The following is a 455,735-nucleotide window of genomic DNA, read 5'->3' as shown; positions in this document are numbered from 1 at the left end:
CTCGGCGCCGCCCAGGCGGTGCAGCTGTCGGCCACCTCGGCCACGCTCGCGCAGTATTCGTCGAACCAGTCGTCGGCGCTGTCCTCGCTGCAGCTCGAGGACAAGACGCTGTCGAGCGTGACGAGCGTGCTGAACTCGGTGATCCCGTCGCTGACGGGCGCCATCAACGGCACGCTGTCGGACAGCGACCGCTCGGCGCTCGCCGCGCAGCTGCAGGGCCAGCGCGACACGCTGCTGCAACTGGCCAATACCACCGACGGCACCGGCAACTACCTGTTCGCGGGCCTGCAGAGCGGCAACCAGCCGTTCACGAACTCGCCGTCCGGCGGCGTTACGTACTCGGGCGACACCGGCCAGCGCACGGTGCAGATCTCCGATTCGGTCAGCGTGTCGATCGGCGACAGCGGCAACAGCGTGTTCACTTCGGTGCCGGCGCTCGGCAGCCTCGCGGTGCCGGCCAGCAACCCGAACAACACGGGCACCGGCACGATCGGCGTGATCACGGGCGGCACGCCGGGCGATCCGACCAACAACCACGCGTTCACGGTCACGTTCGGCGGCACCGCCAGCGCGCCGACCTACACGGTCACCGACAATTCGACCACGCCGCCCACGGTCGGCGCCGCGCAGACCTACACGGCCGGCAGCGCGATCAAGATCGGCAGCCAGAGCATGATCGTCTCGGGCAACCCGGCGCCGGGCGATACCTTCACGCTGACGCCGGCCACCCAGGCCGGCGGCGACATGATCGGCGCGCTCGACGCGGCGATCGCGGCGCTCAAGCAGCCGGTGGGCAGCGGCGCGGCGGCCAGCGCCACGCTCAACAACGCGCTGACCACGGCGCTGACCAAGATGCAGAACGCGGTGGCCAACGTCACCACGGTGCAGGCCTCGGTGGGCGGCCGCGAGCAGGAAGTGCAGTCGATGCAGACCATCACCAGCACCAACTCGCTGCAGATCACCAGCAACCTGACCGACATCACGCAGGCCAACATGCCGGCCGCGATCACCCAGCTGCTGCAGGTGCAGAATTCGCTGACCGCGGCGCAGGAAGCGTTCTCGAAGGTGCAGGGCCTGTCGCTGTTCCAGTTTTTGAACTGACGGGCCGGACGCGGCGCGACCGGGGCGGGCGTCCCGGGCGCGCCGGATTCGTTGCTTCTCCTTTCCTCGCTTCGCCGCTCTTCGCTTCATCACCCGCCTCGCCGCTTTTCCCGCTTTTCCCGCGTTCCTCCGCTTCGCCCTGCCTTCCCCCTGGTCGCCCACCGCTCCGCCTTTCCGCCGTTCCCGCCTGGTTTCGCCGCGTTCCGTCATGTTCCGTCGTGTTCCGTCCCGTCCGGCCGGCTCGCGTCGTCGCGGCCACATCGCGGGCGGCGCCTGGCGTCCCGCGCGGATCCACGCCAGGCCGCCCTGATCCGCGTCACCGCTTGCGGGCCGCCCCGGCTTGTCAGCCGTGTCAGGGCTTCGTACACTCGCGCCTGATTCGCATCCGGCGCGCCGGCATGGGCCGCCGCTGCGTCATCCGTTTCGCCACCCACCACGACAACCCGGAGAGCCCGCGATGGCCGATTCCCATTTCCCGCGCTGGCGCCTCGCCGCGCGCGGCGCCACCAGCGTGGTCGCCCCCGACGAACGGCTGCCGTGGCCGCAGATGGTGGCGATGGGCGTGCAGCACGTGGTCGCGATGTTCGGCTCCACCGTGCTCGCGCCGCTGCTGATGGGCTTCGATCCGAATCTCTGCATCTTCATGTCGGGCATCGGCACGCTGCTGTTCTTCGTGCTGGTGGGCGGGCGCGTGCCGAGCTATCTCGGCTCGAGCTTCGCGTTCATCGGGCTGGTGGTGGCCGTGACGGGCTACGGCGGCAGCGGCGCGAACCCGAACATCCCGGTCGCGCTCGGCGGCATCATCGCCTGCGGCGTGGTGTACGCCGTGATCGGGGCGATCGTGTCGGCGGTCGGCACGCGCTGGATCGAGGCGCTGATGCCGCCGGTGGTGACCGGCGCGATCGTCGCCGTGATCGGCCTGAACCTCGCGCCGATCGCCGTGAAGGGCGTGAGCGGCAGCACCTTCGACAGCGTGATGGCGCTGGTGACGGTGCTCTGCGTGGGCGGCGTGGCGGTGTTCGCGCGCGGCACCGTGCAGCGCCTGCTGATCCTGGTGGGGCTGCTGATCGCCTACGCGATCTACGCGATCGCCACCAACGGGCTCGGCCTCGGCCGGCCGATCGACTTCTCGATCGTGGCCAACGCGCACTGGTTCGGCATCCCGAGCTTCACGGCGCCGGTGTTCGAGCCGCACGCGATGCTGCTGCTCGCGCCGGTGGCGGTGATCCTGGTGGCCGAGAACCTCGGCCACATCAAGGCGGTGAGCGCGATGACGGGCCACAACCTCGACCGCTACGTGGGCCGCGCGTTCATCGGCGACGCGCTCGCCACCATCGTCTCGGGCAGCGCCGGCGGCACCGGCGTGACCACCTACGCCGAGAACATCGGCGTGATGGCCGTCACGCGCATCTACTCGACGCTGGTGTTCGCCTTGGCCGCCCTGATCGCGATCGGGCTCGGCTTCTCGCCGAAGTTCGGCGCGCTGATTCGCACGATTCCGGGGCCGGTGCTGGGCGGCGTGTCGATCGTCGTGTTCGGGCTGATCGCGGTGACGGGCGCGCGGATCTGGGTGGTCAACCGCGTCGATTTCTCCGACAACCGCAACCTGATCGTGGCCGCCGTCACGCTGGTGCTCGGCGCCGGCGACTTCTCGCTGAAGCTCGGCGGCTTCGCGCTCGGCGGGATCGGCACCGCCACGTTCGGCGCGATCCTGCTCTACGCGCTGCTGGGCAGGGAGAAGGAGCCGGGGCCGGTGGTCTGACGGCCGCGCTTCGATCCGGCGCCTTGCGCCAGCACTGCGAGCCGGCCGCTCAGCCGCGCCGCGCCTGCGCGTCGAGCCACGCGCAGAACTGCACGACGAGCGGCGAGGCCTCGCGCGCGGCGATCCACCAGTAGCTGCGCGAGGCGATGCGCGGGCCGTCGAGCGGCAGCACGAGCCGGCCGCCCGCGAGTTCGTCGTCGATCAGCGGCAGCGGGCCGAGCGCCACGCCGAGCCCGTCCACGGCCGCCTGCAGCGCCAGATAGAAATGATCGAACGACTGCTTCTTGCGCGCGCGCAGCGGCGTGCCGGCCGCCGCGAACCAGTCGCCCCAGGCGGTGGGCCGCGTGTCGGAGTGCAGCAGCACGTGGCGCGAGAGATCGTCGGCCTGCGCGATCGGCATGCGCTCGAGCAGCGCCGGGCTGCAGACCGGCAGCAGCGTTTCGTCGAGGAAGTGGCCGGTGGCGCGGTTCGGCCAGTGGCCCGGGCCGCTGCGGATCGCCACGTCGAACTGGCCGTCGAGCTGGTCGAGCGGCGCGCTCGAGGTGGACAGCTTCAGCTCGACGTTGGGCATGTCGCGCTGGAACCGCGACAGCCGCGGCAGCAGCCACTTCATCGCGATCGTCGACAGCGCGTTGATGCGCAGCACCTGCTCGGGCGCGGTGTCGCGCATGCGGGCGGTGGCGGCGGCGATCCGCTCGAACGCGTCGGACACCGAGGCCAGGTAGCGCCGCCCGTCCTCGGTCAGCCGCACGCGCTTGCCGTGGCGATGGAACACCGGCCGGCCGAGCCAGGCCTCGAGCGCGGCCACCTGGCGACTGATCGCACCGTGGGTCACATGCAGCTCGTCGCCGGCGGCGCTGAAACTTTCATGGCGAGCGGCGGCTTCGAAGGCGCGCAGCGCCGGAAACGGAGGCAGGAGGCGGGTCATGCTTGTGAGTTTAGATCACAAAGTGCGCGCCGAGAAATCGTTTTGCCGGCGCCTGGAACCGGCGTAGTCTCGGCGCATCGCACACCCCACCCAAGGATTCCCATGTCATCCCCCCTCACGAACGGCGAGGCGCGCCGCGCGGTCGGCATCGGCGAGCTGTTTCTCGGCTTTCTCGGGCTCGGGCTCGTGTCGTTCGGCGGCGCGCTGCCGTTCGTGCGCCGCGCCGTGGTGGAAGAGCGCCGCTGGCTCACGCCCGACGAGTTCACCGATCTGCTCGGCCTCTGCCAGTTCCTGCCGGGCGGCAACGTGATCAACCTGTCGGTGGCCGTGGGGATGCGCTTTCGCGGCGTGCCGGGCGCGATCGCCGGGCTGCTCGGGCTGATCGCGGGGCCCACGCTGGTGGTGGTCGGGCTCGGCGTGATCTACGCCAAGACGCAGGGCGACCCGCGCGTGCAGCACCTGTTCGGCGGGCTCGCCGCGGCCGCCGCCGGTCTCCTGATCGCGATGGCGGTGAAGGTCGCGCGGCCGCTGCGGCAGGTGCCGGCCGCCGCCGTGGTGGCGCTGCTCGCGTTCGTCGCGATCGCGCTGGTGCGGCTGCCGCTCCTCACCACCATGCTGGTGCTCACGCCGATCAGCATCTGGCTCGCCTCGCGCGGGCGCATGCTGCCCGCCGGAGACCGGCGATGAACGACACGCTCGTCGCGCTCGCCGCGATCTTCTCGCAGCTGTCGCTGCTCGCGTTCGGCGGCGGCAACACGATCCTGCCCGAGATGCAGCGGCAGGTGGTGGAGGTCCACCACTGGATGCCCGCCACCGAGTTCACGGCGCTGTTCGCGCTCGCCCAGGCCGCGCCGGGGCCGAACATGATGATCGTCTCGCTGGTGGGCTGGCACGTGGCCGGCTGGGCCGGGCTGCTGGTGGCGTCGCTCGCGAAGTTCGGGCCGTCCTCGGCGATCACGATGATCGTGCTGCACGGCTGGGAGCGCTTTCGCGACCGGCCGTGGCGCCGCTACGTGCAGCAGGGCATGATGCCGGTCACGGCAGGCCTGGTGGCCGCGAGCGCGCTGCTGATCTCGCAGGCCTCGAATCGCTCGGCGCTGCAGTGGGGCATCACCGCCGCCTGCGCGGCGCTGGCCTGGCGCACGCGGCTGCATCCGCTCTGGCTGTTGGCCGGCGGCGCGCTGGTCGGGCTCGCCAGCGCGTGGCTGTAGCGCGGCGCGGGCGGTGGGCGGGGCGGGCCGTTTGACGTGGCATCCGGTGGCGCGCGGGCGCGATGCTTCGCGCGATCCGCGCCCACTGCCTTCGCCCATCACCCCCAGGCCATCATGACCCTGCATGCGCCGATTCCCGTCCTGCGGATCTTCTCCGAGGCCAAGGCCAGGGAGTTCCACCTCGACTTCGCCGGCTTCACGCTGCTCCGGGAGCACCGCTTCGAGCCGGGCCTGCCGCGCTACGTGGCCGTGCAATGGCGACGCGACGCCGGGCTCGACCGTGTTCATCCCGGTGGACGGCATCGAGGCGCGGCGCGACGAACTGCTGACGCGGCGCGACGCCTATGCGCGCCCCGACATCGAGACGGTCCGAAGAAAACAGGCAGGTCAGGGGCTAGGTTGAAGAAAAGTCCCGCGCTCACTTGCTCTTCGTCATTTCCGGACACGCCGATGGATAAGGCAGGACGCCACGGGCGACCATTTTGCCAACACCGGCATCAGCTCGTGACTTCCGGGCGAGGGTCAAGCCGTCGCCGTGTGGCGTAGTAGCGGACCTGGTCGCAATAGACTTCGCGCCGGTCGTACAAGGTGCATGGCCAGGTGATGAAATGCGCGACGGAGTCATGGATGTGTTCGGCCAGCAGGCTGTCGACTGTCGGCGGCACGGCCGAGTCGATGTCCCACGCCGACAGGATCAGATCTTCGTAGGCGGTGAGCTTGCGCGGCTGGGGTGGTGGCCATTCCCGATTGCTCGTAAAACTTTCGACCGGGTTGCGCAGGAAGGCGACTCGCCGAGTCAGGCGCCGCTGCTCGGCCAGCAACTGGGTTGCCTGTCGTTCGGGGCTGGACGGCACCTCATAGATCCACTGCGTCGGATCACACTCGGGATGGTCGTGGTCGGTGGCCGGCTGCACGGCCTGACAGGCTGTTGCCGAGACACCGCGCCTGCCGTACAGGCTGCCGAGCACGCGTGTGTCCTCGTGCCTGCGGGCGAGGCCGCCGCGCCATTGGAACAGCAGACGCCGGTGTGCCCGGATCAGTGCCTCCACTTCGAGGGGAGCTGAGGGGAGGCTGGCCATGTAGTCGTTGTATAGATCAACGATCGGTTCATGTTCTACAAAACCAAACTCTGCTCGCCAATCGGGAAGCAACTTATCCGGTGACCGCAACGGGACGCCAGCTTTGAGTGCATCCGCGTACATGTGGCGCAGCGGGATCCGTGCGAGCAGGTTGCTGCGGCCCTGTTGGTCCGGCGCATAGCCGCCGCCCACATCGGCATGCACGCCGGGATAGACCACTTCCTCACAGTTGGCTGGATAGGTGCGCCCCACGCGCACCGAGTCGAGCGGAAACGCCTGCCGTACCTCATGCGCCGCCACGTAATGCACGCAGCGCTCGACCTCGGGTGGAATCGCCAGTTCGGCGGCCCAGGCCAGATGCAGGCCCGGGCCACCCACCGATGCCACCGTGTCGAACAAGCCCATGAACGTGATGCGCAGCGGGATGCGCCATAGGTTCCGGTCCACCCAGCATCGCTGGCCATCCTTGTCGACGCAGTGCGAAAGCAGTTCCCGCACGAACACACGCGCTTCGGTCGCACCGCGCGAGAAACCGAACACCGCCACGCTGATGAACGGCATGTGCCGTCGCGCGCCCTCGCTCCAATCCTCGCCGAGGATCATGGCGAATTCGGCGAGGGCCGCGTCGATACGCGTCCGCCCTCCGAGGCCGAAGCCCAGGCCAATCACGCCGCCCGGATCGTCACGCAGCAGTTCTGCGGCGTAGCCGGGCACACGCCGGGGAATCTTGAATGGTGTGCCGACGCCGGAGATGTAGGTTGGCGTGGCGCCTTGCGAGTGGTCACGAATTGCCGCGAGATAGAGCTTGGCCACGTTCGACAGCGCCTGTTCGTGCTCCGGCTTCCGCAGTTCCTGATACATGTTGTTGCCGGTGCCGTCGAAGAAGAAGCTGAGTTTCGGGTAGAGACGGCATTGGAAGCGAGCTTTGGGATTGACGGAACATTCGGCAGCGAACCGCCGGTTTATCCCGCGCATGGCCGCGCGGCCCAACTCGGCATCGCTCACGGCTACATTTGCTTGGCGAACAGTCATGTGGAACTCCTCATGCAATTCAGGTTATTTCGCGACGCAACGTGAGGCGGCGCGTGAGAACGCGAGTTCGGCCGTATCGCGGTCGCGCAAGATGAAGCACAGGTAGCGGTCGTTCTTCGCGGGGCCGCCCGGCGGGAAATGCACGACCATCGAATGGGGTTCACGAGGCTGGATTACGGCCTTCGTAATCGGGTCGAGTTCCGTGCCCCATGTCCAGTGGATCGTCACTGGTTTGCTCCAGTCCTTGGGGCTGGGATAGCAGCAAGCCGCAGCGCTTCCGTCTTCGTGCGGATAGGCGACCCCCATTCCGTATCGATCCACCGCTAGATTGATGGCGCCTCGGTCCGTGTGATTGACTGGGACCATCCACAACGGGTGATCGCTGGCGAGAGGATCATCGGGCGGTAACGAATCGCTCGCGCATGCAGACAGGGCGAATAGCGAGCATGCGGCAAGGGCTGAGGTACGAAGCGCCATGGATAGTGAGCGGATGATTTTATTGCGCTGGTTCGTCCCATAAGCAGCGATGCAATCCAATTCGGAATTGCTCATGGATGCATCGGCTTGACGTGTGGTCATGTTGGATTCCTTGGAAGTTATTTGGTGGCGCAGCGTGTTCGGCTGGTGGCGAACGCGAGTTCGGCCGTATCGCGGTCGCGCAAGATGAAGCACAGGTAGCGGTCGTTCTTCGCGGGGCCGCCGGGCGGGAAATGCACGATCGCCGAATGGGGTTCACGAGGCTGGATTACGGCCTTCGTAATCGGGTCGAGTTCCGTGCCCCATGTCCAGTGGATCGTCACTGGTTTGCTCCAGTCCTTGGGGCTGGGATAGCAGCAAGCCGCAGCGCTTCCGTCTTCGTGCGGATAGGCGACCCCCATTCCGTATCGGTCCACCGCCGGATTGATGGCGCCTCGGTCCGTGTGATTGACTGGGACCATCCACAAGGGGTGATCGCTGGCGAGAGGATCATCTGGCAGTAACGGATCGCCCGCGCATGCAGACAGGGCGAGCGGCGCACACGCGGCAAGAAGGGCCGCGCAAAGCGTGACGGATCGTGTACGAAATGTATTCATGAAAACCGCGCACTGGTTCAACGAAACTGACATATCGTGGCACCCATTAACTCGCTCCTTCTGTTTTTAACGTGTCGCCTTGCAAAGTGCTTCTTCCGGGCGATAGCCGTAAAGACGCCGGCCTATTGCTAATACATCAGATGGCCACGTGACGTCAGCGAGTCGAATCGACGCGCAAGTGAAGGGAGGCAGATTCGAAACGGCCGTCAGACCAAACGGTGCAACGTCCCGGACGGGTATCTGGCTGGACGGTATCGACGGTTTTTGCGAACAGGCAATGGCGAGCGCGCGGTCTTGGGGGAAAACTGAATTTGGCGATACTTTGCAAATCACCAACCCAAGACCTGTTTATCGGGAGAATTCAAATGACATATCGAATCCCCATAAAACCCGACAAGACAGAGTTAGCGGTTTGCTGAATTTCCACTCGACCGGTCCTCGGGGCGACACATTGGCACCCTCATCCCTGCCCGCGGTGTAAAGCTGTCCGGCTCGTACACGTAATGCACGATCTCCCGGCGCGCTTTCATCGTTCCGTACGCCAGCCGATCACCCTCCCAGCCGCACAGCGTCAGCCCATAGCCGTGGCCACGCGCCAATCTGGCCCGCTCCGCGTCTCGCCAGCCGCTGCCTGCCATCGCCAGCGGCGTCACCTTTGCATTGGTGTACTTCGCGATCCGCCGGCCCAAGGCGTCGTAGGCGTAGGTCGCCCGCATGTGCCGGTTGACGGCGCCCGTCATCCAGCCCACTGGCCCCGTTCGAACTGGGTCGAATCCCCCGTTGCGGGGGCGGCGTGTCAGGTCGACCCGCTCGTCGTAGTCGAGATGCGTGCCGGCGTACTGCTTCGGCAGGTTATCGAGCAGCGGTGTAGTCCGCCGGTCGCCTCCCGTGCCGATCCCGTACTGGTCTCGCCCGGTCGCTTCCACGAGGTTGCTCGCCGGGTCGAATGCGAACGTCTCCATGCCCGGCGTCGATTGCGCGCGCGTGAGCCGGTGGAGCGGGGCGTAGGCGTACTGGATCGCGCGGCGGCGCAGGTCGGCGATCTGGGGCAGGCGTCCGGCTTGATCGTGTTGGCGGCGCTCCACGACTTTGCCGCTCGTGCCTTGCAGCGTCTGGCGAGCGAGCCGGCCTGCCACGTAGTACAGCGTCAGCTGCTTCAGGCCGTTGCCGAGTTCGCGCAACGTCTCGCGGTGTGCGTCGTCGTGATCGAAGCTCGCTACCTCCACCACCTGAAACGCTTCCGACGCATCGTTTCGCGCTTCGACAAGCCCGATGTCGGGTTCACTGCCCCATCAACTTCGCTTTGACCATTGAAGGCTTGCGATGGCGTGAGCAAGCCCCGGCCCATGCGACACGGCGCGGAGCCGATACCGCAAACGCCTGCCCGTCGGCACCACGCCATCACCTCCCACCCGCCGCGCCGCAGCAAAACGGCACCGCGCGCCCACCGCAATCCGCACCACTCCCTATCGTTGCGTGTTGACGACAATCGCGCGCGCCTGCGCACGATTGTTTTTTGTTCCTTACAAACGTGACCTTATGATTCGCGCACGCCGTCCGTGCCAGAAGCGTGCGACGCGCATCCGGACGCCGTCGCGCCGGACATAAAAGACATCGTCAACGAAAAGAAAAGGGATCGCTCATGAAGCAGACCAGAATCGCGGGAGTGGTGGGGGGCATGATGCTCGCGTTCGCCGGCAGCCAGGCGCACGCACAGAGCTCGGTGACGTTGTGGGGCGTCGCCGACGTCAGCCTGCGCTACCTGACCAACTCGAACGCGAACAACGACAACCGTCTCTACATGACCAACGGCGCGATCACCAACAGCCGTTTCGCGTTGAAGGGCGTCGAGGATCTCGGCGGCGGGCTGAAGGCGGTCTTCAATCTCGAAAGCGGCGTGAACCTGCAGGACGGCTCGATGGCGGGCGGCTCGCGGCTGTTCAACCGCGCGGCCTACGTGGGCCTGTCGAGCCAGTACGGCACCGTCACGCTGGGCCGCCAGAAGACGCTGCTGTTCGATCTGCTGGCCGACACCTTCGATCCGCTCACGGTCGGCAACTACTTCGAAAACGCGTGGCTGCCGGTGGCGCTCGGCGCGGGCCTCTACGCCGACAACGCGGTCAAGTACAACGGCAAGTTCGGCGGCCTGTCGATCGGCGCGATGTACTCGTTCGGCACCGATTCGACCTCGACCGGCGCGAACGGCTTCTCCGGCCAGGTGCCGGGCCATGTCGGCGCGGGCAACATGTACGGCTTCACGGTCGCCTACGCGTTCGGTCCGCTGAACGTCGAGGGCGGCATGCAGCAGAACAGCGACAACTCGAGCCGCAAGCAGACGGTGTTCCATGCCGGCGCGGTCTACGCGTTCAGCACGGTCAAGCTCTACGCCGGCTACCTGCGCTCGAAGGACGACACCGGTTTCGTCGATTCGACGCTGGCCCAGCAGGCGATCGTGCCGGGCATCAGCTCGCTGAAGGGCACCGGCCGGATCGACGACGGCCCCTACGCCGGCGTGAGCTGGCAGGCGAGCCCGACCGTCACGCTGACGGGCGCGTTCTACTACGACCACTCGCGCAACGCGACGATCTCGAGCGGCGTGCTCGGCTCGGGCAACCGCTACGCGATCGTCGGGCTGGCCGAATACGCGCTGTCCAAGCGCACCGAGATCTACGGCACGGTCGACTTCAACAAGGCCAACGGCGCCGCCGAAGTGGAACTGCCGGGCCGCAACAACCAGACCGGCATCTCGGTCGGCCTGCGCACGATCTTCTGACGTGTGCGGTGCGTGCGCCGTGCCGCTCGCCGGCCGGCGCGACGCCTGCTCCGCCCCGGTCCCGCGTGGTTCGCCACGCCGGCCGGGGCGGTGTCCGTTTACGGTCATGGAAGCGGCCTTGCAATCCGCCTCCGGACCCGGCCGCCCGCCCGACGTCGCGCATCACACGCTTCATCAAAACTTGATATGGTTCGTCATCGACAATCTGGCGGAGCGTGGCGATGGAATACGACTATGACCTTTTCGTGATCGGCGCGGGCTCGGGCGGCGTGCGGCTCGCGCGGATTTCGGCCTCGCTCGGCGCGCGCGTCGGCATCGCCGAGGCGGAGCGCATCGGCGGCACCTGCGTGCTGCGCGGCTGCATTCCGAAGAAGCTGCTGGTCTACGCGTCGCACTATCCCGGCGAGGTCGAGGACGCGGCCGGCTTCGGCTGGACCTTCGGCCCCGGCGAGTTCTCGTGGCCGACGCTGATCGCCGCGAAGGACCGCGAGATCGGCCGGCTCTCGGGCATCTACGTGAAGCTGCTGACCGACGCCGGCGTGACGCTGCACGAGGGCCGCGCGACGATCGTCGACGCGCACACGGTCGAGATCGACGGCCGGCGCATTCGCGCGAAGCACATCGGCGTGGCCACCGGCTCGTGGCCGACGCTGCCGGAGATCCCCGGCATCGAGCACGCGATCACCTCGCGCGAGGCGCTCGACCTGCCCGAGCTGCCCGGGCGCGTGGCGGTGGTGGGCGGCGGCTACATCGCGGTCGAGTTCGCCGGCATCTTCAACGGGCTCGGCTCGCGGGTGGACCTGTTCTATCGCGGCGAGGAGATCCTGCGCCACTTCGACGACGACCTGCGCCGCGTGCTGCACGAGGAGATGGTCAAGCGCGGCGTGGCGATCCACACCCACGCCAACGTGCGCGCGATCGAGCGCGGCGCGGACGGCGCGCTCACGCTCGACGTCGACGGCACGCCGCACGGCCCCTACGACGCCGTGCTCTACGCCACCGGCCGCCATCCGAACACCGACGGGCTCGGCCTCGAGAACGCCGGCGTCGAGCGCGAGGCGGGCGGCGCGATCCGCGTGGACGCGTATTCGGCCACCAACGTGCCGTCGATCCACGCGATCGGCGACGTCACCTCGCGCCCGCAGCTCACGCCGGTGGCGACGCGCGACGGCGCGCTGCTGGCCGCGAGCCTGTTCGGCGGGCGGCGCACCGAGGCCGACCACCGCGCGATCCCGTCGGCCGTGTTCAGCCAGCCCGAACTCGCCACGGTGGGCCTGGCCGAGCACGAGGCGCGCGCGCAATACGGCGCGGTGGACATCTACAAGACCTCGTTCCGCGCGCTCAAGCACACGCTGACCGGGCGCGACGAGAAGATCTTCATGAAGCTGGTGGTGGTGCGCGACTCGCAGCGCGTGGTGGGCGCGCACATGATCGGGCCCGACGCGGCGGAGACGATCCAGGGCATCGCGATCGCGGTGCGGATGGGCGCGACCAAGGCGCAGTTCGACGAGACGATCGGCATCCACCCGAGCGCGGCCGAGGAGTTCGTCACGCTGCGCACGAAGGCGCCGGATCCGGCCTGAGGTTCGACGGCGGGGCCAACGCTCGACCTCCATGTCGGGCCGATCACGACGGGCCGCGACTATCGCGGCCCGTTTTCGATGGCGCGCCGCCCGCCGTCACTGCACGCGCGAGCCCGCCGGCGCGCCGGTGTCGGCCGCGGCCGTGTGCCGGACCACGCAGTCGCGCCGGTACTTCCGCATCAGCTTCCGCTCGGCGGCGTCGTAGTCGTCGGGATAGGAACTGTCGTCGCCGGCCGCGGGCTGATAGCCGACCGATTCGAGTTCCGCGAGTTCGTTGACGATCTGCCGGTGCGTGACGGGCGCCGAGGTCCTCACGAACGGATAGTCGCCGCACTGCCGCGGCGTCAGCGGGGCCGCGTGCGCGGCGAGGCCGACGGCCATCAGGCCGGCGCACAGCAGGGCTTGCTTCAGGGTCTTGGCGGATTTCATGGAGGCGCTCCTTTCCGGGTTGGGCCGGCATCGCGCCGGCGTCGTGGTTCGATCCGGCGCACGGGCGGCGCCCGGATCACGGAACGCAGGCTAGTGGAGCGCGCTTGTCGAAACGGTGGAGCGCACATGAAACTTCCTTCATCGGCGCCGCCGCCGCGCCGTGCTGAAATTTCCTTCACCTCGCTGCCAGCGTTCGTTCAGGTGGACTCGCGTATCGTGCTGCTCATGGCGGGACGCGGCGCGGGGCGCCCCGGAGCGGACCACGACACGGAGGAGACGGGCGTGAGGAGGCGAACATGAAGCGGCGCACGATCGGATCGACGGCACTGGCCGCCGTCGCGCTGCTGGTCACCACGCTGGCCGGCGCGAAGGTGCAGGGCAGCGGCGGGCCGGTCGCCGACGTGGTGCTCGATCACGCGCGGATCGAACGCCAATATCGGGCGATCGACGACGCGCGCCGGCGCGCGGCCGCCGAAGTGCGACGCAGCGTCGCACTAAAACGGGCCGCCCACGAGGCCGGCGCGGCGGATCGGCCGAGCTGATGCACGCCGTTGCGGGTGAGGTGCGGGTGCGTCGCGGCAACGCCCGGATCGCGCGCACCCCTGTCGAATCAGGCGCGGCAGGGCGCCGCACATTTCGGATGAACAATGTTTAATGAATCCGATACACGTTCGCCACGCGCGCGCGTGTAGCCTGCGCGGATGGCTGTCCGCCCGCGGGACGGCCGCTCACCGCCCGGGCCGATATGGCAACATTCCCCTCTTCCCAACCCGCATCGCCGGTGCCGCATCCGCTCGCGGCCGGCGGGACGACAATGTTCCGAGTCCTCACCATCGAAGACGATGAAATCACCGCGAATGAAATCGTCGGGGAACTGAAAGATCGCGGCTTCGCCGTGGAATGGGTGGCCAACGGCCGGGACGGCATGGCGCGCGCGCTCAGCGACGAATACGACGTGATCACGCTCGACCGGATGCTGCCGGGCGTGGACGGCCTGACCATCGTCACCACCATGCGCAGCATCGGCGTGCGCACGCCGGTGCTGATGCTGAGCGCGCTCGGCGACGTGGACGAACGCGTGCGCGGGCTGCGCGCCGGCGGCGACGACTACCTGACCAAGCCGTTCGATCCCGAGGAAATGACCGCGCGCCTCGAAGTGCTGCTGCGGCGCAGCCAGGCCTCGCCCGCGCAGTCGGAAACCACGCTCGCGGTCGGCCCGCTCGCGCTCGACCTGATCGCGCGCAAGGCCACGCGCGACGGCGTGGAAGTCGCGCTGCTGCCCACCGAATACCGCGTGCTCGAATACATGATGCGCAACGCCGGCCAGACCATCACGCGCACCATGCTGTTCGAGGCGGTGTGGGGCTATCACTTCGATCCCGGCACCAACCTGATCGACGTCCACATGGGGCGCCTGCGCAGGAAGATCGATCCGCCCGACGCGCCGCCGATGATCCGCACCGTGCGCGGCGCCGGCTACATCCTTTCGTGAGCGGCCGATCGTGACTGAACCTGCAAGCCGCGCGGCCGCCGGGCCGCGCGGGCCGCGCTGGTATTCGAGCACGTTCCGGCTGTTCGTCGTCTACGCGGTGATGTTCTCGCTGTCGGTGATGCTGCTGCTCGGCGTGATCGCCACGCAGATCACGCACGACATGAAGCGCGAGACCGACGTGGTGATCGACTGGCAGATGATCTACTTCGATTCGATGGCCGACACCAACCTGGCCGGCGCGATCCATCGGCGCCTCGAACACGAGCGCATGCACACCAACTACTACGGCCTGTTCGCGCCGGACGGCCGGCACCTGGCGGGCGACGTACTCGAATTCCCGGCCGGCCTCGCCACCGACCGCTACGGCCAGACCCTCTCGCACACGCTGAAGATCGCCGGCGACGAGGTCGCGCCGGTGGTGCGCGCGATGGCCGAGGTGCGCCCCAACGGCGACCGGCTGGTGCTCGCGCGCGATCTCACCCACATCCTGCGGATTCGCGAGGCGATCATCAACGTGCTGGTGGTGGGCGGCGTGCTCTGCTTCGGCGCGGGGCTCGGCGGCGGGCTCGTGCTGAGCGTGCGGCAGATGCGGCGCATCAAGGCGATTCGCCAGGTCACGCAGCGCATCGCGCGCGGCGACCTGGCCCAGCGCCTGCCGGTGGGCGGGCGCGACGAGATCGACATGCTCTCGCACCTGGTCAACCACATGCTGGCCGAGGTCGAGCGGCTGATGCACGAGGTCAAGGGCGTCTGCGACGGCATCGCCCACGACCTGCGCACGCCGCTCGCGCACGTCCACACGCTGCTCGCGCACGCGGCCGAGCGCGCCGGCACCTACGACGACGCGGCGCTCGCGAGCCTGGTCTCGCGCGCGCGCAACGAGACCGACGCGCTGCTCGGGCGCTTCCGCGCGATGCTGCGGATCGCCGAGATCGGCTCGCTGCAGCGGCGCGGCGGCTTCGCCGAGGTCGATCTCGAAGCGCTCGTGACCGACGTGGGCGACCTGTTCGAGCCGCTCGCCGAGAGCCGCGAGATCCGTTTCGAGGTGCGCACCGAGAAGGTGGGCGCCGTGCATGGCGATCGCGCGCTGCTGTTCGAGGCGCTGACCAACCTGCTCGACAACGCGATCAAGTATTCGCCGGCGGGCGGCAGCGTGCGGCTCGAAGTGTGGCAGCGCCTGCAGGGGCCGTGCATCGAGGTGATCGACGACGGCCCCGGCATCGCGCCCGACGAACGCGAGGCCGTGCTTCAGCACCGCTACCGCAGCCGCCGCACGGTCCACCTGGCCGGCTCGGGGCTGGGCCTGAGCATCGTCTCGACGGTGCTCAACGTCCACGATTTCACGCTGCGCATCGGCAGCGCCGCGCCCGGCACGCGCGTGACGATCGAATGCTGGCCGAGGACGCTGGCATGAGCGCGGCGGCCCGCGCGAACGCACGCCGTGGGGAGGGCCGCCGAGCATGCGGATCCTGCTCGTGACCTCGCGTCATCCCGAGGCGTCGTGGCTGCACAAGGCGCTGCAGGAGAGCGGCCACAGCCTGCAGCGCGCCGACGACCTGCGCGACGGGCTGTTCCTCGCCTCGCAGGAGACCTTCGACGCGATCGTCGCGACCGCGCTCGAGCCGGGCAGCGACGCGGCGCTGGTGGCCGCGCTGCCGCGCTTCGCGGCCGACGGCGGCGGCGCGGCGCTGGTGGTGCTGCTCGGCCAGGCGCAGGCGAGCGAACGGATTCGCGCGCTGCGCGCCGGCGCCGACGCCTGCTTCGGCGCGCCTTACTCGTTCATCGAACTGCACGAGCGCCTGCAGGCGCTGCAGCGGCTCGGCGCCGGGCGCGAGCCGGAGGGGCCGCTCGCCGCGCCGTCGAGCCTCGAGGCGCTCTCGCGCGAGCTGAAGGACGGCAAGCTGCGGCTGGCCGTGACGCGCCGCGAATTCCTGCTGCTCGAATGCCTGATGCGCAGCCCGAACGCGCCGGTGCCGCGCGATCAGCTGATCCGCTACGTGTGGCAGGACAAGGAGGATGTCGATCCGTCGAGCGTCAACCTGGTGGTGTCGCGGCTGCGCCGCAAGCTCGCGCGGCACTTGCCGGACGTGCGGATCGACACGGTGAGCCGCTACGGCTATCAGGTGACGCTGGCGGGGGAGTGAGCGGCCGGCGCACGGCGCGGCGGGACGCAAGGACGGCGAAGGGGACGACGGCGAAGGGAACGACGGGCGCGCGGCCGATCGGCGGCGCGCCCGTCGTGCGTTTGCGCATGCACGCGTATGCGTGCTTGCAGGCGTTCGCGAGCGCTTACGAGCCGAAGAACGGCACGCAGAAGTCGGGCGGCCCGACGCAGTCGCCGGGCCCGTTCGGCCGGGCGGCGGCACAGCCGGACAGCAGGGTGCCGGCCGCGAGCGCGAGGAGCGCGAGGCGGGCGGTGCGGCAGAGCAGGGGGCGAAGCTTCATGGTCGGCGGGCGGTCGTGATCGTCGAAAGGCGGGCGGCGCGCGTCAGTGCGCATAGAGCGTCGAGTTCAGGTACTTGAGCTGGCCGTCCTGCTCGGCCTGCACCAGTTCCTGGTAGACCTCGGCGCGCGTCTTCTCGTGGGCCGGCCGGCCGTAGGGCGCCACCCACGGGCCCGGTTGCGCGTTGGTGGCGTTGGTGGCGGCCATCGGCTGCGCGCCCGGCGTGCCGGCCGGCACGGCCGCCTGCGCGAGCGCCGGCAGGGTCATCGCCGCCAGCGTCGCGGCGGCGGCAAGCTTGATGATTTTCATCTTCGTAGTCCTCATCATGGTTGACTGGTTGTACCTACCGCACGCGCTTTGCGGCTTGCGTGACGGGTCGGGGACAAGCATAGAGGCGGGCCGATGGCGGATCGGCATACGCAGCGTGAAAAGAAATTTACCCGCCGCGCCGGGGCCGGTTGCATCGGCATGAATCACGCGTATCGCGCGAATGAAAAAGGTTTCATTTTTCAGGGCATTTTCATAACCGCGCTGTCACGGCCACTGCCTAAATTGTGGGCCATCGCGTCGCGGACGATCCGGCTGTCCCACACGCAGCCGGCGATGCGAGAAGACCGACCCACTCCAGCGAAACCATCATGAAGAAATATCTGGCAATTCCGGCGCTCGCGTGCGCGCTCTCGACCACCGCCCACGCGCAAAGCAGCGTGACGCTGTACGGCACGATCGATGCGGGCCTGGACTACATCAGCAACCAGAAATCGTCGGCCGGCTCCGGCGCCGCCTACGGCGTGCAGAGCGGCAACGTCAGCACCTCGCGCTGGGGCCTGCGCGGCAACGAGGATCTCGGCGGTGGCCTGGCTGCCGTGTTCGACCTCGAGAACGGCTTCAACGTGGGCAACGGCAAGCTCGGCAACGGCGGCGACGAATTCGGCCGCCAGGCATGGGTCGGCCTCGCGAGCCGCCAATGGGGCACCGTCACGCTCGGTCGCCAGTACGATTTCCTGGTGGACTTCGTCGCGCCGCTGTCGGCCACCGGTTCGGGCTTCGGCGGCAACATCGCCGACCACCCGTTCGACAACGACAACCTCGCGAACGACACGCGGATGAACAATTCGGTGAAGTTCCGCAGCGCGAACTACGGCGGCTTCTCGTTCGGCGGCGCCTACGCGTTCAGCAACCTGGGCGGCGGCGTGTCGGACAACAACGCCTACAGCGTCGGCGCGCAGTACGTGAACGGCCCGGTCGACCTCGCGGTGGCCTATCTGCAGTCGAACCAGCCGGGCGGCGTAAACACGCCGGCCAACACCGGCGGCGCGCTGAGCAGCGCCGACGGCGATTCGATGCTGGTGGGCGGCCGCTGGCGTACCTTCGGCGCCGGCGCGCACTACGCGTTCAGCCACGCGAGCGTGGGCTTCGTCTACACCCGCACGATCCTGAACGATCCGCGCGAGCTCTCGCAGGGCGGCGCCTACGGCACCGTGAACGGCCAGTTGCTGACCTTCGGCAACTACGAACTGAACGCGCGCTACTACCTGAGCCCGGCGCTCTCGCTGGGCGGTTCGTACACGTTCACGCAGGGCCGCTTCGACACGGCGGGCCGCAGTATCGCGCCGAAGTGGAACCAGTTCATGCTGCAGGCCGACTACGCGCTGTCGCGCCGTACCGACCTCTATCTGGAAGGCACGTACCAGCGCGTGAGCGGCGCCGACGGCGTTTCGGTGCTCGGCAACGCGGGGATCTTCAACTTCGCGGCCTCGAGCAACGATCGCCAGGCGATCGTCGCGGCGGGCATCCGTCACAAGTTCTGACCGGCCCGGGCCGGGCGCGGGGATCCGGGAATCCGCGGACCCCCGCCGGGAGACCCTTCCCGCCATCGACGGCGCGTTCGCGACGGCGTGTTTACGACGACGCGATTGCCGATCCGTCGATGGCGGGAGTCGTCGCCAGGTGGCGGCGAGACCGGTGAGCGACCGGAATCGCCGGTAGTGCGGTTCCCGCCACCATCGGGCCGTGGGCGGTATTCACGGTTCGGCGGTTCGGGCGGTGAGCTTCGGCCCCGTGACGATAATCGTCACGGGTTTTTTTATGGCGCGCGTTATTGGACGGAAACGATGGCGCCGCCGCATATGTCGGTTTTGCGACAGCCGGGCGCCCGCGGGGCGCCGCCTTCCGGCCGGAAAGCGGCGTGCCGCGCGGACTTGCGCCCAATGCATTTTTATTCGAATAACGCGGGTTTCCCGATCATCTCGGTTGTCACGCGCACGCGGTTGTACGCCAATACTGACCCATGTATATTGGCCGGGCATTGGACTGGGACACACCCAGTGGGGACCTAATTCGGCAGCAATGCGCTCGGGGATGCAAATGGCCAGACGCTGGCATCTGCCGTTTCGGCTGCACGTCTCGGTGTTGATTGCCGTGATCGTGTCGTTGATCGGCGGCCTGATCAGCGCGGTCGACTACGAACATTCACGCACGATTCTTGAGGACAACTCAGCGAATCGCGTGCGTGAAATGAGTCGTGAGGCCGCGAATGAAATACAGAAGATGTTTACGCCGGCGTCGGTCGCGGTGAAAACACTGGTTTATGGCCGGGTCGTCAATGCGCATACGTTTGCGCAGCGCTCGGCGGTGCTCGGGGTGCTGCACGCGATCCTGGTCGCCTCGCCGGGCATGGAGGACCTCTACGTCGGCTACGAGAACGGCGACTTCTTCATGCTGCGCGCGATCCGCAGCGAGTTCCAGCGAGACGGCCTGCAGGCGCCTGACAACGCCCGCTTCGCGCTGCAGATCATCGAGCGCTCGGTGTCGCCGCCGGTCGGGCGCTTCATTTATTTCGACGATGCGCTGCGCGTCATCAAGGACGTCGCGCGTCCCGACTATCCGGCCAGCTACGATCCGCGCACGCGCGACTGGTACCGACAGGCGCTGCGCCGGAAGCGGCTGATCCGCACCGCGCCCTACGTGTTTTCCTCGGTGCGCGAGATCGGCACCACGCTCGCGATGGCCGCGCCCGACGGCGGCGCGGTGGTGGGCTGCGACGTCAACCTCGACACGCTGCAGCACATGCTCGCACCGCAGGATGGCCTGCCGGGCCTCGCGTTCGCGCTGATCAGCGCGGACGGGCAGCTGGTGGCCTCGTCGCTGCGCTTCGATCCGGTGCAGAAGGCGACCGAGGAGCTGTACCGGCTGGCCGGCATGGACGAGATGCGCCAGGTGCCGATCCTGGCGCGGATGGCGGCCGGCGTGCGCGCGGCCGGCCGCGAAACGGGCGGCGCGGCGTGGCGTTCGTCCACCGTGGTCGACGCGCAGGGCGGGCGCTGGCACCTGACGATCAACCGGCTCGACGTCGACGACGTCGAGCCGCTCTACTTGAGCTCCGCGATCCGCCGCGAGGACCTGATGCGCAGCGCGGACCACCGGCTGATGATCGAGGGGCTCGTCACGCTCGCGATCATCGTGCTGTCGATTCCGCTCACCTGGCTGTTCGCCGGCGTGATCGCGCGCCCGCTCACGCAGCTGGCCGCGCAGGCGGCCACCATGCGCCGCTTCGAGCTGGCGCCGGGCAGCGAGATGCTGAACTCGCACATCAGCGAGATCGACCGGCTCGGGCAGCGCATGGAGGAGATGAAGCGCACCATCCGGCGCTTCCTCGATACGATCCAGGCGGTGGCGGCCGAGCCCGACTTCGACCGGCTGGTGCAGCTGCTGCTGACCGAGATGCTGGCGGAGGCGCACGCCGACGCGGGCGTACTGTACCTGGCCAACGAGGACGGCACGCTGCTGCAGCCGGCCGCCGCGCGCGACACGCGACGTGCCGCGGTGGACGAGGTGCTGCGGCCGCTGGAAGTGGCGACGGCGCCGGCCCTGATCCGCGCCGCGCTGGCCGAGAACCGCGCCCGCGCCGGGCGGCTGTCGAACCCCGACATCGTGCAGGCCGGCTTCTCGCACTTCCGGCTCGGCACCGGCGACGCGGCCGTGGTGCCGCTCGTGAACCGCGAGGGCGTGCTGATCGGCGCGTTCGTGCTGCTGCATTCGGCGCCGCTCGAACAGATGCAGCTGTCGTTCATCGCCGAGCTGACCGGCCTGTTCGTCAGCGCGATCGAGACGCGCGAGCTGATCAAGATGCAGCGCGCGCTGTTCGAATCGTTCATCCAGCTGATCGCGAAGGCGATCGACGCGAAGAGCCCGCACACGGGCGGCCACTGCAACCGCGTGCCCGAGCTGACCAAGATGCTCGCGCGCGCGGCGTGCAGCGCCGGCGACGGCCCGTGGCGCGACTTCGACCTGAACGCGCAGCAATGGGAGGAACTGCACGTGGCGGCCTGGCTGCACGATTGCGGCAAGATCACCACGCCCGAATACGTGATCGACAAGGCCACCAAGCTGGAGACGCTGTACGACCGCATCCACGAGGTGCGGATGCGCTTCGAGGTGCTCAAGTGCGAGGCCGAGATCCGCTGCCTGCAGGCGGTCGCGGCCGGCATGGCGCGCGACGAGGCCGAGGCGACGCGCGACGCGCTGCTGCGCGAGCTGGACGAGGAATTCGCGTTCGTGGCGGCCTGCAACGAGGGCGGCGAATCGATGGACCCGGCCCGCGTCGAGCGGCTCGGCCGGATCGGCGCACGCACCTGGCGGCGTACGCTCGACGACCGCCTCGGCGTGTCGGAGGACGAGCGCAAGCGCCAGGCGCGCGCGCCGCGCGCGCCGCTGCCGGTGCGCGAGCGGCTGCTCGCCGACAAGGCCGAGCACCGCATCGAGCGCGAGGCGGCCGCGCCGTTCGGCATGGCCGACAATCGCTGGGGCTTCCGGATGCCGGTGCCGGAACTGCTGTTCAATCGCGGCGAGCTGCACAACCTGTCGGTCGCGCGCGGCACGCTCTGCGACGAGGAGCGCTTCAAGGTCAACGAGCACATCCTGCAGACCATCATGATGCTCTCGCAGCTGCCGTTTCCGCGCCACATGCGCAACGTTCCCGAGATCGCCGGCGGCCACCACGAGAAGATGGACGGCACCGGCTACCCGAAGGGGCTGCGCGGCGAGCAGATGAGCCCGCTCGCGCGGATGATGGCGATCGCCGACATCTTCGAGGCGCTGACGGCCGCCGACCGCCCCTACAAGCGCGGCAAGACGCTGTCCGAGGCGATCTCGATCATGGCCGCGATGCGGCAGGCGCAGCACATCGACGCCGGGCTGTTCGCGCTGTTCCTGCGCTCGGGCGTCTATCTCGACTACGCGCGCCGCTTCATGTCGCCCGAGCAGATCGACGAGGTCGACATCGGCCGCTATCTCGAGCCGACGGCGACGATGACCGCCTGAGCGGCCGGCCTTCGGCGCCCGCCACGTTTCGCACGACGAAAAAAAACGGCCCCCGCCGGGGCAGCGGGAGCCGTGAAAAGCGACATGCACCTTCATGTCGCCGGAGATGCGTTCAAGTGGGACACCTCGCTTAAGTTGCCTGGGCGGGCGCGCCTGCCGGACCGGCCGCGCGGACAGGCAGCGCCGCCGGGATCGATGCGGCCACGGCCGGCGCGGTGCCGTCGTGCCCGCCACCCGCCGCGCTCCAGCCGCCGCCCAGCGCGGCGATCAGCCCGACGGCCGCGAGCTGGCGCCGCGTGTCGAGTTCGATCATCGCGATCCTCGTGTCGAGTTCGGTGGTCTGCGCCGTCACCACGTCGAGATAGCTGACCACGCCGTCGCGATAGCGCGAGGTGGACAGCCGCAGCGTGCGTTCGGCCGCGTCGAGCGCTTCCTGCTCGCGCGCGGCCTCGTCGCCGAGGTGGTGCGTGAGCGCGAGGTCGTCCTCCACCTGCTGGCAGGCGCGCAGCACCACCGAGCGATACCGCGCGCCGTTCTCGGCGAGCCTGGCGTGCGCCTGGTCGGTGATCGCCTGGCGGCGGCCGCCGTCGAACAACGTCAGCATCAGGCTCGGCCCGACCGACCAGATCTCGTTCGGCGCGCTGAGCCAGTGGCCGAGCCCCGAACTCTGGTAGCCGCCCACCAGCCCGAGCGTGATGTCGGGGAAGAACGCGGCGCGCGCCACGCCGATCCGTGCGTTCGCGGCGGCCACGCGCCGCTCGGCGGCGGCCACGTCGGGGCGCCGCTGCAGCAGCGCGGCCGGGATGCCGGCCGGGATCGACGGCAGGTGCGCGGCGTCGAGGCGCGCCGGCAGCGAGAACGACGAGGCCGGCACGCCGGTGAGCGTCGCCACCGCATGCTCGTAGAGCGCGCGGCGCGCCCGCACGTCCTCGGCCGAGGCGCGCGCCGCGTCGAGCTGGGTCTGCGCGCGCGAGACGTCGAGATCCGAGGCGATGCCGCCGGCATGGCGGCTCAGCGTCAGCTTCAGCGCGCGCCCGTAGGTGTCGATCGTGTCGGCCAGCATGCGCTGCTGCCGGTCGAGCCCGCGCAGGTTGAAGTAGGCGCTCGCGAGGCTGGCCTGCAGGCTCAGCCGCACCGAGGCCAGGTCGTCGGCGCTGGCCTCGGCGTCGGCGCGGCCGGCCGCCACCTCGTTGCGCACCTTGCCCCACAGGTCGAGGTCGTAGCCGAAGCCGGCCTCGAGCGTGTTGGCGCCGTAGACGTCGGGCTGGGTCGCGCCGCGCAGCGGCCGGGTGGCCGAGGCGCGGTTGCTGGAGACCTGCGTGTCGAGACCGAGCATCGGGAACAGCCCGGCGCGCGCCTGCTCGAACAGCGCGTCGGCCTCGTCGTGGCGCGCCACGGCGGCGGCGACGTCGGGGTTGGCGCGCGCCACCCGCGCTTCCAGGCGGTCGAGCACCGGGTCGCGGAACGCCTGCCACCAGCTGTCGCGCGCGATGCGGTCGGCGGGCCGCGCGGTCTGCCAGCCGCCCGCCTCCTTGAACGCGGCGGGCAGCGCGGTGGCGGGCGCGTGATAGGTGGGCGCGAACGAGCACGCGCAAAGGAACGCGACGCTCGCGAGCATCGCGCAGAGCCGGCGCTTACCCATGCGACTGCTCCGTCTTCGATGCCGCCGGCGTGGCCGACGCGAGCGCGGCGGCCGGCGCCGCGAGCCGCACCGGGTCGCCCGAGGCGAGCGAGTCGGGCGGGTTGTCGATCACGCGGTCGTCGGGGCCGAGCCCGGTGGCGATGCGCACCCGCGTGCCGAGATCGGTGGCGATCGTGACGTGCCGCAGCTCGGCGCGACCGTCGTGGCCGACCACCGCCACCTGCAGGCCGTCGCGGCGGAAGATCAGCGAGCTGGCCGGGATCGTCATCAGGCGCGCGTCGTCGGGCAGCGTGAAGTGGACCTCGGTGTATTCGCCGGGAATCAGCCTGCCGTCGCGGTTGTCCACCATCAGCTGCACCAGCAGCGTGCCGGTGCCGTCGGCGATCGAATCGTCGGTGTCCACCAGCTTCGCCGTGAAGGTTTCGCCCGGGTGCCCCGGCACGGTCAGCGTGGCGCTCATGCCGGGCCGGATCGAGCCGGCCTCGTTCTGCGGCACGCTCACGTAGACGCGCAGCTGGTGGATGTCGGACACCGCGAACAGCTCGGGGCCGGCGCCCTGGCTCGCCGGGATCAGCTGGCCGATGTCGGTCTGGCGCGCGGTGACCACGCCGTCGAACGGCGCGACGATGCGCTTGAACGCCTCGAGCGCCTCCAGGCGCCGCACGTTGGCCTGGTTCGCGGCGACCATCGCCTGCTTGGCGGCGAGGTCGCCGGTCTTCTCGTCGGCCTCCTGCTGCGAGACCGAATCCTGCTGCAGCATGCGGGTCCAGCGCGCGGCGGTGGAGGCGGCCAGCTTCTCGTTGGCGAGCGAGCTCTGCAGGTCGGCGCGCGCCTGCTGCAGCTGCGCGTCGAGCTCGGGCGTGTCGATCAGGCCGAGCAGTTGGCCGGCCTTCACGTGCGCGCCGATGTCGGCGTACCACGCGTGCAGGTAGCCCGACACCTGCGCGTGGATCGGCGCGTTCTCGAACGCCGACAGGTGGCCCGGCAGCACCAGCGTGGCGCCGGCGCCGCCGTGCGAGGGCCGGTAGGCGACCACGGTGGGCACCGCCTGGGCGGCGGACCAGCTCGCCATCTCCCGCTTCGCGTGGACCCGGCCGACGATGCCGTTGGCGACGATGCCGACGGCGATCAGCGCGGCCACGGCGGCGGCGAGCTTGAGGTTGGGCAGCCGTTTCGGCGACTTGATTTCGATCTCAGTGGACATGGTTGGCTCCGGACGCGGAAGGGGAGGAGGCACGGGAAGCATCGCGCCGATGCACGAGGCTGAACACGACGGGGACGAAGAACAGCGTCGCGAGCGTGGCGCAGGCGAGGCCGCCGATCACGGCGCGGCCGAGCGGCGCGTTCTGCTCGCCGCCGTCGCCGAGGCCGAGCGCCATCGGCGCCATGCCGATGATCATCGCGAGCGCGGTCATCAGCACCGGGCGGAAGCGCGTGAAGCCGGCCTCCAGCGCGGCGGCGAGCGCGTTGCCGGTGGCCGCGAGCCGCTCGCGCGCGAAGCTGACCACCAGGATCGAGTTCGCGGTGGCCACCCCCATGCAGAGGATCGCGCCCGTGAGCGCCGGCACCGACAGCGGCGTGCGGGTGGTGAACAGCATCCAGACGATGCCGGCCAGCGCGGCGGGCAGCGCCGAGACGATCACGAACGCGTCGGCCCACGAGTGGAAGTTCACCACGATCAGCAGGTAGATCAGCGCGATCGCGCCGATCAGGCCGAGCAGCAGCCCGGCGAACGCGCCGTTCATGGTCTGCACCTGGCCGCGCAGCGTGACGGTGGAGCCCTTGGGCAGGTCGTGCGCGGTGTCCTTCACGATCCGGTCGATGTCGGCCGCCACCGCGCCGAGGTCGCGGCCCTGGGGGGTGGCGTAGATGTCGAACAGCGGCTCGATGTTGTAGTGCGAGACCACCGCGTCGCCGGTGCCGCGGGTGATCGTGGCGATCCCGCCGAGCAGCTGCGACCGGCCGCTCGCGCCGGTGACGGGCAGGTTCCACAGCGCCGGGAGCGTGGTCATCCGGTACTGCGGGGTCTGCGCGACGATCGGGTAGGACACGCCGTTGCGCGGGTTGAGCCAGTAGGTCGGATCGACCTGGCTGGTGCCGGCCAGGCTCGCCACCACCGAGTTCGTCACGTCCTGCTCGGTGATGCCGAGCTGGTCGGCGCGCGTGCGGTCGACCGCCACCGTGAACTGCGGATAGGTGGTGGCCTGCTGGATGCGCGCGTCGGCCACGCCGGGGATCAGCCGCAGCTTGCGGTAAAGCTCGCGCGCGTAGCGCAGGTTGGCGGCCTGGTCGGGGCCGGCCACCTGCAGGTCGACGGGCGCGGGCGCGCCGAAGTTCAGGATCTGGCTGACGATGTCGGCCGGCAGGAACGCGAAGCGGGTGCCGGGAAACGCGCGCGGCAGCACCTCGCGCAGCCGGCGCACGTAGCCGGCGGTGGGCGCGTGGCCGGCCGTGAGCGAGATCAGGATGTCGCCGTCCTGCGGCCCGATCGTGCCGCTGTTGTTGTAGGTCAGGTTGATGCCGCTCTTGGGCAGGCCGATGTTGTCGATCACCTCGCCCAGCTGGGCCGGCGGGATCACGCCGCGGATCGCGTTCTCGATGCGGTCGAACTCGGCGGCGGTCTCCTCGACGCGCGTGCCCACCGGCGCGCGCACGTGCAGCGAGATCTCGCCGGAGTCGATGACCGGGAAGAAGTTGCGGCCGAGCCACGGCGCGAGCAGGAACGAGGCGGCCACCACGCAGAGGAAGCCGGCCACGAACGGCTTGCGGCGCGTGAGCGCGAGCCCGAGCAGGATCCGGTAGGACGCGCGCACGCGCTCGAAGCGTTGCTCGAAGCCGCGCTGGAAGCGCACCAGCGGGTTGCGCGAGGGCGGCGCGTGATGGTGGCCGCCGTGCGGGTCCATGATCGCGGCCATCTCGCCCGAGGCATGGCCGCCCGGGGCGTGCGGCTTCAGCAGGTACTGCGCGAGCATCGGCACGAAGGTGCGCGACAGCACGAACGACGACACCATCGCGAAGATCACCGCCTTGGCCATCGGCACGAACAGGAAGCGCGAGATGCCGTCGAGCATCAGCATCGGCACGAACACGATGCAGATGCACATCAGCGCGACCAGCGCCGGCATCACGATCTGCTTCGCGCCGTCGAGGATCGCGCTGCGCGTGTCCTTGCCCTGCTCCAAGTGCCAGTTGACGTTCTCGATGGTCACGGTGGCGTCGTCCACCAGGATCCCCACCGCCAGCGCGAGGCCGCCCAGCGTCATCACGTTGAGCGTCTCGCCGGTGGCGGCCAAAAGCGCGATGGCCGAGAGCACGGCGAGCGGGATCGAGGCGGCGATGATCAGCGTCGAGCGCCAGCTGCCGAGGAACAGCAGGATCATCAGCGAGGTCAGCGCGGCCGCGATGATGCCCTCGCGCGCCACGCCGCTCACGGCGCCCTTCACGAAGGTGGACTGGTCGCCCATGGTCACGAGCTTCAGGCCCGGCGGCAGGGTCTGCTCGATCAGCGGCAGCTTGGCCTTCACGCCGGCGATGATGTCGAGCGTGGAGGCCGAGCCGTTCTTCAGGATGCTCATCAGCACCGCGCGATGGCCATCCACGCGCACGATGTTCGACTGCGGCGGGAAGCCGTCGCGCACGTGCGCGACGTCGCGGATCGTGATGGTGGTGCCGCCCGCCGACTTGATCGGCAGGTCGTTGAGCGCGTCGAGCGCGAGCGGGCTGTTGTTGAGCTTGATGTTGTATTCGAAGCGGCCGATCTTCTGCGTGCCGGCCGGGATGATCTGGTTCTGCTGCGCGAGCGCGTGCGCCACGTCCTGCGCCGAGAGGCCCTTCGACTGCAGCGCCTGCGGGTCCAGGTCGATCTGCACCTCGCGCGCCTTGCCGCCATACGGCGTGGGAATCGCCACGCCCGGCACCGACAGCAGCTGCGGGCGGATGAAGTTCTCGGCGTAGTCCTCGAGCTTCTGCTCGTCGAGCGTGTTGCTGGTGAGCGCGATCTGCAGCACCGGCACGGTCGAGGCGTTGTAGTTGAGGATCTGCGGCGGCGTGGTGCCGGGCGGCATCTGCTTGAGCACGGTCTGCGAGATCGAGGTGACCTGCGCCGTGGCGGTGCGGATGTCGACGGTGGGCTGGAAGAAGATCTTGACGATGCCGAAGCTGCGGAACGACTGCGATTCGATGTGCTGGATGTCGTTGACGGTGGTGCCGAGCGTGCGTTCGTAATAGGTGACGATGCGTCCGGACATGTCGTCCGGCTGCAGGCCGGCGTAGTTCCAGACGACGCTGATCACCGGGATGCGGATATCCGGGAAGATGTCGGTGGGCGTGCGTAATGCCGCGAGCGGGCCAGCCAGCAAGATCACGAGCGCCAGCACGATGAACGTGTAGGGCCGGACAAGGGCGAGCCGGACGATTTTCAGCATGGGGATGCGGCTCCGTAGAAAGCGTCGTTCGGTGGGTGGCGCGGGAGCGGGCCATGCGGGAAAACACGGACCGGCGCCGACGACAGCATTCTGGGGAGCGCGCCCTAACAGCCGGTCGCTAAAAACATGAAAGAAGTTTCATGGCCGCGCGCGGCGCGAGACATGGCGGTTTCATGCGGGGGCGGCGGGGCATGACGTACGGCGATCACGTCGAAATCGATGCGCGAGCAACGAATCGCGCGCCGCTGGTGTCAGCCGAGCATGTAGCCCGCGCCGCGAATGGTGCGGATCAGCGGCGTCTCGCCGGCGTGGTTGATCTTGCGGCGCAGGCGGCCGACGTGGACGTCGATCAGGTTGGTGCCGGGATCGAACCGGCAGCCCCACACGCCCTCGAAGATCATGGTGCGCGTGAGCACGCGTCCGGCGTGGCGCATCATGAATTCGAGCACGCGGAACTCGGTGGGCAGCAGTTCCAGCTCGCGCGCGCCGAGCGAGGCGCGGCGCTTGACGAGGTCGAGCTCGATGCCGTTGGCGCGCAGCACCGTGTCGGCATGCGCGTTGCGCGGGCGGCGCCGCATCAGCACCTCGAGCCGCGCCACCATCTCGTCGAGCGAGAACGGCTTGACGAGATAGTCGTCGCCGCCGGCGCGCAGGCCCGCGATGCGCTGGTCCACCTCGGACATCGCGCTCATCACCAGCACCGGCGTCTCGAGCCCGACGCCGCGCATCGCCGCCAGGATCGCGAGCCCGTCGAGATCGGGCAGCATGCGGTCGAGCGTGACCGCGTCGTAGTCGCCCGCCATCACCTTGGCGATGCCGTCGCGGCCGGTGCGCGCGACGTCCACCGTGTGGCCCTCGGCGCGCAACTGGCGCACGATGCTGTCGGCGATCAGGACGTCGTCCTCGATCGTCAGGATCTTCGGCATGGGCCGCGGGTCAGGCGACGGCGCGCAGCGGCGCGGCGCGTTCGGCGCCGCGATAGCGGCCCACCGCGAAATCGATGAAGCTGCGCACCTTCATGGAGAGGTAGTTGCGCCCCGGGTAGAGGATCGAGACGTTGCGCGGGCCGCCGTTGGCCGCGTAGCCGTCGAGCAGCGCGACCAGCTCGCCGCGCGCCAGATCGCCGGCCACCAGCGGCTCGGGCAGCAGCGCGATGCCCATGTGGGCGAGCGCGGCCAGGCGTACCATCGCGCTGCCGCTGGAGGCGAGCGCCTGGCCCGTGTAGACGCGGCACAGCTCGTCGCCGTCGGCGAACTCCCAGCTGCGCGCGGCGCCGTCCGAGACGATCAGCAGGCTGTGCTCGTTGAGCGCGGCGGGCCCGGCCGGCGTGCCGTGGCGCGCCAGGTAGCCGGGCGAGGCCACCACGATCTCGCGCACCGTGGTGAGCGGCCGCGAGACCAGCGTGGCGCTGGCGAGCCGACGATCGTCGGAGAAGCAGACGTCGTAGCCGCCCTCGACCATGTCGACGTGCGTGTCGAAGGTGGTCACGTCGAAGCCCACGCGCGGATGCTGGGCGCGGTAGGCGGCCAGCAGTTCGCCGAGGCCCGCCGCCGCGAAGCTCATCGATGCGGCGATGCGCAGCGTGCCGCGCGGGTCTCGCGTGGCGCGCACGAGGTTCGATTCGATCTCGTCGAGCTTCTCGATGATCACGCGGCAGCCGTCCAGATACTCGCGGCCCGCCTCGGTCAGCGACAGGCTGCGCGTGGTGCGGTTCAGCAGGCGCATGTTCAGGTGCGCCTCGAGCATGCCCACGCTGCGCGTGACGGCGGCGGCCGACATGCCGAGCTGCCGGGCCGCGAGGTTGAAGCTTTCGAGATCGACGACGCGCGTGAAGACGCGCATGGCCTGGAGCTGGTTCATGAGTGTTTGGACAACGATGGCGAGGCGTCCATGATCGGCCGCGGCAAATAACGCCACGGCGCCATCGACATGACGCTTGTGTCAGATTCGGGCGCGGCCCGCGCTTTCAGTTCGGCAGCCCGCTCGACTCGCGCAGGTCCTCGAGATGGCGGCCGAGCGACTCGTGCAGCCGTTCGAGGCTGCGCGGCGGCAGCGCGAAGCCGCTCCAGCCAAGCCCGGTGTGGCGCAGGAACAGTACCGCGCCGCCGTACAACGCGTGCTGCTCGGTGTACCAGCACGGATCCATCTCCACCACGTACTGCTCGGAGCGCGACGGCGTTTCGGGCACCGGCGGCTGCATCGAGGCGCGCAGCAGGCTCAGGTACTGGATCACGGCGTCGACGTCGGCCGGGTCGAGCAAGACCGACGCGCGCTCGATCGAGATCATCACGGCGCTCTTTCCGTATTCGTTGATCATTTCGATGCTCATCGGGCGTGTCATCTACGGCTCCTGTCGAGGTCACGATGAATCGATTATCGGACCGTGTCCTGGCGCCAATTCTGAAACTACGATATCGGCGGATGAAACTTTGTTTAAGGAGCGCCGGCCCCGCCAGTAGCCCGTTCCGGCCCGGGCGGCGACAAAACTTGCCTCACAATCCTTGCCTCGAAATCGGGCACCGCCGATACTTACGGGTTGCGTGCATATCCTTCCGACCACAAAATCAAACGGTTTATCGCCATGACCACGATTCTTGAAAGTCTTCCGACCGGCCAGAAGGTCGGCATCGCGTTCTCCGGCGGGCTCGACACGAGCGCCGCGCTGCACTGGATGCGGATCAAGGGCGCCGTGCCGTATGCCTACACGGCCAACCTCGGCCAGCCCGACGAATCCGACTACGACTCGATCCCGCAGCGCGCGCGCGAATACGGCGCCGAGAACGCGCGCCTGATCGACTGCCGCGCGCAGCTCGTCGCCGAAGGCATCGCCGCGCTGCAATCGGGCGCGTTCCACATCTCGACGGCCGGCGTCACCTATTTCAATACGACCCCGATTGGCCGCGCCGTGACCGGCACGATGCTGGTGGCCGCGATGAAGGAAGACGGCGTCAACATCTGGGGCGACGGCAGCACCTACAAGGGCAACGACATCGAGCGCTTCTATCGTTACGGCCTGCTCGTCAATCCGGACCTGAAGATCTACAAGCCGTGGCTCGACCAGCAGTTCATCGACGAACTGGGCGGCCGCGCGGAAATGTCCGAATTCATGAACAAGGCGGGCTTCGGTTACAAGATGTCGGCCGAGAAGGCCTATTCGACCGATTCGAACCTGCTCGGCGCCACGCACGAGGCGAAGGATCTCGAAAGCCTCGAGAGCGGCATCAAGATCGTCAACCCGATCATGGGCGTGGCGTTCTGGCGCGACGACGTGAAGATCGCCGCCGAAGAGGTGACGGTGCGCTTCGAGGAAGGCCGCCCGGTCGCGCTGAACGGCGTCGAGTTCGGCGACCAGGTCGAGCTGCTGCTGGAAGCGAACCGGATCGGCGGGCGCCACGGCCTCGGCATGAGCGACCAGATCGAGAACCGCATCATCGAGGCCAAGAGCCGCGGCATCTACGAGGCCCCGGGCCTCGCGCTGCTCTACATCGCCTACGAGCGGCTCGTCACCGGCATCCACAACGAGGACACCATCGAGCAGTACCGCGAGAGCGGCCGACGCCTCGGCCGCCTGCTGTACCAGGGCCGCTGGTTCGATCCGCAGGCGATCATGCTGCGCGAGACGGCGCAGCGCTGGGTCGCGCGCGCGATCACGGGCGAGGTGAAGATCGAGCTGCGCCGCGGCAACGACTATTCGATCCTCAGCACGAAGTCGCCGAACCTGACCTACGCGCCGGAGCGCCTGTCGATGGAGAAGGTCGCGTCCACCTTCTCGCCGCGCGACCGGATCGGCCAGCTGACGATGCGCAACCTCGACATCACCGATACGCGCGACAAGCTGCGCGTGTACTCGCAGGTCGGGCTGCTGACGCCGGGCGAGGCGTCGGCGCTGCCGCAGATCCGTCAGGACAAGGACGGCGAGTAAGCCGGCCGCGAGGCCGGCGGCGGCGCGGCGGCTCACGTCGTTGCGCGGTGTTTTCGTTACGTCGCTTCGCGACGTTTCGCTCGCCGTTTCGTTGCCGCGCCGGCTCGTCGCCGCGCCGTCCGCCGTCTTGCCGTACCGTAGCCGCCATCCCGCGCCGCGCGCGCGGGACGGGCGCCGCCTCCGGGCGCGCCCGTTTCTCCGCTGCGTCCCGCGCGGCGCCCGCCGCCCGCCCGCCGCATCCGGCCGTTCGACGCCATCCACCCGCCAAGCGAGGCGCCACGATGTTCACGATGATTCCCGAGCTGTCCTTCGGCCGCCGCACGGCGCTCTGGTGGTCCTGCTTCTGGCGCACCTTCCTCGCCACGCTGCCGGTCTGGCTGGCCGCCGTGGCGCTGGTGGCGCTCGCCTGGTCCGCGGGCCGGCACGGCGCGCCGAACTTCGTCTCGGATGCGGCGGCGTCGATGTACGGGATGATCTTCTACGGCGGCATGCTGGTGGTGCTGGTGAGCGTGCTGTGCGTGCCGATCGTCGGCTACATGACGCGCCGCGGTTTCGCCGCGCACCGGCTCACCGTGCCGGCGTCGTTCTCGTTCCGGCAGGCCGTGATGCTCGGGCTGACCACCTGGGGCTGGACCATCGTGGTATCGCTCGTCACCAACCTGCTGTCGACCGCGCTGAAGTTCGCGGCGGCGCAGGGCACCGACGTCGCGTCCGCCGGCCTGATGCTGCTCCTGCAGGTGCTCGTGCTGGTGATCGACCTGATCGGCACGTTGTATGTCGTCGTGCCGCGGCAGGCGTGGCGGCTGCGGCATCAGGCCGGCGCGGCGCGGGGTTAACCCGCGCCGCCGGGCCGCGGCGGCGCGACCTGCCATAAGATGTCGCGATGTAGTGACAACGCCTGCATCGAGGGGCGCACGGCGCCGCGCCTGCCGCGCGCGCTCGCGTTTTGCACCGGGAGCCTGCCATGTCCGAATTGCCACCGCGCGTGATCGCCACCGACGAGGCGCGCCAGCTCATCGACGAACTGAGCCGCCGCCACGGCGCGCTGATGTTCCATCAGTCAGGCGGCTGCTGCGACGGCAGCGCGCCGATGTGCCTCGCCGAGGGCGAACTGATCCTCGGCGAGGCCGACATCTGCCTCGGCACCATCGGCGGCGTGTCGTTCCACATGCACGAGGACCAGTACGCGGCCTGGCGGCACATGCAGCTGATCGTCGACGCGGTGCCGGGCAAGGGCGGCATGTTCTCGCTGGAAGGGCCGACCGGCCGGCGCTTCGTCACGCGCTCGCGGATGTTCTCGGCCGAGGAGCTGCGGCTGCTCGAACGGCAGCCGGGATAGCGCGCCGGCGGACACCGGACCCGCCGCGGTTCAAAATGGCCCGCGGCGTTTCAATTGCTGATACTGCTGCACCAGCACGCCGATGCGGTCGCGATAGGCGGCCGCCAGGCAGGCGTCCGACGCGCCGCAGCGCGCGCGGCGCTGCAACCAGTCGTGCTGCGCCTGCTGCATGTCGCCGCGCGTGCCCATCGCGACGAGTCCGGTCAGCATCTCGTAGCGCACCGCCATTTCCACATCCTGTTCGCTCAGCACGCGCGAGGCGCAGATCGCGCGCTCGTCGGGCTGGCTCGCCCGCGTGCAGTCGAAGCTCGCGGCCGAGGCCGGCATGGCGGGCAGCGCGACCAGCAGCGAGAGCGCCAGCGCGGGCAGCGCGCGGCGGCGGATCGGGGGAAACGAAGGCATGGCGGCTCCGGTCGGCGGGAATGCCGGATGGGACCGGGGGGCTGCCGGAGAGTTCGGCCAACCGGGACGCCGCCTCTGCCGGATTGTAAAAAATGCTGATACGGCGGTGCATCGAGGAAAATCGCTAACAAAATTACCGATTTTTTTGCCGCCGCACCGCCGGCGAGTTCGGATAGTGACGGAACACTTCGTGTCGCGAGTGTGACAGCGGTTTACGGCTTTCTATAGTGACGGAACACACCTTACATTCGCGAGTTTCGCCATGGTCGGTTCGGTCAAGGGCAGTCCCGTCACCACTCCCGTCGCACCGTCGCCGCATGACAGCCCGTCGTCACCCGTCACCGGTCCCGTCAGCCAGCCGACCAGCCGGCCAAGCAGCGCGGCGCTGTCGCCGCTGAGCAGCGCGCTGTCGGGGCGCCCGCGAGCGCTGTCGGAGCCGCCGGCGCGCGGTCCGTCGCTGTCTCCCACACCGTCCACGCCGCCCGTGCGGCGCGCGTCGATCAGTCTGCCGACCGGGCGCTCGCCCGCGCCCGGCTTGGCGCGGCCACCCGCCGACACGCGGGCGCCGATCGCGCGGCGCGCGTCCGAGAGCGCGGCGATGGCGCCGATGCGGTTGCAGGGCGCCCAGGCGCGCCGGCATTCCGAGGGCGAGGCGAGCGCGCCGCGCCCGAGCCTGAGCCAGCCGCCGCTGGGTCTGACCAGGGCTCAGCGGGACTTCGCGGAGAGCATCCGCCAGGCCATCGCGCCGCAGGGGGACGCGCCTTCGTTCGAGGACGCCGCGCCGCCTGAGCATCTCCAGTACCTCGCCGCCACCGCGGCGCTGACGGAAGCGGCGCCGGCCAGCGCCGCGAGCCGCCCCGCCTCGCCGGAGCAGGACGAGATCGACAGCGCGGCCGAAATGGAGAAGGTCGCGCAGGTGTTCGAGTTCCTGGCTTCGCTCGCCCCGCCGGTCGCGAGCGGCTCGGGTGGAGTCGGTGGAACGGGCGGCGGGACCGGGTCGGAGCCGCTCGGGCGCACCGCCCAGCCGGAGGCCCCGCTCGCCCCGTCCACGCTGACGGGCACGCCCGAGCCAAGGCGTGCGTCGAGCGCGCCGCCGGCCTTCGAGCGCCGCACGTCGTCGGTCGCGAGCGAAACACCGCCGGTCACGCCGACCATGACGCCCGCCATGCCGATTTCGACCGGCGCGCCGCTGCGCACCTCCAGCCCGCCGCCGCGCGCGCCGGCCCGCGTCCCGCTGCCCGACAGCGACGTGGGGCACGGCGTGAGCGAGACGGCCGAGTTCCTCGCCACGCTCGGCACGCCGCCGAGCCCGCCGCGTTCGCGTCCCGCTTCGCTGCCCGACAGCGACGCCGGGCACGGCGTGAGCGAAACGGCCGAATTCCTCGCCACGCTCGGCACGCCGGCGCCCCCCGCGCCCGCCAGCACGAGCACGACGAATGCGACGACGAACGAGACGGCCACGCCGCCGCGCATCGAGCCGGAGCAGCAGGGCGATATCGAAATGGACATCGTCGAGGCGAACCCGCACGGCACGCGGCCCTCCGCCGGGGCGAGCGGCACGGCCACCGCCACGCCGACTCCGCCGCAAGGCCAGACCACCACCGCGAACACACCCGATCAGGCCGTCACCACGCTGGCCGCCGATCTGCAGAACTGGGCCGGCAATCTCGCGCACGTCGTTGGCCACGAGACGCTGGCCGTGGGCGTGACGACGGCGATCCGCGAGGTGGTCGACGGCCTGATCCGCCATCTGCAGAACCTCCACCCGGAATCGGCGAAGGCGCAGGAGGTTGCCGCCGGCGCGCTGATCGCATTGATCGGCCTCGGCAACCTGATGTCGATGCAGATGCGCCGCAACCGCGGCACCAACACGCCCACCGCCGACGCCGGCAACGTGCTGCAGATCGCCGGCCTGATCATCAGCGCGGTCGGCGCGGGCGAGAAGCAGCAGTTGAAGGACCTGCTGCCGCAACTGACGCGCACGGTGGTCTACGCGGGCGGGCGCGACGGCATCAACGCGGTCATGCCGTACCAGATCAGCACGAAGGGCGCGAACAGCCTCGCCGCGCAGGGCTGGAACACGGCGCCCTACAGCGTCAACCAGTTCCTCGTGAACTGGGCGCAGGGCACCGGCATGTCCGGCGCCGGCTACGCCAACGCGTTGCACGAGATCTCGCAGATGAGCAACCAGACCGAGGCCGACGCGGCGCGCAAGAAGCTCGACGCCGAGGCGCCGGGCCAGCTGACCACCTACGTGACCGCGAACCTGGCCGGCGAGATCGCCGACAAGCTGCTTGGCAGCCTGATCGAGCAGGCGATCGGCGAGGGCGGCAGGGGCGGGATCGGCCAGATGACGATTCGCCACAATGCCCCGCAAGTGCCGAACGCGGGCGAGTGGGGCGACGCGATCGAGAAGACCATCTCGCGGATGTCGCTGTTCGGGCAGGCACTCGGCGGCTCGGCCGCGATCGGCACCGCGATCACGCCGGCGAGGTTCGGCGAGTACGGCGCGGCGATGGGCAACAACGCCGCGGGCGGCGTGCTGGTCGGCTTGCTGTGCCTGCCGTTCGTGATGACGCTGATGAAGAAGACGCGCGCCACGGTGAACGGCGACAACCCGGCCTGAACGGGGGCGGGCAGCGCGCGCCGAAGGCCTCCCGGGCGCGGCGCCATGGCCTCCGCCCATCGAAGTCGCGCGGGGCGCTGACCGGATTCACGGCAGGGTTTGTTCGGGTCGCCACCGTCGCCTTCGCGTCGCCGTGATGTCCGGCGCGCGGGGTTTTTATAGTGTCGATGTTCAATTTCATTCAGTGAGCCTTGCCATGCCCCCCAAAGTCACCGAAGGTGCGTCGCGTATTGGCAGCAATAATTCGTCGCCGACGCCCTCGCAGTCCGGCACCCCGCTGCCGGTCATCAACGCGCCGACCCAGCAGTCGACCAACGCGCTGACGGGCGCGCTGCCGCAGCGCTCGCGTAGTCCGTCGAATGCGTCGGAGACGTCGTCGCGCTCGTCGGTGCGCACCATGCCGCTGCCGGGGAATGCCGGTGCGCGGCGCGGCCCGATCGCGTTGAATGCGCGCACGCAGGGCATGCATCTGCGCAGCGCGTCCGACAGCCATCTGCCGAGATCGCTCGACGAAGTGGGCGATCCGCCCGCGGATCTGCCGCCCACCGAGACGCTGCTTGCGCGCAGCATCAAGGAGGCGATCGAGTCGGCGTCCGTGCGCAGTTCCGGCGCGTCGAGCCCGATCGAGGAGATCGGCACGGCATCGCTGAGCGCGGCGCCGGCCAACACGCCGATGACGGCCGAGGAAACCAACGCGGCGATCGCCGAGGATCTGGAAAAGGTCTCGCAGCTGCTGGAGCTGTTCGCCGAAATCACGCCGCATCTGGCCGCCGAAACGCCGGACGCGTCGGGCAGCGGGCAGGACACGCATCTGGCGCCGCCGTCGGGCCCCGGCAGCGTGGCGTCGAGTTCGCAGTCGAGCTTCGCGCTCGGCCGCCTGTTCGATTCGAGCAGCGTGTCGAGCAGCGCGTCGAACTCGGGGGCGAACACGCCGTCGAGCTACGGCCTGCGCGGCATGTACGGGCAATCGGCCAGCAACAGCTCGGCCTCGTCCGAGGACGGCCACGCCGCCAGCGAACACCCGAGCGTCGCTTCCAGCACGCAGTCGAGCCTCGGCCTGCGCGGCCTGTACGCGCAACCGAGCCCCTCCTCCAGCTCGGCCTCGTCCGAGGACGGCCACGCGAGCGTGAGCGGCAATTCGGATTCGAGCAGCGACTACAACCTCAACGAGCTGTTCGACGCCGCGCATCACGTCGCATCGGAGCGTTCGAGCTCGTCGTCGGAAAGCGAGGCGGTGGGCATGGACGACGGCGCCATCGAGATGCATCCGCCCGGCACCGGCGGCACCACGACGGGCGCCACGGCCGCGCAGAAGACCGCGCTGATGACCTGGCTCGGCAACATCGGCCACGTCGGCGGCCATGAAGCTGTGGCGGTCGGCCTGACCACGGCGATCCGCGAAGTGGTGGCCGGGCTCGTCCAGCATCTGCAGAACGCCCACCAGGGCGAGGGTTCGCTGAAGGCGCAGGAAGCCGCCGCGGGCGCGATCATCGGGCTGGTCGGCCTCGGCAACATCACCGCGATGCTGATGCGGCGCGCGCGCGGCACCAACAAGCCGGTCGCCGATGCCGGCAACGTGCTGCAGCTGGTCGGCCTGATCAGCACCGCGATCGGCGCCGGGCGCACCGGCAACCTGAAGGACCTGCTGCCGCAACTGACGCGCACGGTCGTGTACGCGGGCCTGCGCGACACCGCCAACACCATCAAGCCTTACACGGACAATCCGAAGGCCGGCGACCCGCTGCTCTCGCAGCTCGCGAACTTCGTGCCGTACAGCGCCAACCAGTTCCTCGTGAACTGGGCGCAGACGGCCGGCGGCACGTCGGGCGCGGGCTTCGCCAACAAGCTCGACGACATCGCGAAGATGACCAACGAGACCGAGAAAGCGAAGGCGCAGAGCAAGCTCGGCCGCGAGGTGGTGCTCAACGGCGGCGCCTACGTGGGCGCCAACATGCTCGGCGAGGTGTTCGACAAGATCACCGGCAGCATCATCGAGCAGGCGGTGGGCGAGGGCTGGGCCGGGGTGCCGCACATGGCGATCGGCCATGATCCGATCCGCCTGCCGAGCGGCGGCAACTGGGGCGATGCGTTCGAGAAGACCATCTCGCGGATGTCGCTGTTCGATCAGGCGATCTCGGGCTCGGCCTGGATCGGCACCGGCGTCACGACGCCGAAGTTCGGCGAGTTCGGCGGCACGATGATCAACAACGGCGTGGACGGCGCGCTCGTGAGCCTGTTGTGCCTGCCGTTCGTGATGACGCTGATGAAGAAGAAGGCCGGCGGCTCGTCGAGCGGCACCACCACCGGCGGCGACGCGGTCTGAGCGTGGGCGCCCGGGTGGCCGCTGCGGCGGCCGCCCGGGCGCTGCTCGCCGTCCCTCGCGGCGGCGCGGCGCGCCGGCTACAGCGCGTGCCGATAGATGAGGAAGCCGGACTTGTCGGCCACCTGGTCGTAGAGCTTCATCGCCGTCTCGTTGGTTTCGTGCGTCTGCCAGTAGACGCGCTCGGCGCCGTCGCGCTTCGCCTGCGCGTAGACGGCCTCGATCAGCGCGCGGCCCACGCCCTTGCCGCGCGTCTCCTCCAGCGTGAACAGATCCTGCAGGTAGCAGATCGGGCCGGCCATCGTGGTGTGGCGATGGTAGAGAAAGTGGACGAGCCCGACGAGCCTGCCCGCCGACTCCGCCACCATCGCATGCATCGGCTCGTAGCCGTCGAAGAAGCGGCGCCAGGTCAGATCGGTGATCTCGCGCGGCAGCGCCGTGGCGCCCGAGCGTCCGTAGAACGCGTTGTAGCCGTCCCAAAGCGGCAGCCACGCCTCGAAATCCTCCGGCACGGCGTAACGGACCAACCATGATTGATTCACGACAATGCACTCCTGTGGCAGTGGTTCCGAGCCGAGTATAGGAGTGCGAAGCCGTGCTGATGAGCGCCAGGCCGTGCGAGATTGATGGAGCCACGCGCCGCGATGCGTGGTTTGCTCCCGCGCATGGCGGCGCGCGAGGCCGGCGTCATCGGCCGGCGTCGCGCGCCGGATGCGTTCGACGTCGTTTTCGATGGCATTCGCCGTCTCGACGTGGTCTCGGTTTTCTGGAGAGCGCCTCACTCGCCACGCCGACGATGATGGTCCCGCGTTGCTTTTTCTCGCTCATGACCGGGACACCAACATCACGTTGCACCTACCAAGTCGTTCGCATGCGAATCATGGTCGGGTCACGGAGAAGTCACCTCTCTCCGCGTTCACGATGCTTCGGTCGAAGCGGGCGCCGTTCCCTCCAAGCGTTCAAGTCGCACGCTTTGCCTGTTCAAGCAGATGCACGAGCGCGGCCTTCAGCGTCGCCGGTGTGTCGACTCGACCCTTCGGCCCACACACCGTCAACGCGCCAATAAAGCCCCCACTTCCGCTGAACACTGGTGCGGAGACAGACGCGGTTTCGGGGACGTGGCCGGTCCTACAAGCGTTTGGCGGAATTTTGACCCCCGCCACGGAACGCTTCTAGCGGAGGCCACGGAACGCTTTCATTTGGTGCCAAAAGCGGGGCTCCCGCCCCGCTCCTCCCTCACTCCACCGTCACCGACTTCGCCAGATTCCGCGGCTTGTCCACATCCGTTCCCCGCGCACAGGCCGTGTGATACGCCAGCAACTGCAGCGGCACCACGTGCAGGATCGGCGACAGCGCGCCGTAATGCTCCGGCATCCGGATCACGTGCAGCCCGTCGTCGTTGACGATATGCGTGTCCGCGTCGGCGAACACGTACAGCTCGCCGCCGCGCGCGCGCACTTCCTGCATGTTCGACTTCAGCTTCTCCAGCAGCGTGTCGTTCGGCGCCACCGTCACCACCGGCATCGCCTCCGTCACCAGCGCGAGCGGCCCGTGCTTCAGCTCGCCCGCCGGATACGCCTCCGCGTGGATGTACGAAATCTCCTTCAGCTTCAGCGCGCCTTCCAGCGCGATCGGGTAATGCAGCCCGCGGCCGAGGAACAGCGCGTTCTCCTTGCGCGAGAACTCCTCCGACCACGCGATGATCTGCGGCTCCAGCGCCAGCACGCTGTTCAGCGCGGCCGGCAGGTGACGCAACTGACGGATGTAGTCGGCCTCGCGGGTCGCGTCCACGTGTCCGCGCACCTTGCCGAGCGTGGCCGCGAGCAGGAACAGCGCCACCAGCTGGGTGGTGAACGCCTTGGTCGACGCCACGCCGATCTCGGTGCCGGCGCGCGTCAGGAACTGCAGCCCGGTCTGGCGCACCATCGCGCTGGTCGCCACGTTGCAGACGGCCAGCGTGCGCTGGTGGCCCAGCGACTGCGCGTGCTTGAGCGCGGCGAGCGTGTCGGCGGTCTCGCCCGACTGCGAGATCACCACCACCAGCGCGCGCGGGTTCGGCACCGAGTCGCGGTAGCGGTACTCGCTCGCGATCTCCACCTGGGTGGGGATCTTCGCGATCGATTCGAGCCAGTACTTGGCGGTCATGCCCGAGTAGTAGCTGGTGCCGCAGGCGAGGATCAGCAGGCTGTCGATGTCGGCGAACGTCTCGGCCGCCCCCTCGCCGAACAGCGAGGCCTCGAACCCTTCGACGGGCGGGATCGTGTCGGCGATCGCGCGCGGCTGCTCGAAGATTTCCTTCTGCATGAAGTGGCGGTACGGGCCGAGTTCGACGGCGCCGCCGTAGGCGCTCACGGTGCGCACCTCGCGCTGCACGCGCGAGCCGCTGCGGTCGACGATCTTCACGCCGTCGAGCGACAGTTCGCAGACGTCGCCCTCCTCGAGGAACGTGAAGCGGTCGGTGCTGCCGGCCAGCGCGAGCGCGTCGGAGGCGAGGAAGTTCTCGCCGTCGCCGAAGCCGACCACGAGCGGCGAACCCTGCCGCGCGCCCACCACGGTGTTGGGCTGGTCCTTGTGGATCACGGCGATCGCGTAGGCGCCGTGCAGCTGCGCGACGGCCTCGCGCACGGCGGCGAACAGGTCGCCGCGATAGAGGCTGTGGACGAGGTGGGCGATGACCTCGGTGTCGGTCTGCGACACGAACTCGTAGCCCTTCGCGCGCAGCCCTTCGCGCAGCGTCTCGTAGTTCTCGATGATGCCGTTGTGGACCAGCGCCACGGTATCGCGCGAGAAGATCGGATGCGCGTTGTGGGTGACGGGCGCGCCGTGCGTGGCCCAGCGCGTATGCGAAATGCCGGTCATGCCCTCGAGCCCGGTCTCGCGCACCTGCGCGTCGAGATCGGCCACGCGCGAGACGCTGCGCGCGCGCCTGGGTGCGCCGTCCTCGAGCACGGCCACGCCGCACGAGTCGTATCCGCGATATTCCAGGCGGCGCAGACCTTCGATCAGCACCGGAACGATGTTACGTTGCGCAACTGCGCCGACAATGCCGCACATGGCGAGCGATCCTCCGAAATGAGGAAGGCGCCACCCGGGTGCGCCTTCCGAAACTGGTTTGAGCCGCCGGAACCGTTCAGCCCTTCTTCTTGGTCGGCCGCACGTAGCCGGCCTTCTCGGTCTGCTTCTTGTCGTTGAGCACGAGCTGGCCGCTCGCCACGTCCTTCCACACCGTGGTGCCGGCGGCGATCGTCACGCCGCTGCCCACCCGCACCGGCGCGACGAGCTGCGTGTCGGAGCCGACGAACACGTCGTCCTCGATCACGGTGCGGAACTTGTTCGCGCCGTCGTAGTTGCAGGTGATGGTGCCGGCGCCGATGTTCACGCGCGCGCCGATGTCGGCGTCGCCGATGTAGGTGAGATGGTTGGCCTTCGAGCCGTGGCCGAGCACGGCGTTCTTCACCTCGACGAAGTTGCCGACGTGCGATTCGTCGGCCAGCGCCGCGCCGGGCCGCAGCCGTGCATACGGCCCGACCACGGCCCGCGCGCCGACCTGCGCGCCTTCGAGGTGCGAGAACGCGTCGATGCGCGTGCCGGCGCCGATCTTCGTGCCGCGAATCACGCAGTTCGCGCCGATCGTCACGCCGTCGGCCAGTTCCACGGCGCCCTCGAACACGCAGTTCACGTCGATCGACACGTCGCGCCCGCACACGAGCGAGCCGCGGATGTCGATGCGGGCCGGATCGGCGAGCGTCACGCCGTCGAGGAGCAGCTGATCGGCGAGATTGCGCTGATGGATCCGCTCGAGTTCGGCGAGTTGCGCCTTGCTGTTCACGCCGAGCGTTTCCCATTCCTCGTCCGGCTGGGTCGTGACGACCTCGAAGCCGGCCTCGATGGCCTGCTCGACCACGTCGGTCAGGTAGTACTCGCCCTGCGCGTTGTCGTTGCCGAGCGCGCCGAGCCACATCGCGAGCTGGGCGGTGGGCGTGACGATGATGCCGGTGTTGATCTCGGCGATGCGCAGCTGCTCGGGCGAGGCGTCCTTCTGCTCGACGATGCGCGTGACGCTGCCGGCGGCGTCGCGCACGATGCGCCCGTAGCCGGTCGGATCGTCGAGCGTGACGGTGAGGATGCCGTAGCGCGCGTCGGTGGCGGCCTCGACGAGGCGCTTCAGCGTGCTGGCGCGCGTGAGCGGCACGTCGCCGTACAGCACCAGCGTGGGCTGGGCCGGATCGAGCAGGGGCAGTGCCTGCCGCACCGCGTGGCCGGTGCCGAGCTGCTGCTCTTGCAGCGCGAACTGCACGTCGGGCGCGGCCACCGCGGCCTGCACGGCTTCGGCGCCATGGCCGACCACCACCACGAGGCGCGACGGCGCGAGCGTGCGGGCGGTATCGAGAACGTGGGAGAGGAGCGGCTTGCCGGCCAGCGGATGAAGCACCTTCGGCAGCGCGGATCGCATGCGCTTGCCGGTGCCTGCCGCCAAAATCACGATATTCATGGCGCCAGCTTGGGAAGAGTTCGAGGTGCCGAATTCTAGCATGCAGGGTGTACGGCGATGGCGCCGGGCGGCGCCGATTTTCCCGCCGAAACGCCCGCCCGGCGGGCGTTTCGGTTAAACGTGAGGGATTGTTACAGATCGTCGAACTGGACGATCGAGATCGGCTTGGCACCGCCGCCGGGGACGCCGGCGGCATCCGGCGCATCGGTGCCGCACGGTTCCTCGTCGAACGCGATGTCGCCGGCCGGGTCGGCCTGGCCGGTGGCGCGCAGCCCGGCGAACGGGAACAGCCCGGTGTCCATCAGGTGCGAGGGCACGACGTTGGCGAGCGCGCTGAACATGTTGTCGACGCGGCCCGGGAAGCGCTTGTCCCAGTCGCGGATCAGCGCCTTCATCTCGGCGCGCTTCAGGTTCGGCTGGCTGCCGCACAGGTTGCACGGGATGATCGGGAATTCGCGCAGCTCGGCGTACTTCTCGAGATCGACTTCCTTCACGTAGGCGAGCGGGCGGATCACGATGTTCCGGCCGTCGTCGGACTGCAGCTTGGGCGGCATGCCCTTGAGCTTGCCGCCGTAGAACAGGTTCAGCAGCAGCGTCTGCAGGATGTCGTCGCGATGGTGGCCGAGCGCGATCTTGGTGGCGCCGAGTTCGCCCGCCACGCGGTAGAGGATGCCGCGGCGCAGCCGCGAGCACAGCGAGCAGGTGGTCTTGCCCTCGGGCACCAGCCGCTTGACGATGCTGTAGGTGTCCTGGTTCTCGATGTGGAACGGCACGCCGATCTGCGTCAGGTACTCGGGCAGGATGTGCTCGGGGAAGCCGGGCTGCTTCTGGTCGAGGTTGACGGCCACGATCTCGAAGTCGATCGGCGCGCGCTCGCGCAGGCGCAGCAGGACGTCGAGCATCGCGTAGCTGTCCTTGCCGCCCGACAGGCAGACCATCACCTTGTCGCCGTCCTCGATCATGTTGTAGTCGCCGATCGCCTGGCCGACCTGGCGCGCGAGCCGCTTGAACAGCTTGTTGTTCTCGTAGGCTTCCTTCTGCTCGCGGCGCGTGAGCGCGCGGCGGCCGAGTTCGGCGACGTTGGCCTCGACGGCCTGCGCGGCCTCGGCGTGTTCGGGGGTATGGGGGGCGTTCATGTGCGCTCCTCGTCCTTGATGCGGAAGACTTCGACGCCCACTGCGTCGCAATCGGGGTAGGCGTCCGGTTTCTCGGTGGAGACGCGCGCCGCGCGCACGGCGGGGTGCGCGAGCAGGCGCGCGGCGATCGAGTCGACCAGCGTTTCCTGCAGGTGGATATGGCCGCTCGCCACGCAATGGGCGACGGCCTGTTTCATCAGATCGTAGTCGATCACCTCGCGCAGCTTGTCGGCCACCGGGGTGGTCAGCGCCAGCGGCACGAACACGTCGATGTTGACGACCACGCGCTGTTCGCCGCGCTTCTCGTGCTCGAACGCGCCGATACGCATGGAGACCTCGTGGTCGCGCAGATAGAGTCTGCGGCAGTCGGCGAGCCTGGGGTGCAGGAGGGCGGAAAACATGGTCATTCCAATCAGGTTGCAGGTTGGCGTGCTGGCACGCGAGTCAGGGTTGGCCGGCGAGCGCCGACGCGGGCCGGCTTTCACCGGCCGGCGGCGCGAGGTGCTCGCCGCCGTCCACGGTCAGCGTCGCGCCGGTCACGCCCGGGGCCTCGGCCAGATAGCAGGCGGCCTCGGCGAATTCGTCGGCGTGCGGCGCGCGCCCGCGCACCAGGCCCGCCACGCGCACCTTCGGCGCCAGCGCCAGCGCCTGCGCGGTGGTGGCGCGATGCAGCGCGGCCTGTGCCAGCGCCTGCGAGAGCCGCTCCGGCGCTGGATGGTACAGCGCGTCGTCGAGCACGTGTATCAGCACCGCCCGCAACCGCTCGTTCTCGCGCGCGGCCTCCGGCGTGGCGGCCGCGAGCGCGCGGCCGAGCACCACCGGGGCCGCGACCAGTCGCGCGAACGCGGCGGCCAGCGACGCGTGGCCGGCGCTCAGCGCGTCGTCGGCCGGGGCCGGATCACCGTGGCAGACCACGCAGCCGGGGCGGCCGAGCGCGGCCGTGCAGGCCGGCACCAGCGCCATGGCGCCCGCTTCCGTGGCGAGATCGGCCACCAGCACCGCCGCGCGTTGGCCGAGCGTGGTCAGTTCCGCCGCCAGCGCTTCGGCGCCGGGCCGGGCCGCCTCGGCGTCCACCGCGAGCGCGACGTCCCAGCCGCGCCGCGCGAACGCGCGCGCCAGCGCGGCGCCGATCCCGGCCGGGCCGGCGGCGGGCGCGGCGCCCGTGATCAGCACGATGCGCGTGCCGGTGGGCGCGGCGGTGGGCGTTGCGGCGGATTCGGTCATTTACAATGCCGGGATGAACCCGAAAGCTCACGAACCCGCTAGTTTACCCGTTCCCGGCCCGGACGCGCTCGCGCAGTCCGAAACGCTGGCCGCGTCGCTGCGTGCCGAGATCGCGGCGGCGGGCGGATGGGTGCCGTTCTCGCGCTTCATGGAGCGCGCGCTCTACGCGCCGGGCCTTGGCTATTACAGCGGCGGCGCGCGCAAGTTCGGCCGGCGCGGCGATGACGGCAGCGATTTCGTGACGGCGCCGGAGCTCTCGCCGCTGTTCGCCCACACGCTCGCGCGGCCGGTGGCCGAAGCGCTCGGCGCGAGCGGCACGCGGCGCGTGATGGAGTTCGGCGCGGGCACCGGGCGGCTCGCGGCGGGGCTGCTGGCCGCGCTCGACGCGCTCGGCGCCGCGCCCGAGCATTACCAGATCGTCGAGCTGTCGGGCGAGCTGCGCGAACGCCAGCGCGCGACGCTGGCGGCCGAGCTGCCGGACGCGCTCGCGGCGCGCGTGCAGTGGCTCGACGCGCTGCCCGAACGCTTCGAGGGCGTGGTGATCGGCAACGAGGTGCTCGACGCGATGCCGGTGCGGCTGGTGCTGCGCGCCGACCGGCCGGGCGAGGGCGCCGCGGGCTGGCGCGAGCGCGGCGTGGCCGTCGATGCCGCCACGCGCGCGTTCGTGTTCGAGGACCGGCCGCTCCAAGCGGGCGCCCCGGACGTGATCGACGCGCTGGCCGCGCTCGACCTGCCGCCCGGCTACCTGACCGAGACGCACGAGGCCGCGCGCGCGTTCACGCACACCGTCTGCACGATGCTCGCGCGCGGCGCGGCATTCTTCATCGACTACGGTTTCCCGGCCGGCGAGTATTACCACCCGCAGCGCGCCGAGGGCACGCTGATGTGCCATTACCGGCACCGCGCGCATGGCGATCCGTTCGTCTGGCCGGGGCTGCAGGACATCACCGCGCACGTCGAATTCTCGGGGATCCACGCGGCCGGCGTGGCGGCCGGCGCCGAGCTGCTCGGCTACACCTCGCAGGGCCGCTTCCTGCTGAACGCCGGCATCACCGAGGTGCTGGCCGGGATCGATCCGTCCGACGCCGCGCGCTTCCTGCCGGCCGCGAACGCGGTGCAGAAGCTGATCTCCGAATCGGAGATGGGCGAACTGTTCAAGGTGATCGCGTTCGGCCGCGGCATCGACGGCCTCGACGCCTTCGCGCGCGGCGAGCGCTCGCACGCGCTCTGAACCCGGGGGGAGATCCGATGTTTCGCTGGCTGCTGGTGTCCTTCGTCGCGGTGATGGTGCTGGCACGCACCTGGCCGTGGCTGTCGAAGTTCGGCGTGGGCCGGCTGCCCGGCGACGTGACGCTGCGGATCGGCTCGCGCGCCTATCCGTTTCCGTTCATGTCGACGCTGGTGGTGATGGCGATCGTGTCGGTGATCGCGCGGCTCTGGTGACGAGGTGGTGATGACGGCGGCCCGCCGCGCGGGCGGCGGACCGGCTTCGGATGCGGGTGGAAGGAATCAGTGCGAGAGTTCGCCGACGATGCGCCGGACCAGCGCCTCCGCGTCGTCGAGCGCCTCGTGTTCGTCGGCGCGGACGTATTCGGTCTCGTACTCGGTGTTGTCCGGCGTATCGCCGTCCGAGCGGGACAGGATGACATAGCCGCGGAAGCGGCCCCCGTTTGCCGCGCGCGTATAGGCTCTCGCCGTATAGCCGCGGGTTGTCATGCGGATACCGTCCATGAGGATCTCCCGTTGGTGGGAGAGTTCATCCTAGCATCGCGCGAGGGACGGCGCCGGAAAGGCTGCAGGAGGCGCGCCGGCGGGGGCTTCCGGGGCGGCGGGCGGGCGCCCCGGCCTTCGCACGTTGCTTCGTGCTCCGTTTCGCTGTTTCCCGCGCGTTTCGGAGTCGACGTTTCACCTGTCGCCAAAGCCCGCCGTTTCCGCCATCTCCGGCGCTTCCCCGTGCCGCGAGGGCGTGGCGCCGGTCACCGCCCAACGACTGCTTTAAAGATCGCTCAGCGCGCCAGCAGCGCGTCGACCTCGTCGAGCGTCGGCGCATGCGCGCCCGTATGCCGGCAGGCGGCCGCGCCGGCCGCGAGCGCGAACGCCAGGTGCTCGCCCCAGTTGCGCTGCGGCGCCGTCATCAGGCTCACCAGCAGGCCGCCGATCGAGGCGTCGCCGGCACCGACCGTGTCGGCCACCTCGACGCGCGGCGGCTGCGCCTCGAAGGTCTCGCCGTCGGCATGGAGCGTGGCCGTCTGCGCGCCGCGCGTGACCAGCACCGCGGCCGCCGGATTCAGCGCGCGCAGCGTGGCGATCGCCTCGGCCTCGTCGCCGTCGAACAGGTGGCGCAGGTCCTCGTCGGACACCTTCACGAGGTCGGCCAGTTTCACCATCTTCTCGAGCGTCGGCCGGTAGGCGGCGGTCATCAGGTTCCGGTAATTCGGGTCGAAGCTGATCTTCACGCCTCGCGCACGCAGCGTGCCCGCGAGCGCGATCAGCGTGCCGGCGAGCGGCTCGCGCACGAGGCTGATGCAGCCGAAATGCGCCCATTCGAGCGGCGCTTCCCAGCCGGCCGGCAGCGCGGCCGGATCGAACGCGAGGTCGGCGCTGTTCTCGCCGATGAAGAAATACGCGGGCGGCTGCGTCTCGTGGACCACCGCGAGCAGCGGCGGCAGGTCGAAACGCTGCAGGAAGCGCAGGTCGAGGCCGGCCGCCTCGCTCTCGCGCCACAGCACGTCGGAGAAGCAGTCGCGGCCGAGCGCGCCCGCCGCGGCGCTCGACACGCCGAGCCGCGCCACCGCGCGCGCCACGTTCCAGCCGGCGCCGCCCGGCACCGAGGTCCATTGCGCGGCGGCGTGGCGAACCATGTCGGTCAGGATGTCGCCGGCCGAGACGAAGCGCGGAAATGACGTGCCGCTCATCATGCGTTCTCCTTGCGATGCGGGACGGCGTTGCCGTTCGCGCCGGGCAGCGCGTTCAGCACTTCGTAGCAGGCGCCCATGGTGTGATAGTCGGTCTTGCCGGCCGGGCTCTTCTCGTCGCTGTACTTGCGGTTGTCGCAGGTGAGGATGCGGTACCAGGCGCCGTAGCGGTGATCGACGAAATGCTGCCAGCTGTAGCGCCAGATCTCGTCGTAGCAGTCCCAGAAGCGCTCGCTGCCGGTGCGCGCGCCGAGCAGCGCGGCGGCGGCGAAGGTCTCGGCCTGCACCCAGAAATACTTGTCGTGGTCGCACACGGTGTAGTCGGGGCCGAAGCCGTAGACGAGCCCGCCGTGCTCGCTGTCCCAGGCATGCGCGAACGCGGCGTCGAACAGCTCGATCGCGCGCGGCAGCAGCCAGTCGAGCGGGCGATGCCGCTCGAGGATCAGCAGCAGCTTGGCCCACTCGGTCTGGTGGCCGGGCTGGAAGCCCCACGGGCGGAAGATGTTGGTGCTGTCTTCCTTGTTGTAGTCCCAGTCGATCGACCAGTCGGCGTGGTAGTGCTCCCAGACGAGGTTCTGCGAGAGCGCGGCCTGGCGCTGCGTGATGTTCGCGGCGACCCGTTCGGCGCGGTCGAGGTAGCGCGTCTCGCCGGTGGCCTCGTAGGCGGCCAGCAGCGCTTCGGTCGTATGCATGTTGGCGTTCTGGCCGCGATAGTCGGACACCTGCCAGTCGGCCGTGGCGTCGTCCTTGTAGAGCCCGCCCCCGGCGTCCCAGAAGTGCCGCTCCATCAGCGCGAAGGTGTGGCCCACCAGCTCGCGGCCTTCCTCGATGCCGGCCATCACCGCGTGCGCGGCGGCCAGCAGCACGAACGCGAGCCCGTAGCAGTGGCGCGTGGCGTCGCGCGTGGCGGCCTTGCGGCCGTCGCGCCATTCGATTTCCCAGTCGTAGCCTTCGTGCGCCGGATCCCAGTGCGCCTCGCGCAGGAAGCGCAGGCCGTGGCGCGCGTAGTCCTGGTGCTGGCGATCGCCGAACTGCCGGTAAGCCATCGCGTAGTTGAAGACGTAGCGGCAGCTGCTGACGAGGTGGCGCGTGGTGCGGTCGTAGATCGAGCCGTCGTCGCGGAAGAAATGGAAGAAGCCGCCGGTCGGATCGAATACCGTCGGCGCGTAGAAGTGCAGCGTGTGCTGGACGTGCGACATCAGGAAGGCCGCGTCGCGGAAGTCGGCGACATGCGGCGCCGGCGTGTCCGGCGCGGTCGGCGAAGCTGGGTTCGTCATGAGGCGATTACCGGGGTGAGGGGGCGCGGCGCATGGGCCGCGACGGAACTGCTCGCGCGCTCGATCAGCCGCACGGGCAGGCGAATTTCGGTTTCCTCGGGCGCGTCGGCGAGCAGCAGCTCCACGCCGCGGCGGCCGAGCGCTTCCTTGTCGACGGCGAGCGTGGTGAGCGGCGGGGCCGCGTGCGCGGCGCCGAGGATGTCGTCGAAGCCGACGAACGCGATGTCCTCGGGTACGCGCAGCCCGCGCGCGAGGCAGACGCGCATCGCGGCCAGCGCGGCCGCGTCGTTGAACGCGAACACGGCGTCGGGGCGCGGGCCGCCGCCGTCGAGGATCCGTTCCATGGCGCGCGCGGCGCCGGTGTCGGGGTCGAGCCCGGCGTCGATCGTCACTTCCAGCGACGGATCGAACAGCAGGCCCGCCTCGAAGAACGCGCGGCGAAAACCGAGCGCGCGCTGCGAGATGCTGTGGTGCGCGAGCGAGCCGCCGATGAAGGCGATCCGCTGGCGGCCGGTGGCGAACAGGTGCCGCATCGCCTGCGAGGCGCCGGCGCCGTTGTCGATGTTCACCGAGCGCAGGCCGGGCGCCCACATGTCGATCAGCACGAGCGGGCGGCCGGTGGCGGCGAGCGCGTCGATCGTCTCGGGCTCCATGAAGCCGGCCACCGCGATCGCGTCGGGCGCGTGCGGACGCATCTGGCGCAGCACGTCGTCGGTCGGGCCGACCGTCAGCAGCGCCGGCACGATGCCGCGCTCGCGGCAGGCTTCCTCCACGCCGTGCAGGACGTGCGAGAAGAACGGCGTGGCGGCGAAATTGTTGTGCTGGCGGTGCAGCAGGAACGTGAGCCGGCGGATCCGCGGGCGCAGCTGCGCCGGGTCGTAGCCGAGCTCGGCGGCCACCGCGACGATGCGCTCGCGGGTAGCCTCGGACAGGCCCGGCTGGTTCTTCAGCGCGCGCGAAACGGTGCCGATCGAAACGTTCGCCGCCTGCGCGACATCGCGAATGGTGGTGCCCATGCTTGCCGACCCGATGTTTAGATTGCTGGCGATTGTATAGTAAAAAATCGCTACAAAATGACCGGCGTGACGGCGTGGAAAGTCGGGAAATACCCGGATTTACGTGATTTTCTCGAGGCGATGGCAAGGCGGATTCGTATCGTCCGTTTGCTAAACAAGAACGAAAAGAAGGGGAGTTTGCGTGCCGGCTGTCGGGGGGCCAGGCGCGATCTCACCTGGGCGGTGGGAGGAGGTGGCGAGGCCGGGGAGGCCGGTGCGGAGCCGGCCCGCCCGTCGCGTGGTCGGGGCGGGGTGGCGCGCCCGTCGCTCAGGCTTGGCTCAGGCGCTGCTCAAGCGTCACGCGCCGCGCCGTCCGGGCCGCCGCCGCTGTCGGGCGCGTTCGGCTGTTCGCCGTGGGCGCGCAGCCAGGCGCGGCCCTCGTCCACGTCGATCAGGTACAGGTGGCCCGGCCGCTGTTTCGCGCGCCGCTTGGCGAGCGCGGCCACCGAGGCGATCTCGTCGCTGCGGTAGCGGCGCGTGCCGGGCACGCTCACGCAGCCGATCGCCATCGTCACGAAGCCGAAGAACGCCGGATTGCCGCGCCGGTCCTCGCCGCGGATGCCGCCCGCGAGCCGGTCCGCATGCGCGTAGAAGCGCTGCGCGCCCTCGTCGAAGCGGTGGATCGCGCGCTGCGCGCGCGCTTCCCAGTCGTCGCTCTGGAACAGCACGAGGAAATCGTCGCCGCCGACGTGGCCGAGGAAGTCGCGGGTCGGGTCGCAAGCGTCGGCGAGCACCGAGGCCGCGAACTTCAGCACCTCGTCGCCCTGCCAGTAGCCGTACTGGTCGTTGAACGGCTTGAACTGGTTCAGGTCGACGTAGCAGGCATGGAACGCCGCGTCGTTGCCCACCAGCCGCGCGATGTGCGAACTGATCGGGATGTTGCCGGGCAGGAACGTGAGCGGATTCGCGTAGCGCGCGGCTTCCACCCGCACCTCGGTGACGGCGCGCACCAGGCTCTCGCCGGTGCCGAGCCCCGCGTAGCGGCCGTGGTCGGTGATGATGAAGCCTTCGGTCAGGTAGCGCTGGTCGTGGCTCGCGAGCAGCGAGGTCAACTGCTCGACGGTGGTGGCGTTGTCGACGATCAGCGGCGCGGTGTTGGCCAGCTGCAGGCACGGCCGCTTGCCGAACACCTCGCGGTGGTACGGAAGCGCGTAGCGGTCCATGAAGCCGCGCCGGTTGATCAGCGCGATCGGCCGGTCGCCGTCCACCACCGCCACCGCGTGCAGGTCGGGGCGCCGCTGGAACAGTTCGAGCACCTGGTTGTTGGTGGCGTGGCTCGGCAGCGCCGGTGCCGGCACGCGCATCTTCTCGGCCATCGTCGCGTTCGGCCGCGTCAGCGCGCTGGTGCGCGCGAGGCCCGGGAACACCGCGATGTGCGGCGCGATCAGCGCGTCGTGGGCCGAGGCCGCCGCGCGCGGCGCCGGCACCGGCGCGGGCCGGCCCAGGAAGAAACCCTGCCCGCAGTCGATGCCGAGGTCGCGCACCACGATCAGGTCCGCCGCGCATTCGATGCCTTCGGCGATCAGCCGGCCGCCGGTGGCCACCGCGAACTGCTGCATCGCCTTGACCGCCTCGAACTTGCGCGGGTCGCTGGCGATGCCGTCGATGAAGAAACGGTCGATCTTGACGATGTCGGGGCGCAGGCGCACCCACGAGCTCATGCTGGCGTTGGCGGTGCCGTAGTCGTCGAGCGCGAACGAGACGCCCGAGCCGCGCAGGTCGGTCAGCGCCGACGGCAGGCCGGGCAGGTCGCTGGCCGGATGCTGCTCGGTGAGTTCGATCACGATGCGCCCGGCCGGCATCGTGCCTAGCACGCGCTCGCGCTGCCGCGCGAGCTGCACGATCGCATGCGCGCTGAAGTTGACGAACAGCTGGCCGTCGGCGCCCGATTTCGCGAACGTGTCGACGCAGGCGGCCGCCGCGGCGAGTTCGAGTTCGAGCGAGCAGCCTTCGCGGGCCGCCTGCGCGAACAGGGTCGCCGGCATTTCGACGGCCGAGCCGCGCGGGCCGCGCACGAGGCCTTCGTAGCCGATGATGGCGCCGGCGGCGATCTCGACGATCGGCTGGAATTGCGCGCTCAGCGCGCCCGCGGCGAGCAGGTCGGCGACGCGGGTCGTTTCGGCGACGGCGATAGCGGCGGGCGGGGGCATGACGGGCGAGCAGACGACGGGACACACTATTTAACAATCGGCGTGGGCCCGGCCGCAGTGAATTTTTTGTGACGTGACCCGCGCGAATCCGGCCCTGCCAAGGACGAGTGCGCCAATCAAGCTGCAGGGTTCGCCAAATTCATAGTCACATTTTTATTAGTTATATTTTGACTATGAATTTGTCTGGGGATTGGCAAGCAACGCGGGCTCGAACTGGCCCCGTTTTCCGGGATTCAGCGCTCGCCGGCGTTCAGTTTCGACTTCGCGGGCGCGTCGGGCTGGTCGTCGAGGCTGAGGTCGCGCGCGCCCCAGCGCTGCGCGAGCGCCGCGCAGACCATCAGCTGGATCTGATGGAACAGCATCAGCGGCAGCACGATGGCGCCCACCGCGTGGGCGGCGAAGATCACCTTCGCCATCGGAATGCCGGCCGCGAGGCTCTTCTTCGAGCCGCAGAAGATGATGGTGATGCGATCGGCGCGGCCGAAGCCGAGCCGCTTGCTGACGAGGGCGGTCACGCCGAGCGCGACCGCCAGCAGCACGATGCACACCAGCACCAGGCCGCCCAGCGCGAGCGGCGGGATCTGGTGCCAGAGCCCTTGGTTCACCGCCTCGCTGAACGCCACGTAGACCACCAGCAGGATCGAGCCCTGATCGACGAACTTCAGCACGCCGCGGTTGCGCTCGATCCAGCCGCCGATCAGTGGCCGCAGCGCCTGGCCGGCCAGGAACGGCACCAGCAGCTGCATCACGATGCTGCCCACCGTGCTCCAGGCCGAGGCGCCGGTGCCCGAGTGGGTGGTGATGATGGCGCCGACCAGCGCAGGCGTGATGAAGATGCCGAGCAGGCTCGAGGCCGAGGCCGAGCAGACGGCGGCCGGCACGTTGCCCTTGGCGATCGAGGTGAACGCGATCGACGACTGCACGGTGGACGGCAGCGTGCAGAGGAACAGCACGCCCGCGTAGAGCGTGGGCGTGACGAGCGGCGTGAGCAGCGGCTTGAGCGCGAGCCCGAGCAGCGGGAACAGCGCGAAGGTGCTGAGCAGCACCACCAGGTGCAGCCGCCAGTGCGTCGCCCCGGCGATCACCGCCTCGCGCGAGAGTTTCGCGCCGTGCAGGAAGAACAGCAGGCCGATGGCGAGGTTGGTCGCCCAGTTGAACCCTTGGGCAACTTCGCCGCGGCACGGCACGAAGCTCGCGAGCACGACGGTGCTGACCAGCGCCAGGGTGAAATTGTCGGGAAGGAAACGGGGTCGGGCCATCGGAGGTCTCGAGGTTGCGCGGGAGTGAACGCGGAAAAGCAGGGCGGGTCGGCCCGGCTGCCGGACGCGCCTGGCGCGTATTGTCACGGTTGCTCATTCAATAGGCAAATTCATTTCAGGAATCGATTGATGAAAGATTTGTATGAAAGAGCCCGTTCACCGGCATTTTCGAACGGGAACCGACCCCGCGAAATTCACGCCTAAACGCACGAAAATCCACTAAAAATTAGCGTGAAAATCCGCGAAAACCGTGGAGTAACACGGTGTTACATCGATGCCGGCGGTCTAACACTTTTCGGCTCGACATCAAATCCGCCCGCCCATAAATTACTGCTGAAAGGCTGGCGTCCGAATCCGGGGCGCGATGCCAACAGGACGTGGTAATCAAAATATGAGAGTGGATCGGGCAAAACGGACTATCGGGAAGTGGTTGGCGGCGGCGGCGATGGCCTTCGCCGCCTCGCTCGCGTTCGCCCATCCGCCGCATGGCGGCGGGATGCGCGAGGGCGGCGGCTACGCCACGGCGCACCGCGATCTCGCCCACGGCTGGCACGGCGAGGCGGGTGGCTCGCGCGCCCGGCCGTCCGGCGTGAATGCCGGCGGCGCGCGCTGGGGGCTGCGCCCGAACCAGGCCGCGCTGCCGCCCGCGATGCCCTCCTACCGCGGCGGCGCCCCGACCGGCCCCGCCTACGGCCCGGCTTACGGCAGTTATCCGGGGGCCAGCCCGTACCGTTCGGTCAGCGCTTCGTCGTCATCGCTGCCGCGTTCGTCCGGCTCCGCCGACGGCGCGATGCGCTCCGGTTCGATCCGTGCCGACGTGGCCCGCTACAACGAGGAACGCGGCGGCCGGCCGCCGGCGCCACGTGGCCAGGACAACGGCGGCTCGCGCGGCACGTTCTTCTCGTCGTTCTACCGCAACAACTGACCTGACCAGCCGCGCGCGGTCGCGGCGCCGGTCGCCGGTCCCGCTGCCGGCTCCGCGCCGGTGGGCCTTCGGCCCGCGACCGTCGCAACGGCACCCTTGCGCCGAGCCCCGCGATTGACGCGGATTCGCCACGGTTCCCGCCGTTTTCCCCGCTGTTTCCCCTCTCCGCGCTTTCGCGCCGCGCATCGCTTGCGCTATCTCTCGCGCCTCGCCGGCGGCGGCGGTGTGTTGCCGCGCCGGTTCCGGCACGCCGGGCGCCGCCGGCCGGCACCGCCGCCTTCGCCGGATTCGCGCGGATTGCCCGCCGCGCTATACCAACCATAAGTGTTTCCAATTTTGACCAGCTTATCGGCCCGTGAAGATGGCCGGGCCTCATCCATGCGCGCGTCGTCACACCAAACCAAAGCGCATCGATTCCATTCGATTTGATTCGGAGATCTCATGAAGTCACTTGCTCGCCGGACCGCGTCCGGTGCCTTCGCCTGCCTCGCGTGGACGGCACTTGCGGCGGCGCCCGCCCATGCGCAATCGAGCATCCAGCTCTACGGTCAGGTCGACGCCTGGGTCGGCGCGCAGAAATTCCCGGGCGGCGAGCGCGCCTGGGGCGTGCAGGGCGGCGGCATGTCGACCTCGTACTGGGGCCTGCGCGGCACCGAGGATCTCGGCGGCGGCTACCGCGCGATCTTCACGATCGAGGACTTCTTCCGGCCGCAGAACGGCCGCTACGGCCGCTTCGACGGCGACACGTTCTTCGCGCGCAATGCCTACGTCGGCCTCGAAACGCCCTACGGCACGGTGCGCGCGGGGCGCCTCACCACCCACCTGTTTATCTCGACGATCCTGTTCAACCCGCTGATCGACTCCTACGAATTCTCGCCGATGGTCTATCACGTGTTCCTCGGGCTCGGCACGTTCCCGACCTACACGACGGACCAGGGCGTGGTGGGCGATTCGGGCTGGAACAACGCGGTGTCGTATACGACCCCCGATTTCAACGGTTTCAACGCGAGCGCGATGTACGCGCTCGGCAACCAGTCGGGCAGCAACGGCGCGAAGAAGTGGAGCGGCCAGCTGCAGTATTTCCACGGTCCGCTGGCGATGACGGCCGTCTACCAGTACGTGAATTTCAACAACGCGCCCGGCGATCTCGGCTCGCTCGTGGCCGGCATGAAGAGCCAGGGCGTCACCCAGCTCGGCATCAGCTACGACCTGAAGTTCGCCAGGCTGTACGGCCAGTACATGTATGCGAGGAACGATCTGCAGGGTGGCAACTGGCACGTGAACACGGCGCAGGGCGGCGTGTCGGTGCCGCTCGGCGCGGGCAGCGCACTGGCCTCGTATGCGTATTCGCGCGACACGGGCGGGCTCGACCAGACCCATCGGACCTGGGCGGTCGGCTACGACTATCCGCTGTCGAAGCGCACCGACGTCTATGCCGCCTACCTGCGCGACCAACTGTCGAACCAGTCCACCGGCGATACGCTCGGCGCCGGGATGCGGGTGCGTTTCTGAACCCCGCGCCGGGCAGCCCGTGCGGCCGGCGGGCCGGCCGGCGCAATTTTCCGCCGCGAAACCGGCGCGGGGCCGCATCCATAAAACGACGTTTTGCGTTTGTTGACGTTCTCGTGAGCCAGCCTTTGTTACAGTTCTTTTCAATGTGCAATTTCAGGAACGCGAGCGTTTTCGATGGATACCCTCGTCAGCATGAATGTATTTCGCTATGTCGTTGAAGTCGGCAGCTTCGTCGGCGCAGCGGAACGCATGCAGATGTCGGCGGCGATGGCGAGCAAGCACGTGATGCATCTCGAGCAGCAGCTCGGCGCGCGGCTGCTGCACCGGACGACACGCCGCGTCGCGCCGACCGAGGCGGGACGCGAATACTACGAACGGCTGGTGCAGGCGTTGACCGAACTCGACGAGGCGGGCCAGGCGGTGGGCGCGGCCAGCATCGTGCCGCAGGGGCGCCTGCGCGTGACCTCGCTGTCCGCGTTCGGATTGCGCCACGTGATGAGCGCGGTGACCGATTACGCGGCGCGCTATGCCGACGTAACGGTCGAGATCACGCTGTCCGACCGCGTGGTGGAACTGATCGACGAGGGCTACGACGTGGCCGTGCGCGCGGCCCCGTTCGGCCTGAAATCGTCGTCGCTGGTGGCGCGGCAGATCGCGACCGCGCACATCCTGCTGGTCGCGTCGCCCGCCTACCTCGAGGAACACGGTGTGCCCGCCACGCTCGCCGATCTCGAGCAGCACAACTATCTGCGCCGCGACACCGGGCCGACCTCGATCGATTCGGCCGCGTTCGAATCGGCCGCGGCCTCGCGCGTGACGCTCTCGGGCAACCTGATCGTCAACCACCTCGAGGCGCTGCGCGTGGCCGTGCTCAACGGCAGCGGCATCGCGATGCTCGGCACCGAAGTGGTGGGCGACGACCTCGAGGCCGGCCGCCTCGTGCCGCTGCTGCTCGATGCGATGCCGCCGCGCGAGCTGCCGATCTACGCGGTCTACGCGAGCCGCCGGCACGTGTCCGCGAAGGTGCGCTCGTTCGTCGATTTCCTCGCCGACCGCTTCGCCGGCCAGTCGCTGTGCCCGTCGATCGACGAGCATCTGAAGGAGGCCGCCGCGCCGAAGGCGAGGCGGGCCGTCGCGCGCTGAACGCGACCGCGGCGTGCCGGGATGGCCCGGTGCGGCCGGGCCCGCGTTCGGGCTTTCCTGCTTCTACGCTTGCAAGGGGCCGGGCGAGCGGCCGTTGGCGGACTCAGCCGCGGATGCCGAGCCGCGCCTTCGCGTCCGCGTATTCGCGCGAGAGCCGCTCGACCAGCTCGGCCACGCTCGGCACGTCGTCCATCAGCCCCACGCCCTGGCCCGCGCCCCAGATGTCCTTCCACGCCTTCGCCTTGTCGTTGGCGAAATTCATCTTCGACTTGTCGGCTTCGGGCAGCGCATCCGGGTCGAGCCCGGCGTTCACGATGCTCTCGCGGATGTAGTTGCCGTGGACGCCGGTGAACAGGTTCGTATAGACGATGTCGGCCGATTTCGCGTTGACGATCGCCTGCTTGTAGCCGTCCACCGCGTGTGCCTCGCGCGTGGCGATGAAGCGCGTGCCCATGTAGGCGAGGTCGGCGCCCATCGCCTGCGCGGCGAGGATCGAGCCGCCGTTGGCGATCGAGCCCGACAGCACGAGCGGGCCGTCGAACATCCGGCGGATCTCGCCCACCAGCGCGAACGGCGAGGTGGTGCCGGCATGGCCGCCCGCGCCGGCCGCCACCAGGATCAGCCCGTCCACGCCGGCTTCGAGCGCCTTCTGCGCGTGGCGCAGGCTGATCACGTCGTGCAGCACGATGCCGCCGTAGCCATGCACCGCCTGCACGATCTCCGGGGCCGGCGCGCGCAGGCTGGTGATGAAGATCGGCACCTTGTGCTCGACGCACACGCGCACGTCGTGTTCGAGCCGCACGTTCGACTGATGGACGATCTGGTTGACCGCCACCGGCCCGATCACCGCATCGGGATGCCGCTCGCGGTGCGCGGCGAGTTCGTCCTCGATGCGCGTGAGCCATTCGTCGAGCAGCTCGGCCGGCCGCGCGTTGAGCGCGGGGAACGAGCCGACGATGCCCGCCTTGCACTGCGCGAGCACCAGCTCGGGATAGCTGACGATGAACATCGGCGAGGCGATGACGGGCAGCGACAGGCGCTGAAGGACGGCGGGCAGGGCCATGGTGAGGTCTCCGGGGGCGGCGCCGCTCGCGTGGGTTGCGGGCGGCCACATGAGTGTAGCGGCGCGGCGCATCGCGCGCGTCGCGGGCCGCGCCGGCGGCACTGCTGAGCGACGCGCGGCGGCGGTCGTTGGATATTAATACGAACGGTCGTGCGATTGTAGGGCGATGCGGGCGGCGGCGGTGTCGAATGAGTGTTCGGCTTCTACGATTTGCAAGGCACGGCGGCTTTGCATCGCGAACCCGGCTCCTACAATGGCGGCTACAACAATCGACCAGGGGAGACATCGCCATGTCGTTTGACGAGTTCGCAGCGTTTACTGTAACGGTGCAGGACGTCGACATCTTCGGCGTCAAGGGGGGAGCCGGGCCGCCGCTGCTGTTGCTGCACGGCCATCCGCAGACCCACGTGATCTGGCATCGCCTCGCCGCCGTGCTGGCCCGGCATTTCACCGTGATCGCCACCGACCTGCGCGGCTACGGCGCCTCGGGCAAGCCGCGCGGCGACGCCGCGCATCTCACCTATTCGAAACGGACGATGGCGGCCGACCAGCTCGCCGTGATGCGCCATTTCGGCTACGAGCGCTTTCCGGTCTGCGCGCACGATCGGGGCGCACGCGTCGCACACCGGATGGCGCTCGATCACCCCGACGCGGTCGAGCGCATGATGCTGCTCGACATCGCGCCCACGCTCGCGATGTACGAGAAGACCGACCGCGCGTTCGCGACCGCGTACTTCCACTGGTTCTTCCTGATCCAGCCGGCGCCGCTGCCGGAGACGCTGATCGGCGCGAACCCCGACGCCTATGTCGAGCGCGTGATGGGCAGCCGCTCGGCCGGGCTCGCGCCGTTCTCGCCGGCCGCGCTCGACGCGTATCGCCACGCGCTGAAGCAGCCGGGCGCGGTGCATGCGATGTGCGAGGACTATCGCGCCTCGGCCAGCATCGATCTCGAACACGATCGCGCCGACCTCGAACGCGGCACCCGCATCGGCTGTCCGCTGCGCGTGCTGTGGGGCGCCGACGGCGTGGTGGCGCGCTGCTTCTCGCCGCTCGACGAATGGCGCGCCGTGGCGCGCGACGTGAGCGGGCGCGCGCTCGACTGCGGCCATTACATTCCCGAGGAGGCGCCCGACGCGCTGCTCGCGGAGATGCTCGCGTTCTTCGAGGCGCGCGAGCCGGGAGGCTGACGCGCGGCTTCGCGGCGTGTCGGCGCGGCGTCGTGCGGCTGCGCATATGACGCGTCGCGGCATCGCCGCCGGCGCCTCGCGCGTGGCCGCAAACCCCTGCAAGACAGGCGGGAACACGGCGCAGCACCATCGCCGTCGGGCGTGGATTTCGATCTGTAGGGAAACTCCCGATGCGATGCAAAATGGGCGCTCGTATGATCGCCTTAACGTTGATCACGTCAACGGGATTCCACTCTGAGCGCCGTTCGCCACTCCTTGGACGAACGGCTTTTTTTTTGTTCGCGCGGCGGCGTGAGCGGCGCGTGGCCGGCCGGATTCGCGTCGCTTTCATGATGCGCCGGGGCCGCGCCGCGCGAGCGATGCATCGAGGGGCGGTTCGCGTCGTCATCCACGATGCCGCCCGGATGTGTCGCGGTCAGGCTGCGCCGGCTGGTGCCGCCGCGTCATCGAACCAGCGCGCCTCGAGCCGCGCGAGGATCGCGAGCCGGCCCGCGTCGTCGAGCTTGCGCCACGAGGCGATCTCGTCGCGCGTGCGGCGGCAGCCGATGCACCAGCCCGCCTCGCGGTCCATCTTGCAGACGTTCGTGCATGGCGAGGCGACGGTGCTGACGGGCGCCTCGGCCACGGCCTCGGCGACTTGCGCGACCTCGTCCGCCGTCGCGAGCGTGTCGCTCGCCGCGTCCCGCGCGCCGCCGCTCATGCCGGCTCCCGCAGCGCGACGTCGACGACCGGCGCACCGGTCAGCTCGACGAGTTCCTGCGGCGACAGGTTGAACACCGCATGCGGATGGCCCGCCGCGGCCCACAGGCTGTCGAGCGCGAGCAGGTCCGCGTCGATCAGCGTGACGGGCTCGACGCGATGCCCGATCGGGCAGACGCCGCCGATCGCGTAGCCGGTGTTCTCGCGCACGAACTTCGCGTCGGCGCGGCCGATCTCGCCGACCTGCGCGGCCACCTTGCGTTCGTCCACGCGGTTCGCGCCGCTGGCGATCACCAGCACGGGGGCGCCGTCCGAGGCCCGCCGGAACAGGATCGACTTGGCGATCTGCGCCACCGCGCAGCCGAGGCCGGCGGCGGCCTCGGCCGAGGTGCGGCCGGTCTCGTCGAGCAGCACCACGCCGTGTTCGTGGCCGCGCTCGCGCAGCAGTTGCGCGACGCGGCGCGCGGAGTCGGGAAGGGCTTCGGGAGGTGTCGGAGTCGTGGTCATGAAAGCATCGGCGAAAAAGGAATACGGGGTGGTTCGGGCTCAGACGCAGGCGGCCTGCGCGTCGCGCCGCTTGGCGAGCAGCGCGCGGCCGGCGCGCGAGGCGTTCTCGCGGCCGATCGCGCGCGAGATGAAATCGCCGGCCTCGACCACCTCGATCAGGCCGATGCCGGTTTCGATGCCGAGCCCCTGCATCAGGTACAGCACGTCCTCGGTCGCGACGTTGCCGGTCGCGCCCTTCGCGTAGGGGCAGCCGCCGAGGCCCGCCACCGACGCGTGGAAGATCGTGATGCCTTCGAGCAGCGCGGCGTGGATGTTGGCGAGCGCCTGGCCGTAGGTGTCGTGGAAGTGGCCCGACAGCCGCTCGCGCGGGAACACCTTCGAGACGGCGGCCAGCAGCGCGCGCGTCTGCGCGGCGGTGCCCACGCCGATCGTGTCGGCGATGTCGATCTCGTCGCAGCCGAGCGCGGCGAAGCGTTCGACCACGTCGATCACGGCGGCCACCGGCACCTCGCCCTGGTACGGGCAGCCGAGCGCGCACGAGAGGCTGCCGCGCAGCCGCACGCCGGCGTCCTTCGCGGCCTTCGCGACCGGCTCGAAGCGCGCGATGCTCTCGGCGATGCCGCAGTTGATGTTCTTCTGCGAGAACGCCTCGCTCGCCGCGCCGAAGATCACGACCTCGTCGGCGCGCGCGGCAAGCGCGTTCTCCAGGCCCTTCAGGTTCGGCGTCAACGCCGAGTAGAGCGCGCCCGGACGGCGCGCGATGCCGGCCATCACCTCGGCGCCGTCAGCCATCTGCGGCACCCATTTCGGCGAGACGAACGAGGCCACCTCGAGGTTCGGGAAGCCGGCGTGCGAAAGCCGGTCGACCAGCGCGATCTTCACCTCGGTCGGCACGAAGGTCTTCTCGTTCTGCAGGCCGTCGCGCGGCCCGACTTCAACGATTTTCACGGCTGCGGGGAACGTCATGCTCAGTCTCCATCGTTCGGTGACGCGCGCGCGGCGCATCGTGCTGCGGTTGTCGTGGGCAACGGGGCCGGCGGCGCGGGCCGGTTGCGTGCCTCGCTTGCGTGCTTCGGCTGCGTACTTCGATTACGTGGTCCGGTCGCGGGGGCCGCGCGTGCGCGAGTTCAGTAACCGCGCGCGCGATCGACGATCCCGCTGACGGGCTCGCCGCGTTCGAACGCGCGGATCTTCGCGGCGATCTGCGCGATCGCGCCGCTGCGCCCGGTTTCGGCCGAGACGTGCGGCGTGAGCGTGATGCGCGGATGTTGCCAGAACGGATGATCGGCGGCGGGCGGCTCCTCGCGCAACACGTCGAGCAGCGCCGCGCCGAGGTGCCCGGCGGCGAGCGCGTCGAGCAGGTCCGCCTCGACCAGATGCGCGCCGCGCGCGACGTTGACCAGCAGCGCGCCGGGCGCGAGCCGCGCGAACAGCCGCGCGTCCAGCACGCCCTCGGTGTCGGGCGTACTCGGCAGCAGGTTCACGAGCACCTGCAGGCCGCCGCTGAACGCCTCGAACGCCGGGTCGCCCGCGCGCGGCGCGCCGGCCGAGCAGGCGACGCCGTCCAGCGATTTCGCGCCGCGGCTGAAGCCGCGCACGGTGAAGCCGAGCCCCGCGAGCGCGCGCGCGACCTGCGTGCCGAGCACGCCGAGGCCCAGCACGCCCACCACGAAGCGCTCGCGCGGCGTGACCGGCAGCGGCGCCCAGCGGTGTTCGCGCTGCTGCGCCGCGTAATCGTCGAAGCGCCGCAGGTGGCGCAGCACGCCGTACACGACGTACTCCACCATCTGCGCGCCCATGCCGGTGTCCTCGAGCCGCACCAGCGGCACGCCGGCCGGCAGCATGCCGGGTTGGTCGCGTTCGAGCGCGAGCAGTGCGTCGACGCCCGCGCCGAGATTGAAGATCGCCTTCAGGCCGTCGCGCGGCGCGAGCATCGCGGCGGGCGGCTGCCAGACCAGCGCGTAGTCGGCGCGCGCGTCGTCGCCAGGTTGCCAGGCGCGCAGCGTCGCGCCCGGCAGCGCGGCTTCGATCTCGCGTTGCCAGTCGGACAGTTCGCCGTCGGAGTAATGGAGCAGGATCTGCATCGTGGTCGGGGCGGGCGGAGCGGGCGCGGCGCCGGCTCGTGGCCGCATCGCGCCGAAACGGCCATTCTACGGCGTCGGGCGATCTGGCGCCGCCAGTCCGAAATTGCTAAGCACGATAAATTGGTTCGCCCGACCCGCCGCGCGGCCGACAATCGGCATCGACTCCACCGGCCAAGCGAAGGAGGCAAGGATGTCCATCTGCAGCAAATCGTCGGCGTGGCCGCCGCGTGTCGTGACCGTGCCGGGCCTGCATGGCAGCGAGGGCGCCCACTGGCAGACCTGGCTCGAACGCCAGTTCGCGCATACGCTGCGCGTGGAGCAGGACGACTGGGAGGCGCCGCATCTGGCGCGCTGGTCGGACGCCGTGCGCGAGACGCTCGCGCGCGAGCGCGGGCCGTTCGTGCTGGCCGCGCACAGCTTCGGCTGCCTCGCCGCCGCGCACGCGCTGCAGCGCGGCGACCTGAGCGCCGAGGTGGTCGGCGTGCTGTTCGTCGCGCCGGCCAGCCCGGTGAAATTCGCGTTCGCGGGTGCGTTCGAGGCGCGCCGGCTGCCGGTGCCGTCGATCCTGATCGGCAGCGAGACCGACCCGTGGATGGCGCTCGCCGACGCGCGCGAGATGGCGCGCCTGTTCGGCAGCGCGTTCGTCAATCTCGGCGACGCGGGCCATGTCAACACCTCGGCCGGCTTCGGGCCGTGGCCGCGCGCCAAATACTTCATCGACACGCTCGTGCATTGCGCGGCGCCGCAGCGGTTTCGCGAGGCGCAGCGCGACGATGCTGCCGCGCCGGCCGCGCGCGAGCGCGGCTTCGCGTTCGCGATCTGAGCGTGCCTGCCTGATGGCGACGCACGGCGCGAGCGCGGCTGGATTGTCGCGACCGGCGCGCGGTGCCTCGCGATGAACTGTCCCTGAACGGTTTCGAATCCCGCTCAGCCGCGCGTGCGCGCGGAACCGCCCGTCGAGCCCGGCAACTGGCTCGGCGGCGCGCCCGTCGCGCCGTTGTCGCCCGTCGCGCCGGCCGGGGCGCCGTTCGGCCCGAGCGGGACCGCCGTGCCCGGATCGCCGGGGCCGCCCGGCGGAGGCGGCGAGGTGCCCGAAGCGTCTTCGGCGGTGGGCGGGTAGTGAACCTCGGGCGGCGCGAGCGGCGGCTGGCCGGACGCCGCCACCGGTGCGCCCGCGACGGAGGACGCCGCCGAAGCGCCGCCGTTGAACGCACTCGCGCTGCCGTCGCCGCTCGCCGGCACCGCGGACGCCGCGCCGGACGCCGCCGCGGAATGCGAATCGTCGCCGCACGCGCCGAGCAGCAGCGCGATCGACAGCAAGGGGGCGGCGGCCAGTCGGATCATCGAAGGTTCTCCTGCGGGGCGGTGTCGGCTCGGGGCGACAGTATCGCCCGGCGCCGCGTCACGCGTATGAACGTGGCGGATCGGTTGCCGATCGTTGATCGAGCCCCGCGCGTGGCCGCGGCGCCGCCCCGAGCCCGCGCGGCGGGCGCCGAAAGCACGGACGGATACGCGAGCAGCGCGCCGGCCGCCGAGGCGGGCCGGACCTCGCCCCACGAGCCGGGCGGGAATGGCCGGCGGGGTGAGGAAAAAGCCGGCGTGGACCGTCGTGTTCGCCGGCTCGAGCGTGGTGCCGGCGCGCGCGGCGCCGGCGAGCGTGGCCAGTTCCGTACAGGCCGCGCCGTGCCAGGCCGACACGCCGATGCCGGCCGCCGCGAGCAGCACGGCCGCGGGCGCGACGCGGCGGCCGGCGTCGCCAGCGCCAGCAGCACGAACGGCCCGATCTCGAGGCGCACCGCGCCGCGCACGCACGGCCTGCCGTTGCCGCCGTCGCTGCCGCTGGTGCTGCTCGTGCGCGGCGCGGCCGGCACGACCGCCGTCGGGGAACCGATGCGGGCCGTCCGGCTGTCGGTGGGCGGCGCGGTCGAGGCGCCGCCAAGTTCGCTGGCCGCCTGGGCGCCCGCGGGAAACGGAACGGCGATCGCGTTCGGTGCGTATGGGAAGGCCGCGAGGTGAGCGGCCTGCGTGCCGGGCGGCGCGCTTCGCGTTTCACATCGAGATGCCCGCGCGATGCGCCGGCGGATCTCACCTCACGATGGCCGCCCCGGCTCGCTGGTACGCCGCGTGCGCGCCGCGCCGAGGCAGCCAACGCGCATCGCCCCCCTTCTCAAAGGGCCTCGACCGCCTCGTCCGTGAACCGGTCGAGCACGAATCGCAGGCGGTCGCGCAGTGCCTCGCCGGCCGGGACGAACGGCAGGCGCAGGCCGTCCCCGCACCAGCCGGCCGCCGCGAGCGCGGCCTTCACGGGCGCCGGGTTCGGCTCTTCGAACAGCAGCCGCACGAGCGGCTGCAGCGCCACCGCGATGCGCCGCGCGCCGGCCAGGTCGCCGCGCAGCAGCCGTTCGCGCGCGCGCACGTGCAGCGCCGGCAGCAGATGCGCCGAACTCGCGATCGCGCCGTGCGCGCCCGCGCAGAGCGCCGCGAAATTCTGGTTGTCGTCGCCCGAGAACACGCGCAGCGGCGTTTCGTGGACGAGCCGCAGCATCCGGTCGATCGAGCCGCCGCACTCCTTGATGCCGGCGATCCGCGCGTCGGTGGCGAGCGCCTTCAGCGTGTCGAGTTCGACGTTGACGCCGCTGCGGTACGGGATGTTGTAGACCAGCACCGGCAGGTCCGCCGCCTGCGCGATCGCCTCGAAGTGGCGGCGGATGCCGTCCTGCGAGGGCCGCACGTAGACGGGCGGCGTGGCCAGCAGGCCGGCGGGCGCGAGCGCGGCCAGCGCACGCGCGCGTGCCGCGGCGGCCTGCGTCGCGCTCTGCGTGAGGCCGAGCACCACCGGCATGCCCGGCGCCGCCGCGCGCAGCGTGCCGAACACGGCGGCCTGCTCGTCGGCGTCGAGCAGCGCGCCCTCGCCCGTCGTCGCGCAGGCGACGAAGCCGCCGATGCCGGCCGCCGCGTAGTGCCGCGCGAGACGCGCGAGCGCGTCGTGATCGACGGCCTCGCCCGCGAACGGCGTGATGATCGGAAGCCAGATACCGGAAAAATCGATGGACATGCAAACCTCGGTAGGGAACGTGGATGAAGGGACGTTCCGCCGGCGCATGCCGGACCGGGTTGGCGAGCGGGTCGGGCGACCCGCGGAGATTCCCGTCCGGCTGTTCGCCTGACGGGACGCGACTCCCCGTCAGTCGAGAAGTCGTTTTTTCAGTTTCAGACCGGCCCCGCGCACGGCGGCGCCCGCGGCCTTGCTGGCGGCAGCGGCGGCGGACGTGTACGAATGCGGAAACGGCGCGCGCGGCGACATGATCGGTACCGGGTTGAAACGAGCCTGCATCTTAGCATCGGCACCGGCCGGGGAGCGGGCTCCCCGGCCGGTGCGCGTGGCGCGCGGCCCGGACTTACCAGCCCACCGTGATCGTCGCGATGGTCGGATTGGTGCCCACCAGCGACGAGCTGAATCCGCTCACGTCATCGTAGGAGAATCCGTAGGTGAGGTTGTTGATCGCGTGCGCATGCCAGAACTTCGAATACGAATTGGTCGGCTGCGACGCGTAGAACGAGCTCGCGCTGCTCCAGAGCGCGGGATTTTCGGCCACGTGCCGGTTCAGCGCCGCGCAGAGCTGCGCCTGGATCTGCAACTGCTTGGCGGTGGGCACGCCCGGCGCCGCGTTGGTCGCGTCGTTGAGCGGGCCGTTGCCGAGCAGCACTTCCGAGGTGGTCGGCATGCGGTTGATGTAGTACGTGCCCTGGCCGTCGGTGAACTGGAACTGGCCGTTCACGACGTGGCCCGTGAAGGTGCCCTGCGCGTCGGTGAAGGTGAGCGTCTGGGTGCTGTAGAGATTCCAGATCGACTGGATGTAGCTGTCGAGATAGGTCGCGTTGGCGCCGCCCGGCTTGAAGCTGCCGTGCGCGGGCGCGACGATCCGGTACGGCGCCTGCGCGAGGCCCTGGAACTGCGTCGGCACCTGCTGCTGGTATGCCTGGAACAGCGCCGCGCGCGTTTCGGTTTCACCGACCGTCTGGTCGTAGCCGCCCTGGCCCTGCAGGCGCAGCTTGACCGGGAAGCCGAACTGGTCGACGCGCGTGGTGTTGCCGAAGAAGTTCGCGGCGTCCGTGTCGAACTCGATGAAGTCGAACGTCACGTCGATGTTCGGATCGGACGGGTTCTCGATGTTCGGGCCGGTGTAGCCGGTGACGGGATTGCCCACCGCCTGCATGTACAGCGTGCTGCCCACCGTCAGGTAGAGCCGCGCCGAGGTGATCGCCGGGATCGTGACGGACTTGCACTGCGACAGCGCGTTCGAATAGTTCGCGTAGCCGACGCCGTTCTTGGTCTGCTGCGAATCGTCGGCGGCGCTCATCGGCACCAGCGCGCCCGCGCAGTTGACGTGGACGTAGCGGTTGTTGTTCGCCGGGTCCATGCCCACCAGCGTCCAGTACACCTGACTGTCGGCGTAGGTGCCGTTGGTGCCGTTGACGAGGTTGAGGGTGGTGCCCGAGGCCGGGAACGCCGCCGCTGCCGCCGGCGCGTTCGACGCCGCATGGGCGCCGGCATTCACGCCGATCAGGATTGCCGAGGCGAAAACCTTTACCGATATGGCGGCCAGCGATCGGGATTGCCTTTGTTTCATTTCTTTTTCTCCAAGTTTTATTTGGCCGCAGCGGGAATCGATTGAAATGTCCCGTCGCGGCCATGCCCTTGCGTTGCCGCTGTTCCATGAAAACGTGGCGGCGGAACGAGCGGCGCGCCCCTGCACCGGATCGACGAGGCGGCCTGGCGCGATGCCCTTCGCGGCTCGCCCCGCGCCGGCCGGAAAGGCAGGCGGGACAAGCCTCGAGCCCCGTGATGCGGGCCCCGGGGATGCGCCGCGGACAGGCCCGGCCGGCCCGGTGCGGATGCGCCGGTTCGCGGTGGGCCCATGGCCGGTCGTCGATGCGTAACGACCCGAACAATTGATAGCCGAAATAAAACCAATCGATTAATCGGCTTATCGGTCGATTAAGCTCGAATCGATATGAGCATGGCGGGAAACCCGTTGTCAAACGTTTGGCGGAATCGAAATGAAAAGGCCGGCGCGATTTCAATTAGTGAGAAAAAATGCCGGCGCGAGCGGCGATCAAGGACGGCGGCGCGGGCGGCATCCCGGGCCGGATGGGCACGGCCCGCGCGGCAAATGACTTTTGGTTGTGATCTCAACACGATTGAATCGTAGGGGGGCCGCGCCGCGCTCGCTACAATCGCCGCTTACCAATACCTGACACCCAGGGACCACACAGGGGATTCGATGAACCAGACGCAACGGATCGGCCGCTGGCTGATCGCGGGCACGGCGGCGGCGCTCGTCGCGGCCGCGCCGGCCGTGTACGCGCAGACCGCGCTGCTCAACGTGTCATACGACGTGACGCGCGAACTTTACAAGGACATCGACGCGGGCTTCGTGGCGGCGTGGAAGCAGCAGAGCGGCGAGACCGTCTCGGTGCGCCAGTCGCACGGCGCGTCGAGCGCGCAGGCGCTGTCGGTGCTGCAGGGCCTGCAGGCCGACGTGGTGACGATGAACCAGCCGAACGACATCGACCTGCTCGCCGAGCGCGGCCAGCTGCTGCCGAAGGACTGGCGCAAGCGGCTGCCCGACAACAGCTCGCCGTATTCCACCACGATGGTGTTCCTGGTGCGCCACGGCAATCCGAAGCAGATTCGCGACTGGAGCGATCTCGCCCGGCCCGGCGTGCAGGTGGTGATCGCGAACCCGAAGACCTCGGGCAACGGCCGCTACGCGTATCTGGCCGCGTGGGGCTACCAGAAGCTCAAGGGCGCGAGCGACGAGCAGGCGCTCGACTTCGAGAAGGCGATCTTCCGCAACGTGCCGGTGCTCGACGCGGGCGGGCGCGGCGCGACCACCACGTTCACGCAGCGCGGCATCGGCGACGTGCTGGTGACGTTCGAGAACGAGGTGGCGTTGATGGACACCGGCGGCGCGGGCGAGCAGTTCGACGCCGTGTACCCGTCCACCAGCATCCTGGCCGAGCCGCCGGTGGCGCTGGTCGACAAGGTGGTCGACAAGAAGGGCACGCGCAAGGTCGCGCAGGCCTACCTCGACTATCTGTATTCGCCGGCGGGGCAGGAGATCATCGCGAAGCATCATCTGCGGCCGCGCGATGCGGCGGTGCTGAAGCAGCACGCGGCGGAGTTCAAGCCGCTGAAGACGTTCAGCGTCGAGCAGGTGTTCGGCAACTGGGACAACGTGCAGAAGACGCATTTCGCGGACGGCGGCACGTTCGACAGGATCATCGTCGACCGGAAGTAGCCGCGCCCGGTTCCGGGCCGAGCAGGGAAACAGGGGCGCCGCGGCGCCCCTTTTTTTGTGCGAATGGAAACGGCCGGGACGTGAACGTCGTGCCGGGGCGGCGAGTCCGGACGGCGAGGCGCGATGCGCCTGATGATGCACGCCAGTGCCGCGCCGCGTTGCCGAGGGCCTTCGATGGCGGGCCGCGTCGGCTCCGACAACAAAATGAATCCGCGTTCGCCGCCCGGCCCGCCGCCGACGCCGCACCGACGCCCCAGCGGCGCCGCGAGCAAAATCCTCCTCATGAAGCCCGCAAAACATTGGAAATCTTCTCCGAACCCGGGCTTCGCGGCGGGAACAGAAAAATTCCACTCCGCCATCGGGCGAAAAATAGCATCACACAAAGCGTCAAACAGCCGCACTGCCACGCGGCTCGCGATTTCGACTCGAACCCCCGACCCCGATGCGCCCCGGAGACACGCCCATGACCGCCCGCCTGCCGATCGACGGCTCCCCGCCGCTGGCCGACTACCGCCTCACCGACAACCTCACCGCCACGCGCGGCCGCGTGTTCCTGACCGGCACCCAGGCGCTGGTACGCCTGCTGCTGATGCAGCGCGCGCTCGACGCGGCGCGCGGCGTCGATTCGGCCGGCTTCGTCAGCGGCTATCGCGGCTCGCCGCTCGGCATGGTCGACCAGCAGATGTGGAAGGCGAAGAAACTGCTCGACGCGAGCCGCGTGCGCTTCCTGCCCGCCATCAACGAGGAACTGGGCGGCACCGCGGTGCTCGGCACGCAGCGCGTGGAGGCGGACCCCGAGCGCACCGTCCAGGGCGTGTTCGCGATGTGGTACGGCAAGGGGCCGGGCGTCGATCGCGCGGCCGACGCGCTCAAGCACGGCAACGCCTACGGCGCGTCGGAACACGGCGGCGTGCTGGTGGTGGCCGGCGACGATCACGGCTGCGTGTCGTCGTCGATGCCGCATCAGAGCGACTTCTCGATGATCGGCTGGCAGATGCCGATCGTGAATCCGTCGAACATCGCCGACATGCTCGAATTCGGCCTGTACGGCTGGGCGCTGTCGCGCTTCTCGGGCGCCTGGGTCGGCTTCAAGGCGATCTCGGAGACGGTGGAATCGGGCTCGACCGTCGACCTCGACGCGCTCGCCACCGACTGGCCCGCGCCGGAAGGCTTCGTCGCGCCGGCGGGCGGCCTGCACAACCGCTGGCCCGACCTGCCGAGCCTGACCATCGAGGCGCGGCTCGCGGCCAAGCTCGACGCGGTGCGCCACTTCGCGCGCGCCAACAGCATCGACCGCTGGATCGCGCGCAGCCGGCACGCGAACATCGGCATCGTGACCTGCGGCAAGGCCCATCTCGACCTGATGGAGGCGCTGCGCCGGCTCGACCTGACGGTGGCCGATCTCGACGCGGCCGGCGTGCGGATCTACAAGGTGGGCCTGTCGTTCCCGCTCGAGACCACGCGTCTCGACACGTTCGTCGAGGGCCTGGACGAGGTGCTCGTGATCGAGGAGAAGGGGCCGGTGATCGAGCAGCAGATCAAGGACCATCTCTACAACCGCACCGAGGGCGCGCGGCCGCGCGTGTTCGGCAAGCATGACGAGCACGGCGCGCCGCTGCTGTCGGCGCTCGGCGAACTGCGCCCGTCGCGCGTGCTGCCGGTGTTCGCGGCCTGGCTCGCGCGTCACCGCCCGGCGCTGGACCGGCGCGAGCGCGTGGTCGAGCTGATCGCGCCGGAGATCCTCTCCAACGCGGCCGACGCGGTCCGGCGCACGCCGTATTTCTGCTCGGGCTGCCCGCACAACACCTCGACCAAGGTGCCCGAGGGCTCGGTCGCGCAGGCCGGGATCGGCTGCCACTTCATGGCCTCGTGGATGGAGCGCGACACCACCGGCCTGATCCAGATGGGCGGCGAGGGCGTGGACTGGGCCGCGCACGCGATGTTCACCAACACGCGCCACGTGTTCCAGAACCTCGGCGACGGCACCTACTTCCACTCGGGCATCCTCGCGATCCGCCAGGCGGTGGCCGCGCGCGCGACGCTGACCTACAAGATCCTCTACAACGACGCGGTGGCGATGACGGGCGGCCAGCCGGTGGACGGCAGCCTGTCGGTGCCGCAGATCGCGCGGCAGGTGGAGGCCGAGGGCGTGTCGCGCTTCGTGGTGGTGTCCGACGAGCCGCAGAAGTACGACGGCCATCGCGACCAGTTCCCGAAGGGCACCACCTTCCATCATCGCGACGAGCTCGACGCCGTGCAGCGCGAGCTGCGCGACACCGACGGCGTGACGGTGCTGATCTACGACCAGACCTGCGCGGCCGAGAAGCGGCGCCGCCGCAAGAAGGGCGAGTATCCCGACCCGCCGAAGCGCGCGTTCATCAACGAGGCTGTCTGCGAGGGCTGCGGCGATTGCGGCGTGCAGTCGAACTGCCTGTCGGTGGAACCGGTCGAGACCGAGCTGGGCCGCAAGCGCCGCATCGACCAGTCGTCGTGCAACAAGGACTACTCGTGCGTGAACGGCTTCTGCCCGAGCTTCGTGACGGTGGAGGGCGCGGCGCTGAGGAAGGCGGCCGGCTTCGCGTTCGACGAGGCCGCGCTGGCCGCGCGCGTGGAGGCGCTGCCGGCGCCGGCCGCGCGGCTCGACGCGGCGCCCTACGACCTGCTCGTGACGGGCGTGGGCGGCACCGGCGTGGTCACGGTGGGCGCGCTGATCAGCATGGCCGCGCACCTGGAAGGCCACAGCGCGTCGGTGCTCGATTTCATGGGCTTCGCGCAGAAGGGCGGCGCGGTGCTTTCGTATGTGCGGATCGCCGCGCGCGACGAATGGCTGAACCAGGTGCGCATCGACACGCAGCAGGCCGACGTGCTGCTCGCCTGCGACATGGTGGTGGGCGCGAGCGCCGACGCGCTGCAGACGGTGCGCCACGCCCGCACGCGCGTGGTGGTCAACACGCATCGGATTCCGAACGCGTCGTTCGTGCGCGATCCGGACGCGAGCCTGCATGCCGACGCGCTGCTCGACAAGATGCGCCACGCGGCCGGCGACGCGTTCGTGACCGATTGCGACGCGCAGGCGCTGGCCGCGAAGTTCCTCGGCGACACCATCGGCGCGAACATCCTGATGCTCGGCTTCGCGTGGCAGCAGGGGCTGGTGCCGGTCTCGCACGCGGCGCTGATGCGCGCGATCGAGCTGAACGGGGTGGCGGTGACGGCCAACCGGCTCGCGTTCGCGATCGGGCGCATGGCCGCGGGCGATCCGGCGGCGCTCGAGGCGCTCTGGCGCGCGAGCCACGCGGCGCCGGCCGCGGCCGGGGTGGCGCCGCTTTCGCTCGACGCATTGGTGGCGGATCGCGCCGAGCGCCTCGCCGCGTACGGCGGCCCGCGCTACGTCACGCGCTACCGCGCGCTGGTGGACGCGGCGCGCGCCACCGGCGACACGCGCGTGGCCGAGGCGGTGGCCACCACGTTCCACCGGCTGCTCGCGGTGAAGGACGAATACGAGGTCGCGCGGCTGTACAGCGACGGCACGTTCCGCGCGGCGCTGGCCGCGCAGTTCGACGGCGTGGCCGGGCGCGACTATCGCGTGAGCTTCCACCTGGCACCGCCCGCCACCGCGAAGGCGCACGACGGCGGGCGGCCGAAGAAGCAGCGCTTCGGCGGCTGGATGTGGCCGGTGTTCGGCGTGCTGGCGCGCCTGCGCGTGCTGCGCGGCACGCCGCTCGATCCGTTCGGCCGCACTGAAGAGCGCCGCATGGAGCGCGCGCTCGCCGACGATTACGAGGCCACCATGACGCGCGCGTTCGCGGTGATCGACGCGCACAACGCGGAGGCGGTGGCCGCGCTCGCGGCGCTGCCGGCGCGCGTGCGCGGCTACGGCCCCGTGAAGCTGGCGAGCGTGGCCGCGATGAAGCGCGCCGAGCCGCCGCTCGCGCTGCGCGCCGGCGTGAGCGCGGCGACCAGCGCGGCGGTGGCGCGGGCGATCGAATCGATCAAGGGGGCCGGCACGCTGCGCGGGATTCCGGTGGTGGTGGCGAAGTAAGCGGGACGGGCGTGGCGCGAGGATGACGGAGCGGGCGTGGCGGGACGGTGCGCCCGCCGCTCGCGGCGCGCGTGGCCGGTGCGGCGGCCGGCGCGTGCGGGGGGATCGCGCAGATGGCGTCGATGCGCCAGGCGATTCATGCTGCCGTGCGGGTGATCCGGTCGATCAGGGCGATCCGGGCGCACGGCGATTCGGCCAGTCCGGGTGATTCCGAGCCGCCCGGGTCATCCGAGCCGCCCGGGCGTCGCTGGCTGCGCGGGCGATCCGGGCGCCCGCCTTCTGTCGCTCACGCCGTATTCGAGCCCCGCGCCAGCCGCCATCTCCCGCTCAAGCGCCCGCATCAGCCGAAGCCTCCGCCCTCCCGACGCTCAAACCAGCCCCTTCTTGCGCGTGGACAGCGCCGTCTCCGACAGGTCCACCTCGCGCATCAGCTTGGCGAGCGTCTCGTCGTTGATCTTCTGTTCGGTGCGCATCCGGTACAGCGCCGCGCGCTCGGCGCGCACCGCCGCGATCTTCATCTGCAGCTCCATGCGCTCGGCCTGCTTCGCCTCGGCGCGCAGCGTCACGGCGTCCTCGCCCTCGTCGAGCGCCACGAGGCGCCGCCGGTACAGGTCCATCACGCGCGCGGTGATGTCGGCGCAGCGCGCGGCGTCGGCTTCGTCGAGGTCGGCGGTCAGCGTGTCGTGGGTCGCGTCGATCGCGCGGATCGCGGCCTGCGCGGCGGCCGCGCGCGCCGCGCGTTCCTCGTGCGCATGCGGATGCGGCACGGTGCGCAGCCCGCGCAGCAGCAGCGGCAGCCCGACCACGGCCACCAGCAGCGAGCCGAGGATCACGCCCGAGGCGATGAAGATCGCCGTGTCGCGGCCGGCCAGCGGCGCGCCGTTACCGAGCGCGACCGGCAGCGACAGCACGCCGGCCAGCGTGACCGCGCCGCGCACGCCGCCCACCGTCATCAGCGAGATGGTGCGAAAGCCCGGCATGGTGCCGGGCATGCCGCGCCGCGCCACGCGGCGGCTCGCGATCGAGCGCAGCAGCCAGATCCAGGCGAAGCGGATCGCGTAGAGCGCGACCAGCATCGCGACCACGTAGCCGATCATCGCGAGCACCAGCGCGTCGCTCTCGTGGTGCGCCGACAGCAGCGCGCGGCCGATGATCTGCGGCATCTGCAGGCCCAGCATGATGAACACCATGCCGTTGAACACGAACTCGATCATCGACCAGGTGCTCTCGGCTCGCACGCGCGCGGCCACCGTGCTGCTGCGCGAGAAACTCGTGTAGTTCATCATCATCCCGGCCGCCACCGCCGACAGGATGCCCGACAGTCCGAAGTGCTCGGCGATCAGGTAGGACGCGAACGGGATCAGCAGCGTCATCACGATGCCGGGTGCCGGGTCGCCCTCCTGCGCGGCGTTCAGGAAGCGCGTGGAGAGCGCGCTGAACAGCCAGGCCAGCAGCGCGCCCACCGCGAGCCCGCCCGAGGCGACGATCACGAACGTGATCGAGGCGTCGCGCAGCGAGAACAGCCCCGTGAGCGCGGCGGCGATCGCGAACTTCAGCGCGACCAGACCCGACGCGTCGTTCATCAGCGCCTCGCCTTCCAGGATGTGCATCAGCTGCGGCGGAATCCGGCCGCGCCCGGCGATGCCCGACAGCGCCACCGCGTCGGTGGGCGAAAGCACCGCGGCGAGCGCGAACGCCACCGGCAGCGGCAGCTCCGGAATCAGCCAGTGCGCGAAATAGCCGACCGCCACCACCGTGATGAACACCAGCCCGAACGCGAGCATCAGGATCGCGCGCCGCTGCAGGTAGAGCTCGCGCTTCGGAATCCGCCAGCCGTCGGCGAACAGCAGCGGCGGGATGAACAGCAGCATGAAGATCTCGGGGTCGAACGTGACGTGCAGGTTCAGGCGCGGCCAGGCCAGCACGGCGCCGAACGCGATCTGCATCAGCGGCAGCGGCGGGCGCCACGGCAGCAGCCGGATCGCGATGCCGGACAGCGCCACGGCGAGCAGCAGGATCAGGACGGTGAAGACGATTTCCATCGAGGGCGCAGGGTATTCGAAAGCGGGGACCGGGCGAGTGTAGCGCGCGCGGGCGAACGATGGCGTGCCAATCTGCACCGGTCTGGTGCATTCGAGCCCTGCCGGCAGGCATGCGACGCGGTTCGCGCGATACGGGCCGGGGTGGCGGTGAGCACGGAGCTTGCTTATCCCTGACGAACAGACGAACAACACGTAGCGAAATAACACGAGGGTGCGATGATGGGTACATCGATATCGCGTCGAGCGCCGGTGGCGCCGACTGTCAGGAGGGGCGCCAAATGGTGACGACGATTCAGCAGGAGCGCCCGGTGCCGGCGACGGGGTCGGCGTACCGTTTCGAGCGCGAGGTCACGTCCGGTTTCGAGCGCGTCGCCACGCGCCATCGCGACCTGTCGCTGTCGAGCATGTTCCAGCCGATCTTCAGCCTGTCGCACCAGCGCGCGGTCGGCTACGAGGGGCTGCTGCGCGCGCACGACGCGCTCGACCGCGTGGTGGCGCCGGTGGACGTGTTCGGCGAGGCGGCGCGACACGGCGACGTGATGCTGGTGGACCGGCTCGCGCAGGCGCTGCATCTGGAGAATTTCTCGCTGCTCGGCGCCGCGCGCGAGTGGCTGTTCCTGAACGTCCATCCGGGCGTGCTGACCGACCAGTTCCAGGCCGCCGCGCTGCTCGCGAACCTGAAGCGGCTTGGCATCTCGCCGCGGCGCGTGGTGCTCGAGGTGCTGGAGCAGCGCGCCGACGATCTCGACCGGCTCGCCGAGGCCGTCAAGGCGTTTCGCGAGCACGGCTTCCTGATCGCGCTCGACGATTTCGGCGCCGGTCATTCGAACATCGAGCGGATCTGGCAGCTGAATCCCGACATCGTCAAGCTCGACCGCATCATGCTGTCTCACGCGCAGCACCGCAGCGGCCAGACCGCGATCCTGCACGGGCTCGTCACGCTGCTGCACGAGGCCGGCAAGCTGGTGCTGATCGAGGGCATCGAGACCGAGCACGACGCGCAGGTGGCGCTCGCCTGCGAGGCCGATTTCGTGCAGGGCTACTTCTTCGGCCGGCCGGCGCCGGGGCTGACCGACGGCGCCACCGCGTCGGCCTGCATCGGCGAGCTGACCGAGCGCTACCGCACCCAGACCGAGGCGCGCGAGCGGCGCGACGCGCAGCGCATCGCGCCGTACCTGCGCGCGTTCGAGCGCGCGGCCGAGCGGCTCTCGGCCGGCGAGTCGCTCGACGAGGTGTGCTGGAACTTCCTCTCGCTCGACGATGCGGCACGCTGCTTCCTGCTCGACGCGCAGGGCCGGCAGGCCGGCAGCAACGTGGTGCGGCGCGCCGACCGCGCGCTGCACGAGATGCGCTTCGCGCCGCTGTCGGACGCGCAGGGCGCGAACTGGCTGCGCCGGCCGTATTTCCGCGCGGCGATCGCCGAGCCGCAGCGCTTGCATGTGACGAAGCCGTATCTGTCGATCAACGAGGCGCTGCCGTGTGTGACGCTGTCGATCGCGATCCGGATCGCGGATTCGCTGTGCGTGCTGTGCGGGGATATCGACTGGCCGGAGTCAGAACTGGTGGGGTAGCTGGCTGGCGGGCCGCGCGGCTGCCGGCGAGCGTGCGCTGCGTTACCGGGCGTGCTTCCGCTGCGATCGGGGGGCAGCACGCCTCACGTGCGGCCATCGTCCGATGGCATCGGTAACCGGCTCTCGGTTTCATCGGCTGCAAATTCCGCCGCGGAACGGAGCCGGTGCCGGGGAGCCCGAGCACCGTCTGGAGTAACGAAGTCGGTCGATGCCGAAGCAACCGGCGGGCATGACGCGTGAAATCGGGCGGGCCTCGATCACGATTACCGCGCGGCACGCCACAGCGCGGCGGCGCCCGCCACCACCGCCAGCGCGATCACGAAGCTGATCGCCAGCAGCACGCCGACCGCTACGTCCGCGCAGCGCGCCGCGCCGAGCGCGGCGAACAGGCTGCACGGCGGCGCCAGCAGCGCGTGGCCCGGGCCGCTGACGAGCCAGCGTGGAATCGCGTCGATGCTGACGATGACGAGAAATACCGGTATGACGAGCGTGATCGCAAGGACCGTGACGAACAGGTTTTTCACTTTCGCACCTCGCTTGGCGCCGTGACCGGCGCGGGTTCCCGTCGCGCATTGTCGGCCGCGCCGCGCCCGCCCTCCCGGCGGCATATCGCCTCCGGTTCGCATCGTGAGGCACGGCCGCGTCCGGCCTGCACGGTGGCCTCCGCAACCGACCCGCGCCACCGGCCCACGTCGATCGCCGCGCCTCGGTTACGATGTCCGCTCCACCGCCCAACCGAATCCGGAGCCTTCGCATGTCCACCGCGCCGATCCTGCTCGAAGTCATCGCCACGACGCTCTCCGACGCGCAGGCCGCCGCGCGCGCCGGGGCGGACCGCATCGAACTCGCCACCGGCCTGTCCGAGGGCGGCCTCACGCCGAGCATCGGCCTGATCGAGGCGGTCACGGCGGCGCTGCCGATTCCCGTCAACGTGATCGTGCGCTCGCACGGCCGCGGCTTCGTCTACACGCCCGAGGAGATGGCGATCCTCGAGCGCGACACGCGCGCGGCGGTGGCGGCGGGCGCGGCCGGCATCGTGTTCGGCGCGCTGAACGGCCATGGCGACATCGACACGGCCGCGCTGGCGCGCATCGTCGACGCGGCGGGCGGCAAGCCGATCACGTTCCACCGCGCGTTCGACGTCTCGCGCGACCTGAACGCGGCGTTCGACCTGCTGCTGGCCACGCCCGCCGTCAAGACGGTGCTGACCTCGGGCGGCCATCCGTCGGCGCTCGACGGCCGCGATACGATCGCGCGCCTGGTGCGCCGCGCGCAGGGCAGCGCGTGCCAGGTGCTGGCCGGCGCGGGCCTGAAGGTGGAGTCGATCGGTGATTTCGTGCGTGCCACCGGCGTGCGGGCCGTGCATCTCGGCTCGGGCGTGCGCGAGCGCGGCGAGGTGTGGGGGCCGGTGGAGGGCCGGCTGGTCGCGAAGGTGCGCGCGACGCTCGACGCGGTGCGCTGAGCGCCGCCCCCGGCGCTCCCCGAAACCGCTCGCCCAAAAACAAAACCGGCGCGCCGCTGGTCGCGACACGCCGACTTCAGTACCGGTCGATCAGCCGATCAAGCCATCAGCCAGTCGACCTCATCAACCACCTCAGTTCGCCACCGGCCCCGGCGCGTGCGCGCACTTCACCGCGTCGGCCGCCGTATCCATCGGCATCTGCTGGGCCGCCTCGGCGCGCATGCCGAGCCGCGCGAGCAGGTCGCGGTCCTTCTGCGCCTGCGGGTTGCTCGTCGTCAGCAACTGGTCGCCGTAGAACATCGAGTTCGCGCCGGCCAGGAAGCACAGCGTCTGCATCGCGTCGTCGAGTTGCTCGCGCCCGGCCGACAGCCGCACCATCGCCTTCGGCATGGTGATGCGCGCCACGGCGATGGTGCGCACGAATTCGAGCGGATCGAGCGGCGCGGTGTTCTCGAGCGGCGTGCCCTTGATCGCGACGAGGTTGTTGATCGGCACCGATTCCGGATACGGGTTCATGTTCGCGAGCTGCGTGATGAGCCCGGCGCGCTCGCGGCGCGATTCGCCCATGCCGATGATGCCGCCGCAGCAGACGTTGATGCCGGCGTCGCGCACGCGCTCGAGCGTGTCGAGGCGGTCCTGGTAGGTGCGCGTCGAGATCACCTGGCCGTAGAACTCGGGCGAGGTGTCGAGGTTGTGGTTGTAGTAGTCGAGGCCGGCGTCGGACAGCGCCTGCGCCTGGCCGTCGTCGAGCATGCCGAGCGTCATGCAGGTCTCGAGGCCCATCTCCTTCACGCCGCGGATCATCTCGGCGAGCGGCTCGATATGGCGCTCCTTCGGGCTGCGCCACGCGGCGCCCATGCAGAAGCGCGTCGCGCCGTTGGCCTTGGCGGCGCGCGCGGCGTCGAGCACGGCGCCCACGTCCATCAGCTTGCTGGCCTTCAGCTCGGTCTCGTGATGCGAGGACTGCGAGCAGTAGCCGCAATCCTCCTCGCAGCCGCCGGTCTTGATCGACAGCAGCGTGGAAAGCTGGATCGCGTTGGCGTCGAAGTGCTCGCGATGCACCTGCTGGGCGCGGAACAGCAGGTCGTTGAACGGCAGTTCGTAGAGCTTGACGACGTCGGCGACGCGCCAGCGCGGCGCGCTCGGCATGCCGACGGGCACCGCTTCGGGCGTCTTCGTCGCGTCCGTGGTCACGGTCTGGGCTTGGGTCATGGTGGGATCCTCGGTAAGGAGCGGGGAACGGGGTATCACGGCCGCGCGGCGGCTAGCGCCGCGACGAGCCGTTCGATGTCGAGCGAACCCGCGGCCAGCTCGGGCGCGGGCGGTGTCAGGTGCGCGATCTCGCCGACGAGCGGCGCGGCGTGCTCGCGCGCGAGCCATTGGGTGAGCGTGGCGATGTTCTCGTCGGCGTAGAGCATGGCCGGGTCGACGCGGTTGGCCACCCAGCCCGCGATGGTCAGGCCGCGCGCGGCAATCGCGTCGGCGGTGAGCAGCGCGTGGTTGATGCAGCCGAGCCGCACGCCCACCACCAGCACCACGGGCAGCTTCAGCGCGACGGCCAGGTCGGCGGTGTCGAGCGTGTCGCCGAGCGGCACGCGAAAGCCGCCGACGCCTTCCACCACCACCACGTCGGCGCCTTCGCAGGCCGTCGCGTGCGCGGCCACGATGGTGTCGATGTCGAGCGTCACGCCTTCGTGCGCGGCCACGATGTGCGGCGCGGCCGGCGCCTTGAGCATGAACGGCGTGCGGATCGCGGGCGGCAGCGCGACGCCGGCGGCCGCGTCGAGCTGGTCGGCGTCGTCGTTGTGCAGCACGCCGTCGCGTTCCTCGGCGCCGGCCGCGACCGGCTTCATCGCGGCGGCGCGCAGGCCGTGCCGCGCGAAGCCGTGCAGCAGCGCGGCCGACACGAAGGTCTTGCCGATCTCGGTGTCGGTGCCGGTCACGAAGCACGACAGCGCGCCGGCACCGGTCCCGGTGCGGGTTTGCGTCGGCGCGCTCATGCGGCGGCCTCCGCGGCGCCGGCGGCGGCGAGCGCCGTGTCGAGCCGTGCCAGGTCGTCGAACGAATGCGCGGCGGACAGCGAGATGCGCAGCCGCGAGGTGCCGGCCGGCACGGTGGGCGGCCGGATCGCGGGCACCCACAGGCCGTGCGCGTCGAGCGCGCGCATCGCGGCGAGCGTGGCCTCGTTCTCGCCGATCACGAGCGGCTGCACCGCGGTGGCCGAATCGATCGGCTGCCAGCGCGTGCCGCGCAGGATCGCGCGCGTGCGCTCGATCAGCGCGGCCAGGTGGGCGCGCCGCGCGTCGCCCTCGGCGCCGCCGATCACGGCGAGGCTGGCCGACACGGCGTGCGCGACCGAGGGCGGCGCGGCGGTGGTGAAGATGTAGCTGCGCGCGCGCTGGATCATCCACTCGATCACGGTCTCGTGCGCGATCACGAACGCGCCGGCCACGCCGGCGGCCTTGCCGAGCGTGCCGACGTAGATCAGCTGCTCGGAGCGCAGCGCGTATTCGGCCAGCGCGCCGCGCCCCTGCGGGCCGAGCACGCCGAAGCCGTGCGCGTCGTCCACCACCAGCCAGGCGCCGTGCGCCTCGGCCAGCGTGACGAGCCGCGCCAGCGGCGCGATGGTGCCGTCCATGCTGAACACGGTGTCGGAGACGATCAGCTTGATCTCGGCGTCGGAGGCGGCCAGCTGCACCGACAGCGCGTCCATGTCGCCGTGCGGATAGACGTGGATCTCGGCGCGCGAGAGCCGCGCGCCGTCGATCAGCGAGGCGTGGTTCAGCGAATCGGAGAAGATCGCGGCGCCACGCCCCACCAGCGCGGTCAGCGCGGCGAGGTTCGCCATGTAGCCGGTGCTGAAGTAGAGCGCGCGCGGCGCGCCGCTGAAGCCGCCGGCGAATTCGGCGAGCGCGTCCTCGAGCGCGGCGTGCGCGCGCGAATGGCCGCCCAGCAGGTGCGAGCCGCCGCTGCCGGAGCCGTAGCGCCGCGCGCCCTCGGCGAATGCCTCGACGAGCAAAGGATGCGCGGCCAGGCCCAGATAATCGTTGCTCGCGAAACCGACGATCTCGCGGCCGTCCACCGTCATGTGCGCGCCGCACGCCGTGTCGGCGGTGCGGCGCACGCGGCGCAGGCCCTGCGCGTCGATCTCGGCCAGGCCGCGTTCGAGCGCGGCGAGCAGGTTCGGCGGCGGGCTCATGCGCGCACCTCGGCCAGCGTGGCGTCGAGCGTCTCGCGCGTGCGCGCGGCGAGCCAGTCGATCTCGTCGTCGCCGAGCACGTAGGGCGGCATCAGGTAGACGGTGGTGCCGATCGGGCGCAGCAGCAGCTCGCGCCGCAGGCCCTGCTCGAAGAAGCGCCGCGAGAAGCCGCGCGCGGCCTCGGGCTCGAGCGCGACGTCGAACGCGAAGATCGTGCCGCGCTCGCGCAGGTGGCGCACCTCGTCGCGCGCGCCGAGCGGCGCGAGCGCCTCGCGCAGCCGCGCCGACTTGCGCGCGTTGGCGGCCAGCACGTCGTCGGCGGCGAACAGGTCGAGCGTGGCGAGCGCGGCGCGGCAGGCGAGCGGGTTGCCGGTGTACGAGTGCGAGTGCAGGAAGCCGCGCGTGGTGTCGTCGTCGTAGAACGCTTCGTAGATCGCGTCGCGCGAGAGCACCAGCGAGAGCGGCAGGTAGCCGCCGCTGATGCCCTTCGACAGGCACAGGAAGTCGGGCCACACGCCGGCCTGCTCGCAGGCGAAGAAGGTGCCGGTGCGCCCGCAGCCCACGGCGATCTCGTCGGCGATCAGATGGACTTCGTGGCGGTCGCACAGCGCGCGCAGCCCGCTCAGGTACGACGGGTCGTGCATCGCCATGCCGGCCGCGCATTGCACGAGCGGCTCGACGATCAGCGCGGCGATCGCGCCGGCGCGTTCGGTGAACAGCCGCTCGACGTCGGCCAGCGCGCGCGCGGCGACCTCGGCCGCGCGCTCGCCGGGCGCGGCCTGGCGCGCGTCGGGCGAGGCCACCACGTGGGCGTGGCGGATCAGCGGATCGTAGGCGTCCTTGAACAGCGCCACGTCGGTCACGCCGAGCGCGCCGATGGTCTCGCCGTGATAGCCGTTGGCCACGCAGGCGAACTCGCGCTTGTCGGCGCGGCCGCCGTTGCGCCAGGCGTGGAAGCTCATCTTCAGCGCGATCTCGACGGCGGAGGCGCCGTCCGAGGCGAAGAACGCATGGCCGAGCGTGTGCCCGGTCAGCGCGGCGAGGCGCTCGGCCAGCTCGATCGCGCTCTCGTGCGTGCAGCCGGCCAGCATCGCGTGCTCGAGCGTGTCGAGCTGCGTCTTCAGCGCGGCGTTGATGCGGGGGTTCGCGTGACCGAACAGGTTGACCCACCACGAGCTGATCGCATCGAGGTAGCGCGCGCCCGAGTGGTCGTAGAGCCACGGGCCGGCGCCGCGCGCCACGGGCACGAGCGGCATGCGCTCGTGGTGCTTCATCTGCGTACAGGGATGCCAGACTGCGCGCAGGCTGCGCGCAACCCAGTCGTCGGGTTGTGTGCTCAAAAACGGCTCCGGAACGGGACGCGGCGCGGCGGGGTCCGGGCGGACGGAAAAAGAGGGCGGCGGCAGTGGCTGCCGCGCGCGGGCGCGCGCCTGCGTGCAAAACCAAAACGGGGCAGAGAGTAGCGCGATTCGCGCCCCGGCGCAGCATTGGTTACAAACGTGCCGAGCCTTGTCCGGCGTGGCGTTCGGCGAGGTTTCGGGGTGCTGGCGACGGTTCGGGCGCGATGCTTCGAATAGGCCGCAGATGACGACGCCGATCGGTCGGCACCCGGCGGACGGAAAGCACGGGCGCGGGCGGCAAAAGCGCGGTGCGAATGATGGGGCGGGATCGTAACGGCAGGACGAAGGCAGACGCGGGTTTCGCGGTGGCGATGATGGGGCGCGAACGCTGGGTGCCGGCGCCGCGCCGCGCGTGCCGGCCGATGCCGGTGGATCGATGCGAGGCGCGTGAGGTGAAGAATCGTCGCCATGCGTCGCGTACACGCCACAGCGGCGTACGGATCGGACAGTCGGCGCAACGGACAGAAAAAACCGGCTACGGGCCGTTGCCAGCACCACGGGCCGGGCCGCCCGTGGTCAGCGGCTCGCCAGCGCGTGCGCGTCGACCGGCGTGGCCGCGGCGGTCGCCTCGGCGCCGTCGCCGCGCCAGACCACGTGGTCATCCACGGCGTAGAGCCGGCAGGCGCCGGCGCCCTGCTTGCGGCAGTTCTCGAGCGCGAGCGCCATCGGATCGTCGCCGCCCTCGGCCCACGACCACGCGCCCTCGGCCGACACGGCGAACGCGCGGCTCGGATGCTGGTTCAGGAAGTGGCGGTAGCCGTCGCGGCCGGCCGCGTCGAGATAGGGCACCGCGTTGACGGCGTCGATCGACGCGTAGCCGGAGGCCGACGGCGTGTGCGGGCAGGCCACCGCGTAGAGCACGGTGGTGGGCAGATGCAGCTCGGCCAGGAACGCGTTCACGGACGGCCACCAGATCGGCACGCCGTCGCGATCGACGATCAGCCGGTGCGCGTCGTCCTTGTAGACGCCGTAGTCGACGAACAGCGTGCTCGCGCCGTGCGAGACGTAGGCCTCGCGCAGCTGCTCGACGAGCGCCGGCGACCAGACCGAATCGTTGTCGCCGTACATCCACAGCGACGGCACGCGGGTCTCCTCGCCGTAGCTGTTGAACGCGCCCACCAGCGTCTTTTGCCAGCCTTCGCAGAGATCCTGGCGCAGCCCGCCCGAGAAGTTGATGATGCCGCGCACGCCCTTGGCGGCCACGGTGCCGTAGGCGAGCGAGACGAGCCCGCCGTGCGAGGTGCCGGCCACCACGATCCGGCTTGAATCCACGTAGGGCAGCTTCGACATCCATGCGACCGTCGAGCTGACGTCGCGCGCCTGCGCCATGCCGTTGCGTTCGACGTCGCAGCCTTCCTGCACGTAGCTGCCGCCCGAGCCCGCGAAGCCCTCGCGGTTCGGTGCCACCACGGCGTAGCCGCGTCGCACGAACTCGCGCGCGAACGCGAGCGGGCGGCTGCGCGGCTGGTCGTGCAGGTCGCCGGGGTTCTTGCCGTGATTGAAGACGACGAGCGGGAACGGCCCGGGGCCGTTCGGCTTGTAGACGGTGGCTTCGAGCGTCACGCCGGGATCCCCCTCGACGGGAATCCGGATGATCTGCTCGTTCATGTCGGCCGTGATCTGCGGCAGACCGGGTTCGTTGTAGTCGAAACGTTCGGCGGCCAGCGGGCCGGCCGCGGCCGGTGCGGCCGCCTGCGTCGCGGCGCCCGGCGCGAGCGTTTCGGCCCCGCCCGCGGGCGTCGACAGGGTGCCGGCCTGGGCGGCCGACAGCACGCATGCCGCCATCCAACCTGCAAACACCTTGCTCAACACCATGTCGTGGCCCGGAACCCGTAACGTTTGAAACCGGGTCCATCCTAGCCCGACAAAATCGGCTTGTGCAATGCGGGAATAACCCGGCCTCCGCCGCGTCGGCGCCGACTCAGCGTTCGCTGAGTTCTCCGTCGATATAGCGCCAGATTCCGTGTTCGTCGCGGGAGAAGCGGCTCGTCTCGTGCAGCCGGTGCGCGCGCGAGCCGTCCTTGAAGCGCGCCACGAACTCGACGAGCGCGTGCGTGGCGTCTTGTTCGACGTGGCGCTTGATGTCGAGGCCGAGCCAGCGCGGGCCGCCGTCGGCGTCGAGGTCGGCGGGGCAGGTGGCGGGGTCCCAGGTGGCGCGCAGGTAGCGCGTGTCGCCGAGCACGTAGGCGGTGTAGCGCGAGCGCATCAGTTCCCAGGCGCTCGCGGCCGGCGTGCCGCCGTCCACGAGGCGCCCGCAGCAGGCCGCGTAGCGCGGCGCGCGCTCGGGACGCCGGCCCGGCTGCGCGCCGCCGCACGGACACAGCTCGGGGCGCGCGGCGGAGGGGGCGGAAGGGAGGGGAGAACGATCGGTCATCCTGATTACCATGCGAGCTCGGTGCCGTCGTACTGGAAGAAGCGGCCGTTGGCGGCGCCCGGCCCGGCGGCGGCGCGCGCGATCACGCGGCGCATGCCGGTCACGCTGGTCTCGGCGTCGAGCCCGGCTTCGGCACCGCCCATGTCGGTGCGCACCCAGCCCGGATGCAGCGACAGGCAGGCCGCGTCGCGCGTCTGCAGCGAGCCCACGCGGATCACGTTGTTGAGCGCGGCCTTGCTCGCGCGATAGAGCCAGCCGGTGGTGCCGGTCAGGCTCGCGGTGCTGCCCATCAGGCTCGACAGCACGGCCAGCACGCCGTGCGCGTCCTCGACCAGCGGCAGCAGGATCGGCAGCAGCTGCATCGGGGCCAGCACGTTGGTATGCATCACCGCGTCGAAGTCGGCCGCGTCGATCAGCTCGACGCCCTGCGTGCGCGGGCCGTACACGCCCGACACCAGTACCGCGGCGTCGAGCCGTTCGCCGTCGAGCTTCCAGCCGAAGCCGGCCAGCTGGTTCGCATCGGTCACGTCGAGCGCGTGCGCGGTCGCGCCGAGCGCGCGCAGCGCCTCGAGCGAGGCCGCGTCGCGCGCCGTCGCGATCACGTTCCATCCGTCACGCCGGTACTGGCGGACAAACTCCCTGCCGAGGCCGCGCGATGCGCCGACGATCAGGACGGTTTTCATCAATGATTCTCCGGGTTGAGGGCGATCAGATCAGTTCGACGGCCATCGCCGTGGCCTCGCCGCCGCCGATGCAGAGGCTCGCCACGCCGCGCTTGCCGCCGCGCGCGCGCAGCGCGCCGATCAGCGTGGCGACGATGCGCGCGCCCGAGGCGCCGATCGGGTGGCCGAGCGCGCAGGCGCCGCCGTTCACGTTGACGCGCTCGTGCGCGAGCCCGTGCTCCTTCATGGTGGCCATCGCCACCACCGCGAACGCCTCGTTGATCTCGAACAGGTCGATGTCGGACGGCCGCCAGCCGGTGCGCTCGAACAGGCGCCGCAGCGCGCCCACCGGCGCCGTGGTGAAGCGCGACGGTGCCTGCGCGAACGTGCTGTGGGCCACCACGCGCGCGAGCGGGGTGGCGCCGAGCCGCTCGGCCGTCGACGCGCGCATCATCACCAGCGCGGCCGCGCCGTCGGAGATCGACGAGGCATTGGCGGCCGTCACGGTGCCGTTCGGGCCGAACGCCGGCTTCAGCGTGGGGATCTTCTCGGGCTTCGCGCTGAACGGCTGCTCGTCGCGCGTCACCACGGTCTCGCCCTTGCGGGTCGTCACGGTGACCGGCACCATTTCCCACGCGAACGAATCGTCCTCGTTGGCGCGTTTGGCGCGCGCCAGCGACTCGATCGCGTAGGCGTCCTGCGCCTCGCGCGTGAAGCCGTACTCGGCCGCGCATTCCTCGGCGAAGGTGCCCATCAGGCGGCCGCGCTCGTAGGCGTCCTCGAGCCCGTCGAAATACATGTGGTCGAGCACCTCGCCATGGCCCATGCGCATCCCGCCGCGCGCCTTCGGCAGCAGGTACGGCGCGTTGGTCATGCTCTCCATGCCGCCCGCCACGATCACCGAGGCCGAGCCCGCCAGCAGCATGTCGTGCGCGAACATCGCCGCGCGCATGCCCGAGCCGCACATCTTGTTGACGGTGGTGCAGCCGGTGGCGAGCGGCAGCTTCGCGCCGAGCGCGGCCTGGCGCGCGGGCGCCTGGCCCAGCCCGGCGGGCAGCACGCAGCCCATCACCACCTCCTCGACCTGCTCGGGCGCGAGGCCCGCGCGTTCGAGCGCCGCGGCGATCGCGGCGGTGCCGAGCTGCGGCGCGGTGAGCGGCGCGAAGCCGCCCTGGAAACTCGCGATCGGCGTGCGTGCCGCCGCGGCGATTACGACCGGATCACGTTCAGCAGTTGTCATGTTTCGTCTCCTTCAGAGTATTCGCGACCTGTTCGGCGACGTCGGCGAGCTTCGCCGCATCGGCCGCGACCATATCGTTGTCCGCCGACAGTGCGCGCCCCGCCGACAAAGCGTCGACGCAGCGGCGATGAACGGGTTCCAGCGCCTCGGGCGACGAGACCGTCATGCCGAGGTTGCGCATCCTGCCGTCGTGTACGCCGTACACGAGGCCGTGTACCGACAGCGCCTGGCCGCGCGCCCAGGCGTCGCCGACGATCGTCGTGCGACACAGGTTGACCACCTGCTCGATCGCGTTCAGCTCGATCAGGCGGCGATAGCGCGCCTCGCCGAGCGGCCACTCGTCGAGCAGCGCCGCGTGTTTGTCGCGCACGTCCTGCACGTGGTGCAGCCAGTTGTCGGCGAGCCCGACGCGGCGGTTGTTCAGCGCCGCGTTCACGCCCGAGCAGCCGTAATGGCCTACCACCATGATGTGCTTGACCTTCAGGATGTCGACGGCGAACTGCACCACCGACAGGCAGTTCAAGTCGCTGTGGACCACCACGTTGGCGATGTTGCGATGGACGAACACCTCGCCGGGCTGCAGCCCGACGATCTGGTTGGCCGGCACGCGCGAATCGGAGCAGCCGATCCACAGGTATTCCGGCGCCTGCTGGTCCTTCAGGCGTTCGAAGAAATGCGGATCTTCGGCGAGCTTGCGGTTGACCCAGGTCTCGTTGTTCTCGAACAGGTCGGAGAGCGGGTGGGCGTTGGTGGTCATCGCGAGGGTCCGTGGCAGGGTGGGAGGCGTCGCCGGGCTCAGGCCGCGCCGGGTCGGGCGAAGCGCTCGGGACGGCGCGCGCGAAACCGCGGCGACGCATCGTAAGGGAAAAAGTCGGGCAGCTCGCCGCGCCGCGGCCGGCCCTGGCGGTCCTGCCGGAGCGCCGGCCCGAAGCAGTCCGGATGCCGGGGCGACAAGCACTGCGCGCGCGCGGATCGCCGGGCAGGAACGGCCCGCGGGCGGCAGGGAGGACGTCGCGCGGGCCGATCGAATCCCGAGGTTCGCTCGCGAATCGCGTTGCCGTATTCCCGTGCGTCGTGCCGGCACGGGGGCTGCAAGTTGAACGCCTCGCTGAACGGGCCGGACTCGGCGTCGATCGTCTGCCGGTCGGCCGCCTCGAACCGTGCCGCTGCCTCGATGGCCCCGTCGCAAAAGATCCGGCAATGGCGATCGAACCCGTCGGGCATCGTCCGGGCGACGTCGAAACCGGTCTGCGAGGGTAGCAGCTTGGGAAAGCGGGGCATGGTCCGTCCGGGCTTGTGGCTGGGGCGAACCGCCATTTTACCGCCACCCCCGGAAGTTGCCGCCGCTCCGGCGCCGGACGGCGCGGCGCGCGGGCGGGCGAATCGCCGAGGTTGGCCGACGAATCGCGCAATTGCCGGCAAGCGGCGCGATTCGCGGGCGATCACGCGGCAAACTTTTTTTGCGGGGGAGCGGGCTGGCGGTCGGGGCGTCGAGAGGCGCCCGACGCGGCCGGAGCCGCCGCGCCGCCGAAGCCGCCAAAGCCGCCGAAGCCGCCGAAGCCGCCAAAGCCGCCAAAGCCGCCAAAGCCGCCGAAGCCGCCGAAGCCGCGCGCGGCCCCGGAACGGCCGCGCGCCGCACGCGCTAGAATCGGGCGACGATCCCCACGCCGTCCCCGCCGGCGCACGACACGAGACACGAGACGACATGAACGCACTGGAACACCAACTCGACTATCCGTTCGCCGATACCCTGCCCGAGCCGGGCGAGTTCCTGGAGGTGGCGCCCGGCGTGCGGTGGCTGCGCATGCCGCTGCCGTTCTCGCTCGACCACATCAATCTCTGGCTGCTGCGCGACGAACTCGACGGGCAGGCGGGCTGGACCGTGGTGGACTGCGGGATCGCCTCGGACGAGATCCGCCGCCATTGGGAACACATCTTCGACACGCACCTGGACGGCCTGCCGGTGCTGCGCGTGATCGTCACGCACTGCCATCCCGACCACTTCGGGCTCGCGAACTGGATCTGCGAGGGCGGCGCGCGCGCGCGCTGGCAGGTGCGGCTCTGGATGACGCTCGGCGAATACCTGTTCGGCAACGTGATGGCCTCGGGCAACGGCTCGAACGCGGGCGGGCAGGCGGCGGCCGAGCATTTCGCGCGGCACGGCCTGGCCGACGAGGCGAAGCTCGACAAGCTGCGCAACCGCACCCACTACTACGCGGACCTGGTCCCTGCCGTGCCGCCGCGCTACCGCCGGCTGCGCGAGGGCGACACGCTCGCGATCGGCACGCGCCGCTGGCAGGTGGTGACGGGCTTCGGCCATTCGCCCGAGCACTGCGCGCTGCACTGCGCCGACGAGCGGCTGCTGATCTCGGGCGACATGGTGCTGCCGCGCATCTCGACCAACGTCTCGGTGTTCGATCTCGAACCGGAAGGCAACCCGCTCCAGCTCTACCTCGATTCGCTCGCGCGCTACGAGCCGATGGCGCCCGACACGCTGGTGCTGCCGTCGCACGGCAAGCCGTTTCGCGGCGTGCGCACGCGCGTCGCGCAGCTGCGCGAGCATCATGTCGCGCGCCTCGACGAGGTCCGCGCGCTGTGCGCCGAGCGGCCGACGAGCGCCGCCGACGTGGTGCCGGTGATGTTCCGCCGCCGCGAGCTGGACGTGCATCAGCTGACGTTCGCGCTCGGCGAGGCGATCGCGCATCTGCATCTGCTGTGGCTGGCGGGTGAACTGGTGCGCGAGGCGGGCGCGGATGGCGTGTTCCGGTTCCGGCCGGCCAAGGATGCCGTGAGCGCGGGCTGACGGCGGGCCGGGCAGGCGTCCGGCGATGATGTCGGCTTCGGTGCGCGAGCGCGGCCGTGCCGTGAGTAAGGCCTGGCGGACGCCCGGAGCGGAGCGCCCGGCGTAGCGGCGCGATGCCGTGGCCGCCGGGCTGGAAGGCGGCGCGGGAACGACGGGCGCGAGCCGCCGGCGAAAAGCCCGCGCCAGAGCGCGGCCGCCCGCCGGCAGGCACCGGCAGGCGCGCGCCGCGGCCGTTACTGCACCGACACCTCGGCGAAGTTCTGACGGCCGAACGGGCTGACGTGATACCCGCTCACGTTCGGCCGCGTGATGGCCGACGCGGTCGGATAGCCGAGCGGAATCCACAGCGCCTGGTCGTGGATGATCTTCTGCGCGGCCTCATAGGCCTTGGCGCGCCTGGCCTGGTCGGCGGTTTCCTTGCCGTCGGCGATCAGCTTGTCGAGCTGCGCGTCGCAGAAACGCGCGAAGTTGATGCCCGACTTCACGGCGTTGCAGCTGAACAGCGGCGTCAGGTAGTTGTCCGGATCGCCGTTGTCGCCGGCCCAGCCCATGAACAGCATGTCGTGCTGGCCGAGCTTGGCCTGCTTGATCAGCTCGCCCCATTCGATTACCTTCACCTCGGCCTTCACGCCGATCTTCGCGAAGTCGGCCTGCAGCAGCTCGGCGCCGGCCTTCGGGTTCGGATTCAGCACGCTGCCGGTCGGGCGCACCCAGATGGTGGTCGAGAAGCCGTTCGGGAAGCCGGCCGCGGCCAGCAGCTGTTTTGCCCTGGCCGGATCATGCGGATACGGCGACACCGACTTCGCATAGCTCCAGGTGTTGGGCGGATACGGATTGGTGGCCGGCGTCGCGGTGTCGTCGAACACCACCTTCAGGTAGGTCGCGCGATCGAACGCGAGGTTGAGCGCCTCGCGCACCTTCGGATTGTCGAGCGGCTTGTGCTCGGTGTTCAGCGCGACGAACGCGGTCATGAAGGCCGGCGTTTCCACCACCTTCAATGCCTTGTCGGCCTTCGCGGCGGCCACGTCCTGCGGCTTCGGCGACAGCGCGATCTGGCATTCGCCGGCCTTCACCTTCTGCGCGCGCACCGATGCGTCGGGCGTGATCGCGTAGATCAGCCGGTCCACCTTCGGCCTGGTGCCCCAGTAGGTCGGGTTCGCGTCGTAGCGGATCAGCGCGTCCTTGGTGTAGCTCTTCAGCACGAACGGGCCGGTGCCGATCGGCTTCGCGTTGAGGTCGGCCTGCTTGCCGGCCTTCAGCAGCTGGTCCGCGTATTCGGCCGAGTAGATCGACGCGAAGCCCATCGTCAGGATCGGCACGAAGGTCGCGTTCGGCTCGTTCAACTCGAACTTCACCGTCTGCGGGTCGACCTTGGTGACCGACTTGACGAGCTTGACGAGCCCCATCGACTGCGCGTGCGGGAAGCCGCTCGGGCCGGCCACCTTGTGCCACGGGTTGTCGCTGTCGAGCATGCGCGCGAAGCTGAACACCACGTCGTCGGCGTCGAGCGCGCGCGTCGGCTTGAAGTAGTCGGTGCTCTGGAACGCGACGTTCGGCCGGAGATGGAACGTGACGGTGCGCCCGTCGGCGCTGACGTCCCACTTGTCGGCCAGCGCCGGCACCACCTTCTTCGTCGCCTCGTCGTAGGACACGAGCGTGTTGAAGATCACGTCGGCGGACGCGTTGGTGGTGACGAGCGAGTTGTACTGCACGACGTCGAAGCCGTCCGGGCTCGCTTCGGTACACACCGTCAGCGGCTTCGCGGTGGCGATGAGAGGGGCGGCGGCGACGAGCGCGGCGGCGGCGAGCATCGTGAAACGCATGGGATCTCCCGGGTGGGCAGGGCGGTTGTCGAGGTGCGGCGGCGGGTTTCGCCCGGCACCGGTCGACTAGCATACCGTCAAAAAACGCGCGGCGTGAATGCGCGTGCGCGCGCCGGCGGCGATCACGGCGGGGGCGGCGCCGGCGCGGAGAAGCCGAGCGCGGGGGCGGCGGGATCGGTGCGAAGGCGGCGCGCGGTGCCGCTTGTATGTTTAAACCAGACCAGTACGGTAAAGTCTGACGGTAGCCAGACAAGACCGTGCAGTTTGTCCGCCGCTTGGGCGTTCGAGCCCGTGACTGAGTAAAGAGCGCACGGTCGCCGTGCTGGTCTTCCCGAAACCCGAACGGTTACGCGCCCCGGCACCGCCGAGTGCGCATGTACAAGCATGGGATCCGAAGATCATGTCTGCTCCTTCCTTCGTCACGGTTGGCATCGATGTGGCCAAAGCCCACGTCGATGTCGCCTTGCTGGGCGCCCGTCTGGACGCTCAACGCTTCAACAATGACGCCGACGGCCATACGGCGCTGGCCACGGCATTACAGCCATTGGGCATCGATCTGGTCGTCATGGAAGCGACCGGTGGCTATGAAGCCGAATTGGCCTGCGCTCTGCAAGGTGCTGGCTTGCCGGTGGCCGTCGTCAATCCCCGCCAGGCTCGTGACTTCGCGCGTGCCATGGGCAAGCTCGCCAAGACCGATTCCATCGACGCCCGCATGCTCGCCGAAATGGCCTCGGTGCTGGTGCGTCGTGAAGATCTGTCCCGCTTGCTGCGCCCCGTCTCCGACGAGCGCCAGCAGTGGCTTGCTGCTCTGCTGACGCGCAGGCGCCAGTTGATCACCATGCTCTTATCCGAGCGGCAGCGGCTGCAAATCACGCCCGAGCGTTTGCATCCCAGTTTGCAGGCCATCATCGCCGCCATTCAGGCCCAGCTCGACGACATCGATGCTCAAATGGTCGGCCACGTTCGCGAACACTTTGCTGAACTCGACCGATTGCTGCAATCGACTCGCGGCATCGGCCCGGTATCCAGTGCCTGCCTGATTGCTCAACTGCCGGAACTGGGCAAGCTCAATCGTCGCCAGATTGCGGCACTCGTGGGCGTTGCCCCTGTCGCTTGCGATTCGGGCTCGCGCCAAGGACGACGACGTGTGCAGGGCGGGCGCTTTGAAATTCGCCGCGTGCTGTACATGGCGACGCTCACTGCAACCCGCCACAACCCGGCTATCAAGGCCTTCCATCAACGTCTCAAAGCAGCCGGCAAACTGCCCAAGGTCGCGCTGGTTGCCTGCATGCGCAAGCTCCTGACCATGCTCAATGCCATGGTCAAATCCAACACCCCCTGGGACGATTCGCTTCATCTCGCTTGACTCGAGACACGGTTACTCAGTCGGGCTTCGTGCCGGGCGCGCGCGGCTTGCGCGGCGCCTTCTCGAACACGCGGTCGTAGAGCCAGCGCGGCGCGACGTGCAGCAGCTTCGCGACGATCCCCATCTGCCACGGGATCACGCGAAACGCGTCCTGCGCCGCGATCGCGCGCACGGCGCGTTCGGCGAAGCGGTCGGCGTCCATCAGGAACGGCATCGGATACGGGTTGTGCTCGGTCATCGGCGTGCGGATGTAGCCGGGCGCGATCGTGACCACGCCGACGCCGGCCGGCCGCAACTCGACGCGCAGCGCTTCCAGGTACTTGAGCGCGGCCGATTTCGAGGCGCTGTAGGCGCCCGAGCCGGGCAGCCCGCGCACCCCGGCCACGCTCGCCACGCCGACCAGCGTGCCGTGCCGCGCGGCGCGCATCGCGGCCACGAACGGCTCGAAGGTGGCGACCATGCCGAACCAGTTGGCTTCCATGATCTCGCGGAACGCGTCGAGGTCGCCCTCGCCGGTGATCGCGCCGCGGCTCACGCCGGCGTTCGCGATCACCACGTCGGGCCAGCCGTGCGCAGCCACGAACGCGTCGGCGGCGCGCTGCAGCGCGGCCGCGTCGCGCACGTCGGCGGGATGGATCGAGACGGTGAGGGAGGGATGTTGCCGCGCGAACGCGGCGAGCGGCTCGGGGCGGCGCGCGACCAGCCCGAGTGTCGCGCCCTGCCGGGCGTAGGCCTCGGCCAGCGCGAGCCCGAGGCCGCTCGAGGCGCCGGTGATGAAGACCTTGAGGGGAGCGGTCATGCCGGCGTCCGCGAGCGGGAGCGGGGGATCAGAGCTTCTTGTCCTTGACCTGCTTGACCAGGTAGTCGAGCACGGCCGGCGTGTTCTCGACGCTGTTCGTGTAGGACGGGCCGGTCTTGTACTTGCCCTGGACCACCACGGTCGGCACGCCGTCGATGTTGTAGCTCTTGAGCAGTTCGCCGGCCTGCTTCACCTGGCCCTGCACGCTGAACGAGTTGTAGGTGGCGAGGTACTTCTGCTTGTCGATGCCCTGCGTGGCGAGGAAGTCGGCCTGTGCCTGCGGCGTCAGCAGGTAGTTCTTTTCCTTGTGGATCGCGTTGAACACGGCCGGCGTGTCCTTCTCGGCCACGCCGAGCGCGTTCAGCGCGTAGTACATCGACGAATGCGGCAGGAAGTCGTCGCGGAACGCCACCGGCACGCGCTTGAACACGATGTTGTCGCCCTGCTTCTTGACCCATGCCTCGAGCGTCGGCTCGAACTCGTAGCAGTGCGGGCAGCCGTACCAGAAGAACTCGATGACCTCGACCTTGCCGGCCGGCGCCGACACCGGCTGCGGCGCCTTCATCACCTCGTATTCCTTGCCGGCCACGGGGGCCGACGGCGACGCGTGGGCCGCGCCCGCGACGAGGCCGATGGAGAGGAACAGCGTGCTGAGCAGTTTTTTCATGTTGGTTTTTCGAACGGTTGCAGGAGCCGGTCACGGCCGGCCGGTTCTCATTGCTTCGTGAAGCGGATCACCGCGGTATCGACACCGGCATCGGACAGCCGCTGGCGCGCGGAGTTCATGTCCTCGAACTTGTTGAACGGTCCGATCCGCACGCGATAGTAGGTGACGCCGTTCAGGTCGCGCTTCGACACCTTCGACTCGAAGCCCTGGAAGCCGAGCCGCGCGCGCTGCTGCTCGGCGTCGCCCTCGGTGTTGTAGGCGCCGACCTGCAGGAAGTAGCCGCTGTTCGCGTCGGCGGCGGTAGCGCCCGAGCCGGACTTGGCGGGCGGGTTCGCGGCGGTGGCGGTCGAGCCGGCCTTCGGCGGCTGCTGCGCGGCCTTCGGCTGCGAGGTGGCGTTGTCGGCGGCGGCCTGCGGCTTCTTCGCCGGCGGCGCGTTGTCGGCCGGCTTCGGCGCGACGGCCACGCCGTTGCTGTCGGCCGGGTTCGCGCCCGGCACCTCGACGATCTGCGGCTCGGGCAGCAGCGGCGGCTGCGTCTGGTTCGCGGCCTGGCCCGGCGCGGTGTTCGGCGGGGCCGGCTGGGCGGCCTGCGGCGGCACCGGCTGGCCCGGCGTCTTGCCCTGCAGCGCGCGGTTCGGATCGAACTGCTGCGGCTGGCTCGCGCCGTTGGCGTTGTCGGCGGGCGGGGCGACCTTCGAGACGAACGGCGACGGCGCGCGCGTGATGTACAGCGCGACCACCACGGCGATCGCGAGGCCGACGATCAGGCCCAGCACGATGCCAAGAAAGGTTCCTCCGGCTTGTTTCGAGGGTTTCGACGTGCGGCGCGGTTGTGCCATTGCTTGAGTCACCTGCTAAAAGAGTCGTGAAACGGGAAACGTGGCGCGGCCGCGCATGGGGCGCGGCCGTCGGATGCCCGGCCCGGCGGCTTACATCTTGCTCGGCGACGACACGCCGAGCACCGCGAGGCCGTTCGCGAGGACCTGGCGCGTCGCGGCCAGCAGCGCGATGCGCGCGGTGCGCTGCGCCTCGTCGTCGACGAGAACGCGCTCCGCATTGTAGAACGAGTGAAACTCGCCCGCGAGTTCGCGCAGGTAGAACGCGACCGCGTGCGGCGCGAGTTCGCCGGCCGCGTGCGTCAGCATGTCCGGGTACTCGGCCAGCTTCTGCAGCAGCGCCATCGCCGCGCGGCTGTCGAGCGGCGAAAGATCGGCGCCGGCCAGCATCGCCTCGTCGGCGCCGTGGCGCGACTTCCACTCGTTCATCACCGAGCAGATGCGGGCATGCGCGTACTGGACGTAGTAGACCGGATTCTCGTCGTTCTGCTTCAGCGCCAGATCGATATCGAACACGAATTCCGTGTCGGCCTTGCGTGAAATCAGGAAGAAACGCACGGCATCGCGCCCGCGCGTGATGATGGCCTCGTCGAGCTGGTCGGGCGAGACTTCCGAATCGGGCGTGGCGCCGCCCGACCATTCGATCAGGTCGCGCACCGTCACGTAGCTGCCGGCGCGCTTCGAGAGCTTCACCTCCTGGCCGTCGCGCATGACGGTGACCATCTTGTGCAGCACGTAGTCGGGGTAGCCCTGCGGGATGCCGATGTGCAGGCCCTGCAGGCCGGCGCGCACGCGCGCGATGGTGCCGTGATGGTCCGAGCCCTGGATGTTGATGACCTTGGTGAAGCCGCGCTGCCATTTGGCGACGTGATAGGCGACGTCGGGCACGAAGTAGGTGTAGGTGCCGTCGGACTTGCGCATCACGCGGTCCTTGTCGTCGCCCTCGTCGGTGGTGCGCAGCCACAGCGCGCCATCCTGCTCGTAGGTCATGCCGGCCGCGATCAGCGCCTGTACGGTCTGCTCGACGCGGCCTTCCTCGTACAGCGACGACTCGAGGTAGTACTGGTCGAACTTGACGCCGAACGCCTTCAGGTCGATGTCCTGCTCGCGCCGCAGATAGGCGACCGCGAACCGGCGGATCGCCTCGAGGTCCTCCACATCGCCCTTGCCCGTCACCGGCTCGCCGTCGCTCGCGGCCACCGTCGCGCCGGCCAGGTACTCGCGCGCGATGTCGGCGATGTACTCGCCGTTGTAGGCGGCCTCGGGCCACGCGGCGTCGCCGGGCTTGAGGCCGCGCGCGCGCGCCTGGGTGGACAGCGCGAGGTTGCCGATCTGCACGCCGGCGTCGTTGTAGTAGAACTCGCGATGCACGGCGTAGCCCTGGCTCGCCAGCACGTTGGCGAGCACGTCGCCGAGCGCGGCCTGGCGGCCGTGGCCGACGTGCAGCGGGCCGGTGGGATTGGCCGAGACGAACTCGAGCAGCACGCGGCGGCCGGCGTCGCGATCGGAGCGGCCGAACGCGTCGCGCTCGGCGAACACCGCGCCGATCACGGCCTGCTTGGCGGCCGCCGACAGGCGCAGGTTGATGAAGCCGGGGCCCGCGATCTCGGCGGCCTCGACGAGGCCGGCCGCGGCCGGCTGCGCCGTGATGGCCGCGACGATTTTCTCGGCGAGCTGGCGCGGGTTGGTGCCGAGCGGCTTGGCCAGCTGCATCGCGACGTTGCAGGCCACGTCGCCGTGCGCGGCGGCCTTGGGGCGCTCGAGCGCGATGGCGGGCGCCACGAACGCGGCGTCGGCCTCGCCTTTCAGGGCCTGGACGACCTGCTTCACGCTGTCGGCGAGCAGGGTTTCGAGAATGTGTTTTTGGGCAGGCAGCATGCTGTCGGAAAGGGTCGATGTCGGCGGCCCTCGCGGACCGGCCCGACGGCGCGCCGGGCGGCGCGCGTTTCAGGGATCGCTGAATTTTAACAGGTGCTAATATGCCGCTCAGACGCAAGGCGTCGGCGCGCGCCCCATGGACCCGCGCCAGCCGGCCCCGGCGCCGGCACGCACAACAAGCTGAAAGGAAATGGCGATCATGATTACGTTCAAGAGCAAGGCGGCACAGGACCTCGACGTCCTGAAGGATTTCGCGGTGTACGTGCTGGGCATCGTCGGCAAACAGCTGGGCGAGCGCGGCGTCATCACCCATGACGAACTGGATGGCGCGATCGCGAAGCTCGAGGCGGTCACCGACCAGGCGCGGCGCGCGAGCGCCGAGCACGGCGGCCACTTCCACGAGGACGAAAACGACCACGCCCATCATGAAGTCCCGCCGAGCGTGGCGCAGCGCGTCGCGCCGTTCCTCGGCATGCTGCGCGCGGCCAAGGCGCAGAACGCCGACGTCCACTGGGGCTTCTGAGCCCCGCCGGGGTTGACCCGGCGCCCGAACTGCCTCGGGCCGGCCGCCCATGAAAAAGCCCGCTTCCTGGAAGCGGGCTTTTTTGTGCGCGTCGCGCGAGGCAGCGCGGCCGCGGCGGCTCGCCGATTGCTCCGATGATTTCGGCCGTGGCCCCGTTTGCGCCTACAGCAGCGGCGCGAGCGCGCGGCGCGCGTCGGTGTCCGACAGCGACATGCGCGCGGCGAAGTCGGCCACCTGGTCGTCGGCGATCTTGCCAACCGAGAAGTAGGTGCTGTCCGGATGCGCGAGGTAGAAGCCCGACACGCTCGCGGCCGGCAGCATCGCCAGCGACTCGGTCACGCTCATGCCGATCTCCCCGGCACGCAGCACGTCGAACATCGCGCGCTTGACGAGGTGGTCGGGGCAGGCCGGATAGCCGGGCGCCGGGCGGATGCCGGCGTACTTCTCGGCGATCAGCGCGTCGTTGTCGAGCGTCTCGCCCGCCGCGTAGCCCCACAGCTCGCGCCGCACGCGCGCGTGCAGGGCCTCGGCGAAGGCCTCGGCGAAGCGGTCCGCGAGCGCCTTCAGCATGATCGCGCTGTAGTCGTCGTGGTCGGCCTCGAACTGCTTTTCCTTGAGGTCCACGCCGAGCCCGGCCGTGACCGCGAACATGCCGATGTAGTCGGCCACGCCCGAGTCCTTCGGGGCGATGAAGTCGGCCAGCGACCGGTTCGGCCGCATCACCCCGTCCACCACCGGGCGCTCGCTCTGCTGGCGCAGGTTGCTCCAGCGCATCAGCACCTCGCTGCGCGTGTCGTCGGTGTAAATCTCGATGTCGTCGTCGTTCACCGTGTTGGCCGGCAGCAGCGAGATCACGCCGTTGGCGGTCAGCCAGCGGCCCTGGATCAGACGCGAGAGCATCGACTTGCCGTCCGAGAACACGCGCCGCGCCGATTCGCCGACGATCTCGTCGTTGAGGATCGCCGGATACGGGCCGGCCAGGTCCCAGGTCTGGAAGAACGGACCCCAGTCGATGTACTGCGCGAGTTCGGCCAGGTCGTAGTTCTTGAACACGCGGCGGCCGATGAACTTCGGCTTGACGGGCGTGTAGCCGGCCCAGTCGATCTTCGTCTTGTTGGCGCGCGCGGCGGCCAGCGTGACCATCGGCTGCTTCTTCTTGTTCGCGTGCTGGTCGCGGATCCGGTCGTACTCGCCCTTCAACTCGTCGAGGTAGCGCGTCGCGCCTTCGTCCGACAGCAGGCTGGAGGCCACCGACACCGAGCGCGAGGCGTCCGGCACGTACACCACCGGGCCTTCGTAGTGCGGCGCGATCTTCACGGCCGTATGCACGCGCGAGGTGGTGGCGCCGCCGATCAGCAGCGGGATCTTCTTCACGCGGAAGTAGTCGTCGCGCTGCATCTCGGCGGCCACGTAGGCCATCTCTTCCAGGCTCGGCGTGATGAGGCCCGACAGGCCGATGATGTCGGCGCCCTCGACCTTCGCCTTGGCGAGGATCTCGTTGCACGGCACCATCACGCCCATGTTGACCACTTCGAAGTTGTTGCACTGGAGCACCACCGACACGATGTTCTTGCCGATGTCGTGGACGTCGCCCTTCACGGTCGCGATCACGATCTTGCCCTTCGCGCGCACGTCGCCGCCGGCCTCGGCCAGGCGGCGCTTCTCTTCCTCGATGAACGGGATCAGGTGGGCGACCGCCTGCTTCATCACGCGCGCCGACTTCACCACCTGCGGCAGGAACATCTTGCCCTGGCCGAACAGGTCGCCGACCACGTTCATGCCGTCCATCAGCGGGCCTTCGATCACGTTGATCGGCCGCCCGCCGGCCGCGTCGATCGCCGCGCGCGCCTCTTCCGTGTCCTCGACGATGAAGTTGGTGATGCCGTGGACCAGCGCGTGCGCGAGGCGCTTCTCGACCGGCTGGTTGCGCCACTCGAGGTTCTCCTCCTTCTTCGCGGCGCCGGTCTTGAACTTGTCGGCCACTTCGAGCAGGCGGTCGGTGGCGTCGTCGCGGCGGTTCAGGATCACGTCCTCGACGCGCTCGCGCAGCTCGGCGTCGAGATCGGCGTAGACGCCGAGCTGGCCCGCGTTGACGATCCCCATGTCCATGCCGGCCTGGATCGCGTGGTAGAGGAACACGGTGTGGATCGCCTCGCGCACCGGGTCGTTGCCGCGGAACGAGAACGACACGTTCGACACGCCGCCGCTGATCTTCGCGTGCGGCAGGTTCTGCTTGATCCAGCGCGTCGCCTCGATGAAGTCGACCGCGTAGTTGTTGTGCTCCTCGATGCCGGTGGCCACCGCGAAGATGTTCGGATCGAAGATGATGTCCTCGGGCGGGAATCCGCATTCGTCCACCAGCATCCGGTACGAGCGCGTGCAGATCTCGGTCTTGCGCTGGAACGTGTCGGCCTGGCCGGTCTCGTCGAACGCCATCACCACGGCCGCCGCGCCGTAGCGGCGGATCAGCCGCGCGTGGTGGCGGAACTGCTCCTCGCCTTCCTTCAGCGAGATCGAGTTGACGATCGCCTTGCCCTGCACGCACTTGAGGCCCGCCTCGATCACCTCCCACTTCGACGAGTCGATCATGATCGGCACGCGTGCGATGTCGGGCTCGGAGGCGATCAGGTTCAGGAAGCGCACCATCGCCGCCTTCGAATCGAGCATCGCCTCGTCCATGTTGATGTCGATCACCTGCGCGCCGTTCTCGACCTGCTGGCGCGCGACCGCCAGCGCCTCGTCGAACTGGCCGTTCAGGATCATGCGCGCGAACGCCTTCGATCCGGTCACGTTGGTGCGTTCGCCGACGTTGATGAAGAGCGTGCCTTGGGTGACGTTGAACGGCTCGAGGCCGGCAAGGCGCATGGTGTGATCGGTCATGACGGGCGTATCGTTGTCGTATCGGTAGGGGCGCTCTGGGCGGCGGGCCGGCGCCCGCGCGGGGCGGCCGGCGCGGCGGGTCAGGCGGCTTCGCTGTAGTGCGACGGCCAGCGGCGCGGCTTCACGTCGGCGAGTGCCTTGGCGATCTCGGCGATGTGCTCGGGGGTGGTGCCGCAGCAGCCGCCCGCCAGGTTCACGAGGCCGGCCTGCGCGAACTCCCTGAGCAGCCCCGAGGTGACGTCGGGCGTTTCGTCGAAGCCGGTCTCGGCCATCGGGTTCGGCAGGCCCGCGTTCGGGTAGCACGACACGTAGGTATCGCAGAGCTTGGCCAGCTCGGCGATGTACGGGCGCATCAGCGCCGCGCCGAGTGCGCAGTTCAGGCCGAACGTGAGCGGGCGCGCGTGGCGCAGCGAATTCCAGAACGCCTCGACCGTCTGGCCCGAGAGGATCCGGCCCGACGCGTCGGTCACGGTGCCCGAGATCATGATCGGCAGGCGTTCACCGGTGTCCTCGAACAGCTGGTCGAGCGCGAACAGCGCGGCCTTCGCGTTCAGCGTGTCGAAGATCGTCTCGACCAGGAACAGGTCCACGCCGCCGTCGAGCAGCGCCTTCGCCTGTTCGTAATACGAATCGCGCAGTTCGTCGTAGGTGACGTTGCGCGCGCCCGGATCGTTGACGTCGGGCGAGATGCTGGCGGTTTTCGGCGTCGGTCCGATCGCGCCGGCCACGAAGCGCGGCTTGTCGGGCGTCGAGTATTTCAGCGCCGACTCGCGCGCGAGTTTCGCCGATTCGAGGTTCATCTCGACCACGAGGTGCTCCATCTCGTAGTCGGCCTGGGCGATGGTGGTCGCGCCGAAGGTGTTGGTCTCGACGATGTCGGCGCCGGCCGCGAAGTACTGGTCGTGGATCTCGCGGATCGTGTCCGGCTGGGTCAGCGACAGCAGTTCGTTGTTGCCCTTGATGTCACGCGCGAAGTCGGCGAAGCGCGCGCCGCGATAGGCGGCCTCGTCGAACTTGTAGCGCTGGATCATGGTGCCCATCGCGCCGTCGAGAATCAGGATCCGGCGCTCGAGCAGCGCGGGCAGGTCGGCGCCGCGCGTATAGGACGCGGCGAGGGCGGAGCGGGCGGACGGGGATGGCGACATGGCGGACCCACGGCAATGGCGGAAAAGCCACATTGTAGCGGTTGCCGGACGGCCACGTCGGGCCGGGCCGCCAACGAAAACCCCCGCGCGGCGGACCGGGCGGGGGCGGGAACGCGGCTTGCGCGCGGCGGGGCGGGAAGTGCGGCCGCCCGGCCGGCCAGCCAGGGCGCGCGCCGCGCGAGCGGCGGCGCGCGTGCAGCGCTAGTGCAGCACCACCGGCTGTGTCATCAGGCTGTCGAACTGGCCGAGGAATTCGTCGACCTCGTCGAGCGACGGCTCGTCTTCGATCAGCTGCTTCACATGTTCACGAAAGCGTGCGGCCAGTTCCCCGTCGATGAAGATCTCGCGCTGGGAGTTCTTGTCCACGATTTCATAGCCACCGGAATTCATCGCATGATGGCCGAGCTGCGGCGCGAATTCGACGACGCAGTAGTTGGGGCTGTTGTAGATCATTTGCATGGCGGCACTCCTCTTTGCTGTGGCTGTCAGGCCGAATGCTCCGAAGGTGGGGCGGACCTGGCCGGTTTCAAGGGGTTGGCGCTGCACGCCCGCGCGGCAAGGGCGTTTCGGTTAGAGACCGATCTCGTTGAAACGGTTCCGATTTTCCTCCACTGCACGGGTCAAGTTGTCAAACATTGTCAACACTGTGACGCAAGTTTACCTGCGAACCGCCGGCCCTGATGCGACGGGGCTGATCGGTCGAAATTACCGCGCGCCCGAGACTGCTTGTGACGGCGACGCGACGATGCCGGAGGCCGGGGCCGGGGCAGTGACGGTTGAAGCCGCCGGAGCCGCTGGAACCGCTGGAACCGACGAAGCCGCTGAAGCCGACGAAGCCGCTGAAGCCGACGAAGCCGCTGAAGCCGACGAAGCCGACGAAGCCTCGCGCGTTACCCTTTCATCGTAGCCGAGCTGAGCGGTGGCTGCTGAGCGTCCTTGCCAGAGCAATTCGATCTCCGAACCGTTGGGCTCGGTCTGCACCAGCCGCACCGGCAGCCAGTCCAGCGACGGCGCGAGCCAGATGTCGATGCGGCGCGTGTCGCCGGCGCGACGCGGCAGGCGGCGGAAGTGGCGAGCCTGCAGCGGGCCGGCGTCGGTGCGGATCGATTCGTCGCCGATCGTGACGATCGGCCAGGTCTCGCCGCTGTCGTTGTCGACCACCAGGAACTCACGCGCCACGCCCGGCCGATAGCTGTCGGGCGCGCCATGCACGAGCCCCGAGAGCTGCATCAGCAGGCTGAAGCGATCCTGCGCGCCGTCGGGCAGCGCGATCGAATTCGGCGTCTTCGTGAACACGATCTGCTTCGAGTCGCGGTTGAAGATCGCGATGTCGGCCGGGCGCCGGCCGCGCTGCTCGGTGTAGCGCTCGGGGGCGACCCCGAAGCCGTCGATGCGTCCGCGGCTCTCGTAGCTGTATGGCCCGACGAACGGCACCGGGATGTCGATCGCGAGCCGGTAGCGGCGGCCGTCGGTGACCCAGTGGATCGTGGCGGTGCCGTTCAGGTTGCCGTTGAAGTATGCGCCGTAGCGCAAGTCGCCCGAGGGCGGCGGCACGAACTTCACGCCCGGCGCGGGTGCGGAGGCCGGCGCGGCGCGGTCGGCGGTGGAATTCGACGCGGCCGCGGTGCCGGTGCCTGCACCGGTGTCCGCGCCGGTTTCGGCGGACGGGGCGGTAGGGCTCGTGGTGACGGGCGACGGCTGCGTCGTGGTCAGCACCGGAGCATGCTCGGGCGGCGCCGTGGGCGGCCGCGGCGCGGGTGCGGCGGCGGGGCGATGCGGCGGTTGTGGCGGACGGGGCGCGGGCGCCGGCGCGCGTTCGATCGGCTGCGGCTTGAGCAGTTCGACCTGCACCGGCGTGTCGTCTTGCGACGACGGGTTCGCGGGCGCGCGATAGCCGGCGAACCACAGCGCCACGAGGCCGTGCAGCAGCAGCACGACCGCGAGCGTCAGCGCGATGCGCAGCAGGCGGCGCGGCGAGGCGCGTGACGAGTCGGAGGGCGGGGACGGCGGCATCGGTCAGGGTGTCGTGAAGGCGATGGCGTGGCTCGCGGTGACGGTTCGGGTGAGGGGCCGGCGCGCGGCGTCGGAATCGGGCGAGCAAGCTTCGTTCCGGGTTCGGCGAGGCACCGCGCTCGGCACCGCTCCTGTCATGCGGGCGCGATACGGCGGGACGGGACGGACAGGTGGGACAGCCGCGCGCCGCGATCGTTCGCGGCGCGTGACATGGCGAATGACGCGGCTCGGCCCGTCACGCCTCGTGCGCCGGACTGTAGCCGATTTGATAGGACAGGTTCGCGGCGCACTCGCGCAGCGCGAGATCGACCTCGCCGCCCCAGGCGATGTCGAACACGCCTTCGTGGCCGAGCGCGACGAGGCCGAGCGCGAGTTCGCCGAGCGAATCGAACACCGGCATGCAGAACGCATGGATGGTGGGCAGCAGCATGCCCTCGACGCGCGCGGCGCCGTGCTCGCGCACTTCGGCCAGGCGCGCCTCGAGCGCCTCGCGCGTGCGCGGGCCGTGGTGATGCGGCGCGCGGCGCAGGTCGGCGAGCTCGCGTTCGAGCAGCGCCTCGGTCTTGCCGCGCGGCAGGTAGGCGGCGAACAGCAGGCCGGTGGCCGAGCCGAGCAGGGGCATCACGTCGCCGAGCTTCAGCGACGCGCGGGCCGGATGGCTCGATTCCATCCAGTGGACGATGGTCGGCCCGTGGTTGCCCCACACGGCGATGCCGACGGTCTGGTCGAGCTGGTCGCGCAGCGCGCTCAGCGCGATCCGCGCGAGCTTCACGCCGTCCACGCGCGCGAGCCGGGCGAGCCCCATCTGCAGCGCGAAGCCGCCGAGTTCGTAGCGGCCCGAGACGGGATCCTGCGCGACCACGCCGAGCCGCTGGAAGCTGACCAGATAACGGTGTGCCTTGGCGGGGCTCATCTGCGCGCGATGCGCGAGGTCGCGCAGCATCATCGCGCGCGGCTCCTGGGTCAGCACGTCGAGCAGCCGGAAGCCGACCTCGATCGACTGGATGCCGGAGCGCACTTTTTCCTCGGCGCCGTCGTCGGCGAGCTCGTCGGGTTCGGTGTCGGACATGGCGGGGGCGCGTGAGGCGAAAAGGAACGGAAAGCGGCAACGGAAAAGCGCGGCCCGGCGGGGCGCCGCGCCCCGCCGGCACGGCGGGCGCGCCTCGCGCCTCGCGCCGCCGCGGGCGATGCGCGGCCTTCGCCGCGCGGTTCACCATCGTAGAATAGTTTCCTTTCCTCGTCACTACACGGTACCCAGCTCCATGAAACTTGCATCGCTGAAGGACGGCACGCGCGACGGCCAATTGATCGTCGTGTCGCGCGACCTGCAGACGGCGGCGATCGCCGACACGGTCGCGCCGACGCTGCAGCGCGCGCTCGACGACTGGACCTTCCACGCCCCGCAGCTTCGCGAGCTCTACGACGCGCTCAACCACGGCCGCGCGCGCCGTTCGTTCGCGTTCGAGGCGGCCGACTGCATGGCGCCGCTGCCGCGCGCGTTCCAGTGGGCCGACGCCTCGGCCTACCTGAACCACGTCGAGCTGGTGCGCCGCGCGCGCGGCGCCGAGCTGCCGCCCGAGCTGGCGACCGATCCGCTGATGTACCAGGGCGGCAGCGACGATTTCCTCGGGCCGCGCGAGGACATCGTCTGCGCCTCCGAGGCGTGGGGGATCGACTTCGAGGCCGAGGTGGCGGTGGTGACGGGCGACGTGCCGATGGGCACCGCGCCCGACGACGCGCTGAAGGCCGTGCGGCTCGTGATGCTGGCCAACGACGTGTCGCTGCGCAACCTGATTCCGGCCGAGCTCGCGAAGGGCTTCGGCTTCTTCCAGAGCAAGCCGGCCACGGCGTTCTCGCCGCTGGCCGTCACCACCGACGAGCTCGGCGAGAGCTGGCGCGACGGGCGCCTCTCGCGGCCGATGCTGGTTCACTGGAACGGCAAACGGGTCGGCCAGCCCGACGCCGGCACCGACATGACGTTTCATTTCGGACAGCTGATCGCGCACGCGGCGAAGACCCGCAACCTGCGGGCCGGAACCATCGTCGGCTCGGGCACGGTGTCGAACCGCGACGCCACGCGCGGCTACTGCTGCATCGCCGAGAAGCGCTGCCTCGAAACCATCGAGCACGGCGCGCCCGCCACCGAGTTCATGCGCTACGGTGATCGCGTGAAGATCGAGATGCTCGACGCGGCCGGCAAGTCGATCTTCGGCGCGATCGAGCAGGCTGTCGCGCCGCTCGACGGGGCGGCCTGAGCGCGGGCGGCACCATCACGACACAACGCCACCATAACGACATCGACAAGGAGCGAGACATGAGCCAACCCGATGCTTACGCCGGCTACCAGGCGCTGCGGCTGCGGCGCCTGCCGCACGGCATCCTCGAGATCGTGATGAGCGGCGAGGGCGCCAACCGCAGCGGCCTCGCCACCGCCGACGCGCGCATGCACCGCGAGCTCGCCGGGATCTGGCGCGACCTCGACCGCGATCCCGAGGTGCGCGTCGCGCTGATCCGCGGCGAGGGCAAGGGCTTTTCGGCGGGCGGCGATCTCGCGCTCGTCGAGCAGATGGCCGACGACTTCGCGGTGCGCACGCGCGTCTGGCACGAGGCGCGCGACCTCGTCTACAACGTGATCAATTGCAGCAAGCCGATCGTCTCGGCGATGCACGGGCCGGCGGTGGGCGCGGGGCTGGTGGCCGGGCTGCTGGCCGACGTGTCGATCGCCGCGAACGACGCGCGCATCATCGATGGCCACACGCGGCTCGGCGTGGCCGCCGGCGACCACGCGGCGATCGTCTGGCCGCTGCTGTGCGGGATGGCGAAGGCCAAATACCACCTGCTGCTCTGCGAGCCGGTGAGCGGCGCGCAAGCCGAGCGGATCGGGCTCGTGTCGCTGGCCGTCGACGCGACCGAGCTGCTGCCGACGGCGCTGGCGGTGGCCGAGCGGCTCGCGCACGGCTCGCAGAGCGCGATTCGCTGGACCAAGTACGCGCTCAACAACTGGCTGCGCATGGCCGGGCCGACCTTCGACGCGTCGCTCGCGCTCGAATTCATGGGGTTCTCGGGGCCGGACGTGCGCGAGGGCATCGATTCGCTGCGCGAGCGTCGCGCACCCGATTTCGACGGCGCGGCCTCGCCGTCGGACGGTGAGGCCGGCAAGCCGTGACGTCGAGGCCAGTGCGCGTTCGCGCGACGTCGCGCGATTCCGGCCCGCCGGCGGCGCAAGATCGGGCACAGGATCATCGAACGTGCCGTTCGCGCGTCGCGCCCGCGCGCTATGATCGGATCATGCGCCGTCGCCCGACGCCCGCCCAATCGAACCCGTCACGAAGGATTGCCGCATGACCGATACTTCCGGCTCCAACCCGTTTTCCGGCTTCGCAGGCTTCAAGCCGTCCGACATGCTCGACCGGATGTGGGACATGATGCGGCTCTCGCCGTTCGGCGCCGGCATCGGCGCGGCGCCGGGCCAGGGGCTGCCGCCGTCGCTGTCGGCGATGTCCGACATGATGGCGCCGCTCGCGAGCGTCGAGGAACTCGACAAGCGGATCACCGACCTGCGCGCCGTCGAGCAATGGCTGAAGCTCAATCTCGGCATGCTGCAGTCGGCGATCCAGGCGCTCGAGGTGCAGCGCGCCACGCTCGCCACGCTGCGTGCGTTCGGCGCGCTCGCGCAGGAGTCGATGGCCGCCGCCGAGGCGGCCGTCGCATCGGGCGCCGAAGCCAAGGGCACCCCCGCGTCGGCCGCGCCGGCGTTCGCGTCGCCGTTCGGCATGCCGCCGTTCGGCGCGGTCGCGTCGGCGTCGCCTGAACCGGGCAAGGCCGCGGGCAGTGCGTCCGGCGACGCGGCCGGGGCGGGTGCGGCCGCCGGCAGTGCCGGGACCACCGGCCCGGGCGCGGCGCCCGGCGCCGGCGCGCCGCCGACGGGCGCCGAGGCGTTCGATCCGGCCGGCTGGTGGAACCTGCTGCAATCGCAGTTCAGCCAGCTCGCCAGTTTCGCGATGACGCAGCCCGGCGCCGCCGGGCCGGGCGCGGCGCCGGGAGGCGCCGGCGAGCCCAAACCGAAGCCGGCACCGGCACCGGCGCAGGCCGCCGGCCCGCGCGCGCACAAGCCGGCCACGCGCCGCGCGGCGCCGCCGAAGCCGCGCACGCCGCGCGCCCAGGCATCCGGCGAGGCGCCGAACGACACGCCGCCGCCGGCCGCGAAGGCGTCGCGCAAGCGCAGCCCGTGATGCGCGCCATCCCCCTCTCCTGAGGCCCTGATGCGGCTCGCGCTCGTTCTGATGGGAGGCGGCGCGCGCGCCGCGTATCAGGCCGGCGTGCTGCAGGCGCTGGCAGAGATCGCGCGCGAGGTCGAGCCGGCGCGCCGCGAGCTGCCGTTCGCGATCGTCTGCGGTTCGTCGGCTGGCGCGATCAACGCGGCCGCGATCGCGAGCCACGCCGACGATTTCCCGCGCGGCGCGGCGCGCCTGCTGTCGTTCTGGGAGCACCTGCGGGCCGAGATGATCTACCGCACCGACTGGCTCGGCGTGGCCGGCGCGGGCGCGCGCTGGCTTGCCGCGATGAGCGTCGGCTGGGCGGCGCGGCGCGCGCCGCGCGGGCTGCTCGACAACGCGCCGCTCGCCGACCTGCTGCGGCGCGAACTCGATTTCCACCGTATCGGCCAGATGCTCGGCGCGCGCCGGCTGCATGCGCTGTCGATCACCGCGCTCAGCTACACGAGCGGGCGCCACCTGACGTTCTACGCCGGCAGCGAGCCGATCCACGCATGGCGGCGCGCGCAGCGCACGGCGCGGATGGTCGATCTGTCGGCCGCGCACCTGCTCGCCTCGTCGGCGATCCCGTTCGTGTTCCCGGCCGTGCCGCTCGTGATCGACGGGCGCATCGAGTATTTCGGCGATGGCTCGATCCGCCAGATCGCGCCGCTCTCGCCGGCGATCCATTTCGGCGGCGACCGCATCGTCGTGATCGGCGCGGCGGCCGCGCGCCCCGAAGTGCCGGCCGCCAACGGCCATGCGGTCGGCTATCCGTCGCTCGCGCAGATCGGCCAGCAGGTACTCGCGAGCGTGTTCCTCGATTCGATCGGCACCGACATCGAGCGCATCGAGCACGTCAATCGCGTGGTCGAGCACCTGCCGCGCCAGATCGAGCCCGAGAGCGGCTGGCGTCATGTCGACGTGCTCGCGATCGCGCCGTCCGAGCGCATCGAGCTGATCGCCGCGAAGCACCTGCGGCGGCTGCCGCTGACGGTGCGCGGGCTACTTGGCGCGATCGGCGGCAACCAGCCGGCCGGCGCGTCGTTTGCCAGCTACCTGTTGTTCGAGGCCGAGTTCACGCGCGAACTGATCGCGCTCGGCCACGCCGACGCGCTGCGGCAGCGCGAGACGCTGGCCGCGTGGCTCGCGTCGGCGAGCCCGGGCGGCGGGCCGCCGGCGACGGCGCACGGACTGCCGGCCGGGCTCGTGCCGGCGGTTGTCGATTCGCCCGGTGCCGCGTTGTCGGCTGCCGCGCCGGCTGTTGCCGAACCGTTCACCACCGAAACGCGCGTCGTCGATTCGCCTGGCGCTGAATCGTCCGCTGCCGGACCGCCCGCCGCCGAATCGGCCGCCGTTAAACCGCGTGTCGCCGGACCGCTCGTCGCCGAACCGCCCGCCGCGTCGCCGCCACCGGCATGCTCCGGTTCCGACGGCGCCGTGCCCCCCAATTCTTCACCGATCGGTTCGCTATCCGAACGGAACGACAGGCGCTGAGCAGGACCGGTTCCGGGCCGTCCGCCGCCCGGCGGCGGCTGTGCTTTGTATGCGACGCTTCGTCGCGTTTCGCCCGGCTCATGTCGTGGATCAGTCACATGTGCGTGCTATCATCGCCGACGCCGAAATCATCCAGGACGGGTGCTGGCGACGCGATACGTCCCCGACGCTCGCGCGCACGGCCCCGACAACGACAGCCGGCCTCGAGCCGGCCTACCTCTCAAAAGGCACGCGCGAGGCTCGGCCGGATCGAGCGTTGCGCGTGCCCGCCCCGCAAGCGGTTGCGCGTTCGCAGAAAAGGCGTCGATGCCCAGGTGCATCCGGCGCGTGGTTTAGCGCGTAAAATTACCGGTTCGTCAGGTCGGCGCCCGCATTGTGGGCGCTTGATGCAACAGTCACGTTTAGCAGTCGCAATGCGCAGAACAGGGGTGGGACCATGAACACCATGCTTTATCCGGAACTCTACAAATCGCTCGAAGCCGTCCGTTGGGACATGGAGAAGGACATCCCTTGGGACAAGTTCGATGCGTCGTTGCTGACGGATGAACAGGCGAAGACGATCAAGATGAACGCGATCACCGAGTGGTCGGCGTTGCCCGCGACGGAGATGTTCCTGCGCGACAACCACCACGACAGCGATTTCTCGGCGTTCATGAGCGTCTGGTTCTTCGAGGAGCAGAAGCATTCGCTGGTGCTGATGGAATACCTGCGCCGCTTCAAGCCGGAAATGATGCCGACCGAGGAAGAACTGCACGCGGTGCGCTTCGAATTCGATCCGGCGCCGCCGCTCGAGACGCTGATGCTGCATTTCTGCGGCGAGATCCGTCTGAACCACTGGTATCGCCGTGCCGCCGAATGGCATACCGAGCCCGTCATCAAGCACATCTACGAAACGATCTCGCGCGACGAGGCACGCCACGGCGGCGCCTACCTGCGCTACATGAAGAAGGCGCTCACGAACTGCGGCGACGCGGCGCGTTCGGCGTTCGCGAAGATCGGCGTGCTGATGGCCTCGGCGCGCCGCACCGAGAAGCCGTTGCACCCGACCAACCTGCACGTGAACCAGGCACTGTTCCCGCGCGACACCGTGCAGTCGCGCCTGCCCGATCCCGAGTGGCTCGAGCGCTGGCTCGACGAGCAGATCCGCTTCGACGGCGAGTGGGAAAAGAAGGTCGTCGACCGCATCCTGCACAACCTGTCGATCCTGTTCGAGCGCACCTTCGCGACGGCTCAGGAACTGAACCGCTATCGCAAGGAAGTGACGATGCGCCTGCAGGCGCCGGAAGGCGGCGCGGCCGCCCAGCCCGCCTGACGCGGCGCGCCGCCGTGACACCAGCCCGCCGATGCTCAGCGGGCTTTTTTTATGGCGCGGCGTGAGGGCGTGAGCGTTTTTTTGCCGCCGCACCGCCGCGCTGCCGCACTTTTTGCTTCGATTTCGCGGTTCCGTCGCCGAACCTGCCGCCGCCGGCCCGTCCGGCGAACCGCTCACCCCTGTCGCGTCCCGCGCCGACCTTTCGACCGGAGTCCATGCCGATGCCCGCCGCCTTCGAACGTAAATTCATCAGCCGCGACGCGCTCGCCGCGCTGCGCCCGACGCTGCCGTCGCCCGTCGTGTTCACGAACGGCGTGTTCGACATCCTGCATCGCGGCCACGTCACCTATCTGGCCGACGCGCGCGCGCTCGGCGCCTGCCTGATCGTCGCCGTCAACAGCGACGCCTCGGTGCGCATGCTCGGCAAGGGCGACGACCGGCCGATCAATCGCCAGGAAGACCGCATGGCGCTGCTCGCGGCGCTGGAGTGCGTCGACTGGGTGGTGGGTTTCGAGGAGCAGACGCCGGTGGCGCTGATCGAGGCGGTGCGCCCCGACATCCTCGTCAAGGGCGGCGACTACGACATGGACGCGCTGCCCGAGTCGGCGCTCGTGCGTGGCTGGGGCGGCAAGGCGCTGGCGATTCCGTTCGAGTTCGAGCGCTCGACCACGGCGCTCCTGAAGAAGGTGCGCGCGCACCAGGGCTGAGCCCCCGGCGCGCGGCGTCAGGCGCGCGTCGTCTTGTGGTGCGGCGCGGCCGTGTGCGGCTTGGCCTTGGCGCGCGCCCTGGCGGCCGCGCGGCGCTTCTTGCCCTCGACCAGCGCCACCGGCGCGAGGGTCGCGGCGGCGGCGACCACCGGCGCGGCGCTGTCGAGCTTCGCGGCATGGGCGGCCGCCGGCGCCGGGCCTGCCGACGATGCGGCGGGCGAAGCGGATGCCGGCGTCGCGGCCGACGCGCCGGATGTTGGTGCCGTGGCGGGTGCCGCGGCCCCCGAGGCCGCCGAAGCGCCTGAGGCCGCCGCCTCCGAAGCCGGACCCGCGCCCGACGCCGCGTCCGGCGCCGATGCGCCGAGCGGCTGCACGTCGATCGCCGGCGAGGTGATCGGGCCGCCCACCACCGGCGTTTCGGCCGCCTGCGCCGTCGCGCTGACGCGCAGCGCCTCCGGGCGCACCTGCTGGGCGAGATGCGCGGGCTCGCGCGCGCCGGCCGCGGGCGGCGGACCGAACAGCCCCTCGATCGCGGCCAGCGCGATGAGGTTGGCCACCAGCAAGATCGCGATCAACCAACGTAGCATCATCGTCGAAGCTCTCCCTCGATAATCAGTCCGGCCGGGCCGACGGCATTCCGGCGCGCGGCCTCGATTGTGACCTCATTGGCCGGCGCCGTCGCGCGTCGCATCGCTCGCGATCCGCGCCAGCCCCGACAGCACCAGCGAATCGTGCCGCGTGTAGGGCACCGTCAGCGCGTGCGCCACGGCGTCGGCGGCGCCGCCCGACAGCAGCAGCCGCACCGCGCGGCCCTCCGTCGTCAGGTCGCGCCAGGCGCGCTCGATCAGGCCCACCTGCGCCTGCAGGCAGCCGGCCGACAGCGAGTGCGCCGTGTCGAGCGCGAACGGCACGCGGCCCGACGCGTCGTCGAGTTCGCCGACGAGTCGCAGCGCCGTGTCGGTCGTGAGCGTCGGCAGCTGCGCCGTGTGCATGCCGAGCGCGCGCATCATCATGGCCCAGCCCGGCGCGATCAGGCCGCCTGTGAAGCGGCCGTCGGCGGCGAGCGATTCGAGCGTGGTGGCGGTGCCGAACGTCGCGATCAGCAGCGCCTCGTCCGGATACGCGGCGTGCGCGCCGATCAGCCCGCACCAGCGGTCGCTGCCGAGCTGCGCGGGCGTGGCGTAGCCGTTGGTCACGCCGCATTGTTCGGCGCGTGCCGTGACCAGCGTGCGCGGCAGCCCGGGCCAGCGCGCGTCGATCAGCGCATCGATGCGCGCGCCCACCTCGGCGCCCGCCACGTTCGAGATCCAGGCATGGCGCGGCGCGGCGCGGCCGGTCCAGGCGGGAATCGCCGTCTCGGCATGGGCCCCGGCGCCGCCGGCGAGGCCGCCGGGCGTCGGGCCGGGAGCGCCGCCCGCCGCCGGGGCTGCCGCCGTCCGGCCGATCGCCGTGCTCTCGACGAGCGTGCCGTCGGCGCCGGCGAGCGCCCACTTGATCCGGCTGTTGCCCGCGTCCACCAGCAGCGCGAGGGGCGCCGCCGTCATGGCGCGGCTCCGGTCTCGCGCAGCGAGACGTCGCCGGCCGCGATCGCGCGCCGGCCGTCGGCCGTGTCGAGCAGCAGCTGGCCGCTGTCGTCGATGCCGGCCGCGACGCCGCGCGCCACTTCCTGGCCCTGTTCGAGCAGCACGACTTCGCGGCCCGCATGCGCGTGCAGCGCGGCCCAGCGCGGCCGGAACGGCGCGAGGCCGTCGGCGGCGAAGCGTTCGAGCGCGGTGGCGAGCGGGTCGAGCACGGCGGCGAGCGTATCGGTGAGGTTCGCGCTCGTGCAGGCCGACGACAGCGCGGCGGGCGGCAGCGCGCCCACCAGCGCGGCGTTGCGCTCGCGCAGCGCGGCGACCTCGGCGGCCACCGCCTCGGCGCCGCGCACGTTGATGCCGAAGCCGATCACGATCGCGGTCGCGTCGGCGGTGTTCCAGACCGTCTCGACGAGAATCCCGCCGAGCTTGCCCACCGGCAGGTCGCCATCGGCGAGCAGCAGGTCGTTCGGCCATTTGAGGCGCACCCGCTGGCCGCGCGCGAGCGGCAGCGTGGCGAGCCCCTCGGCCAGCGCGACGCCCACCGCGAGGCTCAGGCCGGCGAGCGCGTCCACCGGGCGCGGCAGCACGCAGCCGACCGAGCACAGCAGCGCGTTGCCGGGCAGCGCGAACCACGGGCGGCCCTGGCGGCCGCGGCCGGCGGTCTGCTCGTAGGCGACGCGCACGATCGGCCGGGGCAGCGCGTTGCGCGTGCGCGGCAGCGTCTTCAGATGGGCGGCGAGGTCGGCGTTGGTCGAGCCGGTCGCCTCGACGATGTCGAGCGGCCACGGCTCGGGGGCGTTGGCGGGCAGCGAGCAGGCGCGCGTCGGATCGATCCGCGCGTCGTCGGGCAGGGGCGGGGAGACGTTCATGGCGGCTATTGTACGAGAGCCGGCGCGGCGGGGCCGGAACGTTCGCGCGGCGCCGCCGGGGCGGGCGAACGGTCGGGGCGGGCGCGGTTGCCGCGGGCGCGATATTGCGCGATGTGCTGTCGGCGCCGGCTTCCGGCGGTGGCGCGGCGCGTCAGGCGGGGGACGATACGGCCGTCCCCGTCCCCGTCCCCGTCCCCGTCCCGGTCATCGTGCCCGTCGCGCCCGTCGCGGGTCCGGGGCATGCTCGCCCGCGCCACCTGCGGCCGCGTCGGGAGCGTGATAGCGCGCCCGTCGTCGCTTGCGCCGGCGCGTCGGCGCGAGTCCGGACGCGCGCGCCCGCATGAGCGCCGCACTCCCGCCCGACGCGAGGCTGACCCGAGGACGGCCTGTCCCCGTTGGCCGTTGACCCACCGCGTCGGCGGCGGTCGGGTCGGCCGACGGTCAATATCGAAAGCCGCGCGACAGGCCCCCGGCACTAGCCCGCCAACGACCGGGCGCATGCCTCCGGCCGCGGGTTTTCTCGTGCTCCGCTTCCGGCGCGCAGCCAGATGGGGTTCGATACAATGTCCTTTATCAAATTTCTCGCAAGAATCGCCTCTTGGATTTCCAGACACCTCCCGGCCTGTCGGTCGATCGCGTCGACGGCGGCAAGATCGTGCGCCTGTCCGGGCAATGGACGGCGCTCGCGCTGGCGCGCAATCGCGGCCTCGTGGTCCGGCGCGCCGAGAAGCTCGCGCGCGGCCAGGCGGCGCGCGGCCGGCGCTCGCGCGAGCCGGCCGCGGCGGACGGCCCGGCGGCGCGCTGGGACCTCTCGGCGATCGAGCGGCTCGACCACGTGGGCGGCCAGGCGCTCTGGCGCGCCTGGGGCCACCGGCTGCCGGACGGCGTCGCGCTGACCGACAACCAGCGCATCGTGTTCGAACGCATCGAGCGGCTCGACGAGGCGCGCGAGGCGCCCGAGCCGGTGGTGCGCCATGACCCGGTCACGCGGCTCGGCCTCGCGATGTTCCAGTTCGGCGAGCACCTGTTCGGCGGCGTCGCCATGTTCGGCCGCGTGATCCTCGATCTCGGCGCGGTCATGCGGCGCCCGAAGACGATGCCGTGGACCGAGATCTCCGCGAACGTCTACAACGCCGGCGCGAGGGCGCTGCCGATCACGGCGCTGGTGGCGTTCCTGATCGGCATCGTGCTCAGCTACCTGTCGGCGCAGCAGCTGCAGCAGTTCGGCGCGAACCGCTACATCGTCAACATCCTCGGGCTGTCGGTGATCCGCGAGCTCGGCCCGGTGCTCTCGGCGATCCTGGTGGCGGGGCGCTCGGGCTCGGCGATCACGGCGCAGATCGGCGTGATGCGCGTGACCGAGGAGCTCGATGCGATGCGCGTGATGGGCATCCCGCACGGGCTGCGCATCGTGCTGCCGCGCGTGCTCGCGCTCGGCGTGGCGATGCCGCTGCTGGTGATGTGGACCAATATCGTCGCGCTGTCGGGCGGGGCGCTCGCCGCGAAGTTCGCGCTCGGCATCGATTTCAACTTCTTCGTGCGCTCGCTGCCGGGCGTGGTACCGATCGCAAACCTCTGGATCGGGCTCGGCAAGGGCGTGGTGTTCGGCATGCTGATCGCGCTGGTGGGCTGCCACTTCGGTTTCCGCATCAAGGCGAATTCGCAGAGCCTCGGCGAGGGCACCACCACCTCGGTGGTGTCGTCGATCACGGTGGTGATCCTCGCCGACGCGGTGTTCGCGATCCTGTTCCAGAACGTGGGGCTCGGATGATGGACCACAGACACACGGCGAACACGCCGGCGCCCGGCGGCGACACGGCCGCCGCCGCGATGCGCGCGGCCACCGAGGGCGCGGGCGAGGCAGGCTACGTGATCGAGGTGCGCGACATGACCAAGCGCTACGGGCGCAACGTGGTCCACGAGCATCTCGACTTCGACGTGCGGCAGGGCGAGATCATCTCGATCGTGGGCGGCTCGGGCTCGGGCAAGACCACGCTGGTGCGCCAGATCCTCGGCCTGGAGCGGCCGACCTCGGGCACCGTGCGCGTGTTCGGCGAGGACATCGCCACGCTCGACGGCGACGCCGCGCGCGTGATGCGCAGCCGCTCGGGGATGCTGTTCCAGCACGGCGCGCTGTTCTCGTCGCTGACGGTGTTCGACAACATCGCGCAGCCGCTGCGCGAGTTGGGCCGCGTGCCCGCCGACCTGCTGCACGAGATCGTGATGCTGAAGCTGGAGATGGTCGGGCTGCCGTGCAAGCACGCCTCGAAGATGCCCTCGGCGCTCTCGGGCGGGATGGTCAAGCGTGTCGGCATCGCGCGCGCGATCGCGCTGGAGCCCGAGCTGCTGTTCCTCGACGAGCCGACGGCGGGGCTCGACCCGCGCGCCTCCGACGAGTTCGTCGACCTGATCGCCACGCTGCACCGCACGCTCGGCCTGACCGTGGTGATGATCACGCACGATCTCGATACGATGGTGGCGCTCTCCACGCGGGTGGCGGTGATCGCCGACCGCAAGGTGCTGGTGGCCGCGCCCGTCGAGGAGGCGGCCAGCGTCGATCATCCGTTCATCAAGGAATACTTCCTCGGGCTGCGCGGCCGCCGCGCGCTGCAGGCGCTGCCGCCCGAGCGGCGCGCGAAGCTGCCGAAGGCGGCACTCGAACCGGCGCTGTCCAGCGTCGAGCTGTAACACCAGGGAATCGCGAATGGAAAACAAGTCACATGCGTTCTGGGCCGGCCTCTTCGCCATCGGCCTGCTGCTCGCGATCATCGCGACCGTGTTCTGGTTCAACGTCGACCGCACGGTGCGGATCCCCTACGACCTGGTCGCTCGCACCAATGTGACCGGCCTCTATCCCGACGCGGCCGTGCGTTATCGCGGGCTCGACGTCGGCAAGGTCGCCTCGATCCACTTCGACCACGCGCATCCGGGCGAGATCTCGATCCGCATCCTGGTCGATCGCGACGCGCCGATCACGCGCTCGACGTTCGGCACGCTCGGCTTCCAGGGCGTGACGGGCATCGCGTTCGTGCAGCTCGACGACACCGGCCACGATCTCGCGCCGCTGCCCACCTCGGACAAGGCGGTCGCGCAGATCCCGCTGCATCCGAGCCTGTTCGACCAGCTCCAGCAGCGCGGCGACGTGCTGCTCAAGCAGTTCGAGGTGGCCGCCAGGAGCGTCAACGCGATGCTCTCGCCGGAGATGCGCGAGCAGTTGCGCGCCACCGAGGCGAGCGTGCAGCAGGCCGCCGACGGCGTCGCCGCGCTGACCAAATCGCTCGAGCCCGTCACCGCGCAGCTGCCCGAGACCACCCGCCGCCTGAACCAGGCGCTCGCCTCGGCCGACTCGCTGGTCGGGCCGCACGGGCCGGTGGCCGCGAACCTGGACCGCGCCGGCAAGGCGGCCGAGCAGGCGGGAACTGCGCTCGCCTCGATGGATCAGACGCTGTCCGAACTGAACGCGAGCATCCGTTACGAAACGCTGCCGCGCGTGAATTCGCTGAGTTCGAACCTCGGCGACACCTCGCGCACGGTGCGCGAGGTGGCCGGCGAGATCAGCCGCAACCCGCGCAGCCTGCTGTTCGGCACCAGCGCCGGCTTGCCGGGGCCGGGCGAGGCGGGCTTCGCCTGGCCGCAGGCCGCGCCCGGGCATTGAGCTTGCACGGCGCGCGGGCGGGGCGAACCCGCTCCCGGCCGCAATGCGCGAACGCATGACCGCACCGTCACGACAGGACGAGGCACGCGGGCGCCGCAAGCGGGCGGCCGCGGCACCGGGCAGCCGGCGCGGCGCGCGGCGGCGCCCGTTCACGAGGCTTCGGCCACCCGCTTACGAGATCAAGACCATGCAGGAATTCGCGATGTCACGCTTCACTGTTGTTTCCGCCCGCCGCGCGGCGCTCGCCGGCGCCGCGTTCGCACTGGCGCTGCTCGCCGGCTGCGCGAGCGATGCGGCCCGGATGTCCGACATCCGCTACGACCTCGGCCCGATCGACAGCGGGGGCTTTGCCGCCGCGCCGGCCTCGGGCACCGTGCTCAAGGTGCTCGACATGCGCGCGCCCGACGCGTTCGACACCGACAAGTTCGTCTACCGGCTCGCCTACGCCGACGCGCAGCGCATCGCCACCTACCGCGACAGCCGCTGGACCGCGCCGCCCGCGCAGCTGCTCACGCAGCGGCTGCGCACGGCGCTGGCCTCGCGCGGCACGGTGCTCGACGGCGGCGACGCGGTGCGCGCCACCGTGCTGCACGTCGAGCTGAACGAGTTCGAGCAGGTGTTCGACGGCCAGGACCAGAGCCACGGCGAGGTGGCGGTGCGCGCCACGCTCACGCGCGACGGCGCCGTGCTCGGCCAGCGCAGCTTCGTGTCGCGCGCGCCGGCCAGCACGCCCGATGCGGCGGGCGGCGCGGCGGCGCTGGCCGCCGCCAGCAATGAACTCGTGGCGCAGCTGGTGGCGTGGCTCGCGGTGCAGGCCAGCGCCTCGCCATGACGCGCGCGGCGCCGGCCATGCCCGGTCCGGAGCCGCGATGACGGCCGGCGCGCCGCCGCCCGCCGCGCTCCACGCCTCGTCGCTCGGGCGGCGGCTGTTCGCGGCCTATGCCGCGCTGATCGTCTATGCCTCGCTGTACCCGTTCTCCGGCTGGCGCTCGCTCGGCGTCGGCCCGTTCGACTATCTGCTCGCGCCGATGCCGCGCTACTGGACCGGCTTCGACGTCGTCACCAACGTGCTCGGCTACCTGCCGCTCGGCGCGCTCGCGGTGGGCGCGCTGCATCCACGCGTGCGCGGGCCGGCCGCCGTGCTCGCCGCGACGCTGTTCGGCACGCTGGTGTCGGGCGCGATGGAGGCGCTGCAGACCTACCTGCCCACCCGCGTCGCCTCGAATCTCGACCTCGGCGCCAACGCGCTCGGCACCCTGCTCGGCGCGCTGCTGGCGGCGCCCGTCGTGCCGGCGCTGATCGAGCGCGGGCTGCTGAGGCGGCTGCGCGACAGCTGGTTCGAGCGCGACGCGGCCACGCCGCTGCTGCTGTCGGCGCTGTGGCCGTTCGCGGTGCTGTTCCCGTCGCCGTTCCTGTTCGGCATCGGCAGCTGGCCGAGCGAGCTGTGGGATCGCGCCGACGTGTCGATGCGCGACGCGCTGCTGGCCTGGGCGCCGGCCGGCTGGCGCGTGGCGGGGTGGTCCGACGCGTTCGACGCGCTCGACGCGCGCCTGTCGGCCACCGCCTGGGAGGCGCTGCTCGCCGCGCTGGGCCTGTTCGCGGCGCTCGCGCTCGCGTCGCTGACGATGCGTCGCGAGGCGCCGCGCCAGCGGCTCGTGATCGGCTTCGTCGCCGTGGTGCTGGTGCTGAAGCTGGCCGCCACGTTCGTGCAGTCGCGCAGCGGGCTCGCGTTCGACTGGGCCACGCCGGGCGGTTGCGCGGGCATCGCGCTCGGCCTCGAGGCAGGGCTCGCCGCGCTGCGCCTGCGCGCGGTCTGGCGCGCCACCGCCGCCGCCGCCGCGCTCGCCGTCTCGCTGGTGCTCGTCAACGTGCTGCCGGTGAATCCGTTCTTCGACTATGCGCTGTCGGGCTGGAGCCAGGGCCGCTACCTGCACTTCAACGGCATCGCGCGCTGGCTCGCCTGGATCTGGCCTTACGCGGCGCTGATCTGGCTCGCGTGGCACGCCGAGCGCGGCTGGCTCGGCCGCCGCGCGCGCGGCCGGGGGCCGGGCAGCGACGGGGCGGACGGCACCGGGCACCGGGGCCGCTGAGCGGGGGTTCAGGCGTCCATGCACGCCGGCATGTCGGCCGGGCTCGCCGCCGCTCGCCTCCCGCCGCGGGTTCATTACGAAACGACAGGCGCCCGTCACGAAAAGACGCCCGCGCGCGGCCTCTGCGCCCGTCGCCGCCGCTCGCTATAATCGTTCACCCACCTCACCCATTCAGCCGGCGGCGCCTCGCGCACGCGGGCGGCTCCCACACCATGAACGGCAACGCCTACTACCAGCACCACGTCTTCTTCTGTCTGAACCAGCGCGACCCGAGCGCGAATCGTCAAAGCTGCGCGAATTGCGGTGCGCAGTCGATGCAGGAATACGCGAAAAAGCGCGTGAAGGAGCTGGGCCTCGCGGGCGCCGGCAAGGTTCGCATCAACAAGGCCGGCTGCCTCGACCGCTGCGAGGAGGGGCCGGTGATGGTGGTGTATCCCGAGGGCACCTGGTACACCTACGTCGACAAGCAGGACATCGACGAGATCGTCGAATCGCATTTGCGCGACGGCAAGGTGGTCGAGCGCCTGACGATCTGAGCGGCGTTCGCGCGTTCCGTCTCGCCCCGTTCCGTCTGGTTGCCTCGCGATCCCGTGCGCCGTTCGCGGCGCGTTCGGGCCGCCGTTTTTCCCGTGGTTTTCCCGCCGATTCACCCCGATTCACCGATACCTCGCAGCGAAGCGCCGCCATGAATGCCCAAACCGAGAAATTCCTGATCGACGGCCCGGTCGGCCGCATCGAGATCGCCGTCGACCAGCCGCCCGAGGGCACCGCCACGCGCGGCGTCGCGCTGGTGGCGCATCCGCATCCGCTGTTCGGCGGCAGCATGGACAACAAGGTCGCGCAGACGCTCGCGCGCACCTTCACGCAACTCGGCTACACGGTCTATCGCTCGAACTTCCGCGGCGTCGGCGCGACCGAGGGCACCCATGACAACGGCCACGGCGAGGCCGACGACCTGCTCGCCGTGATCGCCCACCTGCGCGCGCAGCCGGGCCAGGCCGACGCGCCGCTGGTGCTGGCCGGCTTCTCGTTCGGCACGTTCGTGCTGTCGCATGTCGCGAAGCGCCTGCGCGAGCAGGGCGCGGCGATCGAGCGGATGGTGTTCGTCGGCACCGCGGCAAGCCGCTGGGAAGTGGCCGCGGTGCCCGAGGACACCATCGTGATCCACGGCGAAACCGACGACACGGTGCCGATCGCCTCGGTCTACGACTGGGCGCGGCCCCAGGAACTGCCGGTGGTGGTGATCCCGGGCGCCGAGCATTTCTTCCACCGCAAGCTGCACATCCTCCGGCGCGTGATCACCGACGCCTGGCGCTGAAGCCGGCCGCGTGGCCGCCGCCGTGCCGGGCGTCGATCCGGCTCGACCTTGCCTCGACCCGGCATCAGCCCTGCATCAACCCGGCATGAATGCCGGCATCGAACCGGCGATCGAGCCGCCTCGCGCGACGATTTCCGGGCCGGATCGCACGCGCCGCGGCCTGTCCGTTCCGCGCGACGAAAACGCCGCTTGCGGGCTTGGGCCGCCCGCCCGCCCGTATAATGGCCGGGCTTGCCTGCGTCGCGCGCCTGGTCGGGTGCGGTTGGCGGGTTCGGTGACGCCGCGCGAAACCCGCGCGGCGCGCGAACCGACGCCGCTGCCGCCTGTCCAATCCCGCGCGTCGCGCCCGGCTCCGCCAAGGTGCCGCGGCCGGACCGCTCGCCGTCCCGGTTCCCCGATCTCGCGCCCCGTGCGCAGCACTTTCTGCCATCTGCCTGAATCGATCATGCGTTTGTCCTCCGTAGGCCTCAAGTCCCTCGCTTCTTCCACCGCTTTCGCCACCGTCGCGCGCAACGTCGCGCTCGGCGTCGTCGTGCCCGCCGCGCTCGTGACGACGGTCGCCGTCGCGCAGGCAAAGCCCGCCGCCAAGGCGAAGGCCGCCGCGGCGGCCGCCGAGGCGCCGACCGGCGCGCCGGCCACCTATCTGCCGGGCGCGGTACCGCCGCCCGGCGTGAACGCGCGCTCGTGGGTGCTGGTCGACGCGAGCAGCAACCAGGTGCTCGCCTCCGGCAACGCGGACGAGCGCGTCGAGCCCGCCTCGCTGACCAAGCTGATGACGGCCTACCTGGTGTTCGAGGCGCTCTCGACCAAGAAGATCTCGATGGAGCAGGTCGTGACGCCGAGCGAGGCGGTGCGCCGCGTCGGCACCGACGAGTCGCGCATGTTCATCGAGGCGAACAAGCCGGTGTCGGTCCACGACCTCGTCTACGGGATGATCATCCAGTCGGGCAACGACGCCGCGATCGCGCTGGCCGAGCTGGTCGGCGGCAGCGAATCGCAGTTCGTCAACATGATGAACGCCGAGGCGCAGAAGCTCGGCATGAAGGGCACCCACTTCGCCGACGTGAACGGCATGCCCGATCCGCAGCACTACACCACGGCGGGCGACCTCGCCGTGCTGTCGGCGCGCCTGATCCGCGACTTCCCCGACTACTACAACATCTTCTCGGTGAAGGAATTCACCTACAACAACATCCGCCAGCCGAACCGCAACCGGCTGCTGTGGATCGACCCGACCGTGGACGGCCTGAAGACCGGCCACACGCAGGCCGCCGGTTACTGCCTGATCGCCTCGGCCAAGCGCCCGCTGCCGGGCTCCGACGCCTCGCGCCGCCTCGTGTCGGTGATGATGGGCGAGACCAGGGAAAGCGACCGCGTGCAGGACAGCCTGAAGATGCTGAACTACGGCTACAGCGCGTTCGACACGGTGCGTCTCTACAAGGGCGGCCAGGCGGTCGATACGCCGCGCGTCTACAAGGGCCGGGCGAACTCGGTGCAGGTCGGCGTGCAGAAGGACCAGTTCGTGACACTGCCCAAGGGCGCGGGCGACAAGATCAAGCCGCAGGTCACGCTGAACACGCCGATCATCGCGCCGCTCGCCGAAGGCCAGCAGGTCGGCACGGTGCAGTTCGTGGCGGACGGCAAGACGGTCGCGCAGTTCCCGGTCGTCGCGCTGCAGGCGGTGCCGGAAGCGGGCTTCTTCGGCCGCCTCTGGGATTCGATCCTGCTGATGTTCAGCAAGAAGTAAGCAGACACCGGCCCGGCGCGGGGCCGGCGCGCGCGCCGCGCCGGGCTCCGCTGACCTGCCGCAACCCGCGCCGTGCCGCGACGTGGTCGACTCGGACGCATCGCCACTGAGATTTTTTGATCGCCATGAGCCAAGCTGATTTCGATCCGGTCGTCTATCTGAGCATCTCGGCCGAGGAGCAACGGGTGCCGCTGTCGCAGGCGCGCGTGCCGGTCCTCGATCGCGGTTTCATCTTCGGCGACGGCATCTACGAGGTCGTGCCGGTGTACGCGCACGACGGCCGCCGCACGCCGTTCCGGCTGCCGCAGCATCTGGCGCGGCTCGAGCGCAGCCTCAAGAAGCTCGGCATCCCGAACCCGCGCGACGACGCCGGCTGGACCACGCTGATCGACGAGCTGCTCGCCGCCAACGCGGCCGGCTTCGACGAGGGCGAGCACGCCAAGGTCTACCTGCAGATCACGCGCGGCGTCGCCAGGCGCGGCCATGCCTTTCCGGCCGATGTCGTGCCCACCGTGTTCATGATGGTCAGCCCGATGGAGCTGCCCGGCAACGAGATGCGTACCACCGGCGTGCGCTGCGTGACGGCGGAAGACCGCCGCTGGCTGCACGCCGACATCAAGTCGACCTCGCTGCTCGGCAGCGTGCTGATGGCCCAGCATGCGGCCGAACGCAAGGCGTTCGAGACGATCCAGCTGCGCGACGGCAACCTCACCGAGGGCTCGTCGACCAACGTCTGGGTCGTGAAGAACGGCGAACTGCTCGCCCCGCCGCGCAGCAACCGGATCCTCGAAGGCATCCGCTACGCGCTCGTCGAGGAACTCGCCGAGGAGTGCGGGATTCCGTTCGTGGCGCGCGAGATCAACGAAGCCGAACTGCGCGCGGCCGACGAGATCCTGCTGACGTCGGCCACGCGCGAAATCCTGCCCGTCACCTCGCTCGACGATCTGCCGGTGCAGGACGGCCGCCCCGGCCCCGTGTTCATCGCGCTCTACGAGGCCTACCAGCGCGCCAAGGCACGCGAGCTGGCGCTCGCCTGAACGCCCGTTTTCATCGATTCCTTCTGGAGAAGCCAAATGACCGAACCGACCAAGACAGTCGAACTGACTGGTGCGATCGATACCAGGAAGGACACGCTGCTCGAATTTCCCTGTGATTTCCCGATCAAGATCATGGGCAAGGCGCATCCCGAGTTCAAGGACACGATCTTCAAGGTGGTGGCCGTTCACGACAACGAGATCGATCTGGAGAAGATCGAGGAGCGTTCGTCGAGCGGCGGCAACTACACCGGCCTGACGATCACCGTGCGCGCCACCAGCCAGCAGCAGCTCGACGACATCTACCGCTCGCTGACCGGCCATCCGATGGTCAAGGTCGTGCTGTAATTCGCGCCGGCTGCCCGCGTCGTCAGGTATCTCCAGGCGGCGCGGGCGGCATGGCCGGCGGCCGCCGCGCGTGCGCCGCCGCGTTTTCCTCGGTCCGCACCGGCCCCCGATCCCGCCGTTGCCCCGTTGCCCGCGCCCGGCTCAGGGCACCTCGCCGGTCGCCCTGACGTCGGCGACTTTCCCGATCTCCCTCGCCGCGCTGCGCGCGGCCGCCGAGCTGGCCGCCGGCCGCGCCATCACGCGCGCCCAGCTTTGCTCGAAGCGCGCCAGTTCCTCCAGCAGCCAGCTGCGAAACGCCTGCACGCGCGGCAGCTGGATCCGCGAGCGCGGACAGACGAAATAGCAGTGCCACGGGCTCGGCCCGAGGATGTCGAACAGGCGCACGATGCGGCCCGCCTCGAGTTCGGCCGCCGCCAGCGAGCGGCGCACCAGCGCGATGCCCTGGCCGTCGATGGCGGCCTGCACCAACTGCGACGAATCCTGGAACAGCAGCCCGCGCTTGGGCTCGGTCAGCGTGGCGAGGCCGGCGGCGTCGAACCACGGGCGCCACAGTTCATCGTCGGAACGCAGCAGCGGGTAGCGCGCCAGGTCGGCCGGCTCCCTCGGCAGCACGCCGCCGTTGAGCGTGGGCGCGCAGGCCGGCAGGAACACCTCGTCGAACAGCTTTTCCACGTGCAGGCCCGGGTAGTGGCCGTTGCCGAAGCGGATCGCCACGTCGACGTCGTCGCGCGAGAAATCGGTTAGCGAATCGGTGGACTTCAGTTCGAGGTCGATGCCCGGATGCCGGTCGATGAACGAGCCGATCCGCGGCGTGATCCAGCGCGCGGCGAACGACTGCAGCGAGGACACGATCAGCCGGTTCGGCCGGTCCGACGCGCAGACCTCGAGCGTCGCGTCCACCAGCATGGCCAGCGCGGCGCGCACCTGTCGCGCGTAGCGCTCGCCGGCCTCGGTGAGCCCGAGCCGCCGGCCGTTGCGGGTGAAGAGCGGCACGCCGAGTTCCTCCTCGAGCGCGCGGACCTGATGGCTGACCGCGCCGTGCGTGACGAACAGTTCGTCGGCCGCACGCGAGAAGCTCCCGTGGCGGGCGGCGGCCTCGAACGCGCGCAGCGCGTTCAGCGGGGGAAGTTTGCGAGAATCCACTTGCTAATTTTTCTCACAAGAACGTGAAAACGTCTCGTTTTGCGCAAGCCGTTGATGTGTCTACGATTGTAGTCATTCCACCGTGCTTACCGGAGCGCATCATGAGAGAAATTTCTTCAAGCGTTACGTTCGAGATCCAGACCGGTGAGATCGTACCGATGAAAGTGGTGCGCAGCACGCGTCTGGCGGTGCAGGGCGCGACGGTCTGGGCCACGCGCAGCCACGACGTGGACGACTATTTCCTGATGTCGGGTGCGTCGCTGCGGCTGCGCCGCGGCGAGCGGCTGTGGCTCGGCGTCGAGGGGCCCGGCAGCGCCTGCGTCTCGTTCAGCGTCGCGGCCACGCCGCGCGAGGCCGCGCACACGCTGTTCGCGCGGCTCGCCGGCTGGCTCGCGCGCTTCCACGACGGCTGGCGCACGGTCTGAGCGGCGCGCGCCACGCGCATCGGCCGCCATTGACGTCATCGATGTCGGCATCGCCGTTGCCGTTACCGCACAGGAGGCCGGCGGCGCGTGTCGGTTTTCGGTAAACTAGCGCCCATGTCAGCGCCGCCGGTTTCTAACCTGTCCCCTATATCCATCGAGTCCGGCAGCGCGGGTGCCCCCGAGGCCGCCGCGCTGTCGCCGATCGTCGTGCGGTGGCTCGGCTCCGCGCCTTACGAGCCGACCTTCGACGCGATGCGCGCGTTCACCGACGCGCGCACGCCCGACACGCCCGACGAGATCTGGCTCGTCGAACATCCGCCCGTCTTCACGCTCGGCCAGGCCGGCAACCCTTCGCACCTGCTCATCGCCGACAGCGGCGTGCCGCTCGTGAAGGTCGATCGCGGCGGGCAGATCACCTATCACGGGCCGGGCCAGATCGTCGCCTACCTGCTGGTGGACCTGCGGCGCCGCAAGCTGATGGTGCGCGGCATGGTCGAGCGCATCGAGCAGGCCGTGATCGAAACCCTCGCGGCGTATAATCTCGCGTCGGTCCGCAAGGCGGGCGCGCCCGGCATCTACGTGGAATCGGGGCCGCATGCGGGCGCGAAGATCGCCGCCCTCGGGCTCAAGATCCGCAACGGCTGCAGTTATCACGGCCTGAGCCTCAACGTGCAGATGGACCTCCGCCCGTTTCTCGCGATCAATCCGTGCGGCTACGCGGGACTCGAAACGGTCGACATGGCGACCGTCGGCGTGATCGCCGACTGGCGCGACGTCGCCGGCACGCTCGTGCGCCGTCTGACCGCCAACCTCGACGGCACCATCGCCGCCGCTTTGCCGCAGGCACTGGAACATTCGAATGACTGACGTAACCGCAACCCCCGCATCGGCCGATCCGGTCGCCGCCTACGATCCGACCTCGAAGCAGAAGGCCCAGGCAAAGACGGCCCGGATTCCGATCAAGATCGTGCCGATCGAGAAGCTGAAGAAGCCCGAGTGGATCCGCGTGAAGGCGGCCACCGGCAGCTCGCGCTTCAACGAGATCAAGACGATCCTGCGCGAGCACAACCTGCACACCGTCTGCGAGGAAGCGAGCTGCCCGAACATCGGCGAGTGTTTCGGCAAGGGCACCGCCACCTTCATGATCATGGGCGATAAATGCACGCGTCGCTGCCCGTTCTGCGACGTCGGCCACGGCCGCCCCGATCCGCTCGATCCGCAGGAGCCGGCCAACCTCGCGCGCACCATCGGCGCGCTGCGCCTGAAGTACGTGGTGATCACGAGCGTGGACCGCGACGACCTGCGCGACGGCGGCGCCGGCCACTTCGTCGAGTGCATCCGCCAGGTGCGCGAGCAGTCGCCCGAGACGCGCATCGAAATCCTCACGCCGGACTTCCGCGGCCGGCTCGACCGTGCGATCGGCATCCTGAACGCCGCGCCGCCCGACGTGATGAACCACAACCTCGAAACGGTGCCGCGCCTCTACAAGGAAGCACGCCCCGGTTCGGACTACGCGCATTCGCTGAAGCTGCTGAAGGATTTCAAGGCGCTGCATCCGGAAGTCGCGACCAAGTCGGGGCTGATGGTGGGCCTGGGCGAGACGCCCGAGGAAATCCTGCAGGTGATGCGCGACCTGCGCGAGCACGACGTCGACATGCTGACGATCGGCCAGTACCTGCAGCCGTCCGAGCACCACCTGCCGGTGCGCGAGTACGTGCATCCGGACGTGTTCAAGATGTACGAGGAAGAGGCCTACAAGATGGGCTTCACGCACGCGGCCGTGGGCGCGATGGTGCGTTCGAGCTACCACGCCGATCTGCAGGCGCATGGGGCGGGCGTGGTTTGAGTCACCCCCGTCGGCGCGAAAGCGGCGCCTGAAAGCACGACCCGAAAGCCCGCCCTCCGGCGGGCTTTTGCTTTGGGGCGGAGGTGAGCGGGCCGCCGCGCTGCCGCCGCGCCCGCGCCGCGATCCCGTCGCCGCCATCTACCCGAACGCGAAAAGCATAGCGGCGGCAGCGTCAATTGCATCGCAGGAATCGTTAGAACCGCGTGCGGGCCAAGTCTCTATAGTCGGGCGCTTTCGTGCCTTTTCGTGCCACCCGCTTGCCGACTAGAGGATCCTCATGCCGCGTTTCAGCCCCGTCCGCGCCGCCGTCGCGCTCGCCACCGCGTTCGCCGCCCTTGCCACCGCGCTGCCGCTCGCCGCGCGCGCGGCCGACAAGGAGGTGGTGATCGCCTATCAGGACATGGTCGTGCCGTGGCGCTACGCGCAGGCCACCGGCGAGGTCGAGAAGGCGACCGGCTACCACGTCACGTTCCGCAAGCTCGGCAGCGGCGCCGACGTGATCCGCGCGCTCGCCTCGGGCTCGGTGCAACTGGGCGAGGCGGGTTCGAGCCCGATCGCGGCCGGCCTCTCGCAGGGGGTGGACATCTTGCTGTTCTGGATTCTCGACAACATCAACGACGCCGAGGCGCTGGTCGCGCGCAACGGCTCGGGCGTGACCAGCGTGGCCGGCCTGAAGGGCCACAAGATCGGCGTGCCGTTCGTCTCCACCTCGCATTTCCACACGCTGGTGGCGCTGCAGCAGGCCGGCGTACACCCGAACGACGTGAAGATCGTCAACCTGCGCCCGCCCGAGGTCGCGGCGGCCTGGGCGCGCGGCGACATCGACGCGACCTACATCTGGGATCCGGTGCTCGCGAAGGTCAAGCAGAGCGGCACGGTGCTGACCACCTCGGGGCAGGTCGCGAAGGCGAGCGGCAAGGCGACCTTCGACGGCTTCGTGGTCACGCGCGGCTTCGCGAAGGACCACGCCGATTTCGTCACGCGCTTCGTGAAGGTGCTGGCCGCGGCCGACGCCGACTATCGCGCGCATCCGGCCGCCTGGGGCAAGGGCTCGGCGCAGGCCGCGGCGGTCGCGAAGGAATCGGGCGCGAATCCCGACGACGTGCCGGCGAGCCTCGCGCTCTATGCGTTCCCCTCGCTTGCCGAGCAGGCATCGGCCACCTGGCTCGGCGGCGGCGCGCAAGCGGGCGCGGCGAAGTCGCTGGCCGCCACGGCGGCGTTCCTGAAGACGCAGGGCACGATCCAGACGGTGCTGCCCGACTACTCGGTCGGCGTCGATCCGCGCTTCGTGCAGGCGGCCGCGCATTGAGCGGCCGCGACCGACGCCGAGGCGCGCGATGAGCCTGCTCGAGATCCGGCAACTGTCGGTGGCCTATCCCGGCGAACACGGGCGCGACGGCACGCGGGCGCTTGCCGGCGTCGACCTGTCGATCGAGGCAGGCGAATTCGTGGTGGCGGTGGGCGCGTCCGGCTGCGGCAAGACCACCTTGCTGAACTGCATCGCCGGCTTCGTCGAGCCGGGCGCCGGCGAGGTGCGCATCGACGGCGCGCCGGTGAGCGGGCCGGGCGCCGATCGCGGCGTCGTGTTCCAGAAATACGCGCTGCTGCCGTGGCTCGACGTGCTTGACAACGTCGCGCTCGGGCTGCGTTTCCAGCGCGTGCCGAAGGCCGAGCGCCACGCGCGCGCGCGCCGGATGCTCGCGCTGGTCGGGCTCGAACGGCATGCCCACGCGCGCGTCTACGAACTCTCGGGCGGCATGCAGCAGCGCGTGGGCATCGCGCGCGCGCTCGCCGGCGAGCCGCGCGTGCTGCTGATGGACGAGCCGATGGGCGCGCTCGACGCGCTCACGCGCGAGTCGATGCAGGCGCTCGTGCTCGATCTGTGGGCGCGCACCGGCAAGACGGTGTTCTTCATCACGCACGACGTCGAGGAGGCGCTGTTTCTCGGTACGCGCGTGGTGGTGATGACGCCGGGGCCGGGGCGCATCGCCGAATCGCATGCGCTGCCGTTCGCGCGGCGCTACGTGAACACGCGCGATGCGCGCGCCGTGAAGTCGGCGCCCGATTTCATCGCATGGCGTGAGCGGCTGATCGGCCTGCTGCATCGGCGCGACGCGAAGGAGGCGGCGTGAGCGGGCGCGACGAGGGGCTGGGCGGCACGGCGTTCGATGTTGCGGAGGCGGGTGCGTCGGGGCGTGATGTCGAGTCGTCCGGGACGGATCGTGCGCGTACTGAGGCTGACGTGCAGGCGCATGTCGAGGTTGGTTCGCGTGAGCATGCCGCCGACTTGCCGCGGGCAGGGTCGACCCGCGCGAGCACCGGCGAGGCGACGCAGGCCGCCGCGGTCGCTGCCGGCTCGCATGGCGCGTCGCCGGCCGCCCGCCGCACGACGCCTCGCCGTCGCGCGCATCACGGCTCGCGGCGCCCCGGCGACGGCCCGACGGCCGCGCTCAGCGGCGCATCGGTGGCCGGGCTCGCGCTGCTCTGGTGGGCCGCGACGCATTTCGGCTGGGTGCCGCCGCTGTTCCTGCCGGCACCGGCGGCGGTCTGGCGCGCGTTCGTCGATGCGTGGCACGGCGACCTGCAGGGCGGCGTGCCGCTCGCCGAGCATCTGGGCTGGAGCACGCTGCGCGTGTTCGGTGCGTTCGCGCTGGCGGCGCTGATCGGCATTCCGGTCGGCATCCTGATGGGCGTGAGCCGCGTGGCGCGCGGGCTGCTCGATCCGCCGCTCGAGTTCTACCGGCCGCTGCCGCCGCTCGCCTACCTGCCGCTGGTGGTGATCTGGTTCGGCATCGACGAGACCGCCAAGATCGTGGTGATCTTCCTCGCCTGCTTCGCGCCGATCGCGATGGCCGCGCGCGCCGGCGCACGCAGCGCGACGCGCGAACAGATTGCCGCGGCGTGGTCGCTCGGCGGCAGCGCCGCGCAGGTGGTGCGCCACGTGGTGCTGCCGGCCGCGCTGCCCGAGATCCTGACCGGGCTGCGGATCGCCATCGGCTTCGGCTGGACCACGCTGGTGGCGGCCGAAATGGTGGCCGCCACGGCCGGGCTCGGGCAGATGGTGCTCAACGCGTCGAGCTTCCTGCGTACCGACGTGGTGGTGATGGGGATCGTGCTGATCGGCCTGATCGCCTGGGGCTTCGATCTGGCGATGCGCGCGCTGGAGCGGCGGCTCGTGCCTTGGAAGGGGCGCGGGTAGGGTGGGGGACGGGCGCGGGCGTCGGCCGGTTTTCCTTTTCACCGTGCCGGCAAAACCTCGGTGGCGCTCCGGCGCGTCGAACCATCGAACGCGTTCCTGCCGCGCGGAGGTCGCCCGTCGTGGCGCGAACGTGACGCGCCGGCGCGCCGATTGATCGATCATGTGCCGAACGCCGAACGCCGAACGCCGAACGCCGAACGCCGAACGCCGAACGCCGAACGCCGAGCGGCCGGCTGGAACCGCAGCATTCCACCGGAACCGCGCAATCCGCCGCGCCGCATCCACACCGCATCCAGCCCCGTCTCCCAAGCCCGCGCCGTCACTCCCCGACCGCCACCCCTTCGCGCCGCGGATCGGCGCCGCCGAGCCACAGCGACTGCCCGTCCACGCTGATCCGCTGCAGCCCGGCCAGCCCCGACGCCACCTCGACCATCCGCACGTCATGCCCGCGCCGCCGCAGCGCGTCGGCGAGCGTATCGGACACGCGTGCGCGTTCCAGCTCGGTCGGGCCGTTGCGCGAGCCGACGTAGGGCAGCGCGATCGCCTGCTGGATCGTCAGCCCCTGGTCGCCGACGCCGACCAGCGTCTTCGCCGCGTCCACGCCGTCGGCGGCGCCGAGCACCAGCGCCACGCGCCGCGTGCCGCGCTCGAACACGAGTTCGGGCGCGAGCGACGAACGCGGACGCTTGCCGCCCTCCACACGGTTCGCGAGCGGCTGGCCGCGATTGGGCGGCAGATGCGAGAAGGCGTCGAGGCCGTCGTTGAGCAGGAAGCCGCGCACCATCAGCTTCGCGCCGAACGGGCGGCCGAGCCCCGAACTCATCGACACGGCCGCGCCGTAGCGATCGACGATCGACAGCTGGCTCGCGGCCGGCGCGGTCGCGGCCGGGTCGTCGCCGAACGCGCCCGCGAGTGACGCGCCGTCCGGCAGGCCCGCGCTCGCGCGGCCGGTATCGGTCTCGCCGATCCGCCGCGCGCGCTGCGCCAGATAGGCGGGCGCGACGAGCCGCTGCCAGTCGGCGCCCGGCCCGCCCGGCGCCGCGATGAAGTCGGGGTCGGCGACGTAGCGCGCGCGGTCGGCGTAGGCCAGCCGCCCCGCCTCGCTGAACAGGTGCGCGGCGAGCGGCGTGGGTTCGAGGCCGGACGCCGTGCGCACGGCCTGCTGCGTGGCCGGCTTGCGCCAGTCGGGCCGCGCCTCGAGGATGCCGAGCAGCTGCGCGACGACGAGCCCGCCCGAGGACGGTGGCGGCATCCCGCAGACGGTCCAGTTGCGATAGTCGGTGCAAAGCGGCGTGCGCGGCCGGGCGCGATAGCGCGCGAGATCCTGCAGCGTCAGCAGCCCGGGGTTTGCCGCCGGCTTGCCGACCCGCGCGACGATCTCGCGCGCGATCGGGCCTTCGTAGAAGGCGTGCGCGCCGCCGCCCGCGATCTGCCGCAAGGTGGCCGCGAGCGCGGGGTTGCGCAGCAGCGTGCCGGCCGCCTTCGGCTGGCCGTCGCGGTCGTAGTAGAGCGCGCGCGCGGCGGCGTCGTCGCGCAGCGCCGGTTCGCGCGCGAGCAGCGCGGCGAGGCGCGGGCTGATCGGCACGCCCTGCTCGGCGAGCCGGATCGCCGGCTGAAACAGGCGCTTCCACGGCAGCCGGCCGTGCGCGCGATAGGCCGTCTCGAGCATGCGCAGCGTGCCCGGTACGCCGACCGCGCGCGCGCCGGATTCGCCGGGTGTGCCGTCGGCGCCGGCGAACAGGCGCCCGTTCGCGGCGGCCGGCGCCGTTTCGAGGCCGTCGAGCGCCTCGGTGGTCTTGCCGTCGCTGAACAGCAGGAACGCGCCGCCGCCGAGCCCGGACGACTGCGGTTCGACGAGCGTGAGCACCATCTGCGCCGCGATCGCCGCGTCGACGGCGCTGCCGCCCGCCTTCAGGACCTCGGCGCCGGCCTGCGCGGCGAACGGGTTCGCGGCGACGATCATCTCGCGCCGCGCGGTCCAGCCGGGCTTGTCGGTCCAGCCGGTGGCGGCCTCGGCGCGCGCCGCGTCGGCGTCGTCCGCGCCGCCGGCCGGGGCCGACGCGGCTGCCGGTCCCGACGCGCCCGGCGGATGCGATGTGCCCGGCGTGGTCGAGGTCGAGCAGGCGCTCAGCGCGACCAGCAGGACGGCGGCGGCGGCCAGAGCGGCGCCGGTGGCGGACAGGGTCGGGCGCGGGCGAATCCGGTCGATCATCGATTACCTCGGAAGGAGCGTCGGAGAAAAAGAGGGCGCGGGCGGCGCGCCATTGTCGCCGCTCGCATGGGGTGGCGTCATCCGGAATCCCTCGATCGCCGCGAGCGGGGCGCCGTGCATCAGCGCGATCCGCCAGGCTGGTCGACCGCGCGCCCCGACCTGCGCGCCTCGTCGAGGATGAACTCGATGAAGGTGGCCGTCGCGCGCGTATGGTGGCGGTTCGGCATGTAGAGCAGCGCCATGCGCGTGCCGAAGATGCTGAGCCGGTACGCGTCGAGCGTGGTGACCACGGCGCCGCGGCGCCAGTCGTCGTGGATCACGTAGTCGGGCACGATGCCCACGCCGAGCCCGGCCAGCACGGCCTGGCGCAGGAACGGGAAGTTCTCGGAGATCAGCGTGGGGGCGAGCAGCACCTCGTGGCGCTCGCCGTCGAGATAGGCGGCGATCCGCAGCTGCCGCCCGACCACCGTGGCGGTGATCACGGGCGCGTCGGCCAGCGCGTCGAGCGTGGCCGGCATGCCGTGGCGCGCCGCGAACTCGGGCGCCGCGCAGGCCACGTAGCGCACCGCGCCCATGTCGCGCGCGACGAGGTTCTGCGGCGCCTCGGCCAGCACGCGCACGGCGATGTCGACCTCGTCGCGCAGCAGGTCCTCGACGCGGTTTTCGAACACCACGTCGAGCACGATGCCGGGATGGCGCCGCTTGAACGCGATCAGCCAGTCCGACATCACGATCTGCCCGTAGCCGCTCGGCACCGACAGCCGCACGCGCCCCTGCAGTTCCTGGCCGAGCGTGGCCACCGTCTCGCGCGCGGCCAGCAGCTCGTGCTGGATGCGCCGGCCGTGCTCGACGAGCCGCAGCGCCACCTCGGTCGGCTCGATGCGCCGCGTGGTGCGCCGCACCAGTTGCAGGCCGACCGACTTCTCCAGCTGGTTGAGCCGGTAGCTCACGTTGGCGCGGCTCATCTTGAGCCGGCGCGCGGCGTTGCTGAGATTGCCGGCGTCGAGGATCTCGACGAGCAGCGTCAACGCGTTCAGGTCCATCCCGGTGCCACCCGTCGATTGTCAAAAAAACTTTGACAGCTTGTAAAACGATTCTGAAATTGTCAATCGGGCTGGATCAATCGAGAATCGACGGCATCGCAAGGCGCACCGCCGGTTGCCCCGCTGCCAGCTGCCGTAGGCGGCCGCCAGCCGCGCCCATTTCATCCGAGGAGACCCGATGTCCACGCCGCTTCCGTCCGCCTCCGGCACCGTCACGCGCGAGCGTCGTGACAAGGTGCTCGTCGTCACCGTCGATCATCCGCCCGTCAACGCGCTGTCCGCCGAGGTGCGGCGCGGCCTCGTGGACGCGTTCGACGCGGCCGCCGCCGATGCCGCCGTGGCGGCGGTGCTGATCGTCGGCGCGGGCCGCAACTTCATCGCCGGTGCCGACATCCGCGAATTCGGCCAGCCGCCGCAGCCACCCGCGCTGCCCGACGTGTGCCGCCGCATCGAGGACAGCGCGAAGCCGGTGGTGGTGGCGCTGCACGGCGCGACGCTCGGCGGCGGCCTCGAGGTGGCGCTCGCCGCGCACTACCGGATCGCGCTGCCGGGCGCCACGCTGGGCCTGCCCGAGGTGCTGCTCGGGCTGCTGCCCGGCGCCGGCGGCACCCAGCGCGCGCCGCGCCTGATCGGCGCGGCCGCGGCGCTCGACCTGATGCTGAGCGGGCGGCACGTCGGCGCCGAGGCCGCACTCGGGCTCGGCCTCGTCGATCGCGTGGCCGCCAGCGACGATACGCTGGCCGAAGGGCTCGCCTACACGCACGAACTGCTGGCCGCCGCGGCGCCGGTGCGCCGCACGCGCGACGCGCAGGGGCTGGCCGACCGCGCCGCGGCCGAGGCGGCGATCGAGGCCGCGCGCGCCGAACTGGCGCGGCGCTCGCGCGGGCTGTTCTCGCCGCAGCGCATTGTCGAGGCGGTGCAGGCGGCGCTGACGCTGTCGTTCGACGCCGGCCTGCAGCGCGAGCGCGAGCTGTTCATGGCCTGCCTGGACAGCCCGCAGCGCGCGGGCCTGGTCCACGCGTTCTTCGCCGAGCGCGAGGCCGCCAAGGCGCCGGGCGCCGCGGGCGCGGTAGCGCGGCCAGTCGAGCGCGTCGGCGTGGTGGGCGGCGGCACGATGGGCGCCGGCATCGCGGTGGCGGTGCTCGACGCCGGGCTGCCGGTGACGATGATCGAGCGCGACGCGGCCTCGCTCGAACGCGGCCGCGCCCACGTCGCGAAGGTCTACGACGCGCTGGTCGCGAAAGGGCGGCTCACCGCCGAGGCGCGCGACGCGCGGCTCGCGCGCCTGACCGGCAGCACCGCCTACGACGCGCTCGCCGATGCCGATCTCGTGATCGAGGCGGTGTTCGAGGAGATGGCCGTCAAGCAGGCCGTGTTCGCCGAACTCGCGCGCGTCACGAAGCCGGGCGCGGTACTCGCCACCAACACCTCGTATCTCGACATCGACGCGCTGGCCGCCACCACCGGCGCGCGCGCGGGCGACGTGATCGGCCTGCACTTCTTCTCGCCCGCGCATCGGATGAAGCTGCTCGAGATCGTCGTGCCGGCGCGCGTGAGCGCCGAGGTGGTGGCCACCGCGTTCGGCTTCGCGAAGCGGCTGCGCAAGGTGGCGGTGCGCGCGGGCGTCTGCGACGGCTTCATCGGCAACCGGCTGCTGGCGGTGTACCGCGCGGCGGCCGACTACCTGATGGAGGACGGCGCGTCGCCGTACGAGATCGACGCGGCGATCCGCGGCTTCGGCTTCCCGATGGGACCGTATCAGGTGATCGATCTGGCGGGCGGCGACATCGGCTGGGCCACCCGCAAGCGCCGCGCGGCTACGCGCGATCCGGCGCTGCGCTATGTGGCGATCGCCGACCGGCTCTGCGAGCGCGGCTGGTTCGGGCAGAAGACGCAGCGCGGCTTCTACCGCTACCCGGACGGCGCGCGCGGCGGCCAGCCCGATCCGGAAGTGGAGGCGATCGTCGCGGCCGAGCGCGCGGCCAAGGGCATCGTGCCGCGCGCGTTCGACGCCGACGAGATCGTGCGCCGCTACCTGGCCGCGATGATCAACGAGGCGGCCAACGTGCTGCACGAGAAAATCGCGCTGCGCCCGCTCGACGTGGACGTGGTGCTGGTTCACGGCTATGGTTTTCCGCGCCATCGTGGCGGCCCGCTCCACCATGCCGACACGCTCGGTCTCGCCGAGGTGCTGGCCGATATTCGCCGCTACGCCGCCGAGGATCCGGTGTTCTGGCGCCCCTCGCCGCTGCTGGTGGAGCTGGCCGAACGCGGCGAGACCTTCGCGAGCCTCAATCGCGCCGGCTGAGCGCCGCCGTCCGCGATGCGATCCCGAACCCTTCGCCCCCGACCGGAGCCGATACGATGAACCTCGATTTCTCCCCCGCAGAAGAAGCGTTCCGCGACGAGGTGCGGCGCTTCCTCGCCGACGCGCTCCCGCCGGCGCTGTCGCGCAAGGTCAAGGGCGGCCTGCGCCTCACGCGCGATGACATGGCACGCTGGCACGCGATCCTCAACGCGCGCGGCTGGCTCGCCAGCCACTGGCCGCGCGAATACGGCGGGCCGGGCTGGAGCGTCGCGCAGAAATTCCTGTTCGACAACGAATGCGCGATCGCCGGCGCGCCGCGCATCGTGCCGTTCGGCGTCAACATGCTCGGCCCGGTGCTGATCAGGTACGGCAGCGAGGCGCAGAAGCGCCGCTGGCTGCCGCGCATCCTCGACGGCAGCGACTGGTGGTGCCAGGGCTACTCGGAGCCGGGCGCGGGCTCCGATCTCGCCTCGCTGCGCACGAGCGCGGTGCGCGACGGCGATCACTACGTGGTGAACGGCCAGAAGGCGTGGACCACGCTCGGCCACTACGCGAACATGATCTTCTGCCTGGTGCGCACCGCCACCGACGTGCGCAAGCAGGAGGGCATCAGCTTCCTGCTGATCGACATGGCCACGCCCGGCGTCGAGGTCCGGCCGATCGTGCTGCTCGACGGCGAGCACGAGGTGAACGAGGTGTTCTTCACCGACGTGCGGGTGCCGGTGGAGAACCTGGTCGGCGAGGAGAACCGCGGCTGGACCTACGCGAAATACCTGCTGACCTACGAGCGCACCAACATCGCCGGGATCGGCTTCTCGGTGGCCGCGCTCGACCGGCTGCGCGCGGTGGCCGCGAAGGTGCGCCGCCACGGCCGGCCGCTCGCCGACGATCCGCTGTTCGCCGCGCGGCTCGCGCGCGTCGAGATCGAGCTGGAGAACATGAAGACCACCAACCTGCGCGTGCTCGCGGCCGTGGCCGGCGGCGGCGCGCCCGGCGCCGAGAGTTCGATGCTGAAGATCCGCGGCACCGAGATCCGCCAGGAGATCTCGTCGCTGATGCGCCGCGCGATGGGGCCGTACGCGGCGCCGTTCGTCGATGCGGCGCTCGATGCCGACGAGGGGGCCGATGCCGGTGCCGACGGGGAGGCCGGTGAAGGCGTCGCGCCCGGTCCCGACGGCGCGGCCAGTGCCGCCGCGCAGTATTTCAACAACCGCAAGCTGTCGATCTTCGGCGGCTCGAACGAGATTCAGAAGAACATCGTCGCGAAGACGATCATCGGACTGTAACGGGACGGAGGCCGCATGGATTTCACTCACAGCGAGGATCGCCGGATGCTCGCCGATTCGCTGAACCGCTTCGTCGACGAGCAGTACGGCTTCGCGGTGCGCGAGCGCATCGTGGCCGGCGAGGCCGGTTACAGCGACGATCTCTGGCGGCGCTTCGCCGGGCTCGGCGTGATCGGCGCGCTGTTCCCCGAGGCCGACGGCGGCTTCGGCGGCACCGGCTTCGACATCGCGGTGGTGTTCGAATGCCTCGGGCGCGGCCTGGTGGTCGAGCCGTTCCTCGGCGCGCTGATGGCCGGCCGCGCGCTCGCGCTCGGCGCGGGCCGCGGGCGGGGCGAGGGCGGCGACAGGGAGGGCGCCGCCGCGCATCGCGAGCGGCTCGCGGCGCTGCTCGACGGCCGCGCGGTGGCCGCGTTCGCGCATACCGAGCCGGGCACGCATTACGAGCCGCATCGCGTGGCGACGCGCGCGGTGCCGACCGCGCAGGGCTGGCGGCTCGACGGCGAGAAGGGCGTGGTGGCGCACGGCGGCAGCGCGACGTTCTTCGTCGTCTCGGCGCGGCTCGCGGATGCCGATGGCCCGGCCGTCGGCAGCAACGACGGCGCCGATGACGACGACCCCACCGGCCTCGCGCTGTTCGTGGTGCCGCGCGAGGCGCCCGGCGTGTCGGTGCGCGCCTATCCGACCATCGACGGCGGCCGCGCGGCCGAGGTGCGTTTCGAGGGCGTCGCGCTCGACGCCGGCGCGCGGCTCGCGGGCGACGGCGCCGAGCTGCTCGAACGCGTGACCGGCCTCGGGCTGCTGGCGCTCGGCGCCGAGGCGATCGGCGCGATGGACGTGGTGCGCGCGCAGACCATCGACTATCTGCGCACGCGCCGCCAGTTTGGCCAGCCGATCGGCGGCTTCCAGGCGCTGCAGCATCGCATGGCGGACCTGCTGCTCGAGATCGAGCAGGCGCGCTCGGCGGTGATCAACGCGGCGGCCGCGCTCGAACTGCCGCGCGTGGCGCGCGAGCGCGCGCTGTCGGCCGCGAAGTACACGATCGGCCGCACCGGCGCGCGCGTGGCCGAGGAGGCGATCCAGCTGCACGGCGGGATCGGCATGACCTGGGAGCTGCCGCTCGCGCACTATGCGAAGCGGCTCGTGATGATCGACCACGCGCTCGGCGACGAGGATCATCATCTGGCGCGCTACATCGCGCTCGGCAGGCCCTGAGCGACGGGCGCGGGCGCCCCGTCCTCGGCCTTTGCCCCCGGCGCCGGTGCCCGTACCGGCGCCGGTAGTATTTTCCGGTCGAGTCGTTCCGATCCGTCCGGAATACCGGACGCGACCGAATCCGGATTTCCGGAAAGCCGGATTCGCCGCTGCGGGCGGATTGTCGAAAAAATAAAGAAATCAAAGTGTTACGGGGTGATGTCGGACTGGCATCGAGCTTGCATAGATCTGTCGCAAGGCCGATCCTCCGGCCGGACAACGACAGCAGCAAGGAGACAACCGATGACGCCCCACCCGTATCCTTCCCCCCGGATGGTCTGAGGCCGTCGCTTGTTGCGGCACGGCAGCCGCGCGGGCGAATGGCGCTCCCCCCTGACATTCGCCCGCGTGCGTGACGCCGACACTCTGACTCCCTTCACCCTTCTGGAATCTGGACCCATCGTGAAGAAGAAACCGTTCTACAAAGTGCTCTACGTGCAGGTGATCTTCGCCATCATCGTCGGCGTGATCCTCGGCCATTACTACCCGTCGCTCGCGGTCGACATGAAACCGCTCGGCGACGGCTTCATCAAGCTGATCAAGATGGTGATCGGCCCGATCATCTTCTGCACGGTCGTGACCGGCATCGCCGGCATGCAGGACATGAAGAAGGTCGGCCGCGTCGGCGGCAAGGCGCTGCTCTACTTCGAGATCGTCTCGACGTTCGCGCTGGTCCTCGGCCTCGCGGCCACCCACCTGCTGCGTCCGGGCGCCGGCTTCAACATCGACCCGGCCACGCTGAACGGCAAGGAAGTGGCGTCGTACGCGGCGAAGGCGCATGGCCAGTCGACGGTCGACTTCCTGATGCACATCATCCCGAACACGATGTTCGACGCGTTCGGCCAGGGCGAGATCCTGCAGATCCTGCTGATCGCGCTGCTGTTCGGCAGCGTGCTCGCACATCTCGGCGATCGCGGCAAGGTCGTGACCGACTTCATCGAAGGTATCAGCCGCGTGCTGTTCGGCATCGTCCACATCATCACCAAGCTCGCCCCGATCGGCGCGTTCGGCGCGATGGCGTTCACCATCGGCAAGTACGGCGTGGGCTCGCTGGTGCCGCTGCTGAAGCTGATCGGCACGTTCTACCTGACCTCGGCGGTGTTCGTGGTGGTGGTGCTCGGCGCGGTGGCGCGCTACAACGGCTTCTCGATCCTGCGCTTCGTGGCCTACATCAAGGAAGAGATGCTGATCGTGCTCGGCACGAGCTCGTCGGAAGCCGCGCTGCCGCAGCTGATGGAGAAGCTCGAGAAGGCGGGCTGCGCGCGTTCGGTGGTGGGCCTCGTGGTGCCCACCGGCTACTCGTTCAACCTCGACGGCACCAACATCTACATGACGATGGCGGTGCTGTTCATCGCGCAGGCCACCAACATCGAGCTGACCTGGATGCAGCAGCTCACGCTGCTGGCGGTCGCGATGCTGACCTCGAAGGGCGCGAGCGGCGTGACGGGCGCCGGCTTCATCACGCTGGCCGCGACGCTGGCCGTGGTGCCGACCATCCCGCTCACCGGCATGGTGCTGATCCTCGGCATCGACCGCTTCATGAGCGAGTGCCGCGCGCTGACCAACATCGTCGGCAACGGCGTGGCGACGATCGTCGTCTCGGCGTGGGAGAAGGAGCTCGACCGCAACAAGCTGCGCGCCGCGCTGAACGGCGAAACCACGGTCGACGGCAGCCCCGCGAAGGTCTGACGTGAAACCCCTTGCAGCGGCGCGCGAGACGCCGCCGCTGCCCGGCGGGGCCGGAACCGGCGGCGCGACGGCGCCAGGCGGGGCCGGCCCCGCCTCATTTAGGGCGGACGGCTATGCCACAATAGGCGATTCCCAATTTCCGGAAATCGCGAACGTGAAGCGCCGCCTGCTCGTCCTGCTGGTGCTCGTCGCGTTGCTCGCGGCGGCCTGCGCGCTGACCTGGACGATCACCTGGCAGCGCGGCGTGGACGACCTGCGCCGCAACGCGGCGGTGCGCGTGGACCGCACCACCAGCGCGCTGAAGAGCACGCTGGACCGCTACGAATCGCTGCCTTACCTGCTCGGCGGCCATCCGTTCGTGCAGGACGTGCTCGCCAATCCGGACTCGCCCGGCGACGTCGAGCGCGCCAACCGCTATCTCGACGACCTCACGCGCCACGCGCACGCCACCACCACCTACCTGATCGCCGCCGACGGGCACTGCGTGGCCGCCAGCAACTGGCGCGAGCCGGACAGCTTCGTCGGCATCGAGTACCGGTTCCGGCCGTACTTCATTGATGCGATGCGCGGCGGCGTAGGCCGCTTCTTCGGGATCGGCACGGTCTCGCACGATCCCGGCTACTACATCTCGCAGCCGGTGCGGCGCGAGGGACGCATCGTCGGCGTGGCGGTGGTCAAGCTCAACCTCGAATGGTTCCAGGGCGCCGACGCGTCCGAGCCGCTGGTGGTGGCCGACGATCACGGCGTGATCTTCCTGTCGTCGGTGCCGGCCTGGAAATACCACACGCTCAAGCCGCTCACCGGCAGCGTCGCCGACTCGATCTTCACCACGCGCCAGTACGCGCAGCAGCCCGTCACGCCAGTGCCGATCCGCGTCGAGAAGGTGCTCGGCCCCGATGCCGAGATCGTGCGGCTCGGCGCCGGCATGCGCCCGCCGCGCTACCTGGCCAGCACGCGCCGGCTCGGCGAGCCCGACTGGCGGCTCGTCACGCTCGCGCCGATCGAGCCGGTGGACACCGACGCGCGCAACGCCACCGTGGTGACCGGCTTCGGCTTCGTCTCGCTGTGCCTGTTCGCGTTCTACTGGCGCATGCGCCGCGCGCGCGTCAACGAGATGATCCGCAGCCGCACGCTGCTGCAGAACGCCTATGCCGAGCTGAACCAGCGCGTGGCCGAACGCACGGCCGATCTCTCGCAGGCCAACGAGCAGCTGCAGAAGGAAGTGGGCGACCGGATCCGCGCCGAGCTGGAGCTGCGCACCGCTCACGACGAACTCGTGCAGGCCAGCAAGCTCGCCGCGCTCGGCCAGATGGCGGCCGGCATCACGCACGAGCTGAACCAGCCGCTCGCCGCGCTGCGCAGCTTCTCCGACAACACGCGCGTGCTGCTCGACCGCGGCGAGCAGGCCGCCGCGCGCGACAACCTCGAGGCGATCGCGTCGCTGACCGAGCGGATGGGCAAGATCACCAACCAGCTCAAGCTGTTCGTCGGCCGCGCGCGGCCGCGCAACGAGCGCGCGCTGGTCTCGCGCGCGCTGCGCAACGTCGCGTCGCTGCTGCGCGAGCGGCTGCAGGGCGTGGCGCTCGGCGTCACGCTCACCGACGCGCTGCATCCGCGGGATGGCACGCAGCGGTTCGACCCCGCGCTCGAATATCCGGACCTGGTGGTGATCTGCGAGGACCTGCGCCTCGAACAGGTGCTGATCAACCTGCTCGGCAACGCGCTCGACGCGGTCGGCGGGGTGGCCGGGCCGCGCATCGCCGTGACCATCGAGGCCGCGCCCGCGACGATCGCCATCACGGTGTCCGACAACGGCCCCGGCGTGCCGCCCGAGCTGCTGCCGCGCCTGTTCGAACCGTTCTTCACCACCAAGGAGATGGGGCGCGGGCTCGGCCTCGGTCTCGCGATCTCGTCGTCGATCGCCAGTGACGCGGGCGGTTCGATCATTGCGCGAAACGCACTGGATCATGGCGCGGTATTCGTCTTGACGCTGCGCCGCGCGTACACGCATCATCCGCAGACGATGTCCGCCGGCCGTTGACGGGTCTCGCGGGCCGCGACATCGACAGAAATCCGGGTGACAGAAGATGGCGAACCGCCTGCAGGTGATTTATATCGAAGACGACGAACTGGTGCGACGCGCGGCCGTGCAGAGCCTGCAACTCGCCGGGTTCGAGGTGGCCGGCTTGGGCTCGGCCGAAGCGGCCGAGAAGGCGATCCTTGGCGAGCGCGTCGGCGCGGTGGTGTCCGACATCCGGCTGCCGGGCGCGAGCGGCCTCGAACTGCTCGCGCAGTGCCGCGAGCGCGTGCCGGACGTGCCGGTGATCCTCGTCACCGGCCATGGCGACATCACCATGGCGGTGCAGGCGATGCGCGACGGCGCCTACGACTTCATCGAGAAGCCGTTCGCCTCCGAGCGGCTGATCGAGACGGTGCGCCGCGCGATCGAGCGGCGCGAGCTGGTGCTCGAAAACCTCGCGCTGCGCCGCGAGCTGGCCGTGCAGGGCGTGGTCGCGCCGCGCATCATCGGCCGCAGCCCCGCGATCGAGCAGGTGCGAAGGCTGATCGCCAACGTCGCGCCGACCGACGCGTCGGTGCTGATCAACGGCGACACCGGCGCCGGCAAGGAACTGATCGCGCGCAGCCTGCACGAGATGTCGCCGCGCCGCGACAAGCCGTTCATCGCCGTGAACTGCGGGGCGCTGCCCGAGCCGATGTTCGAATCGGAGATGTTCGGCTACGAGCCGGGCGCGTTCACGGGCGCCGCCAAGCGCCGCGTCGGCAAGCTCGAGTACGCCTCGGGCGGCACGCTGTTCCTCGACGAGATCGAGAGCATGCCGCTCGCGCTGCAGGTGAAGCTGTTGCGCGTGCTGCAGGACGGCGTGCTGGAGCGGCTCGGCTCGAACCAGCCGATCCGCGTACATTGCCGCGTGGTGGCCGCCGCCAAGGGCGACATGATCGAGCACGTGGCGGCCGGCACGTTCCGGCGCGACCTGCTGTACCGCCTCAACGTCGTGACGATCGCGCTGCCGCCGCTGGCCGAGCGGCGCGAGGACATCGTGCCGCTGTTCGAACACTTCATGCTCGACGCGGCCGTGCGCTACGGGCGCCCCGCGCCGCACCTGACCGACCGGCAGCGCGAGAGCCTGATCCAGCGCGACTGGCCCGGCAACGTGCGCGAGCTGCGCAACGCCGCCGACCGCTTCGTGCTCGGCGTGGTGGAGGGGCTGGCCGAGGTCGGCGCGGGCGCCGCCGAGGCGCGCGACGAGGCGGGGAGCGAGCAGTCGCTGAAGGAGCGCGTCGAGCAGTTCGAGCGCGCCGTGATCGCGGATACGCTGACGCAGACGGGCGGCGCGGTCGCGGCCACCGCCGACCGGCTGCACGTGGGCAAGGCCACGCTCTACGAGAAGATCAAGCGCTACGGGCTCTCGACCAAGGGCGAGCACGAACGCTGAGGCGGCGATGGCCGCGCGGATGAACGAAGGCCGGCGGCGCCACGGGGCGCGGCCGGCCTTTTTCGAATGCGAGGGATGCGGCGCTTACGCGTTCGTGCCGAGCGCCTTCTGCAGCAACTGGTCGAGTTCCGCGAACTGCGGCTCGCCGACGTAGCGCTTGAGGATCCTGCCGTCGCGGTCGACCAGGAAGGTGGTCGGCGTGAGCTGGACGTTGCCGAACTGCTTGGCGACCGAGCCGTCGTCGAGCGCGACCTTGAACGGCAGCTGGCGCGTCTGCGTGTAGTTCGCGACGTACATCGGCGGGTCGTAGTTCATCGCCACCGCGACGAATTCGAGCCCCTTGCCCTTGAATCGGTTGTAGGTGTCGACCATCTGCGGCATTTCCTTCATGCAAGTCTCGCAGCTGGTCGCCCAGAAGTTGACGAGGTAGACCTTGCCCTTCAGGTCCGACGCGGTCGAGACCTTCTGGCCCGAGAGCAGCGTGAAGGTGGCGTCGGGCACGCTCGACTTGCCGTTCAGCGCGAAATAACCGGCCACGGCGATGGCGGCGGCCACCACGGCGATCGCGACGTAGCGCAGCGGACTGATGCGGGAGGAGGAGGCGGCAGGGCTCATCGTCGGTACCTCGGCGGGCAGGCGAAAACCCGCGCGGCGTTGCGCGGGCGGCGATCATTGTACCGTCAAACCGTGTGACGTATCGGGCGCGGCTGGGGCGAATACCGGTCATTCGAGAAGACCCGCCGGGGCGCCGTGGGCGGGATGTCGGGCGGCCGAGCGGGCCCGCGGCCCGGGCTGCCGCGGCAACGAATCGGCAACCCGTCCGGCTGGGGGCGGCGCGCTTTGCGCTTCGCCGCGGGTTCTCCATGCATTCCGCATGCGTTTTGTCATGTGCTTTGCCACGGTGTCGGCTTATGCCGGCCATTTCGCCGCGCGGCGCGCCGAGGCGACGATAATGGCGGATGCCGCGCCCGCGCGGCGGCTTCGCCGTGTGTTTTCCGCTGGTTTCCCCGCCGTGCTCGCTGCGTTCGATGCGCGCGGCCACGGCCGTCGCTGGTCGATCCGACATGTCCATCCCCAATTTCCGCATGATTGCCGAGATGCTGCGATTCCCGCGCGGCGGCGGCTCACGCCGTGGGCCGCGCCGTGGCCGCGGGTCCGCCCTGCGGCGGCGCGCCCGCGGCTGCCTGTTGCTGGTGATGGCGGCGGCCGTCGCCGGCTGCTCGCCCTCGCTCGACTGGCGCACGCTGCACAGCGAGGCCGGCTACACGATCGACCTGCCGGCCCGGCCCACCGTCGACGCGCGCACGGTCGAGATCGGCGGCGCGCCGCTGACGATGCGGATGCAGGCCGCGCACGTGGCCGGCGCCGTGTTCGCGGTCGGCACGGTGATGCTGCCGGAGGCGAGCGAGGCCGGCCGGCGCGTCGTGCTCGACGCGCTGCGCGCCGCGCTGTCGCGCAATCTGCGCGCGCAGCCGGCGGTGCGCGAGGTCACCGTGCCGCTCGCGGCGGGCGGCAGCACGCCTGGCGTCGAACTGACGATCCGCGGCGAGCCGGCCGGCGCCTCGGGCGCGGCGGCCGGCAAGACGGTGGTGGCGCGGCTCGTCGCGCGCGGCGCGCATGTCTATCAGGCGGTGGCGATCGCCGATGCCCCGCTGCCGGCCGAGGCGCTCGACCAGTTCTTCGGTTCATTGAAGCTCGACTGAGCCACGGTTGCCGCGGACCATCACCCGTTAAGCGGCTGATCGTCGCACTTGATTGTTGAGGATGTGCAGGCGCGGTCGAGGAAAGTCCTGCTAATCGGCGGATTTCCCTGGACTTTTTCCCGTCCACCATGGATGTGGATAACTTTGTTGACAAGCTTGCCGTGCCGACAGCGATGCCTGTTCCGGATAATTTCAAATCGGCTTCATCGTTTTGATGGCATAAAAAAACGGATGACAATTCAACGGCTTGCGAAATTCGCGCGGGTGCCCGGAGGAGGGATAGGAGACTCTCGATCGATTTCGGTAAATGTGTATAAGTCAAGTCTTGACAGCGAGAAATTTCGACCGGGACAAGATTTGTCGCACGTAGCCGCACGACGATTTCGTTCCTTTCCCGTCCGCGGGCGGCCCGTGTTTGCCCCGGTTTACACCAGTTCCACCGCGCGCCGGTAGCGGATCGCCTCGCCGATCTGCGTCGCGTCGGGCTGGTCGTCGCCGGCCAGGTCGGCGATCGTCCGCGCCACCTTCAGCACCCGGTAATAGGCCCGCGCCGACCAGCGAAAGCGCTCGCCGGCCTCGCGCAGCAGCCGCTCGCCGTCCTGGCCCGGGCGGCAGACCTCGTCGGTCTCGCGCCCGCTCAGGCGCTGGTTGGTCTTGTGCTGGCGCACCTGCTGGCGCTCGCGCGCGGCGGCCACGCGGGCCGCCACCACCGCGCTGGACTCGGCCGGCGTGCTGGCGCGCTCGGCCAGCTCGGCCGGCGAGAGCGCCGGCAACGCGACCTGCAGGTCGATCCGGTCGAGCAGCGGCCCCGACAGCTTGCGCAGGTAGCGTGCGGCCACCTCGGGCGAGCAGCGGCAGCGCCCGCCGGGGTCGCCGCGCCAGCCGCACGGGCATGGATTCATCGCCGCGACCAGCTGGCACGCGGCCGGAAAGTCGGCCTGCAAGCCGGCGCGCGAGATCGTGATGCGGCCGGTTTCGAGCGGCTCGCGCAGCATCTCCAGCACATGGCGGTCGAATTCGGGCAGCTCGTCGAGGAACAGCACGCCCAGGTGCGCGAGCGTGATCTCGCCCGGCTGCGGCGGATTGCGCCCGCCGACCAGCGCCGCCGCGCTCGACGAATGGTGTGGCGTGCGGAACGGGCGCTTGCGCCACTGCACCGGCGAGAAGCCGACGCGGCTCGCCGACAGCAGCGCGGCCGAGGTCAGCGCCTCGTCGTCGTTCATCGGCGGCAGCAGGCCCGGCAGCCGCGCGGCCAGCATCGACTTGCCGGCGCCGGGCGGCCCGATCATCAGCAGATGGTGGCCGCCCGCCGCGGCGATTTCGAGCGCGCGCCGGGCGCCGTGCTGGCCGACCACCTCGGCGAGATCGGGCGGGGCCGCGCCCGGGGCCGGTTCGGGCGGCGGCGCGGCAACCGGGGCGAGCCGCGCGTCGGCCGCGCCGGCCAGGTGCGCGCACAGCGCGGGCAGGTCCGGCGCGCCGAACACGGTGACGCCGGGCACCAGCGCCGCCTCGGCCGCGCTGTCGAGCGGCAGGTAGAGCTCGGGGCCGTCGGGGCGCGGCGGCGCGAGCCGCTCGCGGCGCCGGTGCGCGGCATGCGGCGCGTCGGCCGCGATGGATGCCTCGGCGCAGCCGGCGTCGGTCTCGCCTTCGGATGAATGGCCGTCGCGAGGCGCCGCTGCGGGCGGCGCGGCGCGCGCGTACCGCCGTGCGCCGTCGGCGAGTTCCCCGCGCGCGGTGCCGCAGGCCATCGCGAACGCGCCGCGCATCGGCCGCAGCGCGCCCGTCAGCGACAGCTCGCCGGCGAATTCGCGGCCGTCAAGCACGTCGGGCGGCAGTTGCCCGTTGGCGGCGAGGATGCCGAGCGCGATCGGCAGGTCGAAGCGCCCCGATTCCTTCGGCAGGTCGGCCGGGGCGAGATTGACGGTGATGCGGCGCACCGGGAATTCGAAGCCGCAGTTCTGCAGCGCGGCGCGCACGCGCTCGCGGCTCTCGCGAACCTCGGTGTCGGGCAGGCCGACGATCGAGAACGACGGCAGGCCGTTCGCGAGATGGACTTCGACGGTGACTTCCGGCGCATGGCCGGCGGCGGGCGCACGACTGCGCACGACGGCAAGCGACATGGTGGCACTCCTGGTGCCGAACGGGCGGTGGAGCCGCCCGCTCGGGGATCCGTTGAGGTGCGCGCGTGGCCGGCGTGGCGCGTAGCGGGTGGTACAGCGGGTCTGGGACTGCGGATGAAAGACGGACGGAGCCGCCAGGCGAAGGCGGGTCAAGGCGACCGGGGGCCGCCGAGGCGGGACAGGGTCCCGCCGGGGCGGAACGCTCGTCGGCCGCCGCCCGGCCGCGTTACCTTACATCGGCCGCGGTTGTGACGTCAGTTGCCGGTGGCGCGCTCGACGAGCTTGCGCTCCAGGTCGGCCACGCGGCGCTCGAGCTCCTCCAGGCGCGCGCGGGTGCGGGCGAGCACCTGCGTCTGCGTGTCGAAATCCTCGCGCGTCACGAGGTCGAGCTTCGAGAAGCCCTGCGTCAGCATGGCCTTCACGTTGCGCTCGACGTCCTTGGCCGGCGAATTCTTGAGCAGGTCGCTGACGCGCGACTGCAGATCGTTGAATACGTCGCTGGGTTGCTTCATGGTGATCCCCTTCTCTGCACAAGAAATGTGCAATTCACGTTGCGTTCGTGCCCGCGATGCGCGCATGAGCGAATCTGGTGCGCGCGGCCGGCCCGTTTTCGGGCATCGCGCGCTCCGTGGCGGCGCGCCGGATGTCCCGAACGTCCGAGCACTCTAACAACCTTCGATTCCGCGCGCCACCGAAGTGCCGCGACGTTGGCCGTTCGGCCGGCTTCTGCATGCCCTCGCGAGGCTTTCTCGAGGGAGAGGACCTCAACATGGCACGCGAGTTGCTGAGTGTGTTGCGCTAGCCATGCAACGCGGTTGGTCGGACCACCGATCGGACAACCAGAAAGCGAGAGGACTTCATGAAACTGATTACCGCAATCATCAAGCCGTTCAAGCTCGATGAGACGCGCGAAGCGCTTTCGGCGCTCGGCGTCTCGGGCATCACGGTCACGGAGGTGAAGGGCTTCGGCCGCCAGAAGGGCCATACCGAGCTCTATCGCGGCGCCGAATACGTGGTGGACTTCCTGCCGAAGATGAAGATCGAGGCTGCCGTGTCCGACGATCTCGTCGACCAGGCGGTCGAGGCGATCGAACGGGCGGCCCGCACGGGCAAGATCGGCGACGGCAAGATCTTCGTCACGCCGATCGAACAGGTTATCCGGATTCGCACCGGGGAGACGGGCGCCGACGCCCTGTAAGACAGAACGACAAGCGACAAGAGGAAACCAACATGCGTAAACTTTTGATGTCCCTGCTGATGGCTGGTTCGCTGCTCGCGACCGGTATCGGCGCCGCGCTGGCCGACGACGCGTCGTCCGCGCCCGCCGCGGCTTCGGCCGCCGTCGCCTCCGACGCGTCGGCCAGCGCCCCCGCCGACGCCAGCGCGGCCGCGCCGGCCGCCTCGGCCCCGGTTGCCGCCGCTCCCGCTTCGGCCGCGAGCGCCGCCGCCGCACCGGCCTCGGGCGCTTCGGCCGCCGCCGCACCGGCCGCGCCGACCGCGCCGTTCTCGGTCGATTCGTCGAAGATCAACTCGGGCGACACCGCCTGGATGCTGACCTCGGTCGCCCTCGTGCTGTTCATGACGATCCCGGGCCTCGCGCTGTTCTACGGCGGCATGGTCCGCAAGAAGAACGTGCTGGCCACGGTGATGCAGAGCTTCGCGATCACGGCGCTGATCACGGTGCTCTGGACCGTGGTGGGCTACAGCCTCGCGTTCACGCCGGGCAACGGCTTCATCGGCGGCTTCTCGCGCGTGCTGCTGTCGGGCATGGCCTACGTGAAGGGCGACACGGCCACCACGCTGACCGTCAGCCATCTCGCCACGACCATCCCGGAATCGGTCTACTGCGTGTTCCAGATGACCTTCGCGATCATCACGCCGGCCCTGATCTGCGGTGCGTTCGCCGATCGCATGAAGTTCTCGGCGATGCTGGTGTTCATGACGCTCTGGTCGCTGATCGTCTATGTGCCGATCGCGCACATGGTCTGGGAACCGACCGGCTGGCTGGCCGCCGACGGCGTGCTCGACTTCGCGGGCGGCACGGTGGTCCACATCAACGCCGGTATCGCCGGCCTGATGGCGGCGCTGGTGCTCGGCAAGCGGGTCGGCTACGGCCGCGAATCGATGGCGCCGCACAACCTGGTGCTGACGCTGATCGGCGCCTCGATGCTGTGGGTGGGCTGGTTCGGCTTCAACGCGGGTTCGGCGGTGGCGGCTGACGGCCGTGCCGGCTTCGCGATGCTGACCACGCAGATCGCGACGGCCTGCGCCGCGCTCGGCTGGATGTTCGCCGAGTGGATCGCGAAGGGCAAGCCCTCGGTGCTCGGCATCGTCTCGGGCGCCGTGGCGGGCCTGGTGGCGATCACCCCGGCGGCCGGCTTCGTCGGCGTGGGCGGTGCGCTCGTGATCGGCATCGCGGCGGGCGTGGTCTGCTTCTGGTCGGCCACCTGGCTCAAGATCAAGCTCGGCTACGACGATTCGCTCGACGCGTTCGGCGTCCACGGCGTGGGCGGTATCCTCGGCGCGCTGCTGACCGGCGTGTTCGCGGTCAAGGACATCGGCGGCTTCGACGGCAGCCTGCTGGTGCAGGCCAAGGGCGTGCTGATCACGCTGCTCTACAGCGGCATCGTGACCTTCATCATCCTGAAGGTGATCGACATGGTGATGGGCCTGCGCGTCTCGGAAGAGGAAGAGCGCGAGGGTCTGGACGTGATCCTGCACGGCGAACACGTCGAATGATCGGATGAACCCCGCGGGGCGGCGCCATCCGGCCGCCGCCCCGCTACAGAATGAGCGCAGCGACTTCTGCCCGCCTTCCCGGCGGGTTCTTTTTATTCGCGGACCGGAAACGGACGGGATAACCCTTTCGGCAATCGGGTCAATAGCGAGAAAAGATCCGGGCAATCCTTGCTATCGCGGGAACAATCCCCAAATCGGCAGGGTATTTGCTCTACAATCTTTTTTCTCCTGTTCGCGAGTGATTCATGGTTCCCCACCTCGTTACGGCGTTAAACGGCCCGCTGCTCGAGCTGGAGCGGAAGATCCTCGACGCGACGCCGGCGATTGAACGCTGGTTCCGCCTCGAGTGGCAGGAACACACGCCGCCGTTCTACTGTTCGGTCGATCTGCGCAACGCCGGCTTCAAGCTCGCGCCCGTCGACGCCAATCTGTTTCCCGGCAGCTTCAACAACCTGCCGGCGGAAGTGTTGCCGCTCGCCGTCCAGGCGGCGATGGCCGCGATCGAAAAAATCTGCCCGGATGCCAAGGGGCTGCTCGTGATTCCGGAGCTGCCCACGCGCAACGCGTTCTATCTCGAGAACGTCGCGCGGCTCGCGACGATCATGCGCCAGGCCGGCCTGAACGTGCGCTTCGGCTCGCTCGATCCGAGCGTGACCGACGTCACGCCGATCACGCTCGCCGACGGCACCAAGATCGTGCTGGAGCCGCTCGAACGCTCGCAGCGCCGGCTCGGCCTGAAGAACTTCGATCCCTGCTCGATCCTGCTCAACAACGATCTGTCGGGCGGGATTCCGGACGTGCTCGAAAATCTGCACGAGCAGTACCTGCTGCCGCCGCTGCACGCGGGCTGGGCGGTGCGCCGCAAGTCCACCCATTTCGCCTGCTACGACGACGTGGCGAAGAAGTTCGCGAAGATGGTGGGCGTCGACCCGTGGATGGTGAATCCGTACTTCGCGCACGTCGGCGGCATCGACTGGCAGGCCGGCAACGGCGGCGAGGCGCTGGCCGACGCGATCGACGCGGTGCTCAAGAAGATCGCGCGCAAATATCGCGAGTACGGCATCAGCGAGAAGCCCTACGTGGTCGTGAAGGCCGACGCGGGCACCGCCGGGCGCGGCGTGATGACGATCCACGATGCCTCCGAGATCGGCGGGCTGACCAAGCTCGAACGCGCGCAGATGTCCGAGACCAAGGCGGGGCTGCCCGTCAGCGACGTGATCGTGCAGGAAGGCGTCTACACGTTCGAGCGGATCGGCGACGACGTGGCCGAGCCGGTCGTCTACATGATCGACCGCTACGTGGTGGGCGGCTTCTATCGCACCCACGCGGCGCGCGAGCGCGACCAGAACCTGAACGCGCCCGGCATGCACTACGTGCCGCTCGGCTTCGAGCATACGGCGCTGCCCGACGCGCGCGCGCTGCCCGGCGCGGCGCCGCCGAACCGCTTCTACATGTACGGCGTGGTCGGCCGGCTGGGGCTGCTCGCCTCGTCGATCGAGCTCGAGAAGACCGACCCCGAGGCGATCCAGGTCTGAGCGGCCGCGCGCCGCGCCGACCAGCCTCGCTATCGCACCCGACACGCCGCATCCGTCATTCAGCACGCTTCATTCAGGACCCGCATGGACATTCTCTTTATCGCCGACCCGCTCGATCGCTTCAGGATCTACAAGGATTCGACCTACGCGATGATGGCCGAAGCCGCGCGGCGCGGCCATGCGGTGTACGCCTGCGAGCCGCAGCAGCTCGCCTGGAGCGGTACCACGGTCGAGGCCGACGTGCGGCGCGTGACGATCGTGGGCGACCTCGACGACCTGCACCGCGACACCTGGTTCGAGGCCGCGGCGCCCGAGGCGCGCGCGCTGACCGCGTTCGGCGCGGTGCTGATGCGCAAGGACCCGCCCTTCGACATGGAGTACGTGACCTCGACCTGGCTGCTGGAGATGGCCGAGCGCGCGGGCGCGAAGATCATCAACCGCCCGCAGTCGATCCGCGATCACTCGGAGAAGCTCGCCATCGCCGAATTCCCGCAGTTCGTCGCGCCCACGCTCGTCACGCGCGACGTGGCGCGGCTGCGCGCGTTTCATGCCGAGCACGGCGACGTGATCGTCAAGCCGCTCGACGGCATGGGCGGGATGGGCGTGTTTCGCGTCAAGGCCGACGGCATGAACCTCGGCTCGATCGTCGAGATGCTCGGCGAGGACGGCCGGCGCACGCTGATGGTCCAGAAGTTCATCCCCGAGATCAAGGCCGGCGACAAGCGCATCCTGCTGATCGGCGGCGAGCCGGTGCCGTATTCGCTCGCGCGGATTCCGCAGGGCAACGAGGTGCGCGGCAACCTGGCCGCCGGCGGCATCGGCGTGGCGCAGCCGCTCACCGAGCGCGACCGCGAGATCGCCGCCGCGCTCGGGCCGGTGCTGGCCGCGCGCGGGTTGCTGCTGGTCGGGCTGGACGCGATCGGCGACTGGCTCACCGAGGTGAACGTGACGAGCCCGACCTGTTTTCGCGAGATCATGGAGCAGACCGGCTTCGACGTCGCGGCGATGTTCATCGACGCGCTCGAACGCGCGGTCGGCTGACGCGCGCACGGCATCGACGGAAAACAGCGGCACCCGCGGAAAGCGGAACAAACGGAATCCAGGCGGCACCCACGACCTGAAAGGAGACAGCCGGCGGCGGCGCGCAGGCCCCCCGCCGCCGGCTCGGCATCGCGGTTCGATTCACGATGTGGATTGACCCCGAAACCGGCCTGCTACAATGCCCGTTCGCCCGGTAGGTACATTCCTGGCATCCGGTCCGGCGTTCGGGCCACATTGTTGCAAGGTTGACATGGCTGGCATCCTGATCATCGCTCACGCCCCGCTCGCCACCGCCCTGCGGGACTGCATCTCCCACATCTACGGCGGGATTCCCGCGCGCATCGGCTGCATCGACGTGCTCGCGGACAGCGACCCCTCGCAGGTGATGGGTTTCGCGCACGCGGAAATCGCGCGGCTGCGCGAGGAAAACGGCGTTCTCGTCCTGACGGACATGTATGGCGCGACCCCGGCGAACATCGCCGGCCAGCTCGCCAAGCTCGACGGCGTGCGCGTGCTGGCCGGCGTGAACCTGCCGATGCTGGTGCGCTCGGTCTGCTACCGCACCACGCCGATCGACACGCTGGTGGAGAAGGCGCTGGGCGGCTCGACCAAGGGCATCCACGAGATCGCCGCCGGCACGCCGCCGCCGCGCGTGGGCCTCGGCTGCGGCGAGTGCGCGCCGATCCCGCCGGAGCCGAAGCCGCAGACCGAACCGCATTGACCGGACGGGCCGCCCGGCGCGTTCGTTCGCTTCCTGTCCCCCGGCGGCGCGCGCCGCCGGCAGTCTTCATCTGAACGGAACACCATGCTTCAACAAGAAACGACCATCGTCAATAAATTGGGATTGCATGCCCGCGCCTCGGCCAAGCTGACCCAGCTGGCGGGCAATTTCCAGTCGGAAGTCTGGATGACGCGCAATGGCCGCCGGATCAACGCGAAGAGCATCATGGGCGTGATGATGCTGGCGGCCGGCATCGGCAGCACGGTGACGATCGAGACCGAGGGCGCCGACGAGAAGGAAGCGATGGACGCGCTGCTCAAGCTGATCGCCGACAAGTTCGGCGAAGGCCAGTAAGCCGCGCGCACCGGCGGCGCCTGCGCCGCCTCGCCAGCCGATGCCGCGTTCCGACGCGGCATTTCTTTTGGGCATTGGCTTTTATTCAGACAACAGATCATTGCAGGGCCGATGCTGCGGCGCATGCAGTCATGCGGGTGTCGTGGAATTTATAATCACGAGTCGGGGTCATATGCGCATCGCGGCGGTGGGCTGCGGCTGACCTGACTCACAGGAGGTGCGCGTGCCGTTCACGCTGCAGGGAATTCCCGTTTCGAGAGGTATCGCGATCGGTCGTGCGTATCTGATCGCGCCGGCGGCGCTCGACGTCGCGCATTACCTCGTCGAGGCGCAGCAGCTCGACGCGGAGATCGACCGGCTGCGCGTCGCGCTGCTCGCGGTGCGCGGCGAACTCGACGCGCTGCGCGCCGACCTGACCGACGACACGCCGAGTGAGGTCGCCGCGTTCATCGACGTGCATTCGATGATCCTCAACGACGCGATGCTGGTGCAGGAAACCATCGACCTGATCCGCGACCGCCGCTACAACGCCGAATGGGCGCTGACCGAGCAGCTCGACGTGATCGCCAGCCACTTCGACGACATCGAGGACGAGTACCTGCGCGAGCGCAAGGCCGACATCGAGCAGGTGGTCGAGCGCGTGCTCAAGGCGCTGGCCGGCGCGCCGTCGCCGGCCCAGGCGCTCGGCCGCGCGGCCAGCAGCAAGGACGACATGATCGTGGTCGCGCACGACATCGCGCCGGCCGACATGATGCAGTTCAAGAACCAGGCGTTCCATGCGTTCGTGACCGACCTGGGCGGGCGCACCTCGCACACGGCGATCGTCGCGCGCAGCCTCGGCATCCCGGCCGCGGTCGGCGTGCAGCACGCGAGCGCGCTGATTCGCCAGAACGACGTGATCATCGTCGACGGCGACCAGGGCATCGTGATCGTCGATCCGGCGCCGATCGTGCTCGAGGAATACTCGTACCGGCAGTCGGAGAAGGCGCTCGAGCAGCGCAAGCTGCAGCGGCTCAAGTTCTCGCCGACGCAGACGCTCTGCAGCACCAGGATCGACCTGCTCGCCAACATCGAGCTGCCCGACGACGCGAAGACGGCCGTGGAGGCCGGCGCGGTCGGCGTGGGCCTGTTCCGCACCGAGTTCCTGTTCATGAACGACGAGAACGTGCTCGCCGAGGAAGAGGAGCAGTTCCGCGCGTACCGCCGAGCGGTCGAGCTGATGAACGGCATGCCGGTGACGATCCGCACCATCGACGTGGGCGCCGACAAGCCGCTCGACGCGCTCGACGGCGGCTACGAAACCGCGCCGAACCCGGCGCTGGGCCTGCGCGCGATCCGCTGGAGCCTGTCCGAGCCGCAGATGTTCCTGACCCAGCTGCGCGCGATCCTGCGCGCCTCGGCGATCGGGCCGGTGAAGATCCTCGTGCCGATGCTCGCGCACGCGCAGGAGATCGACCAGACGCTCGACCTGATCCGCGAGGCCAAGCGCCAGCTCGACGACGCCGGGCTCGCCTACGACCCGAACGTGCGGGTCGGCGCGATGATCGAGATCCCGGCCGCCGCGATCGCGCTGCCGCTGTTCCTCAAGCGCGTCGATTTCCTCTCGATCGGCACCAACGACCTGATCCAGTACACGCTCGCGATCGACCGCGCCGACAACGCCGTGGCGCACCTGTACGACCCGCTGCATCCGGCCGTGCTGCACCTGATCGCCTACACGCTGCGCGAGGCGAAGCGCGCGGGCGTGCCGGTGTCGGTGTGCGGGGAGATGGCCGGCGATCCGGCGATGACGCGCCTGCTGCTCGGCATGGGGCTCACCGAGTTCTCGATGCATCCGAGCCAGCTGCTGGTGGTCAAGCAGGAGATCCTGCGCGCGCATCTGAAGGCGCTCGAGAAGCCGACCGCCGACGTGCTGGCCTCGTTCGAGCCCGAGGACGTGCAGCTCGCGCTGAAGCAGCTCGCGGAGGCCGAGCCGAAGGCCGACCTGGCGGCGTGAGGCTTGCCGCGCGGGGGGAGCGGATGCCTCCTCCATCGGCGTGACGTCAACCTCGGCATCACGACATCGACGCGGCGGGCATTGGCCCGCCGCGTTTTTTACGCGCTGGTTTTTCAGGCCGCGCGCGCCGCGCTCACTCAGTGCGTGCCGCCGCAGACCGGGCAATCGGGCTGCCGCGCGATACGCATCGTGTTCCATTCCATGCGCAGCGAATCGAGCATCATCAGCCGCCCCACCAGCGTCTCGCCCAGGCCGCCGATCACGCGCAGCGCCTCGGCGGCCTGCATCGCGCCGATGATGCCGACGGTCGGCGCGAACACGCCCATCGTCGAGCAGGCCACTTCCTCGAACGGCTGGTCCTCGGGAAACACGCAGGCGTAGCAGGGCGAGGCCGCGTCGCGGAAGTCGAAGGTGCTGATCTGGCCATCGAAGCGCAGCGCGGCGCCCGACACGAGCGGCACGCGGTGCGTGGCGCAGGCACGGTTGATGGCGTGGCGCGTGGCGAAGTTGTCGGTGCAGTCGAGCACGACCGTGGCGAGCGGCACGGCCACGTCGAGCCAGGCGGCCTCGACGCGCTCGGCCACGGCATGCACGACGATCTCGGGATTGAGCCGCGCGAGCGCCTCGCGTCCCGATTCGACCTTGCGCCGCCCGACCGATTCGGTCGCGTGCAGGATCTGGCGCTGCAGGTTGGTGAGGTCCACCGTGTCGGCGTCGACCAGCGTGATCGCGCCGACGCCCGCGGCGGCCAGGTACATCGCGGCCGGCGAGCCGAGGCCGCCGGCGCCGACGATCAGCGCGTGCGCGTCGAGGAAGCGCTGCTGCGCCTCGATGCCGATTTCGTCGACGAGGATGTGGCGGGAGTAGCGGAGCAGTTGTTCGTCGTTCATCGCGGGGAGCGGGTGGGAAGTGCCGTGCCGCTATTCTAGGCGCGTTCGCGCGGCGTCCGTGTGCGCCGGGTCAGGGCGGACCGGCGCCGTGCGCCGCGCCCAAAGCAAAACGGGCCACCGCGGCGAACCGCGGTGGCCCGTGCCGGTCACGGCGCGCCCGGACTTAGTGGGCGGCCGAGGCGGGCTTGGCGGCCGACGCCTTGGCCGGCGCGCTCGCCTTCGGGGCCGAAGCCGCCGAGGCTGCCGACGCCGGCGTGGCACCGAGCGGCTTGGTCACGCTTTCGGCCAGCAGCGACTTCGACTCCTGCACCGGCTTGCCTTCCAGCTTGGCCAGCGCCTGCTGCAGCATGAAGTCGTCGGCGCTGCCGAACTCCACCGGCTTGCGGTTGCGATCCTTCTCGCGCTGCTCCGGCGTCTTCTTGTCGTTCTGCTCCTCGAGGATGCGCAGCTGGTCGAGGCGGCGCTGCTCGCGCGCTTCCAGTTCCTTCTTCTCGTTCGGGTCCTGCGTGTTCGCGAGGTGGTTCGTGTAGTCCACTTCGCGCGTCACGAGCACGTCGTCCGGATCGCCGTCGGAGAACTGGTCGACCGGGATGTCCGGCACGATGCCCTTGTTCTGGATCGAGCGGCCGCTCGGCGTGTAGTAGTAGGCCGTGGTCAGCCGCAGCGCGGTGTCGGCCGTGAGCGGGCGCACCGTCTGCACCGAGCCCTTGCCGAACGTCGTCTTGCCCATGATCTGCGCGCGGTGCGAATCCTGCAGCGCGCCGGCGACGATTTCGGAGGCCGACGCCGAGTAGGCGTTGGTCAGCACGATCATCGGCACGGTCTTGAAGATCGCCGGCAGGTTCTTGAGCGGATCGGAGTCGAAGGTCGGCAGGCGATAGTTGTCGTAGTCGTCGCGGTAGACCTGCTTCGAATCGGGGATCTGGCCGTTGGTCGACACCACCACCGCGTTCGGCGGCAGGAACGCGCCGGCCACGCCGACCGCGCTCTGCAGCAGGCCGCCGCCGTTGTTGCGCAGGTCGACCACGAGGCCCTTCAGGTTCGGCTGCTGGCGTGCGATGTCCTGCAGGCGGGCCGCGAGGTCGGGCGTGGTGCGTTCCTGGAAGCTGGTGATCCGGATGTAGGCATAGCCCGGATCGAGCATCTTCATCTTCACGCTCTGCACCTTGATGATCGCGCGCGTGACGGTGACCGGGAAGGTGCGGTCGTCGCTCTTGCGGAAGATCGTCAGCGTGACCTTGGTGCCCGGGTCGCCGCGCATCTGCTTGACGGCCTTGTCGAGCGTCATGCCGCGCACCGGCTTGTCGTTGATGCGCGTGATCAGGTCGCCGGGACGGATGCCGGCGCGGAACGCGGGCGTGTCCTCGATCGGCGAGATCACCTTCACGAGGCCGTCTTCCTGCGAGATCTCGATGCCGAGACCGGCGAAGCGGCCCTTCGTCTGCTCCTGCAGTTCCTCGTAATCGGTCTTGTCGAGATACGACGAGTGCGGGTCGAGGCTCGATACCATGCCCTTGATCGCGGCCGTCAGCAGCTTCTTGTCGTCGACCGGCTCGACGTATTCGCGCTTGATCTGGCCGAACACCTCGGCGAACAGGCGCAGCTGGTCGAGCGGCAGCGGCGTCGTGATCGTTGCCTGCTGGGCCGACGCCGAGATTTGCAGCGTCGCGAATACACCAGTTGCAAGGCCAGCGGCGACGAGGCCGATATTCTTCAATTTCATTCGCATAGGATCGTGTGCGTCGGAAAGCGCGTGTGGCGATGGCGTGAAGGTGGGAGGACGGTCAAGTATATCTCCGATCTTCCCGATGCTTCGCCGTTGCGGGGCGAAGCGATGATGAAGCGGATTCGACAGTGCCGCGTCGCGCGGGTTCGCGCCGGCACGCGCTGCGTTCGCGTGAATCGCCTGAAGTGACGGAAAACAGCGGAAAACGCGGGAAAACACGCAGGCCGGCTGGCGCGAAACTGACGCGCCGCTGACGCTGACGCTGCCGTCCGGCCGGCCCGCGCGGGCGGCTCCGGGCCGTCGTGCCGGCGGTGCGCAAGCGCCGCGCGAGGCGTGCGGCGCGGGCCGGACGGCCGATTACGCGAACCATGCGATGGAGCCGGCACGCGTCGGGCAAGGCCGGGCACTGCACCTGCCGCGTGATCCGGTGGAGCCGGTGGAAGCGGGATGAGCAAGACTCGTTCGCGCCAGAAGGCGCGGGCGCCGCGCAACCTGCATCGCGGCGCCCGCCTCGCGGCCGGGCCGTGCGGCCCGGGCTCGCTTACTTCGCCTTGCCCTGCTGCGCGACGGCGGCCTGCGCCTTTGCGATCGCGTCCTGGTCGCCGAGGTAGTCACGGCGGATCGGTTTCAGGTCTTCGTCGAGTTCGTAGACGAGCGGCACGCCGTTCGGGATGTTGAGGCCGACGATGTCGGCGTCCGAGATGCCGTCGAGGTACTTGATCAGCGCGCGCAGCGAGTTGCCGTGCGCGGCGATCAGCACCTGCCGGCCGCTCTTGACGGCCGGCGCGATCGACTCGTTCCAGAGCGGCAGCACGCGCGCGACCGTGTCCTTCAGGCATTCGGTCAGCGGCAGCTGCTCGCGCGGCACCTTTGCGTAGCGCGGGTCGCCGTAGGGCGCGCGCTCGTCGTTCGCTTCCAGCGCCGGCGGCGGCGTGTCGTAGCTGCGGCGCCAGACCAGCACCTGCTCGTCGCCGAACTTCGCGGCCGTCTCGGCCTTGTTGAGTCCCGACAGCGCGCCGTAGTGGCGCTCGTTGAGGCGCCACGAATGGACCACCGGCAGATACATCTGGTCCATCTGGTCCTGCACGTGCCAGAGCGTGCGGATCGCGCGCTTGAGCACCGACGTGTACGCGATGTCGAACGCGTAGCCGGCTTCCTTCAGCAGGACGCCGGCCTGGCGCGCTTCGGCGTTGCCCTGCTCGGTCAGGTCGACGTCGACCCAGCCGGTGAAGCGGTTTTCCTTGTTCCAGGTCGATTCGCCGTGGCGGATGAGAACGAGCTTGTACATGGTTGCTTGCGGTCGGTAGTGAGGAAGCGAAGCGGCGGGCGACGCCTTCCGGAAGCGGCGGCGCCATCGCGACAGACGGATATTTTATAATGGCGCGATTGTCCTTTTCGATTTCTCTTTTTGCGGCGGATTCTCCGTGACGTTCTTTACCGATTACACGAACCTTGCGCTCATCGCGATCCTGCTCGTCTCGGGCGGCATGCTGGTCTTCCCGACGCTGCGTCGCGGCAGCGGCGGCCTGTCGACCGGCGAGGCGACCCAACTGATCAACCGGCGCAACGCGATCGTGATCGATCTGCGCCCGGCCGCCGAATACGGCGCGGGCCACCTGCCCGCGGCGCGCTCGGTCGAATTCTCCGAACTCGCCGGCAAGCTCGGCCAGGTCGCCAAGAACAAGAGCGCCCCGGTGCTGCTGGTCTGCCAGAACGGACAACAGTCGAACAAGGCGGCCAAGGTCGTGCGCGAAGCCGGCTACGGCGAGGTTCATGTGCTGCAGGGCGGCCTGGCCGCCTGGCAGAAGGCCGGCATGCCGGTCGTCAAACAAGGAGTGGCGAAGTGAACAAAGTGGTCATGTACAGCACGCAGGTCTGCCCGTATTGCATGATGGCCGAGCGCCTGCTCAAGCAGCGCGGCGTCGAGCAGATCGAGAAGGTGCTGATCGACAAGGATCCGTCGCGGCGCGCCGAGATGATGGAACGCACCGGCCGCCGTACCGTGCCGCAGGTCTACATCGGCGAGACGCACGTGGGCGGCTACGATGACCTGTCGAAGCTGGATCGCGAAGGTGGCCTGCTGCCGCTTCTGGAAGCGGCCTGATTCCGGCAGAATGACCGCCTTCCCGGGCGCCGGGAGGGCCACGTGCCCCGCTTGCACGACACAACAACCGGGTGGCCGGAGGAAGCCGGTCGCCTTCATACCATTTCTAGGGAGCCAACATGTCCGACGTCGAAAACCAGCCGTTCTTCAACATCCAGCGCATCTACCTGAAGGACCTCTCGCTCGAGCAGCCGAATTCGCCGGCGATCTTCCTCGAACAGGACATGCCGTCGGTTGAGGTGGAAGTCGACGTGAAGGCCGAACGTCTGGCCGAAAGCGTGTATGAAGTCGTCGTCTCGGGTACCGTGACGGCGAAGGTCAAGGACAAGGTCGCGTTCCTGATCGAAGCCAAGCAGGCCGGCATCTTCGACATCCGCAACATTCCGGACGAGCAGCTCGATCCGCTCGTCGGCATCGCCTGCCCGACGATCCTGTTCCCGTACCTGCGCTCGAACATCGCCGACGCGATCACGCGTGCGGGCTTCCCGCCGATCCACCTGGCGGAGATCAACTTCCAGGCGCTCTACGAGCAACGCCTCGCGCAGATCCAGCAGCAACAGGCCGGCGCCGCCAACGGCGCACCGAACGGCACGACGCTGAACTGAGCGCGTCCCGCGAACCGGTGCTGGGTATGAAAGTCGCTGTTCTCGGCGCCGGTGCATGGGGCACCGCGCTCGCCGCGCATCTGGCCGCGCGGCACGATACGCTGCTCTGGGCGCGCGATCGCGCGCTCCTCTCCGGGCTCGAGGCCCGTCACGAAAACCCCCGCTACCTGCCCGGCGTGCCGCTGCCCGCCGCGCTGCGCTGCGAGCCGGCGCTGCCGGCCGCGCTCGCGCACGCGGCGGCCGACGACGCGCTGTGCGTGATCGGCGCGCCGGTGGCCGGGCTGCGCGCGCTCTGCGCGGCGATGCTCGAGGCGGGCTGCGTGCCCGCGCACCTGCTGTGGATCTGCAAGGGCTTCGAGGCCGAGACGGAGCAGATGCCGCATCAGGTGATCGCCGAGGCGCTGCCCGGCCACGCGAGCCACGGCGTGCTGTCCGGGCCGAGTTTCGCACGCGAGGTGGCGCAGGGGCTGCCGGTGGCGCTGACCGTCGCGAGCGCGTCGGCGGCCTGCCGCGACCTCACGCTGGCTGCGTTTCACCACGGCGCGATGCGGATCTATACCGGCGACGACGTGATCGGCGTCGAGGTGGGCGGTGCGGTCAAGAACGTGCTTGCGATCGCGACCGGCATCGGCGACGGACTCGGCCTCGGCCTCAATTCGCGCGCGGCGCTGATCACGCGCGGGCTGGCCGAGATGTCGCGGCTCGGCGTGGCGCTGGGCGGGCGTGCGGAGACGTTCACGGGGCTCGCCGGCTTGGGCGATCTGATCCTGACCGCCACCGGCGACCTGTCGCGCAACCGCAAGGTGGGACTGCAACTGGCCGAGGGGCGCTCGCTCGACGAGATCCTCGGCGCGCTCGGACATGTGGCCGAGGGCGTGCGCTGCGCGCGCGCGGTGCTGGCGATCGCCCGCGCCCACGGCATCGACATGCCGATCACCGAGGCCGTCTGCGGCGTGCTGTTCGACGGCGTCGCACCGCGCGAGGCCGTCAACGAGCTGCTGCGCCGCGACGCCAAGGCGGAGTGAGTGCTTGCTCGCTGACGGTTGATTCCGGTTGAGCGGGGGCGCTGCTTCGCGCTTGCCGGCGGCTTGTCCTCGTCGAGGCGCGGCCCTAGGCGCTCGCGCCGGCGCTGCCTGCCGGGCACGGGCGATGCCGGCCGATCGCCGCGCCGGTCGTGCCCGTCACGCCGGCGCCGGCGAATTTCTCTCTTGTTTCCTCAAATGGCCGGCTTTGTCGGCTAATCTGTCGGCAATCCGCCGCCGCCCGCCTCGATGCCTCGCGGTCTCGCCGCGCGTGCCATGCCGCGCACCGCTCCGGGCCGCGAAGACGTGGCTGGCGCCGCGCCGGCATCGCGTCTACGCTTGGCGCTATCGCGATTGCCGGTGAGGTCAGCATGCTCATGATCGATTCGACCCGTGTCGAGGCGCGCGTCGTCGACATCACGACGCTCGCGCTCGACGCGATCGTCAACGCGGCGAACGAATCGCTGCTCGGCGGCGGCGGCGTGGACGGCGCGATCCACCGCGCGGCGGGGCCGGACCTGCTGGCCGAGTGCCGCACGCTAGGCGGCTGCGCGACCGGCGACGCGAAGCTCACGCACGGCTACCTGCTGCCGGCGCGGCACGTGATCCATACGGTCGGGCCGGTCTGGCATGGCGGCATGTCGGGCGAGGCGGAGCAGCTCGCGTCGTGCTACCGGCGCTCGCTCGAAGTGGCGGCGGCGGCCGGCTGCGCGTCGGTGGCGTTCCCGGCGATCAGTTGCGGCGTCTACCGGTTCCCGCCCGAGGCGGCCACCACGATCGCCGTCAGCACCGTGGTGTCGATGCTGCCCGGCGCCGGCTTCACGCGCATCGTGTTCGCCTGCTTCGCCGAAGATCTGCTCGAACACTACCGGCGCGAACTGGCGAGGCTCTGAGGTGGCTTTTCCGCGTCTCGCCCCGCGGCGACCGGCGCGGGGCGCCGGTCGCCGCTCATTTCGTTCGGTCGCCCCGCCTCGTCTCATTCGCCCCCTTCGAAGCCGGCCTGGCGCCAGGCCTCGAACACCACCACGGCCACCGTGTTCGACAGATTGAGACTGCGGTTGTCGGGCCGCATCGGCAGCCGCACGCGCTGCTCGTTCGGGAAGCGCGCGAGCATCGTCTCGCTGAGGCCGCGCGTCTCGGCGCCGAACACGAACCAGTCGCCCGGCGTGAACGCGCGATCGTGGAAGCGCCCCGAGCCGCGCGTCGTGAACGCGAACATCCGCGCCGGGTCAGGCTGCTCGGCGGCGAGGAACGCATCCCAGTCGCGATGCACCTGCATTCGCGCGTATTCGTGATAGTCGAGCCCTGCGCGGCGCAGCTTCGCGTCCTCGAGCGGGAAGCCGAGCGGTTCGATCAGATGCAGCCGCGCGCCGGTATTGGCGCAGAGGCGGATCACGTTGCCGGTGTTCGGCGGGATTTCGGGTTCGACGAGTACGACGTTGAACATGTTCGTTTCCGGTTCATGAATGCGTGAAACCTGGCGCGGAACTGCCGGGCGTTGCCGCGGCCGGGCTCCCGCTGCCTTCGATGTTGCCTTGATCCTGCCTTCGCTGCCGCCTGCCTGGGCCGATGCCGAGATCACCGTTTCCGCCCGTGCGTTTCAATCGCGCGCGGTGCGCAGCGCGACGTAGTTCGTCACGCGCCGCGCGCCCGCCTGCTTGAGCAACACGGCGAGCGCCGCGAGCGTCGCGCCCGAGGTCATCACGTCGTCGACGAGGCCCACGTGCAGCCCGGACACGTCGCGCGTCACGACGAACGCGTGCGCCACGTTCGCGCGCCGCGCCGCCGCGTCGAGCCGCGTTTGCGGCGCGGTATGGAGCGTGCGCGCCAGCAGCGCCGGCTCGGCATGCACCTCGAGCGCGCGTGCGAGCGGCCGTGCGATCGCCCAGGCCTGGTTGTAGCCGCGTTCGACCAGCCGCCGCCGCGCGAGCGGCACCGGCGCGATCAGGTCGGGCCGCGCGTCGGCCTGCGCGGTGCCATGCGCTGCCGGCCTGTCGTGTACCGCGCGCGCGAGCCGCTCGGCGAACAGCCCGCCCAGCGCGAGCCGCGCACGGAACTTCAGGTCCAGCACGAGGCTCGCGAGCGGCGGGCGGTAATCGGCCAGCGCGAACGTCGCGTCGAACGGCGGCGGCGCGTGGCGGCACGCGGCGCAGCGATAGCCGCCGCGGCGCGCATGCCGCGAACGAAATGCGGACAGCGGCAGTGCGCATTGCACGCAGCGCAGCCGCGTTTCGTTCCAGTACGCGTCGTCGCACGCGCTGCACAACACGTTGCGTGGCGAATTGCCGCATATGTTGTTGCACGAGTTGCCACACAGCGCGCAGAGACCGGGCAGCGCCAGCGCCGCGACGTGCGCGAACAGGCCGCGCCATCCCGCTGTGCAGCATGCGATTCGTTTGTTGCGACGCAATACGCCGGCAATCGACATCGGTTCCTCCGCGAGTGCCGCCCGCGCTGAAGCCCGCGAAGCGAGCGAGTATACTTCGGGCACTTCGCCAGTTTGCCCGACATGTCCTCCGTTCCCGCACCTTCTGGCCGTCCGGCCAACGATCCCCGACATCTGCGGCGGATCTTCGATCGCCGTGCCGCCGCGTTCGACGCGGTCGCTTTCCTGCCGCGCGAAATCGCGCAGCGCATGGGCGAGCGTCTCGACTACATCAAGGTCAATCCGGCGGGCGTGCTCGACGCCGGCTGCGGCATCGGCGACGACCTGCCCGCGCTGCGCACGCGCTTTCCCGGAGCGCCCGTGTACGGCGTCGACCTGTCGGCGGCGATGCTCGCGCGCGCCGCGTCGCGCGAAGCGCCCGACACCAACTGGCGCCGCTTCCTGCCCTCGGCGCTGTCGAAGGCGCTGGGCCAGCGCGGCCCGCGTCTCGCGCAGGCCGACTTCTCGGCCCTGCCGTTCGCGGGCGGCGCGTTCGACTTCGTGTGGTCGAATCTCGCGCTGCACTGGCATTCGCGCCCGGACCGGGTGTTTCCCGAATGGCAGCGCGTGCTGCGAGTAAACGGGCTGCTGATGTTCAGCACGTTCGGCCCCGACACGCTGCGCGAATTGCGTGCCGCCTATGCCGATGCTGAGGCCGTTACCGATTGCGCGCCGCGCCCACACGTGATCGACTTCGTAGACATGCACGATCTCGGCGACATGCTCGTCGAGAGCGGATTCGAGATTCCGGTCATGGACCAGGAACGGCTGACCGTCACCTACCAGTCGCCGGAATCGCTGCTCGCGGACGTGCGGCGGTGGGGCGCCTATCCGTTCGCGCGCGACGGCGGCGAACGCCTGTCGGCTCGCACGCGGCGCGCGCTGAGCGAAGCGCTCGAGGCGCGCCGTCGCGACGACGGCACGATCGCGCTGACGTTCGAAGTGATCTACGGCCACGCGTGGAAGGCGGTGCCGCGTACCACCGCCGACGGCCACGGCATCGTGCGCATCGAGGACATCGGCAGAGGTCGTCCCAAGAATCTCTGAGTCGGTAAAGAGGGATTTCGTTATGCTTGAAATTAGCAGTCGAAAACGTCTCAGAAAAACCTTCTAGAATGGCTGAAACGCTTGCCCCGCTTGGGTTTGCGGGCAACGGGCGTTTGCTTGTAGATGCGTATGTTCGCGCCTATAATGCGTCAGTTTGCCGTCCTGCACGCGTCCTACAATACAGGTCGGCAGGCCCGGTTCGGGCCAGCTTCGATGCCGATTGCGAGAGGCAGCGATGGATGGAACGATGGGTTTCACGGACACCGAAACAGTCCTGATGGACTGGCTCATCAAACGCAACTGTTCGGTGTCGCCGCGCCAGTTCGTTGCGTGCTACGCATCGCTGGCCGCTTTCTCGCTTGCGATCGCCGCGCTGCTGTCGTGGCGCGGTGCCTGGCTCGTGCTGCCGTTTACCGGTGTCGAGTTACTGGCAGTCGGCGTTGCATTCACGATGTATGCACGCCACGCAGTCGATTACGAACGTATCAGGCTGTTTCCTCATCGGCTCCTGATCGAGCAGATGAGTGCGGAACGGCTGACGTGCTTCGAGTTCAACCCGCGCTGGGTGCGGGTCGAGCCCGGCGCGTCGCCGCGCGATCCGGTGCGGGTCGTGTGCCGGGGGCGGAGCGTCGTGGTCGGGCAGCATCTCGCGCAGTACCGGCGCGCCCAGTTCGCTCGTGAACTGCGCGCGTCGCTGATGCGCTGCGGCTGATCGAGGCGGCCGCGGCGTACCGCCGACGGCGGGGAGGGTAGGAATGACAATTTTGGGTAAGGAAGCCATGAAAACAATCAAGCGCGCCCTCACTGGTTGGCTGGCCGTCAGCGGACTCATCGCGTCCGGTGCCGCATTCGCCGTCGGCGACAGTCCAGGCGGCCCCCGCGTCAACGAAATCAACCTCCAGCCGCCCGTCACGAAGATCGCGCAGGAACTGTACGACCTGCACACGATGATGCTGATCCTCTGCACGGTGATCTTCGTCGGCGTGTTCGGCGTGATGTTCTATTCTGTTTTCGCCCATCGCAAATCACGCGGCCACAAGGCCGCGAATTTCCACGAAAGCACCACCGTCGAAATTATCTGGACGATCGTGCCGTTCGTGATCGTGGTGCTGATGGCGCTGCCCGCCACCAAGGCGGTGGTCGCGATGAAGGACACCACCAACGCCGACGTCACGATCAAGGTCACCGGCTACCAGTGGAAGTGGGGCTACGACTACGTGAAGGGGCCGGGCGAGGGCATCAGCTTCGTCTCCACGCTCACCACGCCGCGCAGCGAAGTGAACGGCAGGCAGCCGATCGGCGAAACCTATCTGCAGGAAGTCGACCATCCGCTGGTGGTGCCCGTCGATAAAAAGATCCGCATCATCACCACCGCCAACGACGTGGTCCACTCGTGGTACGTGCCCGCGTTCGGCGTGAAGCAGGATGCGATTCCGGGCTTCGTGCGCGACACCTGGTTCAAGGCCGAGAAGGTCGGTACCTATCGCGGCTTCTGCACCGAGCTGTGCGGCAAGGAGCATGCGTACATGCCGGTGGTGGTGCAGGTGCTGTCGGCCGACGACTACGACAAGTGGGTCAAGGACGAAAAGGCCAAGGCCGCCGCCGCCACGCTCGACCCGAACAAGGTGTGGACCAGCGCCGAGCTGGTCGCGCACGGCGAGGACGTCTACAAGGCCAACTGCGCGGTCTGCCACCAGCCGAACGGCAAGGGCCTCGGCGCGTTCCCGGCGCTCGACGGCAGCAAGATCGCCAACGGCCCGATCGCGCAGCACGTGAGCCTGGTGCTGAGCGGCAAGGGCGCGATGCCGAGTTGGGCCTCGCTGTCGGACGTCGATCTGGCCTCGGTCATCACCTACGAGCGCAACGCGTGGGGCAACCACATGGGCGACGCGCTGCAGCCGAAGCAGGTGGCCGACGCGCGCAACGGCAAGCTGCCCGAAGGCGGCGCGACGCAGGCGGCGGCCCCGGCGGTCGAGGCGTCGGCGCCCGCGGCGGCGGCATCGGGCGGCGACGCTTCGGGCACCGCGGCGGCCGCGGCTTCCGCGCCGGCTGCGGCGCAATCCGCCACCCAGTCCGCCGCGCTGCCGGCCGCCGTCTATTTCGATACCGGCAAGAGTGAACTGCCTGCCGACGCGAAGGCCGCGCTCGACGCCGCCGCGCAATACGCGAGCGCGCATCCGGACGCGAAGCTCGCGCTGTCGGGTTTCACGGACACGACGGGTTCGGCCGATGCCAACGCCGAACTCGCGAAGCGTCGCGCGCAGGCCGTGCGCGACGCGCTGAAGGCGGCCGGCGTCGCCGAGGACCGGGTCGTATTGAAGAAGCCGCAGACGATCACGGGCGGAGCGGATGCCAAAGCGGCGCGTCGTGTCGAAATCGGCCCGGCTGCCTGACGTGTTGTTCGTCGTCTGGGTCGACGTCATCGGAACAAGAATCAGGAGACATCCATGTCTAGCATAGGACACGACGTAACCGCGGGACACGCGCACGACGATCATGCGCACGAGCTACCGCACGGCTGGCGCCGCTGGCTGTTCGCGACCAATCACAAGGACATCGGCACGCTATACCTGCTGTTCTCGTTCGTGATGTTCCTGTCGGGCGGCGTGATGGCGCTCGGCATCCGCGCCGAGCTGTTCGAGCCGGGCCTGCAGATCATGCGTCCCGAGTTCTTCAACCAGCTCACCACGATGCATGGCCTGATCATGGTGTTCGGCGCGATCATGCCGGCCTTCGTCGGCTTCGCGAACTGGATGGTGCCGCTGCAGATCGGCGCCTCGGACATGGCGTTCGCGCGCATGAACAACTTCAGCTTCTGGCTGCTGCCGGTGGCGGCGGTGCTGCTGGTCGGCTCGTTCTTCGCGCCGGGCGGCGCGACCGCGGCGGGCTGGACGCTGTATGCGCCGCTCTCCACGCAGATGGGGCCGGGCATGGACTTCGCGATCTTCGCGGTCCACCTGATGGGCGCCTCGTCGATCATGGGCGGCATCAACATCGTCGTGACGATCCTGAACATGCGCGCGCCGGGCATGACGCTGATGAAGATGCCGATGTTCGCGTGGACCTGGCTGATCACCGCCTACCTGCTGATCGCGGTGATGCCGGTGCTGGCCGGCGCGATCACGATGGTGCTGTTCGACCGCCACTTCGGCACCTCGTTCTTCAACGCGGCGGGCGGCGGCGATCCGGTGATGTACCAGCACATCTTCTGGTTCTTCGGCCACCCCGAGGTCTACATCATGATCCTGCCGGCGTTCGGGATCGTCTCGCAGGTGATCCCGGCGTTCTCGCGCAAGCCGCTGTTCGGCTACAGCTCGATGGTGTACGCCACCGCGTCGATCGCGATCCTCTCGTTCATGGTCTGGGCGCACCACATGTTCGCGACCGGCATGCCGGTCACGGGCCAGCTGTTCTTCATGTACGCGACGATGCTGATCGCGGTGCCGACCGGCGTGAAGGTGTTCAACTGGGTCGCCACCATGTGGCGCGGCTCGCTCAGCTTCGAGACGCCGATGCTGTTCGCGATCGGCTTCCTGTTCGTGTTCACGTTCGGCGGGCTGACCGGGCTGATGCTGGCGATGGCGCCGCTCGACATCCAGTACCACGGCACCTACTTCGTGGTGGCGCACTTCCACTACGTGCTGGTGGCGGGCTCGCTGTTCGGGCTGTTCTCGGGCTGGTACTACTGGTCGCCGAAATGGACCGGCTGGATGTACAACGAGATGCGCGGCAAGATCCACTTCTGGGCGTCGATGATCTTCTTCAACGTCACGTTCTTCCCGATGCACTTCGTCGGCCTGGCCGGCATGCCGCGCCGCTATGCGGACTACCCGGCGCAGTTCACCGACTTCAACCAGGTCGCGACGATCGGCGCGTTCGGCTTCGGCCTCGCGCAGGTCTACTTCCTGTTCGCGGTGGCGCTGCCGGCCTATCGCGGCGGCGGCGGGCTCGAGAAGGCGCCGGACAAGCCCTGGGACGGCGCGATCGGCCTCGAATGGACGGTCCCGAGCCCGGCGCCGTTCCATACCTTCGAACATCCGCCGACCGTCGACTGACCCACCGCGCGCTGGCCGCCCGGCCCGGGTGGCGGCGCACCAACCCGCCCGAGCCGATGAACCGCAACCGTTCACAAGCACGCACGCCCGCGCAGATCCGCGCGGGCAACCGGCGGCTGGGCCTCGTGCTGCTGGCCGTGGTCGCCGCCTTTTTCATCGCCGCCGTCGTCAGGCAATGGATCGCTTCCACTGCATGACGCCGGCATGAGTGCATAACGGAGAGGATTCCTCACCATGTCGGAACCGTTCGTCGACGGTGATTCCAGCTTCAATCGCACGATGCTGCTGAAGCTCGTGGTGGTCGCGGCGCTGATGTTCGGCTTCGGTTTCGCGCTGGTGCCGATCTACCGCGCGATCTGCCAGGTGACGGGCCTCAACAACCTCGTGCAGCGCGACGTGAGCGCGCGCGAGGCACGCAACACGCAGGTGGACCTGAGCCGCACGATTTCGGTGGAGCTCGACGCGAACGCGCGCGGCCCGCTCGGCTTCCGGCCCGAGCAGCGCAGCCTCGACGTGCATCCGGGCGAGGTGATGACGGTGGTCTACGAGGTCACCAACGCGCAGGACCGGCAGGTGGTCGCGCAGGCGATCCCGAGCTACGCACCGAAGCAGGCCACCGAGTATTTCAAGAAGATCGAATGTTTCTGTTTCACGCAGCAGACGCTGAAGCCGAACGAGTCGCGCCGCATGCCGGTGGTGTTCGTGGTGGACCGGGCGCTGCCGAAGGACGTGAAGACGATCACGCTGTCCTACACGTTCTTCGAGCTGAACCCGCCCGCCCAGACGGCGGCCCAGGCCTCGAAGCAGGGCGCGTGAGCGGGCGGCAACCGAGGCAGCGCCGGGGAGGCGACGATGACGCAGGGCTCGTTTGGCAAGACGCTCAAGGCCGTGTTCTGGTCGTTCTTCGGCGTGCGCCGGCGCAGCGACCTCGAGGCCGACGCGCAGTCGCTGAATCCGCTGCACGTGCTGATCGTCGCGCTGCTTGCGGCGGCGGTGTTCATCGGCCTGCTGCTGCTGGTCGTGCATGCGGTGGTCGGCTAGCGCGGGCGGCAGGCGGAGCCGGCGGGGGGCGGCGCGCGCGAGGGGCGCGGCCGCGGTTTTGGCGCGAGGCGGCGCGCTCGCGAAGCTTTCCGGATCGTTCCGGAATCAACTGGACTGAAGTGGAGAATCAAGCATGAGCGGCCAACACGAAAGCCCTTACTATTTCATCCCGCAGCCGTCGCGGCACCCGATCAGCGCGGCGCTCGGCCTGCTCGTCATGCTCGGCTCGGTGGCGCTGTGGATCAACGGCCATGCCTGGGCGCCGATCACCGTCACGCTCGGCCTGCTGTGGGTGCTGTTCGTGCTCTATCACTGGTTCGGCGACGCGATCTCCGAGTCGGAGGGCGGCATGTACGGCCAGCGTGTCGACAAGTCGTACCGCTGGAGCATGAGCTGGTTCATCTTCTCCGAGGTGATGTTCTTCGGCGCGTTCTTCGGCGCGCTGTTCTACGCGCGCGAGATCGCGCTGCATCAGCTCGGCAGCCTCGACTACCGGCTGATCTGGCCGGACTTCAGCGCGGTCTGGCCGAACGAGGGGCCGGCCGCGCTGGCGGGCCACTTCCGCACCATGGGGCCGTGGCCGGTGCCGACCATCAACACCGCGCTGCTGCTCAGTTCGGGCGCCACGCTGACGGTCTCGCACCATGCGCTGCGCGAGGATCACCGGCGCCGGGCGATCGCCTGGCTCGCGGCCACCATCGTGCTGGGCGTGAGCTTCCTGTTCCTGCAGGGCTTCGAGTATTTCCATGCGTACAACGAACTGAACCTGACGCTCGCCTCGGGCGTGTACGGCTCGACGTTCTTCCTGCTGACGGGTTTCCACGGCTTCCACGTGTTCCTCGGCGGCACGATGCTGACCGTGGTGCTGGTGCGGATGCTGCGTGGGCACTTCAAGCCCGATCACCATTTCGCGTTCGAGGGCGCGGCCTGGTACTGGCACTTCGTGGACGTGGTGTGGCTGGGCCTGTACGTGGTGGTGTACTGGCTGTCGTAGGACACGCGCCGAGCCGCGCGCGATGCGCGCGCGGGATGCGGAGGAGGCCGGTGCAGCGACGCGGACCGCGATCTCAGCGGCCGAGCGGAATGCCGGTCGAGTGGATCCAGCCCATCCAGTTCGCGAACAGGATGAACAGGAACAGCGAGATCGACAGGCCGACGCGCGTCGCGAGCGACCAGACCATGCGCTTCGTCTGGCCCCGGTCGTGCATCATGAAATAGAGGGCCGAGGCGAGGCTCGCGAGGATCAGCGCAAACGCGATGGGAACGAGGATGTGCATGGCACTTACCGTGGAATGGCGATTCGTCGCAGACGTGTCGATTATCCCACTTCGATCGCGCCGATGTGACACGTCGGCGACCGTGCGATGAAGCTGCGCTGGCTGCCCGCGCTGCTGATCCTCGCGGTGATCGCCGTGACGCTGCGGCTCGGCTTCTGGCAGCGCGATCGCGCGCATCGCAAGGAGGCGCTCGAGGCGCAGGTGCTGCGCTACGAGCATGCGACCCCGTTCGAGGCCAGCTCGGCGCCGGTGGCGCTCGACGCGGTCGAGTTCCATCGCGTGCGTGCGACCGGCCGTCTCATTCCCGGTGCCGTGGTTTATCTCGATAATCGCGCCTACCGTGATCAGCCCGGCTTTTACGTGGTGATGCCGATGCGGCTCGCGGATGGCGGTTACGTACTCGTCAATCGTGGCTGGCTGCCGCGCAACAGCGCCGACCGCACCGCGATCGCGCCGTTTGCGACGCCGTCCGGCAATGTGACGATCGAGGGCATCGCGCGCGCCGACGCATCGCGCGCGTTCGAGCTGGGGCGGGGCGGTTCGGCCGGGCACCAGCGGATTCGCCAGAATCTCGAGGTCGCCGCCTATGCGCGGGAAACGGGGCTGCCGCTGCAGCCCTACGTGATCCAGCAGACCAGCGACGGCGACGACGGCCTCGTGCGCGACTGGCCGCAGCCGACCCAGGACGTCGGGCGCAACTACGGCTACATGGTGCAGTGGTGGGCGATGGCCGCGGCGGCGGCCGGCTTCGGGCTCTACGCGGCGCGGCGCGCGGCGCGCAAGCCTTCGGGTGCGACCTGAGCGCGCCATGGGCGGCGCCCGGCGCCGCGACCGGATTCGTATCCAGAGGATGAAGAGGAACTTCGTGTCGACCCAGCCTTCCCGTCCGACGCCGGCCCGACCAGGGCCCGATCGCCAGCCCGGCCAGCCCGGCGAGAGCACCGCGGGCCATGACCCCGATTTCGGGCGCGGCACATCGTCGCAGCGAGGCTCGTGGCGACGCGGGCGCTGGGTGGTGCTCGCGCTGTGCCTGATCTGCGCGGCGCCGCTCCTCGCTTCCTACTTCACCTACTACGTGGTCAAGCCCCGTGGCGGTTCGACCAATTACGGCACGCTGATCGAGCCGCAGCGGCCGATCCCCGCCACGCTCACGGCGACCGACGAAAACGGCCGGAGCGTGGCGCTGGCCTCGCTGCGCGGGGTCTGGCTGCTCGTGATGGAAAACGGCAGTTTGTGCGATGATGCGTGCGCCCGGAAACTGTACTTCATGCGGCAGGTCCGCGCGACGCAGGGCGGCGAGCGGCAGCGCATCACGATGGTCTGGCTGCGCCGCGACGCGGCGGGCGTCGATGCGAAAATCCTGGCCGCCTATCCGGACACCCGGCGCCTCGTCGCCGATCCGGCCGCGCTCGACGCGTGGCTGCCGGCCGAGGCCGGCACGCAGGCGACGGATCACATCTATCTGGTGGACCCCAACGGCAACCTGATGATGCGCTTCCCGAAGGACCCCGACCCCAGCCGGATCAAGAACGACGTGACGAAGCTGCTCAAGTGGTCGAGCATCGGCTGACCGGCCGGTACCCGCAATCGAGAATTCCCGGATGTACTTACTGCAACTGGGCCTGATCGGCCTCACCATCGCGCTTCTGCCCCTCTCCTACGTGTGGGTGAAGGCCGACGACGACAAATTCCGCAAGCTCGTCTGGATGACGACGTTCTTCACGCTCGATCTCGTGATGTTCGGCGGCTTCACGCGGCTCACCGACTCCGGGCTCGGCTGCCCGGACTGGCCCGGCTGCTACGGCACCTCGTCGCCGTTCATCGCGCACGCGGCGATCTCGGCCGCGCACCTGGCGATGCCCACCGGCCCGGTCAGCATGAGCAAGGCCTGGATCGAGATGATCCATCGCTATTTCGCGATGGCGATCGGCGTGCTGATCATCGCGCAGATGACCATCGCCTGGGTCGCGAAGGCGCGCCGCCGGCCGCTGTCGGTGTCGCCTTGGTGGCCCACCGGCCTGCTGCTGCTGATCGTCGTGCAGGGCGTGTTCGGCGCCTGGACGGTCACCATGAAGCTGCAGCCGGTGATCGTCACCACCCACCTGCTGCTCGGCCTCGCGCTGCTCGGCGCGCTCGGCTGGCTGGCCGCGCGCATGACGCCGCTGCCGGCCCACGATCCCGAGGCGGGGCGCCACCGCGTGGCCGCGCTCACGGCGCTGGTGCTGCTGGTGGTGCAGATCGCGCTGGGCGGCTGGGTCAGCACCAATTACGCGGTGCTCGCCTGCACCGATTTCCCGACCTGCAACGGCCAGTGGCTGCCGCCGATGGATTTCGCGCACGGCTTCCACCTGTGGCGCGCGCTCGGCATGTCGGGCGACGGCGAGGCGATCACGCAGGACGCGCTGGTGGCGATTCACTGGACCCACCGCACGTTCGCCGTGGTGGTGGTCGCCTATCTGGTCGCGTTCGCGCTGCGCATGCGCCGTTTCGAATCGCTGCGGCGGCCCGCCAACGGCGTGCTGCTGGTGGTCGCGATCCAGTTCGTGACGGGGCTGTCGAACATCGTGTTGCAGTGGCCGCTGCCCGTCGCCGTCGCGCACAACGGCGGGGCCGCGATCCTGCTGCTGTTGCTCGTCATGTTAAACTTTCGAATCCTTTCAAGCCGTCCCGGCCGCGTCGCGCTCCCCGCGCGCGATATCGCGCCCGCCTGACGCTCCCCACGCTCATGGAATCCTCGCTTTCCCAGTCCCCCGGCAGCCGCCTGTCGCAATATTTCGCGCTGACCAAGCCGCGCGTCACGCAGCTCGCGGTGTTCTGCGCCGTGATCGGGATGTTTCTCGCCACGCCCGGCATGGTCCCGCTGCGCCCGCTGATCGGCGGCACGATCGGCATCTGGCTGCTGGCCGGCGCCGCGTTCGCGATCAACTGCCTCGTCGAGCAGAAGATCGACGCCAAGATGCGCCGCACCGCGTGGCGGCCGTCCGCGCGCGGCGAGATCACCACGCCGCAGATCCTCGCCTTCTCGGCCGTGCTGGGCGGAGTCGGCGCCTGGACGCTCTACACCTTCACCAACCCGCTGACGATGTGGCTGACGATCGCCACCTTCGTCGGCTACGCGGTGATCTACACGCTGCTGCTCAAGCCCGCCACGCCGCAGAACATCGTGATCGGCGGCGCTTCCGGCGCGATGCCGCCGGCGCTCGGCTGGGCCGCCGTGACGGGCACCGTGCCCGGCGACGCGTGGATCCTGGTGCTGATCATCTTCGTCTGGACCCCGCCGCACTTCTGGGTGCTCGCGCTCTACCGGATCAAGGACTACGAGAACTCGGGCCTGCCGATGCTGCCCGTCACGCACGGCGAGAAGTTCACGCGGCTGCACATCCTGCTCTACACGTTCATCCTGTTCGTCGTGACGATGATGCCGTTCATCTCGGGCATGAGCGGCGTGCTCTACCTGGCGAGCGCGGTGCTGCTCGGCGCGGTGTTCATCGCCTACGCGTGGAAGGTCTACGTCGACTATTCCGACGCGCTCGCGCGCCGCGCGTTCCGCTACTCGATCGTCTATCTGTCGCTGCTGTTCATGGCGCTGCTCGTCGATCACTACGTGCGCCCGCTGCTCGGCTTCTGAGCGCGCCGCGATGATGCCGCGTTCCTTCCCGCCCGCGCGGCGGCGCTGGCTCGCCGCCTGCGCCGCCGCTGGCGTGCTGCTGCTCGCCGGCTGCAGCCGCCAGCCGGCCTTCGAGAATCTCGACATCACCGGCAACACGCAGTTCGGCCAGGATTTCGCGCTGCCCGACACCGCCGGCCACACGCGCACGCTGGCCGACTACAAGGGTCGCGCCGTGGTGCTGGTGTTCGGCTACACGCATTGCCCCGACGTCTGCCCGACCACGCTGGCCGAGCTCGCGCAGGCGAGGCAGCAGCTCGGCGCCGGGGCGAAGCGCGTGCAGGTGCTGCTCGTTACCGTCGACCCCGAACGCGATACGGCGCCGCTGCTCGCGCAGTACGTGGCCGCGTTCGATCCGTCGTTCGTCGCGCTGCGCCCGGCGAGCGACGCGCAGCTGAAGCAGGTGGCGAAGGATTTCCGGATCTATTACGCGAAATCGCCGGGCAAGACGCCCGACGGCTACACGATGGACCACACGGCGGCGAGCTACGTGTTCGACCCGGCCGGCAAGCTGCGCCTGTTCGTGCGCGACGGGCAGGGGCCGGCGCCGTGGGTTCACGATCTGAAGCTGCTGCTGGGCTGAGCGCGGTACCTTCGGCCCCGGCGTCCTTCCGCGCTTCCGAAACGATCGACGCGCCGGCCATGGACCTTCGGAGTCCTGTCGGTCCCCGCCGGGCACCATCATTGCCAGCGCGCGGCATACCCATATGAGCGGGATGTATTTCACTCGGCGCCGATCCTGTGACACCATTCGCACTCTTTGACGGGCGGGGCGGCCACGAGCCGCGTCGTCCTTTTATCAAGTCGGTACCGCAACAACGCAAGCGAGAACAACAGATGAAGCGTCGCAATCTCCTGAAAGCAGTGTCCGCCGTCGTCGCCGCCAGCGCGGCCCTCGGCATGTCGTTCGGCGCCCACGCGCAGGACAAGGTGATCAAGGTCGGCACGGTGGCCGGCCCGGATGCGCAGGTGTGGCAGGTGGTGCAGAAGGTTGCGAAGGAGAAGCAAGGCCTGAACGTGAAGGTCATCGAGTTCAACGACTACGTGCAGCCGAACGCGGCGCTCGATTCGGGCGACCTCGACGCGAACAGCTTCCAGCACCAGCCCTACCTCGACAGCCAGATCAAGCAGCGCGGCTACAAGCTCGTCAGCGCGGGTCTGACCTACATCTCGCCGATCGGCGTGTATTCGAAGAAGGTCAAGTCGCTGAAGGACCTGCCGGCCGGCGCGAAGCTCGCGGTGCCGAACGATCCGTCGAACGAGAACCGCGCGCTGCTGCTGCTGCAGGCGCAGGGCGTGATCAAGCTGAAGGCCGGCGCGGCCACGGGCGGCAACAACGCGACGGTGCTCGACATCGCCGACAACCCGAAGAAGCTGAAAATCTCGGAACTGGACGCGGCACAGCTGCCGCGCGTGCTCGGCGACGTGGACGCGGCCGTGATCAACACCAACTACGCGCTGGCCGCGAACCTGCAGCCGACCAAGGACGCGATCGCGCTCGAATCGCTGACGAGCCCCTACGCGAACCTGATCGCGGTGCGCGCGCAGGACAGGAACCAGCCGTGGGTGAAGAAGCTCGTCGCGGCCTACCAGTCGCCGGAAGTGAAGGACTTCATCAACAAGCAGTTCAAGGGTTCGATGGTGCCGTCGTTCTGAGCGCGCGACCCGCGGTTCGCGCGGTCCCCCGGTAATCGATCGAAAGGCCCCGCGGGGCCTTTCGTCGTTTCCGACCCCGACAAAAAGTCAGCGCGGAATCTGTCGTAGCCGGGCGGCTTCCCCTATACTGTATAAACGTACAGTAATCGGCTGCCTCATGCCCACCGCCTCCGTCTCCCCCGAATCGCTGCATCCGTCGCTCTGGCGTGGCTCCCAGCTCGCCCGCGGCGGCTCGCGCACGCTCGGCACCGGCTATCCGGCGCTGTCGGCCGAGCTGCCGGGCGGCGGCTGGCCGGTGGGCGGCCTCGTCGAGCTGCTGGTGCCGCACGCGGGCTGCGGCGAGATGCGGTTGCTCGCGCCGGGGCTGGCCGGCAGCGTCGCCGAGCGGCGTCCGCTCGCGCTGGTGGCGCCGCCGCATCCACCGCACGCGGCCGCGCTGGCCGAATTCGGCGTGCCGCTCGATGCATTGCTGTGGTTACGCACAGCCAGCCGGCGCGATGCCCTGTGGACAGCCGAGCAAGCGCTGAAGGCGGGCTGCTGTGGCGCGCTGCTGTTCTGGCAGACCGAGGCCGCGCCGGCCGACGTGCTGCGGCGCCTGCATCTGGCGGCGGCGCGCGCCGGCGACACGCTGTTCGTGATGCTGCGCCCGCTCGCGGCGGCGCGCCAGCCGTCCCCGGCGGTGCTGCGGCTCGCGCTGCGGCCGCTGCCGGGCGGCGTGTCGGTCGAGATCGTCAAGCGCCGCGGGCCGGCCTGCGCGGCGCCGCTCGAACTCGCGTTGCCGTCGCCGATCGTGGAGGGTCGTTATGCGCGTCTTGCTCGGCATCCATCTGCCGCGCCTGCCGCTCGACGTGTGCGCGTGCTCGCCTGAGCCCGCGCCGGCCGCGGGCAGCGCCGTGCTCGAGCAGGGCGTGGTGCTGGTGGCCGACGCGGCGGCCCGCGCGCGCGGCGTGCGGCCCGGCATGAAGCGCGGCGGCGTGCTGACGCTCGCGCCCGACACGCATCTGGTCGAGCGCGATCTCGCGCGCGAGGCCGATGCGCTGCGTGCGGTCGCACTGGCGCTGCTGCGCTTCTCGCCGTCGGTCGCGCTCGACGAGGAGGCGACGCTGATCGTCGACGTCGGCGCGAGCCTGCGGCTGTTCGGCGGGCTGCCCGCGCTGTGCCGGCAGGTGGGCGCGGCGCTGGCGGCACTCGGTTACGCGGCGCGCATCGGCGCCGCGCCGACCGGCCGCGGCGCCTGGCTGCTGGCACGCGGCCGGCCGGGCCGCGGCCGGCGCCGGCGCGTGGCGCGCGAGGCCAGCCTGCGGCGCGTGCTCGACGCGCTGCCCTGCGTGCTGATGCCGGCCGCGCGGCCCTATGCAGGCTGGCTCGACGGACTCGGCTGCGCGACGCTCGCCGACCTGCGCCGGCTGCCGCGCGCGGGGCTGCAGCGCCGCTGCGGGCCGGGGCTGCTCGAGGCGCTCGATCGTGCCTACGGCGAACTGCCGGAGCCGTTCGCGTGGCTGCCGATCCCCCCCGAATTCGACGCGCGCCTCGAATTGCCGGAGCGCGTCGAGCACGCGGAGGCGGTGCTGTTCGTCGCGCGCCGGCTGGTGGCGCAACTGGGCGGCTGGCTGGCCGCGCGGCAGCTTTCGCTCGCCGCGCTGCGCTTCGACCTCGAGCACGAGCGCGGCCGCTGCGCGGTGCCGCCGACCTCGGTCGAGCTCGCGTTCGCCGAGCCCACGCGCGACGAGCTGCACTGCCTGCGCGTGCTCGGCGAGCGGCTCGCGCGCGCCGAACTGCCAGCCGCCGTGCTGGCGGTGCGGCTCGTCGCGACGCGCGTCGAGTCAGTCGCGCCGCCGCCCGTCGACCTGTTCCCCGAGCCGGGCCGCACGCGCGAGGCGCGCGCGCGGCTGGTCGAGCTGCTGAGCGCGCGCCTCGGCGCCGACAACGTGCTGTGCGCGGCGCCCGGCGCCGACCATCGGCCCGAGGCCGCGAACCGCTGGCTGCCCTCGCATGCGCCGGCGGGCCGCCGGCCCGAGGCGCCGGCCGCGGCGCCGCGCCCCGCCTGGCTGCTGGCCGAGCCGATCGCGCTGGCGATGCGCGAGAACCGGCCTTGCCATCGCACGCCGCTGCGGCTGATGTCGACGGCCGAGCGCGTCGAAGGCGGCTGGTTCGACGGGCAGGTCGTGCTGCGCGACTACTACGTCGCGCAGGACGACGACGGCGCCTGCTACTGGATCTACATGGACCGCGACCGGCGCCACAGCGAGCCGCGCTGGTTCCTGCACGGCCTGTTCGGGTGACGCGATGGTGATGCCGTCGGCCCTGCCTGCCTACGCTGAGCTGTTCTGCCGCTCGAATTTCTCGTTCCTGTGCGGCGCGTCGTCGGCCGACGAACTCGTCGCGCGCGCGCACGAACTTGGTTATCGCGGCATCGCGGTCACCGACGAATGCTCGCTCGCCGGCGCGCCGCGCATGCATGTGGCCGTGAAGGCGAAGAACGCCGAACTCGAAGCCGCCTGGAAGGCGGCGGGCGGATTGCCGGCCGACCAGCCCGAGCCGTTCCGGCTCGCCGTCGGCGCGTATTTCGCGCTGACGCCCGACCTCGTCGCGCCGGGCGGCGACCCCGGCCCCGGCGCGTTCGGGCTCGTGCTGCTGGCGCGCAATCGCGAGGGCTACGGCAACCTGTCCGAGCTGATCTCGTGGCGGCGCATGGCGGCGCCGAAAGGCACCTACACGCTCACGCCGCGCATGCTGGCCGCGCCGCCGCCCGAGCTCGCGCATCTGCGCGGCATGCCAGACTGCTTCGCGATCCTGGTGCCGGCCTATCCGGTGCGCGCCGACGTGCTCGACGCGCAGCTTGCGTGGTGCGCGGCGCAGTTCGGCGAGCGCGCGCGGCTCGGCCTCGTCCAGCTGGGGCGCTCGCTCGACGGCGTGTATCGCGAGACGATCGAGGCGGCCGGCGCGCGGCGCGCGATGCCGCTCGTCGCGCTCGGCGACGTGACGATGCACGTGCGCTCGTGCAAGCCGCTGCAGGACCTGATGACGGCGATCCGGATCGGCCGGCCGGTCGGCGAGTGCGGCTACGCGCTGGCCGCGAACGCCGAGCAGCACCTGCGCGGGCTCGGGCGCATCGCGCGACTGTTTCCGGAGGAGGCGATCGCCGAGACCTGCCGGATGCTCGACGCCTGCCGCTTCGACATGGACGACCTGAAGTACGAATATCCGCGCGAGATCGTGCCGGCGGGCATGACGCCGACCGAATACCTGGCGCAGGAAACCCGGCTCGGCGCGCTGAAGCGTTTTCCGGAGGAGACGCATCCCGACGGTGTCCCGGCCGACGTGCTGGCGCGGATCGACTACGAGCTCGCGCTGATCGCCGAGATGGAATACGAGCCGTTCTTCCTGACCGTCTACGACATCGTCAAGTTCGCGCGTGAGCAGGACATCCTGTGCCAGGGGCGCGGCTCGGCCGCGAACTCGGTGGTCTGCTATTGCCTCGGCGTGACGTCCGTCGACCCGCAGCGTAGCACCATGCTGTTCGAGCGCTTCATCAGCAAGGAGCGCGGCGAGCCGCCCGACATCGACGTCGATTTCGAGCACGAGCGGCGCGAGGAAGTGATCCAGTACATCTACTGGAAATACGGCAAGGATCGCACCGCGCTCGCGGCGGCGGTCTCCACCTACCGGCCGCGCGGCGCGCTGCGCGAGACCGGCAAGGCGCTCGGCGTCGATCCGGTGCTGGTCGAGCGCGTCGCCAAGGGACACCGCTGGTTCGACGGCAGTGCCGACCTGCTCGCGCGCTTCGCCTCGGTCGGGCTCGATCCCGAGGTGCCGCTGATCCGCGCCTGGGCCGAACTCGCATCGCGGCTGCTCGGCTTTCCGCGCCACCTGTCGCAGCATTCGGGCGGCTTCGTGATCAGCCGCGACAAGCTCACGCGGCTCGTGCCGATCGAGAACGCGGCGATGGAGGGGCGCCGCGTGATCCAGTGGGACAAGGACGATCTCGAGGCGCTCGGGCTCATGAAGGTGGACGTGCTCGGGCTCGGCATGCTGACCGCGCTGCATCGCGCGTTCGATTTCGTCGAGGCGTGGCGCGGCACGCGCATGCGGATCGCCGACATCGAGGAAGGCGACGGGGCGACCTACGCGATGATCTCGCGCGCCGACACGGTGGGCGTGTTCCAGATCGAGTCGCGCGCGCAGATGTCGATGCTGCCGCGCCTGAAGCCCGCCTGCTACTACGACCTCGTGATCGAGGTGGCGCTCGTGCGGCCGGGGCCGATCCAGGGCGGTGCCGTGCATCCGTACCTGCGGCGCCGGCAGGGGCTCGAGCCCGTCGAGTATCCGAAGGAGGACCTGAAGCCGGCGCTCGAACGCACGAACGGCGTGCCGATCTTCCAGGAGCAGGTGATGCAGATCGCGATCATCGCGGCCGGCTTCACGCCGGGCGAGGCCGACGAGCTGCGCCGCGCGATGGCGGCCTGGAAGCGCAAGGGCGATCTCGGCAAGTATCGCGAGCGGATCGTCGCGGGCATGCGCGCGCGCGATTATCCGGAGAAGTTCGCGGACCAGATCTTCGAGCAGATCAAGGGCTTCGGCGAATACGGCTTTCCGGAGAGCCATGCGGCGAGCTTCGCGATCCTCGTCTACGCGAGCAGCTGGCTCAAGTGCCACGAGCCGGCGATCTTCCTCGCGGCGCTGCTGAACAGCCAGCCAATGGGCTTCTATCCGCCCGCGCAGCTGGTGCAGGACGCGAAGCGGCACGGCGTGACGGTGCGGCCGATCGACGTGACGGCGAGCGGCTGGGATGCCTCGCTCGAAGCGCTGCCCGGCGAGCCGCCGCCCGCGGGCCGGCCGGCGGTGCGGCTCGGCATGGCGCTGGTGGCCGGGCTGGGCCGCGAGGCCGCGCTGCGCATCGAGGCGGCGCGCGCCGCGCGGCCGTTCGAGAGCGTCGACGACCTGGCGCGCCGCGCGCGGCTGGAGCGGCGCGAGCTGGAGGCGCTGGCGGCCGCGAACGCGTTCGCGACGCTCGCCGGCAACCGGCGCGACGCGCTCTGGCAGGCGGTGGCGGCGGCGCCGTCGCGCGACCTGCTGGCCGCCGCGCCGATCGACGAACCGGTGAAGCCGGCGTTCGGCGCGCCGTCCGAGGCCGACGACATCCTCGCCGACTATCGCACCATCGGCCTGACGCTGAACCGGCATCCGGTGGCGCTGCTGCGCGACGCGCTGCGCGCGCGCCGGCTGTCCTCGGCCGAGGAGTTGAGCGTCCACCGCAACAAGCGGCTCGCGCGCGCCTGCGGGATCGTCACCGCGCGGCAGATGCCGGGCACCGCGAAGGGCACGCTGTTCGTCACGCTGGAGGACGAGACCGGCAGCGTGAACGTGATCGTGCGGCGCGAGCTGATCGAGCGGCAGCGTCGCGAGATTCTCGATGCGCGGCTGCTGGCCGTGTACGGCGTGTGGCAGAGCGAGAACGAGGTCCGGCACCTGATCGCGCAGTATCTGGAGGACCTGACGCCGCTGCTGGGCGGGCTGCGCACCTCGAGCCGCGAGTTTCATTGAGGTTTCGTCGAGGTTTCGACCGAGGCGCGGCGGCTTGACCGGTCCGGTGGCGCGGCCGATCGCGTGCGGTAAGATGGACGCCGCCACGGGTGGCGAACCACTCGTGCCGTCGTGTCGGGGAAATGGATGAAAGTCCACAGTCATTATGACAATCTGAAGGTATCGCGCGATGCGCCTCCCGAGGTGATTCGCGCCGCCTATAAAAGTCTCGCGCAGAAGTACCATCCCGATCGCAATCGCGACCCGCGGGCCGCGCAGATCTTCAAGATCATCAATGCCGCTTATGACGTGCTCGGCGATCCGGCCGCGCGCGCCGATCATGACGACTGGCTGGCGAGAAAGGAGCGCGAGGCGGCGCATGCCGCGCGTCGCGACGCGTCCGCGGCGCGCGCGCCCGAACCTCCCGCCGCCGCGGCCCGCCCCCAGCGCCCGCCGCCGACGCGAACCGGCCCGGGCCGGCGCAGGCTGGGGAGCGTGCCGCTGCGTGCCTGGCTGCTGATCGGCGTGATCGCCTGGCTGGGCATCAGCGCGCTGTCGAAGCAGGCGCGTGCGCCGGACAAGGTGGAGGGCGGCGCGCCGCCGCCGGTCGAGACTCCGGCCGGGTCGTACACGCCACCGTCGCCAGGCGCCATTCCCCTGACGAAGGACGGCCCGCGCTACGTCCGTCCCGCGTTCGCGCCCAACGGGCTGGCGTGGCCGGAGCGGGCGGCCTATCTGAGCGGCTATCCGGTGTCGGCGAACGAGGGCCATTCGGACATCACGATCGACAACGCCGGCAATCCGTTCGACGTGTACGGCAAGCTGATCCGCGTCGACGAGGCGACGGGGCCGGCGGTGGTTCGCCAGTTCTTCATCCCGGCCGGCCGGTCGTTCCGGCTGCAGGCGCTCACGCCCGGCCGCTACGATCTGCACTACCGGCAGCTGGACGACGGCGGCACCTTCAGGACCGAGCGCATCGGCCTTCGGGAATATGCCACCGATGGCGATCTCCATTACCAGAGCGTGAGCGTTACGGTGCCGGGCGGCGGCATGAGCCCGCGGCCGATCGCGGACGACATGTTCTAGCGCTTCACGTCGAATCCACGGCAATCGCCGGCCCGACGCGTCTCCCGCGAGGTCTACGCCTCGCGCATCACCGCCTGGAAGCCGATGTTGCGCGACTCGGCATGGAACATCGCACTGGCGTTGACTTCGCGGGTCCGCCCGACGATCGCCGCGAACGCGTCCAGCAGCGGCCGTCCTTCGCCGCACAGGTAAGCCGTGCGTTCGCGGATCGACTTCGCGCCCTCGAGGCGCGCCCGCGCCGCCGCGAGATCGATGCCGTCCAGGCTCACGTCCTCGTCGAGCGCGCCGGCCGCGGCTAGCGGCGCGCCCGCCGCCGTCGAGCCCGGCGCGTGGCGCTGTACCTGACGCGCCGTTTCGGCCACGCGCCGGAACGGCGCCGACGCGTAGTAGCGGAAGAACTCGTTGGTCTTCGGCGCGTCCTCGAGTGGCGTGCCGTCCTGCGCCGCGCGGGCCTTCGCGTCGAGGAACTCGGCATAGCGCTGCACCGTGTCGACGATCGTCGAGGCCGTGGCGAAGTAGCCGTTGCGCACGCGCGGATGCGCGTCGAAGCGCGCCGCGAGCCCGGCCGGCGTGGCCGCGTCCGGATGATCGAGCAGCGCGGCGAGCTTCGGATGCTGCAGCATCAGGTAGCTGAGGTCCGAGCCCATGATCTCGCCTTCGAAGCCTTGCGACGAGTCGGTATGCGAGATGCCCGGCGTGAACATGCCGACGTGGGTCGGCACCGTCACCGAGAGGTTGAGGCCGGCATTCTGGTTGTTGAGCACGCGCACGTACTGCAGATGCGTCGAGCGCACGCCGAGCCCCGGCGGCTGCCGGAACTTCATCACGATCGAGCTGCCTTCCGAGGCGTCGAACACGAGCCCCTGCATCTGCCGCGCGATTTCGGCGCTGTCGATCTTCGGCTGGTCGGTGGCGAGCGCCTCGTTGAGCCGGCCGACCGCGCCGCGCACCGCCGCCTGCAGCGCCGCGCCGGCGAGCGGCTTGCCGCCGTTCGCGGTGAGCGTGATCTGCCAGAACTTGCCGACCCGGCTCGGGTTGATCTGGTGGTCGGCGTAGAGGAATTTCGCCTCGGCCGAGAGCGTCAGGCCGCCCGTGTCGCTGGCGATGCTGACCGGCCCGAGCGACTTCTGCCAATGGCCGAGCAGCGCGCCGAGCGCGTTGATTTCCGCGCCGCCCGAGGCCGTGGCGCGCACCAGCACGTCCCAGCGCTGCCACAGCGCCTGCTCCTTGAGCGGGCCGTTCTTCTGCACGTCGTGCTTCTTCATCGGCAGATAGAGGCGGTCGAGCAGCTCGCGCGCCTCCGCATAGCCGCGGTCGGCCTGCTGCGCGGCTTGCGCGTGGGCCACGTCGCCGTGCGAGAGGCGCTCCTTGGTGATGCCGATGTGCGTGCCCACCGCGCCGAGCGCGAGGCTGATGCTGGCCTGGCTGGCCGCCACGAAGCGCTCGGGGCGAGCCAGCGCGTCGGCGCGCGAGTAGCCGCCGTGCCAGACCTCCGCGTTGATCCGCTCGAACGCCTCGCCGCGCAGCGCGTCCAGCTGCTCGCGCGCCGGCCGCGGCAGCGCGCGGTCGCTGCGCGCGAGCAGCGTGGCGGCATCCTCGATGAAGTTCAGGTAGAGATGACCGAGCCCGTCCGCCTCGGCCGCGGCGCGCTCGAGCTGCGCCACCGAGGGTTCGGCGATCGCGTTGCGGAACTGCGCGGGGATCGACGCCTCGTCGCCGTACAGTTCGCGCACGGGCGCCGCCATGGCGGGCATCGCCTCGTCGCCGGCCGCGCCCTGCAGGCGCCGGCGCATCAGGTCGTAGAGCCGCAGCGCGGGCGGCGTGGCGCCGCCGCAGCGGGCGTCGAGCCGCTGGTGCAGCGCGAGGGTCGCCCGGAAGTCCTTGTGATGCGCCGGATCGAGGATCTGGTGCGGGGCGTTGGCCGTCTCGGTGAAGAACTGCAGCAGGTCGCCGCGCGCGAGCAGGTCGAACGTGCCGCCCGCGCCGAGGTTCGGGCTGCCGTCCGTGGCGCGGCCGAGGCTGCCGTCGACGGCCAGCGTCGCCTCGCGGAACGCCACGCGGCGGTCCGCGTAGGCCACCGAGTCGGGCACGTCGCGGCGCGGCGCGGGCGGCAGCGGCTGCCGGTCGGCGATACGCCGGCGCAGCACGTCGCCGGTGGCGGGGTAGGCCTGCGCGACGATCGCATCGAACACCGGCGCGTCGCCGTGGGCGCGCTGCTGCTCGTCGAGCGCCATGGCAAGCAGCGCGGTCTTCACGCCGTTGAAGCCCTTGGCGAGCTTCCGGTCGGTCAGGAAGTACGGCCGCTCCGGCGCCGGCACGTAGTTGCGGTTGAGGCCCTGCGAGACCTTGTCCTTGAAGTGTTCCCAGCCGTGGACGAGCTTGCGCGTCTTCGGGCCGGACGAGGTGATCCACGAGCGGTTCGCGTCCATGTTGGCCACCAGCTTCACGAGCTCGCGCAGGTCGTCATGCTCGAAGTAGGTGCCGCCGGCCGAGTACGCGGCCTGGCCGTTCAGGCGCGCGGCCCAGTTCGCGATCTTGCTGCCGATGCCGCCCTGCAGCGCGACGCTGTACGAGGTCCAGAAATCGATGTCGCGATCGTCGTCGGAGAAGAAGGTCCGGCCGGCCGACGCGCTGCCGCCGACGTGGCCCACGCCGACCGAGTATTCGAGGCTCGCGCCGGTACTGGTCGCGACGTTCGGGCCGGACACGCCCTGGCTGATGCCGGGCGCGACGCGTTCGAGCCGCGCGACCTCGCGCTCGGCGTAGTGCGCCATCAGGTCGGGCGCCGCCGCGCTCAGGTGGATGCGCTTGAGCTCCGTCATCAGGCCGGCGAGCAGGAAGTACGACATGGCCCGTTCCCGCGCCGGCACGCCGCCGGCGGCATTGCCGTGGTTCGCGTGATCGCGGTCGAGGTAGCGCGCCAGCACGCGCGCGGCGCGCGACGCGCGGGCGAAGCCGTCGCGGATCGCGAGGCCGCGCTGGTCCGGGCGCAGGCCGGAGTCCGCGGCGACCGTGCCGATCCCGGCGAGTTCGCTGGCGAGCCGCTCGCGCAGGCGCGTGCCGGCGGCGGACGCGGGAATCTCGGGCAGCGCCGCGGCCAGCGCGGCGACGGTCTGCTGCAGGTGCGCGACGTCGAGGCCGCCCTGTTCCATATCGATCACGGCGCCAGTGGGCAGCGCGACGGCGGCGGGCGCGGGCGCTTCGATCGCCGCGGGCGCGTCGAGCCGGATGCCTGCATCGGCGGGCGCGGCGTCGCCCACGGTGCCGGGCGTGCTCGTCGCATCGGGGGCCGCGGCCTGCCGTTGCGCGGACTCGCGTTGCAGCGCGCGCACTTCGCGTTTCGACCGCGTGGCCGGATCGGCGAGCCGGCGCGCCAGTTCCGCATCGCCAAGCCCGGCGGTCTCGGCGATCTGCGAGCGCGCCGTGTGCCGGTCGAGCGCCGCGCGCATCGCGTTCGGCAGGCGCGAGGTGCGCAGCGGCGGTGGCGGCGTGCCGGTGGCGGTATCGGCGGACGCCTCAGCGGGCGCGTGGGTCGCGGCCTGCCGCTGTGTCGCTTCGCGATGCAGCGCGCGCGCGCCGCGCCCGTTCAGGTTCGGATTGCGGGCCGCCAGTGCCAGCTCGCTGTCGCCGAGGCCGCTCGCGCTCGCGGTCTGCTTGCGGGCGGTCGCCTTGTCGACGAGGTTGCGCAGCCCCTCGGGCAGGGCCGTGCTCGCGCGGGCGCGGCGCTCGAGGTCCTGAAGCGGTGCCGGAGCCGGGCGCTCCTCGTCCGGTTCGGTGTGCGCGCGACGCGAATTGATGCTCGTTGGCTTCATGGCAGGCTCCAGCTGGGCGCGGGCGGCCGGCGCGTCGCTTCGCCGGGTTCCGTGCCGGCGCCGGACGGCGCGGCGTGTCTGCACGATCCCGGTGCGAGCCGACGACGGAGCATGCCCGCTTCACGGCCGCTCACGGGCCATGGTGGGTCGATGGTTCGGGTCTGGGGCGAACTCGCCCATGTCATCGAGCATGGTAGGGACGCGCCATCGCGTTTCGAGACGAAAGGCGAAGCGGCGAATGCGGCCGCGAAGCGCGCGGCGCCGGTCGCGCCGGTCCGCCGGTCCGCCGCCGTGGTGCGGGCGAGGTGCGCGTACCGCGTGTCGTCGCGCCGGTCGCATGCCTCGACGACGCCGGACGATCCCGGCGCCTCGTGGTGCCGGAGGCAGCGCATGGCCACCTGCGCGGACTGCCGGCCAATCCCGTCGCGCGCGATGGCATCCGCGCGGCGCGGTCGAATGGAACAGCCGTCGCGGCGGCGCGCGCGATGCCGCCGCGCTCGGCCATGACCGCGGCGTGAGAGGCGCGGCGCGTGCGCCGGACGCCGCGATCCGCCATGCCATAATCGTGGCGCATTCCGCTCCCACCGCAGGCGATCCCGTACATGGCCATCCGACCCAATCTCGACATGGACGTCCTGCGCACCTTCGTGCTCGGTTTCCGGCTCGGCAGCTTCGCGCGCGCCGCCGAGCGGCTCGGGCGTTCCCAGTCGGCCGTGAGTACCCAGCTGCGGAAACTGGAGGATCAGATCGGCGCGCAACTGGTGCAGCGATCGGGCCGGGGCCTGGCGCTGACCACCGCGGGCGAGGCGCTGCTCGGATATGCGCAGCGCCTGCTCGAACTCAACGACGAGGCCGTCGACAAGGTGCGCGGCGCCGAGCTGGAAGGATGGGTCCGGCTCGGCATGCCGCAGGACTTTGCCGACACCTTCCTACCCGGCGTGCTGGGGCGTTTCACGCGGGCGCATCCGAAGGTGCGCGTCGAGATGCATGTCGAGCGCAGCGCGCCGCTGAAGGAAAAGACCCTGCGGGGCGGCCTCGACGTCGCGCTTGCCTGGAACGACGGCGGCCCGGCTCCGCATGCCTCGCCCATCGCGGACGTGCCGATGGCCTGGATCGGCCGCCCGGACCTGCTCGACGTCGGGTCGCTGAAGGCGGCCTCGCTGCCGCTGATCGCGTTCGAACCGCCGTGCCCGTTCCGCGCGGCCGCCATCGCCGCGCTGGACGGGGCGGGCATCGCCTGGCACGTGGTGTTCTCGACGCCGAGCCTGTCGGGCTTGTGGGCGGCCGCCGAAGCCGGGCTCGGGCTGGCCGTGCGCACCGTCGTCGCGGTCCCGCGCGGCGTGGAGGTGCTCGATCGCGCCGCGCTCGGCCTGCCCGCGCTGCCGCGCATGCCGCTCACGCTGTATCGGGCCGACGGCGCCGCCGGCGCCGCCGTCGAGCGGCTCGTCGAACTCGTGCTGGAAGCGGTGCGCGACCAGATCGGCCACGCGTGAAACGCGCGCGGCCGGCACCGGCTCGCGCTGGAGAGCGGCTTCGATAAACCCGAAGTCGGTCTTCGGAATTATCGAAGCCCCTCGAAGGTGGCGGGTGATAGATTGCCGTCAGCCGATCGTCACGGCGGCGCGCTCGTCACGACGGGGTGCCATCGTTCGTTGCATGCGCAACGAGATGATCGTGGTTCCCGTCTTTCGAGAGATTTCCGATGGTCGATATTTCACACGAAACCGCCGAACTGACCGAGCAGCGCCTGCGCCGCGTGATCACCGAGGCGCGGCTGGTCGTCTATCCCGGCAGTTACCGGTTCGACGAATTCCCGCTGGATCGTTTTCCCGCCGCGGCCCGGGCCGACGCGCTCGCGCTGGTGCGCGACGACCAGGTATGGAGCCAGCTGGTTCCGGGCGAGGAGGCCGGTCACGAACGCTTCGGCGTGTTCCGCTTCCACTTTCCCGAAGGCGCCGACAACAGCGGCTTCGTCGGCTGGCTCGCCACCCACCTCAAGCGCCGCTTCGGCACCGGCGTGTTCGTGACGTGCGGCCAGAACAGCGCCGCCGGCGGCATCTTCGATTACTGGGGGGTGCCGGCCGAGCTGGCGCAGCCGGTCTTCGCCGAGGTCGGGCGGCTGGTACGCGGCGACGGCGATGAATCGGACGCCTTGCCTTGAGTGCGTCGGCCACGGCCCGCCCGGCGCCTCGATGCGTGCGTTCGCGCAGCGTCGCGATCACCGAGGCCGTCGCGCGGAACGCCGCCGACATCGGCGTCGTCACGCGCCTGCCGCATGACGCCGACGTCGAGATGCATGCGTTCGGGGCCGACGAGCTGATCGTCGTCGTGCCCGGGCGTCATCCGCTCGCAGGCCGGCGGCGCGTGTCCTTCGCCGAGACGCTCGACCACGAGCACGTGGTGCCCTGCTCGGGCACCCATCTGCGTTTCCAGATGCTCGGCGCCGCGAGCCGGGCCGGCAGGACGCCGCGCGGCAGGGTGGAGGCGGCGTCCCGCGATGCGTCGTGCGCGATGGTGCGCGCCGGCGCGGGCATCGGCATCCTGCCGCGCGCCAGTGCGAAGGCCTGCCGGCCGCCCGCGACGCGGCTGCTCGCGCTCGACGAACCGTGGGCCCGGCGCGAGCCGGCGGTGGGCGTGCGCCTGGCCGACGCCCTGTCGGCTGCGGCACGGCTGTTCCTCGATCATTTGCGCGCCCGCGCCCGCGCCCGCGCCCGCGCCCGCGCCGACGCCGACGCCGACGCCGACGCCGACCGGCCGTCGTAACGGTTCGCGATGGCAGGCTGCCCAATCGCTGTTGTACAGCGGCGCGCCGCTCCCCTGGCATCGTCTTGACATGACGCGGGTCGAGCCGGCCGGCGTGGCCGATCGGATCCGGATGCGACGCGCGATCGTCGCGACGACACATAGGATCGCCGACCATCGCGTGACGGCCGTGCGCCTCGATCGCCGCTCCCAACTTTCGAGGAAACACCATGGCCACCTACCCGATCGGCCAGATCGTGCCGAGGTCCAACACGACGAGGGAAACGGAAATTCCGGCGATGCTGAACGCGCGCCGCGAATGCTTTCCAGACGAGCGCTTCACGTTTCATGCGGCACGCATGCGCATGATGCACGTCACGGCCGACGAACTCGCGAAGATGGCCGAGCAGGACGACCGCCGCGTGCTCGAACCGAGCGATGCGCGTTGCGACGTGCCGGCCTACGCGGGCCTCGTCGCCATCATGGCGCAGGGGGCCGGCTATCACCGCGTGTCGGAGGCGCGTCTGCGCGGCGTGGTCGAGCAGAGCGGCGCGCCGACGCCGATCCTGAGCTCCGCCGGCGCGCTGGTCGAGGGCATCCACGCGCCCGGCACCCGGCGCGTCGCCATCGTCACGCCGTACATGAAGCCGCTGACCCGCGAGGTGATCGATTACATCGAAAGCGAGGACATCGAGGTCACCGATTCGATCAGCCTCGAGGTGGCGGACAATCTGGCGGTTGGGCGCCTCGATCCGCACGACCTGTCCGGCCATGCGGCTCGGCCCGACAGCCTCGAGGCCGATGCCGTGGTGCTGTCCGCCTGCGTGCAGATGCCGTCGCTGCCGGCCATCCAGCCGGTGGAGGACCGCCTCGGCAAGCCGGTGTCGTCGGCCGCCGCGTCGACTGTTCACCGGATGCTCAAGACGCTCGGGCTGCAGGCGCGGGTGCCGAATGCCGGCCGCTTGTTGACGGGCGCGTACTAGCCGGCCGACGGGGCGCACGATGGGGCCGCCCGCGTGCGGCGAGTTTGCCGTGGCGTGCCGCGCGCCGTCGGGCGCTCGCGATCGAAATCCGGCGCGGCGTCGCCACGCCGGTCCGGACGGCCAGCCGGCTTCGCGACGGCGCATCGACTCCGTCCGTCGATACCAGTACGACCAACTGGTTCTATGCAGGTATGGTTGCCGACCGGCATGGCGCCTCCGCCGGCCGCGTTCGCATCGTGCCCCGGACACCGTATCGGGGTAAATACCGAACCGAAAAAACCCCGTAAACAAAGCGTTACTTCAACTAAAACACGCGAGCGGCGCGGCATTTCGGAGGATGCGTTCACCGCCGAAGTTAAAATTGACTGGTATTAGTTTGGTTATATAATCGGCTCGCTTCGGCTGGGTCGGCCGGGTCGGCACGAGCAGCCCGCCGGCGCGACGCAGGCGCCGCGCCTCGGCGGACTCGCTCCGACTTCGCCGTCGGCCCGCCGTGGCGACGGGACGCGAATCGCGTCGCGTGGGCGTGCTGGAACCCGCCGCGCCGCCGCGCTGTCCCGTTAATCAGCCGCCGTCATCGAGGCATCGGTGCCATGTCCATCGGCGCCCGCCGGCCGGCTTCCTCTCGCAACCCGCATGACCCGGATACAAGTGAACGAGATGCTGACCGGAAACCTACTGACCGCCGAAGGCTGGCGCCACGGCACGATCGAGTTCGGCAATGGCCGGATCACCGCGCTGTCGGGGCACGCCGTCGATCCGTCGAAGAACGACGCGCCGTACATCGTGCCGGGCTTCATCGACCTGCACGTCCACGGCGGCGGCGGCGCCGACGTGATGGAGGGCGGCGACGCGATCGAGACGATCGGCCGGACCCATGCCCGCTACGGCACCACCAGCCTGCTCGCGACCACCATGACGGCGCCGCGCGACGAACTGATGAACGTGGTCGCGCAGCTCGGCGAGCGCGCGCGCAACCGCACGCCGGGCTGCGCGCGCGTGCTCGGCGTGCATCTCGAAGGCCCCTACATCAACCCCGGCAAGCTTGGCGCGCAGCCCGACGCGGCCGTGTCGGCCGCGCTCGACGAGGTGCTGCGCTATCTCGCGATCGCGCCGATCCGCGTGGTCACGCTCGCGCCCGAGATCGCCGGCCACATCGAGATCATCTCGGAGATGGCCGCGCGCGGCGTGCGCGTGCAGCTCGGCCATTCGCTCGCCACCTACGAGGACGGCGTCGCCGCGCTCAAGCACGGCGCCTGCGGCTTCACCCATCTGTTCAACGCGATGTCGCCGCTGCACCACCGCAATCCCGGCCTGGTCGGCGCCGCGCTCGCGCACGCCGAGTACGCGGAGATCATCCCCGACCTGCTGCACGTCCACCCGGGCGCGATCCGCGCCGCGCTGCGCGCGATTCCGCGCCTGTACGTGGTGACCGACAGCACCTCGGCCACCGGCATGCCCGACGGCGAATACCGGCTCGGCAGCCAGCACGTCACCAAGTGCCTGGGCGGCGTGAGGCTGGCCGACGGCACGCTGGCCGGCAGCACGCTGACGATGGATCAGGCGTTCCGCAACCTGGTGTCGATCGGGCTGCCGATCGCCGACGTGTCGAACCGGATGTCGCGCTACGCGGCCGACTATCTCGGTCTCGAGGACCGCGGCCGCCTCGCGCGCGGTGCCTGGGCGGACATCGCCGTGTTCGATCGCGACCTGAATCTGAGCGCGACCTACGTCGAAGGAGAATCGATTGTCGAATATGCTTGAAGAGGCGCGCGAAGCGTCCCGCGTGGTCGCCGCGCAACTGGCCGATACCTCGCGCGTCGAGGCGCTCGCCGGGCGCCTGCTCGCCGCGCCGCCGCAGGTGGTGCTGACGGTCGCGCGCGGCAGCTCGGACCACGCCGCCAGCTATTTCGCGAGCCTGACGATGAGCCGGCTCGGCGTGCCGGTGGCCTCGCTGCCGATGTCGGTGGCGACGCTGCAGCAGGCGCCGCTGCGCGTGCGCGGCCAGCTCGCGATCGGCTTCTCGCAGTCGGGCAAGAGCCCCGACCTCGTCAACACCCTCACCGCGCTTCGCGATGCCGGCGCGCTGACGGTGGCGGCCGTCAACGTGCTGCCGTCGCCGCTCGCCGACGCCTGCGAATACGCGCTGCCGGTCGAGGCCGGTCCCGAGCTGTCGGTGGCCGCCACCAAGAGTTATATCGCGATGCTGTCGATGTCGGCGCAGATCGTGGCGCTCTGGCAGCGCGACGCGGCGCTGATGACGGGCCTGCGCGCGCTGCCCGAGACGCTGGCGGGCGCCGGCCTGCTCGACTGGACCGCGGCGATCGACGAGCTGCGCGAGGTCGAGCGGATGATCGTGATCGGCCGCGGGCTCGGCCTCGCGATCGCGCAGGAGGCCGCGCTGAAGCTGAAGGAGACCTCCGGCATCCAGGCCGAGGCGTTCTCGAGCGCCGAGGTGCGGCACGGCCCGATGGAGCTGATCGACCGCGACTACCCGCTGCTGGTGTTCGCGCCGCCCGGCCCCGAGCAGGCCGGCCTGCTGCAGCTCGCGGCCGACATGCGCCAGCGCGGCGCGCGGGTGCTGCTGGCCGCGCCCGAAGGCACGCCCGGCGCGATGCTGCCGCTCGCGCGTGCCGCCCACACGGCGCTCGATCCGATCGCCGCGATCCTGTCGTTCTACGTGATGGCCGCGCAGCTGGCGGTCGCGCGCGGGCGCGATCCGGACGCGCCGCGCCACCTGAACAAAGTCACCGAAACACATTGAGCCGCGAGACAGACGATGAGACGTGCCGAGGAGTCCCAGTTGAAGAACGCATCCCCTGACCAGTTCGTCCTGCTCGCGCCGCTGACGGGGCCGGTCGTACCGCTTGCCGAGGTGCCCGATCCGGTGTTCTCGGGCGGCATGTTCGGCGACGGGATCGGCATCGATCCGCTCGAGGGCCGGCTCGTCGCGCCGTGCGCCGGCATCGTCACGCACCTCGCGCGCACCGGCCACGCGGTCACCATCACCACCGCCGAGGGCGCCGAGGTGCTGCTGCACATCGGCATCGACACGGTCGAGCTGAGCGGCCGCGGCTTCACGCCGAAGGTCGAGGCCGGCGCGCGCGTCGAGCCCGGCGACGTGCTGGTCGAGTTCGATACCGACCTCGTCGCGCAGGCCGCGCCGAGCCTCGTGTCGGTGGTGGCGATCGCCAATTCGGACGCGTTCGAGATCGTCGAGCGCGCCGGCAGCGGGCTCGTGCGCGCGGCCGTCTCGCCGCTGCTCACGCTGCGCGCGACCTCGACCGAGGTGGCCGCCGCCGCGCGCGACGTCGCCGACGCGATGGAAGCGCGCCGCCAGATCACGCTCGCGCACGCGGGCGGGCTGCACGCGCGGCCGGCCGCGCGGGCGCGCGAAGCGGCGCGCGGGCTCGACGCGCGCGTCCACGTCCATTTCGGCGAACGGCGCGCGGCGATCGAGAGCGTGGTCGGGCTGCTCGCGCTCGGTGCCGGCGAAGGCGCCGTGATCGAGCTGGTCGGCGTGGGGCCGCAGGCGGCCCAGGCCGTCGACGCGATCGCCGAGGAACTGCTGCGCGCCGCCCACGGCGAGGTCGAGACGCGCGCCGCGCATGCGTTCCAGGCGCCGCCCACGGTGCCCCGGATGCCGCACGCGAACGGCGCCGCGCTCGATCCGAACACGCTGGCCGGCGTCTGCGCCGCGCCCGGCATCGCGGTCGGCAAGCTGGTGCGCTGGGACGAGGCCGAGCTGAACCCGCCCGAACTCGCGAGCGGCACGCCGGCGGCCGAGAGCCGCCTGCTCGACAACGCCCTCGCGGCCGTCGACGCGGAACTCGAGCACACCGTGCGCAGCGCCTCGCAGCGCGGCGCGGTGGGCGAGGCCGGGATCTTCGCCGTGCATCGCGTGCTGCTCGAGGATCCGGCGCTGATCGATGCGGCGCGCGACCTGATCAGCCTCGGCAAGAGCGCCGGCCACGCGTGGCGCGAGACCATCCGCGCGCAGATCGCGGTGCTCGGCAAGCTCGACGATCCGCTGCTCGCCGAGCGCGCGGCCGATCTTCGCGACATCGACAAGCGCGTGCTGCGCGCGCTCGGCCTGACCGCCGGCGTCGCGCGCGAGCTGCCCGAGGAAGCGGTGCTCGCCGCCGAGGAATTCACGCCGTCCGACCTCTCGTCGCTCGACCGCCAGCGCGTGACCGCGCTCGTGATGGCGCGCGGCGGCGCCACCTCGCACGCGTCGATCATCGCGCGCCAGCTCGGCATCCCGGCGCTGGTGGCGGTCGGCGACGCGCTGTTCGCGATTCCCGAGCAGACCCAGGTGGTGGTCGACGCCACCGCCGGCCGGCTCGAACACGCGCCGACCGCGCTCGACGTCGAACGCGCGCGGCTCGAACGCCAGCGCCTGGCCGGCGTGCGCGAGGCGAACCGGCGCCAGTCGGGCGAGGCGGCCGTGACGGCCGACGCGCGCCGCATCGAGGTGGCCGCCAACATCGCGACGCTCGACGACGCGAGGACGGCCGTCGAGAACGGCGCCGACGCGGTCGGCCTGCTGCGCACCGAGCTGCTGTTCATCCACCGCCAGGCGGCGCCGACCACCGACGAGCACCGCGACAGCTACCAGTCGATCGTCGACGCGCTGCAGGGGCGCACCGCGATCATCCGCACGCTCGACGTCGGCGCGGACAAGGAAGTCGATTACCTGACGCTGCCGCCCGAGCCGAACCCGGCGCTCGGCCTGCGCGGCATCCGCCTCGCGCAGCTGCGCCCCGACCTGCTCGACGACCAGCTGCGCGGCCTGCTCGCCGTGCAGCCGCTCGGCGCGGTGCGGATCCTGCTGCCGATGGTCACCGACGTCGGCGAGCTGGTGCGGATTCGCGAGCGCATCGACGGCTTCGCGCGCGAGGCCGGCCGCAGCGAGCCGATCGAGGTCGGCGTGATGATCGAGGTGCCGTCCGCCGCGCTGCTCGCCGACCAGCTCGCGCAGCACGCCGATTTCCTCTCGATCGGCACCAACGACCTGACCCAGTACACGCTCGCGATGGACCGCGGCCAGGCCGATCTCGCGGCGCTCGCCGACGGGCTGCATCCGGCCGTGCTGCGCCTGATCGAGGTGGCCGTGCGCGGCGCCGAAAAGCATGGCAAGTGGGTGGGCGTATGCGGCGCGCTCGGCGGCGATCCGCTCGCCGTGCCGATCCTGATCGGCCTCGGCATCACCGAGCTGTCGGTCGATCCGGTGTCGGTGCCGGGCATCAAGGCGCGCGTGCGCGGCCTCGACTACGCGCTGTGCCGGCAGCGCGCGCAGGATCTGTTGTCGCTCGAATCCGCGCAGGCGGTGCGGGCGGCCAGTCGTGAAATCTGGCCGCAGCCGTGAGCGGTAGCGGGCCCGGATTCGCGTCGTGTAGTTCCCTCACGCAACATCAACACATCAACAACGAAAGACGAGACGATTTGGAGGTCTGAATGGACGGGAATCCGTTTCTGAAAATACAGAGCCTGGGACGGGCGCTGATGTTGCCGATCGCGGTATTGCCCGTGGCGGGCATATTGCTGCGGCTGGGCCAGTCCGATGTGCTCAACATCAAGATGATCGCCGACGCGGGCGGCGCGGTGTTCGACAACTTGCCGCTCCTGTTCGCGATCGGCGTGGCCGTCGGTTTCGCGAAGGACAACAACGGCGTCGCGGCGCTCGCGGGCGCGATCGGCTACCTGATCGAAACCGCGATCATGAAGGACATCGACCCGAAGCTGAACATGGGCGTGCTGTCCGGGATCATTGCCGGCATCGTGGCGGGGCTGCTCTACAACCGCTACAAGGACATCAAGCTGCCGGACTACCTGGCGTTCTTCGGCGGCAAGCGCTTCGTGCCGATCGTGACAGGCCTGGTCTGCGTGGTGCTCGGGATCGTGTTCGGCTACATCTGGGGGCCGATCCAGAACGTGATCGACGCGGCCGGCCACTGGCTGACCACGGCGGGCGCGATCGGCGCGTTCGTGTACGGGTTCCTGAACCGGCTGCTGCTCGTCACCGGGCTGCACCACATCATCAACTCGCTCGCCTGGTTCGTGTTCGGCACCTTCACGCCGCCCGGCGGCGGCGCGGCGGTGACGGGCGACCTGCACCGTTTCTTCGCGGGCGACCCGACCGCGGGCGGCTTCATGGCGGGCTTCTTCCCGATCATGATGTTCGGCCTGCCGGCCGCGTGCCTGGCGATGTTCCACGAGGCGCCCAAGGAGCGCCGCGCGGTGGTGGGCGGCCTGCTGTTCTCGATGGCGCTGACCTCGTTCCTGACCGGCGTGACCGAACCGATCGAATTCAGCTTCATGTTCCTCGCGCCGGTGCTGTACGTGATCCACGCGGTGTTGACGGGGCTCTCGCTCGCGATCTGCCAGCTGCTCGGCGTGAAGCTCGGCTTCACGTTCTCGGCCGGTGCGATCGACTACGTGCTGAACTACGGGCTCTCGACGAAGGGCTGGATCGCGATCCCGCTCGGCCTCGCCTACGCGGTCGCCTACTACGGGCTGTTCCGCTTCTTCATCCGCAAGTTCAACATGGCCACGCCGGGCCGCGAGCCGGCCGGCGACGTGCCGCCGGCCGCGGGCAGCCTCGGTGGTGTGGCGGGCGCGGCCGGTGGTTTCGCTGCGGCGCAGGTCGCGGGCGGGGCGGCGGCGCCGCGCGCGGTGCGCTACATCGCGGCGCTCGGCGGCGCGGCGAACCTGACGGTGGTTGACGCCTGCACGACGCGGCTGCGTCTGTCGGTGGTCGATCCGGAGCAGGTCTCCGAGGCGAACCTGAAGGCGATCGGCGCGCGCGGCGTGCTCAAGCGCGGCGGCAGCAGCGTGCAGGTGATCATCGGGCCGGAGGCGGACCTGATCGCCGACGAGATCCGCAGCGCGATCGGCAGCGGCGCGGCCGTGGCGGCGGCTCCGGCTCCGGCCACCACGCCGGCAGCGGCGGCGGTGCCGGCCGGCGAGGCCGGCCCGCTCGATCCCGATCCGATGCGCTGGCTCGCCGTGTTCGGCGGCGCGACCAACGTGGTGTCGCTCGACGCGGTCGCGGCCACGCGGCTGCGCGTGGTGGTACGCGATCCGTCGGCCGTTGATCGCGACCGGCTCGCGAGCGTGGACGTGGCCTGGGTGTCGACCGACACGTTCCACATCGTCTGCGGCAGCTCGGCCGCGCGCTACGCGCAGCAGATGTCGACGCGCCTGCCGCCGGCCGGCGGCGGCGCGGCCGTGCAGCCCGCGTGAGCGTTGCGCGGCGCCTGCCGCGCGGCCAGCAAAAACGGCGCCCTCGGGCGCCGTTTTTTCATGGCGGTGACGGCCGCACGCGCGGGGGCGCGCCACCGTGGCCGGCGATCAGCGATCGCTGCCGGGTTTGCGCGCGTCGAGCGCTTCATGCGCCTCGTGCGATTCGAGCCACATCGCGTTGATCACGCCGAACGACAGCGCGACGCCGATGCCGAGAATCCAGGTGAAGTACCACATGTGTCGGGCTCCGGAAGAATGGGGTTCGGGTGAGCGGCCGGGCGGCGGGCGCCCGGCGCGCCGGTCAGTACAGCGTATGGTGGTTGTCGTTGAGCACCTGCGAGGTGACCTTGCCGCGCATCACGCGGTAGACCCAGCCCGTGTAGAGCAGCACCAGCGGCAGGAACACGATCACGGCGCCCAGCATGACCTCGAGCGTCAGGTGGCTCGAGGTCGAGTCCCAGACGGTCAGGCTGCTGCGCGGATCGAGCGAGGACGGCATGATGAACGGGAACATCGAGAAGCCGGCCGTCAGGATCACGCCGACGATCATCAGCCCGGTTGCCACGAAGGCCGTCTTTTCGCGCCGCGAGGCGGCCAGCAGCGCGGCCAGCAGGCCGCCCGCGAACGCGATCACCGGCGCGACGATCATCCACGGATAGGTGCCGTAGTTCGCGAGCCAGAGCCCGTGGCCGGCCGCCACCTGCTTCATCAGCGGGTTCGCGACGGTGTCGAGCGGGGCGGCCTGCGTGATGTGATAGCCGCCGATCGACGAGGCGACCAGCGCGCCGGCGATCGCGAACAGCACCACCGCGGCCAGCGCGCTCAGACGCAGGGCGCGGCCCGCGCGCTGCGCGATCACGCCGTCGGTCTTCATGCGGATGAACGCGGCGCCGTGCGCGAGCAGCATCGTCAGCGAGACCAGCCCGCAGAGCAGCGCGAACGGGTTGAGCAGGGCCCAGAAGCTGCCCGTGTAGGTCACGCGCAGATCGCTGTCGAACGCGAACGGCACGCCTTCCAGCAGGTTGCCGAACGCCACGCCGAACACCAGCGCCGGCACGAAGCCGCCGATGAAGAGGCCCCAGTCCCAGCCGCTGCGCCAGCGCGGATCGGTGCGCTTGCTGCGGAAGTCGAAGCCGACCGGCCGGAAGAACAGCGCGAACAGCACCAGCAGCATCGCGAAGTAGAAGCCCGAAAACGAGGCCGCGTACACCAGCGGCCAGGCCGCGAACATCGCGCCGCCGGCCGTGATCAGCCAGACCTGGTTGCCTTCCCAGGTCGCGCCGACCGTGTTGACGATGATGCGGCGCTCGTCGTCGTTCTTGCCGAGGAACGGCAGCAGCGCGGTGGCGCCCATGTCGAAGCCGTCGGTAAGCGCGAAGCCGATCAGCAGCGTGCCGACCAGCACCCACCAGATCACCTTCAGAGTAGCGTAGTCCATAACGATTCCTTGTCGGGGTTCGGTGAAGCGGCGCGCGTCAGGCGGCCGAGCCGGCGGCCTGCTGCTCGTGGTGATAACGCCCGGTGTGCAGCGACGACGGCCCGAGCCGCGCGTACTTGAACATCAGCGTGATCTCGATCACGAACAGTGCGGTGTAGAACGCGACGAAGCCGGCGATGCTCAGGTACAGGTCGCTCGACACGAGGCTCGACGCGGACAGATGGGTCGGCAGGATGCCGGCGATGGTCCACGGCTGGCGCCCGACTTCCGCGACCACCCAGCCGAACTCGGCCGCGAGCCACGGCAGCGGGATCGCCCAGACGGCCCAGCGCAGGAACCAGCGGCGCTTCGGCTGCAGCAGGTCGCGCCGCAGCGAGAACCAGAACGCGAGCACGAAGGTGGCGAGCAGCAGGAAGCCGAACAGCACCATCAGACGGAACGAGAAGAACACGGGCGCCACGGGCGGGATCGTCTTCTTCGCGGCTTCGGCGATCTGCTGCGGCGTGGCATCGGTCACGTTCGCGGTGAACTGCTTGAGCATCAGCCCGTAGCCGAGATAGGCCTTGTGCGCGTCGAACTGCGCGCGGGTGGCTTCGCTGGTGTCGCCGGACTTGAGCTTCTGCAGCGCCTGGTAGGCGACCATGCCGCTGCGGATGTGATCCTCGCTGCGCTTGATCAGGTCGTTGAGGCCCACCACCGGTTCGTCGATCGAGCGCGTCGCGATCAGGCCGAGCGCATACGGGATCCGGATCGCGTAGTCGGTGCGCTGCGTTTCCTGGTTCGGGATGCCGAACACGGTGAACGCGGCCGGCGCCGGCGCCGTATCCCATTCCGATTCGATCGCGGCGAGCTTCACCTGCTGCACTTCGCCGGTGGTGTAGCCGGACTCGTCGCCGAGCACGATCACGCAGAGCGCCGAGGCGAGGCCGAAGCCGGCCGCCACCGCGAACGAGCGCAGCGCGAACGCGGTGTCGCGGCGACGCAGCAGGTACCACGACGAGATGCCGAGCACGAACATCGAGGCCGTCACGTAGCCGGCCGAGACCGTATGCACGAACTTGACCTGCGCGACCGGGTTGAACAGCACGTCGGACAGGCTCGCCAGCTCCATGCGCATGGTCTGGTAGTTGAACTGCGCGCCGACCGGGTTGTTCATCCAGCCGTTCGCCACCAGGATCCAGAGCGCCGACAGGTTCGAGCCGAGCGCGACGAGGAACGTGACGATCAGGTGCTTGACCTTCGAGAGCCGGTTCCAGCCGAAGAAGAACAGCCCGACGAAGGTCGATTCGAGGAAGAACGCCATCAGCCCTTCGACGGCGAGCGGCACGCCGAAGATGTCGCCGACGTAGTGCGAGTAGTAGGACCAGTTGGTGCCGAACTGGAATTCGAGCGTGATGCCGGTGGTCACGCCCATCGCGAAATTGATGCCGAACAGCTTGCCCCAGAACTGCGTCATGTCCTTGTAGACCTGCTTGCCGGTCATCACGTAGACGGCTTCCATGATGACGAGCAGCCAGGACATGCCGAGCGTGAGCGGAACGAACAGGAAATGGTAAAGCGCGGTGACGCCGAATTGCAGGCGTGATAGATCGACGACTTCACTGCTGATCATGGTGGTCCCCGGTGGAAGTGTGGACGGCGGTCGTCCCGAGCAGTTGCGCGGCGACCGCGGCGACTGGCAGCGACATGTGCTCCGCTTGTGGATGATTGAAGAACGCGTATTTGAGCGTCATCAACAGGACCAGCTTGATGGCCAGCACGACCGATATATCGCGAATCAGCGTGGGGCCTTTCGTCCAGGAGATGAAGCGCGCGCGCAAGGACGGCGGTCCGTCGCGAGGCGCGGATTTGCGGGTGAGGATCAGCGGCATGATCGTGTGGGTGACGCTCGAAAGTGAGGAAGACGAACCGGTGAAAAATCGCCGATTTAGGTCAACTGCAGCACTGCAATTTTAAAATTGTGCGCTGCGATAATTGACCGCCTCGATGCGGCAGACGGTCGCAAAACTGGCTCTACGGTTTGATGTGACTCAAATGTCGATTGAGCGGCGCGCTGAGCACCTGATTTGCGGTAAATCGCGGGGACAAGTGCTGATTGTATTTATAGTTCGCGATCCTGAGCTTGTCAGCGTCGAGTGCAATAGTGCGACGATTGGCATCACGCGCCGGGAGGGACGCCGACCGATCGGCGAAACAGGTAGTGCGGGGGAGGGGGGAGCGCACCATCAAGAGAAAGGCCCGCGGTGTTGCCACCGCGGGCCTTGAACTTCGGAGCTTGAAAGCCGGACGCTGCCGCCGGTGCCGGCGGCGCGTATCAGGCGTAGGCGGCCAGCGCCGCGCGCATCTTCTTCATCGCACTGGCCTCGATCTGGCGGATGCGTTCGGCCGACACGCCGAACTCGGCCGCGAGGTCGTGCAGCGTCGAGCCGCCGGAGCCGTCGTCGTCGACGTTCAGCCAGCGCGCCTCGATGATGCGGCGGCTGCGCGCGTCGAGCGATTCGAGTGCTTCCGAGATGCCTTCCGTCTGCAGACGGTCGCGCTGGCGCGAGGCGATCACCGAGGTCGGCTCGTTGTGCGAGTCGGCCAGGTAGGCGATCGGCGCGAACGATTCCTCGCCGTCCTCCACCTGCCCTTCGAGCGCGATGTCGCCGCCCGACAGACGCGTTTCCATTTCGGCCACGTCCTCGCGCTTGACGTTCAGCTCCTGCGCGAGACCGTCGATTTCCTCGGGCGTCATCGCCTGCATGCCTTTCTTGTGGCTGCGCAGGTTGAAGAACAGCTTGCGCTGCGCCTTCGTGGTGGCGACCTTCACCATGCGCCAGTTGCGCAGGATGTATTCGTGGATCTCGGCCTTGATCCAGTGGATCGCATACGAGACGAGCCGCACGTTCTGGTCCGGATCGAAGCGCTTGACGGCCTTCATCAGGCCGATGTTGCCTTCCTGGATCAGGTCGCCGTGCGGCAGGCCGTAACCGAGATAGTTGCGTGCGATCGACACCACCAGGCGCAGGTGCGAGAGCACCAGCCGGCGGGCCGATTCGAGATTCTGCTGATCGCGGAATTCCGTCGCATACTGACGCTCTTCCTCGGGCGTCAGCATCGGGATCCGGTTCACGGCCTGGATGTAGGCGTCGATGTTGCCCAGCTGGCCAGGCAGCATCGAATTCGAGGCGAGCGCGAGCGCGCCTGCCGGGGAGGCCTTCGCCGGCATCGAGCCGAGGGTATTCGGAAGGGTCAGAGCGTTGCTCACATAAACTCCTTTGGAATCAGGGACGAGCCCCGTAACAAGGCGATTCCACCGGGCTATCTTAGCACTCTCGCCAAGCGAGTGCTAAACACTTAGAGGGGAAAGGGCCATTCGAGTTCCCGATGAGCTATTGATGAATATATTTTGATAGTTTTTGTATGTCGCCAGGGTCAACTCGTATTCAAATCGACGTGTTTTGGTGAGATTTGCGGGAGACGTTTTCGATTCTTGTCGTTTGCGAAGCAAACCATTTCGTTCAACGATGCCGATCGGAAAAGTCCTTTACCATAATATGCAGTTCGTTTTTTGAGCCAGCCGTGATGGCTTGCGGTGGCGCTCCATTCAACCCCGGAATCTGGAGTAAAGGATGCATAACAAGAAGAATCTCAGGACGGGACGGTGGCTGGCCGGCATGGCGCTGGCGCTGACACTGTCGGGCGGATGCAATGCCGCATTCGCCGATCGCTGGGGTGTGCAGGTGGCGGGCGGTATCGCCGACCACGACATGAAGAAGGCAGACCTCGGCATCGTCTGGGATCCGGGCTGGTCGTGGTGGCAGGTCGGCGACTGGCATTTCACGTTCGTCGCCGAAGGTCATGCGGCGTATTGGCACTACGGCGGAGACCACGCGGTCAATTCGAACATCGGCGAATTCGGGGTCACGCCGGTGTTCCGCTTCATCAAGCGCACCGGCTACGTGCGACCGTTCTTCGAGGCCGGCGTCGGCGTGCGCCTGCTCACGCATCCGCACATCGCTACCGACTACACGATGTCGACGGCGTTCCAGTTCGCCGACATGGTCGGGGTGGGCGCGCAGTTCGGCAGCCGCCAGCAGTATCTGGCCGGCTTCCGTTTCCAGCACGAGTCGAACGCCAGTATCAAAGATCCGAATCCTGGTATAAATTTCAGCCAGATCTATCTGCAGTACAACTTCTAAGCGGCACGCGCGGCGCGCGCGGGGCCTGGGAGTACGGCGATGGTGGCGAAGATGATCGATGCGATTCGCGCGCTCGAACGTGACCGGTTCCGCGCGATGGTCGAAGGCGACGGCGAGGCGCTCGATGCACTGCTGTCCGACAGCGCCTATTACGTGCATACGAACGGCAAGCGCGAATCGAAGCAGCAGCTCATCGACGCGATCGTCGCCGGCCGCCGCCGCTACCGCCAGATCGAGGTGCAGACCCAGGACGTGATGCCGATCGGCGGAGAGGCGTTCGTCGTGACGGGGCGCCTGATCGTCGAACTGGAGGCCAACAACGGCGGCATCGTGTTCCCGGTGGCCTACACCGCGCTGCAGGCTCAGGAGCAGGGCCGCTGGCGCCTGCTGGCGTGGCACGCGACGCGCTGCGCCACCGAAATCTAGGCTTCGCGGGTCGCGAGGCCGTTGCCGGATGCGGGTGGCATCCTTGTCGGTTCCTTCCGGGGCGGCCTGTCGGGCCGCCCTTTTTGCGCCCGTGCGCCGCGGATCTCGCGGGACGGGACGGGGCGGTGGCGCGGCGCATGCGGCCGGGCCGGACGGTGAGGCCTGCTGCCGCCCGACCCGCGCGCCTCAGGCCGCGGCGCGGTGATCCGAGCAATGCCAGCCGGAGCGGTTGAGCGCGCTCGTAACCGCGTCGACGGCGGCCACGGCCGGTTCCTCGTGAATCCCCACCCCGTAGCGCAGTGCCGAGCCGCCGAGCCGCGCGCCGACGAACACCGCGCTGCGGCCGTCGCGGCCGCGCAGCGCCTCGACCGATACCACTTCGACCGTCGCGCCGGCCGCGCCGGAGAATGCCGTCGCCACATGCGCGGCGATCACTTCCGGCGTGTCGCCCGTGAGCGGGCCGCCGGGAGCGATCTCGCGCCGCTCCCAGGTCATCGCGCTGCCGACGCGTGCGGCCGGCCCGCTGGTTTCCAGGTACTCGCGGCGGAACAGCGCGCAGACCGCCTCGCCCGTGACTTCCTCGCCGGAGCGGTCGGCCACCGCCTGCACCGCGTGGCTGAACTCGATCTGCACGCGGCGCGGCGGCGCGAAGCCCATGCCGCGTTCGAGCAGGTAGGTGGCGCCGCCCTTGCCGGACTGGCTGTTGACGCGGATCACCGCGTCGTAGCCGCGGCCGAGGTCGGCCGGATCGATCGGCAGGTACGGCACTTCCCAGGGCGCGTCGGCGCGCTGCCGCGCGAGGCCCTTGCGGATCGCGTCCTGATGCGAGCCCGAGAACGCCGTGAAGACGAGATCGCCCGCATACGGATGGCGCGGATGCACGGGCAACTGGTTGCAGCGCTCGACCACGGCGCGCACCGCGTCGATGTCCGAGAAGTCGAGGCCCGGGTCGATGCCCTGCGTGTAGAGGTTGAGCGCGAGCGTGACGAGATCGACGTTGCCGGTGCGCTCGCCGTTGCCGAACAGGCAGCCCTCGACGCGGTCCGCGCCGGCCAGCAGCGCGAGCTCGGTCGCGGCCACCGCGGTGCCGCGATCGTTGTGCGGATGCACGGACAGCACGATGCTGTCGCGATAGCCGAGGTTGCGGTCCATCCACTCGACCTGGTCGGCGAACACGTTCGGCGTCGCGGCCTCGACCGTGGCCGGCAGGTTGATGATTATCTTGTGGTCGCGCGTCGGGCGCCAGGTCTGGGCGACCGCGTCGCAGACCTCGCGCGCGAAGCTCAGCTCGGCCATGCTGAAGGTCTCGGGCGAGTACTGATAGGTCCAGTGCGTGTCCGGCCGCGCCTGCGCGTGCGCCTTGATGATCCGCGTGCCGTCCACCGCCAGCGCCTTCACCTGCTCCTTCGAGAGGCCGAACACGAGCTTGCGGAACGACGGCGCGATCGCGTTGTAGAGGTGGATGATCGCGCGCGGCACGCCGTCGAGCGCCTCGAAGGTGCGCGCGATCAGGTCCTCGCGCGACTGCACCAGCACTTCGATCGTCACGTCTTCGGGAATCCGCCGCTCGTCGATCAGCTTGCGCACGAAGTCGAAATCGGTCTGCGAGGCCGACGGGAAGCCGACCTCGATCTCCTTGAAGCCGATCGCGACGAGCATCTCGAAGAACTCGAGCTTCTGCTCGATGCTCATCGGCTCGATCAACGACTGGTTGCCGTCGCGCAGGTCGGTGGACATCCAGATCGGCGCCTGCGTGAGGGTGCGGGACGGCCACTTGCGGCCGTTGAGGCGAACGGGTTCGAACGGGCGGTACTTGTCGGCGGGGTTGCGCTGCATGGTGGCCTCGGGGCGTTGCGGTCGCGAGCGAAGACGGGGCGGCAACCGGATCGGCGGTTGACTGCGCACGGGCCGCGCGAATTCGCGGACGGCATGCGGCGGGTCTTCGCGATCGCCCGACGGATGGACGGACGACGGCTGACGACTACGGGTTACGAAAAACGAGAAGGAACTGCGGGAACGGCTCAGGGGGGACCGTGCCGGAAGCACGGCGCGACGACAGCGTTACGCTAGTCGTAGCGATAGCGACCGCGCTAGGCGGCCGGAGGTAATTCGGAGGGGGTTCGGAAGGGAACGCATGGCGACAACTTTAATGCGGGTGGTTCCGCGTTGTCAAATGCCAGGACGGGATCGCCCGCGTCTCGTGCGCGTGTTTCGCGTCGGCAGCGCGGCGGCGAGCCCGGGATGGCCGCGATCGCCGCCGCTCGCCTGGTTCAGCCCTCGACGCGCACGATCCGCAGGATCGTCTCGACCTGGCGCGCGAGCGCGTCGGGCACGGGAACGGCGCCGTCGAGCACGGCACGGGTCCAGGCTGCCGTGGTGGCCGCGTCCTTCGACTCGGGCAGCGCGACGGGCGGCGCGTCGGGCGACGAGCGCTCCGGTTCGAGCAGCGTCTCGCAGCGCCCGTCGTGCAGCCAGTCCACTTGCACCTGCCGGCGCGTGTCGGCCACCGCCTCGCCCTCGGTGCCGCGCGCGAGCAGCGCGCCGCCGGCCGCCGCGTCCGGATGCTCGCTGAACAGTTGGGCGAGGCTGTCGCGATAGGGCGGATGCGTGTAGTTCACGAGACGCAGCCCGAGCGGCTCGAACGGCTGCAGCAGCTTCACCAGCGTATGCGTGGAGTTGCGCACGCCCAGCACGCCGCGCAGCGCCAGCAGGCGCGCGAGCTTCGGCGCGAGCACCTCGAGCGGCGTGAAGGCGACGCGCCGTTCGGCCAGCGCGCGTTCGGCGGCCGCATGCGAGGCGGCGGCCGGCATCGCGAGTTCGGTGAAGATCTCGGCGCTGGTCACGCGCCCCGGATCGGTCGCGACCCCATGCACGAGTACCGGCACGCCTTCGCGGGCCAGCAGCAGCGCGAGCAGCGGCACCAGGTTCGGCTGCTTGCGCGCGCCGTTGTAGCTCGGGATCGACACCGGCCGCGCGGCGCCGGCCGGCGCGCGCAGCGGCGCGAACGACGCCTGTGCGGCGGCCAGCATCGCCGCCAGTTCGTCGGCCGTCTCGCCCTTGAGCCGGTACGCGATCAAGACGGCGCCGAGCTCCACGTCCGACACGCGGCCGTCGAGCATCGCCTGATACAGCTGGAAGGTGTCCTCGGGTGATAGCGCGCGGGCGCCGTGCGGGCCGCGGCCGATCTCCTTGATGAAGCGGGCGCAGGAAAAGGGGGCGGTCTGGGGGGCGGTGGCGGCGTCGGTCATCGAGGCGTGGAGGCTTGGGCGCGGCGCCGGTCCGGCGCGGCCGCCCTGGGTATGCGGGAAGCCCACTGATTATCGCATTTGCGGCATTCTTGCAAGCGCGCCGGCGCCGTGCCGCCGGCGCGTCGGCGTGGCCGAAGCCGGCACTGACGGCGGCGCCGCGGTCGGCACCGCAGTCGGCACAACACGCGATCGTTATCCGCAGGAGGGCAAGCGATGGAGCTGTATGGTTATTTCCGCAGTTCGGCGTCGTACCGCGTGCGCATCGCGCTGCACCTGAAAGGCCTGCCGTTCGACTATCGCGCCGTCCACATGCTGCGCGGCGGCGGCGAACAGCTACGCGACGATTATCGCGCGCTGAATCCCGACGCGCTGGTGCCGACCCTGGTCGACGGCGACACCACGCGGCAGCAGTCGCTCGCGATCATCGAGTATCTCGACGAGATCGCGCCCGAGCCGCCGCTGCTGCCGCGCGCGCCGGCCGAACGCGCCTGCGTGCGCGCGATCGCGCTGCAGATCGCCTGCGAGATCCATCCGCTCGACAACCTGCGTGTGCTGCGCTACCTGAAACGCACGCTCGGCGTGGCCGACGAGGCGAAAAACGCCTGGTACCGGCACTGGATCACGGAGGGCTTCGCGACGCTCGAAACGCGGCTCGCGAACGACCCGCGCACCGGCCGGCTGGCGTATGGCAACACGCCTACGATTGCCGACTGCTGCCTGATTCCGCAGCTCTACAACGCGCAGCGCTTCGGCGTGGACCTGGCGCCGTATCCGACGCTGGTGCGGATCCACGATCACGCGATGACGCTCGACGCGTTTCGCGCGGCGGCACCGGAGGCGCAGCCGGACGCCGAATAGCGGGACAACAAACCAAACAGGACGCCGGAGCGTCCTGATGGGGGCGCTCCGGCCGCGGCGGCCACGATGGCCGCCCACCGGCCGTGAAGCACGACGCGCGCGGCCTCAGCCGAGCAGCGCGTCGGCGAATTCCTCGGCGCTGAACGGCTGCAGGTCCTCGACCTTCTCGCCGACCCCGATGAAGTAGACGGGCACCGGCCGCTGGCGCGCGATCGCGGCGAGAATGCCGCCCTTCGCGGTGCCGTCGAGCTTGGTGACGATGAGCCCGGTGAGGCCCAGCGCGTCGTCGAACGCCTTGACCTGCGCGAGCGCGTTCTGTCCGGTGTTCGCGTCGATCACGAGCAGCACCTCGTGCGGCGCGTCGCTCTGCGCCTTGCCGATCACGCGCTTGACCTTGCGCAGTTCTTCCATCAGGTGCAACTGCGTGGGCAGCCGGCCTGCGGTGTCGGCCATCACCACGTCGATCTTGCGCGCGCGCGCGGCGCCGACCGCGTCGAAGATCACGGCGGCCGGATCGCCGCTTTCCTGCTGCACCACCGTCACGTTGTTGCGCTCGCCCCAGATCGCGAGCTGCTCGCGCGCGGCGGCACGGAACGTGTCGCCGGCCGCCAGCAGCACCGACTGGTCGAATTGCTGCAGGTGCTTGGCGAGCTTGCCGATGCTGGTGGTCTTGCCGGCGCCGTTGACGCCCGCGATCATCATCACGAGCGGCTGGGCGCGGCCCAGCATCAGCGACTTCTCGAGCGGCTCGAGCAGGTCGACGAGCAGCGCGCGCAGCGCGGCCTTCACCTGCAGCGGATCGCTCAGGCGTTCGGCGCGCACCTTCTCGCGCAGCGTGCCGAGCAGGTATTCGGTCGCGTCGATGCCGGCGTCGGACATCAGCAGCGCGGCCTCGAGTTCCTCGTAGAGTTCGTCGTCGATCTTGGTGTTGACGAACACGCTGGTGAGGCTCGTGCTCGTCTTCGAGAGACCCGAGCGCAGCCGCGCGATCCAGGATTTCTTCGCGGCCGGTTCGGGCGCGGGCGGCGGCACGATCTCGACGGCGCTGGCGGGTGAGGCGTCGGCGGTGGCGGGGGCCGGTTCCGAAGCAGGCTCGACAGCGGCCCCGGTGGCCGGCTCGGCGGCGTGTGCCGGCGCGGGCGCGGCGGCATCTTCGGCCGGGTCCGGCGCGTGAGCCGCGCTGCCTTGCTCGTCGGCCGCCGGCGCGTCCTGCGACGCGTCGTCGGCCTTCGAGCCGATCAATCGTTTGAAGAAGCTGAACATGGTCTGCTGGCTTGGGGGAAGAGGGATCGGCAGCGCGGCGGCCGTGGCCGGCGCCCGAAACGGGAGATTTTATCAGGCGCGCCGCGCGGGCAGCGGCGAAGCGCTGCGCCGGCTGTGGTAACGTGCGCCTGTTCGCGGCCCGGGGCCGCGCCGATCCACCCGTTTCGTCCCGTTCGACCCGATTCCGTATGTCCCGTTCGCCCTCCGCCCGCCCGTCGGCCGGCGCCAGCCGCGGCAAGCCGCACGCGATCCGCATCATCGGCGGCCAGTGGAAGCGCACGCCGCTGCCGGTGCTCGACCTCGACGGGCTGCGCCCGACGCCCGATCGCGTGCGCGAGACGCTGTTCAACTGGCTCGGCCAGGATCTCGACGGCCGGCGCTGCCTCGACCTGTTCGCCGGCACCGGCGCGCTCGGCTTCGAGGCCGCCTCGCGCGGCGCGGCAAGCGTCGTGATGGTGGAGCGCAACGCGCGTGCCGCGGAGCAGCTGCGCGTGATTCGCGACAAGCTCTCGGCGCGCGCCGTCGAGGTGGCCGAGGCCGATGCGCTGCGGCTCGCGGCCGGCCTGGCGCCCGGCTCGTTCGACGTGGTGTTCCTCGATCCGCCGTTTGCCGACGCCGAGCTGTTCGAGCGCGCGCTCGCGCTGGCCGTGAAGCTCGTCGCGCCGGGCGGCCACCTGTACGTGGAGTCGGGCGACGCGCTCGACCCCGCCGCCCGCGAGGTGCTGGCGGGCTGGACCGTGACGCGCGAGGGCAAGGCGGGCGCGGTCCGCTATCATTTGCTGCAACGCGAAAATGATGAATAATGCGCGTTCCAAACGAGGCGCCGCGCGCGACGCGCGACGCGCGCCCATCGTGGTGGCGGCCGTGATCCGTATCGCCGCCGCCCCAATCGCATGATCACAGGAGGAGCGACATGGTAGTCGCCGTGTACCCGGGTACGTTCGATCCGCTCACGCGCGGGCACGAGGATCTCGTGCGGCGCGCATCGAGCATTTTTGACACGCTCGTCGTCGGCGTGGCCGACAGCCGGGCGAAGAAGCCGTTCTTCTCGCTCGAGGAGCGCCTGAAGATCGCGAACGAGGTGCTCGGCCATTACCCGAACGTGAAGGTGATGGGCTTCACCGGGCTCCTGAAGGATTTCGTGCGCGCCAACAACGCACGCGTGATCGTCCGCGGGCTGCGCGCCGTGTCCGATTTCGAGTACGAGTTCCAGATGGCCGGCATGAACCGCTATCTGCTGCCCGACGTCGAGACCATGTTCATGACGCCGTCCGATCAATACCAGTTCATCTCGGGCACGATCGTGCGCGAGATCGCGCAACTGGGCGGCGACGTCAGCAAGTTCGTGTTCCCGTCGGTCGAGAAATGGCTGACGGAAAAAGTGGCCGCGATGGGCCAGACGCCGGCCGCCTGACATCTTCCACGCATTCGCGCTCCGGCGCCGGCAGTCGCCCGGCCCGGGCGGTGCGAGGCGCGCCGGCAGGCCCGCCTTTTCCCCTTTCCGGACCAGTACCCGTGCGGCGTTCGCGCGGGTCCGGCCTCCCGTAATCGGGAGGCCGCCTGCTCACTCAGAACAGGTACAGCCCCGCGACGAACACCACGCCCGAGAACAGCAGCGCCGTCACGCAGTAGCCCATGATGTCGCGCACGCCGAGCCCGGCGATCGCGAGCGCGGGCAGCGCCCAGAACGGCTGGGCCATGTTGGTCCAGGCCTCTCCGTAGGCGATCGCCATCGCGGACTTGCCGAGATCGGCGCCGAGCGCCTGCGCGGCCGGCATCACGAACGGCCCCTGCACGACCCAGTGACCGCCGCCCGAGGGCACCGCGAAGTTGATCACGGCCGAGCTCAGGAACGCGAGCAGCGGAAACGTGTGGACGTTGGCGATGTCGACGAACCAGTTGGTGATCACGCCGGCCAGGCCCGAATGATCCATCAGCGCCTGGATGCCCGCATAGAACGGGAACTGGATCATGATCGAGCCCGCGCCGCGCGCGGCCGCGCCGATCGCGCGCGCATAGGCCATCGGCGTGCGGTGCAGCACCAGGCCGGCGGCGAGGAACACCAGGTTGACGGTATCGATGTCGAGCGTGAAGCCCTTGGTGCGCGTGCGGATCACGAGGAACACCAGGCACAGCAGCGCGACCAGCAGCGACAGCAGGCGGCTTTCCTCCATGCGCTCGGCCCAAGTCGCGCCGGGCGCGAGCTTGCGCTCGAAGCTGGGCGGATCCTCGAGCAACTTCGGATCGACCGTCACCACCTCGTCGGGCTTCGGCATCATCAGCCGCGCGAGGAACGGCAGCATCACGATCAGGCCGATCGTGACGAACGCGTTGTAGCCGGTGAACAGCGTCTGCGAGACCGGGATCAGGCCGATCACCTTCTCCATCGGGTTGCCCTTGGTCGCGGCGACCAGCGGCACCGAGCCGGACAGGCCGCCGTGCCAGGTCAGGAAGCCCATGTAGGCCGAGGCGACGAGCAGGCGGTAGTCGGAGCCCGGCACGCGCCGCGCGACCTCGCGCGCGAGCATCGCGCCGAGCACGAGGCCGAAGCCCCAGTTGATCGCGCAGGCCACGCCGGCGACGAACGCGACCAGCATCACGCCCTGCGCCGGCGTCTTCGGCGCGCTCGCGAGCGCGACCAGCAGGCGCTTGACCGGGCCGGAGCTGGCGAGCGCGTGGCCGGTCACGAGGATTAGCGCCATCTGCATCGTGAACGCGAGCAGGTTCCAGAAGCCGCTACCCCACAGCAGCACGAGTTCGGCGGGTGCCTTCGGCGTGAGCGAGAACGCGAGCACGAAGGTGATGACGGTCAGAAAGATCGCGAAGATCAGCGGGTCGGGCAGCACCCGATGCACGATCTGGGTGAAGAAGCGGGAAATGCGGGAAATCACGGGTCTCCTCCTGTTTATGAGTTCGGTCGTTGTGGTTGATATGATTCGCTGCCCGGTGCCGGGCGGGCGGCGGGAACCGGATTTTCATCGGAAATCGGCGCCGCGGCGGGAATGGTAACGAAATACGCGGCGCGGCGTGCTGCTTCGCCGGATTCGCCGGTCATGCCGAGGGGTTTTCGTATCGGTTTCGTGCCGGCGCGGATGCGGCTAGGCCGTGATTGCCGGCGGATGGTCCGGATCCGTTACGGTAGCGCGTCGATGTCGGCGCCGTGTAGCGCGGCGGCGGCACGATACCCGCACACGCGGCATGGCCTGGGCCGGCGGCCCGCGCGTGCGATCTCGAAAAGTTATAATGTGTTGTTTTTTCTAGGAAAGCTGGTGCCAGCATGGCTTTGATGATTACCGACGAGTGCATCAATTGCGACGTGTGCGAGCCCGAGTGCCCGAACGGCGCGATCTCGATGGGCCCGGACATCTACGTGATCGACCCCGGCAAATGCACCGAATGCGTCGGCCATTTCGACGAACCGCAGTGCCAGCAGGTCTGCCCCGTCGAGTGCATTCCACGCGATCCGCAGCATGCAGAGACGCAAGATCAACTGATGGTCAAGTATCACGCGCTGGTTGCCGCGGCCGGCGAGGCAGGCGCGCAGTAACGGCGCGCCGCGCGTCGGGCGTCCGGCATCGGAGCCGTTCCTGCCCGGCCGCACCGGCACCGAATCCGCCGTCGGGCGGGCGCCTGCCGGTCTTTCCTCCGGACTCCGCTCGAGCGGAGCCGTCCTCCCTCAGCCGAGCAACTCGCGCAACGCGTCCACCAGCACGTCGCATTCGGCGTCGGTGCCGACCGTGATCCGCAGGTACTGGTCGATGCGCGGCAACTTGAAATGCCGCACGAAGATCTCGCGTGCCTTCAGCGCGGCGGCCAGCGTGCCGGCGTCGTGCCCTGGATGGCGCGCGAACACGAAGTTCGCCGCCGACGGCACGATCTCGAAGCCGAGCGCCCCGAGCGCCGCGTTGAGCCGGGCGCGGCTCGCGACCACGCGCGCGCAGCTCGACTCGAACCACTCGCGGTCTTCATAAGCGGCCTGCGCGGCCACCTGCGCGAGCCGGTCGAGCGGATACGAGTTGAAGCTGTCCTTCACGCGGTTCAGCGCCTCGATCAGCGACGCCTGGCCGAACGCGAAGCCGACGCGCATGCCAGCCAGCGAGCGCGCCTTCGAGGTCGTGTGCACGACCAGCAGATTCGGATGGCGGTCGATCAGCGCGATCGCCGATTCGGCGCCGAAATCGACATAGGCTTCGTCGACCACCACCGCATCCGGATTGCCGGCCACGATCCGCTCGACGTCGGCGAGCGGCAGCGCGCGGCCGGTCGGCGCGTTCGGGTTCGGGAACAGCACGCCGCCGTTGCCGCCGAGGTAGTCCTCGACGCGAATCGAGAGATCGTCGGCGAGCGGCACCGCCTCGTACTCGACGCCGTACAGGCGCGCGTAGGTCGGATAGAAGCTGTAGGTGATGTCGGGGAAGCGGATCGGCCGGTCGTGTTTCAGCAGCGCCTGGAACGTGTGGGCCAGCACTTCGTCCGAGCCGTTGCCGACGAACACCTGCTCCGGCGCGAGGCCGTGATGGGCGGCCACCGTCTCGCGCAGCCGGCGCGCGAGCGGATCGGGGTAGCGGCGCAGCGCTTCGCCGGCCGCGCCGATCTCGCGCGCGATCGCCTCGACGACACGCGGCGAGGGCGGATACGGGTTCTCGTTCGTGTTCAGCTTCACGGGGTTCGCGAGCGCGGGCTGTTCGCCCGGTACATACGGAACGAGCTGCTCGACGATGTTGCTCCAATAACGGCTCACCACGGACTCCTGACTGAAAACGAGCAGATTAACGCACGCCGGGCGCGCGTGGCGCAAAACGCGGCGCGCGCCCGCGCTAGGCGGAATTGCGATGCAACTGCATCACGGCGCGTTCGGCCTCGCCCTTCACGAAGATCGGCATCACCGCGAGCGCGCGCTCGATCGACGCGTCGATCAGGTCCTGTTCCTCGCGGCGCGGCGGCTTCAGCACGAAGTTCGCGACGTCGGGTTTCGCGCCGGCGCGCGAACCCTCGGGAATCAGGTCGCGCGGATGGCCGATGCCGATCCGCAGCCGCCAGTACTGCTGCGAGGACAGATGCGCGGAGATGTCCTTTAGCCCGTTGTGGCCGCCGCTGCCGCCGCCGAGCTTGAGCTTCACGGCGCCGGGCGGCAGGTCGAGTTCGTCGTGCGCGACGAGGATCTCGTCGGGCAGGATCTTGAAGAACTGCGCGACCGCGACGACCGACTGCCCCGAGCGGTTCATGTAGGTCTGCGGTTCGAGCAGGTGGACTTCCTCGCCGTACAGGCGCGCCTTCGCGTAATGGCCGTGGAAGCGGCGCTCGTCGCGCAGCGTCGTGCCGGCTTCGCGCGCGAGCTGGTCGACGCACCAGAAGCCGGCGTTGTGGCGCGTCGCCGTGTATTCAGCGCCGGGATTGCCGAGTCCGACGATCAGTTTGATCATGATGAGTAAGTCGATGGGACCGGTCGGGCCGCGTGAGCAGCATGGGCCGCAACAATGAAAAAACCCGCCGGGCGAGCCGCGGCGGGTTGCTTCGGACCGTTGTCGAGACGGTGCGAACGCGGCTCAGGCAGCCGGCGTTTCGCCTTCGCCGGCAGCGGCTTCGTCCGAGACGGCGCCGGCCGGGATCGTGGCGGTCGCGATCACGGGGTTTTCCGCGTCGATGTGTGCCACCAGCGCGACGCCGTTCGGCAGCGCGATGTCCTTGGCGTGGATCGACTGGCCGGCCTCGAGCTTCGACAGATCGACTTCGAGGAATTCCGGCAGGGCCGACGGCAGGCACTCGACGTCGAGTTCGGTGATGACGTGCGAGACGACCGCGCTCGACAGCTTCACCGCCGGGCTGACTTCCGCGTTCAGGAAGTGGACCGGCACCTTCGTGTGCAGCTTCTTCGAGGCATCGACGCGCTGGAAGTCCACGTGCAGCACGAGCTGGCGGAACGGGTGGTATTGCACGTCGCGCAGCAGGACGCTTTGCGACTTGCCGGCCACTTCGAGATCGAGGATCGACGAGTGGAACGCTTCCTTCTTCAGGGCGTGCCACAGGGCGTTGTGATCGAGTTCGATCATTTGCGGGGCTGCTTCACCGCCGTACACGATACCCGTGGTCTTGCCGGTGTTACGCAGGCGGCGGCTCGCACCCGTACCTTGCAGAGTACGCTCGAAAGCGACGACTTTCATGACTTTCTCCAATGACTGCCCGCGACCAGGCAGTGTAATGGGGCCTTTCGGCCCTTGATGCGGCCCGGGTTTCGTCCTTCCGGGCCGATGTGCAAAAAGCGAAGCGCGGACGCTTCGCTTTTCGCGTACAACCGGATACGTCGTGGTTCGCGTGCCGGGCGTGCGGCGCTACGCGAAGCGCCGCGCCGTGATCAGGACTCGGCGAACAGCGACATCACCGAATCGCCGCGGCGGATCCGCGCGAACGTTTCGGCGAGCAGATCGGCGCTCGACAGCGCACGGATCTTCGCGCAGCCGAGCGACTCGGCCGACAGCGGGATGGTATCGGTGACGACGAGCTCGTCGAGCTCCGACGCGTCGATGCGGGCGGCCGCGCCGCCCGACAGCACCGGGTGCGTCGCGTAGGCGAACACGCGCTTCGCGCCGCGTTCCTTCAGCACCTGCGCGGCCTTGCAGAGCGTGCCTGCCGTATCGACCATGTCGTCCATGATCACGCAGGTGCGGCCTTCGACTTCACCGATGATGTTCATCACCTCGGCGACGTTCGCCTTCGGGCGACGCTTGTCGATGATCGCGAGATCGCAGTTCAGCTGCTTGGCGAGCGCGCGAGCGCGCACCACGCCGCCGACGTCCGGCGACACGACGAGCAGGTCCGGGTGGTTCTGCTTGCGCAGGTCACCCAGCAGGATCGGCGTGGCGTAGATGTTGTCGACGGGAATGTCGAAGAAGCCCTGGATCTGGTCGGCATGCAGATCCATCGTGATGATCCGCTCGACGCCGGCGATTTCCAGCATGTTCGCGACGATCTTCGCCGAGATCGCGACGCGCGCCGAACGCGGGCGGCGATCCTGACGTGCGTAGCCGAAGTAGGGGATGGCGGCGGTGATCCGGCCTGCGGATGCGCGCTTGAGCGCATCGACCATGATCATCAGTTCCATCAGGTTGTCGTTCGCTGGTGCGCAGGTCGACTGCAGGACGAAGACATCCTTGCCGCGCACGTTTTCCTGGATTTCGACCTGGATTTCGCCGTCCGAGAAACGGCTGACCATGGCCTTGCCAAGAGGAATTCCGAGATTGTCGACGACTTTCTGTGCAAGCGCGGGGTTTGCGTTGCCAGTGAAAACCATCAGGCCGTCATGGCTGCTCATCATGAACCTGCTTCGGGCTGGGGGCGGGAATGACAGAAGAAACGATGGCAGGGGAGGAAGGACTCGAACCCTCGCATGCCGGAATCAAAATCCGGTGCCTTGACCAACTTGGCGACTCCCCTACACTCAACTATGAACTCCACCGGAAGTGTAGGACATCCGATGCAGCAAAACTCATGACGCGAAAGCAAAGAGGGGATGAGTACCCAGGCTTCCGGTAACTACGCTGTTCCAGCCGGCCGGCAGTTCGGCTTGCGCCGCTTCTGCTTCGTCCCTGCTGCTGAACGCTGCAAACACGCTAGCTCCAGAGCCGGTCATCCGCGCGGGGGTCAAATCATACAACGCTTCGACCACCTTTGCAACTTCCGCGTACTTCTTTGTCACAACCGCCTGCATGTCGTTTTGACCGAAGCTGTCTGGCCAACCCTTGCTGCTTTGCTGTGCAAGAAAGTCCGTAATTGTGATTGGCTTCGAATTTCTTGTCAACGACTTATCCGAAAATATTTCGGCGGTCGGTACGTGAACTCGAGGCGTCACAACCAGGAACCAGCGAGTCGGCAATTCTACCTGCTCCAATGCTTCTCCGATACCCTCCGCGAACGCATTTTTCCCGAACACGAAGAACGGCACGTCGGCGCCCAGTTTCACCGCCAGCGCCTGCAGTTCGGCGCGCGGCAGATCCAGTTGCCAGAGGCGGTTCAGCGCGAGCAGCGTGGTGGCCGCGTCCGAGCTGCCGCCGCCGAGGCCGGCGCCCATCGGCAGCACCTTGTCGATCTCGATGTCGACGCCGAACGTGGTGCCCGTATGCGCCTGCAGCAGCCGCGCGGCGCGCACCACGAGGTCGCCGTCCTCGGGCACGCCGGCCACCTCGGTGACGCGATGGACGATCCCGTCGTCGCGCCGCACGTAATGCAGCGTGTCGCCCCAGTCGAGCAGCTGGAACACGGTCTGCAGTGAATGGTAACCGTCCGGGCGGCGGCCCGTGATGTGCAGGAAAAGGTTGAGCTTTGCCGGGGCGAGGCAGTTGCGCAACGCGCGCGAGGTATCGGTCATGCGTGGGGACTTCATGGCGGAAAACGGGAGTGCGCGGCTCAGCGGTCGAGCACCAGCTTGATGTCGAGCGCCGGGGTCTCGCGCGTGAGATCGAGTCGCTTGACGCCGGTGGCGGGCGCGTCCGCGTAGGCGAGATAGTCGATGGTCCAGCCGTCCTGGCGGATCTGCTTCGGATGCGCGGCGTCGCCCGTGACGTCGGCCGGCGTGCCCGGCGACGGCTGCGGCACCATCCAGAAGCGCAGGCCGTCGAGCGGTAGCGCGAAGCCGAGCGTGTCCTGCATCAGTTGCCCGACGTCGCCGGCGAAACGCGGCGCGCGGCCCGGCATCTCGAGCGAGGCGCGCTGCGGCGACGAGCGCACCACCGCGAGCGTCTGGCCGAGCGGGCTGCGCAGTTCGAGCGTGATGACGTTGCCGGTTTCCTGCCAGTCGAAATTGCCGTAGACATTCTGCTGCTTGCCGAGCCGGTCTTCGTAGCGGACCGCGAAGCGGCCCGTGTAGGCGTGCGCGGCCTGCGTCGTGATCGTGTCGGCGCTGGTGGCACCGAGCGGCGCCACGCTGCTGGCGGGAGGCCGGGTTTGCGTCGCGCAGCCGGCCAGCAGGGCGCCCGTGGCGAGCAGGACGGAAGCTTGGCGCGCGAGCCGCGCGCCCGATCGAATCGCGATGCTCACAGCCCGGTCACCCCGAAGCGCTTGAGCGTGCTGACGAGCGTGTCGTTGTCGGGTTCGAGCTTCTGCGCGGCGCGCCATGCGTCGCGGGCCTTGTCCTGCTGGCCGCTCTTCCAGAGCACTTCGCCGAGATGCGCGCCGATCTCGGCGTTCGGTTGCAGCGCGTAGGCCTGCGTCAGGATCCTGGCGGCGGCAGCGTTGTCGCCGAGCCGGTATTTGACCCAGCCGAGGCTGTCCATGATGAATGCGTCCTTCGGCGCGAGCGCGCTGGCCCGCTCGATCAGCTTGTTCGCCTCGGGCAGCCGCTCGTTGCGATCCGCGAGCGAGTAGCCGAGCGCGTTGAACGCCTGCGGGCTGTCTGGCTGGGCGCTGATCAGCAGGCGCAGCTGCTGCTCCATCGTCGTGTACTGGCCGATCTTCTCGCAGGCCATCGCGTAGTCGTAGCGCAGGTCGGGATCGTCGGGGAACTGCTCGACGGCCTGCGCGAGCCGATCGGCCGCCTCGCGGTAGCGCTTGCCGGCGAACAGCAGCGACGCGTCGGTGCGCGCGATCACGGCCGCGTCGTGCGGGTCGGCCACCTGGATGCCGGCGAGCACCTGGCGTGCCTCGTCGATCTTGCCCTGCTTGGCGAGCAGCTGCGCGCGCGTGACCTGGGCCGGGATGTAGTGCGGGCTCGACACGTCGATCTTGTCGAGCCATTGCGAGGCCTGCGCGTCGTTGTTCTGCTCGATCGCGATCTGCGCAAGGTAGACGTAGGCCTGGCCGACGTCGGCGCCCTGGCGCTTTTGCGCGAGCTCGATGTACTGCTTCAGGTTGGTCTGCGCGTCGTCGTACTGCTTCTGCTGGAGCTTGACGAGCGCGAGCGCCATCAGCGGCGCCGGCTCCTTCGGATCGTTCTTGCGCATCGCCTCGAACTGCTTCTGCGCGTCCTCGAGGCGGTTGTCGGCCAGATAGAGCTGGGCGAGCGCGAGGCGCCCTTCGCGCGACTTCGGATTCTGCTGGACGAACTTCTCGAACGAGGCTACGCCGACCGCGCGCTCGTCGGGGCCCATTTGCGAGAGCATCAGGGCGGCCGGCAGGTAGTCGGGGCGTAGCTGCAGCGCCTGCTTCAGCGAGGCGACGGCGCCAGCCCGGTCGTCGGTGGCGAGCTGCTGGCGTGCGATCGCGACCTGCGCCTCGGGGCGATCGAGGTCGTTCTTGAGCAGGTCCTGCAGCACCGTCAGACCCTCGACCCGGTTCGGGCCGCGCGAAATCAACGCCTGCAGCGCGAGCAGCGCGTCGCCGCGATTGTCGCCGGTGGCGCGCGAAAGCTCGCGCGCGAGCAGCGGTTCGGCTTCGGCCGGCTTGCCGGCCAGCACCAGCAGCGCCGAGTCGACCTGCGACGCGCGGTTCGAATCGGGCGCGAACTGGCGCCACAGGTTCGCCGCGGCGAGCGCGTCGGCCGGGCTCTGGGCCGCCAGCGCGATCTCGGTGGCGCGCTGCGCCATGCGCGGGTCCTTCGTGTCGCGCGCGAGCGCGAGGTAGGTCTGGTAAGCGGGTGCCGGTTGCGAGCGTTGCAGCGCGACCTCGGCCGCGAGCACCTGGTAGACGATCTGTGCCGACAACTGCACGTCCGGCAGATCCTTTTTCTCGTCGGGGAAGGCCGGCGAGAACGCGCTCTGCGTCAGCGCGTCGTCGGACGCGCCGGCGGCGGGCGCATCGGCGGGAGTCTGGGCATGCGCGGCAACCGCGCCGAACGTCCAAGCGGCGACAAGCGCGGCGCCGAGGGCGCGGCGAACCGGAGATGCGAACGCGCGGCGCGCGCGGGCGGCGGGGCGCTTCGGGGACAGCGTCGAGGGCAAGGTCATGGAAATCCGTTCGAGGTTTCGGTCGATTGTAACGCGCTCGCTACAATACGCGCACAATCGCACCAGCCACACACAGACCACAAAACCATGCCAGAGTTGCCGGAAGTCGAGGTTACCCGCCGCGGAATCGAACCCTTCGTCACCGGGCGGCGCGTCAGGCGCGTCGACGTGCGCACCGCGATGCTGCGCTGGCCCGTCCCCGACAATCTCGCAGCCGCGCTCGAGGCGCGCGAGGTGCTGCGCGTCGAGCGGCGCGGCAAGTACCTGCTGTTCGAGGTGGATGCCGGCTGGTTCATCGTCCATCTCGGCATGACCGGGACACTGCGCGTGCTGCCGGGCGGCGAACCGCCCGAGGCCAAAAAGCACGACCACATCGACTGGGTGTTCGACGAATGCGTGCTGCGCTTTCGCGATCCGCGCCGCTTCGGCGCCGTGCTCTGGCACGCGCGCGAGGACGGCGACATCCACCTGCATCCGCTGCTCACGAGCCTCGGCGTCGAGCCGTTCTCGCCGCTCTTCACGCCCGAGCTGCTCTACCGGCGCACGCGCGGGCGCACCGTTTCGGTGAAGCAGGCGCTGCTGGCCGGCGACATCGTGGTCGGCGTCGGCAACATTTACGCGTCCGAAAGCCTGTTCCGCGCCGGCATCCGGCCGACCACGGCGGCCGGCCGCGTTTCGCTGCCGCGCTACGAGCGGCTCGCCGGGGCGGTGCGCGCGACGCTCGCCGACGCGATCGAGCGCGGCGGCAGCACCTTGCGCGATTTCGTCGGCAGCGACGGCGAAAGCGGCTACTTCCAGCTCGACTGCTTCGTCTACGATCGTGCCGGTGAGCCGTGCCGCGTCTGCGGCACGCCGATCCGCCAGATCGTGCAGGGCCAGCGGTCGACCTATTTCTGTCCGAATTGTCAGCGTTGATATCTTGAAACCCCCCCGTACCCGAGCGGCGCCGGTCGCGCCGTCCACCCCGCTGCACGCGAGCTTCGCGCGCCGCCTGATCGTCTGGCAGCACGAGCATGGCCGTCACGACCTGCCGTGGCAGAACACGCGCGATCCATACCGGATCTGGCTGTCGGAAATCATGCTGCAGCAGACCCAGGTCTCGACCGTGGTGCCGTATTACCAGCGGTTCCTGGCGCGTTTTCCCGACGTCGCCGCGCTGGCCGCGGCGCCGGCCGACGACGTGATGGCGCTGTGGGCCGGGCTCGGCTACTACACGCGCGCGCGCAACCTGCACCGCTGCGCGCAGGTGGTGGTCGAGCAGCATGGCGGCCGCTTCCCGCAAACGCCCGACGCGCTCGCCGAGCTGCCCGGCATCGGCCGCTCGACCGCGGCCGCGATTGCCTCGTTCGCGTTCGGCGCGCGCGCGCCAATCCTCGACGGCAACGTCAAGCGCGTGCTCGCGCGCGTGTTCGGCGTGGAGGGTTTTCCGGGCGAGAAGCGCGTCGAGAACGACATGTGGGTGCTGGCCGAAACGCTGTTCCCGCGCGACGAGGACGCCGCCGGCATCAGCGCCTACACGCAGGGCCTGATGGATCTCGGCGCGACCCTGTGCGGGCGCGGCAAGCCGGACTGCAGGCGCTGCCCGTTCGCGCCCGACTGCGTCGCGAACGCGACCGGCCGCCAGCGTGAGCTGCCGGCCGCGCGGCCGAAGAAGGCGGTGCCGACGCGGCGCACCTGGATGCTGGTGCTGCGCGACGGCGACGCCGTGTTGCTCGAACGGCGTCCGCCGGCCGGCATCTGGGGCGGCCTCTGGAGCCTGCCCGAGGCGGACGGCGACGCGGCGGCGCTGCAGCGCGTGCGCGCGTTCGGCGCCGATTCGGTGATCTCGCTCGCGCCGTTTACACACACGTTCACGCACTTCCGGCTCGAGATCGAGCCGCGCATCGCCGAGGTCGGCCCGGCATCAGGCGGCCAGGCAGGCGCGGCCGATGCCGACACCGAATGGGTGCCGCTCGCGCGGCTCGACGCGTATGGCGTGCCGGCGCCCGTGCGCAAGCTGCTCGACAGCCTGAGTGGGCCGTTGATCTGAACGGTTTCGGAAGCGGCGGGACGAGCGGGGAGGGCCCGGGCGGCCCGCATGGCGCTCAGAGCCAGTCGTGGCGCTTGAGCACCTGATGCACGGCGTCGATTCGCGCGCCGACGCCGGGCAGTTCCATCATCTTCTGCCGCGCGCGCAGATCGAGCGGCAGCACCTCGGCGAGCCGGTTCGACACCCAGGTCGGGTCTTCGAAATGGAACGGCTCGAGAAACGGCAGCTCGCCGGACTTGACGTTGCGCAGCGCGACGATGATGCGCTCGAGCACTTCCGAGCAGGCGCCGAACTGCGCGATCGAGAGCTCGCCGTCGAGCGGCTCGTCCTCGGGCAGCGCCTCGGCGATGCCGACCAGCAGGCCGTTCGCCTCGACGCGATGCGAGAGCAGCCGGAAGCGCCGCGTGCCGACGGTGCGCAGCAGCAGCATCCCGAACTCGCCGGTATCGCATTCGATGATCTCGGCCATGCAGCCAACCGGCTCCGGCACCGACACGGCGTCGTCCTGGGCGACCTCGGGGCCGCTCTTGAGCAGGCAGACGCCGAACGGCGCGCGATCGCGCAGGCACGAACGCGCCATGTCGACGTAACGCTGTTCAAACACCTTCAGCGGCAGCAGGCCGCCGGGAAACAGCACCGTGTGCAGCGGGAACAGCGGCAAATCGACAAGCGTGGTCGAAAGCGATGACATCTGGCGCCCCCTTGACGAGGAGCGGCTCGGTCAGGTGACGAGCCGCGACGACGCATCGGCATCAACCGGCGCGTCACGATGCCGCACTATCACGTTCGCCTGCCGCGACAGACGCGCGGCGAGCGTCTCCGCAATGAACACCGAGCGATGCTGGCCGCCCGTGCAGCCGATCGCCACCGTCAGATAACTGCGATTGTCGTCGCGGAAATGCGGCAGCCATTTGACGAGGAAGGCCTCGACGTCGTCGATCATCTGATGGACGATCGGCAGCGCGTCGAGGAACGCGATGACCGGCTGGTCGAGCCCGGTCAGCGGCCGCAGCTCGCGGTCGTAATAGGGATTCGGCAGCGCGCGCACGTCGAACATGAAGTCCGCGTCGAGCGGCACGCCGCGCTTGAAGCCGAACGATTCGAACATCAGCACGAGGTCGTCGTTCTTCTGTTCGATGAAGCGCTTGACCCAGGTGCGCAGCACGTTGGCGCGCAGGTTGCTGGTGTCGATCTCGTGGCCGAACCCGGCCAGCGGCGCGACCAGCTCGCGCTCGCGCTCGATCGCTTCCTCCAGCGACGACAGCAGCCCGATGTCGGCCTCGTGCGACGGCGACCCCGACAGCGGATGGCGGCGGCGCGTTTCGGAGAAGCGCTGGATCAGCGCCTGGGTGCTCGCGTTGAGGAACAGCACGCGCACGTCGTGTTGCCGCGAGAGATCGCGGATCAGGCCCGGCATGTCGTCGAGCGAGCCGCTCGAGCGCGCGTCGATCGCCACCGCGAGGTGCTGCTGGCCATCGTCGGCGATGCTGCGCACGAGCTCCGGCAGGACGCGCGGCGGCAGGTTGTCGACGCAGTAATAGCCCGCGTCTTCCAGCGCGTTGAGCGCGACGGACTTGCCGGAGCCGGAAATGCCGGTGATGAGGACGATGCGCATGGGAGGCGGAAAATCCAGACGTTTCATCATAGCACCGGCTCACCGCGCCCGTATGGGGCGGCGCCGGCGCGCGTCAAACGAGTTTGCCGGGGAACTGGCTGTCCGGATCCTGCATGGCCAGGCGCTGCCGGTCCATGAAGTCGCGCAGCGTGTCGATGCCGCGCAGCTGCAGGATCGTGTTGCGGACCGCCGCTTCGACGAGCACGGCGAGGTTGCGGCCGGCCGCCACCTGGATCGTCACCTTGCTGATCGGCAGGCCGAGCACGTCGACGGTCTGGCTTTCGAGCGGCAGGCGCTGAAATTCGCCGTCGGGCCGGCGCACCAGCTGGACGATCAGCTTCAGCTTCATCTTCCGGCGCACCGCGGTTTCACCGAAGATCGTCTTGATGTCGAGCAGGCCCAGGCCGCGCACCTCGAGCAGGTTCTGCAGCAGCGGCGGGCAGCGCCCCTCGACGAAATCGGGGCCGAGACGCACGAAATCGACCGCGTCGTCGGCTACCAGGCCGTGGCCGCGGCTGATCAGTTCGAGGCCGAGCTCGCTCTTGCCGAGGCCCGAATCGCCGGTGAGCAGCACGCCCATGCCGAGGATGTCGAGGAACACGCCGTGCAGCGTGGCACGCGGCGCCAGGATGCGCGACATGTAGAGGCGCAGGCTGTCGATCACGGCCGCCGCCGACATCGGCGTGGTGAACAGCGGCGTGGACGAGCGCGTGCAGCGCAGCACCAACTCCGGCGGCGCGGCGGCGCCGCCCGCCACCACCAGGAACGGCGGTTCGAGCGCGATCAGCTCGGCCATGTGGCGCGAGCGGTCCTCGTCGGTCTGGCGCTGGTAGTACTCGATTTCGGCCTCGCCGAGCACCTGGATCCGGTTCGGATGGATCAGGTTCAAGTGGCCGACGAGGTCGGCGCTCGAGGTGGCGTTGCCGACCGTCTCGGAGGAAAAGCCGCGCTCCCAGCCTTCATGCCCCGTCAGCCAGCTGAGCTTCAGCATGGCGGCGTTGTCGTCGAAGATGCTCTGGGCGTTGATGCTGGACGTGTCCATGATGAGTCCGTCACTCCAAATGGCCGATGCGGGCCGATGCGGCGGGCGGCAACGGCGGTTGCGGCGCCGGTCCGGCTGCGGGCGGGCTGGCCGGACGGCGCGTGCCGCCCGGTGCGGGGCAGGGGCCCGCCCGGATCAGTTCAAGGTTGCCATTGAGTGAGGAGCTGGTGCAACTCGTTGCGGTCCGGCTCGGTGTGCAGGCGCTCGCGGGCGTCGCGGTCGGACAGCAGTTGCGCGATCTCGGAGAGGATCTCGAGGTGCTGCTGCGTCGCCTGCTCGGGAACCAGCAGGAAGATCAGCAGCGAGACGGGCTGGCCGTCCGGCGCCTCGAACGGGATCGGCTCGGCAAGCCGGACGAAACCGGCGAGCGGCTGCTTGAGGCCCTTGATCCGGCCATGCGGAATGGCGACGCCTTCGCCGAGACCTGTCGAGCCGAGACGCTCGCGCGCGAACAGGTTGTCGGTGACGATGCTGCGCGCGATGCCGTTCTGATTCTCGAAAATCAGACCGGCCTGTTCGAACACGCGTTTCTTGCTGGTGACGGAGAGGTCGATGACGACATTCTCCAGTGGCAGGATTTTGGCTAGGCGATTCATGTTGGCAGGCAAGGGGGCGGCCTGGGATCTCCTCGCGGCGGTGGACGGATGTTCCATGACGGCAAAGATGCGGGGGCGCCGGTGGATGGCGGCTTGCATGCACGACAAGCCGACCCGCCGATGCCCCCCGGTAATAACCCGCACATTATAGAGCACGGACGTTCGCGTGGCGCACCGCGCGCAAAGCGGTTTGAACGCGATGGTACACCGTGGCGGCAACAAAAAACCGCCCGTCGGAACGGGCGGTTTCGAGGGCGCTCTCGCGCCGGGCGTCATTGCGGAGGCAACTCGATCTGATCGATCGCGGGTTGAAGCTTGATCGGATCGTGTGCGTGCGTCTGCAGCCGCTCCATGTGCTTGACGACCTGACGGTCGAGCTTGTCGATCAGCAGATCGATCGCCGCGTAGAGGTTGCCGTTGGCGCTTTCAACGAAGATGTCCTTTCCCTTCAGATGCAGGTTGATTTCCGCGCGCTGCTGCCTGTCCTTTTCCTTATGGTTGTCGACCGAGAGGATCACAGTGCCATCGATGACCTGGTCGCTATGCCGTAGCACCCGATCCAGCTTGGTGATCACGTATTCGCGAATGGCAGGCGTCACTTCGAGATGGTGTCCACTGATCTTCAGGTTCATAGTGCTTCTCCATGCAGATGACCCCGGCGCAGTGAGAGGCGGCGCCTGCCGGCAGGGCGATCTCCGTGAACGGATGGAGACGGAGCGGGCCTGCGGCGGACTATGCCTTCGACAGCGCGGCGGCCGGAAAACGCCCGCCGCGAGCAGCGGGCTACAGAGACTTGCGCAGGTTGACTGCCGGGATCCTGAGGGCTTCGCGATACTTCGCGACCGTGCGGCGCGCGACCACGAATCCCTGTTCCGCCAGCAGTTCGGCGATTCGGCTGTCCGATAGAGGAGATTTCGGGTCTTCGGCTCCTATCAGTTGCTTGATGAGGGCGCGGATCGCCGTGGATGAGGCGGCGCCACCGGTATCCGTCGAAACGTGCGATCCGAAGAAGTACTTAAATTCAAGAGTGCCGAACGGGGTCAGCATGTACTTGCCGGTTGTCACACGCGAGACAGTTGACTCGTGTAGGCCCAGCGTATCAGCTATTTCCCGCAAAACCAAGGGGCGCATGGCGATTTCGCCATGTGCAAAAAAGTTCTTCTGACGCTCGACGATCGCCTGCGCGACACGCAGGATCGTCTCGAATCGCTGCTGGATGTTCTTGATCAGCCAGCGCGCTTCCTGGAGCTGCTGCTTCAGCGAGCCGGCACCCGGATCGCCGCGGCTGTTGCGCAGGATGTTGGCGTACAGGTGGTTGATGCGCAGTTTCGGCACGACCTCCGGGTTCAGCTCCGCGAGCCAGTTCTGGCCGCTCTTCTTGACCATGATGTCGGGCACCACGTAGTCGGCCTCGGCCTTGCCGTAGGCCGCGCCCGGGAACGGCTCGAGCGAGCGGATCAGCGCATGCGCGTCGCGCAGCTCGTCGTCGTTCGCCTTCAGCTGCTTGCGCAGCCGCGTGAAATCGCGCGCGGCGAGCAGTTCGAGGTGCTGGGAGACGATGTCGAGCGCGAGCGCACGCGTGGGGGACGGATCGAGCCGGATCAGCTGCAGGCGCAGGCATTCGGACGCCGAACGGGCGCCGACGCCGGCCGGATCGAAGCTGTGCAGCAGCGCGAGCGCGGCGGCCAGCTCGTCGAGTTCGACCTCGAGTTCTTCCGGCAAGTCGGCGTGGACTTCGTCGAGCGTCGCGCCGAGGTAGCCGTCATCGTCGAGCGATTCGATCAGGAACGTGATCAGCGCGCGGTCGCGCGGGCTCGCCTGCGTGACGCGCAGCTGCGCCGACAGATGGTCGCGCAGCGAGGTCGAGGTCTCGTGGACTTGTAGCGGCGGGAGATCGTCGTCGTCGGAGGCGCCCGAGGCGCGGCCGTAGTCGTCGAGATTCCACTGGCCCGAATCGTTGTCGCCGCTGTTGTAGCTGTCGTAGTCGTCGCCGCCCGAGGCATCGTCGCGTTCGCTGCGCTCACCCGAGGACGAGTCGGAGCCGGACGAGGCGCCCTGCATCGGCTCGGGCGTCGAGGACGGCGGCGTCTGCGCGATCAGCGAGCCGTCGGCGGCCACGCGCAGCGGGCTCGCGATCCATTCGTCGTCGTTTTCGAGCAGCGGGTTCTGCGCGACGGCCATCGCGACTTCCTGCTGCAGTTCGAGCGTCGACAGTTGCAGCAGCCGGATCGACTGCTGCAACTGGGGGGTCAGCGCGAGGTGCTGCGACAGGCGGAGTTGGAGGCTGGCTTTCATGGCAAAAAGGAATCGTTACCTGAAGTTTGCCACGTAGGCGGCGCGTTGCGGAATGCGTGATGCACGAAGATCGCGGCCCGGCCGCGCCCGCGCGCCGTTGCCGGCACGGGCGAAGCCGGCCGTCGCCATCCGCGGCGACCGCCGCGCCACGGCCGGCGGGTGCGCGCCGCAGGCGGGTGCCGCGGGGATGCGGCGCGGGCATCCCGCCTGCTTACATGCGGAAATGTTCGCCGAGATAGACGCGGCGCACGCTTTCGTTCTCGATGATGTCCTGCGGCGCGCCGGAGGCGAGCACCGAGCCGTCGCTGATGATGTAGGCGTGGTCGCAGATGCCGAGCGTCTCGCGCACGTTGTGATCGGTGATCAGCACACCGATGTTCCGTTGCTTCAGGAACTTGACGATCTTCTGGATTTCGAGCACGGCGATCGGATCGACGCCGGCGAACGGCTCGTCGAGCAGGATGAAGCTCGGGTTGCTCGCGAGCGCGCGCGCGATCTCGACGCGGCGGCGTTCGCCGCCCGACAGCGACAGCGCCGGGTTGTCGCGCAGGTGGGCGATCTGCAATTCGTCGAGCAACGCCTCGGTGCGCGTGGCGATGCCGTCCTTCGAGAGGCGCTTGCCGTTGTCGTCGTGCTGCAGCTCGAGCACGGCGCGGATGTTCTCCTCCACGGTCAGCTTGCGGAACACCGACGCTTCCTGCGGCAGGTACGACAGGCCGAGCGAGGCGCGCTTGTGGATCGGCAGCAGGCTGATCGGGCTGCCGTTCAGCGAGATGTCGCCGGCATCGAGCGGCACCAGGCCGACGATCATGTAGAACGAGGTGGTCTTGCCGGCGCCGTTCGGGCCGAGCAGGCCGACCACTTCGCCGCTCTTGACGTCGAGCGACACGTCCTTGACGACGGTGCGCGAGCCGTAGCGCTTCTTCAGGTTGCGCACCACGAGCGAACTCGTGGTGCCGGCCGGCTGGCGATTCGGCAGGGCGTTCACGGGTTGCTTCCCCCCTGCATGGTGTTCGACGGTGCGAGCGTCGCGCTGGCGCCGTTCAGCGGCGCCGGGCCGCCCGTCTTCGGCGAGAGCATCGCGCGCACGCGGCCGGTCGGGTTGCCCGGCGCGGCCACGTCGCTGCCGCCCTTCGCGGTGTAGAAGTCGCGCTGGCCGTCATAGGTGATCACGCTGCCATGCACCGTGTCGGCGACCGTCGACAGGCCCTGCAGGCGCCGCACGGTGGCGTCGCGCGTCAGCGTGGTCAGGTCCTGCTTGCCGTCGTAGTCGATGCGCTCGGCGTCGCCGTCGATGTATTCGTCCAGCCCTTCGCGCTTCTGGCGAAACGAGGCGTGCTTCTTGTTGCCGGGCGCCATGGTGGCGGTCGCGTACTGGTAGCCCTGCGGATCCTGGCGCACTTCGACGCGGTCGCCCTTGATCAGGATCGTGCCTTTGGTGATCACGACGTTGCCGGTCGCGACCGTCACCTGCTTCAGGTCGTCATAGGTCAGGTTGTCCGCCTCGACCTGGATCGGCTTGTTCTGGTCTGCCTTTTCCGCGTGCGCAACCGGCGCGACGCCCGGCAGCGTCAGCGCGACGAGTGCCGCGGCGAGCCCGGCGCGGACAGCGCGGCGCGCGCTGCCGTAGGAAAAACAAGGGAACGATTCGTTCATGCAGTCACGCAAGCTGGGTTACTTGGATTGGCGGGAAGCGCCGCCGGACACGTCGGACGCGGCGATCGTGCCGCGGACGTTGCCGTAAAGGTCGATGACCCGAGTGACATTGTTGTACTTCATGCCGTTGGTCGCGTTGGCGAGCGACAAACCGCGCTGAAGTTTAACCGGCTTTTCGGTCTCGATCACATCGTCGTTCACGAGCACCCGGAAATGTTGGGAATCCGCTTCCATCGGCGGGTCGCCGGCGCCGGCCGCGCGCAGGATCTTCGCGTTGTCGTACAGGTCGACCACCGACACGTCGCCGTTCACGGTGCCGTGCAGCGCCGTGGCCGTGACCACCGGCCTGCCGGGCTGGAACGCGCGCAGCGCGGGCAGTTCGAGCACGCTGGTCTCGTCGTCCTCGTAGTGGACCAGCTTGCTGGCGGTGAGCCGGTACTGCGTGGCGCCGGATTCGTCGAGCTCGGTGACCGAGAAGTTCTCGGCGAAATAGTCGGGCGAATGGGTTTTCGGGTGGGCGACGGCCTCGCCGGGCGGCGGCAGCGTGGCCTGCAGCAGCCAGTAGGTCACGCCGGCGAGCGCGGCCATCGCGACCACCGGCAGCAGCGAGGTCAGGCGGAACCGGGGCGTCATGCGTCAGACTCCGAGCGCGGCGGCGAGCAGCGCATCGTAGCGGCCCTGCGCGCGCAGGATCGTGTCGACCACCTCGCGCGCGGCGCCATGGCCGCCGCGCGCCTCGGCCACCCAGTGGGCGCGCGCGATCACGTCGGGATGCGCGTTGGCGGGCGCGGCCACGAAGCCGCAGCGCGTCATCACGCCCAGGTCTGGCCAGTCGTCGCCCATGTAGCCGCATTGCTCGGGCTGGACGCCGGTGGCCTGCAGCAGTTCGGCGAACGCGTCGAGCTTGTGCTCGACGCCCTGGTAGAGATGGCTGATGCGCAGCTCCCTGGCACGCACGGCGACGATCTCCGAGCGGCGCCCGGTGATGATCGCCGTGTCGATGCCGGCCTCGCGCAAGAGCTTCAGGCCGTGGCCGTCCTGCGAATGGAACGACTTCATGGTGTCGCCGGCGGCCGTGAAATGCAGGCCGCCGTCGGTCAGCACGCCGTCGACGTCGAAAATCATCAGCTTCACGCGGCTCGCGCGCTCGGCGGCCGTGGCGGGGGCAGCGGGCATCAGATCACCTTCTGGGAGAACAGGTCGTGCATGTTGAGCGCGCCGATCAGCGTACCGTCGGGATCGGTCACGAGCATCTGGTTGATCCGGTGGCGCTCCATCAGTTCCACCGCCTCGACGGCGAGATGGTCGGGCGCGATGGTGCGCGGGTGGCGCGTCATCACGTCACCGATCGGCAGGCGGCGGAAATCGCCGTCGCGTTCGAGCACGCGGCGCAGGTCGCCGTCGGTGAAGATGCCGGCCACGTGGTTGTGTTCATCGACCACGGCGGTCATGCCCATGCGCTTCGCGGTGATCTGGAACAGCGCGTCGGACAGCGTGGCCGCGAGCGTGACGGTGGGCACCTCGTCGCCGGTGCGCATCACGTCGCGCACGTAGGTGAGCAGGCGCCGGCCGAGCGCGCCGCCCGGGTGGGAGCGCGCGAAATCGTCGGGGCCGAAGCCGCGCGCGTCGAGCACCACCACGGCCAGCGCGTCGCCGAGCGCGAGCGCGGCGGTGGTGCTGGCGGTCGGCGCGAGGTTCAGCGAGCAGGCTTCCTTCTCGACGGCGGCGTTGAGGTGTACGTCAGACAATTGGGCGAGGCTCGACTGCGGGCGGCCCGTCATCGCGATCAGCTTGGCGCCGAGCCGCTTGATGAGCGGCAGGATCGCGACCAGCTCGGACGATTCGCCGGAGTTCGAGATCGCGATAAAGACATCATCGGCGGTTACCATGCCGAGGTCGCCATGGCTGGCCTCGGCCGGATGCACGAAGAACGCGGGGGTGCCGGTGCTGGCGAGCGTCGCGGCGATCTTGCGCGCGATGTGGCCGGACTTGCCGATCCCGGAGACGACCACGCGCCCGCGGCAGTTCAGCAGCAGGCCGACCGCGCCGACGAAGTCGCCGTCGAGTTGTTCGCGCAATGCGCGCACGGCGTCCGCCTCGATGTCGAGCACGTCGCGGGCGAGCGCGAGCGCCCTGTCATCATTGATTTTCGCTATCATGCGCGGAGTATAGCAAAGGCGTTTGTTCGCCGCGCCGGGCGCCGGGACTGCGCTCCCGACGGAGCCCTGTCCTCGCCCACCGAGCCGCCGCTGCGCGCGGCCCTACCCGCGTCCGCCAGTCGCGACGCCCTGACGAACGAGGACTCTTCGCACGTGATTTCCCCGCTCGAAATGACGCTCCTGCTGCTGCTGGCTTCAGTGGTGGGCGTCGTCGTGTTCCGCTCGCTGAACCTGCCGCCGATGCTCGGTTATCTGACCGTGGGCATCGTGGTCGGCCCGCACGCGCTCGGCTTCGCCGGCGATCTCGAACGCGCCGAGCATCTCGCCGAGTTCGGCGTGGTGTTCCTGATGTTCTCGATCGGCCTGGAATTCTCGCTGGCCAAGCTGCGGGCGATGCGGCGGCTGGTGTTCGGACTCGGGCTCGCGCAGGTGGTGGTCACGCTCGCGGTGGCGGTGCTGCTCGGCTTCGCGTTCGAGCACTGGGTACACATCACGTGGCAGGGCAGCGTCGCGCTGGGCGGCGCGCTGGCGATGTCGTCCACGGCGATCGTCTCGAAGATGCTGGCCGAGCGGCTCGAGATCGAGACCGAGCACGGCCGCAACATCTTCGGCGTGCTGCTGTTCCAGGATCTGGCGGTGGTGCCGCTCTTGATCGTGATCTCGGCGTTCGGCGGCGAATCGTCGAAGGATCTGGTCGTCACGCTCGGCTTCGCGGCCGTGAAGATCGTGATCGCGCTGTCGCTGCTGCTGTTCGTCGGCCAGAAGTTCATGACGCGCTGGTTCAACGTCGTGGCGCGGCGCCGCTCGCAGGAGCTGTTCGTGCTGAACCTGCTGCTGGTCACGCTCGGCGCGGCCTTCATCACCGACAAGTTCGGGCTGTCGCTCGCGCTCGGCGCGTTCATCGCCGGCATGCTGATCTCCGAGACGCCGTACCGGCACCAGGTGGAGGAGGACATCAAGCCGTTCCGCGACGTGCTGCTGGGCCTGTTCTTCGTGACCACCGGGATGCTGCTGGACCCGCGCGTGATCTGGGAGCACCCGTTCCTCGTGGTCGGCTTCTTCGCCGGCCAGGTGCTGCTGAAGGCGGCCACCATCACCGGTCTCGCGCGGCTGTTCGGCGCCACCGCCGGGGTGTCGATGCGCACCGGCCTGGGGCTCGCGCAGGCCGGCGAATTCGGCTTCGTGATGCTGAACCTGATCCTCGACCGCCATCTGGTGGACCCGACGCTGCTGCAGGCGATCCTCGCCTCGATGCTGCTGTCGATGCTGGCCGCGCCGTTCCTGATCCAGAACGCCGACCGGATCGTGATGCGGCTGTCGTCGACGGAATGGATGCAGCAGTCGCTGCAGATGACGCGCATCGCGACCCAGAGCCTCAAGCAGCAGGGTCACGTGATCATCTGCGGCTACGGCCGGGCGGGGCAGAACCTGGCGCGCATGCTCGAGCAGGAGGGGCTCTCCTACGTCGCGCTCGACCTCGACCCGGACCGCGTCAGCGCGGCGGCGACGGCCGGCGAATCGGTGGTGTTCGGCGACGCGGCACGCCGCGAATCGCTGCTCGCGGCCGGTATCCACCGCGCCACGGCGGTGGCGATCACCTACGCGAACACGCCGTCGGCGCTGCGCGTGCTGCACAACGTCCACGAACTCGAACCGACGCTGCCGGTGATCGTGCGCACCGTGGACGACGCCGATCTCGACCGCCTGCTCGCGGCCGGCGCGACCGAGGTGATTCCGGAGATCGTCGAGGGCAGCCTGATGCTGGCCTCGCACACCCTGGTGGTGATGGGCGTGCCGATGCGGCGCGTGGTGCGGCGCGTGGAGGAAATGCGCGACGCGCGCTACAGCCTGCTGCGCGGCTATTTCCACGGCGCCGACGACGCTGACGACGACGACCACGAGCAGGTGCGGCTACAATCGGTGCCGGTCGACGCGCGGTCGGACGCCGTCGGCCGCTCCCTCGAGGAAGTCGGGCTCTACGCGCTCGGGATCGAGGTGACGGCGATCCGGCGGCATGGTATCCGCGGCGTCGAGCCGGACCCCGACACGAAGCTGCGCGCGGCCGACATCGTCGTGCTGCGCGGGCTGCCGGAGGCGCTCTCGCTGGCCGAGGAGCGGCTCTCGCGCCATCGCCGCGACGGTGGGCCGGCCGCGGCCTGAGTCGGTCCGCGGCGGCGCGGCGGCCGGCCGGGCGCCGTATCATGTCGGGCGGTCCGGTGCCGCCCGCCGCCGGCGGTGGTTCCGGCCCCGCCATTTTCTTGAGTCGAATCGGTCCGAATCGGTCCGAGTCGGTCTCGACGAACGGCGCGCGGCCGATGCGCGCCGTTTTTTTGGAGAAGTTCATGAGCTACCAGCCGTCGGGCGTGTCGCCCGATCCCGCCGAGTTCGTCCGCCGCCACGTGCGCACGGTGCCGGACTGGCCGCAGCCGGGCGTGCAGTTCCGCGACATCACGCCGATCCTGCAGAGCGCGAAGGCGCTGCGCGTGCTGGTCGACCTGCTGGTCGAGCGTTATGTCGACGCCAAGCTCGACTACGTGGCCGGGCTCGACGCGCGCGGCTTCATCATCGCGCCGATCGTCGCCTATGAACTGAACGTCGGCTTCATCCCGATCCGCAAGGTCGGCAAGCTGCCGTACAGGACGCAGTCGGAATCCTACGAGCTCGAATACGGCAGCGCGACGGTGGAGATCCACGAGGACGCCTGCAAGCCCGGCGACCGCGTGATCATCGTCGACGACCTGATCGCCACCGGCGGCACCATGATGGCCGGCAAGAATCTGCTCGAACGGCTCGGCGCGAGCGTCGTGGAAGGCGCGGCGATCATCGACCTGCCCGATCTCGGCGGCTCGGCGCTGCTGCGCGGCGCGGGCCTGCCGCTCTACACCGTCACCGAATTCGCGGGTCACTGAGTCGCGTTGCCGGTCATGCCGGGCCGCCCCCGGCCTGCCGCGTTCCCTCCCACTCTCCATCAGCGAGCCGTCCCAGCCATGCCGAGCTTCCTGCTGTTCCTCGCCGCCTCGATCGCGATCACGGTCGCGCCCGGTCCCGACAATCTCCAGGTGCTCGCGCGCGGCATCTCGCAGGGCCGCGCCGCGGGCCTCGTGGCCGCGCTCGGCTTCTCGGCCGGCGTGATGTTCCATACCACGCTGGCCGCGTTCGGCGTGGCCGCGCTGCTGCGCTCGTCGCCGCTGGCGTTCCACGTGCTGAAGCTGGCGGGCGCCGCCTACCTGATCTGGATCGGCATCAAGGCGCTGCGCAGCCAGGGGCTCGCCGCCGCGGCCACGCGCGGCCCGCAGCCGCTCGCGACGATCTTCCGGCAGAGCGTGATCGGCAACCTGCTGAACCCGAAGGTCACGCTGTTCTTCGTGGTGTTCCTGCCGCAATTCGTCGATACGCACGGCGCGCAGCCGGTGTCGCTGCAGATGCTCGAACTCGGCGTGCTGTTCATGCTGCAGTCGGCCGTGGTGTTCTCGGCGTTCGGCCTCGGCGCGGGCGTGCTCGGCGCCTGGCTCAAGCGCCGGCCGCGCGCGGGCGTCTGGCTCGACCGGCTGGCAGGGGCGACCTTCATCGGGCTCGGCCTGCGCATCGCGTTCAAAGACTGAGACGCGCGATGCGCTTTCCGTCCATCGCGGCCGCGCGCCGCTTCGACGCCGCCGCGCACCTGCCGTTCGTGATCACGGGCGAGCGGTTCGGCTGGATCCGGCGCCGCGATCTCGACGCGCTCGCGCGCTGGCCCGACGTGTTCGAGATCGGCGCCGCGCAGGTCACGCTGGCCGCCGCGCTCGACACGCCCGACACGCGCAGCATGGCGCTCGCGAGCGTGACGGGCGCGCTGGCCGCCGACGGGCTGATCTCCGGCTGGCGCAACGAGATCTACGCGATCCGCAACGCGTTCGACGCGCCGCCCGCCGCCTACATCGAGCGGGCCGCCTCGCGCTTCTTCGGCACCCTGACCTACGCGGTTCACCTGAACGGCATCGTAGAATACGCGCCGGCCGAACTGGCCGCGCGCGCGATCGCGGGGCGCACCGTTCATGTGCTGTGCTCGCTGCCCGAAGGCACCCAGGCCGAGCAGATCTTCGTCTACGACCTGCCGCTGCCGCACGATTTCGTGCCGCGCAACCAGGACGGCGAAGTGGCCGAACACCGGCTCGCGCGGGCCGACGAGGTGCTGCGCTGGCTCGAATCCGGCGCGATGACGATGGACGCGAGCCTGGCGACGCTCGACAGCCTGCTGCGCCATCGCGTGCTCGCGCCCGACGCCGCGCCGGGCATCGACGCGCTGTTCGCGCCGCCGCCGGCGGCCTGAGGGCGCCAGGAATTCAACCGATTGGAATGGAGGTGCGGTCATGTCGACCGACCATAGCTTTATCCTGAAATTGTCATGCCCCGACAAGCACGGCATCGTGCATGCCGTGTCGGGTTTCCTGTTCGAGCGCGATACCAACATCGTCGATTCCGCGCAGTTCGGCGACAGCCGCACCAATGAATTCTTCATGCGCGTCCATTTCGACCAGGCGAGCGCGGCCGATGCCGGCGCCGCGCTCGAAACGCTGCGCGGCGAGTTCGCGCCGCTCGCCGAGCGCTTCGCGATGCGCTGGGAGTTGCACGACGCGTCGGTCAAGCCGCGCGTGGTGATCCTCGTCTCGAAGATCGGCCACTGCCTGAACGACCTGCTGTTCCGCTACCGCACCGGCCAGCTGCCGATCGAGATCGCGGCGATCGTCTCGAACCACAAGGATTTCTACCAGCTCGCCGCCAGCTACGACGTGCCGTTCCACCATTTCCCGCTGGTCGCGGGCGCGCCGGCGCAAGCGAAGGCCGCGCAGGAGGCGCGCGTGCTGGAGGTGATCGACGAGCATTCGGCGGACCTGGTGGTACTCGCGCGCTACATGCAGATCCTGTCGCAGAACATGTGCCAGCGCCTGGCCGGCCGCGCGATCAACATCCACCATTCGTTCCTGCCGAGTTTCAAGGGCGCGAAGCCGTACTACCAGGCGTTCGACCGCGGCGTGAAGCTGATTGGCGCGACCGCGCACTACGTGACGACCGACCTCGACGAAGGTCCGATCATCGAGCAGGAAGTCGAGCGCGTGGACCACAGCATGACGCCGGAGCAGCTGACCGCGATCGGCCGCGACGTCGAATGCGTGACGCTCGCGCGCGCCGTGAAATGGCACGTCGAGCATCGCATCCTGCAGAACGGTTCGAAGACGGTGGTATTCCGTTGAGGACGGAGCGGGCCGGCGCTGGCCGCACGAGCCGTGCCCGCCCGATCAAATGAGGCGCAGCGTCGCGAGCTCGCGCTTCAGGTAGGCGTAGAAGATCGGCGCGGCGATCACGCCCGGCACGCCGAACGCGGCTTCCATGACGAGCATCGCGAGCAGCAGCTCCCAGGCGCGCGACTCGATCTGGCCGCCGATGATGCGCGCGTTCAGGAAGTACTCGAGCTTGTGGATCAGGATCAGGAACGTGAGCGAGGCGAGCGCGGTGCCCACGCCCACCGACAGCGAGATGGCCACGATCAGCGTGTTCGAGATCAGGTTGCCGATCACCGGCATCAGCCCGACGATGAACGTGACGAGCACCAGCGTCTTGCCGAGCGGCATCTTCACGTGGACGATCGGCAGCACGGCAAGCAGGTAGATCGCCGTGAACGTCGCGTTGATCGCCGAGATCTTGATCTGCGCGAACACGATCCGCCGGAACGCCTCGGCGAACAGCGAGACGCGCGCGAGCAGCGCCGTGGACAGCGGGCGGCGCGTCTTGCTGCGATCGACGCCGATCGCGATCATCGCGCCGATGATCATGCCGAACAGCACGTGGCCGAAGATCCGCGCGGCGCTCTTGCCGCCGGCCTGGAGCTGGTCCATGTGCTTCGACATCAGGCCGGTGGCCTTCACCTTCATCTGCGTGGCGTCTACCGGCAGCACGTTGGCGACCCAGCCCGGCACGCGCCCGCGCGCCTGGTCGACCAGCTGCATCATCTGGCCCATCAGCCCCTGCAGGTTCGGCACCGTGTGCTCGACGTGATCGATGACCGCGGCCGTGAGCCCGGCCAGGCCGCCCACGATCACCACCGACAGCAGCACCACCGACAGCCAGCGCGCGCGCCCGCTCGACATGTGGCGCTCGATCGCCGGCGAGATGGTGTGGACGAGCTGGTAGACGAGCAGCCCGGCCAGCAGGCCGGACAGCAGTTTCAGGTGGAGGATCAGGAACAGGCCGAGGATCGCGAGGAGATAGCTGCCGATTTCGATCGCCGACAGCCGCGGCAGGCTGAAATCGCTCGTCAGCCTGACACTGCGCAGATGAGGCTCGCGAGGCGGGGTGTCTCGCGTCGACTCGGTTTGCTTCTCCATGACTGTTCCTGGTTCCGTCGGACTGGTTCGCACGCACGTGGACAGGCGCGCGCCTTCCGCATCGCGCGAGTATAACAACGATTGAAGGCGGAAAAAGCCGGTACGGATACTGAGTGGCGGCCGCGGGCGGCCCGCGCCGCGCGATGCCGGAGCAGGCGTGGCGGCGGGCGGTGCGGTACGTGAGGCAGCCGGCCGGGCAGGTTGCCGGGCGGCAGGGCGCTCGGCGCGGCGCTTACTTCTTCGCGCGCTTGAGCAGCGGCGCGAGGTACTTGCCGGTGAAGCTGGCCTTGGTCTTCGCCACCGTTTCGGGCGTGCCCTGCGCGATGATCTGGCCGCCGCCCGCGCCGCCTTCCGGCCCGAGGTCGATCACCCAGTCGGCGGTCTTGATCACGTCGAGGTTGTGCTCGATGATCACCACCGTGTTGCCCTGGTCGCGCAGCCGGTGGATCACCTCCAGCAGCAGCGCGATGTCGTGGAAGTGCAGGCCGGTGGTCGGCTCGTCGAGGATGTAGAGCGTGCGGCCGGTGTCGCGCTTGGACAGTTCGAGCGAGAGCTTGACGCGCTGCGCCTCGCCGCCCGAGAGCGTGGTGGCCGACTGGCCGAGGCGGATGTAGCCGAGACCGACGTCGAGCAGCGTCTTGAGCTTGCGCGAGATCACCGGCACCGCGGCGAAGAACTCGTGCGCATGCTCGACCGTCATGTCGAGCACTTCGCTGATGTTCTTGCCCTTGTACTGCACCTCGAGCGTCTCGCGGTTGTAGCGCTTGCCGTGGCAGACGTCGCACGGCACGTAGACGTCGGGCAGGAAGTGCATCTCCACCTTCAGCACGCCGTCGCCCTGGCACGATTCGCAGCGCCCGCCCTTGACGTTGAACGAGAAGCGGCCCGGATCGTAGCCGCGCTCCTTCGCGCTCGGCACGCCCGCGAACATCTCGCGGATCGGCGTGAACACGCCCGTGTAGGTGGCCGGGTTCGAGCGCGGCGTACGGCCGATCGGCGACTGGTCGACGTTGATCACCTTGTCGAAGTGCTCGAGCCCCTCGATCGACTCGTAGGGCGCCGGCTCGGCCGCCGCGCCGTACAGGTGGCGCGCCACCGCGTGATAGAGCGTGTCGTTGATCAGCGTCGACTTGCCCGAGCCCGACACGCCGGTGATGCAGGTCAAGAGGCCGACCGGCAGTTCGAGCGAGACGTGCTTCAGGTTGTTGCCGTGCGCGTCGTCGATGCGCAGCATGCGCTCCGGGTCCGGCGCGATGCGTTCGTCCGGGTAGTCGATGGTCTTCTTGCCGAGCAGGTACTGGCCCGTCAGCGATGCCGCGTTGGCCTGCACCTGCTTCGGCGTGCCCTCGGCGATCACCACCCCGCCGTGCTCGCCGGCGCCCGGACCCATGTCCACCACGTAGTCGGCGGTGCGGATCATGTCCTCGTCGTGCTCGACCACGATCACCGAGTTGCCGAGGTCGCGCAGGTGCTTGAGCGTGCCGATCAGCCGGTCGTTGTCGCGCTGGTGCAGGCCGATGGATGGTTCGTCGAGCACGTACATCACGCCGGTCAGGCCCGAGCCGATCTGCGAGGCGAGCCGGATGCGCTGCGCCTCGCCGCCCGAGAGCGTTTCCGCGCTGCGTTCGAGCGAGAGGTAGTCGAGCCCGACGTTGTTGAGGAAGGTCAGCCGCGCGACGATCTCCTGGATCACCTTGTCGGCGATCTCGCGCTTGGCGCCGTCGAGCGTCAGCGCGCCGAAGTGGGCGAGCGTGTCGCGCAGCGGCCAGCCGCTGACTTCGTAGATCGCGCGCGCCTGCTCGCCGCTGCCCACGCGCACGAAGCGCGCCTCGCGGCGCAGCCGGGTGCCGTGGCAGGACGGGCAGGGCTGGTTGTTCTGGTACTTCGCGAGTTCCTCGCGCACCGCGGCCGAGTCGGTCTCGCGGTAGCGCCGCTCCAGGTTCGGGATGATCCCTTCGAACACGTGCTCGCGGATCGAGGTGCGGCCGCGCTCGTTGATGTACGAGAACGGGATGGTCTGCTTGCCCGAGCCGTACAGCAGGATCTTGCGGACCTTCTCCGGCAGGTCCTCGAAGGCCAGGTCGAGGTCGAACTCATAGAACGCCGCGAGGCTCTGCAGCATCTGGAAGTAGAACTGGTTGCGCTTGTCCCAGCCCTTCACGGCGCCGGCCGCGAGCGACAGCGACGGGTGCGCCACCACCCGCTTCGGATCGAAGAACGTGATCTGGCCGAGGCCGTCGCACTCGGGGCAGGCGCCCATCGGGTTGTTGAACGAGAACAGCCGCGGCTCGAGTTCCTGCAGCGAATACGAGCAGATCGGGCAGGCGAACTTCGAGCTGAACAGGTGCTCGTGGTCGGTGTCCATCTCGAGTGCGATCGCGCGGCCGTCGGCCAGGCGCAGCGCCGTCTCGAACGATTCGGCGAGCCGCTGCTTCATGTCCGGGCGCACCTTGAGGCGGTCCACCACCACGTCGATCGTGTGCTTGTCGTTCTTCTTCAGTTTCGGCAGCGTCTCGACTTCGTAGATCTTCGCCACGCCCTCGTTGGCCGTGCCGCCGCCCGAGCGGATCCGGAACCGCACGAAACCCTGCGCCTGCATCTCCTCGAACAGTTCCGCGTGCTCGCCCTTGCGGTTCGCGATCACGGGCGCGAGGATCATCAGCTTGGTTTCCTCCGGCAGCGCCAGCGCCGCGTCCACCATCTGCGAGACGCTCTGCGCCTCCAGCGGGATCTCGTGATCGGGGCAATAGGGCGTGCCGACGCGTGCGTACAAAAGTCGCAGGTAGTCGTGGATTTCCGTAACGGTGCCGACGGTCGAACGCGGGTTGTGCGAGGTCGCTTTCTGTTCGATCGAAATCGCCGGGGAGAGCCCCTCGATCAGGTCGACGTCGGGCTTCTCCATCAGCTGCAGGAACTGCCGCGCGTAGGCGGACAGGCTTTCGACGTAGCGCCGCTGCCCTTCCGCGTAAAGGGTATCGAACGCCAACGACGATTTGCCCGATCCCGACAATCCCGTGATTACGATCAGCTTGTGGCGCGGGAGGTCGAGATTGACGTTCTTCAGGTTGTGGGTGCGAGCCCCACGGATACGGATCTGTTCCATGAACCTGGCGAAAGAGGAGGAAACCAAACCTGCTACTATAACGGCTTTTCGAGACCGTCGTTTCGGGCTGCCAGGACCCGATTCCGCCCGCGTCGGACGTGGTTCGGGGCGCACGCCGCGCACTTGCTGACGTGCGCGACACGAGCCAGCGACGGGACTCGAGCCGGCCAGGATTCCCGCCGCCCGGTACCGGGTGGTTGCCCGCTCAAATCGACAATCTTCCCCCGATGTCCAATCCGTCCGCTTCACCCGTCCGCATGAGTGCGCCTGAGTTACGCGCGACCGCGTCGCTCGCGGCGATCTTCGCGCTGCGCATGCTGGGCCTGTTCATGATCATGCCGGTGTTTTCCGTCTATGCGAAAACGATCCCCGGCGGCGACAACGTGCTGCTCGTCGGCATCGCGCTCGGCGCCTACGGCGTCACCCAATCGCTGTTCTACATCTTCTACGGCTGGGCCTCCGACCGCTTCGGCCGCAAGCCCGTGATCGCGTTCGGGCTGCTGGTGTTCGCGCTCGGCGCGTTCATCGCCGCGTTCGCGCACGACATCACCTGGATCATCGTCGGGCGTGTCGTGCAGGGAATGGGGGCGGTATCGTCGGCGGTGCTCGCGTTCATCGCCGACCTGACCTCCGAGCAGAATCGCACCAAGGCGATGGCGATGGTAGGCGGCTCGATCGGCGTGTCGTTCGCGGTGGCGATCGTGGGCGCGCCGATCGTGTTCCACTGGGTGGGGATGAGCGGCCTGTTCTGGATCGTCGGCGTGCTGTCGATCCTCGCGATCGGCGTGGTGATCTGGATCGTTCCCGACGCGCCGAAATCGGCCCATGTGAAGGCACCGTTCGCCGAGGTGTTGCGCAACGTCGAACTGCTGCGCCTGAATTTCGGCGTGCTGGTGCTGCATGCCACGCAGACCGCGCTGTTCCTCGTGGTGCCGCGCCTGCTGGTGGACGGCGGGCTGCCCGTGGCGTCGCACTGGAAGGTGTACCTGCCGGTGATGGGGCTCGCGTTCGTCGCGATGGTGCCGGCCATCATCGTCGCGGAGAAGCGCGGGAAGATGAAGCCGGTGCTGCTCGGCGGCATCGCCGCTATCCTGATCGGCCAATTGCTGCTCGGCTCGACGCCGCATACGATTGTGATCGTCGCGGCCGTGCTGTTCGTCTACTTCCTCGGTTTCAACATTCTCGAGGCCTCGCAGCCGTCGCTGGTGTCGAAGCTCGCGCCGGGCTCGCGCAAGGGCGCGGCCACCGGCGTCTACAACACCACGCAGTCGATCGGCCTCGCGCTGGGCGGCGTGGTGGGCGGCTGGCTGCTGAAGACGGGCGGCGCGAACGAGGTTTTCTACGCCTGTTCGGCGCTCGTGGCGGTCTGGCTTATAATCGCCGCCAGCATGAAACGGCCGCCGCGCAAGGCCTGACGGGCGTCGCGCCGCAGCCGTTGCGCGGGCCGGCGCGGGGCATGCGCCACGGCCGGCAACGAATCTTTTGGAGAAATACATGGCATCCGTCAACAAGGTCATTCTCGTCGGCAATCTGGGCGCCGACCCCGAAGTGCGCTACCTGCCAAGCGGCGACGCGGTGGCGAACATCCGCCTCGCGACGACCGATCGCTACAAGGACAAGGCGAGCGGCGATTTCAAGGAAATGACCGAGTGGCACCGCGTGGCGTTCTTCGGCCGGCTGGCCGAGATCGTCAACGAGTACCTGAAGAAGGGCTCGTCGGTGTACATCGAAGGGCGCCTGCGCACGCGCAAGTGGCAGGGCCAGGACGGCCAGGACCGTTACTCGACCGAAATCGTCGCGGACCAGATGCAGATGCTGGGCGGCCGTGGCGGCGCGGGCGGCGGCGGTGGTGGTGATGAAGGTTATGGCGGTGGTGGTGGCGGCGGCTATGGTGGTGGTGGTGGTGGCGGCCGCGGCGGCGACATGGAGCGTGGTGGCGGCGGTGGCCGTGCTGCCGGTGGTGGCGGTGCTTCACGCGGTGGTAGCGGCGGCGGCGGTTCGAGCCGCCCGAGCCAGCCGGCCGGTGGCGGGTTCGACGAGATGGATGACGATATTCCTTTCTAGGAGGAACGTTAGTTCCTGGGGTAAGGATAGACCCGAATTTTCAAGCTAAATCAACGGTTTAGCCTGGATGTTCGGGTCTTTTTTCGTTTACACATAATTCCGTCTAGTGTCCTGTTTCGCTGATTCGCGAACAAAGTCTGTGAAGCTTTTCGAGGATGGAGTCGGCAGACGCGGTCCAGGCGAATGGCTTGCAGTTTTCGTTGTAGTGGGAGACGAATAGATCGATACGCTTGATCAGTTGTTTGACCGAGCCGACGAGCCTCTGCGGATCGCCTTGTTGGTGATCGATCAACGCAAAGAAGCTTTCGCTGCGATGCGGCGGTAGACCCAGCAGCTTGAAGTCGCGATGCACGCTCGTCGGCGAGATGGCCGTTTCGGCGGCGATCGTGCGCACGCTCCAGTAAGTCGATCCATCCACCGGCTTCGTGTGCAGGGTCTCGCGACGCGGCGCGCGCGAGAGCGTGCTCTCTGCGAACGGGCCTGTGATGCGGAAGATACTTTGGTCTCGCGACTGCAATATCTGCAGGATCTCGCTCAGCGCGGGTCGACCATCAACCGTGATCTTCCACGATAGAAGGCGGTAAAGATGCGCTCGGTCAAGGCGTGGGCGGGGTATTGGACCGAAAATCTTTTGATTGAAAGCAAAGAAACGCCGGCGGCAGAAACGCCGGCGGCAGAAACGCCGGCGGCAGAAACGCCGGCGGCAGAAACGCCGGCGGCAGAAACGCCGGCGGCAGAAACGCCGGCGGCAGAAACGCCGGCGGCAGAAACGCCGGCGGCAGAAACGCCGGCGGTCGATTTATTGAAAACCGAGGCGATCTAATTGGTATCAGCATCCAGGCGAAAAAAATGGTGCGTTAGTTTGGTATTTGTTGCAATTTACAAATTGGCGCTGGCGGATAATCCGGGCTCTTTGGTCTACGATTACAAAAACTGCACTTGGCAGGATGATGGTTATCAAGTTCGAGTGTCGCTTGTGATGGATTTTAAGCGCGGACTTGATGGGCCGCGTGTATACACTCGTTCAAGAGGGGTGGTGGTTTGGGCTTATGATAAAAACAATAGCCCTTACTCATTTTCTAGCAGCGACGCGATGGTGGGTTTAAATGGATGGGCGAGCGCTCGGGACACTCATGGGATTTCTTACGATGGCTTGCTTGCTCAGGCGTTTATCGGAGATAATCACGATTGGATAAATATAAATCCTGTTGCGGCCAACATTTTAATAATTTTTCCAAGTCGTGGAAAATGGCGATCTGTTGCTGTTTTGGCCGCTGAACGAGAGTTTGATAGCAGGGGAAGCTTTTATGATTTCCAAGGTGAAATAAAAGGAGCGGCCTATATTTACCCGGATTCTGACGGGGGCGATTGTCAGGTCGTTTCGCCGGTTAACCCACCGAGACCTCCATTGACGATTCGCATGTCAGCACCCGACTGGGACCTCGGTGAACTACCGGTCGATCATGGGGAAAAGAGATTCACGGCCGCAGCCGATCAGCTTTGTTTTACGTATTCAGGATTGAGCGGCGACGGTGCCGACGTAGTTGTCGATGCCGACAGTGAGAACGGAACAGTCGCAAATCAGTACCAGCTGAAAGCCCTGGCCGATCCGACTCAGATAGTTCCCTACAGCGTGATGCTGAACGACGGCACAACCGAGTTCACGTTGCCGAATCAAAACAAATCGGAAATAAAGCTGAATGCGTCGGGTAGAACGTGCTTGGCTCCCACCTTCGGAACTTATGTGAGGCCAGGGCTGAAGAAGGGTGCCTATACTGATGTTCTCACTTTCACGGTTACGACAAAAACATAAAGTATTGATTGGTAGGAGTTCCGTGGTCGGGCGATGTTGACCTGGGCACACCGGCGAGGTGTGAAGCTGTTTCTGATTGAGCCCGGCGAGCCGAATCAGAATGCTGATATCGAATCGTTCAACGGTCGATTCCGCGACGAATGCCTCGACGAGCACTGGTTCACGAGCCTGTCTCATACCGAGGTGCCGATCGAAGCACGGCGACGAGAGTACGACGAAGAGCGGCCGAGGAAATCGCTGGGCGGGCTAACGCCTGCAACCTACGCCCGCCAGCTGATGGCGGACGCAGCTAAATTAACTCCGGACTCAAAAGCCGAGCGCTACTGAAAACGGCGGGACGTCGCGGCAGCTATTTCACCGGCAGTGCGGCCCAGATCCAGCATACCTATTTGCAGGCGTTGCGGCGGAACACCAACGACTTCGCGAGCATCGCCTGACCGCGGCCGGCAGCAACATCGGCCGTTGGCCGGCGTGACGGCGCCGCGCCGGCCGTATCCGGCGGCGGTGGCGAAACTCCGAGGCCCGGCGGGCATGATCCGGACACGATAAAATGTCGCGCCGTCCGCTCCGGACGGTTCGTTGTCGCCGCAAGCGATGACGCGTGCGGCGACCCGCCGGGCGCGGCCGGCGACAGCGTCATCGCCGCGCGGCCATCCCGCGCTGTCCGTGTCGAGTCGCGCACGCTACCCGGAATCATCGTCATGGAATACATCGATAGCCTGCGTATCTTCTGTTCGGTCGTCGAGGCGCGCGGCTTCACACGCGCCGCGGACATGCTGGGCCTGTCCACGCCGGTCGTGTCGCGCGCGATCGCCTCGCTCGAGAAGCGGCTCGGCGTGCGGCTGTTCCATCGCACCACGCGCCAGATTTCGCTGACCGAGGCGGCCGAGCAGTTCTACGAAGGCTGCGTGCGCGTGATCGCCGATCTCGACGCGCTCGAGGAAGGCGCCTCCACGCAAGCGCGCGAGCCCACCGGCGTGCTGCGCGTGATCTCGCACGCGACCGCCACCATGCACCGCCTGATGGCGCTGATCGCAAGCTACAAGGAAAAATATCCGAAGGTGAGCATCGACGTGACGCTGGCCGAGCGCCCCGTCGATCTGGTGGCGGAAGGCTACGACGTGGGCCTGCTGCTGCCGTTCATGCTGACCTCGGATACGGTCGTCACGCGGCTGGTGGAACTGATCCCGTTCGAGCTCGTCGCCTCGCCTGACTACCTCGCGCGCCACTCGGTGCCGACCCATCCGGCAGAGATCGCCGACCACCTGGTGGTGGCGTTTTCGACCTCGATCCGCAAGCCGGAGATGCGCTTTCGCGTGGATGACGAACTGCTCGTGGTGCCGTTCCGCTACGAGATCGAATCGAACAACGCGCCGTTCAACCTCGACATGGTGCTGCGCGGCTTCGGGATCGGCATGCTGCCGAGTTCGGGCGTGCGCGAGCATCTCGAAGCGGGCCGGCTGGTGTCGGTGCTGCCCGGCTTCCCGCTCGTCGACATGGGCGCCGAGATCCGCCTCGCCTACAGCTCGCGCACGCTGATGCCGGCCAAGGTGCGCAGCTTCATCGATCACACGATCACGTTCTTCGAGAACGCGCCGTCGCCGGGCGCGCGCTGAACCGCCGCCGGCCGCCGGCCGGTTTTTACTCATTCATCCGATAAATATTGGTAAACCGCAGCATTGTTGCCATCAGATGATTGACATGTCGATTCTTGTCGCGGCAGTGATAATTTAATGCGGCTGCCGGCATTGCCGACCCGGCCCCTGATCTCTAGTCTGTGCGCATGCACAGCGAGCCCTCCGATACCGACGTCTGTTTCGCGATTCGCCAGGCCGCGCGGCAGGTGTCGCGCTTCTACGAACGCTACCTGTCGCAGGCGGGCCTGACGCCGTCGCAGTTCTGCATCCTGCGCTCGCTGGAGCCGGAAGTCGGGGCGACGATGGCCGAGCTCGCGCGTGCCACCTCGACGGACCGCACGACGCTGGTGCGTGCGCTCAAGCCGCTGCTGCGCGCCGCGCTGGTCGAGCAGGCACATGACAAGGGCCAGCGTCAGCGCATCGCGCTGACGCTGGCCGGGCGGCGCCGGCTCGCCGAGGCATTGCGGTGCTGGCGCACCGCGCAGGCCGCGTTCGAGCGGCGTTTCGGGGCACGTCGCACCGATGCGCTGTATCGCGAGCTGGCAAGCGTGTCGCGCGATCTGCTGTCGGACGGCGCCGCGGCGTGAGCCGGGCGGCCGGCACGGGAACGGGAGAGAGGGCATGAAATCGCTGAATTTGCCGCCGCTGGCGCTGTCGGTGCCGACCGATGAGTCCGGTGCAAGCCTCGGGCATCTGCTGACGCTGACCCATGCGCGGCTGATGCATCGCATCACGCAGCTCACGCTGGACGAGTTCGGCGTGACGGGCATGCAGGGCAAGGTGCTGTTCCTGCTCGCCAGCGGCAGCTGCACGACGGCGGCCGATCTGGCGCGCTACTGGAACATCGATGCGGGCGCGATCACGCGCGTGCTCGACCGGATCGAAAAGCACGGCCTGCTGCAGCGGGTTCGCGCCAGCGAGGACCGGCGCGTGGTGCGGCTCGTGACGACCGAGGCGGGCGCCGTGATCGCCGAGGCGATGCCGAGACTGCTCAACTCGGTGATCGACGAAGCGCTTGACGGCCTCGTCGAGGAAGAGCGGCAGGCACTGAAGCGGATGTTGTTGCGGATTCTGGACAACGGCGTTTGAACGCCGGCGGTACCGGATTCGGGCGGCCAGGTTGCCATTTAATAGTTGTCTAGTCCATTGATGCAGGGAGTCGTTTTCGTATGAATACCGTCACAGGCACGATGGCGCGCCGCGGAGCCGCGCGATGACGCCGCCGCTCACCCCGATGCGGCTGCGCGCGATCCGCGCCACGGCCGCGGCTGCCGCTGCAGCGCTCGCGCTGGCCGGTTGCGCGAACTACGCCGGCATCCACAGCGACAAGCGCACCACGCCGGCCGAGCAGTTGGAAAGCAGCGCGAGCCTGCCGGCCGAGGGCGGCCAGTGGCCGACGCTCGACTGGGCCACGCAGTTCGGCGATCCGCAACTGCCGACGCTGATCGGCGAGGCGCTCGACGGCAATCCGACCATCGCGCAGGCCCAGGCGCGGCTCGCGAAGGCGTCCTCGTACATCGAGTCGTCGCGCGCGACGCTGCTGCCGAAGGTCGAGGGCAGCTACTCGTGGACCCGCGAGCTGTATTCGGGCAACGGCCTTTATCCGCCGCCCTACGGCGGCAACTGGTACAGCGAAAACAACGTGCTGGCGAGTGCGTCGTGGGAGCTCGACCTGTGGGGCAAGAACCGCGAGAAGCTGCGTTCGGCGGTGTCGCAGCAGAAGGCCGCGCAGGCCGAGTTCGAGCAGGCGCGCGTGACGCTGGCGACCTCGGTGGCGCGCACCTACAACCAGCTCGCCCAGCTCTATGCGCTGCGTGACATCGCGCAGCGCGAGATCCGCAACCGCGAGACGGTCGGCAAGATCACCGAGGGCCGCGTCGGCGCCGGGCTCGACACCAACGTCGAGCGGCAGACCGCGCGCGGCAACGTCGCCACCAGCGAATCGACGCTGTCCGACCTCGACGGCCAGATCACCACGGTGCGTTACCAGCTCGCGGCGCTGCTCGGCAAGGGCCCCGATCGCGGCTTGAAGATCGCCGTGCCGGTGCTGACCCCGGGCGGGGCGATCGCGCTGCCCGACAACATCCCGGCGAATCTGGTCTCGCGCCGGCCCGACCTGGTCGCCGCGCGCTGGCAGGTCGAGGGCACGATGCACGACGTGAAGGAGGCCAAGGCCGAATTCTTCCCCGACGTGAACCTCGCGGCCGGCTTCGGCTTCGACGCGTTCGGCTGGGGCCAGTTTCTGAAGTTCGCGAGCCGCCAGGCGCAGTTCGGGCCGGCCGTGAACCTGCCGATCTTCGATGCCGGTGCGTTGCGCGCGCAACTGAAGGGGCGCTACGCCGACTTCGACCTGAGCGTGGCGAACTACAACCAGACGCTGATCGGCGCGCTCAACGACGTCGCCACGCAGGTCGCCTCGATTCGCGCGATCGACCGGCAGATGGGCGACGCGCAGCGCGCGCTCGACGCCTCGACGCGTGCCTACGAGCTTGCCGTGATCCGCTACAAGGCCGGCCTGTCGCCGCAGTTGCAGGTGCTGAGCGCCGACATCCTGCGGCTCGACTCGGAGCAGGCCGTGACCAACCTCGTGATGCGCCGCCGCGACTTGCAGATCGGCCTGATCAAGGCGCTCGGCGGCGGCTTCGACGCGGCTGGCTCGCCGCTCGCGGCCCCCGACGCGCGGGCTGGCTCGCATGCGGCCACCAATGCGCCCGCGCCCGCCGCGCCGAACGCGGCCCCGCGCGAAGCGCTGCCGGCGGTGAGCGCATCGGGCACGACGCCGGGCTGAGCCGCCCGCCACCTTTTCGAATCGACAGACCCTGTCCGCCGCGCCTCGAACGCGGCGGACGACGACGGAGAACCTCGCGATGAGCGACCCCCAGCAACAAGCCACGGCCCCCGCGGCGCGCAACAACGGCAAACGCAAGCGGATGATGACGGTGCTCGTCGTGATCATCGTGCTCGCCGCGATCGCCTACGGCATCTACTACTTCCTCGTCGCGCGCTTCCACGAGGACACCGACGACGCCTACGTCAACGGCAACGTGGTCCAGATCACGCCGCAGGTCACGGGCACGGTGATCGCGGTCAACGCCGACGACACGCAATCGATCCGCGAAGGCGAGCCGCTCGTGCAGCTCGATCCCGCCGACGCGAGGATCGCGCTGCAATCGGCCGAGGCGAACCTCGCACAGACGGTGCGCCGCGTGCGCGGCCTGTACGCCGACGACGACCAGTATCGCGCGCAGGTGGCGCAGCGCGAATCGGACCTGTCGAAGGCGCAGGACGACCTGCGCCGGCGCGTCGCCGTCGCGCAGACAGGGGCGGTCTCGCAGGAGGAGATCTCGCATGCGCGTGACGCCGTGAAGGCCGCGCAGGCCTCGCTCGACGCCGCGAAGCAGCAGCTGGCCGCGAACGTCGCGCTGACCGCGAACACCACCGTCAGCGACCATCCCGACGTGCTGGCCGCGGCGGCGAAGGTGCGCGACGCGTATCTGGCCAACGCGCGCAACACGCTGCCCGCGCCCGTGACGGGCTACGTGGCCAAGCGCTCGGTGCAGGTCGGCCAGCGCGTGTCGCCGGGCACGCCGCTGATGTCGGTGGTGCCGCTCGGCCAGATCTGGGTGGACGCGAACTTCAAGGAAGTGCAGCTCGACCACATGCGAATCGGCCAGCCGGTCGAACTGTCGGCCGACATCTACGGCTCGTCGGTGACCTATCACGGCAAGGTGATCGGCTTCTCGGCCGGCACCGGCTCGGCGTTCTCGCTGCTGCCGGCGCAGAACGCCACCGGCAACTGGATCAAGGTGGTGCAGCGCCTGCCGGTGCGCATCGCGCTCGATCCGCGCGAGCTCGAACGCCATCCGCTGCGCATCGGCCTGTCGATGCAGGCGGACGTCAGCATCAAGGACGAGAGCGGCAGCCAGCTCGGCAGCGTCAACAACACCGTCTATCAGACCGACGTGTTCGCGAAGTACGGCGACGAGGCCAATGCCGAGATCGCCCGGATCATCGCCGACAACGCCGGCGGCCCGGCCCATGCTGCCCAGCCGGCGCCGCGCGCGCCGCGCGCCTGATGCGGCGCGCCTGACGCAACCGGAATCCCACCATGGCTTCTCCAACGCCCATGCGCCCGCTGTCGGGCGCCCAGCTCGCGCTCGGCACCCTCGCGGTGTCGCTCGCGATGTTCATGAACGTGCTCGACTCGTCGATCGCGAACGTCGCGATCCCGACCATCTCGGGCGAACTCGGCGTGTCGGTCGACGAAGGCACCTGGGTGATCACCATCTTCGCCGCCGCGAACGCGGTGTCGATCCCGCTCACCGGCTGGCTCACGCAGCGCTTCGGACAGGTGCGCCTGTTCGTCGGCTCGATCCTGCTGTTCGTGATCGCCTCGTGGCTGTGCGGAATGGCGCCGAACCTGCCGACGCTGCTCGGCGCGCGGATCCTGCAGGGGGTGGTGGCCGGGCCGCTCGCGCCGCTCTCGCAGGCGCTGCTGCTCGGCGCGTGGCCGAAGCAGAAATCGTCGACGGCGCTCGCGCTGTGGTCGATGACGGCGCTGGTCGGCCCGATCGCCGGGCCGTCGCTGGGCGGCTGGATCACCTACGACTACAACTGGTCGTGGATCTTCTACATCAACGTGCCGGTCGGCATCTTCGCGGCGTTCGTCACCTGGACCATCTTCCGCTCGCGCGAGTCGGCCACGCGGCGCCTGCCGATCGACACGGTCGGGCTCCTGCTGTTGATCGTCTGGGTCGCGTCGCTGCAGATCATGCTCGACAAGGGCAAGGATCTCGACTGGTTCAACTCGCCGTTCATCGTCGGGCTCGCGATCGTCGCCGTGATCGGCTTCGCGTTCTTCGTGGTGTGGGAGCTGACCGAGAAGAACCCGGTGGTGGACATCCGGCTCTTCAAGGAGCGCAATTTCGCGGGCGGCACGATCGCGCTGTCGGTGGCCTACGGGATGTTCTTCGGCACGCTGGTGCTGCTGCCGCAGTGGATGCAGGAGTATCTCGGCTATCGCGCGATCGATTCGGGGCTGACCACCGCGCCGCTCGGCGTGTTCGCGGTGCTGCTCACGCCGGTGATGGGGCGCCTGCTGCCGCGCACCGATTCGCGCTACATCGCGACGGTCGCGTTCGTCGGCTTCGCGATCGTGTTCTTCATGCGCACGCGCTTCTACACCGACGTGTCGAACTGGGACCTGGTGCTGCCGACACTGCTGCAGGGCATCCCGATGGCGATGTTCTTCGTGCCGCTGACCTCGATCATCCTGTCGGGCCTGCCGCCCGAGAAGATCCCGGCCGCCGCGGGGTTGTCGAACTTCGGGCGGACCTTCTGCGGCGCGGTCGGCACCTCGGTGATCGGCAATGCCTGGAACAACCGCACGGTGCTGCATCACGAGCGGCTGACCGAGCAGGCCAACGCCACCAACCCGGACTTCAGCCAGTCGATCGACGCGACGCAGTCGATGCTGCACGTCGGCCGCGACGCGGCGCACGCGCTGTTCAACCTGTCGGTGGACGGGCAGGCCGCCGTGATGGGCCTGAACGACGTGTTCTACATCTCGGCCGTGATCTTCATCGCGATCATCCCGCTGATCTGGATCACCAAGCCGCGCCGCTCGGCCGTGCCGGTCGACGCGGGCGGCGCGCACTGACGGCTTCGCCAGGGGCCGGCGGGCCGCCGCCATCGCGGGCGCCGTGCCGGCCCGCGGCGGCCCTGGCGGCGCGCGGCGTTACGCGATTGCCGCTGCTGAACCGCGGCGTCTCGATCGTGCTGAACGGCTCGATCAACGCGCACGTCGGCATGCCGGCTTCGTCGGTCATGCGGCCAGCAAGGCGGCGCTGATCTCGCTGGCGAAGACGCTGTCGGCGGAACTGCTGGCGCGCGGCGTGCGCGTGAACGTGACCAGCCGGGGGCCGGTGACGACGCCGCTGTACGGCAAGCTCGGCATCGCGGCCGACGCGCTGGCCGACACCGCCGAGCAGATCCGCGCCCAGGTGCCGCTCGGCCGGTTCGGCGAGCCGACCGAGATTGCCGCGACGGTACTGCATCTGGCGTCGCCCGAGTCGGCCTTCATCGTCGGCACGGAAATCATCGCCGACGGCGGCATGGTCACGCTGTAGCCGGGCGGCGCGGCAGGAAAGCCGGCAGGCGGGCGGCGGCATTCAGAAACGTTCGAGGAGCTGGTGGTAGCGCATCCCGAGTTCGAGCGCCGGCTGCCGCCAGGCCGGCCCGCCCGGGAAGCGCCGGTGCCGCAGCCGCATGAACGGTTCGAGCATCGCGCGCTCGCCCGCGATCGCGCGCGCCACCGCGCGCCCGGCGATGCCGGCCAGCGCCACGCCGTGGCCGCTGTAGCCCTGCAGGTAGAAGTAGTTCGGGTCGAGCGCGCCGAAGTCGGGCGCGCGATTGCGCGTGATGTCGACGAAACCGCCCCACGCGTAGTCGATGCGCGCGTCGGCCAGTTGCGGAAACACTTCGAGCATGCGCCGGCGGATCGCGGCCGAGAGTTCGGCCGGCGCCGCGCCCGCCGAGCTGGCGCGGCCGCCGAACAGCATCCGGTGATCGGCCGAGAGCCGGAAATAGTCGAGGAACACGTTGTTGTCGCAGGCCGCCTCGCGCCGCGCGATCAGCGCGTCGGCGCGTGCCTGGCCGAGCGGCTCGGTCGCGATGAGATAGGACGGCACCGGCGCGATGCGCGCCTCGATCGGCGCGGGCAGGAAGCCGCCCGGGCCCGCGTTCACGCAGGACACCACGAAGCGGCAGCGCACCTCGCCCGAGCGCGTGCCTACCCGCGGGCGCTCGCCGCGCACGACCTCGGTCACCGCGGAATGCGAGAACAGCAACGCGCCCTCGCGGCGCGCGGCGGCGGCGAGTCCGAGGCAGTAGCGCAGCGGGTGCAGGTGGCCCGACAGCGGATCGTGGACGCCCGCCAGATAAAGACGCGAGGCCACGCGCGCGCGGATCGCGTCGGTGTCGAGCCAGCTCAGCGACGGGTGGCCCCAGTGTTGCGTCGCGCTGTCCATCCAGGCGCGCAGCTCGGGGACGCGGCGCGGCTTGGTGGCGAGCGTCAGGTAGCCGCGCGTGAAGTCGCAGTCGATGCCGTGGCGCGCGATGCGTTCGGCGATCAGTTCGACACCGTCGAGCGACAGCTTCCAGGCGGCGCGCGCACCGTCCTCGCCGAGTTGGCGCGCGATCTCGGCGTCCTTCGCGAAGCCGCCGATCACCTGTCCGCCGTTGCGGCCCGAGGCGCCCCAGCCGGGGCGCCAGGCATCGAGCACGACCACCGAGAGCCCCGCCGCGCGGCAGTCGAGCGCGACCGAGAGCCCCGAGAAGCCGGCGCCGATCACGCAGACGTCGGCGTCGAGCGGGCCGTCGAGCACGGGATCGTCGGCCGCCGGGCGCGTGGCGGTGGCTTCGTAGTACGAGTGACGCGCGAGCGCGTCCGCATGCTGGAGGAAGATCGGTGTCATGGGCGGGGATGCTCTCACGGGAGCGCCGCGCCCCGCAATCGCGCCGGCCGCCGCGCGCGGTGTTTGGGGCGGTGCGGGGGCGGCCGAGGTCGTCAGGATTGCGACGGTTGCGGGTGCAGTCGCGGGCGCCGTGGCGGCGGGCCGGCCCGGCGCGTCAGAAGCGGTAGCCGAGGCCGGCCTGGATCACGTCGGTGTCGCGATCGTAGCGGGTGACCACGCGGTTCCAGGTCAGGCGCGTGAGCCAGCGCCGGCCGAGGCGGTAGCTGGCCGAGATCGAGACGATGCCGGACAGCCGGCCGTCGCCGATATCGCTGCCGTGGATGTTGCGGTGGTCGACGGCGACGTACATGCCGGCGCCGGCGGCCAGCGTGATCCTGTCGTCGAGGAACGCGCGCGTGAGCCACAGCTCGGAAGCCACGCCGTTGCGGCGGGTCTGGCGCTTCGAGCCTTCGTACAGGTAGGTGGCGGTCCAGTCCACGTACTTCGCGATGCCGCGCCGGTATTCGACGCTGGCGCCGAGCGAACTCGGCGAGGTGCGGCTGTTCAGGATCGTCTCGCCGACCATCCCGGTCACCTCGTTGTGCGTCACGCGATCGAGGCGGCCGGCCGCGTAGTCGCGCGGGCCGGGCGTGTCCGGTGCGTCGAGCTGGTAGCCGATGCCGAACATCACCGAGGTAGTGTCGGGGCCCCTGAAGGTGTGGACGCGATTCGCCTGCAACTGCAGGATCCAGCGATGCGAGGTGTAGTAGGCCGCGCGCACGCTCATCAGCACGCCCCAGCCGTGCGTGTTCGAGTAGCCGCGCCCCTGGGCGGCCGCCTCGGTGTCGAAGTAGCGATAGGGGCCGACGCCGGCCGACAGCACGAAGCGGCGCCGGTCGAGCGGCAGGCGGCCCCAGAGCTGCACCGACTGGCCGTCGCGGTGGTGGCTCGGCAGATGGCCTTCGTTGTACCAGGTGAAGCCGGCGGCGGCGTACTTGCCGAGTCCTTCCTGATAGTCGAAGGCCCAGCCCGTCGAGTGCGTGCCGGCACCGTAGAGCGGGCCGGCGAACAGCGAGAGCTCCTGCGCCTCGGCGGCCGGCGGGGCGAACAGCACGGCCGCGCCGAGCAGGGTGGACAGGACCGCCGCGCGCGGCAGGCGCGGCACCGGGAGACGCGGGCGTGTCGTGCGAACCGGCACTGGGTGGTTCCTTGGGGCTGTCGGTCGGGCGGCCATTGTGGCGCAAATGTAAAAAATCCGGCGCGTGCCGAGCCCGTTCCGAAACGACGCCGCGTCGCGGCGGTAAGAAATGCCGTGCCGCGCGAGCCGGGGCGGGTGAGCGTGTCAGCGAGGCGGGATCTGCGTTTGCGCGGGAGGCCGGCGCAAACCGGGCGGGCGATGCGTAACCGCGCGTAACGCGGAGCCTGCGTTGTCGCGCGACGGCGTGTCCCGGCTCCTCGGGAGGCGATGCGAAACGCTGTGCGGCATCGAGCCTGCCCGCGCGGCGAGACTTCCTCATGAGGTGCCGCCGCGTGCGTGCGTCGATGTCCGGCATCGCGTGTTTGGCGTGCGGGCCGGACGCCGCGCCCGGTGACGTCGTCGCACGGCGGCGGTCGCCATCACCGCCGCCGCATTTTCACCGCGCGCCGGGTCGCGATGCGCGCGGGCCGCCCCGATCGTCTACCATCACATCAGCCGGGGAGCGCGGCGCGCCCGCCGGCGGGCGATCCAACCGCACAAGGAGGTGTCATGGGAATCCTGCGTATCGTGAAGACGGGTCTGCTGGCCGGCGCGCTGGTTTGCGCGGCGGCGCATGCCGAGACGGCGAAGCTGGTCGCGAACCTGCAGCCGTCGAGCGAGGTGCCGCCGACGGCGACGCGCGGCTCCGGCATGCTGAACGCGACCTTCGACACGGCCACCCACACGCTGGTCTGGACCGTCACCTATGGCGGCCTGTCCGGTCCGGCAACCGCCGCGCACTTCCACGGCCCCGCGCCCGTCGGGCAGAACGCGGCGATCCAGGTGCCGATCGCGAAGGATGCGCTGGCGAGCCCGATCAAGGGGTCGGCGACGCTCGACGATCAGCAGGTGACCGAGCTGATGGCGGGCAAGTGGTACTTCAACATCCATACCAGGGAACATCCGTCCGGCGAGATTCGCGGCCAGGTCGAACCGGCCAACTGAGGCGCGCGGCACGCGCCATCCATGCCGGGCAGGCGGGCCGCGCGGCCGGCGCCCGGCTTCCGAACCGTTCGTTTCGAGGTCCGCAGGAGGATCGATGAGCTGGCAATCCACCTTCGCCTGCTGGCTGCTGCGCTGGCAGATCCGTCCGAAGACGCTGTCGCCGGTGATCGACGTGGCGGGCACGCGCGTGCTGGCGGCGCGCCGGCGCGTATTGCCCACGCGCCCGCCCGCCGGCTGGCGGCTGCGCCAGGGCGGCGCGGGTGATATCGACGGACACGTTGGCGTGAGCACCGACGGCGCGCCGCGCGGCGAATGGCTCGAGCCGGCCGACGGCCGCGCGGCGCCGACGCTGCTGTATTTCCACGGCGGCGGCTATTACTTCTGTTCGCCTGCCACCCATCGTCCGCTGGTGTTCGCGCTGAGCCGCAAGCTCGGCGCGCGCTCGTTTTCAGTCGATTACCGGCTCGCGCCCGAGCATCCGTTCCCGGCCGCGCACGACGACGCGCTGGCCGCCTATGCCGCGCTGCTCGAGGCCGGCATCGATCCGGGCTCGATCCTGATCGGCGGCGATTCGGCGGGCGGCGGCCTCGCGCTGGCGCTGCTGGTCGCGCTGCGCGACCGCGGCGCGCCGCTGCCGGCCGGGGCGCTGCTGTTCTCGCCGTGGACCGATCTGGCCGCCACGGGCGACACGCTGCGCAGCAACGACGGCCTCGACCCGATGTTCTCCGGCGCGGCGCTGGGCCGCGCCGCGCGCCTGTACATCGGCGGCGCCAGTCCCACCGATCCGTACCTGTCGCCGCTCTATGCCGACCCGGCCGGGCTGCCGTCGCTGCTGATCCAGGTCGGCAGCACCGAGGTGCTGCTCGACGATTCGCGCCGCTTCGCCGAGCGCGCGCGGGCGGCCGGCGTCGATACCGAACTGCAGGTCTGGCCGGGCATGCCGCATGTCTGGCAGATGGCCGTGCCGTTCATGCCCGAGGCGAGCCGCGCGCTCGATCAGGCGGCCGCGTTCGGGCGCCGGCTGGTCGAGCGGCCGGCGCAGCCGGTGGCGGCCTAGAGCGGGAGCGTCCGGTAGGCGGCCTCGACGGCCGCCTGGCCATAGCGGCGTTCGAGCCGCCGGATCGCGAAGTGGGCGTGCGCGGCCTGCTGGAAGTGATCGATGAACAGCGTGTTGACGGTGGCGCCCAGCACCGCGCCGAGCGCCGGGATCGACTTCGCGGCGATCTGCTCGGTGACCTGCGCCGAGAAGCGCGACGCGATCGCCTGCACGAAACGCAGCAGCGCGGCCGAGCCGTGCGTGGCGAAGCCCTTCGACGCCATCTCCGACGACGCCTTCGAGACCGCCTGCGCGAGCGCGCCGCGCAGCACGAAATAGCCGAAATCGGCGTCGCGTTCGGCCGCCGCCTGATCTGCGCCGCCATTGCCATGGTTGCCGCCGGCCGTGCCCGGGTTGGCGAAGCCGCCACCCATGCCGAGCACGGCGAGGCACTGCAGCTGCGTGTCTACCGTGGTCAGATCCTCGCCCTCGCTGCGCGCGATGTCGCAGATCGAGCGGAACATCAGCGTGGTCGTGACGGGCAGCTCGACCGGCAGCGCGAACAGGCCGAACGCGCCGCCCGCCGCGCCGGTGGTGGCCACCGCGAGCTTGTGCAGGAAATTGCTCGGCTTGTCGGGCACGTGCTCGGCGCCCATCGCGGCGCCCGGCTTGCCGAGCGTGCGCAGCGCCAGCTGCAGGCACTTGCGCAGCGCGATCTCGGTGGCGTCGTTGATCTTGTCGGTCGCGAAGCCGGGCAGTTTCGCGATCATCTTCTCGACCGGCGCGCCCACCACGCTGGTCAGCTTCATCGTCAGCGACGGGCTCTCGAGCGCGGTCCGGGCGCGCCGCAGCGTGTCGAGATCGGCGGGTGCAAGGGAAGCGGCGGGCGACAGCCCGGACGAGCGGGCGCCGGCGGCGTCGAAATTCGGTTCCATATCCCTCCCGTGAGATTGGCGAGCGGTGCGACATCAAGCTTGCCGCATCCCGAGCATGCTATCATTTCTAATCGTTGACACGTCAAACGTTGTGTGAGCAAAAGATGACCGTCCATACCGCCGCCCACCATTCGAGTGGGCAAGTCCTGCCGTTTCGCGAATCGCTGCTCGCGATGCTCGGCGTCTCGTTCGTCACCATGCTCGTGGCCTTCGACCAGACCGTGGTCGGCACCGCGCTGCCGACCATCGTGGCCGAGCTGCGCGGCTTCGACCTCTACGCCTGGGTCGCCACCTCGTACCTGCTGTCGTCGGTGATCACCGTGCCGATCTTCGGTCGGCTCGGCGACCATTACGGCCGCAAGCCGTTCGTGATCGCGTCGATCGTCGTGTTCACGGCCGCCTCGGTGCTGTGCGGGATGGCCGGCAGCATGAGTTTCCTGGTGATCGCGCGCGTGCTGCAGGGCGTCGGCGGCGGGATGCTGGTGGGCACCGCGTTCGCCTGCGTGCCCGACCTGTTTCCCGATTCGGTGGTGCGGCTGCGCTGGCAGGTGCTGATGAGCACCGCGTTCGGCATCGCGAACGCGATCGGGCCGTCGCTCGGCGGGTTCCTGACGCAGTTCTGGGGCTGGCGCTCGGTGTTCTACGTGAACCTGCCGTTCGGGCTGCTGTCGCTGTACTTCGTGATCCGCTACCTGCCGCACCTGCGCCATGTCCAGCAGGCCGGCCGAATGCGGCTCGACTGGCCAGGCGCGCTGCTGATCGCGCTCGCGCTCGGCGCGTTCCAGCTGTTCGTCGAATGGCTGCCGCAGCGCGGCTTCCTCGGCTGGCCGGCCGCGCTGCTGGCGCTCGCGGCGCTGGCCGGCGTGGCGCTCTGGCGCTGGGAGAAGCGCACCGAACACGCGCTGCTGCCAGCCGACCTGTTCCGCAACCGCTCGCTGTCGATGTTGTTCTGGCTCGCGATCCTGGCCGGCTTCTCGATGTTCTCGCTGCTGTTCTTCGCGCCGCTGCTGTTCCAGGGCGGCTTCGGGATGTCGCCGAAGGCGGCCGGCGTGGTGATCACGCCGCTGGTGGTGTTCGTCACGATCGGCAGCATCGTGAACGGCCGCATCGTCACGCGGATTCCGAGCCCGAACGTGATGCTGCCCGCCGGTTTCACGCTGCTCGCGCTGGCCTGCTTCGGCATCGCGCTGTCCTCGCATGTCACGCCGCGGTGGCTGCTGCTCGTGATCATGGTGGCGGGCGGCATCGGGCTCGGCTTCGTGCTGCCGAACCTCACCGTGTTCGCGCAGCAGACGGCCGGGCGCGGGCATCTGGGCATTGCCACCGCACTGTTGCAATCGCTGCGTATGGTTGGCGGTATGATCGGCACCGCGCTGACCGGCACGCTGGTCAACCAGACCTACGCGGGCGGGGTGCGCGACGCGCTCGGCGCCGAGCATGCGCAGCGCTGGTTTGCGCAACTCGCCGATCCGCAGATCCTGATCGATCGCGCCGCGCAGACGCGCGTCGTCGCCGAGCTGGTGCGGCAGGGCCATCCCGGCGCGCAACTGCTCGAGGCCGCGCGCGCGTCGCTGGTCGAGGCGATCCACCTCGGCATCGGGATCGGCGCGGTGGTGGCGGTGCTGGCCATCTGGCAGAGTTGCCGCGTGCCGCCGATCCGGCTGCGCGGCAAGATCGAGCCGACCGTCGTCGCCGAGTGAGCGGCGCGGCCGGCGTTCATCCGCGGGGCCCTCGTTCGCGCCAATCCGCTCGCGAGGCCGACCCGCGCCATTCACTCGTCATCGTTCTGAATCATGGAAGCTCAAGACCACGTCGCGGTCCTTCAGCAGTTCGGCCGGACCTATCGCGCGTTCCTCGCCGCGTTCGAGGCGCACGTCGGCCAGCCGATGCCGCGCTGGCGAATTCTGCTCGCGCTGCACAACGAGGGCGGCACCGCCTCGCAGAAGCGGCTCGTCGAGCTGGTGCGCACCGATCCCGGCGCGCTCACGCGGCAGCTGAAATCGCTCGAGGCGCTCGGCTGGATCGCGCGCGCCTCCGATCCGCGCGACAACCGCGTGACCAACGTGACGCTGACCGCCGCCGGGCGCGAGGCGTTCGACGAATGCATGCCGCGCCGCGTCGCGTTTCTCGACGAGACGATGTCGGCGCTGCCCGACGACGCGCTGAGCGCGCTGTCGGGCGCGCTTGCGATGCTCGAGGCGCGCATCGCCGAGTTCGGCGCGGCGCCGGTGGGAATCGGCGAGCCGGCGCGCGGGCGCCGCTCGGCGACATGAGCCGGTTGAACCGGTTGAGCCGCTTGAGTCATTGGAAAGCCGCTTGAACCGCTGGCCACGTCAAGCCGGTTTCCGGTTTCCGGTTTCGCCCGCCCACCGGCCGAGCACCGCGTGCGCGGCGCGACCGGAGCGACCGGGGACGAGCGGCGGCGGGCGGGGCGGCAGGCCGTGCGGATCGCCCGCCCGGGGATGAAGTTCGCGTGCCGCGCGGCGCCGACGCCTACAGTTCGATGCGCGTGCCGAGCAGCGTCAGGAACTGGGCGATCCAGGCCGGATGCGCGGGCCAGGCGGGCGCCGTGACGAACGGCGCGTCGGTGACGGCCGCGTCCACCGGGATCTCCGCGTATTCGCCGCCGGCCAGCCGCACTTCGGGCGCGCAGGCCGGGTAGGCCGAGATCCGCTTGCCGCGGATCACCTCGGCCGCCGCGAGCAACTGCACGCCGTGGCAGACCGCGGCCACCGGCTTGTTCGCGTCGACGAACGCGCGCACCAGCGCGATCACCTTCGGATTCAGGCGCAGGTATTCCGGCGCGCGGCCGCCCGCGATCATCAATGCGTCGTAGCGCGACGCCTCCACCTCGTCGAAGCTCGCGTTCAGCGTGAACTGGTGGCCGGGCTTCTCGGTATAGGTCTGGTCGCCCTCGAAGTCGTGGATCGCCGTCTTCACCTTGTCGCCGGCACGCTTGCCCGGGCAGACCGCATGCACGGTATGGCCGATCGCCTGCAGCGCCTGGAACGGCACCATCGTTTCGTAGTCTTCGGCGAAATCGCCGGTGAGAAAGAGGATCTGCTTGGCTGCCATCGTGTGCTCCGCGGGTTGAAGACGGGAGCGGGCAGTGTACGCCTCGCGGTGGTTCGATACCATGACGGGCGGGCGCGTGCGGGGTGGCCCGGAGCGGCCTGACGGCGCCGCGCCGCCGTGGTGCGCCGGCCTCTTGCGGGGCGCCGGGTGCGTGGTCGGTGCGATGCCGCCGACGCGGGCCGCAAGCAGTCGGCGTGCCGCGCTCCGGAAGGGCCCGCGCGCCGTCAGAAGAACGTCTCGATCACCTCGGTCACGCGGTAGTCCGCGTCGACCACGAGGATCTGCCGCCACTTGTCGAACGTCAGGCACGGATGCGAGATGTCGAACGCGATCATGTCGCCGACCTTCACGTCGGCGCCGACGGCGATCTTCAGGTAGGCGTGCTGATCCATCATCCCCGTCACTTCCCAGCCGTCGGCCGGCGTGACCTCGCGCGGCGCGGTGCCGCTGCCGGGGCGGAAGTGGCGCGCCGGCTCCGGATAGCCCGCGTCGAACGCGGCGTCGCGCTTGCCGAGCGTGATGATCGCGCGGTCCGGCTCTGGAATCGACTGCACGTAGGCCCACAGCTGCAGCGCGGGCTTGAGCGCCTCGCCCATGCGTTTGGCCACCGGGTTGCGCGCGAGGATCTCGTCCTGCGCGCGGCGATAGACGCCTACGTCATGCGTCAGGTAGCAGCCCGGGCGCAGCACCACCTCGACGGTGCCGTCGGCGGCGACCTGCGCGAACTCGTCGGCGACCACGTCGTACCAGGCCGAGCCGGCGCCCGACAGCACGGCGGGCGTGCGCGCGAAGCGGCCCTCGGCCGCGAACTCGCGCGCGAGCGCAACCGCGTCCTTCAGGAACGCGCGCACGCCCGCCTCGTCCTTCAACACCCCTTCGTAGATCTCGATGCCGGCGAGCCGGATCGTGCCGGCGTGGCGCGCGATCGCGTCGAGCACGGCATCGCGCTGCTGCGCATCGCGCACGCCGGTGCGGCCGCCCGGCACGCCAAGTTCGAGCAGCACCTGCAGCGGACGGTGGGCGGCCGCGAAGTAGCGGCCGAGCTGATCGACGTTGTCGGCCGAATCGACGAGGCAGAAGAACTCGAAGTCCGGGTCCGACAGCAACTCGGCCACGATCGCCATGTTGTGCTTGCCGACCAGCTGGTTGGCAAGCAGCACGCGGCGCACCCCGCCCTGGTAGGCGGCGCGCGTCTGGTGGGCGGTGGCGAGCGTGATGCCCCAGGCGCCCGTCTCGATCTGGCGGCGGAACAGCTGCGGCGCCATGGTGGTCTTGCCGTGCGGCGCCAGCTTCACGCCGTATTCGGCGACGAACGCCTGCATCCACTTCAGGTTGTGTTCGACGCGGTCCGCGTACAGCACCGCCGCGGGCAGGCTGACGTCCTCGTCGAGCAGGTTCCATTCCAGTCGCGCGGCGTCCGACAGCGGCACGCTCGCGCTCGGCACGCGGCCGAGTCCCTTGCCGAGCGGCTGGATCGCCGCTTCCTGATAGTTTGTAACTTTCATCTTCGAGTGCTCCGTCTCTCGTCCTGTATGAATCGAAGTTGACGGCAGGATAGTACAGAAAGTAGCATCCGCCCGGTAATGTTATTTACTAACACATGTCCGATCCCACCCGACCCGCCGTGACCCGATCCGAGCCGATGCATGCCGATGCGTCCGCCCCGTCCGACGCGCTCGAAGCGATGGCGTCGCAGCCTGCACCGGCCACGGGCCAGCTCGCGTTCGACATCGTCGCGCGGATCGCCGAATGCGCGCCCGCGCTGCGAGACGCCGAGCGCAAGGTGGCGGCGCGGATCCTCGACGACCTGGCCGGCGCCGCGCACGCGAGCATCGGCGAGATCGCCGCGCAGGCCGACGTCAGTATCGCCACCGTCACGCGTTTCGCGAAGGCGGTGGGCTGCCGCGACGTGCGCGAGCTCAAGCTGCGGCTGGCGCAGGCGGCAGCGGTGGGCCGGCGCTTCCTCGCGCCTGCCCCCGGCCCGGCCGGCCGGCCCGACGAGCCGGTCAGCGCCACGCGCGTCTACGACGAGGTGCGCGTCACGCTTGAACATCATCATGCGCTGTTGCGACAAACCGCGTTCGATGCGGCCGCGGCCGCGCTGGCCGGCGCGCGAATGATCTACGTCTACGGCCAGGGCGGCGGCTCGACCGCGCTCGCCGACGAGCTGCGCTTCCGGCTGGTGCGTTTCGGCCGCCCGGTCGCGAGCTATCAGGACGCGCTGCTGCAGCGGATGGTGGCCAGTACGATGACGGACGAATGTGTCGTCGTCGCGTTGTCGGTGACCGGGCGGGTCCCCGAGTTGCTCGACAGCTGCGCGCTCGCCAAGCGCTACGGCGCGCGCGTGATCGCGCTGACTGCGCCGGCCTCGCCGCTTGCGAAGCTGGCCGACGACCTGATCCCGGTGGTCGCGTTCGAGACCGACTTCATCTTCAAGCCGTCCACCTCGCGCTACGCGATGATGATGGCGCTCGACGTGCTCGTCACCGAGGTCGCGCTGCGGCTCGGCGACGGGTGCCGCGAGACGCTGCGCCGCATGAAGCACGCGCTCGACCTGCACCGCGGCGGCGGCGACCGACAACCCCTCGGAGACTGACATGCACTCCCATCCCGAAGCCGCCGACACGCTGATCGTCGACGCGCAGCTCTACGACGGCACCGGCGCGCCGGCCGTGCCGCGCGACGTCGCGATCCGCGACGGGCGCATCGTCGCGATCGGCAACCTGTCGAACTGGCTCGCCGAGGACGTGATCGAGGCGAACGGCCTCGCGCTCGCGCCCGGCTTCATCGACGTCCACACCCACGACGACACGCACGTGATCCGCGCGCCGCAGATGCTGCCGAAGATCTCGCAGGGCGTGACCACGGTGGTGGTCGGCAACTGCGGGATCAGCGCCGCGCCGGTCGCGCTGCGCGGCGATCCGCCCGATCCGATGAACCTGCTCGGCGAGCGCGACGCGTTCCGCTATCCGAGCTTCGCGTCGTATGTCGAGGCCGTCGACGCGGCGCAGCCGGCCGTCAACGTCGCGGCGCTGGTCGGCCACACGGCGCTGCGCAACAATCAGATGGACCGGCTCGACCGCGCGGCCAGCGCCGACGAGATCGCCGCGATGCGCGCGCAGCTCGAGGAGGCGCTCGCGCATGGCGCGCTCGGCCTGAGCTCGGGGCTCGCCTACGGCTCCGCGTTCGCGGCGCCGGTGGAGGAGGTGATGGCGCTCGCCGAGCCGCTCGCGCGCGCCGGCGCGCTCTACACCACGCACATGCGCACCGAGTTCGACGCGATCCTCGACGCGATGGAGGAGGCCTACCGCGTGGGTCGCCACGCGCGCGTGCCGGTGGTGATCTCGCACCTGAAATGCGCGGGGCCGTCGAACTGGGGGCGTAGCGCCGAGGTGCTGGCCTCGCTCGAACGCGCGCGCGCGCTGCAGCCGGTGGGCTGCGACTGCTATCCGTACAGCCGCAGCTCGTCGACGCTCGACCTGAAGCAGGTGACGGGCGACATCGTGATCACCATCACCTGGTCCGAGCCGCATCCCGGGATGGCCGGCAAGACCCTCGCCGCGATCGCGGCCGAATGGGGCGTGAGCGAGCAGGACGCGGCGCGGCGGCTGCAGCCGGCCGGTGCCGTCTACCACAACATGTCCGAGGACGACGTGCGCCGGGTCCTCTCGCATCCGGCCACCATGGTCGGCTCGGACGGCCTGCCGAACGATCCGCTGCCGCATCCGCGGCTCTGGGGCGCGTTCCCGCGCGTGCTCGGCCATTACGCGCGCGACCAGCAACTGCTGCCGCTCGCCGAGGCGGTGCGCAAGATGAGTTCGCTGACGGCGCGCCGCTTCGGGCTCGAACAGCGCGGTGAGGTCCACGTCGGCTACCACGCCGATCTGGTGCTGTTCGATCCCGACACCGTGATCGACGTCGCGTCGTTCGAGCGCCCGCAGCAGCCGGCGCGCGGCATCGAGGCGGTGTGGGTCAACGGCGTGCTGTCGTATCGCGGCGGCGCGTCCACCGGCGCGCGAGCGGGCCGCTTCGTGCCGCGCGGCGCGCGCGCCGTGCCCGACGACGCGTTCTGACGGCGCGATGTCGGGCTCATGCACGCCGCGGCGTGCGCGAGCCCGGCCCGAAATACTGCCGGCGCGCGGCTGCGACGCCGGGTGAGGCGGCCGTGCCGAGCCGGTGCGGCCCGAACCAGCAAACCGAAGGAGAAAACGATGAAGCGTTACGGTGTGGGCGATGCGAAGGGAACGGGCGGCCAGGTGATGCCGTTCGCGCGGGCGGTGGAAGCGGACGGCTGGCTGTACGTGTCGGGGCAGACGCCGATGGTGAACGGCGAGGTCGTCGAGGGCGGCATCGTCACGCAGTCGAAGCAGGCGATCGAGAACGTGATCGCGATCCTGAAGGATGCCGGCTACGGCGTCGAGCACGTCGTGCGCTGCGGCGTCTGGCTCGACGACGCACGCGACTTCGCCTCGTTCAACAAGGTGTTCGTGTCGTATTTCGGCGAGCACCCGCCGGCGCGCGCCTGCGTGCAGTCGAGCATGGTGATCGACTGCAAGGTCGAGGTGGACTGCATCGCGTACAAGCCGCCCGTCAGGTAAGCGGCGCGGCGGGGCCGTGGTCGGCCCCGGTCCACGGTCCATGACAAAAACGCGGCAAGGCGGGCTTCGATGCCCGGCTTGCCGCGTTTGTCGTTTCGGGCGCGCCCGCTGCCGCGCTTACTGCCGCGCGGTGCGCGCGTTGTCGGGCAGCGGCTGGTTGAAGTTGGTGCGGAACGGGTTGATGTCGAGGCCGCCGCGGCGCGTGTAGCGCGCGTAGACGGCCAGCTTCAGCGGCCGGCATTCGCGCAGGATGTCGACGAAGATTCGCTCGACGCACTGCTCGTGGAAGCCCGTGTGATTGCGGAACGAGATCAGGTAGCGCAGCAGCCCCGCGTGGTCGATCGGTGCGCCGACGTAATGAACCTGCACGCTGCCCCAGTCGGGTTGGCCCGTGACCGGGCAGTTCGACTTCAGCAGGTCCGACACCAGCGTTTCCTCGACCGGCGACTCGTCATGCGAGGCCGACAGCAGCGTCGGGTCCGGATGATAGACGTCGGTGTCGAGGTCGAGCCGGTCGAGCGAGAGGCCGTCGAGTTCCTCGAGCTTCAGTTTCGCGAACCCGGACGGCGAGGCCAGCTGCACCGCCACGCTCGCGCCGCAGGCGGCCGACACGTCGCGTTTGAGCGTGTCGCGCACGGCGTCGACCGAATCGAACGCGGTTTGCGCGAACGAGCCGAGATAGAGCTTGAACGACTTCGATTCGACGATGTGGGGCGAATCGGCCGGCACCAGAAACGTCGCCACCGCGATCTGCGGCTTGCCGCGCGGGGTGAGCCACGACAGTTCGTAGGCGTTCCAGATGTCGGTGCCGAAAAACGGCAGCGCCGCGCCGATGCCGATCTGCTCGCGCGCCCCGGCGCGCGGGATCGGGAACAGCAGCGAGGCGTCGTAGTCGGTCGTGTAGGCGGCGGCCTTGCCGAGCGGGGAATGTTCGGGAGTCATCGAGCGTTTCTCTGCAATCAGGACAGGAACAGCCGGTAGGCCGGGTTCGCGGTCTCTTCGTGATACGGATAGCCGAGCGTGGCCAGGAACCGGTCGAACGCCGCGTGATCGGCGCCCGGCACCTGCAGCCCGACCAGGATCGAGCTGTGGTCGGCGCCCTGGTTGCGGTAATGGAACAGGCTGATGTTCCAGTTCGGCGCCATCGCCGACAGGAACTTCATCAGCGCGCCCGGGCGCTCCGGGAACGTGAAGCGGAACAGCCGCTCGTCGCGCGAGAGCGGCGAGCGCCCGCCCACCATGTAGCGAATGTGATCCTTCGACAGTTCGTCGCCGGTCAGGTCGGCTGCCTCGAAGCCGTGCGCGGCGAAGTTCGCCGCGATCTCGGCCGATTCCCCTCGGCGGCGGATCTGCACGCCCACGAAAATGTGCGCCGCGTGCTCGTCGGCGATCCGGTAGTTGAACTCGGTCACGCTGCGCTCGCCCACCAGCTCGCAGAAACGCCGGAAGCTGCCGCGCTCCTCGGGGATCGTCACCGCGAACACCGCCTCGCGCGCCTCGCCCACCTCGGCGCGCTCGGCCACGAAGCGCATCCGGTCGAAGTTCATGTTGGCGCCCGAGGTGATCGCCACCAGCGTCTCGCCCTCGATGCCGTTATTCGCCGCGTAGCGCTTGGCCCCCGCCACGGCCAGCGCGCCGGCCGGCTCCAGCACGCTGCGCGTGTCCTGGAACACGTCCTTGATCGCCGCGCACAACGCGTCGGTATCCACCGTGATCACGTCGTCGAGCAGCTCGCGGCAGAGCCGGAAGGTTTCCTCGCCGACCAGCTTCACGGCCGTGCCGTCCGAGAACAGCCCGACCTCGGCCAGCGTCACGCGCTCGCCGGCGCGGATCGACTGCGCCATCGCGCAGGAATCCTCGGTCTGCACGCCGATCACGCGGATCTCGGGGCGCACCGCCTTCACGTAGGCGGCCACGCCGGCCGCCAGGCCGCCGCCGCCGATCGGCACGAAGATCGCGTGGATCGGCCCCTGGTGCTGGCGCAGCACTTCCATCGCGACCGTGCCCTGGCCCGCGATCACGTCGGGATCGTCGAACGGATGGACGAAGGTCAGCTCGCGCTGGCGCTGCACCTCGAGCGCGTGGGCGTAGGCGTCGCTGAACGATTCGCCGGCCTGGATCACCTCGACGGTCGGCCCGCCGTGCGCGCGCACCGCGTCGACCTTGACCTGCGGGGTGGTGACGGGCACCACGATCACGGCCTTCACGCCCAGGCGCGCAGCCGAGAACGCGACGCCCTGCGCGTGGTTGCCGGCCGAGGCGGTGATCACGCCGCGCGCGAGCGCGTCGGCGCTCAGGTGGACCATGCGGTTGTAGGCGCCGCGCAGCTTGAACGAGAACACGGGTTGATTGTCCTCGCGCTTGAGCCAGACGCGGTTGCGCACGCGCGCGGACAGGTTGCGCGCCGGTTCGAGCGCGGTTTCGACCGCCACGTCGTAGACGCGCGCGGTGAGGATCTTCTTCAGGTAATCGTGAGCAGCCATGACGGTCGCGCGGGTATCGACCGGCGCGCCAGAAAGCGGGGAAAATCGGGATTTTAGCGCCAACCCCGCCCCGGCAGGCCGGCTGGTCTGGTGACCGACCGGACGGACGGCGAATTCGATGACGAATCGGATGGCAAACGGGATCGTGAAGCGGCGGTCCGGCGACCTACCTGTTCTCGTAGTGCCGCCACCGGCGGGCCGCGCCGGCCGCGCCAGGCGCTCACGCGCACGCCCATCCTGGGTTAGAATTCTGTTTTGAATCAAGGATCGGAAGATGCAACGGCAGTTCCGGATTGTCCATTTGATGCCTTCCCCGCGCGCAGCCTGTCCCGCGGCGGTCCGGCACGCGCACTGCGCGCGATCGTGCTGATGGCTCCGAGCTCCGCCAGGCAGCCCCACGCCTGGTAACAGAAGATTTTCCCCAGATCCGCGCACCAAGCGCATGTCGGTGTCGTGCCTCCAGCGCACGGCCGGCCTTCCGAACTGTCCGAACCATGAACGCACCACAAGTTTTCGATCCGCATGGCGCGGCCGCCGCCGTCGTCGCCGACCTGAAACCGCGCCTGCGCGAAATCCCGTACAACTACACGTCGTTCTCGGATCGCGAGATCGTGATCCGCCTGCTGGGCGAGGAAGCCTGGTCGGCGCTCGACGAACTGCGCGGCGAACGCCGTACCGGCCGCTCGGCGCGCATGCTGTACGAAGTGCTCGGCGACATCTGGGTGGTGCGTCGCAATCCGTACCTGCAGGACGACCTGCTCGACAACCCGAAGCGCCGCCAGATGCTGGTGGATGCGCTGAACCACCGGCTCGCCGAGATCGACAAGCGCCGCCAGGCCGACCTCAGCACGCATGACGACGATGCGGGGCACGACCGGGCCTCGCGCGTGGCGCTGCTGACGGTGGCCGCGCGCGGCGCGGTGGACGCGTTCGCGCGCGAGTTCGAGCAGATGGCCGACCTGCGCCGCCGCGCCACCAAGGCGCTCGGCCGCTGCACGCGGAAGGACAACATTCGCTTCGACGGCCTCGCGCGCGTCTCGCACGTGACCGACGCCACCGACTGGCGCGTCGAATATCCGTTCGTGATCCTCACGCCCGACACCGAGGCCGAGATCGCCGCGCTCGTGAAGGCCTGCTTCGAGCTCGGCCTGACGGTGATTCCGCGCGGCGGCGGCACCGGCTACACGGGCGGCGCGGTGCCGCTCACGCCGTTCTCGGCCGTGATCAACACCGAGAAGCTCGAACAGCTCGGCGCGGTCGAGCTGACCGAGCTGCCCGGCGTCGCGCAGAAGGTGCCGACCATCTTCTCGGGCGCCGGCGTCGTCACGCGCCGCGTGACCGAAGCGGCCGAGGCGGCCGGCTACGTATTCGCGGTCGATCCGACCTCGCTCGACGCGTCGTGCATCGGCGGCAACGTCGCGATGAACGCCGGCGGCAAGAAGGCCGTGCTGTGGGGCACCGCGCTCGACAATCTGGCCTGGTGGCGGATGGTCGACCCGGACGGCAACTGGCTCGAGGTCACGCGCCACGAACACAATCAGGGCAAGATCCACGACATCGCGGTCGCGCGCTTCGAGCTGAAGTGGTTCGACGGCGCCCACGCGCCGGGCGAGAAGCTGCTGAAGAGCGAGATGCTCGAGATCGAGGGCCGGCGCTTCCGCAAGGAAGGGCTCGGCAAGGACGTCACCGACAAGTTCCTGGCGGGCCTGCCCGGCGTGCAGAAGGAGGGCTGCGACGGCCTCATCACCTCGGCGCGCTGGATCCTGCACAAGATGCCCGCGCACACGCGCACCGTCTGCCTCGAATTCTTCGGCCAGGCGCGCGAGGCGATCCCGAGCATCGTCGAGATCAAGGATTATCTGTTCGAGACCTCGAAGCAGGGCGGCGCGATCCTGGCCGGCCTCGAGCACCTCGACGAACGCTATCTGCGCGCGGTCGGCTACGCCACCAAGAGCAAGCGCAACGCGTTCCCGAAGATGGTGCTGATCGGCGACATCGTCGGCGATGACGCCGACGCGGTGGCCGCGGCCACCTCGGAAGTGATCCGGATGGCCAACGGCAAGAGCGGCGAGGGCTTCGTGGCCGTCAGCGCCGAGGCGCGCAAGCGCTTCTGGCTCGACCGCAGCCGCACCGCCGCGATCGCGAAGCACACCAACGCGTTCAAGATCAACGAAGACGTCGTGATCCCGCTGAACCGGATGGGCGAGTACACCGACGCGATCGAACGCATCAACATCGAGCTGTCGATCAAGAACAAGCTGCAGCTGCTCGACGCGCTCGACGCGTTCTTCCGCACCGGCGACCTGCCGCTCGGCAAGAGCGACGACGCCAACGAGATCCCGAGCGCCGAACTGCTCGAGGATCGCGTCCAGCACGCGCTCGAACTGCTGCGCCAGGTGCGCGCGCGCTGGGAATTCCTGCGCGACCGGCTCGACATGCCGCTGCGCGGGGCGCAGCACTACCTCGTGCAGCTCGGCCACGAGAAGCTCGCGGCCACCTTCGCGGCGCGCGCCGACGCGCAGCCCGAGGCGACCGTGTTCCACATCACGCAGGACCGCACGATCCGCGTGTCGTGGAAGCAGGAGCTGCGCGCGGAACTGCGTGCGATCTTCAACGGCGGCGCGTTCAAGCCGATCCTCGACGAAGCGCAGGCGATCCACAAGCGCGTGCTGCGCGGCCGCGTGTTCGTGGCGCTGCACATGCACGCCGGCGACGGTAACGTCCACACCAACATCCCGGTCAATTCCGACAACTACGAGATGCTGCAGGACGCGCACGTCGCGGTCGCGCGCATCATGCAGATCGCGCGTTCGCTCGACGGCGTGATCTCGGGCGAGCACGGCATCGGCATCACCAAGCTCGAGTTCCTGACCGAGGAGGAACTGCGCGAATTCCGCGAGTACAAGCATCGCGTCGATCCGCACGGCCGCTTCAACAAGGGCAAGCTGCTCGAGGGCGCGGACCTGCGCAACGCCTACACGCCGAGCTTCGGGCTGATGGGCTACGAGTCGCTGATCATGCAGCAGTCCGATATCGGCGCGATCGCCGAATCGGTCAAGGACTGCCTGCGCTGCGGCAAGTGCAAGCCGGTCTGCGCGACCCACGTGCCGCGCGCGAACCTGCTCTACAGCCCGCGCAACAAAATCCTTGCCACTTCGCTGCTGGTCGAGGCGTTCCTGTACGAGGAGCAGACCCGGCGCGGCGTGTCGATCCAGCACTGGGACGAGTTCAACGACGTGGCCGATCACTGCACGGTCTGCCACAAGTGCGCGACGCCCTGCCCGGTCAAGATCGACTTCGGCGACGTGACGATGAACATGCGCAACCTGCTGCGCAAGATGGGCAAGAAGAAGTTCAATCCGGGCCAGGCGGCCGGCATGTTCTTCCTGAACGCCACCAACCCGCAGACCATCAACGCCGCGCGCGGCGTGATGATGGGCGTCGGCTACAAGGCGCAGCGCCTGGCCAACGACATGCTGAAGAAGGTCACGAAGAAGCAGACGGCGCGCCCGCCCGCCACCACCGGCAAGGCGCCGGTGATCGAGCAGGTGATCCACTTCGTGAACAAGAAGATGCCGGGCAACCTGCCGAAGAAGACGGCGCGCGCGCTGCTCGACATCGAGGACAACAAGATCGTGCCGATCATCCGCAATCCGAAGACCACCTCGGTCGATTCGGAGGCGGTGTTCTACTTCCCGGGTTGCGGCTCGGAGCGGCTGTTCTCGCAGGTCGGGCTGGCGACCCAGGCGATGCTGTGGGAAGCCGGGGTGCAGACGGTGCTGCCGCCGGGCTACCTCTGCTGCGGTTATCCGCAGCGCGGCGCGGGCCAGTACGACAAGGCCGAGCAGATCGTCACCGACAATCGCGTGCTGTTCCACCGCATGGCGAACACGCTGAATTATCTCGATATCAAGACGGTGGTGGTGTCGTGCGGCACCTGCTACGACCAGCTCGCCGGCTACGAATTCGAGAAGATCTTCCCGGGCTGCCGGATCATCGACATCCACGAGTTCCTGCTCGAGAAGGGCATGAAGCTCGACGGCGTGTCGGGTACGCGCTACATGTACCACGACCCGTGCCATACGCCGATCAAGACGATGGACCCGGTCAAGCTCGTCAACGAACTGATGGGCGCCGAGAAGGACGGCTACAAGATCGCCAAGAACGACCGCTGCTGCGGCGAATCGGGCACGCTGGCGGTCACGCGGCCGGACGTCTCGACGCAGATCCGCTTCCGCAAGGAAGAAGAGATCCGCAAGGGCGCCGCGCAGTTGCGCAACATTCCGGTGGTGTCGGGCGACGGCGCGGCCGTGGCCGGCCAGGCCGATGTGAAGATCCTGACCAGCTGCCCGTCGTGCCTGCAGGGGCTGTCGCGCTACAACGAGGACGCCGGCATCGAGGCCGACTACATCGTCGTCGAGATCGCGCGCAGCATGCTCGGCGAAAACTGGATGGCGGACTATGTGGCGCGCGCCAACAACGGCGGGATCGAGCGCGTCCTGGTGTAAAGTCGGGGGCGTCCGACCTGTAAGGAATTGACGATGGATTGCGTATTCTGCCGCGAGGACGGTGGCGAGCTGCTCTGGAAGGACGACCTGCTGCGCGTCGTGCTCGCCACCGCCGAGACGGATTACCCGGGTTTCTGCCGCGTGATCTGGCACACGCACGTCGCCGAGTTCTCCGATCTCGACGAGCCCGCGCGCATGCATCTGATGCGCGTCGTGGCGGCCGTCGAGCGGGCCGTGCGCCGCGTGATGCAACCTGATAAGGTGAATCTCGCGAGCCTCGGCAACCAGGTGCCGCACGTCCACTGGCATGTGATTCCGCGCTTCTCGAACGATGCGCATTTCCCGCAGCCGGTCTGGGCGCCGCGCCAGCGCTCGGTGTCCGACGCGCTGCTGCGGCTGCGCTCGGCGCAGGCCACGCTGCTGCACAACGCGGTCCACGAGGAAATCGAACAGGCTTTGAACACGAGGCATTCTTCATGAGCGGCTTGACCCCGACCACGCCGATTCCGTCCGGCGTGGTTGTCCACGCGGTATCGCGCGTGCTTGAACTGCAATACCCGAACGGCGAGAGCTACCGCGTGCCGTTCGAGCTGATGCGCGTCTTCTCGCCGTCGGCCGAGGTGCGCGGCCACGGTCCCGGGCAGGAAATCCTGCAGACCGGCAAGCGCGGCGTGACCATCACGGCGCTCGAGGGCGTCGGCCACTACGCGCTGCAACCGACCTTCTCCGACGGCCATTCCACCGGCATCTACTCGTGGGATCTGCTGTACGAGCTGGCGACGCGCCAGGACGCGCTCTGGCGCGAGTATTTCGAGAAGCTGCAGGCGGCCGGCGTCGAACGCGACGCGCCGATGCCCTCGGCGGGCGGCCCGAGCGGCCACTGCCACTGACCACCGACTGATCCGACGGCGCCCTCCCGGCGCCGTCTTGCCATTTCCAGAGGATTCACGCGATGAGCAAAACCCACTTCGGCTTCGAGACCGTCGACGAGCAGGACAAGGCGAAAAAGGTGGCGGGAGTGTTCCACTCGGTCGCGAGCAACTACGACCTGATGAACGACCTGATGTCGGCCGGCATGCATCGCGCCTGGAAGGCGTTCACGATCGCGCAGGCGAACGTGCGGCCCGGCTACAAGGTGCTCGACATCGCGGCCGGCACCGGCGACCTGACGCGCGCGTTCGCGAAGGCGGCCGGCCCGACCGGCGAGGTCTGGCATACCGACATCAACGAATCGATGCTGCGCGTGGGCCGCGACCGGCTGCTCGACAAGGGCGTGGTCACGCCGTCGTTGCTCTGCGACGCCGAGAAGATCCCGTTTCCCGACAACCATTTCGACGTGGTGACGGTGGCGTTCGGGCTGCGCAACATGACCCACAAGGATGCCGCGCTGGCCGAGATGCGGCGCGTGACGCGGCCCGGCGGGCGCGTGATGGTGCTCGAATTCTCGAAAGTGTGGGCACCGCTCAAAAAAGCCTACGATCTGTATTCTTTCAAAGTATTACCGTGGCTGGGCGACAAGTTCGCGAAAGATGCCGGGAGTTACCAGTATCTTGCCGAGTCGATCCGGATGCATCCGGATCAGGACACGCTGAAGACGATGATGGAGCAGGCAGGCCTCGATGCTGTCAAATATTACAATTTGTCAGGTGGCGTGGTAGCGTTACACCACGGAACCAAGTACTAAGGGGTTCTGTCCATACAGTTGCCTTTCATTTTGGAGATAGCGATGTCCGAGTCCCGTGCGTTGAACAATGGCAGCAAGCAGCGGAGGCCGTGGGCACGACGGCTCGGCACGCTGTTCATGGTCGGCCTGCTCGCGGCCGGCACGCTCGCGTCGCTCGATGCAGAGGCGCGCCGCATGGGCGGCGGCCGCAGCGTCGGGCGTCAGTCCCAGATGGTGCAGCAGCGCCAGGCCACGCCGCCCGCCCAGCAGCCGATGCAGCAGGCCGCGCCGGCCCCGATGCAGCGCGGCGCGCAGCCGGCCCCGGCCGCCCAGCCCAATCGTTCGCGTTGGCTCGGGCCGATCGCCGGCCTCGCCGCCGGCCTCGGTATCGCGGCGTTGTTGTCGCACTTCGGGCTCGGCGGCGCGTTCGCCGGCATGATGGCGAACCTGATCGTGATCGCGCTGCTCGCGTTCGTCGGCATCTGGCTGGTGCGCAAGTTCATGAATCGCGGCCGCCGGCAGGAGCCGGCCTATGCGGGCTCGGGCTCGTCGATGAACCGCGGCTCCGACGGCGCGGCCAGCGGTGGTTATGCGGCCGGCAGCGCGAATTACTCGTCGACGCCGCAGCCCGCGTCGTCCAGCAGCTACGCGAACGAGGCGGCGAGCGTGTTCGGCGCCGGCACGGCAGCGGGCGTGGCGAACGGCGCGAACCCGGCGCCGCAGGTGCCGGCCGGCTTCGACACCGAGGCGTTCGTGCGCAACGCGAAGGTCTACTTCGTCAGGCTGCAGGCCGCCTGGGACCAGGGCAACATGGCCGACATCCGCGAATTCACCACGCCCGAGATGTTCGCCGAGGTGAAGATCGATCTCGATTCGCGCGGCGCGGGAAAGAATCAGACCGACGTGGTCCAGCTCGATGCCGACCTGCTCGGCGTCGAGCAGCACGGCAGCCAGTCCGAGGCGAGCGTGCGCTTCCACGGCCTGATCCGCGAGAATCCGGGCGCACCGGCCGAGTCGTTCGAGGAGGTCTGGAATCTGACCAAGTCGGGCAACGAAGGCTGGCTGCTGGCCGGCATCCAGCAGATCAACCTGCACTGAGCCTTGCGCCGGACCCGGCGCCCCGGATAAATCGGCCGACGCCGGAGCGGGGCCGGACCGATCCGACGTTACAATAGGAACCCGCGCGGGCACCCTGCCTGCGCGGGTTTTTTACTCAGTCCGATGACCTTTGCCGCCAAGTCTGTCGCCGCTGCCGTCAACCATCTGCTCGCCCGTGAATCGTGGGCGCGCGAACGCCTGATTCCCTACGCCGGGAAAACCGCCCGGCTCGAATTCCCGCCCGTTGCATTGTTGCTGCTGGTGCAGCCTGACGGCTATTTCGTCGCGCTCGAGGCTCACGAGGCGCCGCGGGTGGACGTGTCGATCGCGCTCGGCGGCGCGCAACGCTCGCCGCTCGACGCGCTCGCGGCGTTCGTGCAGGGCGGCCAGGCCGCCGCCATGAAGCACGTGAAGCTCGAGGGCGACGCCGAATTCGCGACCCAGCTCGCGAAGCTCGCCGAACACCTGCGCTGGGAGCCCGAGGAGGATCTCGCGCGCATCGTCGGCGACGCGGCCGCCCACCGGATCGCGACGCTCGTGCGCTCGGCCGGCGATCAGGCGCGCCGCACCGGCCGTAATCTGCTCGACTCGTTGACCGAATACTTTCTCGACGAGAATCCCCAGGTCGTGCGGCGTGCTGCGCTCGGCGATTTCGACGCCGAACTCGCGCGCGCGCGCGACGCGCTGGCCCGTATCGAAAAGCGGGTCGAGCGCCTGGAACAACGATCCGGCGCGCCGGCGGGCGGCAGCCCGCGCGGCGTGAACTGAGGGGCCGCACCGCATGCGCATTTTCCGTTTCATCAAAATCGTCTACACCGTGATCCGCTTCGGCCTCGACGAGGTCATGCTGTCGCGTATCGACGATCGTCGCGTCAAGCTGCTGCTGCGCATCACCACCATCGGCCGCCGCTTCTCCGATCCGCCCGCGGTGCGGCTGCGCCTCGCGCTAGAAAGCCTCGGCCCGATCTTCGTGAAGTTCGGCCAGGTGCTGTCCACGCGCCGCGACCTGCTGCCGGTCGATTTCGCGACCGAGCTCGCGAGGCTGCAGGACCGGGTGCCGCCGTTCGATTCGGCGGTGGCGATGTCGATCGTCGAGAAGTCGCTCGGCGCGCCGATCGGCGAGTACTTCGACGAATTCGATCCGGTGCCGGTGGCGAGCGCGTCGATCGCGCAGGTCCACTTCGCGAAGCTGAAGCAGGGGGTCCACGCGGGCAAGGCGGTGGCCGTCAAGGTGCTGCGCCCGAACATGCTGCCCGTGATCGATTCCGACATGGCGCTGCTGCGCGACATCGCGATCTGGGCCGAACGGCTCTGGCCGGACGGCCGGCGCCTGAAGCCGCGCGAGGTGGTGGCCGAATTCGACAAATACCTGCACGACGAGCTCGACCTGATGCGCGAGGCCGCCAACGGCAGCCAGCTGCGCCGCAACTTCGCCGGGCTCGACATCCTGCTGGTGCCCGAGATGTTCTGGGATTTCAGCTCGCAGTCGGTGCTCGTGATGGAGCGCATGTCGGGCGTGCCGATCAGCCAGATCGAGACGCTGCGCGCGGCCGGCGTCGACATCCCGAAGCTCGCGCGCGAGGGTGTGGAGATCTTCTTCACGCAGGTGTTCCGCGACGGTTTCTTCCATGCCGACATGCACCCGGGCAACATCCAGGTCAGCCTCGATCCGCAGCACTTCGGCCGCTATATCGCGCTCGATTTCGGGATCGTCGGCGCGCTGTCCGACTTCGACAAGAACTACCTCGCGCAGAACTTCCTCGCGTTTTTCAAGCGCGACTATCACCGCGTCGCGACGCTGCACCTCGAGTCGGGCTGGGTGCCGCCCAATACGCGCGTCGAGGAACTCGAGAGCGCGATCCGCGCCGTCTGCGAGCCGTATTTCGATCGCGCGCTGAAGGACATTTCGCTCGGCCAGGTGCTGATGCGGCTGTTCTCCACCTCGCGCCGCTTCAACGTCGAGATCCAGCCGCAGCTCGTGCTGCTGCAAAAGACCATGCTGAACGTCGAGGGGCTCGGCCGCTCGCTCGATCCCGAACTCGACCTCTGGAAGACGGCCAAGCCCTATCTCGAACGCTGGATGGCCGAGCAGATCGGCCTGCGCGGCTGGTACGAGCGCTTCAAGGTCGAGGCGCCGCAATGGAGCAAGACGCTGCCGCAGCTGCCGCGCCTGATCCATCACGCCTTCGCCGAGCGGCACAACTCGCCGCGCGCGGCTACCGACGAACTGATGCAGCAGATCCTGATCGAGCAGAAGCGCACCAACCGGCTGCTGCAGGCGCTGCTGGTGTTCGGCCTCGCGGTCGGCGTCGGGGCGATCGTCGCGCGCGTGCTGCTCGCGCTCGCGGCCGGCGCCTGACGCGGGCACGGCCATGAGTGAGCGCAGCCGCACGCCGGCCGCCGTCGCGGGCGGGTCGGGCGACCCGGCCTCGCCGGCGTCCAGGGCGGCCGGCGAGGCCGGCGCGGATTTCGCGCATCGCGATCCCGGCAGCGCCGCGTTCTGGGACGAGCGCTTCGACCGCGATTTCCTGCCCTGGGATCTCGCGCGCGTGCCGGAGGCATTCACCGCGTTCGCGGCTACGCTCGCGCCGTGTCCGGTGCTGGTGCCCGGTTGCGGCAGCGCGCACGAGGCGCAGTGGCTCGCGCGGGCCGGCTGGCCGGTCAAGGCGATCGATTTCTCGGCGAGCGCGGTGGGCGCGGCGCGCCGGCAACTCGGCGAGCATGCTGGCGTGGTCGAGCAGGCCGATTTCTTCGCCTATGCCCCGCCGTGGCGGCCGCAATGGATCTACGAGCGCGCGTTCCTCTGCGCGCTGCCGCCGGCGCGCTGGCCCGACTACGCGGCGCGCATGGCGGCGCTGCTGCCCGAGGGCGGCGTGCTGGCCGGCTGCTTCGTGCTGGGCGCGACGCGCAAGGGGCCGCCGTTCGGCATCGAGCGTGATGCGCTCGATGCGTTGTTGGGCGCCTGGTTCGTGCTCGAGCAGGCGCGGCCGGTCGCCGATTCGCTGCCGGTGTTCGAAGGGCGCGAAAGCTGGCTCACCTGGCGCCGAAACGGGCGGAGTACGGCGAGCTTTCGGATATAATTCAAGGTTTTGCAAGACGTTTCTAGTTTCCGCGGGAAAAAAACATGCCGATTTACGCCTACCGTTGCGATGCGTGCGGTTTCGCGAAGGACGTGCTCCAGAAGATGAGCGACGCGCCGCTGTCCGTTTGTCCCGAGTGCGGGAAGGATGCCTTCCGCAAGCAGGTGACGGCCGCCGGGTTCCAGTTGAAGGGCTCGGGTTGGTACGTGACCGACTTCCGGGGCGGCGCGGGCGGCAAGAGCGCGCCGGCCACGGGCACTGCGGACGGCGCCGGCGGCGAGGCCGCCAAGTCCGACGCGGCCACGCCGGCAGCGGCTTCGACTGCGGCGGCGCCGGCCGCCGGCGCGAGCCCCGCAGCCCCGGCCCCGGCCGCGCCGGCTGCGTCGAGCGACACTTGATGACGATCCGGCGCCCGATCCGGGTGCCGGCGTGTTCGTGCCGGGCACCGGCGCGGTTACCTCACGGCTGATGATGAAGAAGACGACCCTCAAAACGGTATTCCTGACCGGCCTCCTGGTCCTCGTCCCGCTCGCGATCACGCTGTGGGTGCTCGGTTCGGTGATCGGCATCATGGATCAGACGCTGCTGCTGCTGCCAGAATCGTGGCAACCGGAGCGTGTGCTCGGCTTCCATCTGCCCGGCATTGGCGCGCTGCTCACGCTCGCGTTCATCTTCATTGTCGGGCTGGCCACGCAGAATTTCATCGGCCAGAAGCTCATGACCTGGTGGAATGCCGTGGTGCGGCACATCCCGGTGGTCGGGCCGATCTACACGAGCGTCAAGCAGGTGTCCGACACGCTGCTGTCGAGCAGCGGCAACGCGTTCCGCAAGGCGCTGCTGATCGAGTATCCGCGCCGCGGCTCCTACACGATCGCGTTTCTGACCGGCGTGCCGGGCGGCGACGTGGTCAATCACCTGAAGGAAGAATACGTGAGCGTGTACGTGCCGACCACGCCGAACCCGACCTCCGGCTTCTTCCTGATGGTGCCCAAGAGCGAGGTCGTCGAGCTCGACATGTCGGTCGACGCCGCGCTGAAGTACATCGTCTCGATGGGCGTCGTCGCGCCGTCGGTGCCCGTGCCCGCACCCGCGCGTCCACCCGTCGAGCCTCCGCTGTAACGCCCTGGGTGTGCGTGTTGCGCCCCGTTGATCAAACCGAACGAAAGCAAACATCATGTCGATGCGAACTGAATACTGCGGTCTCGTGACCGAACACCTGCTGGGCCAAACCGTTTCGCTGTGCGGCTGGGTGCATCGCCGCCGCGATCACGGCGGTGTGATCTTCATCGACCTGCGCGATCGTGAGGGCCTCGTGCAGGTGGTGTGCGATCCGGACCGCGCGGAGATGTTCGCGGCGGCCGAGGGCGTGCGCAACGAGTTCTGCATCCAGGTGAAGGGCCTCGTGCGCGGCCGCCCGGACGGCACCATCAACGCGGGCCTGAAGAGCGGCAAGATCGAGGTGCTGTGCCACGAGCTGACGGTGCTGAACCCGTCGGTCACGCCGCCGTTCCAGCTCGACGACGATAACCTCTCCGAAACCACCCGCCTCACGCACCGCGTGCTCGACCTGCGCCGCCCGCAGATGCAGCACAACCTGCGCCTGCGCTACCGGGTGGCGATCGAGGTCCGCAAGTATCTCGACGAGCAGGGCTTCATCGACATCGAAACGCCGATGCTGACCAAGAGCACGCCGGAAGGCGCGCGCGACTATCTGGTGCCGTCGCGCGTCAACGCGGGCCAGTTCTTCGCGCTGCCGCAGTCGCCGCAGCTGTTCAAGCAGCTGCTGATGGTGGCGAACTTCGATCGCTACTACCAGATCACCAAGTGCTTCCGCGACGAGGATCTGCGCGCCGACCGCCAGCCCGAATTCACGCAGATCGACTGCGAGACCTCGTTCCTGGGCGAGCAGGAGATCCGCGACCTGTTCGAGGAAATGATCCGCCACGTCTTCCACAAGACGATCGGCGTCGAGCTGGGCGCGAAGTTCCCGGTGATGCCGTACTCGGAAGCGATGGCCCGCTTCGGCTCGGACAAGCCGGACCTGCGCGTGAAGCTCGAATTCACCGAGCTGACCGACGCGATGAAGGACGTCGATTTCAAGGTGTTCAGCACGCCGGCCAACACCAAGGACGGCCGCGTCGCGGCGCTGCGCGTGCCGAAGGGCAGCGAGCTGACGCGCGGCGACATCGACGGCTACACCGAGTTCGTGCGCATCTATGGCGCCAAGGGCCTCGCGTGGATCAAGGTCAACGAGAAGGCGAAGGGCCGCGACGGCCTGCAGAGCCCGATCGTGAAGAACCTGCACGACGCGTCGATCGCCGCGATCCTCGAGCGCACCGGCGCGCAGGACGGCGACATCATCTTCTTCGCGGCCGACCGCGCGAAGGTGGTCAACGACAGCCTCGGCGCGCTGCGCCTGAAGATCGGCCATTCGGAATTCGGCAAGGCCAACGGCCTCGTCGAGTCGGGCTGGAAGCCGCTGTGGGTGATCGACTTCCCGATGTTCGAGTACGACGACGAGGACGCGCGCTACGTGGCCGCGCACCATCCGTTCACGAGCCCGAAGGACGAGCACCTCGAGTACCTCGAAACGGACCCGGGCCGCTGCCTCGCGAAGGCCTACGACATGGTGCTGAACGGCTGGGAAATCGGTGGCGGTTCGGTGCGGATCTTCCAGGAAGACGTGCAGAGCAAGGTGTTCCGCGCGCTGAAGATCGGGCCGGAGGAAGCGCAGGCGAAGTTCGGCTTCCTGCTCGACGCGCTGCAGTACGGCGCCCCGCCGCACGGCGGGATCGCGTTCGGCCTCGACCGGATCATCACGATGATGGCCGGCGCCGATTCGATCCGCGACGTGATCGCGTTCCCGAAGACGCAGCGCGCGCAGGATCTGCTCACGCAGGCGCCGAGCCCGGTGGACGAGCGTCAGCTGAAGGAACTGCACATCCGCCTGCGCCAGCCGGAACAGAAGGCGTAACGCGGCGGCAGCCCGCGCCTGGCGCGGGTGGTGGCCGAATCGATAAAGCCCGGCCGGTGGCCACACCGGCCGGGCTTTTTTGTCGTGCGGCGCATGATTGTGCGAGGTCCGCGCCGCGCGTTTCGTTCAGGCGATCGCCAGGAATCGCTCGAGGCACGGATTGCGGTTCGAAGGCGACCAGACCAGCGCCTGCTCGATGGTCGGCGCGTCGACGAGCGGCCGGAACACCACGCCGGCCCACTGCGCGCGCCGCATCGATTCGGGCACCAGCGCGACGCCGACGCCCTCGTCGACGAGTCCGAGCACGGTCTGCTGCAGCTGCACTTCAAGGCGGATGTTCGGCTCGAAGCCGCCGTGCCGGCAATGGTCGACGATGGCGGCGCGCAGCGTGGGCGCGACGGCCTCGACCGCCATCACGAACGGCTCGTCGGCCAGCTCGGCGATCCGCAGCCGGCGCGCCCGCGCGCGCGGATGCTCGCGGGACAGCGCGACGCACAGCGGCTCGGTGACGACGGTGCGCTGCGCGAGCCCCTCGTGCGGCGCGCCGGGAAACAGGATCGCCGCGTCGATATGGCCGTTCAGCACCTGTTCGGCGAGATCGTTCGACACCGTCTCGCGCAGGTGCAGCGCCACCTCGGGCCAGGCCGCGCCGAACTCGCGTGCGTAGCGCGGCACCACGCTGTAGGCCGCGCACATCGTGAACCCCACCGTCAGCTTGCCGGCGGCGCCCGAGGCGGCCGCGCGTGCATGGTGCGCGGCGCGCTCGACCGCCGCCAGGATCGCCTTGGCGTCGTCGCGGAAACGCTCGCCGGCCGGCGTCAGCGTGACGCCGCGCGGCCCACGCTCGACCAGCGTCACGCCGAGCGAGGCTTCCAGCGCCGCGATCTGCCGCGACAGCGGCGGCTGTGACAGGTTCAGCCGCGTCGCCGCGCGGCCGAAATGGCCGGTCTCGGCGAGCGTCACGAAATAGCGGAGCGGCTTGATATCGAGCACGATGCAAAAAAGGTATCGAGACAGCTTAAAAATCGCATTGGATTGTATCAAGCAGGCAAGCTACCCTCCTTCGTTTTCCGAAGTTGCGGGTTTACCCGGCGCGCGCTTCGTGTCGATTGTCGTCCGTCTTCCTGACCGAGTCCCGCCGTGTCCGCTACGCTGCCCATCCTGCTTCCCATCTTCGCGCTGATCCTGGCCGGCTTCCTGTGCCGTCGCCGCGGCCTGCTCGGCCCGACCGCCGCCTCGGAACTGAACCGCTTCGTGGTCTGGCTGGCGCTGCCGGCGCTGCTGTTCGACGTGATGGCGCATGCCACCTGGGCGCAGCTCGACCAGCCGCGCTTCGTCGCGGCGTTCTCGATCGCCTGCGCCGTGTCGTTCGTGGCGGTGCTGGCGCTGCGGCTCGCGCGCGGCCGGCCGCTGGCCGACGCGAGCGTCGATGCGATCGCGGCCGCCTACCCGAACACCGGCTACATCGGCTTCCCGCTCTGCCTGCTGGTGTTCGGGCCGGCCGGCCTGATGCCGACCACCATCGCCACCATCATCGTCGCCTGCGTGCTGTTCGGCTTCGCGATCGTGCTGATCGAGGTCGGCCTGCAGAGCGAGCGCGCGCCGCACCGGCTCGCGCTGAAGGTGCTCGGCTCGCTCGGGCGCAATCCGCTGATCGTCTCGCCGATCGTCGGCGCGCTGGCGTCGGCCGCCCACGTCGCGCCGCCCGCCAGCGTCGAGACCTTCCTGAAGCTGCTCGGCGGCGCGGCCAGCCCCTGCGCGCTGGTCAGCCTCGGGCTGTTCCTCGCCGAGAGGCGGCCCGCACACGGCGTGCTGCCCGACGCGTTGCTGCTCTCGACCATCAAGCTGGTGGTGCAGCCGGCGCTGACCTGGTGGCTGTCGGCGCGCGTGTTCGGCCTGCCGCCGATGCTGGTCGCGATGGCGGTGGTGCTGGCCGCGCTGCCCACCGGCACCGGGCCCTTCATGCTCGCGGAGTTCTACCGGCGCGAGCCGCAGGTCACCTCGCGCACGATCCTGTTCTCGACCGTCGCGTCGATCGTCTCGCTGTCGGTGCTGCTGATCGTCGTGCCGCGCGCCTGAGGCACGGCGCGGCGCGCGTACCCGCCCTCCGGCGGCGGTGCTCGCCCGTGCCCCGACACGCGGCGGCCTTCGTTTTGCGGTACAGTCTGCCGGTCCCGAAGTCCCCGGCTGGCCGGCGCGAATTCCCGCGCGGGCGGCCGCACCCGCAATGACGAAGCCGCCAAAAATCCCCGAATCCGTGCTGGTCGTGATCCACACCGCCGCGCTCGACGTGCTGATCATCAAGCGCGCCGACCTGCCCGGCTTCTGGCAGTCGGTGACGGGCGCGAAGGACTGGCCGGACGAGCCGCTCGCCGCCACGGCGGTCCGCGAGGTCGGCGAGGAAACCGGCATCGTGGTCGGCGGCGAGGGCGTGCCGGCCGCCGCGCTCCTCGACTGGCGCCACCAGATCGCATACTCGATCTATCCGCAGTACCGGCACCGCTACGCGCCCGGCGTCACGCGCAACACCGAGCACTGGTTCAGCCTCGAGGTGCCGGCCGGCACTCCCGTCACGCTGTCGCCGCGCGAGCACACCGACCATCTTTGGCTGCCGTACCGCGAGGCGGCCGCGCGCTGCTACTCGCCGTCCAACGCCGAGGCGATCCTCCAGCTTCCCGCGCGCCTCGCGGCGCGTGAGGCATGAGCGGCGGCAACCGGCTGCGCCTCACCCAGTTGCGGGATCTGTTCCTGCAGGAGCGCGGGTCGTCGTCGCGGCTCGCGTTCAGCTCCGGCAACACCGTCACGCTGCGCCACGGCGGCGCCGAGTTCTTCCCGGCGCTGGTGCGCCGCATCGACGAGGCCTCGGTGTCGGTGCTGCTGGAAACCTACATCTTCTGCGACGACCCGGCCGGCCGCCTGGTGTCCGACGCGCTGCTGCGCGCGGCCGGGCGCGGTGTCCACGTGCGCGTGATCACCGACGGCGTCGGCACCGCGCGCCTGCCGCTGTTCGACAGCTGGCAGGAAGCCGGCATCGAGCACCGCATCTACAACCGCTACCTGTTCGGCCGCCTCGGCTTCTCGCGCACGCACCGCAAGCTCGCCTGCATCGATGACGCCTACGCGTTCTGCGGCGGCATCAACGTGGTGGACGACTACGAGCACAACGGCGAGCGCCTGCCGTTCCCGCGCTGGGATTTCGCCGTCGAGCTGGCCGGGCCGGCCGTGGTCGACGTGCGCGCGGCGTTCGAGGTGCAGTGGTATCGCGTGCGGATGGGCCACAAGCGCTACGCGCAGTACGCGCCGCCGATGGTGACGAGCGAAGCGTTCGCCGCGCGCTTCCGGCGCTGGATGCGCAACCACCGCTGGGTCAAGGTGGGCGCGCTGCGCAACGTGACCGAGCCGAGCGTGGCGTTTGTCGCGCGTGACAACGTGTTGAACCGGCGCGCGATCGAGAAGGCCTACCTGGCCGCGATCGGCCGCGCGCGCCAGGCGGTGGTGCTGGCCAATCCGTATTTCATGCCGGGACGCAAGCTGCGCCGCGCGCTGACCAACGCGGCGCGACGCGGCGTCGAGGTGCGCGTACTGATCGGCCGGAAGGAATTCGTCGCGCTCGATACGGCGGTGCCGTTCCTTTATCATGCGTTGCTGCGCGCCGGCGTGCGGGTGGCCGAGTACGACCGGAGCATGCTGCACGGCAAGGTGGCGGTGGTCGACGACGGCTGGGCGACGATCGGTTCGTCGAACCTCGATGCGCTGAGCCTGATGCTCAACAACGAGGCGAACGTGGTGCTGGTGAAACACGACGCCGAGATCGGCGCGCTGCGCGAGGCGATCGACGCGGCGTTCGCGGACGGTCGCGAGATCGACGCGGCCCGCTACGCGGCGCGTCCGCCGCTGGAGCGGCTGATGAACTGGCTCGCGTACACCGCGTACCGCTGGTCGATGAAGCTGCTGACGGTGGGCGGCTACGACTAGTCCGTCACGGCCGGCCGGCGCCGGCCGGAACGCGGGCCGCGGGCCCGTTCGTTGCGCGCCCGGCGGACCTGCCGCGGCGCCCTGCAGGGCACTGGTAAACCCTTGCCGCACAGGCCGCCATGACCTGAGAACCATCACGGGGCGGTTAGACACCCGAATCTAATAATTTCCTTGTTCGACAGACGGCCGCACTCAATAATAGTACGGCCGTTCGATTTTCTGGATCACCCCTTGGACGGTTTAGACATAAAGCTTATGCGAAAAGGCGAACAGACGCGTGCCGCGATACTCGAAGCAGCTTTGGACCTCGCCAGCCGTGACGGGCTGGAGGGTCTGACGATCGGCCTGCTGGCCGAGCGCATGCAGATGAGCAAGAGCGGCGTGTTCGCGCACTTCGGCTCGCGCGAAGACCTGCAGGTGGAGGTCGTGCGAGAGTATCACCGCCGCTTCGAGAGCGAGGTGTTCTTTCCGAGCCTGCGCGAGCCGCGCGGCCTGCCGCGCCTGCGTGCGATGCTGGCCCGCTGGATCGAGAAGCGCATCCAGGAAGTGACCACCGGATGCATCTACATCAGCGGCGCCGTGGAGTACGACGACCGGCCCGACAGTCCGGTGCGCGAGCAGTTGATAGCAAGCGTGACGGCCTGGCGCGCCGCGCTGCTGCGCGCGATTTCGCAGGCGAAGGATGAAGGCCATCTACGCCCGGACACCGCTCCGGACGTGATGCTCTTCGAGTTGTACAGCTTCACGCTCGGCCTGCATCACGACGCCCGCTTCCTGCATCTGCCGGATGGCGTGCGCCTGACCTGGGCCGCGCTGGAAAAGACGATCGTTTCGTATCAGAGCGAGAGCCGGTAGCGGTGCCGTGACGCCCGCGCGAGGCTCGAGCCAGTGCCCTATCTTTGGAGAGAGTCATGGGACAGTACGTTGCCCCGCTGCGCGACATGCAATTCGTGCTGCACGAGTTGCTCAATGTCGAAGCCGAACTGAAGCAGATGCCGAAACACGCGGATCTCGACGCCGACACCATCAACCAGGTGCTCGAGGAAGCCGGCAAGTTCTGCGCCGAGGTGCTGTTCCCGCTCAACCAGGTGGGCGACCGCGAAGGCTGCAAGTACGAGGGTGACGGCGTGGTCACCACCCCCACCGGCTTCAAGGACGCGTACCGCCAGTACATCGACGCGGGCTGGCCCGCGCTCGGCTGCGATCCCGAGTACGGCGGCCAGGGGCTGCCCGCGTTCGTCAACAACGCGCTCTACGAGATGATGAACTCGGCGAACCAGGCCTGGACCATGTATCCGGGTCTTTCGCACGGCGCCTACGAATGCCTGCACGCTCACGGCGCGCCGGAACTGCAGCAGCAATACCTGCCGAAGCTCGTGTCGGGCGAATGGACCGGCACCATGTGCCTGACCGAGCCGCATTGCGGCACCGATCTCGGCATCCTGCGCACCAAGGCCGAGCCGACCGGCGACGGCGCCTACTCGATCAGCGGCACGAAGATCTTCATCTCGAGCGGCGAGCACGACATGGCGGCCAACATCGTCCACCTGGTGCTCGCGCGCCTGCCGGACGCGCCGCAGGGCACCAAGGGCATTTCGCTGTTCATCGTGCCGAAGTTCATCCCCGACGCGTCGGGCGAGCCGGGCGAGCGCAACGGCATCAAGTGCGGCTCGATCGAGCACAAGATGGGCATCCACGGCAACGCCACCTGCGTGATGAACCTCGACAACGCGAAGGGCTGGCTGGTGGGCGAGCCGAACAAGGGCTTGAACGCGATGTTCGTGATGATGAACGCCGCGCGCCTCGGTGTCGGAATGCAGGGCCTCGGCCTCACCGAGGTGGCCTACCAGAACTCGCTGACCTACGCGAAGGAGCGCCTGCAGATGCGCTCGCTGACCGGTCCGAAGGCGCCCGAGAAGGCCGCCGACCCGATCATCGTCCACCCCGACGTGCGCCGCATGCTGCTCACGCAGAAGGCCTACGCCGAGGGCGCGCGCGCGTTCACGTACTGGTCCGCGCTGCAGATCGACAAGGAACTGTCGCACGGCGACGAGTCGGCGCGCAAGGAAGCGGCCGACCTGGTCGCGCTGCTCACGCCGATCATCAAGGCGTTCCTGACCGACAACGCGTTCGAGTGTACCAACCACGCGATGCAGATCTACGGCGGGCACGGCTTCATCTCCGAGTGGGGCATGGAGCAGTACGTGCGCGACGCGCGCATCAACATGATCTACGAAGGCACCAACTCGATCCAGTCGCTCGACCTGCTGGGCCGCAAGGTGCTCGGCGACATGGGCGCGAAACTGAAGAAGTTCGGCGCGATCGTGACCGAATTCGTCGAGTCCGAGGGCGTCAAGCCGGAGATGGCCGAGTTCGTCAATCCGCTGGCCGACATCGGCGAGAAGCTGCAGAAGCTGACCATGGAAATCGGCATGAAGGCGATGCAGAACCCGGACGAGGTCGGCGCCGCCGCGGTGCCGTACCTGCGCACCGCCGGACACCTCGTGTTCGCCTACTTCTGGGCCCGCATGGCGCGCCTCGCGCTCGACAAGGAAGCCTCGGGCGATCCGTTCTACAAGTCGAAGCTGGCCACCGCGCGATTCTATTTCGCGCGTCTGCTGCCCGAGACGGCCGCCACGATCCGCGCCGCGCGCGCCGGCTCGAAGACGCTGATGGAAGTCGACGAAGCGCTGTTCTGACATGTTGCCCGGGTCGCCGACGCGCCGCACGACGCGGCGCCGCCGGCCCGGGCGCCCGCAGCCGATTCATCTGCCGCGCCGTCCGCAGCCAGCCCCGCCGGGCGCGACGCGCGGCTCTATCCGGAGGAATCCCGTGAGCAATTTCATCATTCGCAAGGTCGCCGTGCTCGGCGCCGGCGTGATGGGCGCGCAGATCGCCGCGCATCTCGTCAACGCGCGCGTGCCGGTGCTGCTGTTCGATCTGCCGGCCAAGGAAGGCCCCAAGAACGGCATTGCGCTGAAGGCCATCGAAAACCTGAAGAAGCTGTCGCCGGCGCCGTTCGGCGTGAAGGACGACGCGAAATATCTGGTGCCCGCGAACTACGAGGACGACCTCGACCAGCTGGCCGAATGCGACGTGGTGATCGAGGCGATCGCCGAGCGCATGGACTGGAAGCATGACCTCTACAAGAAGGTCGCGCCGCACATCGGTCCGAACGCGATCTTCGCGTCGAACACCTCGGGCCTGTCGATCACGGCGCTCTCGGACGGCTTCGCCGACGAGCTGAAGGCGCGCTTCTGCGGCGTCCATTTCTTCAATCCGCCGCGCTACATGCACCTCGTCGAACTGATCCCGACCGCCCATACGCGCGGCGAGATCCTCGACCAGCTCGAGACCTTCCTGACCAGCGTGGTCGGCAAGGGCGTGGTGCGCGCCAAGGACACGCCGAACTTCATCGCGAACCGCGTCGGCATCTTCTCGATCCTCGCCGTGATCACCGAGGCCGCGAAGTTCGGCCTGCGCTTCGACGAGGTGGACGACCTGACCGGCGCGCGGCTCGGCCGCGCCAAGTCGGCGACGTTCCGCACCGCCGACGTGGTCGGCCTCGACACCATGGCGCACGTCATCAAGACGATGCAGGACAACCTCGCCGACGACCCGTTCTTCCCGGTCTACGAGACGCCCGCCGTGCTCGCCGAACTCGTCAAGCAGGGCGCGCTCGGCCAGAAGACCGGTGCCGGCTTCTACAAGAAGGAAGGCCGCGCGATCAAGGTGCTCGACCCGAAGTCGGGCGGCTACGTGGACGGCGGCACGAAGGCCGACGAGACGGTCGCGCGCATCCTCAAGCGACCGCCGGCCGAGCGCCTCAAGCTGCTGCGCGAGACCCAGCATCCGCATGCGCAGTTCCTGTGGTCGGTGTTCCGCGACGTATTCCACTACATCGGCGTCCACCTCGAATCGATCGCCGACAACGCGCGCGACGTGGATCTCGCGATCCGCTGGGGCTTCGGCTGGAACGAAGGCCCGTTCGAGGGCTGGCAGGCGGCCGGCTGGAAGCAGGTGGCCGAGTGGGTGCAGGAAGACATCGCCGCGGGCAAGGCGCTCGCCGGCGTGCCGCTGCCGTCGTGGGTGCTGGAGGGCGCGGTGGCCGAGCAGGGCGGCGTGCATACGGCCGAGGGCTCGTGGTCGCCGGCCGCAGGCAGGTTCGTGCCGCGTTCGTCGCTGCCGGTCTACGAGCGCCAGGTGTTCCGCGCGCCGCTGTTGGGCGAGGCGGGCCGTGACCCGGCGAGGTACGGCAGGACGCTGTTCGAGACCGATTCGGTGCGCGCCTGGGTGGACGACCGGGCGGGCGAGGACGACGTGGTGATCGTCTCGTTCAAGTCGAAGATGAACACCATCGGCCCGGGCGTGATCGACGGCCTCGCGCAGGCCATCGACCTCGCCGAGAAGGATTACAAGGGCGTGGTGATCTGGCAGCCGACCTCGCTCAAGCTCGGCACGCCGGGCGGCCCGTTCTCGGCCGGCGCGAACCTCGAGGAGGCGATGCCCGCGTTCATGATGGGCGGCGCCAAGGGCATCGAGCCGTTCGTGAAGAAATTCCAGCAAGGCATGCTGCGCGTGAAGTACGCGAACGTGCCGGTGGTCTCGGCCGTGTCGGGCATCGCGCTCGGCGGCGGCTGCGAGCTGATGCTGCACAGCGCCAAGCGGGTGGTCCACGTGGAGAGCTACGTCGGCCTCGTCGAGGTGGGCGTGGGCCTCGTGCCCGCGGGCGGCGGCCTCAAGGAAGCGGCGCTGCGCGCGGCCGAGGCGGCCACGGCGGCCGGCGCCACCAGCGAGCTGCTGAAGTTCGTCACGAAGTCGTTCGAGAACGCGGCGACGGCGAAGGTTTCCAGCTCGGCGCACGACGCGCGCGCGATGGGTTACCTGAAGCCGTCGGACACCATCGTGTTCAACGTGTTCGAGCTGCTCGACGTGGCCAAGAAGGAAGCGCGCGCGCTGGCCGCCACCGGCTATCGCCCGCCGCTCAAGGCCACCGAAATCCCGGTGGCCGGCCGCTCGGCGATCTCCACCATCAAGGCGCAGCTCGTCAACATGCGCGACGGCCGCTTCATCAGCGAGCACGACTTCCTGATCGCGAGCCGGATCGCGGAAGCGGTCTGCGGCGGCAACGTCGAGGCCGGCAGCACGGTGGACGAGGAATGGCTGCTCGCGCTGGAGCGCCGCGCGTTCGTCGAGCTGCTCGGCACGCAGAAGACGCAGGAACGGATCATGGGCATGTTGCAGACCGGCAAGCCGGTGCGCAACTGAGCGAGCCGCGGACCACTTTGCATCGGACCCGTTGCGGCGCGAGCGCGCCGGGCCGGGTCGACAGGAGCCACAAATGAGCAAACAGCTGCAAGACGCATACATCGTCGCCGCGAGCCGCACGCCGATCGGCAAGGCGCCGCGCGGCGTGTTCAAGAACACGCGCCCGGACGAACTGCTGGTCCACGCGATCCGCGCCGCGGTCGCGCAGGTGCCGGGCTTCGACACCAAGCTGATCGAGGACGCGATCATCGGCTGCGCGATCCCCGAAGCCGAGCAGGGCCTCAACGTGGCGCGCATCAGCGCGCTGCTGGCCGGGCTGCCGAACTCGGTCGGCGGCGTGACCGTCAACCGCTTCTGCGCGTCGGGCCTGACCGCGCTCGCGTTCGCGGCGGACCGGATTCGCGTCGGCGAATCCGAAGCGCTGATCGCCGGCGGCACCGAATCGATGAGCATGGTGCCGATGATGGGCAACAAGCCGTCGATGTCGCCGCACATCTTCGACCGCGGCGAGGACGTCGGCATCGCCTACGGCATGGGCCTGACGGCCGAGCGCGTGGCCGAGCAGTGGAAGGTGAGCCGCGAGGACCAGGACGCGTTCTCCGTGGAATCGCACCGCAAGGCGCTGGCCGCGCAACAGTCCGGCGAGTTCGCCGACGAGATCGCGCCGTACACGATCAGCGAGCATTTCCCGAACCTCGCGACCGGCGAGATCGACGTGAAGACGCGCGAGATCAAGCTCGACGAAGGCCCGCGCGCCGACACTTCGCCGGAAGGTCTCGCCAAGCTGCGCACGGTGTTCGCGAACAAAGGTTCGGTGACGGCCGGCAACAGCTCGCAGACCTCGGACGGTGCCGGCGCGCTGCTGGTGGTTTCGGAGAAGGTGCTGAAGGAGTTCAACCTCACGCCGCTCGCGCGCTTCGTCAGCTTCGCCGTGCGCGGCGTGCCGCCCGAGATCATGGGGATCGGCCCGAAGGAAGCGATCCCGGCCGCGCTGAAGGCCGCCGGCCTCAAGCAGGACGATCTCGACTGGATCGAGCTGAACGAGGCGTTCGCCGCGCAGTCGCTGGCGGTGATCCGCGATCTCGGCCTCGATCCGTCCAAGGTCAACCCGCTCGGCGGCGCGATCGCGCTCGGCCACCCGCTCGGCGCGACCGGCGCGATCCGGGCCTCGACGGTGGTGCATGGCCTGCGCCGCCGCAACCTGAAGTACGGCATGGTGACGATGTGCGTCGGCACCGGGATGGGCGCCGCGGGTATTTTCGAACGGCTGTAAGCGGGTCGCGTACCCGATGACGGCGGTGCGCGGGCAGCTCGCTCGCGCACCGCTTTTTTTATCGCTCGGATTTGAGGAGACGGTTAGATGGATATCCAGACCGACGTCGCGAACGGCGTCCTGACGATCACGATCGCGCGCCCCGCCAAGAAGAACGCGATCACCGCGGCGATGTACCAGGCGATGGCCGACGCGCTCGCCGCCGCGCAGGAGGACAACGCCGTGCGCGTGGTGCTGATTCGCGGCAGCGACGGCAATTTCAGCGCGGGCAACGACCTCGAGGACTTCATCAAGGTGCCGCCGAACACGCCCGACGCGCCCGTGTTCCAGTTCCTGCACCAGATCAGCACGGCGGCCAAGCCGCTCGTCGCGGCGGTGCCCGGGATCGCGGTCGGCGTCGGCGTGACGATGCTGATGCATTGCGATCTCGTCTACGCGGCCGACACCGCCAGGCTGTCGCTGCCGTTCACGCAGCTCGGGCTGTGCCCGGAGGCGGCTTCGAGCCTGCTGCTGCCGCGCCTCGCGGGCCACCAGATCGCGGCCGAGAAGCTGATGCTCGGCGAGCCGTTCGACGCGCTCGAAGCGCACCGCATCGGCCTGGTCAACCGCGTGCTGCCGGCCGCCGAACTCGACGCGTTCGCGGCGAAGCAGGCCGCCAAACTGGCCGCGCTGCCGGCCTCGTCGCTGCGCGTGACGAAGGCGCTGCTCAAGCAGACCGGCAGCGGCGTCGAGGTGGCCGCGCGGATGGACGACGAGGCGCGCCACTTCGGGCGCATGCTCGACGCGCCCGAGGCGCGCGAGGCGATCAGCGCGTTCTTCGAGAAGCGCAAGCCGGACTTCCGTCAGTTCGATTGAGGTGGCGGGTCGCGTCGGGATGCGGGCGCGCCAGGCCGCCCGCATGGCCGACGCGGTGAATCCGGGGCGGCAATATCGATGCGCAGCGGTGGCGTCAACGCTCGAGAAGCGATGACGATGCCGACGAGGCGACTTTCGCCGTGGCTTTGCGCGCGGGGGTTGGCAGGTCAGCTCCGCGCCTTCAGGGTGTCGGCTGGTTCCTGATCGCCACGCGTCGGCCGTATTTTGCCGAAACGGGCCAGCGCCGGTCGCCGCTCAGGGGCGGGCCGGTCTCAGGCCGTGCCGTAATCGACGTAGCCCGATTCGCGGCAGAAACTGACGAGCCGCAGCCCCGCTTCCTTCGCGATCGCGATGGCCAGCGACGAGGGCGCCGAGATCGTCGCGACGAGCGGGATGCCGACGCGCGCGGCCTTGCGCACCAGCTCGTAGCTCGCGCGGCTCGACAGGAACACGAAGCCGTCGGTCAGCTCGGCGCGCGCGAGCGTCAGGTGGCCGATCAGCTTGTCGAGCGCGTTGTGGCGGCCGACGTCCTCGAACGCGCAGCGGATCGCGCCCGCCGCGTCGCACCAGGCGGCCGCGTGCAGGCCGCCGGTGAGCTTCGTCAAGGCCTGATGCGCCGGCAGCGCGCGCGCGGCCTGCGCGAGCGCGTCGGGCGCGAGGCGCTCGAGAAAGCCCGTCGCCGGCACGCGCTCGGGCGCGAGATCGAGCAGGTCGATGCTCTCGATGCCGCACACGCCGCAGCCGGTGCGCCCGGCCAGCGAGCGGCGCTTTTCCTTCAGTGCCACGAACGCCTGCTGGACCACGTCGAGATGGACCTCGGCGTGCGGGATCGGCGCGTCGGCGTGCAGCACCACCTCGATGTCCTTGATGTCGGCGCCGCGCGTGACGATGCCCTCCGAGATCGCGAAGCCGACCGCGAACGCTTCCAGGTCGCGCGGCGTACACATCATCACCGCGTGCGAGATGCCGTTGAACACCAGCGCGACCGGCCATTCCTGGCCGACGTGGTCGGCGGTGGCGGCGACGTCGGCGCCGCGATGGCGCGAGATCGCCACCTCGATGCTGCCGTTCGGTTCGAGATCGGGTTCGAGCAGATCGGACGGATTCACGGCAAGACTCCAGCAGGGGATACGGGCAGGCCGAGCGGGCGCAAGGCGCGCCGCGCGGACGGGTTCTACAATACCGGAACGCGGCGAATCCCGCCGGGCCGGGCTCGCCGGCGCGGCCCGCCGCGCTCATGTCACCAGACCGGAATCACCATGGAACTCAGCAGCCAGCCCTTGCTGTTCGGCTTCGAAGTCGAATCGTCGGAGGATTTCACCTTCATCCCGATGATCGTGCGCTTTCATCTCGATCGCTGCGCGCTGCGGATCTCGCTCGACCAGTGGCAGCGATTGCCGCTGGAAGACCGGCGGCTGCTTGCGCGGTTTCCGGTCGTGGTCGGGGCGCGGGAGCAGGACGCGGCGCAGCCCGATTTCGCGAGCGCGCTGGCGCAGATGCTGCGCACGCACGCGGCCGGCGAGGCCGGGCGCATCGAGCCCGAGACGGCGCCGGCGTGGCGCGACACCGCCACGATACCGGCGGCGCTCGCCGCGCAATGCGCGCTGGCCGGGCTGCCGGCGCCGGACGCGGCGGCCTGGGCGGCGCTCGGGCCGTTCGAGCGCTACGTGCTCGCCAAGCTGTCGCGCAAGCCGAAGCTCAACCACGATTTCCTGCCGGCGATGCGCGAGTTCGGGCTCGCCGCACGCTGAACGGGGCGCGAGCGAATCCACTCACGATTCGATCAAGATCCGGCGACGACACGACATTTCAGCGCAGCATCAACGCGTGACATTGGTGCGCGGATCACGCCGTCGCCCGCGGCGCCTCAGCCGGCGACAGGCGGCAGCGCGCGCGGCCGGCGGTCCGAGTCGGTCGCCACGTAGGTCAGTGTCGCCTCGGTCACCTTGACCACCTCGCCGGCCAGGCCCATGCGCTGCGCATAGACCTCGACGCCGACCGTCACCGAGGTGTTGCCGGTCTTGACGATGTTCGCGTAGAAGCTGACCAGGTCGCCGACGAACACCGGCTGCTTGAACAGGAAGGAATTGACGGCGATCGTCGCGACGCGGCCGTTGGCGCGCCGGCTGGCCGGGATCGAGCCGGCGATGTCGACCTGCGACATGATCCAGCCGCCGAACACGTCGCCGTGAACGTTCGCTTCGGACGGTTGCGGGACGACGCGCAGCGCGGGCTGCTGCTGCGGGAGTTGCGACGGCGTATCGGTCATGGGGGGATTCCACTCGTTATGCGGGCCGGGTGCGGCGCCATCCGGCGGACAGCGGCGCGAACCGGCTTCTGCGACAATGCAGGATTCTGAAATTGTACGAGAAAGCGCGTGCGCGGCCCGTCCGCGTGCATGCGCTCCATTCCCATGCGCCGCTTTCCCGCTTCCTCCGAGTCCGCCCCGGCCGCGTCCGGCCCCCGCAACGACTGGCAGACGATCCGCTCGCTGCTGCCTTACCTGACCACCTACAAGGGCCGCGTGGTGCTCGCGCTCACCTGCCTGATCGGCGCGAAGTTCGCCAATCTCGGCGTGCCGATCGTGATGAAGCGCATCGTCGACGGGCTTTCGTCGGTTCAGCACCTGCAGGCGCTGGGCCGCGCCGAACAGTCGGCGCCGCTGGTGCTGGCGGGCGGCATCGGGCTGCTGGTGGTGGCTTACGCGGTGGTGCGGCTGTCCACCTCGATGTTCACCGAACTGCGCGAGATCCTGTTCGCGAAGGTAACCGAGAGCGCGGTGCGCCAGCTCGCGCTGCAGGTGTTCCGGCATCTGCACGGGCTGTCGCTGCGCTTCCACCTGGACCGGCAGACCGGCGGCATGTCGCGCGACATCGAACGCGGCACGCGCGGCATCCAGCAGCTGATCTCGTATTCGCTCTACAGCATCCTGCCGACGCTGATCGAGGTCGGGCTCGTGCTCGGCTTCTTCGTGGTCAAGTACGACGCGTCCTACGCGCTGATCACGCTGGCCGCGCTGGCCGCCTACGTGGTGTTCACGATCAAGGTCACCGAATGGCGCACGCATTTCCGGCGCACCATGAACGAGCTCGATTCGCGCGCGAACTCGCGCGCCGTCGATTCGCTGATCAACTACGAGACGGTCAAGTATTTCGGCAACGAGGACTGGGAGGCGCGGCGCTACGACGAGAACCTGCTGCGCTACCGGCAGGCCGCGATCCGCTCGCAGCGCTCGCTGTCGCTGTTGAACTTCGGCCAGCAGGCGATCATCGGCGTGGGGCTGGTGTTCATCCTCTGGCGCGCGACGCAGGGCGTGCTGGCCGGGCGCCTGACGCTCGGCGACCTGGTGCTGATCAACACCTTCATGCTGCAGCTCTACATCCCGCTGAACTTCCTCGGCATCGTCTATCGCGAACTCAAGCAGAGCCTGACCGACATGGACCGCATGTTCGCGCTGCTCGGCGCGCCGCAGGAGGTGGCGGACCTGCCCGGCGCGCCGGCGCTCGCGGTGCGCGGCGCGCAGGTGCGTTTCGCGCACGTCGATTTCGCCTATGAGCCGGCGCGGCAGATCCTGCACGACGTCGATTTCACGATCGAGGCCGGCACCACCACGGCGGTGGTCGGCCACAGCGGCTCGGGCAAGTCCACGCTGTCGCGGCTGCTGTTCCGCTTCTACGATCTCGATCGCGCGGCGGGCGGCGCGATCACGATCGACGGCCAGGACCTGCGTGACGTCTCGCAGGCGTCGCTGCGCGCGGCGATCGGCATCGTGCCGCAGGACACCGTGCTGTTCAACGACACGATCCACTACAACATCGCCTACGGGCGGCCGAGCGCGACGCGCGACGAGGTGATCGCCGCGGCGCGCGCCGCGCACATCCACGCATTCGTCGAAAGCCTGCCGAACGGCTATGACACGACCGTCGGCGAGCGCGGGCTCAAGCTGTCGGGCGGCGAGAAGCAGCGCGTCGCGATCGCGCGCACGATCCTCAAGAATCCGCCGATCCTCGTGTTCGACGAGGCGACCTCGGCGCTCGATTCGCGTTCCGAGCGCGCGATCCAGCACGAACTCGAGCAGATCGCGCGGCACCGCACGACGCTCGTGATCGCGCACCGGCTGTCGACCGTGGTCCACGCGGCGCAGATCATCGTGATGGACCACGGCCGGATCGTCGAGCGCGGCACGCACGAGGCGCTGGTGCGCGCGGGCGGGCATTACGCGCAGATGTGGGCGCTGCAGCAGCGCGCGGCGACGGTGGGCGGCGGGGACGAGGTCGGGGCCGGCGAGGCGGCGCGCGGCGCGGCAACGGGCGCCGCGGCGCAAACGTAAGCGGCACGGGCGGCCGACGCGGACGAGGCGTTGTCGTGCGTGCGGTTGGGTTCGGGGCGGTGATTGCCGCCCCGGCGGCGACACGACCGGCCCAAGGCGATAGTGCGGCCTGTGCATGAGTGGCCGCTGGACGCTCGGTGGCTGCCATGGTGGCCGCGGGGCTCCGGTATGGCGGCCCCCGGCGACTATCGTGGGATGACTACCGCGGGGCGACTACCGCGCTGACCGCAGCCGCGCGTCGAGCCCGGCCAGTTGCGCCGGCGTGCCGACGTTTTCCCAGATTCCCTCGTACCGCTCTCCCGTCGCGCGGCCGGCCGCGATCGTCTCGCGGTAGTAAGGCGTGAGCGCGCGCCGCGTGCCGCGCGGCAGGTCGGCGAACATCCGCACGTCGTAGAGCCCGATGTTGCCGAACGTGACGCGCGGCGCGTCGGTGCCGAGCGAGAGCCGGCCGTCGGCGGCGAGCGCGAAATCGCCGTCGGGATGGAACGGCGGGTTCGGCACCATCACCAGATGCAGGCCCGGCGCGTCGAGCGCGGCCATCCGCGCCGCGTGAGCGCGCAGCGACGCGTAGTCGAATTCACAGAACACGTCGCCGCTGACGGCGACGAACACGGGCGAGCGTGCCGCGCCGGCCGCCTCGGGCTCGTCGGCCCGCGTCAGCAGCGGCAGCGCCTGCGCGATGCCGCCCGCGGTCTCGAGCGCCTCGCCCTCGGCCGAGTAGCGCAGCCGCACGCCCCAGCGCGCGCCGTCGCCGAGCGCGGCCTCGATCCGTGCGCCGAGCCAGGCATGGTTGATCACGATGGTCGTGAAGCCGGCCGCGGCGAGCCGTTCGATCTGCCAGACGATCAGCGGCTTGCCGCCGGCTTCGAGCAGCGGCTTCGGGCAGGTGTCGGTGAGCGGGCGCATCCGTTCGCCGCGTCCGGCGGCGAAGATCATCGCGGTGTCGAGCACGGCGGTCATGGCGTGGGCGAGAGCAGGGGCGGAGGGAGATTCAGAACGTGTAGCCGACCTCGACGGACGGCTGCCCCTCGAGTTCGTCGAGCAGGTTCGCGAACGGCGCGAGCGGCCGGTAGCGCCGCGCGACCTTGCGCGCATAGCCGAGGAAGCGCGGCAGGTCGTCGAGATAGCGCGGCTTGCCGTCGCGATAGTGGATGCGCGGGAACAGCCCGAGCACCTTGATGTGGCGCTGCAGTCCGGTCCATTCGAGCTGGCGGTAGAACTCGCCGAAATCGACCTCGACGGGCAGGCCGGCTTTTTTTGCCTGCTCCCAGTAGTAAACGAAGCAGTCGAGCTCGAATTCCTCGTCCCAGCTGATGAACGCGTCGCGCAGCAGCGAGACGACGTCGTAGCCGAGCGGCCCCCAGACGGCGTCCTGGAAGTCGAGCACGCCGGGGTTCGGCGCGGTGATCATCAGGTTGCGCGGCATGAAGTCACGCAGCATGAAGCCCTGCGGCTGCCCGAGCGCGTTCGCCACCAGCAGCGCGAAGGTGCGGTCGAGCACGCCGCGCTGACGCGCGTCGAGCGTCTTGCCGAGATGGCGGCCCACGTACCACTCGGGCATCAACTCCATCTCGCGGCGCAGGAACGCCTCGTCGAACGGCGGCAGCACGCCCTCGCGCGAACTGAGCTGCCAGCGCACCAGCGCGTCGAGCGCGTCGCGCATCAGCGGCCGGGCCGCTCCGGGGTCGGCCGGGTCGAGCGCGCCGATGTAGGTGGCGCGGCCGAGATCGGTGACCAGCATGAAGCCGGCTTCCAGGTCGCATTCGTGGACCTGCGGCGCATGCAGGCCGGCGGCCGCCAGCAGCCCGGCAATCTGCACGAACTCGCGACACTTCTCGGGCGGCGGCGCGTCGACGGCGATCAGCGTGCCGGACGGCGCGGTGCCGCTCGCCAGCCGGAAGTAGCGCCGGAAGCTGGCGTCGGCCGAGGCGGGCGCGAGCGAGCCGAGGTCGAGCGCGTAGCGCGGGGCGAACCCGGCGAGCCAGGCGAGCAGCCGTTCGCGGCGGCCATCGTGGCTGTCGGCGGGCGAGGCGGGGGAGGCGGCGGCGGAAGGGGGCGTCATCGAAACGGAAACTCGGGGGAGGGGGGAACGTCTTGCCATATAATACCCCACGACTTTTTTGACGCGTCCCGTGTCAATCCCCGCCGGTTGCGGGTCGCAGCGCGGCTGCGGCCTGTCGTGCCGCCCGCCGATCGCCTTGCCTCGTGTGCGCCGCGTCGCAGTCACGGTTCGATTGCGCGGGCCTCGACGTGCGAACGCGAGGGACCTGCCGGGACCGATTCGCCCGATATCGATGCCGCCCAAACCGTTTTTCCCGCTCGTATCCTGCAGCGAACCCGCGATCCGCAAACGGCGCCTCGCGGTGGCGCTGCTCGCCGTGCCCGGTTTCGTGCCCGCTATCGCGCAGGCGCAACTGGCGGGCTCGGCCGCGCAGCCGCAGTCGCTCGACTCCCCCTGGGACCTGCGTCTCGCGCCGCAGCTCGAGGAACATCCGCTGCGCACCGGCTCGAAGCCGGCCGGCTTCGTGCTTGCCGACCACACGAGCGGCACGGCCGACCAGGACCTGGCCGCCAAGGGGTCGGCCGAACTGCGCCGCGGCACCACGATCGTGAAGGCCGACGCGCTGCACTACGATCAGGACACCGACATGGCCGACGCTTACGGCCGCGTCACGGTGTCGGGCAGCGGCACCACGTTCTCGGGACCGGAGGCCCACCTGAAGGTGGAGGCCAACCAGGGCACGATGGCCACGCCGAAGTACCACTTCACGACCACCGGCGGCTCGGGCAGCGCGAAGCAGGTCGAGCTGCTCGACAGCGAGCGCTCGGTGTTTACCGACGCGACCTACTCGGCCTGCCAGTGCGAGAAGCCGGCCTGGTACATCAAGGGCAGCCGCTTCGAGTTCGACACGGGCGCCGACGAGGGCGTGGCGCGCAACGGCGTGCTGTTCTTCCAGGGCCTGCCGATCTTCGCGAGCCCGTGGCTGACGTTCCCGCTGTCGGGCGACCGGCGCAGCGGCTTCCTGCCGCCGACGGTGTCGCTGAGCTCGACCAACGGCTTCGAGCTGGCGCTGCCGTACTACTTCAACATCGCGCCGAACCGCGACCTGACGCTAACGCCGGAGATCATCGCGAAGCGCGGCGTGTTCACGCGCGCCGAGTTCCGCTACCTGTCGCCGAACTATTCGGGCTCGCTGACGGGCGAATTCCTGCCTGACGATCACCTGACGCACTCGAACCGCTACGCGATCTACTGGCAGCACCAGCAGAACTTCGGCGGCGGCTTCGGCGGTTACGTCTATTACAACAAGGTCTCGGACAATACCTATCCGGAAGACCTCGGCTCGACCAACCAGTTCGTCAACGGCACCCAGACGCTGTACCAGCAGGAAGCGGGCCTTACCTACAACAAGGGGCCGTGGTCGGTGCTCACGCGCTACCAGCACTGGCAGACGCTGCCGCCGTCGATCGCGCCGTATGGCCGCGAGCCGCAGTTGAACGTGAAGTATACGAAGTACGACGTGGGCGGCTTCGACTTCGGCGCCGAGGCCGACTACTCGCGCTTCCGGATCACCACGGCGGACCAGCCCGAAGGCGACCGCGTGATGTTCAACCCCTACGTGTCGTACGGGGTCTACGGTCCGGGCTACTTCATCGTGCCGAAGGCGCAGCTGCACGTCGCGTCGTATGACCTCACGACGACGACGGGCGGCATCCCCGGCCAGCCGAAGCGTTTCACCTACTCGATCCCGACCTTCTCGCTCGACAGCGGGCTGGAGTTCGACCGCTCGGTGCGGCTGTTCGGCCAGGATTTCATCCAGACGCTCGAGCCGCGGCTGTTCTACGTCTACACGCCGTACCGCAACCAGCTCGACGCGCCGCTGTTCGACACCGCCGAGTCCGACTTCGGGCTCGCCGAGATCTTCACCACCAACACCTTCGTCGGCAACGACCGGATCGCCGACGAGAACCGCGTCACCGCCGCGCTGACCACGCGCTTCCTGAACCCGGCCACGGGCGACGAGCGCGCGCGCTTCGTGATCGCGCAGCAGTATTACTTCTCCAGCCAGCGCACCACGCTGCTGCCGACCGACTCGGTCGCGCAGGCGCGCCACTCGGACCTGATCCTCGGCGCGTCGCTGAAGCTCGGCGCCGGCTTCGCGTCGGAGACGGCGTTCCAGTACAACGCCGACAACAACCAGCTCGTGAAGTCGAGCATCGGTTTCGGCTACAGCCCCGGCGAGCGCCGCGTGATCAACGTGGCCTACCGCTACACGCGCGCCAACACGACGCTCAACGGCGATCCGATCAACCAGGTGCTGATCTCGGGCCAGTGGCCGCTCACGCGCCACCTCTACGCGGTCGGCCGCTTCAATTACGATCTGGCCAGCAACCGGGTTGTCGACGGTCTACTCGGCTTCCAGTACGATGCCGACTGCTGGGCGCTCGGCGTCGGCGTGCAGCGCTACGCGAACGGCGTCAACACCTCGGGACAGCAGAACTCCGCGACGCGCTTCATGGCGCAGCTGACGCTGAAGGGGCTGACGAGCATCGACAACGGGCTCGTCGCCGCGTTCCGCGAGGGCATCCCGGGCTACACGCCGCTGCCGCCTCAGGCCCCGCCGCTGGCCCGTTTCAGCAACTATGAGTAACCAACCTTCGCGCACCATCGCCGCGCCTGACACGGTGCCGGCCAGCCTGCTTTCAATGGAGTCTCCGTGGCAATGAAGAAAACCCTTCGCTTCGCAGCAATCGTGTCCGGCCTCGTCGCCGCCATGTCGCTGCTGTCCGTCACGCCGGCGGTCGCCCAAGCGCTCGGTTCGAACGGCGCGGCGCTGGCCGACGAGGTCGTCGCCGTCGTCAACAACGACGTGATCACCGGCCGCGAGCTCGACCAGCGGGTCGGCCTGATCGCGCGCCGGCTGCAGCAGCAGAAGGCGCCGGTGCCGCCCGCCGACGAGCTGCGCCTGCAGGTGCTGAACCAGATGGTGCTGGAGCGCATCCAGGTGCAGAAGGCGAAGGACGACGGCATCGTGGTGGATGACGCGATGGTGCAGACCACGCTGCAGCGTCTGGCGGCCGCCAACAACATGCAGCTCGACCAGTACCGCGCGCGGCTCGAGGCCGAAGGGGTGCCCTGGAGCATCTTCGTCAGCGACGCGCGTACCGAGCTGATGCTCTCGCGCCTGCGCGAGAAGGAAGTGGACAGCAAGATCACCGTGTCCGACGCCGAGGTGGCGAGCTACATCGCGAGCCAGCGCGGCCCGAACGCCGGTTCGCAGCAGGACCTGCGGCTCGAGCACATCTTCGTGGCCGCCGCGCAGAACGCACCGGAGACGCAGATCGACGCCGCCCAGAAGAAGGCCGACGGCCTGCTCAAGCAGGCGCTCGCGCCGGGCGCCGATTTCGAGCGGCTCGCGAAGAACAATTCCGAGGCGAAGGACGCGAAGTCGGGCGGCGATCTCGGCTTCAAGTCGCCGGGCTCGCTGCCGGCCGACGTGGTGCAGGCCGTCGCGCAGCTGCGCCCGGGCCAGGTCAACCCGACGCTGATCCGCGTGCCGGACGGCTTCGAGATCGTGCGCCTGGTCGATCGCCGCACCGCGCAGGGCACCTCGGCCGCGTCGCCGAAGATCGTCCAGACCCACGTGCGCCACATCCTGCTGCGCGTCGGCGAAGGCAAGTCCGAGGCGCAGGCGCGCCAGCAGCTGATCGACATCCGCAACCAGGTGGAGGCGGGCGGCGATTTCGCGAGCTTCGCGCGCACTTATTCGCAGGACGGTTCGGCCTCGCAGGGCGGCGATCTGGGCTGGATCAGCCCGGGCGAGACGGTGCCGGAATTCGAGCGCGCCATGAACACGCTGCAGGACGGCCAGATCAGCAACCCGGTGCGCACCGAGTACGGTTATCACCTGATCCAGGTGCTCGGCCGCCGCGACGCCGAAGGCTCGGTCCAGCAGCAGATGGACATCGCGCGCCAGGCGATCGGCCAGCGCAAGGCCGAGCAGGCCTATGCCGACTGGCTGCGCGAACTGCGCGATTCGTCCTACGTGCAGATCAAGATCGGCCAGCCGCAACTCTGAGCGAGCCCGCCATGCCCACCGCCCCGACGCTGCGCATCGCGATCACCACCGGCGAGCCGGCCGGGGTCGGCCCCGAGCTGAGCGCGCGCGCGCTTGCCGAGGCGCCGGTGCGCTGGCCCGACGCGCGCTTCGAGGTGCTTTGCGACGCGGCGCTGTTCGCCGAGCGCGCGCAGGCGGTCGGCATCGATCCGGCCGCGCTCGGCGTCGGTAACCGCGTGGAGCTGGCGCATCGCCCGCTCGCCGTGCCGGCGCGGGCCGGGCAGCTCGACGCGGCCAACGGCCGCTACGTGCTGGGCCTGCTCGACGCGGCGATCGACGGCGCGGTGGCGGGCCGTTACGACGCGATCGTCACGGCGCCGCTGCAGAAGAGCACGATCAACGATGCCGGCGTGCCGTTCACCGGCCACACCGAATACCTGGCCGAACGCACCGGCACGTCGCGCGTCGTGATGATGCTGGCCGGCACCGGCGAGCGGCCGCTGCGCGTCGCGCTGGCCACCACGCACCTGCCGCTCAAGGACGTGTCGGCCGCGCTGACGATCGACTCGCTGGTCGAGACGCTCGTCATCATCGACGCCGACCTGCGCCGCCATTTCGGCCTTGCCGCGCCACACATCCTCGTCACCGGCCTGAACCCGCACGCGGGCGAGAACGGCTATCTCGGCCGCGAGGAGATCGACGTGATCGCGCCGGCGCTGGCCGCGGCCAAGGCGCGCGGCATCGACGCGCGCGGGCCGTATCCGGCCGACACGCTGTTCCAGCCGCGCTACCTCGAACACGCCGACTGCGTGCTCGCGATGTTCCATGACCAGGGCCTGCCGGTGCTCAAGTTCGCGACGTTCGGCGAGGGCATCAACGTCACGCTCGGCCTGCCGATCGTGCGCACCTCGGTCGATCACGGCACCGCGCTCGACCTGGCCGGCACCGGCCGTGCCGATCCGGGCAGCCTGATCGCCGCGCTCGATACCGCGGTCGCGATGGCGCGCCACCGCCGCGGCGCCTGACGCGCCGGCCCGCTCCACTTTCGTTTCATTCTTTCGATGTCGAACAGCAGACAGCACCAGGGACACTTCGCGCGCAAGCGCTTCGGGCAGAACTTTCTCGTCGACACCGGCGTGATCGATTCGATCGTCTCGACGATTCGCCCCGAGCGCGGCGAGCGCATGGTCGAGATCGGCCCGGGCCTCGGCGCGCTGACCGGCCCCGTGATCGAGCGGCTCGCCACGCCCGAGGCGCCGCTGCACGCGGTCGAGCTCGACCGCGACCTGATCGGCCGCCTCAAGCAGCGCTTCGGCGACCTGCTGGAGCTGCATGCCGGCGACGCGCTCGCATTCGATTTCAGCGCGCTCGCGCTGCCGGGCGAGAAGCCGTCGCTGCGCATCATCGGCAACCTGCCCTACAACATCTCGAGCCCGCTGCTGTTCCACCTGATGACGTTCGCCGAGCGGGTGGTGGACCAGCACTTCATGCTGCAGAACGAGGTGGTCGAGCGGATGGTGGCCGAGCCGGGCAGCAAGGCGTTCAGCCGGCTGTCGGTGATGCTGCAGTACCGCTACGTGATGGACAAGCTGATCGACGTGCCGCCCGAGTCGTTCCAGCCGCCGCCGAAGGTCGATTCGGCGATCGTGCGGATGATTCCCTACGCGCCGCACGAGCTGCTCGAGGTGGACGTCGGCGTGCTCGGCGAGGTGGTCGCGGCGGCGTTCTCGCAGCGCCGCAAGATGCTGCGCAACACGCTCGGCGCGTATCGTGACACGGTGGACTTCGAGGCGCTCGGCTTCGATCTGGCGCGCCGCGCCGAGGATGTCGGCGTGGCCGAGTACGTGACGCTGGCGCGCACGGTCGCCGCGACGCGGCCTGCCGCCGGCAGTTGATCCGGCTCCGATCCGGGCGGCGCGGTTCCGGCGGCCGGCATGCCGCCGCGTGCGCCGCGTGCGCCGCGCGCCGGCCTTCGCGCGCCGCCGTGTTCGCTTTCCACCCGGCGAAAATCGGCCGCGTCTGGTAAATTCGGCCGTTCCCCAGATTGTTCCCCACGGAGTACCCAACCATGCGAATGCTGCACACGATGCTGCGCGTCGGCGACCTCGACCGCTCGATCCAGTTCTACACCGAGCTGCTCGGCATGAAGCTGCTGCGCCGCAACGACTATCCGGAAGGCAAATTCACGCTCGCGTTCGTCGGTTACGAAGCGGAATCGACCGGCACCGTGATCGAGCTGACCCACAACTGGGATACCTCCTCGTACGAGCTCGGCACCGGCTTCGGCCATCTCGCGATCGAGGTCGACGATGCCTACGCGGCCTGCGACCGGATCAAGGCGCAAGGCGGCAAGGTCACGCGCGAGGCCGGCCCGATGAAGCACGGCACGACCGTGATCGCGTTCGTCGAGGATCCCGACGGCTACAAGATCGAATTCATCCAGCGCAAGTCGCACTGAGCCGGATGCATGAAAAAACGGCGCCTCGCGTGGGGCGCCGTTTTCATTGGGGCGGGCCGCCCGCCGCGCTTAGAGCGCCGGCAGCAGTTCGGGCGGATGGTGCTTGAGCGTGTGCCGCGCCTCGCGGAATTCCGGGAAGATCGATTCGACCGTCTGCCAGAACGCCGGGCTGTGGTTCATCTCGCGCAGGTGCGAGAGTTCGTGCGCGACCACGTAGTCGATGATCGAGACCGGGAAATGCACGAGCCGCCAGTTCAGGCGGATCTTGCCGTCGCTGGAGCAACTGCCCCAGCGCGTCGAGGCCGACGACAGCGCATAGGCGCTGTAGCTGACGCCGAGCTTCTGCGCGTACACCGCGAGCCGCTCGCCGAAGATGCGTCGGGCCTCGCCCTGCAGCCAGCCCTGCACGCGGTCCTTGATCTGCTGCGGCTCGGCATGCGCGGGCAGGCCGAGTGCCAGCACCGAGCGCTCGGCCTCGTAGGCGAGCGAGCCGTCGGCCGACGCGAGCGCGATCTCGACCGGCTTGCCGAGGAACGGGATGCGCGCGCCGTCCTTCCAGTCGATCTGCGGCAGCGCGCGCTGCTCGATGCGGGTCTGCCATTCGGCCAGCTTCACGAAGATCCAGCGGCGCTTTTCGGCGATCGCGGCCTCGATGTCGGCGAGCGTGACCCAGCGCGGCGCGGTGATCGTGAGCCCGCTGCCGTCGATCGCGAAGCCGATGGTGCGGCGCGCCGAGCGCTTGAGCCGGTATTCGAGGACACGGCCGTCGAGCGTCAGCGAGCGCAGCGAACGGTCGCGCTCGGGCGACGGCGAGGCGGACGGCGCAGGCGGCAGCGGGCCGTCGAACAGCGGCAGATCGAGCTGGTGGTGATCGAGTGCGACGACGGCGGGCCGTGGCCTGGGACGCTTGGGCATCAGTTCGCTTCGTTTGGCGGTGCGCAATATGAATGAAACCTTGAATCAGAATCGTGCGGCAGGCTCCGGCCGGGCATCGCCCGCGGCGCCGCCGGCGCGGCGGCGTTCGTCGCGTCAGCGGCTGTCGCCGCGTTCGTCACGATAGGCGTCGGGATCGATGCGGCGCATTTCCGTTTCGATCCACTGCTCGACGCGCGTGTTCAGCTCCTCCGGGGTGAGGCCGCGCGAATCGATCGGCTTGCCGATCGACACCGTGACTATACCCGGATACTTGATGAACGAATTGCGCGGCCACACGCGCCCCGCATTATGGGCGATCGGCACCACCGGCGCGCCGGTGCCCAGCGCGAAGCGCACGCCGCCCGTCTTGTACTTGCCCTGGCTGCCGGTGGGGGTGCGCGTGCCTTCCGGGAACATGATCACCCAGGCGCCCTCGGCGAGGCGCTTCTTGCCCTGGCGGATCACCGAGTCGAACGCGTTCTTGCCTTCCCGGCGGTTGATGTTGACCATGTGCAGCAGCCCGAGCGTCCAGCCGAAGAACGGCACGTAGAGCAACTCGCGCTTGAACACGTAGCAGAGCGGGCGCGGCATCAGTGCCGGAAACGCGAGCGTCTCCCACGCCGACTGGTGCTTCGAGAGCAGCACGGCCGGGCCGTCGGGCAGGTTCTCGAAGCCCTCGATGCGGTAGCGGATGCCGTTCAGCCAGCGCACCACCGCGAGCGTGGAGCGGCACCAGCCGGCCGCCATCCAGTAGCGCGCGTCGGGACGCAGGAACGGGAACGCGATGAAGCACGCGGTGGCGTAGGGCACCGTGTACAGCACGAAGAAGATCAGCAGCAGCAGCGAACGGAGGAGGCGCATCGGCTAGGGGCTCGGAAGCGGTGGAACACGGCGGCGAGAGGCGGCGGGCGCCGGCTCAGGCGTGTTCCCGGGACAGAAAATCCAGCGCGAAAGCGCGCAGGTCGTCGTGGACGCGCGTGCCGTCGGGCAGGTTGCCGGCCGCCAGCGTCTTGCGGCCCTTGCCGGTCAGCACCAGGTGCGGCCGGAAGCCGACCGCGGCACCCGCCTGCAGGTCGCGCAGCGAGTCGCCGACCATCGGCGTCTCGTCCGGCTCGATCTCGAAGCGTTCGGCGATCATCGCCATCATGCCGGGCTTCGGCTTGCGGCACTCGCAGTTGTCGCCGGCCGTGTGCGGGCAGAAGAACACCGCGTCGATGCGCGCGCCCACCGCCGCGGCGGCCTTGTGCATCTTCAGGTGCATCGCGTTGAGCGCGGCCGTGTCGAACAGCCCGCGTCCGATGCCCGACTGGTTGGTCGCCACCACCACGCGGTAGCCCGCGTGGTTGAGCCGCCCGATCGCCTCGAGGGCGCCGGGCAGCGCGATCCATTCGTCGGGCGTCTTGATGAACGCATCCGAATCGACGTTGATGACGCCGTCCCGGTCGAGGACGACGAGCTTGCGGTTGGCACTCGTCGGCATGGCGTGCTCTCCTGGCGCTGGCTGGCGGTGGGCCGCCCGAGGCGGCGGGTTGGACTGCGGTTGGGGCGCTCAGGCGGCGAGCTTCGAGATGTCCGCCACGCAGTTCATCTGCTGGTGCAGCGCACCGAGCAGGGCGAGACGGTTGGCGCGCAGCGCCGGATCCTCGGCGTTCACCATCACGTCGTTGAAGAACGTGTCGACCGGCGCGCGCAGCGCGGCGAGCGCCGACAGCGCGCCCGTGTAGTCGCGCGCGGCCAGCTGCGCCTGCACGCGCGGGGCGACCTGCGCGAGCTCGGCGGCGAGCGCCTGTTCGGCCGCTTCGACCAGCAGCGCCGCGTCGACTGCGCCCGGCACGCCGCCTTCCGACTTCTTGAGGATGTTCGAGATCCGCTTGTTGGCGGCCGCGAGCGCCTCGGCCTCGGCCAGGCGCGTGAACTCGCGCACCGCGTCGAGGCGCGCGATCAGGTCGTCGATGCGGGTCGGCTCGAGGCCCAGCACCGCGTCGATCTCGCCCGTCGCGTAGCCACGTTCGCGCAGCAGGCCGCGCAGCCGGTCGAGGAAGAACGCGTAGATCGCGTCGGTCGATTCGGCCACCCCGGCGATGCCGGCGAAGCTCGCGTAGGTGGCGCGCAGCAGGCCGCGAACGTCGAGCGGCAGCTGCTTCTCGACCAGCAGGCGCAGCACGCCGAGCGCGTGTCGGCGCAGCGCGAACGGATCCTTCTCGCCGGTCGGCGCGAGGCCGATGCCCCAGATGCCGACGATCGTCTCGAGCTTGTCGGCCAGCGCCACGGCGGTGCTGACCGGCGCGGCCGGCAGCGTGTCGCCCGAGAAGCGCGGCTGGTAGTGCTCGGTGCAGGCCACGGCCACTTCGTCCGCCTCGCCGTCGTGGCGCGCGTAGTAAGTGCCCATGGTGCCCTGCAGTTCCGGGAACTCGCCGACCATGTCGGTCAGCAGGTCGGCCTTCGCGAGCCGCGCGGCGCGCTGCGCGAGCGCGGCGTCGGCGCCGACGGACGGCGCGATCTGCGCGGCCAGCGATTCGATCCGCTCGACGCGCGCGAGCTGCGAGCCGAGCTTGTTGTGATAGACGACGTTGGCGAGGCGCGGCACGCGGTCGGCGAGCGGGGTCTTCTTGTCGGTCTCGAAGAAGAACTTCGCGTCGGCCAGGCGCGGGCGCACCACGCGCTCGTTGCCGTCGATGATCTCGGCCGGGGTGGCCGTCTCGATGTTCGAGACGATCAGGAAGCGCGAGCGCAGCCTGCCGGCCGCGTCGGTCAGCGCGAAATACTTCTGGTTGGTCTGCATCGTCAGGATCAGGCATTCCTGCGGCACCTGCAGGAACTCGTCCTCGAACTTGCAGGCGTAGACCACCGGCCATTCCACCAGCGCGTTGACTTCGTCGAGCAGCGACTCGGGCATCACCACGGCGTCGCCGCCGGCGCGCTCGGCGAGCGCGGTGCGGATCGATTCCTTGCGGTCGACGAAGTGCGCGATCACGCGGCCCTTCTCGCGCAGCGTGTCGGCATAGGCGCTCGCCGAGCCGATCGCGACCAGCCCGTCGGACAGGAAGCGGTGGCCGAGCGTGGTGTCGCCGGCATCGATGCCGAACGCCGACACCGGCACCACGCGCGTGTCGTGCAGCACGGTCAGGCGCTTCACGGGGCGCACGAACTGCACGTCGGTGCCGTCCGGGCGCTGGTAGGTCATCACCTTCGGGATCGGCAGCTTCGCGAGCGTCTCGTCGAGCGCGGCCTGCAGGCCGTCGGCGAGCGTCGCGCCCGGTGCCGGGTAGTTGACGAAGAACGCCTCGGCCTTGCCGTCCTGCGCGCGTTCGAGATCGGCGACGGTCAGGTTCGGGTGGCCGAGCGCGGCGAGCTTCTTGGCGAGCGGCGCGGTGGGCTGGCCGGCCGCGTCGAGCGCGACCGACACCGGCAGCACCTTCTCGCGGACCTGGCGGTCCGGCGCGACGGCGCGCACGTTGGTGATCACCACGGCGAGCCGGCGCGGCGTGGCGTAGCGTTCGAAGACGGGCGCGCCGTCGGTCAGGTCGCGCGCGGCGAGGCGCTGGGCGATGCCCTCGGCGAACGCGTCGCCGAGGCGCGCGAGCGCCTTCGGCGGCAGTTCCTCGGTCAGCAGTTCGACCAGCAGCGGAGCGGATTGGATGTGCGTCATGATGGGGGGAATCTCGTCAGTCCTGATCGATCTTGCGTTCGGCCTTCAGCGGCGGCACCCAGCCGGGCTGCGCCGCGTCCTGCGCGTCGGTCGTGAGGCCCGGCACGCCGCGTACCGGGTTGCCGATCATCGGGAAGCCGAGCGCCTCGCGCGATTCGTAGTAGCTCTGCGCGACCAGCCGCGACAGCGCGCGGATCCGGCCGATGTAGGCCGCGCGCTCGGTCACCGAGATCGCGCCGCGCGCGTCGAGCAGGTTGAACGTGTGGCCGGCCTTCAGCACGAGTTCGTAGGCGGGCAGCGCGAGCTTCGCCTCGATCATGCGCTTCGCTTCCGATTCGTAGCTGTTGAAGAACGTGAACAGCAGGTCGACGTTGGCGTGCTCGAAGTTGTAGGTCGACTGCTCGACCTCGTTCTGGTGATAGACGTCGCGATAGGTCAGGCGCCGCATCTCCAGGCCGTTCGGGCCGAGTTCCTCCCACTCCGTCCAGACCAGGTCGTAGATGTTCTCGACCTTCTGCAGGTACATCGCGAGCCGCTCGATGCCGTAGGTGATCTCGCCGAGCACGGGCTTGCAGTCGAGGCCCCCCACCTGCTGGAAGTAGGTGAACTGCGTCACCTCCATGCCGTTCAACCAGACTTCCCAGCCGAGGCCCCAGGCGCCCAGCGTCGGGTTTTCCCAGTCGTCCTCGACGAAGCGCACGTCGTTCTGCTTCAGGTCGAAGCCGAGCGCCTCGAGCGAGCCGAGATACAGGTCGAGGATGTTCTCCGGCGCCGGCTTCATCACCACCTGGTACTGGTAGTAGTGCTGCAGGCGGTTCGGGTTCTCGCCGTAGCGGCCGTCCTTCGGGCGGCGCGAGGGCTGCACGTAGGCCGCGCGCCACGGCTCGGGGCCGATCGCGCGCAGGAACGTGTGGACGTGCGAGGTGCCGGCGCCGACTTCCATGTCGATCGGCTGGAGCAGGGCGCAACCCTGTTTGTCCCAGTAGGACTGGAGCGTCAGGATGATTTGCTGAAACGTGAGCATGAGGGGCCTTCGTAGGCGCTTTGCGTTCCGGTGGCGAAGCCGGCGCGAGCGGGCTCGGGCCGGGGCGCCAGTCCGGCGCGCGGCTTGGATGGGCGTAAAGCGCGTAATTTTACCGGATCGGCGCGACGCTGCGGCCGTGATGGCCGGGACGGACTGTCGGGGAGCCCGCACGCGGGCGTTGCCGCGGGTGTTCGCGGCGTCGATGAGGACGTGGATCGTGTCGTGAATGAAGGGTGCGCGGACCGCGAATGGCGGTGTGAATGCGGCTTGAATTGCGGGTGCGAAGCGGCAGACCGTGGGCGGCAAGCGGCAAGCGGCAAGCGGCAAGCGGCAAGCGGCAAGCGGCAAGCGGCAAGCGGCAAGCGGCAAGCGGATGGCGGATGGCGGATGGCGATGGCGATGGCGATGGCGAGACCGCTGCGTGCCTTCGCCTCCGGTGGGCCGCGTGGCCCGCCCGGTATTCGCGGTCGTGGCCGGCCCTTGCCGCCTCGCCGGAGCCCCACCGCCGCGCGGTAAGATGCATGGACTGGCCGTCCGCGCCGATCATGGACCGATGACGCTCATGTTCACACCGCCCGTCGACCCGCATTTCCCGCTCTACCCGCCGTTCCTCGACTTCCTGCGCGAGGCCGCCGCCGCCGGCGCGGCGGGCCGCGAGCAGGCGCGCGCGACCTGGCTCGACGCGGCCTCGCGGCTGCACTCGCTCGACTACGCGGCGCTCGCGCGGCTGACCGCGAGTCTGATCGAACGCCAGCGCCACGCGGACGCGGCCGAGCTCGCGAGCTGCCTGTGGCGCATCGAGCCCGACGTGCCCGCGCTCGCGTTCAACTGCGGTTACGCGCTGCAGATGAGCGGCCGCCACGCCGAGGCGATCGGGCCGTACCGGCGCGCGCTGGCGCTCGCCCCCGACTGGCCGTCGCTGCGCAACAACCTCGCGATCGCGATCCGTCTCTCGAAGGGCGATCCGGCCGAGGAACTCGCGCTGTTCGAGCAGGCCGTCGAGGCGAACCCGCGCGACGAGCAGGCCTGGATCAATCTGATCGTCTCGTATCGCGCGCGCGGCGACCTCGCGCGCGCGCTCGATGCCGCCGCGCAGGCGCTCGCGCTGGTGCCCGACAACGCGCTCGCGCGCAACAACGCGAGCTGCGTCTACAAGGAAGCGCAGCGCTGGGATGAAGCCGAGCACTGCGCGCGGCGCGCGCTCGAACTCTCGCCCGACGACGCCACGTTCCGCTTCAATCTCGCCATCATCCAGCTGGTACGCGGCAACTTCGCCGACGGCTGGCTCGGCCACGAGGCGCGCTGGCAGGGCTCGACCGAGCTGCGCGCGCTGCGCCCGACCCTGCCGGCGCCGCGCTGGCACGGCGAGCCGCTCGCGGGCAAGACGCTCCTGGTGTGGGGCGAGCAGGGCATGGGCGACCTGCTGCAGCTGTGCCGGACCATCCCGCTGCTGGCCGGGCGCGTGCATCGCGAGGGCGGGCGGCTCGTCTGGAACGCGTTTGCGCAGATGGGCGCGCTGCTCTCGCGCAGCCTCGGCGAACACGTCGACCTGTATGGCGACGAACTCGACGTCGAGCGCCTGCCGGCCGCCGACTATCACCTGCCGATCGGCAGCGTGCCATGGCAGCTCGGCCTGCCCGACGCGGCGGCCGGCGCGGCCGTGCCGTACCTGCGCGCCGACGCGGCCGCGCGCGACGCGTGGCGCGCGCGCTTCGCGGCCGAGGCGCGGCCCGGCGAGCGGCTGCGCGTCGGGCTTGCCTGGAGCGGCAGCGCCGGGCACCAGCGCAATCCGTTCCGGCGCATCGGCATCGAGCGTTACGCGGCCGCGTTCGCGGGCATCGCGGGCGTGAGCTTCCACTCGCTGCAGCCGGGCGGCGAGGCCGAGGTGGCGGCCGCGCGCGCGCTCGGCCTGCCGATCGTCGATCACAGCGCCGAATGGCGCAGCTTCGACGACACGGCCGCCTATCTCGGCGCGCTCGATCTCGTGATCACCGTCTGCACCTCGATCGCGCACCTGAGCGGCGCGCTCGGTCTGGCGAGCTGGGTGCTGCTCGACGTCAATCCGCACTGGGTCTGGCAGCTCGAACGGCGCGACAGCCCGCTGTATCCGGCCGCGACGCTGTACCGGCAGCCGGCCTTCATGGAATGGCAGCCGGTGCTCGACGCGGTCGCGCGGGATTTGCGCGCGCTGGCGGGGACGGGTGGGGCGTGGTGAGGCGGGTCGGCGCGGGCCGGTGCCGGGCGAGGCGGGGAAGGTCGGCGCCAGCCACTGATGCGTGAGGCGCAAGCGTTGCTATCGGCGCCATCGGTGGTCGCGGCGCGAGCCGTGCCCCGCGAAAAGCGCCACGCGAATACGGCGGATACGAGTCGCGATGAACCGGCCGGCACCGACGCAAGCGCCGGCCCGGCCCCGAGCTGGCGGCCTCAGCCGCGCCGGCGCAGCCGCGGCCCGGCCACCAGCACGAACGCGAGCAGCAGGCCGGCCACGGCCAGCACGATCGCGTTGCCGTTGGCGACGAACGGCGTGATGCCCTGGGTGCCCTCGATCGTCACGTCGAGCGAGCCGAGCGTGAACGGCTTGAGGCGGCCGATCACGCGGCCGTGCGCGTCGATCGCCGCGGTCATGCCGGTGTTGGTCGCGCGCAGCATCGGGCGGCCCGTTTCCAGCGAACGCATCCGTGCGATCTGCAGGTGCTGGTCGAGCGCGATGGTGTCGCCGAACCAGGCGAGGTTCGTGACGTTGACGAGCACGCCCGGCGACGGCGCGTTGTCGCGCACGGTCGCCGCGATCTCCTCGCCGAAGATGTCCTCGTAGCAGATGTCGGCCATCACCGGCTGGTCGTGGACCAGGAACGGCGTCTGCACCGGCGCGCCGCGCGCGAAGTCGCCGAGCGGCATCTTCATCAGGTTCACGAACCAGCGGAAGCCCCACGGGATGAACTCGCCGAACGGCACCAGGTGGTGCTTGTCGTAGTGGTAGATCTTCATCGAGCCCGGCGTCACGCCGTACAGGCTGTTTGTGTAGTCGACGATGCTGCCGTCGGGCAGGATCTTGTCGCCGACCGCGCCGAACAGCACCGAGGTGCCGGTCTTGTCGACGAAGCTGCGCACCGCCTTCGCGAACGGCACCGGCACGTCCTGGATCATCACCGCGATCGCCGTTTCGGGCGTGACGACGAGATCGGCCGGCTTCTCGGTGATCATCTTCGTGTACATGCGGATCGCCGCGTCGATGCCGGCCTGCTCGAACTTGATGTCCTGCTTCACGTTGCCCTGCAGCAGGCGCACGTTGAGCGGCTTGTTCTCGGGCCGGGTCCACGGCACCAGCGGCAGCAGCAGGCCGAGCGCGACGAGCGCGGCGGCCAGCGCGGCCGGCGCGAGCGCGCCGCCGCGCGCGAGGCGCGCCCGCACGATCGCGTTGACAACCAGCGCCGCGAACAGCGCGAGCACCCAGCCGATGCCGTACACGCCCGCCACCGGCGCGTAGCCGGCGAACGGGCCGTCCACCTGCGGATAGCCGCTCGCGAGCCACGGAAAGCCGGTGAACACCGTGCCGCGCGCCCATTCGCCGAGCGCCCAGGCGCTCGCGAACGCGAACGCGCCGTGCCACGACGGCGCGAACGCCTGCCCCGCGCGCTTGCCCGAGGCGAGCGCCCAGGCCAGCGACGAGAGCGCCGGATAAAGCGCGAGATAGAGGCAGAACAGCACCAGCGCGCCGGCCGCGAGCGGCGTGGCCATCTCGCCGTACACGTGCATGCTGATGAACAGCCACCAGATGCCCGACAGGAAGTTGCCGAAGCCGAACGCGGCGCCGGTCAGCGTGGCCTGCGCGCGCGTCGCGCTGCGCGCGAGCTGCGCGTAGAACCAGACGAACACGAGCAGCTGCAGCCAGCCGCCGTGCGGCGTGGGGGCGAAGCTCAGCGTGTTGGCCGCGCCCGCGAGGAGCGCGGCCGGATAGTGCCAGCGGGGCAGCGCGCGGCTGCCGGACGCGAAGGTGGCGCCGCGTCGCGCGCGGGTCGGGAACGATTCGGCCATGCGGGTCGAAGGTGGAGCGTTGACGGGCGGCCGGACGGTCAGTCGTCGGCCGGTTCGCCGTGGCGGCCGGCGAGCGGGTCGCGGCGCACCAGCAGCACGTGGATCTGGCGTGCGTCGCCGCGCTGGATCTCGAAGATCAGCCGGCCGATCCGCAGCTTCTCGCCGCGATGCGGCACGCGGCCGAAATGATGGGTGATCAGCCCGCCGATGGTGTCGACCTCGTCGTCGGGGAAATCGGTGCCGAACACCTCGTTGAACTGCGAGATTTCGGTCAGCGCGCGCACGCGGAAGCGCCCGTCCGGCGCCGAGATGATGTTGCCGGCTTCCTCGTCGAAGTCGTATTCGTCCTCGATGTCGCCGACGATCTGTTCCAGCACGTCCTCGATCGTGATGAGGCCGGCCACGCCGCCGTATTCGTCGACCACGATCGCGAGGTGGTTGCGGTTCACGCGGAAGTCGTGCAGCAGCACGTTCAGGCGCTTCGATTCGGGGATGAACACGGCCGGGCGAAGCATCCCGCGCACGTCGAACTCTTCTTCCGCGTAGAAGCGCAGCAGATCCTTCGCGAGCAGCACGCCGATCACGTTGTCGCGGTTTTCTTCGTAGACCGGGTAGCGCGAGTGGGCCTTGTCGAGCACGAACGGAATGAAGTCCTCGGGCTTGTCGGCGATGTTGAGCGCGTCCATCTGGGCGCGCGGCACCATGATGTCGCGCGCGCAGAGGTCGGAGACCTGGAACACGCCCTCGATCATCGACAGCGAATCGGCGTCGATCAGGTTGCGCTCGTGCGCGTCCTGCAGGATTTCGAGCAGCTCGCCGCGGGATTCGGGCTCGGGCGAGATGAAGTCGGTCAGGCGTTCGAGAAGCGAACGCTTTTCGGGAGGTTTGTCGGTGGACTTTCGACTGGGATACGAATCGTTCATGGTGGTGCGCCCGGGGCGGACCGCGGACGCGTGGTCACGGAGTTGGCAAGGATACACCAAGGCCTTGGCGCTGCCGTGTCGGCCGGATGGCGGACGCGGCAGCCGGCCCGGCGGCTCGCGCCCATCCTAACCCGGAATCGGCGCCGCGCCCAACGGGCCAAAAAGCGGATGCCCGGCGATCGGCTCAGCCGCAGCGCGCGAGCAGCGCTTCCAGCGCGCGGTCGGGGATGCCGCTCTCGCGCAGCGCGGCGACGGTGCGCGTCACGTAGTCGAGCGTGGTGCCGTAGCGGCCCTGCGCGCTGTCGAACACGGCGCGCACCACCTCGTCGGACAGCTTGCCGGTGTAGGTCGGCACGTCGCGGCGCATCACGAACGCGAGCGCGCGCACGCGCTGGCCGGTCGTGAGCGTGCAGGGCAGCCAGGCGGGCCGGTACGAGCCCATCGGCATTTCGCGCTGCCAGAGCGTTTCGAGATGCGGCAGCGCGCTCGGCCCGGCGATCCGGAACGCCACGCCGCTGCACGAGCCGCCGCGGTCGAGCGCGAGCACGAGTCCCGGCCGCTCGGGGGTGCCGCGGTTGACGCGCGACCACAGATAGAGGCCGCGGTGGTAGCCGTGGACGCGCCCGTGGACCTGTTCGACGGTCGGCAGGCCGGGATTCCAGATCAGCGAGCCATAGCCGAACAGCCAGAGGTCGGCCTGACGGTCCCAGCCCGCCAGCGTCGCGTCGAGCGAGGTGGCGAGTTCGTGTTCGGAGAGCAGTCGGCCGGAGCCGATCGACGGCGGATACGCGTTGGTGGCGGGAAAGGGCGTACTCACGGTGGGGGCTCGCGGCCGGTTCAGGGGTTCGAACGATGCCCGGCCGGCCGTGCTGCCCCTTACTGATACGGGTTCGGGAAGCCGAGCTTGGCGAGGATGTCGGTTTCGAGCGCTTCCATTTCGGTCGCGTCCTCCTCGCTCCGTTCGTGATCATACCCCTGCGCGTGCAACGCGCCATGGACGAGCAGATGCGCGTAATGGGCGACGAGCGGCTTGTCCTGCTCGGCCGCCTCCTTTTCGACCACCGGGCAGCAGATCACGAGATCGCCGATCGTGGTGCCGTCGGGCGCCGAGTCGTAGGCGAAGGTCAGCACGTTGGTGGGATAGTCCTTCTTGCGGTAGCCGCCGTTCAGCTCGCGGCCTTCCTTCTCGCCGACGAAGCGCACCGTGAGCTGCGCGTCCGCCGACAGCGAGGTCGACAGCCATTCGGCGATCAGCTTGCGCTTGGGCAGCGTCTTGCGCTGCGCGGCGGTGATCTCGTCGCCGTATTGCACGACCAGTTCGAGTTCGGGTTCGCCGGCCGACAGCGGGGCGTCGTCGTCGATGGCGTCGGTCGCGTCCGCCCCGGCGCCGTCGAGGCCGGGCAGGATCGCGTCAAGCGGCTCCGCTTCGGCGCCGACCGACAGCGTGAGGCTGTCGTAGTGCTCGGGGCGCAGCGTCAGCGTGGCGCGCTGGGCGGGATCGACGTGCTGCGCGACGATCGCGACCGAGGCGTCGCCGGCGGCGCCGGACAGGTCGAACATCAGCGCGCGGCCATCGGGGAAATCGATGCGCAGGCCCTGCGCGTCGATCGACTTGACCTTGCCGCGTTCATCGAACAGCGACACGCGCGGTGCGCCGGTAAGGGCAGGCTTCTGGGCTTTCTGGGAGCGGGAGGATTTCATCGCCGGGGGAACAAACGGAATCGCCCGAGCATACACCAAACGGCCGGCTGTTTCGCCCGTCCGGCGGGCCGGCGGGCGTGCCGCGACAAGGCTTGCGAAATACGAAGCAATGCGGCGCACGGGCCGCCGTGCCGCGCCGGTGCGGCTTCGCGCCCGGACGGCGGGGGCTCGGCGCGGCCCACGCGTGACGGACGGTCGCGCCGCGTTGGCGAAGCGGCGTACCGTGACAACAACAGCGCGGCAACGGCAACGGCCGCCGCCGCGCGCGTCGCCGTCAGTCGTCCTTGCGCTGCGCGTGGAACTCGTCGTAGGCCTCGACGATCCGCGCCACCAGCGGATGGCGCACCACGTCGGCGCTCGTGAAGCGCGTGAGCGCGATGCCGCGCACCTGGCCGAGCACCTGCTGGGCCTCGACGAGCCCGCTCTTGTGGCCGCGCGGCAGGTCGATCTGGGTGGTGTCGCCGGTGACCACCGCCTTCGAGCCGAAGCCGATCCGCGTCAAGAACATCTTCATCTGCTCGGGCGTGGTGTTCTGCGCCTCGTCGAGGATGATGAACGCGTGGTTCAGCGTGCGGCCGCGCATGTAGGCGAGCGGCGCGATCTCGATCATCTGGCGCTCGAACATCTTGGCGGTCTTGTCGAAGCCGAGCAGGTCGTAGAGCGCGTCGTAGAGCGGGCGCAGGTACGGATCGACCTTCTGCGACAGGTCGCCGGGCAGGAAGCCGAGCCGCTCGCCGGCCTCGACGGCCGGCCGCGTCAGCACGATGCGCTTGACCTGGTCGCGTTCGAGCGCGTCCACCGCGCAGGCCACGGCGAGGTAGGTCTTGCCGGTGCCGGCCGGCCCGATGCCGAACGTCACGTCGTGCGAGAGGATCTGCTTCAGGTACTCGCGCTGCGCCGGGGTGCGGCCGCGCAGGTCGGCGCGGCGCGTGTAGAGCTTCGGCGCCGGCTCCTCGTCGGGCGAGTCGGGATCGGCGGCGGCCGGCTCGTCGAACGGGTGGTCGGGGCTGCCGCGAAAGCGCACGTCCGGTTCGTCGTTGCCCGGCGCGCCGTTGCCGCGCCCGCCTCCGCCCAGCTGGCGCGTCTCGACCAGCGCGAGCTGGATGTCGTCGAGCGAGAGCGGATCGCGGGCGAGGTTGTAGAAGTTTTCCAGCGCGGCCAGCGCGAGCTTCGCGCCCCGGCCGCGGATCGCGATCCGGTGGCCGCGCCGCTGCAGCGTGACGTCGAGTGCCTGCTCGATCTGCCGCAGGTTCTCGTCGAGCGGACCGCAGAGGTTCGCGAGGCGCGCGTTGTCGTCGCGCGGCGCGGTGAATTCCAGGGCTTGGATGGCTTTCAAGGTTGCGTCGGCTTCCTTCGGTTGGGCGCTCAGTGGGTGGCCGTGCTGGCGTCGTCGTGCGCGAGCACGAGTTCGCCGCGCAGCGAATGCGGATAGGCGTGGTTGATCCGCACGTCGATCATCTGGCCGATCAGCCGCGCGTGCGAGGCGAGCGGCGCCGGGAAGTTGACCACGCGATTGTTCTCGGTGCGCCCCGCCAGTTCGTTCGGATCCTTGCGCGACGGACCTTCCACGAGGATTCGCTCGACCCGGCCGACCATCGACGCGCTGATCCGCGCGACGTTCTCCTCGATGGTGGCCTGCAGATGTTGCAGGCGTTTGAGCTTGACCTCGCGCGGCGTGTCGTCGTGCAGGCTGGCGGCCGGCGTGCCCGGGCGCGGGCTGTAGATGAACGAGAAGCTGGTGTCGTAGCTCATCTCGTGGACCAGTGCCATGGTCTTGTCGAAGTCGGCCTCGGTCTCGCCCGGGAAGCCGATGATGATGTCGGTGGACAGCGACAGCTCGGGGCGGATCGCGCGCAGCTTGCGGATCAGCGATTTGTACTCGAGCACCGTGTAGCCGCGCTTCATCGCCATCAGCACGCGGTCGGAGCCGTGCTGGACCGGCAGGTGCAGGTGGTTGACGAGCTTCGGCACGCGCGCGTAGACGTCGAGCAGGCGCTGCGTGAATTCCTTCGGATGCGAGGTGGTGTAGCGGATCCGCTCGATGCCGGGCAGGTCGGCCACGTATTCGATCAGCGTCGCGAAATCGGCGATCTCGGTCGAGCCGGCGGTGAGCGCGCCGCGGTAGGCGTTGACGTTCTGGCCCAGCAGCGTCACCTCGCGCACGCCCTGGTCGGCGAGCCCGGCGATCTCGGTGAGCACGTCGTCGAGCGGGCGCGAGACCTCGTCGCCGCGCGTGTAGGGCACCACGCAGTAGCTGCAGTACTTGCTGCAGCCTTCCATGATCGAGACGAACGCGCTCGGGCCTTCCACGCGCGCGGGCGGCAGGTGGTCGAACTTCTCGATCTCGGGGAACGTGATGTCGACCTGCGAGCGGCCGCTCGCGCGGCGTGCGTCGATCATTTTCGGCAGCCGGTGCAGCGTCTGCGGGCCGAACACGAGGTCCACGTAGGGTGCGCGCGCGACGATCGCCGCGCCTTCCTGGCTCGCCACGCAGCCGCCCACCCCGATGATCAGCCCGGGCTTGGCTTCCTTCAGCTCGCGCACCCGGCCGAGATCCGAGAACACCTTCTCCTGCGCCTTCTCGCGCACCGAGCAGGTGTTGAACAGGATCACGTCGGCATCTTCGGGGTTGTCGGTCTTCTCGAGCCCTTCGGCGGCGTTGAGCACGTCCACCATCTTGTCCGAGTCGTACTCGTTCATCTGGCAGCCGAAGGTCTTTACGTAAACTTTTTTCGTCATCTGGGGTTCGCCGTTCGCAGTGGTTGACCTGGGGGCGTCGTTGCGGGGTGAATCGGGACGGTTCGGGCGGCGCGCGCCCGGTTTTGCCGCCGGCCGCGCGCGCTGGCGGGGGCCATGGCGGGACCATCGCGCCGGCGCGAAACGACAGGGGCCGGAGAAAGGGGCCGGATGGCGGCCGCCCGGGCCGGCTGGAACCGTCTGGAAAGCCGTGCATTATAGCTTTTCGAAAACCGGATCGCCGGGGCGGGAAGCGGCGCCCGGGCGCGGCGGCGGCGCCGGTCATGAAGGCGCGGCGCGCTGACGATTCCTCCGCGATGCTGATAACAGTGTGAAGATAACTTCGTTTGCCGCCGAAAACCGCGATGCTAGGCTTGCCTCCAATCGAGTTCGCTGCGCGCCAGGCGCGCTGGAGGCTACCCATGCATTCGCCCCTCGCGCTGGTGCGCGACCCCTCGCCGGCCGACCCGGCCGCCGCCGCGGCGCTCGCCACGCCGGCTGAATCGTTCGAGGCGCTCGAGCGCCTGGTCGGCTTGAATCTGGCGCGGCTGCGCGCCGAACGCCAGCTTTCGCTCGACGCGCTGGCCCGCCTGTCGGGCGTGTCGCGCGCGATGCTCGCGCAGATCGAGTCGGCGCGCAGCGTGCCGTCGATCAAGGTGCTCTGCAAGGTCGCCGCGGCGCTCAAGGTGTCGGTGGCCGCGTTCCTGCGGCGCCACGCGGTGCTCGGCTTCGAGCATCTGCCGGCCGAGCGCGCGGTGCGCGTGGTCGGCTCGAACGGCCGGTTTTCGTCGCGCGCGCTGTATCCGGAAGGCGAGCCCGCGACGGCCGAATTCCACGAACTGCGGGTGGCGCCGCTGCATACCGAGACCGGCGTGCGCCGCGCGCCCGGCACGACCATCAACCTGGTGGTCAGCGAGGGCACGCTGGAGCTGGCCGTCAACGACCGCCGCCAGCTGCTCGCCACCGGCGACGCGATCGTGTTCGACGCCGACCAGCCCTACACGCTGCGCAATCCGGGCGACTCGGAGGCGCGCGCGTTTCGCGTGACGATCAACGCGGAAGTGCCGCCGCGCTGGGACCTGCCGCAATAAAGTGGCGGCTGGTGGTGCGGTGCATGAGCTGCCGGCGAGGCAGGGGGCGTGGCGTGCGGTGGTTCGCGACGCCGATTGGCGTGTCGCGGGCCGCGCGTCTGGCCATGAGCGGTGGCGTGCGCCGTTGCGCGAAGCCGCTGCCCGCGGCTTTCGGCCGAGCCTGAAACCGTTGTTTGAAGTTGTTGCCTGAGGGCCTGAGGCCGTTGCAAGCGTGTTGCCTTGGCCGATGCCGGGGCGCTTTGCTTGCCTGACGCGGCGGTTTGAAGCCGTTGCCGGGCGCCGCGCTGCCACCTCCCGTCGCGATTCCCGCTTCGATCCCGCCACCATCCGGCCGCGGCGGGTCCGCCGTCCGGCCATTCCGGACGCGCCGCCGCCCGATACCCACCTTCCCGCTACGACTGCACGTCACCGAACTCGCCGCGCATGCCGGCTTCGACCAGCGCCGGCAGCTCGCTCATCGTGCGCACGATCCGCGTGATGCCGGTCGCGCGCAGCACGCTCTCGTAACCGTCGGGAATGTGGCTCGCGCCGACGAACGCGATCGTCTTCATGCCGGCCGCGCGCGCGGCGGTCAGCCCCGACAGGCTGTCCTCCACCACCACGCAGCGCGCCGGCTCGACGCCGAGCGTGCGCGCGGCGAGCAGGTAGACGTCGGGATAGGGCTTCGGCCGCGCCACCTGATCGGCGCTGAACACGCGCTCGCCGAACACGTCGGTCAGCGCGGCGCGCGCGAGCGAGTTGCGCACGCGTTCGCCGCGCGCGTTCGACACCACGGCGGCCGGCAGCGGGATGCGCAGCAGCGCGTCGCGCACGCCGGCGATCGGCGCGAGCGAGCGCGCGAGTTCGGCCTCGGTGGCGCGATCGATGGTGGAGACGAAGCCGTCCGGCATGCGGATGCCGTGGCGCGCCTCGACCGAGGCGAGGAACAGCGAGGCCTTCTGGCCAAACGCGGCGGCCGCGTCGGCGCTGAAATCGAGCGAGGGAAACGTGGCGCCGAGCACGTCGAGCAGCACGCGGTCGGCGATCACTTCACTGTCGACGAGCACGCCGTCGCAGTCGCAGATCAGATGGTCGAGCATGGAAATCGGCAGGGCGCGGACAATCGCTGAGATGGGCGAATCGTCATCATACGTGCTTTCGCGGCGCGGCCCGGGCGCCGGCGTGCGCCGCGCGAAAGCCGAGGCAGGACCCATGAAAAACGGCGCGCGCGAGCCGGCCGGCCCGCGCCGCGCGTCGTGTAACCGGCGGGCTCAGTGCGTCCGGTGCAGCGCCAGGTAGAGCCAGGCCGCCGCCGCGCCGCCCGCGAGCGGGCCGAGCACGGGGACCCAGGCATAGCGCCAGTCGCTGTCGCGCTTGCCCGGGATCGGCAGCAGCGCATGCATGATGCGCGGCGACAGATCGCGCGCCGGGCTCATCGCATAGCCGGTCGGGCCGCCCAGCGAGATGCCGATGCCGAGCACCAGCAGCCCGACGGGCAGCGCGTCGAGCGCGCCGAGCCCGACCTGCGGGGCGGCCAGGTACAGCACGCCGAGGATCAGCACGAAGGTGCAGATCGCTTCGGTCAGCACGTTATGCACGACGCTGCGAATCGCGGGCGCGGTGCAGAACACGGCCAGCTTCAGGTCGGGATCGGCCTCCTTGGCGAAATGCTGGCGATAGGCGAGCCAGACCAGCAGCGCGCCTGCCATTCCCCCCAGCATCTGCGCGGCGATGTAGCCGCCGACCTTCGACCACGCGAACTTGCCGGCGAGCGCCAGGCTGATCGTGACGATCGGATTCAGGTGCGCGCCGCTGAACTTCGCGGTGACGTAGACGGCCACGAACACGGCCATCGCCCAACCCATCACGATGACGATCAGGTCCGCGCCGCGGCCTTTCGTTTTCGCGAGGAGCACGTTCGCGACCGCGCCGTTGCCGAGCAGCACGAGGATGGCCGTGCCGATGAACTCCGCAATATAAGGTGACATTTCGGGTGTCTCTCTACCAGTGCGGCGGACTCGCGCGTTGCACGGTCCGCCTGCTCGTTATGAATCGTGGTGTTGTTGTCGGCTGCGCTGCTGGCCGCCGCGTCGCGCGCGGCGGCCCGGCAGTTTACTGCGCGTCGTCGGCCCACGCCTTGGCGGCGCGCACGGCGCGCTGCCAGCCGGCCAGCGCCGTGCTGACTTCCTCTGACGGCAGCGACGGCGAGAAGCGCCGGTCGAGCTTCCACTGGCTGCGCACCTCGTCGATGTTCTGCCAGTAGCCGGTCGCGAGGCCGGCGAGATACGCGGCGCCGAGCGCCGTGGTCTCGGTGATGCGCGGGCGCACCGCGTCCACGCCGAGCAGGTCGGCCTGGAACTGCATCAGCAGGTTGTTCGCGCTCGCGCCGCCGTCCACGCGCAGCTCGCCGATGCTGATGCCCGAGTCGGCTTCCATCGCCGCCAGCACGTCGAGCGACTGGTAGGCGATCGCGTCGAGCGCGGCGCGCGCCAGATGCGCGTCGGTGGTGCCGCGCGTGACGCCGAACAGCGAGCCGCGCGCGCGTGCGTTCCAGTGCGGCGCGCCGAGCCCGGCGAAGGCCGGCACCAGATAGACGCCGTCGGTGTGCGGCACGCTCGCCGCGAGCTTCTCGATCTCGGCGGCCGACTTGATGATGCCGAGCCCGTCGCGCAGCCATTGCACCACCGCGCCGGCGATGAAGATGCTGCCCTCGAGCGCGTAGTTCACCTCGTTGCCGACCTGCCAGGCGATGGTGGTGACGAGGTTGTTGCTCGACTCGATCGGCGTGTCGCCGGTGTTCATCACGAGGAAGCAGCCGGTGCCGTAGGTGTTCTTCACCATTCCCTTGGTGGTACACATCTGGCCGAACAGGGCCGCCTGCTGGTCGCCCGCGATGCCGGCCAGCGGCAGCTTCGAGGCGAACACGGTGGTCTTGGTGTTGCCGTATATCTCGGACGAGGCACGCACCTCGGGCAGCATGCTGCGCGGGATGTCGAGCGCGGCGAGCAGCTCGTCGTCCCATTGACGCGTGTGGATGTTGAACAGCATGGTGCGCGACGCGTTGGTCACGTCGGTCACGTGCAGCTCGTGCTTCGTGAAGTTCCACACCAGCCAGCTGTCGACCGTGCCGAACGCGAGCCGGCCCTGGCGCGCCTTCTCGCGCGCGCCCTCGACGTTGTCGAGGATCCAGCGGATCTTGGTGCCCGAGAAGTAGGAGTCGATCGGCAGGCCTGTTTTCGCGCGCACCATCGCCTCGAGGCCGTCGGCCTTCAGCGCGTCGCAGAAGTCAGCGGTGCGGCGGTCCTGCCACACGATCGCGTTGTAGATCGGCTGGCCCGTCTCGCGGTCCCAGACGATGGTGGTCTCGCGCTGGTTGGTGATGCCGATCGCGGCGATCGCGGTGCCGTTGAGCCCGACCCGCGTGACCGCCTCGGCGGCGACGCCGGCCTGCGTCGACCAGATTTCTTGCGGGTCGTGCTCGACCCAGCCCGGGCGCGGATAGATTTGTTCGAACTCCTTCTGGGCGGTCGAAACGATGTTGCCCTGGCGATCGAACAGCATCGCGCGCGAGCTCGTCGTGCCCTGGTCGAGTGCGAGGATGTATTGATCCTGCATCTGTCTCATCTCCATTTGGTACGTAATTGTGATCCGCACCGCCCTCGTGGCGGCGCGTACTGCTGTCGCTGCCGCGCGGCACGCCCCTCGGCGCTCCGCGCGTTACTGCCTTCAGTGGGCGGCGTGGACGGCCGGCCGCGCGCTCGCGAACCAGCCGTCGAGCGCCGCCGTGACCGCCGCCAGCGTGCCGGGCGCGACGTGCAGCCCGAGCTTGCTGCGTCGCCAGAGCACGTCGTCGGCGCAGGTGGCCCATTCGACCTCGCGCAGGTAGCGCAGCTCCGCTTCGTAAAGGCCCGGCGCGACGGCCGCGCCGAGGCCGGCCAGCGAGGTGGCGCCGGCGATCACGCGCTCGGCGCGGGTGCCGTAGGCGCGCGCGTAGCGGCGCGCGAGCGCGGCCGGCAGCCAGGCATGGCGTTTCGCGAAATCCTGCGCGAACGGCGCAAAGCGCGCGTCGGCGATGTCGCCGCCGGGCAGCGGCTGGCCTGCCGTCCAGGCGCCCGCACGCGAATCGAGCGCGTCGCAGAGCATGCCGGTGGCGTCCTCGGCGAGCTTGCGGAAGGTGGTGATCTTGCCGCCGAACACCGACAGCAGCGGCGCGCCCGGGCCGTCGTCCATCTCGAGCCGGTAGTCGCGCGTGACGGCGGACGGATTGTCGGCGTTCTCGTCTTCGAGCAGCGGGCGCACGCCCGAATAGGTCCAGCGCACGTCGGCGGGCGAGATCTTCTGCTTGAAGTAGCGGTTGATCGAGTCGCAGAGATACTGCGTCTCGTCGCCATCGATCGCGACCTTCGACGGATCGTCGTGGTACTCCACGTCGGTCGTGCCGATCAGCGTGTAGTCCTGCTCGTAGGGGATCGCGAAGATGATCCGCTTGTCCGGGTTCTGGAAGATGTAGGCGTGGTCGTGGTCGAACAGCCGCGACGTGACGATGTGGCTGCCCTTGACGAGCCGCACGCTATGGCGCGCCTCGCGGCCGAGCGCGCCGTGCAGCAGCGAGCCGACCCACGGGCCGGCCGCGTTCGCGATCGCGCGGGCGCGCACCTCGAAGCTCGAACCGTCGGCCCGCTGCAGCCGCGCGAGCCATGTGTCGCCGTCGCGCGAGGCGGCCGTGAGCCGCGTGCGCGTGAGGATCTCGGCGCCGCGCTCGCGCGCGTCGAGCGCGTTGAGCACCACCAGCCGCGCGTCGTCCACCCAGCCGTCCGAGTAGACGAAGCCGCGCCGGATCGAATCGACCAGCGGCGCGCCGGCCGCGTGGCGGCGCATCGTGATGCCGCGCGAGCCGGGCAGCAGCTCGCGTTTGGCCAGATGATCGTAAAGGAACAGGCCGAGCCGGATCAGCCAGGCCGGGCGCAGGTTCGGCATGTGCGGCATGACGAAGCGCAGCGGCCAGATGATGTGCGGCGCCGCGCGCAGCAGCGTCTCGCGCTCCTGCAGCGCCTTGCGCACCAGCCCGAACTCCTTGTATTCGAGATAGCGCAGCCCGCCGTGGATCAGCTTGGTGCTCGACGACGACGTATGCGACGCCAGATCGTCCTGTTCGCAAAGGAGCACGGACAGCCCGCGCCCGGCGGCATCGCGTGCGATGCCCGCACCGTTGATGCCGCCGCCGATCACGAGTAGGTCGTATCGAGTCTGTTCCATCACCTGCGGGCCTCTCTCCATTGTCCGAACGCAAATTTTTCGTATTCGAAATTTAATGAACAAAAGCGAAAAAGTAAAGTTCGTTCAAGCGGGCGGGAACCGGGGCGGGCGCAGCACGTCATGGCGCGCGCCGCGATCCCGAACGATACTGGCGGAATTGTCGAAACCGAGGAGGGAACATGCGTCAGATCATGGTGGCGGGGGCGTTCGCGCTGCTGGCGGGATGCGCGGGGATGCCAGGCTTCGGCCCCGGCCCGTCGCTCGACACGCTGCAACGCGCCTGCGGCGAGCCGCACGACTACGGCCGCGACGGCCCGGCCGTCCAGGTCGCGCTGCACGACGCCTGGGTGGCCCGGCGGCACCGCGCGCTCACGCAGCCGCAGTATTGCGGGTTCGCCGACGCGCTCGCGACGCATCATGCGGCGCTCGGCGCGCAACCCGACGCCGCTGCGCGGGAGCAGTGGACGACCTATCTGAACGAGCAGCGCGCGCAGGCGATCAGCTGGCGCTCACGGGTGGACTCGACGCTGCGCGGCGGTTGAACTGCCGGACGCGCCGGCTGGCGGGAGGCGCCAGGGGTGACGAGCGAGGCGGTGGGGTGGGCGATGGCGCGTCGGTGGCTGGCCCGTCATGGCGGGCCGATGCGGCTTCAAGGACGACGCGCGGAGCGGCCCACGCAGCCGCTCGAGCGCCCGCGGCCGGCTCCGCTCGCACCGCCGGCGTGGCGATGAAAGCGGCTGCGCCGCAAACCAAACGGCCGCCGTCCGGAAACGGCGGCCGTCAGGCCGGCGGGGCCGGCCGGCGGTTCAGGAATAACGGACCTTGATCGAGCGCAGCGCGGCGTCACCGCTCTCGGTGACGCAGTATTTGCGACCGGAGCCCAGCGCCTCCAGCCGAACCAGTTGCTGCTCCAGCAGCGCATCCAGCTCGTCGCGTTCCATTTCGGCCTGGTCGGGCGCGTCCTTGACGAGCAGCAGGGTGGCGAATTCATGCGGACTTAGCATCGTTCTCTCCAGACAAACCGTACTTCTCACGGCCGGACGATTCCGGGACGCGTTACCCAGCAGGGGAGGCGTGGCGGGACATGCTGCACGCCGGCACGCGTGGCACACGGGCGGCGGGGATTCGGAGTGTAGTCAAGCGGGCGCTGAACGCCAAATACGACCCTGAAAATTTTCCGATTGACAATTCGTCACAATTAAAGCGGTCGGTGCGACGCGCCAACATCTTGATTTCACTTGAAGTTCACGCTGCGATGCAGCACATGCGCGGGCGGTCCCGGCGGGGATGGATCGACGCCTGCGGCACCCGCTCGCGGAAGAGGCGACTGGCTCAGTCGGCGATATAGACCTGCGTGCCGGCCGCGGTGATCGTGTCGGCCATCTCGGCCGGCAGCGCCTTGTCGGTGAACAGCGCGTGGACCTGCGACAGGTGGCCCTGGCGCACCAGCGCGGGGCGCCCGAACTTCGAGTGGTCGGTGACGAGGTAGACGGTGCGCGCGTGCTGCATGATCGCCTCGGCGACGCGCACCTCGCGCGTGTCGAAGTCGCGCATCGTGCCGTCGGTCTCGATCGCCGAGGTGCCGACGATCGCGTAGTCCACCTTGAACTGGCGGATGAAGTCGATCGCGAGTTCGCCGACGATGCCCTTGTCCCAGGGCCGCACGATGCCGCCCGTGATCAGCACCTCGCACTCGGGGTAGCCGCTCATCATGCTCGCCACGTTCAGGTTGTTCGTGATCACGCGCAGGCCGCGGTGGCGGTTCAGCGCGCGCGCGACCTCCTCGGTGGTGGTGCCGAGGTTGATGAACAGCGACGCCTGATCGGGAATGTGCGAGGCCGCCAGCGCGGCGATGCGGCGCTTCTCGTCGTGGAACATGCGCTGGCGGGCGCTGTACGACACGTTCTCCGAGCTGGTCGGCAGGCTCGCGCCGCCGTGGTAGCGGCGCAGCAGGTTCAGGTCGGCGAGCCAGTTCACGTCGCGGCGGATCGTCTGCGGCGTCACGTCGAAGTGCGTCGCGAGATCGTCGACGGTGACGAAGCCGTCGCGCTGCACCCATTCGAGCAGTTCCTGCTGACGGGCGTTCAGCGACAGGCGGGGGTCTCGTGTCATGTTCGTTCGAAGGCTCGGGAGGCGGGTTCCGTATTGTAAGCAATGTGCGCGAACGAACATTCCGTTTTCGCGCGCTCCTCGCGGGATGCGGATGCGCGGCTTGCTCCGCGCGCGCATTCGCGCTGCAATGGCGCCTTGTCGCCCGCGACGATCGGTTGCCTTGCCGCTCGCCTCTTTTTGTCGTCGCGCCGTGTTCGCACGCCCATTCCTCCGGAGCCGCCGCATGACCCGTTTCCACTGGCAGAACCCCTATCCGACCGTCCGGCAGCCCGTGTTCGCCCGCAACGTGGTCTCGACCTCGCACCCGCTCGCCGCGCAGGCCGGCCTGCGCATGCTCTGGCAGGGCGGCAACGCGGTGGACGCCGCGCTCGCCGCGGCGGCCGCGCTCACGGTGGTCGAGCCGGTCTCGTGCGGGCTCGGCGGCGACGCGTTCGCGCTGGTCTGGGACGGCGAGGCGCTCTCGGGCCTCAACGCCTCGGGCACGGCGCCGGCGGCCTGGAACCCCGACTATTTCCGCGCCCGCCACGGCGAGGACGGCCACGGCCACGCGCGCCAGCCCGAGCGCGGCTGGGACACGGTGACGGTGCCGGGCGTGATCGCGGGCTGGGAGGCGCTGCACGCGCGCTTCGGTTCGCTGCCGTTCGCCGACCTGCTCGCGCCCGCCATCGAGCTGGCCGAGCGCGGCCACGCGGTGGCTTCGATCGTGGCCCAGAAATGGGCCGCCGCGGTGCCGGCGCTGCACGACCAGCCAGGCTTCGGCGCGGCGTTCCTGCCGCGCGGACGCGCCCCGGAGGTGGGCGAGCGCGTGGTGATGCCGGGCCATGCGAACACGCTGCGGCTGCTCGCGCGCGACGGCGCGCGCGCATTCTACGAGGGCGAACCGGGCGCGGCGCTGGCCGCGTTTGCGCGCGAGACGGGCGGCGCGCTGACGGCCGACGACCTGCGCGGCTATCGCCCCGAGTGGGTCGAGCCGATCAGCAAATCGTTTCGCGGCCACACCGTGCATGAGATCCCGCCGAACGGGCAGGGCATCGCCGCGCTGATCGCGCTCGGCATCGTCGAGCGCTTCGACCTGGCCGGGCTGCCGCTCGATTCGGCCGAGGCGCAGCACGTGCAGATCGAGGCCATGAAGCTCGCGTTCGCCGACGTCTATCGGTACGTGGCCGATCCGCGCGCGATGGAGGTGACGCCCGGGGCGATGCTCGACGACGCCTACCTGGCCGAGCGCGCGAAGCGCATCGACCCGGCGCGCGCGACCCATTTCGAGCACGGCATGCCGCGCTCGGGCGGCACCGTGTACCTGTCGGCGGCCGACGAGCGCGGCATGATGGTCAGCTTCATCCAGTCGAACTACATGGGCTTCGGCTCGGGGCTGGTGGTGCCCGGCTACGGGATCTCGCTGCAGAACCGCGGCCGCGGGTTCTCGATGGACCCGGCCTCGCCGAACGTGGTGGCGGGCGGCAAGCGGCCGTTCCACACCATCATCCCGGCCTTCGTCACGCGCGAGCGCGCCGGCCGCCGCGAGGCGGTGATGAGCTTCGGCGTGATGGGCGGCGACATGCAGCCGCAAGGGCACCTGCAGACCCTCGTGCGCATGCTCGGCTACGGGCAGCAGCCGCAGGCCGCCTGCGATGCGCCGCGCTGGAAGGTGAACCGCGACTTCACGCTCGACGTCGAGCACACGCTCGGTCGCGACGTGGTGGCCGCGCTCGAGGCGCGCGGCCACCGGCTGCAGTCGATCGACGATCCCTACATGGACTTCGGCTCGGGCCAGTTCATCTGGCGACTCGACGCCGACGATCCGGAGCGCGGCTACGTGGCCGCCAGCGACAGCCGCCGCGACGGGCTCGCGGCCGGCTTCTGAACACCGGCGCGCCGCGCTTTGGCCGCCTCCGGCCGCGCGGGCGGCGGGGCGCGGCGCCGCCCGCGATGCGCGTGATGCCCGCGGCCGGCCCTGCCTTGTTCGGGACTCCGATCTACCGGCTCGTGCCCGCAAGCCGTCCGGCTTCGCAGATTCGAATGAAATTGCAAGCGACCTTCGAATAACCTGTCGGTTGTCAGTGGCCGGCGGGGCGGAACTGCGTCGTCCGGGCACGGTCAGTGCTGAATGCACGTTCAGGAAACTCCGGCTAAGATAAGCGGATCCAGATCGAATAATTCAATTCATACCCGCCTCGTTCGGCAGGCTAGCGGCAACACCGGCAGGATGGATGCCGGCCGCCGCGCCGGGATGAGGCGTTTGGGAGCCATACGATGCTGGCCGAAACGAAGCATGTGATGCCTTGGCGCATCGAAGATATCGACCTCACCCGGATCGACCGCGCGAAGGCCGCCGCCGACGAGGATCTGCTGCTGCTGCTCTGCGCGGCCTCGTTCATCGAAAGCGGGTCCGATCTCTACACGAGCAACCTCAGCGAGTTCTTCGGCGAAGACCGCGAAGTCGCCACCTGGCTCAACGAGCAGTGGGAGCACGAGGAACTGCAGCACGGCCGCGCGCTGAAAGCCTACATCGGCTACGTGTGGCCCGAGTTCGACTGGGATCTCGCGTTCCGCAATTTCTTCGACGAATACTCGAAGATGTGCTCGCTGGAGGCGTTCGAGAAGACGCGCGCGCTCGAGATGGTGGCGCGCTGCGTCGTGGAGACGGGCACCGCCACGCTGTACCGGGCGATCAACGAGTGCTCGGAAGAGCCGGTGCTGAAGGAAATCACGAACAACATCCGTACCGACGAAGTGCGTCATTACAAACACTTCTTCAAGTATTTCAAGAAGTACAACGAGATCGAGGGCAACGGCCGGCTCGCCGTGCTCGGCGCACTGATGCGCCGTGTGCTCGAAATGCGCAACGAGGATTCGGAGGTGGCGCTGCGCCATGTGTTCGCGGTGCGCTATCCGGATCGCGTCGGCGATGCCGCCTACGTGCGCGAGCGGACCCACCGCGTCAACACGCTGGTGCGCCGTAACCTGTCGGCCGACATGTGCGTGAAGATGTTGCTGAAACCACTCGACCTGCCTTCGAGGATCCAGCCCGGCGTGCAGTATCCGCTGACGAAACTGACCCAGCATGTGTTCTTCCGCTGATCGCGACGCGGTGCCGGCCTCGGCCGCCACCGACCGCCACGCGCTCGAGCGCTGGCAGTTCGACCGCTGGTCGCCGGCCTGCCTCGCGCTGTTCGACGGCGAGGCGCTGGCCGACAAGGCACGCTTCTCGGCGTCGCTGGTGGTGATCGATCGCGGCGTCGAGCCGCCCGAGGCGCGCACCACGCTGCTCGGCGCGGGTGAACTGTACGCGAGCGATCCGGCCACGCTGTTCATCGCCCTGTGGCCGAGTTCGCGCGGCGCGCGGCTGCTCGCGGACGAGCGCGCGGCGACGCTGACCTTCGTGGCCGACGGCGCGTTCCATCAGGCGCGGCTGCGCGTCGAGCCGGCCGGCTTCACCGGCGACGGCCCGGCCGCCGACGGTTCGGCGCTGCCGGGGCTGGCCTGCTTTCGGGCCGCGCTGGCGGGCGGCGACGCACAGCGCGTGACTTATGCGCGGTTGACCTCCGGAATCGCGTTCGAGCTGGAGGACGACCGCGAGGCGGTGCTCGCGCGCTGGACGCGGCAGATCGAGCAGATCCGGCTGATCGCGGCGACGCTGGCGCGCTGAGCGGTGCCTCGATCGGCGGCGGCACCTCCGGGGCCGGCTGGCCCGCTCATCGTGGGTCTTCGTGGATCGCCGGCGTGACCGGCGTGGTCACGGCGCGTGCGGCCCGCCGCCCACGGCCAATCCCGTCATCCGACCCATCCTCATGAAGCAAAAAAGCGGGGAGCGCGACGCCTTCGATGCGTCGCGCTCCCCGCTTGTCATGGCACGGTGACGCGGTTGCGCGGCGAGAAACCGCCCGCGGTTCAGTGCCCGCGCTGACCGCCGCCGCTACCACCACGGCCCGAGCGACCGCGATTCGCCGCCTGCCCGCCATTGCCATTGCCGCCACCGCCGCCGGCCGGCCGTGCGCCGCCCGCTTGCGGTGCGCGCGGCTTGGCCGCTTTGGCGGCCGGCTTCGCGGCACCGGCGTTACCGCCGCCCGCGGCCTTGACCGGCTTGGCGGCCGGGCGCGCGGCCGGCTTGCCAGCCCCCGCGCCCGGCTGGCCGTCGCGGCGTGCCGCCTGCGGCTTGCCCTGGCCGCCGCCCTGCGGCTGACGCCCGCCGCCACCGCCACCGCCCCCGCCGCTGCGGCGCTGGATCGGCTCCGGCTTGGCGTTCGGGTCGGGCTCGAAGCCCGCGATCACCTGCTGCGGAATCTCGCGCTTGATGAGCCGCTCGATGTCGCGCAACAGCGGCTTCTCGTCGACGCAGACGAGCGACACGGCCTCGCCGTTCGCGCCCGCGCGGCCGGTGCGGCCGATCCGGTGGACGTAGTCCTCCGGCACGTTCGGCAGCTCGTAGTTGACCACGTGCGGCAGCTGGTCGATGTCGATGCCGCGCGCGGCGATGTCGGTGGCCACCAGCACCTGCAGCGTGCCGGCCTTGAATTCGCTGAGCGCGCGCGTGCGGGCCGACTGGCTCTTGTTGCCGTGGATCGCGAGCGCGCTGATGCCGTCCTTGGTCAGCTGCTCGGCGAGCCGGTTCGCGCCGTGCTTGGTACGCGTGAACACCAGCACCTGGAACCAGTTGTGCTCGCGGATCAGGTGCGTGAGCATCTCGCGCTTGCGGTCGCGGTCGACCGGGTGGATCTTCTGCGCGATGGTCTCGGCGGTGGTGTTGCGGCGCGCGACCTCGATCAGCGCCGGCGAATCGAGCAGGTTGTCGGCGAGCGCCTTGATCTCGTCGGAGAAGGTGGCCGAGAACAGCAGGTTCTGACGCTTGGGCGGCAGCTTCGCGAGCACGCGCTTGATGTCGTGGATGAAGCCCATGTCGAGCATGCGGTCGGCTTCGTCGAGCACCAGGATGTCGAGCTGCGAGACGTCGATGGTCTTCTGCTGCATGTGGTCGAGCAGGCGCCCGGGGGTGGCCACCACGATGTCGACGCCGCGCTTCAGCGCGTCGATCTGCGGATTGATGCTGACGCCGCCGAACATCACGGTCGAGCGCAGCTTCAGGTACTTGCCGTAGGCGCGCACGCTCTCCTCGACCTGCGCGGCCAGTTCACGGGTGGGCGTGAGGATCAGCGCGCGCACGGGGCGCTTGCCGTTCGCGTTGGTGGCCTGGACCGCGTTCAGGCGCTGCAGGATCGGCAGCGTGAAGCCGGCGGTCTTGCCGGTGCCGGTCTGCGCGCCGGCCAGCAGGTCGCCGCCGCCGAGCACGGCCGGGATTGCCTGGGTCTGGATCGGAGTCGGTTCGTTGTAGCCGAGTTCGTTGACGGCTCGCACGAGGGGTTCGGCGAGGCCGAGGGAAGCAAAAGACATAAACTCTCTAGGTGTTCAGGAAGGCGCCGCCGCTGCTCCGGTCGAAGCGGCCGGCGTGCCGACATACAAAAAACAAAAGGGCGCGGCCCGCGGTTGCCCGCGGCCACGCCCCGTGGTTGTGAACCGTCCGTCAGTCGAGCGGCGCGGATCTCAGATCGCTGACCTGCTGCGGAGAAATCGGCGAACCGTGGTTGCCCCAGGCCGATCGGATATACGACACGACGGCTGCAACCTCTTGATTCGACAGGGCTTGCGCGAACGGCGGCATCCCGTACGGACGCGGATTCCGGAACGTGCTCGGCGGGTATCCGCCGTTCAGCACCATCCGGATCGGGTTCACTGCAGACTCCATCATAATCGAATGGTTCTGCGCGAGCGGCGGATACGACGGCGGCTTGCCCTGGCCGGATGCGCCGTGGCAGGTCGCGCAGTTGTCCGCGTAGAGCTTGCGGCCCTGTTCCAACAGCTGGTTGCCGAACTGCTGCGAGGTCTCGTACTGCAGGTGCGACGGCGCCTCGCCCTTCTGCGGGATCGACTTCAGGTAGACCGACATCGCCTTGGTGTCGTCGTCGGTCAGGTACTGCAGGCTGTTGTGGACCACGTCGGCCATCGGCCCGAACACCGCGCCGCGATTCGACACGCCGGCCTGCAGCAGGTCAGCGAGTTCCTGCACGTGCCAGTCGCCGAGGCCGAACTCGGTGTCGTTGGTCAGCGACGGCGCGTACCAGTTTTGCAGCGGGATCAGGCCGCCCGCGAACGCCGACGAGCTGACCGGCGCGCCCATCAGATTGATCGAGGTATGGCACATGCTGCAGTGGCCGAGCCCCTCCACCAGATAGGCGCCGCGGTTCCATTCCACCGACTTGGTCGGATCGGGCCGGAATTCGCCCTCCTTGAAGAACAGCGTGCGCCAGCCGATCAGCAGGTTGCGGTTGTTGAACGGGAACTTCAGCTCGTGCGGGCGGCTCGGCCGGTTGACCGGCTCGACCGAGCGCAGGTAGGCGTAGATCGCGTCCGAATCGGCGCGCGAGACCTTGGTGTAGCTCGTGAACGGGAAGCCCGGATAGAGCAGGCTGCCGTCCTTCGAGCGGCCGGTGTGCATCGCGCGGTAGAAGTCGTCCGCGCTCCACTTGCCGATTCCGTACTGCGGGTCGGGCGTGATGTTCGGCGTGTACATGGTGCCGAACGGCGTCGGCATCGCGAGGCCGCCCGCGAACGGCTGGCCGCCGCGCACGGTGTGGCAGGCCACGCAGTCGCCGATCCGCGACAGATACTCGCCCTTCTTGACGAGCGCGGCGTTCGAGGCGCCGCCGTCGGTGGCGGCGCGGGCGGTGGTGCCGAACAGTTTCGCGGCACCGGGCCAGAACACCGGGGCGAGCGTCGCGGCCGCCGCAATCAGCACGGCGCAGAAGGCATACAGCGACTGGCGTTTCATGGCGTCTGTCTCCCGGGTCTCATTGCGGTTCGCTGCCGCACGCGAGCGGCAGCGTCAGCGAGCCGGCCGCAACCGGCACCGGGTTGGCCGGCGCGGGCTGCGCGGCGAGCCACGCGGTCACGGCCGTCACGTCGTCGTCGGTGAGGCGCGAGGCGATTTCGTGCATGCAGTCGGGCGCCTTGGCGCGCCGGTTGCCGGAGCGCCAGGCGCCGATCTGCGCGCTCAGGTAGTCGCTGTGCAGGCCGACGAGGCCGGGGATGGCCGGCTGCATGCCGGTCAGCGCGCTGCCGTGGCAGGCGACGCAGGCCGGGATCGAGCGCGCGGCGTCGCCGTGCATGGCGAGCGCCTGGCCGCGCGCCACCACGTCGTCGGGCACGGTCGGCCTGGCCGGTGCCGGATAGGGCGGGCGCAGGTTCGAGAAGTGGGTGGCGATCTCGTGCAGGTAGTCGTCGCTGAGATACGTGAGCAGGTAGTTCATCGGCGGATACTTGCGCCGCCCGTCACGGAAATTCATCAGCTGGTTGTACAGGTACTCGACGGGCTTGCCGGCCAGGCGCGGGAAGTAGTCGTTGTCGGTACCCTGGCCCTGCGCGCCGTGGCAGGCGGTGCAGCCGCGCACGCGTTCGGCCATGGTGTCGGGCGCCTTCAGCGGCGCGGCGCCGACGGTGCTGGCCGGCGCGGCATGAGACGGGGGATTCTGGGCCCGCGACGCGAGCGGCAGGCAGGCAGCGCCCAGGCCGGCCACGCCGATCCACAGGGCGGCGAGCAGGGGACGGAAGACACGCATTGAAGACACGAGAGGCTCCAATTTTTTTATATCGTCGGGGACCTGGCCGGCTGCGCCGGCTCGGGCTTTGACTACACGTGTTTCGGCAGCCCATCTCCGGTCGGCTGCGCTGCGAAGTTTAGCATCGAAGCCCGACGGAGGCGAACCGCCGGGCGGGGCGCGGCGCGCGCGATCGATGCGATAACAACAGGCCGGCGGCGGGCGGCGCACGAATTCCGGGCTTTTTGATGAACCCGGGCGCCGCTTGGCAATCGAAGCCCGTACACTCGCAACTCACGCGCCACCGGCCAGCATCAAGCCGGACCGGGCGATCGTTCCCACTCCGAAATACCGATTCACGTGCCGATGTTCGCGAACCTTCCCGTACCCGATTTCCCGTCTTACACGTTTTCCCCGATTCCCTCCGCCGCGTGGCTGCGCCCGTCGTGCCGGGGCGCCGCACGGGAGGACGCCCGATGAAGTTCGACAGCCTCTGGACCGGACAGGTCGCGATGGCCGCGCTCGCGCAGATCGCGTTCGCGATGGCGGTCGGCTCGCTGTTGTTCGGCGCCTGGCTCGGCGCCGAGGGCGGCCGCGCCAAGGTCTCGCCGGCCCATCCCGCGTGGCGCCGCGCGCGCGGCTCGCTGAGCGCGGCCGCACTGGTGTTCGTGCTCGCCGAACTCGGCTGGATCGTCTACGAGGCGGCGGCGATGAGCGGCGCCGGGCTCGGCGGCGCGTTCGGCGCGCTGTCGACGGTGCTGACCGACACGCACGTCGGGCACGCATGGAGTTTGCTCGCGCTCGGCGCGCTGATGCTGCTGGTGCTGGCGCTGCTGCGGCCCGCCGGTGCGGCGGGCGACGCGCTGCCGTGGCTCGCGGTGCTGGTGGTGGCGGCCGGTCATGCCTCGATCGGCCACGCGTCCGACGCGGGGCCGTGGTCGCCGGCGGTCGCGGTGCAGATGCTGCACCTGCTTTCGACAGCGGTGTGGGGCGGCGTCGTGCTGGCAGGAGGGATGGCCGTGCTGCCGGCGCTGGGCGCCTCGATCGCGCGCGGCGCGCTGATCCGCGTCGCGCTGCGCGTCTCGCGCGTGTCGATGGTGGCGGTGCTGGTGGTGCTGGCCACCGGCGCGTTCAACGCATACCGGGGCAGCGGCGGCTCGCTGGCCGTGCTCGACGCGAGTACCTGGGGCCGCGTGCTGCTGCTGAAGCTGGCGCTGGTGGTGCTCGCGCTCGTGCTGGGCGGGCTGAACCGGTTCTCGGCGCTGCCGCGGCTGCGCCGTACCGCCGCGACCGAGGACGCGCGCACCTTCACCAACGTGCTCTACCTCGAGGCGATCGCGATGATCGGGGTGTTCGTCGCGGCGGCCGTGCTCGCGTTCAGCGTGCCGGGCTTCGCGGCGATGGGGTGAGCGGGCGCGTGTGACACGGCGCGGAACCGGTGGATGGCTCGCGCCGCCGGCCGCGCGGCGCCGGCTCGGGTAGCATGGCGCCGTGGCCGGCATCGCGCGCGGCGCCGGCCATGGAACGTGCCGCGTCGGCTGCGGCCGGGTTCGGCCCGCGCGTCTGATGGCGGCGGCCCGCCGGGCATGAATGGAGAGGACGAGATGGTTCCCGAAGCAAATGAAGCGGCAAGGCAGGCGGCCCGGCAGGCGATCGCGCGCCATGTCATGACACTGTTCGACGGCATGCCGAAATCGCGGCCGTTCACGCGCGACGCGCGCGAGCTGGCGGTGCTGTCGGTGGCCGATGCGCCCGACGAGGAGGTGGTGTCGTACAGCACCGCCGGCCTCTGTGAGGTCGCGCTCGACACCGGCGGTTTCGACACGCGCATCGAACTGTGCGGCGCGATGCCGGACGACGTCGCGCACTGGCCCGAGATCCTGGCGGCCGCCGCGTTCGAGCTGGCCGCCGCGGCCTCGCCGGTGCGGCCCGGCGTGGTGGTGCGCGACGTGGTGGCGCGTTTCCATCCGAAGACCACGGTCCCGCATCTGTACCTGTCGATCCCGTTCATCTGGAACGACGGCGAATTTCCCGAGTGCCGCGTGGACGACACGCGCATCAACTGGCTGCAGTGCTTCCCGGTCTCCGACGACGAGGCGCGGCTCGCGGGCGAGCTGGGCGCCGACGGGTTCGAGAGCCGGCTCGACGAGGCCGACATCGACACCTACGACCTGCGCCGCAAGTCGCTCTGACGCCCAACGGCGGCGGCCCCGTGGCGCGGCGGGAGCCGTCGCGCCACGGGGCCGCGAATCCGTTTCAGGCCGGGGCAGCGAGATCCACCGCCGCGCCGGCGATGTCGATCACCACTCGGCGACGCTGCCGTCCGCGTGGCGCCACACCGGGTTGCGCCAGCGATGGCCGACCTTCGCCATCTCGCGCACCTTCTCCTCGTTGACGTCGATGCCGAGCCCCGGGCCTTGCGGGATCGTCACGAAGCCGTCCTCGTAGCGGAACACTTCCGGATTGCGGATGTAATCGAGCAGGTCGTTGCCCTGGTTGTAATGGATGCCGAGGCTCTGCTCCTGGATGAACGCGTTGTAGCTGACCGCGTCGAGCTGCAGGCACGCGGCCAGCGCGATCGGCCCGAGCGGGCAGTGCAGCGCGAGCGCGACGTCGTAGGCCTCGGCCAGCGAGGCGATCTTGCGGCACTCGGTGATGCCGCCCGCGTGCGAGGCGTCGGGCTGGATGATGTCGACGTAGCCGCCCGCCAGGATGTGCTTGAAGTCCCAGCGCGAGTAGAGCCGCTCGCCGAGCGCGATCGGCGTGTCGGTCTGGTTGACGATGTCGCGCAGCGCCTCGGCGTTCTCCGACAGCACCGGCTCCTCGATGAACATCAGCCGGTACGGATCGAGTTCCTTGGCGAGCACCTTGGCCATCGGCTTGTGGACGCGGCCGTGGAAATCGACGCCGATCCCCACGTGCGGGCCGACCGCCTCGCGTACCGCCGCCACGTTCGCGATCACCTTCTCGACCTTGTCGTAGGTGTCGACGATCTGCAGTTCCTCGGAGCCGTTCATCTTGACGGCCTTGAAGCCGCGCTCGACCACCGCGCGCGCGTTGCTGGCGACGTCGCTCGGGCGGTCGCCGCCGATCCACGAATAGACCTTGATGCGGTCACGCACCTGGCCGCCGAGCAGCGCGTGGACGGGCGCGCCGTGGTGCTTGCCCTTGATGTCCCAGAGCGCCTGGTCGACGCCCGCGATCGCGCTCATCGTGACCGGGCCGCCGCGATAGAATCCGGCGCGGTACATCACCTGCCAGTGGTCCTCGATCAGCAGCGGGTCGCGGCCGACCAGATAGTCGGCCAGCTCCTGCACGGCGGCTTCCACCGTGTGCGCGCGCCCCTCGACGATCGGCTCGCCCCAGCCGACGATGCCCTCGTCGGTCTCGATCTTGAGGAACAGCCAGCGCGGCGGGACGACGAAGGTTTCGAGGCGGGTGATCTTCATGGCGGGTGTCTCCGTGAGGTGGACGCATCAGGCGGCGTCGATGATGGCATCCTACACGAAACCGTTAAAAAGTAGTATTAATAGCACTTTTGTGCAGATAGTGGTCAGCGGCACGCCGCCCGACGAGGAGAACCGTGATTCAACGTGATCTGCATGGACAAACCGCGTTCCGGCTCGCGATCGCGATCCTGCGCGGCGACTACGCGCCCGAGACGACGCTGCCGCGCGAGGCCGACCTGATGCCGTCGTTCGGCGTGAGCCGCACGGTGCTGCGCGAGGCGCTGCGCACGCTGACCTCGAAGGGCTTGATCGAGTCGCGGCCGAAGGTCGGCACGCGGGTGCGTCCGCGCCATGCCTGGAACCTGCTCGACGCGGAGCTGCTCGACTGGTATTCGCAGGTGGCGCCGCCGCTCGCGTTCGCGATGCAGCTGCAGGAGATGCGCGAGATGGTGGAACCTTACGCGGCGGGGCTGGCCGCCCGCGCGTGGGCGCCCGACACGCTGGCCGCGATCGACGCCGCGCACGAGGCGATGTGCGATGCGAAGCAGGTGGACGAATGGGTGCGCGCCGACCTGCGCTTTCACCTGAGCGTGCTGGCGGCGGGCGGCAACGAGCTGCTGATTCCGCTGGGCGCGCTGATCGAGCGCACGCTCGAGGCGCAGCTGCGTGTGAACGCGCGGCGCGCCGACGTGTTCAACGCGTCGCTGGGCGAGCACACGCGCGTGTGCGAGGCGATCCGCGCGCGCGACGCCGACGCGGCGCGCCGCGCGATGGCGGGGTTGCTCGCCACCACGCGCGCGCGCATCGAGCGCTGACGCGAAGCGGCGGTGCAGGCACGGGGCAGGCCGGCATGGGATCGGGCCCGCTCGCGTGCCGGGTTTCGGGGCGGCCCCGGTGCCGAGGCCGCATCAACCCGGCATCGGGCCGACATCGACGCGTTCCGGGGAATCCGCCGGCGCTCTCCATCGACATCCCCATCCCGTCTAGCCCGCTGACTTCAGCCGGCCGGCTTCGCATCGGCTGCCGCGGTAGCCGGCGTATCCCGCGCGTTCGCATCGGTCTGCCAGCCGAGGCCGAGGCTCTTCTGCAGCGAGATGTAGTCGTCGAGCAGCTCGGCCTGCCCGGCGATCACGTTTTGCCGCGCCGAGAGCGCCTCGCGCTGCGTGTCGAGCAGGTCGATCAGCGACGACACGCCGGCCCGGTAGCGCTGGTCCATCAGCGCGGCCGAGTGCGTCGCCGAGGTCTCGATCTTCGCCAGCGCGACCACGTGGTCGCGCTGGTGCCCGTAGCGCGACAGGGCGGTGTTGGCGTCCTGCAGCGCGCCCAGCACGGCCTTCGTGTAGTTCGCCTCGGCCTCGTCGCGCGAGGCTTCGGCCGCGCGCACGGCGCCGCGCGTGCGGCCGAAGTCGAACAGGTTCCATTGCAGGTACGGCGCGCCGATCCACGAGTAGTTCTGCTTGCGGAACAGGTGGCCCGGATCGGCCGCGCTGAAGCCGATGTCGCCGAGCAGCGTGACCTTCGGGAAGTAGTCGGCCACGTGCTCGCCGATCTGCGCGTTGCTGGAGGCGAGCCGGCGCTCGGCCGCGCGGATGTCGGGGCGCTGCTTGAGGAGCGCGCCGGCGTCGCCGATCGCGACCGTCCCGGGCAGCGCCGGCAGCGCGGCGTCGGGTGCCGAGAGCTGCGCGTCGAGCGTGCCCGGCGCGCGGCCCGTCAGGATCGCGAGCCGGTCGAGCGACTCGGTGACCTGCGCGTCGAGCGGGATCAGCGTGGCGCGCGTGTTTTCCACCTGGGTGGTGAGCCGCTCGATGTCGGCGTCGTCCACCACGCCGCGGCCGCGCCGCTGCAGCGTCAGGTCGAGCATCTGCTGCTGCAGCGCGGCGGTGCGCTGCGACAGCGCGAGGCGCTGCTGCTGGTCGCGCAGGCCGACGTAGGCGTTCGCGACCTCGGCCGCGAGCGAGACCTGGGTGTCGGCGAGATCGGCGTCGACGGCCTCGGCCTGGGCCGAGGCGGCCTCGATCGCGCGCCGCGTGCCGCCGAACAGGTCGATTTCCCAGGTCGCGTCAAAGCCGGCCGTGTAGAGCTGGATCGGGCCGGTGCCGGGCTGCGACGAGCCGCTGCCCGAGCCGTTCGAACCACTCGAGCCGGTCAGCGCCGAGAACGCGTTCGCATCGGGCTCGCGCGTGCGCAGCACGGCCGCGTCGGCGCTGAGCTTCGGCAGCGCGTTGGCGCGCTGCTGGCTCAGTTGCGCGCGCGCCTCGCGCAGCCGCGCCTGCGCCGCGTGCAGATCGGGGTTGTGGGCCAGCGCGGCGGCGATCAGTTCGTTCAACTGCGCATCGCCGAGCGCGCGCCACCAGGCGCTCGGCGTCGGCGCGGCGGCCAGCACGCCCGTCTTCGGCGTGCGCACGAAGGCCGCGTCGTCTGGCGCGGGCGGTGCGCCGTGGTAGTTCGGGCCGACCGTGCAGCCGGCGAGCAGGCCGACGAGCGCGAGCAGCGTGAGGGGCGCGAGGGGGACCATGGCGCGGCGGCGGGACGGCGGGGAAAACGTCATGAGGTGCATCGGGTCAGTGGCCGGACGAGGCGGGCGGCGGCGAACCGCGGCGCGGCGTTCTGAGCAGCAGCGCGAGCGGGACGCAGGCGATCAGCGCGAGTCCGAGCAGGTAAAAGGTTTCGGAGTAGGTCATCACGGTGGCCTGCACCTGGATCTGCCGGGCGATCTGACCCAACGCGCGCATCTGCGAGTAGGCCATGTCGCCGGTGCGCGCGAACCAGCTCGCCGCGTAGGTGGCGATGCGGTCCTGCCCGATCAGCGAGTTGGCGGTGAGCGACTCGCGCAGCGCGGCCGTGTGGAACGTGGTGCGCCGGTCGATGATGGTGCCGATGATGGCCAGCCCGATCGAGCCGCCGAGATTGCGCGCCATGTTGTAGAGCCCGGCCGCGTCGCCCGATTCCTCGCGCGAGACGGCGGCCATCGAGGCCTGGTTCAGCGGCATCATCGCGAGCATCTGCGCCACGCCGCGGATCAGCTGCGACCAGGCGAAGTCGTGGCCGACGCTCTGCGCGGTCAGCGAGATGTCGAGCATGCAGCTCAGGAAGAACAGCAGCAGCCCGGTGATCACGAGGATCCGGAAATCGACCTTGCCGAGCAGCCTCGGCAGGATCGGCATCATCAGGAACGCGGGCAGGCCCGACAGCAGCATGATCTCGCCCGCCTGCTCGGCGTTGTAGCCGGCCACGATCGCGAGGAACTGCGGCAGCAGGTACGACACGCCGTACAGGCCCGCGCCGACCGCCGCGACGATCAGGATCACGCTCGCGTAGCGCGGGTTGCGCATCAGCGAGAGCCGCAGGATCGGCCGCCTGGCGGTGAACTGCGAGACCGCGATCAGCACCATGCCGACGAACGACACCCAGCTCAGCGAGACGATCATCTGCGACTCGAACCAGCGCTCGCGCTGGCCTTCCTCGAGCACCACGGTCAGCGACGACAGCCCGATCGCGAGCCCCGCGATGCCGACCCAGTCGGCGTTGAAGAACTGCTGCCACTGCGCCTTGTCGGAGGTGAGCCCGACCACCAGCAGCGTGATCAGCACCAGGCACACCGGCAGGTTGATGAAGAAGCACCAGCTCCAGTTGACGTTCTCGGCGAGCCAGCCGCCCAGCACCGGCCCGAACAGCGGCCCGAGCAGCACGATCAGGCCGAACAGCGTCATGCCCACCGGCAGCTGCGAGGGCGGCAGCCGGGTGCGGATGATGGTCTGCGCGGTCGGGATCATCGCGCCGCCGGTGAAGCCCTGGCCGATCCGGCCGGCGATCATCAGCGCGAGCGTGCTCGACCAGCCGCACATCATCGAGAACGCGATGAACAGCACCGACGAGGCGAGCAGGAAGTTCTTCAGGCCGAACACGCGCGTGAGCCACGCGGCGAGCGGGATCATCACGATTTCCGACATCAGGTAGCCGGTCGAAATCCAGGTGCCCTCGGTGCCGGTCGCGCCGATTTCGCCCTGGATCTGCGGCAGCGCCGAGTTGGTGATCGAGATGTCGAGTGTGGCCATCAGCGCGCCGAGCGAGCCGGCGGCCACCGCGATCCAGTCGGAGGCGGTGGCGCGCTCGGGGTGCGGGGCGGCGGGGGCGGCCGGGGCGCCGGCCGGCGTGGCGGCCTCAGCCATGCTGTTTCCCGTCGTCGCGCGTGTCGACGTCCACATTCACCGACAGGCCCGGCAGCAGCACGCGACGCGCCTCGTCGTCGGTGTCGACGTGGATCCGCACCGGCACGCGCTGCACGATCTTCGTGAAGTTGCCGGTGGCGTTCTCGGGCGGCAGCAGCGCGAACTGCGCGCCGGTGCCGGGAGCGAAGCTCTCGATGCGGCCGTGCAGCTCGCGGCCCGACAGCGCGTCCACGCGCAGCGTGACGGGCTGGCCCGGACGCATGCGGTCGACCTGGGTTTCCTTGAAGTTCGCCACCAGATAGAGATCCTGCACCGGCACCACGGTCAGCAGCCGCGTGCCGGGCTGCACGTACTGGCCCACGCGCACGGTGCGGTCGCCGACCCGGCCGTCCAGCGTGCTGCGCACGATGGTGTTGTCGAGATCGAGCTGAGACTGCGCGGCGCCCGCCTGCGCGGCCTCGAGCTGCGCCTGCGCCTGCTGCAGCTGCGCGGTGCTGGAGGCGATCTGGGTGCGGGCCGCGGCGATCGACGCCTGGTTGGCGGCCAGCGTGGCCTGCGCCTGGTCGCGCGTGTTTTTCAGATCGGCGATACGCTCGTGGGTCTCGGCGCCGGTCGCGGCGAGCGGCGCGTAGCGCGCGTACTCGTCGCTGGCATGGCGCAGGTTGATGCTCGACACGCGTGCCTGCGCCTCGACCTGTTCGAGGTTGGCGCGCTGCTGGGCGATGTCGGCCTCGGCGCGCGCGATGTCGGCGCGGCGCGCGTCCACGGTGGCCCGCGACTGCTGCAGCGAGACCTGGTACTGGCGCACGTCGAGCTTGACGAGCGGGTCGCCGGCCTTCACCTGCTGGTTGTCGCGCACGTAGACGTCGGTCACGTAGCCCGACACCTTCGGCGCGGCGGTCATGCTGTCGGCCTGCAGGTAGGCGTCGTCGGTGTTCTCGATGAAGCGGCCGACGGTCCACCAGTGGACCAGCCAGATCGCGCCGCCGATCAGCGCGACCACGGCCAGCGCGATCAGGATGCGGCGCCGGTTCGGCTTGCGTGCGGGGGCGTCGGGGGCCGGATTGCCCGAAGACGGATTGGCGGCAGGTTCCTGACGGTTGCCTTTCGGCGGGTCTTGAGGCGTCGACGACATTCGGGTATCCAAATTATTCCAAGCGGAAGAATTATTCCAGTTGGTAGATTTGTGTCAAGTAGAATGTGGTTTGTCTGAATTGTGAGGGGTCTATGACGGAAGCGAAGAAGCTGCGTCGCGTGTCGTCGAGCGGCTACGCGCGCGGTGACGAAACCCGCCAGCGCATCATCGAGGCCGCCATCGAGCTGTTCGGCGAACGCGGGTTCGCCGGCGCCTCGACGCGGGACATCGCCGCGCGCGCGGGCGTCAATGCGCCTGCGCTGCAGTACTACTTCGAGAACAAGGAAGGGGTGTTCCGCGCCTGCGCCGACGCGATCGCCGACACGGCCTGCGGGGCGTTCGGCCAGCCGCTCGACCACGCGCGCGCGATGCTCGACGCGCAGGCCGGCGTGGAAACGCTGATCGACGCGTTCCTCGGCATCATGCACGCGATCTCGGAACGGATGTTCACGGCGCCGAAGACGGTTCACCAGCGCATGTTCTTCGCGCGCGAACAGGCGGGACTCGAGCCGAACGTGGCCACCGAGATCCTGATGGAGCGGATCCGGCGCCCGCTCAACGACGTCTGCGCGGAACTGGTCGGCCGCATCTCCGGCCTCGATCCCGAGAGCCCGGTCACGCGGATTCGCGCGTTCAGCCTGCTCGGCCAGCTCACGGTGTTCCACATCGCCCAGCGCTCGGCGCTGACGCTGCTTGGCTGGGAGTCGTTCGACGGCGGACGCGGCGCGCTGCTGCGGGCCACCATCGACGGCCAGACGCGCATGCTGCTGCGCCAGTGGCATGCCGAGCACGGCGTGCTGCCGGCGGCGCTCGGCGCGGCGATGGCGGCCACGCGCGACGACGCGGCGGCTTCACCGGCATCTCCACCAGCACCGCGCCGCGCCGCCGCGCGCCGTGCCCCGGCCGCACGCGGCACCACGCGCGAGACGGCGGCCGACGGCGAGCCGGAGCCGAAGAAGCCCGCCGCGCCGCGGCGGCGCGCGCTGCGCCTCGACCCCAAGGCCCGCCCGCGCTGAGCGTGCAACCGGCCGCCCCACGCATGGCCCGCGGGCGGTCGGGCAGCGTCCGGATGAAGTTCGGTTCGCGGCCCATGGCTGCGCGCATGACATCCGCGCGTCACGATTGCCGGTCTATCGTCGGGGTTCCGGGCGGTGGCGAGGGCCGTCGCCGCCCTCGTGCATCGCCAGCCGTCGCCGCCGTCGCCGCCGTGTCGCCTTCGGGCCGCCGGGGCCGGGCCGTGCGATCGATAAGACAGAAGATCGGAGCCAGCCGATGTCGAAACAGACTCCCCCCGAAGCACCGTCCGCCGGCCCGCATGCGTCGCAGCACGCAGCCGTTTCGCGCCGCGGTTTCCTGAAGCTGGCCGGCGTGTCCGGCCTCGCGACCGCGAGCGGCCTCGGCGCCGCGCGCGCGGCCGCCACCGTGCCCGACGGCACGCCGGAACAGATCCACCTGACCTGGGGCGACGATCCGTCGTCCGAGGTGACGATCTCGTGGGCCTCGCTCGCGCCGGCCGCGAACCCGCGCGTGCGCGTGTCGGGCGACGCCGGCCGGCCGTTCACGGTGCATGCCGTGCAGCGTACCTATACCGACGGCCTGAACGGCGCGGTGGTGTGTACCTATCACGCGCGCCTGCTCGGGTTGCGGGCCGACTCGCGGTACGGCTACGAAGTCACCGCCGACAACGACACCAACGCCGCGCAGCCGTTCGCCGCGAGCTTCCGCACCGCGCCGCGCGGACGCGCGCCGTTTCGCTGGACCAGCTACGGCGATCTGGCCACGCCGAACACGGGCTGGGTGCTGTCGTCGCCGCAGAGCCGCTTCGCGGTGCAGGCGGTGGAGCGCTTCCAGCCGCTGTTCCACCTGCTCAACGGCGACCTCTGCTACGCGAACCTGAATCCCGCGCACCAGCCCGACGTCTGGCGCGACTTCGGCAACAACAACCAGCTGTCCTCGGCGAACCGCCCGTGGATGCCGTGCCCCGGCAATCACGAGATCGAATTCCACAACGGCCCGCAGGGGCTCGATTCGTATCTCGCGCGCTACGTGCTGCCCGGCAACGGCACGCGTTTCCCGGGCCGCTGGTACACGTTCCGCGTGGGCGCCGTGCAGTTCGTCTCGCTCGACGCCGACGACGTGGTCTACCAGGACGGCGCGGCCTTCGTGGCCGGCCCCGCGCCGCTCGTACCGGCCGCCAGCACCGGCCATGCGCCGGTGCCGCCGGGCACCTCGTTCTACGTGCGCGGCTACAGCCAGGGCGAGCAGACGCGCTGGCTCGAACAGACGCTGCGGCACGCCTCGCACGACGCGTCGATCGACTGGATCGTGGTGCAGATGCATCAGGACGCGCTCAGCTCGTCGAAGTCGGGCAACGGCTCCGACAAGGGCATCCGCGAGGCGTGGCTGCCGCTCTTCGACCGCTACGGCGTCGATCTCGTGCTGTGCGGCCACGATCACGATTACGAGCGCAGCTTCCCGGTGCGCGGCTGCCATCACCATGCGGGCATGGACGCGACGACGGGCTCGGTGGTCGACACGCTGCAGCCGAAGCCGGTGGTCACCGCCGATCCCGAGGACCGCACCTTCGACACGCGCCACGGCACGATCCACCTGATCCTCGGCGGCGGCGGCACCAGCGCGCCGACCGACACCTATGGTGACGATCCGGCCACCGGGCAGCCGCAGGCGATGGTGTTCACCAGACCGAACCGGCCGGTGCCGGGCGCCACCGCCGGCACCTTCGTGCGGCCCGGCGCCGATGCACGCGAGGATGCCGTCTGGTCGGCGCGGCGCGACGCCGGCAACGGCTACGGGATCGCCGTGTTCGACTACGAGCCGGGCGAGGCGGGCGGCAATACCACGATCACGGTCAGCTACTACCACGCGGCCGGCGCCGACTCGACGCCGAACCCCGATTACTCGCTGTTCGAGACGATCATGCTGAGCAAGCCGCATCGCGGCTGAGCGCGGCGCGCGAAGCGACGCGGGCGGCGAGGCCCGGCGCGGGCGGCGAGGCCCGGCGCGGGCGGCGAGGCCCGGCGCGGGCGGCGAACCCAATACCGGCAGCAAAGCGCGCGGGGCGCCGGTGACGAGCCGGCGCCCCGCGTGTCGTTTCGGCCTGCCGCGAGCGGTGCCGCGTGCCGGTCAGCCGTGCGAGACGGCGGCGGTCGCGGCGGCGTCCGGCGCCGCGTTGCTGTTTCCTGCGTTGCCGCCGGCAGTGTCACCGGTGTCGCCGGCGGCCTTCGTCGTCACGGCCGGCTTCGCGGCCGGCGCCTCGACGAGCGGCTGCAGCGCCGGGGCCAGCGATTTCAGCAGCTGTACGGCCAGCGCGCTCGTGTATTCGTAGCGCGCCGCGTAGGGCTCGTGCGTGTTGGCCGTCAGCACGCCGAAGAAGCGGTCGCCGATGCCGAACACGAAGGTCGCGCTGCGATTCACCTTGCGCGATTCGATCAGCCGCGCGCCGGGTGCGTAGACGTTGAAGCGCTGGTCGCCGGTACCGGTCTTGCCGAACACCTCGAGCGTCGTGCCGTCGGGGAACGTCATGCCCTGCGCGAGCCGCTTGCCGGTGCCGTTCTGCACCACGTCGCGCAGCATCGGCTGCACGGCCGCCGCGATCTCGGGCGAGAGCAGCTGCTTCGGCGCGGTGCCCGCATGCACGAAGTGCGTTTCGTAGGGCGTGTCCTTCGCGAACGCGAGCTGCGTGACGCTCTCGGTCGGCACCTGCGCGCCGCCGTTGGTGACGAGGCCGATCAGCTTCGCGAGCGCGTCGGGCTGGTCGCCCGAGGCGCCGATCGCGGCCGCGTAGGACGGCGTGAGCGCCGCGAACGGATAGCCCAGCGCCTGCCACGACCGGCCGATCTCCTGATAGGCGCTCAGCTCGACCATGCGGCGGATCCGGCGGTCCTGGGTGGCGTGGTATCTGGTCTTGTAGAGCCACGCGTAGGAGGCGAAGCGCACGTCGTGGCTCGCGCCCTGCACGGCGTCGAGCGTCGCGTCCGGATGCACGCGCAGGTAGGCGAGCGTCCAGAGCGCGAGCGGATGCACGCTGGCGATATAGCCGCGATCGTTGAGGCTGAAGCGGTCGGCGCCGTACTTCGCGTAGAGCGCGGCCAGATCGTCGTCGGCGAGGCCGGCGGCCGGCGTGCCCTTCAGCGCCGTCTTCATCTGCGTGTCGAACCACGGGCGCGGCGCGTCCGGCGCCACGCTGCGCAACACGGTGGCCACCTTCGGCGGCGACTTGCGCACCGTCTTGAGCATCAGCGCGAGCGCGTCGTCGGGCGGCTTGCCCGCGTACTTCACGTAGAAGCGCTTCACATACACGCGGCTTTCCTGATCGACGAACTGCGCGAGATAGCGCGCGCGCAGGTCCGGATCGTCGAGCCACCGCGCCGACACGCCCGAGGTCTGCACCATCTCGTAGCGCACGATGTCGCGCATCAGCCGCACGAACACGAGGTTGACCGAGTTGCGGAACGCGAGCCGGATCGTCAGGATCTGGCCGTTCTCGCTCTTCTCGAAGTTGGTGAAGGTCTGCGCGCCGCCGCCGGTATAGAACGTCTCGCCGGGCGAGGCCGAGTACCTGCGTTCGAGCGCGGCGTCGAGCATCGGCGCGAGCGACCGGTCGCGCGTGGCGATCAGGTAGTCGAGCGACCAGCGCGTGAGCGCGTCCTGCGGGTCGGGCCGCACGCGCTTCAGCTCGTCGGTGGAGAGCGGCGCGTACTGGTCGTGCAGCCGCGAGACGATCTGCAGGTAGGTCACCACGGTGCGCAGCTTCGCGGTCGAGCCGAGGTTCAGGCGCGCGCCGCGGTTGACGTCGAACGGCTGATCGACGCTGTCGGTCTGCACGCGCAGCAGGTTCGCGTCGCCCTGCCGTTCGTAGAGCGTGAAGCTGTACGAGATCTTCGACGGATCGTCGCCGGGGCGCAGCATCTGCTGGCCGATCAGGCCGGCCGCCTTGGCGCCGTCGCGCGTGGTCACGGCCGCGAGCCGGTCGGCCACGGCCTGCTGCACGGCGTTGTCGAGCGTGACGGTGGCGTCGAGATCGAGCCGGTCGAGCTGGTAGGTGCTTTGCAGGCCGAGCGCGCCGAGCAGCCGCGAGCGCGTCGAGGTGATCGCCTTGCGCGCCACGTAGGACGCCTGCGCCGGCAGCGCGGGCGGCGCGTGCCGCTCGATGCTGGCGGCCAGCGCCGCGTCGCGCAGCGCCGGCGTGATCGCGCCTTCGTTGGCCAGCAGCCGCAGGTAGCTGTCGGTCAGCTTCTGCAGGTCGGCATAGCCGCGATTGAGGAAGAACGAGGGCGCCCGCTGCGCGATCAGCAGCGACAGCACCTCGCGATAGGTGGCGGCCTGCTCGGCGCGGTTCGCGTCGGTGGGCGGCGCGGCGAGGATGCGGTTCACCTCGTTGAAGTCGCGCCCGTACCAGGCGGCGAGGCCGTCGCCGATGCCGGTCACCTCGCCCACGCGCGCGCGCGCCGCGAGCGGCACCGAGTTCAGGTAGCGCACCACGATCTGGCGGCGCGCCGGCAGCGTCTGCGGGCCGTCGAGATAGGCGCGCACCGAGGCCGAGGCGATCTGCCGGAGCTTCTCGGGCGGCGTGGCGGTGCGGCCGTCGGGCGAATGGCGGAACTTCTCGATCTGGGTGGCGAGCGTGCTGCCGCCCGGCGTCTGCTGGTTGTGGTTCACGTAGCGTAGCGCCTGGTCCGACAGCGCGCGGCCGAAGCGGCGCCAGTCGATCGCCGGGTTGCGGTTGGGCGCGTCGGGATCGAGCAGGTAGCGGTCCTCGATGAACAGCAGCGAGCGCACCACCAGCGGCGGAATCGCATCGAAGTCCTGATAGACGCGGTGCGGGAACGTGGCGTCGTAGATCGGCTCGCCGCGCGCGTCGCGCACCGTCAGGCCGGCCTGATCCTTTTCGTCGTAGGGCAGGAACAGGCCCTCGTCGGCCAGCGACAGCAGCCGCTCGGAGCCGCGCGCCTGCGCCGCGATCGTGTAGCCGCGCGCGGCGAGGCGTCGTTCGAAGTCGGGCAGTAGGGAATAGCCGAGGCGCACGTCGTAGGGGCCGCTCGCCGGATAGCGGATGCTGTCGCTGGGGCCGGCGTCCATCGTGTAGCCGACGTCGCTCGCGAGACTCGACAGGTAGCGCGCCTGCCATCGCGATGTCGCGAATTCGATCTGACAAAGTCGCACCACCACCACCAGTGCGATCAGCACGGCCGCGACGAGCAACCATTTGACGCGCTTCCAGACCGGGACGGCGGTGCTGGTGGCGCGCAGCGGGATTCGGATAACCGGCCGATTCATGGCATCTCCCAGACGGCGCAAATCGTCAGACCCTCGCGCCGCAACGCGATCAGTGTAGTCCTGAATTCGAGATACGGTGGGACAGAAAATGGTGGACTGTGACGCGGATGCAACCGCCGCTGGAACGGGGAATTGGGGGCGGATTTCGTGGCGCGGCGGAGCGGTTGGTCCGGGTTGACGGGCGGGGTTGCGGGGGCGCTTTCAGCTGCGTTTTGAGCTGCGTTTTGGGGGCGCCCTGCGTGCGGTGCGCAAAGGCATCGGGGCACGCCGCCGGTGGTCGGGTCGGGCGATTCGACGAGCGGTGGGGGCGGCGCGAGCGGGCGCCGTCATGGCGTTGTCGCGAGTGGGCGGATCGCCCGCATGCATCGCTCGGCGAAGCACGCGATGGGGTGGCGGCCCCGGCGGTGCGCCGCTCAGCAGTCGGAGAACGTCGAGCAGACGATCCGCACGTCGAACAGCTGCGCGATCGTGGTCAGCGCGTAGAGCAGCGCGAACGAGTGGCGGTCCGCGTAGGGCAGCGAGGGCTGGAACGCGCTGCCGTGCCATTGCCAGTCGGCGTCGGCCTCGGTGTCGCGGCGCGGGCGGTCGAACACCGCCTCGATCTCGTAGCCGCCCGCGCCCTTGGCCGGGATGCCGACGTTCAGCGCGAGCCCGGCGAGCCGGTCGAGCGGGAAGCGGAAGCTGTCGCGGCCGAGCCGGAAGCCGGCCCAGCGCGCGTCGCGGCTGCGGAACGCGACGAACAGCGTGTCGTCGGCGCGCTTGTGGGCCTCGAAGTGCTCGGGCAGGTCGTCGAGCGGCGCGATCGCGGGCTGCAGTTCGGCGGCGTTCTCGTCGATGTCGACGTGCTTGAGGCAGGCCGCGCGCAGGCCCGCGTAGAGCTGGCGATAGACGGCGCCGGGCGAGGTCGCGCGCAGGTCGACGTCGAGCAGGATGCGCTGGTAGCTCGCGTGTTCGCCGAGGAAGGCCGGCAGCGGCTGGCTGTCGTCGGCGCCAAGGTAGGCGGAGCGGCTGCCGAGCGGGCTCGGCAGCAGGTCGATCGGGCGCGGGCGGTCGTCGGGGCGGCGCGCGCGGCTTTCGATCGGGCGCGGCGTGGGCGGCGGCACCGGGGCTGGAGTGGGTGCGTGCGCATCGATCGCCGCGTTGGCGGAGGTGGGGGGAGGTACGGTGTCGGGAGCGGCGAGGCGTTCGGCGTCTTCGGCGGCGGCGGCGCGGCGGGCGGCCGCCTTCGCATCGCGGCGCCGGGCCAGCACGCCCGCCACCGACAGCAACAGCAGTTCGGCGACGGTCGCCACCGCGCCGGCGGCGAGGCCGGCCAACACGCCGTCCCGGGAGCCGGCGATCAGGCCGGCCAGAAGCGGTATCAACAACAGGAGCGCGAGCATCGGCGTTCGGTCATGGGTGGGGCGGTGCGGGTCCGGCATCCCGGTTCGCCGCCCGGCGGGGCAGGCGCGGGCGCCGCGGTACGGCACGATGATAAGCGCGCGGGCGCTCGCCGAACAAGCGGGAATCGGGGTGGCGCGGGCCGTGCGTGGGTCGATGCGACGGTTGCCGTGGCGGTGCGGAGCGTCGGGCGGTTTATCGGGCGGTTTGTCGGTTGGTTCGTCGGCTGGTTCGCCGGTCCCGTTCGCCGGTCGGCGCATCGTCCGGCTCGTCGGCAGGCTCATCGGCCGGTTCGTCAGCCGGTTCGTCGGTCCTCGTCAGCCGGTTCGTCAGCCGGTTCACCGACCGGATCGCCAGTGCCTTCGGCATTCAGCCGATCCGCCGCCCAGGCGCCGGCGCGGATGTTCGGGTGCGCGCCGCGTCCTTGCCCGCCGGCACCGGCACCTCGTCGCCAGCGGCATGGCGCAGGAACGCGCGCACCGCCTGCGAACGCTCGTGGTGGCGGAACAGCAAGGCGATCTCCGAGCGCACCGGCTTGCCGGCGAGCGGCCGGTAGACCACGCCGGGCAGCCGGATGCAATCGCACACGGCGCCCGGCACCACCGCCACCGTGTCGCCGAGCGAGACGCGCGCGAGCACGGCGGCGAGCGTGCCCGGGCGCGACTCGATGGCCGGCGTGAAGCGCCCGCGCCGCGCCACCTCGAAGGTGCCGCCCTGCTGCTCGGGCAGCGTGAACGCGGCGTCGCGCAGCTGGCGTGCCGCGATCGCCGGCAGCGCCGCGAGCGGCGAGGCGGCCGGCAGCGCGACGACGAATTCGTCGGCGTGGACGCGCACGCTCCGGATCCCGTCGGGGCAGCTCACGGGCGGGCGCACGTAGGCCAGATCGAGGCGGCCGTCGTCGAGCATCGCCGGGATCGCGTCCATCGGCAGCTCGGCCAGCTGCACGTCCACCTGCGGGCGCCGCGCGCGAAAGCCGATCACGGCCTGCTGCATCACGCCCGTGAACGCGGCCGAGCCGACATAGCCGATCCGGATCCGGCCCAGCTCGCCGCGCTCGGCGCGCTGGCCGAGTTCGTGCGCGCGCGCGAGCGCCGCGAGCGCGGTGGCGGCCTCGGGGACGTAGGCGGCGCCGGCCGCCGTCAGCTCGACCGAGCGGCGGCTGCGGTGGAACAGGCGCAGCTGCAGCAGCCGTTCGGCCTCCTGGATCTGCTTGGTCAGCGACGGCGGCGCGATGCCGAGTGCCTCGGCGGCACGGGCGAAATGCAGGTGCTCGGCGACGGCCAGCACGCAGCGCAGATGGCGCAGTTCGAGCTTCACGGTATTAATGAATTCGTGAATGAAGTTGCCATCTTATGCTATCGACCGGCAACAGCGGCCTCGCTACCATCGGCGCCGGCACGATACGAGGAGCGAGGCAATGACGGGCAGCACGAACCACACGAATCCCGCACCGGCGCGGGCCATGCGGAGCCGCGCCGGCGGCCGGCCCCGGCGCGGCTCGCCGGGCTTCCTGCTGGCCACGGCCTCGGCCACCTGCGCGCTGATCACGCTCGACACCAATATCGTCGCGGTATCGCTGCCGTCGATCGCGCGCGCGTTCCACGCCGGCTTTGCCGACGCCGAATGGGTGGTCAGCGCCTACATGGTGTCGTTCGCCTCGTGCCTGCTGCCGATGGGCGCGCTGGCCGACCGCTACGGCCGCAAGCGCATGATGCTGCTCGGCCTGCTCGCGTTCGCGGCGGCTTCGCTCGCCTGCGGGCTCGCGCCGGGCGTGCTGTTCCTCAATCTCGCGCGCGCGGCCAAGGGCGTGGGCGCCGCGATGCTGCTCACCGCCGCGCTCGCCGTGATCGCCCACGCGTTTCCCGACGCGCGCGAACGGGCGCGCGCCTGGGCGATCTGGGGCATGACGATGGGCATCGCCACCACCGTGGCGCCGCTCGTCGGCGGCGTGATCACGCAGTGGGTCGGCTGGCGCTGGATCTTCCTGCTGAACCTGCCGGTCTGCGCGGTGCTGCTCGGCTGCGCGTGGCGCGCGGTGGATGAATCGCGCAACGCCGGCGCCGGGCGCGTGGACGTGGCCGGCAGCGCGCTGTTCGGCACGGGTCTCGCGAGCGGCATCTGGGCGCTGATCGGCGCGCAGGACGAGGGCTGGCACGGCGCCGCCACGCTGCTGCGCGGCGCGGCCTGCGCGCTGCTGCTGGCCGGCTTCGTGCGGCTCGAGCGGCGGCGGCCGCACGCGATGATCGACCTCGCGCTGTTCGGCCAGCCGCGCTTCGTGGCCGCCGTGCTCGGCATGTTCGGCTACGCGGCCTGCGCGCAGGTGATGATGACGTTCCTGCCGCTCTACCTGCAGAACGCGTTCGGTTGGGCGGCGGTGCGGGCCGGCGTGGGGATGCTGCCGTTCGCGGTGGCGATGGTGGCCGGGCCGTATCTGGGCGCGCGACTCTCGCACCGGCTGCCGGGCGCGGCGATGCTGTCCGCCGGCCTCGCGCTGGTGGGCGCGGGCAACCTGCTGACCGCGCTGGTGGCTGCGCGCGGCGGCTACGGGCCGGTCGCGCTCGGCATGATCGTGACCGGGCTCGGCGCCGGCGTGCTGAACGGCGACACGCAGAAGGCGATCATGGCCTGCGTGCCGCCCGAGCGCACCGGCATGGCCTCGGGGATCAGCACCACCACGCGCTTCACGGCGATCGTCACATCGATCGGCGTGCTCGGCGCGGTGCTGGCCTCGCGCACCCACGCGGCGCTCGGCGCGGCGCTGGCCACGGAGCCGGCGGCGCGGGCGCGGCTCGACGCGCGCTTCATGTCGGACCTGCTCGCGGGCGACCCGGCGCATGCGATCGGCGCGCTGCCGGGGGCGCTGCGCGCGAGCGTGGCGGCGGTCGCGCCGGGCAGCTTCGCGAGCGGATTCGCGGCGGCGCTGTCGGTGGCGGGAGGGCTCGCGATCGTGGTGGCCGTGCCGGTGTGGCGGCTCGCGGCGGCCGGCCGGCGCGTCGCGCGCGCGGACGCGTTGCGCGAGCGTGCCTGACCGGGCAGTGCGGCGGCCTCGTGGTTTGCGTTTGCCTCTTCGCGTGGCGGCGCCGACCGGGCGCGCCGCTCACACCGCCGCGATGCAGTCGATCTCGATGTCGAAGCGGCCCGGCCGGGCCGGCACGTTGACGAAGATCCGCGCCGGCGGCTGCGCGCCGAAGCACTCGGCGTAGATCGCGTCGACGGTCGGAACCTCGCCGCCGAGGTGCAATGGACGTTGCACGTCAGCACCTGGTCGAGCGACGAGCCGGCCGTCTCCACGCACGGTTTCAGCTGTTCGAGCACGCGCCGGATCCGGACTTCGATCGGCGCGCCGAGCACCTCGCCCGGGTCCGGGTCGAACGGCGGGAAGCCCGACCCGTAGAGCGTATCGCCGTGCCGCGTGACGGCCGCGGTCGGTGCCTTCCAGCGTTCCAGCCAGCCGGACAGCGGTTCCACGCGGATGATGTCGCGAGCCATGACGGTTTGCGTGCAGACGGAGTGAAGAGGATGGCCCGGCGCGTGGCCGGGCGGTCGGGTCGCGTGTCAGCCGCGTGCGGCGATCACCTGCTTGAGCAGCGCGCCCGACGTCGCGCGCGCCGATCTCCTGCGCGGCCGGTTCGTCGAAGGCGGCGCGCAGGCGGACGTCGAGCCGGTCCGACGCGTCGACGTGCTCGACGATCGGCGCCGACAGATGGTCGAGCAGGTCGATCGCGGCGCCGAACGCCGCATGGAAGTCGCCGCGGATCATCACCGTCATCGGGTCGCTCGCGCCGGCGCGAAACCGGTTGATCGGATCGGCCACCTGCCGGTGCTCGCGTCCCGTCACGCGCAGCGGCGCGATGCGGGCCCGGTTTGCCGGCGCCTCGAACTGCAGCGTGTGCGGCGCGAGCGGCACCGTGCCGGCGCCGGCGATGTGCAGCAGCCCGCTGCCTGACAGGATGTGATGCATGCCGGGCGCGTCGTGGTCGTCGAGTTCGAGCACGACGCCCTCGCTGACGATGCATTCGGACAGGCCGATCACGCGGATCTCGAGCCGCGTGACCCGTTCGGTCAGATCGTCGGGCGACAGGCGGGGCGAGGCGGGCGGCGTGGCGGCCGGCATGCGGGGCGGGGTCGAGGGAAGCGCCGGGCGGGACGGCGCCGGGTCGCGTGCCGATCGCGGCGGCGCGGGCCCCCGGGCGACCGAACTTGCCGCGATTCGCGCGACGCGCGGGATCGCCTGCCGCGCGCCGCGCCGCCTTCCGGCCCGCGTTGAAATTTGACTATCGCGGCGGTGTCGGACGTCCGGCGTAGAATGCCGCTGCTGCCGCGCGGTATCGGCATGAGTTTTTTCGTCAGTGATGCACGTCGACCTTCTTACCCTTTATTTCCTCGCGATCGGAACGCTTTTTGCCAGTGCCGGCATGACGTTCTGGGAGCATCGCACCCATCCCAATCGCAGTCAGGCGTTGCGCACGTTCGCGGCGGGCTACGCGACGCTCGCGGTCGGCTGCGCCGTGGTGCTGGTGCGGGGCCGACTGCCCGGCGCATGGGGATCGGCGCTCGGCAACCTGGTGATCGTCTCCGGCTACCTGCTGATCCTGGACGGCGTGGCGGCGCTGAACGGCCGGCGCCGGCGCGGCGTCTCGCTGGGCCTCGTCGCGGCGCTGGCGCTGGCGTGGGCGGTGGCCGGCACGCGCTGGCAGGAAACCATGTGGCTCTATCTGAGCGCGATTCCGATCGCGCTGGCGAGTGCCATGACCACGCGCGAACTGCTGCGCAACGAGGCGCTGCGCGCGCTCCCGGCATGGCGCATCGCGGTCGCGGTGACGGGGCTGCACGCACTGCTCTACGTCGCCCGCGCGTTCGCGCTGCCGTGGCTCGCGCGCGAGTTCGGGCCGCCGATCGTGCTGGCCGCGAGCCAGGTCACGATGTACGAGGGCGTGCTCTATTCGGTGGTGCTGCCGATGACGATGCTGCGGCTGGTGCGCGAGGAAACGCACGGCGAGCTGCTGCGCGAATCGCGCACCGACTACCTGACGCGGCTCGGCAACCGCCGCTGGTTCTTCGAGGAAGGCGAGCGCGTGGTGGCCGCCGGGGCGGGGCGCCAGGCATTCGCCGTGCTTGCCTTCGATCTCGATCACTTCAAGCGCATCAACGACCGCCACGGCCACAAGACCGGCGACGACGTGCTGAAGACGTTTGCCGACGAGGTGCGCGGCGTGCTGGGCGAGGCCACCGTCGTCGCACGCATCGGCGGCGAGGAGTTCGCCGCGCTGCTGGCCGGCGATGACGCGCGGCGCGCGGCCGAGTTGGGCAGGGCCGTCGCGCGCCGCTTCGCCGAGACGATCGCGGAACGCGGCGACGGCCTCGGCATCCAGGCGACCGTCAGCATCGGCCTGGCCCACTGCGCGGCCGGCACGCCGGCCCCCACGCCGGCGCTGGTGCTGGCCGACATGCTGGCCAACGCCGACGGCGCGCTGTACCGCGCGAAATCGCTCGGCGGCAACCGGCTCGAACTGGCGTAGCACCGTTCGCCCGCGCGCGGCGCGATACCGGATTTCAGGAGGACGAAGCATCGGCGGCACGCCATGCGTTCGTGCCCGCGCCTCAACTGCTGATCTGCAAGCATCCCTCTATCACCGCGATCCGGCCGCCGCCGGTCGAGAGCGCGGCCGTGGCATGCCGGAACGGATGCTCGGGCGCATCGGTCGGCCGCCACGCGTAGCGGCGCAACAGCTCCAGATAGCCGCCCCGGATCACGAAGCCGTCGCACTTGGCCAGATAGGCGTCGCGGCGCATCCGGTACGCGGCCGGCAGCTGGAACCACGGCAGGCCGGGCAGATCGTGATGCACGAGGTGATAGTTGTTGTTCAGGTAGAGCAGGCGCATCGCGAGGCCGGCCTCGTTGATCGCGATGCGCGCCTTCGGATGGACGGCGGCGCGATGCTCGAGCAGCGAGCGCACCATCGCGAGCGACAGCGCCGGCCAGCTCACGGCGAGCAGGTAGGCCCACCAGGCGATGCCGACCGAGAGCTGCACCCAGGCGAGCAGCGCCGCCACGCAGGCGCCGTGCGTGGCCCACATCCGCAGCGCGGCGCGTTCGCCGCGCCGGATGCGCCGCAGCGCGTCGGCGAACGTGGCGGCCACGCTCATCGGCGGCCCCACCACGAGCCGCCCGAGGAAGGTCTTGCGCAGCACCCACAGCGCGCGCCGCCAGCGCGGCAGCGTCGCCCATCGTCCGTGCGGCAGGTAATTGCCTTCGGGGTCCACGCCGGGCACGGTCAGGTCGTCGTCGCGATGGTGCGCGAGATGCGTGTCGCGATAGCAGGTGTACGGATACCAGATCGCGAGCGGCGGATAGGCGAGCAGCCGGTTCAGCCAGTCGAGGCGCGTGGGATGGCCGTGCAGCAGCTCGTGCTGCAGCGACATCTGCCAGGCCGCCAGCACGACCAGGACCGGCACGGCCGCCGCGAACGGCAGCGCGCCGGCGCGCACCAGCAGCATGGCGCCGAACCAGCCGCCGTAGATCGTCGCGATCAGCAGCCAGGTGGGCCACTCGGTGCGCGCGGCGAAGCAGGTGCCGAGCGCGCGAATCTCGTTGGCGTGGTCTACGTCGAAATATTCGGCCATATCGGGAAGGCGGGAAGCCGGGCGGCGAGTCGATGGCGGGTGCCGCGCCGTCGGCATGGCGGCACGTTCCGTGAGGCAACACACGGGCGCGTCGAGCCCCGAAGGCGTCGCGGCGGATGCATCGCAGCGGGCGCGCTCGCGGTTGGCGTGACGCCAGGCCCACTCTAGCGAATCGGCGGCGCGCCACCAATCAACGAATTCGCATTTGCTTATCAGGCACGCGGCCGCCGCGATCCGGGCGCAGAATGGCTGCGGGCGCGACCCGACGCCGTCGTTCCGGCGGGCACCTCGTCACGCCGCGTTTTCCGAACCCGCGAGCAAGGAGCCGCCGCGCATGAGCCGATGGATCGCCGGACTGCCGATGTACAACGTGACGCCGCATCATGGCGCGCTCTGGCGCGCGCTGCTCGACGACGCGCTCGCGGCGTTCGCGCGGCGGGGCGGCACGCGCGAGGTCAGCGTGCTCGAGGAGCCGTTCGGCGAACTGATGCCGCTGTGGCGCTGCGCCGATCTGTTGCTGTCGCAGACCTGCGGCTATCCGTTCCGGATGCTCGGGATTGCCGACGTCGCGCGGCTGATCGCGACGCCGTGCTTCGACGCCGATGGTTGCGACGGCGCCTGGTATTCGAGCGTGCTGGTGGTGTCGGCCGCCGCGCAGGCGCGCGGCGCGACCACGCTGGCCGGCTGCCGCGGGCTGCGCGCGGCCTGCAACGGCGACGATTCGCACAGCGGCATGAACGCGTTTCGCCGTGCCGTCGCGCCGCTCGCGCGCGGCGAGCGATTCTTTGCCTCGGTCACGGCGTTCGGCTCGCATCGCAACGCGCTCGACGCGCTGGCGGCGGGCCATGCCGATTGCGCGGCGATCGACTGCGTGACGTTTGCCTATCTGCGCGACGCGCTGCCCGAGCGGCTGCGCGAGATCCGCGTGATTGGCGCGAGCGCGGGCGCGCCGGGGCTGCCGTTGATCGCCTCGCGCCGGCTCGACGACCGGCAGGCCGGCTGGCTGCGCGACGCGCTCGATGTGGCCTGCAGCGCCGATCCGGCGCGCGCGCGGGCGTTGCGCCTGCGCGGCTTCAAGACGGTGGCCGAGGCGGACTACGACCGGATCGCGCGGATGGCGGACGAGGCGGCGGCGCTCGGTTATCCGCGGCTGGCCTGACGGGAACGCCGGCAAGCAACGTCCACAGCGAAGCTTGCGGACTGCCGCACAGGATTTGTCCACCGTGCCATGTGGGCAAACGCTGTGCGCGACGGCCGGCGCCCCCGCTCGGCGATTGCGCGGCTCAGGCCGCGCGCAGCGGCGGCGCCATGAATTCCGGCCCGACCGGATCGGTCACGTGCTGCGCGAGGATCGCGTCGATGTCGGCCAGGTCGCGCGCGTCGAGCCGCCAGCCGAATGCGTCGCGAATGCCGTTCAGCTGTTCGGGCTTGCGCGCGCCCCACAGCGCGATCGTCGGCCCCTGGTCGAGCACCCAGCGGATCGCGAGCGCGAGCACCGACTTGCCGTGCCGTTCGCCCGCGAGTTCGGCCAGCGCGTCCACCGCCCGCAGGTATTGCGCGAAACGCGGCGCCTGGAACTTCGGATCGTTGCGGCGCAGGTCGTCACCCTCGAAGCGGGTGTCGGCCGCCATCCGCCCCGACAGCAGGCCGCGGCACAGCGCGCCGTAGGCCAGCACCTGCAGCCCGTGCTGCTTCGCATACGGCAGCACGTCGGCCTCGATCGCGCGCTCGAACAGGTTGTACGGCGGCTGCACGGCGGCGAGCGGCGCGGCCGAGGCGAACTGGTCCATCTGCGCCGGGCTGTAGTTGCTCACACCGATCGCGAGGATCTTGCCGTCGCGGCGCAGGCGTTCGAGTTCGGCGGCCGTCTCGTCGAACGGCACCAGCGGGTCGGGCCAGTGGACCTGATAGAGGTCGATGCGGTCGGTGCGCAGCCGGCGCAGCGAATCCTCGATCTCCCGGCGGATCCGCGCGACGCTGGAATTGCGCATGACCTTCTCGTCGGCGTTCCAGTCGAGCGCGACCTTGGTGGCGATCACGGCCTGGTCGCGGATGCCCGCCAGCGCCTCGCCGACGATCGACTCCGAGTGGCCGAAGCCGTAGGCGGGCGCCGTATCGATCAGGTTGATGCCCTGCTCGACGGCGTTGCGCACGGTGGCGATCGACTGCCGGTCGTCGGCGCCGCCCCACATCCAGCCGCCGATCGCCCAGGTGCCGAGGCCGATGCGCGACACCGGCGTGTCGATGCCCGCGATGCGGGTGGTTTCGATGTTCATGCTCAGGATCTCGCTTTGCGGGTCGAAAGCGCCAGTCTAGACCGGCGATCGATGAGCTGCGCTCAACGTCGGCATGACCGGCATTCGTCGCGCGACGGCGGCGCTCAGCGTTTGAATTCGGGCAGCCCGTGATCCTCGCGGATCATCTGCACGAGCTGCGCGAGGCTCGCCGAGAGCTGCCGGCGGCTCGGGTAGTACATCACGAACGGCTCGGTCGGCGGCGCCCAGTCGGGCATCACCAGCACCAGCCGGCCGCTCGCGAGGTGCGGCTCGATGCGCCGCTTCAGGCAGTAGGCGATGCCGACGGCGGCCAGCGCGGCGTTGATCACCGCGTCGGTGTCGTTGAGGATCACGCGGCCCGGCACGTCGACGCGGCAGGCCTGCTTGCCGCGCCCGAGTTCCCACTGGTAGACCGATTCGTCGCCGATGCGCAGCCGGATGCACGAATGGCCGGCGAAATCGGCCGGCTGCGCGGGCGTGCCGTTCCGGCGCAGATAGTCGGGCGAGGCGGCCAGCACCCAGTCCAGCTCCGGGGTGAGCGGGATCCCCACCATGTCACGCGGCACGCGGCGCCCGTAGCGGATGCCGGCGTCGAAGCCGCCCTTCACGATGTCGACCAGATGGTCGTCCACCACCACCTCGAGCTGCGATTTCGGAAAGCGGTTCAGATAGCGGCCGAGCACCGGGCTGACCAGCAACTGCGAGGCGTCGCGCGGCACGTTGATGCGAATCAGGCCCGACGGCGTGTTGCGGAACTGCGAGAGCGCGGCCAGCGCGCTGTCGATGTGCTCGAAGCCGACGTCGAGCCCCTTGACGAGCACGGCGCCGGCGTCGGTCGGCGCGATCGCGCGCGTGGTGCGGTTCAGCAGCTTCACGCCGAGCTTCTCCTCGAGGCCGCGCAGCGCATGGCTCAGCGCCGACGCGGTCACGCCGAGTTCGGCGGCGGCGAGCCGGAAGCTCTTGCGGCGGCAGATGACGGAGAACGCGCTCAGCGTCGCCAGGTCGTTGCGGCTGTAGGTCGGCACGGTGGGGTTCCTCGGGAGCGCGCGGGACGGCGCGAACGGCCGGCAGATTCTTGAGCGCGGCTCAACCGAAGTCAATCACGACGTGCGCCGCGCTTCGCGCCGACGGTTAAGGGGTCGGATTTGTGTCGCGGTTGTCCAGATAGTGAGCCGCGGCTGTGGATGACGGTGCGTGGGCCGTCGATCACGAGCGGGAGCGGGGTGCGTCGCGGCCGGCCCGGCACCTCGGTGGCGTGCGCCGGGCGGGTCGAACGAAGCTGGCGGAACGAAGCCGCCCGGTTACTGGCCGCCCGATGTCGATGCCGCCGGGCGCGGCTGACGCTCGCCGACTGCACGTCCCCGCACCCCGGCAGCGCTTCGGTCGTACTGCAACCGCGCCTCACCCATGCCGCTTGCGCTGATCAGCAAGCGCCCAGGCGTGGACGCCGATCCCGGCCAGCGCGAGCAGGCTGCCGACCCAGCCGGTGGACGACCAGCCGAGCCCCGCGTCGATCGTGATGCCGCCGAGCCACGCGCCGAGCGCGTTGGCGATGTTGAACGCGGCGTGGTTCAGCGCGGCGGCGAGCGTCTGTGCGTCGCCGGCCACGTCCATCAGCCGCGTCTGCAGCGTGGCGGCCAGCGCGACGATGGTGCCCACCAGCAGCACGTTGAGCGGCCCGAACACGGCGCTATGCGAGCTGAACGTGTAGGCGCCCATCACCACCACGGCCCAGATCAGCACGTAGCGGATGGTCTTCTCGAGCGCGCGATCGGCGAAGCGCGAGCCGGCCAGGTTGCCGGTCACCATGCCGAGCCCGAACAGCGCGAGCACCACCGGCACCAGCGCGACCGGCAGGTGCGCGAGTTCGGTCATGGTCGGCTTCACGTAGCTGAACACCGAGAACACGCCGCCCGAGCCGATCGCGCCGATGCCGAGCGTGAGCACCACCTGCTTGCTGCGCAGCGCGCCCAGTTCGCGCAGCGGGCTCGCGAGCGCGTCGCCGGGCATGAACGGCACCCACAGCCGCACCAGCAGCGCCGAGAGCAGGCCGATCGCGCCGACGATCGCGAACGCGATGCGCCAGCCGAACCACTGGCCGATCGCGGCCACGATCGGCACGCCGAGCAGCGTGGCCACGGTCAGGCCGAGGAACACCAGCGCCACCGCCTGGGTGCGCCGCTCGCGCGGCACGAGGCCCGCCGCCACCAGCGCCGCGACGCCGAAGAAGGTGCCGTGCGGGAAGCCGGTCAGGAAGCGCGCGAGCGCCATCGACGCGAAGCCGGGCGCGATCGCGCTGACCAAATTGCCGAGCGCGAACACCAGCATCAGCCCGACCAGGAAGCTGCGCCGCGCCCAGCGCGCGCCGAGCACGGCCAGCAGCGGCGCGCCGATCACCACGCCGAGCGCGTAGATGCTGATCAGGTGGCCGGCCTGCGGAATCGTGATGGCGAGGTCGCGCGCCGCGTCGGGCAGCAGGCCCATGATCACGAATTCGCCGGTGCCGATGCCGAAGCCGCCGACGGCGAGGGCAAGCAGGGCACGGCGCGCCTGGGCGGGCGAGACGGCGACGGAAGGGCGGGCCACGTCGTGCTCGACGGTGCCGGAGGTGGTGGTCATGGGAGACGAATCGATTCGCGGGTGGACGGGATGGCGGCCCCGCGCGAGGGCCGCAGGCGGTGCGCGGATCGTAGCGTTTAAATCGGTGAAGCGGGCTCAATGAAAAATTGAGATGGGCTCAACAATGCGCGAGGCGCAGCGTGGACTCACGTCAGGCGGTGCCCGGGGGGCGCGCCCGGTTCGTCGGCGCCGTCGCGCGTCGGGTCATGGCCCACGCGGGAATCGCCGGACCACGCCGCGCCACCGCGCTGCCGTCCCGCGGATCGGGTGGTCGACGCCGGCCTCGTGCGCGCATGGGTGCATGGTGGCCGATCCCTGGCCGGCGGTGCGGTCGTCGACGCCCGACGCCCGTGGATCGGGCCGACCGTCGGCCCGGCGGGGCGGGCGCTGCCGGCCGCCACCGACGGCACGGGCATCAGCCGCGCGGCAGGTCGAGCCGAAAGAGCAGCGAGTCGCGGTCGGGAAAGTCGTGGCGAACCGGCAGCTCGTGCGCGGCGATCTCGACGAAGCCGTGCCGTCGGTAAAACGCATGCGAGCGCGTGGCGACGGCCGGCGTGTCGAGCAGCAGCGTGGCCACGCGCTGCTGCCGGGCCCGCGCGAGCAGCACCGCGAACAGGCGCGACGCGCAGCCCTTGCCGGCACCGCGCCAGGCCGCCGCGACGAAGAATTTCTTCATCACCGCGACGCCGGGGGCCTTGAGCTGCAGGCCGATCGTGCCGACCACCTGCCCGGCCGCGTCGAGCGCGACCCAGAAGCCGCCGCCCGTTTCCGTGAAGTGACGCGCGATGTCGAGCAGTTCGGGCTGCGCGTCGAGCGGGATGGCGACGCCGGCCTCGACGTTCTGGACATGCAGGATCAGCGCGATCGCGGCGTTGGCGTGGCCGGGCTCGAACGCGACGATGCGCGGCGCGGCGATATCGGGAACGGGATCGGGATCGAAGGCGGAGCCGGAAACGGCGGGCAGGGCGGGATCGACGGACATGGGCGGATGCGTGAGCGTGGAAGACCCGCGCACCTTACCGCCGCCGCCGCGTCGCGATCTAGAACGTTCCTGCGCCGCGCCGCCGGGCGACGGCGCCGGGCGTGAAGCCGAACATCGCCTTGAAGTGGCGGCCCAGGTGGCTCTGGTCCGCGAAGCCGGTCGCGGCCGCCACGTCGGGTGGCGTGCCGCCGCCGAGCAGCAGGCGCTTGGCCGCCAGCAGCCGCAGCGCGAGCTGGTAGCGGTGCGGGCTCAGCCCGTAGGCCGCGGTGAAGCGGCGGCCGAACTCGGCCACCGACAGCGACGCCTCGCGCGCGAGTTCGTCGAGCGTCACGTTGCGGTGGCCGAGCGCATGCAACAGGTCGGCGGCGCGGCGCAGGCGCGGATCGGGCGCCGCCGCCGGCAGCGACGGTCCGGCCGCGGCCGGGCTCAGCGCGGCCAGCAGGCTTTCGCAGAACAGCGACCACTCGCCGTCGCCGCCGGCCGCCATCGCGGGCTGCCGCAGCCGGCGCGCGGCGAACGCCGCGAAACGCGCCACCGCCGCCGGCTGGCTGCGCGGCGCGGCGAGCAGGTCCGGCGTCACGCCTTGCATCGCGCAGCGCGCGCGCCATTCGGCGTCGGGGATGTAGAGCATCGCGTATTCGCAGGCCGTGTCGCCGACCGTGCGGCCCGCATGCGCGGCGCCGGGCGGCAGCGCGTAGAGCTGGCCGGCGCCCACGATCGCGGGCCGCGCGTCGCGCGCCGAGACGTCCTTGGCGCCGTGCAGCACGGCGCAGACGGCCCAGGTGTCGTGGGCGTGTACCGCGAAACGATGTCGTTCGAAGCGCGCCTGCATCACTTCGATGCCGGCCGCGCCGAGCAGGCCGTAGCGCACGGCGTCGCGGGGCGCGGTGGAACGGGCGGGGGCGGGCATCGACGACATCGGCGGAAGGGGCGAAGGCGCGGCGAGGGCGGGGCGGCGGTACGGGCGATTCTAGCGCGCCGCCGGCGGCGCGCGCGGCACGCGGGCCGGAATGCGACAAGGTCGATCCGGCCCCGTGACGAACGAGGGCAGCCGGCAGCGGCCGGCAGCGGGCCGGCGTGAACGCGGCGGCCCGCGCGCCGCTTGCCGCCGAGGGTAAATACCGACGAAACTCGCGAATCGCTGAAGGCAATCAGAAGGCGTCCGATTTTTATACTGGGCACCGTTGGCGCGGCGCCGGCGCGTTGTCCCGTTTCCGCCGCGCCGGCCGACCGGAGTTCCCGAACACAAGCGCGGCGTCGGCACCGCGAGAAGGAGACAGTTTCCCGATGCGTTCCCTGCTTCGTCATCCCGGCCGGTTGCTGCGGCCCGGCGTGCTGGCGCTCGCGTTCGCCGCCGGCGGCGCGGCGTTCGCGGCGCCGGCCGGCGCCGAACCGATCAAGCTGATGATGGGCGGGATGTCCAAGATCATCTACCTGCCGGCCGTGCTGGCCGACCGGCTCGGCTATTTCCGCGACGAGGGGCTCGACGTGCGCGTGCTGTCGGTGCCGGCCGGCATCGACACCTCGACCGAGCTGATCGCGGGTGCGATCCACGGCGCGGTGGGCTTCTACGATCACACCATCGACCTGCAGAGCCGCGGCCAGGACGTGCTGTCGGTGGTGGTGTTCGTGCGCGCGGCCGGCCTCGCGGAGCTGGCGTCCACGCGTCCCGCCGCCGGTGCCGCGATGCGCTCGATCGACGACGCGCGCGGCCGCCGGCTCGGCGTGACCGGCTTCGGCGCCTCCACCTGGCTGCTCACGCGCTATCTGACCACGCGCGCCGGCGTGGCGCCCGGCGACTACACCGTGGTGCCGCTCGCCTCGGACACGCGTTTCGTCGAGGCGATCGAGCACGGCACGATCGACGCCGGCATGGTCGAGGAGCCGGCCGCCACGCGCCTGCTGTCGAGCGGCGCCGCGCGCGTGCTGGTGGACCTGCGCGGCGTGGACGGCACGCGCGCGCAGCTGGGCGGCACCTACGTCGGCTCGTGCCTGTACCTGCGCCGCAGCTGGGCGCTCGCGCACCGCGACGAGACCGGGCGGATGGTCCACGCGCTGGTGCGCGCGCTGCGCTTCATCGCCGGCCACGACGCCGGGCAGATCGCCGCCGTGCTGCCGCCCGAGGTGGTCGGCAAGGACCGCGCGGGCTACGTGGCCGCGCTCGCGCTGGCCAAGCCGTCGTTTTCGGTGGACGGCACGATGCCCGGGGATGCCCCGGACACCGTGCTGCACGTTCTGGTGTCGACGGGAACCGGCCTGATGGCGCGGCACGTCGACTTGTCCCGTACCTACACGAACGCGTTCGTCGACGGTACGCAGCATGAAGCGTTTCATTGAGCCGCCTGCCGCGGCGCCGGAACGCGTGATGGAAAACCGATGAGAGCGATTCGAATCGAGCAGTACGGCGGCCCCGAAGTCCTGCGCCGCGTCGAGATCCCCGTGCCCGCGCCGGGCCCGGGCGAGGTGCTGGTGAAGCTCGCCTGCGCCGGCATCAACTTCATGGACGTCCACACGCGCCAGGGCAAGTACCGCGATTCGCGGACCTACCCGGTGCGGATCCCCTGCACGCTCGGCATGGAAGGCGCGGGCGAGGTGGTGAGCGCCGGCCCCGGCGCCGGGCACTTCCGGCCCGGCGAGCGCGTGGCCTGGTGCATCGCCTGGGGCGCCTACGCCGACTACGCGGTGGTGCCGGCCGCGCGGCTCGCCAAACTGCCCGACGCGATCGGCTACGACCTCGCGGCCGCCGCGATCTTCCAGGGCTCCACCGCGCACTACCTGCTCGACGACGTCGCGCGCGTCGGTGCCGGCAGCACCTGCCTCGTGCACGCGGCCTCGGGTGGCATCGGCCAGCTGCTGGTGCAACTGGCCAGGCGGCGCGGCGCGACCGTGTTCGCCACCACCAGCACCGACGAGAAGGCGGCCGTGGCGAAGGCGCACGGCGCCGACCACGTGATGCGCTACGAGGAAGGGCGCTTCGCCGACCGCGTGCGCGAGCTGACGGCAGGCCGCGGCGTGGACGTGGTGTTCGACGCGGTCGGCCGCCCGACGCTGCGCGACAGCTTCCGCGCCACGCGCGTGCGCGGGCTGGTGGTCAACTACGGCGCGGTGGCCGGTTCGCTCGACGATCTCGATCCCTACGAACTCGGCGAGGCTGGCTCGCTGTTCCTCACGCGCCCGCGCCTCGCCGATCACCTCGCCGACGGCGACACCGTGCAGCGCCGCGCCGACGAGATCTTCACCGCGATCGCTGAAGGCGCGCTCGGCATCGAGATCAACGGTCGCTACACGTTCGACGACGTCGAGGCCGCGCATGCGCTGCTGGAGTCGCGCCGGCAGGTCGGCAAGGCGGTCATGCAGATCGCCTGAGCGGGGCGCCGCGCGCGACGACGGTCGCGCGCGCTTCCCGGATTCATCTTCGTTTCATCGTTTCATCGTTTCATCGTTTCTTCGCCGCGAGGGCGGCCCGCCGGGGCCGCCGCGGCAACAGGCGCCCAGCGCAAGGAAGGTCCCCATGTCAGCAGTCACCCAAGTCGAGCGGCGCGATTCGCGCGCGCGTTCGGTGTTTCGCGCCGTCAGCGGCAATTTCCTGGAGATGTACGACTTCACGGTCTACGGCTATTACGCGGCCGCGATCGCGGCGACGTTCTTCCCGGCCGGCAACGAGTTCGTCTCGCTGATGCTGGCGTTCTCGGTGTTCGGCGCCGGCTTCCTGATGCGCCCGATCGGCGCGATCGTGCTGGGCGCCTACATGGACCGCCACGGCCGCCGCAAGGGGCTGATCCTGTCGCTGACGCTGATGGCGATCGGCACCATGTGCGTGGCGTTCGTGCCCGGCTATCACAGCATCGGCCTGCTGGCGCCCGCCATCGTGCTGTTCGGGCGGCTGCTGCAGGGCTTCTCGGCCGGCGCCGAACTCGGCGGCGTGTCGGTCTACCTGGCCGAGATCGCCTCGCCCGGCAACCGCGGCTTCTTCTGCTCGTGGCAATCGGCCAGCCAGCAGGTGGCGGTGGTGTTCGCGGCCTCGCTCGGCGTGCTGCTGAACGCGCTCGTGCCGGCGCAGGAGATGACGAGCTGGGGCTGGCGCGTGCCGTTCCTGGTCGGCTGCCTGATCGTGCCGTTCCTGTTCTACATCCGCCGCACGCTGCAGGAGTCCGACGAGTTCGTCGCGCGCAAGCATCATCCCGCCATGGGCGAGATCCTGCGCACCATCGTCGCCAACGCCGGGCTGGTCGTGGCCGGCATGGGCCTCGTGATCATGACCACCACCTCGTTCTACCTGATCACCGCCTACACGCCGACCTTCGGCAAGGTGGTGCTGAAGATGTCGTCGTTCGACGCGCTGCTCGTCACGGCCTGCGTCGGCGTGTCGAACTTCATCTGGCTGCCGATCTCGGGCGCGGTGTCCGACCGCGTGGGCCGGCGCCCGGTGATGCTGGCCTTCACGATCCTGACCGTGGTTACCGCCTACCCGGCGATGCAGTGGCTGATCCATGCGCCGTCGTTCGGCAAGCTGCTGGCCGTGGAGCTGTGGCTCTCGCTGCTCTACGCGTGGTACAACGGCGCGATGGTGGTGGCGCTGACCGAGCTGATGCCGGCCAAGGTGCGCTCCACCGGCTTCTCGATGGCCTATAGTCTGGCCACGATGATCGGCGGCTTCACGCCGGCGATCTCCACCTGGCTGATCCACGCCACCGGCGACAAGGCCGCGCCCGGCGCGTGGATGGGCGTGGCCGCCGTGTGCGGCATGGTGGCCACGCTGCTGCTGTACCGGACGAAATCCGCCCGCGAACAGTACCGGCTCGCCTGATTCGAACCGTTGCGGGAGGGCGCGTGAGGCTGCTGCTCGTCGAGGACAATGAGGAACTGGCGCACTGGCTGGCGATGACGCTGACGCACGACGGCTTCATGCTCGATCGCGTCGGCGCCGGCGAGGCCGCCGAGGATGCGCTGCGCGCGTCGACCTACGACGTGGTGCTGCTCGACCTGAACCTGCCCGGGATCTCGGGCAAGACCGTGCTGCGCCGCATGCGCGAGCGCGGCGACGCCACCCCGGTGCTGATCCTGACCGCCACCGGCGCGGTGGACGAGAAGGTGGTCTGCCTCGGCGCCGGCGCCGACGACTACATCGTCAAGCCGTTCGACGCGCGCGAACTGGTGGCGCGCATCAAGGTGCTGGCGCGGCGCCAGGCGCCGTCGCGCTCGAACCGGGTCCGCTGCGGCAACCTCGTCTACGACATGGACCGCCTGCAGTTCGCGATCGACGACGCGCCGCTCGTGCTCACGCCGCGCGAGCACGCCGTGCTCGAGGCGCTGATGCTGCGCGCGCGGAAGACGGTGTCGAAGGCCACGCTGGCCGAATCGGTCAGCGCCGCCGACGCGCCCACCAGCGAGGACGCGATCGAGATCTACGTGTCGCGGCTGCGCAGGAAGCTCGAGGCGAGCAGCGCCACCATCATCACGCTGCGCGGGCTCGGCTACCTGCTGGAAGACGGCGCCGCCGATGAATAGCCTGCGCGTGCGGCTGCTGATCTGGCTCGCGCTGCCGATGACGGTGTTCATCGTCGCGGCCGGCCTGATCACGCGCAGCAACGCGTGGCGCACCGCCAACCTGCTGCAGGACGAGGTGCTGCTGTCGGCCGCGCGCGTGATGGCCGGCAACGTCGGCTGGGACGGCAAGGACCTGAGCGCGGCCGTCTCGCCGAGCGCGATCGAGATCCTCAGCACGCCGCGCGAGGATCAGGTGTTCTTCCGCGTGCAGGAGATCGGCGGGCCGATGATCGCCGGCACCTCCGACTTCCCGCAGGTGGTGCCCGACGTTTCGCCGAAGTGGTACGACGCGGTGATGAACGGCGAGCCGGTGCGCGCCGTGTCGGTGATCCGGCCGATGTACGACGCGGGCGTGACGCGCCGCGTGGTGATCTCGGTGGGCCGCACGCTGCGGCAGCGCGATGCGCTGGTCCACGCGCTGTGGCGCCCGCAGATGTTCTATTTCTCCGCGATCCTGACGATCGCCGTGGTGCTGGTCTGCGTCGGGCTCACGCTCGAGCTGAGGCCGCTCGCGCGGCTCGCGCGGCGCATGCCCGAGCGCGTGCTGACCTCGTCGGTGCGCGTCAAGGTGGAGCCGCTGCGCAGCGAGCTGCGGCCGATCGTGAGCGCGTTCAACCAGTGCCTCGAGATCATCGAGAAGCAGACCGCGATGCAGCGGCGCTTCATCGCCGACGCCGCGCACCAGCTGCGCACGCCGCTCACGCTGCTCGGCACGCAGTTGCAGTTCGCGCGCCGCCAGCACGATCCCCAGCAGGTGCAGGACACGCTGAAGGCGATGGACCGCAGCAACCGCTCGCTGGTCGCGCTGACCAACCAGCTGCTCACGCTCGCGCAGGCCGAGGCGGCCGACTACGCGCAATACGCGGGCGTGAAGGTGGACCTGCGCGAGGTCGCGACCGGCACGATCGAGCAACTCGCGCTGCTCGCGCAGCGGCGCCGCGTGGAACTGGTCGCGCGGCTCGACGCGCCGGCCGCGTTCGTGAACGGCAACGAGCAGCTGCTGGCGGTGCTGGTGTTCAATCTGGTCGACAACGCGATCCGCTATTCGCCCGAGGGCGGGACTGTCACCGTCTCGCTCGACGCCGCGCCCGAGGTGGTGCGGCTCGCCGTTGGCGACGAGGGGGCGGGCATCGCGGCGGCCTTGCGCGAGAAGGTGTTCGAGCCGTTCTTTCGCGCGTCGGCGCTGCCCGGCAGCGGGCTCGGGCTCGCGATCGTGCGCGAGATCGCGCGCGCGCATCGGGCGACGCTGCGGCTTGACGACGGGGCGGGCGGGCGCGGATTGCTGGTGACGGCGGTGTTTCCGGTCGGGTGAGCGGTGAGGGTCGTTCTCCCGCGCGTCGGCGCTGCCCGGCAGCGGGTTCGGGCTCGCGATCGTGCGCGGGATCGCGCGACGCGGCGGACTGACGACGAGCCGGACGGGCGCGGGCTGCTCGTTGCGGCGGCGTTTCTGGTCGGACGAGTGGTCGGCTGATCGGGTTTTCGGCCGGGCAGGTGGTCGGTTGGCCGGCACCGCTTCGGTTTGACGGCGTCCCGCCGGCGCTCATCGGCCGCGATCCGGCGGCATCGCATCGCGCGCGAATGCGCTGGGACTCGGCTCGGCCACGGGTTGCCTCGTGCCAGCGTGTCGAGCCGGAGCCGCCGCGCCGACCCCGGCGCGGCCGCTCCCGGCGCTCAGACCTGCGCGTGCGCCTCGCCCGGCACCCAACCCAGTTCGCGGCGGGCCTTCTCGTTCGACACCTCGCCGTTGTCGTCGACGATGTTGAACACGCCGGTGGCCTTCTTCTGCAGCACCAGCAGCGCCGCGCGCGCCGCGTCGTTCACGTGCAGCGCCGGCGCCGCGGGGGGCGTGTCGGCGCCCGTCTCCGGGCCGTAGAGGCGGCCGTAGCGCAGCGCCGTGCCTTGCAGCCCCGGCGTGTGCAGCACGGCCTGCTCGAGCGCGGCCACCCCGCCCACCGAAATCTTGCGCGTGCCTTCGGCCTCCAGGTCGAGCGGCTGCGCCTCGCCATACGGCTTCTCGCCCAGCGACGCGAACGCCCAGGCGATGCTCTGCGCGATCAGGCGCTGGCAGCCCGCGGCCAACGCCGCCTGCACGAGGTTGCGCGTGCCTTCGCCGCGAATCCGCGCGTTGTTGACGATCGCCTGCGCCATCTGCGACGGATCGAGGCCGGCCGGCAGGTCGGTCAGCTGGTGGATCACCGCGGCCGGCGCGATGCGGCGCAGCTCGCTCGTGAGCCGTTCGGCGTCGAACACGTCGACCACCACCGGCTCGGCGCCCAGGCGCGTGAGCAGCGCCGCGCGCTCGGCATGGCGCGTCGCGCCGTAGACCTGATAGCCGGCTTCGACCAGCAGCGGCACCAGCACGCGGCCGATCACGCCGGTCGCGCCGGCAACGAACAGTTTTTCACTCATGACATGGGCTCCCAGGTTCTTCGATGTCTTCGATGGATTCGGTGGCTTCGACGGTGCCGCCTCGCGTCGGCCGGTGCCGGGCAGGCAGGCGGTGCATGACGGGAAAGCCTAACGTGATCGATGGCCCGCCGTAAGGTCCAAATTCGGTGAAAACGACCGGGACATGCGCGCGCGAGCCGGGCCATGCACGGGCACCGGGGTGGGGCGCGAAGCCCGCCGCCTTGGGCCGCGCCGTGCCGGCCGCGTTGCGCGGCGTGCGGCGATATGCCAACCTGTCGCCCGCCGCCCAGACCGAGGAGTTTACCGAATGCGCAATTCGTGCCGGATCGAGACCAAGCTGCCGCAAAGCGGCATTTCCGTCTTCTCCCGCATCGCGGAGCTGGCCGCGCGGCACGATGCCGTGAACCTGTGGCAGGGGGCGCCGTCGTTTCCTGCCGATCCGGCACTGATCGCCGGCGCCGAGCGCGCGATGCGCGCGGGCCTGAACCAGTACGCGCCGATGGCCGGCTACGCGCCGCTCAAGGCGATCCTGGCCGAGAAGACCGAGCGCCTGCACGGCGCGCGCTACCGGCCCGACAGCGAGATCACCGTGACCGCCGGCGCGAGCGAGGCGATCTACGCGGCGATCGCGGCGCTCGTGCATGCCGGCGACGAGGTGATCTTCTTCGAGCCCGCGTTCGAGGTGTACGAGCCGTCGATCCGGCTGCAGGGCGCCACGCCCGTGGCGCTCGGCATCCGCCTCGACACGCTGCGCATCGACTGGGACGAGGTGGCCGCCGCGATCACGCCGCGCACGCGGATGATCATCGTGAACACGCCGCACAACCCCACCGGTGCGCTGCTCGACGCCGACGATCTCGCGCGCCTCGCCGCGCTCACGCGCGACACCGACATCGTGATCCTGTCCGACGAGGTGTACGAGCACATGGTCTACGACGGACGCGAACACCTGAGCGTCGCGCGCGATCCCGAGCTGGCCGAACGCAGCGTGATCGCGCTGTCGCTCGGCAAGACCTATCACGCCACCGGCTGGCGCGTCGGCTACTGCCTCGCGCCGGCCGAGCTGACCACCGAGATCCGCAAGGTGCATCAGTACGTGGTGTTCTCCGCGCCCGCGCCGCTGCAGGCCGCGCTCGCCGAGGCGCTGGCCGAGCCGCAGAGCTATCTCGGGCTCGCCGCGTTCTACCAGCGCAAGCGCGACCTGCTGGTCGAGTCGATGGCCGGCTCGCGGCTCGCGGTGATGCCAAGCGCCGGCGGCTTCTTCATGCTCGCGCGCTTCGATCACTTTTCCGAGCTCGGCGACGAGGCGTTCGCGATGGCGGTGCTCGAGCGGCACGGCGTGGCGGCGATCCCGCTCGCGAGCTTCTATCAGGATCGGCGCGATACGGGCATCCTGCGCCTGAGCTTCTGCAAGGACGACGACACGCTGCGCGAGGGCGGCCGACGGCTCGCTGCAATCTGATCCAGGCGCGCCTCGCGGGACGATTCGACGGGATCATCGATTCGTCCTGATATCGTCGATTCCATCGCATGGGCCGCGGCGCGACCCAGCGAAATCGATGCCACGCGATGATGCGCACGCCTTGATGGGCGGCTCGCGCATGGTGCGCGCATGCACCATGCGCGAGGCTGGCTTTGCGCAGCAGCGCGGTCGGTCATGGCGGTCCTGCCTTGGCATGCGGCCTCGTACCAGGTTGCGGCCGCATGAAAATCCCTTGTGAATACAACCGAATAGTCGCGTGCGCGGAGGCGCCGCCAGATTTTCGCGTGCATGGCCTGCGTAAATTGGTCTGTAGTTTGCTCTGATACGACGGCAGCACGCTCTTGCCCATCAGACACAACGGGGAATAGACATGGCCAATCCACGCGAAATCGTCGATTTGACGCATGCAGTCAGAAAGCTCGCCACCGGCAAGATCAGCGACATCAACGACATCAATCGCGAGACGACGTTCCTGGCGCTGAACGCGCTGATCGAGGCCGCGCGAGCCGGCGAAGCGGGCAAGGGCTTCGCCGTCGTCGCGAATCAGGTCAAGCAGGTGTCCACGCGCATCGGCGAGATCACCGGGATCCTCAACAAGGAACTGGCCGGCTCGCTCACGCGGCTCACCGAACTCGGCGACAGCATGATCGACCGGATGCACGTGCTGGACGGCCAGCGCTGCGCCGACCTCGCGCTGAACATGATCGACATCGTCGATCGCAACCTCTACGAACGCTCCTGCGACGTGCGCTGGTGGGCCACCGATTCCGCGCTGGTCGACTGCGTGACCTGCGACAGCGACGAGCTGAGCCGGCATGCCTGCGAGCGGCTGTCGGTGATTCTCGACAGTTACACCGTCTACAAGGATCTGTGGGTCGTCGATGCCGAGGGCGTGGTGGTGGCGAGCGGGCGCGGCGCGACCTACCCGGTGGCCGGGCAGCGCGTCGGCACGGCGGGCTGGTTCGACGCCGCGCTGCGCACCGCGAGCGGCGCCGACTACGTGGCGTTCGATGTCGAGACGCAGCCGCTGCTACGGAACGCGCAGGTGGCCACCTACGCCACCGCGATCCGCGAGGGCGGCGAGACGAACGGGCGCGTGCTCGGCGTGCTCGTGATCTTCTTCGACTGGGCGCCGCAGGCCGCTGCCGTGGTCAAGGGCGTGCGGCTCAGCGACGAGGAATGGACGCGCACGCGCTGCCTGATCGTCGACGCGGCGGGGCGCGTGATCGCCAGCTCGGACGGGCAGGGCGTGCTGGCGGAGCGCTTCCGGCTGCGTGCCGACGGGCGGGCGGCCGGGTTTTATCGCGATGCGGCGAACCGGGTGACGGTGTCGTTCGCGGCGACGCCGGGGTATGAGACGTATCGCGGGCTCGGGTGGTATGGGGTGATTTGTCAGCGCGATGCGGGAGCGGGGGAGGCGGGGCGTTAGCTCGAGGAGCCGGCGGCGCCATGCCTGGCTATCCGGGCGATGACGCGGTGCCGCCCCTCGGCCAATCCGTTGCCGTCGGCGGCGTGCAGCACGATCGCTGCACGCCGCGTCGCGTCGGGGTCAGGCCGCGTTGGTGGCCAGGATCCGGTCAATCGGCACCCGGTGGGTGCCCCGCGCGTCGTGGATCGTCACGAATTCCACGTTCAGCGGATATTTGAGCGTGGTGTTGACGGAAAACGGGACGATGACCGGGGCCACGATGCCGGTCGGCGGACGATTAACGAAGTCCAGTTCCGGCGGCGCGATCTGCGCCGGATCGATCCGGAGGAACACGTGGAAGCCGGTGGACCGGTTGGCGCCTCGGGCCGTGACGTGGACGTCCAGGCCGAGAACCGCGTCGTCGGGTTGAATCCGGGCGGCTTGATATACCGGACCTTCATACGGCACCACCCCGAAACGTGAGTCTTTTTCTTGCGTCATTTTTCTCTCCGAGAAAATTAAATGCGTTTGAAAAGCAACGTCTGCGTGTGATTTGAAGCGGGCATTGCTAATGCCGGTGCGCGCAAGAGGTGAGCGGCGTGTCGGGTTGATTGCCGGTGCGCCCCCCTGCCATCCTGCGGCAGATGAATGCTAGGAAGGCGCACAGTGATTTTCAAGGATTGGTTTTTAATATGAAATGCAAGAAACTGGATCGATGAATATTTTAAGTGTCTGGTTATAAGTGTTTTGTCGATCAATTTGTTTTTGATGTGCGGGAGGATGATGGAAGCGGCGCGACATGGCGAGTGTCGGTGCAATGGCGTGAAAATAATCGAGATTTTTCCAGTTAATCGCCTGTTGATTTCATCGGATCAATGGAGACGAAATTACCCGTGACGGTGTTCGGGGCAGGGGGGACGGTGGAAGTGGCGGGTGGCCGTGGCAGGGCGGTGAGCGCGAGTCGCACTCGGTGGAGGATGCGTCGCGCCAAAGAGAAAAGCCCGATACAACTTTCGTCGTATCGGGCTTTGAATATGGTGGCGAATCAGGGAGGGGAGACCGCTCCGGGGGATTCTCCAGCGCAATCAACGCGTTGGCGCGAGGCAAGCCGGATTTTCGTATGAAGAACTACGGCTCACTGATAGTATCACGCGAGACGCTTGGCGGGCGATTGCGCACATGCCGTTTGGAGCCGTGTCAAGCCGTGAAAGCGTTGCCCATCAAAGGGCTATGCGTAAACAGTCGAATGTGGAGTTTCTGCATGCTCGCAAAAATCTTGGGCGTTTTAGCCGTTGCCCTGCTGTTGGTGACTATTGCCCTATTTATTCAGCAAAAATGGACAGACTACAAATGCCTGAATCCGTCCCACGCCTACGAGACGGACGATTCGGTCGCTGCCGCTTGCAAAAAGAATAGCTGGATGGGCGCGTTAAGGAGCGCGGTTGAGTGAGGGTCCTTGGCAGCCCTTTTCAAAGACCGTGAATTGTTGGTTGTCGAGATAGAAGGTAACCGCAACGTTCGCGATCAGCGCGAAAATGGCGCTGAATGCTATCGCGGCCCAGAATTTTTCTGACTTGGTCATCAAAGGCTCCGGAATGGGTTGTCGCGCCTCGCGGGAATAGGAGGCGTGCAGGCTCAGTTGGGCACGCCTTCGCAGGCGTGCTGTCTTCGAGCGGCCGCAATCTACGACCCTGGAAGGGTTTGTCAACCAGCGAAGGGAGATAGTGGACGAACGGTTTTTCCTGCACCGCAGTATTTCCCACCCGCGCGGTCGCTTGACACTTCTCCGACCGCATAGAGCCGTCGGAGCAGATGGCGCATGGCAGACGGGGCGCCAAACACATCTAATTGAATTATGAAAGACTCCATCCCCCTGATCGCGGCTGTCTTTTCATTTCTTGGCGTCGTCATAGGTGCCCTTCTTCAATATTGGTTCACTCGCCACCTCGATAGACAAAAGCATCACCGAGAGCTTCGGGCACTGGCCTACACGGATTACCTGAAATGCGTGTCCGAGCACGCCAATCTGAAAAAACCGCGCGAGTCTGCCGATGGACGCGACCTGGGGTTTAGAACGGCAGACGCCAAATGCCGCATCTGTCTATATGGCGCGCCGGTTGTTGTGAGGGCATTCGCGACGTTTGAACGGCTTGGGGCAACAATGAACTCGGATGAGCAGCGCGCCGCGTTCACGCAAATGGTTTTAGAGATGAGAAACGATTCGGCACCGAACGGGAACGTTGAGTCGGTCGAACTCGAAACGGTGCTCCTTGGATACACCGCGCAGAAGAGTTAAGCGTCGCGCCCGGGAGACGCTGGCCGGGCCAAAACAGGGCCATCACCTGACCTGACGCTATCGATTCCCTGCCGAGTGGCTGCGCGGGCGATATCGGAGCATGCTCGACGCCTGGGCAAGCTAAGTCTTATTGCCCGCCGTTGGCTGGGACGCGCCTCACCGCGCAAGCCCGAAGCGCAAGTGCTTTCGTCGAAAATTGCGGATAGATTTTGCCGAGCGGCATCTCGTCCGGACCGTCAAACATGCTTGCCCGAGCATCCGAGGCGTCGATGAGGCAAAGCGTGTTGTCGTAAATGTCCGCTGTCGCCGGAGGTGGGGAAAACGCTCGAATGAGTTCGCGGAGATCGGTTTTTCGTGTGGCCCGCCAATGCCTTGGCCAGTCGAGAACGTGCCCTTCGAACAGATCGCCGCCATCCTTTTTCAGGTGCTTCTCAAACGACACAAGATATTTGGGCGGGACGATCTGATTCATAAATGAACTCGTGAACGACGCGCCGATGATCCTCTGCGAGTGCTCCATGCGTGCGGCGTCGATGAGCGGCGGCCCGAGATACACATCGTGCTCTTTGAGCATTACAACGAGCGTCGCCCGCGCAAAGCCCTGAAATACCGCTTGCCTCGCGAGTTAAGGCGGGCTCCTGCGTCATCAACCTAACGGTGTCCACGTGTCCTGAATTACAGGGTCACCTCCATATATATTCAGTTGTTGCCGTGACCAGCGTGGGTGACAATCAGCCTCTTACATTTGCTAACAAATGAAGCTAGGGGGCAGCTTGATCACAGTCAGGCCTTGGTATGAGCATGTGCGCCGCACATGCATTGTCGACCCGCTCAACAACGACCCCAGAGAGACGGGCCAGCGGGGGACGCGATTAGGCAAGTCGAGCGGCTGGATCTTTAGCCACGCTATCGGCGGCGGGCAGGCGAACTTCGATGAGCCAATTGAAGACCTCTCCCCAAGAGATCGGGTCATTCTTTACGCCCTCTTCAACCAAAAGGGGCACGTTCCCGAATTGATCCACGCGTTCCAAAAACTCGTGGACAGCCCGCAGCGCCTGAACAACGCCACGATGCTCGACATTGGGTGCGGACCGTTTACCGCCGGTTTGGCACTCGCCAACGTGGCTGGCAACGAAGTTGCCTTCCGATATTTTGGCGTCGACACTTCGGTGCAAATGTGCGCCCTCGGACATGAACTCGCGCTTGCCGCGCAGGGAGCTGGAGGGTTAAGCCCTCAGACGAGGGTGTCTTTCGCTGGCTCAATAAACAGCATCGATTTCGGGCAGCCCAAGCTGGGCTGGACCGTTGTGGTCTTGTCCTACCTGCTGGCTAGCGCGTCGCTCAATATTGAGCTGATCGTGCGTGAGATCGTCGACGCATGCGGCCGTATTGGCCCGGGTCCGGTGGCAGTGCTGTACACGAACTCGGCGCTGCCTGAGCGGCGCCTAGCATTCCCCGAGTTTCAGAGCCGTATGGAAGCTGCTGGCTTCAAGTGCGAGGTGGTCGAAACCGAATTGCTGACAGACGGAGATAGGCCACGCAATATCCACTACGCACTATTCACGCGCGCGCCGATGCCGATTCCGCTAAACGAGGTTAACCGATGAGATTGCCAAGTTTTAGTGCTCTGATCGAAGAGCAGCGTCAGGTGTTCATGGCCGATCCCGACCAGTCGATTCTGGTGGTTGGACCACCTGGATCCGGGAAGACCTCCGTAGCTCTCTGGAAGGCCAATATTCTTGCCGGGCCTGACTATCAACGCCGGGTGACCGTGGTCACCAAGAACCGGCTGCTTGCAGCTCTGGCGACACAGATTTCTCAAGATCAGGGGAATGCGCCTGTCACCAGCACCACGATGCACACGCTAGTCTGGAACCACTATAGGAATATCTTCGGCCACAATATTCCCCAGCACTTGCCGTATCAATTCAACTGGCAACAAGCTCTTCAAGACTATGCTGAGGCCAATGTTACGCCCTCGATCGACCACCTCATCGTCGACGAAGGACAAAATCTGCCGAAAGAGTTCTTCATCTGGGCTTGTCGCTTCGGGGCTGTAACCGTCTCAGTCTTTGCGGATGAGAATCAGTCGACAGAAGACGGCGGTTGCCACGTTGCGGATTTGCGGGACGCCGGTTTCACGGAGATGCACGTTCTGACGGTCAATCACCGCAACACGTTTGAGATTGCTGAACTGATTGAGTGTTTCCACCAGGACCGCTATGTCCCGCCAGCGCCGGCGCAGCGTGGGCGGTCCAACGAGCCACCCAGGATGATCACGGTAGCTACTTGGGAAGCGTTGGCCCAGCAGGTTGCCGTCAGATTCGGAAACCGCGGTGGCTCTATTGGGGTTATCGTTTATCGCCAGGAAGACATCAATGTTCTGCATGCTTTGCTCAGGGCCCGATTGCCCGATGCTCGCGTCGACATGTACACTAGCAATGCCGAAGCTAAGGCGGAGGATGCTATTCGCCTGCGCGATGCCGGCATCACCATCATCTCTGGCGAATCGGCCATAGGGCTTGAGTTCGATACCGTGTACCTTCAAGACCTGGACCGCTCGTTGCCAATGATTCTCCCGGTCCATCAACGGCGCTTGTACATGCTCTGTGCCCGCGCTAGGGACGCCTTGCTTCTTGTCAATGGGCCTAACCTACTTTCGGAGGCACAATTGGCTTGTCTTCCTCCTCCCCCCATCCTAGAACGATGACCTCTATGCCCGGCGGCCAGTTGGAGCTACTTGCATCTGCGCCCGCACCCGAGCAGCAAGTTGCTGGCGGTGTGCGTCTTCTTGGTCTGATTTTGGACCAAGAAGCCTTTCTGCAATTTCTCAGCAGCGAATGGATAATTCCGCCGGCAGGGCACTTGCTGCTCGGCACGCAGCAGGCTTGTGGCAGTGATTCTAGCAACTCGTCATCCGTCGGCATCTGGTTCGATGCCCAGAGCCTTCCGGACAACACCGTCAAGGTGTGGAGGGATGGCGCATGGACCGAATCCACCTTGCGCGGTTTGAGGGCCAGCGACACCGTTGTATCGTGGGATGGCCCGCTGCCGGCGTTTGCAGTTGACCATTTCAGCGTGAGTTCAGCGGCTGTAAAGGCTAAGCTCTTGGCAATGGCTCGCAACTTCGCGGACATGGAGGTTCCCTCCCAGCCGTTCAAAGTTGGTGCGTTCTCGCAAGTGGCGCCACCGAAGAGCATGCCACAGGAAAAGAGTCCTTGGCAGCCTCCATCGAACTGGAACGCATTGCGAGGCGCTGCCGCGATGGCGGCTTTCGCTGTCCCTGTGATTGATCCATGGGTTGAATTGTTCTGCGATCTGCTTTGCTCCGGTGTTGCAAGCGCTGAGTCCGTCGAACGGCTGCATGCGCCCTGGTGGCGAACTGCGCTCTGGGTCGACAGTGCGGAGCAGGACCAGCTTCCCAAGCTCTGGCGAGCCATGGTTGCGAAGTTCTCGCAGCCAGGAATATTGGATGAATGGCGGGCGAGGGCCATCCTAAACGACATCTGTGAGCATGCGCGAGATCTTGGCGAGGATGAGACTCGGCTAGCGAAACTTTTTGAGGGTACGAGGGCGCTCCTTGACGATAGGGGAACCGTGCAAGACCTTGGGGCTCACGACGACTTCCTCGCCTTGACGCTTCAATTGCTACTACTCCGACCGTCGCCTGATAAGTTTTCCAGCTGGCGCGAGGATTGGCCAGCAATCCCCCCAGTGGTCTGGTGGACTGGCATGACCCTCGCTGGCTATTTGCAGGGCTATAGCGCCTTGCCCAAGCAGTTTCGTGGACCCACGGAATGCAGAAAGCTTTTGGCTTTAAAGACTTGGCAGCAGGCTGGCACGAACGGCTCAGGGCCTTGGCATGCGCTGACGCCAGACAATGTGGCATGGCGAGTCGACGATGGCGTAGTCGTGATGACGGCGGGCGCGCAGACATGGGGCGAGTACAAGCTAGGAACCCGTGGCAGCTGGTATCGAGCAGACTTCGAAGACCAAGCGGTTCAACTGGAAGCCCGAACCCTCGCATTCGAAGAATGCCCTTACTCACTCGACCAGCTAGTTGTGTTGGAAAACACAACGATCCAGCTTGTCGGAGGCGGTGTTCTTGAGTTGGAGAGGCAATCCGCCTTGACGGTCACTGGTCGGGTTGAGTTCGCGATGAGCCAAGGCGTGACATTCGATCGAAGGCTGAATCAGTCTCGCTTCAAAGAATGGCTGGCGATTGCTAGCATCTCTCGTCGGCTGGCGCGTCCATCGAGCACCTTGCCCCGACAGGATAAGGCTCCCTTTTCGCCCAGCATCTCTTCCACGCAGGCCTCATTTGCCATCACGCCAAAGAAGCCTGCAATCAAACCGGCATCCAAGCCGGCCGTCAAGAGCGCCGGTGAGCCACTTGGCCTGAAAGTGCTGCCAAACTTCATCGATGGAGACGAAGAGGGCCAATTAATCGCCGCGATCGACTCTGCTGAATGGGATCAGTTGATGAAGCGTCGGGTCCAGCATTATGGCTGGCGCTATGATTACAGAGCACGGCAGGTTGCGCCTGCCAACTATCTCGGCCCGCTTCCGGAATGGGCCGGGGACTTAGCGGAACGTCTGCTCGCGTCGGGTGTCGTTCCAGAGTTGCCAGACCAGGTGATCGTCAACAACTACGAAGGTAAGCAGGGCATCTCGAAGCACATCGATTGCAAGGATTGCTTCCGCGGCCCGGTCGTCACCATCAGTTTGCTGGAAACTTGGGACATGATCTTCACACGGAAAATCGCAGGGGAGACCGCGAAATTCGTTCAATCGCTTGCGCGCTGCAGTGCGGTTGTTCTCGATGGTGAGGCACGGAGCGCATGGCATCACGAGATCCCTGCACGCCTCAAGGAGCACGGAGTGCCGCGCGGTCGCCGTGTGTCCATCACTTTCAGGAAGGTCGCCACCTGACTCATGCGATCTAACTGTGCAGTTGCGAACCTTGGCAGTTTTGTCTTTCGGCGAATGAACATGGACGCGTGCATGACCAAACGACGCACGAAGATTTGAGAAGGTCCGTGATCAGCGACGCACCACACAACGGACAGCCACGGACAGTGAGCGAATTGGTATTTCGGGTTTTATTGACTGGCCTGTAGTTTCGATGTTTTTTTATTGGTTATACACCCGACGCACCCCTCCGAGGTGCATCTGCGGTGCGATTTGCAATCGCACCAAATCCGCCCGTGCTTCTAGGCGCTCACGCTTCGACCGACGCGATAAACGCTCCGATTTTTCCCTCCCTCGCAAGCTCATGAAAGCGCACAAGCCATGCGCCCGAGCCGCGCGGCTCGGCTGAAAAGAACACGGCGCTGGCCGCCCCAATTTTGGTGAATTCCGTACCTGACTAAAGTTAGACGGGGTGGAGTGGAGACTCAACCTTCTAATCGGATTCGGAATTTCAGCGAGCGCGAATAACACTCTAGGGAGTGAAGCGCGAGGGGAGGAGAAAGGAGGAAAAGCAGAAGGGAGAGGTGATACCTCTCCCTTGGCCCTAGGGGCGCTTTGCGTTACTTATGATTGCCGTGAGGCGTCTTGTTGCGAGGAACCCAAGTGCTGCCGGGTTGGCTCGTCGGCGGAAAGGAACGATTTTCCGGAACGGTAGTGAAGTTGTCCTTCAAGCCACCGCGCGGGCCGCGCTCCTGATAGATACCGCCCTGATTACCCGAGTTGGTACCCGGTTTGTTACCGTTTGCCATAGGATAGCTCCTTCAGTTGGCAATTGAACGGCAAGCTGTGAAGTCCCTAGACCGATTGCTATTGCAAAAAGCTGCTATTTGCCCTATCGTCACGCGTCCTGTCCTGCAGGGTAGCGGAAGCTTGCCAAAGAGGTTTCCGCTAGGCGGGGCTCGGCTGCAACCGAGTCCCCCGCCATTCATGCTGGCACTCCGATTCTGCGAGTGCCAACCCCTGTGAGCATATACAGTGTTATCTCCACATGCAACACAAAATCTAGTGTTGCAGACCTCCCTTTGTGGATCAGGTAGTGGTTTTCTTCGGTCCCCCAATATCTACTTTAGAAGCATCAGGGTGTTTATCGTTTGCGGATCAGTCGTTGCACTGCGCCACCCATAAATTCTCGAAATCGTTGATCTTTATGCGGTCAGTGGTCATGGGAAAGATTTGAACTTCGCCACGAAGGACGACGAATCGGAAGTAAGGACTCCGCATGCCGAAGCCGTTGATTCCTGAGACTTCGCCACAGTAGGCTCCGCCGAACATGCCGGACCAGAAGCCGGACCCGAAGTGAGTGTCTTGGAACATAGGCTCCTGGACCTGCTCGGCCACGATCTGTCGGTTGATCCAAACGTCAAGGGCGTAAGTCCCGCCGCATCCGACCATCACCAGCAGCGCCACTAGATTCAGCGCTCGTCGTACCTTCCCCACCCTGTTCAAGCTTCTTGGCATTGTACCGACCCAGTGAAAACCTGCTCACGTCATAATGGATGAAAAGACGATGGGCACGAAGATGGACGAAGACATCAAACGATGGACGGCCAAGCGCAAGAGCGCGCTGGTGATGGACATCATTCAGGGCAAGACGACGGTTGCCGAAGCCAGCCGAAACTATGACCTGTCGTCGCCCTCCGAGGTTGAGAACTGGGTGGACGACGGCAAGCGAGGCATGGAGAACGCGCTTCGTGCCAATCCGCTGGACGTCAAGGAGCAGTACGAGCGGCAGATCAAGGAGCTGCAGGAGGCCTACGGCGAAGCCATGCTGGAGTTGCGCGCCAGAAAAAAAAGGTTCATCGCAGGATTCCGTGGAGCCGTGGCGAGCAGTTTTGTAATCTGACGTCTTTCAAGCAAGGCGTTGGAGGATGAAGTGCTCGATCGCAAGGCATTGCAAGCGCTGGGCTGCTGGACGGGCTATCGGCTGGAGCGGGTGGAGTGGCCACAAGGCGAAGGCCGCACGCTCGCGCTGTATCTGAAACCGGTAGGCAAGGTGATGCTCTGCGAGCAATGCGGGGCGCGTTGCTCGCAGATCCACGAGACGTCGATTCGCAGAGTGCGCGATCTGCCACTGTTTGAATATCGTGTCGTGTTGCACGTGCCGCGTCGACGAGTGTGGTGCGATCACTGTGGCGGTCCGAGACTGGAGAAACTGGACTGGTTGGGCCGCTACCAGCGTGTCACGGAGCGGTTTGCCAAAGCCTGCGAGAAGCTGCTTCAGGCGGCCAGTGTGCAGGCAGTGGCGGCCTTTTACGATTTAGGCTGGCATACAGTCAAATCGATCGACAAGGCCCGTTTGCGTGCTCGAGTAAGGGATCCGGACTGGTCATCCATCCGCTATTTGGCGATGGACGAATTCGCACTTCACAAAGGTCACCGTTACGCCACGGTGGTCGTCGATCCGATTGGCCGTCAAGTGCTGTGGATCGGTCAGGGACGCTCACGCGAGACGGCCCGAGCCTTCTTCGAGCAGCTTCCGCCAGGCGTCGCCAAGCGCATCGAAGCGGTTGCCATCGACATGACGACGGCCTACGAGCTGGAGATCAATGCGCATTGCCCACAGGCCGAGATCGTCTACGACCTGTTCCATGTCGTTGCCAAATACGGACGCGAGGTCATTGACCGCGTTCGTGTCGATCAAGCCAATCAACTGCGCCACGACCGGCCGGCGCGAAAGGTTCTGAAGTCCAGCCGCTGGCTGCTGCTGCGCAACCGGCGCAATCTCAAACCGGAACAGTCGGTGCATCTGAAGGAGTTGCTGGAGGCCAACCAGCCGCTGTTATGTGTCTATCTGCTACGCGATGAACTCAAGCGGCTCTGGTTCTATCGCAAACCGGCGTGGGCCCAAAAGGCCTGGGAGCATTGGATAGAGCAGGCGGCGCAAAGCGGGATCGCTGCGCTTGAGTTGTTCGCCCGGCGCCTGCAAAGCTATTGGCACGGCATCGTCGCGCGCTGCCGGCACCCGCTCAATACCAGCGTGGTCGAGGGCATCAACAACACGATCAAGGTCCTCAAGCGCCGCGCTTATGGGTATCGCGACGAGGAGTATTTCTTCCTCAAAATCCGCGCCGCGTTCCCCGGTAATCCGCGATGAACCTAAAAAATTGCAGTCCCTGCTGGGCGAGGACGAGAAGTGATCGAAACGATCCACCAGGGACTGAAAGAAGAAGGCGTTGTCGTTTCGATTTCCAAGCTCTGCAAGTGGTTCGATGTGCCGCGCCGAACCGTGTATTACCGGCCAGTCAAGGCAGAACCCGTTGTGCAGGCGCGTTTCTCGGACCCGATCAAGGCGATGATCGAAGAGTCACCATCGTTCGGCTATCGGACGGTGGCGCACCTGCTGGGCTTCAACAAGAACACGGTGCAACGCGTGTTCCAGTTGATGGGCTGGCAAGTGCGCAAGCGGCCGGTTGGCTTTCGGCCACGGGCGCAATCGATGCCATCGGTTGCGCTCAAACCGAACTCGCGCTGGTCGACTGACATGTGCCGTATCTGGGCGGGGCGAGACGGCTGGGCAACCTTGGCCTTGGTCATCGATTGCTACACGCGCGAGTTGCTGGGCTGGCACCTGTCCCGAAGCGGAAAGGCGACGACCGCGGCCAGCGCGCTGGAGCACGCGTTGATTGCCCGGTTCGGCACGCTGGGTCGAGTATCGACGCCATTCCTGTTGAGGAGCGACAACGGCCTGGTTTTCACGAGCCAAAAGTACACGAAGCTGGTGCGCGATTACGGCCTGAAGCAGGAGTTCATCACGCCGCATTGCCCGCAACAAAACGGCATGGTGGAGCGAGTGATCAGGACGCTGAAGGAGCAATGCGTACACCGGCAGCGCTTCGAATCGCTACAGCATGCGAGCCGCGCCATCGCCGACTGGATTCAGTTTTACAACCACCGGCGAGCGGTAAGCGTGGGGCCGATACCGTCTTGACGGCGTGAGTTACCGGTTTCCCCAACGATTGGATGCCATGCGCAGCAGCGTGGCATTGGCAGCACGCAGATCGAACCGATCGGCATCGAAGCCGGGGCCAACCCAGTTTCGGTAATGTTCTGCCTCTTCGCTATTCGGATCGTTAGATAGCGTGTTCAGGAACGCGTCGTAGCCAGGCGGGCCGCCCACATCTTCTGGCGGGCACGCGCGAGCACCATCGATGACCTGGGCCGCGCCCCACGGTTCGCTTTCAACGATTTCCACTTTCTTAACGACGATGGCGTGATCCCACCCGTCCCCGAAGTCGTACCGGTAGAGGAAGCGTGAGCCAGGTTTCAGGACCTTCTGCAGTCGAACCTTGCGGTCATCGGCGGTCGTGCCCGGATCAGCGAAGTCCAGCACGTCATCGACCTCGAACATGGCGTAGGTCATGCCGTCGACCAGGAAGTCGTGCAGGTGGGAGTCTTCCCAGCCGAAGGCCGCCTGCAGGATATGGTGCAGCTTGCGCAGTGACTCGGTTCCTTCGACCTCGATCCGACGCCAGATGGGCGGCTCGATGTGTTGAAGCTGCACGTGCAGGGTAAAGCGCTGGAACGATTTCGCCATCTGATCTCCGGGGAACGGGAAGCCAGCGGCATTATCGCCTTACGATGCTGGGGTGGTCATTTTCCAGGGCAGCAGGCCTTCGACCTGGTTGATCGGATGGTCTGCAATGCGCGCAAGCACGACGCGCAGATACGCCTCGGGATCGATGCCGTTGAGCTTGGCCGTCCCGATCAGGCTGTAGATCGCGGCAGCACGCTCCCCACCTGAGTCCGCGCCGGCGAACAGGTAGTTTCGGCGCCCGATAGCCACTCCGCGCAACGCGCGCTCGACCGGCAGGTTATCGATTTCGAGATGCCCGTCGTCGCAGTAGCGCGTGAGCGCTTCCCACCGGTTCAACGCGTAGAGGATCGCCCGACTCGTGTCGGATTTGCGCGAGAGCGTCTCCAGTGTGGCGCTCAGCCACGCATGGAGTTGATCGAGCAAGGGCCTGGCGCGAGTTTGTCGGTGCGCTCGCCGCTCATCGGGCGGTTTGCCACGGATCTGCTCTTCGACCTTGTAGAGCGCGCCGATACGTTCCAGCGCCTCGGTGTTCAATACATTTGGGCGAGCCGCATGCAATTCGTAGAACTGCCGCCGTGCGTGGGCCCAGCATGCTGCTTCGGCAACGTGTCCCGTTTCGTAAATCGCTTGGTAGCCGCCGTAGGCGTCGGCCTGCAACGTGCCATTGAACGATTCGAGATGCTGCTGCGGATGGATGCCCTTGCGGTCCGGCGTATAGGCAAACCAGACGGCCGGCGGAGCGGCGTCGCTGGACGCCCGATCGTCACGCACATACACCCACAGGCGTCCGGTTTTGGTCTTGCCGTTCCCTGGCGCAAGCACCGGCACTGGCGTATCGTCGGCATGGAGCTTCGTCGCCGCCATGACGTGGCGACGCAGTGCGTCGACGAGCGGTTGCAGCAGCGCCGCAGTGTGACCAACCCACTTCGCCAGCAGCGAGCGATCCAGCTCGACACCTTCCCGCGCATAGATCACCGACTGCCGGTAGAGCGGCAGGTGATCCGCGAACTTCGCGACCAGTACGTGAGCCAGCAGTCCCGGGCCAGCCATGCCTCGCTCGATGGGACGGCTCGGCGCAGCAGCCTGGGCGATGTGATCGCAGCATGAACATGCCAGCTTCGGCCGCACATGGCGGATGACCCGGAAGCTCGCCGGCACATACTCGAGTTGTTCGGCGACGTCCTCGCCAAGCTGCTTCATCGGCGCACCGCACGCCGTGCAGGTTTCACGTGATTCGGGCCAATGGATCTGGATCTCGCGCGGCAGGTGATCCGGCAACGGCTTGCGTTGTACCTGTTCCGGTGCCGTGCGTGGCGTCCTGGGAATCTCGATGGGGGCAGCGCCTTCGTCGGCCTCGAGTTCTTCCAGACGCAGCTCGAGCTGCTCGATCTGGCGGTCCAGTTTCTCCGAGCGGCGGCCGAACTGCATGCGGCGCAGCTTTGCGATCAGCAGCTTGAGACGCTCGATCTCCGCCTTGTCGGTTGCCGTCGCCGCCTTGTGCGATTCGACCACGTCTTCCAGATGCCCGATGCGGGCATCGCGCTCGAGCAGTAGAGCCTTGAGCGCTTCGATGTCGTCCGGGTACGCGTTCGCCGTCGTCATGCCCGCAGTCTACGCGCCGGTGGGCGGGTTTACAACGCTGAGGTCGGCGCCGCCGTGCGCACCGGCTGCCGCCAGTCGATGCCTTCCAGCAACATGGACAACTGCGCCTGGCTCAAGCTGACGACGCCCCCATCCGCACGCGGCCAGACAAAGCGGCCGCGTTCAAGCCGTTTCATCAGCAGACACATGCCGTCACCGCTCCACCACAGCACCTTGACCAGATCGCCGCGTCGGCCGCGGAACACAAACACGTGTCCGCTGAACGGGTCCCGCTCGAGCACGGTCTGCACCTTCGCGGCCAGGCTATTGAAGCCGGAACGCATATCGGTCACACCAGCAGCCAGCCACACCCGCGGCCCAGCGGGAAGGCCCAGCATCACGAACCCACATCCAGCAAGCTTGTCAGCACAAGCCGCAGGACATCAGACTCCGGCTTGCCTTCGAAACACGCGCGCACGCCACGACATTCGATGACCAGCCCGGATGATCTGACCGGTTCCGGTATCGGCGGTGATGCCATCTGAACAGGCAGGAATAATTCAACTGGCGCGGATGCGGACGTCGCCTCTTGCTCCTGATCCCGACGCCACTTCGACACGAGATTCGCGTTCAACCCATGCGCGCGTGCAACTTCCGCCAGTGAACGGGTCGGGTCTCGTGTTTCCGCCACGACCTGCGTGCGAAACTCATTCGTGTAATTCTTGGAGCCTCGTCGGCGGCCCTGCGCCTTGATTTCCATTTTTTCTGGTTCCCACTACATTCTGGTGGGAATCAGATTGCCGCCTATGAACCTTCATGAACAGACGGTGCTGGGGAAGCGCTTACGGCGAGCGCATCAGTCGCTGAAGATGAAGACCCCGGCCGAGGCGTTTGCTTTAGCCGCTTAACCTGTGCAGGTTTGGCTGGGTCATTACAAAGATGCTTTCGCGGATCTATTCGGCGGTGTGGCGCCGCGCGGGGTAGGCGCCGCTGTCGTGTTGGATGGTGACGATTTTTTGAGCGCTAGATTTTGGCCTTGGTTCCCTTTCGTTTTGCGGATTTGAACGATTTCTTTTTCAAAAGGGTTGGCTCGACTTCGATCTTTGCTATCGCGACCTTGAAGTTCAAGGCGTCCAGAGTCATGAAGGAGTTTTTCAACGTTATTTTGGAGAAAAATGGCAAATCCAGCGGCAAATTTTTTGATGTCGCGATGGCGAAAATAACGCGATAATTTTGAGCGTTTGGTTTTTTCGAGGGGTCCGCAAGACGGATGCTGTCGGGAAGCTTGGCGTTGAGCTTGTTTCTAAAATCCTCATCTTTGATGAAAGTTTCCCCAGACACCTCCCCCTGCGAAAATAAATGGCTGAGGGTTGCGGAGCTTCTGTAGTATTTGACGTGTATCAAGTCTTTGCCGGATCGCACCAAGTCGCAAAACTCGATTTTGTCGTGCGGTCCGCCGATTTGGATGTTCTTCTTGTCAAGCAGTTCGATATTGCTTTCCGTCTCCGCCGAAAACGAATTGTATTCGCCCTCGTTGGCATGGTTGTAGATTGGCAGCTTCTCAGTGTCGACTTCTAGCTTCGCCAAGAAGGCGTCGACTCGGTCGATGAAGTTTTTGTTGATCTCATGCCATTGGCCATCGCGCAGGACGTAGGTTTTTTCCGATTCCTTGATCTCGGCGTACAGGCAGCGATAGGCGCGCCAAGTTTGGATCACCTCGCCGTTCGCGTCGACTGAGTGGACAACGTGGGTTTTCATCGCCGCCACGCCAGGGGATAGTTTTCTCTCCCTGAGAAACCCGAGAAAATCTTCCAACTGCAAGGTGGGGTGGCTCGCCGAGCTGGCGCGGCGCTCGAAGGAGTATCCGGCCTGTCGCTCCCAGTCGACAATTTCTGGCTCCCCCATCCAAAAATTGCCGTTCTCGGGATCTGTTTTGATCAGGTCATCAAGCACCGAGTCGAGCAATTCGATCATTTCCCTTTCTTTGATTCGGTGAACATTGTCCACCCACGCGAATCGATCGGGGAGTTTCTTGTCGCAGGCTTCCTGGGCCAATTGAAAAATGGCGTGCAAGTCATTGAGTTTGGCCGTAGGGTGGATGGTCAGCGCGTCGCGGCCGGTCGCCACCGGACCAAACTCCCCAATTTGGCATGCGCCGGTCAGGGACTGAACCATGTCAATTTCCCAGTCTATCGCCAAATCAAAAATGTCTGAATCTCTCGGGCTCTGGTTTCTGGTGTTGAGCCAATTGTCTTGGTAGCTGGCTTTGTCGAGGCTGCGCAGGCGTTCCGGATTGACGGAGTTGAGCGTCACGCGCAGCCCGAAGTCGCGCTCGACCAAGTCCAAGTTGACGAGATGAAACCCCATGCCGAAGCAAAGGATAAAGGTGTCGCCCAAGTCGCGCACGACGAGCGCTGCGCCTTCGGATCGATTGCCGCCGAACAGATCCGCCTCGATCTTCTGGCCGTCAATTAGAAAATTGGTCCAAGCGGGAAGCTTGGGCGGCGGTGTGTTTTTTACGTACAAGGTTGCGGAGCCGTGCGAAATCTCAAGCTCGACGCGCGGTTTGGCTTTGTCGGTCTTGATGATTAGCCCGTCTGGCGTTGCCTGCCCCCGAACTCTATAAATGGTGAGACGCTCCCTTCTCTCCTGCGACCGCTTTCTGCCCATGCATGGCCCCGTTTATCGCTATAGAGTGCGCGTGCGCATTGTCGATTTTCGCGCATGCAAAATATCCTCCGGGCGGCTTCGCGGCGTCAATTGGAGGATTCGGCATCGTGGCCTTGGCGCGACACGCTTTCCTGATTTGCGCTCAGCGGAGGCGCTTATGGCGCAAAAAACGCCGATTCAGCTAAAAGCAGATGGGCAAAATCAAATCGAATCGATCAAGAGTGGATTTCAGCTCGGCAAGCGGCTTGGCATGCTGATAGTTCGCAAAGTGGGGGCTGCTGAAATCGACTTTCGCTTGGTCGTAGTGCCCAACCAGCGCCATCAACATTGCGGGATGCGTGTGCAGCTCGGTCATCCTGTTGATGAAGGTGTGCCGAAACGAGTGAAAGACCTTGCGGTCGTCCACGATCTTGCGCTCGTCCAGGTAGTCGGCGAAGCGCCGAGTCACGTTTTTCCCGTACCCGTTTGCGCCGGGTTTGAGCTCGGGAAAGAGCTGCGTCGCGCCTCGCTCGCGCAGGCCGTCCACATACGCCATAAACCCGGATTCCAGAACCGTGCGGTGCAAGGGGATGCGGCGCTGGGAGGCTGCGTTTTTCGCTTTCTGGATGTCGAAAAACCAAACATCGCCTTCGCGCTGGACCTGCGCCAGCGACAGACTGGCAAGCTCTTCGAGCCGCGCCCCGGAGTAAAGAGCCAAGAAAGGAAGCCAGCGATAGGCGGGCCTGTTCATCTTCGCCGCATAAGCGGCCGGGTCAAAGATCGCCGCGATGTCGTCCGCGCTGAACGGTTTGTAGGAGCGCTTTTGCTGTTGAAGCTTCGACCTCGTCGACACCTTCGACATTTCAAAGGGGTTGGGGCCTTCGCGGTGGCCGTTGGCGACCGCGTAGCCAAACATGTCCCGCAGGAACGACAGCTTGGCGTTGATCCGGCTCGCGCTGCCGCCTTCGTCGATCAAGGCGTTCTTGTAGTCCACGGCGTCGCCGATCGCGTAAGCGTCGATCGGCTTGGAGCCGATCCGCTTCGCAAAGTCGTCGAACGTCCGGTTTTTGGCCACGATTGTGCGAGCGACGTTGTCGAGCGTCTTTTCTTTCTTGTAGCGCGCCACGACTTCGGCGAAAGGCTTGCCCTTGCGGGCCTTCGCTTGCGTTTGGGCGGCGTTCTGGGTGGCAATGGCGACCGCGACGGAATCGGACAGGACTGGCAGCTCGATCGAAGGGGCGGGGGCGAAGCGGTCGCCGAAAAGCTCCTTGGCTCGGCGCACGTCGTCGTCGGTGTTGATGTCCTTGACTTGCGTGCCGTCGGGGAAAATCACGTCGAGCCGCTTGGCTTCGTCAGGGTCGAGGGTGAAATCGGCGGCCTTCGGCTTGTCAGCGGGCGTCTTCATTGCGAGTTCGAGGTTGAACGCGAGCGCAAGAAGTTTAGCTTGCCGGAAGTCTTTCGTGCGCAGCGAGCGCTTGCTCTCTTTGCCGGCGCGAACGAGCCGGAGGTAAAACACGCCGTGGCGCGATTTGAACAGGTGCGGCAGCTTGTGCATGCGGGCGGATGGCTCACAAGATGGCTCACCGCGCGCGCAAAGACAAAGGCCCGCGACTCTTTCGAGTGCGGGCCTTCGCGTAATGATGGTGGCGAATCAGGGACTCGAACCCCGGACCTGCGGATTATGATTCCGTCGCTCTAACCGACTGAGCTAATTCGCCAACAGAAGGCCGATTATGAAGAAGGATCGAGGGTGTGTCAACACTTTCCTCGAACTTTTTCACCTACGCGCCACCGCACACGGCAGGGCGACGGCCGGCTCCCGGCCCCGCCGCGCCCCGCCTGGCCGCCTCAATCCTGCGCGTAGATATTCGACCCCTTCGTCTCCTTCACGAACAGCAGCCCGATCACGAACGTCGCGAGCGCGATCGTGATCGGATACCAGAGCCCCGAGTAGATGTTGCCCTTCGCCGCCACGATCGCGAACGCCGTGGCCGGCAGGAAGCCGCCGAACCAGCCGTTGCCGATGTGATACGGCAGCGACATCGACGTGTAGCGGATCCGCGTCGGGAACATCTCCACCAGCATCGCCGCGATCGGCCCGTACACCATCGTCACGAAGATCACGAGGATCGTCAGCACCACGATCGCCATCGGCCAGTTGATCTGCGACGGGTCGGCCTTCGCCGGGTAGCCGGCGCCCTTCAGCGTCGCGGCCAGCGTCTTGTCGAACGCGGCGGCCTTCAGCTTGGCGTCGGCGCCCTTGCCGTCATAGGTGTCGATCACCGTCTCGCCCACCTTGATCTGCGCGAGCGTGCCGGCCGGCGCGGCCACGTTCTCGTAGTTGAGCCCGGCCTTCGACAGCGCGGCCTTCGCCACGTCGCAAGAGTTCGTGAACTTCGCCGTGCCCACCGGGTTGAACTGGAACGAGCATTCGTCCGGGTTCGCGATCACGCTGATCGGCGCCTTCTGCGTCGCGGCTTCCAGCGCCGGGTTCGTGTAGTGCGTGAGCGCCTTGAACAGCGGGAAGTAGGCCAGCGCGGCGATCAGGCAGCCGGCCAGGATGATCGGCTTGCGGCCGATGCGGTCCGACAGCGAGCCGAAGAACAGGAAGAACGGCGTGCCGATCAGGAGCGCCACGGCGATCAGGATGTTCGCGCTGGTGCCGTCCACCTTCAGCGTCTGGGTCAGGAAGAACAGCGTGTAGAACTGGCCCGTGTACCAGACCACGGCCTGCCCGGCGGTCAGCCCGACCAGCGCGAGGATCACGATCTTCAGGTTCTTCCACTGGCCGAACGCCTCGGTCAGCGGCGCCTTCGAGGTCTTGCCCTCGGCCTTGATGCGCAGGAACACCGGCGATTCGTCGAGCTGCAGGCGAATCCAGACCGACACGGCGAGCAGCAGGATCGACGCGACGAACGGGATGCGCCAGGCCCACGCGGCGAACGTGTCCTCGCCGAGCGTCAGGCGCACGCCGAGGATCACCAGCAGCGACAGGAACAGCCCGAGCGTGGCGGTGGTCTGGATCCAGGCGGTGTAGAAGCCGCGCCGGTTCGCCGGCGCGTGCTCGGCCACGTAGGTGGCCGCGCCGCCGTACTCGCCGCCGAGCGCGAGGCCCTGCAGCAGCCGCATCACGATGAAGATCACCGGCGCGGCGATGCCGATCGACGCGTAGCCGGGCAGGAAGCCCACCACGAACGTCGACAGGCCCATGATCACGATCGTCATCAGGAACGTGTACTTGCGTCCGACCATGTCGCCGAGCCTGCCGAACACGATCGCGCCGAACGGGCGCACCGCGAAGCCGGCGGCGAACCCGAGCAGCGTGAAGATGAACGCGGCGGTCGGATTGACGCCGGAAAAGAAGCTCTTGCTGATGTAGGCCGCGAGCGAGCCGGCCAGATAAAAGTCGTACCACTCGAACACGGTGCCGAGCGACGACGCGAAGATCACCCGCTTCTCGTCACTCGTCATCGGCGAATGCGCGATGTGCCCGCCTACTGTCGCCATGAGTCGTCTCCAGTCTTTTGATATCGATATGTCGGTTCGCCATCCTGACGAACTCGCGTCGATTATTGGCGGGCAAACTTACGGCCCACTGACTGATGCGGCGATCAGGGTTTGTCGGGAGTAGGCAGCGGCGAACGAAATAAAATCCGGGAAATTGGCGATAACGTCGCGCCAACATCGCGTATTTTCGTTTTTTTGTCGTGAATGTCGGCCCGCGCGCGGCCGCGCCGGGCGGCGGCTCAGGGTTATTCCCGGGCCGCCCGGCGCGGCGTGAAGCTGACGCGCACGAGCGTGCCGGCGAGGTGCGGCGACGCCTGGTAGACATGGTCCTCGATCGTCAGCGTGCCGCCGTGCTGGGCCACGATCTCGCGCACGATCGCGAGTCCCAGCCCGCTGCCGTCGCCGTCGCGGCCGAGGATCCGGTAGAAGCGTTCGAGCACGCGGCCGCGTTCGTGCGCCGGAATGCCGGGGCCGGTGTCTTCCACCTCGAGATGGATGCGGGCCGGCGCGGCGTCGCCGTCGGTCGCGCGGGGGCCGGCGCGGCCGCTTGCGGCCATGCCGGCGGGGCTGGCGTCGGATTCGGCGCGCACCCGCACGGTGATCCGGCCGCCCTCGGGCGTGTAGCGGATCGCGTTGTCGATCAGGTTGCCGAGCATCTCGCGCAGCATCACCGGATTGCCGTCGATCGCGAGCGCCACGGCGCCGGCGGGCTCGCCGTCGGCTTCCGGTCCCTCGTAGCCGAGGTCCATGCGCCGGGCGAACGCGGCCTGCATCCAGTCGCGCACGGTCACGCGCGCGAGCGCGGCCGGGTCGACGGGCTCGAAGGTCAGGCCGCTCGCGCGGTTCTCGGCGCGCGCGAGCGCGAGCAGCTGCGTGACGAGCCGCGCGGCCTGGCCCGAACTGGTCGCGATCTGTTCGAGCGAGCGCGCCACCTCGGCGGACACGTCGTGCCGCAGCGCGAATTCGGCCTGGGTGCGCAGGCCGGCGAGCGGCGTCTTCATCTGGTGCGCGGCGTCGGCGATGAAGCGCTTCTGCAGCGCGATGTTCTGTTCGAGGCGCGCGAGCAGGTCGTTGAACGAGGTGACGAGCGGCTCGATCTCGGGCGGCGCGCGCTGCGCGTCGACGGGCGAGAGATCGTCGGGGCGGCGCTCTCGGATCTGCGCCTGCAGCGAGGTGAGCGGCGCGAGCCCGCGCGAGAGCCCGAACCACACCAGCACGATGGCGAGCGGCAGGATCACGAACTGCGGCAGGATCACGCCCTTGATGATGTCGTTGGCGAGCGCATTGCGCTTGTCGAGCGTCTCGCCCACCTGCACCAGCACGGGCAGCGCGCCGCGCACGCCGGGCAGCGCGACGGTGGTGTAGGCCACGCGGATGTCGTTGCCGCGCAGCAGGTCGTCGCGGAACACCACGACGCCGGGCGGCGGCCGGTCGTCGTCGCGCGGCAGCGGCAGGTCGGCTTCGCCGGCCACCAGCTCGCCGCGCGCGCCGAGCACCTGGAAATAGACGCTGTCGACGTTGTCGGCGCGCAGCAGGTCGAGCGTGGCCCGCGGCAGCACGAGTTCGGCCGCGCCGTTGACGGGCGTGATCTGACGCGCGAGCACGTAGGCGTTGGTCTCGAGCGCGCGGTCGAACGGGCCGTTGGCGATCGTCTTGGCCACCAGATAGGTGACGGCGATGCTCATCGGCCAGAGCAGCAGCAGCGGCGCGAGCATCCAGTCGAGGATCTCGCCGAACAGCGAGCGCGGGCGCGCGGCGTCGCCGGCATCGACGTCATCGGGCGGCGCGAACGGATCTTCATAGCGCGCGTCGCGCTCGGCATCGCGCAGGTCGGCGGGGCGCCGCGTGGCGCGCGGGGAGCGGAACGGAATGGCCATGGCGTGGCGCGCGCGGCGCGGCGCCCGTCAGCGCAGCGACGGCGTCGCGGCGGGGTCGGCCGAGGCGGCGGCCGGGGCGGGATCGGCGGCCGGCGCGGCTTTTTCGAGGCAGTAGCCGAGCCCGCGCACGGTCGCGATGCGCGCGCCGCTCGGTTCGATCTTCTTGCGCAGCCGGTGGACGTAGACCTCGATCGCGTTGTTGCTGACTTCCTCGCCCCATTCGCAGAGATGATCGACCAGCTGTTCCTTGGACACGAGCCGGCCGACGCGCTGCAGCAGCACTTCCAGCAGCCCGAGTTCGCGCGCGGACAGTTCGAGCACGCGCTCGTTGGCATAGGCCAGCCGGCCGACCTGGTCGAAGCTCAGCGAGCCGTGGCGGATCACGGTCGGGCCGCCGCCGGCACCGCGCCGCGTCAGCGCGCGCACGCGCGCTTCCAGCTCGTTGAGCGCGAACGGCTTGGCCATGTAGTCGTCAGCGCCGAGGTCGAGCCCCTTCACGCGCTCGTCGACGCTGTCGGCGGCGGTCAGGATCAGCACCGGCAGCACCGAATTGCGAGCGCGCAGGCGCCGCAGCACGTCGAGGCCCGGCATCTTCGGCAGGCCGAGGTCGAGGATCAGCAGATCGAAAGTTTGCATCGACAGCGCGGTGTCGGCGTCGACGCCGCTGGACACGTGATCAACGGCATAGCCCGACTGGCGGAGTGATCGGGTCAAGCCGTCCGCGAGTATGCTGTCATCTTCGGCAATCAGGATTCGCATGGTGCGTGGCCGTGGGCCGGCGGCACGGCGAGGTGGCGCCGGCGCGGGTGTCTCCGGAGTGAATCGGACGTGCGAAACCCGCAAATCGGGCTTGCACAAACCACTGTTTTTTTATACAGTGTCTGCATTCGTGCACCTAACGGCTTGCTTGCCCGGTGCGCCCCAATCAGACGCTGCTCATCATAGCAAAGGACGATTCATGGAAGATAGCAAGAAAGGCGCCGGGATGACCGCGGAAAAGAGCAAGGCGCTGGCCGCCGCGCTTGCACAGATCGAGAAGCAGTTCGGCAAGGGCTCGATCATGAAACTCGGTGACGCCGAAGCCAAGGAAGACATCCAGGTGGTCTCCACCGGCTCGCTCGGCCTCGACATCGCGCTCGGCGTCGGCGGCCTGCCGCGCGGCCGCGTGGTCGAGATCTACGGTCCGGAATCGTCGGGTAAAACCACCCTCACGCTGCAGGTGATCGCCGAAATGCAGAAGCTCGGCGGCACGGCGGCGTTCATCGACGCGGAACACGCGCTCGACGTGCAGTACGCGGCGAAGCTCGGCGTCAACGTGCCGGAACTGCTGATCTCGCAGCCGGACACGGGCGAGCAGGCGCTTGAAATCACCGATGCACTGGTGCGTTCGGGCTCGGTCGACATGATCGTGATCGACTCGGTCGCGGCGCTGGTGCCGAAGGCTGAAATCGAAGGCGAGATGGGCGATTCGCTGCCGGGTCTGCAGGCCCGCCTGATGTCGCAGGCGCTGCGCAAGCTCACCGGCACGATCAAGCGCACCAACTGCCTCGTCATCTTCATCAACCAGATCCGCATGAAGATCGGCGTGATGTTCGGCAACCCGGAAACCACCACGGGCGGCAACGCGCTGAAGTTCTACGCCTCGGTGCGTCTCGACATCCGCCGGATCGGCTCGATCAAGAAGAACGACGAGGTGATCGGCAACGAAACGCGCGTGAAGGTCGTCAAGAACAAGGTCTCGCCGCCGTTCCGCGAGTCGATCTTCGACATCCTCTACGGCGAGGGCATCTCGCGCCAGGGCGAAATCATCGATCTCGGCGTGCAGGCCAAGATCGTCGACAAGGCCGGCGCCTGGTACAGCTACAACGGCGAGAAGATCGGCCAGGGCAAGGACAACGCGCGTGAATTCCTGCGCGAGAATCCCGACATCGCCCGCGAGATCGAGAACCGCATCCGCGAATCGCTCGGCGTGGTGGCGATGCCGCAGGACGTGATCGGCGGCAGCTCCGAAGCCGACGAGGTGATGGACGAAGAAGAGTGATGCGTCGAGGCCGGGGCCGCCCGGACGGTTCGCCGCCCACGTCGCCGCGCGAGGATCGCGCGGCTGACGGCGGGCCGGACGATCGATCCACGGCGGCGCCCGTTTCGCGCGACGGGCGGCCCGCGGGCCGCTCCGCAACGAGGGCATCGGACGATGCCCTCGTGTCGTTTCGGCGCGCCGCTGCGGGCGAGGTGCCCGATGCCGGCGCGCTCGTGCGAAGGCGTGGCGGGGCCGATGCGGCGGGTTATGCGACTTCGGCTGCTTCGTCTAATTCAGCCAACTCGGCCAGTTCATCCAATTCGGCAACGCCGGCAGCATTGTCCGCCGACGTCTTCGATCACGACGAATCGTTCGACGCCCACGATGTAGCGCGTGGCATTCGCGCCCGTACCGTGCGCGGCGCGGCGGGTTCCGCGACGCCCGCTCGTGACGGCGCGGCGAGGCCGTCCACGGCGGCCACGCCGCGTTCGTCCACCGGCCGCACGCACTTCGAAAGCGCGAGCGGCGATCAATATTCCCGTACCAGCGAGCATCCCCGCCGGCGCAGCAGCGGCACCGGCAGCCGGCGCCGCGCGCCGGGGCCGTTCGACGGCCGCGAGCCGCAAGCGGGCACCGGCACCGGATCGTCCGCCGAATCCCCCGAAGCCAACGACACGCGCCGCGCCGCGCCCACACGCCCGGCGCGTTCGCTGAAAGGGCGCGCGCTCGGCTATCTGTCGCGCCGCGAATACAGCCGCTCGGAACTCGCACGCAAGCTGGCGCCCCATGTCGAGGAAAACGACGAGCCCGAGGCGCTGCTCGATGCGCTCGAGCGCGAGGGCTGGCTGTCGGATGCGCGCTTCACCGAGAGCCTCGTGCATCGCCGCGCGTCGCGGCTTGGCACGGCGCGCGTGCTCGGCGAGCTGAAGCGTCACGCGGTGGACGGCGCGCTCGTCGAGTCGGTCGGCGAGCAGTTGCGGGAAACCGAATTCAGTCGCGCGCAGGCCGTGTGGCGCAAGAAGTTCGGCAGCCTGCCGATCACCCCGGCCGAGCGCGCGAAGCAGGCGCGTTTCCTTGCCTCGCGCGGATTCTCCAGCGCGACGATCGCGAAGCTGCTGAAGGTCGGCGACGACGAGTTCGGTGATTGCTAGGGGCCGCCGCGCCGCAGCCTGCCTGCCTTGACCCGGGCGCCCCGCGCGCATCGATCGGCGGCCGCGCCGCGCCGCGTTCGCCGCGCGCGCTTCTTGGGATCCGACCCGGCATGCTGCACCGCATTCGCTTTGCCAATGCGGGTCACACCGGATATTCCGTGGCGGCGCGACAAAGTCTCGATATGCTAAAATCCGCCGGTTTTCTTATTCGGCCTCAACCTTTCGCATGCCGTCATTCGAGCCCGTGTCACGCCAGCCGCGCCATCGCGCGGTCGCGGCGGAAACCGACCAGCGCGGCGGCGTGCGAGGCAGCGTCGTCGCCTGGCCGGTCGGTCCGCATTGCGCGGCGCCATCGGCACGACGCACGCGACCGAGTGGACAGCCGAACCATGAACTCGGGCCCAGCACCCGCGCCGATCGCGAATCCCATGTCGTCGACGCCGCCGCGTCGTCCATCCGGGCACTACGTTCCGGTCGCCGCGAAGCCGCCCATCCCGCCTGCCGAGCCTTCGTCGCTCCCCCCCCAGCGTTCACGTCCCCCCTGTTTTCTCCTGTCGCATCGCGCACCGCTTCGTCGGCCGCGCGGGTGTCGTTCGTGCGCGCCCGGCGTACACGGGCAGCCGCCGCACGGCAGGCAAACGACACCGGGCACGGCTGCGCGGGGCGGCGCCGACGCGAGGCGGGCCGGCCGTTCTCTCCGACATGGCTCGGCGCGAGCCGCCACGCGCGTTCCCGCGCGGGCGGCGCGCACGAATGATCGGAAACATCAGTAGAAAGAAGCGACATTCAATCGACTTTTCATCCAACTCTCAGACTGAAGGAATCACGCATGAAGATTCACGAGTACCAGGGTAAGGAAATCCTGCGGAAGTTCGGCGTCGCGGTCCCGCGCGGCAAGCCGGCGTTCTCGGTGGACGAGGCGCTGAAGGTGGCGGAAGAGCTGGGCGGCCCGGTGTGGGTCGTCAAGGCGCAGATCCACGCGGGCGGCCGCGGCAAGGGCGGTGGCGTGAAGGTTGCCAAGTCGCTCGACCAGGTCCGTGAATACGCCAGCCAGATCCTCGGCATGCAGCTCGTCACGCACCAGACCGGTCCGGAAGGCCAGAAGGTCAACCGCCTGATGGTTGAGGAAGGCGCCGACATCAAGCAGGAACTGTATGTCAGCCTGGTCGTCGATCGCGTGACGCAAAAGATCGTTCTGATGGGTTCGAGCGAAGGCGGCATGGACATCGAGGAAGTGGCCGACAAGCACCCGGAACTGATCCACAAGGTCATCGTCGAGCCGTCGACGGGCCTGCTCGATGCCCAGGCGGACGAGCTCGCCGCGAAGATCGGCGTGCCGGCCGCCTCGATTCCGCAAGCACGCGCGATCCTGCAAGGCCTGTACAAGGCATTCTGGGAAACCGACGCATCGCTGGCCGAAATCAACCCGCTGAATGTTTCCAGCGACGGCAAGGTGATCGCGCTCGACGCGAAGTTCAACTTCGACTCGAACGCGCTGTTCCGTCATCCGGAAATCGTCGCGTACCGCGATCTGGACGAAGAGGATCCGGCTGAAATCGAAGCGTCGAAGTTCGACCTGGCCTACATCTCGCTCGACGGCAACATCGGCTGCCTGGTGAACGGCGCGGGCCTGGCGATGGCGACCATGGACACGATCAAGCTGTTCGGCGGCGAGCCGGCCAACTTCCTCGACGTCGGCGGTGGCGCGACGACCGAGAAGGTTACCGAAGCGTTCAAGCTGATGCTGAAGAACCCGGACCTGAAGGCGATCCTGGTGAACATCTTCGGCGGCATCATGCGCTGCGACGTGATCGCCGAAGGCGTGATCGCCGGCTCGAAGGCCGTCAACCTGGGCGTGCCGCTCGTCGTGCGCATGAAGGGCACCAACGAAGACCTGGGCAAGAAGATGCTCGCCGAATCCGGCCTGCCGATCATCTCGGCGGACAGCATGGAAGAAGCGGCGCAGAAGGTCGTCGCCGCGGCCGCCGGCAAGTAAGCATCGTTTGAACACGCATGGCGGCGCGCGCGTTCGCGACGCCTATCGAACAGAGGTCAATACATGTCGATTCTGATCAACAAAGACACCAAGGTCATCACGCAGGGCATCACCGGCAAGACGGGCCAGTTCCACACGCGCGCGTGCCGCGAGTACGCGAACGGCCGCGAGGCATTCGTCGCGGGCGTGAACCCGAAGAAGGCCGGCGAGGATTTCGAAGGCATTCCGATCTACGCGAGCGTCAAGGAAGCGAAGGCCGAAACCGGCGCGACCGTGTCGGTCATCTACGTGCCGCCGGCAGGCGCGGCAGCGGCGATCTGGGAAGCCGTCGAGGCCGATCTCGATCTCGCGATCTGCATCACGGAAGGCATCCCCGTGCGCGACATGATCGAGGTGAAGGACCGCATGCGCCGTGAAGGCCGCAAGACGCTGCTGCTCGGGCCGAACTGCCCGGGCACGATCACGCCGGACGAACTGAAGATCGGCATCATGCCGGGCCACATCCACCGCAAGGGCCGCATCGGCGTCGTGTCGCGTTCGGGCACGCTGACGTATGAAGCCGTTGCGCAGCTGACGGCACTGGGCCTCGGCCAGTCGTCGGCGGTCGGTATCGGCGGCGACCCGATCAACGGCCTCAAGCACATCGACGTGATGCAGATGTTCAACGACGATCCGGACACGGACGCGGTCGTGATGATCGGCGAAATCGGCGGCCCGGACGAAGCGACGGCAGCCGAGTGGATCAAGGGCAACATGAAGAAGCCGGTGGTCGGCTTCATCGCCGGCGTCACGGCGCCCCCGGGCAAGCGCATGGGCCACGCCGGCGCGCTGATCTCGGGCGGTGCCGATACGGCCGAAGCGAAGCTGGAAATCATGGACGCGTGCGGCATCAAGGTCACGCGCAACCCGTCGGAAATGGGCCGTCTGCTGAAGGCAGCGATCTGAGTTTTCGTCCGGGCTTCGCCCAGCAGCATCGAAACGCCGGCCTCGCGCCGGCGTTTTTTGTTAGGCTTCGTGGATGATGTTGAAAGGTGGCGGCGCGGGTCGGATCCGGTCGTTGCGTTGCATTCAGCCGCCGCGTTTTATCGTGACGGCCGGTCGCCGCATCGGGCTGCCGTATCGGGCTGCCGCGTCGGGCTGCCGCGTCGGGCCGTCACGTGCGGCCTTCACCGCGCTGCGCTCGCGCCACCTGTCGATCGCATCCGGTTTCGTGCCACGGCAAGCCTTGCCGCCCGCACGAGCCATTCGCGCCGCGCGCGAGCCGTTCGCGCGCTTTCCTTCCCATCCTTCTTTCCAGTTTCCCGCCGATGATCGAATTTTTCGCCACGCTTCACTGGGCGGCCGTCGTGCAGATCGTCGTCATCGATCTGCTGCTCGGCGGCGACAACGCTGTCGTGATCGCGCTGGCCTGCCGCAACCTGCCTGCCTCGCAACGCCTGCGCGGCGTGATCTGGGGCACCGTGGGGGCAATCGTGCTGCGCGTGGTGCTGATCGCGTTCGCGGTGCTGCTGCTCGACATTCCGTTCCTGAAGCTCGCGGGCGGCCTGCTGCTGCTCTGGATCGGCGCGAAGCTGCTGGTGCCGGCCGACGACGCGCACGACGGCATCCAGGGCGCGGACCGGCTGTGGGCCGCGGTGCGCACCATCATCGTGGCCGACGCGGTGATGAGCATCGACAACGTGATCGCGATCGCGGGTGCCGCCGAGCGCGCCGATCCGCACCACCGGCTCGCGCTCGTGATCTTCGGGCTGGTGGTCAGCATTCCGGTGATCGTCTGGGGCAGCACGCTGGTGCTGAAGCTGCTCGACCGCTTCCCGGTGATCGTGATGTTCGGCGCGGCGCTGCTCGGCTGGATCGCGGGCGGCCTGATCATCGCCGACCCGGCGCTCGACCGCTGGCAGCAGCTCGACGCGCCCGCCGCCGGTTACGCCGCGAGCATCGCCGGGGCGATCCTGGTGGTGGTGGCCGGCACGGTGTGGAAGCGGCGCCGGACGGCCGGCGCGCATTGAGGCGCGGCTTCGCGGCCCTGGCGTGACGCGGCCGCGGCGGGCGAGGGCGGGGAGCGTTTCCTTGCCGCGCTCGCGACGCTGGCCATCCGGCCGACTGCCCCGCGCCTGGCGGGCTGGCTACGATCGACGTGCCCGTCCTGTCAGCGGCGGGCAATCGTTCGTTTCCGGAGCCCGTCATGTTCGAAGCCTTGTCCGTTGCCCTCCTTCAGCAGTTCTCGCGGCGCCTGTGCGGCACGCGCATCCGCGCGCCGGCCGGCTCGTGCCGGACACGGCGGCGCGCCTTCACGCTGATCGAGCTGATGATCGTGCTGGCCATCGTCGGCGTGGTTGCGGCCTATGCGATCCCCGCGTATCAGGACTATCTGGCCCGCAGCCGCGTCGGCGAGGGCATCTCGCTCGCCTCGTCGGCGCGGCTCGCGGTGGCGGAGAACGCGGCGAGCGGCGCGCCCCTCGGCAGCGGCTACGGCTCGCCGCCCGCCACGCGCAACGTCGAATCGATCGCGATCGACGACGAGACCGGCCAGATCCGCATCGCCTACACCACGCGCGTCGCGCAGGCCGGCGCGAACACGCTGGTGCTGGTGCCGTCCGCGCCCGACAACGCCGAGGCGCCCACCGCCCGTGTCGCGCTCGCGAAGGGCACGCTGCAGGCCGGCTCGATCACCTGGGAGTGTTTCGCGGCGGGCAAGACGGCCTCGTCGCTGCCGGCGCCGGGCTCGGGGCCGCTGCCGGCCGACGGGGCGACGCTCGCGGGCCGGCTCGCGCCGCCGGAGTGCCGCGGCTAGCGCGGGGCGGCTTCGCGCGGCGGCATGGGGGAGTCTGCCGGCATGCCGGCCGGTGGCGCGTGAATGCGGCGCGATGCCGAGGGCGGTACGGTCGTGGTGCGGTGAGATGGCAGCGCATGGCGATCACGCCCGCGGCGCACGCGATGCGTGATCCAATGTGCCGGCAAACGGGGGCGGACCATCGAAAACCGGCCCGCGGCTGACGATGTGCCGACAGTTGCGCACGCGAGCGACTCAGCACCGGAAAATTTTTGTATAGTGCGCCGGTTGCTGACATCCGGTTCGCTCATGCCTTCTTCCGTTCTGCGTTCTTTGGCGCTGATTGCGCTCGCCGTCGCCCTGATCCTGCCTTACGCGGTCACCAACCACACCTATCCGATCCCGACGTTCTATTCCGAATTCACCGCGTTCGGTCTCTATGCGCTGCTCGGCGTGCTGGTGGTGCTGCTCGCGCGCGGCGAGCGCGCGATGCGGCCGTTCGCGGCGCCGCTCGCCTGGGGCGCGCCGCTCGCGTTCGGCGCGGTGCTGATCGTGCAGACGCTGGTGCTGCCGCTGTCGCAGCCGTCGATGAACTGGCTCGCGCTCGGCTACCTGCTCGCCGCGCTGGTGGCGATGCAGTCCGGCTACGTGCTGGGCCGCGTGCTGTCGGTGGAGGCCGTCGCGCGGATGATGGCCGGCGCGATGATCGTCGGCGGGGTGTTCGCGGTGGGTTGCCAGATCGTGCAGCTGCTCCATCTCGAACATACGTTCTCGCCGTTCGTGGTCAGCTACGGCGTGCTTGCTGACCGCCGGCCTTACGGCAACATGGCGCAGGCGAACCATCTGGCCACCTACATCGCGTTCGCGCTCGCGAGCACGCTGTACCTCGCGCAGGCGCGCCGGCTGCCCGCCTGGGGCTGGCTGCCGCTGTCGGTCGTGCTGTCGGCCGGGCTCGCGTTCACGGTGTCGCGCGGGCCGTGGCTGCAGGTGGCGGTGATGGTGGTGGCGGGGCTCTGGGCGGCGCTGGCCGCGGCGCGGCGCGGCGAGGGGCGCGGTGCGGCGTGGCTGTACCCGTTCGCGCTCGCGGTGGTGTTCGTCGCGGTGAACGTGGCGGTGCGCTGGGCCAACCTGCACTACCACCTCGGCCTCGCGGAATCGGCCGCCGAGCGCATGCGCGACGCCGGGCAGATCGCGCCGCGCCTCGCGCTCTGGAAGTACGGCCTGACGATGTTCCGCGAGCATCCGTGGCTCGGCGTGGGCTGGGGCGAATTCCCGCTGCATCAGTTCGAGCTGGTGCGCGCGCTCGGCGGCGTCGAGATCGCCAACAACTCGCACGACATCTTCATCGACCTGCTCGCGAAATCGGGCGTGCTCGGCCTCGGCGCACTGCTCGTCACGCTGCTGCTGTGGTTCGTGCGCGCGCTGCGCGTGCCGCATACCGGCGAGCGGCTCTACGGCCTCGCGCTGCTGGGCGTGCTGCTGATGCATGCGCTCGTCGAGTATCCGCAGCAATACACGTTCTTCACGCTGCCCGCGATGTTCGTGATCGGCCTGCTCGAGACGCGCTCGCTGCGCGCGCTGCCCGGGCGGCTCGCCTACGCGGTGTTCGCGGTGGTGTCGGTGGCGGCGGTGCTCGCGCTCTATCCGGTGCTGCGCGACTATCAGCGCGCGGAAGTGCTCTATTACGGCGCGAATCCGGCCGAGCAGTATCGCGAGGCGCCGTCGTTCCTGTTCGGCGCCTGGGGCGAATACGGCGCGGCGACGCTGATGCCGCTCTCGCGCGATGGTCTGCCGGCCAAGCTGGCCGCGCACCAGCACGCGATCGCGCTGCTGCCGGGCGAGACGGTGCTGCGCCGCTACGCGGTGCTCGAAGCGCTCGACGGGCGCGACGGCGACGCGCTCGACACGGTCGCGCGCCTGCGGATCTTCGCCGAGGAACTGCACGACTGGCCGGCGCAGCTCGCGGCGCTCTACAAGCTCGTCGACGCGCAGCCGTCGCTGGGCGCCTTCAAGCAGGCGCTGGTGGCCCGCTACGGCAAGGACATGGCCGCGGCGGACGACGATGACGACGGCGACGATTCGGACGACTGACGCGTGCGCGTGCGCGAAGCGCGGGTGGCCTCGCGTTGACGTGCGAGGCGCGGGATGCGGTGAATGAAACGAACAGCCGCATTGGTGCGTTTCACGGCATGGATCCCGTCGCCCTGGCGCCACGGGCATCCGTCAAAGATCGTCAATTCCACCCGGATGGCGCGGCGTCTGCCCCGGTCGGCGGCGAAGCTTCGATTATCCTGACAGCGGCATGGGCGGCACCGCCGTCCACCACCAGGAGGATCACGATGAAACTTCGCACTGGCCGGGCCGTTGCCGCCGGCGTCATGATCGGTCTGTCGTTGCCCGCCACGCTGGCCTGGGCCCAGTTCGGCGACATGCTCAAGCAGGCCGGCGGCGCGGCCACGCAGAATTCGGGCGGGCTCGCCGGCAATCTCGGCGGCCTCGGCGGCGTGATGGGCGGCGGCTCGTCGCTGATGCCGGGCAGCCTCGGCAACGCGGCCGGCGTGCTGCAGTTCTGCATCCAGAACCAGTTCCTCGCCGGCGGCGGCGCGAGTTCCGTGAAGGACGCGCTGGTCGGCAAGCTCGGCGGCAATCCGGGTGCCGATGCCGGGTTCACGAGCGGCAGCAGCGGCATCCTCGACGCCGGCAACGGCAAGACGCTCGACCTGAGCGGCGGCGGCATCAAGCAGCAACTCACGAAGCAGATTTGCGACAAGGTGCTGACGCAGGCGAAGTCGATGCTGTAAGCTCGTCGCGCGCGCCGCTTCCGAACGGCGACACAACGAAACGAGACCACGCGGCGCGCGCCACCATCGCGAGCACGCCCGCGCGACGTACCTACGGGGAAGCCTTCCACATGATTCGCCACGCGAAGCATTTCGCCTTGCCGCTCGTGCTTGCGCAGCTTGCCGGCTGCGCGACCTTCCAGTCGCACGACAACACGCTGTCATGCTCGATTCCGGTGGCCGCGTACCCATCCGACGCGCGTCCGCTCGACCGTCAACTGACGGTGCTCGTGCGCGCGCTGATCAGCGCCGAGGGCGAACCCGGGAACGTGACGGTCACCACCAGCAGCCGCAACGCGGCGGCGGACCGGGCCGCCGTGGCGGCGATGTCGCGCGCGCACTGCACGCAGCACGCCGCGGACGGCAGCCGGCCCGCGCCGTTCACGCTGACGCAGCCGTTCGTGTTCGAGCCGGCCGGCGCGCCGGGCAAATGACGCGTGGGCCTCGCGCCGATGCCGTCGGGCGTCGGCGCGAGGCCGGCAATGCGAGCGACTCGATCGGCGGGGCGGCGCGTCGGCGAACACGAGGCGGGTGCCCCCAGGCGCCTGACGGTGCCGATCGTCCCTCATGCTTTGCCGCCGGTGCTCTCGCACCGCGGCGCCCGAACCTTCCCGGGCACCGAACGCCCGAACCCAGGGCGCAAACCATCTCCAGTTCCCCGCGCTGCCCGAATCGCCGAGCCATTCGGCACTGAACTGCGCCACCGGGCCGAAGCCGCCGCTAATGCCTGCGCCGCCATCGCCGCCTCCCTCCCGCATCGCTCGCGGCGCGTCACGCCGAGAACGCCGACGAAGAACTCCACCATCTTCCCTTATCCCAAGGAAAAAGGGGCGAATCGTCGCCGATTCCACCGGCTTCCCGCCGGGTCCCTGAACACCCCGATCGACCGTCGCGCCGCCCGTTCGCTGTAGAATCGTCGCTGATTGATTCAGCCGGGAAGGCCGGTCCCGGGAGAGCGCAGCACCACTCTGGCCCGGCAACGGGCCCTGCAAGAGGGGGAGCGGATGAACACGACCGATCTGGTATCGGCGATTCGCGGTGGCCTGATCCAGCAGGATCGGCTGATCAAGACCGACATTCCGGCGTTGCCGTCCGACACGATGGTGCCGTTGCGCGCGATCGTCTCGGCGGAGTTGGGGCGCGACTTCAGCGTGACGCTCGAGCTCGTGTCACCGGCCGACGACGTCGAACTGAAGACGCTGATCGCGCAGCCGATCACGCTCTGGGTCCGGCAGGCCGACCGCAGCTACCTGCCGGTCAACGGCTACATCCACACCGCGCGCCGCCTCGGCGCCGACGGCAGCCTCACCACCTACCAGCTGACGTTCGCGTCCTGGCTGCATTTCCTGCGCTTTCGCCGCGACATGCGCTGCTGGCAGGACCAGAGCGCCGACGCGATCATCACCGATGTCTTCAACGCGCATCCGCAGGCGCGCGGCCGCTTCACGTTGATGCTCTCGACGCCGCTGCCGGCGCGCTCGTACTGCCGCCAGAGCGAGACCGACTGGAACTTCGTGCATCGGTTGATGGAGGACGAGGGGCTCTACGGCTTCTGGCGCCACGACGCGGACGGCGGCTCGCACCGCTTCGTCGTGGTCGACGACATCCACGCGCTCGACCCGCTGCCGGGCGGCACGATCCGCTTCGCGCGGGCCGGCACCGGCGACGAATCCGACGCGTTCACGCAATGGGCCGGCACGCGCACGCTGCAGAGCGTCGCCTACATGACGCGCACGTTCGACTACAAGGCGCCGTCGGTGCCGTCGAACCCGAAGGGCACCACGCTGCCGACGCGCGCGGACCAGGGCACGCTGCCGGGGCAGCTGGAAGTCTACGAATACACGGGCGCCTACACGTTCGCCACGCAGGATCGCGGCGATCACCTGTCGAAGCTGCGGCTCGAGGAATGGGAGTCGCGCGCGAAGCGCTTCGAGGCGGTGGGCGGCGTGCGCGCGATCGACGCCGGCCGGCGCTTCACGCTGGTCGACCATCCGGAGCACGATGCCGACGCCGCCGCGCAGCGCGAGTTCGCGGCGCTGAGGGTACGGCGCTACATCGAGAACAACCTGCCGCTGTCGGAGCAGGAAGCGAACTTCCCGCACGGGCTGAAGACGCGGCTCGCGGCGGCGAAGCGCGAGAGCGCGAGCGAGGCCGCGGGCGCCGCCGATGCTGCGGGCGCCGCCGGCGTCGTCACGCATGACGACGGCTCGACCGGCTTCTATCGCGTCGAGGTCGAAGCGCAGCGCACGACGCTGCCTTACCGCAGCCCGTTCGAGCACGCCAAGCCGGAGATGGCGCTCGAGACGGCGATCGTCGCCGGCCCCGACGGCGAGGAAGTCCATACCGACGAGTTGAACCGGATCCACATCCGCTTCATCTGGGACCGGCTCGACACGGCCGACGGGCAGGCTTCGTGCTGGGTGCGCGTGGCGCAGGCCGACACGGGCGGCGGCTACGGCGGCGTCCACATGCCGCGCGTCGGCGAGGAGGTGGCGGTCGGCTATCTCGGCGGCGACTGCGACCGGCCGATCGTCCTGCATCGTGTCTACAACGGCTCGGTCAAGCCGCAATGGCATGACAACGGGCTGCTGTCGGGTTTCCGCTCGAAGGAATACGCGGGCAGCGGCTACAACCAGATGGTGATGGACGACGCCACCGGCCAGAACCGCGTGCAATTGATGAGCAGCAGCGCCAACAGCATGCTGCAGCTCGGCTACCAGATCGCGCAGAGCGGCAACGCGCGAGGCGCCTATCTCGGCAGCGGCTTCGACCTGCGTACCGATACCTACGGCGCCGTGCGCGCGAGCCGCGGCCTGCACCTGACGACGCACGCGAAGCCCGCGGGCAGCCAGCCGCTCGATGCCACCGAGGCGCGCCAGCAACTGCAGGGCGCCGGCTCGCTGGTCGAGGCGATGTCACAGGCGAGCGCGCGGCATCAGGCCGAGCCGCTGCAGGCGGGCCAGGACGCGCTCGAGCAGTTCACCGACGCGACGCTGCAGAGCCGGTCCGGCAGCGCCGCGGGCGGCCTGACGGCGGGCGGCGGCACCGGCAGCGCGAACGTGTTCGGCAAGCCGGTGATGCTGTTCGCGAGCCCGGACGGCATCGCGCTGGCGTCGCAGCAGTCGGTCCATCTGGCCGCGGACCAGCAGATCAATCTGGTCGGCGGCGCCAGCACGCATCTGGTAGCCGGCAAGTCGCTGGTGGCGAGCGTGGTCGACCGGCTCAGCCTGTTCGTGCAGAACGCCGGCGCGAAGCTGTTCGCGGCGAAGGGCAAGGTGGAGATCCAGGCGCAGGCCGACAACCTCGAACTGACCGCGCAGAAGACGCTGAAGATCGTCTCGGCGACGCAGCGGATCGAGGTGGCCGCCGGCCAGGAGGTGCTGCTGACCTCGGGCGGCGCCTACGTGCGGCTCCAGGGCGGCAACATCGAGATCCACGCGCCGGGCCGCATCGACGTGAAAGGCGCCTCGCATGCGTTCACCGGCCCGACGCGGCTGCATACCAATCTCGGCGCGTTCAAGCAGACCGCCGGGCCTTACGACGAAGCGCTGCAGTTCAAGGACGAACTCGGCAAGCCGGTGCCGAACCTCGATCATCTGCTGCAGATGCGCGGCGACCTGATGAAGACGGCCGCGAGCGACCAGGGCTCGATCTCGCGCGTGTTCAGCCAGTCGCCCGATCCGATCCAGGCTTACCTGCACGTGCCGAACATCCGGATCGGCTCCGACCAATTCGAATGACGCAACCGGGAGGCTCGCGTGGCGGACTCATCGCTGGTGAATCAGGAGGAAGGCACGGTGTATCTGAAGGGCGGCCTGCTCGGCGAGAGCACGCTGAACCAGACGCCGGATTCGTGCAAGGATTGCACGCTCAAATGCGAGCATCAGTGGTCGATGGTCCAGATGGACAACATCGCGCTGGAAGCGGACGGGCTGACCTTCCTGAAGGATCCGATGCGGCGCGCGAAGCGCACCGCCGGCAACTACGCGCAGCTGTTCCTCGGCGACGAGGGCACCGACAAGGCCGGACGTTTCTACTGGCCCGGCCTCGCCGCGTTCGCGGCCAAGGAAGTGGTGGCCGGCATGGACCTCGCGCTGCACTTCCTGTCGTGGGACAAGGCGCAATCGGCGCTCGGGCAGGCGCGGATGTCGGCGATCGTCACGTTCTACTATCTGGCCAAGGGCAACCTGTGGGTGTTCCTCGAGGTCACGACCTGGCACCTGTTCTACCGGCAGTACGGCAAGGATCTGTTCGAGCACTGCAAGTCCCGCCGCAGCGTGTCGAGCTACGACGACGTGGTGCAGAAGATCGTGCGGGACCTGCCGTGGGCGATGGGGCAGAACAACGGGCTGATCGACGAGCTGAAGAAGAGGTCGAACCCGCTGTGGGTGATCGGCGGCGACATGATCCGCGATGGCGCGGCGATCGCGGAAATGGAGGAGTGCAAGGTGACGGGCTATCTGTCGAACGGCTTCGCGCTGCTGGAGAGCTACGAATCGGCGGGCATGCAGCAGCGCCCCGACCTGGCCTACAAGGCGGCGTGGCAGTTCCTGCTGCACGAGCAGACGATGCACCTGCAGGCGATGGTGTACAACCATCAGGAGTTTCGCGACGCGATCGACATGAACGATTTCGGCCGGCTGCCCGTATTGCGGCTCGTTTCCGGCGCGAAGGATCCGACGCTGTTCTTCAACGCCTCGGCGGCCATCGACCCGAACGATGCTCGGCTGAAATCGGCTGGCCTCGGCGAGAATGACATCAAGGTCACCATGGAGCGCAAGGACGGCAGCCTCTACGACGCGACCGAACGCATGAAATACGTGAGAAAGATCCTCGACAAGTACCACGCGCTGATGTCGAGCCAGCGCTACCGGCCGTACATGATCCAGCAGATTTCCACGATCGCGGGCTGGAAGGATGCGTAGGCGCCTGCGCTTCGCGATACTCGCGCTGCTCGTCGCATCGTGCGCGGGCGGTTACGGCTGGCACATGACGGCACCCTCGATGGCGCGCAACGGGACCACGACCATGCAACCTGATTTGAGCTTCGGGATCGGCGACAACGGCGACGAGGTGGTCCGCACGGCGCGGGTCCCCGTCAAGCGTTCGCAGCTCTCCACCGCCTTGATGTACGACGCGAGCCGGATCGCGACCGGCGTCGAGCCGGTGTTCGAGTTCCGCGACGCGAGGCACGGCATGCTGCTGCCGCAGGCGTCCGACGTCGAGTTCATGTCCGACACCGAGGAGGGCGGCAAGGTCCGCACCATCCACGTCGTGTTCAAGGTGCCGGTCTCGCCCGCCGACGTCCACGACACGGCCGCGTTCGACGCCTACGACCAGGCGATGTACCGCTACGTGGCGGGCGTGCTGCAGGTGATCCGGCAGGCCGGCTGGAAGCGCTACATTCCGCTCTCGTCGCCGCGCCTCGAAGGCAAGCGCACCTATTCCTTCACGCCGGAGAGCTACGCCGGGCCGACCTATGCGGCCTCGCCGTCGCTGGTGGAGGCCGATCCGGGCTACGCGTTGACGCTGGACGACTGGCGGCATCTGTCGCACGGCGGCACCACGCTCTGGCAATGGTATGCGGACGGGAAATTCGTCGAACTGAAATACGAGCGCGACGAGCGCTCCGCCGATCTGCCGATTACGCTCGGTGATCGGCTCGATCTGCGGATTCAGTCGGAAACCGCGTGGCTCGACACGTTCGGGCCGACCTATGAGGCGGCCCGGGCCAAGTACGCGAGCGAGATACCCGCGTTCCTGCAGCAGCGGCATGCGGCCGAGGCGAAGGCGCGGGCCGCCGGGGCGCGCATTCTGACCGACTGGACCGATCCGGCGATTGCAGGCGTGGCGGTGCCGAAGCCGTGAGGCGGGTGGTGGAGCGCGTGAATCGATTGCGCGTTGATTGCAATTCGCTGACGGGATGCTTCGTTTTCCCTGCGGCTCACGACGAGCGTCGCGGCTTGCCGTGCCTCGAAATCCGCCTCAGGTCCGGATCCGAAATCAATCGTCATCCTGCACGTGTCGCGCCGCGGCCACACCGGTAAACGCCGCGAAAGTTTGGCTCTCTAGAATCCCCGTCCGCAGTCGTAGTTGCCGCGCAAAACATCATCACGAACCAAACGCGCTTCACGGGGAATTCATGAAAATCGCAAAAACGCTGGTCCCGGCGATGCTGGCCGTCTCCGCCGGCCTGGCTCATGCACAGAGCAGCGTCACGCTGTACGGGACGATCGACGAGGGTTTCGAGTACGTCAGCAATCTGGGCGGGAAATCGGACTACGCCCTGGTGAGCGGCAACCGCCAGCTTGGCGACCGCTGGGGCCTGAAGGGCAGCGAGGATCTGGGCGGCGGCCTGCATGCGGTCTTCCAGCTCGAAAACGGTTTCAGCATCAACAACGGCGCGCTGTCGCAAAGCGGCGAGATGTTCGGCCGTCAGGCGTTCGTCGGCCTGTCGTCGGAGCGCCTCGGCACGGTCACGCTCGGCCGCCAGTACGATTCCGTGGTCGACTACGTCGCGCCGCTGAGCGCGGCCGGCAGCTGGGGCGGATCGTTGTTCTCGCACCCGTTCGATGCCGACAATCTCGACGAAACGTTCCGCATCAACAACGCGATCAAGTACGCGAGCCCGGAATACGCGGGGCTGCAGTTCGGCGGCCTTTACGGCTTCAGCAACCAGGCCGGCGGCTTCGCGTCGAACCGCGCCTGGAGCGTGGGCGCGCGCTATCGGCTCGGCTCGCTGGTGGCCGCGGCGGGGTTCACGGATGTCGACGGCGAGGATCTGAACACGAGCGGCGCCGCGGTGGGGACGCCCTACGAGGCGGCCAAGCAGACGGTGGCGGCCGCGGGCCTCGGCTACGCGTTCGGTGCGGCGACGTTTGGTTTGGTGTACACGCATACGAATCTCGACGGCGCGCCGGTGAACACGGTCCTGCGCCACGTGCGATTCGACAACATCGAGTTCAACGCGAAATACGACGTCACGTCGGCGTGGTATCTGGCGATGATGTACCTGTATACGAGCTCGTCGGTCCAGATCGACGGCCTGAAGGCGAACCCGTCGGTTCACGTCACGGCGCCGCTCAACAGCCCGCATTACAACGAGATCGGGTTGACGGTGGGCTACCACCTGTCGCGACGCACCGAGGTGTATCTGCAAGGCCTTTATCAGCACGCGTCGGGCAACCAGAATGCGTCGATCGGCGCGCTCGACGAATCGTCCACGGGGAATCAGACCGTCGCGCGCGTGGGGATTCGGACTGCGTTCTGAGTTGGTGTCGGCGGTGGGGGCGGGGAGGGGGTATTTCCACCTTCGACAGCGGGTCGCGTCGCGTGGAGCGGCGGCCCGCCCTGCGCATCGGTGTGAAGCTGGCAGGGGCTCAGACCGCCGCCACCCAATCCCCCGATTTCCCGCCCTTCTTCTCCACCACCCCCACATCGGTGATCACCATCCCCCGATCCACCGCCTTGCACATGTCATAAACGGTCAGCAGCCCGACCTGCACGGCCGTCAGCGCCTCCATCTCCACCCCGGTCCGGCCGAGCGTCTCCACCTGCGCCGTACACCGCACGCCCGGCAGCGCCTCGTCGAACGCGAAATCGACCGTCACGCGCGTCAGCGCGAGCGGATGGCAGAGCGGAATCAGGTCGGACGTGCGCTTCGCGCCCTGGATCGCCGCGATCCGCGCCACGCCGATCACGTCGCCCTTCTTCGCGCGGCCGTCGCGGATCAGCGCGAGCGTGTCGGGCAGCATCCGGATCGCGCCGCGTGCCACGGCGACCCGACGCGTTTCCTGTTTGTCGCCGACGTCCACCATATGCGCGTGGCCCGCCGCGTCGAAGTGAGTCAGTCCTGACATGATGCGCTCCTGAAGATGGGCGCCCATCATAGCAGCGCGCCGCCCCAGTACAATGTGCGCGATTCGCCCGGCGTGGATTCCGGGGCGCGCCGCGCGCCGCCGTCGAATCGCGCCGCGGGCCACCCATCGCATCCGCCGCGTTCGATGTCACCCATGCGTCTGAAACCGCTGCTCACCGTCTCGCTGTCGCTGGTTCTCGCGCTGCCGCCGGGCAGCCGCGCGCAGTCGTCGCCCACGCCGCCGCTGCCGCTGCCGCGCATTCTCGACGCCATTTCCACGGCGCCAGAGATTCCGTCCGAGATCGCGCCGGGCGTGTTCGGCACCTACGGCGGCGAGCACGCGCGGCTCGCGGGCACGCCGGGTGCGGCGGCGCCGAGCCTGCGCGGGCCGCTGCAGAACCAGCAGCTGCCCGATCTCGGCGACGGCTCGGGCGGCGCGCTGACGCCGCAGGCCGAGCGCCGCCTCGGCGAGCGCGTGATGCGCGAGATCCGGCGCGATCCCGATTATCTCGACGACTGGCTCGCGCGCGACTACCTGAATTCGGTCGCGGCGAAGCTGTCGGCCGCGGCGGCCGCGCAGTTCATCGGCGGCGATCGTCCCGATTTCGACCTGTTCCCGATGCGCGACGGCCAGATCAACGCGTTCTCGCTGCCTGGCGGCTTCATCGGCGTGAACACCGGCCTCGTGATCATGACGCGCACCGAGTCCGAGCTGGCCTCGGTGCTCGGCCACGAAATGGGCCACGTGCTGCAGCGGCACATCGCGCGCATGCTCGGCGCGAGCGAGAAGACCGGCTACGCGGCGCTCGCGGCGATGCTGCTCGGCGTGCTGGCCGGCGTGCTCGCGCGCAGCGGCGACCTGGGCAGCGCGATCGCGGTGGGCGGCCAGGCCTACGCGGTCGACAACCAGCTGCGCTTCTCGCGCGGCGCCGAGCGCGAGGCGGACCGCGTCGGCTTCCAACTACTCGCGGGCGCCGGCTTCGATCCGTACGGGATGCCGGGCTTCTTCGAGCGCCTGGAGCGCGCGTCGATGGGCGACGCGGGCGTGCCCGAATACGCGCGCACCCACCCGCTCACGATCGACCGGATCGCCGACATGGACGCCCGCGCGCGCCGCGCGCCGTATCGCCAGCCGCGCCAGTCGAGCGAATACGCGTTCGTGCGCGCACGGCTGCGGATCCTGCAGCTGCGCGCGCCGTCCGACATCGCCGACGAGGTGCGGCGCATGCGCGGCGAGATCGACGACCGGCTCGCGCCGAACGTGGCGGCGAACTGGTACGGCATCGCGCTCGGCGAGATGCTGCTCGGCCACTATCCGGAGGCGGACGCGGCGCTCGCGTCCGCGCGCGCACGTTTCGAACGTTTCGAGGCGGACGAGGGGGCACGGACGGCCAGCTCGCCGAGCCTCGACGTGCTGGCCGCCGACATCGCGCGCCGCGCGGGCCGCGCCGACGACGCGGTGCGGCTCGCGGCGGCGGCGCAGCGGCGCTGGCCGGCCTCGCACGCGGCGATCGCGATGCATCTGGAGTCGCTGCTCGCGGCCAGGCGCTTCGGCGAGGCGCAGGCGCTCGCGCAGGGGCAGGCCCAGTCGGACCCGCGCCAGCCGGACTGGTGGCGCTATCTCGCGCAGGCGGCGCAGGGCGGCGGCGACGCGATCATGCGGCGCCGCGCGCTGGCCGAACAGCTCGCGCTCGGCGGCGCGTGGCCGTCGGCGATCCGCCAGCTGCAGGAGGCGCGCGACGACAAGTCGGTCGGCTTCTATGAGCAATCGATCATCACCGCGCGGCTGCACGACTTCGAGGCGCGCTACCAGGAAGAGCAGGCCGACCGGGACGAACGCGGGTAGGGCCGCGTGCCTTAGCTGCCGTCCGTGCCCGGCGCCTCGGCACCGCCGGCGCGGGCCGCCGGGCTCGCGACGAACGCGAAGCGCGCCGGCACCTCGTCGCGGCGGATCGCGGCGAGCGCGAGATCGACGCCCGGCCGCCAGTGGAAGCTGCCGCCGGTGCCGTCGTCGTCGAGCGTGGCGTGGTCGGCGAACAGGTCGAGGTCGTGGTCGTGCAGCACGGCCACGCGCGGCGGCGCGCCGGCATCGGAGAACAGCACGCCGCCCGCGTCGTCGAGCCAGGCGGCGGCCGGCTCGAACGGCGCGCCGGCCTGGTCGGTCAGCGTCAGCGCGCCGTCCGCGTCATCGGTGGCAGCGGCGAGCCGCACGACCCACGGCGTGTAGGCCAGCTCCACGTACACGCGCTGCGGCCCGTTCTGGAAGAACCACTGGCCGGCCTCGTCGCACGCGTAGTTGCGCGTGATGAACGCGATCAGCGCGGCGTGCCGGATCGGCGAGCCGGGCGCGCCGGCGGCCTGGGCGGCCTCGTCGCGCATGCGCCAGTCGCCGCGCCGGTCGAGCCGCAGCCAGCCGGTGCAGTGCGGCACGTTCGGCCATCTGGCGAGGGCCTGGCGGACGATCTCATCCATGTCTGGCGAGCGCCGAGGGCGCGAAGCGGGAAAGGAAACGGAGCACGCGCAGCGGCATCCAGTCGTCCTGCCCGGGGAACGGGCCGGTCATGAAGCCGACGTGGCCGCCGTGCGCGGGCTGGTCCAGTTCGACGGCCTGTGCGACGTCGGCCGGCCCCGGCAGCGCCGAGGCGGGCAGGAACGGATCGTTGCGCGCGTTCAGCAGCAGCGTCGGGATCTCGATGGCGCGCAGCAGCGGGCGCGTGGTGGCGCGGGTCCAGTAGTCGTCGGCGCTCGCGAAGCCGTGCAGCGGCGCGGTGACGATGTCGTCGAACTCGTGCATGGTGCGCGCGGCCAGCATCCGGCTCGCGTCGAACAGCCCCGGATGCTGGATCAGCTTGGCCGAGGCCTTGATCTTCAGGGTCTTCAGGAACGAGCGCGTGTAGACCATCGAGAAGCCCTGCGAGATCGCGAGGCCGCCGGCGTGGACGTCGAGCGGCGTCGACACGGCCGCCGCCGCCGTGACGATCGCCCGATCGCCGCGCCGCTCGCCGAGCCAGTGCAGCAGCACGTTGCCGCCGAGCGACACGCCGACCGCGAGCACCGGACCGCGATGGCCGTTGCCGAGCCGGCGCAGGATCCAGTCCACCTCGGCGCCGTCGGCCAGATGATAGAAGCGCGGCAGCCGGTTCATCTCGCCGCTGCAGCTGCGGAAATGCGGCACCACGCCGTGCCAGCCGCGTTCGCGCGCGGCGGCCATCAGCAGCAGCGCGTAACGCGAGTCGGAGTTGCCCTCGAGGCCGTGGAACACCACCATCAGCGGCGCGTCGGGCGCCGGTTCGGCGCCGGCCGGATGGCTCAGCCAGTCGAGATCGATGAAGTCGCCGTCGGGCGTGTCCCAGCGCTCGCGCCGGTAGACCACGGCGGGGCGGCGCCCGAACAGGGCCGGGAAGATGGTCTGCGCGTGGCTGTTGGGCAGCCAGCGCGGCGCGCGGTAGCGCGGGGTGCCGGCCGGGTCTTCGGGCCCGGCGAGTGGCGAGGGAGGGGACGCGGTGGACATCGCGCAGGTGCCTCGCTCAGTGCAGCGGGCCCTGGCCGTGGCGGATCTTGGCGGCGAACTGGGTGGCCGCCTGCTCCGGGATCGGGCTCGCATGGATGTGCGCGATCCGCCATTCGCCGCGCTCGTGGATCATCACGTAGGTCGCGAACACCATGTCCGGCTCGGCGGCCGGGTCCGCGTACTGGTGCGCCTCGGCCACCGTGTAGACCACCGTGCCGAGGCTGTCGTAGACGCGGATGTCGAGCGGCTCGATCGTCACCGGCTGCGACGAGAGGTGTTCCCCGAAACCGCTGCGGATCTGCTCGAGGCCGTGCAGATGCGCGCCGTCGGACCAGATGCAGCTCGCGAAATCCTCGTCGATCCACAGGGCCATCAGGGCGTCGAGGTTCGCGTCGGCGACCGCCTGGTAATAGGCGTTCAGCGTGTCGGCGGCAGCTTCGAAGAGGCGGGCAAAACGTGGCATCGGGTTTGTCTCTCGCGCTTGCGCGCTGTTACGGGGCAGCGGCCGCGAAGCCGCCAGCGTCAGTCATGGCGTCAAGGTCGGACGCGGGGGCCGTCAGCGCTGCCCGACGAGCATCCCGCGCAGATCGGCGAATACCTGTTCCGGGCTCAGCTCGCGCAGGCAGTTCAGATGGCCGAGCGGGCATTCTCGCTGGAAACAGGGACTGCATTCGAGATGCAGCCATTGTACCTTTGCCAGATCGGACAGCGGCGGGGTGTGGCGCGGATCCGTCGAGCCGTACAGCGCGACGAGCGGCCGGCGCAGCGCGGCGGCCACGTGCATCAGCCCGGAATCGTTGGTGACCACCGCGTTGGCGCGCGCGATCAGCGCGCAGGCCTCGGTCAGCGAGGTCTGGCCGCACAGGTTGCGCACGCCGGGCGCCTGGTCGGCGATCGCCTGGGCGGCCGGAGCGTCCTTCGGCGAGCCGAGCGCGATGATCTGCGTATAAGGGAACGATTGGCCGACAATCCGCGCGAGCGCCGCGAAATGCTCGGGCGGCCAGCGCTTGGCGGGGCCGTACTCGGCGCCGGGGCAGAACACGATCAGCGGCTTGCGCGTGTCGAGATGGAAGCGCGCCGAAACGCGCGCGGCCTCGTTGAGGTCCGAATCGAGCCGCGGCATCGGCAGCGCCTGGAGCTTCTCGTCGAGTCGCGCGCCGGGCTTGTAGGCGAGCGCGGCGTAGAACGGCACCATCGGCGGGCGCGAGTCGCGCGCCTTCGGCGGGTTCGCGTGGCGCACGTTGAGCAGCGCGTAGCGTGACTCGCCGGTGTAGCCGATGCGCAGCGGGATGCCGGCGAGCCACGGGATCAGCGCCGACTTCAGCGAGTTCGGCAGCACGTAGGCGGCGTCGTAGCCCACCTCGCGCAGGTCGCTCGCGAGCTGCCAGCGGCGCAGCATCTGCAGCTTGCCGTGGGCCAGGTCGGTGGCGTGGACCGCGTGGATCTCGGGCATCCGTTCGAGCACTGGCGCGACCCAGCCGGGCGCCACCGCGTCGATTTGCAGGCGCGGATGCAGTTTCTTGAGCAGCGCGAAAAGCGGCTGCGCCATCAATGCGTCACCGATCCAGTTCGGTGCGATTACCAACGCGCGACGCATCAGGTCGATATCCGGTGTCGTAATGAAACGCGGCGCCGGGGCGCCGCGCTCGGGTTTGCGGGGAGGAGCGAAACGGGGCGCGGCCCGGGCGGCGCGCGCCTCGACGACCGGGGCGGCCGCGGGGCGTGCCCGGCTCGCCGGGGCCGTCGGCCGTCAGTGGCCGTGGACGACCTCGCCGTCGCGCAGCTTGTAGCGCGTGCCGCAGTAGGGGCAGCGCGCCTCGCCGTGCGTGACGTCGATGAACACGCGCGGATGGGCGCTCCAGCGCGCCATCGCCGGGTTCGGGCAGTACGCCGGCAGATCCTTCGCCGACAGTTCGACGAGCGGTCGTTCCTTGATTTCACTCATGGGCGGTCTCTTGTTGCGGTAAAGGGGGAACGGCGCGCGCGCCGCCCGGCGAATCACGGGCCGGATCAGGCGTGCCGTCGCTGCCCGACACGATAGCGAAAAAACCCCGCGCGCGGCATGCCGCTGTCCGATCGGTCACACCACGCCGTTTCGCGGGGCCGCCGCGCGTCGCCCGGGTCGGCGCGTGCCCGGCGTCGGGTCGGGCGCAGCCGGGCCGCGCCGGTCGGGCATTTTAGCGTCTTTTGCCGCCGCAACGGTTCGCCCGGGCACGGTCCGGCGCTATAATCGCCCGGTCGTTCAACAAAAGCACAACGGGAGACAACGCGGTCCGCGCGCCTGCCCGTCTCATTTGCGCCGCCCGGCGCCGTCCCATGCTCGCTCGCCTGTCCGCCACCGATCGTTATGCCTTCTTCCAGGCGTCGCGCGACTACGCGCCGACGCTGACCGCGATGCTGTCGTGGGGTCTCGTTACCGGTATCGCGATGAGCAAGTCGGTGATGACGACGGGGCAGGCGGTCTGGATGTCGCTGCTCGTCTACGGCGGCTCGTCCCAGCTCGCGGTGCTGCCGCTGATGGCGGCCAGGCTGCCGCTCTGGACCCTCCTGCTGACGGCCGCGATGGTCAACCTGCGCTTCGTGATCTTCAGCGCCGGCCTCGCGCCGCACTTCTCCTACCTGCCGATGTGGCGCCGGATCCTGATCGGCTATTTCAACGGCGACGTGATCTACCTGCTGTTCATCAAGCAGGGCTTCGCGACCGGCCACGTGCCGGGCAAGGAAGCCTACTTCTGGGGCATGGCGCTGCTCAGCTGGGTGTCGTGGCAGGCCTCGTCGCTGGCCGGCATCGCGCTGGCGAGCGTGGTACCCGACAGCTGGGGGCTGGGCCTGGCCGGCACGCTCGCGCTGATCCCGATCATGGTCTCGGCGGTGGCGAACCGCTCGACGCTCGCGGCGGTGGCGGTGGCCGGCGTCGTCGCCCTGCTGGCGCTCGACCTGCCGTACCGGCTCGGGCTGCCGCTCGCGGTGTTCGCCGCGCTCGCGGCCGGCACGCTGGCCGATACCTTCGTCGAGCGCGCGGACTGGCGCCGGCTGCGCGCCGAGGTGCGCAGCCGCGACGCGGTCGATCCGGCCGAGGCCGCCGGCGACGGCGACGGGGGCCGGCGATGAGCGGCGTCCCGGTCTGGTGGGTGATCGCGGGCATGACGCTCGTCACCGCGCTCACCCGCGCGCTGTTCCTGATCGGCGGCGAGCGCACCATCCTGCCCGAACGCGCCCAGCGCGCGCTGCGCTACGCACCGGCCGCGGCGCTCGTCGCGGTGGTGCTGCCGGACGTGCTCGACACGCCGGCCGGGATCTCGTTCTCGCTCGCCAACCACGATTTCTACGCGGCCGCTGCCGGCCTCGGCTGGTTTCTCTGGCGGCGCAGCATGATCGGCACGATCGTGGTCGGCATGCTGGTGTTTACCGCCCTGCGTCTGGTTATTTGACCCCTGAAACCGCGCGCGGCGGCTTGCTGCAGCGCTGCAGCGCGGCACCGCGGCCAAATAGGGGGAATTCGCCCCGCGGCGCGGCAGGCCGCAGGACGGATCGGCTAGAATGGCCCTTTCCGGAAACCTCGAACGTGTCGCACGGCCCAGCCCGGCCGTCCGGCGCCCTCGTCGGCAGCCCGCGCGCGAGGTTTCAGCACCGCCTTCCTCATCAACCTTCAATCAGCCCCATGAGCCAAGTAAAGCGCCTTACCGACCTGATCGCCGAAGGCAAAGTCTCCGGCCAACGCGTGTTCATCCGCGCCGATCTGAACGTGCCCCAGGACGACCACGGCAACATCACCGAGGACACGCGCGTGCGCGCGTCGGTGCCGGCGATCAAGGCGGCGCTCGACGCGGGCGCGGCGGTGATGGTCACCTCGCACCTGGGCCGTCCGACGGAAGGCGAGTTCAAGCCCGAGGATTCGCTCGCGCCGGTGGCCAAGCGCCTGGCCGAGCTGCTCGGCCGCGACGTGCCGCTGGTGGCGAACTGGGTCGAGAACGGCGTACAGGTGGCGCCGGGCGACGTCGTGCTGCTCGAGAACTGCCGCGTCAACAAGGGCGAGAAGAAGAACGACGACGCGCTCGCCCGGAAAATGGCCAAGCTCTGCGACATCTACGTCAACGACGCGTTCGGCACCGCGCACCGCGCCGAGGCCACCACCCACGGCATCGCGAAGTACGCCGGCATCGCCTGCGCGGGCCCGCTGCTTGCTGCCGAACTCGACGCGCTCGGCAAGGCGCTCGGCAATCCGAAGCGCCCGCTGGTGGCGATCGTCGCCGGCTCGAAGGTGTCGACCAAGCTGACCATCCTGAAGTCGCTGGCCGAGAAGGTCGACCAGCTGATCGTCGGCGGCGGCATCGCCAACACGTTCATGCTCGCGGCCGGCCTCACGATCGGCAAGTCGCTGGCCGAGCCGGACCTGGTGGACGACGCCAAGGCGATCATCGACGAGGCCCGCAAGCGCGGCGCGTCGGTGCCGATCCCGTCGGACGTCGTCACGGCCAAGGAATTCGCGGCCACCGCGCAGGCCACCGTCAAGCAGGTGGGCGAGATCGAGGCGGACGACCTGATCCTCGACATCGGCCCGGAAACGGCCAAGGCGCTCGCCGGCCAGCTCGAGAAGGCCGGCACCATCGTCTGGAACGGCCCGGTCGGCGTGTTCGAGTTCGACCAGTTCGGCAACGGCACGAAGACGCTCGCCGAGGCGATCGCGAATTCGCCGGCGTTCTCGATCGCCGGCGGCGGCGACACGCTCGCCGCGATCGCCAAGTACGGCATTCACGACAAGGTCAGCTACATCTCCACGGGTGGCGGCGCGTTCCTCGAGTTCCTCGAGGGCAAGACGCTGCCGGCGGTGGAGGTGCTGGAAACGCGCGGCGCCTGAGATGGCGGCGCGAGGTCGCGCGGTAGCGCGCCGGAAGGCGGCGGGGGCGGCGCGGGCACGCTCCGGTTCGCGCACCGGCGGGCGGTCGGGTCGCATCGCGGCCAACCGCCCGGCCAGCATGATGACGGACAGCCAGAACAAAGCGATGCCGGCCGAAGCCGGCGCGCGCACCGGAGCACCGGCCGCTGGGCCCGGCGGCTCCGACTCTCGCAGCAGTATCTCCAGCGCTTCCTCCACCCAGACCATCATGAGGAGTTTCATGCTTCGCGCCACCAAGATAGTCGCCACGATTGGCCCGGCTTCCAGTTCGCCCGAGATTCTGCTGCAGATGATTCAGGCGGGCCTCGACGTCGTGCGGCTCAACTTTTCGCACGGCACCGCCGACGACCACCGCCAGCGCGCCGAGATGGTCCGCGAGGCCGCGCGCAAGGTCGGCCGGGAAATCGCGATCATGGCCGACCTGCAGGGTCCGAAGATCCGCGTCGGCAAGTTCGAGAACGGCAAGACCACGCTCGCGCCGGGCCAGCCGTTCATTCTCGACGCCACCTGCGAACTCGGCAACGACGAGCGCGTCGGCCTCGACTACAAGGACCTGCCGCGCGATCTGAAGACGGGCGACGTGCTGCTGCTCAACGACGGCCTGATCGTGCTGACCGTCGAGCGCGTGCTCGGCGACGAGATCCACACCATCGTCAAGGTGGGCGGCGAACTCTCGAACAACAAGGGCATCAACCGGCAGGGCGGCGGGCTGTCGGCGCCGGCGCTGACCGCGAAGGACATGGAGGACATCCGCACGGCGATGTCGCTCGGCGCGGACCTGGTGGCGGTGTCGTTCCCGAAGAACGCCACCGACATGGAAATGGCGCGCCAGCTCGCGAACATCGCGGGTGCGCCCTACGGCATCAAGCCGAAGATGATCGCGAAGATCGAGCGCGCCGAGGCGATCCCGGCGCTGCAGGACATCCTCGACGCCTCGGACGGCATCATGGTGGCGCGCGGCGACCTGGCCGTGGAAGTCGGCAACGCGGCCGTGCCGGCGCTGCAAAAGCGCATGATCCGCATGGCGCGCGAGTCGAACAAGCTGGTGATCACGGCCACCCAGATGATGGAGTCGATGATCCACGCGCCGGTGCCGACGCGCGCCGAGGTGTCGGACGTCGCCAACGCCGTGCTCGACGGCACCGACGCCGTGATGCTGTCGGCCGAATCGGCCGCGGGCAAGTATCCGGTGGTGACGATCGAGACCATGGCCGCGATCTGCGTCGAGGCCGAGAAGTCGGAGCAGGTCGAGCTCGACCGCGACTTCCTCGACCGCACGTTCACGCGCATCGACCAGTCGATCGCGATGGGCGCGCTGTTCACGGCCTACCACCTCGGCGCCAAGGCGATCATCGCGCTGACCGAGTCGGGCTCGACCGCGCTCTGGATGTCGCGCCACTACACGCACGTGCCGATCTTCGCGCTGACGCCGCGGGTGGGCAGCGAGCGCACCATGGCGCTGTTCCGCAACGTCACGCCGCTGCACGTCGATTTCAACAGCGACCGCGATTCGGCGATGCAGGCCGCCATCGAGATCGTGATGCGCCAGGGCTACGTGGCGCTCGGCGACATGGTGGTGCTGACCGTCGGCGAGCCGATGGGCCAGGCGGGCGGCACCAACACGCTGAAGATCGTGCGGGTCGGGGAAACGTTCTGAGCGATCCGTCCCGGTATTTCGGGTCATGAAAAGCCGCGCGGGGTCGAAAGCCCCGCGCGGCTTTTTTCGTACTTTTGTCGTGGTAGCCGTTACGGAATTCGTAACAAATTGCTGAATCGCGCGGCAATCGGGGCTGAGGCCCGGCAGCTTCGCGATAAAATGGCGCCCATTCGACGCTCGGCCGCGTCGCGCCGCCCCGTGTTCTCGTCCGGGGCGAGCGCTTCGCCGCCGCTCAAAGCGCACCGGTTTTCATTAGACGGAGTACCACAATGCCTCTCGTATCAATGCGTCAACTGCTGGATCACGCGGCAGAGCATGGCTATGGCCTGCCGGCATTCAACGTGAACAACCTGGAGCAGGTGCAGGCGATCATGGCGGCGGCCGACCAGGTCGGCGCGCCCGTGATCATGCAGGCGTCGGCCGGCGCCCGGAAGTACGCGGGCGAGGCGTTCCTGCGCCATCTGATCGAATCGGCGGTCGAGTCGTATCCGCACATTCCGGTCGTGATGCACCAGGATCACGGCCAGTCGCCGGCGGTCTGCCTCGCGGCGATCCGCAGCGGCTTCTCGAGCGTGATGATGGACGGCTCGCTGGAGGCCGACGGCAAGTCGGTGGCGTCGTATGAATACAACGTCGACGTGTCGCGCAAGGTCGTCGAGATGGCGCACGCGATCGGCGTGACGGTCGAGGCCGAACTCGGCGTGCTCGGCTCGCTCGAGACCATGAAGGGCGACAAGGAAGACGGTCACGGCGCCGACGGCACGATGACACGCGAGCAGCTGCTGACGGACCCGGAGCAGGCGGCCGACTTCGTCAGGGAGACGCAGTGCGACGCGCTGGCGATCGCGATTGGCACCTCGCACGGCGCCTACAAGTTCTCGAAGAAGCCGACCGGCGATATCCTGTCGATCGAGCGGATCAAGGAGATCCACGCGCGCATTCCGAACACGCACCTGGTGATGCACGGTTCGTCGTCGGTGCCGCAGGAACTGCTGGCCGAGATCCGCGAGTTCGGCGGCGACATGAAGGAAACCTACGGCGTGCCGGTCGAGGAAATCCAGGAAGGCATCAAGCACGGCGTGCGCAAGATCAACATCGATACCGACCTGCGCCTGGCGATCACGGGTGCGATCCGTCGCTACCTGTTCGAGAACCCGTCGAAGTTCGATCCGCGCGACTACCTGAAGCCGGCCCGCGAAGCCGCCCGGCAGGTCTGCGTGGCGCGCTACCTCGCGTTCGGCTGCGAAGGCCAGGCCGCGAAGATCAAGCCGGTGGCGCTCGACAAGATGGCCGAGCGCTACAAGGCGGGCGAGCTGGCCCAGCTCGTGCGCTAACATAGATGTCGTGGCCGCCCGGTGCGCCGGGCGGTTTTCGGCCGGAAGCCTTTCCGCCGTTCCCGCCTGTTGACGGGGAACGGCGTTTCCCTTTTTGCTTGGCTCACATTTTCTGCGAAACGACGATGTCTACCCTTTACGAATCCACGCTCCGTTCGCTGCCGCTCCTCGGGCGCGGCAAGGTCCGCGACAACTACGCGGTCGGCACCGACAAGCTCCTGATCGTGACGAGCGACCGCCTCTCGGCGTTCGACGTGGTGATGGGCGAGCCGATTCCGAACAAGGGGCGCGTGCTGAACCAGATGGCCAATTTCTGGTTCGAGAAGCTCTCGCACATCGTGCCGAACCACCTGACGGGCGACGCGCCGGAAGCGGTGGTGGCGGCCGACGAGGTCGAGCAGGTCGAGGGCCGCGCGGTGGTGGTCAAGCGCCTCGAGCCGATCCTCGTGGAGGCGGTGGTGCGCGGCTACCTGGCCGGCAGCGGCTGGAAGGACTACCAGGCCACCGGCGCCGTGTGCGGCGTCGAGCTGCCGCCGGGCCTGCAGAACGCGCAGAAGCTGCCCGAGCCGATCTTCACGCCGGCCGCCAAGGCCGAGCTGGGCCACCACGACGAGAACATCAGCTACGACGAATGCGAGCGCCGCATCGGCACCGAGCTGACCGCCACGATCCGCGACATCTCGATCCGCCTTTACAAGGAAGCGGCCGACTACGCGGCCACGCGCGGCATCATCATCGCCGACACCAAGTTCGAATTCGGTCTTGACCAGCACGGCAAGCTCTACCTGATGGACGAGGTGCTGACGGCCGATTCGTCGCGCTTCTGGCCGGCCGACCAATACCAGGTCGGCACCAACCCGCCGTCGTTCGACAAGCAGTACGTGCGCGACTGGCTCGAAACGCAGGACTGGCCGAAGGCGCCGCCGGCGCCGAAGCTGCCCGACGAAGTGATCGCGCGCACCAGCGCGAAGTATCAGGAAGCGCTCGAGCGCATCACGGGCCACACGCTCGCCTGAGCGCGCCGGCCCCCGCGGATAACGAAGGAAACGCCGTACATGAGTGAAGTCCAGACCGCCCACACGCACAGCGCGCCGCTCGTCGGCGTGCTGATGGGTTCCAGTTCCGATTGGGACGTGATGAAGCATGCCGTCGCGATCCTGCGGGAGTTCGACGTGCCCTACGAGGCCAAGGTCGTGTCCGCGCACCGGATGCCCGACGAGATGTTCGTCTACGCCGAGCGCGCGCGCGAGCTCGGGCTGCGCGCGATCATCGCCGGCGCGGGCGGCGCCGCGCACCTGCCCGGCATGCTGGCCGCCAAGACCACGGTGCCGGTGCTCGGCGTGCCGGTGGCGAGCAAGTACCTGAAGGGCGTCGATTCGCTGCACTCGATCGTGCAGATGCCCAAGGGCGTGCCGGTGGCCACCTTCGCGATCGGCGAGGCGGGCGCGGCCAACGCGGCGCTGTTCGCCGTCTCGCTGCTGGCCGGCACCTCGGCCGATTACGCGAACCGGCTCGCCGCGTTCCGCGTGCGCCAGAACGAAGCCGCGCACGCGATGGTGCTGCCGCCGCTGTGAGCGGCGCGGCCCCCGAAGTCCTCACGGCGGCGCGTCCGACGACGCCCGCCGCGCTTGATCACTGACATGACTGCACACTCCACTCCGGTTTCACCGATCCTGCCCGGCGCCTGGCTCGGCATGGTCGGCGGCGGCCAGCTCGGCCGCATGTTCTGCTTCGCGGCGCAGGCCATGGGCTATCGCGTCGCCGTGCTCGATCCCGACGCGACGAGCCCCGCCGGCGCCGTGGCCGACCGCCACCTGCGCGCGGCCTACGACGACGAGGCCGCGCTCGCCGAACTCGCCGCGCTGTGCGCGGCCGTGTCGACCGAATTCGAGAACGTGCCGGCCGCGAGCCTCGATTTCCTCGCCCGTACCACGTTCGTCGCGCCGGCCGGCCGCTGCGTGGCGATCGCCCAGGACCGGATCGCCGAGAAGCGCTTCATCGCCGCCTCGGGCGTGCCGGTGGCGCCGCACGTCGTGATCGAATCAGCCGATGCGCTGGCCGCGCTCGGCGACGCCGAACTCGACGCCGTGCTGCCCGGCATCCTGAAGACGGCGCGCCTGGGCTACGACGGCAAGGGCCAGGTGCGTGTGGCGACGGCCGCGCAGGCGCGCGCCGCGTTCGCCTCGCTGCGCGGCGTGCCGTGCGTGCTGGAGAAGCGCCTGCCGCTCAAGTACGAGGTGTCGGCGCTGATCGCGCGCGGCGCCGACGGCCGCTCGGCCGCGTTCCCGCTCGCGCAGAACACGCACCATCACGGCATCCTGTCGCTGACGGTGGTGCCGGCGCCGGCCGCCGACGCCGCGCTGGCCGCCGCCGCGCAGCAGGCGGCGGTGCGGATCGCCGATTCGCTCGACTATGTCGGCGTGCTCTGCGTCGAATTCTTCGTGCTCGAGGACGGCACCATGGTCGCCAACGAGATGGCGCCGCGCCCGCACAACTCCGGCCACTACACGGTCGATGCCTGTTCGGCGAGCCAGTTCGAGCAGCAGGTGCGCGCGATGGCGCGGCTGCCGCTCGGCAACCCGCGCCAGCATTCGCCGGCCGCGATGCTGAACGTGCTCGGCGACATCTGGTTCGCCGACGGCGCGAGCGAGGCGGTCACGCCGCCGTGGGAACGCGTCGCCGCGATGCCGGCCGCGCACCTGCACCTGTACGGTAAGGAAGAGGCGCGCGCGGGCCGCAAGATGGGCCACGTGAACTTCACCGCCGAGACGCTCGACGCGGCGCTCGAGGCCGCGCACGACTGCGCGCGGCTGCTGCGCGTGCCGCTCGACTGAGGGCATGCCGCGATGACTTCCGACGCCCGCCCGACGCCAGCCGGCCACGCGCCTGACGCTCCCGATGTGTCCGGTGCGTCCGGTGCGTCCGGGCTCCTCGGCGTGCCGGCCGCACGGATCGACGAGGCCGCCGCGCGGCTCGCCGCCGGCGAACTCGTCGCGTTTCCGACCGAAACCGTCTACGGCCTCGGCGGCGACGCCGAATCGCCGCAGGCGGTCGCGCGCATCTACGCGGCCAAGGGCCGGCCGGCGAACCATCCGGTGATCGTCCACCTGCCGCCCGGCGGCGACCCGGGCTACTGGGTGCCGGCGCTGCCGGCCGACGCGCGCAAGCTGATCGAGGCGTTCTGGCCCGGGCCGCTCACGCTGATCCTGAAGCGCGCCGCGCACATTCCCGACGCGGTCAGCGGTGGACAGGACTCGGTCGGGCTGCGCTGCCCGTCGCATCCGGTCGCGCAGGCGCTGCTCGCGGCGTTCAGCGCGCGGCGTGCCGGCCACGGCGGCGTCGCCGCGCCGTCCGCGAACCGTTTCGGCCACGTCAGCCCGACCACCGCGCAGCACGTGCGCGACGAGTTCGGCGATGCGGTCCACGTACTCGACGGCGGCGCGGCCGAAGTCGGTATCGAATCGACGATCCTCGACCTGTCGCGCGGCTTCCCGGCGCTGCTGCGGCCCGGCCACGTCACGCCGCGGCAGATCGCCGAAGTGCTCGGCACCATGCCGCGCCTGCCGGACGGCGGCGACGCCGGCGCGCCGCGTGCCTCGGGCACGTTGAAGGCGCACTACGCGCCGCGCACGCCGCTCGCGCTGCTGCCGTTCTGGCGGCTCGCGCCGCTGCTCGACGCGGCCGCGGCGGCCGGCGAGCCGGTCGCGCTGGTGGCGCGCACCTCGAGCGCCGGCGCCTGGGCCACGGCCGGCGGCGTGCATTTCGTGGCCGCGCCGGAAGACCCGCAGGCCTATGCGCGCGAGCTCTACAGCCTGCTGCGCGCGCTCGACCGCGCGAGCGTGACGCGGATTCTCGTCGAGCAACTGCCCGACACGCCGGAATGGATCGCCGTAAACGACCGGCTCGGCCGCGCCGCCGCCGCGTTCGAGCACGGCGCCGGCACGGGGCACTGAACCCGCGCCGCGAGCGGGCCACCCCGAAATCCGGTTTGCGATGAAAAAACGCCCGGCGCATCGCGCCGGGCGTTGTCGTTTGCGGCGCCGCTCGGCGCCTGTATCAGTGCTGACTCCGGTGCTTACTTCGGCGCGCCCACGCCGGCCGCCGCGATCTGCTGCTCGACGAACTGCGCGAACAGCGCGTGCAGGCGAGTGGTCGGGTGGACCGTGTCGGCGAACATGTAGGTCTGGTCGGCGTTCGCGACCGTATAGGTCTGCGGCGAGCAGAACAGCGACGAGGCGAACGCGCTCGGCTGCGCGACGCCGGCCTTGGCCGCGGCGGCGGCCATCGCGTCGAGGTTGCAGGCGGTGCCGGTGTTGCCGACCGAGAAGCCGTTGGCCGCGAAGTTCGCGCCGACGCCGTCCTGCCAGGTGAAGGTGTCCATCAGCTTCACCTTGGTGGTGTCGACGTTCAGCGCCGTCAGCGTGGCCGCCAGCGTCTGGTTGAAGAGGGCCGAGAGCTGCGTGAGCGCGGCGGCCGTGGCCGCGCCGCCCGCCACCGCGAGCGGCGTGGTGCCGATGTCGGGCATGTTCGAGACGAACACGTGGCTCGCGCCCGACGAGGCGATCTGCGCGACGATCCCGCCCAGCTGCTGCGCGGCGAGGCCCACTGCCTGCGCCGCCGCGACCTGCGCGGCCGGCGTGCTGCCGGCCGCCTGCGCGATCTGCGCCTGCAGCAGGATGTCGTTCGCGCCGCCGTTCACGAGCACGATCTGGTTCGCGTTGAAGCTGCCGTACTGCTGCAGGTATTGCTGGACCTGGGTCGAGATCGGCGTGGTGGTGGCCTGCGCGAAATCGGCGTTCGCCACCGATGCGTCGGCGTGGCCGATGCCGGGCTGCTGCGTCACGCGCGAGCCGCCCTGCGCGTAGCCGAGGCCGCCAGTGGCCTGCAGCGGCACGCCGAACCCGCCTTCGTAGGCCGGCTTGAGGGTGTCGCCATAGAACTCCGCCACCTTCTGGGTCCAGACCTCGCCCGGATTGGTGGTGAAGCGGCCGCCGCCGAAGCCGAGCAGGATCTGCGGCGAGTAGGTGCCGACGTCGGACAGGCTGTCTCCGAACGACACGACCTGCATCTTCACGCTGGCCGTCGGGGTGGGCGCGGCGTTGTCGTCACCGCCGCCGCAGGCGGCGAGCAGCGCGAGCACGGCGCTCGCGATCGCCAGCTGGGCCGTGCGCCTCAAGCGGCTCGGCAGACGGGGCGTGGCGGTGGGTGTCGGCTTCATGCATTCATCTCCTCGTATAGATATGGCCAGACTGCTTTGTGTTACGCGTCGTCAGACGCGTGGTGCCCGATGTCCGGCGGCACGGCGGCGGGTCGCGCCGTGTTTTCCGGCCCCCCTCGGACCGCGGCGGCCGCCGCTGGCGGCGCGCCGGTAACCTGCGCATGATAAGCGCTCGCCCATTCGGGCGCTCCGAAAATCGCGCGCCACTTGTTGCGCGCGCCGGCGACCGAGTTCGCGTCGGCGGCCATCGAGCGCCATTCGTGGAAGGTCGCGACGAGCGGATTGTTCGAATTCAGCGGCTCGACGATGCCGTAGACCGGTGCGTCGTGCGGATCCTCCTCGACGTAGCTGCCGAACAGCCGGTCCCAGATTACCAGCACGCCCGCGTAGTTGCGGTCGATGTAGCGCGGGTTGCGCGCATGGTGCGCGCGATGGATCGACGGCGTGTTCAGGAAGGTTTCGAGCCAGCCGAGCTTCGGAATCGTCTGAGTGTGGACGAAGAACTGGAACGCGAGATTGATCAGCACGATGCCGACGATCTGCTGCGGCGCAAAACCGAGGAACGCGAGCGGCAGCCAGAACAGCCACATGCCGGCCACCGGATACATCAGGCTCTGGCGGAACGCGGTCGAAAAGTTGAGCCGCTCCGACGAGTGGTGGACCACGTGCGCGGCCCACAGCCAGCGCACCCGGTGGCTCGCGCGATGGAAGCCGTAGTAGAGCAGGTCCTGCGCGATGAACAGGACCACGAACGACAGCCAGCTCGCGGGCCAGGTGATCACGCGGTAGTGGTCGTAGCAGTAGGCGTAGATCGGGATCACCGCGAGCCAGGCGAGCTTGTCGGCGCCCTGGTGCATGAGCGCGAGCGCCGCGTTGCAGAGCGTGTCGCGCCAGCCGTAGACGGCGTCCTGCGGGCGTGTGCGCGCCAGGTGCCACGCTTCCCAGCCGATGCAGAGCAGGAACACGGGCGCCAGCGCGAGCAACAGCAATTCGACGTTGAATTGCATGGGCGTCTCCCCCTCTTCGAGTCTGGTCAGCCATCGCCCCGGCTCGTTCATGGCCGGCCGGGTTGGATGCAGAGCAAAAGCGTACGCAATCGCCGCGACGGGCGCGACAAGTTCCGTAGAGGGAGTGTTCGGGGGGAGGGTTTGCCCGCAAGCGCGGCGGGGAGGAGCACTTGCGGTGTCGCGTGCGGGTTGGCTCAGCGGCGGGTGCCGCCCGGCGGTGGAATGCTGGCGGGCGGATGAACCGGCGGCCCGAGTGGGCCGATTCGCCTGCTCGCGCGCCGGGCTCCGGTTGACGTGGGCGCATGCGCGGCGGCGCGCCGAGGCGAGCCGCTGAATCCGTTCACTCGCCGCCCGGCCCCGCGTAGACCCATTCGAGCAGCGCGTCGTGGGCCGCGCGCGCGGCGGCCGCGTGCGCGTCGTTGATGAAGCTGACCACCACGTAGCTGTTGCCGTCGGCCGAGGCCACGTAGCCGGCGATCGCGCGCACGTCGCGCAGCGTGCCGGTCTTGATGTGCGCGTTGCCGAGCACGGGCTGGTTGGTCAGGCGGCGTTTCATGGTGCCGTCCACGCCGACGATCGGCAGCGATTCGACGAACGACTGCGCCACCGGGCTCGCGTTGGCGGCCTGCAGCAGCGCGGCGAGCGACTGCGCGCTGATGTGCTCGTCGCGCGACAGGCCGGAGCCGTTGTCGAGCACCAGCTCCGGCATCGCGATGCCGCTTTTGGCGAGGAACGCGCGGATCACGCCGGCCGACTGCTCGGGCGTGGCGGGCGGCTTGCCCTCGAGCGCGCCGAGCGACAGGAACAGGTTGCGCGCCATCGTGTTGTTGCTGTTCTTGTTGATGTCGTAGACGATGCTCGACAGCACCGGGCCGTGGTGGACGGCCACCGGGCGCGCGGTGTTCGGCACCTTGCCCTCGAGGACGCGGCCGTTGAAGGTGCCGCCCGTCGAGCGCCACAGCGCGAGGAAGCCCTGCGAGAAGAACTGCGAATGATCGAGCACGGCGATGTTGGTCGTGATCGGTTCGCAGTGTTGCGGGAAGCGGCCCGCGAAGCTGGCGGTCAACGCGCCGTTCGCGTCGGTCGAGAGGTGCGGGCGCGCGGCGGCCGCCGCCGCCGCGCAGGAACCGCCGCCCTCGCTGACCTCGTTGTCGACCGTCAGGTTCGCGAGCGGCGGCACGACGTCGATCGCCACCGCGCCGCTGTCGCTCGGGGTGACCGTGAACGACAGCGACTTGAACGCGTAGAGCAGCGGGTCGGGGCCGACGTTGTACGGCGCGTAGGTGTCGTCGTCGAACGCGGGCAGATCGCGCGTGGACGGCGCGAAGAACGTCTTGTCGAGCACCAGCGCGCCGTCGACGTTGACGATGCCGGCGCGGCGGATCTTGTCGACCAGGTCGATCAGTTCCTCGGGTACCAGCTTCGGGTCGCCGGTGCCCTTGATGTAGAGGTTGCCGTGCAGCGTGCCGGTGGGATCGACCGTGCCGTCGGCCCAGGCGGTGGTGCGGTAGCGGTAGTCGGCGCCGAGCATCGCGAGCCCCGAGTAGGTGGTCACGAGCTTCATGGTCGAGGCCGGCAGCATCGGCCGCTCGCCGTTCCAGTTCACCACCGGCGCGCGTGCGCCGATCTTCTCGACCACCACGCTGATGGCCGAGGCCGGCACGTGGGCGCGCTGCAGCCCGGCCAGCACCGAGGCCGGCAGGATGCCGCGCGCGGCGGCCACGCTGGCGGCGGGGGCGGTCGCCACGGCCGCGTGCTTCGCGGCGCGCGGTTTCTTGCGCGCCTCGGCCGGCGCGGCGAACGCGAGCGCGGCGCAGGCAGCCAGCACGACGGCGGCGCGCCCGTGGCGCGTGCGGGAATGAAGGACAACGGTAAGGCGGCGGATAGGATTCATCGACGAACGAGTAGGGCTGGACCGGCCGACTTTGACCGGAAGCGCACATTGTAGAGACAAGCATCGTGGGCGGGATGACGAAATGCGCCGCGCGGGGCGCTACAATGGCCGCCATTGATTGTGGCGTCACGGATGCGGACACGATGCGAATACTGCTGGTCGAAGACGACAGGATGATCGCCGAGGGCGTGCGCAAGGCGCTCAAGGCCGACGGCTGCGCGGTGGACTGGGTGCAGGACGGCGAGGCCGCGCTGACCGCGCTCGGCGGCGAGACCTACGACCTGATGCTGCTCGATCTCGGGCTGCCCAAGCGCGACGGCGTGGACGTGCTGCGCACGGCACGCTCGCGCGGCCACGCGCTGCCGGTGCTGATCATCACCGCGCGCGACGCCGTGTCGGACCGCGTGAAGGGGCTCGACGCCGGCGCCGACGACTACCTCGTCAAGCCGTTCGACCTCGACGAGCTGGCCGCGCGCATGCGCGCGCTGATCCGCCGCCAGGCCGGCCGCAGCGAATCGGTGATCCGCCACGGCGCGCTCACGCTCGACCCGGCCTCGCACCAGGTCACGCTCGACGGCGCGCCGGTGGCGCTCTCGGCGCGCGAGTTCGCGCTGCTCGAGGCGCTGCTCGCGCGGCCCGGCGCGGTGCTCTCGAAGAGCCAGCTCGAGGAGAAGATGTACGGCTGGGGCGAGGAAATCGGCAGCAACACGGTGGAGGTCTACATCCACGCGCTGCGCAAGAAGCTCGGCTCGGACCTGATCCGCAACGTGCGCGGGCTCGGCTACATGGTCGTCAAGGAATCGTAGCGCGTGCGGTCGATTCGTCATCAACTGCTGATCTGGCTGCTCGCGATCGTGCTCGCGGGCGTCGGCGCCGCCGGCTGGCTGATCTACCGGCAGGCGCTCGCCGAGGCCAACGAGCTGTTCGACTACCAGCTCCAGGAAATCGCGGCGGCGCTGCCGTCCGAGCCGTTCTCGCAGGTGTTCGGCTCGCGCGCCAACGGCGGCGACGAGGGCATCGTGATCCAGATCTGGAATCGCAACGGCAACCTCATGTACTTCTCGCACCCGCGCGCGCCGATCGCGCCCCGCGCGGAGCTCGGCTTCTCGACCGAACACACCGATCGCGGCGAATGGCGCGTGTACGGCGCGATCGTCGGCGACAACGTGGTGCAGCTCGCGCAGCCGCTGTCGGTGCGCAACCGGCTCGCGGCCAGCGTCGCGCTGCGCACCGTGTGGCCGCTGATCGTGCTGCTGCCGTTCCTCGGCGCGGCGGTCTGGATGATCGTCGGACGCGGCATGCGGCCGTTGCGGCGCGTTACGCGCGCGGTCGAGTCGCGCCGCCCCGAGGCGCTCGATCCGCTGCCCGACGCGCGCCTGCCGCAGGAGGTGCAGCCGCTCGTGCATGCGCTGAACGGGCTGCTGTCGCGGCTGGCCGCCGCGCTCGACACGCAGAAGGCGTTCGTCGCCGATGCCGCCCACGAACTGCGCACGCCGCTCGCCGCGGTGCAGATCCAGGCCCAGCTGGTGGCGCGCGCGCAGGACGACGAGACGCGCCGCGAGGCGCTCGCCGACCTGCAGAGCGGCGTCACGCGCGCCACCCGGCTGGCCGAGCAGTTGCTCGCGCTGGCGCGCTCGGAGCCCGACGGTGCCACCGTGGTCGAGCCGGTCGCGCTCGACGAGGTGCTGGCCGGCTGCGTCAGCGCCCATGCGATCGTCGCGCAGAAGCGCGGCATCGATCTCGGCATCGAGGGCACCGAGCCGGCCGTGGTCGACGCCGACATCGGCGCGCTGCGCGTGATGTTCAACAACGTGCTCGACAACGCCGTGAAGTACACGCCCGACGGCGGCCGCATCGACGTCTCGCTCGGCTTCGCGCCGGACGGCCGCGCGCTCGTGCGGGTCGCCGATAGCGGGCCGGGGATTCCGCCCGACGAGCGCGAGCGCGTGTTCGACCGCTTCTACCGCGACTCGTCCGCGCGGGCGCGCACCGACGTGTCGGGCAGCGGCCTCGGGCTCGCGATCGTCAAGCGCGTGGCCGCGCAGCAGGGCGCCGTCGTCACGCTCGGCGAATCGGGCGCGGGCGGCCTGCTGGTGGAACTCGCGTTCGGCGACGCGCGGCGCCCGTGAAAGCCGTTTGAAGGCCGCTGGGCATGGGTGCGCGCTCTGTCCCCGGTTAGGTTAAGCCTCCTTTAAGACAGCGCCGTTACGCTGCGAACCAACGATGAGGAGGTAGCACGATGAACACCCGTTTCCTGGCGCGCAGCGCCGTTGCCGTGGCCGTCGCGGCCGCATTGTCAGCAGGTTATGTCGCCGGCACGCATCACGCGCAGCCGCCTCAGATCATCACGCCGGCCGCGGCCGCCGCGCTGATGCCGGCCGAGGCCGCCGCGAAGACCGGCATCCCCGACTTCTCGGGGCTCGTCGAGACCTACGGTCCGGCCGTCGTCAACATCAGCGCGAAGCATGTCGTGAAGGCGTCGGCGCGGCGCGGCGGCGGCCCGCAGCAGTTGCCGATCGATCCGAGCGATCCGTTCTACCAGTTCTTCAAGCACTTCTACGGCCAGGTGCCGGGCATGGGCGGCGGCGGCGGCCAGGCCGACGACCAGCCGAGCACGAGCCTCGGCTCGGGCTTCATCGTCAGCCCGGACGGCTACATCCTCACCAATGCTCACGTGATCGACGGCGCCAACGTGGTCACCGTCAAGCTGACCGACAAGCGCGAGTACCGCGCCAAGGTGATCGGCTCGGACAAGCAGTCCGACGTCGCGGTGCTGAAGATCGACGCCACCGGCCTGCCGGTCGTGAAGATCGGCGATCCGCAGCAGAGCAAGGTCGGCCAGTGGGTGGTGGCGATCGGTTCGCCCTACGGCTTCGACAACACGGTCACCTCGGGCATCATCAGCGCCAAGTCGCGCGCGCTGCCCGACGAGAACTACACGCCGTTCATCCAGACCGACGTGCCGGTCAATCCCGGCAACTCGGGCGGCCCGCTGTTCAACCTGCAGGGCGAGGTGATCGGCATCAACTCGATGATCTACTCGCAGACGGGCGGCTTCCAGGGCCTGTCGTTCGCGATCCCGATCAACGAGGCGATCAAGGTCAAGGACGAACTCGTAAAGACCGGCCACGTGAGCCGCGGCCGGCTCGGCGTGGCGGTGCAGGGCCTCGACCAGACGCTGGCCAGTTCGTTCGGGCTGCCGAAGCCCGACGGCGCGCTGGTCAGCTCGGTCGATCCGAAGGGGCCGGCCGCGAAGGCGGGCCTGCAGCCCGGCGACGTGATCCTGGCCGTCAACGGCGTGCCGGTGCAGGACTCCACCATGCTACCGGGACAGATCGCGAGCCTGAAACCGGGCACCAAGGCCGACCTGCAGATCTGGCGCGACAAGTCGAAGAAGGACGTTTCGGTGACGCTGACCTCGCTGGCGGATAGCCAGCAGACCGCCAGCAACGACGGTCCGGCCGAGCAGGGGCGCCTGGGCGTGGCGGTGCGGCCGCTGAGCCCGCAGGAACGCGCTGGCAGCTCGCTCACGCACGGGCTGGTGGTGCAGCAGGCCACCGGGCCGGCCGCGAACGCCGGCATCCAGCCGGGCGACGTGATCCTGGCCGTGAACGGCCGGCCGGTGACGAGCCCCGAGCAATTGCGCGACGCGGTAAAGAGCGCCGGCAACAGCCTCGCGCTGCTGATCCAGCGCGACGACGCGCAGATCTTCGTGCCGGTCGACCTGAGCTGAGCGGCCTGATCCGGGCGGTGCGGGCTCGGGCCCGTCTGTGCCAAGCTATGTCCGGGCGGGATGGCGCGCTGCGCCGTCCGGCCATACAACGTCGCGGCGCGCGTGAGCGCGTCGCTCCCGATTTCCCGACCCAGTAAGGAGACGAACGATGCAACAACAACGCGTTTCGAAGTACGTGCTTGCCGTGGCGCTGGCTGTCGGCCTCGTCGGCGCGGCCTATGCGCAGTCCGACGCCGGGCTGCCGGACGTGCAGCAGCAGGGCAGCGTCGGCTACGTGTCGGGCGGCGTCGGTCTCGACGAATCGACCGCGTTCCAGCGCGCCTCGCACCACTGGCCGCTGTCGCTGCGCTTCACCGGCAAGGGCGGCGAATTCCTGTCGGGCGTACACGTGTCGATCGTCGGCCACGGCGGCGACGAGGTGCTGAAGGCCGACACGCGTGGCCCGTACATGCTGGTGCGGCTCGCTCCGGGCAGCTACAAGATCACCGCGACCTACAACGACAAGACGCAGACGCGCAGCGTCAGCGTGCCGGCCAAGGGCGGCGCGAAGGCGGCGTTCTCGTGGGGCGGCTGATGACGTCGGCCGCAGGAACGTCGACGTAGGCGGCCCGACGCGCGATCGCCTCACGCGATCGCGGCGTTTCCGAGATAATGAAAACCACGGCTCAGGCCGTGGTTTTTTTTCGTCCGCCGCCGGCTCGCCGGCCGGCATGGCATCGCAGGCGGCGCGCGGCGACCGCGGATTTCGAGGAGAGGCATGGAGCTGAACGACGCGCTGCGCATTCCGCTTGCGCCGTCGGATGTCTGGGCGGCGCTGCAGGATCTGGCGCTGCTGCGGGCGAGCGTCGAGCATTGCGAGGCGCTGGCCAGGCTTTCCGCTGACGATTACTCGTTCGTGCTGACGGTGCCGCTCGGGCCGCTGCGCGCGCGCTACGACGTCCGCGCCCACCTGCGCTCGCCGTCCGCGAGCCGGCCGCGCCGCGCGTTCGAGTTCATCGCACGCAGCGAGGGCATCGGCACGCTGCGCGGCCAGTTCGAGATCCGCCTCGCCGCCTGGCGCAGCGGCGACACGTTCGGCACGCGGATCCACTACGGAATGCGCGCCACCGCCACCGGCGCGCTGGGCGCGCTGCCCGCTCGCCAGATCGAGCATGCGCTGCACGGCCTTGCCGAGGACTTCTTCTCCGAATTCAGCGCGAGCCTGCTGGCCCGCTACGGCCTCGCGCCGAATCTCGCGACGGCCGAGCCGCGCCGCCGCCACGTATTCCTGCGTCCCGACGAGCTGTCGGCCGCGCTGCGCCGCGCGCGCGCGCATTCGTCGGCGCTCGGCGGCGCGTTGACGGGGCGCGCGCCCGGCGCGCTGCCCGGCGGGCGGCCGGCGGGCCATCCGCTGCCGCCGTGGGCGTGGGGGGGATTGGTCGTACTGGTGATCGTGCTGCTCGGGTTGGCGCACTGGTTTTCCAGCGGGGCGTGACTGCCGGCGCGGGTGAAGTGCGAGGGGCGGCGCTGACCGCGGGGAAGGGCGACAGGAAGCGCGGCGTGACCGGCGCTGGCCTGCGCCGTACCGGCCGGGCGCGGGCCGCTCAGCCCGGCGGCGGCGCGCGCCGCATCGCGGGGCTCAGGCTCAGCATGTCGAACACGGCGTCGACGAGCCGTTCCGCGTGCTGCTCCGCGTCGATCTCGTCGGGCAGCATCAGCATGTCGCGCACGAAGCCGCTCACCAGCGTGTGCAGCATCAGCGTGGCGCGCCAGGTGTCGAGGTCGGCCGGCAGCTCGCCGCTCGCCACCGCCTGCTTCAGGTCGCCCTCGATGTTGTGCAGCGCCTCGGACATGCCGGCGCGGTTGCGCTGCAGCAGCGGTTCCATGTCGGCCACGTACTCGCACTTCATGAACAGGATGCTGAACACGCGCCGCAGCTGCGAATCGCGCGCCACGCCGAGCAGGCACCAGACCAGGATCTTGCGGATCCGGCCAAGCGGATCGGCGCGTGGTTTGTCCGAAGTCGCCTTCAGCTCGTCGATCGGCAGGAACACGCGATCGAACATCGCGTCGAACAGCTCGCTTTTGTTGGCGAAGTGCCAGTAGATCGCACCGCGCGTGACGCCGGCGTGCTGGGCGATGTCGGCGAGCGTCGTGTGCGACACGCCTTTCTCGAAGAACACGTGTTCGGCGGCGTCGAGGATGCGGTTGCGGGTTTCGAGCGCTTCCTCTTTGGTGCGTCTGGCCATTGCGAGTGCCTGTGGTGACGTCGTTCGACGTCGGAAGTGATGAACGGGATTGGCTGTCGATTGATTCGGATTTTGCAGGAATCGATGCGACGCGCCCGGTTACGTAATCGTCGGTAATTTGTAAGTCTTTGTATCGTCCATGATCTACTTTTACATACATACATGAACGTATATACAATACCACCCACGTTCGAACTCCCCAAGCAGTCGATCGAAACCCTCGCGGCGATCAGTTAATATCGCTTTCGCTGATTTCCTCCCGTATCTGCGCCGCGGCCGCCACGCGGCGTCTCCCGGCACAGCGGTTGGTGTGCCGTTGTCGTATTCGCAGTCCAGCATCTGGTGGGTTCGATCAGCGCCGCAAGGCGCGTTCGTGTCGTGGCTCCAGCCCGCACTCAATTCTTTTGTTACAAATGAGGTCGCTCCATGCGCGTCGAACGGGTTCCATACCGCTTAATCAGTGTTGCCGCGGCAGCCGTATTCCTTGCCGCTTGTGGAAAAAAACAACCGGCACCGCAACAACAGATGCCGGAAGTCGGCGTCGTGACGGTGCAGCCGCAATCGGTACCGGTGGTCAGCGAGTTACCGGGTCGCACCAATGCGTTCCTGGTGGCCCAGGTCCGGGCGCGCGTCGACGGCATCGTGCTGCGTCGCGAATTCACCGAAGGCTCCGACGTGAAGGCCGGCCAGCGCCTCTACAAGATCGACCCGGCGCCGTACCTCGCCACGCTCAACAGTGCCAAAGCCACGCTCGCGAAGGCTCAGGCGAACCTCGTCTCGACCAACGCGCAGGCCGCGCGCTACAAGGTGCTGGTGGCCGCCAACGCGGTCAGCAAGCAGGACTACGACAACGCCGTGGCCTCGGCCGGCCAGGCCGCGGCCGACGTCGCGTCGGGCAAGGCGGCCGTGGACACCGCGCAGATCAACCTCGGCTACACCGACGTGCTCTCGCCGATCTCGGGCCGCGTCGGGATCTCGCAGGTCACGCCGGGCGCCTACGTGCAGGCCAGCGCGGCGACGCTGATGTCGACCGTGCAGCAGCTCGACCCGATGTACGTGGATCTCACGCAATCGAGCCTCGACGGCCTGAAGCTGCGCCAGGACATCCAGAGCGGGCGCGTGAAGACGGCCGGCCCGAACGCGGCGAAGGTGTCGCTGATCCTCGAGGACGGCCGCACCTACTCGACCGAGGGCAAGCTGCAGTTCACCGACGTGACGGTGGACCAGACCACCGGCTCGGTGACGATCCGCGCGATCTTCCCGAATCCGAACCGCGTGCTGCTGCCGGGCATGTTCGTGCGCGCGCGCATCGAGGAAGGCGTCAACGACAACGCGTTCCTGGTGCCGCAGATCGGCGTGCAGCACGACCCGAAGGGCCAGCCGACCGCGCTGGTGGTGGGCCAGGACGGCAAGGTTGCCACACGCGTGCTGAAGACCAGCGGCACGCACGGCCAGGACTGGGTCGTCGAGGGCGGCCTGCAGGCGGGCGACCGCGTGATCGTGCAGGGCGTGGCGAAGGTGCAGCCGGGCATGGCCGTCAAGGCGGTGCCGGCGCAGCTGCCGCCCGCGCCGGACGCGAACGCGCCGCAAAGCGCGGCGGACACCGGCAACGCCAACCCGGACGCAGCGGGTGCATCGGGTGCGGCGGGCGCTTCCGGCGCCTCGTCGGCGGCACCCGCCAGCGCGGCGGCCGGTTCGGCAACGAGTGCGACGGCGGCTTCGGGCGCGTAATCACAGGGGGCCTGTTTCATGGCAAAGTTTTTTATCGATCGGCCAATCTTCGCGTGGGTGATCGCCATCATCCTGATGCTCGCGGGTGTCGCGGCGATCTTCACGCTGCCGATCTCGCAGTATCCGACGATCGCGCCGCCGTCGATCCAGATCTCCGCCACCTATCCGGGTGCGTCGGCGAAGACGGTCGAGGACACGGTCACGCAGGTGATCGAGCAGCAGATGAGCGGTCTCGACAACTTCCTGTACATGTCGTCCACCAGTGACGATTCCGGTACGTCGACCATCACGCTGACGTTCGCGGCCGGCACCAATCCGGACATCGCGCAGGTGCAGGTGCAAAACAAGCTGTCGCTGGCCACGCCGATCCTGCCGCAGGTGGTGCAGCAGCTCGGCCTGAAGGTCACGAAGTCGAGCAGCAGCTTCCTGCTGGTGCTCGCGTTCGTGTCCGAAGACGGCAGCATGAACAAGTACGACCTCGCGAACTACGTCGCCTCGCACGTGCAGGATCCGGTCAGCCGTCTGAACGGCGTCGGTACCGTCACGCTGTTCGGCTCGCAGTACGCGATGCGCGTCTGGCTCGATCCGAACAAGCTGACCAACTACAGCCTCACGCCATCCGACGTGACGGCCGCGATCACGGCGCAGAACGTGCAGATCGCGGGCGGCCAGATCGGCGGCACGCCGGCCAAGCCCGGCACGGTGCTGCAGGCCACCATCACCGAGCAGACGCTGCTGCAGACGCCCGAGGAGTTCGGCAACATCCTGCTGAAGGTCAATCAGGACGGCTCGCAGGTGCGCCTGAAGGACGTCGCGACGATGAGCCTCGGCGGCGAGAACTACAACTTCGACACGAAGTACAACAACCAGCCCACGGCCGGCCTCGGCATCCAGCTCGCGACCAACGCGAACGCGCTGCAGACGGCCAACGCGGTGCGCGCGAAGATCGACGAACTGTCGAAGTACTTCCCGCACGGGCTGGTGGTGAAGTACCCGTATGACACGACGCCGTTCGTGCGCCTGTCGATCGAGGAAGTGGTCAAGACGCTGCTGGAAGGCATCGTGCTGGTGTTCCTCGTGATGTACCTGTTCCTGCAGAACCTGCGCGCGACGCTGATCCCGACCATCGCGGTGCCGGTGGTGCTGCTCGGCACGTTCGCGATCATGGCCGCGGCGGGCTTCTCGATCAACACGCTGTCGATGTTCGGCCTGGTGCTCGCGATCGGCCTGCTGGTGGACGATGCGATCGTGGTGGTGGAGAACGTCGAGCGCGTGATGGTGGAGGACGGCCTCTCGCCGAAGGAAGCGACCAAGAAGGCGATGGGCCAGATCACCAGCGCGCTGGTGGGCGTGGCGCTGGTGCTGTCGGCGGTGTTCGTGCCGGTGGCGTTCTCGGGCGGTTCGGTGGGCGCGATCTACCGGCAGTTCTCGCTGACGATCGTCTCGGCGATGGTGCTGTCGGTGCTGGTGGCGCTGATTCTCACGCCGGCGCTGTGCGCGACCCTCCTGAAGCCGGTGGGTCCCGATCACCACGAGGAGAGGAAGGGTTTCTTCGGCTGGTTCAACCGCAACTTCAACCGCAGCCGCGACAAGTACCACTCGGGCGTGCATCACGTGATCAAGCGTTCGGGCCGCTGGCTGATCATCTATCTGGTGGTGATCGTCGCGGTCGGGCTGCTGTTCGTGCGGCTGCCGAAGTCGTTCCTGCCGGATGAGGATCAGGGCCTGATGTTCGTGATCGTGCAGACGCCGTCGGGCTCCACGCAGGAAACCACGGCGCGCACGCTGAAGAACATCACCGACTACCTGCTCAACCAGGAGAAGGACATCGTCGAATCGGCGTTCACCGTGAACGGCTTCAGCTTCGCGGGTCGTGGCCAGAATTCGGGCCTCGTGTTCGTGCGGCTGAAGGACTACTCGGTGCGCCAGAGCGCGAACCAGAAGGTGCAGGCGCTGATCGGCCGGATGTTCGGGCGCTACGGCGGCTACAAGGACGCAATCGTCGTGCCGTTCAACCCGCCGTCGATTCCGGAACTCGGCACCGCCGCCGGCTTCGACTTCGAGCTGACCGACAACGCCGGTCTCGGCCACGATGCGCTGATGGCCGCGCGCAACCAGCTGCTCGGCGTCGCGTCGAAGGATCCGACGCTGCAGGGCGTGCGTCCGAACGGCCTCAACGACACGCCGCAGTTCAAGGTCGACATCGACCGCGAGAAGGCCAATGCGCTCGGCGTGACGCCGGCCTCGATCGACCAGACGTTCTCGATCGCGTGGGCCTCGCAGTACGTCAACAACTTCCTCGATACCGACGGCCGGATCAAGAAGGTGTACGTGCAGGCCGACTCGCCGTTCCGCGTCACGCCCGAAGACCTGAACATCTGGTACGTGCGCAACAGCGCGGGCGGGATGGTGCCGTTCAGCGCGTTCGCGACCGGCCACTGGACCTACGGTTCGCCGAAGCTGGAGCGCTACAACGGCATCTCGTCGGTGGAAATCCAGGGGCAGGCGTCGCCGGGCAACAGTACCGGCCAGGCGATGGCGGCCATGGAGAAGATCTCGCAGAAGCTGCCGAACGGCATCGGCTATTCGTGGACGGGCCTCTCGTTCCAGGAAATCCAGTCGGGCTCGCAGGCGCCGATCCTCTACGCGATCTCGATCCTGGTGGTGTTCCTGTGTCTGGCGGCGCTGTATGAAAGCTGGTCGATCCCGTTCTCGGTGATCATGGTGGTGCCGCTCGGCGTGATCGGCGCGCTGATCGCCACCACGGTGCGCGGGCTCGAGAACGACGTGTTCTTCCAGGTCGGCCTGCTGACCACGGTGGGGCTGTCGGCGAAGAACGCGATCCTGATCGTGGAATTCGCGCGCGAGCTGCAGATCGGCGAGAAGATGGGGCCGGTCGAGGCGGCGCTGGAAGCGGCGCGGCTGCGGCTGCGCCCGATCCTGATGACCTCGCTCGCGTTCATCCTCGGCGTGCTGCCGCTCGCGATCAGCAACGGCGCGGGCTCGGCGAGCCAGCACGCGATCGGCACCGGCGTGATCGGCGGGATGTTGACCGCGACGTTCCTCGCGATCTTCATGATCCCCATGTTCTTCGTGAAGGTGCGGGCGATCTTCGGCGGCGAGAAGGAAGACGCCGACGAAGCGCTGCGTCTCGCGCGGGAACACGCGCATCAGTCGCAACGCGACGACGGCAACCACGGACATTGACCATGCGTAAACACGTCTTATCCGCGATCACGGTCGCACTGGTGGCCAGCGGCTGCACGCTGGCACCGCACTACGAGCGTCCGGACGCGCCGGTCGCGAACGCGTTCCCGTCCGACGGCGTCTACGCGACGCAGCCGGGCGCGAGCGCGACCAAGAGCGCGAACGGCCAGGCCGCCAGCGACATCGGCTGGCGCAACTTCTTCACCGATCCGCGGCTGCGGCAGCTGATCGAGCTGGCGCTGAAGAACAACCGCGACCTGCGCGTGTCGGTGCTCAACGTCGAGGCGGCGCGCGCGCAGTACCAGATCACGCGCGCCGAGCTGCTGCCCACGCTGGGCGGCACCGGCACCGGCTCGCTGCAGCGGCTGCCGGCCGGGGTCTCGACCACCAACGGCCCGCTCATCACGCGCACCTACAACGTCGGGCTCTCGGCATCGTGGGAGCTGGACCTGTTCGGCCGGATCCAGAGCCTGAAGGACCAGGCGCTCGCGCAATACCTGTCGACGGCGCAGGCGCGCAAGGCCGCGGAGATCTCGCTGATCTCGCAGGTGGCGGACCAGTACCTGACGGTGCTGTCCACCGACGACCTGCTGAAGGTGACGGAGGACACGCTGAAGACGGCGCAGTCCTCGTACAACCTGACCAAGCTGCAGTTCGACAACGGCACCGGCTCGGAGCTGGACCTGCGTCAGGCGCAGACGGTGGTCGAGCAGGCGCTGGCGAACCAGCAGGCGCAGGCGCGCGCGCGGGCACAGGCGCTCAACGCGCTGGTGGTGCTGGTGGGCGAGCCGCTGCCGGAGGACCTGCCGGCGGGGCTGCCGCTCGACTCGCAGGACCTGCTGACGGACATCCCGGCGGGGCTGCCGTCGGACCTGCTCACGCGCCGGCCCGACATCATGGAGGCCGAGCAGACGCTGCGCGCGGCCAACGCGAACATCGGCGCGGCGCGCGCGGCGTTCTTCCCGCGCATCTCGCTGACGGGCGCGTTCGGCACGGCGAGCCCGACGCTGGGCGGGCTGTTCAAGGCGGGGACGGCGGCCTGGTCGTTCGCGCCGGACATCACGCTGCCGATCTTCGAGGGCGGCTCGAACCTGGCGAACCTCGACTTGGCGCACGTGCAGAAGCGCATCGAGGTGGCGAACTACGAGAAGGCGATCCAGACGGCGTTCCAGGAAGTGTCGGACGGTCTGGCCGCGCGCGGGACGTTCGACCAGCAGATCGCGGCGCTGCAACGCAACGAGCAGGCGCAGCAGCGTCGCTACGACCTGTCGGATTTGCGTTACAAGAACGGGGTGGACAACTACCTGACGGTGCTGACGGCGCAGACGGACCTGTACACGGCGCAGCAGTCGCTGATATCGGCGCGGCTGTCGCGCTGGACGAATCTGGTGGACCTGTACCGTGCGCTGGGCGGTGGCTGGATCGAGCACTCGGGCGACACGCCGCGCGAGGCCGATGCGCCGGTCGATTACGGCAAGGCTGCGGCGCCGGCGGCGCCGGCTTCGCAAGCCCCGGCGGGCTGAGCCACGATCGAGGCGGGTGGGCGGTGGCAACGCCGGCCCGCGTGCCCCGAACCCGGCAACACGACACGACACCCCGGCAGGCCTCACGGCTTGCCGGGGTGTCGTTTTTTCGGCGCCGCAAAACGCGACACCCGGCCGGAGCCGGGTGTCGCGTCCGTCTCCGCCTGCCCGCGGCACGGCAGGCCGGCTGTTCCGCTCAGTGCAGGCCGGCCGGATGCCGTTCGAGATCGTGGCCGGCGCGGCGGATCTCGCACTCGGCCTGCTGCTCGCTCTTCACGCCGTTGAACACGAGATTCAGCAGCACCGCCGACACCGAGGCGAGCAGGATGCCGCTATGCAGGATCGGCGCGAGCGCGCCCGGCAGCTTCGCGAAGAAGTGCGGCGAGACCACCGGCACGAGGCCGAGCCCGATGCTGACCGCGACCACGAACAGGTTGTTGTGGTTGCTGACGAAGTCGACGCGCGAGAGCGTCTTCACGCCGTTCGCGGCCACCATCCCGAACATCACGATGCCGGCGCCGCCAAGCACGAAGGCCGGCACCGAAGCGACGATCTGCGCCATCTTCGGGAACAGCCCGAGCAGCACCAGGATCACGCCGCCCATCACGCACACGAAGCGGCTCTTCACGCCGGTCACGCCGACCAGCCCGACGTTCTGCGAGAACGAGGTGTGCGGAAACGAATTGAAGATGCCGCCGATCAGCGTGCCGAGGCCGTCCACGCGCAGGCCGCGCACCAGCGCCTGCTGATCCACCGGGCGGTCGACCATGTCGCCGACCGCGAGGAACATGCCGGTCGATTCGATGAACGTGACGAACATCACGATCACCATGGTCGCGATCGACAGCGCGTCGAAGTGCGGCATGCCGAAGTGGAACGGCATCACGAAGCCGACCCAGGGCGCGGCCGCGACGCCGTCGAGATCGACGCGCCCGAGCGTCAGCGCGATCACGAAGCCGGCCACGAGGCCGAGCAGCACCGCGATGTTGGCGAAGAAGCCGCGGCCGAACTTGTTGATCATCAGGATCAGCGTGAGCACCAGCAGCGACAGGCCGAGGAACACCGGGTTGCCGTATTCGGGGTTGCCCACGCCGCCCGCGGCCCAGTTGATGCCGACTCCCATCAGCGACAGCCCGATCACCGCGATCACGGTGCCCACCACCACCGGTGGAAAGAAGCGCAGCAGCTTGCCGATCACCGGCGCGATCACGATGCCGATCACGCCGGCCGCGATGGTCGAGCCGAATACGTCGAGCAGGCCCAGGCTCGGATTGGTGCCGATCGCGATCAGCGGGCCGACCGAGGCGAACGTGCAGCCCATGATCACCGGCAGGCGGATGCCGAAGATCCAGACGCCAAGCGTCTGGATCAGCGTGGCGATCCCGCATGCGAACAGGTCGGCGCTGATCAGGAACGCGATCTGGTCTTTCGGCAGCTTCAGCGCGCCGCCGATGATGAGCGGCACGGCGACGGCGCCGGCGTACATCACGAGCACGTGCTGCAGACCCAGGGTGACGAGCTTGCCGGCGGGCAAAATCTCGTCGCACGGATGGACCGTGTTCGATTGCATCTGTCTCACTCCATGATCTTGTTGTCGGGGTGGTGTGAAGGTATGCGCATCGACGCGGGCCAACAAGAGTACTGGGCGCTATTCCGCGGTTTGCGGGCGGGATATGCGTTTTTCGATGCCGGATGCCGAGAATTCATGGGGGACGCCCGCTGGGGTGGGATTGCCGGGAGTTATATCCAGTCAAAAACAGCGTGGCGCCGGTGCCAAATATCGGCTTGGTTATTGTCTGTATCCAGCATGGCGCATGAGGCCACTTTGGGCCGGCTGCCCGACCGGCTGGGTTTACCCGGGGCGCAAGGGTTTTCGCGGGGTCGGATCGCGGTTCGAGCGGTGTCGCCGACGGCCCGCGCGGACGGATTTTTTCGATGCCGGGACGGGCTGGACGGCCCGCGAATCGACCGACGAAACCGGCTGGCGGCGCGAGGCGACATCGATTCGTCGCGTGGCGCCATGCCAGTTTTCGCGGCCGGCGTTTACACTTCCGGCTGGTTCCGCCGCGCCGGCCCGGCGCATCTCGCGGCATGGCGCGCGCCGTGCGCCGTGTCCGGGCACGGCTTCGGCCGTCGCCCGGCGCCGTCCGCGGCGAGCAACCCCGCAACGTCACAGACAAGGAGCATCACGATGAAGACGAAAGCCGCGATCGCATGGAAGGCCGGTGCGCCGCTGACCATCGAGGAAGTGGATCTGGAAGGCCCGCGCGCGGGCGAGGTGCTGATCGAGGTGAAGGCCACGGGGATCTGCCATACCGACTACTACACGCTGTCGGGCGCCGATCCGGAAGGGATCTTCCCGGCGATCCTCGGCCACGAGGGCGCGGGCGTGGTGGTGGACGTCGGCCCCGGCGTCGGCACGCTGAGGAAGGGCGACCACGTGATTCCGCTCTACACGCCGGAATGCCGCGAGTGCAAGTTCTGCCTGTCGCGCAAGACCAACCTGTGCCAGAAGATCCGCGCCACGCAAGGCAAGGGCCTGATGCCCGACGCGACTTCGCGCTTCTCGCTCGACGGCAAGCCGATCTTCCACTACATGGGCACCTCCACGTTCTCGAACTACATCGTCGTGCCCGAGATCGCGGTCGCGAAGATCCGCGAGGACGCGCCGTTCGACAAGGTCTGCTACATCGGCTGCGGCGTGACGACGGGCGTGGGCGCGGTGGTCTACTCGGCGAAGGTCGAGGCCGGCGCGAACGTGGTGGTGTTCGGCCTCGGCGGGATCGGCCTGAACGTGATCCAGGGCGCGAAGATGGTGGGCGCCGACAAGATCATCGGCGTCGACATCAACCCGGCGCGCGTCGAGCTCGCGAAGAAGTTCGGCATGACGCACTTCATCAACCCGAAGGACGTCGAGAACGTGGTCGACCAGATCGTCCAGCTGACCGACGGCGGCGCCGACTACTCGTTCGAGTGCATCGGCAACGTCACCACCATGCGCCAGGCGCTCGAATGCACCCACAAGGGCTGGGGCCAGTCGTTCATCATCGGCGTGGCGGCGGCCGGCCAGGAGATCAGCACGCGACCGTTCCAGCTCGTCACGGGCCGCGAATGGAAGGGCTCGGCGTTCGGCGGCGCACGCGGGCGCACCGACGTGCCGAAGATCGTCGACTGGTACATGGAAGGCAAGCTCAATATCGACGACCTGATCACGCACCGGCTGCCGCTCGATCGGATCAACGACGGCTTCGACCTGATGAAGAAGGGCGAGTCGATCCGCTCGGTCGTGCTCTACTGATCCGGAGGCAGCGATCATGCTCGAACTGGTTGCGTCGCATGCGTGCTTCGGCGGCGAGCAGCGTTTCTATCGCCACGAGTCCTCGACCATCGGCCTGCCGATGAAGTTCTCGGTGTACCTGCCGCGACAGGCGGTGGAGGACGGCACGCGCGTGCCCGCGCTGTTCTTCCTGGCGGGGCTCACCTGCACCGAGGAAACCTTCATGACCAAGGCCGGCGCGCAGCGCTTCGCGGCCGAGCACGGCATCGCGCTGATCGCGCCCGACACGAGCCCGCGCGGCGCGGGCGTGCCGGGCGAGGCCGATGCCTGGGATTTCGGCGTGGGCGCGGGCTTCTATCTCGACGCCACCGAGGCGCCGTGGGCCACGCACTACCGGATGGAGTCGTACCTGATGGACGAGCTGCGCGCGCTGGTGCTTGGCGCGCTGCCGATCGAGGGCACGCGGCTCGGCATCTTCGGCCATTCGATGGGCGGCCATGGCGCGCTGACGCTCGCGCTGCGGCACCCGGGCGTGTTCCGTTCGGTGTCGGCGTTCGCGCCGATCGCCGCGCCGATGCGCTGCGCGTGGGGCGAGAAGGCGTTCAGCGGCTATCTCGGCGAGGATCGCGAGGTCTGGAAGGCGCACGACGCGAGCGAACTGGTCGCGCGCAGCGACGCGCCGCGCTATGCAGACGGGATCCTCATCGATCAGGGGCTGGCCGACAAGTTCCTGCCAACCCAGCTCAATCCCGAAGTGTTCGAGGCCGCCTGCCGCGAGGCCGGCCAGCCGCTCACGCTGCGCCGCCACGAAGGCTACGACCACGGCTATTACTTCATCTCGACGTTCGTCGCCGATCACCTCGCGCATCACGCGTGCACGCTGCTCGCGTGACGGCGCGGGCGGCGGCGATCCGCTGTCGCCCGCCCGGACCGTGAAATGACGAAGCCCGCCGGCACGCGCTCGAGCGCGCCGGCGGGCTTTTTGTTTCGTGCGTCGCGGCCGGGCTCGCGCGGGCCCGCCTCAGGCCGAGGCGCTCGTCGTGAGCCGGCGCCCGCCGAGGCTTGCCGCGTAGACGAGCGCCGACAGCGCGGTGATCCAGAAGCTGGTCGGCCAGTCGGTGTAGTAGGCGAGCGTGATGCCGAGCCAGGCCTCGCCGAGCGCGAACAGCGCGGCGAGCCAGACGCCGGCGGCGAGCCGCGTGGTGAGGTTCTGGGCGGCCGAGGCCGGCCCCACCAGCAGCGTGAACACCAGCAGCACGCCGACGATCTGCGTGCAGGCGGCCACCGCGAGCGCGCAGATCGCGAGGAACAGCACCGACACGAGCCGCAGCGAGACGCCCTTGGCCTCGGCCAGCTCCGGCTGCAGCGAGGCGAACACGAGCGGGCGCAGGATCACCGCGAGCGCGATCAGGCTGACCGCGCCGATCCCGGCCAGCACCATCAGCGTGGCGTGGCTCACGCCGAGCACGTTGCCGAACAGCAGCGCGGTGACCTGGGTCGCGTAGCTCGTGTAGAAATGCAGGAACAGCAGGCCCGCGCCGAGCGCGACCGAGAGGATCACGCCGATCGCGACGTCGCGGCCCGCGAGCCGTTCGCCGAGCGCGCCCATCGCGATGCCGGCCGCGAGCGTGAAGCCCACCATCCCCCAGATCGGCGAGACGCCGAGCAGCACCGCGCCGGTGGCGCCGGTGAAGCCGACGTGCGAGAGCGCATGGCCGGCGAAGGTCTGGCCGCGCAGCACCAGGAAATAGCCGACCACGCCGGCCAGCACCGC

General features: G+C 69.3%; 394 protein-coding genes, 2 tRNA genes and 6 pseudogenes (2 of these 402 cut by a window edge). 220 read left to right on the top strand and 182 right to left on the bottom strand.

Annotated elements, in window-relative coordinates; all coding sequences use genetic code 11:
* A protein-coding gene (flgL, locus tag bpln_RS17115) for a flagellar hook-associated protein FlgL (protein WP_055139358.1) crosses the window boundary here: on the top strand, positions 1-1,101 show its 3' portion. It extends 129 nt beyond the left edge of the window; the window shows 1,101 of its 1,230 coding nt (coding positions 130-1,230); its start codon lies beyond the left edge, outside the window; the stop codon is at positions 1,099-1,101.
* A 457-nt stretch (positions 1,102-1,558) separates the two neighbouring features.
* Complete coding sequence (locus tag bpln_RS17110; protein ID WP_055139357.1) at positions 1,559-2,863, top strand: solute carrier family 23 protein; 1,305 nt, start codon at positions 1,559-1,561, stop codon at positions 2,861-2,863.
* A 49-nt stretch (positions 2,864-2,912) separates the two neighbouring features.
* On the opposite strand, the gene bpln_RS17105 is transcribed toward bpln_RS17110, so the two are convergent.
* Positions 2,913-3,791, bottom strand: coding sequence for a transcriptional regulator GcvA (locus tag bpln_RS17105; protein ID WP_042626211.1), 879 nt, complete (start codon positions 3,789-3,791; stop codon positions 2,913-2,915).
* A gap of 102 nt (positions 3,792-3,893) precedes the next feature.
* Between bpln_RS17105 and bpln_RS17100 the strand changes: the two genes are divergently transcribed.
* From bpln_RS17100 to bpln_RS38435, 3 genes and pseudogenes are all read left to right on the top strand, one after another.
* Positions 3,894-4,478: a chromate transporter gene (locus tag bpln_RS17100; protein ID WP_055139356.1), complete on the top strand. Its 585-nt coding sequence runs from the start codon at positions 3,894-3,896 to the stop codon at positions 4,476-4,478.
* Complete coding sequence (locus bpln_RS17095) at positions 4,475-5,002, top strand: chromate transporter (RefSeq protein ID WP_055139355.1); 528 nt, start codon at positions 4,475-4,477, stop codon at positions 5,000-5,002. The genes bpln_RS17100 and bpln_RS17095 overlap by 4 nt, the downstream gene beginning before the upstream one ends.
* Positions 5,003-5,116: 114 nt before the next feature.
* Positions 5,117-5,405, top strand: a pseudogene (locus bpln_RS38435) (glyoxalase superfamily protein).
* A gap of 94 nt (positions 5,406-5,499) precedes the next feature.
* Here the strand turns inward: bpln_RS38435 and bpln_RS17090 are convergent.
* From bpln_RS17090 to bpln_RS17075, 5 genes and pseudogenes are all read right to left on the bottom strand, one after another.
* On the bottom strand, positions 5,500-7,113 hold the full coding sequence (locus bpln_RS17090; protein ID WP_055139354.1) for a T6SS phospholipase effector Tle1-like catalytic domain-containing protein: 1,614 nt from the start codon (positions 7,111-7,113) through the stop codon (positions 5,500-5,502).
* A 24-nt stretch (positions 7,114-7,137) separates the two neighbouring features.
* A complete protein-coding gene (locus bpln_RS17085; RefSeq protein WP_244486966.1) occupies positions 7,138-7,692 on the bottom strand; it encodes a DUF3304 domain-containing protein in 555 nt (184 codons plus the stop codon).
* A gap of 17 nt (positions 7,693-7,709) precedes the next feature.
* Positions 7,710-7,913, bottom strand: a complete 204-nt coding sequence (locus tag bpln_RS37810) for a hypothetical protein (protein ID WP_244486972.1) — start codon at positions 7,911-7,913, stop codon at positions 7,710-7,712.
* A gap of 12 nt (positions 7,914-7,925) precedes the next feature.
* Positions 7,926-7,991: pseudogene (locus tag bpln_RS38555) on the bottom strand (hypothetical protein); the annotation flags it as partial.
* 599 nt (positions 7,992-8,590) lie between these two features.
* Complete coding sequence (locus bpln_RS17075) at positions 8,591-9,415, bottom strand: hypothetical protein (protein ID WP_055139351.1); 825 nt, start codon at positions 9,413-9,415, stop codon at positions 8,591-8,593.
* 413 nt (positions 9,416-9,828) lie between these two features.
* Here bpln_RS17075 and bpln_RS17070 point away from each other — a divergent pair, with 413 nt between their 5' ends.
* The gene (locus bpln_RS17070; protein WP_042626205.1) at positions 9,829-10,959 is read left to right on the top strand and encodes a porin; all 1,131 of its coding nucleotides are present in this window, start codon (positions 9,829-9,831) and stop codon (positions 10,957-10,959) included.
* 221 nt (positions 10,960-11,180) lie between these two features.
* A complete protein-coding gene (gene gor / locus bpln_RS17065) occupies positions 11,181-12,542 on the top strand; it encodes a glutathione-disulfide reductase (RefSeq protein ID WP_055139350.1) in 1,362 nt (453 codons plus the stop codon).
* Between the two features lie 96 nt (positions 12,543-12,638).
* On the opposite strand, the gene bpln_RS17060 is transcribed toward gor, so the two are convergent.
* Positions 12,639-12,971 (bottom strand): DUF4148 domain-containing protein, encoded by a 333-nt coding sequence (locus bpln_RS17060; RefSeq protein ID WP_042626203.1) that lies wholly within the window; start codon positions 12,969-12,971, stop codon positions 12,639-12,641.
* A 296-nt stretch (positions 12,972-13,267) separates the two neighbouring features.
* On the opposite strand from bpln_RS17060, the gene bpln_RS17055 reads away from it, so the two are divergent.
* The 4 genes from bpln_RS17055 (at position 13,268) to bpln_RS17040 (ending at position 16,607) form a co-directional block, all read left to right on the top strand.
* Complete coding sequence (locus bpln_RS17055; protein WP_042626202.1) at positions 13,268-13,513, top strand: hypothetical protein; 246 nt, start codon at positions 13,268-13,270, stop codon at positions 13,511-13,513.
* Positions 13,514-13,785: 272 nt separating this feature from the next.
* Positions 13,786-14,463 carry a response regulator transcription factor gene (locus bpln_RS17050; RefSeq protein ID WP_042626782.1) on the top strand — a complete coding sequence of 226 codons (678 nt, stop codon included), beginning with the start codon at positions 13,786-13,788 and terminating at the stop codon, positions 14,461-14,463.
* A gap of 10 nt (positions 14,464-14,473) precedes the next feature.
* On the top strand, positions 14,474-15,877 hold the full coding sequence (locus bpln_RS17045; protein WP_167352308.1) for a sensor histidine kinase: 1,404 nt from the start codon (positions 14,474-14,476) through the stop codon (positions 15,875-15,877).
* Positions 15,878-15,923: 46 nt separating this feature from the next.
* Positions 15,924-16,607, top strand: coding sequence for a response regulator transcription factor (locus bpln_RS17040; protein WP_055139349.1), 684 nt, complete (start codon positions 15,924-15,926; stop codon positions 16,605-16,607).
* A 145-nt stretch (positions 16,608-16,752) separates the two neighbouring features.
* Here the strand turns inward: bpln_RS17040 and bpln_RS37175 are convergent, their stop codons facing one another.
* Positions 16,753-16,908 carry a hypothetical protein gene (locus bpln_RS37175; RefSeq protein WP_167352307.1) on the bottom strand — a complete coding sequence of 52 codons (156 nt, stop codon included), beginning with the start codon at positions 16,906-16,908 and terminating at the stop codon, positions 16,753-16,755.
* 43 nt (positions 16,909-16,951) lie between these two features.
* The gene (locus bpln_RS17030) at positions 16,952-17,215 is read right to left on the bottom strand and encodes a DUF4148 domain-containing protein (protein WP_055139348.1); all 264 of its coding nucleotides are present in this window, start codon (positions 17,213-17,215) and stop codon (positions 16,952-16,954) included.
* Between the two features lie 329 nt (positions 17,216-17,544).
* Here bpln_RS17030 and bpln_RS17025 point away from each other — a divergent pair, with 329 nt between their 5' ends.
* A complete protein-coding gene (locus tag bpln_RS17025; protein ID WP_055139347.1) occupies positions 17,545-18,717 on the top strand; it encodes a porin in 1,173 nt (390 codons plus the stop codon).
* Between the two features lie 550 nt (positions 18,718-19,267).
* Positions 19,268-22,228, top strand: a complete 2,961-nt coding sequence (locus bpln_RS17020) for an HD domain-containing phosphohydrolase (RefSeq protein WP_055139346.1) — start codon at positions 19,268-19,270, stop codon at positions 22,226-22,228.
* A 130-nt stretch (positions 22,229-22,358) separates the two neighbouring features.
* On the opposite strand, the gene bpln_RS17015 is transcribed toward bpln_RS17020, so the two are convergent.
* The 6 genes from bpln_RS17015 to bpln_RS16990 form a co-directional block, all read right to left on the bottom strand.
* Positions 22,359-23,870 carry an efflux transporter outer membrane subunit gene (locus tag bpln_RS17015; RefSeq protein ID WP_055139345.1) on the bottom strand — a complete coding sequence of 504 codons (1,512 nt, stop codon included), beginning with the start codon at positions 23,868-23,870 and terminating at the stop codon, positions 22,359-22,361.
* On the bottom strand, positions 23,863-25,074 hold the full coding sequence (locus tag bpln_RS17010) for an efflux RND transporter periplasmic adaptor subunit (protein ID WP_055139344.1): 1,212 nt from the start codon (positions 25,072-25,074) through the stop codon (positions 23,863-23,865). Before bpln_RS17010 ends, bpln_RS17015 begins: the two co-directional genes overlap by 8 nt.
* Positions 25,064-28,294, bottom strand: a complete 3,231-nt coding sequence (locus bpln_RS17005; protein ID WP_055139343.1) for an efflux RND transporter permease subunit — start codon at positions 28,292-28,294, stop codon at positions 25,064-25,066. Before bpln_RS17005 ends, bpln_RS17010 begins: the two co-directional genes overlap by 11 nt.
* A 251-nt stretch (positions 28,295-28,545) precedes the next feature.
* Positions 28,546-29,220 carry a response regulator transcription factor gene (locus tag bpln_RS17000; protein WP_042626193.1) on the bottom strand — a complete coding sequence of 225 codons (675 nt, stop codon included), beginning with the start codon at positions 29,218-29,220 and terminating at the stop codon, positions 28,546-28,548.
* A gap of 10 nt (positions 29,221-29,230) precedes the next feature.
* Entirely contained in the window at positions 29,231-30,154 is a 924-nt protein-coding gene (locus tag bpln_RS16995; RefSeq protein ID WP_042626192.1) for a LysR family transcriptional regulator, read from the bottom strand.
* A 106-nt stretch (positions 30,155-30,260) separates the two neighbouring features.
* Positions 30,261-30,635 carry a hypothetical protein gene (locus bpln_RS16990; RefSeq protein ID WP_042626191.1) on the bottom strand — a complete coding sequence of 125 codons (375 nt, stop codon included), beginning with the start codon at positions 30,633-30,635 and terminating at the stop codon, positions 30,261-30,263.
* A gap of 240 nt (positions 30,636-30,875) precedes the next feature.
* Between bpln_RS16990 and argG the strand changes: the two genes are divergently transcribed.
* The 3 genes from argG (at position 30,876) to bpln_RS16975 (ending at position 33,555) form a co-directional block, all read left to right on the top strand.
* Entirely contained in the window at positions 30,876-32,216 is a 1,341-nt protein-coding gene (gene argG / locus bpln_RS16985; protein ID WP_042626190.1) for an argininosuccinate synthase, read from the top strand.
* Positions 32,217-32,497: 281 nt separating this feature from the next.
* Positions 32,498-33,052, top strand: a complete 555-nt coding sequence (locus bpln_RS16980) for a hypothetical protein (protein WP_042626189.1) — start codon at positions 32,498-32,500, stop codon at positions 33,050-33,052.
* 128 nt (positions 33,053-33,180) lie between these two features.
* Positions 33,181-33,555: a DUF779 domain-containing protein gene (locus bpln_RS16975; RefSeq protein WP_042626188.1), complete on the top strand. Its 375-nt coding sequence runs from the start codon at positions 33,181-33,183 to the stop codon at positions 33,553-33,555.
* Positions 33,556-33,585: 30 nt separating this feature from the next.
* On the opposite strand, the gene bpln_RS16970 is transcribed toward bpln_RS16975, so the two are convergent.
* Positions 33,586-33,957: a lysozyme inhibitor LprI family protein gene (locus tag bpln_RS16970; protein WP_208459461.1), complete on the bottom strand. Its 372-nt coding sequence runs from the start codon at positions 33,955-33,957 to the stop codon at positions 33,586-33,588.
* Positions 33,958-34,219: 262 nt separating this feature from the next.
* On the opposite strand from bpln_RS16970, the gene bpln_RS16965 reads away from it, so the two are divergent.
* Positions 34,220-36,583, top strand: coding sequence for a hypothetical protein (locus bpln_RS16965; RefSeq protein WP_055139342.1), 2,364 nt, complete (start codon positions 34,220-34,222; stop codon positions 36,581-36,583).
* 196 nt (positions 36,584-36,779) lie between these two features.
* Positions 36,780-38,906 carry a hypothetical protein gene (locus bpln_RS16960; RefSeq protein ID WP_055139341.1) on the top strand — a complete coding sequence of 709 codons (2,127 nt, stop codon included), beginning with the start codon at positions 36,780-36,782 and terminating at the stop codon, positions 38,904-38,906.
* Positions 38,907-38,983: 77 nt separating this feature from the next.
* Here bpln_RS16960 and bpln_RS16955 read toward each other — a convergent pair whose 3' ends face one another.
* The 6 genes from bpln_RS16955 to bpln_RS16930 all read right to left on the bottom strand — a co-directional run bounded on the left by bpln_RS16955 (position 38,984) and on the right by bpln_RS16930 (position 45,755).
* Complete coding sequence (locus tag bpln_RS16955) at positions 38,984-39,445, bottom strand: GNAT family N-acetyltransferase (protein WP_055139340.1); 462 nt, start codon at positions 39,443-39,445, stop codon at positions 38,984-38,986.
* 694 nt (positions 39,446-40,139) lie between these two features.
* Positions 40,140-41,957, bottom strand: coding sequence for a glutamine--fructose-6-phosphate transaminase (isomerizing) (glmS, locus tag bpln_RS16950; protein WP_042626184.1), 1,818 nt, complete (start codon positions 41,955-41,957; stop codon positions 40,140-40,142).
* 76 nt (positions 41,958-42,033) lie between these two features.
* Positions 42,034-43,395 (bottom strand): bifunctional UDP-N-acetylglucosamine diphosphorylase/glucosamine-1-phosphate N-acetyltransferase GlmU, encoded by a 1,362-nt coding sequence (gene glmU / locus bpln_RS16945; protein ID WP_042626183.1) that lies wholly within the window; start codon positions 43,393-43,395, stop codon positions 42,034-42,036.
* 131 nt (positions 43,396-43,526) lie between these two features.
* Positions 43,527-44,531, bottom strand: a complete 1,005-nt coding sequence (ttcA, locus tag bpln_RS16940) for a tRNA 2-thiocytidine(32) synthetase TtcA (RefSeq protein WP_055139339.1) — start codon at positions 44,529-44,531, stop codon at positions 43,527-43,529.
* A complete protein-coding gene (locus bpln_RS16935; protein WP_055139563.1) occupies positions 44,528-44,932 on the bottom strand; it encodes a dihydroneopterin aldolase in 405 nt (134 codons plus the stop codon). Before bpln_RS16935 ends, ttcA begins: the two co-directional genes overlap by 4 nt.
* A gap of 43 nt (positions 44,933-44,975) precedes the next feature.
* Positions 44,976-45,755 carry an SDR family NAD(P)-dependent oxidoreductase gene (locus bpln_RS16930; RefSeq protein ID WP_042626181.1) on the bottom strand — a complete coding sequence of 260 codons (780 nt, stop codon included), beginning with the start codon at positions 45,753-45,755 and terminating at the stop codon, positions 44,976-44,978.
* 13 nt (positions 45,756-45,768) lie between these two features.
* On the opposite strand from bpln_RS16930, the gene bpln_RS16925 reads away from it, so the two are divergent.
* Positions 45,769-46,986: a class I SAM-dependent methyltransferase gene (locus bpln_RS16925; protein WP_055139338.1), complete on the top strand. Its 1,218-nt coding sequence runs from the start codon at positions 45,769-45,771 to the stop codon at positions 46,984-46,986.
* Between the two features lie 17 nt (positions 46,987-47,003).
* A complete protein-coding gene (locus tag bpln_RS16920) occupies positions 47,004-47,198 on the top strand; it encodes a DUF2905 domain-containing protein (RefSeq protein WP_042626179.1) in 195 nt (64 codons plus the stop codon).
* 66 nt (positions 47,199-47,264) lie between these two features.
* On the opposite strand, the gene bpln_RS16915 is transcribed toward bpln_RS16920, so the two are convergent.
* From bpln_RS16915 to bpln_RS16890, 6 genes are all read right to left on the bottom strand, one after another.
* Positions 47,265-47,486, bottom strand: a complete 222-nt coding sequence (locus bpln_RS16915) for a hypothetical protein (RefSeq protein ID WP_042626178.1) — start codon at positions 47,484-47,486, stop codon at positions 47,265-47,267.
* A 275-nt stretch (positions 47,487-47,761) separates the two neighbouring features.
* A complete protein-coding gene (locus bpln_RS16910; RefSeq protein WP_042626177.1) occupies positions 47,762-48,670 on the bottom strand; it encodes a carbohydrate kinase family protein in 909 nt (302 codons plus the stop codon).
* Positions 48,670-49,947 carry an AGE family epimerase/isomerase gene (locus tag bpln_RS16905; RefSeq protein ID WP_055139337.1) on the bottom strand — a complete coding sequence of 426 codons (1,278 nt, stop codon included), beginning with the start codon at positions 49,945-49,947 and terminating at the stop codon, positions 48,670-48,672. The genes bpln_RS16910 and bpln_RS16905 overlap by 1 nt, the downstream gene beginning before the upstream one ends.
* Positions 49,944-50,963: a LacI family DNA-binding transcriptional regulator gene (locus bpln_RS16900; protein ID WP_042626175.1), complete on the bottom strand. Its 1,020-nt coding sequence runs from the start codon at positions 50,961-50,963 to the stop codon at positions 49,944-49,946. Before bpln_RS16900 ends, bpln_RS16905 begins: the two co-directional genes overlap by 4 nt.
* 329 nt (positions 50,964-51,292) lie before the next feature.
* The gene (locus bpln_RS16895) at positions 51,293-53,152 is read right to left on the bottom strand and encodes an EAL domain-containing protein (protein WP_055139336.1); all 1,860 of its coding nucleotides are present in this window, start codon (positions 53,150-53,152) and stop codon (positions 51,293-51,295) included.
* A gap of 233 nt (positions 53,153-53,385) precedes the next feature.
* The gene (locus bpln_RS16890; RefSeq protein ID WP_042626173.1) at positions 53,386-54,411 is read right to left on the bottom strand and encodes a bile acid:sodium symporter family protein; all 1,026 of its coding nucleotides are present in this window, start codon (positions 54,409-54,411) and stop codon (positions 53,386-53,388) included.
* A 391-nt stretch (positions 54,412-54,802) separates the two neighbouring features.
* Here bpln_RS16890 and bpln_RS16885 point away from each other — a divergent pair, with 391 nt between their 5' ends.
* The 3 genes from bpln_RS16885 to bpln_RS16875 all read left to right on the top strand — a co-directional run bounded on the left by bpln_RS16885 (position 54,803) and on the right by bpln_RS16875 (position 57,991).
* Positions 54,803-55,336, top strand: coding sequence for a hypothetical protein (locus tag bpln_RS16885; protein ID WP_063891238.1), 534 nt, complete (start codon positions 54,803-54,805; stop codon positions 55,334-55,336).
* A gap of 441 nt (positions 55,337-55,777) precedes the next feature.
* Positions 55,778-56,848 (top strand): porin, encoded by a 1,071-nt coding sequence (locus bpln_RS16880; protein ID WP_055139334.1) that lies wholly within the window; start codon positions 55,778-55,780, stop codon positions 56,846-56,848.
* Between the two features lie 174 nt (positions 56,849-57,022).
* Positions 57,023-57,991 carry a LysR family transcriptional regulator gene (locus tag bpln_RS16875; RefSeq protein WP_042626170.1) on the top strand — a complete coding sequence of 323 codons (969 nt, stop codon included), beginning with the start codon at positions 57,023-57,025 and terminating at the stop codon, positions 57,989-57,991.
* Between the two features lie 103 nt (positions 57,992-58,094).
* On the opposite strand, the gene bpln_RS16870 is transcribed toward bpln_RS16875, so the two are convergent.
* The gene (locus bpln_RS16870; RefSeq protein ID WP_055139333.1) at positions 58,095-59,054 is read right to left on the bottom strand and encodes an NAD(P)H-dependent flavin oxidoreductase; all 960 of its coding nucleotides are present in this window, start codon (positions 59,052-59,054) and stop codon (positions 58,095-58,097) included.
* A gap of 290 nt (positions 59,055-59,344) precedes the next feature.
* On the opposite strand from bpln_RS16870, the gene bpln_RS16865 reads away from it, so the two are divergent.
* Entirely contained in the window at positions 59,345-60,241 is an 897-nt protein-coding gene (locus bpln_RS16865) for an alpha/beta fold hydrolase (protein ID WP_042626168.1), read from the top strand.
* A 415-nt stretch (positions 60,242-60,656) separates the two neighbouring features.
* Here bpln_RS16865 and bpln_RS16860 read toward each other — a convergent pair whose 3' ends face one another.
* The 4 genes from bpln_RS16860 to bpln_RS16845 form a co-directional block, all read right to left on the bottom strand.
* Entirely contained in the window at positions 60,657-60,941 is a 285-nt protein-coding gene (locus tag bpln_RS16860; RefSeq protein ID WP_055139332.1) for a DUF1289 domain-containing protein, read from the bottom strand.
* The gene (locus bpln_RS16855; RefSeq protein ID WP_042626166.1) at positions 60,938-61,447 is read right to left on the bottom strand and encodes a YbaK/EbsC family protein; all 510 of its coding nucleotides are present in this window, start codon (positions 61,445-61,447) and stop codon (positions 60,938-60,940) included. The genes bpln_RS16860 and bpln_RS16855 overlap by 4 nt, the downstream gene beginning before the upstream one ends.
* Before the next feature lie 39 nt (positions 61,448-61,486).
* Positions 61,487-62,413 (bottom strand): hydroxymethylglutaryl-CoA lyase, encoded by a 927-nt coding sequence (locus tag bpln_RS16850; RefSeq protein ID WP_055139331.1) that lies wholly within the window; start codon positions 62,411-62,413, stop codon positions 61,487-61,489.
* 161 nt (positions 62,414-62,574) lie between these two features.
* Entirely contained in the window at positions 62,575-63,531 is a 957-nt protein-coding gene (locus bpln_RS16845; protein ID WP_055139330.1) for a 2-hydroxyacid dehydrogenase, read from the bottom strand.
* 190 nt (positions 63,532-63,721) lie between these two features.
* On the opposite strand from bpln_RS16845, the gene bpln_RS16840 reads away from it, so the two are divergent.
* Positions 63,722-64,354, top strand: a complete 633-nt coding sequence (locus bpln_RS16840) for an RBBP9/YdeN family alpha/beta hydrolase (RefSeq protein ID WP_042626163.1) — start codon at positions 63,722-63,724, stop codon at positions 64,352-64,354.
* A 104-nt stretch (positions 64,355-64,458) separates the two neighbouring features.
* On the opposite strand, the gene bpln_RS37800 is transcribed toward bpln_RS16840, so the two are convergent.
* The gene (locus bpln_RS37800; protein ID WP_244131975.1) at positions 64,459-64,875 is read right to left on the bottom strand and encodes a hypothetical protein; all 417 of its coding nucleotides are present in this window, start codon (positions 64,873-64,875) and stop codon (positions 64,459-64,461) included.
* 66 nt (positions 64,876-64,941) lie between these two features.
* Here bpln_RS37800 and bpln_RS38430 point away from each other — a divergent pair, with 66 nt between their 5' ends.
* Entirely contained in the window at positions 64,942-65,547 is a 606-nt protein-coding gene (locus tag bpln_RS38430) for a hypothetical protein (protein ID WP_158512042.1), read from the top strand.
* A gap of 151 nt (positions 65,548-65,698) precedes the next feature.
* Here the strand turns inward: bpln_RS38430 and dapA are convergent, their stop codons facing one another.
* From dapA to bpln_RS16820, 3 genes are all read right to left on the bottom strand, one after another.
* Positions 65,699-66,586 (bottom strand): 4-hydroxy-tetrahydrodipicolinate synthase, encoded by an 888-nt coding sequence (gene dapA, locus bpln_RS16825; RefSeq protein ID WP_042626160.1) that lies wholly within the window; start codon positions 66,584-66,586, stop codon positions 65,699-65,701.
* Between the two features lie 129 nt (positions 66,587-66,715).
* Positions 66,716-66,865 (bottom strand): hypothetical protein, encoded by a 150-nt coding sequence (locus bpln_RS36740; protein WP_158512041.1) that lies wholly within the window; start codon positions 66,863-66,865, stop codon positions 66,716-66,718.
* A gap of 64 nt (positions 66,866-66,929) precedes the next feature.
* Complete coding sequence (locus tag bpln_RS16820; RefSeq protein ID WP_042626159.1) at positions 66,930-68,162, bottom strand: beta-1,3-glucanase family protein; 1,233 nt, start codon at positions 68,160-68,162, stop codon at positions 66,930-66,932.
* Positions 68,163-68,816: 654 nt separating this feature from the next.
* Here bpln_RS16820 and bpln_RS16815 point away from each other — a divergent pair.
* Positions 68,817-69,836, top strand: coding sequence for a sulfate ABC transporter substrate-binding protein (locus tag bpln_RS16815; RefSeq protein ID WP_055139327.1), 1,020 nt, complete (start codon positions 68,817-68,819; stop codon positions 69,834-69,836).
* 463 nt (positions 69,837-70,299) lie between these two features.
* A complete protein-coding gene (locus tag bpln_RS16810; protein ID WP_055139326.1) occupies positions 70,300-73,875 on the top strand; it encodes an indolepyruvate ferredoxin oxidoreductase family protein in 3,576 nt (1,191 codons plus the stop codon).
* 368 nt (positions 73,876-74,243) lie between these two features.
* Here bpln_RS16810 and bpln_RS16805 read toward each other — a convergent pair whose 3' ends face one another.
* Positions 74,244-75,917 (bottom strand): Na+/H+ antiporter, encoded by a 1,674-nt coding sequence (locus tag bpln_RS16805; protein ID WP_042626156.1) that lies wholly within the window; start codon positions 75,915-75,917, stop codon positions 74,244-74,246.
* Between the two features lie 278 nt (positions 75,918-76,195).
* Between bpln_RS16805 and bpln_RS16800 the strand changes: the two genes are divergently transcribed.
* Positions 76,196-77,488 (top strand): sensor domain-containing phosphodiesterase, encoded by a 1,293-nt coding sequence (locus tag bpln_RS16800; RefSeq protein ID WP_042626155.1) that lies wholly within the window; start codon positions 76,196-76,198, stop codon positions 77,486-77,488.
* 263 nt (positions 77,489-77,751) lie between these two features.
* On the opposite strand, the gene bpln_RS16795 is transcribed toward bpln_RS16800, so the two are convergent.
* On the bottom strand, positions 77,752-78,012 hold the full coding sequence (locus bpln_RS16795; protein ID WP_042626154.1) for a hypothetical protein: 261 nt from the start codon (positions 78,010-78,012) through the stop codon (positions 77,752-77,754).
* Between the two features lie 230 nt (positions 78,013-78,242).
* Here bpln_RS16795 and bpln_RS16790 point away from each other — a divergent pair, with 230 nt between their 5' ends.
* On the top strand, positions 78,243-78,950 hold the full coding sequence (locus bpln_RS16790; protein WP_055139325.1) for a copper homeostasis protein CutC: 708 nt from the start codon (positions 78,243-78,245) through the stop codon (positions 78,948-78,950).
* A 132-nt stretch (positions 78,951-79,082) separates the two neighbouring features.
* Here the strand turns inward: bpln_RS16790 and bioB are convergent, their stop codons facing one another.
* The 10 genes from bioB to bpln_RS16740 form a co-directional block, all read right to left on the bottom strand.
* Positions 79,083-80,162 (bottom strand): biotin synthase BioB, encoded by a 1,080-nt coding sequence (bioB, locus tag bpln_RS16785; protein ID WP_055139324.1) that lies wholly within the window; start codon positions 80,160-80,162, stop codon positions 79,083-79,085.
* Between the two features lie 35 nt (positions 80,163-80,197).
* Positions 80,198-80,950 (bottom strand): dethiobiotin synthase, encoded by a 753-nt coding sequence (gene bioD, locus bpln_RS16780; RefSeq protein WP_042626151.1) that lies wholly within the window; start codon positions 80,948-80,950, stop codon positions 80,198-80,200.
* Entirely contained in the window at positions 80,947-82,149 is a 1,203-nt protein-coding gene (gene bioF, locus bpln_RS16775) for an 8-amino-7-oxononanoate synthase (protein ID WP_055139323.1), read from the bottom strand. The genes bioD and bioF overlap by 4 nt, the downstream gene beginning before the upstream one ends.
* Positions 82,146-83,489, bottom strand: a complete 1,344-nt coding sequence (bioA, locus tag bpln_RS16770) for an adenosylmethionine--8-amino-7-oxononanoate transaminase (RefSeq protein WP_042626149.1) — start codon at positions 83,487-83,489, stop codon at positions 82,146-82,148. Before bioA ends, bioF begins: the two co-directional genes overlap by 4 nt.
* 576 nt (positions 83,490-84,065) lie before the next feature.
* The gene (locus bpln_RS16765; RefSeq protein ID WP_055139322.1) at positions 84,066-85,364 is read right to left on the bottom strand and encodes a dienelactone hydrolase family protein; all 1,299 of its coding nucleotides are present in this window, start codon (positions 85,362-85,364) and stop codon (positions 84,066-84,068) included.
* A 106-nt stretch (positions 85,365-85,470) separates the two neighbouring features.
* Positions 85,471-85,923 carry a YchJ family protein gene (locus bpln_RS16760; RefSeq protein WP_055139321.1) on the bottom strand — a complete coding sequence of 151 codons (453 nt, stop codon included), beginning with the start codon at positions 85,921-85,923 and terminating at the stop codon, positions 85,471-85,473.
* A gap of 5 nt (positions 85,924-85,928) precedes the next feature.
* On the bottom strand, positions 85,929-86,606 hold the full coding sequence (locus bpln_RS16755) for an SDR family oxidoreductase (protein WP_042626146.1): 678 nt from the start codon (positions 86,604-86,606) through the stop codon (positions 85,929-85,931).
* Positions 86,607-86,631: 25 nt separating this feature from the next.
* Positions 86,632-87,825, bottom strand: coding sequence for an acetyl-CoA C-acetyltransferase (locus bpln_RS16750; protein ID WP_042626145.1), 1,194 nt, complete (start codon positions 87,823-87,825; stop codon positions 86,632-86,634).
* Entirely contained in the window at positions 87,812-88,582 is a 771-nt protein-coding gene (gene can / locus bpln_RS16745) for a carbonate dehydratase (RefSeq protein ID WP_042626144.1), read from the bottom strand. Before can ends, bpln_RS16750 begins: the two co-directional genes overlap by 14 nt.
* 38 nt (positions 88,583-88,620) lie before the next feature.
* Entirely contained in the window at positions 88,621-89,106 is a 486-nt protein-coding gene (locus bpln_RS16740) for a hypothetical protein (RefSeq protein WP_055139320.1), read from the bottom strand.
* Between the two features lie 424 nt (positions 89,107-89,530).
* Between bpln_RS16740 and bpln_RS16735 the strand changes: the two genes are divergently transcribed.
* Complete coding sequence (locus bpln_RS16735; protein ID WP_042626142.1) at positions 89,531-90,628, top strand: MBL fold metallo-hydrolase; 1,098 nt, start codon at positions 89,531-89,533, stop codon at positions 90,626-90,628.
* Positions 90,629-90,861: 233 nt separating this feature from the next.
* Here the strand turns inward: bpln_RS16735 and bpln_RS16730 are convergent, their stop codons facing one another.
* Positions 90,862-92,451: an ABC transporter substrate-binding protein gene (locus tag bpln_RS16730; protein ID WP_055139319.1), complete on the bottom strand. Its 1,590-nt coding sequence runs from the start codon at positions 92,449-92,451 to the stop codon at positions 90,862-90,864.
* 400 nt (positions 92,452-92,851) lie between these two features.
* Between bpln_RS16730 and bpln_RS16725 the strand changes: the two genes are divergently transcribed.
* Positions 92,852-93,817: an IS110 family RNA-guided transposase gene (locus bpln_RS16725; RefSeq protein ID WP_042624403.1), complete on the top strand. Its 966-nt coding sequence runs from the start codon at positions 92,852-92,854 to the stop codon at positions 93,815-93,817.
* 16 nt (positions 93,818-93,833) lie between these two features.
* On the opposite strand, the gene bpln_RS16720 is transcribed toward bpln_RS16725, so the two are convergent.
* From bpln_RS16720 to argS, 4 genes are all read right to left on the bottom strand, one after another.
* Positions 93,834-94,616 (bottom strand): SDR family oxidoreductase, encoded by a 783-nt coding sequence (locus bpln_RS16720; RefSeq protein ID WP_055139318.1) that lies wholly within the window; start codon positions 94,614-94,616, stop codon positions 93,834-93,836.
* A 28-nt stretch (positions 94,617-94,644) separates the two neighbouring features.
* Positions 94,645-95,283 (bottom strand): thiol:disulfide interchange protein DsbA/DsbL, encoded by a 639-nt coding sequence (locus bpln_RS16715; protein WP_042626138.1) that lies wholly within the window; start codon positions 95,281-95,283, stop codon positions 94,645-94,647.
* Positions 95,284-95,330: 47 nt separating this feature from the next.
* On the bottom strand, positions 95,331-96,122 hold the full coding sequence (locus tag bpln_RS16710; protein WP_055139317.1) for an SPOR domain-containing protein: 792 nt from the start codon (positions 96,120-96,122) through the stop codon (positions 95,331-95,333).
* 90 nt (positions 96,123-96,212) lie between these two features.
* Complete coding sequence (gene argS / locus bpln_RS16705; protein ID WP_055139316.1) at positions 96,213-97,997, bottom strand: arginine--tRNA ligase; 1,785 nt, start codon at positions 97,995-97,997, stop codon at positions 96,213-96,215.
* Between the two features lie 199 nt (positions 97,998-98,196).
* Between argS and bpln_RS16700 the strand changes: the two genes are divergently transcribed.
* Entirely contained in the window at positions 98,197-98,520 is a 324-nt protein-coding gene (locus bpln_RS16700; protein ID WP_042626778.1) for a DUF1840 domain-containing protein, read from the top strand.
* 162 nt (positions 98,521-98,682) lie between these two features.
* Here bpln_RS16700 and metH read toward each other — a convergent pair whose 3' ends face one another.
* The 5 genes from metH to bpln_RS16675 all read right to left on the bottom strand — a co-directional run bounded on the left by metH (position 98,683) and on the right by bpln_RS16675 (position 105,627).
* On the bottom strand, positions 98,683-101,400 hold the full coding sequence (gene metH / locus bpln_RS16695) for a methionine synthase (protein ID WP_080937250.1): 2,718 nt from the start codon (positions 101,398-101,400) through the stop codon (positions 98,683-98,685).
* 80 nt (positions 101,401-101,480) lie between these two features.
* Positions 101,481-102,545 carry a homocysteine S-methyltransferase family protein gene (locus tag bpln_RS16690; RefSeq protein WP_042626135.1) on the bottom strand — a complete coding sequence of 355 codons (1,065 nt, stop codon included), beginning with the start codon at positions 102,543-102,545 and terminating at the stop codon, positions 101,481-101,483.
* Between the two features lie 201 nt (positions 102,546-102,746).
* Entirely contained in the window at positions 102,747-103,004 is a 258-nt protein-coding gene (locus bpln_RS16685) for a BTH_I0359 family protein (RefSeq protein ID WP_042626134.1), read from the bottom strand.
* Positions 103,005-103,250: 246 nt separating this feature from the next.
* Complete coding sequence (locus bpln_RS16680) at positions 103,251-104,558, bottom strand: DUF3108 domain-containing protein (RefSeq protein WP_055139315.1); 1,308 nt, start codon at positions 104,556-104,558, stop codon at positions 103,251-103,253.
* 235 nt (positions 104,559-104,793) lie between these two features.
* A complete protein-coding gene (locus tag bpln_RS16675) occupies positions 104,794-105,627 on the bottom strand; it encodes an IclR family transcriptional regulator (protein ID WP_055139314.1) in 834 nt (277 codons plus the stop codon).
* Between the two features lie 193 nt (positions 105,628-105,820).
* Between bpln_RS16675 and bpln_RS16670 the strand changes: the two genes are divergently transcribed.
* The 6 genes from bpln_RS16670 to rfaE2 all read left to right on the top strand — a co-directional run bounded on the left by bpln_RS16670 (position 105,821) and on the right by rfaE2 (position 112,327).
* The gene (locus bpln_RS16670; protein WP_055139313.1) at positions 105,821-106,813 is read left to right on the top strand and encodes a fumarylacetoacetate hydrolase family protein; all 993 of its coding nucleotides are present in this window, start codon (positions 105,821-105,823) and stop codon (positions 106,811-106,813) included.
* Between the two features lie 59 nt (positions 106,814-106,872).
* The gene (locus tag bpln_RS16665; protein WP_055139312.1) at positions 106,873-107,724 is read left to right on the top strand and encodes an enoyl-CoA hydratase/isomerase family protein; all 852 of its coding nucleotides are present in this window, start codon (positions 106,873-106,875) and stop codon (positions 107,722-107,724) included.
* A gap of 175 nt (positions 107,725-107,899) precedes the next feature.
* Positions 107,900-108,790, top strand: coding sequence for a PhaM family polyhydroxyalkanoate granule multifunctional regulatory protein (locus tag bpln_RS16660; protein ID WP_055139311.1), 891 nt, complete (start codon positions 107,900-107,902; stop codon positions 108,788-108,790).
* A 30-nt stretch (positions 108,791-108,820) separates the two neighbouring features.
* On the top strand, positions 108,821-110,308 hold the full coding sequence (locus tag bpln_RS16655; protein ID WP_244132096.1) for a patatin-like phospholipase family protein: 1,488 nt from the start codon (positions 108,821-108,823) through the stop codon (positions 110,306-110,308).
* 445 nt (positions 110,309-110,753) lie between these two features.
* Positions 110,754-111,620: a ferritin family protein gene (locus bpln_RS16650; protein ID WP_171907428.1), complete on the top strand. Its 867-nt coding sequence runs from the start codon at positions 110,754-110,756 to the stop codon at positions 111,618-111,620.
* A gap of 221 nt (positions 111,621-111,841) precedes the next feature.
* Positions 111,842-112,327, top strand: a complete 486-nt coding sequence (gene rfaE2, locus bpln_RS16645) for a D-glycero-beta-D-manno-heptose 1-phosphate adenylyltransferase (RefSeq protein WP_042626775.1) — start codon at positions 111,842-111,844, stop codon at positions 112,325-112,327.
* A gap of 17 nt (positions 112,328-112,344) precedes the next feature.
* Here rfaE2 and bpln_RS37385 read toward each other — a convergent pair whose 3' ends face one another.
* From bpln_RS37385 to bpln_RS16630, 3 genes are all read right to left on the bottom strand, one after another.
* The gene (locus bpln_RS37385) at positions 112,345-112,917 is read right to left on the bottom strand and encodes a hypothetical protein (RefSeq protein WP_244132095.1); all 573 of its coding nucleotides are present in this window, start codon (positions 112,915-112,917) and stop codon (positions 112,345-112,347) included.
* Between the two features lie 72 nt (positions 112,918-112,989).
* Entirely contained in the window at positions 112,990-113,871 is an 882-nt protein-coding gene (locus bpln_RS16635) for a type III pantothenate kinase (RefSeq protein ID WP_055139310.1), read from the bottom strand.
* Positions 113,868-114,773, bottom strand: coding sequence for a biotin--[acetyl-CoA-carboxylase] ligase (locus bpln_RS16630; RefSeq protein ID WP_055139309.1), 906 nt, complete (start codon positions 114,771-114,773; stop codon positions 113,868-113,870). Before bpln_RS16630 ends, bpln_RS16635 begins: the two co-directional genes overlap by 4 nt.
* A gap of 598 nt (positions 114,774-115,371) precedes the next feature.
* Between bpln_RS16630 and bpln_RS16625 the strand changes: the two genes are divergently transcribed.
* The 10 genes from bpln_RS16625 to bpln_RS16580 all read left to right on the top strand — a co-directional run bounded on the left by bpln_RS16625 (position 115,372) and on the right by bpln_RS16580 (position 124,965).
* Positions 115,372-116,544 (top strand): MlaE family ABC transporter permease, encoded by a 1,173-nt coding sequence (locus tag bpln_RS16625; protein WP_042626125.1) that lies wholly within the window; start codon positions 115,372-115,374, stop codon positions 116,542-116,544.
* Between the two features lie 59 nt (positions 116,545-116,603).
* The gene (locus bpln_RS16620) at positions 116,604-117,461 is read left to right on the top strand and encodes an ABC transporter ATP-binding protein (RefSeq protein WP_042626773.1); all 858 of its coding nucleotides are present in this window, start codon (positions 116,604-116,606) and stop codon (positions 117,459-117,461) included.
* Between the two features lie 16 nt (positions 117,462-117,477).
* Positions 117,478-118,428: an MlaD family protein gene (locus bpln_RS16615; protein WP_042626124.1), complete on the top strand. Its 951-nt coding sequence runs from the start codon at positions 117,478-117,480 to the stop codon at positions 118,426-118,428.
* A gap of 202 nt (positions 118,429-118,630) precedes the next feature.
* A complete protein-coding gene (locus tag bpln_RS16610) occupies positions 118,631-119,260 on the top strand; it encodes an ABC-type transport auxiliary lipoprotein family protein (RefSeq protein WP_042626772.1) in 630 nt (209 codons plus the stop codon).
* A gap of 37 nt (positions 119,261-119,297) precedes the next feature.
* Complete coding sequence (locus bpln_RS16605) at positions 119,298-120,518, top strand: VanZ family protein (protein WP_042626123.1); 1,221 nt, start codon at positions 119,298-119,300, stop codon at positions 120,516-120,518.
* Between the two features lie 212 nt (positions 120,519-120,730).
* Complete coding sequence (locus bpln_RS16600) at positions 120,731-121,054, top strand: (2Fe-2S) ferredoxin domain-containing protein (RefSeq protein WP_055139308.1); 324 nt, start codon at positions 120,731-120,733, stop codon at positions 121,052-121,054.
* A gap of 149 nt (positions 121,055-121,203) precedes the next feature.
* A complete protein-coding gene (locus tag bpln_RS16595) occupies positions 121,204-121,836 on the top strand; it encodes an alpha/beta hydrolase (protein ID WP_042626121.1) in 633 nt (210 codons plus the stop codon).
* A 445-nt stretch (positions 121,837-122,281) separates the two neighbouring features.
* A complete protein-coding gene (locus bpln_RS16590) occupies positions 122,282-123,583 on the top strand; it encodes a D-alanyl-D-alanine carboxypeptidase family protein (protein ID WP_042626120.1) in 1,302 nt (433 codons plus the stop codon).
* Between the two features lie 125 nt (positions 123,584-123,708).
* Positions 123,709-124,620 carry a D-amino acid aminotransferase gene (locus bpln_RS16585; RefSeq protein WP_055139562.1) on the top strand — a complete coding sequence of 304 codons (912 nt, stop codon included), beginning with the start codon at positions 123,709-123,711 and terminating at the stop codon, positions 124,618-124,620.
* Positions 124,621-124,656: 36 nt separating this feature from the next.
* Positions 124,657-124,965, top strand: coding sequence for an HP0495 family protein (locus bpln_RS16580; protein WP_042626118.1), 309 nt, complete (start codon positions 124,657-124,659; stop codon positions 124,963-124,965).
* Between the two features lie 141 nt (positions 124,966-125,106).
* On the opposite strand, the gene bpln_RS16575 is transcribed toward bpln_RS16580, so the two are convergent.
* Positions 125,107-126,108, bottom strand: a complete 1,002-nt coding sequence (locus bpln_RS16575; RefSeq protein ID WP_055139307.1) for a transcriptional regulator GcvA — start codon at positions 126,106-126,108, stop codon at positions 125,107-125,109.
* 101 nt (positions 126,109-126,209) lie between these two features.
* On the opposite strand from bpln_RS16575, the gene bpln_RS16570 reads away from it, so the two are divergent.
* The 6 genes from bpln_RS16570 (at position 126,210) to bpln_RS16545 (ending at position 131,578) form a co-directional block, all read left to right on the top strand.
* A complete protein-coding gene (locus bpln_RS16570) occupies positions 126,210-126,533 on the top strand; it encodes a DUF2917 domain-containing protein (protein WP_055139306.1) in 324 nt (107 codons plus the stop codon).
* Between the two features lie 114 nt (positions 126,534-126,647).
* The gene (lipB, locus tag bpln_RS16565) at positions 126,648-127,400 is read left to right on the top strand and encodes a lipoyl(octanoyl) transferase LipB (protein WP_042626115.1); all 753 of its coding nucleotides are present in this window, start codon (positions 126,648-126,650) and stop codon (positions 127,398-127,400) included.
* Complete coding sequence (lipA, locus tag bpln_RS16560) at positions 127,393-128,379, top strand: lipoyl synthase (protein ID WP_042626114.1); 987 nt, start codon at positions 127,393-127,395, stop codon at positions 128,377-128,379. The genes lipB and lipA overlap by 8 nt, the downstream gene beginning before the upstream one ends.
* A 277-nt stretch (positions 128,380-128,656) precedes the next feature.
* Positions 128,657-129,688, top strand: coding sequence for a taurine ABC transporter substrate-binding protein (tauA, locus tag bpln_RS16555; protein WP_055139305.1), 1,032 nt, complete (start codon positions 128,657-128,659; stop codon positions 129,686-129,688).
* A gap of 28 nt (positions 129,689-129,716) precedes the next feature.
* Positions 129,717-130,511, top strand: coding sequence for a taurine ABC transporter ATP-binding protein (locus bpln_RS16550; protein ID WP_055139304.1), 795 nt, complete (start codon positions 129,717-129,719; stop codon positions 130,509-130,511).
* Positions 130,512-130,621: 110 nt separating this feature from the next.
* Positions 130,622-131,578, top strand: a complete 957-nt coding sequence (locus tag bpln_RS16545) for an ABC transporter permease subunit (protein WP_420807343.1) — start codon at positions 130,622-130,624, stop codon at positions 131,576-131,578.
* Positions 131,579-131,897: 319 nt separating this feature from the next.
* Here bpln_RS16545 and bpln_RS16540 read toward each other — a convergent pair whose 3' ends face one another.
* Complete coding sequence (locus bpln_RS16540; RefSeq protein WP_055139303.1) at positions 131,898-133,790, bottom strand: gamma-glutamyltransferase family protein; 1,893 nt, start codon at positions 133,788-133,790, stop codon at positions 131,898-131,900.
* A gap of 119 nt (positions 133,791-133,909) precedes the next feature.
* Positions 133,910-134,833: a LysR family transcriptional regulator gene (locus bpln_RS16535; protein WP_055139302.1), complete on the bottom strand. Its 924-nt coding sequence runs from the start codon at positions 134,831-134,833 to the stop codon at positions 133,910-133,912.
* A 178-nt stretch (positions 134,834-135,011) separates the two neighbouring features.
* Here bpln_RS16535 and bpln_RS16530 point away from each other — a divergent pair, with 178 nt between their 5' ends.
* The 6 genes from bpln_RS16530 (at position 135,012) to bpln_RS16505 (ending at position 144,822) form a co-directional block, all read left to right on the top strand.
* Positions 135,012-137,141 (top strand): 3-hydroxyacyl-CoA dehydrogenase NAD-binding domain-containing protein, encoded by a 2,130-nt coding sequence (locus bpln_RS16530; protein WP_055139301.1) that lies wholly within the window; start codon positions 135,012-135,014, stop codon positions 137,139-137,141.
* 56 nt (positions 137,142-137,197) lie between these two features.
* On the top strand, positions 137,198-138,427 hold the full coding sequence (locus tag bpln_RS16525) for an acyl-CoA dehydrogenase family protein (RefSeq protein WP_042626108.1): 1,230 nt from the start codon (positions 137,198-137,200) through the stop codon (positions 138,425-138,427).
* A 15-nt stretch (positions 138,428-138,442) separates the two neighbouring features.
* Positions 138,443-139,639 (top strand): acyl-CoA dehydrogenase family protein, encoded by a 1,197-nt coding sequence (locus tag bpln_RS16520; protein ID WP_055139300.1) that lies wholly within the window; start codon positions 138,443-138,445, stop codon positions 139,637-139,639.
* A 441-nt stretch (positions 139,640-140,080) separates the two neighbouring features.
* The gene (locus bpln_RS16515; protein ID WP_042626106.1) at positions 140,081-141,367 is read left to right on the top strand and encodes a dicarboxylate/amino acid:cation symporter; all 1,287 of its coding nucleotides are present in this window, start codon (positions 140,081-140,083) and stop codon (positions 141,365-141,367) included.
* A gap of 37 nt (positions 141,368-141,404) precedes the next feature.
* Entirely contained in the window at positions 141,405-143,408 is a 2,004-nt protein-coding gene (locus bpln_RS16510; RefSeq protein ID WP_055139561.1) for an ATP-binding protein, read from the top strand.
* A 46-nt stretch (positions 143,409-143,454) separates the two neighbouring features.
* On the top strand, positions 143,455-144,822 hold the full coding sequence (locus bpln_RS16505) for a sigma-54-dependent transcriptional regulator (RefSeq protein ID WP_042626105.1): 1,368 nt from the start codon (positions 143,455-143,457) through the stop codon (positions 144,820-144,822).
* Positions 144,823-144,906: 84 nt separating this feature from the next.
* On the opposite strand, the gene bpln_RS16500 is transcribed toward bpln_RS16505, so the two are convergent.
* The gene (locus bpln_RS16500) at positions 144,907-145,437 is read right to left on the bottom strand and encodes a TlpA disulfide reductase family protein (RefSeq protein WP_042626104.1); all 531 of its coding nucleotides are present in this window, start codon (positions 145,435-145,437) and stop codon (positions 144,907-144,909) included.
* Positions 145,438-145,886: 449 nt separating this feature from the next.
* On the opposite strand from bpln_RS16500, the gene bpln_RS16495 reads away from it, so the two are divergent.
* Positions 145,887-146,525, top strand: a complete 639-nt coding sequence (locus bpln_RS16495) for a hypothetical protein (RefSeq protein ID WP_042626769.1) — start codon at positions 145,887-145,889, stop codon at positions 146,523-146,525.
* 425 nt (positions 146,526-146,950) lie between these two features.
* On the opposite strand, the gene bpln_RS16490 is transcribed toward bpln_RS16495, so the two are convergent.
* Together bpln_RS16490 and bpln_RS16485 are read right to left on the bottom strand one after the other, a co-directional pair.
* Positions 146,951-148,645 (bottom strand): YifB family Mg chelatase-like AAA ATPase, encoded by a 1,695-nt coding sequence (locus bpln_RS16490; RefSeq protein WP_055139299.1) that lies wholly within the window; start codon positions 148,643-148,645, stop codon positions 146,951-146,953.
* 254 nt (positions 148,646-148,899) lie between these two features.
* Positions 148,900-149,157, bottom strand: a complete 258-nt coding sequence (locus tag bpln_RS16485) for an accessory factor UbiK family protein (RefSeq protein ID WP_042626102.1) — start codon at positions 149,155-149,157, stop codon at positions 148,900-148,902.
* A gap of 347 nt (positions 149,158-149,504) precedes the next feature.
* Here bpln_RS16485 and bpln_RS16480 point away from each other — a divergent pair, with 347 nt between their 5' ends.
* The 7 genes from bpln_RS16480 to ptsP (bpln_RS16450) all read left to right on the top strand — a co-directional run bounded on the left by bpln_RS16480 (position 149,505) and on the right by ptsP (bpln_RS16450) (position 157,031).
* Positions 149,505-149,843, top strand: a complete 339-nt coding sequence (locus bpln_RS16480) for a P-II family nitrogen regulator (protein WP_006398175.1) — start codon at positions 149,505-149,507, stop codon at positions 149,841-149,843.
* Positions 149,844-149,875: 32 nt separating this feature from the next.
* Entirely contained in the window at positions 149,876-151,384 is a 1,509-nt protein-coding gene (locus bpln_RS16475; RefSeq protein ID WP_171907414.1) for an ammonium transporter, read from the top strand.
* Between the two features lie 245 nt (positions 151,385-151,629).
* A complete protein-coding gene (gshA, locus tag bpln_RS16470) occupies positions 151,630-152,919 on the top strand; it encodes a glutamate--cysteine ligase (protein ID WP_042626100.1) in 1,290 nt (429 codons plus the stop codon).
* Between the two features lie 84 nt (positions 152,920-153,003).
* The gene (gshB, locus tag bpln_RS16465; RefSeq protein ID WP_055139298.1) at positions 153,004-153,960 is read left to right on the top strand and encodes a glutathione synthase; all 957 of its coding nucleotides are present in this window, start codon (positions 153,004-153,006) and stop codon (positions 153,958-153,960) included.
* A 250-nt stretch (positions 153,961-154,210) separates the two neighbouring features.
* Positions 154,211-154,681 (top strand): PTS sugar transporter subunit IIA, encoded by a 471-nt coding sequence (locus bpln_RS16460; RefSeq protein WP_042626098.1) that lies wholly within the window; start codon positions 154,211-154,213, stop codon positions 154,679-154,681.
* 84 nt (positions 154,682-154,765) lie between these two features.
* Positions 154,766-155,035 carry an HPr family phosphocarrier protein gene (locus bpln_RS16455; protein ID WP_042626097.1) on the top strand — a complete coding sequence of 90 codons (270 nt, stop codon included), beginning with the start codon at positions 154,766-154,768 and terminating at the stop codon, positions 155,033-155,035.
* Positions 155,036-155,258: 223 nt separating this feature from the next.
* On the top strand, positions 155,259-157,031 hold the full coding sequence (gene ptsP, locus bpln_RS16450) for a phosphoenolpyruvate--protein phosphotransferase (protein ID WP_055139560.1): 1,773 nt from the start codon (positions 155,259-155,261) through the stop codon (positions 157,029-157,031).
* A gap of 137 nt (positions 157,032-157,168) precedes the next feature.
* On the opposite strand, the gene bpln_RS16445 is transcribed toward ptsP (bpln_RS16450), so the two are convergent.
* The 3 genes from bpln_RS16445 to gpmA all read right to left on the bottom strand — a co-directional run bounded on the left by bpln_RS16445 (position 157,169) and on the right by gpmA (position 160,935).
* A complete protein-coding gene (locus tag bpln_RS16445; RefSeq protein WP_055139297.1) occupies positions 157,169-157,921 on the bottom strand; it encodes a HesA/MoeB/ThiF family protein in 753 nt (250 codons plus the stop codon).
* 163 nt (positions 157,922-158,084) lie between these two features.
* On the bottom strand, positions 158,085-159,650 hold the full coding sequence (locus bpln_RS16440) for a S41 family peptidase (protein WP_042626095.1): 1,566 nt from the start codon (positions 159,648-159,650) through the stop codon (positions 158,085-158,087).
* A 538-nt stretch (positions 159,651-160,188) separates the two neighbouring features.
* Entirely contained in the window at positions 160,189-160,935 is a 747-nt protein-coding gene (gpmA, locus tag bpln_RS16435) for a 2,3-diphosphoglycerate-dependent phosphoglycerate mutase (RefSeq protein WP_042626094.1), read from the bottom strand.
* Positions 160,936-161,071: 136 nt separating this feature from the next.
* Between gpmA and bpln_RS16430 the strand changes: the two genes are divergently transcribed.
* The 5 genes from bpln_RS16430 to bpln_RS16410 all read left to right on the top strand — a co-directional run bounded on the left by bpln_RS16430 (position 161,072) and on the right by bpln_RS16410 (position 164,271).
* Entirely contained in the window at positions 161,072-161,494 is a 423-nt protein-coding gene (locus bpln_RS16430) for a rhodanese-like domain-containing protein (RefSeq protein WP_055139296.1), read from the top strand.
* On the top strand, positions 161,491-161,751 hold the full coding sequence (grxC, locus tag bpln_RS16425) for a glutaredoxin 3 (RefSeq protein WP_042626092.1): 261 nt from the start codon (positions 161,491-161,493) through the stop codon (positions 161,749-161,751). Before bpln_RS16430 ends, grxC begins: the two co-directional genes overlap by 4 nt.
* A gap of 119 nt (positions 161,752-161,870) precedes the next feature.
* Positions 161,871-162,356 carry a protein-export chaperone SecB gene (secB, locus tag bpln_RS16420; protein ID WP_042626091.1) on the top strand — a complete coding sequence of 162 codons (486 nt, stop codon included), beginning with the start codon at positions 161,871-161,873 and terminating at the stop codon, positions 162,354-162,356.
* Positions 162,357-162,382: 26 nt separating this feature from the next.
* Positions 162,383-163,381: an NAD(P)H-dependent glycerol-3-phosphate dehydrogenase gene (locus tag bpln_RS16415; protein ID WP_042626090.1), complete on the top strand. Its 999-nt coding sequence runs from the start codon at positions 162,383-162,385 to the stop codon at positions 163,379-163,381.
* A gap of 368 nt (positions 163,382-163,749) precedes the next feature.
* A complete protein-coding gene (locus bpln_RS16410) occupies positions 163,750-164,271 on the top strand; it encodes an O-acetyl-ADP-ribose deacetylase (protein ID WP_042626089.1) in 522 nt (173 codons plus the stop codon).
* A gap of 83 nt (positions 164,272-164,354) precedes the next feature.
* Here bpln_RS16410 and trmL read toward each other — a convergent pair whose 3' ends face one another.
* Together trmL and bpln_RS16400 are read right to left on the bottom strand one after the other, a co-directional pair.
* Positions 164,355-164,825: a tRNA (uridine(34)/cytosine(34)/5-carboxymethylaminomethyluridine(34)-2'-O)-methyltransferase TrmL gene (gene trmL / locus bpln_RS16405; RefSeq protein WP_042626088.1), complete on the bottom strand. Its 471-nt coding sequence runs from the start codon at positions 164,823-164,825 to the stop codon at positions 164,355-164,357.
* Positions 164,826-164,978: 153 nt separating this feature from the next.
* Complete coding sequence (locus tag bpln_RS16400; protein WP_055139295.1) at positions 164,979-165,806, bottom strand: ComF family protein; 828 nt, start codon at positions 165,804-165,806, stop codon at positions 164,979-164,981.
* Between the two features lie 81 nt (positions 165,807-165,887).
* Here bpln_RS16400 and bpln_RS16395 point away from each other — a divergent pair, with 81 nt between their 5' ends.
* The 8 genes from bpln_RS16395 (at position 165,888) to bpln_RS16360 (ending at position 172,940) form a co-directional block, all read left to right on the top strand.
* A complete protein-coding gene (locus tag bpln_RS16395) occupies positions 165,888-166,850 on the top strand; it encodes a methyltransferase domain-containing protein (protein ID WP_042626086.1) in 963 nt (320 codons plus the stop codon).
* 247 nt (positions 166,851-167,097) lie between these two features.
* Positions 167,098-167,562 (top strand): DUF2244 domain-containing protein, encoded by a 465-nt coding sequence (locus bpln_RS16390; RefSeq protein ID WP_244486965.1) that lies wholly within the window; start codon positions 167,098-167,100, stop codon positions 167,560-167,562.
* 43 nt (positions 167,563-167,605) lie between these two features.
* Positions 167,606-169,243, top strand: coding sequence for a cytochrome c oxidase subunit II (gene coxB, locus bpln_RS16385; protein WP_042626084.1), 1,638 nt, complete (start codon positions 167,606-167,608; stop codon positions 169,241-169,243).
* A 54-nt stretch (positions 169,244-169,297) separates the two neighbouring features.
* A complete protein-coding gene (ctaD, locus tag bpln_RS16380; protein WP_042626083.1) occupies positions 169,298-170,905 on the top strand; it encodes a cytochrome c oxidase subunit I in 1,608 nt (535 codons plus the stop codon).
* A gap of 56 nt (positions 170,906-170,961) precedes the next feature.
* Positions 170,962-171,102 (top strand): cytochrome oxidase small assembly protein, encoded by a 141-nt coding sequence (locus bpln_RS16375; protein WP_055139294.1) that lies wholly within the window; start codon positions 170,962-170,964, stop codon positions 171,100-171,102.
* Positions 171,103-171,139: 37 nt separating this feature from the next.
* On the top strand, positions 171,140-171,721 hold the full coding sequence (locus bpln_RS16370; protein WP_055139293.1) for a cytochrome c oxidase assembly protein: 582 nt from the start codon (positions 171,140-171,142) through the stop codon (positions 171,719-171,721).
* A 36-nt stretch (positions 171,722-171,757) separates the two neighbouring features.
* On the top strand, positions 171,758-171,946 hold the full coding sequence (locus bpln_RS16365; protein ID WP_042626080.1) for a DUF2970 domain-containing protein: 189 nt from the start codon (positions 171,758-171,760) through the stop codon (positions 171,944-171,946).
* Between the two features lie 133 nt (positions 171,947-172,079).
* Positions 172,080-172,940 (top strand): cytochrome c oxidase subunit 3, encoded by an 861-nt coding sequence (locus bpln_RS16360; RefSeq protein ID WP_042626079.1) that lies wholly within the window; start codon positions 172,080-172,082, stop codon positions 172,938-172,940.
* A 73-nt stretch (positions 172,941-173,013) separates the two neighbouring features.
* Here bpln_RS16360 and bpln_RS16355 read toward each other — a convergent pair whose 3' ends face one another.
* The gene (locus bpln_RS16355) at positions 173,014-173,223 is read right to left on the bottom strand and encodes a twin transmembrane helix small protein (protein ID WP_013699452.1); all 210 of its coding nucleotides are present in this window, start codon (positions 173,221-173,223) and stop codon (positions 173,014-173,016) included.
* A gap of 87 nt (positions 173,224-173,310) precedes the next feature.
* Here bpln_RS16355 and bpln_RS16350 point away from each other — a divergent pair, with 87 nt between their 5' ends.
* From bpln_RS16350 to bpln_RS16305, 10 genes are all read left to right on the top strand, one after another.
* Complete coding sequence (locus tag bpln_RS16350) at positions 173,311-174,024, top strand: SURF1 family protein (RefSeq protein WP_042626078.1); 714 nt, start codon at positions 173,311-173,313, stop codon at positions 174,022-174,024.
* Between the two features lie 64 nt (positions 174,025-174,088).
* A complete protein-coding gene (locus bpln_RS16345; protein WP_420807363.1) occupies positions 174,089-174,793 on the top strand; it encodes an SCO family protein in 705 nt (234 codons plus the stop codon).
* Positions 174,794-174,824: 31 nt separating this feature from the next.
* On the top strand, positions 174,825-175,934 hold the full coding sequence (locus bpln_RS16340; RefSeq protein ID WP_042626076.1) for a COX15/CtaA family protein: 1,110 nt from the start codon (positions 174,825-174,827) through the stop codon (positions 175,932-175,934).
* A gap of 14 nt (positions 175,935-175,948) precedes the next feature.
* Positions 175,949-176,851, top strand: coding sequence for a heme o synthase (gene cyoE / locus bpln_RS16335; protein ID WP_042626075.1), 903 nt, complete (start codon positions 175,949-175,951; stop codon positions 176,849-176,851).
* Positions 176,852-176,861: 10 nt separating this feature from the next.
* Entirely contained in the window at positions 176,862-177,473 is a 612-nt protein-coding gene (locus bpln_RS16330; protein ID WP_055139291.1) for an SCO family protein, read from the top strand.
* 254 nt (positions 177,474-177,727) lie between these two features.
* Positions 177,728-178,546, top strand: a complete 819-nt coding sequence (locus bpln_RS16325; RefSeq protein ID WP_042626073.1) for a MetQ/NlpA family ABC transporter substrate-binding protein — start codon at positions 177,728-177,730, stop codon at positions 178,544-178,546.
* Between the two features lie 157 nt (positions 178,547-178,703).
* Positions 178,704-179,414 carry a translesion DNA synthesis-associated protein ImuA gene (gene imuA / locus bpln_RS16320; RefSeq protein WP_042626072.1) on the top strand — a complete coding sequence of 237 codons (711 nt, stop codon included), beginning with the start codon at positions 178,704-178,706 and terminating at the stop codon, positions 179,412-179,414.
* Positions 179,350-180,828, top strand: coding sequence for a Y-family DNA polymerase (locus tag bpln_RS16315; RefSeq protein ID WP_055139290.1), 1,479 nt, complete (start codon positions 179,350-179,352; stop codon positions 180,826-180,828). The genes imuA and bpln_RS16315 overlap by 65 nt, the downstream gene beginning before the upstream one ends.
* Positions 180,829-180,832: 4 nt before the next feature.
* Positions 180,833-184,090 carry an error-prone DNA polymerase gene (locus tag bpln_RS16310; RefSeq protein WP_420807342.1) on the top strand — a complete coding sequence of 1,086 codons (3,258 nt, stop codon included), beginning with the start codon at positions 180,833-180,835 and terminating at the stop codon, positions 184,088-184,090.
* 126 nt (positions 184,091-184,216) lie between these two features.
* The gene (locus bpln_RS16305) at positions 184,217-185,155 is read left to right on the top strand and encodes a J domain-containing protein (protein ID WP_055139289.1); all 939 of its coding nucleotides are present in this window, start codon (positions 184,217-184,219) and stop codon (positions 185,153-185,155) included.
* A 53-nt stretch (positions 185,156-185,208) separates the two neighbouring features.
* Here the strand turns inward: bpln_RS16305 and bpln_RS16300 are convergent, their stop codons facing one another.
* Positions 185,209-188,967, bottom strand: a complete 3,759-nt coding sequence (locus bpln_RS16300; RefSeq protein ID WP_055139288.1) for a hypothetical protein — start codon at positions 188,965-188,967, stop codon at positions 185,209-185,211.
* Positions 188,968-189,569: 602 nt separating this feature from the next.
* On the opposite strand from bpln_RS16300, the gene bpln_RS16295 reads away from it, so the two are divergent.
* The 8 genes from bpln_RS16295 (at position 189,570) to nagE (ending at position 199,937) form a co-directional block, all read left to right on the top strand.
* Positions 189,570-190,460 (top strand): LysR substrate-binding domain-containing protein, encoded by an 891-nt coding sequence (locus bpln_RS16295; protein WP_042626068.1) that lies wholly within the window; start codon positions 189,570-189,572, stop codon positions 190,458-190,460.
* A 209-nt stretch (positions 190,461-190,669) separates the two neighbouring features.
* Positions 190,670-191,128 carry a DUF6196 family protein gene (locus tag bpln_RS16290; RefSeq protein WP_055139287.1) on the top strand — a complete coding sequence of 153 codons (459 nt, stop codon included), beginning with the start codon at positions 190,670-190,672 and terminating at the stop codon, positions 191,126-191,128.
* Positions 191,129-191,163: 35 nt separating this feature from the next.
* Positions 191,164-191,730: a LysR substrate-binding domain-containing protein gene (locus bpln_RS16285; RefSeq protein ID WP_055139286.1), complete on the top strand. Its 567-nt coding sequence runs from the start codon at positions 191,164-191,166 to the stop codon at positions 191,728-191,730.
* 209 nt (positions 191,731-191,939) lie between these two features.
* Entirely contained in the window at positions 191,940-192,692 is a 753-nt protein-coding gene (locus bpln_RS16280) for a maleate cis-trans isomerase family protein (protein WP_055139285.1), read from the top strand.
* Positions 192,693-193,352: 660 nt separating this feature from the next.
* On the top strand, positions 193,353-194,456 hold the full coding sequence (gene nagA, locus bpln_RS16275) for an N-acetylglucosamine-6-phosphate deacetylase (protein ID WP_042626763.1): 1,104 nt from the start codon (positions 193,353-193,355) through the stop codon (positions 194,454-194,456).
* Positions 194,449-195,456, top strand: a complete 1,008-nt coding sequence (locus tag bpln_RS16270) for an SIS domain-containing protein (protein ID WP_042626066.1) — start codon at positions 194,449-194,451, stop codon at positions 195,454-195,456. Before nagA ends, bpln_RS16270 begins: the two co-directional genes overlap by 8 nt.
* A gap of 15 nt (positions 195,457-195,471) precedes the next feature.
* Entirely contained in the window at positions 195,472-198,060 is a 2,589-nt protein-coding gene (gene ptsP, locus bpln_RS16265; RefSeq protein WP_042626762.1) for a phosphoenolpyruvate--protein phosphotransferase, read from the top strand.
* An 89-nt stretch (positions 198,061-198,149) separates the two neighbouring features.
* Positions 198,150-199,937 carry an N-acetylglucosamine-specific PTS transporter subunit IIBC gene (gene nagE, locus bpln_RS16260; protein ID WP_055139284.1) on the top strand — a complete coding sequence of 596 codons (1,788 nt, stop codon included), beginning with the start codon at positions 198,150-198,152 and terminating at the stop codon, positions 199,935-199,937.
* A 108-nt stretch (positions 199,938-200,045) separates the two neighbouring features.
* Here nagE and cydX read toward each other — a convergent pair whose 3' ends face one another.
* The 5 genes from cydX to rpoH all read right to left on the bottom strand — a co-directional run bounded on the left by cydX (position 200,046) and on the right by rpoH (position 204,625).
* On the bottom strand, positions 200,046-200,174 hold the full coding sequence (gene cydX, locus bpln_RS16255) for a cytochrome bd-I oxidase subunit CydX (RefSeq protein WP_042626064.1): 129 nt from the start codon (positions 200,172-200,174) through the stop codon (positions 200,046-200,048).
* 64 nt (positions 200,175-200,238) lie between these two features.
* Positions 200,239-201,375 (bottom strand): cytochrome d ubiquinol oxidase subunit II, encoded by a 1,137-nt coding sequence (cydB, locus tag bpln_RS16250; RefSeq protein ID WP_042626063.1) that lies wholly within the window; start codon positions 201,373-201,375, stop codon positions 200,239-200,241.
* A 37-nt stretch (positions 201,376-201,412) separates the two neighbouring features.
* Positions 201,413-202,987, bottom strand: a complete 1,575-nt coding sequence (locus tag bpln_RS16245; RefSeq protein ID WP_042626062.1) for a cytochrome ubiquinol oxidase subunit I — start codon at positions 202,985-202,987, stop codon at positions 201,413-201,415.
* On the bottom strand, positions 202,974-203,246 hold the full coding sequence (cydP, locus tag bpln_RS16240) for a cytochrome oxidase putative small subunit CydP (RefSeq protein ID WP_042626061.1): 273 nt from the start codon (positions 203,244-203,246) through the stop codon (positions 202,974-202,976). The genes bpln_RS16245 and cydP overlap by 14 nt, the downstream gene beginning before the upstream one ends.
* 443 nt (positions 203,247-203,689) lie before the next feature.
* A complete protein-coding gene (gene rpoH, locus bpln_RS16235) occupies positions 203,690-204,625 on the bottom strand; it encodes an RNA polymerase sigma factor RpoH (protein ID WP_042626060.1) in 936 nt (311 codons plus the stop codon).
* Positions 204,626-204,989: 364 nt separating this feature from the next.
* On the opposite strand from rpoH, the gene bpln_RS16230 reads away from it, so the two are divergent.
* Together bpln_RS16230 and bpln_RS16225 are read left to right on the top strand one after the other, a co-directional pair.
* Complete coding sequence (locus tag bpln_RS16230; RefSeq protein ID WP_042626059.1) at positions 204,990-205,559, top strand: acyloxyacyl hydrolase; 570 nt, start codon at positions 204,990-204,992, stop codon at positions 205,557-205,559.
* A 39-nt stretch (positions 205,560-205,598) separates the two neighbouring features.
* The gene (locus bpln_RS16225) at positions 205,599-205,985 is read left to right on the top strand and encodes a nuclear transport factor 2 family protein (protein WP_042626058.1); all 387 of its coding nucleotides are present in this window, start codon (positions 205,599-205,601) and stop codon (positions 205,983-205,985) included.
* Between the two features lie 186 nt (positions 205,986-206,171).
* Here bpln_RS16225 and leuA read toward each other — a convergent pair whose 3' ends face one another.
* Both leuA and ybiB read right to left on the bottom strand, forming a co-directional pair.
* Positions 206,172-207,821: a 2-isopropylmalate synthase gene (gene leuA, locus bpln_RS16220; RefSeq protein WP_055139283.1), complete on the bottom strand. Its 1,650-nt coding sequence runs from the start codon at positions 207,819-207,821 to the stop codon at positions 206,172-206,174.
* 434 nt (positions 207,822-208,255) lie between these two features.
* Positions 208,256-209,233 carry a DNA-binding protein YbiB gene (ybiB, locus tag bpln_RS16215; protein ID WP_055139282.1) on the bottom strand — a complete coding sequence of 326 codons (978 nt, stop codon included), beginning with the start codon at positions 209,231-209,233 and terminating at the stop codon, positions 208,256-208,258.
* Between the two features lie 213 nt (positions 209,234-209,446).
* Between ybiB and maiA the strand changes: the two genes are divergently transcribed.
* Positions 209,447-210,091 (top strand): maleylacetoacetate isomerase, encoded by a 645-nt coding sequence (gene maiA / locus bpln_RS16210; protein ID WP_055139281.1) that lies wholly within the window; start codon positions 209,447-209,449, stop codon positions 210,089-210,091.
* A gap of 105 nt (positions 210,092-210,196) precedes the next feature.
* On the opposite strand, the gene ftsY is transcribed toward maiA, so the two are convergent.
* The gene (ftsY, locus tag bpln_RS16205; RefSeq protein ID WP_055139280.1) at positions 210,197-211,354 is read right to left on the bottom strand and encodes a signal recognition particle-docking protein FtsY; all 1,158 of its coding nucleotides are present in this window, start codon (positions 211,352-211,354) and stop codon (positions 210,197-210,199) included.
* A 188-nt stretch (positions 211,355-211,542) separates the two neighbouring features.
* On the opposite strand from ftsY, the gene rsmD reads away from it, so the two are divergent.
* Together rsmD and coaD are read left to right on the top strand one after the other, a co-directional pair.
* Complete coding sequence (gene rsmD / locus bpln_RS16200) at positions 211,543-212,157, top strand: 16S rRNA (guanine(966)-N(2))-methyltransferase RsmD (protein WP_055139279.1); 615 nt, start codon at positions 211,543-211,545, stop codon at positions 212,155-212,157.
* A 110-nt stretch (positions 212,158-212,267) separates the two neighbouring features.
* Positions 212,268-212,768, top strand: a complete 501-nt coding sequence (gene coaD, locus bpln_RS16195; protein ID WP_042626052.1) for a pantetheine-phosphate adenylyltransferase — start codon at positions 212,268-212,270, stop codon at positions 212,766-212,768.
* A 154-nt stretch (positions 212,769-212,922) separates the two neighbouring features.
* Here coaD and bpln_RS16190 read toward each other — a convergent pair whose 3' ends face one another.
* Together bpln_RS16190 and bpln_RS36735 are read right to left on the bottom strand one after the other, a co-directional pair.
* On the bottom strand, positions 212,923-214,245 hold the full coding sequence (locus tag bpln_RS16190; protein WP_042626051.1) for a TIGR00366 family protein: 1,323 nt from the start codon (positions 214,243-214,245) through the stop codon (positions 212,923-212,925).
* A gap of 14 nt (positions 214,246-214,259) precedes the next feature.
* Positions 214,260-214,409, bottom strand: a complete 150-nt coding sequence (locus bpln_RS36735; RefSeq protein ID WP_158336071.1) for a hypothetical protein — start codon at positions 214,407-214,409, stop codon at positions 214,260-214,262.
* A gap of 222 nt (positions 214,410-214,631) precedes the next feature.
* Between bpln_RS36735 and bpln_RS16185 the strand changes: the two genes are divergently transcribed.
* A complete protein-coding gene (locus bpln_RS16185) occupies positions 214,632-214,901 on the top strand; it encodes a YfhL family 4Fe-4S dicluster ferredoxin (RefSeq protein ID WP_042626050.1) in 270 nt (89 codons plus the stop codon).
* Between the two features lie 129 nt (positions 214,902-215,030).
* Here the strand turns inward: bpln_RS16185 and hisC are convergent, their stop codons facing one another.
* The 8 genes from hisC to bpln_RS16145 all read right to left on the bottom strand — a co-directional run bounded on the left by hisC (position 215,031) and on the right by bpln_RS16145 (position 222,228).
* Entirely contained in the window at positions 215,031-216,095 is a 1,065-nt protein-coding gene (gene hisC / locus bpln_RS16180; RefSeq protein WP_055139278.1) for a histidinol-phosphate transaminase, read from the bottom strand.
* A gap of 76 nt (positions 216,096-216,171) precedes the next feature.
* Positions 216,172-216,777: an aminoacyl-tRNA hydrolase gene (gene pth, locus bpln_RS16175; RefSeq protein WP_055139277.1), complete on the bottom strand. Its 606-nt coding sequence runs from the start codon at positions 216,775-216,777 to the stop codon at positions 216,172-216,174.
* A 123-nt stretch (positions 216,778-216,900) separates the two neighbouring features.
* Positions 216,901-217,515: a 50S ribosomal protein L25/general stress protein Ctc gene (locus bpln_RS16170; protein ID WP_042626047.1), complete on the bottom strand. Its 615-nt coding sequence runs from the start codon at positions 217,513-217,515 to the stop codon at positions 216,901-216,903.
* A gap of 191 nt (positions 217,516-217,706) precedes the next feature.
* The gene (locus tag bpln_RS16165; RefSeq protein ID WP_042626761.1) at positions 217,707-218,663 is read right to left on the bottom strand and encodes a ribose-phosphate pyrophosphokinase; all 957 of its coding nucleotides are present in this window, start codon (positions 218,661-218,663) and stop codon (positions 217,707-217,709) included.
* 45 nt (positions 218,664-218,708) lie between these two features.
* Positions 218,709-218,785 (bottom strand) — tRNA-Gln (locus bpln_RS16160).
* Positions 218,786-218,837: 52 nt separating this feature from the next.
* Positions 218,838-219,716, bottom strand: coding sequence for a 4-(cytidine 5'-diphospho)-2-C-methyl-D-erythritol kinase (gene ispE / locus bpln_RS16155; protein ID WP_055139276.1), 879 nt, complete (start codon positions 219,714-219,716; stop codon positions 218,838-218,840).
* 38 nt (positions 219,717-219,754) lie between these two features.
* Entirely contained in the window at positions 219,755-220,384 is a 630-nt protein-coding gene (lolB, locus tag bpln_RS16150) for a lipoprotein insertase outer membrane protein LolB (protein WP_042626045.1), read from the bottom strand.
* Positions 220,381-222,228 carry a tetratricopeptide repeat protein gene (locus bpln_RS16145; protein WP_055139275.1) on the bottom strand — a complete coding sequence of 616 codons (1,848 nt, stop codon included), beginning with the start codon at positions 222,226-222,228 and terminating at the stop codon, positions 220,381-220,383. Before bpln_RS16145 ends, lolB begins: the two co-directional genes overlap by 4 nt.
* Before the next feature lie 87 nt (positions 222,229-222,315).
* Between bpln_RS16145 and mutM the strand changes: the two genes are divergently transcribed.
* Both mutM and mutY read left to right on the top strand, forming a co-directional pair.
* Positions 222,316-223,143: a bifunctional DNA-formamidopyrimidine glycosylase/DNA-(apurinic or apyrimidinic site) lyase gene (gene mutM, locus bpln_RS16140; protein ID WP_055139274.1), complete on the top strand. Its 828-nt coding sequence runs from the start codon at positions 222,316-222,318 to the stop codon at positions 223,141-223,143.
* A 4-nt stretch (positions 223,144-223,147) separates the two neighbouring features.
* Positions 223,148-224,257, top strand: a complete 1,110-nt coding sequence (gene mutY, locus bpln_RS16135; RefSeq protein ID WP_055139273.1) for an A/G-specific adenine glycosylase — start codon at positions 223,148-223,150, stop codon at positions 224,255-224,257.
* A 55-nt stretch (positions 224,258-224,312) separates the two neighbouring features.
* Here mutY and bpln_RS16130 read toward each other — a convergent pair whose 3' ends face one another.
* The 11 genes from bpln_RS16130 to kdsD form a co-directional block, all read right to left on the bottom strand.
* Positions 224,313-224,948 (bottom strand): LON peptidase substrate-binding domain-containing protein, encoded by a 636-nt coding sequence (locus bpln_RS16130; RefSeq protein WP_042626041.1) that lies wholly within the window; start codon positions 224,946-224,948, stop codon positions 224,313-224,315.
* Between the two features lie 30 nt (positions 224,949-224,978).
* On the bottom strand, positions 224,979-225,872 hold the full coding sequence (rapZ, locus tag bpln_RS16125; RefSeq protein ID WP_042626040.1) for an RNase adapter RapZ: 894 nt from the start codon (positions 225,870-225,872) through the stop codon (positions 224,979-224,981).
* A gap of 73 nt (positions 225,873-225,945) precedes the next feature.
* The gene (hprK, locus tag bpln_RS16120) at positions 225,946-226,914 is read right to left on the bottom strand and encodes an HPr(Ser) kinase/phosphatase (RefSeq protein WP_015877041.1); all 969 of its coding nucleotides are present in this window, start codon (positions 226,912-226,914) and stop codon (positions 225,946-225,948) included.
* 140 nt (positions 226,915-227,054) lie between these two features.
* Positions 227,055-227,567: a PTS IIA-like nitrogen regulatory protein PtsN gene (gene ptsN, locus bpln_RS16115; protein WP_055139272.1), complete on the bottom strand. Its 513-nt coding sequence runs from the start codon at positions 227,565-227,567 to the stop codon at positions 227,055-227,057.
* 215 nt (positions 227,568-227,782) lie between these two features.
* On the bottom strand, positions 227,783-228,142 hold the full coding sequence (gene hpf, locus bpln_RS16110; RefSeq protein WP_042626038.1) for a ribosome hibernation-promoting factor, HPF/YfiA family: 360 nt from the start codon (positions 228,140-228,142) through the stop codon (positions 227,783-227,785).
* A gap of 151 nt (positions 228,143-228,293) precedes the next feature.
* Positions 228,294-229,805: an RNA polymerase factor sigma-54 gene (locus bpln_RS16105; protein WP_042626037.1), complete on the bottom strand. Its 1,512-nt coding sequence runs from the start codon at positions 229,803-229,805 to the stop codon at positions 228,294-228,296.
* Between the two features lie 211 nt (positions 229,806-230,016).
* Positions 230,017-230,793 carry an LPS export ABC transporter ATP-binding protein gene (gene lptB, locus bpln_RS16100; protein ID WP_042626036.1) on the bottom strand — a complete coding sequence of 259 codons (777 nt, stop codon included), beginning with the start codon at positions 230,791-230,793 and terminating at the stop codon, positions 230,017-230,019.
* On the bottom strand, positions 230,790-231,461 hold the full coding sequence (lptA, locus tag bpln_RS16095; protein WP_042626035.1) for a lipopolysaccharide transport periplasmic protein LptA: 672 nt from the start codon (positions 231,459-231,461) through the stop codon (positions 230,790-230,792). The genes lptB and lptA overlap by 4 nt, the downstream gene beginning before the upstream one ends.
* A gap of 18 nt (positions 231,462-231,479) precedes the next feature.
* Positions 231,480-232,094 (bottom strand): LPS export ABC transporter periplasmic protein LptC, encoded by a 615-nt coding sequence (lptC, locus tag bpln_RS16090; RefSeq protein ID WP_055139271.1) that lies wholly within the window; start codon positions 232,092-232,094, stop codon positions 231,480-231,482.
* A 3-nt stretch (positions 232,095-232,097) separates the two neighbouring features.
* Positions 232,098-232,637 (bottom strand): KdsC family phosphatase, encoded by a 540-nt coding sequence (locus bpln_RS16085; RefSeq protein ID WP_042626033.1) that lies wholly within the window; start codon positions 232,635-232,637, stop codon positions 232,098-232,100.
* A complete protein-coding gene (gene kdsD, locus bpln_RS16080; RefSeq protein WP_042626032.1) occupies positions 232,637-233,620 on the bottom strand; it encodes an arabinose 5-phosphate isomerase KdsD in 984 nt (327 codons plus the stop codon). The genes bpln_RS16085 and kdsD overlap by 1 nt, the downstream gene beginning before the upstream one ends.
* 153 nt (positions 233,621-233,773) lie before the next feature.
* Between kdsD and bpln_RS16075 the strand changes: the two genes are divergently transcribed.
* The 5 genes from bpln_RS16075 (at position 233,774) to purU (ending at position 238,851) form a co-directional block, all read left to right on the top strand.
* On the top strand, positions 233,774-235,780 hold the full coding sequence (locus bpln_RS16075) for a monovalent cation:proton antiporter family protein (RefSeq protein ID WP_055139270.1): 2,007 nt from the start codon (positions 233,774-233,776) through the stop codon (positions 235,778-235,780).
* 182 nt (positions 235,781-235,962) lie between these two features.
* On the top strand, positions 235,963-236,529 hold the full coding sequence (locus bpln_RS16070; protein WP_042626760.1) for an adenine phosphoribosyltransferase: 567 nt from the start codon (positions 235,963-235,965) through the stop codon (positions 236,527-236,529).
* Positions 236,530-236,607: 78 nt separating this feature from the next.
* Positions 236,608-237,222 (top strand): LysE family translocator, encoded by a 615-nt coding sequence (locus bpln_RS16065; protein ID WP_042626030.1) that lies wholly within the window; start codon positions 236,608-236,610, stop codon positions 237,220-237,222.
* A gap of 8 nt (positions 237,223-237,230) precedes the next feature.
* A complete protein-coding gene (locus bpln_RS16060; RefSeq protein ID WP_055139269.1) occupies positions 237,231-237,929 on the top strand; it encodes a DUF4743 domain-containing protein in 699 nt (232 codons plus the stop codon).
* A gap of 40 nt (positions 237,930-237,969) precedes the next feature.
* The gene (gene purU / locus bpln_RS16055) at positions 237,970-238,851 is read left to right on the top strand and encodes a formyltetrahydrofolate deformylase (protein WP_042626028.1); all 882 of its coding nucleotides are present in this window, start codon (positions 237,970-237,972) and stop codon (positions 238,849-238,851) included.
* A 45-nt stretch (positions 238,852-238,896) separates the two neighbouring features.
* Here purU and bpln_RS16050 read toward each other — a convergent pair whose 3' ends face one another.
* Entirely contained in the window at positions 238,897-239,982 is a 1,086-nt protein-coding gene (locus bpln_RS16050) for an AI-2E family transporter (protein ID WP_042626027.1), read from the bottom strand.
* A gap of 232 nt (positions 239,983-240,214) precedes the next feature.
* Positions 240,215-243,085 carry an excinuclease ABC subunit UvrA gene (gene uvrA, locus bpln_RS16045; RefSeq protein WP_055139268.1) on the bottom strand — a complete coding sequence of 957 codons (2,871 nt, stop codon included), beginning with the start codon at positions 243,083-243,085 and terminating at the stop codon, positions 240,215-240,217.
* Positions 243,086-243,312: 227 nt separating this feature from the next.
* Between uvrA and bpln_RS16040 the strand changes: the two genes are divergently transcribed.
* Entirely contained in the window at positions 243,313-244,500 is a 1,188-nt protein-coding gene (locus bpln_RS16040) for an MFS transporter (RefSeq protein WP_042626025.1), read from the top strand.
* Between the two features lie 79 nt (positions 244,501-244,579).
* Complete coding sequence (locus bpln_RS16035) at positions 244,580-245,149, top strand: single-stranded DNA-binding protein (RefSeq protein WP_055139267.1); 570 nt, start codon at positions 244,580-244,582, stop codon at positions 245,147-245,149.
* 103 nt (positions 245,150-245,252) lie between these two features.
* On the opposite strand, the pseudogene bpln_RS16030 reads toward bpln_RS16035, so the two are convergent.
* Positions 245,253-245,591 (bottom strand): annotated as a pseudogene (locus tag bpln_RS16030) (hypothetical protein); the annotation flags it as partial.
* Positions 245,592-245,735: 144 nt separating this feature from the next.
* Here bpln_RS16030 and bpln_RS36730 point away from each other — a divergent pair.
* The 10 genes and pseudogenes from bpln_RS36730 to bpln_RS15995 form a co-directional block, all read left to right on the top strand.
* Positions 245,736-245,972 carry a hypothetical protein gene (locus bpln_RS36730; RefSeq protein ID WP_158512040.1) on the top strand — a complete coding sequence of 79 codons (237 nt, stop codon included), beginning with the start codon at positions 245,736-245,738 and terminating at the stop codon, positions 245,970-245,972.
* Positions 245,973-246,962, top strand: a complete 990-nt coding sequence (locus bpln_RS35645) for a hypothetical protein (RefSeq protein ID WP_148654034.1) — start codon at positions 245,973-245,975, stop codon at positions 246,960-246,962. It abuts the gene before it with no gap.
* A 15-nt stretch (positions 246,963-246,977) separates the two neighbouring features.
* A pseudogene (locus bpln_RS34070) lies at positions 246,978-247,289 on the top strand (integrase core domain-containing protein); the annotation flags it as partial.
* Between the two features lie 374 nt (positions 247,290-247,663).
* Entirely contained in the window at positions 247,664-248,578 is a 915-nt protein-coding gene (locus tag bpln_RS16025; protein WP_055139265.1) for a LysR family transcriptional regulator, read from the top strand.
* A gap of 167 nt (positions 248,579-248,745) precedes the next feature.
* Positions 248,746-249,186, top strand: a complete 441-nt coding sequence (locus bpln_RS16020; protein WP_055139264.1) for a MarR family winged helix-turn-helix transcriptional regulator — start codon at positions 248,746-248,748, stop codon at positions 249,184-249,186.
* A 34-nt stretch (positions 249,187-249,220) separates the two neighbouring features.
* Complete coding sequence (locus bpln_RS16015; protein WP_042626020.1) at positions 249,221-249,688, top strand: MarR family winged helix-turn-helix transcriptional regulator; 468 nt, start codon at positions 249,221-249,223, stop codon at positions 249,686-249,688.
* A 124-nt stretch (positions 249,689-249,812) separates the two neighbouring features.
* Positions 249,813-251,387, top strand: a complete 1,575-nt coding sequence (locus bpln_RS16010; protein ID WP_042626019.1) for an efflux transporter outer membrane subunit — start codon at positions 249,813-249,815, stop codon at positions 251,385-251,387.
* Positions 251,388-251,466: 79 nt separating this feature from the next.
* Complete coding sequence (locus tag bpln_RS16005) at positions 251,467-252,675, top strand: EmrA/EmrK family multidrug efflux transporter periplasmic adaptor subunit (RefSeq protein ID WP_055139263.1); 1,209 nt, start codon at positions 251,467-251,469, stop codon at positions 252,673-252,675.
* Between the two features lie 32 nt (positions 252,676-252,707).
* The gene (locus bpln_RS16000) at positions 252,708-254,258 is read left to right on the top strand and encodes a DHA2 family efflux MFS transporter permease subunit (protein WP_042626017.1); all 1,551 of its coding nucleotides are present in this window, start codon (positions 252,708-252,710) and stop codon (positions 254,256-254,258) included.
* Positions 254,259-254,344: 86 nt separating this feature from the next.
* A pseudogene (locus tag bpln_RS15995) lies at positions 254,345-254,727 on the top strand (SDR family oxidoreductase); the annotation flags it as partial.
* 42 nt (positions 254,728-254,769) lie between these two features.
* Here bpln_RS15995 and bpln_RS15990 read toward each other — a convergent pair.
* Both bpln_RS15990 and bpln_RS15985 read right to left on the bottom strand, forming a co-directional pair.
* Positions 254,770-256,074 (bottom strand): NAD(P)/FAD-dependent oxidoreductase, encoded by a 1,305-nt coding sequence (locus bpln_RS15990; RefSeq protein WP_042626015.1) that lies wholly within the window; start codon positions 256,072-256,074, stop codon positions 254,770-254,772.
* 154 nt (positions 256,075-256,228) lie between these two features.
* Positions 256,229-257,251, bottom strand: a complete 1,023-nt coding sequence (locus bpln_RS15985) for a hypothetical protein (RefSeq protein ID WP_055139262.1) — start codon at positions 257,249-257,251, stop codon at positions 256,229-256,231.
* A gap of 549 nt (positions 257,252-257,800) precedes the next feature.
* Between bpln_RS15985 and bpln_RS15980 the strand changes: the two genes are divergently transcribed.
* Both bpln_RS15980 and bpln_RS15975 read left to right on the top strand, forming a co-directional pair.
* The gene (locus bpln_RS15980) at positions 257,801-258,235 is read left to right on the top strand and encodes a CHRD domain-containing protein (protein ID WP_042626013.1); all 435 of its coding nucleotides are present in this window, start codon (positions 257,801-257,803) and stop codon (positions 258,233-258,235) included.
* Positions 258,236-258,329: 94 nt separating this feature from the next.
* Positions 258,330-259,292 carry an alpha/beta hydrolase fold domain-containing protein gene (locus bpln_RS15975; RefSeq protein WP_055139261.1) on the top strand — a complete coding sequence of 321 codons (963 nt, stop codon included), beginning with the start codon at positions 258,330-258,332 and terminating at the stop codon, positions 259,290-259,292.
* On the opposite strand, the gene bpln_RS15970 is transcribed toward bpln_RS15975, so the two are convergent.
* The gene (locus tag bpln_RS15970; RefSeq protein WP_055139260.1) at positions 259,289-260,206 is read right to left on the bottom strand and encodes an EcsC family protein; all 918 of its coding nucleotides are present in this window, start codon (positions 260,204-260,206) and stop codon (positions 259,289-259,291) included. The two genes, bpln_RS15975 and bpln_RS15970, sit on opposite strands and share 4 nt — an antisense overlap.
* A gap of 104 nt (positions 260,207-260,310) precedes the next feature.
* Between bpln_RS15970 and bpln_RS15965 the strand changes: the two genes are divergently transcribed.
* Positions 260,311-261,906 carry an MFS transporter gene (locus bpln_RS15965; RefSeq protein ID WP_055139259.1) on the top strand — a complete coding sequence of 532 codons (1,596 nt, stop codon included), beginning with the start codon at positions 260,311-260,313 and terminating at the stop codon, positions 261,904-261,906.
* 93 nt (positions 261,907-261,999) lie between these two features.
* On the top strand, positions 262,000-262,479 hold the full coding sequence (locus bpln_RS15960; protein WP_042626009.1) for a MarR family winged helix-turn-helix transcriptional regulator: 480 nt from the start codon (positions 262,000-262,002) through the stop codon (positions 262,477-262,479).
* 220 nt (positions 262,480-262,699) lie between these two features.
* Here bpln_RS15960 and bpln_RS15955 read toward each other — a convergent pair whose 3' ends face one another.
* Positions 262,700-263,281 carry a DJ-1/PfpI family protein gene (locus tag bpln_RS15955; protein WP_055139258.1) on the bottom strand — a complete coding sequence of 194 codons (582 nt, stop codon included), beginning with the start codon at positions 263,279-263,281 and terminating at the stop codon, positions 262,700-262,702.
* A 224-nt stretch (positions 263,282-263,505) separates the two neighbouring features.
* The gene (locus bpln_RS15950; protein WP_042626007.1) at positions 263,506-264,786 is read right to left on the bottom strand and encodes an amino acid deaminase; all 1,281 of its coding nucleotides are present in this window, start codon (positions 264,784-264,786) and stop codon (positions 263,506-263,508) included.
* Positions 264,787-264,965: 179 nt separating this feature from the next.
* Between bpln_RS15950 and bpln_RS15945 the strand changes: the two genes are divergently transcribed.
* The 3 genes from bpln_RS15945 to bpln_RS15935 all read left to right on the top strand — a co-directional run bounded on the left by bpln_RS15945 (position 264,966) and on the right by bpln_RS15935 (position 267,879).
* Complete coding sequence (locus bpln_RS15945) at positions 264,966-265,877, top strand: MurR/RpiR family transcriptional regulator (protein WP_055139558.1); 912 nt, start codon at positions 264,966-264,968, stop codon at positions 265,875-265,877.
* A gap of 1 nt (position 265,878) precedes the next feature.
* On the top strand, positions 265,879-267,354 hold the full coding sequence (locus bpln_RS15940) for an N-acyl-D-amino-acid deacylase family protein (protein WP_042626006.1): 1,476 nt from the start codon (positions 265,879-265,881) through the stop codon (positions 267,352-267,354).
* Positions 267,355-267,492: 138 nt separating this feature from the next.
* Positions 267,493-267,879, top strand: coding sequence for a RidA family protein (locus tag bpln_RS15935; protein ID WP_042626005.1), 387 nt, complete (start codon positions 267,493-267,495; stop codon positions 267,877-267,879).
* Between the two features lie 117 nt (positions 267,880-267,996).
* Here the strand turns inward: bpln_RS15935 and queF are convergent, their stop codons facing one another.
* Together queF and ilvA are read right to left on the bottom strand one after the other, a co-directional pair.
* On the bottom strand, positions 267,997-268,821 hold the full coding sequence (gene queF, locus bpln_RS15930) for an NADPH-dependent 7-cyano-7-deazaguanine reductase QueF (RefSeq protein ID WP_042626004.1): 825 nt from the start codon (positions 268,819-268,821) through the stop codon (positions 267,997-267,999).
* Between the two features lie 17 nt (positions 268,822-268,838).
* Positions 268,839-270,362 (bottom strand): threonine ammonia-lyase, biosynthetic, encoded by a 1,524-nt coding sequence (gene ilvA, locus bpln_RS15925; protein ID WP_055139257.1) that lies wholly within the window; start codon positions 270,360-270,362, stop codon positions 268,839-268,841.
* A gap of 494 nt (positions 270,363-270,856) precedes the next feature.
* Here ilvA and bpln_RS15920 point away from each other — a divergent pair, with 494 nt between their 5' ends.
* From bpln_RS15920 to aspS, 11 genes are all read left to right on the top strand, one after another.
* On the top strand, positions 270,857-274,870 hold the full coding sequence (locus bpln_RS15920) for a DUF3683 domain-containing protein (RefSeq protein ID WP_055139256.1): 4,014 nt from the start codon (positions 270,857-270,859) through the stop codon (positions 274,868-274,870).
* Positions 274,871-274,903: 33 nt separating this feature from the next.
* A complete protein-coding gene (locus tag bpln_RS15915; protein ID WP_042626001.1) occupies positions 274,904-275,350 on the top strand; it encodes an HIT family protein in 447 nt (148 codons plus the stop codon).
* Complete coding sequence (locus tag bpln_RS15910) at positions 275,347-275,760, top strand: gamma-butyrobetaine hydroxylase family protein (protein WP_042626000.1); 414 nt, start codon at positions 275,347-275,349, stop codon at positions 275,758-275,760. Before bpln_RS15915 ends, bpln_RS15910 begins: the two co-directional genes overlap by 4 nt.
* 62 nt (positions 275,761-275,822) lie before the next feature.
* Complete coding sequence (gene ubiE, locus bpln_RS15905) at positions 275,823-276,554, top strand: bifunctional demethylmenaquinone methyltransferase/2-methoxy-6-polyprenyl-1,4-benzoquinol methylase UbiE (RefSeq protein ID WP_055139255.1); 732 nt, start codon at positions 275,823-275,825, stop codon at positions 276,552-276,554.
* 42 nt (positions 276,555-276,596) lie between these two features.
* On the top strand, positions 276,597-277,631 hold the full coding sequence (locus bpln_RS15900) for a TIM44-like domain-containing protein (RefSeq protein ID WP_055139254.1): 1,035 nt from the start codon (positions 276,597-276,599) through the stop codon (positions 277,629-277,631).
* A 123-nt stretch (positions 277,632-277,754) separates the two neighbouring features.
* Positions 277,755-278,399 (top strand): ubiquinone biosynthesis accessory factor UbiJ, encoded by a 645-nt coding sequence (locus bpln_RS15895; protein ID WP_042625997.1) that lies wholly within the window; start codon positions 277,755-277,757, stop codon positions 278,397-278,399.
* 13 nt (positions 278,400-278,412) lie between these two features.
* The gene (ubiB, locus tag bpln_RS15890) at positions 278,413-279,990 is read left to right on the top strand and encodes a ubiquinone biosynthesis regulatory protein kinase UbiB (protein ID WP_055139253.1); all 1,578 of its coding nucleotides are present in this window, start codon (positions 278,413-278,415) and stop codon (positions 279,988-279,990) included.
* A 13-nt stretch (positions 279,991-280,003) separates the two neighbouring features.
* The gene (locus bpln_RS15885) at positions 280,004-280,711 is read left to right on the top strand and encodes a class I SAM-dependent methyltransferase (RefSeq protein ID WP_055139252.1); all 708 of its coding nucleotides are present in this window, start codon (positions 280,004-280,006) and stop codon (positions 280,709-280,711) included.
* Between the two features lie 44 nt (positions 280,712-280,755).
* Positions 280,756-281,109, top strand: coding sequence for an FmdB family zinc ribbon protein (locus bpln_RS15880; RefSeq protein ID WP_055139251.1), 354 nt, complete (start codon positions 280,756-280,758; stop codon positions 281,107-281,109).
* Positions 281,110-281,179: 70 nt separating this feature from the next.
* Entirely contained in the window at positions 281,180-281,830 is a 651-nt protein-coding gene (locus tag bpln_RS15875; RefSeq protein WP_042625993.1) for a DUF502 domain-containing protein, read from the top strand.
* A gap of 55 nt (positions 281,831-281,885) precedes the next feature.
* Positions 281,886-283,685 (top strand): aspartate--tRNA ligase, encoded by a 1,800-nt coding sequence (gene aspS, locus bpln_RS15870; RefSeq protein WP_042625992.1) that lies wholly within the window; start codon positions 281,886-281,888, stop codon positions 283,683-283,685.
* A 126-nt stretch (positions 283,686-283,811) separates the two neighbouring features.
* On the opposite strand, the gene bpln_RS15865 is transcribed toward aspS, so the two are convergent.
* A complete protein-coding gene (locus bpln_RS15865) occupies positions 283,812-284,678 on the bottom strand; it encodes a LysR family transcriptional regulator (RefSeq protein WP_055139250.1) in 867 nt (288 codons plus the stop codon).
* A 147-nt stretch (positions 284,679-284,825) separates the two neighbouring features.
* Between bpln_RS15865 and bpln_RS15860 the strand changes: the two genes are divergently transcribed.
* The 8 genes from bpln_RS15860 (at position 284,826) to bpln_RS15825 (ending at position 295,056) form a co-directional block, all read left to right on the top strand.
* Entirely contained in the window at positions 284,826-285,764 is a 939-nt protein-coding gene (locus tag bpln_RS15860) for an AEC family transporter (protein ID WP_055139249.1), read from the top strand.
* A gap of 148 nt (positions 285,765-285,912) precedes the next feature.
* Positions 285,913-286,389 (top strand): dihydroneopterin triphosphate diphosphatase, encoded by a 477-nt coding sequence (nudB, locus tag bpln_RS15855; protein ID WP_055139248.1) that lies wholly within the window; start codon positions 285,913-285,915, stop codon positions 286,387-286,389.
* Positions 286,386-287,660: a phospholipase D-like domain-containing protein gene (locus bpln_RS15850; RefSeq protein ID WP_055139247.1), complete on the top strand. Its 1,275-nt coding sequence runs from the start codon at positions 286,386-286,388 to the stop codon at positions 287,658-287,660. Before nudB ends, bpln_RS15850 begins: the two co-directional genes overlap by 4 nt.
* 255 nt (positions 287,661-287,915) lie before the next feature.
* Positions 287,916-288,515, top strand: a complete 600-nt coding sequence (locus bpln_RS15845; protein WP_042625987.1) for a TetR/AcrR family transcriptional regulator — start codon at positions 287,916-287,918, stop codon at positions 288,513-288,515.
* A 56-nt stretch (positions 288,516-288,571) separates the two neighbouring features.
* Entirely contained in the window at positions 288,572-290,359 is a 1,788-nt protein-coding gene (locus bpln_RS15840) for an acyl-CoA dehydrogenase C-terminal domain-containing protein (RefSeq protein ID WP_042625986.1), read from the top strand.
* A 133-nt stretch (positions 290,360-290,492) separates the two neighbouring features.
* Entirely contained in the window at positions 290,493-292,928 is a 2,436-nt protein-coding gene (locus tag bpln_RS15835; protein ID WP_055139246.1) for a 3-hydroxyacyl-CoA dehydrogenase/enoyl-CoA hydratase family protein, read from the top strand.
* 73 nt (positions 292,929-293,001) lie between these two features.
* Entirely contained in the window at positions 293,002-294,201 is a 1,200-nt protein-coding gene (locus bpln_RS15830) for an acetyl-CoA C-acyltransferase (RefSeq protein WP_042625984.1), read from the top strand.
* Positions 294,202-294,288: 87 nt separating this feature from the next.
* Entirely contained in the window at positions 294,289-295,056 is a 768-nt protein-coding gene (locus bpln_RS15825) for an enoyl-CoA hydratase (RefSeq protein WP_042625983.1), read from the top strand.
* Between the two features lie 272 nt (positions 295,057-295,328).
* On the opposite strand, the gene fdhD is transcribed toward bpln_RS15825, so the two are convergent.
* Positions 295,329-296,165, bottom strand: a complete 837-nt coding sequence (gene fdhD / locus bpln_RS15820; protein ID WP_042625982.1) for a formate dehydrogenase accessory sulfurtransferase FdhD — start codon at positions 296,163-296,165, stop codon at positions 295,329-295,331.
* Positions 296,166-296,315: 150 nt separating this feature from the next.
* Between fdhD and bpln_RS15815 the strand changes: the two genes are divergently transcribed.
* Positions 296,316-296,807 (top strand): nitrate reductase associated protein, encoded by a 492-nt coding sequence (locus bpln_RS15815; RefSeq protein ID WP_055139245.1) that lies wholly within the window; start codon positions 296,316-296,318, stop codon positions 296,805-296,807.
* 116 nt (positions 296,808-296,923) lie between these two features.
* Here bpln_RS15815 and bpln_RS15810 read toward each other — a convergent pair whose 3' ends face one another.
* A complete protein-coding gene (locus bpln_RS15810) occupies positions 296,924-297,325 on the bottom strand; it encodes an acyl-CoA thioesterase (protein WP_042625980.1) in 402 nt (133 codons plus the stop codon).
* A gap of 144 nt (positions 297,326-297,469) precedes the next feature.
* Between bpln_RS15810 and bpln_RS15805 the strand changes: the two genes are divergently transcribed.
* On the top strand, positions 297,470-299,386 hold the full coding sequence (locus tag bpln_RS15805) for an ABCB family ABC transporter ATP-binding protein/permease (protein ID WP_042625979.1): 1,917 nt from the start codon (positions 297,470-297,472) through the stop codon (positions 299,384-299,386).
* Positions 299,387-299,599: 213 nt separating this feature from the next.
* Here the strand turns inward: bpln_RS15805 and murU are convergent, their stop codons facing one another.
* Together murU and bpln_RS15795 are read right to left on the bottom strand one after the other, a co-directional pair.
* Entirely contained in the window at positions 299,600-300,346 is a 747-nt protein-coding gene (gene murU, locus bpln_RS15800) for an N-acetylmuramate alpha-1-phosphate uridylyltransferase MurU (protein ID WP_055139244.1), read from the bottom strand.
* 31 nt (positions 300,347-300,377) lie between these two features.
* Positions 300,378-301,448, bottom strand: a complete 1,071-nt coding sequence (locus bpln_RS15795; protein ID WP_042625977.1) for an aminoglycoside phosphotransferase family protein — start codon at positions 301,446-301,448, stop codon at positions 300,378-300,380.
* A 232-nt stretch (positions 301,449-301,680) separates the two neighbouring features.
* Between bpln_RS15795 and bpln_RS15790 the strand changes: the two genes are divergently transcribed.
* From bpln_RS15790 to gloA, 5 genes are all read left to right on the top strand, one after another.
* On the top strand, positions 301,681-304,038 hold the full coding sequence (locus bpln_RS15790) for an LPS-assembly protein LptD (protein ID WP_042625976.1): 2,358 nt from the start codon (positions 301,681-301,683) through the stop codon (positions 304,036-304,038).
* Positions 304,039-304,110: 72 nt separating this feature from the next.
* Positions 304,111-305,466: a peptidylprolyl isomerase gene (locus bpln_RS15785; protein ID WP_042625975.1), complete on the top strand. Its 1,356-nt coding sequence runs from the start codon at positions 304,111-304,113 to the stop codon at positions 305,464-305,466.
* An 11-nt stretch (positions 305,467-305,477) separates the two neighbouring features.
* Complete coding sequence (gene pdxA / locus bpln_RS15780) at positions 305,478-306,470, top strand: 4-hydroxythreonine-4-phosphate dehydrogenase PdxA (protein ID WP_055139243.1); 993 nt, start codon at positions 305,478-305,480, stop codon at positions 306,468-306,470.
* Positions 306,471-306,506: 36 nt separating this feature from the next.
* Complete coding sequence (gene rsmA, locus bpln_RS15775; protein ID WP_055139242.1) at positions 306,507-307,340, top strand: 16S rRNA (adenine(1518)-N(6)/adenine(1519)-N(6))-dimethyltransferase RsmA; 834 nt, start codon at positions 306,507-306,509, stop codon at positions 307,338-307,340.
* A 173-nt stretch (positions 307,341-307,513) separates the two neighbouring features.
* Positions 307,514-307,903: a lactoylglutathione lyase gene (gene gloA, locus bpln_RS15770; protein ID WP_042625972.1), complete on the top strand. Its 390-nt coding sequence runs from the start codon at positions 307,514-307,516 to the stop codon at positions 307,901-307,903.
* 69 nt (positions 307,904-307,972) lie between these two features.
* On the opposite strand, the gene bpln_RS15765 is transcribed toward gloA, so the two are convergent.
* The 5 genes from bpln_RS15765 to glyQ all read right to left on the bottom strand — a co-directional run bounded on the left by bpln_RS15765 (position 307,973) and on the right by glyQ (position 313,491).
* Entirely contained in the window at positions 307,973-308,818 is an 846-nt protein-coding gene (locus bpln_RS15765; RefSeq protein ID WP_042626758.1) for a M48 family metallopeptidase, read from the bottom strand.
* A 114-nt stretch (positions 308,819-308,932) separates the two neighbouring features.
* Positions 308,933-309,679: a lysophospholipid acyltransferase family protein gene (locus bpln_RS15760; RefSeq protein ID WP_042625971.1), complete on the bottom strand. Its 747-nt coding sequence runs from the start codon at positions 309,677-309,679 to the stop codon at positions 308,933-308,935.
* A 55-nt stretch (positions 309,680-309,734) separates the two neighbouring features.
* A complete protein-coding gene (gene gmhB / locus bpln_RS15755; protein ID WP_042625970.1) occupies positions 309,735-310,298 on the bottom strand; it encodes a D-glycero-beta-D-manno-heptose 1,7-bisphosphate 7-phosphatase in 564 nt (187 codons plus the stop codon).
* A 69-nt stretch (positions 310,299-310,367) separates the two neighbouring features.
* Positions 310,368-312,467, bottom strand: a complete 2,100-nt coding sequence (glyS, locus tag bpln_RS15750; protein WP_042625969.1) for a glycine--tRNA ligase subunit beta — start codon at positions 312,465-312,467, stop codon at positions 310,368-310,370.
* A 16-nt stretch (positions 312,468-312,483) separates the two neighbouring features.
* On the bottom strand, positions 312,484-313,491 hold the full coding sequence (gene glyQ, locus bpln_RS15745) for a glycine--tRNA ligase subunit alpha (RefSeq protein WP_082465302.1): 1,008 nt from the start codon (positions 313,489-313,491) through the stop codon (positions 312,484-312,486).
* 562 nt (positions 313,492-314,053) lie between these two features.
* Here glyQ and bpln_RS15740 point away from each other — a divergent pair.
* Positions 314,054-315,706 carry a tetratricopeptide repeat protein gene (locus tag bpln_RS15740; RefSeq protein ID WP_055139557.1) on the top strand — a complete coding sequence of 551 codons (1,653 nt, stop codon included), beginning with the start codon at positions 314,054-314,056 and terminating at the stop codon, positions 315,704-315,706.
* A 209-nt stretch (positions 315,707-315,915) separates the two neighbouring features.
* Here bpln_RS15740 and lnt read toward each other — a convergent pair whose 3' ends face one another.
* The 6 genes from lnt to miaB all read right to left on the bottom strand — a co-directional run bounded on the left by lnt (position 315,916) and on the right by miaB (position 322,889).
* Positions 315,916-317,526, bottom strand: a complete 1,611-nt coding sequence (gene lnt / locus bpln_RS15735) for an apolipoprotein N-acyltransferase (RefSeq protein ID WP_042625968.1) — start codon at positions 317,524-317,526, stop codon at positions 315,916-315,918.
* Positions 317,527-317,564: 38 nt separating this feature from the next.
* Positions 317,565-318,449: an HlyC/CorC family transporter gene (locus bpln_RS15730; RefSeq protein WP_042625967.1), complete on the bottom strand. Its 885-nt coding sequence runs from the start codon at positions 318,447-318,449 to the stop codon at positions 317,565-317,567.
* 184 nt (positions 318,450-318,633) lie between these two features.
* Positions 318,634-319,266, bottom strand: a complete 633-nt coding sequence (locus bpln_RS15725) for a gamma-glutamylcyclotransferase (protein WP_055139241.1) — start codon at positions 319,264-319,266, stop codon at positions 318,634-318,636.
* A gap of 59 nt (positions 319,267-319,325) precedes the next feature.
* A complete protein-coding gene (ybeY, locus tag bpln_RS15720) occupies positions 319,326-320,150 on the bottom strand; it encodes an rRNA maturation RNase YbeY (RefSeq protein WP_055139240.1) in 825 nt (274 codons plus the stop codon).
* A gap of 274 nt (positions 320,151-320,424) precedes the next feature.
* The gene (locus tag bpln_RS15715) at positions 320,425-321,486 is read right to left on the bottom strand and encodes a PhoH family protein (protein ID WP_042625964.1); all 1,062 of its coding nucleotides are present in this window, start codon (positions 321,484-321,486) and stop codon (positions 320,425-320,427) included.
* Positions 321,487-321,515: 29 nt separating this feature from the next.
* Positions 321,516-322,889, bottom strand: coding sequence for a tRNA (N6-isopentenyl adenosine(37)-C2)-methylthiotransferase MiaB (miaB, locus tag bpln_RS15710; RefSeq protein WP_042625963.1), 1,374 nt, complete (start codon positions 322,887-322,889; stop codon positions 321,516-321,518).
* 419 nt (positions 322,890-323,308) lie between these two features.
* Between miaB and bpln_RS15705 the strand changes: the two genes are divergently transcribed.
* A complete protein-coding gene (locus bpln_RS15705) occupies positions 323,309-323,977 on the top strand; it encodes a helix-turn-helix domain-containing protein (RefSeq protein ID WP_055139239.1) in 669 nt (222 codons plus the stop codon).
* A 392-nt stretch (positions 323,978-324,369) separates the two neighbouring features.
* On the opposite strand, the gene bpln_RS15700 is transcribed toward bpln_RS15705, so the two are convergent.
* From bpln_RS15700 to glpD, 4 genes are all read right to left on the bottom strand, one after another.
* Positions 324,370-325,056, bottom strand: a complete 687-nt coding sequence (locus bpln_RS15700) for an HAD family hydrolase (RefSeq protein WP_055139238.1) — start codon at positions 325,054-325,056, stop codon at positions 324,370-324,372.
* 171 nt (positions 325,057-325,227) lie between these two features.
* Positions 325,228-325,944: an MIP/aquaporin family protein gene (locus bpln_RS15695; protein WP_042625960.1), complete on the bottom strand. Its 717-nt coding sequence runs from the start codon at positions 325,942-325,944 to the stop codon at positions 325,228-325,230.
* A gap of 124 nt (positions 325,945-326,068) precedes the next feature.
* Positions 326,069-327,571 carry a glycerol kinase GlpK gene (gene glpK, locus bpln_RS15690; protein WP_042626755.1) on the bottom strand — a complete coding sequence of 501 codons (1,503 nt, stop codon included), beginning with the start codon at positions 327,569-327,571 and terminating at the stop codon, positions 326,069-326,071.
* Positions 327,572-327,682: 111 nt separating this feature from the next.
* A complete protein-coding gene (glpD, locus tag bpln_RS15685; protein ID WP_042626754.1) occupies positions 327,683-329,215 on the bottom strand; it encodes a glycerol-3-phosphate dehydrogenase in 1,533 nt (510 codons plus the stop codon).
* Between the two features lie 176 nt (positions 329,216-329,391).
* Here glpD and bpln_RS15680 point away from each other — a divergent pair, with 176 nt between their 5' ends.
* Complete coding sequence (locus tag bpln_RS15680; RefSeq protein WP_042625959.1) at positions 329,392-329,754, top strand: hypothetical protein; 363 nt, start codon at positions 329,392-329,394, stop codon at positions 329,752-329,754.
* Between the two features lie 264 nt (positions 329,755-330,018).
* Here bpln_RS15680 and bpln_RS15675 read toward each other — a convergent pair whose 3' ends face one another.
* Positions 330,019-330,216 carry a phage tail assembly chaperone gene (locus bpln_RS15675; protein ID WP_042625958.1) on the bottom strand — a complete coding sequence of 66 codons (198 nt, stop codon included), beginning with the start codon at positions 330,214-330,216 and terminating at the stop codon, positions 330,019-330,021.
* A gap of 328 nt (positions 330,217-330,544) precedes the next feature.
* Positions 330,545-331,324, bottom strand: coding sequence for a DeoR/GlpR family DNA-binding transcription regulator (locus bpln_RS15670; RefSeq protein ID WP_042625957.1), 780 nt, complete (start codon positions 331,322-331,324; stop codon positions 330,545-330,547).
* Positions 331,325-331,547: 223 nt separating this feature from the next.
* On the opposite strand from bpln_RS15670, the gene bpln_RS15665 reads away from it, so the two are divergent.
* From bpln_RS15665 to bpln_RS15655, 3 genes are all read left to right on the top strand, one after another.
* The gene (locus bpln_RS15665) at positions 331,548-333,188 is read left to right on the top strand and encodes a gamma-glutamyltransferase family protein (protein ID WP_042625956.1); all 1,641 of its coding nucleotides are present in this window, start codon (positions 331,548-331,550) and stop codon (positions 333,186-333,188) included.
* A 389-nt stretch (positions 333,189-333,577) separates the two neighbouring features.
* Entirely contained in the window at positions 333,578-334,405 is an 828-nt protein-coding gene (locus bpln_RS15660) for a ferritin-like domain-containing protein (protein ID WP_042625955.1), read from the top strand.
* Positions 334,389-334,973, top strand: a complete 585-nt coding sequence (locus bpln_RS15655; RefSeq protein ID WP_055139237.1) for a hypothetical protein — start codon at positions 334,389-334,391, stop codon at positions 334,971-334,973. Before bpln_RS15660 ends, bpln_RS15655 begins: the two co-directional genes overlap by 17 nt.
* 242 nt (positions 334,974-335,215) lie before the next feature.
* On the opposite strand, the gene bpln_RS15650 is transcribed toward bpln_RS15655, so the two are convergent.
* The 3 genes from bpln_RS15650 to bpln_RS15640 form a co-directional block, all read right to left on the bottom strand.
* Entirely contained in the window at positions 335,216-336,712 is a 1,497-nt protein-coding gene (locus bpln_RS15650) for a DEAD/DEAH box helicase (RefSeq protein ID WP_042625953.1), read from the bottom strand.
* A 130-nt stretch (positions 336,713-336,842) separates the two neighbouring features.
* A complete protein-coding gene (locus tag bpln_RS15645; protein ID WP_055139236.1) occupies positions 336,843-338,147 on the bottom strand; it encodes a c-type cytochrome in 1,305 nt (434 codons plus the stop codon).
* A gap of 19 nt (positions 338,148-338,166) precedes the next feature.
* Entirely contained in the window at positions 338,167-338,955 is a 789-nt protein-coding gene (locus bpln_RS15640; protein ID WP_042625951.1) for a c-type cytochrome, read from the bottom strand.
* A 434-nt stretch (positions 338,956-339,389) separates the two neighbouring features.
* Here bpln_RS15640 and bpln_RS15635 point away from each other — a divergent pair, with 434 nt between their 5' ends.
* Both bpln_RS15635 and bpln_RS15630 read left to right on the top strand, forming a co-directional pair.
* Positions 339,390-340,322, top strand: a complete 933-nt coding sequence (locus bpln_RS15635; RefSeq protein ID WP_055139235.1) for a CopD family protein — start codon at positions 339,390-339,392, stop codon at positions 340,320-340,322.
* Positions 340,323-340,517: 195 nt separating this feature from the next.
* Entirely contained in the window at positions 340,518-341,105 is a 588-nt protein-coding gene (locus bpln_RS15630; RefSeq protein ID WP_080937299.1) for a suppressor of fused domain protein, read from the top strand.
* A gap of 108 nt (positions 341,106-341,213) precedes the next feature.
* On the opposite strand, the gene dgoD is transcribed toward bpln_RS15630, so the two are convergent.
* Positions 341,214-342,362, bottom strand: coding sequence for a galactonate dehydratase (dgoD, locus tag bpln_RS15625; RefSeq protein ID WP_055139234.1), 1,149 nt, complete (start codon positions 342,360-342,362; stop codon positions 341,214-341,216).
* Between the two features lie 134 nt (positions 342,363-342,496).
* Here dgoD and bpln_RS15620 point away from each other — a divergent pair, with 134 nt between their 5' ends.
* Positions 342,497-343,177, top strand: coding sequence for a FadR/GntR family transcriptional regulator (locus tag bpln_RS15620; protein ID WP_042625948.1), 681 nt, complete (start codon positions 342,497-342,499; stop codon positions 343,175-343,177).
* A 182-nt stretch (positions 343,178-343,359) separates the two neighbouring features.
* On the opposite strand, the gene bpln_RS15615 is transcribed toward bpln_RS15620, so the two are convergent.
* Genes bpln_RS15615 through bpln_RS15605 form a run of 3 tightly spaced genes read right to left on the bottom strand, consistent with a single transcriptional unit; the run spans position 343,360 to position 347,666 of the window.
* Complete coding sequence (locus tag bpln_RS15615) at positions 343,360-344,877, bottom strand: efflux transporter outer membrane subunit (RefSeq protein ID WP_055139233.1); 1,518 nt, start codon at positions 344,875-344,877, stop codon at positions 343,360-343,362.
* Positions 344,878-344,923: 46 nt separating this feature from the next.
* Positions 344,924-346,531 (bottom strand): MDR family MFS transporter, encoded by a 1,608-nt coding sequence (locus bpln_RS15610; protein ID WP_042625947.1) that lies wholly within the window; start codon positions 346,529-346,531, stop codon positions 344,924-344,926.
* Positions 346,524-347,666, bottom strand: coding sequence for an HlyD family secretion protein (locus bpln_RS15605; RefSeq protein WP_055139232.1), 1,143 nt, complete (start codon positions 347,664-347,666; stop codon positions 346,524-346,526). The genes bpln_RS15610 and bpln_RS15605 overlap by 8 nt, the downstream gene beginning before the upstream one ends.
* A 92-nt stretch (positions 347,667-347,758) precedes the next feature.
* Here bpln_RS15605 and bpln_RS15600 point away from each other — a divergent pair, with 92 nt between their 5' ends.
* Both bpln_RS15600 and bpln_RS15595 read left to right on the top strand, forming a co-directional pair.
* The gene (locus tag bpln_RS15600; RefSeq protein WP_055139231.1) at positions 347,759-348,682 is read left to right on the top strand and encodes a CerR family C-terminal domain-containing protein; all 924 of its coding nucleotides are present in this window, start codon (positions 347,759-347,761) and stop codon (positions 348,680-348,682) included.
* Between the two features lie 256 nt (positions 348,683-348,938).
* Positions 348,939-350,630 (top strand): purple acid phosphatase family protein, encoded by a 1,692-nt coding sequence (locus bpln_RS15595; protein ID WP_055139230.1) that lies wholly within the window; start codon positions 348,939-348,941, stop codon positions 350,628-350,630.
* Positions 350,631-350,810: 180 nt separating this feature from the next.
* Here bpln_RS15595 and bpln_RS15590 read toward each other — a convergent pair whose 3' ends face one another.
* From bpln_RS15590 to bpln_RS15580, 4 genes are all read right to left on the bottom strand, one after another.
* Complete coding sequence (locus tag bpln_RS15590; protein WP_055139229.1) at positions 350,811-353,963, bottom strand: transglycosylase domain-containing protein; 3,153 nt, start codon at positions 353,961-353,963, stop codon at positions 350,811-350,813.
* A gap of 413 nt (positions 353,964-354,376) precedes the next feature.
* The gene (locus bpln_RS15585; RefSeq protein ID WP_042625942.1) at positions 354,377-355,345 is read right to left on the bottom strand and encodes a hypothetical protein; all 969 of its coding nucleotides are present in this window, start codon (positions 355,343-355,345) and stop codon (positions 354,377-354,379) included.
* Positions 355,346-355,538: 193 nt separating this feature from the next.
* Entirely contained in the window at positions 355,539-355,712 is a 174-nt protein-coding gene (locus bpln_RS36725; RefSeq protein WP_158512039.1) for a hypothetical protein, read from the bottom strand.
* Positions 355,713-356,660: a LysR family transcriptional regulator gene (locus bpln_RS15580; protein ID WP_082465300.1), complete on the bottom strand. Its 948-nt coding sequence runs from the start codon at positions 356,658-356,660 to the stop codon at positions 355,713-355,715. It abuts the gene before it with no gap.
* A gap of 100 nt (positions 356,661-356,760) precedes the next feature.
* Between bpln_RS15580 and bpln_RS15575 the strand changes: the two genes are divergently transcribed.
* Complete coding sequence (locus bpln_RS15575) at positions 356,761-358,371, top strand: MFS transporter (protein ID WP_420807341.1); 1,611 nt, start codon at positions 356,761-356,763, stop codon at positions 358,369-358,371.
* 248 nt (positions 358,372-358,619) lie between these two features.
* On the opposite strand, the pseudogene bpln_RS37785 reads toward bpln_RS15575, so the two are convergent.
* Positions 358,620-358,832, bottom strand: a pseudogene (locus tag bpln_RS37785) (RidA family protein); the annotation flags it as partial.
* Between the two features lie 863 nt (positions 358,833-359,695).
* Between bpln_RS37785 and bpln_RS15555 the strand changes: the two are divergent.
* Positions 359,696-360,862, top strand: a complete 1,167-nt coding sequence (locus bpln_RS15555; RefSeq protein ID WP_042625939.1) for a GGDEF domain-containing protein — start codon at positions 359,696-359,698, stop codon at positions 360,860-360,862.
* Positions 360,863-360,944: 82 nt separating this feature from the next.
* Here the strand turns inward: bpln_RS15555 and bpln_RS15550 are convergent, their stop codons facing one another.
* On the bottom strand, positions 360,945-361,967 hold the full coding sequence (locus tag bpln_RS15550; RefSeq protein WP_055139226.1) for a fatty acid desaturase: 1,023 nt from the start codon (positions 361,965-361,967) through the stop codon (positions 360,945-360,947).
* A 334-nt stretch (positions 361,968-362,301) separates the two neighbouring features.
* On the opposite strand from bpln_RS15550, the gene bpln_RS15545 reads away from it, so the two are divergent.
* Positions 362,302-363,126, top strand: coding sequence for a phosphate/phosphite/phosphonate ABC transporter substrate-binding protein (locus bpln_RS15545; protein ID WP_055139225.1), 825 nt, complete (start codon positions 362,302-362,304; stop codon positions 363,124-363,126).
* Between the two features lie 124 nt (positions 363,127-363,250).
* On the opposite strand, the gene bpln_RS15540 is transcribed toward bpln_RS15545, so the two are convergent.
* The 5 genes from bpln_RS15540 to bpln_RS15520 form a co-directional block, all read right to left on the bottom strand.
* Positions 363,251-364,243 carry an aldo/keto reductase gene (locus tag bpln_RS15540; RefSeq protein WP_055139224.1) on the bottom strand — a complete coding sequence of 331 codons (993 nt, stop codon included), beginning with the start codon at positions 364,241-364,243 and terminating at the stop codon, positions 363,251-363,253.
* Between the two features lie 104 nt (positions 364,244-364,347).
* Positions 364,348-365,268, bottom strand: coding sequence for a LysR family transcriptional regulator (locus tag bpln_RS15535; protein WP_055139223.1), 921 nt, complete (start codon positions 365,266-365,268; stop codon positions 364,348-364,350).
* Between the two features lie 376 nt (positions 365,269-365,644).
* Entirely contained in the window at positions 365,645-366,862 is a 1,218-nt protein-coding gene (locus bpln_RS15530; RefSeq protein ID WP_042625934.1) for an MFS transporter, read from the bottom strand.
* A gap of 415 nt (positions 366,863-367,277) precedes the next feature.
* Positions 367,278-367,844, bottom strand: coding sequence for a GNAT family N-acetyltransferase (locus bpln_RS15525; protein ID WP_080937240.1), 567 nt, complete (start codon positions 367,842-367,844; stop codon positions 367,278-367,280).
* Positions 367,845-367,902: 58 nt separating this feature from the next.
* Positions 367,903-368,754, bottom strand: coding sequence for an AraC family transcriptional regulator (locus bpln_RS15520; protein ID WP_055139555.1), 852 nt, complete (start codon positions 368,752-368,754; stop codon positions 367,903-367,905).
* A 377-nt stretch (positions 368,755-369,131) separates the two neighbouring features.
* Here bpln_RS15520 and bpln_RS15515 point away from each other — a divergent pair, with 377 nt between their 5' ends.
* The 5 genes from bpln_RS15515 (at position 369,132) to bpln_RS15495 (ending at position 374,703) form a co-directional block, all read left to right on the top strand.
* Positions 369,132-370,181 carry an ABC transporter substrate-binding protein gene (locus bpln_RS15515; protein WP_055139222.1) on the top strand — a complete coding sequence of 350 codons (1,050 nt, stop codon included), beginning with the start codon at positions 369,132-369,134 and terminating at the stop codon, positions 370,179-370,181.
* A gap of 39 nt (positions 370,182-370,220) precedes the next feature.
* Positions 370,221-371,210: a quinone oxidoreductase family protein gene (locus tag bpln_RS15510; RefSeq protein ID WP_055139221.1), complete on the top strand. Its 990-nt coding sequence runs from the start codon at positions 370,221-370,223 to the stop codon at positions 371,208-371,210.
* A gap of 145 nt (positions 371,211-371,355) precedes the next feature.
* Positions 371,356-372,651, top strand: coding sequence for an MFS transporter (gene tcuC / locus bpln_RS15505; RefSeq protein WP_042625931.1), 1,296 nt, complete (start codon positions 371,356-371,358; stop codon positions 372,649-372,651).
* Positions 372,652-372,674: 23 nt separating this feature from the next.
* Entirely contained in the window at positions 372,675-373,352 is a 678-nt protein-coding gene (locus bpln_RS15500; RefSeq protein ID WP_042625930.1) for a response regulator, read from the top strand.
* The gene (locus tag bpln_RS15495; protein ID WP_042625929.1) at positions 373,345-374,703 is read left to right on the top strand and encodes a sensor histidine kinase; all 1,359 of its coding nucleotides are present in this window, start codon (positions 373,345-373,347) and stop codon (positions 374,701-374,703) included. Before bpln_RS15500 ends, bpln_RS15495 begins: the two co-directional genes overlap by 8 nt.
* A 359-nt stretch (positions 374,704-375,062) precedes the next feature.
* Here the strand turns inward: bpln_RS15495 and bpln_RS15490 are convergent, their stop codons facing one another.
* Positions 375,063-375,800, bottom strand: coding sequence for an NAD-dependent epimerase/dehydratase family protein (locus tag bpln_RS15490; RefSeq protein ID WP_055139220.1), 738 nt, complete (start codon positions 375,798-375,800; stop codon positions 375,063-375,065).
* A gap of 307 nt (positions 375,801-376,107) precedes the next feature.
* Between bpln_RS15490 and bpln_RS15485 the strand changes: the two genes are divergently transcribed.
* Together bpln_RS15485 and bpln_RS15480 are read left to right on the top strand one after the other, a co-directional pair.
* Positions 376,108-377,262: a methionine aminotransferase gene (locus bpln_RS15485; protein ID WP_055139219.1), complete on the top strand. Its 1,155-nt coding sequence runs from the start codon at positions 376,108-376,110 to the stop codon at positions 377,260-377,262.
* A gap of 391 nt (positions 377,263-377,653) precedes the next feature.
* Positions 377,654-378,712: a methyl-accepting chemotaxis protein gene (locus tag bpln_RS15480; RefSeq protein ID WP_055139218.1), complete on the top strand. Its 1,059-nt coding sequence runs from the start codon at positions 377,654-377,656 to the stop codon at positions 378,710-378,712.
* A gap of 120 nt (positions 378,713-378,832) precedes the next feature.
* On the opposite strand, the gene bpln_RS35625 is transcribed toward bpln_RS15480, so the two are convergent.
* Entirely contained in the window at positions 378,833-379,192 is a 360-nt protein-coding gene (locus bpln_RS35625; RefSeq protein WP_148654032.1) for a hypothetical protein, read from the bottom strand.
* Between the two features lie 760 nt (positions 379,193-379,952).
* Here bpln_RS35625 and bpln_RS36720 point away from each other — a divergent pair.
* The gene (locus bpln_RS36720; RefSeq protein ID WP_158512038.1) at positions 379,953-380,141 is read left to right on the top strand and encodes a hypothetical protein; all 189 of its coding nucleotides are present in this window, start codon (positions 379,953-379,955) and stop codon (positions 380,139-380,141) included.
* Here the strand turns inward: bpln_RS36720 and bpln_RS36715 are convergent.
* Positions 380,121-380,273, bottom strand: coding sequence for a hypothetical protein (locus tag bpln_RS36715; protein WP_158512037.1), 153 nt, complete (start codon positions 380,271-380,273; stop codon positions 380,121-380,123). The two genes, bpln_RS36720 and bpln_RS36715, sit on opposite strands and share 21 nt — an antisense overlap.
* 273 nt (positions 380,274-380,546) lie before the next feature.
* Here bpln_RS36715 and bpln_RS35615 point away from each other — a divergent pair, with 273 nt between their 5' ends.
* The gene (locus tag bpln_RS35615) at positions 380,547-380,987 is read left to right on the top strand and encodes a hypothetical protein (RefSeq protein WP_148654030.1); all 441 of its coding nucleotides are present in this window, start codon (positions 380,547-380,549) and stop codon (positions 380,985-380,987) included.
* A gap of 127 nt (positions 380,988-381,114) precedes the next feature.
* Here the strand turns inward: bpln_RS35615 and bpln_RS15465 are convergent, their stop codons facing one another.
* On the bottom strand, positions 381,115-381,561 hold the full coding sequence (locus bpln_RS15465; protein ID WP_244132106.1) for a hypothetical protein: 447 nt from the start codon (positions 381,559-381,561) through the stop codon (positions 381,115-381,117).
* Between the two features lie 199 nt (positions 381,562-381,760).
* Here bpln_RS15465 and bpln_RS15460 point away from each other — a divergent pair, with 199 nt between their 5' ends.
* Genes bpln_RS15460 through bpln_RS37380 form a run of 3 tightly spaced genes read left to right on the top strand, consistent with a single transcriptional unit; the run spans position 381,761 to position 385,919 of the window.
* Entirely contained in the window at positions 381,761-382,594 is an 834-nt protein-coding gene (locus bpln_RS15460; RefSeq protein WP_148654029.1) for a hypothetical protein, read from the top strand.
* Positions 382,591-383,697 carry an AAA family ATPase gene (locus tag bpln_RS15455; protein WP_148654028.1) on the top strand — a complete coding sequence of 369 codons (1,107 nt, stop codon included), beginning with the start codon at positions 382,591-382,593 and terminating at the stop codon, positions 383,695-383,697. The genes bpln_RS15460 and bpln_RS15455 overlap by 4 nt, the downstream gene beginning before the upstream one ends.
* Positions 383,698-383,702: 5 nt before the next feature.
* Positions 383,703-385,919, top strand: a complete 2,217-nt coding sequence (locus tag bpln_RS37380) for an alpha-ketoglutarate-dependent dioxygenase AlkB (protein ID WP_209444926.1) — start codon at positions 383,703-383,705, stop codon at positions 385,917-385,919.
* Positions 385,920-386,518: 599 nt separating this feature from the next.
* Here bpln_RS37380 and bpln_RS37375 read toward each other — a convergent pair.
* Together bpln_RS37375 and bpln_RS15445 are read right to left on the bottom strand one after the other, a co-directional pair.
* Positions 386,519-386,707: a hypothetical protein gene (locus tag bpln_RS37375; protein ID WP_082465299.1), complete on the bottom strand. Its 189-nt coding sequence runs from the start codon at positions 386,705-386,707 to the stop codon at positions 386,519-386,521.
* A gap of 349 nt (positions 386,708-387,056) precedes the next feature.
* Positions 387,057-387,365 (bottom strand): hypothetical protein, encoded by a 309-nt coding sequence (locus bpln_RS15445; protein ID WP_055139212.1) that lies wholly within the window; start codon positions 387,363-387,365, stop codon positions 387,057-387,059.
* A 100-nt stretch (positions 387,366-387,465) separates the two neighbouring features.
* On the opposite strand from bpln_RS15445, the gene bpln_RS15440 reads away from it, so the two are divergent.
* The 3 genes from bpln_RS15440 to bpln_RS15430 are packed head-to-tail and all read left to right on the top strand — an operon-like array spanning position 387,466 to position 389,886.
* On the top strand, positions 387,466-387,801 hold the full coding sequence (locus bpln_RS15440) for a DUF1153 domain-containing protein (protein WP_055139554.1): 336 nt from the start codon (positions 387,466-387,468) through the stop codon (positions 387,799-387,801).
* A gap of 30 nt (positions 387,802-387,831) precedes the next feature.
* The gene (locus bpln_RS15435) at positions 387,832-389,052 is read left to right on the top strand and encodes an ISL3 family transposase (RefSeq protein WP_055139553.1); all 1,221 of its coding nucleotides are present in this window, start codon (positions 387,832-387,834) and stop codon (positions 389,050-389,052) included.
* A gap of 39 nt (positions 389,053-389,091) precedes the next feature.
* Positions 389,092-389,886 (top strand): IS3 family transposase, encoded by a 795-nt coding sequence (locus tag bpln_RS15430; protein WP_055139211.1) that lies wholly within the window; start codon positions 389,092-389,094, stop codon positions 389,884-389,886.
* Positions 389,887-389,895: 9 nt separating this feature from the next.
* Here bpln_RS15430 and bpln_RS15425 read toward each other — a convergent pair whose 3' ends face one another.
* From bpln_RS15425 to bpln_RS15385, 10 genes are all read right to left on the bottom strand, one after another.
* On the bottom strand, positions 389,896-390,492 hold the full coding sequence (locus bpln_RS15425) for a plasmid pRiA4b ORF-3 family protein (RefSeq protein ID WP_055138371.1): 597 nt from the start codon (positions 390,490-390,492) through the stop codon (positions 389,896-389,898).
* A gap of 39 nt (positions 390,493-390,531) precedes the next feature.
* Positions 390,532-392,094, bottom strand: a complete 1,563-nt coding sequence (gene tnpC, locus bpln_RS15420) for an IS66 family transposase (RefSeq protein WP_055138372.1) — start codon at positions 392,092-392,094, stop codon at positions 390,532-390,534.
* A 29-nt stretch (positions 392,095-392,123) separates the two neighbouring features.
* Complete coding sequence (tnpB, locus tag bpln_RS15415; protein ID WP_055138373.1) at positions 392,124-392,471, bottom strand: IS66 family insertion sequence element accessory protein TnpB; 348 nt, start codon at positions 392,469-392,471, stop codon at positions 392,124-392,126.
* Positions 392,471-392,833, bottom strand: a complete 363-nt coding sequence (gene tnpA, locus bpln_RS34050) for an IS66-like element accessory protein TnpA (protein WP_148653945.1) — start codon at positions 392,831-392,833, stop codon at positions 392,471-392,473. Before tnpA ends, tnpB begins: the two co-directional genes overlap by 1 nt.
* A gap of 263 nt (positions 392,834-393,096) precedes the next feature.
* Positions 393,097-394,743 carry a TIGR04141 family sporadically distributed protein gene (locus bpln_RS15410; RefSeq protein WP_063891233.1) on the bottom strand — a complete coding sequence of 549 codons (1,647 nt, stop codon included), beginning with the start codon at positions 394,741-394,743 and terminating at the stop codon, positions 393,097-393,099.
* Between the two features lie 181 nt (positions 394,744-394,924).
* Positions 394,925-396,277 carry a site-specific integrase gene (locus bpln_RS15405; RefSeq protein ID WP_055139209.1) on the bottom strand — a complete coding sequence of 451 codons (1,353 nt, stop codon included), beginning with the start codon at positions 396,275-396,277 and terminating at the stop codon, positions 394,925-394,927.
* Positions 396,278-396,363: 86 nt separating this feature from the next.
* A tRNA-Met gene (locus tag bpln_RS15400) sits at positions 396,364-396,440 on the bottom strand.
* A gap of 130 nt (positions 396,441-396,570) precedes the next feature.
* Positions 396,571-398,229, bottom strand: a complete 1,659-nt coding sequence (locus bpln_RS15395) for an MFS transporter (RefSeq protein WP_042625915.1) — start codon at positions 398,227-398,229, stop codon at positions 396,571-396,573.
* 245 nt (positions 398,230-398,474) lie between these two features.
* Entirely contained in the window at positions 398,475-400,106 is a 1,632-nt protein-coding gene (locus bpln_RS15390; RefSeq protein WP_055139208.1) for a sensor histidine kinase, read from the bottom strand.
* A 27-nt stretch (positions 400,107-400,133) separates the two neighbouring features.
* Positions 400,134-400,865, bottom strand: coding sequence for a response regulator transcription factor (locus bpln_RS15385; protein ID WP_042625913.1), 732 nt, complete (start codon positions 400,863-400,865; stop codon positions 400,134-400,136).
* A gap of 199 nt (positions 400,866-401,064) precedes the next feature.
* Between bpln_RS15385 and recA the strand changes: the two genes are divergently transcribed.
* The 13 genes from recA to bpln_RS15315 all read left to right on the top strand — a co-directional run bounded on the left by recA (position 401,065) and on the right by bpln_RS15315 (position 418,156).
* Positions 401,065-402,147, top strand: a complete 1,083-nt coding sequence (gene recA, locus bpln_RS15380; RefSeq protein ID WP_042625912.1) for a recombinase RecA — start codon at positions 401,065-401,067, stop codon at positions 402,145-402,147.
* Positions 402,147-403,277, top strand: coding sequence for a recombination regulator RecX (gene recX / locus bpln_RS15375; RefSeq protein WP_082465298.1), 1,131 nt, complete (start codon positions 402,147-402,149; stop codon positions 403,275-403,277). The genes recA and recX overlap by 1 nt, the downstream gene beginning before the upstream one ends.
* A gap of 829 nt (positions 403,278-404,106) precedes the next feature.
* A complete protein-coding gene (sucC, locus tag bpln_RS15365) occupies positions 404,107-405,273 on the top strand; it encodes an ADP-forming succinate--CoA ligase subunit beta (protein WP_042625911.1) in 1,167 nt (388 codons plus the stop codon).
* Positions 405,274-405,336: 63 nt separating this feature from the next.
* On the top strand, positions 405,337-406,218 hold the full coding sequence (sucD, locus tag bpln_RS15360) for a succinate--CoA ligase subunit alpha (protein WP_042625910.1): 882 nt from the start codon (positions 405,337-405,339) through the stop codon (positions 406,216-406,218).
* A 362-nt stretch (positions 406,219-406,580) separates the two neighbouring features.
* Positions 406,581-407,282, top strand: a complete 702-nt coding sequence (locus bpln_RS15355; RefSeq protein WP_042625909.1) for a TerC family protein — start codon at positions 406,581-406,583, stop codon at positions 407,280-407,282.
* Positions 407,283-407,458: 176 nt separating this feature from the next.
* Positions 407,459-408,067, top strand: coding sequence for a pilin (locus bpln_RS15350; RefSeq protein ID WP_055139206.1), 609 nt, complete (start codon positions 407,459-407,461; stop codon positions 408,065-408,067).
* Between the two features lie 288 nt (positions 408,068-408,355).
* On the top strand, positions 408,356-410,137 hold the full coding sequence (locus tag bpln_RS15345) for a PglL family O-oligosaccharyltransferase (protein WP_055139205.1): 1,782 nt from the start codon (positions 408,356-408,358) through the stop codon (positions 410,135-410,137).
* 248 nt (positions 410,138-410,385) lie between these two features.
* Positions 410,386-410,847, top strand: coding sequence for a DUF2501 domain-containing protein (locus bpln_RS15340; RefSeq protein ID WP_042625906.1), 462 nt, complete (start codon positions 410,386-410,388; stop codon positions 410,845-410,847).
* A 110-nt stretch (positions 410,848-410,957) separates the two neighbouring features.
* Positions 410,958-411,320, top strand: coding sequence for a TonB family protein (locus bpln_RS15335; protein ID WP_042625905.1), 363 nt, complete (start codon positions 410,958-410,960; stop codon positions 411,318-411,320).
* 570 nt (positions 411,321-411,890) lie between these two features.
* Complete coding sequence (locus tag bpln_RS15330; RefSeq protein WP_148654027.1) at positions 411,891-414,626, top strand: type VI secretion system Vgr family protein; 2,736 nt, start codon at positions 411,891-411,893, stop codon at positions 414,624-414,626.
* A gap of 18 nt (positions 414,627-414,644) precedes the next feature.
* Positions 414,645-415,811, top strand: a complete 1,167-nt coding sequence (locus bpln_RS15325) for a DUF2515 family protein (RefSeq protein WP_055139204.1) — start codon at positions 414,645-414,647, stop codon at positions 415,809-415,811.
* Between the two features lie 103 nt (positions 415,812-415,914).
* On the top strand, positions 415,915-416,754 hold the full coding sequence (locus bpln_RS15320) for a hypothetical protein (protein ID WP_244132132.1): 840 nt from the start codon (positions 415,915-415,917) through the stop codon (positions 416,752-416,754).
* Between the two features lie 274 nt (positions 416,755-417,028).
* The gene (locus bpln_RS15315) at positions 417,029-418,156 is read left to right on the top strand and encodes a porin (protein ID WP_055139202.1); all 1,128 of its coding nucleotides are present in this window, start codon (positions 417,029-417,031) and stop codon (positions 418,154-418,156) included.
* A gap of 109 nt (positions 418,157-418,265) precedes the next feature.
* On the opposite strand, the gene moaC is transcribed toward bpln_RS15315, so the two are convergent.
* On the bottom strand, positions 418,266-418,745 hold the full coding sequence (moaC, locus tag bpln_RS15310; protein WP_055139552.1) for a cyclic pyranopterin monophosphate synthase MoaC: 480 nt from the start codon (positions 418,743-418,745) through the stop codon (positions 418,266-418,268).
* Between the two features lie 153 nt (positions 418,746-418,898).
* Here moaC and bpln_RS15305 point away from each other — a divergent pair, with 153 nt between their 5' ends.
* A complete protein-coding gene (locus bpln_RS15305) occupies positions 418,899-420,590 on the top strand; it encodes a M48 family metalloprotease (RefSeq protein ID WP_055139551.1) in 1,692 nt (563 codons plus the stop codon).
* 11 nt (positions 420,591-420,601) lie between these two features.
* Here the strand turns inward: bpln_RS15305 and bpln_RS15300 are convergent, their stop codons facing one another.
* From bpln_RS15300 to bpln_RS15280, 5 genes are all read right to left on the bottom strand, one after another.
* Positions 420,602-421,216, bottom strand: a complete 615-nt coding sequence (locus bpln_RS15300; RefSeq protein WP_055139201.1) for a DUF2946 family protein — start codon at positions 421,214-421,216, stop codon at positions 420,602-420,604.
* Positions 421,209-422,255, bottom strand: coding sequence for a hydrolase (locus bpln_RS15295; RefSeq protein ID WP_055139200.1), 1,047 nt, complete (start codon positions 422,253-422,255; stop codon positions 421,209-421,211). The genes bpln_RS15300 and bpln_RS15295 overlap by 8 nt, the downstream gene beginning before the upstream one ends.
* A gap of 16 nt (positions 422,256-422,271) precedes the next feature.
* Entirely contained in the window at positions 422,272-422,718 is a 447-nt protein-coding gene (locus bpln_RS15290; protein WP_055139199.1) for a nuclear transport factor 2 family protein, read from the bottom strand.
* A 93-nt stretch (positions 422,719-422,811) separates the two neighbouring features.
* Complete coding sequence (waaF, locus tag bpln_RS15285) at positions 422,812-423,852, bottom strand: lipopolysaccharide heptosyltransferase II (protein WP_055139198.1); 1,041 nt, start codon at positions 423,850-423,852, stop codon at positions 422,812-422,814.
* 153 nt (positions 423,853-424,005) lie between these two features.
* The gene (locus bpln_RS15280; protein ID WP_015876899.1) at positions 424,006-424,200 is read right to left on the bottom strand and encodes a zinc-finger domain-containing protein; all 195 of its coding nucleotides are present in this window, start codon (positions 424,198-424,200) and stop codon (positions 424,006-424,008) included.
* 371 nt (positions 424,201-424,571) lie between these two features.
* Between bpln_RS15280 and bpln_RS15275 the strand changes: the two genes are divergently transcribed.
* The 9 genes from bpln_RS15275 (at position 424,572) to bpln_RS15235 (ending at position 434,096) form a co-directional block, all read left to right on the top strand.
* Positions 424,572-425,366 carry an AzlC family ABC transporter permease gene (locus bpln_RS15275; protein WP_042625897.1) on the top strand — a complete coding sequence of 265 codons (795 nt, stop codon included), beginning with the start codon at positions 424,572-424,574 and terminating at the stop codon, positions 425,364-425,366.
* Positions 425,363-425,686, top strand: a complete 324-nt coding sequence (locus tag bpln_RS15270; protein WP_042625896.1) for an AzlD domain-containing protein — start codon at positions 425,363-425,365, stop codon at positions 425,684-425,686. Before bpln_RS15275 ends, bpln_RS15270 begins: the two co-directional genes overlap by 4 nt.
* A 230-nt stretch (positions 425,687-425,916) precedes the next feature.
* Entirely contained in the window at positions 425,917-427,113 is a 1,197-nt protein-coding gene (locus bpln_RS15265) for a phosphoglycerate kinase (protein WP_042625895.1), read from the top strand.
* A gap of 259 nt (positions 427,114-427,372) precedes the next feature.
* Complete coding sequence (gene pyk, locus bpln_RS15260) at positions 427,373-428,809, top strand: pyruvate kinase (RefSeq protein ID WP_042625894.1); 1,437 nt, start codon at positions 427,373-427,375, stop codon at positions 428,807-428,809.
* Positions 428,810-429,078: 269 nt separating this feature from the next.
* Positions 429,079-430,143, top strand: a complete 1,065-nt coding sequence (fba, locus tag bpln_RS15255) for a class II fructose-bisphosphate aldolase (RefSeq protein WP_042625893.1) — start codon at positions 429,079-429,081, stop codon at positions 430,141-430,143.
* Positions 430,144-430,268: 125 nt separating this feature from the next.
* The gene (locus bpln_RS15250) at positions 430,269-431,159 is read left to right on the top strand and encodes a phosphoribosylaminoimidazolesuccinocarboxamide synthase (protein WP_042625892.1); all 891 of its coding nucleotides are present in this window, start codon (positions 430,269-430,271) and stop codon (positions 431,157-431,159) included.
* A 39-nt stretch (positions 431,160-431,198) separates the two neighbouring features.
* Positions 431,199-431,717 (top strand): 5-(carboxyamino)imidazole ribonucleotide mutase, encoded by a 519-nt coding sequence (gene purE, locus bpln_RS15245; RefSeq protein ID WP_042625891.1) that lies wholly within the window; start codon positions 431,199-431,201, stop codon positions 431,715-431,717.
* Positions 431,718-431,783: 66 nt separating this feature from the next.
* Complete coding sequence (locus bpln_RS15240) at positions 431,784-432,977, top strand: 5-(carboxyamino)imidazole ribonucleotide synthase (RefSeq protein ID WP_042625890.1); 1,194 nt, start codon at positions 431,784-431,786, stop codon at positions 432,975-432,977.
* 12 nt (positions 432,978-432,989) lie between these two features.
* Positions 432,990-434,096, top strand: a complete 1,107-nt coding sequence (locus bpln_RS15235) for an L-threonylcarbamoyladenylate synthase (protein ID WP_244132133.1) — start codon at positions 432,990-432,992, stop codon at positions 434,094-434,096.
* Between the two features lie 122 nt (positions 434,097-434,218).
* On the opposite strand, the gene bpln_RS15230 is transcribed toward bpln_RS15235, so the two are convergent.
* From bpln_RS15230 to dacB, 3 genes are all read right to left on the bottom strand, one after another.
* Positions 434,219-435,361 (bottom strand): SGNH/GDSL hydrolase family protein, encoded by a 1,143-nt coding sequence (locus bpln_RS15230; RefSeq protein ID WP_055139196.1) that lies wholly within the window; start codon positions 435,359-435,361, stop codon positions 434,219-434,221.
* 41 nt (positions 435,362-435,402) lie between these two features.
* Complete coding sequence (locus bpln_RS15225) at positions 435,403-436,368, bottom strand: sterol desaturase family protein (RefSeq protein WP_042625887.1); 966 nt, start codon at positions 436,366-436,368, stop codon at positions 435,403-435,405.
* A gap of 340 nt (positions 436,369-436,708) precedes the next feature.
* A complete protein-coding gene (gene dacB / locus bpln_RS15220; protein WP_042625886.1) occupies positions 436,709-438,262 on the bottom strand; it encodes a D-alanyl-D-alanine carboxypeptidase/D-alanyl-D-alanine endopeptidase in 1,554 nt (517 codons plus the stop codon).
* Between the two features lie 143 nt (positions 438,263-438,405).
* Between dacB and bpln_RS15215 the strand changes: the two genes are divergently transcribed.
* The 5 genes from bpln_RS15215 (at position 438,406) to bpln_RS15195 (ending at position 443,469) form a co-directional block, all read left to right on the top strand.
* On the top strand, positions 438,406-439,068 hold the full coding sequence (locus bpln_RS15215; RefSeq protein WP_042625885.1) for a response regulator: 663 nt from the start codon (positions 438,406-438,408) through the stop codon (positions 439,066-439,068).
* Between the two features lie 3 nt (positions 439,069-439,071).
* On the top strand, positions 439,072-440,391 hold the full coding sequence (locus tag bpln_RS15210; RefSeq protein ID WP_042625884.1) for an ATP-binding protein: 1,320 nt from the start codon (positions 439,072-439,074) through the stop codon (positions 440,389-440,391).
* 110 nt (positions 440,392-440,501) lie between these two features.
* Positions 440,502-441,995: a DegQ family serine endoprotease gene (locus bpln_RS15205; RefSeq protein WP_042625883.1), complete on the top strand. Its 1,494-nt coding sequence runs from the start codon at positions 440,502-440,504 to the stop codon at positions 441,993-441,995.
* A gap of 148 nt (positions 441,996-442,143) precedes the next feature.
* Positions 442,144-442,569, top strand: a complete 426-nt coding sequence (locus bpln_RS15200; protein ID WP_042625882.1) for a hypothetical protein — start codon at positions 442,144-442,146, stop codon at positions 442,567-442,569.
* A 183-nt stretch (positions 442,570-442,752) separates the two neighbouring features.
* Positions 442,753-443,469, top strand: coding sequence for an SRPBCC family protein (locus bpln_RS15195; protein WP_055139195.1), 717 nt, complete (start codon positions 442,753-442,755; stop codon positions 443,467-443,469).
* A gap of 109 nt (positions 443,470-443,578) precedes the next feature.
* Here bpln_RS15195 and bpln_RS15190 read toward each other — a convergent pair whose 3' ends face one another.
* Positions 443,579-444,223: a TetR family transcriptional regulator gene (locus tag bpln_RS15190; protein ID WP_055139194.1), complete on the bottom strand. Its 645-nt coding sequence runs from the start codon at positions 444,221-444,223 to the stop codon at positions 443,579-443,581.
* Positions 444,224-444,649: 426 nt separating this feature from the next.
* On the opposite strand from bpln_RS15190, the gene bpln_RS15185 reads away from it, so the two are divergent.
* Genes bpln_RS15185 through bpln_RS15175 form a run of 3 tightly spaced genes read left to right on the top strand, consistent with a single transcriptional unit; the run spans position 444,650 to position 450,684 of the window.
* Complete coding sequence (locus bpln_RS15185; protein ID WP_042625879.1) at positions 444,650-445,954, top strand: efflux RND transporter periplasmic adaptor subunit; 1,305 nt, start codon at positions 444,650-444,652, stop codon at positions 445,952-445,954.
* 18 nt (positions 445,955-445,972) lie between these two features.
* The gene (locus bpln_RS15180) at positions 445,973-449,161 is read left to right on the top strand and encodes an efflux RND transporter permease subunit (protein ID WP_055139193.1); all 3,189 of its coding nucleotides are present in this window, start codon (positions 445,973-445,975) and stop codon (positions 449,159-449,161) included.
* A gap of 2 nt (positions 449,162-449,163) precedes the next feature.
* A complete protein-coding gene (locus tag bpln_RS15175; protein ID WP_055139192.1) occupies positions 449,164-450,684 on the top strand; it encodes an efflux transporter outer membrane subunit in 1,521 nt (506 codons plus the stop codon).
* A 196-nt stretch (positions 450,685-450,880) separates the two neighbouring features.
* Here the strand turns inward: bpln_RS15175 and bpln_RS15170 are convergent, their stop codons facing one another.
* Positions 450,881-452,254 carry a nucleobase:cation symporter-2 family protein gene (locus bpln_RS15170; protein ID WP_042625876.1) on the bottom strand — a complete coding sequence of 458 codons (1,374 nt, stop codon included), beginning with the start codon at positions 452,252-452,254 and terminating at the stop codon, positions 450,881-450,883.
* A 621-nt stretch (positions 452,255-452,875) separates the two neighbouring features.
* On the opposite strand from bpln_RS15170, the gene bpln_RS15165 reads away from it, so the two are divergent.
* Both bpln_RS15165 and fghA read left to right on the top strand, forming a co-directional pair.
* Positions 452,876-453,982, top strand: a complete 1,107-nt coding sequence (locus tag bpln_RS15165) for an S-(hydroxymethyl)glutathione dehydrogenase/class III alcohol dehydrogenase (RefSeq protein WP_042625875.1) — start codon at positions 452,876-452,878, stop codon at positions 453,980-453,982.
* A gap of 16 nt (positions 453,983-453,998) precedes the next feature.
* Positions 453,999-454,853 carry an S-formylglutathione hydrolase gene (fghA, locus tag bpln_RS15160; protein ID WP_055139191.1) on the top strand — a complete coding sequence of 285 codons (855 nt, stop codon included), beginning with the start codon at positions 453,999-454,001 and terminating at the stop codon, positions 454,851-454,853.
* 129 nt (positions 454,854-454,982) lie between these two features.
* On the opposite strand, the gene bpln_RS15155 is transcribed toward fghA, so the two are convergent.
* Positions 454,983-455,735, bottom strand: the 3' portion of a protein-coding gene (locus bpln_RS15155; RefSeq protein WP_055139190.1) for a metal ABC transporter permease. The gene runs 51 nt beyond the window's last position; 753 of the gene's 804 nt are visible here — the last part of the coding sequence; its start codon lies off the right edge, out of view — the gene reads right to left on this strand; the stop codon is at positions 454,983-454,985.

The sequence above is a fragment of the Burkholderia plantarii genome, from assembly GCF_001411805.1.
Classification (GTDB): domain Bacteria; phylum Pseudomonadota; class Gammaproteobacteria; order Burkholderiales; family Burkholderiaceae; genus Burkholderia; species Burkholderia plantarii.
The sequence above is the reverse complement of the archived record's forward strand: the minus strand, read 5'-3'. Positions and strand labels throughout refer to the sequence as shown.

Excerpts from the sequence above, each read along its gene's own strand:
- bpln_RS17110 (WP_055139357.1), top strand. The coding sequence starts at position 1,559 with ATGGCCGATTCCCATTTCCCGCGCTGGCGCCTCGCCGCGCGCGGCGCC.
- bpln_RS17105 (WP_042626211.1), bottom strand. The coding sequence starts at position 3,791 with ATGACCCGCCTCCTGCCTCCGTTTCCGGCGCTGCGCGCCTTCGAAGCC.
- bpln_RS17100 (WP_055139356.1), top strand. The coding sequence starts at position 3,894 with ATGTCATCCCCCCTCACGAACGGCGAGGCGCGCCGCGCGGTCGGCATC.
- bpln_RS17095 (WP_055139355.1), top strand. The coding sequence starts at position 4,475 with ATGAACGACACGCTCGTCGCGCTCGCCGCGATCTTCTCGCAGCTGTCG.
- bpln_RS17090 (WP_055139354.1), bottom strand. The coding sequence starts at position 7,113 with ATGACTGTTCGCCAAGCAAATGTAGCCGTGAGCGATGCCGAGTTGGGC.
- bpln_RS17085 (WP_244486966.1), bottom strand. The coding sequence starts at position 7,692 with ATGACCACACGTCAAGCCGATGCATCCATGAGCAATTCCGAATTGGAT.
- bpln_RS17070 (WP_042626205.1), top strand. The coding sequence starts at position 9,829 with ATGAAGCAGACCAGAATCGCGGGAGTGGTGGGGGGCATGATGCTCGCG.
- gor (WP_055139350.1), top strand. The coding sequence starts at position 11,181 with ATGGAATACGACTATGACCTTTTCGTGATCGGCGCGGGCTCGGGCGGC.
- bpln_RS17060 (WP_042626203.1), bottom strand. The coding sequence starts at position 12,971 with ATGAAATCCGCCAAGACCCTGAAGCAAGCCCTGCTGTGCGCCGGCCTG.
- bpln_RS17055 (WP_042626202.1), top strand. The coding sequence starts at position 13,268 with ATGAAGCGGCGCACGATCGGATCGACGGCACTGGCCGCCGTCGCGCTG.
- bpln_RS17050 (WP_042626782.1), top strand. The coding sequence starts at position 13,786 with ATGTTCCGAGTCCTCACCATCGAAGACGATGAAATCACCGCGAATGAA.
- bpln_RS17040 (WP_055139349.1), top strand. The coding sequence starts at position 15,924 with ATGCGGATCCTGCTCGTGACCTCGCGTCATCCCGAGGCGTCGTGGCTG.
- bpln_RS37175 (WP_167352307.1), bottom strand. The coding sequence starts at position 16,908 with ATGAAGCTTCGCCCCCTGCTCTGCCGCACCGCCCGCCTCGCGCTCCTC.
- bpln_RS17030 (WP_055139348.1), bottom strand. The coding sequence starts at position 17,215 with ATGAAAATCATCAAGCTTGCCGCCGCCGCGACGCTGGCGGCGATGACC.
- bpln_RS17025 (WP_055139347.1), top strand. The coding sequence starts at position 17,545 with ATGAAGAAATATCTGGCAATTCCGGCGCTCGCGTGCGCGCTCTCGACC.
- bpln_RS17020 (WP_055139346.1), top strand. The coding sequence starts at position 19,268 with ATGCAAATGGCCAGACGCTGGCATCTGCCGTTTCGGCTGCACGTCTCG.
- bpln_RS17015 (WP_055139345.1), bottom strand. The coding sequence starts at position 23,870 with ATGGGTAAGCGCCGGCTCTGCGCGATGCTCGCGAGCGTCGCGTTCCTT.
- bpln_RS17010 (WP_055139344.1), bottom strand. The coding sequence starts at position 25,074 with ATGTCCACTGAGATCGAAATCAAGTCGCCGAAACGGCTGCCCAACCTC.
- bpln_RS17005 (WP_055139343.1), bottom strand. The coding sequence starts at position 28,294 with ATGCTGAAAATCGTCCGGCTCGCCCTTGTCCGGCCCTACACGTTCATC.
- bpln_RS17000 (WP_042626193.1), bottom strand. The coding sequence starts at position 29,220 with ATGCCGAAGATCCTGACGATCGAGGACGACGTCCTGATCGCCGACAGC.
- bpln_RS16995 (WP_042626192.1), bottom strand. The coding sequence starts at position 30,154 with ATGAACCAGCTCCAGGCCATGCGCGTCTTCACGCGCGTCGTCGATCTC.
- bpln_RS16990 (WP_042626191.1), bottom strand. The coding sequence starts at position 30,635 with ATGACACGCCCGATGAGCATCGAAATGATCAACGAATACGGAAAGAGC.
- argG (WP_042626190.1), top strand. The coding sequence starts at position 30,876 with ATGACCACGATTCTTGAAAGTCTTCCGACCGGCCAGAAGGTCGGCATC.
- bpln_RS16980 (WP_042626189.1), top strand. The coding sequence starts at position 32,498 with ATGTTCACGATGATTCCCGAGCTGTCCTTCGGCCGCCGCACGGCGCTC.
- bpln_RS16975 (WP_042626188.1), top strand. The coding sequence starts at position 33,181 with ATGTCCGAATTGCCACCGCGCGTGATCGCCACCGACGAGGCGCGCCAG.
- bpln_RS16970 (WP_208459461.1), bottom strand. The coding sequence starts at position 33,957 with ATGCCTTCGTTTCCCCCGATCCGCCGCCGCGCGCTGCCCGCGCTGGCG.
- bpln_RS16965 (WP_055139342.1), top strand. The coding sequence starts at position 34,220 with ATGGTCGGTTCGGTCAAGGGCAGTCCCGTCACCACTCCCGTCGCACCG.
- bpln_RS16960 (WP_055139341.1), top strand. The coding sequence starts at position 36,780 with ATGCCCCCCAAAGTCACCGAAGGTGCGTCGCGTATTGGCAGCAATAAT.
- glmS (WP_042626184.1), bottom strand. The coding sequence starts at position 41,957 with ATGTGCGGCATTGTCGGCGCAGTTGCGCAACGTAACATCGTTCCGGTG.
- glmU (WP_042626183.1), bottom strand. The coding sequence starts at position 43,395 with ATGAATATCGTGATTTTGGCGGCAGGCACCGGCAAGCGCATGCGATCC.
- ttcA (WP_055139339.1), bottom strand. The coding sequence starts at position 44,531 with ATGAACGCCCCCCATACCCCCGAACACGCCGAGGCCGCGCAGGCCGTC.
- bpln_RS16935 (WP_055139563.1), bottom strand. The coding sequence starts at position 44,932 with ATGTTTTCCGCCCTCCTGCACCCCAGGCTCGCCGACTGCCGCAGACTC.
- bpln_RS16930 (WP_042626181.1), bottom strand. The coding sequence starts at position 45,755 with ATGACCGAATCCGCCGCAACGCCCACCGCCGCGCCCACCGGCACGCGC.
- bpln_RS16925 (WP_055139338.1), top strand. The coding sequence starts at position 45,769 with ATGAACCCGAAAGCTCACGAACCCGCTAGTTTACCCGTTCCCGGCCCG.
- bpln_RS16920 (WP_042626179.1), top strand. The coding sequence starts at position 47,004 with ATGTTTCGCTGGCTGCTGGTGTCCTTCGTCGCGGTGATGGTGCTGGCA.
- bpln_RS16915 (WP_042626178.1), bottom strand. The coding sequence starts at position 47,486 with ATGGACGGTATCCGCATGACAACCCGCGGCTATACGGCGAGAGCCTAT.
- bpln_RS16910 (WP_042626177.1), bottom strand. The coding sequence starts at position 48,670 with ATGAGCGGCACGTCATTTCCGCGCTTCGTCTCGGCCGGCGACATCCTG.
- bpln_RS16905 (WP_055139337.1), bottom strand. The coding sequence starts at position 49,947 with ATGACGAACCCAGCTTCGCCGACCGCGCCGGACACGCCGGCGCCGCAT.
- bpln_RS16900 (WP_042626175.1), bottom strand. The coding sequence starts at position 50,963 with ATGGGCACCACCATTCGCGATGTCGCGCAGGCGGCGAACGTTTCGATC.
- bpln_RS16895 (WP_055139336.1), bottom strand. The coding sequence starts at position 53,152 with ATGCCCCCGCCCGCCGCTATCGCCGTCGCCGAAACGACCCGCGTCGCC.
- bpln_RS16890 (WP_042626173.1), bottom strand. The coding sequence starts at position 54,411 with ATGGCCCGACCCCGTTTCCTTCCCGACAATTTCACCCTGGCGCTGGTC.
- bpln_RS16885 (WP_063891238.1), top strand. The coding sequence starts at position 54,803 with ATGAGAGTGGATCGGGCAAAACGGACTATCGGGAAGTGGTTGGCGGCG.
- bpln_RS16880 (WP_055139334.1), top strand. The coding sequence starts at position 55,778 with ATGAAGTCACTTGCTCGCCGGACCGCGTCCGGTGCCTTCGCCTGCCTC.
- bpln_RS16875 (WP_042626170.1), top strand. The coding sequence starts at position 57,023 with ATGGATACCCTCGTCAGCATGAATGTATTTCGCTATGTCGTTGAAGTC.
- bpln_RS16870 (WP_055139333.1), bottom strand. The coding sequence starts at position 59,054 with ATGGCCCTGCCCGCCGTCCTTCAGCGCCTGTCGCTGCCCGTCATCGCC.
- bpln_RS16865 (WP_042626168.1), top strand. The coding sequence starts at position 59,345 with ATGTCGTTTGACGAGTTCGCAGCGTTTACTGTAACGGTGCAGGACGTC.
- bpln_RS16860 (WP_055139332.1), bottom strand. The coding sequence starts at position 60,941 with ATGAGCGGCGGCGCGCGGGACGCGGCGAGCGACACGCTCGCGACGGCG.
- bpln_RS16855 (WP_042626166.1), bottom strand. The coding sequence starts at position 61,447 with ATGACCACGACTCCGACACCTCCCGAAGCCCTTCCCGACTCCGCGCGC.
- bpln_RS16850 (WP_055139331.1), bottom strand. The coding sequence starts at position 62,413 with ATGACGTTCCCCGCAGCCGTGAAAATCGTTGAAGTCGGGCCGCGCGAC.
- bpln_RS16845 (WP_055139330.1), bottom strand. The coding sequence starts at position 63,531 with ATGCAGATCCTGCTCCATTACTCCGACGGCGAACTGTCCGACTGGCAA.
- bpln_RS16840 (WP_042626163.1), top strand. The coding sequence starts at position 63,722 with ATGTCCATCTGCAGCAAATCGTCGGCGTGGCCGCCGCGTGTCGTGACC.
- bpln_RS37800 (WP_244131975.1), bottom strand. The coding sequence starts at position 64,875 with ATGATCCGACTGGCCGCCGCCCCCTTGCTGTCGATCGCGCTGCTGCTC.
- bpln_RS38430 (WP_158512042.1), top strand. The coding sequence starts at position 64,942 with ATGAACGTGGCGGATCGGTTGCCGATCGTTGATCGAGCCCCGCGCGTG.
- dapA (WP_042626160.1), bottom strand. The coding sequence starts at position 66,586 with ATGTCCATCGATTTTTCCGGTATCTGGCTTCCGATCATCACGCCGTTC.
- bpln_RS36740 (WP_158512041.1), bottom strand. The coding sequence starts at position 66,865 with ATGCAGGCTCGTTTCAACCCGGTACCGATCATGTCGCCGCGCGCGCCG.
- bpln_RS16820 (WP_042626159.1), bottom strand. The coding sequence starts at position 68,162 with ATGAAACAAAGGCAATCCCGATCGCTGGCCGCCATATCGGTAAAGGTT.
- bpln_RS16815 (WP_055139327.1), top strand. The coding sequence starts at position 68,817 with ATGAACCAGACGCAACGGATCGGCCGCTGGCTGATCGCGGGCACGGCG.
- bpln_RS16810 (WP_055139326.1), top strand. The coding sequence starts at position 70,300 with ATGACCGCCCGCCTGCCGATCGACGGCTCCCCGCCGCTGGCCGACTAC.
- bpln_RS16805 (WP_042626156.1), bottom strand. The coding sequence starts at position 75,917 with ATGGAAATCGTCTTCACCGTCCTGATCCTGCTGCTCGCCGTGGCGCTG.
- bpln_RS16800 (WP_042626155.1), top strand. The coding sequence starts at position 76,196 with ATGGTGACGACGATTCAGCAGGAGCGCCCGGTGCCGGCGACGGGGTCG.
- bpln_RS16790 (WP_055139325.1), top strand. The coding sequence starts at position 78,243 with ATGTCCACCGCGCCGATCCTGCTCGAAGTCATCGCCACGACGCTCTCC.
- bioB (WP_055139324.1), bottom strand. The coding sequence starts at position 80,162 with ATGACCCAAGCCCAGACCGTGACCACGGACGCGACGAAGACGCCCGAA.
- bioD (WP_042626151.1), bottom strand. The coding sequence starts at position 80,950 with ATGAGCGCGCCGACGCAAACCCGCACCGGGACCGGTGCCGGCGCGCTG.
- bioF (WP_055139323.1), bottom strand. The coding sequence starts at position 82,149 with ATGAGCCCGCCGCCGAACCTGCTCGCCGCGCTCGAACGCGGCCTGGCC.
- bpln_RS16765 (WP_055139322.1), bottom strand. The coding sequence starts at position 85,364 with ATGGTGTTGAGCAAGGTGTTTGCAGGTTGGATGGCGGCATGCGTGCTG.
- bpln_RS16760 (WP_055139321.1), bottom strand. The coding sequence starts at position 85,923 with ATGACCGATCGTTCTCCCCTCCCTTCCGCCCCCTCCGCCGCGCGCCCC.
- bpln_RS16755 (WP_042626146.1), bottom strand. The coding sequence starts at position 86,606 with ATGAAAACCGTCCTGATCGTCGGCGCATCGCGCGGCCTCGGCAGGGAG.
- bpln_RS16750 (WP_042626145.1), bottom strand. The coding sequence starts at position 87,825 with ATGACAACTGCTGAACGTGATCCGGTCGTAATCGCCGCGGCGGCACGC.
- can (WP_042626144.1), bottom strand. The coding sequence starts at position 88,582 with ATGACCACCAACGCCCACCCGCTCTCCGACCTGTTCGAGAACAACGAG.
- bpln_RS16740 (WP_055139320.1), bottom strand. The coding sequence starts at position 89,106 with ATGCCCCGCTTTCCCAAGCTGCTACCCTCGCAGACCGGTTTCGACGTC.
- bpln_RS16735 (WP_042626142.1), top strand. The coding sequence starts at position 89,531 with ATGAACGCACTGGAACACCAACTCGACTATCCGTTCGCCGATACCCTG.
- bpln_RS16730 (WP_055139319.1), bottom strand. The coding sequence starts at position 92,451 with ATGCGTTTCACGATGCTCGCCGCCGCCGCGCTCGTCGCCGCCGCCCCT.
- bpln_RS16725 (WP_042624403.1), top strand. The coding sequence starts at position 92,852 with ATGTCTGCTCCTTCCTTCGTCACGGTTGGCATCGATGTGGCCAAAGCC.
- bpln_RS16720 (WP_055139318.1), bottom strand. The coding sequence starts at position 94,616 with ATGACCGCTCCCCTCAAGGTCTTCATCACCGGCGCCTCGAGCGGCCTC.
- bpln_RS16715 (WP_042626138.1), bottom strand. The coding sequence starts at position 95,283 with ATGAAAAAACTGCTCAGCACGCTGTTCCTCTCCATCGGCCTCGTCGCG.
- bpln_RS16710 (WP_055139317.1), bottom strand. The coding sequence starts at position 96,122 with ATGGCACAACCGCGCCGCACGTCGAAACCCTCGAAACAAGCCGGAGGA.
- argS (WP_055139316.1), bottom strand. The coding sequence starts at position 97,997 with ATGCTGCCTGCCCAAAAACACATTCTCGAAACCCTGCTCGCCGACAGC.
- bpln_RS16700 (WP_042626778.1), top strand. The coding sequence starts at position 98,197 with ATGATTACGTTCAAGAGCAAGGCGGCACAGGACCTCGACGTCCTGAAG.
- metH (WP_080937250.1), bottom strand. The coding sequence starts at position 101,400 with ATGACCGATCACACCATGCGCCTTGCCGGCCTCGAGCCGTTCAACGTC.
- bpln_RS16690 (WP_042626135.1), bottom strand. The coding sequence starts at position 102,545 with ATGTCGCCATCCCCGTCCGCCCGCTCCGCCCTCGCCGCGTCCTATACG.
- bpln_RS16685 (WP_042626134.1), bottom strand. The coding sequence starts at position 103,004 with ATGCAAATGATCTACAACAGCCCCAACTACTGCGTCGTCGAATTCGCG.
- bpln_RS16680 (WP_055139315.1), bottom strand. The coding sequence starts at position 104,558 with ATGCCGCCGTCCCCGCCCTCCGACTCGTCACGCGCCTCGCCGCGCCGC.
- bpln_RS16675 (WP_055139314.1), bottom strand. The coding sequence starts at position 105,627 with ATGTCCGACACCGAACCCGACGAGCTCGCCGACGACGGCGCCGAGGAA.
- bpln_RS16670 (WP_055139313.1), top strand. The coding sequence starts at position 105,821 with ATGAAACTTGCATCGCTGAAGGACGGCACGCGCGACGGCCAATTGATC.
- bpln_RS16665 (WP_055139312.1), top strand. The coding sequence starts at position 106,873 with ATGAGCCAACCCGATGCTTACGCCGGCTACCAGGCGCTGCGGCTGCGG.
- bpln_RS16660 (WP_055139311.1), top strand. The coding sequence starts at position 107,900 with ATGACCGATACTTCCGGCTCCAACCCGTTTTCCGGCTTCGCAGGCTTC.
- bpln_RS16655 (WP_244132096.1), top strand. The coding sequence starts at position 108,821 with ATGCGGCTCGCGCTCGTTCTGATGGGAGGCGGCGCGCGCGCCGCGTAT.
- bpln_RS16650 (WP_171907428.1), top strand. The coding sequence starts at position 110,754 with ATGCTTTATCCGGAACTCTACAAATCGCTCGAAGCCGTCCGTTGGGAC.
- rfaE2 (WP_042626775.1), top strand. The coding sequence starts at position 111,842 with ATGCCCGCCGCCTTCGAACGTAAATTCATCAGCCGCGACGCGCTCGCC.
- bpln_RS37385 (WP_244132095.1), bottom strand. The coding sequence starts at position 112,917 with ATGATGCTACGTTGGTTGATCGCGATCTTGCTGGTGGCCAACCTCATC.
- bpln_RS16635 (WP_055139310.1), bottom strand. The coding sequence starts at position 113,871 with ATGACGGCGGCGCCCCTCGCGCTGCTGGTGGACGCGGGCAACAGCCGG.
- bpln_RS16630 (WP_055139309.1), bottom strand. The coding sequence starts at position 114,773 with ATGAACGTCTCCCCGCCCCTGCCCGACGACGCGCGGATCGATCCGACG.
- bpln_RS16620 (WP_042626773.1), top strand. The coding sequence starts at position 116,604 with ATGCGCGCGGCCACCGAGGGCGCGGGCGAGGCAGGCTACGTGATCGAG.
- bpln_RS16615 (WP_042626124.1), top strand. The coding sequence starts at position 117,478 with ATGGAAAACAAGTCACATGCGTTCTGGGCCGGCCTCTTCGCCATCGGC.
- bpln_RS16610 (WP_042626772.1), top strand. The coding sequence starts at position 118,631 with ATGTCACGCTTCACTGTTGTTTCCGCCCGCCGCGCGGCGCTCGCCGGC.
- bpln_RS16605 (WP_042626123.1), top strand. The coding sequence starts at position 119,298 with ATGACGGCCGGCGCGCCGCCGCCCGCCGCGCTCCACGCCTCGTCGCTC.
- bpln_RS16600 (WP_055139308.1), top strand. The coding sequence starts at position 120,731 with ATGAACGGCAACGCCTACTACCAGCACCACGTCTTCTTCTGTCTGAAC.
- bpln_RS16595 (WP_042626121.1), top strand. The coding sequence starts at position 121,204 with ATGAATGCCCAAACCGAGAAATTCCTGATCGACGGCCCGGTCGGCCGC.
- bpln_RS16590 (WP_042626120.1), top strand. The coding sequence starts at position 122,282 with ATGCGTTTGTCCTCCGTAGGCCTCAAGTCCCTCGCTTCTTCCACCGCT.
- bpln_RS16585 (WP_055139562.1), top strand. The coding sequence starts at position 123,709 with ATGAGCCAAGCTGATTTCGATCCGGTCGTCTATCTGAGCATCTCGGCC.
- bpln_RS16580 (WP_042626118.1), top strand. The coding sequence starts at position 124,657 with ATGACCGAACCGACCAAGACAGTCGAACTGACTGGTGCGATCGATACC.
- bpln_RS16570 (WP_055139306.1), top strand. The coding sequence starts at position 126,210 with ATGAGAGAAATTTCTTCAAGCGTTACGTTCGAGATCCAGACCGGTGAG.
- lipB (WP_042626115.1), top strand. The coding sequence starts at position 126,648 with ATGTCAGCGCCGCCGGTTTCTAACCTGTCCCCTATATCCATCGAGTCC.
- lipA (WP_042626114.1), top strand. The coding sequence starts at position 127,393 with ATGACTGACGTAACCGCAACCCCCGCATCGGCCGATCCGGTCGCCGCC.
- tauA (WP_055139305.1), top strand. The coding sequence starts at position 128,657 with ATGCCGCGTTTCAGCCCCGTCCGCGCCGCCGTCGCGCTCGCCACCGCG.
- bpln_RS16550 (WP_055139304.1), top strand. The coding sequence starts at position 129,717 with ATGAGCCTGCTCGAGATCCGGCAACTGTCGGTGGCCTATCCCGGCGAA.
- bpln_RS16540 (WP_055139303.1), bottom strand. The coding sequence starts at position 133,790 with ATGATCGACCGGATTCGCCCGCGCCCGACCCTGTCCGCCACCGGCGCC.
- bpln_RS16535 (WP_055139302.1), bottom strand. The coding sequence starts at position 134,833 with ATGGACCTGAACGCGTTGACGCTGCTCGTCGAGATCCTCGACGCCGGC.
- bpln_RS16530 (WP_055139301.1), top strand. The coding sequence starts at position 135,012 with ATGTCCACGCCGCTTCCGTCCGCCTCCGGCACCGTCACGCGCGAGCGT.
- bpln_RS16525 (WP_042626108.1), top strand. The coding sequence starts at position 137,198 with ATGAACCTCGATTTCTCCCCCGCAGAAGAAGCGTTCCGCGACGAGGTG.
- bpln_RS16520 (WP_055139300.1), top strand. The coding sequence starts at position 138,443 with ATGGATTTCACTCACAGCGAGGATCGCCGGATGCTCGCCGATTCGCTG.
- bpln_RS16505 (WP_042626105.1), top strand. The coding sequence starts at position 143,455 with ATGGCGAACCGCCTGCAGGTGATTTATATCGAAGACGACGAACTGGTG.
- bpln_RS16500 (WP_042626104.1), bottom strand. The coding sequence starts at position 145,437 with ATGAGCCCTGCCGCCTCCTCCTCCCGCATCAGTCCGCTGCGCTACGTC.
- bpln_RS16495 (WP_042626769.1), top strand. The coding sequence starts at position 145,887 with ATGTCCATCCCCAATTTCCGCATGATTGCCGAGATGCTGCGATTCCCG.
- bpln_RS16490 (WP_055139299.1), bottom strand. The coding sequence starts at position 148,645 with ATGTCGCTTGCCGTCGTGCGCAGTCGTGCGCCCGCCGCCGGCCATGCG.
- bpln_RS16485 (WP_042626102.1), bottom strand. The coding sequence starts at position 149,157 with ATGAAGCAACCCAGCGACGTATTCAACGATCTGCAGTCGCGCGTCAGC.
- bpln_RS16480 (WP_006398175.1), top strand. The coding sequence starts at position 149,505 with ATGAAACTGATTACCGCAATCATCAAGCCGTTCAAGCTCGATGAGACG.
- bpln_RS16475 (WP_171907414.1), top strand. The coding sequence starts at position 149,876 with ATGCGTAAACTTTTGATGTCCCTGCTGATGGCTGGTTCGCTGCTCGCG.
- gshA (WP_042626100.1), top strand. The coding sequence starts at position 151,630 with ATGGTTCCCCACCTCGTTACGGCGTTAAACGGCCCGCTGCTCGAGCTG.
- gshB (WP_055139298.1), top strand. The coding sequence starts at position 153,004 with ATGGACATTCTCTTTATCGCCGACCCGCTCGATCGCTTCAGGATCTAC.
- bpln_RS16460 (WP_042626098.1), top strand. The coding sequence starts at position 154,211 with ATGGCTGGCATCCTGATCATCGCTCACGCCCCGCTCGCCACCGCCCTG.
- bpln_RS16455 (WP_042626097.1), top strand. The coding sequence starts at position 154,766 with ATGCTTCAACAAGAAACGACCATCGTCAATAAATTGGGATTGCATGCC.
- bpln_RS16445 (WP_055139297.1), bottom strand. The coding sequence starts at position 157,921 with ATGAACGACGAACAACTGCTCCGCTACTCCCGCCACATCCTCGTCGAC.
- bpln_RS16440 (WP_042626095.1), bottom strand. The coding sequence starts at position 159,650 with ATGCGAATGAAATTGAAGAATATCGGCCTCGTCGCCGCTGGCCTTGCA.
- gpmA (WP_042626094.1), bottom strand. The coding sequence starts at position 160,935 with ATGTACAAGCTCGTTCTCATCCGCCACGGCGAATCGACCTGGAACAAG.
- secB (WP_042626091.1), top strand. The coding sequence starts at position 161,871 with ATGTCCGACGTCGAAAACCAGCCGTTCTTCAACATCCAGCGCATCTAC.
- bpln_RS16415 (WP_042626090.1), top strand. The coding sequence starts at position 162,383 with ATGAAAGTCGCTGTTCTCGGCGCCGGTGCATGGGGCACCGCGCTCGCC.
- bpln_RS16410 (WP_042626089.1), top strand. The coding sequence starts at position 163,750 with ATGCTCATGATCGATTCGACCCGTGTCGAGGCGCGCGTCGTCGACATC.
- trmL (WP_042626088.1), bottom strand. The coding sequence starts at position 164,825 with ATGTTCAACGTCGTACTCGTCGAACCCGAAATCCCGCCGAACACCGGC.
- bpln_RS16400 (WP_055139295.1), bottom strand. The coding sequence starts at position 165,806 with ATGTCGATTGCCGGCGTATTGCGTCGCAACAAACGAATCGCATGCTGC.
- bpln_RS16395 (WP_042626086.1), top strand. The coding sequence starts at position 165,888 with ATGTCCTCCGTTCCCGCACCTTCTGGCCGTCCGGCCAACGATCCCCGA.
- bpln_RS16390 (WP_244486965.1), top strand. The coding sequence starts at position 167,098 with ATGGGTTTCACGGACACCGAAACAGTCCTGATGGACTGGCTCATCAAA.
- coxB (WP_042626084.1), top strand. The coding sequence starts at position 167,606 with ATGACAATTTTGGGTAAGGAAGCCATGAAAACAATCAAGCGCGCCCTC.
- ctaD (WP_042626083.1), top strand. The coding sequence starts at position 169,298 with ATGTCTAGCATAGGACACGACGTAACCGCGGGACACGCGCACGACGAT.
- bpln_RS16375 (WP_055139294.1), top strand. The coding sequence starts at position 170,962 with ATGAACCGCAACCGTTCACAAGCACGCACGCCCGCGCAGATCCGCGCG.
- bpln_RS16370 (WP_055139293.1), top strand. The coding sequence starts at position 171,140 with ATGTCGGAACCGTTCGTCGACGGTGATTCCAGCTTCAATCGCACGATG.
- bpln_RS16365 (WP_042626080.1), top strand. The coding sequence starts at position 171,758 with ATGACGCAGGGCTCGTTTGGCAAGACGCTCAAGGCCGTGTTCTGGTCG.
- bpln_RS16360 (WP_042626079.1), top strand. The coding sequence starts at position 172,080 with ATGAGCGGCCAACACGAAAGCCCTTACTATTTCATCCCGCAGCCGTCG.
- bpln_RS16355 (WP_013699452.1), bottom strand. The coding sequence starts at position 173,223 with ATGCACATCCTCGTTCCCATCGCGTTTGCGCTGATCCTCGCGAGCCTC.
- bpln_RS16350 (WP_042626078.1), top strand. The coding sequence starts at position 173,311 with ATGAAGCTGCGCTGGCTGCCCGCGCTGCTGATCCTCGCGGTGATCGCC.
- bpln_RS16340 (WP_042626076.1), top strand. The coding sequence starts at position 174,825 with ATGTACTTACTGCAACTGGGCCTGATCGGCCTCACCATCGCGCTTCTG.
- cyoE (WP_042626075.1), top strand. The coding sequence starts at position 175,949 with ATGGAATCCTCGCTTTCCCAGTCCCCCGGCAGCCGCCTGTCGCAATAT.
- bpln_RS16330 (WP_055139291.1), top strand. The coding sequence starts at position 176,862 with ATGATGCCGCGTTCCTTCCCGCCCGCGCGGCGGCGCTGGCTCGCCGCC.
- bpln_RS16325 (WP_042626073.1), top strand. The coding sequence starts at position 177,728 with ATGAAGCGTCGCAATCTCCTGAAAGCAGTGTCCGCCGTCGTCGCCGCC.
- imuA (WP_042626072.1), top strand. The coding sequence starts at position 178,704 with ATGCCCACCGCCTCCGTCTCCCCCGAATCGCTGCATCCGTCGCTCTGG.
- bpln_RS16315 (WP_055139290.1), top strand. The coding sequence starts at position 179,350 with ATGCGCGTCTTGCTCGGCATCCATCTGCCGCGCCTGCCGCTCGACGTG.
- bpln_RS16310 (WP_420807342.1), top strand. The coding sequence starts at position 180,833 with ATGGTGATGCCGTCGGCCCTGCCTGCCTACGCTGAGCTGTTCTGCCGC.
- bpln_RS16305 (WP_055139289.1), top strand. The coding sequence starts at position 184,217 with ATGAAAGTCCACAGTCATTATGACAATCTGAAGGTATCGCGCGATGCG.
- bpln_RS16300 (WP_055139288.1), bottom strand. The coding sequence starts at position 188,967 with ATGAAGCCAACGAGCATCAATTCGCGTCGCGCGCACACCGAACCGGAC.
- bpln_RS16295 (WP_042626068.1), top strand. The coding sequence starts at position 189,570 with ATGGCCATCCGACCCAATCTCGACATGGACGTCCTGCGCACCTTCGTG.
- bpln_RS16290 (WP_055139287.1), top strand. The coding sequence starts at position 190,670 with ATGGTCGATATTTCACACGAAACCGCCGAACTGACCGAGCAGCGCCTG.
- bpln_RS16280 (WP_055139285.1), top strand. The coding sequence starts at position 191,940 with ATGGCCACCTACCCGATCGGCCAGATCGTGCCGAGGTCCAACACGACG.
- nagA (WP_042626763.1), top strand. The coding sequence starts at position 193,353 with ATGCTGACCGGAAACCTACTGACCGCCGAAGGCTGGCGCCACGGCACG.
- bpln_RS16270 (WP_042626066.1), top strand. The coding sequence starts at position 194,449 with ATGCTTGAAGAGGCGCGCGAAGCGTCCCGCGTGGTCGCCGCGCAACTG.
- ptsP (WP_042626762.1), top strand. The coding sequence starts at position 195,472 with ATGAGACGTGCCGAGGAGTCCCAGTTGAAGAACGCATCCCCTGACCAG.
- nagE (WP_055139284.1), top strand. The coding sequence starts at position 198,150 with ATGGACGGGAATCCGTTTCTGAAAATACAGAGCCTGGGACGGGCGCTG.
- cydX (WP_042626064.1), bottom strand. The coding sequence starts at position 200,174 with ATGTGGTACTTCACCTGGATTCTCGGCATCGGCGTCGCGCTGTCGTTC.
- cydB (WP_042626063.1), bottom strand. The coding sequence starts at position 201,375 with ATGGACTACGCTACTCTGAAGGTGATCTGGTGGGTGCTGGTCGGCACG.
- bpln_RS16245 (WP_042626062.1), bottom strand. The coding sequence starts at position 202,987 with ATGATCAGCAGTGAAGTCGTCGATCTATCACGCCTGCAATTCGGCGTC.
- cydP (WP_042626061.1), bottom strand. The coding sequence starts at position 203,246 with ATGCCGCTGATCCTCACCCGCAAATCCGCGCCTCGCGACGGACCGCCG.
- bpln_RS16230 (WP_042626059.1), top strand. The coding sequence starts at position 204,990 with ATGCATAACAAGAAGAATCTCAGGACGGGACGGTGGCTGGCCGGCATG.
- bpln_RS16225 (WP_042626058.1), top strand. The coding sequence starts at position 205,599 with ATGGTGGCGAAGATGATCGATGCGATTCGCGCGCTCGAACGTGACCGG.
- leuA (WP_055139283.1), bottom strand. The coding sequence starts at position 207,821 with ATGCAGCGCAACCCCGCCGACAAGTACCGCCCGTTCGAACCCGTTCGC.
- ybiB (WP_055139282.1), bottom strand. The coding sequence starts at position 209,233 with ATGACCGACGCCGCCACCGCCCCCCAGACCGCCCCCTTTTCCTGCGCC.
- maiA (WP_055139281.1), top strand. The coding sequence starts at position 209,447 with ATGGAGCTGTATGGTTATTTCCGCAGTTCGGCGTCGTACCGCGTGCGC.
- ftsY (WP_055139280.1), bottom strand. The coding sequence starts at position 211,354 with ATGTTCAGCTTCTTCAAACGATTGATCGGCTCGAAGGCCGACGACGCG.
- rsmD (WP_055139279.1), top strand. The coding sequence starts at position 211,543 with ATGTCCCGTTCGCCCTCCGCCCGCCCGTCGGCCGGCGCCAGCCGCGGC.
- coaD (WP_042626052.1), top strand. The coding sequence starts at position 212,268 with ATGGTAGTCGCCGTGTACCCGGGTACGTTCGATCCGCTCACGCGCGGG.
- bpln_RS36735 (WP_158336071.1), bottom strand. The coding sequence starts at position 214,409 with ATGACCGGCGAATCCGGCGAAGCAGCACGCCGCGCCGCGTATTTCGTT.
- bpln_RS16185 (WP_042626050.1), top strand. The coding sequence starts at position 214,632 with ATGGCTTTGATGATTACCGACGAGTGCATCAATTGCGACGTGTGCGAG.
- pth (WP_055139277.1), bottom strand. The coding sequence starts at position 216,777 with ATGATCAAACTGATCGTCGGACTCGGCAATCCCGGCGCTGAATACACG.
- bpln_RS16170 (WP_042626047.1), bottom strand. The coding sequence starts at position 217,515 with ATGAAAGTCGTCGCTTTCGAGCGTACTCTGCAAGGTACGGGTGCGAGC.
- bpln_RS16165 (WP_042626761.1), bottom strand. The coding sequence starts at position 218,663 with ATGAGCAGCCATGACGGCCTGATGGTTTTCACTGGCAACGCAAACCCC.
- ispE (WP_055139276.1), bottom strand. The coding sequence starts at position 219,716 with ATGACCGATACCTCGCGCGCGTTGCGCAACTGCCTCGCCCCGGCAAAG.
- bpln_RS16145 (WP_055139275.1), bottom strand. The coding sequence starts at position 222,228 with ATGACCTTGCCCTCGACGCTGTCCCCGAAGCGCCCCGCCGCCCGCGCG.
- mutM (WP_055139274.1), top strand. The coding sequence starts at position 222,316 with ATGCCAGAGTTGCCGGAAGTCGAGGTTACCCGCCGCGGAATCGAACCC.
- bpln_RS16130 (WP_042626041.1), bottom strand. The coding sequence starts at position 224,948 with ATGTCATCGCTTTCGACCACGCTTGTCGATTTGCCGCTGTTCCCGCTG.
- rapZ (WP_042626040.1), bottom strand. The coding sequence starts at position 225,872 with ATGCGCATCGTCCTCATCACCGGCATTTCCGGCTCCGGCAAGTCCGTC.
- hprK (WP_015877041.1), bottom strand. The coding sequence starts at position 226,914 with ATGGACACGTCCAGCATCAACGCCCAGAGCATCTTCGACGACAACGCC.
- ptsN (WP_055139272.1), bottom strand. The coding sequence starts at position 227,567 with ATGGAACATCCGTCCACCGCCGCGAGGAGATCCCAGGCCGCCCCCTTG.
- hpf (WP_042626038.1), bottom strand. The coding sequence starts at position 228,142 with ATGAACCTGAAGATCAGTGGACACCATCTCGAAGTGACGCCTGCCATT.
- bpln_RS16105 (WP_042626037.1), bottom strand. The coding sequence starts at position 229,805 with ATGAAAGCCAGCCTCCAACTCCGCCTGTCGCAGCACCTCGCGCTGACC.
- lptA (WP_042626035.1), bottom strand. The coding sequence starts at position 231,461 with ATGAACGAATCGTTCCCTTGTTTTTCCTACGGCAGCGCGCGCCGCGCT.
- lptC (WP_055139271.1), bottom strand. The coding sequence starts at position 232,094 with ATGACGCCCCGGTTCCGCCTGACCTCGCTGCTGCCGGTGGTCGCGATG.
- bpln_RS16085 (WP_042626033.1), bottom strand. The coding sequence starts at position 232,637 with ATGCCCGCTGCCCCCGCCACGGCCGCCGAGCGCGCGAGCCGCGTGAAG.
- kdsD (WP_042626032.1), bottom strand. The coding sequence starts at position 233,620 with ATGATAGCGAAAATCAATGATGACAGGGCGCTCGCGCTCGCCCGCGAC.
- bpln_RS16070 (WP_042626760.1), top strand. The coding sequence starts at position 235,963 with ATGAGCTACCAGCCGTCGGGCGTGTCGCCCGATCCCGCCGAGTTCGTC.
- bpln_RS16065 (WP_042626030.1), top strand. The coding sequence starts at position 236,608 with ATGCCGAGCTTCCTGCTGTTCCTCGCCGCCTCGATCGCGATCACGGTC.
- bpln_RS16060 (WP_055139269.1), top strand. The coding sequence starts at position 237,231 with ATGCGCTTTCCGTCCATCGCGGCCGCGCGCCGCTTCGACGCCGCCGCG.
- purU (WP_042626028.1), top strand. The coding sequence starts at position 237,970 with ATGTCGACCGACCATAGCTTTATCCTGAAATTGTCATGCCCCGACAAG.
- bpln_RS16050 (WP_042626027.1), bottom strand. The coding sequence starts at position 239,982 with ATGGAGAAGCAAACCGAGTCGACGCGAGACACCCCGCCTCGCGAGCCT.
- uvrA (WP_055139268.1), bottom strand. The coding sequence starts at position 243,085 with ATGGAACAGATCCGTATCCGTGGGGCTCGCACCCACAACCTGAAGAAC.
- bpln_RS16040 (WP_042626025.1), top strand. The coding sequence starts at position 243,313 with ATGTCCAATCCGTCCGCTTCACCCGTCCGCATGAGTGCGCCTGAGTTA.
- bpln_RS16035 (WP_055139267.1), top strand. The coding sequence starts at position 244,580 with ATGGCATCCGTCAACAAGGTCATTCTCGTCGGCAATCTGGGCGCCGAC.
- bpln_RS36730 (WP_158512040.1), top strand. The coding sequence starts at position 245,736 with ATGCGCTCGGTCAAGGCGTGGGCGGGGTATTGGACCGAAAATCTTTTG.
- bpln_RS16025 (WP_055139265.1), top strand. The coding sequence starts at position 247,664 with ATGGAATACATCGATAGCCTGCGTATCTTCTGTTCGGTCGTCGAGGCG.
- bpln_RS16020 (WP_055139264.1), top strand. The coding sequence starts at position 248,746 with ATGCACAGCGAGCCCTCCGATACCGACGTCTGTTTCGCGATTCGCCAG.
- bpln_RS16015 (WP_042626020.1), top strand. The coding sequence starts at position 249,221 with ATGAAATCGCTGAATTTGCCGCCGCTGGCGCTGTCGGTGCCGACCGAT.
- bpln_RS16010 (WP_042626019.1), top strand. The coding sequence starts at position 249,813 with ATGACGCCGCCGCTCACCCCGATGCGGCTGCGCGCGATCCGCGCCACG.
- bpln_RS16005 (WP_055139263.1), top strand. The coding sequence starts at position 251,467 with ATGAGCGACCCCCAGCAACAAGCCACGGCCCCCGCGGCGCGCAACAAC.
- bpln_RS16000 (WP_042626017.1), top strand. The coding sequence starts at position 252,708 with ATGGCTTCTCCAACGCCCATGCGCCCGCTGTCGGGCGCCCAGCTCGCG.
- bpln_RS15990 (WP_042626015.1), bottom strand. The coding sequence starts at position 256,074 with ATGACACCGATCTTCCTCCAGCATGCGGACGCGCTCGCGCGTCACTCG.
- bpln_RS15980 (WP_042626013.1), top strand. The coding sequence starts at position 257,801 with ATGGGAATCCTGCGTATCGTGAAGACGGGTCTGCTGGCCGGCGCGCTG.
- bpln_RS15975 (WP_055139261.1), top strand. The coding sequence starts at position 258,330 with ATGAGCTGGCAATCCACCTTCGCCTGCTGGCTGCTGCGCTGGCAGATC.
- bpln_RS15970 (WP_055139260.1), bottom strand. The coding sequence starts at position 260,206 with ATGGAACCGAATTTCGACGCCGCCGGCGCCCGCTCGTCCGGGCTGTCG.
- bpln_RS15965 (WP_055139259.1), top strand. The coding sequence starts at position 260,311 with ATGACCGTCCATACCGCCGCCCACCATTCGAGTGGGCAAGTCCTGCCG.
- bpln_RS15960 (WP_042626009.1), top strand. The coding sequence starts at position 262,000 with ATGGAAGCTCAAGACCACGTCGCGGTCCTTCAGCAGTTCGGCCGGACC.
- bpln_RS15955 (WP_055139258.1), bottom strand. The coding sequence starts at position 263,281 with ATGGCAGCCAAGCAGATCCTCTTTCTCACCGGCGATTTCGCCGAAGAC.
- bpln_RS15950 (WP_042626007.1), bottom strand. The coding sequence starts at position 264,786 with ATGAAAGTTACAAACTATCAGGAAGCGGCGATCCAGCCGCTCGGCAAG.
- bpln_RS15945 (WP_055139558.1), top strand. The coding sequence starts at position 264,966 with ATGGCGTCGCAGCCTGCACCGGCCACGGGCCAGCTCGCGTTCGACATC.
- bpln_RS15940 (WP_042626006.1), top strand. The coding sequence starts at position 265,879 with ATGCACTCCCATCCCGAAGCCGCCGACACGCTGATCGTCGACGCGCAG.
- bpln_RS15935 (WP_042626005.1), top strand. The coding sequence starts at position 267,493 with ATGAAGCGTTACGGTGTGGGCGATGCGAAGGGAACGGGCGGCCAGGTG.
- queF (WP_042626004.1), bottom strand. The coding sequence starts at position 268,821 with ATGACTCCCGAACATTCCCCGCTCGGCAAGGCCGCCGCCTACACGACC.
- ilvA (WP_055139257.1), bottom strand. The coding sequence starts at position 270,362 with ATGGCTGCTCACGATTACCTGAAGAAGATCCTCACCGCGCGCGTCTAC.
- bpln_RS15920 (WP_055139256.1), top strand. The coding sequence starts at position 270,857 with ATGAACGCACCACAAGTTTTCGATCCGCATGGCGCGGCCGCCGCCGTC.
- bpln_RS15915 (WP_042626001.1), top strand. The coding sequence starts at position 274,904 with ATGGATTGCGTATTCTGCCGCGAGGACGGTGGCGAGCTGCTCTGGAAG.
- bpln_RS15910 (WP_042626000.1), top strand. The coding sequence starts at position 275,347 with ATGAGCGGCTTGACCCCGACCACGCCGATTCCGTCCGGCGTGGTTGTC.
- ubiE (WP_055139255.1), top strand. The coding sequence starts at position 275,823 with ATGAGCAAAACCCACTTCGGCTTCGAGACCGTCGACGAGCAGGACAAG.
- bpln_RS15900 (WP_055139254.1), top strand. The coding sequence starts at position 276,597 with ATGTCCGAGTCCCGTGCGTTGAACAATGGCAGCAAGCAGCGGAGGCCG.
- bpln_RS15895 (WP_042625997.1), top strand. The coding sequence starts at position 277,755 with ATGACCTTTGCCGCCAAGTCTGTCGCCGCTGCCGTCAACCATCTGCTC.
- ubiB (WP_055139253.1), top strand. The coding sequence starts at position 278,413 with ATGCGCATTTTCCGTTTCATCAAAATCGTCTACACCGTGATCCGCTTC.
- bpln_RS15885 (WP_055139252.1), top strand. The coding sequence starts at position 280,004 with ATGAGTGAGCGCAGCCGCACGCCGGCCGCCGTCGCGGGCGGGTCGGGC.
- bpln_RS15880 (WP_055139251.1), top strand. The coding sequence starts at position 280,756 with ATGCCGATTTACGCCTACCGTTGCGATGCGTGCGGTTTCGCGAAGGAC.
- bpln_RS15875 (WP_042625993.1), top strand. The coding sequence starts at position 281,180 with ATGATGAAGAAGACGACCCTCAAAACGGTATTCCTGACCGGCCTCCTG.
- aspS (WP_042625992.1), top strand. The coding sequence starts at position 281,886 with ATGTCGATGCGAACTGAATACTGCGGTCTCGTGACCGAACACCTGCTG.
- nudB (WP_055139248.1), top strand. The coding sequence starts at position 285,913 with ATGACGAAGCCGCCAAAAATCCCCGAATCCGTGCTGGTCGTGATCCAC.
- bpln_RS15850 (WP_055139247.1), top strand. The coding sequence starts at position 286,386 with ATGAGCGGCGGCAACCGGCTGCGCCTCACCCAGTTGCGGGATCTGTTC.
- bpln_RS15845 (WP_042625987.1), top strand. The coding sequence starts at position 287,916 with ATGCGAAAAGGCGAACAGACGCGTGCCGCGATACTCGAAGCAGCTTTG.
- bpln_RS15840 (WP_042625986.1), top strand. The coding sequence starts at position 288,572 with ATGGGACAGTACGTTGCCCCGCTGCGCGACATGCAATTCGTGCTGCAC.
- bpln_RS15830 (WP_042625984.1), top strand. The coding sequence starts at position 293,002 with ATGAGCAAACAGCTGCAAGACGCATACATCGTCGCCGCGAGCCGCACG.
- bpln_RS15825 (WP_042625983.1), top strand. The coding sequence starts at position 294,289 with ATGGATATCCAGACCGACGTCGCGAACGGCGTCCTGACGATCACGATC.
- bpln_RS15815 (WP_055139245.1), top strand. The coding sequence starts at position 296,316 with ATGGAACTCAGCAGCCAGCCCTTGCTGTTCGGCTTCGAAGTCGAATCG.
- bpln_RS15810 (WP_042625980.1), bottom strand. The coding sequence starts at position 297,325 with ATGACCGATACGCCGTCGCAACTCCCGCAGCAGCAGCCCGCGCTGCGC.
- bpln_RS15805 (WP_042625979.1), top strand. The coding sequence starts at position 297,470 with ATGCGCCGCTTTCCCGCTTCCTCCGAGTCCGCCCCGGCCGCGTCCGGC.
- murU (WP_055139244.1), bottom strand. The coding sequence starts at position 300,346 with ATGACCGCCGTGCTCGACACCGCGATGATCTTCGCCGCCGGACGCGGC.
- bpln_RS15795 (WP_042625977.1), bottom strand. The coding sequence starts at position 301,448 with ATGACGCCCCCTTCCGCCGCCGCCTCCCCCGCCTCGCCCGCCGACAGC.
- bpln_RS15790 (WP_042625976.1), top strand. The coding sequence starts at position 301,681 with ATGCCGCCCAAACCGTTTTTCCCGCTCGTATCCTGCAGCGAACCCGCG.
- bpln_RS15785 (WP_042625975.1), top strand. The coding sequence starts at position 304,111 with ATGAAGAAAACCCTTCGCTTCGCAGCAATCGTGTCCGGCCTCGTCGCC.
- pdxA (WP_055139243.1), top strand. The coding sequence starts at position 305,478 with ATGCCCACCGCCCCGACGCTGCGCATCGCGATCACCACCGGCGAGCCG.
- rsmA (WP_055139242.1), top strand. The coding sequence starts at position 306,507 with ATGTCGAACAGCAGACAGCACCAGGGACACTTCGCGCGCAAGCGCTTC.
- gloA (WP_042625972.1), top strand. The coding sequence starts at position 307,514 with ATGCGAATGCTGCACACGATGCTGCGCGTCGGCGACCTCGACCGCTCG.
- bpln_RS15765 (WP_042626758.1), bottom strand. The coding sequence starts at position 308,818 with ATGCCCAAGCGTCCCAGGCCACGGCCCGCCGTCGTCGCACTCGATCAC.
- bpln_RS15760 (WP_042625971.1), bottom strand. The coding sequence starts at position 309,679 with ATGCGCCTCCTCCGTTCGCTGCTGCTGCTGATCTTCTTCGTGCTGTAC.
- gmhB (WP_042625970.1), bottom strand. The coding sequence starts at position 310,298 with ATGCCGACGAGTGCCAACCGCAAGCTCGTCGTCCTCGACCGGGACGGC.
- glyS (WP_042625969.1), bottom strand. The coding sequence starts at position 312,467 with ATGACGCACATCCAATCCGCTCCGCTGCTGGTCGAACTGCTGACCGAG.
- glyQ (WP_082465302.1), bottom strand. The coding sequence starts at position 313,491 with ATGCTCACGTTTCAGCAAATCATCCTGACGCTCCAGTCCTACTGGGAC.
- bpln_RS15740 (WP_055139557.1), top strand. The coding sequence starts at position 314,054 with ATGTTCACACCGCCCGTCGACCCGCATTTCCCGCTCTACCCGCCGTTC.
- lnt (WP_042625968.1), bottom strand. The coding sequence starts at position 317,526 with ATGGCCGAATCGTTCCCGACCCGCGCGCGACGCGGCGCCACCTTCGCG.
- bpln_RS15730 (WP_042625967.1), bottom strand. The coding sequence starts at position 318,449 with ATGAACGATTCGTATCCCAGTCGAAAGTCCACCGACAAACCTCCCGAA.
- ybeY (WP_055139240.1), bottom strand. The coding sequence starts at position 320,150 with ATGAAATCCTCCCGCTCCCAGAAAGCCCAGAAGCCTGCCCTTACCGGC.
- miaB (WP_042625963.1), bottom strand. The coding sequence starts at position 322,889 with ATGACGAAAAAAGTTTACGTAAAGACCTTCGGCTGCCAGATGAACGAG.
- bpln_RS15705 (WP_055139239.1), top strand. The coding sequence starts at position 323,309 with ATGCATTCGCCCCTCGCGCTGGTGCGCGACCCCTCGCCGGCCGACCCG.
- bpln_RS15700 (WP_055139238.1), bottom strand. The coding sequence starts at position 325,056 with ATGCTCGACCATCTGATCTGCGACTGCGACGGCGTGCTCGTCGACAGT.
- bpln_RS15695 (WP_042625960.1), bottom strand. The coding sequence starts at position 325,944 with ATGTCACCTTATATTGCGGAGTTCATCGGCACGGCCATCCTCGTGCTG.
- glpK (WP_042626755.1), bottom strand. The coding sequence starts at position 327,571 with ATGCAGGATCAATACATCCTCGCACTCGACCAGGGCACGACGAGCTCG.
- bpln_RS15680 (WP_042625959.1), top strand. The coding sequence starts at position 329,392 with ATGCGTCAGATCATGGTGGCGGGGGCGTTCGCGCTGCTGGCGGGATGC.
- bpln_RS15675 (WP_042625958.1), bottom strand. The coding sequence starts at position 330,216 with ATGCTAAGTCCGCATGAATTCGCCACCCTGCTGCTCGTCAAGGACGCG.
- bpln_RS15670 (WP_042625957.1), bottom strand. The coding sequence starts at position 331,324 with ATGACACGAGACCCCCGCCTGTCGCTGAACGCCCGTCAGCAGGAACTG.
- bpln_RS15665 (WP_042625956.1), top strand. The coding sequence starts at position 331,548 with ATGACCCGTTTCCACTGGCAGAACCCCTATCCGACCGTCCGGCAGCCC.
- bpln_RS15660 (WP_042625955.1), top strand. The coding sequence starts at position 333,578 with ATGCTGGCCGAAACGAAGCATGTGATGCCTTGGCGCATCGAAGATATC.
- bpln_RS15655 (WP_055139237.1), top strand. The coding sequence starts at position 334,389 with ATGTGTTCTTCCGCTGATCGCGACGCGGTGCCGGCCTCGGCCGCCACC.
- bpln_RS15650 (WP_042625953.1), bottom strand. The coding sequence starts at position 336,712 with ATGTCTTTTGCTTCCCTCGGCCTCGCCGAACCCCTCGTGCGAGCCGTC.
- bpln_RS15645 (WP_055139236.1), bottom strand. The coding sequence starts at position 338,147 with ATGAAACGCCAGTCGCTGTATGCCTTCTGCGCCGTGCTGATTGCGGCG.
- bpln_RS15635 (WP_055139235.1), top strand. The coding sequence starts at position 339,390 with ATGAAGTTCGACAGCCTCTGGACCGGACAGGTCGCGATGGCCGCGCTC.
- bpln_RS15630 (WP_080937299.1), top strand. The coding sequence starts at position 340,518 with ATGGTTCCCGAAGCAAATGAAGCGGCAAGGCAGGCGGCCCGGCAGGCG.
- dgoD (WP_055139234.1), bottom strand. The coding sequence starts at position 342,362 with ATGAAGATCACCCGCCTCGAAACCTTCGTCGTCCCGCCGCGCTGGCTG.
- bpln_RS15615 (WP_055139233.1), bottom strand. The coding sequence starts at position 344,877 with ATGGTCCCCCTCGCGCCCCTCACGCTGCTCGCGCTCGTCGGCCTGCTC.
- bpln_RS15610 (WP_042625947.1), bottom strand. The coding sequence starts at position 346,531 with ATGGCTGAGGCCGCCACGCCGGCCGGCGCCCCGGCCGCCCCCGCCGCC.
- bpln_RS15605 (WP_055139232.1), bottom strand. The coding sequence starts at position 347,666 with ATGTCGTCGACGCCTCAAGACCCGCCGAAAGGCAACCGTCAGGAACCT.
- bpln_RS15600 (WP_055139231.1), top strand. The coding sequence starts at position 347,759 with ATGACGGAAGCGAAGAAGCTGCGTCGCGTGTCGTCGAGCGGCTACGCG.
- bpln_RS15595 (WP_055139230.1), top strand. The coding sequence starts at position 348,939 with ATGTCGAAACAGACTCCCCCCGAAGCACCGTCCGCCGGCCCGCATGCG.
- bpln_RS15590 (WP_055139229.1), bottom strand. The coding sequence starts at position 353,963 with ATGAATCGGCCGGTTATCCGAATCCCGCTGCGCGCCACCAGCACCGCC.
- bpln_RS15585 (WP_042625942.1), bottom strand. The coding sequence starts at position 355,345 with ATGCTCGCGCTCCTGTTGTTGATACCGCTTCTGGCCGGCCTGATCGCC.
- bpln_RS36725 (WP_158512039.1), bottom strand. The coding sequence starts at position 355,712 with ATGCCGAAGGCACTGGCGATCCGGTCGGTGAACCGGCTGACGAACCGG.
- bpln_RS15575 (WP_420807341.1), top strand. The coding sequence starts at position 356,761 with ATGACGGGCAGCACGAACCACACGAATCCCGCACCGGCGCGGGCCATG.
- bpln_RS15555 (WP_042625939.1), top strand. The coding sequence starts at position 359,696 with ATGCACGTCGACCTTCTTACCCTTTATTTCCTCGCGATCGGAACGCTT.
- bpln_RS15550 (WP_055139226.1), bottom strand. The coding sequence starts at position 361,967 with ATGGCCGAATATTTCGACGTAGACCACGCCAACGAGATTCGCGCGCTC.
- bpln_RS15545 (WP_055139225.1), top strand. The coding sequence starts at position 362,302 with ATGAGCCGATGGATCGCCGGACTGCCGATGTACAACGTGACGCCGCAT.
- bpln_RS15540 (WP_055139224.1), bottom strand. The coding sequence starts at position 364,243 with ATGAACATCGAAACCACCCGCATCGCGGGCATCGACACGCCGGTGTCG.
- bpln_RS15530 (WP_042625934.1), bottom strand. The coding sequence starts at position 366,862 with ATGACCACCACCTCCGGCACCGTCGAGCACGACGTGGCCCGCCCTTCC.
- bpln_RS15525 (WP_080937240.1), bottom strand. The coding sequence starts at position 367,844 with ATGTCCGTCGATCCCGCCCTGCCCGCCGTTTCCGGCTCCGCCTTCGAT.
- bpln_RS15520 (WP_055139555.1), bottom strand. The coding sequence starts at position 368,754 with ATGCCCGCCCCCGCCCGTTCCACCGCGCCCCGCGACGCCGTGCGCTAC.
- bpln_RS15515 (WP_055139222.1), top strand. The coding sequence starts at position 369,132 with ATGCGTTCCCTGCTTCGTCATCCCGGCCGGTTGCTGCGGCCCGGCGTG.
- bpln_RS15510 (WP_055139221.1), top strand. The coding sequence starts at position 370,221 with ATGAGAGCGATTCGAATCGAGCAGTACGGCGGCCCCGAAGTCCTGCGC.
- tcuC (WP_042625931.1), top strand. The coding sequence starts at position 371,356 with ATGTCAGCAGTCACCCAAGTCGAGCGGCGCGATTCGCGCGCGCGTTCG.
- bpln_RS15495 (WP_042625929.1), top strand. The coding sequence starts at position 373,345 with ATGAATAGCCTGCGCGTGCGGCTGCTGATCTGGCTCGCGCTGCCGATG.
- bpln_RS15490 (WP_055139220.1), bottom strand. The coding sequence starts at position 375,800 with ATGAGTGAAAAACTGTTCGTTGCCGGCGCGACCGGCGTGATCGGCCGC.
- bpln_RS15485 (WP_055139219.1), top strand. The coding sequence starts at position 376,108 with ATGCGCAATTCGTGCCGGATCGAGACCAAGCTGCCGCAAAGCGGCATT.
- bpln_RS15480 (WP_055139218.1), top strand. The coding sequence starts at position 377,654 with ATGGCCAATCCACGCGAAATCGTCGATTTGACGCATGCAGTCAGAAAG.
- bpln_RS35625 (WP_148654032.1), bottom strand. The coding sequence starts at position 379,192 with ATGACGCAAGAAAAAGACTCACGTTTCGGGGTGGTGCCGTATGAAGGT.
- bpln_RS36720 (WP_158512038.1), top strand. The coding sequence starts at position 379,953 with ATGCTCGCAAAAATCTTGGGCGTTTTAGCCGTTGCCCTGCTGTTGGTG.
- bpln_RS36715 (WP_158512037.1), bottom strand. The coding sequence starts at position 380,273 with ATGACCAAGTCAGAAAAATTCTGGGCCGCGATAGCATTCAGCGCCATT.
- bpln_RS35615 (WP_148654030.1), top strand. The coding sequence starts at position 380,547 with ATGAAAGACTCCATCCCCCTGATCGCGGCTGTCTTTTCATTTCTTGGC.
- bpln_RS15465 (WP_244132106.1), bottom strand. The coding sequence starts at position 381,561 with ATGCTCAAAGAGCACGATGTGTATCTCGGGCCGCCGCTCATCGACGCC.
- bpln_RS15455 (WP_148654028.1), top strand. The coding sequence starts at position 382,591 with ATGAGATTGCCAAGTTTTAGTGCTCTGATCGAAGAGCAGCGTCAGGTG.
- bpln_RS37380 (WP_209444926.1), top strand. The coding sequence starts at position 383,703 with ATGCCCGGCGGCCAGTTGGAGCTACTTGCATCTGCGCCCGCACCCGAG.
- bpln_RS37375 (WP_082465299.1), bottom strand. The coding sequence starts at position 386,707 with ATGGCAAACGGTAACAAACCGGGTACCAACTCGGGTAATCAGGGCGGT.
- bpln_RS15440 (WP_055139554.1), top strand. The coding sequence starts at position 387,466 with ATGGGCACGAAGATGGACGAAGACATCAAACGATGGACGGCCAAGCGC.
- bpln_RS15425 (WP_055138371.1), bottom strand. The coding sequence starts at position 390,492 with ATGGCGAAATCGTTCCAGCGCTTTACCCTGCACGTGCAGCTTCAACAC.
- tnpC (WP_055138372.1), bottom strand. The coding sequence starts at position 392,094 with ATGACGACGGCGAACGCGTACCCGGACGACATCGAAGCGCTCAAGGCT.
- tnpB (WP_055138373.1), bottom strand. The coding sequence starts at position 392,471 with ATGCTGGGCCTTCCCGCTGGGCCGCGGGTGTGGCTGGCTGCTGGTGTG.
- tnpA (WP_148653945.1), bottom strand. The coding sequence starts at position 392,833 with ATGGAAATCAAGGCGCAGGGCCGCCGACGAGGCTCCAAGAATTACACG.
- bpln_RS15410 (WP_063891233.1), bottom strand. The coding sequence starts at position 394,743 with ATGGGCAGAAAGCGGTCGCAGGAGAGAAGGGAGCGTCTCACCATTTAT.
- bpln_RS15405 (WP_055139209.1), bottom strand. The coding sequence starts at position 396,277 with ATGCACAAGCTGCCGCACCTGTTCAAATCGCGCCACGGCGTGTTTTAC.
- bpln_RS15395 (WP_042625915.1), bottom strand. The coding sequence starts at position 398,229 with ATGGCGACAGTAGGCGGGCACATCGCGCATTCGCCGATGACGAGTGAC.
- bpln_RS15390 (WP_055139208.1), bottom strand. The coding sequence starts at position 400,106 with ATGGCCATTCCGTTCCGCTCCCCGCGCGCCACGCGGCGCCCCGCCGAC.
- bpln_RS15385 (WP_042625913.1), bottom strand. The coding sequence starts at position 400,865 with ATGCGAATCCTGATTGCCGAAGATGACAGCATACTCGCGGACGGCTTG.
- recA (WP_042625912.1), top strand. The coding sequence starts at position 401,065 with ATGGAAGATAGCAAGAAAGGCGCCGGGATGACCGCGGAAAAGAGCAAG.
- recX (WP_082465298.1), top strand. The coding sequence starts at position 402,147 with ATGCGTCGAGGCCGGGGCCGCCCGGACGGTTCGCCGCCCACGTCGCCG.
- sucC (WP_042625911.1), top strand. The coding sequence starts at position 404,107 with ATGAAGATTCACGAGTACCAGGGTAAGGAAATCCTGCGGAAGTTCGGC.
- sucD (WP_042625910.1), top strand. The coding sequence starts at position 405,337 with ATGTCGATTCTGATCAACAAAGACACCAAGGTCATCACGCAGGGCATC.
- bpln_RS15355 (WP_042625909.1), top strand. The coding sequence starts at position 406,581 with ATGATCGAATTTTTCGCCACGCTTCACTGGGCGGCCGTCGTGCAGATC.
- bpln_RS15350 (WP_055139206.1), top strand. The coding sequence starts at position 407,459 with ATGTTCGAAGCCTTGTCCGTTGCCCTCCTTCAGCAGTTCTCGCGGCGC.
- bpln_RS15345 (WP_055139205.1), top strand. The coding sequence starts at position 408,356 with ATGCCTTCTTCCGTTCTGCGTTCTTTGGCGCTGATTGCGCTCGCCGTC.
- bpln_RS15340 (WP_042625906.1), top strand. The coding sequence starts at position 410,386 with ATGAAACTTCGCACTGGCCGGGCCGTTGCCGCCGGCGTCATGATCGGT.
- bpln_RS15335 (WP_042625905.1), top strand. The coding sequence starts at position 410,958 with ATGATTCGCCACGCGAAGCATTTCGCCTTGCCGCTCGTGCTTGCGCAG.
- bpln_RS15330 (WP_148654027.1), top strand. The coding sequence starts at position 411,891 with ATGAACACGACCGATCTGGTATCGGCGATTCGCGGTGGCCTGATCCAG.
- bpln_RS15320 (WP_244132132.1), top strand. The coding sequence starts at position 415,915 with ATGCAACCTGATTTGAGCTTCGGGATCGGCGACAACGGCGACGAGGTG.
- bpln_RS15315 (WP_055139202.1), top strand. The coding sequence starts at position 417,029 with ATGAAAATCGCAAAAACGCTGGTCCCGGCGATGCTGGCCGTCTCCGCC.
- moaC (WP_055139552.1), bottom strand. The coding sequence starts at position 418,745 with ATGTCAGGACTGACTCACTTCGACGCGGCGGGCCACGCGCATATGGTG.
- bpln_RS15305 (WP_055139551.1), top strand. The coding sequence starts at position 418,899 with ATGCGTCTGAAACCGCTGCTCACCGTCTCGCTGTCGCTGGTTCTCGCG.
- bpln_RS15300 (WP_055139201.1), bottom strand. The coding sequence starts at position 421,216 with ATGGATGAGATCGTCCGCCAGGCCCTCGCCAGATGGCCGAACGTGCCG.
- bpln_RS15295 (WP_055139200.1), bottom strand. The coding sequence starts at position 422,255 with ATGTCCACCGCGTCCCCTCCCTCGCCACTCGCCGGGCCCGAAGACCCG.
- bpln_RS15290 (WP_055139199.1), bottom strand. The coding sequence starts at position 422,718 with ATGCCACGTTTTGCCCGCCTCTTCGAAGCTGCCGCCGACACGCTGAAC.
- waaF (WP_055139198.1), bottom strand. The coding sequence starts at position 423,852 with ATGCGTCGCGCGTTGGTAATCGCACCGAACTGGATCGGTGACGCATTG.
- bpln_RS15280 (WP_015876899.1), bottom strand. The coding sequence starts at position 424,200 with ATGAGTGAAATCAAGGAACGACCGCTCGTCGAACTGTCGGCGAAGGAT.
- bpln_RS15275 (WP_042625897.1), top strand. The coding sequence starts at position 424,572 with ATGCTCGCTCGCCTGTCCGCCACCGATCGTTATGCCTTCTTCCAGGCG.
- bpln_RS15270 (WP_042625896.1), top strand. The coding sequence starts at position 425,363 with ATGAGCGGCGTCCCGGTCTGGTGGGTGATCGCGGGCATGACGCTCGTC.
- bpln_RS15265 (WP_042625895.1), top strand. The coding sequence starts at position 425,917 with ATGAGCCAAGTAAAGCGCCTTACCGACCTGATCGCCGAAGGCAAAGTC.
- pyk (WP_042625894.1), top strand. The coding sequence starts at position 427,373 with ATGCTTCGCGCCACCAAGATAGTCGCCACGATTGGCCCGGCTTCCAGT.
- fba (WP_042625893.1), top strand. The coding sequence starts at position 429,079 with ATGCCTCTCGTATCAATGCGTCAACTGCTGGATCACGCGGCAGAGCAT.
- bpln_RS15250 (WP_042625892.1), top strand. The coding sequence starts at position 430,269 with ATGTCTACCCTTTACGAATCCACGCTCCGTTCGCTGCCGCTCCTCGGG.
- purE (WP_042625891.1), top strand. The coding sequence starts at position 431,199 with ATGAGTGAAGTCCAGACCGCCCACACGCACAGCGCGCCGCTCGTCGGC.
- bpln_RS15240 (WP_042625890.1), top strand. The coding sequence starts at position 431,784 with ATGACTGCACACTCCACTCCGGTTTCACCGATCCTGCCCGGCGCCTGG.
- bpln_RS15235 (WP_244132133.1), top strand. The coding sequence starts at position 432,990 with ATGACTTCCGACGCCCGCCCGACGCCAGCCGGCCACGCGCCTGACGCT.
- bpln_RS15230 (WP_055139196.1), bottom strand. The coding sequence starts at position 435,361 with ATGAAGCCGACACCCACCGCCACGCCCCGTCTGCCGAGCCGCTTGAGG.
- bpln_RS15225 (WP_042625887.1), bottom strand. The coding sequence starts at position 436,368 with ATGCAATTCAACGTCGAATTGCTGTTGCTCGCGCTGGCGCCCGTGTTC.
- dacB (WP_042625886.1), bottom strand. The coding sequence starts at position 438,262 with ATGAATCCTATCCGCCGCCTTACCGTTGTCCTTCATTCCCGCACGCGC.
- bpln_RS15215 (WP_042625885.1), top strand. The coding sequence starts at position 438,406 with ATGCGAATACTGCTGGTCGAAGACGACAGGATGATCGCCGAGGGCGTG.
- bpln_RS15205 (WP_042625883.1), top strand. The coding sequence starts at position 440,502 with ATGAACACCCGTTTCCTGGCGCGCAGCGCCGTTGCCGTGGCCGTCGCG.
- bpln_RS15200 (WP_042625882.1), top strand. The coding sequence starts at position 442,144 with ATGCAACAACAACGCGTTTCGAAGTACGTGCTTGCCGTGGCGCTGGCT.
- bpln_RS15195 (WP_055139195.1), top strand. The coding sequence starts at position 442,753 with ATGGAGCTGAACGACGCGCTGCGCATTCCGCTTGCGCCGTCGGATGTC.
- bpln_RS15190 (WP_055139194.1), bottom strand. The coding sequence starts at position 444,223 with ATGGCCAGACGCACCAAAGAGGAAGCGCTCGAAACCCGCAACCGCATC.
- bpln_RS15185 (WP_042625879.1), top strand. The coding sequence starts at position 444,650 with ATGCGCGTCGAACGGGTTCCATACCGCTTAATCAGTGTTGCCGCGGCA.
- bpln_RS15180 (WP_055139193.1), top strand. The coding sequence starts at position 445,973 with ATGGCAAAGTTTTTTATCGATCGGCCAATCTTCGCGTGGGTGATCGCC.
- bpln_RS15175 (WP_055139192.1), top strand. The coding sequence starts at position 449,164 with ATGCGTAAACACGTCTTATCCGCGATCACGGTCGCACTGGTGGCCAGC.
- bpln_RS15170 (WP_042625876.1), bottom strand. The coding sequence starts at position 452,254 with ATGCAATCGAACACGGTCCATCCGTGCGACGAGATTTTGCCCGCCGGC.
- bpln_RS15165 (WP_042625875.1), top strand. The coding sequence starts at position 452,876 with ATGAAGACGAAAGCCGCGATCGCATGGAAGGCCGGTGCGCCGCTGACC.
- fghA (WP_055139191.1), top strand. The coding sequence starts at position 453,999 with ATGCTCGAACTGGTTGCGTCGCATGCGTGCTTCGGCGGCGAGCAGCGT.